The organism is Paenarthrobacter nicotinovorans, from assembly GCF_021919345.1.
GTDB classification, from domain to species: Bacteria; Actinomycetota; Actinomycetes; order Actinomycetales; family Micrococcaceae; genus Arthrobacter; species Arthrobacter nicotinovorans.
Genome location: NZ_CP089293.1, coordinates 1,769,429 through 2,228,683, shown reverse-complemented (window position 1 = coordinate 2,228,683; position 459,255 = coordinate 1,769,429). Strand labels below are relative to the sequence as shown.

At 62.5% G+C, this 459,255-nt stretch carries 419 protein-coding genes, 9 tRNA genes, 4 pseudogenes and 1 riboswitch (2 of these 433 only partly in view); of the genes and pseudogenes, 181 read left to right on the top strand and 251 right to left on the bottom strand.

Annotation, left to right across the window (positions count from 1 at the left end; genetic code table 11):
- From JMY29_RS10380 to JMY29_RS10300, 17 genes are all read right to left on the bottom strand, one after another.
- Positions 1-1,190: the 5' portion of an amidohydrolase gene (locus tag JMY29_RS10380; RefSeq protein WP_079581422.1), read on the bottom strand. Its footprint begins 469 nt before the window's first position; only the first 1,190 of its 1,659 coding nucleotides appear in the window; its start codon is at positions 1,188-1,190; the stop codon falls past the left edge of the window.
- 49 nt (positions 1,191-1,239) lie between these two features.
- A complete protein-coding gene (locus tag JMY29_RS10375; RefSeq protein ID WP_189075549.1) occupies positions 1,240-4,209 on the bottom strand; it encodes a DEAD/DEAH box helicase in 2,970 nt (989 codons plus the stop codon).
- A gap of 24 nt (positions 4,210-4,233) precedes the next feature.
- A complete protein-coding gene (tatC, locus tag JMY29_RS10370) occupies positions 4,234-5,070 on the bottom strand; it encodes a twin-arginine translocase subunit TatC (protein WP_018777654.1) in 837 nt (278 codons plus the stop codon).
- Positions 5,071-5,076: 6 nt separating this feature from the next.
- Positions 5,077-5,361 carry a Sec-independent protein translocase subunit TatA gene (gene tatA, locus JMY29_RS10365; protein WP_018777653.1) on the bottom strand — a complete coding sequence of 95 codons (285 nt, stop codon included), beginning with the start codon at positions 5,359-5,361 and terminating at the stop codon, positions 5,077-5,079.
- Between the two features lie 36 nt (positions 5,362-5,397).
- Complete coding sequence (locus JMY29_RS10360; protein WP_039241304.1) at positions 5,398-5,748, bottom strand: hypothetical protein; 351 nt, start codon at positions 5,746-5,748, stop codon at positions 5,398-5,400.
- A 9-nt stretch (positions 5,749-5,757) separates the two neighbouring features.
- Positions 5,758-7,776: a helix-turn-helix transcriptional regulator gene (locus tag JMY29_RS10355; protein ID WP_189075550.1), complete on the bottom strand. Its 2,019-nt coding sequence runs from the start codon at positions 7,774-7,776 to the stop codon at positions 5,758-5,760.
- A gap of 112 nt (positions 7,777-7,888) precedes the next feature.
- Positions 7,889-8,284: an FKBP-type peptidyl-prolyl cis-trans isomerase gene (locus JMY29_RS10350; RefSeq protein ID WP_017200957.1), complete on the bottom strand. Its 396-nt coding sequence runs from the start codon at positions 8,282-8,284 to the stop codon at positions 7,889-7,891.
- Between the two features lie 74 nt (positions 8,285-8,358).
- A complete protein-coding gene (locus JMY29_RS10345; protein WP_055975826.1) occupies positions 8,359-9,282 on the bottom strand; it encodes an FKBP-type peptidyl-prolyl cis-trans isomerase in 924 nt (307 codons plus the stop codon).
- Between the two features lie 129 nt (positions 9,283-9,411).
- Positions 9,412-10,776 carry a Pup--protein ligase gene (gene pafA / locus JMY29_RS10340; protein ID WP_189075551.1) on the bottom strand — a complete coding sequence of 455 codons (1,365 nt, stop codon included), beginning with the start codon at positions 10,774-10,776 and terminating at the stop codon, positions 9,412-9,414.
- Between the two features lies 1 nt (position 10,777).
- Positions 10,778-11,485 (bottom strand): proteasome subunit alpha, encoded by a 708-nt coding sequence (gene prcA / locus JMY29_RS10335; protein WP_018777648.1) that lies wholly within the window; start codon positions 11,483-11,485, stop codon positions 10,778-10,780.
- Position 11,486: 1 nt separating this feature from the next.
- Positions 11,487-12,296 carry a proteasome subunit beta gene (gene prcB / locus JMY29_RS10330; protein WP_018777647.1) on the bottom strand — a complete coding sequence of 270 codons (810 nt, stop codon included), beginning with the start codon at positions 12,294-12,296 and terminating at the stop codon, positions 11,487-11,489.
- 78 nt (positions 12,297-12,374) lie between these two features.
- Entirely contained in the window at positions 12,375-12,578 is a 204-nt protein-coding gene (locus JMY29_RS10325) for a ubiquitin-like protein Pup (protein ID WP_018777646.1), read from the bottom strand.
- A 120-nt stretch (positions 12,579-12,698) separates the two neighbouring features.
- Positions 12,699-14,318 carry a depupylase/deamidase Dop gene (gene dop, locus JMY29_RS10320; protein WP_018777645.1) on the bottom strand — a complete coding sequence of 540 codons (1,620 nt, stop codon included), beginning with the start codon at positions 14,316-14,318 and terminating at the stop codon, positions 12,699-12,701.
- 50 nt (positions 14,319-14,368) lie between these two features.
- Positions 14,369-16,177: a proteasome ATPase gene (gene arc / locus JMY29_RS10315; RefSeq protein WP_018777644.1), complete on the bottom strand. Its 1,809-nt coding sequence runs from the start codon at positions 16,175-16,177 to the stop codon at positions 14,369-14,371.
- A gap of 96 nt (positions 16,178-16,273) precedes the next feature.
- A complete protein-coding gene (locus tag JMY29_RS10310; protein WP_026267150.1) occupies positions 16,274-17,338 on the bottom strand; it encodes a tRNA (adenine-N1)-methyltransferase in 1,065 nt (354 codons plus the stop codon).
- Positions 17,339-17,451: 113 nt separating this feature from the next.
- Positions 17,452-18,615: a site-2 protease family protein gene (locus JMY29_RS10305; protein ID WP_018777642.1), complete on the bottom strand. Its 1,164-nt coding sequence runs from the start codon at positions 18,613-18,615 to the stop codon at positions 17,452-17,454.
- Positions 18,616-19,428, bottom strand: a complete 813-nt coding sequence (locus JMY29_RS10300; protein WP_110504656.1) for an HAD family hydrolase — start codon at positions 19,426-19,428, stop codon at positions 18,616-18,618. It abuts the gene before it with no gap.
- A 30-nt stretch (positions 19,429-19,458) separates the two neighbouring features.
- Between JMY29_RS10300 and JMY29_RS10295 the strand changes: the two genes are divergently transcribed.
- Complete coding sequence (locus tag JMY29_RS10295; RefSeq protein WP_018777640.1) at positions 19,459-20,364, top strand: PAC2 family protein; 906 nt, start codon at positions 19,459-19,461, stop codon at positions 20,362-20,364.
- 69 nt (positions 20,365-20,433) lie between these two features.
- Here JMY29_RS10295 and mshC read toward each other — a convergent pair whose 3' ends face one another.
- Both mshC and JMY29_RS10285 read right to left on the bottom strand, forming a co-directional pair.
- On the bottom strand, positions 20,434-21,711 hold the full coding sequence (gene mshC / locus JMY29_RS10290) for a cysteine--1-D-myo-inosityl 2-amino-2-deoxy-alpha-D-glucopyranoside ligase (RefSeq protein WP_189075552.1): 1,278 nt from the start codon (positions 21,709-21,711) through the stop codon (positions 20,434-20,436).
- Between the two features lie 15 nt (positions 21,712-21,726).
- Positions 21,727-22,560, bottom strand: coding sequence for an undecaprenyl-diphosphate phosphatase (locus JMY29_RS10285; protein ID WP_039241297.1), 834 nt, complete (start codon positions 22,558-22,560; stop codon positions 21,727-21,729).
- A gap of 52 nt (positions 22,561-22,612) precedes the next feature.
- On the opposite strand from JMY29_RS10285, the gene JMY29_RS10280 reads away from it, so the two are divergent.
- Positions 22,613-23,545, top strand: coding sequence for an aldo/keto reductase (locus JMY29_RS10280; protein WP_189075553.1), 933 nt, complete (start codon positions 22,613-22,615; stop codon positions 23,543-23,545).
- A 5-nt stretch (positions 23,546-23,550) separates the two neighbouring features.
- Here JMY29_RS10280 and rfbA read toward each other — a convergent pair whose 3' ends face one another.
- A complete protein-coding gene (gene rfbA / locus JMY29_RS10275) occupies positions 23,551-24,417 on the bottom strand; it encodes a glucose-1-phosphate thymidylyltransferase RfbA (RefSeq protein ID WP_026267147.1) in 867 nt (288 codons plus the stop codon).
- A gap of 47 nt (positions 24,418-24,464) precedes the next feature.
- Between rfbA and rfbB the strand changes: the two genes are divergently transcribed.
- From rfbB to JMY29_RS10250, 5 genes are all read left to right on the top strand, one after another.
- A complete protein-coding gene (rfbB, locus tag JMY29_RS10270; RefSeq protein ID WP_179128358.1) occupies positions 24,465-25,469 on the top strand; it encodes a dTDP-glucose 4,6-dehydratase in 1,005 nt (334 codons plus the stop codon).
- 3 nt (positions 25,470-25,472) lie between these two features.
- Entirely contained in the window at positions 25,473-26,891 is a 1,419-nt protein-coding gene (locus JMY29_RS10265; RefSeq protein ID WP_189075554.1) for a sugar nucleotide-binding protein, read from the top strand.
- Between the two features lie 105 nt (positions 26,892-26,996).
- A complete protein-coding gene (locus JMY29_RS10260) occupies positions 26,997-28,325 on the top strand; it encodes a hypothetical protein (RefSeq protein WP_189075555.1) in 1,329 nt (442 codons plus the stop codon).
- 224 nt (positions 28,326-28,549) lie between these two features.
- The gene (locus JMY29_RS10255) at positions 28,550-30,457 is read left to right on the top strand and encodes a WecB/TagA/CpsF family glycosyltransferase (protein ID WP_189075556.1); all 1,908 of its coding nucleotides are present in this window, start codon (positions 28,550-28,552) and stop codon (positions 30,455-30,457) included.
- A complete protein-coding gene (locus JMY29_RS10250) occupies positions 30,457-31,293 on the top strand; it encodes a glycosyltransferase (protein ID WP_189075557.1) in 837 nt (278 codons plus the stop codon). Before JMY29_RS10255 ends, JMY29_RS10250 begins: the two co-directional genes overlap by 1 nt.
- A 41-nt stretch (positions 31,294-31,334) precedes the next feature.
- Here JMY29_RS10250 and JMY29_RS10245 read toward each other — a convergent pair whose 3' ends face one another.
- The 13 genes from JMY29_RS10245 to JMY29_RS10185 form a co-directional block, all read right to left on the bottom strand.
- On the bottom strand, positions 31,335-32,639 hold the full coding sequence (locus JMY29_RS10245; protein WP_189075558.1) for an O-antigen ligase family protein: 1,305 nt from the start codon (positions 32,637-32,639) through the stop codon (positions 31,335-31,337).
- A gap of 31 nt (positions 32,640-32,670) precedes the next feature.
- Positions 32,671-33,387 (bottom strand): hypothetical protein, encoded by a 717-nt coding sequence (locus JMY29_RS10240; RefSeq protein WP_189075559.1) that lies wholly within the window; start codon positions 33,385-33,387, stop codon positions 32,671-32,673.
- A 2-nt stretch (positions 33,388-33,389) separates the two neighbouring features.
- Positions 33,390-34,172 (bottom strand): YveK family protein, encoded by a 783-nt coding sequence (locus tag JMY29_RS10235; RefSeq protein WP_189075560.1) that lies wholly within the window; start codon positions 34,170-34,172, stop codon positions 33,390-33,392.
- A gap of 53 nt (positions 34,173-34,225) precedes the next feature.
- Positions 34,226-35,128, bottom strand: a complete 903-nt coding sequence (locus tag JMY29_RS10230; protein WP_189075561.1) for a glycosyltransferase — start codon at positions 35,126-35,128, stop codon at positions 34,226-34,228.
- Positions 35,118-36,299, bottom strand: a complete 1,182-nt coding sequence (locus JMY29_RS10225) for a glycosyltransferase (RefSeq protein WP_189075562.1) — start codon at positions 36,297-36,299, stop codon at positions 35,118-35,120. The genes JMY29_RS10230 and JMY29_RS10225 overlap by 11 nt, the downstream gene beginning before the upstream one ends.
- A complete protein-coding gene (locus JMY29_RS10220) occupies positions 36,299-37,573 on the bottom strand; it encodes a glycosyltransferase (protein WP_189075563.1) in 1,275 nt (424 codons plus the stop codon). The genes JMY29_RS10225 and JMY29_RS10220 overlap by 1 nt, the downstream gene beginning before the upstream one ends.
- A complete protein-coding gene (locus tag JMY29_RS10215) occupies positions 37,570-39,036 on the bottom strand; it encodes an oligosaccharide flippase family protein (protein ID WP_189075564.1) in 1,467 nt (488 codons plus the stop codon). Before JMY29_RS10215 ends, JMY29_RS10220 begins: the two co-directional genes overlap by 4 nt.
- Positions 39,033-39,695: an acetyltransferase gene (locus JMY29_RS10210; RefSeq protein WP_018777623.1), complete on the bottom strand. Its 663-nt coding sequence runs from the start codon at positions 39,693-39,695 to the stop codon at positions 39,033-39,035. Before JMY29_RS10210 ends, JMY29_RS10215 begins: the two co-directional genes overlap by 4 nt.
- Entirely contained in the window at positions 39,695-40,858 is a 1,164-nt protein-coding gene (locus JMY29_RS10205) for a DegT/DnrJ/EryC1/StrS family aminotransferase (RefSeq protein WP_189075565.1), read from the bottom strand. The genes JMY29_RS10210 and JMY29_RS10205 overlap by 1 nt, the downstream gene beginning before the upstream one ends.
- Positions 40,855-41,874 carry an NAD-dependent epimerase/dehydratase family protein gene (locus JMY29_RS10200; RefSeq protein ID WP_189075566.1) on the bottom strand — a complete coding sequence of 340 codons (1,020 nt, stop codon included), beginning with the start codon at positions 41,872-41,874 and terminating at the stop codon, positions 40,855-40,857. Before JMY29_RS10200 ends, JMY29_RS10205 begins: the two co-directional genes overlap by 4 nt.
- Positions 41,871-42,980 (bottom strand): Gfo/Idh/MocA family protein, encoded by a 1,110-nt coding sequence (locus tag JMY29_RS10195; RefSeq protein ID WP_018777620.1) that lies wholly within the window; start codon positions 42,978-42,980, stop codon positions 41,871-41,873. Before JMY29_RS10195 ends, JMY29_RS10200 begins: the two co-directional genes overlap by 4 nt.
- Positions 42,981-43,040: 60 nt before the next feature.
- The gene (locus JMY29_RS10190; RefSeq protein ID WP_189075567.1) at positions 43,041-44,717 is read right to left on the bottom strand and encodes a sugar transferase; all 1,677 of its coding nucleotides are present in this window, start codon (positions 44,715-44,717) and stop codon (positions 43,041-43,043) included.
- A gap of 270 nt (positions 44,718-44,987) precedes the next feature.
- Complete coding sequence (locus tag JMY29_RS10185; RefSeq protein WP_018777618.1) at positions 44,988-45,248, bottom strand: hypothetical protein; 261 nt, start codon at positions 45,246-45,248, stop codon at positions 44,988-44,990.
- A gap of 39 nt (positions 45,249-45,287) precedes the next feature.
- Between JMY29_RS10185 and JMY29_RS10180 the strand changes: the two genes are divergently transcribed.
- Positions 45,288-45,521, top strand: a complete 234-nt coding sequence (locus tag JMY29_RS10180; RefSeq protein WP_011774832.1) for a DUF5703 family protein — start codon at positions 45,288-45,290, stop codon at positions 45,519-45,521.
- Between the two features lie 36 nt (positions 45,522-45,557).
- On the opposite strand, the gene JMY29_RS10175 is transcribed toward JMY29_RS10180, so the two are convergent.
- Complete coding sequence (locus tag JMY29_RS10175; RefSeq protein WP_189075568.1) at positions 45,558-46,718, bottom strand: acyl-CoA dehydrogenase family protein; 1,161 nt, start codon at positions 46,716-46,718, stop codon at positions 45,558-45,560.
- Positions 46,719-46,746: 28 nt separating this feature from the next.
- Complete coding sequence (locus tag JMY29_RS10170; protein ID WP_039241278.1) at positions 46,747-48,051, bottom strand: M20/M25/M40 family metallo-hydrolase; 1,305 nt, start codon at positions 48,049-48,051, stop codon at positions 46,747-46,749.
- 264 nt (positions 48,052-48,315) lie between these two features.
- On the opposite strand from JMY29_RS10170, the gene JMY29_RS10165 reads away from it, so the two are divergent.
- Positions 48,316-48,398: transfer RNA gene (locus JMY29_RS10165), tRNA-Leu, on the top strand.
- 168 nt (positions 48,399-48,566) lie between these two features.
- Here JMY29_RS10165 and JMY29_RS10160 read toward each other — a convergent pair.
- From JMY29_RS10160 to JMY29_RS10150, 3 genes are read right to left on the bottom strand one after another with little or no spacing between them, the layout of a single operon-like run.
- Positions 48,567-49,493, bottom strand: a complete 927-nt coding sequence (locus tag JMY29_RS10160) for a MaoC/PaaZ C-terminal domain-containing protein (protein ID WP_189075569.1) — start codon at positions 49,491-49,493, stop codon at positions 48,567-48,569.
- Positions 49,490-50,830 carry a 3-oxoacyl-ACP reductase gene (locus JMY29_RS10155; RefSeq protein ID WP_189075570.1) on the bottom strand — a complete coding sequence of 447 codons (1,341 nt, stop codon included), beginning with the start codon at positions 50,828-50,830 and terminating at the stop codon, positions 49,490-49,492. Before JMY29_RS10155 ends, JMY29_RS10160 begins: the two co-directional genes overlap by 4 nt.
- Positions 50,831-50,840: 10 nt before the next feature.
- Positions 50,841-52,193, bottom strand: a complete 1,353-nt coding sequence (locus JMY29_RS10150; RefSeq protein ID WP_018777613.1) for an acetyl-CoA C-acetyltransferase — start codon at positions 52,191-52,193, stop codon at positions 50,841-50,843.
- A gap of 61 nt (positions 52,194-52,254) precedes the next feature.
- On the opposite strand from JMY29_RS10150, the gene JMY29_RS10145 reads away from it, so the two are divergent.
- Together JMY29_RS10145 and JMY29_RS10140 are read left to right on the top strand one after the other, a co-directional pair.
- Positions 52,255-52,956 carry a TetR/AcrR family transcriptional regulator gene (locus JMY29_RS10145; protein ID WP_370584095.1) on the top strand — a complete coding sequence of 234 codons (702 nt, stop codon included), beginning with the start codon at positions 52,255-52,257 and terminating at the stop codon, positions 52,954-52,956.
- A gap of 47 nt (positions 52,957-53,003) precedes the next feature.
- On the top strand, positions 53,004-55,106 hold the full coding sequence (locus JMY29_RS10140; protein ID WP_018777611.1) for an acyl-CoA dehydrogenase family protein: 2,103 nt from the start codon (positions 53,004-53,006) through the stop codon (positions 55,104-55,106).
- A 115-nt stretch (positions 55,107-55,221) separates the two neighbouring features.
- Here JMY29_RS10140 and glgA read toward each other — a convergent pair whose 3' ends face one another.
- Complete coding sequence (gene glgA, locus JMY29_RS10135) at positions 55,222-56,418, bottom strand: glycogen synthase (RefSeq protein ID WP_194496961.1); 1,197 nt, start codon at positions 56,416-56,418, stop codon at positions 55,222-55,224.
- 93 nt (positions 56,419-56,511) lie between these two features.
- Between glgA and glgC the strand changes: the two genes are divergently transcribed.
- Positions 56,512-57,924 (top strand): glucose-1-phosphate adenylyltransferase, encoded by a 1,413-nt coding sequence (glgC, locus tag JMY29_RS10130; protein ID WP_189075573.1) that lies wholly within the window; start codon positions 56,512-56,514, stop codon positions 57,922-57,924.
- Between the two features lie 73 nt (positions 57,925-57,997).
- A complete protein-coding gene (locus tag JMY29_RS10125) occupies positions 57,998-59,449 on the top strand; it encodes an SDR family NAD(P)-dependent oxidoreductase (protein WP_018777608.1) in 1,452 nt (483 codons plus the stop codon).
- A 65-nt stretch (positions 59,450-59,514) separates the two neighbouring features.
- Here JMY29_RS10125 and JMY29_RS10120 read toward each other — a convergent pair whose 3' ends face one another.
- Genes JMY29_RS10120 through JMY29_RS10110 form a run of 3 tightly spaced genes read right to left on the bottom strand, consistent with a single transcriptional unit; the run spans position 59,515 to position 62,904 of the window.
- Positions 59,515-60,366 (bottom strand): transglutaminase family protein, encoded by an 852-nt coding sequence (locus JMY29_RS10120; protein WP_018777607.1) that lies wholly within the window; start codon positions 60,364-60,366, stop codon positions 59,515-59,517.
- Entirely contained in the window at positions 60,363-61,289 is a 927-nt protein-coding gene (locus JMY29_RS10115; RefSeq protein WP_018777606.1) for an alpha-E domain-containing protein, read from the bottom strand. The genes JMY29_RS10120 and JMY29_RS10115 overlap by 4 nt, the downstream gene beginning before the upstream one ends.
- A gap of 58 nt (positions 61,290-61,347) precedes the next feature.
- Positions 61,348-62,904 (bottom strand): circularly permuted type 2 ATP-grasp protein, encoded by a 1,557-nt coding sequence (locus tag JMY29_RS10110; RefSeq protein ID WP_039241274.1) that lies wholly within the window; start codon positions 62,902-62,904, stop codon positions 61,348-61,350.
- A gap of 111 nt (positions 62,905-63,015) precedes the next feature.
- On the opposite strand from JMY29_RS10110, the gene JMY29_RS10105 reads away from it, so the two are divergent.
- Together JMY29_RS10105 and pepN are read left to right on the top strand one after the other, a co-directional pair.
- On the top strand, positions 63,016-64,071 hold the full coding sequence (locus JMY29_RS10105) for a YeiH family protein (RefSeq protein ID WP_018777604.1): 1,056 nt from the start codon (positions 63,016-63,018) through the stop codon (positions 64,069-64,071).
- Between the two features lie 4 nt (positions 64,072-64,075).
- Positions 64,076-66,718, top strand: coding sequence for an aminopeptidase N (gene pepN / locus JMY29_RS10100; RefSeq protein WP_189075574.1), 2,643 nt, complete (start codon positions 64,076-64,078; stop codon positions 66,716-66,718).
- Positions 66,719-66,801: 83 nt separating this feature from the next.
- Here the strand turns inward: pepN and JMY29_RS10095 are convergent, their stop codons facing one another.
- Entirely contained in the window at positions 66,802-67,542 is a 741-nt protein-coding gene (locus tag JMY29_RS10095; RefSeq protein WP_189075575.1) for an alpha/beta fold hydrolase, read from the bottom strand.
- A gap of 109 nt (positions 67,543-67,651) precedes the next feature.
- On the opposite strand from JMY29_RS10095, the gene JMY29_RS10090 reads away from it, so the two are divergent.
- Positions 67,652-68,314 carry a helix-turn-helix transcriptional regulator gene (locus JMY29_RS10090; protein WP_229778595.1) on the top strand — a complete coding sequence of 221 codons (663 nt, stop codon included), beginning with the start codon at positions 67,652-67,654 and terminating at the stop codon, positions 68,312-68,314.
- A gap of 63 nt (positions 68,315-68,377) precedes the next feature.
- Here JMY29_RS10090 and JMY29_RS10085 read toward each other — a convergent pair whose 3' ends face one another.
- The 5 genes from JMY29_RS10085 to JMY29_RS10065 form a co-directional block, all read right to left on the bottom strand.
- Complete coding sequence (locus JMY29_RS10085) at positions 68,378-69,478, bottom strand: lipoate--protein ligase family protein (RefSeq protein ID WP_189075576.1); 1,101 nt, start codon at positions 69,476-69,478, stop codon at positions 68,378-68,380.
- 86 nt (positions 69,479-69,564) lie between these two features.
- The gene (locus JMY29_RS10080; protein WP_017200906.1) at positions 69,565-69,822 is read right to left on the bottom strand and encodes a type B 50S ribosomal protein L31; all 258 of its coding nucleotides are present in this window, start codon (positions 69,820-69,822) and stop codon (positions 69,565-69,567) included.
- Positions 69,823-69,963: 141 nt separating this feature from the next.
- Entirely contained in the window at positions 69,964-70,773 is an 810-nt protein-coding gene (locus JMY29_RS10075; RefSeq protein WP_189075577.1) for a TrmH family RNA methyltransferase, read from the bottom strand.
- Positions 70,774-70,780: 7 nt separating this feature from the next.
- A complete protein-coding gene (locus JMY29_RS10070; protein ID WP_018777598.1) occupies positions 70,781-71,566 on the bottom strand; it encodes a sulfite exporter TauE/SafE family protein in 786 nt (261 codons plus the stop codon).
- 17 nt (positions 71,567-71,583) lie between these two features.
- The gene (locus tag JMY29_RS10065) at positions 71,584-72,369 is read right to left on the bottom strand and encodes an ABC transporter ATP-binding protein (RefSeq protein ID WP_039241258.1); all 786 of its coding nucleotides are present in this window, start codon (positions 72,367-72,369) and stop codon (positions 71,584-71,586) included.
- Between the two features lie 110 nt (positions 72,370-72,479).
- On the opposite strand from JMY29_RS10065, the gene serB reads away from it, so the two are divergent.
- The gene (serB, locus tag JMY29_RS10060; protein ID WP_189075578.1) at positions 72,480-73,373 is read left to right on the top strand and encodes a phosphoserine phosphatase SerB; all 894 of its coding nucleotides are present in this window, start codon (positions 72,480-72,482) and stop codon (positions 73,371-73,373) included.
- A 67-nt stretch (positions 73,374-73,440) separates the two neighbouring features.
- Here the strand turns inward: serB and JMY29_RS10055 are convergent, their stop codons facing one another.
- Entirely contained in the window at positions 73,441-73,647 is a 207-nt protein-coding gene (locus JMY29_RS10055) for a hypothetical protein (RefSeq protein WP_156369819.1), read from the bottom strand.
- Positions 73,648-73,948: 301 nt separating this feature from the next.
- On the opposite strand from JMY29_RS10055, the gene JMY29_RS10050 reads away from it, so the two are divergent.
- Entirely contained in the window at positions 73,949-74,317 is a 369-nt protein-coding gene (locus JMY29_RS10050; RefSeq protein ID WP_018777594.1) for a hypothetical protein, read from the top strand.
- A 65-nt stretch (positions 74,318-74,382) separates the two neighbouring features.
- On the opposite strand, the gene JMY29_RS10045 is transcribed toward JMY29_RS10050, so the two are convergent.
- The 3 genes from JMY29_RS10045 to JMY29_RS10035 form a co-directional block, all read right to left on the bottom strand.
- Positions 74,383-75,912, bottom strand: coding sequence for an ATP-binding cassette domain-containing protein (locus tag JMY29_RS10045; protein WP_189075579.1), 1,530 nt, complete (start codon positions 75,910-75,912; stop codon positions 74,383-74,385).
- 265 nt (positions 75,913-76,177) lie between these two features.
- Positions 76,178-76,930, bottom strand: a complete 753-nt coding sequence (locus tag JMY29_RS10040; RefSeq protein ID WP_018777592.1) for an SDR family oxidoreductase — start codon at positions 76,928-76,930, stop codon at positions 76,178-76,180.
- Positions 76,931-77,046: 116 nt separating this feature from the next.
- Positions 77,047-77,772, bottom strand: coding sequence for a beta-ketoacyl-ACP reductase (locus tag JMY29_RS10035; RefSeq protein ID WP_039241251.1), 726 nt, complete (start codon positions 77,770-77,772; stop codon positions 77,047-77,049).
- A 153-nt stretch (positions 77,773-77,925) separates the two neighbouring features.
- On the opposite strand from JMY29_RS10035, the gene JMY29_RS10030 reads away from it, so the two are divergent.
- Genes JMY29_RS10030 through JMY29_RS10015 form a run of 4 tightly spaced genes read left to right on the top strand, consistent with a single transcriptional unit; the run spans position 77,926 to position 80,034 of the window.
- Positions 77,926-78,429: a DUF3099 domain-containing protein gene (locus JMY29_RS10030; RefSeq protein ID WP_018777590.1), complete on the top strand. Its 504-nt coding sequence runs from the start codon at positions 77,926-77,928 to the stop codon at positions 78,427-78,429.
- Complete coding sequence (locus JMY29_RS10025; protein WP_189075580.1) at positions 78,426-78,698, top strand: hypothetical protein; 273 nt, start codon at positions 78,426-78,428, stop codon at positions 78,696-78,698. Before JMY29_RS10030 ends, JMY29_RS10025 begins: the two co-directional genes overlap by 4 nt.
- On the top strand, positions 78,699-79,565 hold the full coding sequence (locus JMY29_RS10020) for an SURF1 family cytochrome oxidase biogenesis protein (RefSeq protein ID WP_189075581.1): 867 nt from the start codon (positions 78,699-78,701) through the stop codon (positions 79,563-79,565).
- Positions 79,549-80,034: a YbaK/EbsC family protein gene (locus tag JMY29_RS10015; protein WP_055975727.1), complete on the top strand. Its 486-nt coding sequence runs from the start codon at positions 79,549-79,551 to the stop codon at positions 80,032-80,034. Before JMY29_RS10020 ends, JMY29_RS10015 begins: the two co-directional genes overlap by 17 nt.
- Before the next feature lie 28 nt (positions 80,035-80,062).
- On the opposite strand, the gene JMY29_RS10010 is transcribed toward JMY29_RS10015, so the two are convergent.
- Positions 80,063-81,661 carry an ABC-F family ATP-binding cassette domain-containing protein gene (locus JMY29_RS10010; protein WP_018777586.1) on the bottom strand — a complete coding sequence of 533 codons (1,599 nt, stop codon included), beginning with the start codon at positions 81,659-81,661 and terminating at the stop codon, positions 80,063-80,065.
- Between the two features lie 275 nt (positions 81,662-81,936).
- On the opposite strand from JMY29_RS10010, the gene JMY29_RS10005 reads away from it, so the two are divergent.
- From JMY29_RS10005 to JMY29_RS09995, 3 genes are read left to right on the top strand one after another with little or no spacing between them, the layout of a single operon-like run.
- The gene (locus JMY29_RS10005) at positions 81,937-82,563 is read left to right on the top strand and encodes a biotin transporter BioY (RefSeq protein ID WP_189075582.1); all 627 of its coding nucleotides are present in this window, start codon (positions 81,937-81,939) and stop codon (positions 82,561-82,563) included.
- On the top strand, positions 82,560-83,297 hold the full coding sequence (locus JMY29_RS10000; protein WP_189075583.1) for an energy-coupling factor ABC transporter ATP-binding protein: 738 nt from the start codon (positions 82,560-82,562) through the stop codon (positions 83,295-83,297). Before JMY29_RS10005 ends, JMY29_RS10000 begins: the two co-directional genes overlap by 4 nt.
- Positions 83,294-83,941, top strand: a complete 648-nt coding sequence (locus JMY29_RS09995) for an energy-coupling factor transporter transmembrane component T family protein (protein WP_018777583.1) — start codon at positions 83,294-83,296, stop codon at positions 83,939-83,941. The genes JMY29_RS10000 and JMY29_RS09995 overlap by 4 nt, the downstream gene beginning before the upstream one ends.
- On the opposite strand, the gene JMY29_RS09990 is transcribed toward JMY29_RS09995, so the two are convergent.
- Positions 83,926-85,140: a thiolase family protein gene (locus JMY29_RS09990; RefSeq protein WP_110504619.1), complete on the bottom strand. Its 1,215-nt coding sequence runs from the start codon at positions 85,138-85,140 to the stop codon at positions 83,926-83,928. The two genes, JMY29_RS09995 and JMY29_RS09990, sit on opposite strands and share 16 nt — an antisense overlap.
- Positions 85,112-86,539 (bottom strand): class I adenylate-forming enzyme family protein, encoded by a 1,428-nt coding sequence (locus tag JMY29_RS09985; RefSeq protein WP_189075584.1) that lies wholly within the window; start codon positions 86,537-86,539, stop codon positions 85,112-85,114. Before JMY29_RS09985 ends, JMY29_RS09990 begins: the two co-directional genes overlap by 29 nt.
- A 61-nt stretch (positions 86,540-86,600) precedes the next feature.
- Between JMY29_RS09985 and ypfJ the strand changes: the two genes are divergently transcribed.
- Entirely contained in the window at positions 86,601-87,503 is a 903-nt protein-coding gene (gene ypfJ / locus JMY29_RS09980) for a KPN_02809 family neutral zinc metallopeptidase (protein ID WP_018777580.1), read from the top strand.
- A gap of 85 nt (positions 87,504-87,588) precedes the next feature.
- Here the strand turns inward: ypfJ and JMY29_RS09975 are convergent, their stop codons facing one another.
- The 6 genes from JMY29_RS09975 to JMY29_RS09950 are packed head-to-tail and all read right to left on the bottom strand — an operon-like array spanning position 87,589 to position 92,748.
- Positions 87,589-87,921, bottom strand: a complete 333-nt coding sequence (locus JMY29_RS09975; RefSeq protein WP_018777579.1) for a metal-sulfur cluster assembly factor — start codon at positions 87,919-87,921, stop codon at positions 87,589-87,591.
- Positions 87,922-87,934: 13 nt separating this feature from the next.
- On the bottom strand, positions 87,935-88,720 hold the full coding sequence (gene sufC, locus JMY29_RS09970) for a Fe-S cluster assembly ATPase SufC (protein WP_018777578.1): 786 nt from the start codon (positions 88,718-88,720) through the stop codon (positions 87,935-87,937).
- A gap of 43 nt (positions 88,721-88,763) precedes the next feature.
- On the bottom strand, positions 88,764-89,120 hold the full coding sequence (locus JMY29_RS09965) for a non-heme iron oxygenase ferredoxin subunit (protein WP_018777577.1): 357 nt from the start codon (positions 89,118-89,120) through the stop codon (positions 88,764-88,766).
- 36 nt (positions 89,121-89,156) lie between these two features.
- Entirely contained in the window at positions 89,157-90,461 is a 1,305-nt protein-coding gene (gene sufD, locus JMY29_RS09960) for a Fe-S cluster assembly protein SufD (RefSeq protein ID WP_018777576.1), read from the bottom strand.
- Positions 90,462-90,463: 2 nt separating this feature from the next.
- Entirely contained in the window at positions 90,464-91,927 is a 1,464-nt protein-coding gene (gene sufB / locus JMY29_RS09955) for a Fe-S cluster assembly protein SufB (RefSeq protein WP_018777575.1), read from the bottom strand.
- Positions 91,927-92,748, bottom strand: a complete 822-nt coding sequence (locus JMY29_RS09950) for a helix-turn-helix transcriptional regulator (protein ID WP_026267140.1) — start codon at positions 92,746-92,748, stop codon at positions 91,927-91,929. Before JMY29_RS09950 ends, sufB begins: the two co-directional genes overlap by 1 nt.
- A 109-nt stretch (positions 92,749-92,857) precedes the next feature.
- Here JMY29_RS09950 and JMY29_RS09945 point away from each other — a divergent pair, with 109 nt between their 5' ends.
- The 3 genes from JMY29_RS09945 to JMY29_RS09935 are packed head-to-tail and all read left to right on the top strand — an operon-like array spanning position 92,858 to position 95,578.
- On the top strand, positions 92,858-93,823 hold the full coding sequence (locus JMY29_RS09945) for an ABC transporter ATP-binding protein (protein ID WP_189075585.1): 966 nt from the start codon (positions 92,858-92,860) through the stop codon (positions 93,821-93,823).
- Positions 93,820-94,584 (top strand): ABC transporter permease, encoded by a 765-nt coding sequence (locus JMY29_RS09940; protein WP_018777572.1) that lies wholly within the window; start codon positions 93,820-93,822, stop codon positions 94,582-94,584. Before JMY29_RS09945 ends, JMY29_RS09940 begins: the two co-directional genes overlap by 4 nt.
- A gap of 49 nt (positions 94,585-94,633) precedes the next feature.
- Positions 94,634-95,578 carry a COX15/CtaA family protein gene (locus tag JMY29_RS09935; protein WP_018777571.1) on the top strand — a complete coding sequence of 315 codons (945 nt, stop codon included), beginning with the start codon at positions 94,634-94,636 and terminating at the stop codon, positions 95,576-95,578.
- 68 nt (positions 95,579-95,646) lie between these two features.
- Here the strand turns inward: JMY29_RS09935 and JMY29_RS09930 are convergent, their stop codons facing one another.
- The 5 genes from JMY29_RS09930 to JMY29_RS09910 form a co-directional block, all read right to left on the bottom strand.
- Positions 95,647-97,593 carry an ABC transporter ATP-binding protein/permease gene (locus JMY29_RS09930; protein WP_189075586.1) on the bottom strand — a complete coding sequence of 649 codons (1,947 nt, stop codon included), beginning with the start codon at positions 97,591-97,593 and terminating at the stop codon, positions 95,647-95,649.
- Between the two features lie 10 nt (positions 97,594-97,603).
- A complete protein-coding gene (locus JMY29_RS09925) occupies positions 97,604-98,752 on the bottom strand; it encodes a peptidoglycan-binding domain-containing protein (RefSeq protein WP_079581462.1) in 1,149 nt (382 codons plus the stop codon).
- A 4-nt stretch (positions 98,753-98,756) separates the two neighbouring features.
- A complete protein-coding gene (locus tag JMY29_RS09920) occupies positions 98,757-99,662 on the bottom strand; it encodes a hypothetical protein (RefSeq protein WP_189075587.1) in 906 nt (301 codons plus the stop codon).
- Between the two features lie 4 nt (positions 99,663-99,666).
- The gene (locus tag JMY29_RS09915) at positions 99,667-100,047 is read right to left on the bottom strand and encodes a peptidase inhibitor family I36 protein (protein ID WP_156369816.1); all 381 of its coding nucleotides are present in this window, start codon (positions 100,045-100,047) and stop codon (positions 99,667-99,669) included.
- Positions 100,048-100,362: 315 nt separating this feature from the next.
- The gene (locus JMY29_RS09910; RefSeq protein WP_018777566.1) at positions 100,363-101,325 is read right to left on the bottom strand and encodes a heme o synthase; all 963 of its coding nucleotides are present in this window, start codon (positions 101,323-101,325) and stop codon (positions 100,363-100,365) included.
- A 428-nt stretch (positions 101,326-101,753) separates the two neighbouring features.
- Here JMY29_RS09910 and tkt point away from each other — a divergent pair, with 428 nt between their 5' ends.
- Genes tkt through pgl form a run of 6 tightly spaced genes read left to right on the top strand, consistent with a single transcriptional unit; the run spans position 101,754 to position 109,986 of the window.
- Positions 101,754-103,880: a transketolase gene (gene tkt, locus JMY29_RS09905; protein ID WP_189075588.1), complete on the top strand. Its 2,127-nt coding sequence runs from the start codon at positions 101,754-101,756 to the stop codon at positions 103,878-103,880.
- Between the two features lie 31 nt (positions 103,881-103,911).
- Positions 103,912-105,030 carry a transaldolase gene (gene tal, locus JMY29_RS09900; protein WP_018777564.1) on the top strand — a complete coding sequence of 373 codons (1,119 nt, stop codon included), beginning with the start codon at positions 103,912-103,914 and terminating at the stop codon, positions 105,028-105,030.
- A 6-nt stretch (positions 105,031-105,036) separates the two neighbouring features.
- Entirely contained in the window at positions 105,037-106,668 is a 1,632-nt protein-coding gene (locus JMY29_RS09895; protein ID WP_039241221.1) for a glucose-6-phosphate isomerase, read from the top strand.
- Positions 106,669-106,683: 15 nt separating this feature from the next.
- Positions 106,684-108,240, top strand: a complete 1,557-nt coding sequence (zwf, locus tag JMY29_RS09890; RefSeq protein WP_039241219.1) for a glucose-6-phosphate dehydrogenase — start codon at positions 106,684-106,686, stop codon at positions 108,238-108,240.
- On the top strand, positions 108,237-109,178 hold the full coding sequence (locus JMY29_RS09885) for a glucose-6-phosphate dehydrogenase assembly protein OpcA (RefSeq protein WP_018777561.1): 942 nt from the start codon (positions 108,237-108,239) through the stop codon (positions 109,176-109,178). The genes zwf and JMY29_RS09885 overlap by 4 nt, the downstream gene beginning before the upstream one ends.
- A gap of 37 nt (positions 109,179-109,215) precedes the next feature.
- The gene (pgl, locus tag JMY29_RS09880; protein WP_055976065.1) at positions 109,216-109,986 is read left to right on the top strand and encodes a 6-phosphogluconolactonase; all 771 of its coding nucleotides are present in this window, start codon (positions 109,216-109,218) and stop codon (positions 109,984-109,986) included.
- On the opposite strand, the gene JMY29_RS09875 is transcribed toward pgl, so the two are convergent.
- The 15 genes from JMY29_RS09875 to JMY29_RS09805 form a co-directional block, all read right to left on the bottom strand.
- A complete protein-coding gene (locus tag JMY29_RS09875; RefSeq protein ID WP_082499804.1) occupies positions 109,939-110,334 on the bottom strand; it encodes an RNA polymerase-binding protein RbpA in 396 nt (131 codons plus the stop codon). The genes pgl and JMY29_RS09875 overlap by 48 nt on opposite strands.
- A 168-nt stretch (positions 110,335-110,502) precedes the next feature.
- Positions 110,503-110,760: a preprotein translocase subunit SecG gene (gene secG / locus JMY29_RS09870; RefSeq protein ID WP_018777559.1), complete on the bottom strand. Its 258-nt coding sequence runs from the start codon at positions 110,758-110,760 to the stop codon at positions 110,503-110,505.
- Between the two features lie 36 nt (positions 110,761-110,796).
- Positions 110,797-111,612 carry a triose-phosphate isomerase gene (tpiA, locus tag JMY29_RS09865; RefSeq protein ID WP_055975693.1) on the bottom strand — a complete coding sequence of 272 codons (816 nt, stop codon included), beginning with the start codon at positions 111,610-111,612 and terminating at the stop codon, positions 110,797-110,799.
- A 77-nt stretch (positions 111,613-111,689) separates the two neighbouring features.
- Positions 111,690-112,916 (bottom strand): phosphoglycerate kinase, encoded by a 1,227-nt coding sequence (locus tag JMY29_RS09860; RefSeq protein ID WP_018777557.1) that lies wholly within the window; start codon positions 112,914-112,916, stop codon positions 111,690-111,692.
- 9 nt (positions 112,917-112,925) lie between these two features.
- Positions 112,926-113,936 (bottom strand): type I glyceraldehyde-3-phosphate dehydrogenase, encoded by a 1,011-nt coding sequence (gene gap, locus JMY29_RS09855; RefSeq protein WP_189075589.1) that lies wholly within the window; start codon positions 113,934-113,936, stop codon positions 112,926-112,928.
- Positions 113,937-114,207: 271 nt separating this feature from the next.
- The gene (locus JMY29_RS09850; RefSeq protein ID WP_189075590.1) at positions 114,208-114,831 is read right to left on the bottom strand and encodes a superoxide dismutase; all 624 of its coding nucleotides are present in this window, start codon (positions 114,829-114,831) and stop codon (positions 114,208-114,210) included.
- A gap of 175 nt (positions 114,832-115,006) precedes the next feature.
- Positions 115,007-115,987, bottom strand: coding sequence for a DNA-binding protein WhiA (gene whiA, locus JMY29_RS09845; RefSeq protein ID WP_018777554.1), 981 nt, complete (start codon positions 115,985-115,987; stop codon positions 115,007-115,009).
- Between the two features lie 9 nt (positions 115,988-115,996).
- Positions 115,997-117,016: a gluconeogenesis factor YvcK family protein gene (locus JMY29_RS09840; RefSeq protein WP_018777553.1), complete on the bottom strand. Its 1,020-nt coding sequence runs from the start codon at positions 117,014-117,016 to the stop codon at positions 115,997-115,999.
- Positions 117,016-117,939, bottom strand: coding sequence for an RNase adapter RapZ (gene rapZ / locus JMY29_RS09835; protein ID WP_018777552.1), 924 nt, complete (start codon positions 117,937-117,939; stop codon positions 117,016-117,018). Before rapZ ends, JMY29_RS09840 begins: the two co-directional genes overlap by 1 nt.
- A gap of 117 nt (positions 117,940-118,056) precedes the next feature.
- Positions 118,057-120,072, bottom strand: a complete 2,016-nt coding sequence (uvrC, locus tag JMY29_RS09830; RefSeq protein WP_018777551.1) for an excinuclease ABC subunit UvrC — start codon at positions 120,070-120,072, stop codon at positions 118,057-118,059.
- A gap of 57 nt (positions 120,073-120,129) precedes the next feature.
- Positions 120,130-120,798: a lysophospholipid acyltransferase family protein gene (locus JMY29_RS09825; protein ID WP_018777550.1), complete on the bottom strand. Its 669-nt coding sequence runs from the start codon at positions 120,796-120,798 to the stop codon at positions 120,130-120,132.
- The gene (locus tag JMY29_RS09820; RefSeq protein ID WP_189075591.1) at positions 120,785-121,501 is read right to left on the bottom strand and encodes an HAD hydrolase-like protein; all 717 of its coding nucleotides are present in this window, start codon (positions 121,499-121,501) and stop codon (positions 120,785-120,787) included. The genes JMY29_RS09825 and JMY29_RS09820 overlap by 14 nt, the downstream gene beginning before the upstream one ends.
- Positions 121,502-121,562: 61 nt before the next feature.
- The gene (gene uvrA, locus JMY29_RS09815) at positions 121,563-124,490 is read right to left on the bottom strand and encodes an excinuclease ABC subunit UvrA (protein ID WP_189075592.1); all 2,928 of its coding nucleotides are present in this window, start codon (positions 124,488-124,490) and stop codon (positions 121,563-121,565) included.
- A gap of 65 nt (positions 124,491-124,555) precedes the next feature.
- On the bottom strand, positions 124,556-124,936 hold the full coding sequence (locus JMY29_RS09810; protein WP_018777547.1) for a GntR family transcriptional regulator: 381 nt from the start codon (positions 124,934-124,936) through the stop codon (positions 124,556-124,558).
- A gap of 148 nt (positions 124,937-125,084) precedes the next feature.
- On the bottom strand, positions 125,085-125,864 hold the full coding sequence (locus tag JMY29_RS09805; protein ID WP_189075593.1) for a trans-aconitate 2-methyltransferase: 780 nt from the start codon (positions 125,862-125,864) through the stop codon (positions 125,085-125,087).
- A gap of 70 nt (positions 125,865-125,934) precedes the next feature.
- Here JMY29_RS09805 and JMY29_RS09800 point away from each other — a divergent pair, with 70 nt between their 5' ends.
- Genes JMY29_RS09800 through JMY29_RS09785 form a run of 4 tightly spaced genes read left to right on the top strand, consistent with a single transcriptional unit; the run spans position 125,935 to position 131,760 of the window.
- On the top strand, positions 125,935-128,469 hold the full coding sequence (locus JMY29_RS09800) for a DEAD/DEAH box helicase (protein WP_189075594.1): 2,535 nt from the start codon (positions 125,935-125,937) through the stop codon (positions 128,467-128,469).
- A 12-nt stretch (positions 128,470-128,481) separates the two neighbouring features.
- On the top strand, positions 128,482-129,888 hold the full coding sequence (locus JMY29_RS09795) for a CoA transferase (protein WP_189075595.1): 1,407 nt from the start codon (positions 128,482-128,484) through the stop codon (positions 129,886-129,888).
- A 29-nt stretch (positions 129,889-129,917) separates the two neighbouring features.
- Complete coding sequence (locus JMY29_RS09790) at positions 129,918-130,430, top strand: GNAT family N-acetyltransferase (protein ID WP_189075596.1); 513 nt, start codon at positions 129,918-129,920, stop codon at positions 130,428-130,430.
- 13 nt (positions 130,431-130,443) lie between these two features.
- On the top strand, positions 130,444-131,760 hold the full coding sequence (locus tag JMY29_RS09785) for an alpha/beta fold hydrolase (protein WP_189075761.1): 1,317 nt from the start codon (positions 130,444-130,446) through the stop codon (positions 131,758-131,760).
- A gap of 15 nt (positions 131,761-131,775) precedes the next feature.
- Here the strand turns inward: JMY29_RS09785 and JMY29_RS09780 are convergent, their stop codons facing one another.
- From JMY29_RS09780 to coaE, 4 genes are all read right to left on the bottom strand, one after another.
- Positions 131,776-133,104, bottom strand: a complete 1,329-nt coding sequence (locus tag JMY29_RS09780; RefSeq protein WP_189075597.1) for an MFS transporter — start codon at positions 133,102-133,104, stop codon at positions 131,776-131,778.
- Between the two features lie 27 nt (positions 133,105-133,131).
- A complete protein-coding gene (locus JMY29_RS09775) occupies positions 133,132-134,160 on the bottom strand; it encodes a TerC family protein (protein ID WP_018777540.1) in 1,029 nt (342 codons plus the stop codon).
- Positions 134,161-134,327: 167 nt separating this feature from the next.
- Positions 134,328-136,427, bottom strand: coding sequence for an excinuclease ABC subunit UvrB (gene uvrB, locus JMY29_RS09770; protein ID WP_018777539.1), 2,100 nt, complete (start codon positions 136,425-136,427; stop codon positions 134,328-134,330).
- Between the two features lie 29 nt (positions 136,428-136,456).
- Entirely contained in the window at positions 136,457-137,695 is a 1,239-nt protein-coding gene (gene coaE / locus JMY29_RS09765) for a dephospho-CoA kinase (protein WP_110504599.1), read from the bottom strand.
- A gap of 22 nt (positions 137,696-137,717) precedes the next feature.
- Between coaE and JMY29_RS09760 the strand changes: the two genes are divergently transcribed.
- Complete coding sequence (locus JMY29_RS09760; RefSeq protein ID WP_110504598.1) at positions 137,718-138,407, top strand: IMPACT family protein; 690 nt, start codon at positions 137,718-137,720, stop codon at positions 138,405-138,407.
- Between the two features lie 97 nt (positions 138,408-138,504).
- On the opposite strand, the gene rpsA is transcribed toward JMY29_RS09760, so the two are convergent.
- From rpsA to polA, 4 genes are all read right to left on the bottom strand, one after another.
- A complete protein-coding gene (gene rpsA / locus JMY29_RS09755; RefSeq protein ID WP_011774756.1) occupies positions 138,505-139,980 on the bottom strand; it encodes a 30S ribosomal protein S1 in 1,476 nt (491 codons plus the stop codon).
- A gap of 184 nt (positions 139,981-140,164) precedes the next feature.
- Positions 140,165-141,121: a polysaccharide deacetylase family protein gene (locus JMY29_RS09750; protein WP_189075598.1), complete on the bottom strand. Its 957-nt coding sequence runs from the start codon at positions 141,119-141,121 to the stop codon at positions 140,165-140,167.
- A 51-nt stretch (positions 141,122-141,172) separates the two neighbouring features.
- On the bottom strand, positions 141,173-142,486 hold the full coding sequence (locus JMY29_RS09745; RefSeq protein WP_189075599.1) for a GNAT family N-acetyltransferase: 1,314 nt from the start codon (positions 142,484-142,486) through the stop codon (positions 141,173-141,175).
- A gap of 74 nt (positions 142,487-142,560) precedes the next feature.
- A complete protein-coding gene (gene polA / locus JMY29_RS09740) occupies positions 142,561-145,203 on the bottom strand; it encodes a DNA polymerase I (RefSeq protein WP_229778596.1) in 2,643 nt (880 codons plus the stop codon).
- 160 nt (positions 145,204-145,363) lie between these two features.
- Between polA and JMY29_RS09735 the strand changes: the two genes are divergently transcribed.
- Positions 145,364-145,828 (top strand): hotdog fold thioesterase, encoded by a 465-nt coding sequence (locus JMY29_RS09735; protein WP_026267138.1) that lies wholly within the window; start codon positions 145,364-145,366, stop codon positions 145,826-145,828.
- A gap of 25 nt (positions 145,829-145,853) precedes the next feature.
- Here the strand turns inward: JMY29_RS09735 and JMY29_RS09730 are convergent, their stop codons facing one another.
- From JMY29_RS09730 to JMY29_RS09705, 6 genes are all read right to left on the bottom strand, one after another.
- The gene (locus JMY29_RS09730) at positions 145,854-146,405 is read right to left on the bottom strand and encodes a dihydrofolate reductase family protein (protein ID WP_189075600.1); all 552 of its coding nucleotides are present in this window, start codon (positions 146,403-146,405) and stop codon (positions 145,854-145,856) included.
- Positions 146,406-146,418: 13 nt separating this feature from the next.
- A complete protein-coding gene (locus tag JMY29_RS09725) occupies positions 146,419-147,303 on the bottom strand; it encodes a hypothetical protein (protein ID WP_229778588.1) in 885 nt (294 codons plus the stop codon).
- Positions 147,300-148,271, bottom strand: coding sequence for a hypothetical protein (locus JMY29_RS09720; RefSeq protein ID WP_189075601.1), 972 nt, complete (start codon positions 148,269-148,271; stop codon positions 147,300-147,302). The genes JMY29_RS09725 and JMY29_RS09720 overlap by 4 nt, the downstream gene beginning before the upstream one ends.
- Before the next feature lie 109 nt (positions 148,272-148,380).
- A complete protein-coding gene (locus tag JMY29_RS09715) occupies positions 148,381-148,602 on the bottom strand; it encodes a hypothetical protein (protein WP_018777530.1) in 222 nt (73 codons plus the stop codon).
- Positions 148,599-149,804 carry an inorganic phosphate transporter gene (locus JMY29_RS09710; protein WP_018777529.1) on the bottom strand — a complete coding sequence of 402 codons (1,206 nt, stop codon included), beginning with the start codon at positions 149,802-149,804 and terminating at the stop codon, positions 148,599-148,601. Before JMY29_RS09710 ends, JMY29_RS09715 begins: the two co-directional genes overlap by 4 nt.
- A 178-nt stretch (positions 149,805-149,982) precedes the next feature.
- The gene (locus JMY29_RS09705; RefSeq protein WP_039241178.1) at positions 149,983-150,501 is read right to left on the bottom strand and encodes an HAD domain-containing protein; all 519 of its coding nucleotides are present in this window, start codon (positions 150,499-150,501) and stop codon (positions 149,983-149,985) included.
- Positions 150,502-150,615: 114 nt separating this feature from the next.
- Between JMY29_RS09705 and kynA the strand changes: the two genes are divergently transcribed.
- From kynA to JMY29_RS09690, 3 genes are read left to right on the top strand one after another with little or no spacing between them, the layout of a single operon-like run.
- On the top strand, positions 150,616-151,485 hold the full coding sequence (gene kynA, locus JMY29_RS09700) for a tryptophan 2,3-dioxygenase (RefSeq protein WP_189075602.1): 870 nt from the start codon (positions 150,616-150,618) through the stop codon (positions 151,483-151,485).
- Positions 151,486-151,534: 49 nt separating this feature from the next.
- On the top strand, positions 151,535-152,779 hold the full coding sequence (locus tag JMY29_RS09695; protein ID WP_189075603.1) for a kynureninase: 1,245 nt from the start codon (positions 151,535-151,537) through the stop codon (positions 152,777-152,779).
- A 7-nt stretch (positions 152,780-152,786) separates the two neighbouring features.
- Positions 152,787-153,647: a PaaX family transcriptional regulator gene (locus JMY29_RS09690; protein ID WP_189075604.1), complete on the top strand. Its 861-nt coding sequence runs from the start codon at positions 152,787-152,789 to the stop codon at positions 153,645-153,647.
- On the opposite strand, the gene JMY29_RS09685 is transcribed toward JMY29_RS09690, so the two are convergent.
- From JMY29_RS09685 to JMY29_RS09660, 6 genes are all read right to left on the bottom strand, one after another.
- Positions 153,634-154,974 (bottom strand): MFS transporter, encoded by a 1,341-nt coding sequence (locus JMY29_RS09685; protein WP_189075605.1) that lies wholly within the window; start codon positions 154,972-154,974, stop codon positions 153,634-153,636. The two genes, JMY29_RS09690 and JMY29_RS09685, sit on opposite strands and share 14 nt — an antisense overlap.
- Positions 154,975-155,009: 35 nt before the next feature.
- Positions 155,010-155,300: a Dabb family protein gene (locus JMY29_RS09680; protein ID WP_189075606.1), complete on the bottom strand. Its 291-nt coding sequence runs from the start codon at positions 155,298-155,300 to the stop codon at positions 155,010-155,012.
- The gene (locus JMY29_RS09675; RefSeq protein ID WP_039241169.1) at positions 155,297-156,961 is read right to left on the bottom strand and encodes an FAD-dependent oxidoreductase; all 1,665 of its coding nucleotides are present in this window, start codon (positions 156,959-156,961) and stop codon (positions 155,297-155,299) included. Before JMY29_RS09675 ends, JMY29_RS09680 begins: the two co-directional genes overlap by 4 nt.
- 50 nt (positions 156,962-157,011) lie before the next feature.
- On the bottom strand, positions 157,012-157,797 hold the full coding sequence (locus JMY29_RS09670) for an SDR family NAD(P)-dependent oxidoreductase (RefSeq protein WP_189075607.1): 786 nt from the start codon (positions 157,795-157,797) through the stop codon (positions 157,012-157,014).
- 228 nt (positions 157,798-158,025) lie between these two features.
- Positions 158,026-158,820, bottom strand: coding sequence for an IclR family transcriptional regulator (locus JMY29_RS09665; protein ID WP_039241167.1), 795 nt, complete (start codon positions 158,818-158,820; stop codon positions 158,026-158,028).
- A gap of 1 nt (position 158,821) precedes the next feature.
- Positions 158,822-159,544 (bottom strand): GntR family transcriptional regulator, encoded by a 723-nt coding sequence (locus tag JMY29_RS09660; protein ID WP_189075608.1) that lies wholly within the window; start codon positions 159,542-159,544, stop codon positions 158,822-158,824.
- A 95-nt stretch (positions 159,545-159,639) separates the two neighbouring features.
- Here JMY29_RS09660 and JMY29_RS09655 point away from each other — a divergent pair, with 95 nt between their 5' ends.
- The 5 genes from JMY29_RS09655 (at position 159,640) to JMY29_RS09635 (ending at position 164,281) form a co-directional block, all read left to right on the top strand.
- The gene (locus JMY29_RS09655; RefSeq protein ID WP_189075763.1) at positions 159,640-160,578 is read left to right on the top strand and encodes an N-acetylglucosamine kinase; all 939 of its coding nucleotides are present in this window, start codon (positions 159,640-159,642) and stop codon (positions 160,576-160,578) included.
- A gap of 74 nt (positions 160,579-160,652) precedes the next feature.
- Entirely contained in the window at positions 160,653-161,780 is a 1,128-nt protein-coding gene (locus JMY29_RS09650; protein WP_189075609.1) for a LolA family protein, read from the top strand.
- Positions 161,781-161,800: 20 nt separating this feature from the next.
- Entirely contained in the window at positions 161,801-162,784 is a 984-nt protein-coding gene (locus JMY29_RS09645) for an ABC transporter ATP-binding protein (protein ID WP_374757505.1), read from the top strand.
- Positions 162,768-163,640: an ABC transporter permease gene (locus tag JMY29_RS09640; protein WP_189075610.1), complete on the top strand. Its 873-nt coding sequence runs from the start codon at positions 162,768-162,770 to the stop codon at positions 163,638-163,640. Before JMY29_RS09645 ends, JMY29_RS09640 begins: the two co-directional genes overlap by 17 nt.
- 20 nt (positions 163,641-163,660) lie before the next feature.
- A complete protein-coding gene (locus tag JMY29_RS09635) occupies positions 163,661-164,281 on the top strand; it encodes an L-threonylcarbamoyladenylate synthase (RefSeq protein ID WP_018777514.1) in 621 nt (206 codons plus the stop codon).
- A gap of 26 nt (positions 164,282-164,307) precedes the next feature.
- Here JMY29_RS09635 and ligD (JMY29_RS09630) read toward each other — a convergent pair whose 3' ends face one another.
- Positions 164,308-165,330, bottom strand: coding sequence for a non-homologous end-joining DNA ligase (gene ligD / locus JMY29_RS09630; protein ID WP_189075611.1), 1,023 nt, complete (start codon positions 165,328-165,330; stop codon positions 164,308-164,310).
- 113 nt (positions 165,331-165,443) lie between these two features.
- On the opposite strand from ligD (JMY29_RS09630), the gene JMY29_RS09625 reads away from it, so the two are divergent.
- Positions 165,444-166,109 carry an alpha/beta hydrolase family protein gene (locus JMY29_RS09625; RefSeq protein ID WP_189075612.1) on the top strand — a complete coding sequence of 222 codons (666 nt, stop codon included), beginning with the start codon at positions 165,444-165,446 and terminating at the stop codon, positions 166,107-166,109.
- A 2-nt stretch (positions 166,110-166,111) separates the two neighbouring features.
- Here JMY29_RS09625 and JMY29_RS09620 read toward each other — a convergent pair whose 3' ends face one another.
- The 3 genes from JMY29_RS09620 to JMY29_RS09610 all read right to left on the bottom strand — a co-directional run bounded on the left by JMY29_RS09620 (position 166,112) and on the right by JMY29_RS09610 (position 169,733).
- Positions 166,112-168,214: an elongation factor G-like protein EF-G2 gene (locus tag JMY29_RS09620; RefSeq protein ID WP_189075613.1), complete on the bottom strand. Its 2,103-nt coding sequence runs from the start codon at positions 168,212-168,214 to the stop codon at positions 166,112-166,114.
- A gap of 170 nt (positions 168,215-168,384) precedes the next feature.
- On the bottom strand, positions 168,385-169,119 hold the full coding sequence (locus JMY29_RS09615; RefSeq protein ID WP_189075614.1) for a M50 family metallopeptidase: 735 nt from the start codon (positions 169,117-169,119) through the stop codon (positions 168,385-168,387).
- Positions 169,116-169,733, bottom strand: a complete 618-nt coding sequence (locus JMY29_RS09610) for a TetR/AcrR family transcriptional regulator C-terminal domain-containing protein (protein WP_018777509.1) — start codon at positions 169,731-169,733, stop codon at positions 169,116-169,118. The genes JMY29_RS09615 and JMY29_RS09610 overlap by 4 nt, the downstream gene beginning before the upstream one ends.
- A 151-nt stretch (positions 169,734-169,884) precedes the next feature.
- Between JMY29_RS09610 and JMY29_RS09605 the strand changes: the two genes are divergently transcribed.
- Entirely contained in the window at positions 169,885-171,342 is a 1,458-nt protein-coding gene (locus tag JMY29_RS09605; protein ID WP_189075615.1) for an APC family permease, read from the top strand.
- A complete protein-coding gene (locus tag JMY29_RS09600; protein ID WP_189075616.1) occupies positions 171,332-172,966 on the top strand; it encodes an amidohydrolase in 1,635 nt (544 codons plus the stop codon). The genes JMY29_RS09605 and JMY29_RS09600 overlap by 11 nt, the downstream gene beginning before the upstream one ends.
- Before the next feature lie 9 nt (positions 172,967-172,975).
- On the opposite strand, the gene hrpB is transcribed toward JMY29_RS09600, so the two are convergent.
- Complete coding sequence (gene hrpB, locus JMY29_RS09595) at positions 172,976-175,582, bottom strand: ATP-dependent helicase HrpB (protein ID WP_189075617.1); 2,607 nt, start codon at positions 175,580-175,582, stop codon at positions 172,976-172,978.
- Positions 175,583-175,669: 87 nt separating this feature from the next.
- Positions 175,670-176,713, bottom strand: coding sequence for an NAD(P)-dependent alcohol dehydrogenase (locus JMY29_RS09590; RefSeq protein ID WP_055975599.1), 1,044 nt, complete (start codon positions 176,711-176,713; stop codon positions 175,670-175,672).
- Between the two features lie 250 nt (positions 176,714-176,963).
- On the opposite strand from JMY29_RS09590, the gene JMY29_RS09585 reads away from it, so the two are divergent.
- Complete coding sequence (locus tag JMY29_RS09585) at positions 176,964-178,784, top strand: HNH endonuclease (RefSeq protein WP_189075618.1); 1,821 nt, start codon at positions 176,964-176,966, stop codon at positions 178,782-178,784.
- A 149-nt stretch (positions 178,785-178,933) separates the two neighbouring features.
- On the opposite strand, the gene JMY29_RS09580 is transcribed toward JMY29_RS09585, so the two are convergent.
- The 4 genes from JMY29_RS09580 to JMY29_RS09565 all read right to left on the bottom strand — a co-directional run bounded on the left by JMY29_RS09580 (position 178,934) and on the right by JMY29_RS09565 (position 182,484).
- Complete coding sequence (locus JMY29_RS09580; RefSeq protein WP_189075619.1) at positions 178,934-180,187, bottom strand: RNA polymerase sigma factor; 1,254 nt, start codon at positions 180,185-180,187, stop codon at positions 178,934-178,936.
- 37 nt (positions 180,188-180,224) lie between these two features.
- Positions 180,225-180,644, bottom strand: coding sequence for a YciI family protein (locus JMY29_RS09575; RefSeq protein ID WP_018779633.1), 420 nt, complete (start codon positions 180,642-180,644; stop codon positions 180,225-180,227).
- A 177-nt stretch (positions 180,645-180,821) separates the two neighbouring features.
- A complete protein-coding gene (locus JMY29_RS09570) occupies positions 180,822-181,379 on the bottom strand; it encodes a Clp protease N-terminal domain-containing protein (RefSeq protein ID WP_189075620.1) in 558 nt (185 codons plus the stop codon).
- A gap of 154 nt (positions 181,380-181,533) precedes the next feature.
- The gene (locus JMY29_RS09565) at positions 181,534-182,484 is read right to left on the bottom strand and encodes a 5'-3' exonuclease (protein ID WP_026267433.1); all 951 of its coding nucleotides are present in this window, start codon (positions 182,482-182,484) and stop codon (positions 181,534-181,536) included.
- Between the two features lie 167 nt (positions 182,485-182,651).
- Here JMY29_RS09565 and JMY29_RS09560 point away from each other — a divergent pair, with 167 nt between their 5' ends.
- The 8 genes from JMY29_RS09560 (at position 182,652) to JMY29_RS09525 (ending at position 192,510) form a co-directional block, all read left to right on the top strand.
- Positions 182,652-184,586 carry an FAD-binding monooxygenase gene (locus JMY29_RS09560; protein WP_189075621.1) on the top strand — a complete coding sequence of 645 codons (1,935 nt, stop codon included), beginning with the start codon at positions 182,652-182,654 and terminating at the stop codon, positions 184,584-184,586.
- A gap of 183 nt (positions 184,587-184,769) precedes the next feature.
- Positions 184,770-185,660 carry a MurR/RpiR family transcriptional regulator gene (locus tag JMY29_RS09555; RefSeq protein WP_189075622.1) on the top strand — a complete coding sequence of 297 codons (891 nt, stop codon included), beginning with the start codon at positions 184,770-184,772 and terminating at the stop codon, positions 185,658-185,660.
- A gap of 56 nt (positions 185,661-185,716) precedes the next feature.
- The gene (locus JMY29_RS09550) at positions 185,717-186,622 is read left to right on the top strand and encodes an NAD(P)-dependent oxidoreductase (protein WP_055976115.1); all 906 of its coding nucleotides are present in this window, start codon (positions 185,717-185,719) and stop codon (positions 186,620-186,622) included.
- A 27-nt stretch (positions 186,623-186,649) separates the two neighbouring features.
- A complete protein-coding gene (locus tag JMY29_RS09545) occupies positions 186,650-188,197 on the top strand; it encodes an aldehyde dehydrogenase family protein (protein WP_189075623.1) in 1,548 nt (515 codons plus the stop codon).
- Positions 188,198-188,208: 11 nt separating this feature from the next.
- The gene (locus JMY29_RS09540) at positions 188,209-189,432 is read left to right on the top strand and encodes an amidohydrolase (RefSeq protein ID WP_189075624.1); all 1,224 of its coding nucleotides are present in this window, start codon (positions 188,209-188,211) and stop codon (positions 189,430-189,432) included.
- Complete coding sequence (locus tag JMY29_RS09535; protein WP_018779641.1) at positions 189,429-190,805, top strand: DUF3100 domain-containing protein; 1,377 nt, start codon at positions 189,429-189,431, stop codon at positions 190,803-190,805. The genes JMY29_RS09540 and JMY29_RS09535 overlap by 4 nt, the downstream gene beginning before the upstream one ends.
- A gap of 119 nt (positions 190,806-190,924) precedes the next feature.
- On the top strand, positions 190,925-192,238 hold the full coding sequence (locus tag JMY29_RS09530) for an MFS transporter (RefSeq protein WP_039241137.1): 1,314 nt from the start codon (positions 190,925-190,927) through the stop codon (positions 192,236-192,238).
- On the top strand, positions 192,235-192,510 hold the full coding sequence (locus tag JMY29_RS09525; RefSeq protein ID WP_018779643.1) for a hypothetical protein: 276 nt from the start codon (positions 192,235-192,237) through the stop codon (positions 192,508-192,510). The genes JMY29_RS09530 and JMY29_RS09525 overlap by 4 nt, the downstream gene beginning before the upstream one ends.
- Here the strand turns inward: JMY29_RS09525 and JMY29_RS09520 are convergent.
- Both JMY29_RS09520 and JMY29_RS09515 read right to left on the bottom strand, forming a co-directional pair.
- Positions 192,496-192,849: a TraR/DksA family transcriptional regulator gene (locus JMY29_RS09520; RefSeq protein WP_081623390.1), complete on the bottom strand. Its 354-nt coding sequence runs from the start codon at positions 192,847-192,849 to the stop codon at positions 192,496-192,498. The genes JMY29_RS09525 and JMY29_RS09520 overlap by 15 nt on opposite strands.
- 6 nt (positions 192,850-192,855) lie before the next feature.
- Positions 192,856-193,338 carry a pyridoxamine 5'-phosphate oxidase family protein gene (locus tag JMY29_RS09515; protein WP_055976131.1) on the bottom strand — a complete coding sequence of 161 codons (483 nt, stop codon included), beginning with the start codon at positions 193,336-193,338 and terminating at the stop codon, positions 192,856-192,858.
- 226 nt (positions 193,339-193,564) lie between these two features.
- Here JMY29_RS09515 and JMY29_RS09510 point away from each other — a divergent pair, with 226 nt between their 5' ends.
- On the top strand, positions 193,565-194,017 hold the full coding sequence (locus JMY29_RS09510) for a hypothetical protein (protein ID WP_189075625.1): 453 nt from the start codon (positions 193,565-193,567) through the stop codon (positions 194,015-194,017).
- Here JMY29_RS09510 and JMY29_RS09505 read toward each other — a convergent pair.
- Positions 194,014-194,637, bottom strand: coding sequence for a dihydrofolate reductase family protein (locus tag JMY29_RS09505; protein WP_039241126.1), 624 nt, complete (start codon positions 194,635-194,637; stop codon positions 194,014-194,016). The two genes, JMY29_RS09510 and JMY29_RS09505, sit on opposite strands and share 4 nt — an antisense overlap.
- A 96-nt stretch (positions 194,638-194,733) precedes the next feature.
- Complete coding sequence (locus JMY29_RS09500) at positions 194,734-195,129, bottom strand: hypothetical protein (protein WP_039241123.1); 396 nt, start codon at positions 195,127-195,129, stop codon at positions 194,734-194,736.
- Between the two features lie 85 nt (positions 195,130-195,214).
- Here JMY29_RS09500 and arfB point away from each other — a divergent pair, with 85 nt between their 5' ends.
- The 3 genes from arfB to JMY29_RS09485 all read left to right on the top strand — a co-directional run bounded on the left by arfB (position 195,215) and on the right by JMY29_RS09485 (position 198,791).
- Entirely contained in the window at positions 195,215-195,634 is a 420-nt protein-coding gene (gene arfB, locus JMY29_RS09495) for an alternative ribosome rescue aminoacyl-tRNA hydrolase ArfB (protein WP_189075626.1), read from the top strand.
- A gap of 47 nt (positions 195,635-195,681) precedes the next feature.
- On the top strand, positions 195,682-196,086 hold the full coding sequence (locus JMY29_RS09490; protein WP_018779650.1) for a RidA family protein: 405 nt from the start codon (positions 195,682-195,684) through the stop codon (positions 196,084-196,086).
- 80 nt (positions 196,087-196,166) lie between these two features.
- A complete protein-coding gene (locus tag JMY29_RS09485; protein ID WP_229778589.1) occupies positions 196,167-198,791 on the top strand; it encodes an excinuclease ABC subunit UvrA in 2,625 nt (874 codons plus the stop codon).
- 1 nt (position 198,792) lies between these two features.
- Here the strand turns inward: JMY29_RS09485 and JMY29_RS09480 are convergent, their stop codons facing one another.
- The 3 genes from JMY29_RS09480 to JMY29_RS20880 form a co-directional block, all read right to left on the bottom strand.
- The gene (locus JMY29_RS09480) at positions 198,793-200,541 is read right to left on the bottom strand and encodes a pyruvate dehydrogenase (protein ID WP_039241116.1); all 1,749 of its coding nucleotides are present in this window, start codon (positions 200,539-200,541) and stop codon (positions 198,793-198,795) included.
- A gap of 87 nt (positions 200,542-200,628) precedes the next feature.
- On the bottom strand, positions 200,629-200,991 hold the full coding sequence (locus tag JMY29_RS09475; protein ID WP_018779653.1) for a DUF3846 domain-containing protein: 363 nt from the start codon (positions 200,989-200,991) through the stop codon (positions 200,629-200,631).
- 115 nt (positions 200,992-201,106) lie between these two features.
- Positions 201,107-201,241, bottom strand: a complete 135-nt coding sequence (locus JMY29_RS20880; RefSeq protein ID WP_267912674.1) for a hypothetical protein — start codon at positions 201,239-201,241, stop codon at positions 201,107-201,109.
- A gap of 166 nt (positions 201,242-201,407) precedes the next feature.
- Here JMY29_RS20880 and ligD (JMY29_RS09470) point away from each other — a divergent pair, with 166 nt between their 5' ends.
- Both ligD (JMY29_RS09470) and JMY29_RS09465 read left to right on the top strand, forming a co-directional pair.
- Positions 201,408-202,646 carry a non-homologous end-joining DNA ligase gene (gene ligD / locus JMY29_RS09470; RefSeq protein WP_018779655.1) on the top strand — a complete coding sequence of 413 codons (1,239 nt, stop codon included), beginning with the start codon at positions 201,408-201,410 and terminating at the stop codon, positions 202,644-202,646.
- A gap of 77 nt (positions 202,647-202,723) precedes the next feature.
- A complete protein-coding gene (locus JMY29_RS09465; protein ID WP_189075628.1) occupies positions 202,724-203,926 on the top strand; it encodes a cation:proton antiporter in 1,203 nt (400 codons plus the stop codon).
- 8 nt (positions 203,927-203,934) lie between these two features.
- Here JMY29_RS09465 and JMY29_RS09460 read toward each other — a convergent pair whose 3' ends face one another.
- Genes JMY29_RS09460 through JMY29_RS09445 form a run of 4 tightly spaced genes read right to left on the bottom strand, consistent with a single transcriptional unit; the run spans position 203,935 to position 208,927 of the window.
- Entirely contained in the window at positions 203,935-204,141 is a 207-nt protein-coding gene (locus JMY29_RS09460) for a hypervirulence associated TUDOR domain-containing protein (protein ID WP_018779657.1), read from the bottom strand.
- A gap of 21 nt (positions 204,142-204,162) precedes the next feature.
- Positions 204,163-205,188 (bottom strand): NAD-dependent epimerase/dehydratase family protein, encoded by a 1,026-nt coding sequence (locus tag JMY29_RS09455; protein ID WP_079581364.1) that lies wholly within the window; start codon positions 205,186-205,188, stop codon positions 204,163-204,165.
- Complete coding sequence (locus JMY29_RS09450) at positions 205,185-207,881, bottom strand: alpha/beta fold hydrolase (protein ID WP_189075629.1); 2,697 nt, start codon at positions 207,879-207,881, stop codon at positions 205,185-205,187. The genes JMY29_RS09455 and JMY29_RS09450 overlap by 4 nt, the downstream gene beginning before the upstream one ends.
- The gene (locus tag JMY29_RS09445) at positions 207,875-208,927 is read right to left on the bottom strand and encodes a 3-oxoacyl-ACP synthase III (protein ID WP_189075630.1); all 1,053 of its coding nucleotides are present in this window, start codon (positions 208,925-208,927) and stop codon (positions 207,875-207,877) included. Before JMY29_RS09445 ends, JMY29_RS09450 begins: the two co-directional genes overlap by 7 nt.
- Positions 208,928-209,097: 170 nt before the next feature.
- Between JMY29_RS09445 and JMY29_RS09440 the strand changes: the two genes are divergently transcribed.
- The 7 genes from JMY29_RS09440 to JMY29_RS09410 all read left to right on the top strand — a co-directional run bounded on the left by JMY29_RS09440 (position 209,098) and on the right by JMY29_RS09410 (position 216,216).
- A complete protein-coding gene (locus JMY29_RS09440; protein ID WP_189075631.1) occupies positions 209,098-209,910 on the top strand; it encodes an MBL fold metallo-hydrolase in 813 nt (270 codons plus the stop codon).
- A gap of 140 nt (positions 209,911-210,050) precedes the next feature.
- On the top strand, positions 210,051-211,073 hold the full coding sequence (locus JMY29_RS09435; RefSeq protein WP_039241106.1) for a LacI family DNA-binding transcriptional regulator: 1,023 nt from the start codon (positions 210,051-210,053) through the stop codon (positions 211,071-211,073).
- Between the two features lie 118 nt (positions 211,074-211,191).
- Entirely contained in the window at positions 211,192-212,427 is a 1,236-nt protein-coding gene (locus JMY29_RS09430; protein ID WP_189075632.1) for a sugar ABC transporter substrate-binding protein, read from the top strand.
- A gap of 10 nt (positions 212,428-212,437) precedes the next feature.
- Positions 212,438-213,424, top strand: a complete 987-nt coding sequence (locus JMY29_RS09425; protein WP_233460940.1) for a carbohydrate ABC transporter permease — start codon at positions 212,438-212,440, stop codon at positions 213,422-213,424.
- Positions 213,425-213,431: 7 nt separating this feature from the next.
- On the top strand, positions 213,432-214,286 hold the full coding sequence (locus JMY29_RS09420; RefSeq protein WP_039241100.1) for a carbohydrate ABC transporter permease: 855 nt from the start codon (positions 213,432-213,434) through the stop codon (positions 214,284-214,286).
- Between the two features lie 32 nt (positions 214,287-214,318).
- Complete coding sequence (locus JMY29_RS09415; RefSeq protein ID WP_189075634.1) at positions 214,319-215,092, top strand: ThuA domain-containing protein; 774 nt, start codon at positions 214,319-214,321, stop codon at positions 215,090-215,092.
- Positions 215,089-216,216, top strand: a complete 1,128-nt coding sequence (locus tag JMY29_RS09410; RefSeq protein ID WP_189075635.1) for a Gfo/Idh/MocA family protein — start codon at positions 215,089-215,091, stop codon at positions 216,214-216,216. The genes JMY29_RS09415 and JMY29_RS09410 overlap by 4 nt, the downstream gene beginning before the upstream one ends.
- A gap of 71 nt (positions 216,217-216,287) precedes the next feature.
- On the opposite strand, the gene JMY29_RS09405 is transcribed toward JMY29_RS09410, so the two are convergent.
- Positions 216,288-217,226, bottom strand: a complete 939-nt coding sequence (locus tag JMY29_RS09405; protein ID WP_018779668.1) for a LysR family transcriptional regulator — start codon at positions 217,224-217,226, stop codon at positions 216,288-216,290.
- Between the two features lie 234 nt (positions 217,227-217,460).
- Here JMY29_RS09405 and JMY29_RS09400 point away from each other — a divergent pair, with 234 nt between their 5' ends.
- Together JMY29_RS09400 and JMY29_RS09395 are read left to right on the top strand one after the other, a co-directional pair.
- Entirely contained in the window at positions 217,461-218,579 is a 1,119-nt protein-coding gene (locus JMY29_RS09400) for a PrpF domain-containing protein (protein ID WP_039241094.1), read from the top strand.
- Between the two features lie 12 nt (positions 218,580-218,591).
- Positions 218,592-220,040, top strand: a complete 1,449-nt coding sequence (locus JMY29_RS09395) for an SLC13 family permease (RefSeq protein WP_018779670.1) — start codon at positions 218,592-218,594, stop codon at positions 220,038-220,040.
- A gap of 183 nt (positions 220,041-220,223) precedes the next feature.
- Here JMY29_RS09395 and JMY29_RS09390 read toward each other — a convergent pair.
- Together JMY29_RS09390 and arr are read right to left on the bottom strand one after the other, a co-directional pair.
- Positions 220,224-220,475: pseudogene (locus tag JMY29_RS09390) on the bottom strand (Rho termination factor N-terminal domain-containing protein); the annotation flags it as partial.
- Between the two features lie 85 nt (positions 220,476-220,560).
- Positions 220,561-220,971: an NAD(+)--rifampin ADP-ribosyltransferase gene (gene arr / locus JMY29_RS09385; protein ID WP_189075637.1), complete on the bottom strand. Its 411-nt coding sequence runs from the start codon at positions 220,969-220,971 to the stop codon at positions 220,561-220,563.
- 150 nt (positions 220,972-221,121) lie between these two features.
- Between arr and JMY29_RS09380 the strand changes: the two genes are divergently transcribed.
- The 3 genes from JMY29_RS09380 to JMY29_RS09370 are packed head-to-tail and all read left to right on the top strand — an operon-like array spanning position 221,122 to position 225,009.
- Positions 221,122-222,168: a homoserine dehydrogenase gene (locus tag JMY29_RS09380; RefSeq protein WP_189075638.1), complete on the top strand. Its 1,047-nt coding sequence runs from the start codon at positions 221,122-221,124 to the stop codon at positions 222,166-222,168.
- On the top strand, positions 222,161-223,576 hold the full coding sequence (locus JMY29_RS09375) for an aldehyde dehydrogenase family protein (RefSeq protein ID WP_189075639.1): 1,416 nt from the start codon (positions 222,161-222,163) through the stop codon (positions 223,574-223,576). The genes JMY29_RS09380 and JMY29_RS09375 overlap by 8 nt, the downstream gene beginning before the upstream one ends.
- Positions 223,573-225,009, top strand: a complete 1,437-nt coding sequence (locus JMY29_RS09370) for an aspartate ammonia-lyase (protein WP_189075640.1) — start codon at positions 223,573-223,575, stop codon at positions 225,007-225,009. Before JMY29_RS09375 ends, JMY29_RS09370 begins: the two co-directional genes overlap by 4 nt.
- Here the strand turns inward: JMY29_RS09370 and JMY29_RS09365 are convergent.
- From JMY29_RS09365 to ppsA, 3 genes are all read right to left on the bottom strand, one after another.
- On the bottom strand, positions 224,984-225,439 hold the full coding sequence (locus JMY29_RS09365; RefSeq protein ID WP_039241455.1) for an Lrp/AsnC family transcriptional regulator: 456 nt from the start codon (positions 225,437-225,439) through the stop codon (positions 224,984-224,986). The two genes, JMY29_RS09370 and JMY29_RS09365, sit on opposite strands and share 26 nt — an antisense overlap.
- A gap of 145 nt (positions 225,440-225,584) precedes the next feature.
- Positions 225,585-226,427, bottom strand: coding sequence for a pyruvate, water dikinase regulatory protein (locus tag JMY29_RS09360; RefSeq protein WP_035734266.1), 843 nt, complete (start codon positions 226,425-226,427; stop codon positions 225,585-225,587).
- On the bottom strand, positions 226,428-228,836 hold the full coding sequence (gene ppsA, locus JMY29_RS09355) for a phosphoenolpyruvate synthase (RefSeq protein WP_189075641.1): 2,409 nt from the start codon (positions 228,834-228,836) through the stop codon (positions 226,428-226,430).
- A 237-nt stretch (positions 228,837-229,073) separates the two neighbouring features.
- Between ppsA and JMY29_RS09350 the strand changes: the two genes are divergently transcribed.
- The 8 genes and pseudogenes from JMY29_RS09350 (at position 229,074) to JMY29_RS09315 (ending at position 235,220) form a co-directional block, all read left to right on the top strand.
- On the top strand, positions 229,074-229,853 hold the full coding sequence (locus JMY29_RS09350) for a type 1 glutamine amidotransferase domain-containing protein (RefSeq protein WP_189075642.1): 780 nt from the start codon (positions 229,074-229,076) through the stop codon (positions 229,851-229,853).
- A 299-nt stretch (positions 229,854-230,152) separates the two neighbouring features.
- Positions 230,153-230,839 (top strand): GAF and ANTAR domain-containing protein, encoded by a 687-nt coding sequence (locus tag JMY29_RS09345; protein WP_082010176.1) that lies wholly within the window; start codon positions 230,153-230,155, stop codon positions 230,837-230,839.
- 9 nt (positions 230,840-230,848) lie between these two features.
- Positions 230,849-231,562 (top strand): GAF and ANTAR domain-containing protein, encoded by a 714-nt coding sequence (locus tag JMY29_RS09340; RefSeq protein ID WP_189075643.1) that lies wholly within the window; start codon positions 230,849-230,851, stop codon positions 231,560-231,562.
- Positions 231,563-231,633: 71 nt separating this feature from the next.
- Positions 231,634-232,833, top strand: coding sequence for a fatty acid desaturase family protein (locus JMY29_RS09335; protein ID WP_189075644.1), 1,200 nt, complete (start codon positions 231,634-231,636; stop codon positions 232,831-232,833).
- A gap of 12 nt (positions 232,834-232,845) precedes the next feature.
- Positions 232,846-233,145 (top strand): annotated as a pseudogene (locus JMY29_RS09330) (amino acid permease); the annotation flags it as partial.
- 45 nt (positions 233,146-233,190) lie between these two features.
- The gene (locus tag JMY29_RS09325) at positions 233,191-233,883 is read left to right on the top strand and encodes a histidine phosphatase family protein (RefSeq protein ID WP_189075645.1); all 693 of its coding nucleotides are present in this window, start codon (positions 233,191-233,193) and stop codon (positions 233,881-233,883) included.
- Positions 233,884-233,907: 24 nt separating this feature from the next.
- The gene (locus JMY29_RS09320; RefSeq protein ID WP_039241079.1) at positions 233,908-234,453 is read left to right on the top strand and encodes a DUF3090 domain-containing protein; all 546 of its coding nucleotides are present in this window, start codon (positions 233,908-233,910) and stop codon (positions 234,451-234,453) included.
- On the top strand, positions 234,453-235,220 hold the full coding sequence (locus JMY29_RS09315; protein WP_189075646.1) for an SCO1664 family protein: 768 nt from the start codon (positions 234,453-234,455) through the stop codon (positions 235,218-235,220). Before JMY29_RS09320 ends, JMY29_RS09315 begins: the two co-directional genes overlap by 1 nt.
- Positions 235,221-235,262: 42 nt before the next feature.
- Here JMY29_RS09315 and JMY29_RS09310 read toward each other — a convergent pair whose 3' ends face one another.
- The 4 genes from JMY29_RS09310 to JMY29_RS09295 are packed head-to-tail and all read right to left on the bottom strand — an operon-like array spanning position 235,263 to position 240,429.
- The gene (locus tag JMY29_RS09310; protein WP_064723324.1) at positions 235,263-236,297 is read right to left on the bottom strand and encodes an AAA family ATPase; all 1,035 of its coding nucleotides are present in this window, start codon (positions 236,295-236,297) and stop codon (positions 235,263-235,265) included.
- A gap of 32 nt (positions 236,298-236,329) precedes the next feature.
- Entirely contained in the window at positions 236,330-236,800 is a 471-nt protein-coding gene (locus tag JMY29_RS09305; RefSeq protein WP_189075647.1) for a DUF1003 domain-containing protein, read from the bottom strand.
- A 22-nt stretch (positions 236,801-236,822) separates the two neighbouring features.
- On the bottom strand, positions 236,823-239,240 hold the full coding sequence (locus tag JMY29_RS09300) for a phosphoketolase family protein (RefSeq protein ID WP_189075648.1): 2,418 nt from the start codon (positions 239,238-239,240) through the stop codon (positions 236,823-236,825).
- A 7-nt stretch (positions 239,241-239,247) separates the two neighbouring features.
- Entirely contained in the window at positions 239,248-240,429 is a 1,182-nt protein-coding gene (locus JMY29_RS09295) for an acetate/propionate family kinase (RefSeq protein WP_189075649.1), read from the bottom strand.
- A 159-nt stretch (positions 240,430-240,588) separates the two neighbouring features.
- Between JMY29_RS09295 and JMY29_RS09290 the strand changes: the two genes are divergently transcribed.
- Positions 240,589-241,413: a universal stress protein gene (locus tag JMY29_RS09290; RefSeq protein WP_079581273.1), complete on the top strand. Its 825-nt coding sequence runs from the start codon at positions 240,589-240,591 to the stop codon at positions 241,411-241,413.
- On the opposite strand, the gene JMY29_RS09285 is transcribed toward JMY29_RS09290, so the two are convergent.
- Positions 241,410-241,892 (bottom strand): pyridoxamine 5'-phosphate oxidase family protein, encoded by a 483-nt coding sequence (locus tag JMY29_RS09285; protein ID WP_189075650.1) that lies wholly within the window; start codon positions 241,890-241,892, stop codon positions 241,410-241,412. The two genes, JMY29_RS09290 and JMY29_RS09285, sit on opposite strands and share 4 nt — an antisense overlap.
- Positions 241,893-242,125: 233 nt before the next feature.
- Between JMY29_RS09285 and JMY29_RS09280 the strand changes: the two genes are divergently transcribed.
- Positions 242,126-242,548: a pyridoxamine 5'-phosphate oxidase family protein gene (locus JMY29_RS09280; protein ID WP_079581275.1), complete on the top strand. Its 423-nt coding sequence runs from the start codon at positions 242,126-242,128 to the stop codon at positions 242,546-242,548.
- On the opposite strand, the gene JMY29_RS09275 is transcribed toward JMY29_RS09280, so the two are convergent.
- The 4 genes from JMY29_RS09275 to JMY29_RS09260 form a co-directional block, all read right to left on the bottom strand.
- Complete coding sequence (locus JMY29_RS09275; RefSeq protein ID WP_233461529.1) at positions 242,493-244,352, bottom strand: heavy metal translocating P-type ATPase; 1,860 nt, start codon at positions 244,350-244,352, stop codon at positions 242,493-242,495. The two genes, JMY29_RS09280 and JMY29_RS09275, sit on opposite strands and share 56 nt — an antisense overlap.
- Before the next feature lie 72 nt (positions 244,353-244,424).
- Positions 244,425-245,492: a zinc-dependent alcohol dehydrogenase family protein gene (locus tag JMY29_RS09270; RefSeq protein WP_079581277.1), complete on the bottom strand. Its 1,068-nt coding sequence runs from the start codon at positions 245,490-245,492 to the stop codon at positions 244,425-244,427.
- Between the two features lie 72 nt (positions 245,493-245,564).
- Entirely contained in the window at positions 245,565-246,029 is a 465-nt protein-coding gene (locus JMY29_RS09265; protein WP_079581278.1) for a pyridoxamine 5'-phosphate oxidase family protein, read from the bottom strand.
- A 69-nt stretch (positions 246,030-246,098) separates the two neighbouring features.
- Complete coding sequence (locus JMY29_RS09260) at positions 246,099-246,569, bottom strand: pyridoxamine 5'-phosphate oxidase family protein (RefSeq protein ID WP_018779700.1); 471 nt, start codon at positions 246,567-246,569, stop codon at positions 246,099-246,101.
- Positions 246,570-246,738: 169 nt separating this feature from the next.
- On the opposite strand from JMY29_RS09260, the gene JMY29_RS09255 reads away from it, so the two are divergent.
- Positions 246,739-248,457: a sensor histidine kinase gene (locus JMY29_RS09255; protein ID WP_189075652.1), complete on the top strand. Its 1,719-nt coding sequence runs from the start codon at positions 246,739-246,741 to the stop codon at positions 248,455-248,457.
- A 12-nt stretch (positions 248,458-248,469) separates the two neighbouring features.
- On the opposite strand, the gene JMY29_RS09250 is transcribed toward JMY29_RS09255, so the two are convergent.
- Positions 248,470-249,162: a response regulator gene (locus JMY29_RS09250; protein WP_039241452.1), complete on the bottom strand. Its 693-nt coding sequence runs from the start codon at positions 249,160-249,162 to the stop codon at positions 248,470-248,472.
- 228 nt (positions 249,163-249,390) lie between these two features.
- Here JMY29_RS09250 and JMY29_RS09245 point away from each other — a divergent pair, with 228 nt between their 5' ends.
- From JMY29_RS09245 to JMY29_RS09235, 3 genes are all read left to right on the top strand, one after another.
- Complete coding sequence (locus tag JMY29_RS09245; RefSeq protein WP_018779703.1) at positions 249,391-249,753, top strand: SPW repeat domain-containing protein; 363 nt, start codon at positions 249,391-249,393, stop codon at positions 249,751-249,753.
- Between the two features lie 80 nt (positions 249,754-249,833).
- Complete coding sequence (locus JMY29_RS09240) at positions 249,834-251,237, top strand: MBL fold metallo-hydrolase RNA specificity domain-containing protein (RefSeq protein WP_374757502.1); 1,404 nt, start codon at positions 249,834-249,836, stop codon at positions 251,235-251,237.
- A gap of 88 nt (positions 251,238-251,325) precedes the next feature.
- Positions 251,326-252,243, top strand: a complete 918-nt coding sequence (locus tag JMY29_RS09235; protein WP_189075653.1) for a universal stress protein — start codon at positions 251,326-251,328, stop codon at positions 252,241-252,243.
- An 87-nt stretch (positions 252,244-252,330) separates the two neighbouring features.
- Here the strand turns inward: JMY29_RS09235 and JMY29_RS09230 are convergent, their stop codons facing one another.
- From JMY29_RS09230 to JMY29_RS20965, 5 genes and pseudogenes are all read right to left on the bottom strand, one after another.
- Positions 252,331-253,182, bottom strand: coding sequence for a universal stress protein (locus JMY29_RS09230; RefSeq protein ID WP_055976244.1), 852 nt, complete (start codon positions 253,180-253,182; stop codon positions 252,331-252,333).
- A 40-nt stretch (positions 253,183-253,222) separates the two neighbouring features.
- Positions 253,223-253,666, bottom strand: a complete 444-nt coding sequence (locus tag JMY29_RS09225; protein WP_079581283.1) for a pyridoxamine 5'-phosphate oxidase family protein — start codon at positions 253,664-253,666, stop codon at positions 253,223-253,225.
- 94 nt (positions 253,667-253,760) lie between these two features.
- Positions 253,761-254,225 (bottom strand): universal stress protein, encoded by a 465-nt coding sequence (locus tag JMY29_RS09220; RefSeq protein ID WP_079581284.1) that lies wholly within the window; start codon positions 254,223-254,225, stop codon positions 253,761-253,763.
- A gap of 78 nt (positions 254,226-254,303) precedes the next feature.
- Positions 254,304-254,492, bottom strand: a complete 189-nt coding sequence (locus JMY29_RS20970) for a hypothetical protein (protein WP_394525657.1) — start codon at positions 254,490-254,492, stop codon at positions 254,304-254,306.
- A gap of 630 nt (positions 254,493-255,122) precedes the next feature.
- Positions 255,123-255,524 (bottom strand): annotated as a pseudogene (locus JMY29_RS20965) (GAF domain-containing protein); the annotation flags it as partial.
- A 431-nt stretch (positions 255,525-255,955) separates the two neighbouring features.
- Here JMY29_RS20965 and JMY29_RS09210 point away from each other — a divergent pair.
- The 5 genes from JMY29_RS09210 to JMY29_RS09190 all read left to right on the top strand — a co-directional run bounded on the left by JMY29_RS09210 (position 255,956) and on the right by JMY29_RS09190 (position 258,300).
- Positions 255,956-256,285, top strand: a complete 330-nt coding sequence (locus JMY29_RS09210) for a DUF3040 domain-containing protein (protein ID WP_189075654.1) — start codon at positions 255,956-255,958, stop codon at positions 256,283-256,285.
- Complete coding sequence (locus JMY29_RS09205; RefSeq protein WP_018778537.1) at positions 256,282-256,749, top strand: flavodoxin family protein; 468 nt, start codon at positions 256,282-256,284, stop codon at positions 256,747-256,749. Before JMY29_RS09210 ends, JMY29_RS09205 begins: the two co-directional genes overlap by 4 nt.
- On the top strand, positions 256,749-257,195 hold the full coding sequence (locus tag JMY29_RS09200) for a universal stress protein (protein WP_189075655.1): 447 nt from the start codon (positions 256,749-256,751) through the stop codon (positions 257,193-257,195). The genes JMY29_RS09205 and JMY29_RS09200 overlap by 1 nt, the downstream gene beginning before the upstream one ends.
- 120 nt (positions 257,196-257,315) lie before the next feature.
- A complete protein-coding gene (locus tag JMY29_RS09195; RefSeq protein WP_189075656.1) occupies positions 257,316-257,786 on the top strand; it encodes a pyridoxamine 5'-phosphate oxidase family protein in 471 nt (156 codons plus the stop codon).
- A 241-nt stretch (positions 257,787-258,027) separates the two neighbouring features.
- The gene (locus JMY29_RS09190; protein WP_018778540.1) at positions 258,028-258,300 is read left to right on the top strand and encodes a hypothetical protein; all 273 of its coding nucleotides are present in this window, start codon (positions 258,028-258,030) and stop codon (positions 258,298-258,300) included.
- Positions 258,301-258,437: 137 nt separating this feature from the next.
- Here JMY29_RS09190 and JMY29_RS20935 read toward each other — a convergent pair whose 3' ends face one another.
- The gene (locus JMY29_RS20935) at positions 258,438-258,566 is read right to left on the bottom strand and encodes a hypothetical protein (protein ID WP_307730327.1); all 129 of its coding nucleotides are present in this window, start codon (positions 258,564-258,566) and stop codon (positions 258,438-258,440) included.
- 508 nt (positions 258,567-259,074) lie between these two features.
- Between JMY29_RS20935 and JMY29_RS09180 the strand changes: the two genes are divergently transcribed.
- The 3 genes from JMY29_RS09180 to JMY29_RS09170 all read left to right on the top strand — a co-directional run bounded on the left by JMY29_RS09180 (position 259,075) and on the right by JMY29_RS09170 (position 260,520).
- Entirely contained in the window at positions 259,075-259,245 is a 171-nt protein-coding gene (locus JMY29_RS09180; RefSeq protein WP_155845942.1) for a hypothetical protein, read from the top strand.
- A gap of 385 nt (positions 259,246-259,630) precedes the next feature.
- A complete protein-coding gene (locus JMY29_RS09175) occupies positions 259,631-259,978 on the top strand; it encodes a PadR family transcriptional regulator (RefSeq protein ID WP_018778542.1) in 348 nt (115 codons plus the stop codon).
- Positions 259,975-260,520 carry a hypothetical protein gene (locus JMY29_RS09170; RefSeq protein ID WP_189075657.1) on the top strand — a complete coding sequence of 182 codons (546 nt, stop codon included), beginning with the start codon at positions 259,975-259,977 and terminating at the stop codon, positions 260,518-260,520. The genes JMY29_RS09175 and JMY29_RS09170 overlap by 4 nt, the downstream gene beginning before the upstream one ends.
- A gap of 186 nt (positions 260,521-260,706) precedes the next feature.
- Here the strand turns inward: JMY29_RS09170 and JMY29_RS09165 are convergent, their stop codons facing one another.
- On the bottom strand, positions 260,707-260,988 hold the full coding sequence (locus JMY29_RS09165; protein ID WP_189075658.1) for a hypothetical protein: 282 nt from the start codon (positions 260,986-260,988) through the stop codon (positions 260,707-260,709).
- Between JMY29_RS09165 and JMY29_RS09160 the strand changes: the two are divergent.
- The 5 genes and pseudogenes from JMY29_RS09160 to JMY29_RS09140 form a co-directional block, all read left to right on the top strand.
- Positions 260,920-261,141: pseudogene (locus JMY29_RS09160) on the top strand (substrate-binding domain-containing protein); the annotation flags it as partial. The gene JMY29_RS09165 and the pseudogene JMY29_RS09160 sit on opposite strands and share 69 nt — an antisense overlap.
- Before the next feature lie 237 nt (positions 261,142-261,378).
- The gene (locus JMY29_RS09155) at positions 261,379-262,095 is read left to right on the top strand and encodes an SDR family oxidoreductase (RefSeq protein ID WP_018778546.1); all 717 of its coding nucleotides are present in this window, start codon (positions 261,379-261,381) and stop codon (positions 262,093-262,095) included.
- 123 nt (positions 262,096-262,218) lie between these two features.
- Positions 262,219-263,217: an NADP-dependent oxidoreductase gene (locus tag JMY29_RS09150; protein WP_189075660.1), complete on the top strand. Its 999-nt coding sequence runs from the start codon at positions 262,219-262,221 to the stop codon at positions 263,215-263,217.
- Positions 263,218-263,272: 55 nt separating this feature from the next.
- Positions 263,273-264,139, top strand: coding sequence for an alpha/beta fold hydrolase (locus tag JMY29_RS09145; RefSeq protein ID WP_189075661.1), 867 nt, complete (start codon positions 263,273-263,275; stop codon positions 264,137-264,139).
- A gap of 82 nt (positions 264,140-264,221) precedes the next feature.
- Positions 264,222-264,824: a TetR/AcrR family transcriptional regulator gene (locus JMY29_RS09140; protein ID WP_189075662.1), complete on the top strand. Its 603-nt coding sequence runs from the start codon at positions 264,222-264,224 to the stop codon at positions 264,822-264,824.
- 109 nt (positions 264,825-264,933) lie between these two features.
- On the opposite strand, the gene JMY29_RS09135 is transcribed toward JMY29_RS09140, so the two are convergent.
- The 14 genes from JMY29_RS09135 to JMY29_RS09070 form a co-directional block, all read right to left on the bottom strand.
- Positions 264,934-265,929 (bottom strand): aldo/keto reductase family protein, encoded by a 996-nt coding sequence (locus tag JMY29_RS09135; RefSeq protein ID WP_189075663.1) that lies wholly within the window; start codon positions 265,927-265,929, stop codon positions 264,934-264,936.
- A 28-nt stretch (positions 265,930-265,957) separates the two neighbouring features.
- On the bottom strand, positions 265,958-267,382 hold the full coding sequence (locus JMY29_RS09130; RefSeq protein ID WP_189075767.1) for a glycoside hydrolase family 32 protein: 1,425 nt from the start codon (positions 267,380-267,382) through the stop codon (positions 265,958-265,960).
- Between the two features lie 134 nt (positions 267,383-267,516).
- Complete coding sequence (locus JMY29_RS09125; protein ID WP_189075664.1) at positions 267,517-269,064, bottom strand: glycoside hydrolase family 32 protein; 1,548 nt, start codon at positions 269,062-269,064, stop codon at positions 267,517-267,519.
- Entirely contained in the window at positions 269,061-270,152 is a 1,092-nt protein-coding gene (locus JMY29_RS09120) for an ATP-binding cassette domain-containing protein (RefSeq protein ID WP_189075665.1), read from the bottom strand. Before JMY29_RS09120 ends, JMY29_RS09125 begins: the two co-directional genes overlap by 4 nt.
- Positions 270,149-271,111, bottom strand: coding sequence for an ABC transporter ATP-binding protein (locus JMY29_RS09115; RefSeq protein ID WP_189075666.1), 963 nt, complete (start codon positions 271,109-271,111; stop codon positions 270,149-270,151). The genes JMY29_RS09120 and JMY29_RS09115 overlap by 4 nt, the downstream gene beginning before the upstream one ends.
- Entirely contained in the window at positions 271,108-272,046 is a 939-nt protein-coding gene (locus JMY29_RS09110; RefSeq protein ID WP_018778582.1) for an ABC transporter permease, read from the bottom strand. Before JMY29_RS09110 ends, JMY29_RS09115 begins: the two co-directional genes overlap by 4 nt.
- A 10-nt stretch (positions 272,047-272,056) precedes the next feature.
- Positions 272,057-273,034: an ABC transporter permease gene (locus JMY29_RS09105; protein WP_189075667.1), complete on the bottom strand. Its 978-nt coding sequence runs from the start codon at positions 273,032-273,034 to the stop codon at positions 272,057-272,059.
- Between the two features lie 141 nt (positions 273,035-273,175).
- Positions 273,176-274,849 carry an ABC transporter substrate-binding protein gene (locus JMY29_RS09100; RefSeq protein ID WP_189075668.1) on the bottom strand — a complete coding sequence of 558 codons (1,674 nt, stop codon included), beginning with the start codon at positions 274,847-274,849 and terminating at the stop codon, positions 273,176-273,178.
- Positions 274,850-274,927: 78 nt separating this feature from the next.
- Positions 274,928-275,998 carry a LacI family DNA-binding transcriptional regulator gene (locus JMY29_RS09095; RefSeq protein ID WP_039240987.1) on the bottom strand — a complete coding sequence of 357 codons (1,071 nt, stop codon included), beginning with the start codon at positions 275,996-275,998 and terminating at the stop codon, positions 274,928-274,930.
- Positions 275,999-276,267: 269 nt separating this feature from the next.
- Positions 276,268-276,696, bottom strand: a complete 429-nt coding sequence (trxA, locus tag JMY29_RS09090) for a thioredoxin (RefSeq protein ID WP_055976286.1) — start codon at positions 276,694-276,696, stop codon at positions 276,268-276,270.
- Positions 276,693-279,329 (bottom strand): ATP-dependent chaperone ClpB, encoded by a 2,637-nt coding sequence (clpB, locus tag JMY29_RS09085; RefSeq protein WP_189075669.1) that lies wholly within the window; start codon positions 279,327-279,329, stop codon positions 276,693-276,695. Before clpB ends, trxA begins: the two co-directional genes overlap by 4 nt.
- The gene (locus tag JMY29_RS09080; RefSeq protein WP_018778588.1) at positions 279,326-279,643 is read right to left on the bottom strand and encodes a chaperone modulator CbpM; all 318 of its coding nucleotides are present in this window, start codon (positions 279,641-279,643) and stop codon (positions 279,326-279,328) included. Before JMY29_RS09080 ends, clpB begins: the two co-directional genes overlap by 4 nt.
- Positions 279,640-280,581 carry a DnaJ C-terminal domain-containing protein gene (locus tag JMY29_RS09075; protein WP_189075670.1) on the bottom strand — a complete coding sequence of 314 codons (942 nt, stop codon included), beginning with the start codon at positions 280,579-280,581 and terminating at the stop codon, positions 279,640-279,642. The genes JMY29_RS09080 and JMY29_RS09075 overlap by 4 nt, the downstream gene beginning before the upstream one ends.
- Positions 280,574-280,672: a hypothetical protein gene (locus JMY29_RS09070; RefSeq protein WP_237567113.1), complete on the bottom strand. Its 99-nt coding sequence runs from the start codon at positions 280,670-280,672 to the stop codon at positions 280,574-280,576. The genes JMY29_RS09075 and JMY29_RS09070 overlap by 8 nt, the downstream gene beginning before the upstream one ends.
- Here JMY29_RS09070 and JMY29_RS09065 point away from each other — a divergent pair.
- From JMY29_RS09065 to JMY29_RS09050, 4 genes are all read left to right on the top strand, one after another.
- Complete coding sequence (locus JMY29_RS09065; protein WP_189075671.1) at positions 280,665-280,817, top strand: hypothetical protein; 153 nt, start codon at positions 280,665-280,667, stop codon at positions 280,815-280,817. The genes JMY29_RS09070 and JMY29_RS09065 overlap by 8 nt on opposite strands.
- Positions 280,818-280,864: 47 nt before the next feature.
- Entirely contained in the window at positions 280,865-282,241 is a 1,377-nt protein-coding gene (locus JMY29_RS09060; protein ID WP_209783720.1) for an LLM class flavin-dependent oxidoreductase, read from the top strand.
- Between the two features lie 1,477 nt (positions 282,242-283,718).
- Positions 283,719-284,540 carry a hypothetical protein gene (locus JMY29_RS09055; protein WP_189075672.1) on the top strand — a complete coding sequence of 274 codons (822 nt, stop codon included), beginning with the start codon at positions 283,719-283,721 and terminating at the stop codon, positions 284,538-284,540.
- 923 nt (positions 284,541-285,463) lie between these two features.
- Positions 285,464-288,133 (top strand): hypothetical protein, encoded by a 2,670-nt coding sequence (locus tag JMY29_RS09050; RefSeq protein WP_189075673.1) that lies wholly within the window; start codon positions 285,464-285,466, stop codon positions 288,131-288,133.
- A gap of 651 nt (positions 288,134-288,784) precedes the next feature.
- On the opposite strand, the gene JMY29_RS20945 is transcribed toward JMY29_RS09050, so the two are convergent.
- On the bottom strand, positions 288,785-289,021 hold the full coding sequence (locus tag JMY29_RS20945; RefSeq protein ID WP_324293005.1) for a GIY-YIG nuclease family protein: 237 nt from the start codon (positions 289,019-289,021) through the stop codon (positions 288,785-288,787).
- Between the two features lie 36 nt (positions 289,022-289,057).
- Here JMY29_RS20945 and JMY29_RS09045 point away from each other — a divergent pair, with 36 nt between their 5' ends.
- Positions 289,058-289,366: a hypothetical protein gene (locus JMY29_RS09045; RefSeq protein ID WP_189075674.1), complete on the top strand. Its 309-nt coding sequence runs from the start codon at positions 289,058-289,060 to the stop codon at positions 289,364-289,366.
- A 526-nt stretch (positions 289,367-289,892) separates the two neighbouring features.
- Here the strand turns inward: JMY29_RS09045 and JMY29_RS09040 are convergent.
- Positions 289,893-290,801, bottom strand: a complete 909-nt coding sequence (locus tag JMY29_RS09040) for a hypothetical protein (protein WP_189075675.1) — start codon at positions 290,799-290,801, stop codon at positions 289,893-289,895.
- A gap of 989 nt (positions 290,802-291,790) precedes the next feature.
- On the bottom strand, positions 291,791-292,762 hold the full coding sequence (locus JMY29_RS09035; RefSeq protein ID WP_189075676.1) for a phospholipase D-like domain-containing protein: 972 nt from the start codon (positions 292,760-292,762) through the stop codon (positions 291,791-291,793).
- Between the two features lie 223 nt (positions 292,763-292,985).
- Here JMY29_RS09035 and JMY29_RS09030 point away from each other — a divergent pair, with 223 nt between their 5' ends.
- Positions 292,986-293,909 (top strand): DUF4238 domain-containing protein, encoded by a 924-nt coding sequence (locus tag JMY29_RS09030; protein ID WP_189075677.1) that lies wholly within the window; start codon positions 292,986-292,988, stop codon positions 293,907-293,909.
- A gap of 501 nt (positions 293,910-294,410) precedes the next feature.
- Here JMY29_RS09030 and JMY29_RS09025 read toward each other — a convergent pair.
- From JMY29_RS09025 to JMY29_RS09015, 3 genes are all read right to left on the bottom strand, one after another.
- A complete protein-coding gene (locus JMY29_RS09025; protein WP_189075678.1) occupies positions 294,411-295,586 on the bottom strand; it encodes a hypothetical protein in 1,176 nt (391 codons plus the stop codon).
- Positions 295,587-295,994: 408 nt separating this feature from the next.
- On the bottom strand, positions 295,995-296,702 hold the full coding sequence (locus JMY29_RS09020; RefSeq protein WP_189075679.1) for a hypothetical protein: 708 nt from the start codon (positions 296,700-296,702) through the stop codon (positions 295,995-295,997).
- A gap of 48 nt (positions 296,703-296,750) precedes the next feature.
- Positions 296,751-297,116: a hypothetical protein gene (locus tag JMY29_RS09015; RefSeq protein ID WP_189075680.1), complete on the bottom strand. Its 366-nt coding sequence runs from the start codon at positions 297,114-297,116 to the stop codon at positions 296,751-296,753.
- A gap of 511 nt (positions 297,117-297,627) precedes the next feature.
- Here JMY29_RS09015 and JMY29_RS09010 point away from each other — a divergent pair.
- Positions 297,628-298,659 carry a DUF4192 domain-containing protein gene (locus JMY29_RS09010; protein WP_189075681.1) on the top strand — a complete coding sequence of 344 codons (1,032 nt, stop codon included), beginning with the start codon at positions 297,628-297,630 and terminating at the stop codon, positions 298,657-298,659.
- A gap of 118 nt (positions 298,660-298,777) precedes the next feature.
- On the opposite strand, the gene JMY29_RS09005 is transcribed toward JMY29_RS09010, so the two are convergent.
- Positions 298,778-299,404 (bottom strand): TetR/AcrR family transcriptional regulator, encoded by a 627-nt coding sequence (locus tag JMY29_RS09005; protein ID WP_039240892.1) that lies wholly within the window; start codon positions 299,402-299,404, stop codon positions 298,778-298,780.
- Between the two features lie 94 nt (positions 299,405-299,498).
- On the opposite strand from JMY29_RS09005, the gene JMY29_RS09000 reads away from it, so the two are divergent.
- The 3 genes from JMY29_RS09000 (at position 299,499) to JMY29_RS08990 (ending at position 302,003) form a co-directional block, all read left to right on the top strand.
- A complete protein-coding gene (locus JMY29_RS09000; RefSeq protein ID WP_189075682.1) occupies positions 299,499-299,882 on the top strand; it encodes a nuclear transport factor 2 family protein in 384 nt (127 codons plus the stop codon).
- Positions 299,883-300,022: 140 nt separating this feature from the next.
- Positions 300,023-301,102, top strand: coding sequence for an NADPH dehydrogenase NamA (namA, locus tag JMY29_RS08995; protein WP_189075683.1), 1,080 nt, complete (start codon positions 300,023-300,025; stop codon positions 301,100-301,102).
- Between the two features lie 193 nt (positions 301,103-301,295).
- On the top strand, positions 301,296-302,003 hold the full coding sequence (locus tag JMY29_RS08990; RefSeq protein ID WP_189075684.1) for a FadR/GntR family transcriptional regulator: 708 nt from the start codon (positions 301,296-301,298) through the stop codon (positions 302,001-302,003).
- 137 nt (positions 302,004-302,140) lie between these two features.
- On the opposite strand, the gene JMY29_RS08985 is transcribed toward JMY29_RS08990, so the two are convergent.
- The 3 genes from JMY29_RS08985 to JMY29_RS08975 all read right to left on the bottom strand — a co-directional run bounded on the left by JMY29_RS08985 (position 302,141) and on the right by JMY29_RS08975 (position 304,865).
- The gene (locus JMY29_RS08985) at positions 302,141-302,884 is read right to left on the bottom strand and encodes an amino acid ABC transporter ATP-binding protein (protein ID WP_189075685.1); all 744 of its coding nucleotides are present in this window, start codon (positions 302,882-302,884) and stop codon (positions 302,141-302,143) included.
- Positions 302,884-303,858: an amino acid ABC transporter permease gene (locus JMY29_RS08980; protein WP_082499816.1), complete on the bottom strand. Its 975-nt coding sequence runs from the start codon at positions 303,856-303,858 to the stop codon at positions 302,884-302,886. The genes JMY29_RS08985 and JMY29_RS08980 overlap by 1 nt, the downstream gene beginning before the upstream one ends.
- Before the next feature lie 134 nt (positions 303,859-303,992).
- On the bottom strand, positions 303,993-304,865 hold the full coding sequence (locus JMY29_RS08975) for an ABC transporter substrate-binding protein (protein ID WP_189075686.1): 873 nt from the start codon (positions 304,863-304,865) through the stop codon (positions 303,993-303,995).
- A gap of 302 nt (positions 304,866-305,167) precedes the next feature.
- On the opposite strand from JMY29_RS08975, the gene JMY29_RS08970 reads away from it, so the two are divergent.
- The gene (locus JMY29_RS08970; RefSeq protein WP_189075687.1) at positions 305,168-305,938 is read left to right on the top strand and encodes a gamma-glutamyl-gamma-aminobutyrate hydrolase family protein; all 771 of its coding nucleotides are present in this window, start codon (positions 305,168-305,170) and stop codon (positions 305,936-305,938) included.
- 389 nt (positions 305,939-306,327) lie between these two features.
- Here JMY29_RS08970 and JMY29_RS08965 read toward each other — a convergent pair whose 3' ends face one another.
- The 6 genes from JMY29_RS08965 to JMY29_RS08940 all read right to left on the bottom strand — a co-directional run bounded on the left by JMY29_RS08965 (position 306,328) and on the right by JMY29_RS08940 (position 312,831).
- Positions 306,328-307,647: an MFS transporter gene (locus tag JMY29_RS08965; protein ID WP_189075688.1), complete on the bottom strand. Its 1,320-nt coding sequence runs from the start codon at positions 307,645-307,647 to the stop codon at positions 306,328-306,330.
- A 121-nt stretch (positions 307,648-307,768) separates the two neighbouring features.
- Entirely contained in the window at positions 307,769-309,262 is a 1,494-nt protein-coding gene (locus tag JMY29_RS08960; protein ID WP_055976418.1) for an NAD-dependent succinate-semialdehyde dehydrogenase, read from the bottom strand.
- Positions 309,255-310,169: an alpha/beta fold hydrolase gene (locus tag JMY29_RS08955; protein ID WP_189075689.1), complete on the bottom strand. Its 915-nt coding sequence runs from the start codon at positions 310,167-310,169 to the stop codon at positions 309,255-309,257. The genes JMY29_RS08960 and JMY29_RS08955 overlap by 8 nt, the downstream gene beginning before the upstream one ends.
- On the bottom strand, positions 310,156-310,566 hold the full coding sequence (locus tag JMY29_RS08950) for a hypothetical protein (protein ID WP_039240881.1): 411 nt from the start codon (positions 310,564-310,566) through the stop codon (positions 310,156-310,158). Before JMY29_RS08950 ends, JMY29_RS08955 begins: the two co-directional genes overlap by 14 nt.
- Positions 310,567-310,651: 85 nt before the next feature.
- A complete protein-coding gene (locus tag JMY29_RS08945) occupies positions 310,652-311,977 on the bottom strand; it encodes an MFS transporter (RefSeq protein ID WP_082010168.1) in 1,326 nt (441 codons plus the stop codon).
- 176 nt (positions 311,978-312,153) lie between these two features.
- Entirely contained in the window at positions 312,154-312,831 is a 678-nt protein-coding gene (locus JMY29_RS08940; protein ID WP_039240879.1) for a GntR family transcriptional regulator, read from the bottom strand.
- A 152-nt stretch (positions 312,832-312,983) separates the two neighbouring features.
- On the opposite strand from JMY29_RS08940, the gene JMY29_RS08935 reads away from it, so the two are divergent.
- From JMY29_RS08935 to JMY29_RS08900, 8 genes are all read left to right on the top strand, one after another.
- Positions 312,984-314,102 carry an alcohol dehydrogenase catalytic domain-containing protein gene (locus JMY29_RS08935; protein WP_039240877.1) on the top strand — a complete coding sequence of 373 codons (1,119 nt, stop codon included), beginning with the start codon at positions 312,984-312,986 and terminating at the stop codon, positions 314,100-314,102.
- Positions 314,099-314,851, top strand: a complete 753-nt coding sequence (locus JMY29_RS08930; protein WP_189075690.1) for an SDR family oxidoreductase — start codon at positions 314,099-314,101, stop codon at positions 314,849-314,851. Before JMY29_RS08935 ends, JMY29_RS08930 begins: the two co-directional genes overlap by 4 nt.
- Before the next feature lie 53 nt (positions 314,852-314,904).
- The gene (locus tag JMY29_RS08925; RefSeq protein ID WP_189075691.1) at positions 314,905-315,756 is read left to right on the top strand and encodes an NAD(P)-dependent oxidoreductase; all 852 of its coding nucleotides are present in this window, start codon (positions 314,905-314,907) and stop codon (positions 315,754-315,756) included.
- A gap of 28 nt (positions 315,757-315,784) precedes the next feature.
- On the top strand, positions 315,785-316,219 hold the full coding sequence (locus JMY29_RS08920) for a carboxymuconolactone decarboxylase family protein (protein ID WP_039240875.1): 435 nt from the start codon (positions 315,785-315,787) through the stop codon (positions 316,217-316,219).
- Positions 316,206-317,036: an N-acyl homoserine lactonase family protein gene (locus JMY29_RS08915; protein WP_055976429.1), complete on the top strand. Its 831-nt coding sequence runs from the start codon at positions 316,206-316,208 to the stop codon at positions 317,034-317,036. Before JMY29_RS08920 ends, JMY29_RS08915 begins: the two co-directional genes overlap by 14 nt.
- 2 nt (positions 317,037-317,038) lie before the next feature.
- Positions 317,039-317,353 carry a putative quinol monooxygenase gene (locus JMY29_RS08910; protein WP_055976432.1) on the top strand — a complete coding sequence of 105 codons (315 nt, stop codon included), beginning with the start codon at positions 317,039-317,041 and terminating at the stop codon, positions 317,351-317,353.
- 12 nt (positions 317,354-317,365) lie between these two features.
- Positions 317,366-317,584: a hypothetical protein gene (locus tag JMY29_RS08905; RefSeq protein WP_055976435.1), complete on the top strand. Its 219-nt coding sequence runs from the start codon at positions 317,366-317,368 to the stop codon at positions 317,582-317,584.
- A gap of 191 nt (positions 317,585-317,775) precedes the next feature.
- Entirely contained in the window at positions 317,776-318,558 is a 783-nt protein-coding gene (locus JMY29_RS08900; protein ID WP_237567112.1) for a zinc-binding dehydrogenase, read from the top strand.
- Between the two features lie 111 nt (positions 318,559-318,669).
- On the opposite strand, the gene JMY29_RS08895 is transcribed toward JMY29_RS08900, so the two are convergent.
- Positions 318,670-320,199, bottom strand: coding sequence for an APC family permease (locus tag JMY29_RS08895; protein WP_189075693.1), 1,530 nt, complete (start codon positions 320,197-320,199; stop codon positions 318,670-318,672).
- Between the two features lie 280 nt (positions 320,200-320,479).
- On the opposite strand from JMY29_RS08895, the gene JMY29_RS08890 reads away from it, so the two are divergent.
- On the top strand, positions 320,480-321,292 hold the full coding sequence (locus JMY29_RS08890) for a TetR/AcrR family transcriptional regulator (protein ID WP_189075694.1): 813 nt from the start codon (positions 320,480-320,482) through the stop codon (positions 321,290-321,292).
- Between the two features lie 108 nt (positions 321,293-321,400).
- On the opposite strand, the gene JMY29_RS08885 is transcribed toward JMY29_RS08890, so the two are convergent.
- The 4 genes from JMY29_RS08885 to JMY29_RS08870 are packed head-to-tail and all read right to left on the bottom strand — an operon-like array spanning position 321,401 to position 326,472.
- Positions 321,401-322,864, bottom strand: a complete 1,464-nt coding sequence (locus JMY29_RS08885; RefSeq protein ID WP_055976447.1) for an amidase — start codon at positions 322,862-322,864, stop codon at positions 321,401-321,403.
- 56 nt (positions 322,865-322,920) lie between these two features.
- Entirely contained in the window at positions 322,921-323,934 is a 1,014-nt protein-coding gene (locus tag JMY29_RS08880; protein WP_055976450.1) for an ABC transporter permease, read from the bottom strand.
- A complete protein-coding gene (locus JMY29_RS08875; protein ID WP_162239613.1) occupies positions 323,931-325,439 on the bottom strand; it encodes a sugar ABC transporter ATP-binding protein in 1,509 nt (502 codons plus the stop codon). The genes JMY29_RS08880 and JMY29_RS08875 overlap by 4 nt, the downstream gene beginning before the upstream one ends.
- A gap of 34 nt (positions 325,440-325,473) precedes the next feature.
- Positions 325,474-326,472: a sugar ABC transporter substrate-binding protein gene (locus JMY29_RS08870; protein WP_055976455.1), complete on the bottom strand. Its 999-nt coding sequence runs from the start codon at positions 326,470-326,472 to the stop codon at positions 325,474-325,476.
- Between the two features lie 248 nt (positions 326,473-326,720).
- Between JMY29_RS08870 and JMY29_RS08865 the strand changes: the two genes are divergently transcribed.
- On the top strand, positions 326,721-327,407 hold the full coding sequence (locus JMY29_RS08865) for a response regulator transcription factor (RefSeq protein WP_055976457.1): 687 nt from the start codon (positions 326,721-326,723) through the stop codon (positions 327,405-327,407).
- On the opposite strand, the gene JMY29_RS08860 is transcribed toward JMY29_RS08865, so the two are convergent.
- Both JMY29_RS08860 and JMY29_RS08855 read right to left on the bottom strand, forming a co-directional pair.
- Positions 327,404-328,702, bottom strand: coding sequence for a glutamate-cysteine ligase family protein (locus JMY29_RS08860; RefSeq protein ID WP_189075696.1), 1,299 nt, complete (start codon positions 328,700-328,702; stop codon positions 327,404-327,406). The genes JMY29_RS08865 and JMY29_RS08860 overlap by 4 nt on opposite strands.
- A 109-nt stretch (positions 328,703-328,811) precedes the next feature.
- A complete protein-coding gene (locus JMY29_RS08855; RefSeq protein WP_039240861.1) occupies positions 328,812-329,225 on the bottom strand; it encodes a GFA family protein in 414 nt (137 codons plus the stop codon).
- Positions 329,226-329,444: 219 nt separating this feature from the next.
- On the opposite strand from JMY29_RS08855, the gene JMY29_RS08850 reads away from it, so the two are divergent.
- The 3 genes from JMY29_RS08850 (at position 329,445) to JMY29_RS08840 (ending at position 332,129) form a co-directional block, all read left to right on the top strand.
- Positions 329,445-330,911, top strand: coding sequence for an aldehyde dehydrogenase family protein (locus tag JMY29_RS08850; RefSeq protein ID WP_055976461.1), 1,467 nt, complete (start codon positions 329,445-329,447; stop codon positions 330,909-330,911).
- Positions 330,912-330,978: 67 nt separating this feature from the next.
- Positions 330,979-331,365 carry a nuclear transport factor 2 family protein gene (locus JMY29_RS08845; RefSeq protein WP_189075697.1) on the top strand — a complete coding sequence of 129 codons (387 nt, stop codon included), beginning with the start codon at positions 330,979-330,981 and terminating at the stop codon, positions 331,363-331,365.
- A 77-nt stretch (positions 331,366-331,442) separates the two neighbouring features.
- Complete coding sequence (locus tag JMY29_RS08840) at positions 331,443-332,129, top strand: GntR family transcriptional regulator (RefSeq protein WP_055976467.1); 687 nt, start codon at positions 331,443-331,445, stop codon at positions 332,127-332,129.
- A gap of 80 nt (positions 332,130-332,209) precedes the next feature.
- Here the strand turns inward: JMY29_RS08840 and JMY29_RS08835 are convergent, their stop codons facing one another.
- Entirely contained in the window at positions 332,210-332,860 is a 651-nt protein-coding gene (locus JMY29_RS08835) for an NAD(P)-binding oxidoreductase (RefSeq protein ID WP_055976508.1), read from the bottom strand.
- Between the two features lie 98 nt (positions 332,861-332,958).
- Here JMY29_RS08835 and JMY29_RS08830 point away from each other — a divergent pair, with 98 nt between their 5' ends.
- Positions 332,959-333,291 carry an ArsR/SmtB family transcription factor gene (locus JMY29_RS08830; RefSeq protein ID WP_055976469.1) on the top strand — a complete coding sequence of 111 codons (333 nt, stop codon included), beginning with the start codon at positions 332,959-332,961 and terminating at the stop codon, positions 333,289-333,291.
- A gap of 17 nt (positions 333,292-333,308) precedes the next feature.
- On the opposite strand, the gene JMY29_RS08825 is transcribed toward JMY29_RS08830, so the two are convergent.
- The 5 genes from JMY29_RS08825 to JMY29_RS08805 form a co-directional block, all read right to left on the bottom strand.
- Complete coding sequence (locus tag JMY29_RS08825) at positions 333,309-334,184, bottom strand: amino acid ABC transporter permease (RefSeq protein ID WP_055976472.1); 876 nt, start codon at positions 334,182-334,184, stop codon at positions 333,309-333,311.
- On the bottom strand, positions 334,181-334,861 hold the full coding sequence (locus JMY29_RS08820) for an amino acid ABC transporter permease (RefSeq protein WP_055976475.1): 681 nt from the start codon (positions 334,859-334,861) through the stop codon (positions 334,181-334,183). Before JMY29_RS08820 ends, JMY29_RS08825 begins: the two co-directional genes overlap by 4 nt.
- 33 nt (positions 334,862-334,894) lie before the next feature.
- Positions 334,895-335,734, bottom strand: a complete 840-nt coding sequence (locus JMY29_RS08815; RefSeq protein ID WP_429331906.1) for a glutamate ABC transporter substrate-binding protein — start codon at positions 335,732-335,734, stop codon at positions 334,895-334,897.
- A 28-nt stretch (positions 335,735-335,762) separates the two neighbouring features.
- On the bottom strand, positions 335,763-336,491 hold the full coding sequence (locus tag JMY29_RS08810; protein ID WP_039241428.1) for an amino acid ABC transporter ATP-binding protein: 729 nt from the start codon (positions 336,489-336,491) through the stop codon (positions 335,763-335,765).
- A gap of 275 nt (positions 336,492-336,766) precedes the next feature.
- On the bottom strand, positions 336,767-337,486 hold the full coding sequence (locus tag JMY29_RS08805; protein ID WP_082499822.1) for a GntR family transcriptional regulator: 720 nt from the start codon (positions 337,484-337,486) through the stop codon (positions 336,767-336,769).
- Between the two features lie 168 nt (positions 337,487-337,654).
- Between JMY29_RS08805 and JMY29_RS08800 the strand changes: the two genes are divergently transcribed.
- The 6 genes from JMY29_RS08800 (at position 337,655) to JMY29_RS08775 (ending at position 344,214) form a co-directional block, all read left to right on the top strand.
- Positions 337,655-338,872: a pyridoxal phosphate-dependent aminotransferase gene (locus JMY29_RS08800; protein ID WP_055976479.1), complete on the top strand. Its 1,218-nt coding sequence runs from the start codon at positions 337,655-337,657 to the stop codon at positions 338,870-338,872.
- A gap of 6 nt (positions 338,873-338,878) precedes the next feature.
- Complete coding sequence (locus tag JMY29_RS08795) at positions 338,879-339,430, top strand: thiamine pyrophosphate-binding protein (protein WP_189075698.1); 552 nt, start codon at positions 338,879-338,881, stop codon at positions 339,428-339,430.
- Positions 339,427-340,011: a thiamine pyrophosphate-dependent enzyme gene (locus JMY29_RS08790; RefSeq protein WP_189075699.1), complete on the top strand. Its 585-nt coding sequence runs from the start codon at positions 339,427-339,429 to the stop codon at positions 340,009-340,011. The genes JMY29_RS08795 and JMY29_RS08790 overlap by 4 nt, the downstream gene beginning before the upstream one ends.
- 75 nt (positions 340,012-340,086) lie before the next feature.
- Positions 340,087-341,562, top strand: coding sequence for an NAD-dependent succinate-semialdehyde dehydrogenase (locus JMY29_RS08785; RefSeq protein WP_209783721.1), 1,476 nt, complete (start codon positions 340,087-340,089; stop codon positions 341,560-341,562).
- Positions 341,563-341,704: 142 nt separating this feature from the next.
- Entirely contained in the window at positions 341,705-342,640 is a 936-nt protein-coding gene (locus JMY29_RS08780) for a quinone oxidoreductase family protein (protein ID WP_189075700.1), read from the top strand.
- Positions 342,641-342,837: 197 nt separating this feature from the next.
- Positions 342,838-344,214, top strand: a complete 1,377-nt coding sequence (locus JMY29_RS08775) for an MFS transporter (RefSeq protein WP_055977455.1) — start codon at positions 342,838-342,840, stop codon at positions 344,212-344,214.
- 1,042 nt (positions 344,215-345,256) lie between these two features.
- Here JMY29_RS08775 and JMY29_RS08770 read toward each other — a convergent pair.
- A tRNA-Leu gene (locus JMY29_RS08770) sits at positions 345,257-345,338 on the bottom strand.
- Between the two features lie 187 nt (positions 345,339-345,525).
- Here JMY29_RS08770 and JMY29_RS08765 point away from each other — a divergent pair.
- Positions 345,526-346,131 (top strand): ANTAR domain-containing response regulator, encoded by a 606-nt coding sequence (locus JMY29_RS08765; RefSeq protein WP_189075701.1) that lies wholly within the window; start codon positions 345,526-345,528, stop codon positions 346,129-346,131.
- 141 nt (positions 346,132-346,272) lie between these two features.
- Here JMY29_RS08765 and pyk read toward each other — a convergent pair whose 3' ends face one another.
- The 11 genes from pyk to hisI form a co-directional block, all read right to left on the bottom strand.
- Positions 346,273-347,766, bottom strand: coding sequence for a pyruvate kinase (gene pyk, locus JMY29_RS08760; RefSeq protein ID WP_035733916.1), 1,494 nt, complete (start codon positions 347,764-347,766; stop codon positions 346,273-346,275).
- 55 nt (positions 347,767-347,821) lie between these two features.
- Positions 347,822-349,279 carry a glutamate synthase subunit beta gene (locus JMY29_RS08755; protein WP_079581325.1) on the bottom strand — a complete coding sequence of 486 codons (1,458 nt, stop codon included), beginning with the start codon at positions 349,277-349,279 and terminating at the stop codon, positions 347,822-347,824.
- Positions 349,272-353,885: a glutamate synthase large subunit gene (gene gltB / locus JMY29_RS08750; RefSeq protein WP_018778626.1), complete on the bottom strand. Its 4,614-nt coding sequence runs from the start codon at positions 353,883-353,885 to the stop codon at positions 349,272-349,274. Before gltB ends, JMY29_RS08755 begins: the two co-directional genes overlap by 8 nt.
- Positions 353,886-354,144: 259 nt before the next feature.
- Positions 354,145-355,299 (bottom strand): prolipoprotein diacylglyceryl transferase, encoded by a 1,155-nt coding sequence (lgt, locus tag JMY29_RS08745; protein WP_189075702.1) that lies wholly within the window; start codon positions 355,297-355,299, stop codon positions 354,145-354,147.
- A gap of 20 nt (positions 355,300-355,319) precedes the next feature.
- Positions 355,320-356,132, bottom strand: a complete 813-nt coding sequence (gene trpA, locus JMY29_RS08740) for a tryptophan synthase subunit alpha (RefSeq protein ID WP_018778628.1) — start codon at positions 356,130-356,132, stop codon at positions 355,320-355,322.
- Positions 356,132-357,508, bottom strand: coding sequence for a tryptophan synthase subunit beta (gene trpB, locus JMY29_RS08735; RefSeq protein ID WP_039240824.1), 1,377 nt, complete (start codon positions 357,506-357,508; stop codon positions 356,132-356,134). Before trpB ends, trpA begins: the two co-directional genes overlap by 1 nt.
- 114 nt (positions 357,509-357,622) lie before the next feature.
- Positions 357,623-358,441, bottom strand: a complete 819-nt coding sequence (trpC, locus tag JMY29_RS08730) for an indole-3-glycerol phosphate synthase TrpC (protein WP_189075703.1) — start codon at positions 358,439-358,441, stop codon at positions 357,623-357,625.
- 2 nt (positions 358,442-358,443) lie between these two features.
- Positions 358,444-358,716: an HGxxPAAW family protein gene (locus JMY29_RS08725; RefSeq protein ID WP_018778631.1), complete on the bottom strand. Its 273-nt coding sequence runs from the start codon at positions 358,714-358,716 to the stop codon at positions 358,444-358,446.
- Between the two features lie 133 nt (positions 358,717-358,849).
- The gene (locus tag JMY29_RS08720) at positions 358,850-359,449 is read right to left on the bottom strand and encodes a Trp biosynthesis-associated membrane protein (protein ID WP_018778632.1); all 600 of its coding nucleotides are present in this window, start codon (positions 359,447-359,449) and stop codon (positions 358,850-358,852) included.
- Positions 359,446-361,026, bottom strand: a complete 1,581-nt coding sequence (locus JMY29_RS08715; protein WP_189075704.1) for an anthranilate synthase component I — start codon at positions 361,024-361,026, stop codon at positions 359,446-359,448. The genes JMY29_RS08720 and JMY29_RS08715 overlap by 4 nt, the downstream gene beginning before the upstream one ends.
- A 59-nt stretch (positions 361,027-361,085) precedes the next feature.
- Complete coding sequence (gene hisI / locus JMY29_RS08710; RefSeq protein ID WP_018778634.1) at positions 361,086-361,502, bottom strand: phosphoribosyl-AMP cyclohydrolase; 417 nt, start codon at positions 361,500-361,502, stop codon at positions 361,086-361,088.
- A 90-nt stretch (positions 361,503-361,592) separates the two neighbouring features.
- Here hisI and JMY29_RS08705 point away from each other — a divergent pair, with 90 nt between their 5' ends.
- On the top strand, positions 361,593-362,237 hold the full coding sequence (locus JMY29_RS08705; RefSeq protein WP_018778635.1) for a TIGR03085 family metal-binding protein: 645 nt from the start codon (positions 361,593-361,595) through the stop codon (positions 362,235-362,237).
- Between the two features lie 74 nt (positions 362,238-362,311).
- On the opposite strand, the gene hisF is transcribed toward JMY29_RS08705, so the two are convergent.
- The 15 genes from hisF to JMY29_RS08630 all read right to left on the bottom strand — a co-directional run bounded on the left by hisF (position 362,312) and on the right by JMY29_RS08630 (position 374,527).
- Positions 362,312-363,088, bottom strand: coding sequence for an imidazole glycerol phosphate synthase subunit HisF (hisF, locus tag JMY29_RS08700; RefSeq protein WP_018778636.1), 777 nt, complete (start codon positions 363,086-363,088; stop codon positions 362,312-362,314).
- A gap of 44 nt (positions 363,089-363,132) precedes the next feature.
- Complete coding sequence (hisG, locus tag JMY29_RS08695) at positions 363,133-363,993, bottom strand: ATP phosphoribosyltransferase (protein ID WP_018778637.1); 861 nt, start codon at positions 363,991-363,993, stop codon at positions 363,133-363,135.
- 87 nt (positions 363,994-364,080) lie between these two features.
- Positions 364,081-364,344: a phosphoribosyl-ATP diphosphatase gene (locus JMY29_RS08690; protein WP_018778638.1), complete on the bottom strand. Its 264-nt coding sequence runs from the start codon at positions 364,342-364,344 to the stop codon at positions 364,081-364,083.
- Between the two features lie 106 nt (positions 364,345-364,450).
- The gene (gene ribH / locus JMY29_RS08685) at positions 364,451-364,936 is read right to left on the bottom strand and encodes a 6,7-dimethyl-8-ribityllumazine synthase (RefSeq protein ID WP_018778639.1); all 486 of its coding nucleotides are present in this window, start codon (positions 364,934-364,936) and stop codon (positions 364,451-364,453) included.
- 18 nt (positions 364,937-364,954) lie between these two features.
- Positions 364,955-365,662, bottom strand: a complete 708-nt coding sequence (ribA, locus tag JMY29_RS08680) for a GTP cyclohydrolase II (RefSeq protein WP_039240819.1) — start codon at positions 365,660-365,662, stop codon at positions 364,955-364,957.
- Positions 365,659-366,354 (bottom strand): 3,4-dihydroxy-2-butanone-4-phosphate synthase, encoded by a 696-nt coding sequence (gene ribB / locus JMY29_RS08675; RefSeq protein WP_079581330.1) that lies wholly within the window; start codon positions 366,352-366,354, stop codon positions 365,659-365,661. Before ribB ends, ribA begins: the two co-directional genes overlap by 4 nt.
- On the bottom strand, positions 366,351-366,980 hold the full coding sequence (locus JMY29_RS08670; RefSeq protein WP_039240817.1) for a riboflavin synthase: 630 nt from the start codon (positions 366,978-366,980) through the stop codon (positions 366,351-366,353). The genes ribB and JMY29_RS08670 overlap by 4 nt, the downstream gene beginning before the upstream one ends.
- Positions 366,980-368,119: a bifunctional diaminohydroxyphosphoribosylaminopyrimidine deaminase/5-amino-6-(5-phosphoribosylamino)uracil reductase RibD gene (ribD, locus tag JMY29_RS08665; protein ID WP_018778643.1), complete on the bottom strand. Its 1,140-nt coding sequence runs from the start codon at positions 368,117-368,119 to the stop codon at positions 366,980-366,982. Before ribD ends, JMY29_RS08670 begins: the two co-directional genes overlap by 1 nt.
- The gene (gene pnuC, locus JMY29_RS08660) at positions 368,116-368,808 is read right to left on the bottom strand and encodes a nicotinamide riboside transporter PnuC (protein WP_018778644.1); all 693 of its coding nucleotides are present in this window, start codon (positions 368,806-368,808) and stop codon (positions 368,116-368,118) included. The genes ribD and pnuC overlap by 4 nt, the downstream gene beginning before the upstream one ends.
- 89 nt (positions 368,809-368,897) lie before the next feature.
- Positions 368,898-369,054, bottom strand: a riboswitch (FMN riboswitch).
- An 83-nt stretch (positions 369,055-369,137) separates the two neighbouring features.
- Entirely contained in the window at positions 369,138-369,806 is a 669-nt protein-coding gene (gene rpe, locus JMY29_RS08655; RefSeq protein ID WP_018778645.1) for a ribulose-phosphate 3-epimerase, read from the bottom strand.
- A gap of 81 nt (positions 369,807-369,887) precedes the next feature.
- Positions 369,888-371,438, bottom strand: a complete 1,551-nt coding sequence (locus tag JMY29_RS08650; protein ID WP_018778646.1) for an RsmB/NOP family class I SAM-dependent RNA methyltransferase — start codon at positions 371,436-371,438, stop codon at positions 369,888-369,890.
- Entirely contained in the window at positions 371,435-372,355 is a 921-nt protein-coding gene (fmt, locus tag JMY29_RS08645; protein ID WP_039240810.1) for a methionyl-tRNA formyltransferase, read from the bottom strand. Before fmt ends, JMY29_RS08650 begins: the two co-directional genes overlap by 4 nt.
- On the bottom strand, positions 372,352-372,924 hold the full coding sequence (def, locus tag JMY29_RS08640) for a peptide deformylase (RefSeq protein WP_018778648.1): 573 nt from the start codon (positions 372,922-372,924) through the stop codon (positions 372,352-372,354). The genes fmt and def overlap by 4 nt, the downstream gene beginning before the upstream one ends.
- Positions 372,925-372,973: 49 nt before the next feature.
- Positions 372,974-373,876 carry a hypothetical protein gene (locus JMY29_RS08635; protein ID WP_018778649.1) on the bottom strand — a complete coding sequence of 301 codons (903 nt, stop codon included), beginning with the start codon at positions 373,874-373,876 and terminating at the stop codon, positions 372,974-372,976.
- Between the two features lie 576 nt (positions 373,877-374,452).
- A tRNA-Val gene (locus tag JMY29_RS08630) sits at positions 374,453-374,527 on the bottom strand.
- A gap of 249 nt (positions 374,528-374,776) precedes the next feature.
- Here JMY29_RS08630 and JMY29_RS08625 point away from each other — a divergent pair.
- The 9 genes from JMY29_RS08625 to JMY29_RS08585 all read left to right on the top strand — a co-directional run bounded on the left by JMY29_RS08625 (position 374,777) and on the right by JMY29_RS08585 (position 378,747).
- Positions 374,777-374,849: transfer RNA gene (locus tag JMY29_RS08625), tRNA-Gly, on the top strand.
- 46 nt (positions 374,850-374,895) lie between these two features.
- Positions 374,896-374,966 (top strand) — tRNA-Cys (locus JMY29_RS08620).
- Between the two features lie 38 nt (positions 374,967-375,004).
- Positions 375,005-375,079 (top strand) — tRNA-Val (locus tag JMY29_RS08615).
- Positions 375,080-375,135: 56 nt separating this feature from the next.
- A tRNA-Gly gene (locus JMY29_RS08610) sits at positions 375,136-375,208 on the top strand.
- A gap of 24 nt (positions 375,209-375,232) precedes the next feature.
- Positions 375,233-375,307 (top strand) — tRNA-Val (locus JMY29_RS08605).
- Between the two features lie 56 nt (positions 375,308-375,363).
- Positions 375,364-375,439, top strand: a tRNA-Gly gene (locus tag JMY29_RS08600).
- Positions 375,440-375,613: 174 nt separating this feature from the next.
- Positions 375,614-377,068, top strand: a complete 1,455-nt coding sequence (locus JMY29_RS08595) for an amino acid permease (RefSeq protein WP_055977667.1) — start codon at positions 375,614-375,616, stop codon at positions 377,066-377,068.
- Positions 377,069-377,162: 94 nt separating this feature from the next.
- Complete coding sequence (locus tag JMY29_RS08590) at positions 377,163-377,396, top strand: antitoxin (RefSeq protein WP_018778655.1); 234 nt, start codon at positions 377,163-377,165, stop codon at positions 377,394-377,396.
- 133 nt (positions 377,397-377,529) lie between these two features.
- Positions 377,530-378,747, top strand: coding sequence for a benzoate/H(+) symporter BenE family transporter (locus tag JMY29_RS08585; protein WP_189075705.1), 1,218 nt, complete (start codon positions 377,530-377,532; stop codon positions 378,745-378,747).
- 1 nt (position 378,748) lies between these two features.
- Here JMY29_RS08585 and zapE read toward each other — a convergent pair whose 3' ends face one another.
- The gene (zapE, locus tag JMY29_RS08580; RefSeq protein WP_189075706.1) at positions 378,749-379,789 is read right to left on the bottom strand and encodes a cell division protein ZapE; all 1,041 of its coding nucleotides are present in this window, start codon (positions 379,787-379,789) and stop codon (positions 378,749-378,751) included.
- A 206-nt stretch (positions 379,790-379,995) separates the two neighbouring features.
- On the opposite strand from zapE, the gene JMY29_RS08575 reads away from it, so the two are divergent.
- Genes JMY29_RS08575 through ybaK form a run of 3 tightly spaced genes read left to right on the top strand, consistent with a single transcriptional unit; the run spans position 379,996 to position 381,936 of the window.
- Positions 379,996-380,922 (top strand): sulfurtransferase, encoded by a 927-nt coding sequence (locus tag JMY29_RS08575; RefSeq protein ID WP_189075707.1) that lies wholly within the window; start codon positions 379,996-379,998, stop codon positions 380,920-380,922.
- A gap of 39 nt (positions 380,923-380,961) precedes the next feature.
- On the top strand, positions 380,962-381,420 hold the full coding sequence (locus tag JMY29_RS08570; protein WP_018778661.1) for a SufE family protein: 459 nt from the start codon (positions 380,962-380,964) through the stop codon (positions 381,418-381,420).
- An 18-nt stretch (positions 381,421-381,438) separates the two neighbouring features.
- A complete protein-coding gene (gene ybaK, locus JMY29_RS08565; RefSeq protein WP_039240802.1) occupies positions 381,439-381,936 on the top strand; it encodes a Cys-tRNA(Pro) deacylase in 498 nt (165 codons plus the stop codon).
- A 3-nt stretch (positions 381,937-381,939) separates the two neighbouring features.
- Here the strand turns inward: ybaK and JMY29_RS08560 are convergent, their stop codons facing one another.
- A complete protein-coding gene (locus JMY29_RS08560; protein ID WP_189075708.1) occupies positions 381,940-383,226 on the bottom strand; it encodes an alpha/beta hydrolase family protein in 1,287 nt (428 codons plus the stop codon).
- 119 nt (positions 383,227-383,345) lie between these two features.
- On the opposite strand from JMY29_RS08560, the gene JMY29_RS08555 reads away from it, so the two are divergent.
- From JMY29_RS08555 to JMY29_RS08515, 9 genes are all read left to right on the top strand, one after another.
- Complete coding sequence (locus tag JMY29_RS08555; RefSeq protein WP_018778664.1) at positions 383,346-383,837, top strand: hypothetical protein; 492 nt, start codon at positions 383,346-383,348, stop codon at positions 383,835-383,837.
- A gap of 14 nt (positions 383,838-383,851) precedes the next feature.
- Positions 383,852-384,292 (top strand): peptide-methionine (R)-S-oxide reductase MsrB, encoded by a 441-nt coding sequence (gene msrB / locus JMY29_RS08550; protein WP_018778665.1) that lies wholly within the window; start codon positions 383,852-383,854, stop codon positions 384,290-384,292.
- Positions 384,293-384,446: 154 nt separating this feature from the next.
- A complete protein-coding gene (locus JMY29_RS08545) occupies positions 384,447-385,814 on the top strand; it encodes a DUF6421 family protein (protein WP_189075709.1) in 1,368 nt (455 codons plus the stop codon).
- Positions 385,814-386,539, top strand: a complete 726-nt coding sequence (locus tag JMY29_RS08540) for an SDR family oxidoreductase (RefSeq protein WP_189075710.1) — start codon at positions 385,814-385,816, stop codon at positions 386,537-386,539. Before JMY29_RS08545 ends, JMY29_RS08540 begins: the two co-directional genes overlap by 1 nt.
- A gap of 43 nt (positions 386,540-386,582) precedes the next feature.
- Complete coding sequence (locus tag JMY29_RS08535; RefSeq protein ID WP_018778668.1) at positions 386,583-387,656, top strand: threonine aldolase family protein; 1,074 nt, start codon at positions 386,583-386,585, stop codon at positions 387,654-387,656.
- A 71-nt stretch (positions 387,657-387,727) separates the two neighbouring features.
- Positions 387,728-388,384 carry a DUF3000 domain-containing protein gene (locus JMY29_RS08530; protein WP_189075711.1) on the top strand — a complete coding sequence of 219 codons (657 nt, stop codon included), beginning with the start codon at positions 387,728-387,730 and terminating at the stop codon, positions 388,382-388,384.
- A gap of 80 nt (positions 388,385-388,464) precedes the next feature.
- Entirely contained in the window at positions 388,465-389,805 is a 1,341-nt protein-coding gene (locus JMY29_RS08525; RefSeq protein ID WP_018778670.1) for an HRDC domain-containing protein, read from the top strand.
- A gap of 189 nt (positions 389,806-389,994) precedes the next feature.
- A complete protein-coding gene (locus JMY29_RS08520; protein ID WP_055977686.1) occupies positions 389,995-391,275 on the top strand; it encodes a thiolase family protein in 1,281 nt (426 codons plus the stop codon).
- Positions 391,272-393,416 (top strand): 3-hydroxyacyl-CoA dehydrogenase NAD-binding domain-containing protein, encoded by a 2,145-nt coding sequence (locus JMY29_RS08515; RefSeq protein WP_189075712.1) that lies wholly within the window; start codon positions 391,272-391,274, stop codon positions 393,414-393,416. The genes JMY29_RS08520 and JMY29_RS08515 overlap by 4 nt, the downstream gene beginning before the upstream one ends.
- An 81-nt stretch (positions 393,417-393,497) precedes the next feature.
- Here the strand turns inward: JMY29_RS08515 and JMY29_RS08510 are convergent, their stop codons facing one another.
- From JMY29_RS08510 to JMY29_RS08475, 8 genes are all read right to left on the bottom strand, one after another.
- Positions 393,498-394,475 (bottom strand): aldo/keto reductase, encoded by a 978-nt coding sequence (locus JMY29_RS08510; RefSeq protein ID WP_189075713.1) that lies wholly within the window; start codon positions 394,473-394,475, stop codon positions 393,498-393,500.
- A gap of 54 nt (positions 394,476-394,529) precedes the next feature.
- On the bottom strand, positions 394,530-394,754 hold the full coding sequence (locus tag JMY29_RS08505) for a helix-hairpin-helix domain-containing protein (RefSeq protein ID WP_018778674.1): 225 nt from the start codon (positions 394,752-394,754) through the stop codon (positions 394,530-394,532).
- 30 nt (positions 394,755-394,784) lie between these two features.
- Complete coding sequence (locus JMY29_RS08500; protein ID WP_189075714.1) at positions 394,785-395,345, bottom strand: hypothetical protein; 561 nt, start codon at positions 395,343-395,345, stop codon at positions 394,785-394,787.
- The gene (locus JMY29_RS08495) at positions 395,342-395,911 is read right to left on the bottom strand and encodes a DUF402 domain-containing protein (RefSeq protein ID WP_189075715.1); all 570 of its coding nucleotides are present in this window, start codon (positions 395,909-395,911) and stop codon (positions 395,342-395,344) included. Before JMY29_RS08495 ends, JMY29_RS08500 begins: the two co-directional genes overlap by 4 nt.
- Positions 395,908-397,881, bottom strand: coding sequence for a 1-deoxy-D-xylulose-5-phosphate synthase (gene dxs, locus JMY29_RS08490; protein ID WP_018778677.1), 1,974 nt, complete (start codon positions 397,879-397,881; stop codon positions 395,908-395,910). Before dxs ends, JMY29_RS08495 begins: the two co-directional genes overlap by 4 nt.
- Positions 397,882-398,059: 178 nt before the next feature.
- Positions 398,060-400,867: an aconitate hydratase gene (locus tag JMY29_RS08485; RefSeq protein ID WP_018778678.1), complete on the bottom strand. Its 2,808-nt coding sequence runs from the start codon at positions 400,865-400,867 to the stop codon at positions 398,060-398,062.
- Between the two features lie 230 nt (positions 400,868-401,097).
- The gene (locus tag JMY29_RS08480) at positions 401,098-402,474 is read right to left on the bottom strand and encodes a class I SAM-dependent RNA methyltransferase (RefSeq protein ID WP_189075716.1); all 1,377 of its coding nucleotides are present in this window, start codon (positions 402,472-402,474) and stop codon (positions 401,098-401,100) included.
- Positions 402,471-404,447, bottom strand: a complete 1,977-nt coding sequence (locus JMY29_RS08475; protein WP_039240785.1) for an APC family permease — start codon at positions 404,445-404,447, stop codon at positions 402,471-402,473. The genes JMY29_RS08480 and JMY29_RS08475 overlap by 4 nt, the downstream gene beginning before the upstream one ends.
- A gap of 114 nt (positions 404,448-404,561) precedes the next feature.
- Between JMY29_RS08475 and JMY29_RS08470 the strand changes: the two genes are divergently transcribed.
- Positions 404,562-405,233 (top strand): potassium channel family protein, encoded by a 672-nt coding sequence (locus tag JMY29_RS08470; RefSeq protein ID WP_026267290.1) that lies wholly within the window; start codon positions 404,562-404,564, stop codon positions 405,231-405,233.
- Entirely contained in the window at positions 405,233-405,967 is a 735-nt protein-coding gene (locus JMY29_RS08465; RefSeq protein WP_018778682.1) for a potassium channel family protein, read from the top strand. Before JMY29_RS08470 ends, JMY29_RS08465 begins: the two co-directional genes overlap by 1 nt.
- Here the strand turns inward: JMY29_RS08465 and JMY29_RS08460 are convergent.
- The 4 genes from JMY29_RS08460 to dut form a co-directional block, all read right to left on the bottom strand.
- Positions 405,934-406,716, bottom strand: a complete 783-nt coding sequence (locus JMY29_RS08460; protein WP_018778683.1) for a DUF3159 domain-containing protein — start codon at positions 406,714-406,716, stop codon at positions 405,934-405,936. The two genes, JMY29_RS08465 and JMY29_RS08460, sit on opposite strands and share 34 nt — an antisense overlap.
- Entirely contained in the window at positions 406,713-406,979 is a 267-nt protein-coding gene (locus JMY29_RS08455) for a hypothetical protein (RefSeq protein WP_229778591.1), read from the bottom strand. Before JMY29_RS08455 ends, JMY29_RS08460 begins: the two co-directional genes overlap by 4 nt.
- Positions 406,980-407,082: 103 nt before the next feature.
- Positions 407,083-407,841: a DUF3710 domain-containing protein gene (locus JMY29_RS08450; RefSeq protein WP_018778685.1), complete on the bottom strand. Its 759-nt coding sequence runs from the start codon at positions 407,839-407,841 to the stop codon at positions 407,083-407,085.
- Positions 407,842-407,958: 117 nt separating this feature from the next.
- A complete protein-coding gene (gene dut / locus JMY29_RS08445; RefSeq protein WP_018778686.1) occupies positions 407,959-408,489 on the bottom strand; it encodes a dUTP diphosphatase in 531 nt (176 codons plus the stop codon).
- A 94-nt stretch (positions 408,490-408,583) separates the two neighbouring features.
- Here dut and JMY29_RS08440 point away from each other — a divergent pair, with 94 nt between their 5' ends.
- Positions 408,584-409,081: a DUF3093 domain-containing protein gene (locus tag JMY29_RS08440; protein ID WP_189075717.1), complete on the top strand. Its 498-nt coding sequence runs from the start codon at positions 408,584-408,586 to the stop codon at positions 409,079-409,081.
- Between the two features lie 24 nt (positions 409,082-409,105).
- On the opposite strand, the gene JMY29_RS08435 is transcribed toward JMY29_RS08440, so the two are convergent.
- Positions 409,106-409,405 (bottom strand): DUF4193 domain-containing protein, encoded by a 300-nt coding sequence (locus JMY29_RS08435; RefSeq protein ID WP_018778688.1) that lies wholly within the window; start codon positions 409,403-409,405, stop codon positions 409,106-409,108.
- A 287-nt stretch (positions 409,406-409,692) separates the two neighbouring features.
- On the opposite strand from JMY29_RS08435, the gene sepH reads away from it, so the two are divergent.
- Positions 409,693-411,018 (top strand): septation protein SepH, encoded by a 1,326-nt coding sequence (gene sepH, locus JMY29_RS08430; RefSeq protein ID WP_189075718.1) that lies wholly within the window; start codon positions 409,693-409,695, stop codon positions 411,016-411,018.
- Here sepH and JMY29_RS08425 read toward each other — a convergent pair.
- From JMY29_RS08425 to JMY29_RS08410, 4 genes are read right to left on the bottom strand one after another with little or no spacing between them, the layout of a single operon-like run.
- Positions 411,015-411,737 (bottom strand): thymidine kinase, encoded by a 723-nt coding sequence (locus JMY29_RS08425; RefSeq protein ID WP_018778690.1) that lies wholly within the window; start codon positions 411,735-411,737, stop codon positions 411,015-411,017. The two genes, sepH and JMY29_RS08425, sit on opposite strands and share 4 nt — an antisense overlap.
- The gene (locus JMY29_RS08420) at positions 411,730-412,950 is read right to left on the bottom strand and encodes an alkaline phosphatase family protein (RefSeq protein ID WP_189075719.1); all 1,221 of its coding nucleotides are present in this window, start codon (positions 412,948-412,950) and stop codon (positions 411,730-411,732) included. Before JMY29_RS08420 ends, JMY29_RS08425 begins: the two co-directional genes overlap by 8 nt.
- Positions 412,947-413,672: a DUF5998 family protein gene (locus JMY29_RS08415; RefSeq protein ID WP_018778692.1), complete on the bottom strand. Its 726-nt coding sequence runs from the start codon at positions 413,670-413,672 to the stop codon at positions 412,947-412,949. The genes JMY29_RS08420 and JMY29_RS08415 overlap by 4 nt, the downstream gene beginning before the upstream one ends.
- 57 nt (positions 413,673-413,729) lie before the next feature.
- Positions 413,730-416,417: a bifunctional acetate--CoA ligase family protein/GNAT family N-acetyltransferase gene (locus JMY29_RS08410; RefSeq protein ID WP_189075720.1), complete on the bottom strand. Its 2,688-nt coding sequence runs from the start codon at positions 416,415-416,417 to the stop codon at positions 413,730-413,732.
- Positions 416,418-416,472: 55 nt separating this feature from the next.
- Here JMY29_RS08410 and JMY29_RS08405 point away from each other — a divergent pair, with 55 nt between their 5' ends.
- Complete coding sequence (locus tag JMY29_RS08405) at positions 416,473-418,986, top strand: DNA gyrase/topoisomerase IV subunit A (protein WP_189075721.1); 2,514 nt, start codon at positions 416,473-416,475, stop codon at positions 418,984-418,986.
- Positions 418,987-419,071: 85 nt separating this feature from the next.
- On the opposite strand, the gene JMY29_RS08400 is transcribed toward JMY29_RS08405, so the two are convergent.
- A complete protein-coding gene (locus JMY29_RS08400) occupies positions 419,072-419,455 on the bottom strand; it encodes a VOC family protein (protein WP_189075722.1) in 384 nt (127 codons plus the stop codon).
- Positions 419,456-419,584: 129 nt separating this feature from the next.
- On the opposite strand from JMY29_RS08400, the gene JMY29_RS08395 reads away from it, so the two are divergent.
- Positions 419,585-420,103 carry a DinB family protein gene (locus JMY29_RS08395; RefSeq protein WP_018778696.1) on the top strand — a complete coding sequence of 173 codons (519 nt, stop codon included), beginning with the start codon at positions 419,585-419,587 and terminating at the stop codon, positions 420,101-420,103.
- Between the two features lie 3 nt (positions 420,104-420,106).
- On the opposite strand, the gene JMY29_RS08390 is transcribed toward JMY29_RS08395, so the two are convergent.
- The 4 genes from JMY29_RS08390 to JMY29_RS08375 are packed head-to-tail and all read right to left on the bottom strand — an operon-like array spanning position 420,107 to position 427,259.
- A complete protein-coding gene (locus JMY29_RS08390) occupies positions 420,107-421,117 on the bottom strand; it encodes a GNAT family N-acetyltransferase (RefSeq protein ID WP_189075723.1) in 1,011 nt (336 codons plus the stop codon).
- Positions 421,118-421,126: 9 nt separating this feature from the next.
- A complete protein-coding gene (cydD, locus tag JMY29_RS08385; protein WP_189075724.1) occupies positions 421,127-424,546 on the bottom strand; it encodes a thiol reductant ABC exporter subunit CydD in 3,420 nt (1,139 codons plus the stop codon).
- A gap of 7 nt (positions 424,547-424,553) precedes the next feature.
- Positions 424,554-425,636, bottom strand: coding sequence for a cytochrome d ubiquinol oxidase subunit II (gene cydB / locus JMY29_RS08380; RefSeq protein WP_039240777.1), 1,083 nt, complete (start codon positions 425,634-425,636; stop codon positions 424,554-424,556).
- Between the two features lie 18 nt (positions 425,637-425,654).
- Positions 425,655-427,259, bottom strand: a complete 1,605-nt coding sequence (locus tag JMY29_RS08375) for a cytochrome ubiquinol oxidase subunit I (protein WP_018778700.1) — start codon at positions 427,257-427,259, stop codon at positions 425,655-425,657.
- Between the two features lie 280 nt (positions 427,260-427,539).
- Here JMY29_RS08375 and JMY29_RS08370 point away from each other — a divergent pair, with 280 nt between their 5' ends.
- From JMY29_RS08370 to JMY29_RS08360, 3 genes are all read left to right on the top strand, one after another.
- On the top strand, positions 427,540-427,926 hold the full coding sequence (locus JMY29_RS08370) for a BlaI/MecI/CopY family transcriptional regulator (RefSeq protein ID WP_011774471.1): 387 nt from the start codon (positions 427,540-427,542) through the stop codon (positions 427,924-427,926).
- Between the two features lie 5 nt (positions 427,927-427,931).
- Complete coding sequence (locus tag JMY29_RS08365; RefSeq protein ID WP_039240773.1) at positions 427,932-428,918, top strand: M56 family metallopeptidase; 987 nt, start codon at positions 427,932-427,934, stop codon at positions 428,916-428,918.
- A gap of 127 nt (positions 428,919-429,045) precedes the next feature.
- The gene (locus JMY29_RS08360) at positions 429,046-430,248 is read left to right on the top strand and encodes an MFS transporter (RefSeq protein ID WP_189075725.1); all 1,203 of its coding nucleotides are present in this window, start codon (positions 429,046-429,048) and stop codon (positions 430,246-430,248) included.
- 13 nt (positions 430,249-430,261) lie between these two features.
- Here the strand turns inward: JMY29_RS08360 and JMY29_RS08355 are convergent, their stop codons facing one another.
- Positions 430,262-432,370: a DNA gyrase/topoisomerase IV subunit B gene (locus tag JMY29_RS08355; protein WP_189075726.1), complete on the bottom strand. Its 2,109-nt coding sequence runs from the start codon at positions 432,368-432,370 to the stop codon at positions 430,262-430,264.
- 267 nt (positions 432,371-432,637) lie between these two features.
- Here JMY29_RS08355 and JMY29_RS08350 point away from each other — a divergent pair, with 267 nt between their 5' ends.
- Positions 432,638-432,859, top strand: coding sequence for a DUF7455 domain-containing protein (locus JMY29_RS08350; RefSeq protein WP_018778705.1), 222 nt, complete (start codon positions 432,638-432,640; stop codon positions 432,857-432,859).
- Positions 432,860-433,084: 225 nt separating this feature from the next.
- Here the strand turns inward: JMY29_RS08350 and JMY29_RS08345 are convergent, their stop codons facing one another.
- The 4 genes from JMY29_RS08345 to JMY29_RS08330 form a co-directional block, all read right to left on the bottom strand.
- Positions 433,085-434,398 (bottom strand): RNA polymerase sigma factor, encoded by a 1,314-nt coding sequence (locus tag JMY29_RS08345; RefSeq protein ID WP_018778706.1) that lies wholly within the window; start codon positions 434,396-434,398, stop codon positions 433,085-433,087.
- A gap of 244 nt (positions 434,399-434,642) precedes the next feature.
- On the bottom strand, positions 434,643-435,914 hold the full coding sequence (locus tag JMY29_RS08340; RefSeq protein WP_189075727.1) for a DUF4192 domain-containing protein: 1,272 nt from the start codon (positions 435,912-435,914) through the stop codon (positions 434,643-434,645).
- A gap of 95 nt (positions 435,915-436,009) precedes the next feature.
- Complete coding sequence (locus tag JMY29_RS08335) at positions 436,010-437,377, bottom strand: MFS transporter (RefSeq protein ID WP_018778708.1); 1,368 nt, start codon at positions 437,375-437,377, stop codon at positions 436,010-436,012.
- A 34-nt stretch (positions 437,378-437,411) separates the two neighbouring features.
- A complete protein-coding gene (locus JMY29_RS08330; RefSeq protein ID WP_018778709.1) occupies positions 437,412-438,350 on the bottom strand; it encodes a proteasome assembly chaperone family protein in 939 nt (312 codons plus the stop codon).
- 289 nt (positions 438,351-438,639) lie between these two features.
- On the opposite strand from JMY29_RS08330, the gene JMY29_RS08325 reads away from it, so the two are divergent.
- From JMY29_RS08325 to JMY29_RS08310, 4 genes are all read left to right on the top strand, one after another.
- Positions 438,640-440,163, top strand: coding sequence for a leucyl aminopeptidase (locus JMY29_RS08325; RefSeq protein ID WP_018778710.1), 1,524 nt, complete (start codon positions 438,640-438,642; stop codon positions 440,161-440,163).
- 295 nt (positions 440,164-440,458) lie between these two features.
- Positions 440,459-441,841: a dihydrolipoyl dehydrogenase gene (gene lpdA / locus JMY29_RS08320; protein WP_018778711.1), complete on the top strand. Its 1,383-nt coding sequence runs from the start codon at positions 440,459-440,461 to the stop codon at positions 441,839-441,841.
- Positions 441,842-441,954: 113 nt separating this feature from the next.
- Entirely contained in the window at positions 441,955-443,697 is a 1,743-nt protein-coding gene (gene sucB / locus JMY29_RS08315; RefSeq protein WP_055977730.1) for a 2-oxoglutarate dehydrogenase, E2 component, dihydrolipoamide succinyltransferase, read from the top strand.
- Between the two features lie 138 nt (positions 443,698-443,835).
- On the top strand, positions 443,836-444,189 hold the full coding sequence (locus tag JMY29_RS08310) for a hypothetical protein (protein WP_018778713.1): 354 nt from the start codon (positions 443,836-443,838) through the stop codon (positions 444,187-444,189).
- A gap of 83 nt (positions 444,190-444,272) precedes the next feature.
- Here JMY29_RS08310 and JMY29_RS08305 read toward each other — a convergent pair whose 3' ends face one another.
- Entirely contained in the window at positions 444,273-444,656 is a 384-nt protein-coding gene (locus JMY29_RS08305) for a VOC family protein (RefSeq protein ID WP_035733929.1), read from the bottom strand.
- 133 nt (positions 444,657-444,789) lie between these two features.
- Here JMY29_RS08305 and JMY29_RS08300 point away from each other — a divergent pair, with 133 nt between their 5' ends.
- A complete protein-coding gene (locus JMY29_RS08300) occupies positions 444,790-445,218 on the top strand; it encodes an OsmC family protein (RefSeq protein ID WP_018778715.1) in 429 nt (142 codons plus the stop codon).
- 102 nt (positions 445,219-445,320) lie between these two features.
- Here JMY29_RS08300 and JMY29_RS08295 read toward each other — a convergent pair whose 3' ends face one another.
- A complete protein-coding gene (locus tag JMY29_RS08295) occupies positions 445,321-448,824 on the bottom strand; it encodes a S41 family peptidase (RefSeq protein ID WP_189075728.1) in 3,504 nt (1,167 codons plus the stop codon).
- A gap of 85 nt (positions 448,825-448,909) precedes the next feature.
- Between JMY29_RS08295 and JMY29_RS08290 the strand changes: the two genes are divergently transcribed.
- Positions 448,910-449,809, top strand: a complete 900-nt coding sequence (locus tag JMY29_RS08290) for a TIGR01777 family oxidoreductase (RefSeq protein WP_189075729.1) — start codon at positions 448,910-448,912, stop codon at positions 449,807-449,809.
- Between the two features lie 37 nt (positions 449,810-449,846).
- Here the strand turns inward: JMY29_RS08290 and JMY29_RS08285 are convergent, their stop codons facing one another.
- A complete protein-coding gene (locus tag JMY29_RS08285; RefSeq protein WP_189075730.1) occupies positions 449,847-451,433 on the bottom strand; it encodes a serine/threonine protein kinase in 1,587 nt (528 codons plus the stop codon).
- A 155-nt stretch (positions 451,434-451,588) separates the two neighbouring features.
- Here JMY29_RS08285 and lipB point away from each other — a divergent pair, with 155 nt between their 5' ends.
- The 3 genes from lipB to JMY29_RS08270 all read left to right on the top strand — a co-directional run bounded on the left by lipB (position 451,589) and on the right by JMY29_RS08270 (position 454,126).
- Positions 451,589-452,257, top strand: coding sequence for a lipoyl(octanoyl) transferase LipB (gene lipB, locus JMY29_RS08280; protein ID WP_018778719.1), 669 nt, complete (start codon positions 451,589-451,591; stop codon positions 452,255-452,257).
- Positions 452,254-453,261 (top strand): lipoyl synthase, encoded by a 1,008-nt coding sequence (gene lipA, locus JMY29_RS08275; protein ID WP_064722886.1) that lies wholly within the window; start codon positions 452,254-452,256, stop codon positions 453,259-453,261. The genes lipB and lipA overlap by 4 nt, the downstream gene beginning before the upstream one ends.
- Before the next feature lie 103 nt (positions 453,262-453,364).
- Positions 453,365-454,126: a DUF4191 domain-containing protein gene (locus JMY29_RS08270; protein ID WP_018779321.1), complete on the top strand. Its 762-nt coding sequence runs from the start codon at positions 453,365-453,367 to the stop codon at positions 454,124-454,126.
- A 115-nt stretch (positions 454,127-454,241) separates the two neighbouring features.
- Here JMY29_RS08270 and JMY29_RS08265 read toward each other — a convergent pair whose 3' ends face one another.
- Positions 454,242-454,679 (bottom strand): RDD family protein, encoded by a 438-nt coding sequence (locus JMY29_RS08265; protein ID WP_055977749.1) that lies wholly within the window; start codon positions 454,677-454,679, stop codon positions 454,242-454,244.
- Between the two features lie 313 nt (positions 454,680-454,992).
- Between JMY29_RS08265 and glnA the strand changes: the two genes are divergently transcribed.
- Complete coding sequence (gene glnA, locus JMY29_RS08260) at positions 454,993-456,417, top strand: type I glutamate--ammonia ligase (protein ID WP_018779319.1); 1,425 nt, start codon at positions 454,993-454,995, stop codon at positions 456,415-456,417.
- A gap of 72 nt (positions 456,418-456,489) precedes the next feature.
- On the opposite strand, the gene JMY29_RS08255 is transcribed toward glnA, so the two are convergent.
- On the bottom strand, positions 456,490-456,843 hold the full coding sequence (locus JMY29_RS08255) for a hypothetical protein (RefSeq protein WP_055977752.1): 354 nt from the start codon (positions 456,841-456,843) through the stop codon (positions 456,490-456,492).
- A gap of 105 nt (positions 456,844-456,948) precedes the next feature.
- Positions 456,949-457,518, bottom strand: a complete 570-nt coding sequence (locus JMY29_RS08250) for a GNAT family N-acetyltransferase (protein ID WP_189075731.1) — start codon at positions 457,516-457,518, stop codon at positions 456,949-456,951.
- 60 nt (positions 457,519-457,578) lie between these two features.
- Here JMY29_RS08250 and JMY29_RS08245 point away from each other — a divergent pair, with 60 nt between their 5' ends.
- The gene (locus JMY29_RS08245) at positions 457,579-459,066 is read left to right on the top strand and encodes an arylsulfatase (protein ID WP_189075732.1); all 1,488 of its coding nucleotides are present in this window, start codon (positions 457,579-457,581) and stop codon (positions 459,064-459,066) included.
- Positions 459,067-459,084: 18 nt separating this feature from the next.
- Here the strand turns inward: JMY29_RS08245 and JMY29_RS08240 are convergent, their stop codons facing one another.
- Positions 459,085-459,255, bottom strand: partial view of a bifunctional [glutamine synthetase] adenylyltransferase/[glutamine synthetase]-adenylyl-L-tyrosine phosphorylase gene (locus JMY29_RS08240; protein WP_189075733.1) — the 3' end only. It continues 2,841 nt past the right edge of the window; the window shows 171 of its 3,012 coding nt (coding positions 2,842-3,012); the start codon falls outside the window, past its right edge; it ends in the stop codon at positions 459,085-459,087.

The following is a 459,255-nucleotide window of genomic DNA, read 5'->3' as shown; positions in this document are numbered from 1 at the left end:
CCCCAGGCGGCGTCAAAGCCAGGTTGGACGCTGACTGTCACGGAGTACTTCGCCAGCCTGTCTATGGCGGACTGGTCAGCCAGCTCCACGTGTTCAAGCCTGTGCCCCGCTGCCCGGATGCGCTGCTCCCCCACTTCTGCCGCCGCGGCATCCAGGGCATCCAGTACCGCCGCCAGGCCGGCGTCGCCGATCACATGGAATCCTGCCTGCACGCCCAGTGCCGACGTGGCGGCGAGGTGTTTGCTTGCCTCGTCGACCGAAAGGTAGAGGCTGCCGCGCTGCCCAGCGGCGTCGGAGTAGTCGTCCAACAGGGCAGCTGTGCGCGAACCGATGGAGCCGTCCATGTTGAGGTCCCCGGCGAGGCCAAGGACGTTGGTGCCCAAGTCATCCAGGATGGCCTTGGCGTGCTCCTGCGAGGACGCCAGTTCGCCCCAATAAGGGAGCACCTCCGGTTGGTCCCCGCCGTCGTTCCAGGACACGGCGGTCCTGAGGTCCTCGGGACCGCAAATATGTGGCGCGGACATCTCGGCCATGGCTACATAGCCGTGCGCAGCGGCTTCCCGCAGGGCTTGTTCCTGGTACCGGCGCCGTTCTTGCTCCGGGAAGTTCCGCGCAGTCAGGCGGGCCGCTGTATGCGCTGCCCGCACCACACGAGCAGTGCCTGTGAAGCCGTCGAGTCCTTCGAGTCCGGCGGCCGCGGCAAGTGAGGGTGAAACCAGTGCAGAGTGAACGTCAACGCGCGACAAATATACGTGCCGGTCACCTGCGGCCCGGGAAATTTGTTCAAGGCTGGGCAGTGTGGGGTTGTCCCACTTCGTCTCATCCCAACCATGGCCAAGGATGGTGCCCGTACCACCCGCGGTGGCAACGGCGTCGAGCAGTTCCGCAGCGGAACGGACGGTGCCGAGCTGGAGGCCTGCGAGGGCCACGCCGGTTTCCGTCAAATGGACGTGGGAGTCCACAAACCCGGGGGCCAGCAGGGCGCCCCGAAGATCGATGATCTCCATGGACGAATCGGCAATGGAGGTCGCAGCTTGTTCGGAGCCCACCCAAGCCACGGTGTCTCCGTCCACCACCATGGCCGTTGCAAAGGGATCCGCCGCCGTATAGATCGAACCATTGCGGTACATGGTGACCTTGCGGCCGGATCCGTTGGGGTGCTGGCCGGCAGACGCGCCTGGCTGGTTCATGCTGTGGGCTCCTTGAGCGTTGTCAACAAATCAATCATGGGACGGCCGGCTAGGCCACCGTGGAGTATGCCACCACGCCGCGGCGGACCAAATCGATCGCGTCACGGCAAATCCTGGCCAAGCGGGGGTCGAGCTGCGGGATTTTGGCGAGCTGGTCCAGGAGGTCCACTATCTGCTTGGCCCAGCGGACGAAATCTCCGGCCGCCAGGTCTGTTCCGCTGAGCACCTCCTGGAGATGGCGGCCCTTGGCCCACTTGTACATGGGCCACATCAAACCGAGTTCCGGCTCGCCGGTCAGCGGGAGCCGGTGTTGCTCCTCGGTGTCCTCCAGTCGAGACCACTCACGGACAACCACGTCAACGGCCGTTTCCAGCGAGACGGTTGGCATCTTCGGGCGAAGCCCGCGGTCTTCACGCTTGGCCTGGTAGACCAGCGTGCTGGCGAAGGAAGCCAGTTCTGCCGCATCGAGGTCGTTGATGGCACCCTGCCGGATGGACTGGGAAATGAGCAGGTCTTTCTCCCCGTAGATCCGGCGAAGGCGCTGCCCGTCGGCACTGATGGTGACGTCGCCGGCGTCGTTTGTTTCCAGGTACCCGTAAACGGAGAGGACCTCACACACACGGTCGAAGGTTTTCGCGATGGTGTTGGTACGGCCTTGAATCTGGCGCACCAGCCCGTCGGTCTCCTTGCGGAGCTTCCACCAGCGCTCGGACCACCGCGCATGGTCCTCCCGCTCGCTGCAGCCATGGCAGGGGTGGGCCCGGAGTGCGCGCCGGAGATCCGCAATCTTCTTCTCCTGGTCCGGCAGGCGGGCCCCCAGGCCGAAGTCCTCATGCCGGCTGTTCCGGTGGCGTTGGGGTGCGTCCTCACTGATGGCATGGCGCATGGACGAGGCGAGGTCGCGGCGGGACTTTGGCACCTTGGCATTGAACGACTTGGGAATGCGGATCCGGGTTACCGGTGACACGGGACCGTCGAGGTCGTGGACGCCGATCCGGCGGAGCTGGTTGTCCTGGGTCAGTACCGAGGGCCGTGGTTCGCGGGCGTTGGGGTCAACATCAAGGACCACCGCGTGCCCCGCGAGCCGGCCGCTGTAGACGCTGATGACGTCACCCGGGATCAGCCGTGCCAGCGAATCAGCGACGCGTGATTTGCGCGCCCGTTGGTGGTCGCGGGCGGCACGGTTTTCCGCGTCGCTGAGTTCACGCCGGAGCTTGGCGTACTCGGTGAAATCGCCCAGATGGCAGCTCATGGACTTGGCGTATCCCGCCAGTGACTCTTCCCGCCCACGGACCTGTCGGGCAAGGCCCACTACGGATCGGTCGGCTTGGAACTGCGCGAAGGAGGACTCCAGGATCTCCCGTGCCCTCACGCGTCCGAACTGGGCAATGAGGTTGATGCTCATGTTGTACGTGGGCCTGAAGCTGGAGTTCAGGGGGTAGGTGCGCCTGGATGCCAGGCCGGCTACTGCCGCGGGATCCGTCCCGGGTTGCCACAACACAACGGCATGGCCTTCGACGTCGATCCCCCGCCTTCCGGCGCGACCCGTCAGCTGGGTGTACTCACCCGCTGTGATGTTGACGTGAGCTTCGCCGTTGAACTTCTCGAGCTTTTCCAGGACCACGCACCGGGCAGGCATGTTGACCCCCAAAGCGAGCGTTTCCGTGGCGAAGACCGCTTTGACCAGGCCGTCGGCGAAGAGCTTTTCCACCACTTCCTTGAAAGTGGGGAGCATACCGGCATGGTGGGCGGCGAAGCCCCTGACCAACCCGTCACGCCAGCCCCAGAAGCCGAGGACATCGAGGTCGTCCGCAGGGATCTCGTGGCTCGCTTCGTCCACGCGCTGGGCGATGATCTGTTGCTCCCGCTCAGTGGTGAGCCACAGGCCGGACGCTGCGCACTGGGCCACGGCACCATCACAGCCTGCGCGGGAGAAGATGAAGGTGATGGCAGGCAGGAGGTCCTGCCGCCGGAGGCTTTCGATGACCTGCGGGCGGCTCGCCTTGCGTACAGGACTGCGTTGTTCGGACTGCTGGCGCTCGTCACGGTTCCGGTCCTGACGACGGCGGCTGCGGCCACCGTGGCCGAACCGTCCGTTCATGTTCATCCGGCTCTCTGAACGTGCCATGGCTAGGAGGTCAGGATTGACCTCGAATTCGGGTCCGGTCACTGCCTGGCGCACCTTCGTGGCGGACGCTTGCTTGGAAGAGACACGGCGGCCATTGCTCGGTTCGCTGGATACCTCGCCGGCTTCCGAGAGATCGGGCGCGTCGGTTTCCTGGGCTCCCGGGGCAACCGGCGCGATTTCGTCGAAAGTGGTATCGCCAGCGAAGAGATCCACGATTTCCCGGCCCACCATGACGTGCTGCCACAGAGGCACGGGACGATGCTCGGACACGATCACGTCAGTATCGCCCCGCACAGTGTCCAGCCACGCACCGAACTCTTCGGCGTTGGATACGGTGGCACTCAGTGATGCCACCTGGACCTCGCTGGGCAGGTGGATGATCACCTCTTCCCAGACTGCACCGCGGAAGCGGTCGGCCAGGTAGTGGACTTCGTCCATCACGACGAAACCGAGGTCGCTGAGCGTCTCGGAATCCGCGTACAGCATGTTCCGGAGGACTTCGGTGGTCATCACCACTACCGGTGCTTCACCGTTGATGGTGGTGTCGCCTGTCAGCAGACCGACGTTGGCCGCACCGTACTTTTCTGCCAGTTCCGAGTACTTCTGGTTGCTCAGGGCCTTGATGGGAGTTGTATAGAAAGCCTTGAGTCCCCGCTGTAGGGCCAGGAAGATGGCGAATTCCCCGACGATCGTCTTGCCGGCACCGGTTGGGGCTGCCACCAATACTCCCCGCCCCTCCTGCAGGGACTTGCAGGCTTCGCGCTGGAAATCATCCAGCTCGAAGTTGAGCGAGCCGGCGAAAGCACCGAGATAGGTTTTAGCCTCGGCCGCCCTCTGGGCTGCCGCCTGGTAACGCTCTGATGGAGAAGGAGACCCGGGAAACGAAGACATGCATCAAGCCTAGTGGCCCAAGGTCTAGAGATTCTCCAGATCGGAGGCCGGGGTGGCGATATCCGCAGTGGCTTCCGTCTCGGCAGCCCGCTTGATGGCGCGGCGTTCACGACGACGGTCGTTGAGGAGGCAAACCCCAATGGCTGCGAAAAACAGCAACAGCATGGGTGCTGCCAGGTAGAACATGCTCATGGCATCCGCCCCCGGGGCGGCCATGGCGGCGAACAAGCACACCAGGAAAATGGTGATGCGCCAGCTCTTGACGAGCTGCTTTCCTTTGACGATGCCGGCCAGGTTCAGGCCAACAAGCACCACCGGAACCAGGAAGGCAATGCCGAACGCCAACAGGAGCCGGAGGACGAACGCAAGGTAAATTTCGGCGCTGATGAAGTTTGAACCGCCAATGGGGGTGAAATCCGTCAGGACCCGCACGGCGTTGGGCAGGACAAGCCAGGCAAGAAGAACGCCACCGATAAACAACGGGACCGCCGCAGCCACGAATGACAACGCGAGTCGACGCTCTTTCTTGTGCAGGCCGGGCACAATGAAAGCCCAGAGTTGATAGATCCATACCGGGCTCGAAAGCAGCACGCCGAGGAATACCGAAACCTGGACCATGAGGTCGAACGAACTGGCTACGCCATCGAAGTTCAGTGTCGCAGCGCGACCCTCTTTTTCATTGAGGTCTTTGATCGGCTTGATCAGCGCCTCCAGGAGCGGCTGGTAGACAATGAAGCCCACCACTGTCCCGAGGATGACGCCGATTGCAGCCTTGAAGAGCCGGTTCTTCAGCTCCTTGAGATGGTCAAGAAGCGCCATCCGGGCTTCGGGGTTGGCCTTGCGCCCCTTCGTCTCTACCACTTCTCTTTAGACGCGGTTGGAGGGCGGAACGTCGGTCTCGCCGGTGTTCTGTGCCTTCACGTTCTGTGTCTTGGCGTCCGGGTGGCCCACGACCTTGCCTTCAACGGCGTCGGAACCGTCCTGGGAGTCCTTCGCCTCTGAAGAACCGTCCTTCTTCATTTCCCGGACTTCAGACTTGAAAATACGCATCGACTGCCCAATGCTGCGCGCCATTGACGGCAGCTTCGGTGCGGCAAAAAGCACCAGAGCCAGGACGATGATGATGATGAGATGCCAGCCTTCGAGCCTCATGTGGGGAGGTCCTTTCCTTTTGGATACATCCTACGTCTATCTGAATTCAATGTCGTGCAGGGATTGCGGCTGACCCCGCTCCGCTTTGCGTTGGACACGCTTTTGGCGGCGAACTTCCTGCCGGAAGGCTTTGGCCGTCAGGTAATCATGACGCATCTGATCCGGGGAGGCAAAAATTGCGGATCCCGGTGCGGCGCGGTCTCCGGCGACCTCCACATCGGAGGTTTCCGCGGCAGGCGAAAGGTTGCTGAAACGTTTCCCGGCGTCGCCCAAATCATGAACAGTGGCCATGAATTTCCTGAACAAGCGATAACCCAAGGTCAAGTGAAGGAGCAGGGCAAGAGCTACGAGTGCGATCCACAACAGGATCCAGAACCACCAAGGCATCTGAGTAGTCTAGCCAGCCTGGGCGTCGGAAGCAGAGTCGTACTGCGCCAGGGCAGCCCTCACCCAGGCGAGGGCCTTGTCTTGCAGGGCCTTTGGCTGCAGGATCCGTACCGTTCCACCATGCTGTGCCACGAACATGGGCAACCACCCTGCGTCACCGAACCGCACCTCGGCGAGCAGGCCGCCGTCGGGCAGTTGGGCGGTGCGTTCCGCGTAGTAGTCATCGGCAAGCCCGGCACCCTGGCGGGTCAGCTGGAGCACCACCTGGAGGTCGTCGTCGCTGGGGGTAAACAGCCGCGCGGGGAAGTCCTGGCCGGTCGGTGCGGGACCCGCCACGGCCCGGCCATTCGGTTCCAGCGACTCCACCCTGTCCAACCTGAAATTCCTGATTCCGGCCTTGCTGTGGCAGTAGGCCTCGAAATACCAGGTGTTGTCCATCGAATAGAGCCGCAAAGGGTCGACGTCCCGCTCGGTTACCTCATCGCGCTGCAGCGACAAATACCGCAGACGCAGCTGTTGCCCGTCCCTGATCGCCTGCGTGATGGTGGCAAAGGCCTCGGACTGTTCCGGTGCCACCGACTGGCCGGCCACTGAACCGGCCAAGCGGCCGGCCTGCCCTGCAGCGCCGGTCAGCTTGATGGTGACAGATTCCAGTGCACTGCCGGCTTCGTCGCCGGCCACGCCAGCCAGTACGGGCAGATCCCCCAGCATGGCCAGGCCGGTCAGCAACGCGGCGGCCTCGTCCTCACTGAAACGGACCGGCCTGTTCAGGTCCAGATGCTCCGAGATATACACATGATCGTTTTCCCACTGTATGTCCAGCAGATCATCCGGGTAACCCTCGGGAAGGCCCGAACAGATGAGTATTTTGAGGTCATCGATCAGATCCTTGCGGGAGACGCCGAAACGGTCAGCGACCTCCTGGATATGCAGGCCCTGGTGATGGACCAGGAACGGCACCAACTGCAGCATCCTTGCCAACTGGTCTTCCGAAGTGCGCTTCCGGGCGCGCGGTGCGCGTCCCGCTTCGGGGAACCCCACCTCCACTGCCGGTGCGGCGCCAAAGTCCTCTGCAGCCTTCAGGCGTCGGACGACGGCGGTGCGCAAGTCGGCCGGTTCTGACACCTTCACCTGCGGGCCGTAGGACGCCAGCTCCTCGGCGAGTTGTTCGGGATCCCTGAAATCAACCTGGATCCGGTCACGGACTCCCCCGTCAGCGGACTGTCCAGTGGCGATTGCCCTCTTGCGCAGCGCCAGCAAGCGGTCTTTGTCCACATCCAGGATGGCCTTTTGAAGTGGCAGCTCGTTGAGCGCAGCGAGCTCAGCCTTGGCGTTGAAGCCTGCCGGAGGTTCAAAACTGCTGCCCGCCACCAAGGTCAGTGCGGTGGTCATCCGCGAGAGCCGGAAGATTCTCTTTGCGCCTCTCCCCCTGTCGAAGCCCACCAGGTACCACTGGCCGAAGCGGCTGCCGAGCCCCCATGGCTCCACCTCGCGGGTTTCCTCGCGGCCGGTGCTGATGGCGAGGTAGCCGAAACGGACGGGATGCCTGCCATGCATGGCGGCAACGACGTCGTCGAAAGCCTGTCCGGCCGGTTTGATCCGCGGCTGAACCCCCGCAGGAAGTTCGACGTCGGTGAATCCGCCGGCGGCCTGCAACTTACGGACGGCATTGGCGGCAGCATTTCCCAGGGCAGCGCGCTCCCACAGTTGGGCGGCCAGAAGGAGGACCGTGCACTCTGCCGGAGTCAGCTTCACTTCCGGCAGCCTGTTGGAGTCCTTACCGATCCTGTAGCGCGCTGAGGCAGGGTCATCGGCGCCGAAGCTGCTGGGGTCCATCAATGTCTCCACCTCGAAGCCGAACTGCTTGAGGTCGGCCTTGTCACGCTCAAACATGCGCCCAAAGGAGACATCGTTTCCGGCGGTATCGTGGTAGACCTTTTCGCGCAGCACGGAGCGTGAGAGCCCCACCTTGGTGTTGAGCAAAGCAAGGAGAAGGTTCAGGAGTCGTTCAGTGCGGGATGCGGACACGGTTGCTACGTTACTACGGTTGCTACGTTACTAAAGTCCAGCGGGAAAACAGCAAGGCGCGTCACCTGCCGGTTGAACCGGGAGATGACGCGCCGTGCAGAACAGCTGTTTCCTAGCGGACAGCTACGAGGTCAACCACGAAGATCAGTGCTTCGTTCGGCTTGATGGCTCCACCGGCGCCGCGGGAGCCGTAGGCCAGCTCCGAGGGGATTTCCAGGCGACGGCGGCCGCCAACCTTCATGCCCAGGAGGCCCTGGTCCCAGCCCTGGATGACCTGGCCGACTCCGACGCGGAAGTCAAGGGGAGCCCCACGGCCCCAGGAAGCGTCGAACTCTTCGCCGGTTGACCAGGCAACGCCCACGTAGTGGGTGGACACGGTGTCTCCGGCCTTGGCTTCAGGACCAGTTCCCTCGATGAGGTCCGTGATGACGAGGTCCGTGGGGACGTCGCCTTCGGGGAAATCGATCTCCGGCTTGGTGCGGTCGAAGTCACGCTGACCAAATGACATGGGTACTCCTTGGTGTCAGTGATGAATTGGTGTCAGGAACCAGCCTAAGCCAGTGCCTGCATTTTCCGCTGGGGTTACTTAACGCCCAGGATGTCCACGACGAAGACGAGGTCGCCCTTGGCTTCGCCCTGGCCGGCTGCGCCGTAGGCGAGGTCCTGCGGAATCACCAAGAGCACGCGGGAGCCGACAGTCTTGCCCTCCAGCCCCTGGGTCCAGCCCTTGATTACGCCGGTGAGCGGGAAACTGGTGGACTTTCCGCGGTCGTAACTGGAATCGAACTTGGTACCACCCACGAGGTTCACGCCTACGTAGTTCACGGTCAAGGTGTCGGTTGCCTTGACGACTGCACCCTTGCCCTTGATGAGATCCTGGGCAATAAGTTCCTTGGGCGCAGCAACACCGTCAACGGAGATCTGCGGGATTCCCTTGTCGTCTTCCTTCACCGTTGGCAGACCGGCGGGAGGAGTGACAGTATCGCCTTCGGGCTTGTCCAGCACGGGGGCCGGATCCTTGGCCGAGAGCAGCTTGAAGACGACCAGCTGCGTAGAGGCGGCCGGTGAAGCCGAGGCGTTGCCGGGAGCTGCGAAGGCAATCTGTGAGCCGATCTTGGCTCCAACGATTGCGTTGTAGATCTGCTGGTTGCCGGACTTCAGTTCGTCCGTCAAGTCGATCGGCTGAGGCCCGTTGGTGTAGGCGTCTTCCACCGTCTTGCCGTCGTTGCCGTCGACGGCCACGTAGACAAGCTCAGCCGTCTGGCCGGCCTTTACGCGCTCTCCGTCACCTTCGACAACCACCTTGACGGTGGGCTCGGTGACGCTCAGCGGCTTCGAGAACTCAACGCCGGGGGCCTTGTCGTTACCGTTATCCGTCACTTTCACGGAGTCGAGCTTGGAGAGGTCACCGGCGGACTGGCTGGTGGGCTCGGCGGCCGGGTTGCTTCCGCCGCACGCGGTAATGAGCAGCAGGGCAGGAAGGAGAATTGCTAGGAGTCGGCGCACAAAAAAGACACTTTCGTCGGGGCAAGGGACACTCGGAACAGCGCAAGGCGCCTCCAAGCAGGTTGTCTCCTGGAAAGAGACCACTATCCAGAATAGCCCGGAAAGCTGGGAGCCAGCTTATAGGGACGTTCAGCCCATGGAGTCCAGGAGGGCATCCACCCGCTCATCTTCGCTCCGGAAGGGATCCTTGCAGAGGATGGTCTGGTGTGCGCGGTCGTTGAGCTTCAGGTGGACCCAGTCGACGGTGTAGTCACGGCCGAGCTCTTGTGCCCGACGGACGAAATCCCCGCGCAACTTTGCACGGGTGGTCTGCGGTGGTGCATCCACGGCGTCCTTGACGTCGGTCTCCGTGACCAGCCTGCGCGCAGCTCCCCTGGACTGGAGCAGGAAGAACAGACCCCGCTGCTTTGAGATGTCATGGTAGGTCAGGTCCAATTGCGCGATCCGCGGCGAATCCAGGCTGAGTCCATGCCGCCGCATATAGCTGTCCATGAGCTTCTTCTTGATGGCCCAGTCAACCTCGGTGTCGATGGTGCTGGTGTCACCGGACTCGATGGCGTCCAGCGTTCGCTTCCACAAGTCAAGGATGAGCGGAACATGCTGATTGTGGGCGCCGTTGGCCGCCACGAACTCCGTGACTTTGGTCAGGTACTCGCGCTGGATATCGAGTGCCGTGAGTTGCCTGCCGTTGGCAAGCCGGACGAGCGCCCGGCCTGTGAGGTCGTGGGAGATCTCGCGGATGCTGCGGATGGGGTTTTCCATGCGCATGTCCCGCATGATGACACCGGACTCGATCATGCGGAGGATCAGGTCGACGGTGCCGACCTTGAGCAGAGCCGAGGTTTCGGACATGTTTGAGTCGCCCACGATCACGTGAAGGCGGCGGTAGAACTCGGCATCCGCATGGGGCTCGTCGCGCGTGTTGATGATGGGACGTGATCGGGTGGTTGCCGATGACACGCCTTCCCAGATGTGGTCGGCGCGCTGGGAGAAGGCAAAGGTGGCTCCGTGCGGAGTCTTCAGGACCTTGCCCGCCCCTGCGATCAACTGACGTGTGACCAGGAACGGAATCAGGATCTCCGCCAAGCGGGAGAATTCCCCGCGGCGCGGAATCAGGTAGTTCTCATGGCTGCCGTAGGAGTTGCCGGCCGAATCCGTATTGTTCTTGAAGAGATAGACGGTTCCGTTGAATCCCTCTGCGGCGAGCCTTGTCTGGGCTTCGTCCACGAGGTCGTCGAGAATGAGCTCGCCCGCCCGGTCGTGCGCGATGAGCTGGGCAAGGTCATCGCACTCGGCTGTGGCATATTCCGGGTGCGAGCCTACGTCCAGGTAAAGCCGCGAGCCGTTCGTCAGGAAGACGTTCGAAGACCTTCCCCAGCTGACGACCTTCCTGAAGAGGTACCGGGCCACTTCCTCAGGCGCCAGCGGGCGTGAATCCGGGCTGGAATAGGAAATCCCGAACTCCGTTTCGATGCCGAATATTCGTTTGTCCATCTCAGGCCTCCTCGTTGAGCAACCGGGTCATGTCCTCGGGCAGCAGGCGTCGGAACGCCCTGCGTGATCCGCGGTGGCTCTCCGACGCGCGGTAGAGGACTGCCGCCTCGACAGCGGTGGCCGGAAGGGCTTCCACTTCCTTGTCGACTGCCAGCGCGCGCAGGGCCAGACGCATGGCGCCGGCCAAACTGAGCTCGGACTCCCAAGCCCCGCGGACGACGTCGGAAATTTGATCTGCCAGGCCGCCCATGACCACGAAACCGTTCTCATCGGCGATGGAACCGTCGAAGGTCAGCCGGTAGAGGTGGTCCTGCTCCTGTGCCGCACCGACCTCCGCCACCGCCAATTCCACCTCGAAAGGCTTTTGTTCTGCAGTGAACACAGCTCCCAGGCTTTGTGCGTACACGCTGGCCAGCCCGCGGGCCGTGACGTCTTCGCGGTCGTAGGAGTAACCGCGGACGTCGGCATAGCGGACCCCGGCTTGCCGCAGGCTCTCGAACTCGTTGTACTTGCCCACCGCTGCGAAGGCAATTTTGTCGTAGATCTCCCCGATCTTATGCAGGGATGGTGACGGGTTCTCCGCGATCAGGGCGATGCCGTCGGCGCAGCTGATGACCACCACGGATCGGCCACGGGCGATGCCCTTCCGGGCGAAGTCCGCGCGGTCCTTCATCAGTTGTTCCGGAGAAACATAGAACTGCTGCGTCATGTCAGGCCTCCCGTCCGGCGATGGCGCGCGATTCAACGATTGCTCCGGCGATTGCTGCGAGGTCGCGCTCCGGGACCCTTCGGTTACCGGCTCTGTTCACGGTATAGACCACCGGCCAAAGTTGGCGGACAGGGTCCGGACCGCCGGTCGCGGAATCGTCGTCCGCGGCGTCGTACAGGGCTTCGACTGCAACAGCGACCGCGTCTTCCTCGGAGAGGTTGGGCTTCCACAGCTTCTTCAGGGCGCCCCTGGCAAACACCGATCCTGAGCCTACTGAGTGGTGTTCCTGTTCTTCATAGCGGCCGCCCGTGACGTCGTAGGAGAACAGCCGGCCAATACCGCTGACGTGGTCGAATCCGGCGAACAGCGGGATAACGGCCATCCCCTGCATCGCCATCGGGAGATTTCCGCGGATCATGGCCCCCAGGCGGTTGGCCTTGCCCACCAGGCTCAGGAGCGTTCCCTCTATTTTTTCGTAGTGCTCCAGCTCCACCTGGAACAGCCTGGTGATGTCGATGGCCAGGCCGGCCGTGCCGGCGATGCCCAGCACCGAATATTCATCGGCCGGAAAAACTTTCTCGATGTGCCGGCTGGCGATGACATTGCCCATCGTGGCGCGGCGATCGCCCGCCATCAGCACGCCGCCCGCATACGTCAGTGCGACGATCGTGGTGGCGTGCGGCGATGACGGCACGGTGCCGGCGGGAAGCGCCTGGCTGAAGGGAAGGAGTTCAGGACGAGAGCGTTGGAGATGCTCGGTAAATGAAGACGTTGCCTGGGTGGCCAGGGGGCCGTTTGATGGGTCCTGCATTGCTGCACTCCTTCGACTCTGCGTTCCGGTGCCCGGCGGCCTCACGCCGTCCGGGTTGTGAATCCTTGTACGGGCCGGTTACTGGCCGCCCTTTTGGACGAAAGCCCTGACGAATTCTTCGGCATTGGATTCCAGCACGCCGTCGATTTCGTCGAGGAGATCATCCACGCCCTGTGTTGCCTCGGATGCCTGGGCTTCGGGCGCTGCAGGCGGAGCCTCCGGGACGTCCACTTCTGCTTCGGTTTCCCGTGACTGTGGTTGTTGCTGTTCCTGAGCTGCCATTTTCTTTCTCCCTACTGTCAGTCCCCTGAAATTGGGGACTTCCTACTGCCATATTGCCACGCTGCGGGCCGCTTCGTACGGCTTTGGACAAGTACGAATGTTGCTGTGCCGGACACGTTCTCAGGCCCTTGCCGCCGGCGGATTCTGGCCCAGCAATTCGGCCAGGAACGCACCGGCATCCTGGTGGCGGTCGAACAATGCGCCGGTCAGGGCCTGCGTCCCCCGCAAGGGCTCGCGGGTTGGTACCCGTTGGAGCTTTCCCAGCCCTGGAACGTCGAAAATGACCGAGTCCCAGCTGGCGCCGACAACGTCCCGGCCGAACCTCGAAACGCACCGGCCGCGGAAATATGCGCGGGTGTCCGACGGCGGCTCCGTCACCGCCCGGGCGATGTCGGCGTCGTCCACCACGCGCGTCATGCGGTTGTTGGACAGCAGCCGGTAGTACAGCCCTTTCTCGGGCCGGATATCGGACCACTGCAGGTCCACCAGGCCAAGCCTGGCATCGTCCCAGCCCAGTCCGTCCCTGTTCCGGTACCCTTCCAGGATCGATTTCTTGGCCACCCACTCCACGGAAGACGCCGCAGATCCGACATCGGATCCCAGAGCAGTCAAAGTGGATTCCCAGCGCAGGAGGACGTCGTGGGTGTGGCCGTCTCCGGTCACCGAATCAGCCACGCCGGTTTCCTGGGCAAGTTTTGCCGCGGCCTCGTAGTACATCCATTGAAGGTCCAGGGCCGTCACCCTGCGTCCATCCAGCAGCCGGACTGTAGCAGCAAGCGTTGTGTCATGGCTGACGGCCTGAAGCGCCTGGACCGGCTCGTGGACCTCGATTTTGGGCGCCTGACCGGCTTCAATGAGGCTCAGGACCATGGCTGTGGTCCCGAACTTGAGGTAGTTGGAGGCCTGGCTGAGGTTCGCGTCCCCGATGATGACGTGCAAGCGGCGATACTTGTCCGCCGTGGCGTGCGGTTCGTCCCGGGTGTTGATGATGGGACGGCGGATCGTGGTCTCCAGCCCCACCTCCGCTTCGAAGAAATCGGCCCGTTGGCTGATCTGGTAACCGGGGGTGGAACTGTCCTGCCCCAAGCCCACGCGACCAGCACCGCAGGTCACCTGCCGGGACACGAAGAACGGCGTCAGGCCCCGGATGATGTCACCGAATGGAACCGAACGTGGCATGAGGTAGTTCTCGTGTGAGCCATAGGAGACCGACTTGTTGTCGGTGTTGTTCTTGTAGAGGTTTATGGCAGGCAGGCTGGTATCAGCAGCAACCTTCCGGACTGTGGCAAGCGCTACGACGTCGCCGGCTGCATCCCAGGTCACGGCATCCCTGGGGTTGGTGACCTCCGGGCTGGAATACTCCGGGTGCGCATGGTCCACGTAGAGACGCGCACCGTTGCCCAGGACCATGTTCATCAGCAGCGAACCAGATTCATCCGCGCCATCCAGTTCCAGTTCCTGCCGGCCGTACGCCAAGGCGACGGCTTCGGCGTCGAGAACCGGTGGCTGGTCGGTGAGCTGGCTGGGGTCGGCAGCCGCGCGGTCCACGGTCCAGCCCCGGGCGTCGTGCAGCGGCTCTTCGTCGGTGTAGTCCCAACGCGTCTCCGCTCCTCCTGCCGCCCGTTGCCGGGTCACAGTGGCGTAGGCCTGGATGATCCTGGCGGACATCATGGTGGCGTTCGCGCCGGGTGCCGACGGCGCGTGGATACCGTATTCCGTTTCCGAGCCCATGACACGCATGGCACCGCCTGCAGGCAAGCTTCCGGCCTGTGTACCTTCGGGTCTTGCTGTCACAGGTACTGGCCCGTGTTGGCTGTGGTTTCGATGGACTTGCCCGGTTCCTGACCGGCCTTGCCCTGGACGATGGTACGGATGTAAGTGATCCGTTCACCCTTCTTGCCCGAAATCCGTGCCCAGTCATCAGGGTTCGTGGTGTTCGGCATGTCCTCGTGCTCGCGGAACTCATCCACCACCGCGCGCAGCAGGTGCTCGATCCGAAGACCCTTCTGGTTGTTGGTCAGAAGGTCCTTGATGGCGTACTTTTTGGCTCTGTCCACCACGTTCTGGACGACGGCACCCGAATTGAAGTCCTTGAAGTAGAGCATCTCGGTGTCACCGTTGGCGTACGTGACCTCGAGGTATTCATTGGACTTCTCGGTGGAATACATGGCTTCCACGGTGCGCTGGACCATGGCATCCACTGTGGCCTGGACGTCTCCCCCGTACTCGGCGAGGTCCTGGGCATGGAACGGCAGGTCCGTGGTGATGTACTTGCCGAAAATGTCCGCCGCTGCTTCGGCATCAGGCCGCTGGATCTTTACTTTTACGTCCAGCCGTCCCGGACGGAGGATGGCGGGATCGATCATGTCCTCGCGGTTGGAGGCACCGATGACGATCACGTTGTCCAAACGCTCCACGCCGTCGATTTCGCTGAGCAGCTGCGGCACGATGGTGGTTTCGACGTCGGATGAGACCCCGGTGCCGCGGGTGCGGAAGAGGGAGTCCATCTCATCGAAGAAAACTACGACGGGGCTGCCGTCCGAGGCCTTTTCGCGGGCCCGCGCAAAAATCAGGCGGATGTGGCGCTCAGTCTCGCCCACGTACTTGTCCAGGAGCTCGGGGCCCTTGATGTTCAGGAAGTAGCTCTTGAGGTCGGTGTTGCCGGCGCGTTCTGCCGCGCGGGCCGCAAGGGAGTTTGCCACCGCTTTGGCGATGAGGGTCTTGCCGCAACCCGGAGGGCCGTAGAGCAGGATTCCCTTGGGGGCCTTCAGGCCATGTTCGCGGTAAAGGTCCGGATGCAGGAACGGCAGTTCGACGGCGTCGCGGATTTGTTCGATCTGGGGACCAAGTCCGCCGATGTCCTGGTAGGTGATGTCCGGGACTTCCTCCAGGACCAGGTTCTCCACTTCGGCGCGCGGGACCTTCTCCAAGGCGTAACCCGTCCGCGAGTCCAGTGACAAGGCGTCGCCGACCTTCAAGTGAAGTTCCTGGAGGGCACCGGAGAGCCGGACCACCCGTTCTTCGTCGGCGCGGCCGACCACCAAGGCGCGGTCCTTGCCCAGCATTTCCTTCAGGGTGACCAGCTCGCCGGCCCGCTCGTATCCGAGCCCTGCCACGATAAGGAGCGCCTCATTGAGCAGGACTTCCTGACCGACAGCCAGCTGGTTGAGGTTCACCAGCGGGCTGACGCCCACCCGCATCTTTCGGCCCGCATTGAAGATGTCCACTGACTCTTCGGTGGCCGCCTGCCCGGAGTTACCGGGGGCCGGCTGCTTCCGGGGGTTGATCTGGAGCACCGTGCCGAAGCTGTAGGGCGGCTGTCCTTCTTGCTCCAGTGCCCCTTTGAGTCGAAGTATTTCGGCTTTGGCCGTTTCCAGCATGCTGACAAGCTTGCTGTTGTTCTGCGTGGCGGCAGCCAGCTGGCGGTCAATGTGGCGGAGTTTGTCCCGAAGGATGTTGATCTGCCGTTCGGCAACAGTCAGGTCCGTCGAAGGTTCCTGCGGCTGAACCGGGGCGGGACCCCGGTCCGCCCTCTCCTCTGCCGCTGTGTTTGCATCCTCCGGCGTCGGCCGTCCAAGGTCGTTGTTTGGCGTATCCACGATTCATCAGCCCCTTCCTGCGCTTAACAAGACCTTAGTCCCGAAAAGCGCAGGGTGCTGGGTGACATCCGGAATACGGACCCTATTGTGACCTTTTCAGTTTGTGACCGTGGGGTCGTCCTGGACGTTGGTGCCGGCGATGGCGTCACGGGCGGCCCGGCGGAGCTTTTTGTCCGATACGGAGCGTTCCCCGACTGCGCCGGGGGTCCAGGCGTTGAGGTCCTCTTCGCTGAATTCGGTCTTGGAAGGACGACGCTTCACGGAAATCCCGGTTACGCCATCAGCCAGCCGGCGGGTGACCAGCAGGAAGCCGGTGTGGGCCACCATGCGGTGGTCGGGACGGACGGCCAGGCCTTCGAGGTGCCAGCCGCGGACCATGGACTCCCAGGCGTCAGGCTCGGTAAAGCGTCCATCAGCGCGGATGGCCTCAGCCGTGCGGGACAACTGGGTAACAGTGGCTACGTAGTTGATCCAGACGCCGCCAGGGGCCAGGACCGTCGCCACCGCGTCCAAGCACTCCCACGGGGCAAGCATGTCCAGGACGACCCGGTCCACGGACCCGGGTGCTTCGGCCTTAACGACTTCCTCCTGGAAATCACCGAGGGAAATCTGCCAGGCAGGGTGGGGGCCGCCGAAGATTGTCTCGACGTTGCCCCTGGCAATGTCCGCGAATTCTTCGCGGCGTTCGAAGGAGTGCAGGTAGCCACCATCGCCAACTGCACGGAGCAGGGAAATGGACAGCGCGCCGGATCCAACGCCTGCTTCCACAACCCGTGCTCCGGGGAAGATATCGGCCATGGTGACAATCTGGCCGGCGTCTTTGGGGTAGACAACTGCGGCCCCACGCGGCATGGACAAGACGAAGTCGGACAACAGCGGGCGCAGAGTCTGGTACTGCTGGCCGACGTTGTTGCTGACCACGGAACCGTCCACTTTGCCGATGATTTCATCGTGGTTCAGGAAACCGCGGTGGGTGTGGAACGCCCCGCCGACTTCCAGCGTGATGGTGTTCATGCGGCCGCGTTCGTCAGTGAGCTGGACCCGCTCGCCCACGCGGAACGGCCCGCGACGCCGCGCAGCGCCCGTCGGCTGCGGGGCGGAGCCTGTGGCTGCCTCGTCAGGGCCTGCGCTGGCCTCGGGGGCGGCGGTTTCGCTGCTCATGTGGTTTTCCTCGCTCTTGTACGGCTGGGCCGCGACGTGTTGCTGGCTGGTGGCGCCAGGCACAATGGGTTCTTTGCTTTGACGACCGGCATGTAACTCTACCGGGCGCGTGGTCAGGGGCGGCCGCTCCTGCGGGCTTCCTTACCTGTTATGGCTGTCACTACGGCCTCCTGGCGGAGAAGGCCGGTGACGATTCCGTTATGGTCCACCACAGCGTATTCGCCGCCCTCCAGGCGAGCCAAGTACTGGATCAGTTCCTGCCCCTTTGACCATTCCGGGACGTAAGCCCCTGCTGCCAGGGCGTGGGCAACCGCGGTGACGGGCGTCGTCGTCGTGGCTTCCGGCGGGACGCTGGCGGTGGCACCGCTGTCCACCACTCCTTGCGGCCTGCCATCGGGGCCGCAGATCACGACGGCGGGACTCCCCGCGGGTGCGATGGCCAGGACATCAGCCACGGTAGCCGTGTTCGGCACGCCGACAGCGGGCTCTGCCAGACCGGCGGCACTGACCAGATACAGCCTGCTGCGCAGCTTCGCGTGATGGATGGAGCTCGAAGCGCTCATCCACAGGAAACCGCAGACGAGGACAGTAATGACGGTGTACATCAGGTTGGGGAGCTGCCCTTGCAGGAAGGGCACAACGATGAACCAGATGACCAGGGCAACCACGATGATCCGGCCCGACCAGCCGGCTGCAATGGTTCCCTTGTCCTGGCTGCCGGTGGCTTTCCATACAGCGGATTCCACCAGCCGGCCGCCGTCCAGCGGCATACCGGGCAGGACGTTGAAGATACCGATCACCAGGTTTGCCAGTCGCAGGATGTCCGCGAGCATGGCGGGTACGCCGGTCAGGGTGTCCGTTGACAGAATCGCCCACATCACTCCGGCGATGACGAAGTTTGAAGCCGGTCCCGCCAGGGCAACGGTGACGGAGCGGCCCGGGGAAGCCGTGAAGTTCTCGAACTGCGTGTGCCCGCCCCAGAGATTGAGGACGATTTTCTCGCTGGGCCACCCGAACGCCCGGGCGCTCAGCGCGTGTGCCAGTTCGTGGATCAGCACCGACACAGCAAGCAGCAAGGCGATGGCCAGCCCAACCAGGTATCCCCAGTTGCCAATGCCCGGGAACAAGTCAATGACAACCGGGCCGTAGAAGACAACCGTGATGGCGGCGATAACGAACCACGAATATGCCAGGTACACAGGAACGCCGGCGATCCTGCCCAGTGGGATGCCTTCCCGCTTTGTCACAACATGGTGCGGAGTGGTGGGACTGCTCACCTAGTTGGCCCCTTCAACGAGGTTGACTGACGGGAAGCGGTCGAAAACCAGCTGCTCGACGTCCGAGGTGGTCCGGCCCGCGAGAGTGGGCCACGTGATCATGCGGGGGTCCTCCGGCAGGGGTACCTGATGCGGAATTCCCACCGTTATGACGCCTGAAGCGATGGCGGCAGTAGCGCCGGGTACGGAATCTTCCAAGGCCACGCAATGGTGGATGGTCAGGGAGGGGTCGTCCAGCCTAAGGCGTTCGACCGCCGTCAGGTAGGCCTCCGGGTGCGGCTTGCCGTTGGTGACGGTGTCGCCTGTGACCATGAACTCGAAGTAGGGCTTGGGTAGGCTCTCCACCACCACGCCGGCGAGGGGGCCTTCCGACATGGTCACCAGCGCGCAACGGATGCCCGCGGTGTGAAGCTCATCCAGCAGTTCACGCGCGCCTGGCCGCCACGGGACTTCCCGGCGAACCTCGGCGATGACTTGCGCGCTGAGGGTGTCCACGATTTCACGGGCCTCAAGCCCGACACCGGCGGCCTGCAGAACGGCAGCCGAATGAAGCAGGGACTGTCCCACAAGCTGCATGGCCTGCTGGTGCGACCAAGTGCCGCCATACGACTCCACCAAGGCTCGTTCGGCAGCGATCCAATAGGGTTCGGTATCCACGAGTGTGCCATCCATATCCCAGAGCACGGCTTTGAGGAGGGGCTGGCTGGGTAACGAATGCATGGTTTCCAGTCTACGTGGAACCTGGTGGTCGACAGTCCTGGCGTTGTGCTGTGGGCGAATATGGGACACGCGTTGACACGAAATGCCATGCATCCATCAGGGTCTTCGACGTAGGGTGAGTGGATGAACAGTGTGGACGGGACCCCCGAAGGGCAGGACATCACCGCGGAGCCCGAGCGTTTCCTGAAGGAACCCGCGGAAGGCCAGCGTGTCACCGTAATGATCGCTGCATTTGAGGGCTGGAACGACGCCGGTGAAGCTGCCAGCGATGCCCTGCACTACCTGAACAAACTATGGGACGGCAAGAAGGTTGCCACCGTGGACGCCGAGGAATATTACGATTTCCAGTTCACCAGGCCCACCGTGCGGCGCACTTCTTCAGGTGCCCGCAAAGTTAAATGGCCATCGACCCGGATCTATAAGGCAGCCGTTCCCGACAGCAACGTGGACGTCGTTTTTGTCCTCGGAACTGAACCTTCCTACCGGTGGCGCGCCTACACAACCGAACTTTTGGTGCACGCTGAAGCACTGAAGGTGGACGCCGTCATCCTGGTGGGCGCGTTGCTTGCCGACGTTCCGCACAGCCGGCCCATTCCGGTCAGCACCACCACCGAAGACAACTCCTTGCGGGAACGCCTCAACCTGGAAGCATCACAGTACGAGGGCCCCGTAGGCATCGTGGGAGTCCTTGCCGAATTCGCCTTGCTGGCGGGCCTGCCGACGGTATCCCTGTGGGCGGCAGTCCCGCACTACGTTGCGCAGCCGCCCTCCCCCAAAGCCCAGCTTGCTATCCTGCACCGGATCGAGGATCTGCTCCAGGTACCACTGGACAGCCATGCACTCGCCGAGGAGTCTGAGGCATGGGAACGCGGGGTGGATGAACTTGCAACGGAAGACCCTGAAATTGCCGCGTATGTGCGCCAGTTGGAGGAAGCGAAGGACACAGCAGACCTTCCGGAAGCCTCCGGTGAGTCCATTGCCCGGGAATTCGAGCGTTACCTTAAGCGACGCGGTAAAGAGCGCCCGTAAGGAACCCGTACCGCAAAAGGAACGGCCCCGACATTCGTCGGGGCCGTTCTTTTTGCCGGGGTTCGGGACTTAGAGTTCCACCCCGAGTAAAGCGTCGATGGCGTCGGAAACCAGTGCCGCGTCCTGGGCGGACGCTTCCGCCCCGTTGCTTACGGCGTCCTTGGCCCACTGGTCGACGACGGCCAGCGCGCCGGGGGCGTTGAGGTCGTTGGCCAGTTCATCCCGCATGGCGGAAACGAGGTTGCCCGCCGAACCGGCCGTGGCCTGTTCCAGAGCTGCCCGCCAGAGTGCGAGCCTGTCCTTGGCTGCAGCAAAACCCTCATTGGTCCAGGACCAGTCCGAGCGGTAGTGGTTGGCAAGGATTGCCAGGCGGATGGCGGCAGGTTCTTCACCGGCTGCGCGGAGTTTGGAAACGAGCACCAGGTTTCCCTTTGACTTGCTCATCTTTTCGCCGTCCAGACCCACCATGCCGGCGTGGCAGTAGTGGCGGGCCAGCGGAACGCCGGAGAGTGAATAGGCGTGGCCGGCTCCCATTTCGTGGTGGGGGAAAATCAGGTCCGATCCCCCACCCTGCACTGTGAATGGCGCAGGGAGGTACTTCTGCGCGATCACGGTACATTCGATGTGCCATCCCGGCCTGCCGGCTCCGAGACCTGCTCCCGGCCAGCTGGGCTCACCGTCACGGGCGACCCGCCACAGCAGGGGGTCCAGCGCGTTTCGCTTGCCTGGCCGGGTGGGGTCTCCCCCGCGCTCGGCGAACAACGTGAGCATTTCGGTTTCGCCCAGGCCGGAGACCTCGCCCAGCTTCCAGGCGTCAGTGGCGCTGGAGCGCTTTCCGGCGGTTTCGACGTCGTAGTAGACGTCGCCGTCGGGCTCGCCGTCGCTGCCCTGGACGCGATAGGCGACACCGTCGGCGATGAGTTTCTCGATGGCGGGCACGATGTCGGGGATGGCCTCGACGGCACCGATGTAGTGATTTGGTGCGAGAACGTTCAGGGCATCCATGTCGGTTTGGAACAGGTCGATCTGGCTTTGTGCCAGATCACGCCAGTCAACGCCCGTTGCGGTGGCCCGCTCCAGGAGGGGGTCGTCGACGTCCGTAACGTTCTGGACGTAGGAGACCCGGACGCCCGCGTCGCGCCACGCCCGGTTCAGCAGATCGAACGAGACATAGCTTGCAGCATGGCCCATGTGCGTAGCGTCGTAGGGCGTGATGCCACAGACGTACATGGATTGTTCCGCCTGCCGCTCCACCTCCACGACACGGCCGACGGCGGTGTCGTACAGCCGGATGGGCGGCATGCTGCCGGGCAGCTCAGGTACAGGGCGGGAGATCCACGATTTCACGACTCAACCTTAGTGCTAGGCACTGATCACACCGAAACCGAGCAAGACATACAAGGCCAGCCCGAGAAGGATCCGGTACCAAACGAAGAGCCGGTAACTCCGCGTGGACACGAATTTCAGGAACCAGCCAATGATGACGTAACCCACAACGAAGGCAATGACGGTGGCCAGGGCCGTTTCGGGCAGGCCGTAAGGTCCAGCCAAACCTTCATTCGAGACTGTCTTGTAAAGCTGGTAGAGCCCGCTGCCGAACACGGCCGGAATGGCGAGCAGGAAGGAATAGCGTGCTGCTGCTTCACGGGTGTAGCCCATGAGCAGGCCGGCGGTGATCGTGCCGCCGGAGCGTGAGACGCCCGGGATCAGGGCCATGGCCTGCGCGAAGCCATAGAGAATGCCGTGCTTGTAGCTCAATTGCGTCAGGTCGCGCTCCTGCCGCCCCACGGCGTCGGCGACGGCCAGAATCATGCCGAAGACAATCAGCATGGTGGCCACAATCCACATGCTGCGGAGCACAGACTCGATCTGGTCTTGGAACAACAATCCAAGAACGATGATGGGCAGGCTGCCAAGAATGACCAGCCAACCCATGCGGGCATCGGGGTCGTTTCTTTCCACCTTGCCCGTCAGCGAGCCAAACCAGGCCCGCACAATACGGACGATGTCGCGCCAGAAATAGACGATCACGGCGGTCTCGGTTCCCAACTGCGTAATGGCAGTAAATGCCGCCCCGGGATCGGCTGCATTCGGAAGGAATGAGCCGACGATCCGCAGATGCGCGCTCGAGGAAATCGGGAGGAATTCGGTGAGGCCCTGCACAAGGCCCAGCAAGGCTGCTTCTATCCAGTTCACGTGAATAGACCCTACGTCATGAAGACTGGTAACTGCCCGTAAGCTAGCAGCTATGCAGCAGCGTTATGTCGGGAACAGTGGGTTCCGCGTGTCCTCCTTGTCCCTCGGAACCATGTCATGGGCCCAGGAGACCGATGAGCAAGACGCTGCCGAATTGCTCCAGGCATTCGTTGCCGCCGGAGGGACGGTTGTGGATACGGCAGCTTCCTATGCGCAAGGCCAGGCCGAGGCAATGCTGGGTTCCATGCTCGGCGATGTTGTAGCCCGTTCCGAGGTGGTGATCTCCACTAAGGCCGGCGTGTCGTCATCAGAAACACGCCGCAGCGTCAACGCTTCCCGGGGCGCGTTGCTTTCTGCCCTGGATGCGAGCCTGGCGAGGCTCGGAACGGACTATATCGACATCTGGTTCGCCCAGGAATGGGACCCGAACGTGCCCCTGGAAGAGACCCTCTCCGCCCTGGAATTGGCCCAGCGGAGCGGGCGGGCGCGCTACGTGGGCATTTCCAACTACAACGGCTGGCAGACGGCCAAGGCAGCGGCCGTGGCCGGATTCACGCTGGTGGCCAACCAGTCCGAATACTCACTGGTCAACCGCAAAGCCGAAGAAGAACTGATCCCTGCCGTGGAGGACGCAGGCCTTGGCTTGATGGCCTGGGCCCCGCTGGGACGTGGTGTGCTCAGCGGAAAGTACCGCGGACAGATTCCCGCTGATTCCCGCGCAGCACAGGGCAGGCTTGCCGGTTACGTTGAGCCTTATCTGGAACCTCGAGAGTCCCGGGTCGTGGAAGCGGTGGCAATGGCCGCACGTGGTCTGGGCCGGTCACCGCTGGATGTCTCATTGAGCTGGCTGCTTTCCCGGCCGGGGGTTTCCTCCGCGGTCGTGGGACCCAGGAACGCTGTCCAGCTCAAGGAATTGCTGGACGCGCAATTGTCCGTGCTCCCAACGGAAATTGCCAGGGCCCTGGAGGACGTTTCTGCAGCCTAGCGCTGTCAGCGCCGGTCCAGGATGTCCAACAGGTAGCTGCCGTAGCCGCTTTTGGCCAGTTTCGCGGCTTGCCGGCGCAGTTCGTCGTCGGTCAGGTATCCCATCCGCCACGCCACCTCTTCCGGGGCCCCGATTTTCAAGCCCTGCCTGTTCTCGGTGGTCCGGACGTAGTTGGATGCATCGTTGAGGTCGCTGAAGGTTCCCGTGTCCAGCCAAGCTGTACCCCTCGGGAACTTCTGCACATGCAACCGTCCAAGTTCCATGTACTTGCGGTTGATGTCAGTGATTTCCAGCTCCCCGCGCGGAGACGGCTGAAGGTCTTTTGCCATGGCCACCACATTGTTGTCATAAAAGTAAAGGCCGGGAACCGCGTAGTTGCTTTTGGGAACGGCAGGCTTCTCTTCAATGGAAACAGCCAGGCCGTCGTCGTCGAATTCCACCACGCCGTAAGCGGACGGGTCCTTGACCCAATAGCCGAAAATTGCACCGCCGTCGACATCGGCATAATGCCGGAGCTGGTTGCCCATGCCGGGGCCATTGAAGATATTGTCGCCGAGGATGAGCGCCACTTTGCCGCTGCCGATGTGTTCCTCGCCCAGGATGAACGCCTGGGCGAGTCCATCGGGAGTGGGCTGACGGGCGTAACTCAGATTTACGCCGAATTGCGAGCCGTCCCCCAGGAGATTTTCGAATTGATGGCCGTCGGCAGGCGTAGTGATGATCAGGATGTCCCGGATTCCCGCCAGCATCAGGGTGCAGAGCGGGTAGTAAATCATCGGTTTATCAAAAACCGGAACCAATTGTTTACTGATGGCGAGCGTAATCGGATGAAGCCGGGATCCTGTGCCACCGGCAAGAATAATTCCGCGCATCTAGCTGTCCTCTCCCGCTGCACATCACCGTCCATGACGGTTACGCTATGGCCATGCAGAGAATCCTTGTCACCGGCGGGGCCGGATTCATCGGATGCAATTTTGTTCACTTCATCATGGAGCACACCGGCCTCCATGTCACGGTCCTGGACAAATTGACCTACGCCGGCAACATGGAATCCCTGTCGGGGCTGCCGTCCGGCCGTTTCGATTTTCAAAAAGGCGATATCTGCGATGCCGGCGTTGTGGACGCGCTGACATCCTCGGTGGACGCCGTCGTCCACTTCGCTGCAGAATCGCACAACGACAACTCCCTGGCGGATCCACGTCCGTTCATGGACACCAACCTGGCGGGAACCTTTACCCTCATCGAGGCTGCCCGCAGGCATGGAACACGCTTCCATCACATCTCCACGGATGAAGTGTATGGAGACCTGGCCTTGGACGAACGCCGCAAATTCACTGAAGACTCCGTTTACCGCCCGACGAGCCCCTACTCGGCCACCAAGGCAGGCTCGGATATGTTGGTGCGGGCATGGGTGCGTTCGTTCGGCCTGAAGGCGACCATCAGCAATTGCTCCAACAATTACGGTCCCTACCAGCATGTTGAGAAGTTCATTCCGCGGCAGATCACCAACATCCTGGACGGCGTGCGCCCGCGGTTGTACGGGCAAGGATTGAACGTCCGGGACTGGATCCATGTGGAAGACCATTCCTCCGCGGTTTTGACCATCCTTGAACGTGGCCGGGTGGGTGAAACCTACCTGGTCGGGGCAGATGGCGAGCGATCGAACCGCGAGGTAGTGGAAATGCTCCTCGCCCTCGATGGACAACAACCTGACGCCTACGACCTCGTCAAGGACCGGCCCGGGCACGATCTGCGTTACGCCATCGACTCCACCAAGCTGCGCAGGGAACTCGGCTGGACGCCCCGGTTCTCCGACTTTGCCTCCGGCCTGGCAGAGACCGTGCAGTGGTACAGAAGCAACGAAGACTGGTGGCGTCCTCAGAAAGCGGTCACGGAGTCAAAATATGCAGGTCAAGGGCACTAGGCCGTGGACCCGCGGGAACTGGCTTCCACTCCGACTCCGATCCCGGGGTTGGTGCTTTTCGAACTCCCGGTCCATACCGACAGCCGCGGTTGGTTCAAGGAGAACTGGCACCGCAGGAAAATGCTGGGTGCCGGACTGCCGGACTTCGGGCCCGTGCAGAACAACATATCCTTCAACGCCGTACGCGGCACTACGCGGGGCATCCATGCCGAGCCGTGGGATAAGTTCGTCTCCTTGGCCTCCGGTCGTATTTTCGGGGCCTGGGTGGACCTCCGGAAAGGACCGACTTTCGGTGTCCTGTTCACGGCGGAGTTGACGCCTGGCCAAGCCGTGTTCGTGCCCCGTGGCGTGGGCAACGCCTTCCAGACCCTGGACGCCGACACCGCCTACACCTATCTCGTGAACGACCATTGGAGCCCTGAGGCCCAGCAGAACTACACCTTCCTGAATCTTGCCGACGAACAGGTCGCTGTTCCCTGGCCGATACCCCTCAGCGAGGCCATCCTTTCGGACCAGGACAAGAACCACCCGCGGCTGGCCGGCGTCAGTCCGATGGAGAAGCGGCGCACGCTCGTGCTGGGGGCCGGCGGCCAATTGGGCACCGCGCTCCGGCAAGCATTCGACGGCGACACCACCGTGGACTTCGCCGGCCGCCGGGACTTTGACATCACCAGCGAGGATTCCTACCGGTCAGTGAACTGGCGCGATTACTCCACGATCATCAACGCCGCGGCATTTACCGCGGTTGACGCTGCCGAAAGCCCTGAAGGCCGTGCAGCTGCCTGGACAATCAACGCAGCCGCCGTATCCCGGTTGGCGGCCACCGCCGTCGACCATTCTCTAACCCTGGTCCATGTATCCAGCGATTACGTCTTTGACGGGACCGTCAAGCCTCACCGGGAGGACGAACCCTTCTCACCTTTGGGTGTGTACGGACAGAGCAAGGCCGCCGGTGACATCGCCGCGGGTACCGTGCCGCGGCACTACATCGTCAGGACCAGTTGGGTGGTCGGCGACGGAAAGAACTTTGTTCGGACCATGGCCGGCCTTGCTGCAAAAGGTGCATCACCTGCAGTGGTCGATGACCAGTTCGGACGCTTGAGCTTTGCCGAGGACCTCGCCGCAGGGATCCGGCACCTGCTCGACTCCCGGGCCCCGCATGGAACCTACAACCTCAGCAACAGCGGCGACCATCAGAGCTGGGCAGATGTTGCTGCGGACGTCTACCGGCTGTGCGGAGCGGACCCGCGCCTGGTGCGCCCGATCAGTACAGCCGAGTACAACAAACCGGAGATGGCACCGCGGCCGGCCAACAGTGTCCTGGACCTCGGCAAAATTTCGGCAGTGGGCTTCGCTCCCCCGGACGCCTCACAGCGGCTGGCCGATTATCTCCAACACACGACTCGGCAAAGGCCCTCCTGAACGCGGCCCGCACCAGGAGCAATTGACGACGGCGGGTTACGGATTCGCGAAGCTGGTGCCATCCTTTGAGGTACTCATCATTGGGTTGCGGAAGAAGATGACGCTATGCGGGTTCGCTACTTCACCACGATGGCCTTGACGTTTGGCCTGCTGTTCTGGGCGAGCACGATACCTGGCACCGTACCCAGGACAGCTGCTCTTCCGCAGCCGGACCCCACGGCAGCCCCCGTGGAAGCAGCGGACGCTCTCCACGAGCTGCCCAGGATTCCATGGGAAGGCGGACCGGCGTACTGGCGACAGTTTGCCAAGGCAACCGCAGCCGGCTGGAGCGATCCGTCCTTCTTTCCCATCGCGATCTGGTACGGGTCCCCTGGCAGCGATGCGCAACTGGCCTACGACAAATCGCTGGGCATCAACACTTACGTCCAAGGGAACCCGGACGCGTCCAGTGCAGCCATCTCCGCGCACGGCATGTTCACTCTTTTCGCGACCAAGGACGCACCGGCCGGCTGGGACCGGCAGGTGGGGAGCGTCCTGGACGACGAAGTGGACGGCAGGTATGACCCTGTAGCCGGGCTCGCCCACATGAAGCAGTTGGCAGCCCAGCATGATCCCGCAGCCACGGGCAGGTTCACCTACGCGAACTGGACCTCGGGGATCATCACCTATGACGTGCCCATGCAGTTGTCGATGGACTACTTCAGCACTGCGAACGTGAACTCCGTGGACCAGTACTTCTACGCCGTCCCTCAATGCGATTGGGGCGACGGGACGCTCAGGTGGCGGACGCCCAAGGAACAGAATCCCATCGCCCCGGTGAACTGCCGCACGGCCTCGAGCTACGGCAAAATCATGCAGCTCCAGCAGGAAATCAATGCCGCGCGGGGCGTACAGGCCCCGCTCTGGGCTCTGCCCACTGTGATCAGCACCGGCGGTTCCACAGGCGGTTACAAGCAGTTGGGCCCCGAGCAAGTCCAAGCCCAGGTGTGGGCGTCGATCATCCATGAGGCCCGGGGCATCGTGTGGTTCAGCCAGTCCCCGGACCAGCAAAACGTCAACGATTGCATCAGCGGCGACGCTTTCCAGGACGCCCGGATACACAGCGCTGCCTGCTTGAAGGACCAAGTGGCTGCAGCGGGGGTCGTGAACCATGCCATCACTTCATTGGCGCCAGTCATCAACACCCAGTCCTACGTTTGGGATTTTGGCGAGGGGACCGACACGATGCTCAAAGCCAAGGACGGAAGTGCCTATATCTTCGCGATGACGGACGACGGGCTCACCGGAAGCAGGACCTTCACGCTCCCGGGCGGGATCACCGGGTCCACCGTGGAGGTGTTGGGCGAGAACCGGTCGATACACATCCAGGGCGGGAAATTCACGGATGCTTTCCCGAACGAATACACGCACCACGTCTACCGCATCGCGCTTTAAGGCGCGTACTGTCCCGGCAAAGGCCGCCCAGGGCTCTGGCGGACTCCGGAAAATCGTCCTAAAGTAGCCCTACGGCAGCCTCTGGCAGGAGGCCGGGAGACAACTCAAGTGAACATGTCGATGTGGCGGCGTTTGTCCGCCATCCACGATCCTGGCAGTGCAGCAGCCACGGATCGTGGGCCACATGGTTATGCCTTGAGCTTGACCCGAGCCTGGAGCCAAGAATGCTGCTACCCAAAGTCCTGCCCACCCGAAGTGCCCTCCACGGTGCAGTCCGCCACCGCCCCCTGACAAGCGGGCTCAGTGGCCGCAGCCTCCTGCTACAGAGGCCGATGGACGACGGCGGGACGCCCGCCGCCACGTCCCCGGAGCGCTGGGTCAATCTGGGCGGCGTCCCCGTAAAGCTCATGGAGTTCGACCCGGCAATTCAGGAGATCCTGGGCAGGGCCGGCGCTACCGGCGCACCGCCCCTGGGAGTGTGCTCAGCCAATTTGGACCACATACGTCATTTCGGCTCCGGGAGCCGGTGGGAGGAGACCCTGGAACGGTCCCGGTCCCTGGAGTGGTTGACGCTTATCGACGGCGCCCCGCTGGCTACTGAGGCCCGGCGCCTCACCGCAAGGACATGGCCGAGGCTGGCGGGCAGCGATCTCGTGGGCCCGTTGTTGGATGAGGCAGAACGAAGGGGCCTCAGTATCGGGTTCCTTGGCGGGTCGGTTCAGACCCAGGAACGGATCCGGGCCAAATTCGAGGTGGAACGGCCAAAGCTTGCGGTCACTGGATGGTGGGCACCGCCACGGAGCACTCTTGGGGATGACCACGCTTCCCGGGAGCTGGCAGCAACGATCGCGTTGACAGCCCCTGACATCCTGATCGTCGGCTTGGGAAAACCCCGGCAGGAACTTTGGATATCAGAGTACGGAGCCCTGACCGGAGCCAAGGTACTGCTGGCTTTCGGAGCGGTGGTGGACTTTCTGGCAGGCCACATCCGGCGGGCCCCTTCATGGGTGAGTTCCAACAGCCTTGAGTGGGCTTGGCGGCTTGCGTTGGAACCACGCCGGCTTGCCCGGCGGTACCTCGTGGAAGGCCCGGAAGCCTATGTGCGGTTGCGCAGGGACAGCGGCTTATCCCTGTCGTCCAACAGGTCCTTGCCATCCAGGGATGTCCCGGAGCGTGCGCCCAGCCGCGCTCCGGGGTCTTTCCTCCCTGCCAGGGCTGCAGCCGATGTCGCCGTCGTCGTCGTCACTTACAACAACGAGGACGATATCGGGCCCTTGGTCCGGGGCCTGCGGAAGGAGGCCTTGGGCCAGTCGATCAAGGTGGTGGTGGCCGACAACTCCCCCAACGACCACACGCTTGAGGCGCTGGCACAATTTCCCGACGTCATTGCCATAAAAACCGGAGGGAACCTCGGATACGCCGGGGGCATCAACGCTGCACTTTCAGAAGCCGGAGAAGCGGCCACCTACCTCATCCTCAATCCGGATCTCCGTATTGAGGAGGGTGCCATCAGTGCAATGCGCAGACGCATGGTACGGTCCGGCGCCGGGATGGTGGTGCCTGTCCTGCTGGACGACGACGGGAGCGTCTACCCTTCGCTGCGCCGTGAGCCGGGAATCCTGCGAGCGCTGGGTGACGCCGCGCTGGGCAGCCATGTGAGGAAACGCCCGGGGTGGTTGTCCGAGATGGACTTTGATGAAGAGAGCTATTTGCACGGGCATCGGGTTGAGTGGGCAACGGGTGCGGCGCTTTTGCTGGATGCCGGTGCGGCTAAGGCCGTGGGAGCCTGGGATGAACGGTTTTTCCTGTATTCGGAAGAGACGGACTACTGCCACCGTATGCGGGAGGCGGGGTATTCCATCTGGTTTGAGCCTTCCGCGCGGATGTGGCATCAACGCGGTGGGTCCGGGGCTTCGCCGCAGTTGACTGCCTTGATGTCTGTGAACAGGGTCCGTTATGCGGAGAAGTATCTTGGGCCGGGTCGGGTCATGGCGTTTCGCGGTGCCGTTCTCGCCGCTGAGGTGGCCCGGTTGGGAAAACCGGGTCATCTGGAAGCTGCCTGGGCAGTGGCCAGCCGACGGCGGTGGGATCGCCTGCCGCATGCCGTACCCAATGTTGGCGGGGTCCTCTGATGGTGGGGGCGTTCCCCTCGGGCGCTGTGATTATCCCCGCCCATAATGAGGCTGCCGTCATCGGGCGTACCCTTGGGTCGCTGCGGGAGGTCATTGGGTGGGGCACGGTGGATGTTGTGGTGGCCTGCAACGGCTGTAGCGATGGGACGGAGGCGATCGCGTCCCAGTGGCAGGGGGTTTCGGTACTTCAGGTGCCGGAGGCGTCAAAGACGGCAGCGCTCAATGCCGGCGACCAATGCACCCGGTTGTGGCCCCGCCTCTATCTGGACGCGGACATTGAGGTCAGCGCCACGGCCCTTGCTGAGGTGTTTGCAGCGTTGCAGGATGGGACCTTGCTTGCTGCCCGGCCGGCCTTCCGATACGACACACAGGGCGCTTCGGCGCCTGTCCGGGCTTACTACCGTGCTCGCGGCCGGATCCCGGGCAATGCGCAGGGTCTGTGGGGTGCTGGTGCCTATGCCCTGAGTCACTCAGGGCATCTCCGTATGGGGGTCTTTCCTGCGCTCACGGGTGATGACTATTTCGTGGACAGGCTCTTTGATGAGCAGGAGAAGGCGGTTCTTGCTACGGAGCCGGTGGTCGTCCGGACGCCCAGGACCTCTGGTGCCTTGTTGGCTGTCCTGCGGCGAACGTATCGGGGAAATGCCGAGCAGGATGTGGTGGCTGGTGGGGCGTCCTTGTCACGGACCGTGCGGCAGTTGCTTGCCTCGGTGCGTGGGCCGCGGACGGCTTTCGATGCGGCCGTCTATGCGGTGTTCGCGGTGGCGGGTCGTCGTCGTGCCGGGGTCTCCGGCACCTCTGCTCCTGTGTGGGAGCGGGATGAGAGCCGCCGATAGACGGTTGCCCTGCCTTGAACCTGTCCCAGCTGTCCCCCGTCTCAGCTGTCCCCTGAGCTTGCGGCTTTCTCCTGGATCTGTGCCCCCGTCGTTTCCCTGCGCGATATGCGCCATAGCGCCCCGGAGATGCCCAGCATAAGGAACAGGAGGCTGGCTGCCATGGGGAAGGCGAAGGCGTCGAAGAATCCGAAGGCCAATGCGGCTGCGGCGACGCTTGCAAGGACTGACTGGCTCATTTGGCGCAGTTCGTTGTCCCTGGCCGACTTCCTGGCCTGCCAGGCGCAGAGGATGCCGGCAAAGACCAGCAGCAGGAAGGCGACAAGGCCTGCTATGCCGAGTTCGACCAGGAGCCCCAGGTATTGGTTGTCAACGATGACGTACGCGGGGAGGAAGGTGCCGAAGCCACGGCCCAACAGCACGTTCTGGCTCGCCATTCCGAAGGCGGTGGAGTAGCCGTTGGTTCTTGAACTGATGCTGGGGTCGTCGGTCCCTATGGTGAAAAGGCCGAAGAGTGTTCCGATCATGCCTGGCGTCACTACGTAGATCACTGCCACCAGGAGGGCTGAAACCATCACGGCCTTCCGCCGGAGCTGTTTCGGCCATACCGGCAGGAGGATGAGGAAAGCCAATGCCATGCAGATCAGTGCGGCCCGGGAGACGGAGAGCATGGCAGCTACGGATATCAGGCCAACGGGGAGCCACCACAGCAGCCGGCGCTTGGTGGTGTCGTTGAGGGCGAGGGTGATGGCTATCGGCAGCGAGGTGGAGAGGACTACCCCGTATTCAAGGGGATGCAACGACATGCCGGCCGCGCGGACAAAGCCTCCCCGGGAATCGATGTTTGCCAGCTCCGAGCTGACGCTGAGGCCCGGTATCCTGATCCATTCGATGAGGGACGAGCCGGTGGCGAACTGGAGCAGGCCCAGCAATGCTGTCAGTCCCCCGGCCAGGGCGATCCTGCGGAGCAGCGTCCTGACGCTTTCGCGGGTTGTCAGGCCGTCAGTTGCTATGAGCAGGATCCCGGCCCATCCTGCGAGCCGTAGGAGGCCCGCGTCTGCGGGGCTGGCTTCGCTTTCCGGCAATCCCTTGACCATGGCGTAGGCGTAACTGGATGCTGCGACGAGGAGGAAGGCTGCCAGTGCCACCCGCAAGGGATGCCACCGCCTGATTGATGGTGTCGTGCGGCGCAGCTGGTGCAGGATCCACCACGCGAGGGCCAGGAGGGCGAAGAGCGTGCTTGGCCGGCCGATGGACCCCAGGGACGCTATCACCATGTTTGACGGCAGGGCACATGTGAGCACCAGGTAGATGGTGAGGAACAGGGGCGCATCGGACTTCCGGGCCACCCCCTGGATGCCGTCTCGATGTAGTAACCCGTTAGCCCGGTACACGGGAGGTCACCTTTGCGTGCGGGATGTCGGGACGTTGGACGCTTGAGCCGCCCTTGTGCAGGATCCTGCGGCGACGGGGCCGTGAATCAACAATGACTGCGGCCAGGATGGAAAGTGTGGCGGCTAGGCCAACCCAGAATACTGCGCCTTTGACGCGGTTGAGTTGGGTGCCTCCGCCGAACACGATCTCAGGGCTGGACGGCGACGTGAGGGTGGTGATGAGGGCTTGTTGGACACCTGCCTCCTGCTGGAGCGCCCGGGAAGCGTCATTGATGCCGTCGACAACGTTTTGGAGCACGTCCTTCACCTTTTGTGCGCTGGAGTCGACCACCTGCACGGATAGGACCGGCCACCGGAAGCTCTTGGCCCATTGGCCGCCGCTGTTGAGCAGGGTCACTGAGTAGCCGTGCCGGACCCCGGCACCATAAAGGGTTCCGCTGGAGAGCGTGAGATCCACAGATGCTGAGTCGTAGTTGACACGTCGCTCCACCATGGCCGCGAAGTCCACTAGCGACGCGTAGTCGTCACCGGGTATCCAGTAGGCCGGTTCGCGGTCCGGAGCGACGAACGTGACTTCCGCCTTGGTCCAGTAGACAGGCTCAGCGGACCGGACCGCGCCCAGGGACGCCAGTCCGATGGCTATCCCGATGGCCACGATGTACCAGCGCCTGCCCAGGATGCGGAGAAGGATGGCTGCGGTCATGGTTATCCCGGCCTGTAGGAACTGGGTACGACACTGGCAGTTTCACCAGCGAGGTGTGCCGGTTCGTCCGTTGTGGGCCGGTTGCTTGAAAACCGTTCCACCGAGGAAGGTTTCCTTTGCCTGGTAGCCGGCGGCGTGCGCGGTTTGGATCCGGCGGGCTTGTCGGTGGGTTCTGTGCTCTTGCGGTGTTTTCGGGACAGGAGCAACCCGTCGATGAGTACGGTAAGCATGATGCTGAACGCCACGCCGCCGGCAGCGGTGACCAGGAGCAGTTGCGTCCGGGCTTTGACCTCGGGAACTGCTTTGCTGTCCTCAAGCAGTTTCATCGTGGAAATGCGGGAAGTTGTTGGCACGTTGAGGACGTCCTGCAGCTCGGTCAGGGCCACGGGTGCCTGGTTCATCACAGTATCGAGGATCTTGAGGGCCTGGCCGGAGTCGGGTGAGGAGGCTGTGATGAGGAGGATGGCCCCGCTTGTTCCTTTGTCGGCTTCAGCTGTGAAGGTGCTGGCCCCGCTTTGTTCACGGATGGTCTCCTTGAACTCCTCGGAGGACATCTTGCGCGTGAGGATATCCAGGGCCTCGCTCATGCCGCCCAGCCCCAGATATGGATTACCGGCTTCTCCGACGCTTTTGGTGGAGGGCAGGAGGACCAGGCTCGCCTGGGCTTTGTAGTTGTCGGGCGCGTTCTGCTGGAGGAAGAAGCAGGCGCCTGCGGTCACGGCAAGACCCAACACGACGATGAACCATCGGCGTATCAGGCTTTTCAGTATCTTTTGTACCTGCATGTCCTGCTCTTACCTTTCGTTGAGTGTCTTTGGGTTTGGACCAGTCGTACGGCTCAGGTCCTGGACACTGTGCTTCTCCGGTTGGCAAGCAGCGTCTTGACGCGATCGATGCCCTGGGTTCCAAGCAGCGCGATGGTCACGGCCTTGGCAGCCTTCCGGGCGAGCTCCCGTAACGCCCGGAGGGGAGACTCAAAGACCCGATCCACGATGATGGAACTTGCAGTGGGGATGGGAGCATCCGCCAAAAGGGCCGGGAAAAGTGCCCTGTAAGGCTTGGGGGAAACGCGCCGGCCGCGGATTCTGTTGCTGACATTGTGATCGTGGACCAGCTGCAACCACCCAGGTGCACCGCGCAGCGATGTGACCTTCATGGATTGGCCCAGCCGGTTGTGCCATGCAGCCCAGCACGTCACAGGAGCGGACCAGGGGGCGCTGACGGAGCAAAACGCGTTGTGGGGGTCGTTCCTTAGGAAAACAGAACCCTTTCCCATCACCAGGCCGGATACGAGGTAGATCGCTGAGTTTCCAGCATCGTGGGCCGCTTTTTGCACCCGGTCCACGAAATCGATGGCCAACCCGTCGTCGTTGTCCAGGTTGGTGGTGAGCAGTGTGCCACGTCCGCCCCCTGTGACTGTCCTGATGTCCTCAAGCAGTTCGGACGGGCTGACTTCTGTCCTGAACAGGGCCACGAAGGTCCCTTCACGGTTCAGCCCATGCACGCGGTCCAGCAGCCAGGCCGGACTCTCCGGGTCGAAGTAGATGATCCACCGGAAGTCGCGGTTGGTCTGTGCCTTCACGGAGGGTAGACAGTAGCGTTCGAACAAAGCAATCCGGTCCCTCAGCCAGCCTTCCTGGGCCCGGACCAGGCTCTCAAAGCCCCGGGACGGAAGATTGAACCTAGTGAGCAACACGTGGTCAATACCCGACGGCGGGTTCCCCGGCTTATCAACGTTCATGGCTTGCTCCTCGAACGGATTGAACTGTGGTGCGCAACTTGGTGTTGCGCCCGCCTCCCGGTTGCCGGCACAGATCCCTGATATTGGCGGCCCGTACGTCCCAGGAGTTCGCCTCCGCGACGCGCCGCATCTCTTCACGTTGCTCCCGGGCCGGAGGCTCCTGCAGGGCAGCCCTGACCAGATCCACGAATGCCGCACGGCTGCTTGCCACAGCTAAAGCGCTGCACTGCAGCGATCGAATGGAAGGCAGGTCCGTGGCGACCACGGGCAAGCCCGACGACAGGTACTCCAACGTTTTCAGGGGGAAGCTGGATCTATTGAATTCCGTGTCGGCATAAGGGGTGATCCCGACGGCTGCGGTCTGAAGCAGCCGCCGTAAGTCATCAGGGGCCAGAGGTCCACGCCAATCCACGTTGCTTCGCTCCAGAAAGGCGTCCAGCCTTTGCCTGGTTACCGGGTTGGACTCAGTCCGCGGACCAATGACCAGAAGGCTGAGCCCGGCGTCGGCCAACGACTCCAGCACGTCAAGGTCCAATCGTTCGTTGAGTTGTCCCACCAGGACCGCGACCGGCCTCCGGTGCTCGTCTGTGGACGGGCCGGCCGGTGGACGGCACCCATTGGGAAGAACCTGCACGGGCCGTCCCGAGAAATGGGACATCTTGGCGGCCAGGCCTGCTGAGACAGCGGTGATGACATCGGCCGTCCCGATGTTGCGTTCCAGGGAGCGCTTCAGATAGCCGGAGGGAAATCCGATCAATTCAGCTGCGGCCAGCCAGTCATCCGTCAGATGCAGCAGCCGCACGCCGCTGCCACGGTCAGGGAACGCTACAACCGGGGAGGCATTGACGACCGCCGACACTGGACCGCCTGCGGTCTTCATGGCGTTGTCCATGCAGTGACGTGCAATGGCTTCGGTCAGGGGACGGCCAAGCGTGCTGCTGAAGAACGGCGGAGCAGGAAGCCGCAAGCGCGACAAGTGCGGTGTCATGGTCTCCGGGATCCCGCGAAGACTCCTCACCGTGTGGTTCCGGACATCTGCGAACCGGAAGACAGGGGCGGGCTGGTCAACCCAGAGGACCGGGCCTGTCTCTGCCAAGGACTCAGCCAGCAGCCGATCAGTTCCGGGCAGGCCATCCCATTGGCCACCGGAGATGTACATGATCGTGTCCATCACGCCTCCCCTGAGACGAGTTGCCCGGCCGCGGCAGCACGGACGGCGACAGGACGGGCGTTGAAGTCTTCTGCGGGCTGGTGGCCACGGAGGCGCTGATAACGTCGGCGAACCACATAGGAGGAGTACTGCACCCCGGCGATGGTTTCAGCCCACAAACGGGACCGCGTCGCGGGAGCACCGGCCAGGAAGCGCTGGTACAACTCGGTTTGGTGTTGCGCCGCGGAAGTGAGTGAAAACCTGTCTTCCACCACCGATCGGCCGAAAGAGCCTAATGACTTCCTCAGCAGCTCGTCCGTGTGGAGAGCCCTCAAGATGGATACCAGCGCGTCGGTCCCGGTACCGGTCGAACCCGGACCGGAACCATACCAGCCCTGCCAAAGGAACACCGGCAGGGACTCTGGAGTGAGAAGTTCCCAGAAGCCTCCTTCGCCCTGGACAACGAGCGGTTTGGCGAACGATAGCCCCCGGAGGGCGGAGCCACCCATGCCCAGGACGACGTCGGCAGCAGCGTAGGCCGGCCTGGGGTCAGCAAGTTCATCGGTGAGAATAACCGTGTTTTCCCCTGTCGCCGCGTTGACGCGTTCGGCCTGGGCTCTGACCACGGATTCCGCCGGGCCTGAACCTGTGATCAGCAGATGCACCGGGAGATCCCGGGCGAGTTGTCCCGCGGCATCAATCGCCGACAGGATGCCTTCAAGCTTGAGTTCCTTGGCCAAGCGGGAGACGCAAACCATCGTGAAAAAGTCGCCATGCAGTCCCCACCGTGCGCGAAACCCTTCCAGGTCCGCGTCATCGACCACGCGGTTGGCCATGATGTCCACGGGCGGTTCCAGCAAATGGACACGGTGGCGTCCGGAGGACAGCTCGCCCTGCCGGATCTGTTCAGTGCCCACCATCAGCGGCATGGACCTGGGGATGAACGGAGCCACTGCCATGGACATCACCGTGGCCACCGCGGTGGTGTCCGGCACCAGCCTGGAGGCCGCCAGGCACTCCAGCGCCGGGGGCCATTCGTAGCCGTGAACGACGTCGATCCGGCGCTCGCGGACGGTGCGCACCAAAGTTTTGATGACCGATGGGGAAGGTCGCTTCCCTGGTGCCGGTGCGGGGATAAACTCCAACCCAAGCTCTGCTCCCCTTTCGACGAGGGGCCCGGGCTGTCCAAAGAGAATGACTTCATGGCCCAGTTGCTTGATTGCGGCACCGAGTTCGATGGCGTTCAATTGGCTGCCGCCCATGCGCAGATCGTGCGGGTAGATCAGGATCCTCATGTCGCGGCCACCTCCCGTCCACGCCCCCACATCCGGACGTCCCGCAGGTCCTGCCGTCGAAGCCCCATGATTGCCGCCATCGCGACGACTCCCAGTCCCGTGGAAACGAGGACAGCGACCACAGGGGAATCCAGGAACCGGGTGATTGCGTAGCAGCCGGCTGCGGTCAGTGCTGCCATGACCGTGGGAAGTCCCAAGCGTTTTCCCACGGCCAGGAGCGGCACACCTGCCTTCCGGAGAGCCCGGAGATACAGCGGCGAGGTCACCAGCAGGGCCACCAGCACAGGAGCCGCTGCCAGCCCAGGCATCCCTGCGAGCGCACCGCCTGCCAGCAGCGCCGGAACGAGCGCGGTCAGAGCCACGAGCTGCACATTCAAGATGGACAGGGACGAACCCAGGACCACGAGGTAGTCGTACAGCAGCTCATGGAGGATCCGGAGGACCGTGAGGGGCGCCAACCACATCAGCGCCATGCCCGCCGGGGCCCAGGCTTCACCGTAGACGACTTTGACAAGGGGAAGGGCGCACCCCACCATCACCGCCGAGACGGGCAACACCATGGCCGACACTGCTCCGATCATCGCCAGCAAGGCCGCCCTCATGTCATCCGGCCGGTCCTGGAGCCTGGCGAAGGTCGGCGGCGCCACGCTTCGCAGGGGTTGGGACAACAAACTCGAGGGCCACCCGGCCATGTTGAAGGCCATGACATAGAAGCCGAGGACCACCGGGCCAAACAGCCGCCCAGCGATGAGTTGGTCGACGTAACCCACGGCAAAGACCACGGCGCTCGCACCTGCCAGGGGAAGTCCGAAAGCCAGGAGCTGTTTCGCGGACAGCGGTGAGAATCCGAACCGGTACGGCAGGGGTGAGTAAACAAGGAACAGGACGGCCGCTACGAGGCTGGCCAGGACCCGGCCCACTGCCAGGCTCATGGCTCCCATTCCGGCGATCACCAGGATCAACGAAACGCCCGCCCCGAGCCACACATTGACTTGGTCGATGACCATCCGTTGTCCCTGGCGGAAGTTGCGCTGCAACAGGGCCGCGGGCGTGGCCACCAGCCCGTTGAGCACGATGCAGAAGGCCAAGGCCCTGACCACGTCCGTTGCTGCTTCGTTTCCCATGGCCGCTGTGAAGAGGGGTGCAACCGCGTACGAGAGCCCGAACAACAGGACACTGCAGACTACGGAGATGGTGGTGACGGTGGCGGCTATTTCCTTGGGGTCCCCCGGCCAGCGTACGATCGCCAGGCTGACGCCCAATTCGTTGAAGCTCAGGACGGCGACGAGTGCAATGAACGCCACTGCGTAGGTCCCGAATTCCTCAGGCCCCAGCAGCCGCGCCAACGCTATACCGATTCCAATGGTCCCCAGCTTGGTGATGAAGGCGTTGACGACGCTGATCACGAACGCCCTTGTGGGGGTTGGTCCCTTCCGCTGGGTAACCGGGCTCTTGAGCGTCACTGGGCCCCCTCCAGCGCAGGCGTATTGCCGCGCCTGATCACCCGGGCCGGGACACCGGCCCAGGTCTCGTCGTCGGGAACATCGTTCAGGACGGCCGCTCCCATGCCAATGGTCGCTTTGGCCCCGATGGACCGGCCCTCCCGGACACTGGCGTTCATGCCGATGTAGGCCGCCCGGCCGACCCGAACATTGCCGCCCAGGGAAACGCCTGATGCGAATGTGGCGAAGTCACTGATGACGTCGTCGTGGGTGAAGGTGACCCCGGGCATGGCGACAACGTGATTGCCGATGGTCACTGACGCCGTCATGCTGACGTGGGCCAGGATGATGCTCCCCCGGCCGATCACGCACCCCTCCGGAACGTTGACGGAGGGATCTATGGCTGTGGCGTAGCGTTCTTCGTCAAGCCCGAGGCTTCGTAGCCGCATCACCACACCCTCGCGGCCGCTTCCTGATCCGATGCAGACCAGCAGCAACGCGTGGGGGAACTTCAGGGCGTCACGGATGGGCCCAAGGACGTGTGCACCGTCGACCACCCGGCCGGTCTTGTCCTCGTCGTCGTCGAGGATTCCGATGACGTCGAACGGGCCGCTGCTGCGGACCATGGCCAGTACCTCACGGGCAAGGCCGCTGGCAGCGATGAGGAGAAGTTCGCTCATTATGGGTGCCTCGATGCCCGCAGGACCGAGTCGATGACCCGGACCTGGTCGTGGAGGGCGAGCTGGTGGTACAGCGGCAGGATGAGCGTGTGGTCAGTCAGCCAGTTCGTGACCTCAAGGGACGCCCCGCCGGTGTCCTTGCCCGCGTAGGCGGGTTGGCGGTGGGCTGCCATGATGCCCCGCCGGGCTGAAATGCCGTCCTGTGCAAGGTGGCCCATCAGTCCGTCCCTCCCGAGGGGAAACGCCGGCCCGATTTCCAGCCAGCAGGATTGGAAGTTGCCGGTCCCGTAGTCCGGGTCGCCGACCAGGCGGAGGCCTGCGACGCCGGCAAACGCGTTCGCGTAGTTTGCGGCCAGTTCACGACGCCGTTGGACGGCTTCCCGGAGGCGGCCCAGTTGAACGAGTCCGACGGCGGCCTGAAGGTCGGTCATGCGGTAGTTGAACCCGACTTCGAGGTACTCTTCGGCCGGTGCGAGGATGCTGGCGTGCCGGTCCGAGGCCGAAACGCTCATGGCATGTTCCCGGAGGCGTCGTGCCCTGTCCGCGAAGTCCTGCCGTGGAGTTGAGAGCATGCCGCCCTCTCCCGTCGTGAGGATCTTGCGCGGGTGGAAGGACCAGGCTGCCACCTCCGCGCCGGCACCGACAGGGCGGCCGTGGTAGCGGGAGCCAATGGCGCAGGCTGCGTCTTCCACCACGATGATCCCGCGGGGCTCACACAGGGCCCTGATGGGATCCAGGTCAACGGGCACCCCGCCTTGGTCCACGGCGATGACTGCCTTGGTTTCCTGAGTCAGGGCTCTTTCCACGGTCTCGGCTGTCACGCACCCTGTCTGCAGGTCGACGTCGGCGAACACAGGGCGTGCTCCCATGTAAGTAGCCGCGTTCGCTGTGGCAATGAAGGAAAATGACGGGACAACGACGTCATCACCCGGTCCAACGCCGGCGACCGCGAGCGCCAGGTGCAGGGCTGAAGTGCAGCTGGAGGTAGCCACTGCGTGACCTGCCAATTGCTCCGCCGCGAAGGCTTCTTCGAACTGGCGGACCTTGGGTCCTTGGGCCACCCACCCGGAGGCGATCACTTCGGCCACTGCTTGGGCTTCCTCTTCGCCAAGCCAGGGTTTCATGACGTCGATACGGGCCAGGCGCGTCTCGGAGATGGTCATCGCGCACCTGCTGCGGGAACGGCGGGGTGGGCCACGAGGCGGGCGGCTGCTATTTCCGCACGGAGCGGCCGCCACCATGAGACTAAAGTACGCAGACCGTCCTCCAGTCCAATGGCTGCTTCGAAACCCAGGTCTTTACGTGCTGCCGTGGTGTCCGCCAGGCGCCGGGCCACGCCGTTGACGGCACGCTCCGGACCGTGCTCGAGATGCAGGCTTGAACCCATGACATTCAGGAGGGTCTGCGCCAGCTCAGCCAGGCTGGTTTCGGTTCCGCTGGCGACGTTGTAGACGCCTTCACGCACATCGCTGACAGCTGCCAGGATGTTGGCCCGGGCGACGTCGTGGGTGTGGACGAAGTCCATGGTTTGGTCACCGCTGCCGAAGATCATGGGTGGCTGGCCGTCGTCGATCCGTTCCATCCAGCGCACGAGGACTTCGGTGTAGAGCCCATGGACGTCCATGCGGGGTCCGTAGACGTTGAAGTAGCGCAGCAGGACGTAGTCCAGGCCGGACATGGCCCGGAAGCTCCTGGCCATCCCTTCGTTGAAGGACTTTGCCGCGCCGTAGAAGGTGTCGTTGTTGTGGTGGTGATGGTTTTCCCTGGTGGGAAACTGTTCGGCCATCCCGTACACGGACGCGCTTGACGCGGAGACGAGTTTGCCCACTTTGTGGTCCACGGCTGCTTCGTAGACGTTGAAAGTGCCGTCCACCAGAACTTCGAGTGCCAGGCGTGGTTCTTCTGCGCACTGGGTGATGCGGATGGCGGCCTGGTGGAACACGAGGTCTTTGCCGCGGGTGAGGTCGTTGACGAGGTCACGGTCCCGCAGGTCGCCTTCGACCAGGGAGACGCGCTCGCTGCCCAAGGCCTGGTCCAGGTTCGCGCGTCTGCCGCGCACCAGGTTGTCCAAAACGTCGACGTGGGCCACGCCGGCGTCGAGCAGTTGGTCCACCACGGTGGAGCCGATGGTTCCGGCGCCTCCGGTGACCAGCACGTTGGCGCCCAAGAGCTCTTTCATCGCACAACCTGGAGATTCGTCTCATTGCCGGCCACGATGGTGGACCGTCCATCCGTGCCGAGGCTTTGCGTCACGGCCTCCAGGACGGACAAGACCCTGAGCCCGGATTCGCCGCTGGTGCGGGGCATCGTGTGGTTCCGGATGGAGGTAGCGAGTTCAGCCACCACTTGTCCCAGCGGTTCGCGCTCTTGGAGGGCCGGTGACCACGTGTCGCCAAGACGGTACGAGATGGCCGAAGCTTTCTTGTCTGCAGCCGATCGGGGTTGTTGCTCCAGGCTGACGCCGCGGTCGTAAACGCTGAGCCGTTGCTGCGGATTCAAGTCATCCCAGACGAGGGTCCTCTTTGACCCTCCGATGATCATCTGCCGGATTTTGGTGGGGCTGAGCCAGTTGACGTGGATGTGGACCATGGCGTCATTGGGCAGTCCGAAGGTCAAGTGCCCGACGCAGTCGCGGCCGGTACCGAGGGGATCCGCGCCGTGGGCCGAAATTTCGGTGGGGTGCAGGCCGCCCGGCAGGACAAAGTCGAGGATGGAGAGGTCGTGGGGCGCCAAGTCCCAGAACACGTTGACATCGGGTTGGACGAGCCCGAGGTTGATCCGGACCGAGTCAACATAGAGGATGTCGCCCAAGGCGCCGCTGGCCACCAGTTCCTGGATTTTGAGGACCGCCGGGGTAAAGCAGTAAGTGTGGTCGGCCATCAGCACCAGTCCCCTGGCTTTGGCTTCGTCCACCATTTCCAGTCCCTTGGCGCGGCTGTCAGCCAGCGGTTTCTCCACCAGGACGTGCTTGCCCGCACGCAGGGCCGTCATCACTACGCCGTGGTGCGTGTGCGCCGGGGTTGCGACGGCCACGGCGTCCAGGTTGTAGTCGTCCAGCAGTTCGTCCAAAGACTCGACGACGGCCACCCCACCCACCGATTCGGCGAGCTTCATGCCGCGCTCAACGTCCAGGTCGCAGATCGCTACGAGATCCCAGTCCGGGCTGGCTTTGAGGTTCCGTGCGAGGTTGGGACCCCAATAACCGGCGCCGACCACCGCAATGCGCAGCTTGGGCCGGTGACCGTTGCCGTTGAGTTGTCCAGATGGAATAGTTCGTATGCTCATTTCCCACTCGGATTCTGTATAGGTAGCAGGTTTCTTGTTGCCTTGCCTTGCGGGCGGTGGCTAATAGGCACCCGATGGCCGGATCATGGCCCGGAAAGTGCGCCACATGATCATCAAGTCCCCGGCGATGGACCAGTTCTCCACGTAGTAGAGATCGAGCCGGACAGCCTCATCCCAGGGGAGGTCGGACCGTCCGTTGATTTGCCAGAGCCCGGTGATGCCGGGCTTGATCAGGAGCCGGCGATGGGTGTGTCGTTCATACCCATTGACTTCCCGCGCCAGCGGTGGCCGTGGGCCGACCAGGCTCATGTCGCCTGCAAGGACGTTCCAGAACTGCGGCAGTTCGTCCAAGGAGTACTTGCGCATCCACCGGCCACAGGTCGTTACGCGTGGGTCACCGCGGATTTTGAAAAGTACGCCTGCTCCTTCGTCCTGGTTGTCCAGTTCCTCCAGGCGCGCTTCGGCGTCAACCACCATGGAACGGAATTTGAGCATCTGGAACGTGGTGCCTTGCTTTCCTATGCGTTGCTGGCGGAAGAGCACAGGACCGGGACTGTCTGCTTTGACGATCATGGCAAGGGCCAACAGGACCGGCGAGAGGACAACCAGTGCCAGGGAAGAAACGGCGATATCCATCAATCGCTTGAGGGTGTGCTTGCCTCCGGAGTAGTGCGGAATGTCCACGTGCATGAGTGGCAGGCCTTCCACTGGCCGCCAGTGGATCCGGGGGCCGGCCACATTGGTCAGCGTTGCGGCCAGGACGAGTTCGGCGGCGTCTTCTTCCAAGCGCCAGCCGAGTTCCTGGATGAATTGGTTTCCGCCGGGCAAGGGGCCGGCGACGATGACGGCATTCGCTCCGGTTTGGCGGACCGTGTGCGCTATCCCGTAGATGGATGACAGAACGGGGACACGGACCTGGTCTACGACCAGCACCGCCCCACGCCTGGCCCCCGGGAGGCATGCGCCGAGGATGTCGTAGGGGGCACCTGACTTCCGGTTGATCTGCTTGATCACGTACCGGACGTCCTGTGGTTCTCCCACCACGATGGCGCGGGTCAGGCAGCGCCCCCGTGATTTTTCGCGGGTCAGCCACTTACGGAAGCCCCATCTGCTGCCTGTCAGCGCCACGATGCCCAGTGGCAGGGAGACAAGAACGTAGGAGCTGACCGATTCAACACGGAAAACCACTGCGACGATTGCCAGGAAGCCGAACACCCTGAAGCTCGCTGAGAGCACGCGTTTGTATTCTTCCGGTCCAACTCCCAGTACTTTCGGATCCCTGGTCCGGTAGACCTCCAGGGCGGCGAGCCAGATGATGCCCAGGATCACCACCAGGGTCAGTTGGCGCGGGAACCCGGAAGCTCCGTCTGTGAAGGGCAGTCCCCCGGTATTGAGTGCATAGCCGGCTGAGACGGCGGCTGAGACCAGTATGGTGTCGGAGACTGTCAGGGAGGTGGTCAGGAAGCGCGTCCAACCCAGCCGGTTCCGGTGCGGGGGCTTGACGCGTGAGTGGCGGTGGGTGACTGGCGGCACGAGGTCCAGGGTGACATCCGGCCTGGGCGCCGCCAGTCCCGCCTTTTCAGTCCGTTGTGCAGCAACGGACTTGTCAATCCAGGGAGACACCGGCGGATTGACGTGGGCAGTGACCGGGTCCACTGGGAAGGCTGGTCCCACGGCAGCATGGCCCGCACCCTTGGGTGCTGCCGCCTTGCCTAAACGTACGACTGGAACTTTCACCTTGTCAGCCTTCTTTGCAGACCGTCCATTGCCTACATATCAGTGAAGCTTTGGCCGCAAGGGGGCGCACCAGTAGTCGGTACTCAAGTTTGCGCAGTATTGCCCAAGGGTCCTACGTGCGAGTACCTAGCTGGCCGTCGGGGCACTACGTGTTTTGCTTGACCGCGAGGACAGGGAAAAGCCCGGAAATCCGCACAGATTCACCACAGCCGAATCGGCGAAAAGGGCACAAAAAACCGGCCGCCGTGTGGCGGCCGGTGCAACGGAAAATCAGTCGTCTACGCTCTCGAGCGCCTCGTCTTCGTCATCCTCTTCCTCATCTTCATCCTCATCCTCGAAAACCTGGAGAGGGGTGACCTCTGAAAATGACTCGTAGAGGGCGTCTTCGTAGACTTCGAAGGCGTCAGCAACGGCGAAGAAGGCGGCTTCGACGGTGGGGTCGCCCTCACCGCGTCGTGCCGATGCAGCGGCGAGATGTTCTTCCAAGGCGGCGGTAAATGATTGAAGCGCGACACGCGGATCGATGCTCATGACTTCACGTTAGCCGGAAAAAGACGAAAATGGAGAGGGATGAGAGAACAATTTCCAGGCAGCTCCGTGGAGCGCCAACGAGACTACGCACGTCAGTACGAATACCTCGTACTGACGGTGGGGCCTGATGATTCACTGCCGGACGCCCGGCGCCGGCTGGCCGAGCACTCAGAGTACGGCAAGTGGGAACTGGAGCGCAGCGTCCTCTATCTCGGTGGCGGACGACGATTCTGGCTGCGCCGCAAGGTCTACTCCGTGCAGCGCACCGTCTAGGTGCCCAAGCTCCTTCGACGCACGCAGTTCGTTCGACTAGCCCTCGAGTGGTCCCAGCCAGGCGCTGGCAACCGTGTTGTGGGCTGATTCGTCGTTGGATGGATGGAAGATTCCCGCCAGGACGTCCCTGTACAGCCGCTCCATCTCCGAGCCACGGAAGTAGCTTGATCCTCCGGTGACCCGGATGGCCAGGTCCACCACATGCCGGGCGTTTTCGGTGGCGCGGGACTTGATCCCCACAAGCTTGGGGAACCATTGGGCCCCGTGGTCCACCATGGTGTCGACGTCGCGGGCCACCGCTGAGATCTGAGGGTAGATCCCGTCCATCGCCAGAGCAGCGTCGGCCACTTTCCACCGGATGTCCGGGTCCTGCGCGTAACTGCGGCCACCGTATTTCGCCGACACGCGACGCTTCACATTCTCCACCGCAAGCGTGAACGCCCTCTCGGCAACGCCCGTATAGACGGCGGCAAGCAACGTCTCAAAGCACGCGAAGATGGCGAAGATCAGCAAGTCCTTGTTGGGACCCACAGGCAGTTTCCGGAAGATGCGTTCGGCCGGGATGACCGCTCCATGCAGCAGCGTCGTGTTCGAAGCACTGGCCCGCATGCCCAGGGTGTCCCAGTCGCTGAGGGTCTCATGCCCGGGTTCGTCACGGCGGAGGAAGCCGAACACCAATTCGCCCTCACCCTCCCTGGCTTCCGGGTCCTTGCCGAACGTCCCCAGCCGCGTCCAGCCACGCGAGAGGCTGGTGAAGATCTTCCGGCCGGTGAAGCGGTAACTGCCGTCAGCCAAAGGTTCGGCAACGGTGCCCGAATCAAACAGCATGGAATCATTGCCGGCCTCCGAAATACCGAAGGCGAAGATTTCGCCCTTCCCGGCTTCCTTGAGGACGAAGTCCAGGGAATCGTCACCCCTGGCCGCCATGACGCGCGCGACGCCGGTCCACACCAAGTGCATGTTCACCGCCAGGGCGGTGGCCGGGGCAGCCGTTGCGAGCCGCTGCTGCAGCGCAGCTACCGCTTCGAGACCAAGCCCCAAGCCGGCGTCGTGCTCCGGCACGAACAGCTTGAGGTAACCGGCGGCTGCCAGTTCTTCCAGGTCCTCATGGAAGAACTGGTTGTTGTGGTCGTACCCGGCAGCACGGCCCCGCAGTCTTTCCAGCAGGGCGTCGGGAAGGATTTCTTCGGGAGTCAAAGCAGGGCCTCCTTGTGGTGGGTGCCGTTTAGTAGTTGCTCAGCAGCGTATTCAGGACGCGGGCGCCGAACTGGAGTGACTCTGCGGGCACCCGCTCGTCAACACCATGGAACATTCCGGTGAAATCGAGCTCGTCCGGCAGCATCAGGGGCGCAAAGCCGTACCCGGTGATGCCGATCTTGCTCAGTGACTTGTTGTCCGTGCCGCCGGAGAGGGTGTAGGGCAGGACCTTGGCCCCAGGGTCCTCGGAGTGGAGGGCATCGATCATGGAATCGACAAGGTTGCCGGCAAAAGGCACTTCCAAGGAAACGTCCTTGTTGACGTAGCTGATGTCGATTCCGTCGCCGGCAAGCTGCTTGATGGTCTCGAACACCAGCTCCTGCTGCCCAGGCAGGGTACGGCAGTCGACGAAGGCCTCGGCGGACTCGGGAATGACGTTGTGCTTGTAGCCCGAACGCAGGAAGGTGGGGTTGGACGTATTCTGCAAGGTGGCACCCACGAAGCGTGAGACCGTGCCGAGCTCCTTGAGGAGGATGTCAGGGTTGTCAGCGTCGAACTCGACGCCGGTCAGTTCAGTCACGCCGTCCAGGAATTGCCGGGTGGTAGGGGTCAGCTCAACAGGCCATTTGTATTCGCCAATACGGGTAACCGCGGCTGCCAGCCTGGTCACAGCGTTGTCAGTGTTGATCTGGGAACCGTGTCCCGCCCTTCCGTGGGCCACCAGCCGCAACCAGGACAGGCCCTTCTCGGCAGTTTGGAGCAGGTAGGTCCGCTGCCCGCCGATGGTCGCGGAGAAACCACCCACTTCGGAGATGGCTTCCGTGGCCCCGTCGAACAGCTCACGGCGGTGCTCCACCGCGTACCTGGCACCGTAGGTGCCGCCGGCCTCTTCATCGGCGAAGAAAGCGAAAATGATATCCCGCTTTGGCTTGCGGCCGGTCCGGGCGAAGTCACGCATGACGGACAGGATCATCGCGTCCATGTCCTTCATGTCCACGGCTCCGCGGCCCCACACCAGCCCGTCCTTCAATTCGCCGCTGAAGGGATCCACGCTCCATTGGTCCTTTAGCGCGGGCACGACGTCCAGGTGTCCGTGCACAACCAACGCATCCGCACCGGGATCTTCGCCTGCCATGCGGGTTACGACGTTGGCGCGGCCAGGGGCCGATTCGAAAATTTCCGCTTCCAGGCCTACTTCAGTGATGAGTCCGGCCGTGTATTCGGCTGCTGCCCGCTCCCCGGGACCGGTGTCGTCGCCGTAGTTCGAGGAATCGATGCGGATGAGCTCCTGGCAGATCCTGACAACTTCGTCTTCAGGGCGGATGGCAGACATGGAAACTCTCCTTGCGTGGCTGGGCTGCAGGTTCCGGCGACGCGGACTGCTTCATCCGCAGCCCGTCCCGTGTACCTTTAGCCTACTCACCAGTTGCGCCCCGAGTCAGGAACTCCACGGCCCCAAGGGTCCCCGGGGCCTCACCCGTGCCTGGCGGCTCCTGCCGATTTTTCAGGCACCTGAAACCGTGTTAGAGTTTTTCTCGCTGCTTCGGAGGAATATGAAGCGCCGCAAGGTGCTTACTGCTCCTGCTGAACACCACCTGCGCGGGTGGCGGAATGGCAGACGCGCTAGCTTGAGGTGCTAGTCCTCGAAAGGGGGTGGGGGTTCAAGTCCCCCTCCGCGCACAATACCAAGGCCTGGAATCCACGGATTCCAGGCCTTGTTTGTTTCCATCACGAACTGCTGCGAGCCGTAGTCGAGGCCGCCTCTGCGACGTTGGTCACTATTGTTTCTTCATTTGTCGATCCGGTAAGCGGCGCCCACCGAAGGGGCCGCCGCTTACCGGACATGGTTCACGACAATGCTGAAACGGAGCCCAGGAAATGGCGCCTACCGCTGCGCGGATTCCAAGCGATGTACTCCGAGCGCTCCCACGCCCCCGACGCGGACTGGACTGTCGCAATATCCAAGGCCACCCGTGCAGGAAGGAAAACAGGAGCTTCGAACGTGACCTTCCAGGTAAAAGCCTCCGACTTGGCAGCTCCAACGTCTGCCAACGCCCGGGAGGCCAGATACATCCCATGGGCAATCGAGCCCCTCATGCCCAGTGCTTTCGCTGACAGGACGCTCAGGTGGATTGGATTGAAGTCACCCGACACCGCGGCATAGCTCCGCCCGATGTCCAGGCCAAGCTGCCAGAGGGCTGTGGGATCCGGAGGTGAAAAATCGGCTGGGGCGGAAGATCCATGTGCGGTTCCCGCCTTATCGATGCCCGGCAGGAAAACGCCTTTGGCGAGGTAGGTGGACACCCCGCGCCACAGCAGCGTCCCATTGGAATTGGAACGGACTTCAGCAACAACGTCCAGCTGGGTCCCTGCGCGATGCCCTGTCATGTTCTCCGCCCAGGACTTGATGTCCAGGGTTTCGGTGAAGTGGATGGGCATGTGCTGCTCCACATGGTTCCTGAGGTGGATCATGCCAAGGAGCGGTAAAGGGAAATCATCCCGGTTCATCACACTCATGGACACCGGGAACGCCAGTGCATGGACATAGCCGGCCGGGAGGGTGTCGCTGGCCGTCTCCCCCACCAAGTGCTGGTAGGCGGTCAGGTTTTCGACGTCGGCCCTGACGTCCCGGACCTCGTGGCTGACCGCCGGCAACCTGGTTCCGCCTGAATTTGCGCCCAGTACGCGCCGGCGGGCCGCCGTCGTCGCTGCGTTGACGTAAAGCCGGGACAGCGACGGAAGCTCCTCAAGAACCACCGCTTGCGGCGTGTTCATGCTCCCACCAACTGTTGCCCGCAGACCCGCAGCACTCCTCCGGAGATCCCGCCGGCGGCGTCGCTGGCGAGGAAGGCAATTGCTTCGGCTACGTCCTGTGGTTGGCCGCCTTGTTTAAGGGAGTTCAGCCGCCTTGCCGCTTCGCGGATGGCCAAAGGCATCTTCGCCGTCATCTCGGTTTCAATGAATCCAGGTGCGACGGCATTGATGGTGCCGCCGTATGGCTCCAGCAGGGCCGCCGTCGACCTGACCATGCCGATCACGCCACCTTTGGACGCCCCGTAGTTGGTCTGGCCCCTGTTGCCGGCGATTCCGCTGGTGGAGGCCACTGAAACGATGCGCGGAGAGGTCCTGAAGTGCTCCGATGCCAGAAGGGCCTCATTGATCCTCAGTTGCGCCGCGATGTTGACCGCCATCACGGACTGCCACCGGCCCTCGTCCATGTTGGCCAGGAGCCTGTCGCGGGTGATTCCGGCGTTGTGCACCACGATGTCCAGCCGGCCGTAGCGTTCCACGGCGTGTTCTATGATCCGATGCCCTGCGTCGTCACGGCTGATGTCGAGCTGGAGCGCGGTGCCCATGACGTCATTGGCGACAGCGGCCAGATGGTCGCCGGCCGCCGGAATGTCCACCAGGACCACTTTCGCCCCATCGCGGTGCAGGGTGCGGGCAATGGCAGCACCGATGCCCCTGGCAGCTCCGGTAACAACTGCGACCTTGCCGGCCAACGGCTTGTCGGAGTCCGTAGGCAGCGCCCCCGACGTCGAGGAGACCGTCAGGAACTGTCCGTCAACGTACGCCGAGCGGCCCGACAGGAAGAAGCGCAGGGCACCGAGCGCAGACGGACTGGTTGTTGCCAGCTCGTCGTCGAGGAGTATTCCGTTGGCTGTCGCCCCGGCCCGCAGCTCCTTGGCCAGGGAGCGCAGGAGTCCGTCAATGCCTTGGCGGGCGGCCGCCGACGCCGGTGACGGTGCGGACTGGGGGCTCCGCGAAATCGTCACCACCCGGGCGTTGGGAGCGAGGTCCCGCAGGGAGGCGGCCGCCTTGAGGACAGGCTTGCCAAGGTCCTCCGGGTGCTGCACAGCATCCAGCACAAGGATGATGGCGCCCAGTTTTTCCTTGGGGAGCGCATTCCGGCGGACGTCCAGGCCCCAGCCGAGAAGGGTGGTGGCGATGTCGTCGCTTCCGGCGCTGTCACCGCTGACCAGTACGGGGCCGGTTATCAGCGGTGCTCCGGGTTGGTAGCGTCGAAGCTCCACCGGCTGTGGCAGTCCCAGTTTCCGGGCGACGTTCCTGCCCAGTCCGTGGCTGACGATCTGTGTGTACTTGTCTGTCATGGAGTTCCCCCTAGGCTGCTTCCAGAATCGCGACGACGCCCTGGCCGCCTGCGGCGCATACGGAGATCAGGCCGCGCGCAGGGCGCCCGTCCACGGATCCCTTTTCGTGCAGCATCTTTGCGAGGGAGGCGACGATCCGTCCGCCGGTAGCGGCAAAGGGATGCCCTGCGGCCAGGGATGAACCGTTGACGTTGAGCTTGGCCCGGTCGACCTTGCCGAGGGCGCCGTCAAGCCCAAGGCGCGTGCGGCCGAATTCCTCATCCTCCCAGGCAGCCAGGGTACTCAGGACGGTTCCGGCGAAGGCCTCATGGATTTCGAAGAAGTCAATGTCCTCGAACGTCAGGCCGTGGCGGGCCAGCAGGCGCGGGACGGCGAAGACCGGAGCCATCAGGAGCCCGTCCTTGCCATGGACGAAATCGACGGCGGCCGCCTCGCCGTCCAACACGGTGGCCAGCTTGGGCAGGCTGTGCTCATCGGCCCATTCTTCGGTGGCCAGAAGTACTGTTGATGCGCCATCAGTCAGCGGCGTGGAGTTGCCGGCGGTCATTGTTGCCTCGGACCCAAGGTTCTTGCCAAACACGGGTTTCAGCGTTGAGAGCTTCTCGAGCGTGGTGTCCGGGCGGAGGTTGGAGTCACGGCTGAGGCCCCGGTACGGGGTCAGGAGGTCATCGAAGAAGCCCCGTTCGTAGGCGGCTGCGAGGTTGCGGTGGCTGTTGAAGGCCAGCTCATCCTGTGCCTCGCGGCTGATGTTCCACTGGGCTGTGGTGAGGGCCTGGTGTTCTCCCATGGACAGGCCCGTGCGGGGCTCTCCGGTGTTGGGGGCATCGGGAGCCAGATCCTTGGGGCGGATGCGGCCGATGATCTTCAGCTTCTGAACCGGAGTCTTGGCTCGGTTAAGGTCCAGCAGGATCTCCCTGAGGCCTTCACTGACCGCGATGGGCGCATCGGACGCCGAGTCGACGCCACCGGCAATGCCGGACTCTATCTGGCCCAGCTTGATCTTGTTCGACAACCCCAGCACGGTTTCCAGGCCTGTTGCGCAGGCCTGCTGGAGGTCGTAGGCAGGGGTTTCCGGTGACAGGGCCGAGCCCAGCACGGCTTCGCGGGTGAGGTTGAAGTCCCGTGAATGCTTCAGCACCGCCCCGGCTGCTACCTCGCCGATGCGTTCGTCCTGCAGCCCGAACCGTGCGATCAGCCCCTCAAGTGCTGCTGTGAGCATGTCCTGGTTGGAGGACTTCACGTAGGCTCCGCCGGTGCGGGCGAACGGGATGCGGTTGCCGCCCACGATGAAGGCGCGGCGCGTTGCCGCGGGTGTCGTAGTGCGCTCGGGGTTCTCGCCCGGGGTCACGTCTGCTGCAGCCATGCTTGTCTCCTTCGATCAATGCCAGTTACTGATACCCAGCGTACCTGATACGCTGGGTATCGTGAACAGCCACCGCCAGGAAATCCCCACCGCCCCCGAGGTTCTCCCGGGAGAGGCTCCCTCCGCCGTAGACGGCAGGGCCGCGCGATGGCAATCCCACCGCGAGGAACGTCGTCGCGAACTCATCAAGGCAGCCCGGAGGGCCGTCCACCGGCTGGGAAGCGATGCCTCGATGGAGGACATCGCCGGCGCGGCGGGCACTTCCAAATCCGTGTTCTACCGCTATTTCGGTGACAAGGCCGGGCTGCAACAGGCCATGGGAGAAGTAGTCCTGGGCCAGATGCAGCGCCGGATGAAGGAAGCTGCGCAACTGGCCCAAACCCCCCGCGAGGGACTGTATGCGATGGTTTCGGCCTACTTGCAGATGGCTGAGTCCAGTCCCAACGTTTATGCCTTCATCACGCGCCTGTCTCCTGGCGAAGCGTCCGCGCAGGACGCGATTGCGGCTTCGGGAGCCCTGGGCAACTTCTTTGAGCAGATCACGGAGATGATCGCCACCCCCATGCGTGAGCACCTGGGTGAAGAAAAACAATCGGTGATCGTCTACTGGCCCACTGCCGCCATCGGGCTGGTACGAAACGCCGGAGAGATGTGGCTGGGGAGCCCCGCAGGCGCCGGCAAGCCCGACCAGGCGGCCATGGCCGGGCAGATTACCGACTGGCTGTGCCTTGGCATCGCACCGCAACTCAAGACCACCACCTGACACCAGCAAATGACTCATCAGTTATCGGAACCAAAGAAGGAAACAACATGACTGAAGTAGTGGACCGGGCCTCATCGGCCAACAAGCCGGCAAGCCGCGACGTTGCCGCCGCCGAACCCGTGGTCGATGTCGCGGCGCTCGGCGAGCAACTCCTGGGTAAATGGGCTCATATACGGCATCAGGCCCGTGAGGTGGCGGGCAACCCCGCTGTGCAAAAAATCGAGGGGCTGCACCACACGGAGCACCGCGCCCGCGTATTCGAGCAATTGAAGTTCCTGGTGGACAACAATGCTGTCCACCGTGCCTTCCCCACGCGTTTGGGTGGCTCGGACGACCACGGCGGCAACATCGCCGGCTTTGAGGAACTGGTCACCGCCGACCCCTCGCTGCAGATCAAGGCCGGTGTGCAGTGGGGCCTCTTCGGCTCTGCCGTCATGCACCTGGGCACGTCCGAGCACCACGACAAATGGCTTCCTGGCATCATGAGCCTGGACATTCCCGGCTGCTTTGCGATGACGGAGACCGGCCACGGCTCTGATGTTGCAAGCATCGCCACCACGGCCACCTACGACGACAGCACCCAGGAGTTCGTCATCAACACCCCCTTCCGTGCAGCATGGAAGGACTACATCGGCAACGCGGCCAATGACGGCCTGGCAGCCGTGGTGTTCGCCCAGCTGATCACCCGGAACGTCAACCACGGCGTCCACGCTTTCTATGTGGAACTCCGGGATCCGGCCACCAAGGAGTTCCTGCCGGGCATCGGCGGTGAGGATGACGGCATCAAGGGTGGACTGAACGGCATCGACAACGGACGCCTCCATTTCACCAACGTCCGGATCCCTCGCACCAACCTTCTGAACCGCTACGGCGATGTCGCAGTGGACGGCACGTACACCTCCACTATCGCCAGCCCCGGCCGTCGTTTCTTCACGATGCTGGGAACCCTGGTCCAGGGGCGTGTCTCCCTCGATGGTGCAGCCGTTGCCGCCAGCAAGGTAGCCCTCAAGACGGCCATCCAATACGCCACTGAGCGCCGGCAGTTCAATGCCTCCTCCCCCACGGATGAAGAAGTGCTGCTGGACTACCAGCGGCACCAGCGCCGGCTCTTCACGCGATTGGCCACCACCTACGCGGCAAGCTTTGCGCACGAGCAGTTGCTCCAGAAGTTCGACGACGTGTTCTCCGGCGCCCATGACACCGACGCCGACCGGCAGGACCTCGAGACGCTGGCAGCTGCACTCAAGCCGCTGAGCACCTGGCACGCACTGGACACACTGCAGGAATGCCGTGAAGCATGCGGCGGCGCGGGCTTCCTGATCGAGAACCGCTTTGCTTCCCTGCGTGCGGACCTCGACGTCTACGTGACGTTCGAAGGTGACAACACCGTCCTGCTCCAACTGGTCGCCAAGCGCCTCCTGGCCGATTACGCCAAGGAATTCCGCAGTGCCGACTTTGGCGTGCTGGCCCGCTACGTCGTGGACCAGGCCGCGGGTGTCGCCCTGCACCGGACAGGACTGAGGCAGGTTGCCCAGTTCGTGGCCGACACCGGCTCGGTGCAAAAAGCCGCCCTGGCCTTGCGCGACGAAGAAGGCCAGCGCACACTGCTCGCGGACCGTGTCCAGTCCATGGTTGCCGAGGTCGGCGCGGCGTTGAAGGGAGCCAATAAGCTCCCCCAGCACCAGGCGGCGGCCCTCTTCAACCAGCACCAGGATGAACTGATCGAAGCAGCCCAGGCCCATGCCGAACTGCTCCAGTGGGAGGCCTTCACCGAGGCCCTGGCCCGGACGCCTGACGAAGGAACCAAGCGGGTGCTCACCTGGTTGCGCGATCTCTTCGGCCTGTCCCTCATTGAGAAGCACCTCTCCTGGTACCTCATGAACGGCCGGCTTTCCATGCAGCGCGGCAGGACCGTGGGTACTTACATCAACCGGCTCCTGGTGAAGATCCGTCCGCACGCGGTCGACCTCGTTGATGCGTTCGGCTACGGCCCCGAGCACCTCCGGGCCAGGATCGCCAGCGGCGCAGAAGCGGAACGCCAGGATGAGGCGCGCCGGCATTTCCGCGAAATGCGTGCCAGCGGCAGCGCACCCTCGGACGAGAAGGCGCTGCTGGCATTGAAAGCAGCAAAATCCCGCCCGTCGAAGTGATGCACCTTCCGGCAAACAGCCTGGGAAGTTAAACCGCGACGGCGCCGTCCCCACCGAGGGGGGCGGCGCCGTCGTGGTTTGGCGTGCTTTCGGGACGGACCCGGGAAGCGGGGCGTCAGCGCAGCACTGAGCGGTACACCTCGAGGGTTGTCTCCGTAATGGACTCCCAGGAGAAGTGGTCCTCGGCCCGCCGCCGTCCAGCGATACCCATCTCCCGGGCGCGCGCGGGATCCGACACCACCTGGTTGAGGGCGGCGGCGAAATCACTGACGAACTTCCCAGGGTCCAGCGGAGTGCCGGTGCCGTCGGTGACCTGCTCCAAGGGAACCAGCAGGCCGGTTTCACCGTGCTGGACCACTTCCGGAATGCCGCCGGTGGCGCTGGCCACGACGGCTGCGCCGCAAGCCATCGCTTCCAGGTTCACGATGCCCAGGGGTTCGTAGATGGAAGGGCAGGCAAAAGCCGTGGCATGGCTCAGGACCTGGATCAGCTCCCGGCGCGGGAGCATCCGTTCGATGAGAACCACACCCTGCCGCTTGGTCTGCAGCTCCTCGATGAGCCGTGCCGTTTCAGCGGCAAGCTCGGGAGTGTCCGCCGCGCCGAGGCACAGCACCAACTGGACATCGTCGGGGAGGCTCGACGCCGCGCGAAGCAGGTACGGAACGCCCTTTTGGCGGGTGTTGCGGCCAACAAACACCACGCTGGGCTTGGCGGGATCAATGCCCAACGCCCGGATGGCATCATCTTCCTCGTCGCGCTCCCACAGGGAGACGTCAATGCCGTTGTGGACCACGCGCACCTTGTCGGGATCGACGTCGGGATAGCTGCGGAGGATGTCCTGGCGCATGCCATCGGAGACGGCAATGATGGCGGCGGCAGCTTCGTAGGCTGTCTTTTCGACCCATGATGACAAGGCATACCCGCCGCCGAGCTGCTCGGCTTTCCACGGGCGCAGCGGTTCCAGGCTGTGGGCGCTGAGTACATGGGGTATGCCATGCAGCAGCGATGCCAGGTGACCGGCCATGTTGGCGTACCAGGTGTGCGAGTGGACAAGGTCCGCTCCCGCAATGTCCGGAACGATCCTGAGATCAACGCCCAAGGTCTGGAGTGCAGCGTTGGCACCGCCGAGGTCTTCGGGAGTGGCGTAGGAGGCCACGGTTGCCCCGTGGTAGTCGGCATCACGGGGCGCGCCGAACGCCCTGACATGAAGGTCGACGTGCTTCGCCAGCACCCGGCTGAGCTCGGCAACGTGGACACCGGCACCGCCATAAATTTCCGGAGGGAATTCTTTAGTCACAATGTCTATTCGCACGCTAACCAACGTAGTCGTTCCGGCGTATGTGTTCTAGTGTGAAAGGGTCCGGAAAATCGGACTTTTGGGGGATACGAAGACGTACGGGGAGCTGTGACCATGGCGTTGAAGAAAGTTTTGGCAATCGTATTGGCAGGCGGCGAAGGCAACCGACTCATGCCGCTGACGGCGGATCGGGCCAAGCCGGCCGTTCCGTTTGCTGGCGGCTACAGGTTAATTGACTTTGCGCTGTCGAATCTCGTTAATTCGGGATATTTGAAAATCGTGGTATTGACTCAGTACAAATCACACAGTCTTGACCGGCACATCTCGGAAACGTGGCGCATGTCCACGCAGCTGGGCCGTTACGTGGCTTCCGTTCCGGCGCAGCAGCGGGTGGGCAAGAGCTGGTTCCTTGGCAGTGCCAATGCCATCTACCAATCGCTGAACCTCATCCATGATGACGCCCCGGACATCGTGGTAGTGGTCGGCGCGGACCACGTTTACCGGATGGACTTCTCCCAGATGGTGGAGCAGCACATCGCAAGCGGCGCGAAGGCCACGGTTGCGGCGGTACGCCAACCGCTCAACATGGCCAATCAGTTCGGTGTCATCGAAGTGGACCCGAACGACCCGCAGAAGATCGCCGCCTTCGTGGAGAAACCTGCCAGCACCCCCGGACTGGCAGCCGATCCCTCGCAGTTCCTGGCGTCCATGGGCAACTACGTCTTCAATGCCGATGCCCTGGTTGAGGCGCTGCATGTCGACGCTGAGCGGCTCGATACCAAACATGACATGGGTGGCGACATCATCCCCTACTTCGTCGATCAAGGCGAAGCGGGAGTTTACGACTTCACGCTCAACGACATTCCCGGTGCCACCGACCGTGACCGTACCTACTGGCGTGATGTCGGTACCATCGACTCGTTCTATGACGCGCACATGGACCTGATCTCCCCTGTTCCGGTGTTCAACCTTTACAACTCCGAGTGGCCGATCTACACCCGTCAGAGCATCTCTCCGCCGGCCAAGTTTGTCCGCGGCGGGAACAACACTGTGGGAACGGCCCTGGACTCCATCGTGGCCAGCGGCGTCGTTATTTCCGGTGGCATCGTGGAAGGCTCCGTCCTGTCCAACGATGCCTACGTTGCGGCAGGCAGCCGTGTCCAAGACTCGGTGTTGATGGACAAGGTCTATGTCGGTGAAGGGGCTGTGATCAAGCGGGCCATCCTGGACAAGAACGTCAAGGTGCCCGCGGGTGCGGCAATCGGGCTTGACCCCGCCTTGGATAAAGCCCGCGGGTACAAGGTGACGGAGTCGGGCATCACCGTCCTCGCCAAGGGACAGCTGGTTCCGGAACCCGGTGAGGCGGAGCTCGCGTTGTCTGCCCAGTACCGCCGCGGGCTGCCTGAGGCCGTCAAGGCAGCCACTCACCACGACCCCGACATTCGCGACTCCGCAGAAAAGGTGGCCGCAGGGATCCAGTCCCGCGTGGCCGGGCCGGCATCGCAGGGTGCCGCGAACTAGGCTGCGCCCATCGCGCTGACCCGGACAGAACCCGAGGCAGGCCGGACACTCCCAAGGCTGTAAAATCAGGTCAATGAGCTCCACCGATCTGACGCCTGAAGAGATCCAGGCCTGCCTCAAGGTTCTGACCACGATCCACGTCTACGACGAGGAGCACCCGGACTACGTTGCTGTCCGGCGTGCCACCGGCAAGATGTTCAAAGCCGTCAAGCGCCATCGCCGCGTCACCAAACGCGATTCCATTGCCGAGGCCGACCGGGCAGTCATCGCTTTGACGGCAACAGCCGCCCCGGACCGGATCGACGACGAGACCCGGGGCAACAAGCTGGCCCCGTCCGCAACCGGTGAGATTGCCGGACACTTGATCCGCTCACGGCCCTGTTACATCTGCAAGAAGCACTACACCCAGGTGGATGCCTTCTACCACCAGCTGTGCCCTGAATGTGCAGCATTCAGCCACAGCAAGCGGGACGCCCGCACGGACCTCACGGGTCGCCGGGCCTTGCTAACAGGCGGCCGCGCGAAAATCGGCATGTACATTGCCCTGCGCCTTCTCCGGGATGGCGCGCACACCACCATCACCACCCGCTTCCCGAAGGACGCAGCGCGCCGGTTCGCAGCGATGGAGGATAGTGGCGAGTGGCTGCACCGTCTCAGGATTGTTGGCATCGACCTCCGCGATCCGGCACAGGTCATGGCGTTGACGGACTCCCTCAACGAAGCCGGTCCCTTGGACATCATCATCAATAACGCGGCCCAGACCGTGCGGCGGTCAGGAAATGCCTACAAGCCCCTGGTCGACGCCGAAGATGAGCCGCTGCCTGCCGAGCTTGACGCTGCCAATGGTGGCCCTGAGCTGGTGACGTTCGGACATGCCCACGACAAGCATCCATTGGCGCTGGCCAGCAGCGTCACCGAGCACCCGGTCCTGGCAGGCGACGCCATTACCTCGCTGGCGCTTTCCACTGGTTCGGCGTCTCTGGAACGGATTGAATCAGGGACGGCGATCGACGCCGGCGGCCTGGTCCCCGACCTCGCCTCCATCAACAGCTGGACCCAGGTTGTCGATGAAGTGGATCCTTTGGAGATGCTGGAAGTCCAGCTCTGCAATGTCACGGCGCCCTTCCTGCTGGTCAGCCGGTTGCGGGACGCGATGAAGCGCTCCACGGCCCACAGGAAATACATCGTGAACGTATCGGCCATGGAAGGCCAGTTCTCCCGGGCCTACAAGGGACCGGGGCACCCCCACACCAACATGGCCAAGGCTGCCCTGAACATGATGACCCGCACCAGTGCCCAGGAAATGCTGGACACTGACGGCATCCTGATGACGGCTGTGGACACCGGATGGATCACTGACGAGCGTCCCCACTACACCAAGGTTCGGCTCATGGAAGAGGGGTTCCACGCTCCCTTGGACCTGGTGGACGGTGCGGCCCGCGTGTATGACCCTATCGTCATGGGTGAAAAGGGAGAGGACCAGTACGGCGTCTTCCTCAAGGATTACAAACCGTCTCCCTGGTAAAAATGTTTATAGACAAGCAAGGCCCTTAAGAATGCTTCTTAAGGGCCTTGCTTGTCTTTGGATTCCTATGCGAGCCGGGTGATCTCCACGGACACGGAGAGCCCGGATCCGCCGCCGCCGGAGAGGATGCCCTTCAACGGTGGCACATCCCTGTAGTCGCGTCCCCTGGCAACAGTGACGTGGTAGTCGCCCGCGGGCTTGTGGTTGGTGGGGTCCCAGCTGCGCCATTCTCCGTCCCACCATTCCAGCCAGGCGTGGGACTGGCCGGCCACCGTCTCCCCGATGTCTGCCGAGGACCGGGGATGGATGTAGCCGGAGACGTAACGCGCCGGGATGCCACTGCAACGCAAGGCTCCGATGGCAAGGTGGGCCAGGTCCTGGCATACCCCCTGCCGTTGAGACCACGCCTGTTCTGCGTTTGTCGTCACCCCGGTGGTGCCCTTCATATAGGTCATCTCGCCGGCCATCCATGCGAAAACCGCCAGTGCGGCTTCGTGGGGATTCTTGCCGTCGACAATCCCGGGAACGATGCCGAGGACTTCCTCCCCCGGCCCGCTGAGCCGTGACTGCGGAAGCCAATCGCTGAATTCGTCCTGGATTTTTTCGGAAGCCATGACGTCCCATCCCACGATGTCGTCCTCCACGGCGACCCGCTCTGTGCGGTGCACTTCCACGGTGGCCGTGGCAAGGACCTCCAGGCTCTCGTGGGGCATCTGCATGTCGAAAGCGGTGACGCGGGTTCCCCAATAGTCGCGGTAGGTGCTGACCGAGGCCTGGTTGGGAGAGACCTTGAGTGAGGACTCCAGGACCACCTGCTGGCCGTCGGTCAGCGGTGTCATCCGGGCCTCGTTGTAGGACAACGTCACGCGGCGGTTGTACTTGTAAGCCGTCTTGTGGACGATGCTCAGCCGGGTCATGAAACTTCTCCCACCCAGGCGTGCTCATCAGCCTGATTGAAGTACTTACGGGAAATCGCGTCCGATGCCTGCGTCACGGCCTTCTGCACACGTTCCATGTGCTCAGGCAGTTCCGACATGAGGTCATCGGTGCGGTGGAACTCGAGGAAGGTACGTGCCTGTCCCACAATGCGGCGGGCATCGTTGATGAAGCCGACGCGCTGTGCCGAGGGGTCCAGTTTCGCGAGGCACTCATCGGCATCGCGCAATGCGTACACGATGGAGCGCGGGAACAGGCGGTCCAGGAGCAGGAATTCGGCCGCGTGCTGGTCGCCGAACGCCGCCCGCCTGGTGCGGATGAAGGATTCGTACGCGCCTGCGCAGCGCAGCATGTTCACCCAGGACATACCAGCGGACTGGACATCGCGGGTGGACAGCATGCGGGCAGTCATGTCCGCACGTTCCAGGGAACGGCCCAGCACCATGAACAGCCAGCTTTCGTCGTGGCTGACCGTTGTGTCGGCAAGTCCGCGCACCATGGCGGTCCGTTCCAGGACCCAGTTGCAGAAACGATACGTTCCCACCACGTCCTTGCGATGCTGGTTCAAGCCGTAATAGGTAGTGTTCAGGCTCTCCCAAAGGGATTGGGACACCGTTTCCCTGGCACGACGTGCGTTCTCACGGGCTGCCCCGAGGGACCCTGCAATGGACGAGGCACTCTGTTTGTCATAGGCCAGGGCATGAAGCAGCTCAGGCAGGCCGAAATCGTCGCTCTGGGGCTTGGCACCCATGACAGCGAGGAGTTCCCTGGCTACGCTGCGCTGCTCCTCAAGGGGCAGGTGGTTCAGGCGCTCCAGGTGCACATCCAGGATCCGGGCAGTACCGTCGGCCCGCTCTACGTAGCGGCCGATCCAAAAGAGTGACTCAGCAATACGGCTCAGCATGCGGCTGTGCCTCCTTCGCGTGGTGCATGTCGAAGTTCAAGTGGTGGTTGGAACGGGTTCACTGCTGCTGCTCCGTTTGGCGGTCGCGCCAGTTGCTTTCGACCGGCCATACGGAAACCTGTTCCCGCAGGGTGACAGACTGCCGCGGGATCACCTCGGCCGGCATCTGGGGCGAGTTCGCCAGAACCCAGGTGTCTTTGGAACCACCGCCCTGGCTGGAATTGACGATCAGCGAGCCCTCCTTGAGGGCCACCCGGGTGAGGCCGCCGGGCAGAACCCAGACGTCGTCGCCGTCGTTCACTGCGAAAGGCCGCAAGTCGACGTGGCGGGGCCCGAACTTGTCTCCGGAGAGTGTCGGAACCGTGGAAAGCTGGAGCACTGGCTGGGCAATCCAGCCGCGGGGATCGGCGATGACGCGCTTGCGCAAGGCGTCCAGTTCTTCCTTGGAAGCGTCGGGACCGATGACCAGCCCCTTTCCACCCGAACCGTCGACGGGTTTGACCACCAGTTCCTCGAGGCGGTCCAGGACATGTTCCCTGGCTTCCTTTTCCTCCAGCCGGAAAGTGTCGACGTTGGCGATGATGGGTTCTTCGTGGAGGTAGTACCGGATCAGGTCAGGCACGTAGCTGTAGACGAGCTTGTCATCGGCCACCCCGTTGCCCACCGCGTTGGCGATGGTCACTCCCCCGGCACGGGCGGCGTTGACCAGGCCAGGGCAGCCGAGCATCGAATCCGAGCGGAACTGCAGGGGATCGAGGAAATCGTCATCGATGCGTTTGTAGATGACATCCACACGCTGTTCGCCGGCCGTGGTCCGCATGTAGACGCGGTTGCCGCGGCAAATGAGGTCCCGGCCTTCCACCAGTTCCACGCCCATCAGCCCGGCCAGGAGTGTGTGTTCGAAATATGCGCTGTTGAAGACACCCGGGGTCAGGACAACCACTGTCGGATCATCGACGCCGGCGGGTGCGGTCTTGCGCAGCGCCGACAGTAGCCGCCGCGGATACTCTTCAACCGGCCTGATGTGCTGCTGCCCGAAGGCTTCGGGCAAGCCTTTCGCCATGGCCCTGCGGTTTTCCAGCACGTAGCTGACGCCGGACGGGACACGAACATTGTCCTCGAGTACCCGGAACGTGCCGGCAGCGTCACGGACGACGTCGATGCCCGAAACATGGACGCGGACGCCGCCGGAGGGTTCAAAACCGTGGACCGCCCGGTGGAAATGGGCGCTGGTAGTGACGAGCTGGCGTGGAATCACGCCATCGGCCACTACGGCCATCCGCCCGTAAACGTCGTTGAGGAATGCTTCAAGTGCTTTGACCCGCTGGGCAACTCCGCGTTCGAGCACGTCCCACTCATCGGCCGGGATGACACGCGGGACGATGTCCAGGGGGAAGGGACGCTCCTCCCCCGCGTAGTCGAAAGTGACGCCACGGTCCAGGAAGGTCCGTGCCATGGAGTCGGCACGGGCGGTGACATCTGCGAGGGAAAGCTCGCGGAGCGCACCGGAGACCTGACCGTAGGATTTTCTGGCAACGTGGCCGGGGGCAAACATCTCGTCGTAGGCTCCACTGCGTGCAGCGGCCTCGGAGTAATCCTGGAATAGGTCAGACATGGGATTCAGACAATCACCTTTTTGAGTCGAGCGCATTACGCACTGATTGTGTCGCGGTTTCCGGGTGCTCCCGGTTTCGCCTTCCGTGCCCCCATCCGGCAGGGTTGAGGCATGCCCTTCAACAGACTCGCGTCCCAGCTGTCACGGCTGGGGCCAGGGTTGGTCCTGAGCGTTGCCGCGACCGGCCTTGCCTTCGCCATGCACGCATTGCTGCCTGCGGTTTCAGTCATACCGGTCATGACGCTTGCTGTTGCTTTGGGTTTGCTCTCAGCAAATATACCGGGCACGGCGGTGGTCGTTGCGGGGCGCGCCCGGCCCGGCCTGGACTTCGCCGGAAAGCACCTGATGCGTGCGGGCATTGTGTTGCTCGGCCTTAAAGTCAGTGTGGGTGACGTGTTGGGACTCGGCTGGTTGTCCCTGCTCCTGATAGCCGGGGTGGTCCTGGCCAGTTTCGCCGGAACCTACGGCCTGGCGAGACTGCTGCGCCTGCCCGGTGAAGCTTCCTTGTTGATTGCTACGGGCTTCTCCATTTGCGGGGCCTCCGCCATCGGCGCCATGGCCGCAGTGCGGCGCATCAAACACCAGGACACGGTGCTGCCCGTCGCACTGGTCACCCTTTGCGGGACCTTGGCCATTGGCGTCCTGCCCCTGCTGATGCATCCGTTGATGCTGAGTCCGGAGCAGTTCGGGGCATGGACGGGCGCTTCCGTGCACGATGTCGGCCAGGTGGTGGCCACAGCGCAAACGGCAGGAACAGCGGCCCTGGCGATCGCCGTCGTCGTTAAGCTGACGCGGGTGATCCTCCTGGCCCCCATTGTGGCTGCGGCAGGCTTGCATCAGCGGGTCCAGCATGTCCGTCAACGCGCCAACGGTTCAGCGGATGCGGACAATGCGGACGGCCGTTTCCCGCCCATCGTGCCTCTTTTCGTGGTCGGCTTCATCGCCATGGTCGCGGTCCGCTCGCTCGGATGGACGCCTCCGGAACTCCTGGAAGCGGCGGCGGTGGCACAGGACATTTTGCTGGCGTCGGCGCTTTTCGGTCTGGGCTCTGCCGTGCGTGTCAGGACGCTGATCCATACCGGGGGACGTGCTGCCGTGGTGGCACTGGGGTCCTGGCTGATCATCGCTTCACTGGGCCTGGGGGCTGCCTGGATCATGATTAGATAGCTGTGTGTCGAATCACAATCTGTCGCGCGATGAAGCCGCTACCCGTTCAGCCCTGATTACCACCCACAGCTACGACGTCACCCTTGATGTCCGGGACGCGGCGGATCCCGCAGTCAGCGGATATCCAAGCTCCAGCACCATCACTTTTTCGGCCCGGGCCGGCTCCGACACCTTCCTCGATTTCATCAGTGGGGGCGTGCAGTCCGTGGTGTTGAACGGACGCGCCCTGGATGTAGGAACAGTGGTGGACCAGGACAGAATCATCCTGGAGGGCCTCGCAACGGAGAACACCGTGACGGTTACAGGGACAGCCCTTTACAGCCGTTCCGGTGAGGGAATGCACCGTTTCGTGGACCCTGCCGACGGGCAGTGCTACCTCTACACCCAGTACGAACCGGCGGACTGCCGGCGTGTTTTCGCCAACTTCGAACAGCCCGACCTCAAAGCGGAATTCACGTTCCACGTCATTGCGCCGTCGGGCTGGGAAGTCGCGTCCAACGGCTCGGAGGCCGCCCGGTTGCCGGTGCCGGGCTCTGAGGACGTTTCCCAGTGGGACTTTGCCACCACTGAACGGATGTCCACCTACATCACCACTGTGCTGGCGGGCCCCTACTTCAAAGCCACCGACCACTGGGATGCAACGCTCGACGACGGCACCCGCCTGGACGTTCCGCTGGCACTTTACTGCCGCGCATCCTTGGCGCCGTCCTTCGATGCCGAGGAACTGTTCCGGCTCACCAAGAACGGCCTGGCCTTCTTCAACAAGCTTTTCGACTATCCGTACCCCTGGGGCAAATATGATCAGGCCTTCGTGCCCGAGTACAACCTGGGCGCCATGGAAAACCCCGGGCTGGTGACCTTCACCGAAAAGTACGTCTATGCCTCACGTGCCACCGATGCCCAGTACCAGGCCAGGGCAAACACCCTCATGCACGAGATGGCGCACATGTGGTTCGGCGATCTCGTGACCATGACCTGGTGGGACGATCTGTGGCTGAAGGAATCGTTCGCCGATTTCATGGGAACCCTGGGTGTGGACCGGGCCACCGACTGGGACACAGCCTGGATAAACTTCGCCAGCAAACGCAAAGCGTGGGCCTACGTCCAGGACCAACTGCCCACGACGCACCCGATTGTGGCGGATATTCCGGATCTCGAGGCCGCAAAACAGAACTTTGACGGAATCACCTATGCCAAGGGTGCCTCAGTGCTGAAGCAACTGGTGGCTTACGTGGGCTTCGATGCCTTCATTGCCGGATCCCGGCAGTACTTCCGCGAGCATGCCTTCGGTAATACGTCCCTGCAGGATCTGCTGAAGGCCCTCAGCGAAGCCTCGGGACGGGACCTCGGCGATTGGGCCAGGCAATGGCTGCAGACCTCCGGTATCTCGACCATCACGACCGACATCGTGGAGGACGACGGTGTGATGGGCGCGGTGATGCTGGAGCAGGAAGCCATCGATCCCTTGACCGGCCACCAGGAACTCCGGCCCCACCGTATGCGCCTTGGACTGTACGACGCCGACCAGACCGGCGCTTTGCTCAGGCTGGAAAGCCTGGAAGTGGATGTCGCAGGTCCCAGCACCCTCGTCTCCGGGCTTGCAGGCAAGAAGCGTCCGGCTTTGTTGCTGGTCAATGATGACGACCTGAGCTACGCCAAGGTACGGCTTGATCCTGTCTCCGAGCGCACGGTGCGTACCTCGCTGGATAAAATCCAGGACCCCATGGCCCGGGCGTTGTGCTGGACGGCACTGTGGGATTCTGCCCGGGACGGCGTGAGGCCTGCTGCACGGTACGTGAGCGCGGTGGAGCAGTTCGCTCCGGCAGAATCCGGCATCGGAGTCCTCCAAAATGTGCTCGGAAACGCCTCCGGCGCCATTGAACGCTTCGTACCCCCACGGTCCAGGGACAGCGTTCGCACGGATTTCCTGGCTGTCGCGGCTCATCAACTGCGGGCTTCGGCTCCCGGCTCCGACGCGCAGCTGGCGTGGGCCAGAACGTTGGCAGAGGTCTCACGCCACGGTGACAGCCAGCTCCCCTTGCTGCGCAGCATCCTTGACGGCACCACCGTAGTGGAGGGCTTGACTGTCGACGCAGAGCTGCGATGGAGCTTCTGGCAGGCCCTGGCCGCGCACGGCGAGGCATCCCAGGCCGAGCTGGACAGGCAACTCGAAGCGGATAAGACAGCGTCAGGCAAGGAAGGGCACGCGTTGGCGTCCGCTGCCCGCCCGGATGCTGCCGTGAAGGCGGCAGCCTGGGACCTGGCCGTCAACACCACGGGCCTCTCCAACGAGATCCTCAGCGCCACAATTGCCGGCTTCGCCACTGCGCCCAGTGACATGCTGGCGTCCTATGTCGAGCCCTATTTCGAATGCCTTGAGCGTGTATGGGCCGAGCGGAGCATCGAAATTGCCGGCAGGATCGTCAGGGGCCTCTTCCCGGCGGCCCAGGACCTCGCGGAGGGAATGGAGCCCTCCAGCCATCCGGTCGTGCTCAGGACGGATGAATGGCTCCACCACCACTCTGATGCCCCGCGCGCGTTACGGCGCATCATCATTGAGCAGCGGAGCCACCTCCTGCGGTCCCTCACAGCTCAGTCGGCAAACACAGCGCAGTCGGCAAACACAGCACAGTCGGCACAGGTTTAGCTGTCATTCAGGACCGGACCCAAGCCCGTTCCTGCTCCTGCAGGCTGCGCAGGCTCTCCGCGCCGGCGGTCCAGGAATGCTCTTCAGTTGTTCCGGGTAGCTTCTGACTGAATGGCCCTGGCGAGGTCGCGGGGACGGCTCCACATGGGCCAGTGCCCCGTGGGGAGGTCAAGAACGTCGAGGTTCTCGATGTGCGCGACTTCGGCAAACATGCCATGGCCTGAGTGGGCGAGCTCCAACACGGTCGTGCCGGGTATCGAGCAGCACACCAGTGTGGTGGGGACCTTGCGGCGGGCATCGTTCGTGAGCTCGACGGGCTGACGAAGCACGGGGCCGGGTTCCGGGACGGCCCTGGCCTGGAAGCGCTCAAGGTCCCCGGTGTTCAGGCCTTCCAGGCTCACTTGGCTTGCGAGGACATCGATGGACGGCAACGGAAGCTCCGCCACCCCGTCCGGAAAGTCCGGGGCGAAGATACTTCCCGGCGCCAGAGGGCCCGAGTCTACCCAGACCATTCGGTGGATGAGCTTAGGGCGTCGGTCCAGGACGAGGCTGGCAGGTGCGTTTGCACCACTGTGGGCGACGAGGACCGCCGGCTGGTCTTCGGATACCCCGAGTCGCGCCATGGCGTCCAGGATCGCTGCTGCCTGATCGTCGAGGGTCCTCGCGGCACGGTCGGGGTCGTCGGGATCGAGGCCGGGCAAGGTCAATGCCGTCGCGCGTGAGTCATGGGACCCCAAGTGTTCCAGGACCTCGTCCCAGGCCCAAGCGCCCAACCAGTGGCCGGCGAGGAGAATGATGGTTGGGCGGTTAGTGGAAGTTGTCATGACACCACCCTCGCAGGCGCCGTGGACAAGGGTATGTCACTATTTGTGTCATGAATTTGGGAAGATTCGAACAGTGAGAAGAGTCGAACGGCTCCATGCCCTCTCTGAGATGTTGCGCCGCAGCGGTGCCCGGGGGGTCTCCGCCGAAATGTTGGCCAGGGAGTTCGCGGTATCAGTACGTACCGTAAAGAGAGACCTTGATGCCCTGGAGAACAGTGGGGCGCCCATCTGGTCCCGCCCAGGCCCCGGCGGTGGTTACGGACTGGCTGCAGGGTCCTCTCTGCCGCCCGTCACCCTGTCCCCGGCGCAGGCCGTGGCCCTCATGGCGGCTGTGTCCGCAGCGCCCGATGCGCCGTACGCAGACCTGGCCGCAGCGGGTATCCACAAAATCCTGGACGTCCTCGATCCCGGAACCAAGGCTAAAGCAGACGAACTGGCCGGTCGCATCTGGGTCAATGAGGTTCGCTCCCCGTCGCGCAAAACCAGGTCAGCGCTGGAGGAAGCAATGGCCGCGCAGCGCGTGGTCCGTATCAGTTACACCTCGGCAGACGGGACTACGACCATCCGCGACGTGGAACCTGTGCTTTTCGCCTCCACGAACGGCCGGTGGTACCTGGTGGGGTGGTGCCGGCTGCGCGACGCGATGAGATGGTTTACCGTTTCCCGCATCGAAGGGGCCAGCGTCACCACAACTGCCTGCAGCGGCCATACCATCGACGAAGTTGGCGAGCCCCCGGTGAACGCCCGGCCGGTGCATGGGCGTGCGCAGTGAACCCGACAGTATCCAGAACCCGGCAGTTTCCAACTCCGGTCAATCCAACTCCGGTCATGATGGTCAGGGAACCCGGTTCAGCCATTCACTGGTACCGAACTTGGAGTCCACGCGTTTCCTGGCTTCTGCGAGCTCTGCTTCAGTGAGCACGGACTCTGAGGCACCGTATCGCTCGGTAAAGACATCCTGCATGGCCTGCAGGATTGCGGCCCGCGCCATGCCGGTCTGGCGACGCAAGGGGTCCACGCGTTTCTTGGCGCTGCGGGTGCCCTTGTCCGAAAGCTTCTCCTTGCCGATCCGCAGCACTTCGACCATTTTGTCGGCGTCGATGTCGTAGCTCATGGTGACGTGATGGAGCATGCCGCCGTTGGCAAGCCGCTTCTGGGCGGCTCCGCCGATCTTGCCCTGGTCCGTTGCGATGTCATTGAGGGGCACATAAAAAGCGGTGATTCCCAGCTTCTCGAGTGCTGCCATGACCCAGGCATCCAGGAACGCGTATGAGTCGGCGAAGCTGATGCCGTCCACCAGGGTCTGTGGCAGGTACAGGGAATACGTGATGCAGTTGCCGGCCTCCATGAACATGGCTCCGCCGCCGCTGATCCGGCGGACCACGGTGATGCCGTGGCGGGCAACGCCCTCAGGATCAACCTCGTTCTTGACCGATTGGAAGCTGCCGATGACTACTGATGGCTCCTCCCAGTCCCAGAACCTTAGCGTGGGATTACGCAACCCGGCGCCGACCTCTTCGGTCAGTACTTCGTCCAGTGCGACGTTCACATGGGTCGGGAGAACTGACGGCGGGATGACATCCCACTGGTGGTCGTCCCAGCTGGTGGCTTTGGACAATGCGCGTCGGACTGTAATGGCCACAGCCTCTGCGGAGAAACCGAACAGCGTTGCGCCGGCGGGCAATCCGGCGCTGACCGACGCGGCAATATCTGCTGCTGTTGAGTTCCCGGGAAGTCCTGTCAGTGCCCCATTGATGTCCTGCAGGGCTTCATCGGGTTCGAGGAAGAAGTCGCCGCTCAGCGAAACGTTGGCAAACAGGCCGTCCACCACATCCAGGTCCACCACCACCAGTTTGCCGCCGGGAACTTTATATTCGCCGTGAAGGCGGGTCCCGGCGTCGTCGTTATCGGTTTCAGGTGTCGGCTGGGAAGTCATGGTTTCCATCTTGCCGGAAAACGCAAAAGCCCGCATTGCCGGAGAATCCGGTAATGCGGGCTTTTGAAAGCCTTGGGGTGAAGTGGTTACTTCTTGCCGCCGAAGCCCTTGAAGCGGGCGTTGAAGCGCTCGACGCGGCCAGCGGAGTCCATGATGCGCTGCTTGCCCGTGTAGAACGGGTGGGACTCCGAGGAGATTTCGACGTCGATAACCGGGTAGGTGTTTCCGTCTTCCCACTCGATGGTCTTCGAGGAAGACACGGTGGACTTGGTCAGGAACTGCGTACCGGAAGCCAGGTCGTTGAATACAACAGCTTCGTACTTCGGGTGGATATCAGACTTCATAATGGGACCTTTTGTTCACGCAACTGGATTTTGCCAGCTGCCAGGTATGAATGGAGGTGGTCCGTGGACTGCAATGCAACATTCCAGCTTCCGGGCCAACAACCAATCATAGCCGAAACGAACACGCCATACGAACCGGCGTCAGCCCCGCGGACGGAGTTCCCAGAATGCCACGGCGGAGGCAGCTGCCACGTTGAGGGAATCGACGCCGGCGCGCATGGGGATCTTGACGGCGAGGTCGACGGCGGCAAGGGTCTCTGCGCTCATGCCGGCACCTTCGGTTCCCAGCACCAGCGCCAGTTTCGGGAGCTCCCTGGCGGCGAGGTCGTCAAGGTCCAGGGCGTCGTCTGTCAGTTCCATGGCTGCCACGGTGAAGCCCTGTTCCTTGAGGCGGCCCAGGTCCTGTGGCCAGCTCTCCACACGTGCCCAGGGGACCTGGAAGACCGTGCCCATGCTGACGCGCACGCTGCGGCGGTACAACGGGTCGCCGCACCGTGGCGAGACCAGGACGGCGTCCACCCCCAGTGCAGCCGCCGACCGGAAAATAGCCCCCACATTGGTGTGGTCCACGATGTCTTCGAGCACGGCGACGCGCCTGGCGGATGCCAGGAGCTCCTCCAGCGGGACGGGAGCCGGGCGGTGCATGGCGGCCATGGCTCCCCGGTGGAGGTGGAAGCCCGTGATTTCCTCCAGGAGTGCCGCTTTCCCAATGAAGACCGGCACGTCCGGATAGGCCTGGAAGACGTCGGTGAGGTCCTCCAGCCACTTCTCGGCCAGGAAGAAGGAACGCGGCTGGTGGCCGGCGGCCAACGCCCTGCGCAGGACTCTGGAGGACTCGGCGATATACATGCCCTCGCGCGGCTCCCGGAGCTTCCGGAGGTGCACATCGGTAAGTGTTGTGTAGTCACTGACGCGTGGATCGTCAGCGGACTCAAGGTAGTGGAATGTCACCCCGGGATCACTTCAGGAGGTTGGCGATCATGAAGCCAAGCGCCACAATACCGAGGGTGAAGATGACGCCGCGCAACACCTTGGGCGACAACTTCCGGCCAACCTTCGATCCAAGCAGCCCGCCGATCGTGGAGCTGACGGCAATGAGCAGGACGACCCACCAGTTGATTCTGTCGAAGGCGAAGATGAGATAGGAAACAGCGGCAACCATGTTCACCGTCAGGGTGAGGATGTTCTTCATGGCGTTGGCATTTTGCATGGTGCCGGAGAGGAAAACTCCGAGGATCCCCACCAGGAGGATTCCTTGCGCGGCCACAAAGTAACCGCCGTAAACCCCGGCGAGGTAGATCAGGACCACCAGGAGGATGCCGTGGCTCTTGTCCTTGATGGCATGCTCGGGGTTCTGTTCCCTGTTGCGGATCCATGCCTGGAGTTTGGGCTGGAACAGCACCATGAGCAAGGCTGCGACCAGCAGGACAGGTGCCACGTAGCCAAACACCTTTTCCGGCAGGTGGAGGAGCAGCCATGCGCCGGTGATGCCACCCAACAGCGATGCCGGCATCAGCTTGAGCAGCTGCCTGCCGCGGCCGGCCAGTTCGCGGCGGTAACCCCAGGCGCCAGCGGCCGTACCGGCGACGAGACCCATCGCGTTGCTCATGGAAGCGACGACGGGCGCCACACCCAGGGCGATCAGCACGGGGAAGGTCACCAAGGTGCCCGAGCCGACTACTGCGTTGATGGTGCCGGCCCACAGGCCCGCAAAAAAGACCAGGATGCTGCTAAGAATCTCCACGTTTGTCCCGGACCGCCCTAGCGCCGTGCGGTGGCTGTGTAGCGCCCGGCGTTTTCGGAAACGTCCAGGGCCAGGCCAAAGGTGTTGCCGAGGTGCTCGTCAGTGAGGACGTCCTTGATGGGACCGGCAGCCACCACGCCCCCTTCCCGGAGCAGCATGGCGTGGGTGAATCCCGGAGGTACTTCTTCAAGGTGGTGGGTTACCAGGACCATGGCCGGCGCGGCCGGGTCGCTGGCGAGTTCGCCGAGTTTGTGAACCAGCTCTTCGCGGCCGCCAAGATCAAGGCCGGCGGCAGGCTCATCCAGCAAGAGCAGTTCGGGGTCGGTCATCAGGGCGCGGGCGATCTGTACCCTCTTCCGCTCACCTTCAGACAATGTTGCGAAGGTGCGGTTGAGAAGGGGGCCCATCCCCCAGTCGTTCAGGAGGCCAAAGGCGCGCCGTTCGTCGTCGCGCTCATAGCCTTCCCGCCAGCGGCCGGTGACGCCGTACGCTGCAGTGACCACTACGTTCAGGACGTTCTCATGCTCGGGGATCTGGGTAGCCAGCGCTGCGGAGGAGAGTCCGATCCGGGGCCGGAGTTCGAAGACATCGACACGACCCAGGGTTTCGTCGAGGATTCCGGCCTTGCCGCTGCTGGGATGGAGGCGCGCGGCCGCAATCTGGAGAAGAGTCGTCTTGCCCGCGCCGTTCGGGCCAAGGATGACCCAACGTTCGCCTTCGTTGACCTGCCAGTCCACCTTGTCCAGCAGGGTCTTCTTGCCGCGGACAACGCTGACGGAGGCCAATTCCAGAACATCACTCATAGCAGTAGACACTAGGACAAAACTGCACATGACTGATAACTGATGTTTCTGCTCGTATATGAGTCGAAACAGTTTCGGGTGGACGGACCGCCCTCAGTAGGATTGAGGCCATGACTTCGAACTTGGCTGCGGTCAGCTATGGCGTGAAACTTTCCCCCGATTCGCTTGAGGGCGTGCGCAAGGTACTGGCCGACGCAGGCGCAGAAGTGTCAGCGGAATCACACAGCGGCGATGACAGGTTCGGCGTCTCTACGTCTGAATTGAACGTGCGGCTTGACTCCCCCGCCGAGCTGTCCAATCTTCGACGCCGGGTGGCCGAAGCTGCCGTCGAGGGCGCCGATACCGCCCTGGTGCCTGCAAGCCTTCGGCAGGCAGGGCGCAAGCTGCTCATCATGGATGTGGATTCAACGCTCATCCAGCAGGAAGTCATCGAGCTGCTCGCAGCATATGCGGGCAAGCGCGAAGAGGTCGCTGCCGTCACCGAAGCTGCCATGCGGGGTGAATTGGATTTTGCGCAGAGCCTCCATGCGCGTGTGGCCGTGTTGGCGGGCCTGCCGGCCGACGTCGTGAATTCCGTCCGCGACGAGGTGCGCCTCAGCTTGGGTGCGGCAGAACTCGTAGCCGCGTTCAAGGCGGCCGGCCACGTGGTGGCTGTTGTTTCCGGTGGCTTCAACCAGATCCTTGGGCCCATCGCAGAAGATCTGGGCCTTGATTACTGGATTGCCAATGAGCTTGAAATCGTCGACGGCGCGTTGACCGGCAAAGTCCTGGGGGCCGTCATCGATCGGGCAGCCAAGGAGAAGTACTTGAGGCAGTGGGCTGCGGCCGAAGGAATCGAGTTGGCGCACACGATCGCTGTCGGTGACGGCGCGAACGACCTCGACATGCTGGGCGCGGCCGGGATCGGTGTGGCATTCAACGCCAAGCCCGCGGTCCGTGCAGTGGCGGACGCCGCGATCAATATGCCGTACCTCGACGCTGTGCGGCACATCGCCAACGTCTGACCGGGCTCTCCGGACTTCCCGGTTTTTTCGCGACACGATCGACGCTGCTGTCCCACCTATTGGTGACTCACAGCAACCAGATCCCCAGGAGCGAAAGATGGTTATTCAGCAAACACACGTGGGAGCGTCCGTTGGCATGGCCGGCCTTGACGCGACGATTGTCCAGATCGGCCTCATGGCCATACTCATTCTTGGTGCGGCGATAGCCGCCCTTATCGGGTCCTTCGCCGTGCTTGTCCTGGTGCCGCTGGCGGCAGTCGTGGTTCGGAGGCACCACGGAAGACGCGCACAGCCCTCCCTCGGGCCTGGGACGACGGACGAAACCGTTCCTTTTCGGGGTGTCGGACCCCGGCATGCGAATGTCACAAGAAACACGTGACTCGATTTCGTGACGCAAGAAATCGAATACGTAATTTGATTGTTACCCGCGATGGGTCGAGCGCGGATTATTCACGAAATCTTGGAATCGGGCTGCTTTTTAATCGGCGAATGTGCCTACCCTGTTGGAGGAATCGAGAGCAAATGTCCATCTCCCGTATTCCACTGAAGTCATTACCAAACAGGAAGAATGCAACATGAGCACGCTTGATGAAGCCATAAAGCAACTGCTGTCCATTGAAGGCGCTACTGGCGCGGCCGTCGTCGACTATTCCAGTGGCATGGCACTCGCGCAGGGAGGAAACCCCGGATTCGATCTCGGGGTAGCGGCGGCCGGAAACTCGAATGTGGTGAGCGCAAAGCTGCGCACCATGGCTGACCTCAGCCTGGACGGAGATATCGAAGACATTCTCATCACCCTGGGTGGGCAGTACCACCTCATCAACGTCCTGAATTCACGTGACTCCAAGGGATTGTTTGTGTACTTGGTGCTCGATCGTACCTACGCAAACCTCGCCCTGGCCCGTCACAAACTCAACAACGTAGCCAAGGGAATCACCATCTGATCAAGGTCGTCAGCATGGGGACGGCCGCTTGACCGCGGCCGTCCCTTATCAGTGGCTGTCCCCTGTTAGTGGCCGTCTTCGGACACTGTCTCCAGGCGCTGGCTCTTCACCCTCCGGGCACCACTGTTTGCCGAGGCGACGGCTTTGCCCAGCATGTGGTAGACCAAAACGTCTTCATTGGTGTTGGCGTTTGCCTCGATGGTGACAAGCTCACCATCGCGGACAACTCCTATCCGGTGGCACCAGTTGACCAGTTCCGTGAGATCCGAGGACAGCAGAATGATCGCGACACCTGTCTCCCTCAGTTCGTTGAGCATCTGGTACACAACGTCCTTCGCCCCAATGTCGATGCCGCGGCTCGGATGACTCAGGATCAACACGTCACAGCCGCTCGTCATCCATTTGGCGAGGGAGACCTTCTGGCGGTCCCCGCCTGACAGGTTTGTAACAGAACCGTGGATGTTCGTCGTGCTGATGCGCATGCGGCGCACAAGGTCTATCACTCCACGGAGCCCGGCAATCTCGTCCTGCAATCCTGCTTCGACGGAATCCTCACGCAGGCCGGTGGCAATGCTGGTTGTTGTTTCCACGTGTCCGGCGTCGTCCGAGAGGTAACCGATCCTGTGCCGCAGGGCGTCCTCAGGACCCTGGATGTCAATGGACTGTCCATGCAGGAAAAGCTCTCCCGAGGTGCGGGGCCTCCTACCCACCAATGATTCGAGCAAGTGGTAGACACCCGATTGATGGGTTCCGAGCAGTCCGAAAATTTCGCCTTTGCCGACGCTGAAGGTCACGTCCCGGACAGAGTCCCCAACATTGAGGTTCATGACCCGCAGCACCTCGTCATCGCCGGCCGGCTCCGCAGGCCGCTGGCCGCCCGCCGGTTTGTGCTGCAGCAAGAGGAAAGCCAGTTCATCGGCGTCGGTCCGGCTGGCCTCAACGACTCTGTGGACCCTGCCATCACGCAACACGGCAATGCGGTGCGCGATTGAATGGACTTCATCGAGGCGGTGGGTGATGTAGATGATCGCCCGCCCTTGGCTGATCAGCATTCGGAGGACCTGGTGCAGGGCGGCGACGTCGTGATCAGGAAGGGAAGCAGCCACTTCATCCATAATGACCAGTTGTGCTTCCTCAGCCACCATCCGCAGGACTTCAACGAGCGTTTGTTCGGCCCGGACCAGGGTGCCCACCGTCGCGTCAGGATCCAGGTCCAAGCCGGCGTCCTTGATGAGTTTCAGGGCGGGACCCCGAAGTTCCGTATGGGGCTTTCCGGATTGGAAGGTGCCCCGGTACACGGCCTCGGCCACTGTCATACCGGGATCGAGGCGGAAGTTCTGCGGAACAATCCCCACGCCACAGGCCTGCGCTTCTTCGCGCGAATCGGGACCGTATTTTTCTCCCGCCAACGTCATGGATCCGGACTCGTGCCTGAGCGATCCCGACAGGACATCCATCAGGGTGGTCTTCCCTGCCCCGTTGGTTCCGATCAGTCCAAGTATCTCGCCTCGATGCAATGAGAAATCGACACCCTTGAGGATGCGGCGCTGGTCATGTGAGGCATGAATACCATCCGCATGCAATAGCAGGTCCACAGAAGCTCCTAATCCGCACTAATGCGTGAACGGCTGTCGAAAGGCCGTAATGCGCAAAGCATCCAGAAAAGCACTGACGAAATAAGGGGTCCGGATGCAGTGCTGAGTCAATCAGAAGACCTACCAAAAGGCAAAAAAGAATAACAAAACCATCACTGGCAATTCGTGACGCGAGATTTGTCAGAATTTATCGAAATGTCATCATCTGTTGCTTAAAAAGAAGCGGCCCGGGACAAGTCCCGGGCCGCAACGAAAGAAGCCGCAGTTACTCGGCGTTTTTGCTGAAGTAGTCCGCGCCGCCGACATACTCGGTGTGTCCGGATTCGACATCGGCTGTCACCATCTTGGCGACCTCAGCGGCGAACTCTTCCACGGAGTACAACTTGCCCGCTTCTGCGCGGCGGGCCTCGATGGCTCCCGGGTTGGACCGGTCAAGAAGGGTTGCCGTTACGGTCCCCTCGATCATGTCGCCGGAAACCACTACAAGAGAGATGCCCTTGTCTGCGAGGCTGGGCAGCAACGCACGGAGGGCGTCTTCACCAGCGCGCTTGCTCTTGGCCACGGGCTCGTACTCAGGCATGGTGGGAACGGTCTCCACGAAGTGAGCCTGGTGACTGGTCACGAAGACCACCCGCGAGCCTTCCGGCATGAGGGGCACGGCAGCGTTGAGCATGTTGATCTGGGCGTCGCGGTTCAGTTTGAGCGCGTAGCCCTCTTCCATGCCGCTTTCCATGCCTCCCGAGGCGTTGAGCACGAGCACGTCGAGGGAGCCGAACTGCTCCATGGCTGTGCTGGCCAGGGCATGCACGCCTTCGTCGGTGGTGAGGTCTGCGCCAACCGCAGCTGCACGACCGCCGGCCGCCTGGATTTCGGCCACCACCTTGTTGGCACGGGGTGCCTTCTGGCGGTAATTAACGACGACGGCGGCACCCTCGCCAGCGAGGATCTTGGCAACTTCAGCGCCGATTCCGCGGGAAGACCCCGTGACGATGGCGGTCTTATTATCCAGCGTTCCCATTCGTGCTCCTTTTGTTCAGTTCATCCAAATTCCGTGGGCTCGGATTCCATCATGCCAGCGGCAACGATGAAATCCGTTGTCGGCCCCGGACAAAAACTACCGTTTGCGGTAGTGGGTCAGTGGCCCATTCCCAAGCCGCCATCGACGGGGATCACGGCGCCCGAGATGTAGGCGGCCTCATCACTGGCCACCCAGCGGACAACGTTGGCCACTTCGGATGCCTCAGCGAAACGCCCGGCCGGGACGTTGGCGAGGTAGGACTTCTGTGTGTCCTCCGGCAGTTCGGCTGTCATATCCGTGTTGATGAACCCGGGTGCCACTACGTTGGCGGTGATGCCACGGCTTCCCAGCTCGCGCGTCAGGGACCGTGCGATACCCACCATTCCGGCTTTGGAAGCGGAGTAGTTGATCTGTCCGGGAGCTCCGTAGAGGCCGGATACGGAGGAGATAAGCACCACGCGGCCCTTGCGGAGCCTGATCATGCCCTTGCTGGCACGCTTGATGACCCGGAATGCTCCCGTCAAGTTGGTGTCGAGAACCGAGGTGAAGTCGTCTTCGCTCATCCGCAGCAGGAGCGTGTCCTTGGTGATGCCTGCGTTCGCCACCAGAACCTCAACCGGCCCGTGCGCCTCCTCGACAACCTTGAACGCCGCATCGATCGAAGCTTCATCAGTGACATCGGCCTTTACGCCCAGGATTCCCTCAGGGAGTTCTGTTTCACTGCGGTAGGTAACAGCCACCTTGTCGCCGTTGGCAAGGAATGATTCCGCGATGGCCAGGCCGATGCCGCGGTTACCGCCAGTGATCAGGACGCTGCGACCGGTGGATACTGCTTCAGACATGCTTTTGCTCCAGGTTCTGCGGTCATCGAATGCCGCGTGAAGAGGGATTTTCCTGTCTCGATCTTATCCGCCGCCTGCAGCAACCCGCGGGTAACCGGCACGCTGCGCGGTTTGGGCGGGCTATGGCCTTGGTGAGAGAATTGGAAGAGGCCTTTGGAGCGTGATGATTCAGCTGTGACACGAGAGAACAGCCCCCTGCAGCAAGTGCCCGGGGAACCGGACGCGGTCTCCAGCGACCCCGAAGTCCACAGCATCACCGATGCCGCTGCCGCGCACTCCGAGGACATGCGCGAACGAATGATCAAGTACGCCGTCGCCATGGGGATCCGCATGGTCTGCATCGTCCTGATTTTCGTCGTTGACGGCTGGTTCAAGATCATTGCCATTGCAGGCGCGGTCTTTCTTCCCTGGATCGCCGTGGTCATCGCCAACGGCAACGACAAAGCCGAGGACCACAGCGATTCACTGCTGGACTATGTGGCAGTTCCGGAACTCGAGCGGTCGGACCTGCCTGACGATGACCAGGATGGCGACGCGCCCACGGTGCTTCAGGGCGAATTGGTGGACGACCCACCGGCCGAGGGAGACGCAGACCCCGGAACGAATGACCACGCAGGAGAAGCCGGCAACCCCGGCGACGGACGGACGGCTTCATGAATATCTTTAATCTTGGCAGCGCAGGCTTGGGCAGCCAGGACTCCGTTCGCGCCACAGCAGCGGCCACATGCTCCCGGAAGGGATGCCGCCAGGATGCCGGGTGGCAGCTCCTGTGGAACAATCCTCGCATCCACACGCCGGAGCGTCGAAAGGTGTGGCTTGCGTGCGATGAGCACCGTGAATGGCTTGAAGACTACTTGCAGACCCGGGGCCTCTGGAAAGAGACGGTGCCGTTTACCGATGATCCGGCAGTGAACGAGGCCCGCTGAATGTACCGTTTCCTCTTCTCCAGCAAGTGGCTGGGGTACTTCGTTTTGGCCGTGATTTTCGCGACTGCCTGTGTGTTTTTGGGGCGCTGGCAGATGGACCGCAGGGCTGAGACGCTCGCCGAAATCAATCGCGTTGTCAGCAACTATTCCGCGACGCCCATCCCCTATTCCGAGATCAAGGACCAGTTCAACGCGCTGGATCCCGAACGGGAATGGACGCAGGTCCAACTCCGCGGCAGCTACGACATCGACGGGCAGCGCGTTGTCCGCAACCGCCCGTTGAACGGCCAGCCAGGCTACGAGGTCGTGGTTCCTTTCCGCCTCACCACCGGCGAGGCGGTGGTGATCGACCGCGGCTGGCTGCCGATCGGCAACAACACACCGGGCCGTCCCGACGTCGTTCCGGCGCCTCCCACAGGCGAGGTCACCGTTGTTGCGCGCCTGAAGCCCGCCGAACCGAAGCTTGACCGCGGGGCGGTGGATGGGCAGCTTGCCTCCATTGACCTGGCAAGCTTTGCCACTGAACTTTCCTACCCCATCGCCACCGGAGCCTACGGACAGCTGGCCAGCGAGGAACCTGCCGTGCAGCCCATGCCGACACCGTTCCCCAAACCGGCCACCGAAGAAGGAACCCACCTCTCCTACTCCCTTCAATGGTTCGCCTTTGGAGTCCTGATGTTCATTGGGTTCGGCTACGCCGCGCGCCAACAGGCCCGCAACGCTGCCATCGACGCCGAAGACGAAGAGGACGAGCAGATCATGGCCGCCGGCGGAAGCCCGAAGCGCCGTGCCCCTGCCCCGCGCAAGAACAAGCGGCCCACAGCCGAAGAAGAGGAAGACGCAATCCTGGATGCACAAGGCTACTGAACCGGCTACTGATCCCGTGGACAACGTGCGGTCGGCCCTGATAGCCGCCGGCGCCAAGGACACAGTCCAAGTATTCGATGACGAGGTGCCTACGGCCGCAGCTGCAGCGGCGGTCCTTGGCTGCGAGGTGGCAGCTATTACCAACAGCCTGATATTCGATGTCGATGGCGAACCGCTGCTGATCCTTGCCAGCGGCGCTGCCAAGGTTGACACCGCACTCGTGGCAGATCAGCTTGGGACCGGCAGGATCCGGCGCGCCAAGCCTGCATTCGTGCTGGAGCACACGGGTCAGGAAGTGGGTGGAGTGGCCCCGCTGGGCCACCCCGGCAGGATCCGGACCATCCTGGATGCCTCGCTGGAACAGCACCCCGTCCTCTGGGCCGGCGCCGGCGACCACAACTCCATGTTCTCCATCAGTTATGAAGAACTCCGCAGGATCACGAACGCCGAGGAACTCCTGGTTCGTTAGCGCGATGCATGCGGGGAACCGCCGGCCCTTAGGCCAGGGTGATGAGGTCCAGGTAGTCCTCGTTCCAGTGGTCCTCGACACCGTCCGGGAGCAGCACTACCCGCTCCGGGTTCAAGGCTGACACTGCGCCTTCATCGTGGCTGACCATGACGACGGCGCCGCTGTAGTTCTTCAGCGCACCCAGGATTTCGGCACGGCTGGCAGGGTCAAGGTTGTTCGTGGGCTCGTCAAGGAGCAGCACATTGGCGCTCGAAGCCACAATGGTGGCAAGCGCCAGGCGTGTCTTCTCGCCACCGGAAAGCACTCCCGCGGGCTTGTCGACGTCGTCTCCGGAGAACAGGAACGAACCCAGGATCCCGCGGACCTCAGCGTCCTTCATGTCCGGAGCCGACGACCTCATGTTTTCCAGCACCGTACGTTCGTGGTCCAGCGTTTCGTGCTCCTGGGCGTAATAACCCACCTTGAGTCCATGGCCCGGGATGATGTCGCCGGTATCAGGCTTGTCGACGCCGGCCAGCATACGCAGGAGGGTGGTCTTGCCGGCACCGTTGAGGCCAAGGATGACCACTTTGGAGCCGCGGTCGATGGCCAGATCCACATCCGTGAAGATTTCCAGGGACCCGTAGGACTTGCTCAGGCCCTCCGCGGTGAGCGGGGTCTTGCCGCACGGTGAAGGATCCGGGAAGCGCAGGGCGGCCACGCGATCGTTTTCACGAACCGCTTCAAGCCCGCCGAGAAGGCGTTCCGCACGTTTGGCCATGTTCTGAGCGGCAACGGCTTTGGTGGCCTTGGCGCGCATCTTGTTTGCCTGGTCGATCAGGACCTGGGCCTTCTTCTCTGCGTTGGCACGCTCGCGCTTACGGGCGCGCTCATCGGTTTCGCGCTGCTGGAGGTAACGCTTCCAGCCCATGTTGTAGTAATCGATCTGGGCGCGGTTGGCGTCCAGATGGTAGACCTTGTTGACCGTGGCCTCAAGCAGCTCCACATCGTGGCTGATCACGATCAAGCCGCCTTGGTGGTCTTTCAGGAAGTCCCGCAGCCAGGTGATGGAGTCGGCGTCGAGGTGGTTGGTCGGTTCGTCAAGCAGCAGCGTTTCGGCCGAGGAATACAGGATGCGGGCCAGTTCCACACGGCGGCGCTGGCCACCGGACAGTGTCTTGAGCGGCTGGTTGAGGATGCGCTCCGGAAGGGCCAGGTTCGAGGAAATGGCGGCAGCCTCTGCCTCCGCGGCGTACCCGCCACCGGCCAGGAACTCCGACTCCAAGCGGTCGTACCGGTTCATGGCCTTCCGTTGAATGGACGCGTCTTCGCTGGCCATCTCCTGCTGTGCCTTCTTCAGCTTTCCGACCACCACATCCAGGCCGCGGGCCGAGAGGATACGGTCGCGGGCGAGCTGTTCCATGTCAGGCGTCCGGGGATCCTGGGGCAGGTAGCCGATCTCGCCACTGCGCGTCACTTTGCCGCCTGCGGGAAGACCCTCCCCTGCCAGGACGCGCGTCAGGGTCGTCTTGCCGGCACCGTTGCGGCCGACCAGCCCGATCTTGTCCCCTTTGTCCACCCTGAAGTTGACCTGGTCCATGAGCAGGCGTGCGCCGGCGCGGAGTTCGAGTTCCTGGACGGTAATCAATTCGGGTGATGCCTTTCAATGGGGAACGCCTGCGGGGGCCAGTGGGCCCGATGAGTGCGGCGGGGTGCGGCCGTGAGAACAGCCTGTTCAAGTCTACCGGCACCCAGGGCACGGACTGACATCCTCTTCCACAGCGGAAACTGTGCCAACGACCAAAGATTCCCCGAGCACCCTTGTAGGGAGGCTCCAAAATCCACGTCGCCCCGCATCCGTATTGTCGAAGCCAGGGGAAACAAGTACTTTCATCGCACCCATCTCATCCGTTAGGACCCGTCATGAGCAAGACCGATGCTGTCACTGTGCAGCGGCCCACCACCTCACGCAAACGCTGGAACGCAACCGATATCGGTCTCATCGCCGTCTTTGCAGCCCTCGTGGCCGCGTCGTCGATCGTACCCGGCATTCCGGTGGGCGCCCTTGGTGTGCCCATCACTTTGGTGACCCTGACCGTGATGCTCAGCGGACTGGTACTTGGCGCCGGTCGCGGCTTCGCCGCCGTCGGACTCTATGTCGCGTTGGGCCTGGCAGGTTTGCCCATCTTCAGCGGAGGCCGCAGCGGCCTGGGTATCCTCGCGAGCCCTTCGGCCGGGTACATCATCGCTTTCCCGCTGGCGGCGGCGGCCACAGGCTACCTTGCCGCCGTAGTGATCCGCAGGACCATCAAATACCGGGGACTTTGGCTGTTCGCTGCCACCATGGCCAGCAGTCTCGTTGTTGTCCATGGCCTGGGCATCCTCGGCATGATGGTCAACGCCAAACTCGACTTCAGCAAGGCACTGCTCGCTGACCTGCCGTTCCTTCCCGGGGACACCCTCAAGAACGTCCTGGCCGTGATCATCGCACTGGCAATTCACAAGGCATTCCCGGATGTCCTGGTACGTCGGGTTAAGCAGGGAAGTTGAACAGCATCAGTTTCAACGGGGTCTCGGTGCGCGTGGCTGTGGACACAGGCGACGCACCCAAGACACTGCTGCACCGGTTTTCCCTGGAGCTCACGGAGCGTCGTATCGGTGTGATCGGTGCCAATGGCTCCGGCAAGTCCACCTTTCTCCGGCTCTTCAACGGTCTGGTGGCTCCCACTGATGGAACAGTCGTGGTGCATGGCCGCAGCACGGATTCAGATGTCCGCCGCGTGCGGGCTAACGTAGGTTTCGTTTTCACAGATCCGTTGTCCCAACTGGTGATGCCGACAGGGCGGGAAGATGTTGAGTTGTCCCTGCGGCGTTCCGTCAGGAACTCCAAGGAACGTACTGCCAGGGCTGAAGCCGTCCTCGACCGCTTCGGGCTCCTCCGCGTGGCCGACCAGAGCATCTATGAACTCTCCGGCGGAGAACGCCAACTGCTCGCACTGGCCGCGGTGCTGGCCGTCAACCCCGGGGTTCTGGTCCTTGATGAACCGTCCACCCTGCTGGATCTGCGCAACCGTGAGCTCTTGCGCCGAACCATTGCGGGGCTGGACCAACAGGTCATCATGTCCACGCATGACCTCGACCTGGTTCTCGACATGGACCGCGTCCTGGTGGTGGAGGACGGTCGCATAGTGTTCGACGGCGGCGCGGCCGAAGCCGTGGCCCATTACCGTGCGCTGTGCGAAGGTACAGCAGTCGAAATGCCCGTGGAAGGATTACCGAGGTGAGGGGCCACGGCCACCTGCTCGCACAGCACGTCCCTGGCAGTTCCCTGATACACCGCACTCCCCTGTGGCTGAAATTCCTTGTGGTGGCGGCCTGCGGAACGGCGTCGTTCCTGATCGTCGACTGGGCAGTATCCCTGGCCGTCTTCATCGTCATGTGCGGGCTTTTCCTGCTCAGCGGTGCCGGGATCAAACGACTCCTGGGATCCCTCTGGATGGTCACGCCCATCCTTCTGGCCATCGGTCTTTTCCAGTGGTGGCAGTTGGGCGGACCAACAGCGGCGCGCATCGTGCTGAATGTACTGGTATGCGTCGTGGCCGCTTCAGTGCTGACCGCCACCACCCCCGTGCAGGATTTGCTGGATGGCGTGGTGTCCATCTCCAAACCATTCCGCCGGTTCGGCGCCGATCCCGAACGTTTCGCACTGACCATTGCCGTGATGCTCCGCAGCATCCCGTTTATCGCCGGCGCCTTCGCCGATGTCCGCGATTCCGCGCGCGCCCGGGGCCTTGAACGGAACCCCAGGGCCTTGGTCCTGCCCGTGTTCATCTCGACCGTGGCCTATGCACGACAGACCGGCGACGCCCTCGCTGCCAGGGGGCTGGGCGAAGCCGACGAAGCACCCTTGAGTCAGAGCCGCGAGTAACGCAAAAGGCTGGCGGTGCCCATGCCGCCGGCGATGCTGATCATCGCCAGCCCGAGGGCCCCGGACCCTGTCTCGCGGTACCGTCTCCTGGCCTGCGCCAAGAGCCGCGTCACCAGAACCGCCCCCGATGCACCGTACCCATGACCCAACGCCAGGGCACCGCCTTCACGGTTCGCCCGGGCAGGATCCAGGCCCAAGTGTTCCAGGCATGCGATCGTTTGCGATGCGAACGCCTCGTTGAACTCGATGAGGTCCAGCGTGTTTGCTGCCACACCACGACTGGCGAGCAATCGTTCGGCAGCATGGGCGGCACCAATACCCAGCAGATCCGGATCAACGCCTGCCGTGTCGTTGCCAAGCACCTCGAGTCCGTCCACCGCACCCATCGCGACTGCCCGCGCCATGGAGGTCACCACGACGGCGGACGCGGCGTCCGCGTCGAAGCACGAGTTCGCTGCCGTGACTGTTCCACCGGTCACGAAGGCGGCCGGGAAACGGGCCATCAAAGCGGGTCGCAGCGAAGGCCTGGGACCGTCATCGGACATCACGGGCCCTTCAGTGCCGCTCAGCGGGACGATTTCGTCGAAATATCGGCCCGCAGCGGCAGCCTCCACTGCGCGGCGGTGGCTGCGGAGGGCATACTCGTCCTGCCTCTCCCTGGTCACGCCGAAAGTCCTGGCAACATTTTCCGCAGCGACTCCCATGTCCGGGTCTCCGAACTGTGGCGGCACGAAGGTGGCCCGGGAGTAGAACTCCAGTCCGCCGTCGTGATCCTTGTTGGCCCTGGCCGGGGCCGTACTGATGCTTTCGACGCCGCCGGCCAGGAACAGCGGATCACCACCGGCGGCAACCAGCCGGGATGCCAGCGCTATGGCGTCCAGTCCAGAGCCGCACTGACGGTCAACCGTTAGCCCCGGGACGGTGACAGGCAAGCCGGCCTGGAGCGCGGCGTACCGGGCGAGGTTTCCACCCCCGCCCACTGCGTTGCCGATGATGACGTCGTCCACGTCCGAGGGTTCCACCGCCGTGGACTCCAGCAGCGAAGCCAGGACCGGTGCCAGGAGATCCGGCGCGCGGAGATGCTTGAGCTGCCCGTTGGCGCGGCAAACCGGCGATCGAAGGGCCGCAATGATGACAGGTTGCCGGGCGGGATCCGTTTGCGTCGCCGTGCTAACCAAGGGGCTGTGCCCTGGAATCATGGTTCTTGATCCAATCCAGCAGCACCTTACGGCTGACTTTGCCACGATCCGTCATTGGCAGTTCGGAGAGCAGGTAGAACTGCAGCGGCCACTTATCCCGCGCCAGCAGGCCGTCGAGCCCGGTGCGGAGCTGCGTCGCCGTGACGGCGCCATAGGCAGGAACGACGCCGGCAATCACCTTTTGACCGCGGATGTCGTCAGGTGCGCCGGCGGCGACCGCCACCTCGATGCCCGGCACACAGGCCATGGCCAGTTCCACCTCGTGCGGGTACACGTTCTTCCCTGAAGTGACGATCATGTCCGAACGCCGGCCGAGAATGTGGAGGACTCCCCCTCGGAGGTAGCCCTGGTCCCCTACCGTGTACCAGCCGTTGAGGCAGCGCAGGGCGTGCCCGTCGTCGCCCCACAAGTAGCCATTGCTGACCATTCCGCTGCGCACGCTGATGTTGCCGTGGGTGCCTTCGGGCAAAACGTTGCCGGCGTCGTCGAGAATGCTGAGCTCCACGCCCGGGAAAGGGGTTCCGATGCCCGTGCCCCCCACATCCAGCGGTTCACCGGCGGCCAGCCGGGTACCCGAGACGAAACTCAACTCCGAAGCGCCGTAGTACTCATAAATGGCAGCATGCGGTGCCCAGCGCCTGGCAGCTTCCAGGGTCCGTGCGTCCAGCTTCGAACCGGCGCAGATGATAGTGCGGATACCGGAGGCGTCCACGTCGCCCGCCAAGCCCCGTTCGCTCAGCAACCGCAGCATGGTGGGGGCAAGGACCAAGCGGGTGATGCCGTCATGGCTGATGGACGCGTGGGCGTCTCCGACATCGAATGATTCGAGGGTGTGGAACGCGGCCCCCGCGTAAAGGCACTCGGAGAGGGCATAAAGGTTCAGGCTCGCGGAAAGCGGGCCCGGCGCCAGCGTGTGGTCATCCTGCGAGAGTCCGAAGAATTCGATGGAAGCCTCGAACGAGACCTGCCACGAGCGGCGGGAACGGGTGAAGGCTTTGGGAACAGAGGTAGTACCCGAGGTCAGGCCAACCAGGAACGTGCTTGAAGGATCTCCGTCATGCAGACCGCTCCCCATTGCGGTTCCGGCTGTTCCGGCAGTTTTGGCTGCGCCGCAGTTGCGGGATTCAACAAGGCGCGAGGCTACGTCTTCAATCATTGGAGCAGGCCAGAGGGGGTCAAGGATTGCGCAGCGTCGCTCCCCCGCGACGGCGGCAGCGTACCGCTCAACGAAGTCAACGGAGTTTGGTTCGGCCAGCACCGTTGTGGAGCCGGAGGCGGCCAGCAGTCCTGCTGCGTCGTCGCGAAGTCCGGCCCACGTGATCCGGCTGCTGCCCACGACGACGGCGGTGTCGTGCGGGCGCTCATCAGCCCAGATGTGAAGTTTGTCCAGGAAAGGCATCCAGCCAATTTTACGGCAGTGTCCACACTCTGGCATCAAAAGTGACGTCTATTCTGACTGTATGAGTTTCAACGATGGCGCGCAGCTTGACCCGTCCCAAGTCGAGGACCGACGTGGCGGTGGTATGGGCAGAGGGACCAAAATCGGTGGTGGCATCGGTGGTGGCATCGTGGTGCTGCTGCTCGCCCTCTTCGGTATCAACCCCAACATCCTCGGAGACCTGAGCGGTGGAGGGAGTCCGCCTCCCGCCGTCGAAAGCGGAACCGGAGCAGGGGGCGTGCAGGAGTGCCAGACCGGGGCTGACGCGGACAAGCGCCTCGACTGCCGCATCACCGGCACCGTGAACAGCCTGAATGCCTTCTGGCCCGACTACCTGGCCCAATACAATGTGAAATACTCGCGGCCAGGAACGGTCATCTTTGACCAGGCCACCAACACCGGATGCGGTCCGGCCACCACGGCTGTTGGACCGTTCTACTGCCCCGCCGACGTGAAGGCCTATTTCGACCCCGGGTTCTTCGATGAACTGGTGACACGGTTTGGCTCTTCGGGCGGCCCGCTCGCCCAGGAATATGTGGTGGCCCATGAATTCGGTCACCATGTCCAGAACATCCTGGGCAACCTCGACCGGGCACAGCAGGATCCGCAAGGACCCCAGTCGGGAGGCGTTCGGGTGGAACTGCAGGCCGATTGCTATGCAGGGCTGTGGGTTCGCCACGCCACCACGCAGACTGATGCCAGCGGCAAGCCCTTCCTTGATCCCCTCACCGAGCAGGACCTGCAGGACGCGCTGTCGGCTGCTTCCGCCGTCGGAGATGACCGGATCCAGGAGGCCGCCACTGGACGGGTCTCTCCCGAATCGTGGACGCACGGATCCAGCCAACAACGGCAGAAGTGGTTCTATCAGGGCTACAGCACAGGTGACATCAACAAGTGCGACACCTTCGGAGTGGCAACCCCATAGCTTTCACACTTAAAGAGCAGAAGGGTTCCGGGCATATAGCCCGGAACCCTTCTTTATGCCCGCATTAGCGGGCGGAAATCCCGGATCAGATGTTGAAGCCGAGGGCCCGCATCTGGTCCTTGCCGTCGTCGGTGATCCGCTCCGGACCCCATGGCGGCATCCAGACCCAGTTCAGGCGCCAATCGTCAACAACTCCGTCGAGGGACTTGCCTACCTGTTCTTCAAGCACATCCGTCAGCGGGCAGGCCGCCGTGGTCAGTGTCATGTCGATCAGGAGGGCGCCGTCCTCGTCGGAGTACTTCAGGCCATAGAGGAGGCCAAGGTCCACCACGTTGACTCCGAGTTCGGGGTCAATGACGTCCTTGAGCGCTTCCTCGACATCCTCGAGGCTGGTGCGCGCCGCGTTGATTTCGGTCATGGAACGATCCTAACTAGGCCTGCACAGCAGGAGCAACGGCAACGCCGGCGCCTGGCGCGTAGCGGTCGTAGCCCTCTTCTTCAAGGCGGTCGGCAAGCTCGGGGCCACCTTCCTCAACAACCTTGCCATCCACGAACACGTGGACGAATTCCGGCTTGATGTAGCGCAGGATGCGGGTGTAGTGGGTGATGAGCAGGGTGCCCATGTTACCGGCGTCGTGCGCACGGTTCACACCTTCGGAGACAACCTTCAAAGCATCGACGTCGAGGCCGGAGTCGGTCTCGTCCAGGATGGCGAACTTCGGCTTGAAGAGTTCCAGCTGCAGGATCTCCACGCGCTTCTTCTCACCACCGGAGAAGCCTTCGTTGACGTTGCGCTGGGCGAAGTCGGCGTCGATGCGCAGCTGCTGCATGGCAGCCTTGACGTCCTTGGTCCAGGTACGAAGTGCCGGTGCTTCGCCGTCGATCGCGGTCTTGGCGGTGCGCAGGAAGTTGGTCATGGTCACACCGGGGACCTCCACCGGGTACTGCATGGCCAGGAAGAGGCCGGCGCGGGCGCGCTCGTCAACGCTCATGTCCAGCACGTTCTCGCCGTCCAGCGTGATGGTGCCGCTGGTGACCGTGTAGCGCGGGTGGCCGGCGATCGTGGAGGCGAGGGTGGACTTTCCCGAGCCGTTGGGGCCCATGATGGCGTGGGTTTCGCCGGTCCTGATGGTCAGGCTGACGCCCTTCAGGATCTCCTTGGTGCCCTGCTCCGTCTCAATGCTGACGTGCAGGTCGTTGATCTCAAGAGTAGACATGCTCTTCTTTCTTTTCGTTCGTAAGTCTGGCGGTACTGGGCGCTCAGTAGTTCTCTACCGAAGCGCCGTTCACAACGTTGGTCACGTCCACGTAAACGTCATCGCCGTCGAGGGTGACGGCGAACACGGGCACGGGATCGTAGGCGGGCAGCTGGAGGGGTTGTCCGCTGCGGAGATCGAACTGGGAACCGTGTCCCCAGCATTCGATTGCGCAACCTTCAACTTCGCCTTCGGACAACGAGATATCCGCATGCGAGCAGGTATCGCCAATGGCGTGGATTTCGCCCATGGAATCCCTGACGATCGCTACGGGATAGTCGTCAATGAGAACCCGCAGGGCCTGCTTGACCTGGATGTCATTGGCGTTGCATACCAGTTCGCCCTTGGTTTGTTCACTCATGCTTGTCCGGACTGCCTGTCTTTGTTGGGTTCGTCGTTAGTTCTCGGTCGCCGCGAGCTCGCGCTCAACAGCGTCCGTCAGGCGATCTTCGATGGCCGGTACGTTGATCTTCTGGATGATCTCGTTGAGGAAGCCGCGGACTACGAGCCTGCGGGCAACTTCTTCCGGAATACCGCGGGCCATGAGGTAGAAGAGGTGCTCGTCGTCGAAACGTCCGGTAGCGCTGGCGTGGCCTGCACCGGCAATGAGACCCGTCTCGATCTCCAGGTTCGGCACGGAGTCGGCGCGGCAGCCATCGGTCAGAACCAGGTTCTGGTTCTTCTCGTAGCTGTCGGTTCCTTCGGCATTCTTTTGGATCAGGACATCGCCCACCCATACGGTGTGTGCACCCTTGCCTTGCAAAGCACCCTTGTACAGCACGTTGGACACGCAGTTCGCCTGACCGTGGTCAACGAACGTGCGGTGCTCAAGGTGCTGGCCGGCGTCTGCGAAGTACAGGCCGAAGAGTTCAACCTCGCCACCCGGAGCAGCAAAGCGTGCAGTCGGGGTGACACGGACGAGGTCTCCACCGAGGCTGACCACGATGTGCTTGAACTTGGCATCGCGGCCGATCTTCGCCTGCTGGGACGAAGCATGAACGGAGTCATCGTTCCATTCCTGCAGGGACACTACGGTCAGCTCTGCGCCATCCTCAAGAACGATTTCCACGTTCTCCGACACAACGGCAGAACCTTCGTGGCCGAGGACCAGGACACCCTTGGAGAACTTCTCCGCCACCACAACGATGTGCTGGGCAGCGGCATCGGTACCGGCGCCGGTCAAGGTAACCGTGATTTCCGACTCGAGCGTGGTCTCCGAGGGAACCGTGATCACAGTGGCTTCCTTGAAGCCGGACCAGGCGTTGGCAGAAACACGGTCTTCCGGAATGCCGGCCAGACCGATGCGGCGGTCATCACGGCCGACAGTTTCGACAGTGACGCCGGCGGGTGCGGAAACCGTGACAGCCGGCGCCGCGCCGATAAGGGCTTCGGAGTGCAGCCCACGGAGACGACGAAGCGGAGTAAACCGCCAGTCCTCTTCGAGTCCGGTCAGTGCCTTGAAATCGTCAAGGTTGTACGAGGTGAGACGGCCGGCGCGGGAGCTGTCCGGGACGCCTACCCCGCCACCGTGGGAGTGGCTCTTGGACGAAGCGCCCGCGAGCGGACCCGCCGACGGCTTTGCCGCCGTCGAACCGTCAGCGTTGATGGGCGAGAGGTTCTCGCCTTCCTCCGTGAAGCCGTCGATAAAGGGCTGTGCTGAAGGCGCGCCGATGCGGGCCTTTTCAGTAGTGATATCAGTCATTATTAACCGACGGATCCTTCCATCTGAAGTTCAATCAAGCGGTTCAGCTCAAGGGCATATTCCATGGGCAACTCGCGGGCGATCGGCTCGATAAAGCCGCGCACGATCATGGCCATGGCCTCGTCCTCCGGCATTCCGCGGGACATCAGGTAGAAGAGCTGTTCTTCGCTGACACGGGAAACGGTGGCCTCGTGGCCGAGTACGACGTCATCCTCACGGATGTCGATGTACGGGTACGTGTCCGACCGCGAAATGGTGTCCACCAGCAGCGCGTCACAACGAACCGTGTTGGCAGAGTGCTTGGCACCCTCGCGGACCTGGACCAAGCCGCGGTAGGCAGCGCGGCCACCACCACGGGCGACTGATTTGGAAATGATGGAACTCTTGGTGTTCGGCGCGATGTGGACCATCTTTGAGCCGGTGTCCTGGTGCTGGCCCTCGCCTGCGAAAGCGATGGACAGCGTCTCACCCTTGGCATGCTCGCCAACGAGGTAGACGGCCGGGTACTTCATGGTCACCTTGGAGCCGATGTTGCCATCGACCCACTCCATGGTGGCGCCCTCTTCGCAGATGGCACGCTTGGTGACCAGGTTGTACACGTTGTTGGACCAGTTCTGGATGGTCGTGTAGCGGACGCGTGCGCCCTTCTTCACGATGATCTCCACGACCGCGGAGTGCAGCGAGTCCGAGGTGTAGATCGGAGCCGTGCAACCTTCGATGTAGTGAACGTAGGAGTCCTCATCGGCGATGATCAAGGTGCGCTCGAACTGGCCCATGTTCTCCGTGTTGATACGGAAGTAGGCCTGGAGCGGGATGTCGACGTGCACACCCTTGGGCACATACACGAATGATCCGCCGGACCAAACAGCCGTGTTCAGCGATGCGAACTTGTTGTCGCCCACGGGGATGATGGTGCCGAAGTACTCCTGGAAGATCTCAGGGTGCTCACGCAGCGCGGTGTCGGTGTCCAGGAAGATGACGCCCTGGGCTTCCAGGTCCTCACGGATCTGGTGGTAGACAACCTCGGACTCGTACTGGGCGGCCACGCCCGAGACGAGGCGGCTGCGCTCAGCTTCCGGAATACCCAGTTTCTCGTAGGTGTTCCGGATGTCCTCGGGAAGGTCTTCCCAGGTTGCCGCCTGCTTTTCGGTGGAGCGCACGAAGTACTTGATGTTATCGAAATCGATGCCCGAGAGGTCCGCACCCCAGGTAGGCATGGGTTTGCGGTCGAAGTACTTCAGGCCTTTGAGGCGCAGATCGAGCATCCATTCGGGCTCGTTCTTCTTCGAGGAGATGTCGCGGACGACCTCCTCGTTGAGGCCACGACGGGCATTGGCGCCTACGTCGTTCTTGTCGGCCCAGCCGTACTCGTAGTTTCCGATACCGTGCAGTTCGGGATTCTTCTCCAGAATCTCCGAGATCACAGTGCCGTCGGCTACCGCTTTCTCTGCTATTTGGTCCGTCATCACGGCCTTTCTTGCTGGTTGTTAGATTCCTGATACGGGCTCTTGGGTTGCACTTCGGCGCCTGGGGGCACCGTGGCAGCCAATCGCCCGGTAGGTATGTGGGTGGTGCAAACATGTCCGCCCTGCGCGAGCGTCGAGAGGCGCCGGACGTCGACTCCCACCAAACGGGAGAAGACCTTGGTCTCGGCATCGCAGAACACCGGGAACTCCGCGGCGAGACGTTGAATGGGGCAATGCCCTTGGCACAGCTGAACGCTGGACAACGCTGCGGGCAACGGGGCCTTGGCTTCGATGGAATGGGCGGAGGCAACAAAGCCGTCGCGGCTCAATGCCTTGGATAGTGCCATGGCCCTGGCGGTGATGTCGTCCCCTGCGGCCTGGACTTCCGGTGCATAGCGCCTTTCCATGTCCGCGAAACGCTCTTCCGCATACTCCCGGACAGCGTCCTCGCCCGCAAGTTCCTGGAGGCGACGCAGGGCCGAGCTTGCGATGTTCAGGTAGTCATCGCCCAGCTTGGACTGCCCCTGTGAACTCAGGACATAGCGACGCGCGGGCCGACCGGCACCTGAACCGGCCTTGGCAACACGCTTGACCTCAATGACGCCACTGCGTTCAAGATGGTCAAGGTGCCTGCGAACGGCGGCGGGAGTAAATCCGAGGAGATCTCCCAGCTCGGCTGCGCTGACAGGACCATTCTCGAGCACGGCGCTGAGGACGCGGTCACGGGTGCGGTCATCCGCGTCCGGCAGCGAGGGTGAGGCAACAAGGGCCTCTCCCGCTGCAGCATGCCGCTTTTGGGGCATGGATACTGGACTGCTCATGGAATACACAACACAATCATGTCGTAATTTGTTTCACGCATCCAGTAAGGCAAGACTGACCTTGGCTCCGCGCCAAGTGTGACCGGACTACTTCACGTAGAATACTTTGGTGCGCTCACCCGAATCTCCTGTCCTCACCATAGACGGACTCATCAAGGATGTAGGCCCTTTGGCCTCCCTCGACGGCAAAATGTTACGGGTGGTCAGTGGACTGTCCCTGGTGGCAGAGCGTGGCCAGGTAACCGCACTTCTTGGTGCGAACGGGGCCGGCAAGACCACCACGCTGGAGTGTGCCCAGGGCCTGCAGAAGCGAACCGGTGGCTCCATCACCCTTCTGGGGGCGGATCCGGATACTGCAGGTGCTGAACTGCGCGCCCGGGTAGGCGTGATGCTCCAGGACGGTGGCCTGCCGCCGTCGGCCCGTCCGATCCCGCTGTTGCGCCACGTGGCCGGCATGTACAAGAACCCCATGAACGTCGATGCCCTGGTGGAGCGGCTGGGCATCAACCAGTTCAGCAGGACCGGGGTGCGGCGTCTTTCCGGGGGTCAAAAGCAACGGCTGGCTTTGGCGGCGGCCCTCGTTGGAAACCCGGAGATCCTGTTCCTTGATGAGCCCAGTGCCGGGCTCGATCCGCAGTCGCGGCAAATGGTGTTCGAACTTATTGCCGAACTGCGGGACGCGGGCATGGGAATCGTTCTCACCACGCATCTGATGGACGACGCCGAGCGGCTTGCGGACTACGTCTACATCATCGACGGCGGACACAACGTGGCGGAAGGGACAGTGGCTGAACTCCTCAGGCATGACCACTCCGCCGAATCCGGAGCGTCAGACCGGACTCTGTACTTCGATGCTCCTGCAGGTCTCGACTTCGCAAGCGTCGTGGGAGCCGGGCTCCGCATCACCGAGTCCCGCTCCGGAAGTTACGCCATTGCCGGCGCCATAACTCCCGCTGACCTCGCCGGGCTGACTGCCTGGTGGGCGGAACGGAACATCATGCCTGCATCGCTGCGCCTGGAATCACGAAGCCTCGAGGACGTCTTCCTCGACATCTCCGGAAGGGACCTCCGATGACCGGCCTCCTCGCTCCCAACGCAGGTCCGGCGTCCCTGCCCCGCCGCATCATGCAGCAAGGACGGTACGAAACCATCACCATGCTGCGCAACGGTGAACAGCTCATCCTCGCCATCGTCCTGCCGCTGATGGCCTTGGTGGGCCTGGTGGTGACCCCGCTGCTGGACGGTCTCGGTCCCTCGCGGGTAGATACCGCTACGCCGGGCATCCTGGCTCTTTGCGCCATGTCCACCGCGTTTACCGGACAAGGCATTGCCACAGGATTTGATCGCCGCTACGGGGTGCTCCGCTTCCTCTCCACCACCCCGCTTGGCAGGGGCGGCCTCATTGCAGGGAAGATCCTTGCCGTGCTGGTGGTCCTTGCCCTCCAGGTCCTGGTGGTTGGCGCCGTGGCAGGTTTCCTTGGATGGCAGCCACGCCCGGAAGCCTGGCTTCCCGGGCTGGGCCTGCTCGTCCTTGGCGCAGCAGCTTTCACGGCTCTCGGTTTGCTGGTGGCCGGCACTGTGCGGCCCGAGGCTACGCTCGCCATTACCAATTTGCTCTGGATCCTGCTGGGTGCGCTGGGCGGAATCGTCGTACCGGCCGATCGCCTGCCGGCGGTTCTGCAGGGCATTGTGCATTTCCTGCCTTCCGGGGCACTTGGGCAAGGACTGAGGGATGCCTTCCTTCAGGGCACCATTCCCTTGTCTGCCGTTGTGATCCTGCTGCTGTGGACCGTGCTGGCAGGCGGCGCGGCCATCCGCTGGTTCAAATGGAACTAAGCAAATCCGAGCAAAACTGATCCGAGCAGAACTAAGAAGTGAGAAAACTGTGAGCACGGCATCCCGCCTCCCGAAAACCGTCCAGCAATGGACATCCAAACTGCCCACCGAGGTCAACTCGGCCGTACGTCGCTTGGCGTTGCTGTCGCTCATCGGGCAGACCATCCTGGTGGTGACAGGGGGCGCCGTACGGCTTACGGCATCCGGTTTGGGCTGCCCTACATGGCCCCGCTGCACCAACGACTCCTTGGTCAATACCCCCGAAATGGGCATCCACGGTTTCATTGAGTTCGGCAACCGCCTGCTCACCTTCGCCCTGGCCGCCGTCGCCGCGCTCATGCTGGTGTACCTGTGGAACCTCCGCAAGCAGCGCCGGGACCTCTTCCTCCTGGCACTTGGCCTTCTTGCCAGCATCCCGGCGCAGGCCATTATTGGCGGGATCACCGTGCTCTCCAACCTCAACCCCTGGGTTGTGGGCCTGCATTTCCTGGTATCCATGGCACTGGTTGTCTTCGCAACTTTGCTGGTCAACAGGGCCTACGGGCGAACGGGCCGATTCATGAACAGGACCCTGCCGGCACTACCTTCAGTAACTCGTCCCCTGATGATGGCGGTTGCCGTGTTCTCCGCTATCGCTGTCATGCTCGGCGTCGTAGTTACAGGAGCCGGCCCGCACGCCGGCGATGCGGACGCGCCCAGGAATGACCTCGACTGGGATCTCTTCTCACACATCCACGCCATTCCCGCCTACCTCATCACGGCCGGCACCCTCCTCGCCGTGTTCCTGGTGGTCCGGCGCAGGATCAGTGGTCCGTTCCGCACTGCTGCCTTCCTCTTGCTGGGCGTGACGTTGCTGCAGGCAGTCATTGGCTTCACCCAGTACTACAACGGCATTCCGGCGCTTCTGGTGGGCGCGCACATGCTGGGCGCTGCGCTGCTGATGAGCGCTGCCACGAATGCAGCGGACGTCGCCAAACACAGTCCGGTCGGCTAGGCGTACTTGTCGGGTTGGGAACATGCCCTCGGGTAACGCGCTTCTGGTAGCTGGTTACCTGCCAGTGGCTAGAGGCGAATCAACTGGGCTGGGTCGGCCCTGGATGCAACGAGGGCAGGGTACGCGGCAGCGATGGTGCCGCTCAGGGTGCCTGCGCCGATTCCCCAGAGTGCGGCAAACCCTGGAATGGCCGGCACCCAGCCCTCACTCGCCGCATAGCTAAGGACAGCGGCCATTCCAATGGCGGCCCCTGCTGCGCCGCCGATCGCCCCGACGATGGCCCCTTCCAGGAGAAACATGCAGCCCAGCGGCCAGCGCCGCATACCGAGGGCCCGCCTCAAGGCGATCTCATTGAACCTCGCTGTCACTCCGAGATACATCGTCGTGCCTGCGCTGAGGCACGCGATGGCCAACAGGACGACAGAGACTATCGCTACCAGTCGGCCGAGATCCGAATTGATTCCTTGCTTGAGTTCGCGTAGGTCAGCTACCGTCTCAATCTTGACGGCGCCCGTTTCGGTGGGATTTAGCGCCTTGGGAATTGCCTCCGCAATTGCGGCAGGCATTCCGGGGTCCGTGCGCAAAACCAGGCTGGCCGCCATTCTGTCTGTGACGGAATAGGATCCGAGTCCCACCACCACAGCTTCGGTCAGAATGGGGTCCCGTCCCGGGTCCGTAATGAGGCCGACCACCGGAACAGGTTGCCCAAAGAGCCAGACGACGGCGCCGGGCCCCGGGGTGCCGATGCCCAGATCCTGCGCTGCTCCTCGACCGATAAATGCCACTGGACCACCAAATGATTGATCGAGCAGGGCCGGGTCACCGAACGAAACCGTTGCGCCTTGTATCGCCAGATAGCCGGAGTCCGCCACTCTGACTGCCCCACCAAATACGGGTTGATCAGGAAAAGTGCCTGGGCGGAAGGTTGACGGGAGGACAACCGAAGCCGATAGCTCGGCGACAATTCCGCCTCCCCGGACTCCCTTAAGCTGCTTTGCTCGTCCGAGGTCGGATCGGACCGCATCCCAGGATGGGTATCCGCCGTCGCGGTTTACTCGGACTTCATCGCTGGCGGCGTCGTCAATGCGGTCCGCGACCTTAACGGCGGCGCTTTCGCTAAGACCGATGGCTGCGACCAAGCCACCGCTGCCGATGAGAAAAGCCAGAATCAAGAGCAGTGCCTTCCCGGGTCGTCCGGTAAGGGCGGAGAGTGCCTCGGCAACGAGGTCGGTGAACTCACTTATGCGCTGACGCTTGAGGGCGGACGCGGATGGGGAAACCTGTGCGTCCGTCGCCGTCGCTTGACGGATCGCCGCTCCTGTATCACTGATCACCTGGCCGTCCCGCATCGTGATGACTCTGTCTGCGGAGGCGGCAATGCCCGGATCATGAGTGACCATGATGACGGTGGTCCCGCCCTCGTGAAGCTCGCGTAAGTGCTGCAGCACAATCGCGCCGTTGGCTGTGTCGAGGCTTCCAGTGGGCTCGTCAGCGAGGATAACGTCTGGATCACCGACGACAGCGCGGGCGATTGCGAGCCGTTGCCGTTCACCGCCAGAGAGCATCGCCGCCGGTGTTCCCACGCGATGGTCGAGGCCAAAACGATGTAATTGCGGCCAGACCAGCGATTTCTGAAGCGCCGCCTTTATCCCCCGGGCGCGAAGACCCAGCGTGGCGTTGCGTGCTGTTGAGTCGCGTCCCACCACATGGGAGTCCTGAAAGACAAATCCAAATGTACGGGCCCTGCTTTCAGCGCGTTGGCCCTCGTTGAATCCTGCCGTGTTCGCGCAGCTAAGGAGGTAGGTGCCGCTGGTCGCCGTATCCAAAAGGCCCAGGATGTTGAGGAGCGTCGACTTGCCGGAACCTGAAAGTCCCACGATCGCTACAAATTCCCCCGCATGGATATCCAGGTCGATGCTTCTGAGCGCTTCCGTTCCCGAAAAGGAGCGGGTGACCCCACGCAGGCTTAGGAGCGCCGGCCGACCGTTCGGGTCGCACTTTGCTGGTTCAGGCACAGTTGTTCGATCATGGGAGTCGGACATGATCCCCTTCCGCAATGGACGGGACATCTGCCAGGGCAGCCCACCCGTCGGCTTGGCCCGTCACAGAGACATCCACGCGTCGGACATCTGGGCCGGCCTCAACCTCAACGAAGGCACTGCCTCGCTCCTGACGGATTGCGATCAGAGGGACCGCCAAGGTTTCAGGGGCCGCGGTGATGGCAGTGACCGTTAGTGTCTGCCCGGACGAAAACCCTGCACTGCCGGCCGTCAGCGGCAGCGTTATGTCCTTTCCCGGAATGTCGCTGCTGTCTTTTCCTCCTGCGATGAAAGCACTTACTCCGGCAACCTTTGTGTCAAGGGTTGCCGATCCGGCACGGACTGTCACAGCTGCACCCACGGGGAATGACTCCGCCTGCAGCACGTCGGCACGCGCGACGATGGTGTCAGGGGCGATGGTTACGTTGGCGACGATGCCGTCCTCTCCGAGGACAGTTCCCGGTTGTGCAATAGTTGCGATCTTTCCAACATCGCCAGGGATCTGGACGAATTCCTGCCAGCGGAAGATGACGGCCGAGGTGTTGGTATCGTCGCCATGATTATCGGCCGACACCTCCGTGGGCGCCTTTGAGCCAGCAGCCAGGTACCAATTGGAGAGTGCCAGCTGGGTTCCGTGGTCGAATACACCGCTGGCGGGCACAGGAAATCCAAAATTGGTGAGCGCCTCCTGGAGACCTTTGACGTCAGGCCCGGACTGACCCGGTGAAATGTCCCGGTAGAGCGGGACGGCGGACGGCATGACAAGGAGTGGGCGGCCGGAGACGACGGCCACAAGTTGCCCAGGCAGGAGCTCGTCGCCAGGTGACTTGGCAGCAGACGTCACCACCAGGCGGGCAATTCCGCTGGAGGCGGCAGCCTTGATGGCTGACTGTGTCCCAGGGACGACCTTGCCGGACAAGACGACCTGCTTTATGACGGCGCGCCTCTCCACAGTGGCGGATACAGGAACCGTTTGCTGGGAGGCCTGAGGTGACTCGGCACTCTCCGCCGCGCTGATACCTGCCCAGTAGGCGGCCCCCAGCCCGCCCACTACCAGCACCAAGACGCACGGGAGGAGCCACCATCGCGGAATGCGCCGCATTGCAGAGTTGAGCTGGGTTTCAGGGTTCTGCATGGTTTCAGAGCTTGGCATCGGCCACGCCGTGGTCCCTCAGCACCTGCTTGGCCCGTTCGACGGATGCAGCTTTCTGGCTAGCGACTTCATTGAGCTCGGCCTGATGGTCCTTCATTTGCGCGGCCTCGTACTGCGCGAGGATGTCATACGGAAGCTGTGCCCCGCCGCTGGAGTCCTTGCATTCGACATCAAGCAATGCCATCCGAACTTCCTCTTCTTTGGACGCTGCGCCTTGGAAAGACCACGAATCCGAGCCGGCGAGCTTCAAACCCTTGGCCGCCACGCAGTCCTCCCATGCCCGCCGATATGACAGGTAATCCGGGTCTCGATCAGTTAAGGCCAAGGAAGTCTGAACTATCCTGTTCTGAACCGACTGATCGACGGCCAATCCTTCGAGGAGCTCCGGAAACCCCGCCCGTCCAACAGAGTTGTAGCATTTGGTTTCGGCTTCCTGTTGTCGTGCAGTGACGGGAGATCGCTCGGGCTGCGCGTCCAGCACGCCCGGGATTTTGCGGATTTCCGGGCTGAACCCGTTCCTCGCGGCAAGGGCCCGGGACCACTGACCGTAACTGCGGTCCTGCAGTGCCTTACCGGCTCCACCCCGCGGAGCCCCGCCGAAGCCCGCATCTTCGACGCAATCGTAGATAAGGAATGCGACCGCGGTGTTAACGATGAGGTTCTCTCGATCCGAGTACCAATAGCTGCTCATGGGGAGGAGGACTTCGCCGGTGATCTCGTTGAGAGAAGCCCTTGCCCCCGCTCCGTCAGAACGGTCGACGATCGGAAGGCTGCCATCGGAACCGCGGTCTGGCGGTGAAGCTGGAGGTGCTGAACAAGCTGCTCCCAACAGAGCCACTATCGTGACGATGACAGCAAAAACCGCGGCGAGACCAACGTCCCGGGTCCTCAAGAACTCAGCCCCAAACACTTGAGATTTCGTCATCCCAATTCACGCCGGGAATCATGGCACTGCCACGCAGATCATTCATTGCGTTGCCGCCCCGGAAAATTATGGCGTGGCCGTCATAGTTGGCATCCCGATAGAAGTACACGTAGGGCGAGGCCCAGTCTGACGGCGGCCCAACTACCAAGGAACTGGCTTGGTCATTTGCGGCGTTGCCGACGTAGGAAGTTACCCAGCCGAAGGTGCGTTGGGTTCCTGTGAACCAATAGTTGTCATAGAGGCACACCCTGGCCGTTGAGCAAGCTGGGGCGGCTTGGGCTGCGCTTACTCCTGTCAGGACCGAGGCTGACGCTACTGCCAAAACACCCATCGTGCGAAGTACGGCTTTCATGGTTTCCCCAATGCTCGATTTGAATCGGAACAACTTTGTTCCTCCACGAACGGTAGGTCTCCAAAGGCACCACCTAGACGCAAAAGAGGCTTATCTAGGTGGTGATTTCATCAACTTTGAGTGGTCAGATCGCCAAAATAGGTGGTGTGAGCACTCCATCTAGGTGCTCAGCGATGGGTCCAAGCGGTCGGGATGTGAGCGAGCGATGAGCTCAAGCGGTAGGGATGTGAGCGAGCGATGGGGGAAACGGAACGACGTCGGCACTCAGGTGAGTGCCGACGTCGTCGGATATTGCTGCCGGACGGAGCGGTGGACTTAGCCGCCGATGATCGGGGAACCGATGAACGGATCCACAGCCAAGGCGATGAAGAGGAGTGTCAGGTAGCTGATGGAGCCGTGGAAGACCTTCATGGCGCCCTTGTTGGAGACATCGCCGCCCTGCGCACGCTTGTAGAGGGCGTGACTTTCGTAGAGGAACCATGCACCGGCGGCCACAGCAACGATCGTGTAGACCCAGCCCGCGCCTCCGACCGGAATCATCAGCAGCGAACAGGCAACCATGGCCCAGGCGTAGAGGACTACCTGCACCGAAACGACCTTGGCACCGGCGATCGCACCGAGCATGGGTACCTTGGCGTTGCGGTAATCCTCGCCGTAACGCATGGACAGGGGCCAGTAGTGCGGAGGCGTCCACAGGAAGATGACCATGAAGAGGACGATTGCGGGCCATTCGACAGTGTTGGTGACCGCGGCCCAGGCAATGAGGACCGGGAAGCAGCCCGCCGCGCCGCCCCAGACAATGTTCTGGGCTGTGCGGCGCTTGAGGATCATCGTGTAGATGACCACGTAGAACACGATGGCGCCAAGTCCAAGCCAGGCGGAAAGCGGGTTTGCGCCGAACCACAGGATGGCGATGGACGCGGCACCAAGGATCCAAGCGAAAACGAGGGCTTCCCGGGGGGAGACTTCGCCTGTCACCAGCGGGCGCTTTTCGGTGCGGTGCATCAGTTTGTCGATGTCGCGGTCGATGTAGCAGTTGAACACACCGGCGCTGCCGGCTGCGAAGGCGCCGCCGACGAGGGTTGCCAGGATCAGGCCGATGGAGGGGAAGCCGCGCTGCGCAAAGATCATGGTGGGCAGGGTGCTGACCAGGAGCAGCTCGATGACACGGGGTTTGGTCAGAGCCAGATACGCCTTTAATTTACGGGAAGTTCCGATGCTTCCCCGGGCCGGGGAAGCGTTGACGGGCGTATCAGTTGTGCTCACGGCGGCAGTCACTCTGTTCTATGCTCTGGGGTTCTCGCAGCGGATGTCGTCCCGGCTTTCGAAAGCAAACACGGGCGCATGAACCGCTGGTGGCCTCCAAATATCATACCGTGGCCGGAAGAGGCCCGATGTCCGCAAAATACGCCAATGTTTCCGAATCTTCACTGCTCCCGGGGGCAATCGTGATTCATATAAGGGAATTTCTGTCCAGTTAGTGGGATTCCCTGAGTTCCATGACACGTTTGGGGCTAAGCTGTTGAGCAGAACAGCACACGTTGATCATCCGGGAAACCGTATTCTCGGATATCCGTGGGTCTGGATGAGAGATCAACGTTTCAATGGTGAACGGCTGGTAGACACATTGCAGCGGGCGCCATCCTGTGCTTCCTGCGTGCCGTGTCCATACGCCTGCCGTCAGCACAGAGAGGGGCTCGGTTTTCGTGCCACATTTGGAAGAGCAAGAACTGTCATGGACCGATCTGGACAAGAAGGCTGTTGACACCGTTCGCGTGTTGGCTGCTGATGCCGTGGAGAAGGTCGGAAACGGCCACCCCGGCACGGCGATGAGCTTGGCTCCGGCAGCATACCTGCTGTTCCAGAAGCTGATGCGCCACGATCCGAAGAACCCGGACTGGCTGGGCCGCGACCGCTTCGTGCTGTCCCCCGGTCACACGTCGCTGACCCTTTACATCCAGTTGTTCCTTTCCGGCTACGGCCTGGAGCTGAAGGACCTTGAAGCACTGCGTACCTGGGGTTCGCTGACCCCGGGCCACCCGGAGTACAAGCACACCGCCGGCGTGGAAATCACCACCGGCCCGCTGGGCCAGGGCCTGGCTTCGGCCGTCGGCTTCGCCTACTCGCAGCGTCGCCAGCGTGGATTGTTCGACGCCGATGCTCCCGCCGGCGAGTCGCCGTTCGACCACACCATCTGGGTCATCGCTTCCGACGGCGACCTGCAGGAAGGTGTCACTTCCGAGGCATCCTCGCTTGCCGGACACCAGGAACTGGGCAACCTCGTTGTGATCTACGACGAGAACCACATCTCCATCGAAGACGACACCGACATCGCCTTCACCGAAGACGTCCTCAAGCGCTACGAGGCCTACGGCTGGCACACCCAGCGCGTTGACTGGACCAAGACCGGCGAATACGTCGAAGACGTGCAGGAACTGTACTCGGCACTTCTGGCTGCCAAGGCCGAGACGAACAAGCCGTCCATCATCTCGCTGCGCACCATCATTGGCTACCCGGCCCCGAAGAAGCAGAACACGGGCAAGATCCACGGCTCTGCCCTGGGTGCCGAAGAAGTCACTGCATTGAAGAGCGTGCTCGGCTTCGATCCGGCCAAGTCCTTCGACGTTGACGAAGAAGTCCTGGCCCACGCCCGCAAGGTCCTTGACCGCGGTGCCGAGTCCCGGGCCGCATGGCAGGCATCGTTCGAGGCATGGCAGTCTGCCAACCCGGATGCCGCTGCCCTGCTCGAGCGCGTCGAAGCGAAGAAGTTGCCGGCCGAGCTTGACGCTGCGCTTCCTGTCTTCGAAGCCGGCAAGGACGTTTCCACCCGTGCGGCATCGGGCAAGGTCCTCAACGCCATCGGTCCGGTCCTTCCTGAGCTTTGGGGCGGTTCGGCAGACCTCGCCGAGTCGAACAACACCACCATCGAAGGCTCGCCGTCGTTCATCCCGACCTCGCGCTCCACGGATGCCTGGAAGGGCAACCCGTACGGACGTGTCCTGCACTTCGGTATCCGTGAGCACGCTGCCGCCTCGATCGTGAACGGCATTTCCCTGCACGGACGCACCCGCGCGTTCTCCGGCACGTTCCTGATCTTCAGCGACTACCAGCGCCCGGCTATCCGTCTCGGCGCACTGATGGGCGTTCCGTCCCTGTATGTGTGGACGCACGACTCCATCGGTTTGGGCGAAGACGGACCTACCCACCAGCCGGTGGAGCAGCTCGCTTCCTTGCGTGCCATCCCGGGCCTGGACGTTGTCCGCCCGGGCGATGCCAACGAGGTCTCCGCTGCATGGAAGGCCATGCTGGAGAACCACGAAAACCCCGCCGGCATTGTGCTGACCCGCCAGAACATCCCCACCTACGCCCGCGGCGAAGGTGAAGCCGCCGGTGACACCTTCGCTTCCACCGCAGGCGTTGCCAAGGGCGGTTACGTCCTGGCCGAAGCCTCCAAGGACGGCGAGACCGTTGACGCACAGGTCATCCTGATCGGCACCGGCTCGGAAGTCCAGCTCGCAGTCCAGGCCCGCGAAGCCCTCCAAGCAGAAGGCATCGCAGCTCGCGTCGTGTCCATGCCCTGCGTTGAATGGTTCAACAAGCAGGACGAGGCCTACCGCGAATCCGTGCTGCCGGCGGCCGTCAAGGCCCGTGTTTCCGTCGAAGCCGGCCTTGCCCTTGGATGGCGCGAATTCGTCGGCGACGCCGGCCGTTCGATCTCCCTGGAGCACTTCGGCGCCTCGGCTGACTACAAGCGGCTCTTCAACGAATTCGGCATCACCGCCGAAGCCGTCGCCGCTGCAGCCAAGGACTCCCTCGCAGACGCCAACGCGTAACAGCCTGATACCTCACAACAGGAGAAACCACATGTCTACAACTCCCACGCAGCAGCTTTCCGACGCCGGCGTTTCGATCTGGCTCGACGACCTCTCCCGCACCCGCCTGGAAACGGGCACTCTGCAGAAGCTCATCGACGAAAAGAACGTTGTTGGTGTCACCACCAACCCGTCCATCTTCCACGCCGCGATCACCTCCGGCACGGACTATGACGCAACCATCGCGGCCAAGGCGGAAGCCGGGGCCAGCGTCGAAGAGACCATCTTCGAAATCACCACGACCGATGTCGCCGATGCCTGCGATCTCTTCGCCCCGATTGCCGCGGCCACCAACGGTGTCGACGGCCGCGTTTCCATCGAGGTGGACCCCCGCCTTGCCTGGGACACCGAGGGCACCATCGCCGAGGCCAAGCACCTCTACGCGAAGGTCAACAAGGACAACGTCCACATCAAGATCCCGGCTACCTTGGAGGGCCTCGAGGCCATCACGGCCACCCTGGCCGAGGGCATCAGCGTCAATGTCACTCTGATCTTCTCCTTGGAGCGCTACCGCGCCGTCATCAACGCTTTCCAGTCCGGCCTGGAGCAGGCCAAGGAAAACGGCCACGACCTCTCCAAGATCCACTCCGTTGCCTCGTTCTTCGTCTCCCGCGTGGACAGCGAGATCGACAAGCGCCTGGATGCCATCGGAACCGAAGAAGCCAAAGCACTCAAGGGCAAGGCCGGCGTTGCCAATGCACGTCTGGCCTATCAGGTCTACGAAGAGCTCTTCTCCACCGAGCGCTGGGCAGTTCTGGCTGAGGCCGGCGCACTCCCCCAGCGTCCTCTGTGGGCTTCCACCGGCGTGAAGGACCCCGCTTACCCGGACACCCTCTACGTCACGGAGCTCGTTGCTGCGGGCGTAGTGAACACCATGCCCGAAAAGACCCTCGATGCCACGTTCGACCACGGTGTGGTCACCGGCGACACCATCACCGGGACGTACGACGAAGCGAACGAGACCCTCAACGCCCTCGAAGCGCTGGGCGTCTCCTACAACGACGTCGTGACCCTTCTTGAGACCGAAGGCCTCGAGAAGTTCGTGGGCTCCTGGAAGGAACTCCTCGCCGACGTCGAAGGCGCACTCGTCACCGCACGGAAGGCCTCCTAAGCGACCATGAGCACACTCAGTTACGACGCCAGCGGTGCTGCGCAGCAAGCCATCGCCAAGCACATTGACGGCCTGGTCGAAGACAGGATCGCCACCCGCATCTTTGCCAAGGACCACACACTGTGGGGTCCCGACGCGGAGTCTGAGGCGGCCATCCGTCTCGGTTGGGTAGAAGCGGCCACGGTTTCCCAGTCCCTGGTTGGCGACATCCTGGAGCTTCGTGATGCCCTTCGGGCCGAAGGCGTCTCGCGCATTGTCCTGTGTGGCATGGGTGGGTCCTCTTTGGCTCCCGAGGTCATTGCCGGCACCGCTGGCGTCGAGCTGACTGTGCTGGACAGCACCGACCCTGAACAGGTCAGTGCAGCGCTGGCGGACCGTTTGGCTGAAACTGCCATCGTTGTCTCTTCCAAATCAGGTTCCACCGTAGAGACCGACTCGCAGCGCAGGGTCTTCGAGAAGGCGTTCAACGACGCCGGCATCGACGCCAAGAGCCGCATCATTATCGTCACAGACCCTGGTTCGCCGTTGGACAAAGCATCCCGTGAGGCCGGCTACCGTGCCGTTTTCAACGCGGATCCCAACGTAGGCGGCCGCTTCTCGGCCCTGACCGCTTTCGGCCTTGTCCCTTGTGGCCTGGCTGGCGTGGATATCCAGGCGTTCCTGGATGAAGCAGAAGAAGCAGCCGAGATCCTGAACGAGGATTCGACCGACAACATCGGTCTTGCCCTCGGCATTGCCCTGGGTGGTACCTCTCCCTTGCGCAACAAGATCGTCATCGCCGAGGACGGCTCCGGCATTGTTGGCTTTGCTGACTGGGCTGAACAGCTCATCGCAGAGTCCACGGGCAAGCTCGGCACGGGTGTCCTGCCCGTGGTTGCCGGTCCGGACTCCCCCGAAGCCCTTGGCGGCGCCGAGGATGTCCTGGTGGTCCGTCTGGTAAGTGCCGATGCCGACATCGAACTTCGCGAAAACGAGGTGGCGATTGCCGGCGGGCTTGCTTCCCAGATGTTTGTGTGGGAGTTTGCCACGTCCGTGGCGGGCCGTCTGCTTGGCATCAACCCGTTCGACCAGCCCGACGTCGAGGCTGCCAAGGTGGCTGCACGCGGCTTGCTGGATGCCCGCCCGGAACCCACGCCTGCAGCGTTTACCGACGGAGCAGTGGAAGTACGCGGAGGCGAATGGCTCGGCTCTGCGGATTCGGTAACTGATGCCGTGCAGGCCCTGCTCGGCCAGCTTGGCTCGGATGGCTACCTTAGCGTCCAGGCCTACCTTGACCGCATCACCCATGCTCCGCTTGAGGGTATCCGGGATGAACTCGCAGCTGTATCGGGCCGTCCGGTGACCTTCGGCTGGGGACCGCGGTTCCTGCACTCGACCGGCCAGTTCCACAAGGGCGGACCGGCCATCGGTGTATTCCTGCAGATCACCGCGGCCTCGTCCACTGACCTCGAGATCCCTGAGCGTCCGTTCACCTTCGGCCAGCTCATCGCTGCCCAGGCGTCCGGTGACGCCCAGGTCCTGGAAGGCCATGGCCGCCCTGTGCTTCGCCTGCACCTCACCGAGCGCGCTGCCGGCGTAGCTCAGCTTCAGGAAGTCGTCGCTGCGTTGGCCGGCCAGGCCAGCTCACTCGAAAGCTAAGGCACATAGAAAAACATGCCAGAAACTGAAAACGGCAGGAAGAACGGCGGCCTGCGGAACCCTTTGCGGGATCCGCGGGACCGCCGCCTGAACCGCATCGCCGGGCCGTCGTCGTTGGTCTTCTTCGGAGTGACCGGCGACCTCGCCCGCAAGAAACTCATGCCGGCGGTCTACGACCTCGCCAACCGGGGCCTGTTACCGCCGAGCTTTGCACTGGTGGGATTCGGGCGCCGGGACTGGGACAACGCCGATTTCGCGGCTGAGGTCAAGGAAAACGTCAAGGCCCACGCCCGTACCAAGTTCGACGAAGGTGTCTGGGAGCAGCTCGCTTCCGGTATCCGTTTTGTTCAGGGCGAGTTCGACGACGACGACGCTTTCGAGCGTCTGGGCGATGTCCTGGACGAATTGGACGAAACCCGCGGCACCCGTGGCAACCACGGCTTCTACCTGTCCATCCCGCCGAAGGCGTTCGAGCAGGTATGTCGTCAGCTTTCCAAGCACGGCTTGGCGCAGGCCCAGCCCGGCCAGTGGCGCCGTGTGGTGATCGAGAAGCCGTTCGGCCACGACCTCGAATCAGCCCGCCAGCTCAACGACATCGTGGAGTCCGTGTTCCCGCCTGATGCGGTGTTCAGGATTGACCACTACCTGGGCAAGGAGACGGTCCAGAACATCCTGGCTCTTCGCTTCGCGAACCAGCTGTTCGAACCCCTCTGGAATGCCAACTACGTGGACCACGTCCAGATCACCATGGCCGAAGACATCGGCACCGGTGGCCGCGCAGGCTATTACGACGGTGTGGGTGCAGCCCGCGACGTCATCCAGAACCACCTGTTGCAGCTTCTGGCGTTGACTGCCATGGAAGAGCCGATCTCATTCAACGCAGATGACCTGCGTGCAGAGAAGGAAAAAGTCCTCGCAGCTGTTAAATTGCCAGAGGACCTCTCCACGCACTCCGCCCGCGGCCAGTTCACCGGCGGTTGGCAAGGCGGCGAGAAAGTCCTCGGTTACCTGGACGAGGACGGCATCCCGGCAGATTCGAAAACCGAGACGTACGCCGCGATCCGCGTGGACATCAATACCCGCCGGTGGAACGGGGTTCCGTTCTACCTGCGCGCCGGAAAGCGCCTGGGCCGCCGCGTCACCGAAATCGCAGTGGTCTTCAAGAGGGCACCCAACCTGCTCTTCCGTGACCACGGCGAGGACGACTTCGGCCAGAACGCCGTAGTTATCCGTGTCCAACCCGACGAGGGCGCCACGATCCGCTTCGGCTCCAAGGTGCCGGGCACGCAGATGGAAGTCCGCGATGTCACCATGGACTTCGGCTACGGGCACTCGTTCACAGAGTCCAGCCCCGAAGCGTACGAGCGTCTGATCCTGGACGTGCTGCTCGGCGAGCCGCCGCTCTTCCCGCGCCATCAGGAAGTGGAACTATCCTGGAAGATCCTGGATCCGTTCGAGGACTACTGGGCCGGGCTTGATGAGCAACCGCAACCCTACGCACCCGGCAGCTGGGGACCGGCATCGGCCGATGCCCTGCTGGCCCGTGACGGACGAACCTGGAGAAGGCCATGATCGTAGATCTTCCCGATACCACTACTTCCAAGATCTCCAAGAAGATCATGTCGCTGCGCGAACAGGGTGGCGTGATTGCCTTGGGCCGGGTCCTGACGCTGGTTGTGGTGACCAAGTCCGGGCAGGAAGAAGAAGCCATCGAAGCGGCCAATGAAGCCAGCCGGGAACACCCCTGCCGCATCATTGTGCTCGCCGACGCCGGGTCTGAAGGCCCCGATCGTCTGGACGCCCAGATCCGCGTCGGTGGAGACGCCGGCGCGTCGGAAGTCATCGTCCTGCGCGGCCACGGGCACATGGCCCACGAGAGCGAATCCCTGGTTTCGGCTCTCCTCCTGCCGGACGCTCCGATCGTGGCCTGGTGGCCGCACGGAGCCCCGGAGAGCGCCTGTGAAACCTCGATAGGCCGGATTGCGCACCGCCGCATCACCGACTCCGCCAACGAGCCCGATCCCCGCCTGGCATTGGAGAACATCCGTGCTACGTACAAGGCCGGCGATACCGACCTCGCGTGGACGCGCCTGACCAATTGGCGCATGCAGCTCGCTGCAGTCTTCGACCAAGTGGATGGTGACCCTGTCTCCGCCGTCGCTGTGGAGGGTGCCTCGGACTCCCCCAGCACCTTGCTCTTGGCGGCATGGCTGAGCTTGGCCCTGCAGGCGCCTGTCACGATTGTGGCGGACCCCGCGGGCACCGGCATTCGCCGCGTTCGTCTTACCCGCGCCAGTGGTGACGTGCAGCTGTTCCGTCCGGGCTTGTCCGTCGCGGAGCTGACGCAGCCGGGACAGCCGGCGCAGCGTATCACGCTTCCCCGGCGAAGCCTCAAGGATTGCCTCGCCGAGGAACTCCGGCGGCTGGATCCGGACGAAGTCTTCGGAGAAGTGATTACGATGGGACTGCCACTTACCAGCCAGAGGAGAGTCCAAACCAGTGCACGCTGAGCCAAGAGTAAGCATCCACCCGGATTCAAAGGTGTTGATGGCCGCAATCGCGGCGCGACTCATCACCAAACTAGTGGATGTCCAGGACAAGCACGGCGAGGCCACAGTGGTGCTCACCGGTGGCACGGTGGGCATCGGTACCCTGAAGGCCGTTGCCGACTCCGCCGCGGCTCCGGCCGTGGACTGGTCGAGGGTCAACTTCTGGTGGGGGGATGAACGGTTCGTTGCCGCTGACAGCGACGACAGGAACACCCGCCAGGCCCATCAGGCGCTCTTGTCCCACCTGCAGGTGGACCCGGCCAGGGTGCATGAGCCCGGCTCAACAGATCAATTCGCCACGGCGGATGAAGCTGCAGCGGCCTACGAAGCCGAGCTCAAGGCGGCTGCGGAGGCGGAGCACGCCGCGGACATGTCGGACGACAGGCCTGAACAGCCTGGAAACCTGCCGCGTTTCGATGTCCTGCTGCTCGGTGTAGGACCGGATGCGCACATTGCCTCGCTCTTCCCCGAGCAGGCGGGCATCCGCGAGAAGAGCCGCGCCGTTGTTGGCGTCGAAAACTCGCCCAAGCCCCCGCCGTCGCGTATTTCTTTGACATTGCCGGCGATCAATACCGCTCAGGAAATCTGGATGGTGGTGGCGGGTGAGGACAAGGCCGGCGCCGTGGGCTTGGCTTTGGCCGGTGCCAATCCGGTCCAGGTTCCCGCAGCGGGGCCGGCAGGACGCACCAGGACTCTATGGCTCATTGACGAGAACGCAGCCTCACGTGTCCCCCAGCAGTTGGTCCGAAAGGATCCCGCGGGCGCGTAGTCTTTCCAACGCTCCGGCCAGGACAATTTCAGCGTCCTGGCTGGAGCGTCTTTCTTTAACGTAGTCCAGATGGGATTTGAAGAGTTCGTCTTCCGGTCGTGGATTGGCTGGAGTCTCAGGATCACGTGAAGCGGGCATTCCGCACTTGGGGCAGTCCCAGGTCTTCGGGATCTGCTCGTCGGGAAGCTTAAGAAAAACAAGCCGCGTTTCGTGTCCCTTGGCACACCAGTAGGGAACCCGAATACGCGGCAGTTGCTCGCCTTGGCCGTGGTCGCTGTGATTTCTGGGTTCAGACCCCTGGGCCACACCCACGCGGGTGCCCCGATAACCTGGCGTGCCATGAACCATTTTCGAACCCCTAGCGACTCGGTGGTCGGCCGTCACGGCCCTGGAAGCTTTACAGCCAACAGGGCCAGTCTAATGCGAGGGGCCCGACGGCGGCACTGGTAGTTGTGTGCCGATCCGGACACAAAAATGGGGAGGCTCCCGTCAAGGAACCTCCCCACCCGGTGGCTGCTAGGAGTCGCCGCCCGAGGTGAAGCGCATAATGAGCCCCAACCCGATGATGACAACGCCCCAAGTGACGCCAAGAATGATGGTGAAGCGGTTCAGGTTGCGCTCGGCAACACCGGAGGAGCTCAACCCCGAACTCATTCCGCCACCGAACATGTCGGACAAACCGCCGCCACGTCCCTTGTGCAGGAGGATAAGTAGCGTCAGCAGAAGGCTGGTGATAGCCAGCAGAATCTGCAAAATGACTTGAAGAACGTCCACGACGGCCTTTCGAAGAAGCGGAAAACGGGAGCCGGACTAGTCCGTGACGAGGTGGCTCTCGAACCTGACAATGTTAGCAAATTCTGCGGGGTCCAGGCTGGCGCCACCCACAAGCAGTCCATCAACGTCTCTTCCAGCCATAATGGCGGCGGCGTTGTTGGCCTTGACGGAGCCTCCGTAGAGCAAGCGGGTCTTGGCCGCGACAGCGTCATTAAAAAGCACTGCGAGTTCTGCGCGGATGGCGGCGCACATTTCCTGCGCGTCCTCCGGGCCCGCTACCTCACCGGTACCGATGGCCCAGACAGGCTCATAAGCCACGACGAGATCCGCGGCTTGTTCGTCAGTCAGTCCGTCAACCCCCGCACGCAGCTGCGCGAGAGTGTGCTCAACGTGGGTGCCTGCCTGGCGGATTTCGAGGCCTTCGCCCACGCAGAGGACGGGAGTGACCTCATGGCGGAAGGCTGCCTTGACCTTGGCGTTGAGGACCTCGTCCGATTCGTTGTGGATGGTCCGTCGCTCGCTGTGACCCACCAAAACATAGGAACATCCCAGCTTGTTAAGGAACTGGCCGGAAATGTCGCCCGTGTAGGCTCCCGAGTCGAACTGCGAAAGATCCTGGCCGCCATAGACGATGTCGAGCTCGTCGCCCTGGACGAGGGTTTGGACTCCGCGCAGATCGGTGAAGGGGGGGAACACGGCGACCTCAACGCGGTTGTAGTCGTGCTTGGCGTCGGAGAGGGTCCACGCGAGCTTCTGCAGCAAGGTGATGCCTTGCACGTGGTCCATGTTCATCTTCCAGTTACCGGCGATGAAGGGCTTACGGACGAAGTTGCCGTTGGCGGAGGTAGTCACATGTACTCCAAAAGAATGCGTTGGGATGTGGAACGGCCGGCAGGACGCAGTGGCGTCCTGCCGGCCGGTTTGTTGCTTTAGCGGTCCAGGACGCTCAGGCCGGGAAGTTCCTTGCCTTCAAGGTATTCAAGGCTGGCGCCGCCACCTGTGGAGATGTGGCCGAACTGCGAATCCTCGAACCCGAGGGTACGGACTGCGGCAGCAGAATCGCCGCCACCCACCACAGTGAAGGCCACGGTGTCCGTCAGCGCCTGGGCGATGGCCCGGGTGCCATTGGCGAACGCTTCGAATTCGAAAACGCCCATGGGGCCGTTCCAGAAGACGGTCTTGGCGCCCTCAATCTGGGCAGCGAAAGCCGACGCTGATTCAGGTCCGATATCCAGGCCGATGCCGGAAGCGCCAAAGGTGCTCTCCTCGATGGCATCTGCTTTGACGACCTCATGCTCAGCATCCGCTGCGAAACGGCTGGCCACAACAACGTCAGTTGGAATGACGAAGGAGGTGCCTGCATCGGCAGCACGCTTGAGGTAATCCTGGACAACCGGAATCTGGTCTTCTTCAAGGAGGCTGCCAGCAACCTTATGCCCTGCTGCTGCAAGGAAGGTGAACAGCATGCCGCCACCCACAAGGATGGTGTCGGCCTTGCCCAGCAGGTTGTCGATGACGGCCAGTTTGTCGGAGACCTTGGACCCGCCAAGAACCACGACATACGGGCGCTGGGTGTCAGTGGTCAGTTTCCGCAGAACTTCCACCTCGGTATGGACAAGATCACCGAGATACGACGGAAGCCGTGTGGCGACGTCGTAGACACTGGCGTGCTTGCGGTGGACTGCACCGAATGCGTCGTCCACGTACGCTCCATTGCTGCCCGTCAGGGCAACCAGCTCATCAGCGAAGGCGCCGCGTTCGGCGTCGTCTTTGCTGGTTTCGCGGGCGTCAAAGCGGACGTTCTCCAGGACAAGCACGTCGCCGTCCTGCAGCGCAGCGGCATGCTCCTTGGCGGAGTCACCGACTGTATCCGCAGCAAGCTGGACCTTGAAGTCAGCGAGTTCGGCAAGGCGCTCCACTGCGGGCTTCAATGAGAACTTGGCTTCAGGCGCGCCCTTGGGGCGTCCGAGGTGGGCTGTCACGAGCACACGGGCACCGGCGTCCGAGAGCTTCTTGAGGACCGGGAGGGAGGCCTTGATGCGGCCGTCGTCGGTCACTGTAGAGCCGTCGAGCGGCACATTCAGGTCACTTCTGACCAGAATGTACCGCCCGCGGACACCTTCAGCGATGAGTTCGTTGAGGGTGTGAGATGTCATGTGTCTACCCTAGCCCAGCTTGGATGCAACGAGCTCCGTGAGGTCTACGAGGCGGTTGGAGTAACCCCACTCGTTGTCATACCAGGAAACAACCTTGACCTGGTTGCCGATGACCTTGGTCAGGCCGGAGTCGAAGATGGACGACGCCGGGTCCCCGACGATGTCCGACGAAACGATCGGCGCATCCGTGTAGGACAGGATGCCGGCCCACTGCTCGGACTCGGCTGCTGCCTTGACGGCTGCGTTGACTTCCTCAACCGTGACTTCGCGGGAAACGGTGACCGTGAGGTCCGTGGCCGAGCCGGTGGGGACCGGTACGCGGATGGCGTAGCCGTCGAGCTTGCCCTTGAGCTCCGGCAGGACCAGGCCAATTGCCTTGGCTGCACCTGTTGAGGTGGGAACCATGTTGATGGCTGCGGCGCGTGCGCGGCGAAGATCGCCGTGCGGGCCGTCCTGCAGGTTCTGGTCAGCCGTGTAGGCGTGGACCGTAGTCATGAGGCCACGCTCGATGCCGAACGCGTCGTTTACGACCTTGGCCAGCGGGCCGAGGCAGTTGGTGGTGCAGGAGGCGTTGGAGATGATGTTGTGCGCCGCGGGGTCGTAAAGCCCGTCGTTGACGCCCATGACGATGGTGATGTCTTCGTCGCTGGCAGGTGCGGAGATGAGGACCTTCTTGGCCCCGGCATCAATGTGCTTCTGCGCTGCTGCGGCCTTGGTGAAGAAGCCGGTGGATTCGATCACGATGTCGACGCCGAGATCGCCCCAAGGGAGGTTCGCGGGATCGCGCTCGGCAAGCACCTTGATGGACTTGCCGTCGACTACCAGGTTTCCATCGACAACTTCCACGGTCTGGGCGAGGCGTCCACCGACGGAGTCATACTTCAGGAGGTGGGCGAGGGTTTCAGGGCTGGTGAGGTCGTTGACTGCGACGATCTCAAGGTCTGCGCCCTGGGCCAGTGCTGCGCGGAAGTAGTTACGGCCGATGCGGCCGAAGCCGTTGATACCAATACGGGTGGTCACTATGTGTCAATCTCCTTGGTGCTCTTGCAAGCACGCCTAGTGAGTCGGATCAAATATTTCCAACTAACAGACCCCGCACGTCGTTGGGCAGAGGTGATTATCAGATCGGAGGGCGACCAGCCACGTTGCTGAAGGCTAACCGCCTTCCGTGATCCATCTTACGTTTAATTGAGCCTGCCCCCGCAACTGCGGAGGCAGGCTTTTCAGCATTTCGCTTCAATTCACGCCAAAAGTGACTTTTGTTACATCGGCGTGAACCGGAGCTCACCAGCTACAGGACGACGAGGCCCGTGGCGTTGGTGCGTGCTGCTTCGAAGCGCTTGGCGACATCGGCCCAGTTGACGATGTTCCAGAAGGCCTTGACGTAGTCAGCCTTGACGTTGACGTAGTCCAGGTAGAACGCGTGCTCCCACATGTCGAGCATCAGCAGCGGGGTGGTGCCAACAGCTACGTTGCCCTGCTGGTCGTAGAGCTGCTCGATGAGGAGGTTCCCACCGATGGGCTCGTAGGCCAGGAAGGCCCAGCCGGAGCCCTGCAGGCCCAGAGCGGCTGCTGTGAACTGGGCGCGGAAAGCGTCGAAGGAGCCGAAGGCGTCATCGATGGCTGCGGCCAGCTCGCCCTCGGGCTTGTCGCCGCCGTCCGGGGAGATGTTGTTCCAGAACACGGAGTGGTTGATGTGGCCGCCGGTGTGGAACGCGAGGTCCTTGGAGAGACGGTTGATGTTGGCGAAGTCACCCTTGTCGCGGGCCTCGGCCAGCTGGGCAAGGGCGTTGTTGGCGCCTGCAACGTAGGCAGCGTGGTGCTTGCTGTGGTGCAGCTCCATGATCTTTGCCGAAATGTGCGGCTCAAGTGCTGCGTAGTCGTAGCCGAGCTCGGGCAGAACGTACTCTGTCACGAAATCCTCCAATGTAATGGACTAACGTCCGGTTTGGTAACTCTCGTTATGTTCATCCGACCGGCGGACCAGCCGGAAATCCTTGGGGAAGATAACTGCTCTTGCCTCCACCGGGGTCAACCAGCAGTTGCCTCGCAGTATTTCCTCCACACTTTCCCGATTCTATGGGTGCTTACTACTCGTCCATCATTTCGGGAGTCACATTTGCCTCAGTCCCGGGAATTCCGAGGTCCAAAGCACGCTTATCGGCCATGGCGAGAAGACGGCGGATGCGCCCGGCAATGGCGTCCTTGGTCATGGGCGGGTCTGCAAGCCGGCCCAGTTCATCCAGGCTGGCCTGCTTGTGGGCCACGCGCAGCTCCCCCGCGTACTTGAGGTGGTCCGGGACGTCGTCGCCCAGAATCTCAAGGGCCCGGTCCACCCTGGCACCGGCCGCCACTGCAGCCTGGGCCGAGCGGCGCAGGTTGGCGTCATCAAAGTTCGCCAGCCTGTTGGCGGTAGCCCTGACTTCCTTCCGCATCCGGCGTTCCTCCCAGACCATGAGCGCGTCATGGGCACCCATCCTGGTCAGCAGGGCAGCGATGGTGTCTCCGTCGCGGATGACCACCCTGTCCACGCCGCGGACCTCGCGTGCCTTGGCCTGGATGCCCAGACGGCGGGCAGCGCCCACCAGCGCAAGCGCGGATTCAGGACCCGGGCATGTCACCTCCAGGGACGAGGACCGCCCTGGCTCGGTGAGGGAACCATGGGCAAGGAATGCTCCGCGCCACACGGCTTCAGCGTCCGCGGCAGAACCGTTGACCACCACCGACGGCAGCCCGCGCACCGGCCGTCCACGGCCATCCAGGAGGCCTGTCTGACGTGCCAAAGCCTCTCCGTCGCGTACGACGCGGACCACATAGCGGCTCCCGCGGCGCAGGCCTCCCCCGGATACCACGATGATCTCGCTCTGATGTCCGTAGACCTCGGCGATCGCGGCGCGCAGGCGCCGGGCGGTCGAGGCGAGGTCGACTTCTGCCTCGATGACGATCCGGCCGGAGATGATGTGCAAGCCACCAGCGAAGCGCAACATTGCAGAGACCTCTGCCTTGCGGACCGAAGATTTCTTGATGTCCAGCCGGGACAGTTCGTCCTTGACCGACGCAGTAAGTGCCATCGCGTATTCCTAACTGTTCCCGAAAATATCGTGGTAAGCCGCTGCCAGCAGCAATGGGTCATGGACTGGGCGGCGCCTCGACGCCCCTACTCTACCCAACACCACTTCGGCTCCGATCATCCCGGCGGCCTTTTCAAAGGCCTTGAGGTCCTGGATCGCAGCCGGGTCGGCAAGCACGACGTCCACACTGAACTCCGGGGCGTAGCGCCGAAGGACGTCCAGGTGGTCTGCGGCGGTCATGCCGGAGGTCTCTTTGGTCTCCACGTCCAGATTCATGGTCAAGCAACGCTTGGCGGCGGTGTCACCGAGCGCTTGGCGCAGCTCGGGAAGCAGCAAGTGGGGCAGCACGGAGGTGTACCAGGAGCCAGGTCCAAGGATCACCCAGTCTGCGAGCTCTATTGCCGTCAGGGCTTCCGTGCATGCCGGGGCATCCTCGGGAAACAGCTTGACCTCTTCCAGTTTGCCCGCGACAGCGCACTTCGCTTGCCCGCGCACAGTCTGCAGTTGGTGGCTCCCGTCGGGAAGTTCCGTGCGTGCCTTGCCCTCGATGGTCAACGGAATGCTGGACATAGGAAGCACCTGGCCGCGGGCGCCCAGAAGGGCACCGGCCCATTTGAGGCCGGCAACCGTATCCCCCAGAAGCTCCCACAGCGTGACGATGAGGAGGTTGCCCATGGCGTGGTTGTCCAACGAGCCGCCCTTGGCCTTGCCTCCGGCGTCGAAACGATGCTGCATGACATCACGCCAGGTGCGGCCCCAGTCGGTGTCGTCACAGAGGGCGCTCAGCGCCATCCGCAGATCGCCGGGCGGGAGGACGCCGTACTCCTCACGCAGACGCCCGGACGATCCGCCGTCGTCTGCCACCGTGACAATGGCAGTCAGCTCCGAGGTAAGCAGCCGGAGGGCCGAAAGTGACGCTGCCAGGCCGTGCCCACCGCCGAGAGCCACCACGGACGGGCTCTTCTTCTGCTGGCTGCCGGGGACTCCCTTGGGCGGTATGAGGGGCAGCGGGCCCGTCAGGACACCCACTACTCACGTCCCAGGTCGCGGTGGGTGGTGGTTACGGTCACGCGGGGAAACTGGGCCAGGCGCTTGGAAAGCTCGACGGCGACAGCCACCGAACGATGCTTTCCTCCTGTGCAGCCAACGGCAAGGGTTGCATAGTGCTTGTTCTCCTGGCGGTAGCCGTCCAGAACAGGCTCCAGGGCCCGGACGTAACGATCCACGAATTCCTGCACGCCCTCTGCGCCGAGCACGTAGTCACTTACGTCCTCGTCCAGGCCGGTGTGGGGACGGAGTTGCGGCACCCAGTGGGGATTGGGGATAAAGCGGGCGTCGGCCACGAAGTTTGCGTCGACAGGCAGTCCGTATTTGAAGCCGAAGCTCATGACATTGAGCCGCAGAGTCACAGGTCCCGTGTCGCTGAAGAGCTCGGTGATGGCGGTAGCCAGGCCGTGGACGTTGAACTCCGAGGTGTCCAGCACTACATCGGCGTGTTCGCGCAGTTCGCGCAGGACCTCCCGCTCGATGCCGATCCCGTCGAGGATCCGGCCTCCGCCTTGCAGCGGGTGCGGACGCCGGCCCTGCTCGAAGCGGCGGACGAGGACATCATCATTGGCATCGAGGAACAGCACGCGGAAAGTAATCCCGCTGGCGCTCAACGCACCCAGGGCCGTTTGGATGTCCGTGAAGAGATCCTTGCTTCGGACATCCACCACGACTGCCAGTTTGGGAATGGACTTGGGAGCATGCGAGACAATCTCAGCCAAGGTGCCCAGCATCTGGGGAGGCAGGTTGTCCACCACATACCAGCCGTGGTCCTCAAGGGCATCGGACGCAGTGCTGCGCCCCGCTCCCGACATGCCGGTGACGACCAGGAGCTCCGCCTCCGGTGGCTTGACTGGCGTCAGGCCGTCCTGCTCCGTGCCGGACCCAGCCATTGCCTCATCCATCAGTTGTCCCCGTTTCCTCGGAAGTGTCATAGCTGCCTGTGCCACCCGCCGGACACGGCGGAGCACCCCTTGACCGCAGCGCCGGAAATTGCCGCAGCGGCCAAGTTCTTACCCTAGCTAAGATTCGATGATTTCGCCGGTTGTCATGTTCACTGCGGGAGCGGTCTCCCCATCCCCGGCAGTGGAACCCAAGTGCTGGACCACTGCGGCGGCCAGGGCTGGACCGATGCCCTTGGCGGACGTCAGTTCCTCGACCGAGGCTGCCTTGATTTTCTTAAGCGACCCAAAGTGCGACACTAGGGCCTTCCGCTTGGCCTCACCGAGGCCAGGCACTCCGTCCAGTACCGACACAGTCATTGCCTTGCCGCGTTTTTGCCGGTGGAAGGTGATGGCGAACCTGTGCGCTTCATCGCGGATACGCTGAAGGAGGTACAGCCCTTGGGAAGTCCGCGGCAGGATGACCGGGAAGTCGCTGTCGGGAAGCCAGACCTCTTCCAGTCTCTTGGCGAGTCCCACGACGTAGACGTCGTCGATGCCAAGTTCGGCGAGGGCTCGCGCGGCTGCGTTCACCTGCGGCTGACCGCCGTCGACCACCACGAGGTTGGGCGGGTAGGCAAACTTGGCCTTGGGCGCCGGGATCGTGGCATCCGACGTCGTTGGGTCGGTCATGCCGCTGGACACGGACCGGGTGGGGTTGACGATCTCGCCCGAAACGACCGGTACCTGGGCGGCCTTGTCCGTCAGGTAGTGCTTGAACCGCCGCGTGAGGACGTCGTGCATCGCCGCGGTGTCATCGGCAGCGGCCGCGCCCGTGATGGAGAACTTGCGGTAGTCGGCCTTCTTGGGAAGCCCGTCTTCGACCACCACCATGGAAGCCACTACGTTGGTGCCCTGGACATGGGAAATATCGAAACACTCGATGCGCAGCAAGGGAACCGGAATGTCCAGGGCTTCCTGGAGTTCCTGGAGCGCGAGGGACCGGACGGTGATGTCTCCCGCGCGCCGCGTCTTGTGGAGTTTGAGGGCTTGTTCGGCATTCTCACGGACCGTGGACATCAATGCGGCCTTGTCCCCGCGCTGCGGAACCCGGATGTCCACTTTGGCGCCACGAAGTCCGCCAAGCCATTCAGTCAGTTCGGCATGGTTGCTGGGGTTCTCCGGAACCAGGACTTCCCGGGGGATCCTGCCTTGAACCTCGCTGTCTTCGCCGTAAACCTGCTGGAGAAGATGTTCAATCAGTTCCGGGGTGGTGGCATCTTCCACCTTCTCCACCACCCAGCCGCGCTGGCCGCGGACCCGGCCTCCACGGACGTGGAACACCTGGACCGATGCTTCCAGTTCGTCATCGTGCAATGCGAAGACGTCGGCATCAGTATCCTCTGCAAGGACCACGGCGTTGCGCTCGAAGACCTTGCGCAAAGCAATGATGTCATCACGGAGCCCGGCAGCACGCTCGTAATCGAGTTCCGCCACGGCTGCTGCCATGTCTTTTTCCAAACGGCTGATGAAGCGCTTGGCCTCGCCGCCCATGAAGGAACAAAAATCCTCGGCCAGCCCCCGATGCTCGTCAGGAGTCACACGGCCTACGCAGGGCGCGGAGCATTTGTCGATATACCCCAGCAGGCAGGGCCGTCCGCTGGCTTCGGCCCGCTTGAAGACTCCCGGGCTGCAGCTTCGGACCGGGAAAACCCTGAGGAGCGTATCCATGGTTTCCCTGATGGCCCCCGCCGTATAGGGACCGAAATAGCGGGTGCCCTTCCTGCGTTCGCCACGCATGACCTGTACCCGGGGGAATTTCTCCCCCATGGTCACGGCCAGGTAGGGATAGGTCTTGTCGTCGCGGAAAACAACATTGAACCGAGGCTTGAACTCCTTGATCCAGGTGTACTCAAGTTGCAGGGATTCCAGCTCGCTGCCCACCACGGTCCATTCAACACTGCTGGCTGCATGGACCATCGCATGGGTCTTGGGGAGCAGCCCCGCAGGGTTGGCAAAGTAAGAGTTCAGCCTTGAACGGAGGTTCTTCGCTTTGCCCACGTAGATGACCCGGCCATGGGGGTCACGGAAGCGGTAGACACCCGGGGTAGTGGGGATTTCACCGGTCCGGGGTCGGTAAGTTGATGGATCTGCCACACGTCCAGTCTAGTGAACCGGACTGGCTGCTAAACGCCAGTGCAGTGCGCCGGAAGCCTAGTCCACCGACTTGCTCTGGTTGTAGCTGCCAGAACGTTCCTGCCCGCTGAGCAGTGCAATCGCGTCCATGATCTTGTCAGTGACCTCCCGGCGGGCCGGGAGGGAATGGTCAGGGCCCGTCTTCTCGAAATAGAGCGGTTCGCCGACCTTCATGGTGAAGTGCTGCGGTCGGACGGCGTTCTTGTCCGCAGGTTGCAGCTTTTCCGTGCCGATGAGGCCAACGGGTATCACCGGGGCGCCCGTGGTCAAGGCCAGCCAGCCTACTCCTGTTCGGCCGCGGTAAAGGATCCCGTCCCGGGAGCGGGTGCCCTCGGGGTAGATGCCGATGCCCTTCCCGGCTTCGAGGATGTCCAGGAGGGTCTTGAGTGCCTGCACACTGGCCGCCTGCTCCCCGCGCTCCACGGGAATTGAACCCACGGCTTCAAAGAACGACTTCATCACGGCGCCCTTGACACCCTTGGTGGTGAAGTACTCGGCCTTGGCAAAGAACGCAACGGGCCGCGGCATCAAGGCCTGGACGATCACGCTGTCCAGAAAGGAAAGGTGGTTTGGTGCCACGATGAAAGGTCCGCTTTTGGGGACATTTTCAAGTCCGATGACTGTTGGCCGGCATGTGGACGAGATCAGTCCGCGGGTTGTCCACCGGATCGCATCAAAGACTGCCATCGTTTTGTACCTCGCTAAGGGCCGCCGCACGGACAGCATCAAGTTCTTCAATTCGCGTACGCAGTTCAAGGGCCGTGCTGACAACAGCCACGGCGCCCGCTTCTTCAAGTTCGCCGTCAGGTGCGAAACCCCAGCTGACGCCGATGCAGTCCAATCCGTTGGCCATCGCTCCGGCGACGTCCTGATGCCTGTCCCCCACCATGACCGCTGGTTGGGAATGCAGATCGGCAAGGGCTGCCCCGACGATCGCGACCTTCCCCGGTGCCGTGTTTGCCTTCGCGGACTCGTCATCAGCAGCACCACGGATTGAAAGAAAGAAGTCCGCGATCCGGTGGTGGTCGAGGACGAGCCGCGCAATGGACTGTGGCTTTTGCGTGGCTACCGCTACGGGGCGGCCGCTTTCGGCAAAGAACTCCAGGAGGTCGAAGACTCCCGGATAAAGCCGGCTTTGACCAATACCGGTTTCCTTGTAGTGACGCCGATAACGGTGAATGATCTCATCCACCAATTCGCCGGGAACGCCAGCCAAATGCAGAAGGGAATCACTGAGCTTGGGACCCACCATGGAATTCAGTACGGCCTCTTCCGGAACAGGAAGGCCCATTTCCTGGAGGGCGAGCGAAATGCCTCCGGTGATACCGCCGGCAGGATCGACAAGGGTGCCGTCCAGATCGAATATTACGGGCACCTTTGTTTGAGTCACCGGGTTAGTTTCTCACGAGTAGCGGCATGCCTGAAACTCGCATGCCGCTACCGGAATACTTCTAACCCAGAATCTCAGCCAGGAAGGTGGCAGTGTGGCTCTCCGTGGATTTCGCTACTTGCTCCGGGGTTCCGGTCGCGACGATTCGTCCGCCGCCGGAACCACCATTGGGGCCAAGGTCCACGATCCAGTCCGCCGACTTGATGACGTCCAGGTTGTGCTCGATGGTAATGACGGTGTTGCCCTTGTCCACAAGGCCCTGGAGGACCATCAGCAATTTCCTGATGTCTTCGAAATGCAATCCCGTGGTGGGCTCGTCCAGCACATAGATGCTGCGGCCGTTGGAACGCTTCTGGAGCTCCGCAGCCAGCTTCACGCGCTGGGCCTCGCCGCCGGAAAGTGTCGTGGCAGGCTGGCCGAGCCTGACGTAGCCAAGTCCAACGTCCACAAGGGTGTTCAAATGCCGTGCGATCGGGGTGAAGGCGGCGAAGAACTCCGCACCTTCTTCAATGGGCATGTTGAGGACGTCCGCGATGGTCTTGCCCTTGTAGTGGACCTCCAGCGTCTCGCGGTTGTACCGGGCCCCATGGCAGACCTCGCACGGAACGTAGACGTCAGGCAGGAAGTTCATTTCGATCTTCAGCGTGCCGTCGCCGGAACAGGCTTCGCAGCGGCCACCCTTGACGTTGAAGGAGAAACGACCGGGCTGGTACCCGCGCACCTTGGCTTCGGTGGTCTCCGCAAACAGCTTGCGGATGTTGTCGAACACGCCCGTGTAGGTGGCGGGGTTGGAGCGCGGCGTACGGCCAATGGGGCTCTGGTCGACGTGCACTACCTTGTCCAGGTGCTCCAGGCCGGCCACGGAGCGGTGGCGTCCGGCTACCTGCTTGGCTCCGTTGAGCTTATTGGCGAGGACCTTGTACAGGATCTCGTTGACCAAGGTGGACTTGCCCGAACCACTGACACCCGTGACCGCAGTGAACAGACCGAGGGGGAACGTAGCGTCAACGTTGTTGAGGTTGTTCTCCCTGGCGCCAACAACCTTAAGCTCCCGCTTCTTGTCGTACTTGCGGCGCTTGGCAGGAATATCGATCTTCCGGCGCCCGGCCAGATAGTCACCGGTGAGGGACTGCGTGTTTTCGAGGAGTTCCTTGTAGGTACCGGAGTGGACGACCTGGCCACCGTGCTCGCCGGCGCCGGGTCCGATGTCCACCACCCAGTCGGCCTCGTGGATGGTGTCTTCGTCGTGTTCGACCACAATGAGCGTATTGCCCAGGTCCCGAAGCCGTGTGAGGGTCTCGATAAGGCGTCGGTTATCGCGCTGGTGCAAGCCGATGGAGGGCTCATCCAGGACGTACAGGACGCCGACCAGGCCCGAGCCAATTTGCGTGGCCAGCCGGATGCGCTGGGCCTCGCCGCCGGACAGCGTGCCGGAAGGGCGCTCGAGATTGAGGTACTCCAGGCCAACGTCCAGAAGGAACGTCAGGCGGGCCTGGATCTCCTTGAGAACCTGGTTGGCGATCTGGGCTTCCCGGTTGGTCAGCGTCAGGCTTCCGAGGAACTCTGCGCATTCCCGCATCGGGAGCGCGGCCACCTCGGCGATGGACTTCCCGTTGATCAGTACGGACAGCGATGCCGGGTTCAGGCGGGCTCCGTTGCACTCGGGGCAAGGAATTTGGCGCATGTACTCTTCGTACCGGTCGCGGGCCCAGTCAGAGTCCGTTTCACCGTGCTTCCGGTGAACGTACTGGATGGCTCCTTCGAAGCCGGTGCTGTACTTGCGCTCACGTCCGAAACGGTTCTTGTACTGGACTACGACCTTGTGGTCCTTGCCGTGAAGTACCGTGTTCCGGACATCCTTGGGGAGCTTCTCCCACGGGGTCTTCATGGAGAAGCCGAGTTCGTGTGCGAGGCCTTCAAGGAGGCGGTTCCAGTACTCCGTGGTCGCTGTCCCTAGGGACCACGGAGCAATCGCGCCTTCGCCCAGCGAAAGTTCCGGGTTGGGAACGATCAGTTCCTCATCGACTTCCAACTTGGTGCCGATGCCGCTGCAGGCAGAGCAGGCACCGAAGGGGTTGTTGAAGGAGAAGGATCGCGGCTCGATCTCGTCGATGGCCAGAGGGTGCTCGTTGGGGCACGCCAGATTCTCGGAGTAGGCACGGATACGTGCGGGATCTTCAGCGTCCAGGTCCACGAATTCAACCAGCACACGGCCTTCGGCCAGGCCCAGTGCAGTCTCCACGGAATCCGTGAGCCGTTGGCTGATCTCTTCCTTCACCACCAGGCGGTCAACAACGACTTCGATGGTGTGTTTGTACTGCTTCCCCAACTTGGGCGGATCGTTCAACTGGACCAGTTCGCCGTCAACCCGGGCACGGGAGTAACCCTTGGCCGTCAGCTCCTTGAAGAGGTCAACGAATTCACCCTTCCGGCCGCGGACGACCGGAGCGAGGACCTGGAAGCGGGTGCCGGTTTCCAACTCCAGGAGTTGGTCGACGATTTGCTGGGGTGTTTGCCGCGTAATCGGCTCACCGCAGACCGGGCAGTGCGGGCGGCCAACGCGCGCCCACAGCAAGCGCATGTAGTCGTAGATTTCGGTGATGGTGCCCACAGTGGAACGCGGGTTCTTGCTGGTGGACTTCTGGTCGATGGACACCGCAGGCGAGAGACCTTCGATGAAGTCAACGTCGGGCTTGTCGACCTGACCAAGGAACTGGCGTGCATACGCCGACAATGATTCGACGTACCGGCGCTGGCCTTCGGCGAAGATGGTGTCGAAAGCCAGGGAGGACTTACCGGAACCAGAGAGTCCGGTGAAGACGATCATGGCGTCGCGTGGGAGGTCGAGATCCACGTTGCGCAGATTGTGTTCCCGGGCTCCCTTGACCACCAGGCGGGACAGATCCGGCTTGGCTGGCTTGTTATCAGAAACGACGGAAGCGCTGTTCAGGGAATCGATGGCTGCATCTTCAGCTAAGGCTTTGGGCACCCACCAATGCTAATCGAAAACTTCTTCGAATTTCCATGTCGTGCCTCACATGCTACCGATCGGTATCAATCGGCGTCGTAAGCGGCAGCGAAAAGCTGCACTGCCTCGGCGAAGGAAGCGCCTTGGGCCTTGGCAGCAGCTGCGTACTGGGCGGCAACTTCGGCCAGTGCCCCCCAACGGTCATCGCGGGCACACACTACTGTCCCGTTGCGTCCACGGGTAGCGACAACGCCGGCTGCTTCCAGCTCCTTATATGCCCGGGCGACTGTATGGGGTGCCACGTCCAGTACACCTGCCAGGTTCCGGACGGGCGGCAGTTTCGACCCCACGGCGAGAACGCCTGAATCTGCGAGTTCGATGATGCGGAGCCTCAACTGTTCAAAGAGCGCCACAGCACTGCCGGCGTTGGGTCGCCAGCTCCCGGGGAAATCCCCTGCGGGCGTCATGATGAGCTCCTGGCAGGCACGTGCGCCACCGTCGGCGGCAGATCCGGATTGCGTCCTTGGTCCATGCCGAGAATTAGACCAGCGGCACCACCATGGGACAAGACATGAGGGTGCGTGTTCCTCTGGCCGGTCATAAATGTATGTCGGCTCACGCGTGCTTCCTCGCCACCGCAAAAATACGGCGGAACGGAAACACCGTACCGTGGGCCGTCGACGGGTAGGCCTGGCGCAGCATGGCTGCGTATTCCTTTTCGAAGGCGTCGGCTTCGGGCGCGGTCAGGGCGGAAAGGACGGGTCGCAGTCCTGTGCCCCGTACCCATTCCAGCACCGGATCCTCCCCCGTAAGTACCTGCTGGTAGGTGGTCTCCCATGCGTCAGCCGAGCATCCGGCGTCGAGCATTATGCCCAAGTAGTCCGCGGGACTGCCCACCGCGTCATCGTGCCGCAGGACCCCATCCAGTCGCGTCCGCCATCGCGGCGAACCGGCGAGTTCACGCATCAATGCGTGGGAGGGCGACGAAAAGTTGCCCGGGACCTGCAGGGCAAACCAAGCGCCTGGCCTTAGCGCTCCGAGCCAGGCGGCGAGCATCTCCTGGTGCCCGGGGACCCACTGGAGGGCAGCGTTCGTCACCACGACGTCGACATCGTTGTCCGGCATCCACTCAGCAATATCGCCCTGTTTGAAGGCCAGCCCACTGTAATGACCCGTCAATGACGCGGCTTTGGCCAGCATTTCCTGCGACGAGTCAATCCCAACAACGTGTGCCGCGGGCCAGCGGTCCGCCAAAGTGGCAGTCATGTTGCCAGGGCCGCAGCCCAGATCCACCACATGGCTGGGCTTAGCAGCTTGGATTCTCGCCACCAGGTCATGAAACGGACGGTCCCGATGATTGCCGAACTCGGCGTACTTGGATGGATTCCACTTCATAAAAGCCTCCTGGAGCCGGGCAACACTGCTGGGCTGAGCCTAAACTGTCCGGGCACTAAGCTGGAAACCAATGAAACTTCTTGAGCAGCTTCCTGGTTCCACCGCCACAGGTCCCCTGGACCCGGATGACATTTACACGCGGTTTGTCGAGTGGACTGAAAGCCGTGGCCTGCAGTTGTACCCGGCCCAGGATGAAGCGATCATGGAACTCGCCTCCGGCGCCAACGTGATTCTTGCTACGCCCACAGGTTCCGGTAAGTCCCTGGTGGCCATCGCCGCCCACTTCGAAGCCATGGCCCGTGGCCAGCGCAGCTACTACACGGCGCCCATCAAGGCACTGGTATCGGAGAAGTTCTTTGCCTTGTGCGACATCTTCGGTGCGGAAAACGTGGGAATGATCACCGGCGATTCCGGGGTCAACCAGGATGCACCCATCATCTGCTGCACAGCGGAAATCCTGGCCAACATAGCCCTCCGCGAAGGGTCAGCGGCCGAACTCGGCTCGGTGGTCATGGACGAATTCCATTTCTACTCCGATCCGCAGCGCGGCTGGGCGTGGCAAGTGCCGCTCCTGGAACTCCCCCAGGCCCAGTTCCTCCTCATGTCTGCCACCCTTGGAGACGTCTCCCGCTTCGAAACAGGCCTCACGGAACTGACCGGCCGGACTACGACAACGGTAAGTTCCGCGGAGCGGCCTATTCCGCTGCACTACTACTACCAGCTGACCCCGGTCCACGAGAGCCTGGAAGAGCTGCTCTCCACCAAGCAGGTTCCCGTGTACGTGGTGCACTTCAGCCAGGCCGAAGCCATCGAACGTGCCCAGAACCTCATGAGCATCAACATGTGCAGCAGGGCCGAGAAGGATCGTATCGCCGAACTGATCGCAGGCTTCCGGTTCGCGGCAGGCTTTGGAAAGACACTCAACCGGCTGGTGCGCCACGGCATCGGAGTCCACCACGCGGGCATGCTGCCCAAATACCGCCGTTTGGTGGAACAGCTTGCCCAGGCCGGGCTGCTTAAGGTCATTTGTGGCACGGACACCCTGGGCGTGGGCATCAACGTTCCGATCAGGACGGTGCTCTTGACGGCCTTGAGCAAGTACGACGGCGTACGCACCAGGTCTCTTAACTCGAGGGAGTTCCACCAGATTGCCGGTCGTGCCGGCCGCGCCGGTTACGACACCGCAGGCACCGTTGTGGTGCAGGCGCCGGATCACGTGGTGGAGAACACCAAGGCCATGGCCAAGGCCACTGCCAAGTTCGGTGATGACCAGAAGAAGCTGCGGCAAGTCGTCAAGAAGAAGCCCCCGGAAGGATTCGTGTCCTGGGGCGAACCCACGTTCAAGAAGCTCGTCGAGTCCATTCCTGAGCCGCTGACGTCCAGTTTCACCGTTACGCACGCGATGCTGCTCAACCTGATGGAGCGTCCGGGCGACCCCTTCCAAGCCACCCGGCGGTTGCTCAGCGAGAACCACGAGAGCCGCCCTGCACAACTTCGGCTGATGAAGAAAGCACTGGGGATCTACCGGGAGCTGTTGGCTGCCGGGGTTGTTGAACGAATCCCCGAGGACGAGCAGGAAGCTGAAGGACGGTCGGTTCGGCTGACGGTTCACCTCCAAGCCAACTTCGCCCTCAACCAGCCGCTGTCCCCCTTCGCTCTAGCAGCCTTGGAACTGCTTGATCCGGAGTCGCCTTCCTACGCACTGGACGTCGTTTCAGTCATTGAGTCGACCTTGGAGAAGCCGCGCCAGATTCTTTCCGCACAGCAGAAGAAGGCCCGCGGGGAAGCTGTTGCCGCCATGAAGGCGGACGGCATCGAATATGAGCAGCGCATGGCCATGCTGGACGAAGTGACCTATCCCATGCCGTTGGCCGGGATTCTTGGTGAGGCGTTCGAGGTCTATCGAAAAGCTGCGCCGTGGGTTGGCGACTTCGAACTCGCACCAAAATCGATCATCCGGGACATGTATGAGCGCGCCATGAACTTTGGCGAGTTCGTGCAGTTCTACGGCCTGGCACGCTCGGAGGGCATCGTCCTGCGATACCTTGCGGACGGTTTCCGGGCACTTCGGCAGACCGTTCCCCAGGACTTGCTGCGCGAGGATCTTGAAGACCTGATTGCCTGGCTCGGAGAACTCGTGCGTCAGGTTGACTCGAGCCTGCTGGACGAATGGGAGGAACTGACCTCCGGGCTGGCTCCGACACCGCACGATGCACCTCCTCCCCCGCCGCCACTGTTGACCTCGAACATCCGGGCCTTCCGGGTGATGGTCCGGAATGAGATGTTCCGCAGGGTTGAACTTTTCGCAGACGAGGATTCCAGCGCCTTGGGAGAACTCGACGCCGACGCCGGCTGGGACGCCGGCCGGTGGGAAGAAATTCTGGACGACTACTTCGACGAACACGATGACATCGGGACCGGCCCGGACGCGCGTGGACCCGGTTTGCTCATTATCACGGAGGAGCCGGGCCTGTGGAAGGTCCGACAGATTTTCGACGACCCCGCGGGAAACCATGACTGGGGTATCTCGGCCGAAGTGGATCTGGCGGCGTCCGATGAGAGTGGCACAGCCGTAGTCCGCGTGACCGACGTCAACAGGCTCTAGCCCGAAGAAGCCATGGAACCCGTCCCCGACCTGACCAGCAGCCTGCGCAGCCTGGAGGCCTTGCGCTCGGTAACCCCCGTGACCCCGATGATCCCGCCGGGTTTGAGAAGCTGGTGGGAAGGTGCGCTGGATGTCGAGGGCCTTGCATTGGGTTCAGTGTTGGCAGCAGCCACTGCCCTGGAAGCCCTGACAAGCTTTGCGGGCAGGTACTCAGCGTCATCTGGGCCGGTGGCTGCTTCGTTCGATTCGCTGACGCACCTGCGGATCGCGGACGCCAAACCCCAGGGCTTCGCACCGGCGTCGGGCTTCCGGCGGACCTCCGACGGCTGGATCCGCCTTCACGCGAACTACCCTCACCACGCAGCGCGGCTGATGGAAGCGTTGGGCGCGAACAGCGCCCAGGACGTGGACGACGCACTCCTGACCATGACCTCCCTGGACGCAGAGGATGCCATCAACGCCAACCGGGGCGTGGCTACGGCGGTCCGACGCCGTGGCGAATGGGTCTCCTCCGCCATGCACCGCGCGCTCTCTGATGAACCGTGGATCCGGTTTCTCCCATCAACCGCCCTGCAGATGTCGTCAACCACCTCACCAGTTTCTTCTGCCTCAGCCGCGTGGAAGCCATCCAACAACCCTGAACGGCCACTCACCGGCCTGCGGGTTCTGGACCTGACCCGCGTCATTGCAGGCCCGACGGCGACCCGGCTCCTCGGAGCGCTCGGAGCCGATGTCCTGCGGATCGATCCTCCGGGCCTCCCGGAATTGGAGGAGGCTTTCGTGGATGGCGGTTTCGATAAGCGATCTGCCGTGGCCGACCTGGGGAACGCTGCCGGACTGGAGACCGTCAAAGACCTGATCTCCACCGCGGACGTCGTCGTGACGGGTTACCGCAACGGCGGCCTGGACAGATTTGGCCTGGGAGCAGAAACCCTGTTGGCCGGGAAGCCGGACCTTGTGGTGGCGACCCTGTCGGCTTGGGGAAGCGCGGGGCCGTGGAGACAACGGCGCGGTTTCGACAGCCTGGTACAGGCGGCCTGCGGCATCGCCGAAGAATACGGGCACCTGGACGACGACGGGTGGAAGCCAGGTGCGCTGCCGGTGCAGGCCCTGGACCACGCAACAGGCTACGGAGTGGCGGCTGCCGTACTGGCCCTGTTGGCAGAGAGGTTGACGACAGGGGCAGGAGGAATGGCGGCTTTGTCGCTGGCACGCACCGCCGAGGAACTGTTCAGGTTGCCGGACCGTCAAGCCGACGTAAAGGCCGCCCGTCTGCCCCAACCTGCGTATCGGGAGACCCCGAGTGCGTATGGCCAGCTGCGGTTCGTGGGGCCGCCGCTGTTGGTGGACGGCGTGCAACTGCAGTATCGCCGGCCGCCTGTGCGGTATGGAACATCCCCTGTGGCGTGGAGCCAGTAAGGCGGGCTTCCTTTAGTAAGCTCGAATGCATGAGTGTTATCCGCCAAGCCACTGTTGACGATGTCCCCGCGATCCTGCGCATGATCCACGATCTGGCGATCTATGAAAAGGAGCCGGACGCCGTCAAGAACACCCCGGAAAGGCTCACGGAGGTGCTGTTTGGCGAGAACCCGCGGGTCTTTGCCACGATCGCGGAAAACGCTGCCGGCACCGTGCAGGGGTTCGCGCTGTGGTTCTTGAACTACTCCACCTGGGAAGGCGTCCACGGCATCTACCTGGAGGACCTTTACGTCGAACCCGACGCCCGTGGTGAGGGCCATGGGAAGGCGCTTCTTCAGTACTTGGCAGCGACCGCCGTCGAACGTGGTTACGCCCGTGTGGAATGGAGCGTCCTGAACTGGAACGAACCATCCATCAAGTTCTATAAAAAACTCGGCGCGTTCCCCATGGAGGAATGGTCCACTTTCCGCCTCACCGGAGAGGCCCTGGAAGCTTTCGGCACGAAGGCCGGACAGTTAGAGGAATCGTTTGCCCGTGGCTGAAACGCACTCCTCAATGCCGGAACACACCGTCCTGAACCGCCACGAATTCCGTGGCGTACGCACGGTTGAACACTACTTCACCGTCCCCCTGGTGCATTCCCCCGCTGCCAACGAAGCCACCAGTGAAACGATCACCGTCTTTGCCCGGGAGTACTCCTCCACGGCGCATACCGCGGAAGAAGCGTCCAAGCTGCCGTGGCTGCTGTTCCTGCAGGGAGGTCCGGGTGGACGCGGGAACCGGGTCACCTCCCTGGCCGGCTGGATGAAGGCAGCCGCGCGGGATTTCCGCATCCTCATGCTCGACCAACGCGGCACCGGTCTTTCCACCCCCGTTGAACGGCAAACGCTGGAGCTTCGTGGCGACGCTGCTGCCCAGGCTGAGTACCTGACGCACTTCCGGGCCGATTCGATTGTTGCCGATGCAGAATTCATCCGTGGCGTTCTTGGCTCGGGTCCTTGGACCGTCATGGGCCAATCCTTCGGCGGGTTCTGTGCCTTGACCTATCTGTCCTTCGCGCCGGAGGGTTTGCGCGAGGTCCTGATCACCGGAGGCCTGGCTCCCTTGGAAGGACCCGCTGACCGGGTCTACCAGGCGACCTTCAAGCGCGTTGCTGCACGGAACGCCGAATACTTCGGTTGGTACCCTGAAGACCGTGAACGGGTCACCCGGATCGTCCGGCACTTGGAAAAGACTCCCGAGTTCCTGGCAAGCGGTGAGCGGTTGACCCCGGAACGGTTCCAAATGGTCGGATCGTTCCTGGGAGGCAACACCCGCGTGGATTCGCTCCACTATCTGCTGGAGGATGCGTTCATCGACACCTTGGACGGGGAGCGACTCTCAGAAGTGTTCCTCGAGCAAGTACGAAGCCTGGTCAGCAGGGCTGCCAACCCCCTTTACGCTGTGCTGCATGAATCAATCTATGGCCAGGGCGAGGCAACCAACTGGGCGGCGTGGCGGGTCCTGGAGGATTATCCGGAGTTCGAGCCGGGCGCCGAACAGCCGCTGCTCACCGGGGAAATGGTTTATCCCTGGTATTTCGAACAGGACCCCTCCCTCGCACCCCTGCGCGACGTAGCGGAAATCCTTGCCGCTCGCAAAGACTGGAAGTCGCTGTACGACACCGCCGCCTTGGCCGCGAACCCGGTTCCCGTGGCTGCGGCAGTGTACAAGGATGACATCTACGTGGACCACGATTTGTCACTTGAAACCGCTGCGGCCGTTCGCGGGCTCCAAGCATGGGTAACGTCCGATTTCCACCACGACGGTATCGCGGAAGATGGTGAAGGCATCTTCAAACGGCTTTTGGGCATGGTCCGTGGCGCACGCTGACCGCTTGGCTGACCTTCAGCGGCTGCTCACGCCCGGGCGGCGCCGAAGAGCCATGGCCAGAGTCAGGGCAAGGACTGCTGCAGCCACTAAGCTGGACGCCACGTTGAGGCCCTGGTAGCCAATCCACGCGAGGAGAAGGCCGGAGGTGGCACCCCCGATTGCCCCCGCAGCGCCCATCAACGTGTCCGAGACTCCTTGGACGGTGACCCGCTCATCCTGGCTGACGCTCTCAGCCAGCATCGTCGAACCAGCGATGGTGGCTGCGGACCAACCCAGGCCCAGAAGGATCAATCCTGCAGTGACAAGCGTGGGTTCGTGCTGCCCGAAGCCGGCGATGAACACGGCCACCAGCAGCAGGCCGTGCCCGATGGCAATGGTCTGCGGCCGGCCGGCCTTGTCCGTCAGCCATCCCCACACCGGCGACAAGGCGAACATGCCGGCAATATGAAGCGAAATGGTGACCCCGATAATCACCAGAGCATCCGTACTGTCGGTGGTTCCCCCGTGGTGGCCGGCATGGGATCCGTCCACCAGCTGCTGGAGGTGAAGAGGCGTCATGGACATGACCGCCACCATGACCCCGTGGGCGGCGATAACAGCGGCCAGTGCCAGAAGGGCCTGCGGGGAGGAACGAACGGCCCGTAGGCCGGACCTGACAGTGCCCCTGACGGGGATGCTCCCGGTACCGCCCGAATCGTGGGCGCTTGATGCCAGCCGCCGGGCAAGCAACAAGGGATCCGGCCGGAGCCCCAGGAACAGAAGCAGCGCCGCCAGCAAGAGCCCTGCCGCGGAAAAGACAAAGGGGCCTGCAATGGGCGGCAACCCAAGAGCCTGTCCCACCAAGGCACCTGGCTGGATGAGGTTCGGCCCGGCAACCGCTCCGATGGTGATGGCCCAGACCACTGTGGACAGGGACCTGCCGCGATGTTCGGGCTCGGCGAGGTCTACGGCAGCAAACCGCGCCTGGAGGTTTGCCGCAGTGCCCAGGCCCAGGAAGGCTGCCCCCAGTATCAGGACGGGGAATGACCTGGCCATCACGGCGACTATGAACAGGAGTGCCCCGATCATGGCAGCTACCAAGCCGGTGACCAGACCCACCCGGCGTCCACGTGCTTCGGCCAGCCGCGCCAGCGGAAGGGCGGCAATGGCGGCCGCCAGGGTCAACACGGTAGTGATGGAACCTGCCCATGCCTCGGAGCCGGACAGATCAACAGCCAGCAGGGAGCCAATGGAAAGCGTCGCTCCATTGCCAACTCCGCTGAGGAGCTGGGACGCACTGAGCAGGAAAACACTACGGCGCTGAACCCGTTGTGGGTCCAGCGCCGTAGTTGGGGAGGTAGTCACCCCATGAGACTACAACTTTCGATGAAGTTACTCTGCTTCGCTCAAGCTCTTCCGTGCGTCTTCCTCAAGCCGGGCATCAATCTTGGCCTGGCGTGCTGCGGGGCTGAGAAGGCTGGCCACTACGGCCACGACGATGGTACCGACGATGACCGCCAGCGACACGTACGTAGGGATCTCCGGAGCCCACTCGATGTGGTGGCCGCCGTTGATGAAGGGAAGTTCGTTGACATGCATGGCGTGCAGGACAAGCTTGACGCCGATGAACGCCAGAATTACCGACAAGGCGTGCTTCAGATAGACCAAGCGGGTCATGAGTCCGCCCAACAGGAAGTAGAGCTGACGAAGGCCCATCAACGCGAAAATGTTGGCTGTGAAAACGATGAAGGCACTTTGGGTCAGGCCGAAGATCGCGGGGATGGAGTCCACGGCGAACAAGAGGTCGGTCAGGCCGATGGTCACGAAGACGATCAGCATGGGGGTGAAGACCTTCTTGCCGTTGACAGTGGTCCGCAACTTGCCGCCGTCGAACTTCTCAGACATGGGAAGCACCCTGCGAAGGCGGGCAATCAAGGGGTTCTCGGCCCCTTCTTCCTCATCCTCACCGGAGTCCTTGGCTTGCTTCCAGGCGGTCCACAGAAGGAAAGCGCCGAAGATGTAGAACACCCAGCTGAACTGTTCGATCACCACGGCGCCCAGGGCGATGAAGATACCTCGGAGCACCAAGGCGATGATGATGCCCACCATCAGCACTTCCTGCTGGTACTTACGGGGCACAGCGAACCGGGCCATGATGATGATGAACACGAACAGGTTGTCGATGCTGAGGCTGTATTCAGTCACCCAGCCCGCAATGAACTGGCTTCCGTACTCGGGGCCCGTGAAGTAGAACATGGCTCCGGCGAACACCATGGCCAAGGCCACGTAGAAAGCGACCCACAGGCCGGCTTCCTTCATCGAGGGTTCGTGGGGGCGCTTGACGACCAACAGCAGGTCGACAGCGAGGATAATTCCGAGGACGACAAACGAGCCGACCTCGAACCAGACAGGGAGCTCCATTAAAGGGCCTTTCGCAGGGTACGGGAAAACGGTGTAAGTCTCTCCGGCCGCCTTGGAGCGTTTGATGCTCTGACATGGCGACCCGCTAGGCCCGGCGAGGCAACCATGCCTTGCGTGCTGACGAACCTAGCGCTTGGGATACTCCCCTACGTGGCTTAAACCTTACCCTAGGCGTGACCGGCGGACTGCATCTGCCGTAATTCGCGCTTCAACTCCTTGACTTCGTCACGGATCCTTGCCGCGACCTCGAACTGGAGTTCGGCGGCGGCACCATGCATTTGTTCCGTTAGCTGTTCAATGAGGCCCACCAAATCCTCCGCCGGCGCTGCTGCAAGGCCGTCCTGCCGGACAGTTGCGGCACCCTTCGCGGACGTCTTACCGCGTTTGCCGCCCTTGGCCAGCCGGTTGTTGTTGAGCAGCTCCTGGGTGTCTGCGTCTTCCTTGGCCAACTGGTCGGTGATGTCAGCGATTTTTTTGCGCAAGGGCTGCGGGTCGATGCCGTGCTCAGTGTTGTACTTGACCTGGATGGCGCGGCGGCGGTTGGTCTCATCAATCGCGTGCGCCATGGAGTCCGTGATCCGGTCGGCGTACATGTGGACCTGGCCCGACACGTTACGGGCGGCACGGCCGATGGTCTGGATCAGCGACGTGGAGGAACGCAGGAAGCCTTCCTTGTCGGCGTCGAGGATACTCACCAAGGAGACCTCCGGAAGGTCAAGGCCTTCCCGGAGCAGGTTGATGCCCACCAGGACATCGAAGACACCCATGCGCAGTTCCCGGAGCAGCTCCACACGCCTCAAGGTGTCGACGTCCGAGTGCAGGTACTCCACCTTGATGCCGTGTCCCACAAGGTAATCGGTCAGGTCCTCGGCCATCCGCTTGGTCAAGGTGGTCACAAGAACGCGCTCGTTCTTCTCCGTGCGGATTCGGATCTCCCCCAGCAGGTCGTCGATCTGGCCCTTGGTGGGTTTGACCACCACCTCGGGGTCGATGAGGCCCGTGGGTCGGATAATCTGCTGCACATAGCCATCGGCCTTCCCGAGCTCGTACTTTCCGGGAGTGGCCGAGAGGTAGACCGTCTGGCCGATGCGCTCAAGGAATTCGTCCCATTTCAGGGGCCGGTTATCCATGGCAGAGGGCAACCGGAAGCCGAAGTCCACGAGGTTTCGCTTCCGGGACATGTCGCCTTCGTACATGGCGCCGATCTGCGGAATGGTCACGTGCGATTCATCGACCACCAGCAGGAAGTCATCCGGGAAGTAGTCCAGGAGGCAGTGAGGTGCCGTGCCGGGCTCGCGGCCGTCAATGTGCACCGAGTAGTTCTCGATGCCGTTGCAGAACCCCATCTGCTGCATCATTTCAAGGTCATAGGTGGTCCGCATGCGGAGTCGCTGGGCTTCCACCAGCTTGTTCTGGGCTTCGAGGACCTTCAGGCGGTCCGCCAGTTCGTCTTCAATCCGCTTGATGGCCCGCGCCATCCGTTCGGGACCGGCCACGTAGTGCGAGGCCGGGAAGACGTACATCTCTTCCTCCTCCCGGATGACCTCGCCAGTCAGCGGATGGAGCGTCTGGATGTTCTCGATCTCATCGCCGAAGAACTCAATCCTGATGGCGAGTTCCTCGTACATGGGAATGATTTCCACGGTATCGCCACGGACCCGGAAGGTTCCCCGGTGAAAGTCCATGTCGTTGCGGGCGTACTGCATGGAGACAAACTTCCGCAGGAGATGGTCGCGGTTCATTTCCGCTCCCTTCCGGAGCGTCACCATCCCGGCGATGTACTCTTCGGGCGTGCCCAAGCCGTAGATGCAGGAAACGGTTGCCACCACGATGACATCGCGGCGGGTCAGCAATGCGTTGGTGGCAGAGTGGCGCAGCCGTTCGACTTCCTCGTTGATGGACGAGTCCTTCTCGATGAAGGTGTCCGTCTGGGCCACATACGCTTCCGGCTGGTAGTAGTCGTAATACGAAACGAAGTACTCAACCGCGTTGTTCGGCAGGAGCTCCCGGAACTCGTTGGCCAGCTGCGCCGCCAGGGTCTTGTTCTGCACCATCACCAAGGTAGGCCGCTGGACCTGCTCGATGAGCCATGCCGTGGTGGCGCTCTTGCCCGTACCCGTGGCACCAAGGAGGACTACGTCCTTCTCACCGTTGTTGATGCGTTCGGTCAACTCTGCGATGGCGGTTGGCTGGTCGCCTGCGGGCTTATAGTCACTGACAACTTCAAAGGGTGCGACGACACGGTTGATTTCCTGGGCAAGGCTCATACATCAAATCTACCCCCGACCCCGGACAGCTACTGTCCGCGTTTGCGCTCAGCGGAAGATGAATACGACGGCGGTGCCCAGCCGGTGCGTTTGGCCCACTCCTCCATCTGCGGCCACGCCACGTCAGTGAACCACGGCTCTTTGGCTTCGGCATAGGCTGCACTGTCCTTGTCCCCCGCATGGGCCCCGGCCAGGCCGCGTTTGTGGGCCTCATACTCAGCGCGGGCTGCAGGGTCGGCGCGCAGCCAGTCCCGGAACAACAGGGCGTAATACCAGCCGGGCGATCCAGCCTTCCGAACGTGAAGGTTCACAGCCCTGCCGGGATCGGCGTTGGCATGGAAGCGCTTTTGCCAGGATTCCGGAGAAGGGTGGGAGGGCTTCGGGGTGTCCCCGCGAACGTGCTGCACTGCTGGGAATCCGGCTGCGCCAAGCAGGGGCGAGATCCGGTCGGCCGTCTCGAGATCGCGCACTGTCAGTTGAAGGTCGATGACATCCTTCGCGGCCAGGCCCGGCACAGAGGTTGAGCCGATATGGTCAACGGCCAGAATCGCATCCGGAGCGGCCAGGGCGACGCGGGCTGCCAGCCGTTCGGCCTGCCGTGCCCATTCCCCATTCGGGGCAACAAGGACGGGGCCATCTGTCCGGGGCGCGCGGACACCACTCTTGATGTTTTCCGCAAAAGGCACCAGACGCCGCTCCCACAGTGCATCAACCGCGGCAAGTAGATCCTCCCGACTGCCGGAATTGTCCAGGATGACGTCGGCTGCAGCTTGGCGCTCCGCCCTGGAGGCCTGCGCGGCCATGCGGGAACGCGCGTCCTCCGGCGTCATGCCTCGAAGCTCCACCATCCGTTGGACACGCAGCTCATCAGGCGCATCCACTACCAGCACCAGGTGGAAGGTGCTGCCCTGTCCGGTTTCCACCAGCAGCGGGATGTCCTGCACCACGATGTCACCCGCACCGGCGCCGTTCATGATGGCGGCCGCGGACTTGCGGACGAGCGGGTGGACGATGGCGTTCAGGATTTCGCGCTGAGCCGGTTCCCGGAACACGATGGAACCCAGCTTCGGTCGGTCGAGCCCGCCGTCGTGATCCAGGATGCCAGGACCGAAGGCTTCAACAACCTGTTCCAGCCCCGGTGTCCCGGGTTCCACTACTTGCCGGGCGATAACATCCGCGTCTATGAGCAGTGCCCCCAGCTCCCGGAGCCTGGATGCCACCACCGATTTGCCTGAGGCGATGCCGCCCGTCAGTCCGATTTTCAGCACCCCTCAACACTAGACTGAAGCGGTGGAAATTGAGGAAGAAAGCCGTGCGACCCGGTACACGACGCTCCGGGCAGGGCCCGACTTCCGCCACGAACTGGAAATCCGGCGGTCGCGTTTCATCACCGTGCTCCGCAGGGTGCCGGATGAGGATTCCGCCCGCGCGTTGGTGGCCGGGCTACGGCGCGAGTTCCACGACGCCCGCCACCACTGCTCGGCGTTCGTCATCGGACCGGACCGGATGATCCAGCGATCGAACGACGACGGCGAACCCTCCGGTACCGCGGGCATACCGATGCTCGAAGCCCTTATCAAACGTGAGTCGGCGCCCGGGGTGACCGACCTCAGCGACGTCGCTGCCGTCGTCGTACGCTATTTCGGCGGAATTCTGCTGGGGGCGGGCGGGCTGGTCCGTGCCTATTCGGAATCGGTCTCGACGGCCCTGGACCTGGCTCCCCTGGTTCAGCGACGGCGTCTGCGGCTCTGCGCCGTAGAGGTCGCCCATGCCGAAGCCGGGCGTTTGGAGAACGAACTCCGGAATGCCGGATATGTCATGGCTGAAACCGCGTATGAAGAACGGCATGCGGTCCTGCGCATAGCGCTGGAGGACTCAGCCACTGAGATTGGCGATGCCCACGCCCGGGTGGCGGCACTGACCGCAGGCAGCTCACTCCTCCGTCCCGAGGGTACCGAATGGATTGACGTTCCGGCCTAAGAATGCGCCAACAGATTGACCGCAAAACAGAAGGACCCCTGCCCGGAGGCAGGGGTCCTTCTTTGGCTATTCAGCACATCCCGTGAGGGCGGCGGAATTAGTTGCCGGTCAGCTTCTCGCGCAGTGCGGCGAGTGCTTCGTCGGACGCCAGGGTGCCAGCGTTGGACTCAGCAGCAGCCGGCTCCGAGGAGTAGCTGGTGGTGCCGGAATCGCTCTCACCGGACGTTGCAGCAGCAGCGTCGTCGGCAGCGTGCTGGGCAACCTGCTTCTTGTGGGCTTCCCAACGGGTCTGGGCGTCAGCGTACTGCTGCTCCCAAGCGGCGCGCTGGGTCTCGTAGCCTTCGAGCCATTCGTTCGACTCGGGGTCGAAGCCCTCAGGGTACTTGTAGTTGCCCTCTTCGTCGTACTCAGCGGCCATGCCGTACAGAGCGGGATCGAACTCGGTGCTGTCAGCGTCCACGCCCTCGTTGGCCTGCTTGAGGGAGAGGGAGATGCGACGACGCTCGAGGTCGATGTCGATGACCTTGACGAACAGTTCGTCGCCAACGGAGACAACCTGCTCGGCGAGCTCCACGTGGCGGACAGCCAGCTCGGAGATGTGGACGAGGCCTTCGATGCCGTCTTCGACGCGAACGAACGCACCGAACGGAACCAGCTTGGTGACCTTACCCGGAACAACCTGGCCGAGGGCGTGGGTGCGGGCGAAGGTCTGCCACGGATCTTCCTGCGTAGCCTTGAGCGACAGGGAGACACGCTCGCGGTCCAGATCCACTTCGAGGACCTCGACGGTGACTTCCTGGCCAACCTCGACAACCTCGGACGGGTGGTCGATGTGCTTCCAGGACAGCTCGGAAACGTGAACGAGGCCGTCTACGCCGCCCAGGTCCACGAATGCACCGAAGTTGACGATGGAGGAAACAACGCCCGGACGAACCTGGCCCTTTTCCAGCTTGTTGAGGAACGTGGAGCGAACCTCGGACTGGGTCTGCTCGAGCCATGCACGGCGGGACAGAACAACGTTGTTGCGGTTCTTGTCGAGCTCGATGATCTTGGCTTCGATCTGCTGACCGATGTACGGAGCGAGGTCGCGGACGCGACGCATCTCGACGAGGGATGCGGGCAGGAAGCCGCGCAGGCCGATGTCCAGGATGAGGCCACCCTTGACAACCTCGATGACGGTACCGGTAACGACGCCGTCTTCTTCCTTGACCTTCTCGATGTCGCCCCAGGCACGCTCGTACTGAGCACGCTTCTTGGAGAGGATCAGACGGCCTTCTTTGTCTTCCTTGGTGAGAACCAAAGCTTCGACCTGATCGCCAACGGCGACAACGTCACCGGGATCAACATCGTGCTTGATGGAAAGCTCGCGGGAAGGGATGACACCTTCGGTCTTGTAACCGATGTCGAGCAGAACTTCGTCGCGGTCGACCTTGACGACGGTACCTTCGACGAGGTCTCCGTCGTTGAAGTACTTGATGGTGGCGTCGACAGCTGCGAGGAAGTCCTCAGCGGTACCGATGTCGTTAATGGCGACTACGGGGGTACCGGGCTTCTCGGTGGAGGTGATGGTCATGTAGTAGGGGCTCCGTTGTGGATAGTTAGTCGGTCAGGCAAACCGCTGCCGCCCGGGTCCGGACGGCAGAACACGGCAAAGCGCCGGGTCATCCTGATTTGTGGATTAGTACAAAATGGATGCATGCACGTAGTACACGCCCGTTTATTCTAGTCGTATTGGCAAAGCAGGGTCAAAAGCGGTGTTATGGCTTCAAGACATCCCCGAGCCGCGCGAAGGAAATACCCTTGTCCAGCAACCGCGGCAAGGCGCGCCCATAGCCTTCCGCCGTTGCTCCCGCCGGCTTGTTGAAGTGCGAAATGACAATGTCTCCGGGCCCGACCCGGCCCACCTCGGTGGCGACGGTGGCCGCCGGAAAGGTCGCGCCGCCGTCGCCGTTGACAGTAAAGTTGACCGGCAGCATGCCGAGCCTGCGCGTCATGGCGGCCGTGACGTCGTCGTAAAAGGCCGTTCCCGGACGGAAGAACCGCGGGGACTTCCCGAACGTGTCCTGCATGATTGCCTGGTTGCCCATGAGTTCGTCGTACGCCGCGGACGCTGTGGCCGTTCCGGTGATCCCATAGGCTGACTTGCCGCTGACCGACAACGGAAGGTGTGATGTCCCGTGGTTGGCCAGTTCGAACAGCGGGTCCGCTGCCAGCTCCGCGGAAAGTCCGGGATTGGCCTGGATCCAGCGGCTGTTGACGAAGAGTGTGGCGGGTACGTGGAGCTTGCGCAGGGTCTGCAGCAGTTCATGGTCGCACCCTGAACCCCCCGGCCCGCCGCACGCATCGAACGTCAAAGCCACTTGCTTGGCCGGAGAGTCGTTGACGACTCCGGTGACGTGCAGTCCCCATTCCTTTGGCTGCCTGCCTGCAAACTCAGCAAGGATTTTTAGTTTGTCCGGCACCGCCGGGGTCTTCATGGTCGGCTGCGCGAGGGCGGCTGCAGCCTGTTCGCTCGACTTGGCAGAGACGGACGGAGGCGGCGTAGCGGGACCGGTTGGCCGCAATTGCTCCGTTGCCGCATCCTTTTCAGGAGCGGCCGGCAAGGACCCGGTCCCGCTGTCTGCACATCCTGCCAGGACAGCAGTTGCCAAACCTGCCATTCCAAGCAGCACTGATCGCCGGCCAGCCAATGGCCGCCGCTTGGAATCCCCCATGGATGTCCTTACTGACGTTGTAACTATGTGGTTGTAGTGAAGTGGTACTGCCTAGAAGTGTGTCAGACAGTGAGCGGAACGTTCCACTGTGAACAACTGCTGGGCCAGGAACGCGGCGCCCGGGGTGTTCTCGCGGATGCGGCCGGCGGCTGCCAGCGTCACCGGCGATACCGCACCCAGGTAAATGGAGGCGAGGCCTGCGGCGTCCATGCTGAGGTCCGGCGTCTCACCCGAAGCATCCTTGACGACGGGGGCAGCACCGCCGTCGGATTCCAGAAGCCAGGTGCCGCCCGCCAAGCCCAAGGAGTCGGTGACCTCAATAACCAGGCGGCCGGCTGCAGGGAACTTCCGGGCCTCCAAAGCGGCCTGGGTATCCAGGATCCTGAGCCACAGCATGTCACGGACTTCGGATGCCTCAATGCACCTCTGGTCCTCGAGCGCCCATGCCAGCGGATCATCCACGGGGGCCTCGGCCCACGTGACTTCGTCGATGAGGTCGATGCTGCCCAGGAAGCGCCACAAGTCGCGGTAGCCGGCGTTGGTTGCGGCAACGAGGTCCACGATTTCCATGGTGTACGGCTTGTGGTCCCAGCCCTTGAAGCGGTAGGAAACGTAGCCATCCAATGTTCCGGAGGGGTCGTAATGCAAGGCGCAACGCACGGAGGCATCGGGCTTGCCGTCATGGCCGATTGAACCGGATGCCACCAAGCGGTAGTACTCCTGCCTGTCGACCGAACCCGGAGAAAGCCGCTGGACCCGCTCAAAGACCTCTGGCGCAACGTCCAGGAGGACTGAAGGATCGGCGACTTCGACCACGCCTTCAGGCTGTCCCTTGAGCCGGAATCGCGGACCGGTGTCGACTTTGATGCTGCGTTCAAAAGTGGCCACACCAAAGCCGAATCGTCCGTAAATGGAACCTTCGGAGGCCGTGAGCGCCGCCATGGCGAGGCCGTCGTCCTTGGCGCCTTGCAGGTCGGCAGTGATCATGCCGCGGAGGATTCCGTTGCGCCTGTGGGTTCCACGGACGGTTACGGCAGTAATCAGGTTGGACTCCAGCTGGCGCCCGTAGCCGATGTTGAGAGATTTGCGCATGGTGGCATAGGTGGCCACCGGGACATCCGCGCCGAGCGAATGATCGGGAACGTCCGCGTTGACATAGACACCGGTCAGCTCGCGCTTGTCGGTCCGGTAGGCGGCCAGGGTTTTGGCCAGGTATTCGTCGTCCCGCCGCTCCTGGTGGAAGCCGTGCGAGACGGCCTGCACCCAGGTGGTGCAACGGCTGTAGCCTTCGTCAGTCTTGTCGGCGACAACAGGGAATCGTTGGACAGAGTACTTTTCGGAGTTTCTTTCATTGGGATCAGCCACGCCTTTGAGCCTAGCCAGACGCCTGAGGGCGCGCCACCACCACGGCGGCGCGCCCTCAAGCGGTTACTCGAAAGCTAGTGTCCGGCCTCGTACCAGCTTGATCCGACACCGATCTGGACATCGAGCGGAACTGACAGGTCCGCGGCAGAGCCCATTTGTTCGATGACCAGTTTCTCCACGGCTCCTCGCTCCCCCGGCGCTACTTCCAGGACGAGTTCGTCGTGGACCTGCAGCAGCATGCGGGACTTCAGGCCCTGGCTGGCGAGCTCGGCCGATACCCCCAGCATGGCCCGCTTGATGAGGTCGGCAGCGGAGCCCTGGATCGGCGAGTTCAAGGCGATCCGCTCTGCTGCTTCCCTGGCCTGGCGGTTGGTGCTGGTCAGATCCGGCAGGTAGCGGCGGCGGCCTTCGATGGTGGCGGTGTAGCCGTCGGTCCTGGCCTGGTCCACGACGCCCCTCAGGTAGTCCCGGACACCACCGAAGCGGTCAAAGTAGTCCTTCATGAGCGTCCGGGCCTCATCGACGGAAATCTCCAATTGCTTGGACAGGCCGAAGGAGGTGAGGCCGTAGGCCAGCCCGTACGACATTGCCTTGACCTTGGAGCGCATGGCGCTGGTGACTTCTGCCGGCGCGACGTTGAAGATCCGCGAGCCCACAAAGCGGTGAAGGTCTTCGCCGTCCCGGTACGCCTGGATCAATGCCTCATCGCCCGAAAGGTGGGCCATGATCCGCATTTCGATCTGCGAATAGTCAGCGGACAACAAGCACTCGTAACCTTCGCTCACTACGAAAATACCGCGGACCCGGCGCCCCTCTTCGCTGCGGACCGGGATGTTCTGCAGATTCGGGTTGTTGGACGAGATACGGCCGGTGGCGGCGATGTTCTGCGCGTAGGTGGTGTGGATTCGCCCATCGTCAGCGACGGACTTCTTCAGCGTCTCCACCATCTGGGCCAGCTTGGACGACTCACGGTGCGCCATGAGCTGGACCAGGAACTCGTGGCCGGTCTTTTCAAGCAGAGCCTTGAGGGAGGCAGCGTCCGTGGTGTAGCCGGACTTGATCTTCTTGGTCTTGGGCAGGCCCAGTTCCTCGAACAGGACTGTCTGCAGCTGCTTGGGCGAACCGAGGTTCACCTCATGCCCGATAGCCGCAAACGCCTGTTCCTGGGCGGTCTGGATCACCTTGGTGAGGTCCGCCAGCTGTTCATCCATACGGTCCGTGGAGACGAAGATGCCCGTCAGTTCCATTTGGGCCAGGACGCGCGCCACTGGAAGTTCCAGCGTGGTCAGCAGGGCGTCGGCTTTGCGGTCTGCAAGCTCCTTTTCGAAGTGCTTGCTGAGCGCGTGCACGACGGCGGCATGCTGGACGAGCGCGGCAGCGGCAGCCTGGTCCGTATCACCGGAGAGGTCGAGTTCCAGCTGTCCGGACTGGGAAGCGGCCGTGGCCAGGGAGATTTTGAGATGGACCTGTGCGAGTTCGGCGAGGTCGTAGCTGCGGCGGTCGGGCTGGATGAGGTACCCGGAGATGGACGTGTCATCCACGACCCCTTCCAGGCCAAGGCCGCGGTTATGCAGGGCCTTGAGGGCCGACTTGAACTCGTGCAGCACTTTGGCTTCTTCGGGGTCGCGCAGCCAGCGGGCCAACACTCCCTCGGCCTCGGCGTCCAGGCCCGTCAGTTCAATGAAGGCTGCACCGTTGGCGCGGACGACGGCCAAGGCACTGGCGTCCTCACCCACCCGGCCGGGGACCATCTGCACGGCCAGGGCCGAACGCATGCCGGATCCGGCGGTGAAAAAGGCTTCCAGCCCGGAAGCATCCGTGAGTGAGTCGAACTCGGGGGCATCGATGGTGTCCGGAGCAGCCCCCGCTGTGTCGTCACCATAGAGGTCGAAAAGGCGCGTGCGGAGGGTCCGGAATTCGAGCTCTTCAAAAAGCTCTTCGATGGCCTGCCGGTCAGGACGCGGTTCGTGGAGATCCTCCAAAGTGATGGGCAGTTCCAGGTCCGTGAGCAACTGGTTCAGCCTGCGGTTGCGCTTGACGTTTTCCAGGTTCTCCTTGAGCGCGCCGCCCACCTTGCCTCCAATGGAATCAAGGTTCTCCAGGATGCCTTCCAGGCCGCCATAGAGGTTGATCCACTTGGCCGCAGTCTTGGGGCCAACGCCTGGAACGCCGGGCAGGTTGTCGGCGGATTCGCCGACAAGCGCGGCGAGGTCGGAGTACAAACCGGGCTTAACGAAGTACTTCTCCTCGATGGCGGCCGCGTCCATCTTGGGAATGTTGCTGACACCCTGCTTCGGATAAAGCACAAAAACGTTGTCGTTGATGAGCTGGAAGGCGTCCCGGTCACCGGAAACCAGCAGCACCTCGAAACCGGCAGCATCAGCCTGCGAGGCCAGCGTCGCAAGGACATCGTCAGCCTCGTATCCGGGCATGGCGATGGTTTTGATGCCCCATGCCTCCATCACCCGCGCAATGAGGCCTATCTGGCCGGCGAACTCAGCCGGAGTGGCGTTTCGGCCGCCCTTGTACTCGCTGTACTCCGCCTTGCGGAACGTCGTGTCGTCGGAAACGTCGAAAGCGACAGCCACATGCGTGGGCTTCTGGTCCTTGATCAAGTTGATCAGCATGGACGTAAAACCGTGCACCGCGTTGGTGTACTGACCCCGGGCCGTGGAGAAATTCTCGGCAGGAAGGGCGTAGAAAGCCCTAAACGCCATGGAGTGGCCATCCAGGACCAGCAACCTTGGCCGGCCCTCCCCCGCGGAGACGCTGGAAGCAGTGGCAGAAGGGGCGGGTGCTGTTGCAATGGCAGCAGCTTGGGCCGTTGGAACCTGGTCCGGTTTGGTTGTTTCACTCACAGGTGCCAGCCTAGTTGGCATGATGGACAATTTCACGCCGAACAGCTTTGTCGACCAACTCAATGAGGCCGGGGTGCCCGAAGAATTCCACGATTGGCTTTCCGCGCACGGCGTGGGAACCCTGGTGGTGAAAATGGGTATCCGTTTCACGGAGATGAGTGCGGAACGGATGGTGGCCACCATGCCTGTGGAGGGAAACACCCAGGTAGCAGGCATTCTCCATGGTGGAGCCCACGTTGTGCTGGCGGAGACCCTTGGCTCCTTTGCGGCATCGTTGCACGCCGGAAGGGGACGCCACGCCGTCGGCATTGAAGTGGGCGCAACCCATCACCGTTCAGTGGCAACGGGTACCGTCACCGGCACGTGCACCGCGATCCACCTCGGCGGCACTTTGGCCACGCATGAAATCGTCATCACTGACGAGAAAGGCCGGAGGCTCTCAACAGCCCGCATCACCAACATGATCCGGGACAACCGCCACTGATTCCGCTCGGGCCGGAAACCCGCCATTACCGTGCGGATTGCTGCAGCCGGTAGCGCAATTCCACCGCAGCCCCACCAAGCGTCCTCGACGAGACCAACTCGAGTGGCGCCGTCGGGCCCTTCAACGGCAACAGCGGCTTTCCGGCGCCCAGTATCACAGGCACGATGGTGACAATCATTTCGTCGAGCAGTCCGGCGTTGGCAAATTGGGCCACCAAGTCACCTCCACCGACCAACCAGACGTTCTTGCCGTCGGCGGCCTTGACCAGGTCGGGAGCGAATTCCCTGACCTCGCCGCGGACGAAGGTGATATCCGATCCCGCGGGTGCGGAGTACTCGTGGTGGGTGAAGACCCAGCACGGGATGTCCGGATACGGCCAGGTGCCGGGTTCGTGCTCAATGAGCCACCTGTAGGTGTCTCCGCCCATGGCGATGCAACCAACGCCGGCCATGAACGAGCCAATGCCCTCGTTGACTTCGTCGACGCTGTCGAACTGCAGGAGCCAGCCGAGGTCGTCGTCAGGCGAAGCGATGAAGCCGTCGATGGTGGAAGCTACGTAGTACTGGAACGTCGACATGGCCCCAGACTAGTCAGTCCGAAGCAGGGTTCCCATACTCCACGCGGACACTCCCATTATCCGGCAGGACCACCACCCTGCCGCGGTCCAGCGACCATCCGTCGTTCAGCAGGAAGATCCGTCCGCCGCTGACCACCAGCAAGCGCAGGCCGGTGTAACGGTACAGGGGTGCCGCCTCCGAGCCGGCCGACTCCTCCTTGACGTTAGGCACAGTAACGGCCAACCGTTCCTTGCTGTAAACGACGGCGGTGGGCAGCAGGTGGGAGCGCTCCTGGTAGTCGACCGCGGCGCCCCGCCCCAGCGCCTGGGCGTAGTCGGAGGTTCCCCAGAACAGCAGGAGCGTCACCAGGACAAATACCAGCCACCCTTCGAGGGCGCCCTTGCCGGCGCGCGGGGCCTGCGCTGAAAGCCCGGCAGCCCGGCGTCGGACCCGCAGGCCCCAGGCGCCGACAACGAGCCCCGCAGCGATGAGGAACGGCGCATAGAGGACCGTCTGTTCAGGGCGCGCCGTCACCGCAAGCCACATCACGGCGGCATAGGCGAAAGCTAGGAAAAGAATTACCGTGGCGGTCAGCTGCACCCGCCTCCGCTGCCCGGGAAATTCGAGGACGCGCGCCACTGCCCGGTCCAGCATCAACCACAACAAAGCGATGACCACCAGCCACGCCAGGGGCTGGAACAACGACTGGATACTCCGCAGCATGAAGTCCTGGACCGTGTAGCCGAACAGGCTGACGTCCAAGCCCATCGCTTTCGCCTGGGCATCGGTGCGTGCCCATCCGAAATAGACCAGCAACGCCGTGACAACCGTCAACGGCGGACCGACGAGCGAGAGCACCTCGAGGGTCCGTTGCCATCGGGTGTTGCTTCGGTCCGGAGCCGCCGTTTCTTCGCTCACGGTGAGGCCGTGGGGGTTGCTTCAACGGACACCGTGGGGGTCCCGGTGGCGGTAGATGGACCTCCTCCGGTTGCCTTAGGGCTCGGGGTAACTCCGGCGTCGTCGTAGAAGAACGTCACTGAACCGGCGATGTCCACGGTGTCCGTGACCGATATCCGGACTGACTTCCGCCCTTGGGCGGGCGGCATCCGCAGGTAGAGCGTCCCGTAGTCTTCCCTGTCCCCCACGAATTCGACGTCTGCCGGAACGCCGTCGAACATGACCTCGCCAACGCGGACGTAGTAGCCGTCGAGGCGGACAATGGTGCCGCCGGAACTTGGGCCGGAGGCCCGGGGCGTCCCCGGAACCGGCCTGAGCTGTTCGTCCACTACTGTCAAGCCCAGCAACTGGCGCGGACATGCCTCGCCCAGCCCGGGTTCGACCTTCAAGGCAGCATCAGGGTTGCTGCGACGTTGGGCCACCAAAGAGGCCGACATGGCTGCAACCCTGAACTCCAGGCACTGACTCTGCGGAATCCGCGGCACGGCCGAAACCGCGTTGGACGCCTTTTCCCAGTCCCCCCGGCTGCCGCTTAGCACGGCGCGGCAGACAGCGGCACCGGCCACCCAAACGGCCGCGTCCTCCGCCCCTTCGATGCTGCGGTCCAGGGCGTCGCACTGGAATTGCTGCAGAAGGAGGTATCGCTGACCGGAGGTGGGATCGTTGGGCCCGACTGGCCCTATGGGAATCCATCGCACGACTGGCGCGTCTGCCTGCGGCGCTGCGGGACCGGCAGGGCCGGCAGGTTGTGCCGCCGTCGGATCGCCGGCCGTTGGACTGGCCTGTCCGGAGGTTGCGGCCGTTTGCGCCCCGGACCCCGGCTGCGGGGAAAGGCCTTCAGAGGACGGCGGCAAGCAGGCTGAAAGGACCAGCAGCAGGACCGGGACCAGGGCAAGTCCTGTCGGGCGGCTTCGGGATTGGCACTTCATGACAGCCCCATATCTGCCGGATCACGACCACGCAGTCATATTCATGGCTACACTGCCGATTATTCTCCCGAATGGACGAAGCTGCCAGAGTAGTTGCTACCCGCAGTTGCTACTTTCCGAAGTACGGAACAATCAGGTAGATGCCGAACAGGACGGCCACCCCGCAGAAGCCAAAGCAAATGTAGGCCAGGGACCGCATCAGGACCGGGGACTTCTGCTGGGCGTCGCCGGCAATGGCAGTAAGCCGCACGCCCAGGGAGTACAGGACCACGAGCGTCACGGCGGCAAGGAGGGTAACGCCGGCTACCTGCAGCAGTTCCAACCATTTCATCGCTGCACGTCCTTGCTCGGGGTGTTCTTTCGGGACTTCTTCTTCTTGCGGAACCGGACGGCGTGGCCGGCCTCTTCAACCTCGACGGCGTTGTGGTGCCCAACGTGCGATTTCCGGGATACAACGAACATGAAGACGATGGCTGCCGTTCCGGCTACTGCGGCGATCACGACACCCACGACGCCGACCCCAACAAGCAGGGCGGTCAGGGCACCAACGATCGCCGATGCCGGGAGGGTAAACAGCCATCCCAAGGCGATCTTGCCTGCGGTGCCCCAGCGGACGGAGGTGCCTTTGCGGCCCAGGCCGGAACCGATGACGGAGCCGGAAGCAACCTGCGTGGTGGACAGGGCGAAACCCAGGTGCGAGGAAGCAAGGATTGCGGAGGCTGTGCTGGTTTCAGCTGAGAAACCCTGGGCGGGCTTGACCTCGGTCAAACCGGACCCCATGGTGCGGATGATGCGCCAGCCACCGGCGTAGGTTCCGATCGCAATGGCAAAAGCACAGGCGGCGATGACCCAGAACTGCGGTCCGCTGCCAGGTGTCTGGGTGCCCCCGGCGATCAGGACCAGCGTGATGATGCCCATGGTTTTCTGCGCGTCGTTGGTACCGTGCGCAAGGGCCACCAGGCTGGACGTGAAGATCTGGCCCGTGCGGAAGCCGCCTCGCTTTTGCGTGAGCTTGTCGCCGGTTTCGGGATCATGCCGCGAGGTGAGCGCGTAGGCCAGGCGGGTACAAATGTACGCCACCACGCCAGCGATCAGCGGCGCGAAGAGCGCAGGAAGGATGACCTTCTGCAGAACGGTTTCGAAGTTGATGGAGTGGAATCCGATGCCCACAACCGCGGCGCCGATCAGACCGCCGAAAAGCGCATGCGAGGAACTCGACGGCAGGCCCTTGAGCCAGGTGATCATGTTCCAGAGGACGGCACCCATCAGCCCGGCAAAGATAATGTCAGGAGTGATGTGGATGCCGTCGGAGCCTTCGCGGATCAGGCCACCGGAAATGGTCTTGGCCACTTCAGTGGACAGGAATGCGCCCACAAGGTTGAGTACCGCGGCCAAGGCAACGGCCGTCTTGGGCTTGATCGCCCCCGTAGCGATAGGCGTGGCCATCGCATTGGCTGTGTCGTGAAACCCGTTGGTGAAGTCAAAGAATAGGGCCAACGCTATTACCAGCGCGACCATGAAGGTGATATCCACCTGTTGCCCAATCTGCAGAGTCGACGTTCAGCAGTTTCACTTCCCCATACCTGCCATCCACAGCATAGTTCAGCAATTGTTCAACTGACCCTGCTTGCGGGATTCACTCTGGCGGGCTTGAAACCTTAAGAATCCTACGTGCCATCCACTGAGCAGCCAAACGTATGGGATCCCCGGTTCACCCCAGGTACCTGCGCACGGCCGCGAGTTCGCCCCGGCTCAACCCTTTGCGGGGATCCGGTGAGATGCAAAGCACACGATCCTGCTGGTATTCGGCCCACGAGCGGGCATCCGACTCCTGGCTGAGCTGGTCGTCAAGCCAGATAATACGTTCACTCCCGGTCGCTGCCAGGTCCTTCTGCAGGGCTACCAGCTTCCACCATTCCGGCCCCTCATCCCAGCCTTGGCTTGAAAGTACCGGCCAGTCCTGGCCGTTCAGGCCAATAGCGGGGCACAGGAACTCCGGCGCGAGGCGCTCCCACGTCGTCAGCCACACGAACCTGGCGGAGGGATGTTCAGCGAGGTCGTTGAGCTCGGCCACGGCTTCAGGCGCAAAGGCAACCTCCAGGATGCCGGCGTCGGCGATGCTCCATTCGCCGCCCCAGTCCGTGGTTCCCATCGGACTGAAGGGGTTCACCACGCCGTCGACGTCAAGGTAGATGGACACGGGCCTCACGGCGTCCCCCATGGAATCCACAATCGTCCCCTCCCCAATAGATGGAAGCCAGCCTACGGGAATGGGGTTTGTTCGGATGCAGCGAGCCGATAATCAATCTCTTGACGTGCGTCATGGAAGTGATAATCTCGAGTCATGGAAAAGCCCCCAGTCCACTCCGCCCAGAGCGTCCGCGACATCGAGGACACCGTCCGCACCGATTTCAGGCACGCCATGTCCTACGGCGGGTATCTGGACCTTGATCGTTTGCTTAGTTCCCAGCACCCGCTCAGCAAGCCGGAACACCACGACGAATTGCTGTTCATCATCCAGCACCAGACCAGCGAACTCTGGCTGAAGCTGGTGCTGCACGAGTTGTTGGAGGCCAGGCGGCTTTTCGACGCTGACAACCTCGGCAAAGCGCTCAAATGCATCGCCCGCGTGAAGGCAATCCAGCGCACGATGACGGAGCAGTGGTCCGTCCTGGGCACCCTTACGCCGCGCGAGTACGCCCAGTTCCGCGGGTTCCTGGGCAGCTCCTCAGGCTTCCAGTCCTACCAATATCGCGGGGTCGAGTTCCTGCTGGGCAACAAGAACCGCGGGATGCTGCGCGTCTTTGAAAGCGACCCCGAAGCCCACGCCCTGCTGAGCACCCTCCTGGAGGAGCCCACGCTGTACGACGCCTTCCTCGGGGTCCTTTCCCGTGCCGGCTATGACATCCCGGCGGACATCCTGAACCGTGACACGAGCGAGCCGTGGATCTTCCGCAAGGATCTGGTTCCCATCTTCCAGAAGATCTACGAATCGGATGACACTCAGTGGGGACTCTACGAAGCCTGCGAGGACCTTGTGGACATCGAAGACAACTTCCAGGCCTGGCGCTTCCGTCACCTCCGGACCGTCCAACGCACCATCGGCTTCAAGGTCGGTACGGGCGGATCCTCCGGCGTGGACTTCCTCAAACGCGCCCTGGACCTGACGTTCTTCCCCGAGCTCTACGCCGTCCGCACCGAAATCGGCAACTAAGCACACCACCCCCCGGGCAGCGCCGCCCAGAACTTCCGCAGGAGAAGCCATGACCACCCCACAGCAGACCCAAAGCCCACTGCAGACGTCGGCCGAACTGGACGCCGCTGATCCCCTCGCCGCCCAGCGTGAGGCCTTTTACGCCCCCGACGCCGATCAGCTCACCTCGTACCTGGACGGCAACTCGCTCGGACGCCCCCTGAAGGCAACAGCGGCGAACCTCGCCTCCTTCGTCCACGACGCCTGGGGCAGCCGCCTCATCCGCGGCTGGGACGAACAATGGATGGACGAGCCCACCGCTGTGGGCGACCGCATCGGCGAAGTGACCCTCGGAGCGGCCCCAGGCCAGACCATGGTGGGTGACTCCACCTCCGTCATGCTCTACAAGATGATCCGCGCCGCTGTCGACGCTCAGCCAGGCCGCGACGAGATCATCATCGACCGTGACAACTTTCCTACTGACCGCTTCATCATCGAAGGGATCGCCAAGGAACGCGGGGCAACGATCAAATGGATCGCGGCCAACCCCGCCAGCGGCGTCCGCGCCGCGGACCTCGACGGGCTCCTCGGTGAGCGGACCGCCGTCGTGGTCCTCAGCCATGTCGCCTACCGCTCAGGGTTCCTGGCCGATGCCGAGGGAATCACCGCCAAGGTCCACCAAGCCGGTGCCCTCATGCTCTGGGACCTCTGCCACTCTGTGGGCTCCGTACCCATGGAACTGGATGCGTGGGGCGTGGACCTTGCCGTCGGCTGCACCTACAAGTACCTCAACGGCGGACCCGGCTCCCCTGCCTTCGCTTACGTCAACTCCTCGCAGCAGGACCGCCTGCAGCAGCCCATCTGGGGCTGGATGGGCGCCGACAACCCCTTCGGCATGACCGAGGCCTACCGTCCGGCGCAGGGCATCCGCCGCTTCATAACCGGCACACCCCCGGTCCTGGCCATGCAACCCCTCAAGGACATGGTCGAACTTATCGCCACTGTGGGAATGGACGCCATACGGGAGAAGTCCATCAAACTCACGGAGTACGCCATCGCGTTGTCCGAGGAACTCCTGGTCCCGCTCGGCGCTTTCATCGTGAGCCCCCGGGACCCGGCAGAACGCGGTTCTCACATCACCGTGGACCACCCGCTCTTCGCCGACGTCACAGCCAAGCTTTGGGAAAAGGGAGTCATCCCCGACTTCCGCCCCCCGCACGGCCTCCGCATCGGCCTCTCCCCGCTCAGCACCAGCTACGCCGAGGTTGAGCTGGGAGTGGCAGCTATCCGCAACGCCCTCGCCGAACTGCAGTGAGCCGGGAATGAGCGCCGTCCTCGATGACATGGACTCCCGTCCAGGGAGCACAACCTCATTGCTGCGCACCGTCATCGGCCTGTACTTGCGCGACGCGGGCGGATGGATGTCCACCAAGGACATTGTGTTGCTCATGGACGCCTTGGGAACGTCCGGAACAGTCACGCGGACGGCACTGGGCCGCTTGCGGAAGAAGGACGTGCTAGTGCAGGAGAACCGGGAGGGCATTCCAGGCTTCACCCTGACAGAAGGTGCGGCCACCATGCTTGCCCGCGGCGACCGCCGGATCTACAACCCGCGGAGCATGTCGCCCACTGATCCCTGGTGCCTGATTTCGTTTTCGATCCCTGAGACCGAACGTGAGAAACGGCACCAGCTGCGGCGCAGATTGCACTGGATCGGCTGCGGGACAGTGGCCGCCGGCCTGTGGATCTGCCCGGATTCCCTCCGGGTGGAAGTGGAGGAAATATTGTCGAACCTGGGGCTGCGCAACGTAACCACAATCTTCGTGGCCGGCACACCCATGGTGGGTGGCAGCCTTCGGGAAGCGGCGTCCAAATGGTGGGACTTGGAAGCAGTTGCTGAACTCCATAGGGACTTCATCCGCGAACACGCAGCTGCGGTCATTGATGCCGCACCGGAGGTCGAACCCGGCGCCTCCGCCTTCGCTGCCTACGTCCGGTGCATCGACCGGTGGCGGATCATTCCCTACCTCGACCCCGGGTTGCCGCAGACATTCCTGCCCGCCGACTGGCCCGGGGCCGAAGGTGCCGAACTGTTCAAACGGATCCTCGCAGCTTATGCGGAACCCAGCTCGGAGTTCGTCCGGCGTTCCCTCCAGGACACCGTGACGGTCACGGCTTCCTGACAGCAGTTCCCCGCCAGTAGGGCTCCCCCAGCTCTCCTAGGGGAGTCCTGGCCGTTTCCCGGGAGAAGAAGGCGGAAACTCCGGCGATGGCCATGCACAGTACCGCGAATCCCGCTACGGGAAGCCAGCCGTCGCGGCCCTTGCCCAGGAGCAGTCCTGCGATGAGGGGAGCAAAACCAGCCACCACCAAACCCAACTGGTTCCCCAAAGCCATGCCCGAATATCGGACCGGGGCCGCGAACAGTTCGGCAAAGTAGGCAGGCCAGATCCCGTTGAAGCAGGAGTAGAGCAACGTCATGTTGATGAACGCTGCGGCGAAGACCAGGAAGATGTTGCCCGTGGACAAAGCCGCGAAGTAGGCGAAGATCGTCACCGAGCAGCCGATGGCCGCAGTCAGCAGCAGCGGCCTGCGTCCCAACCTGTCGGAGAGTTTCGCAGTCAGGGGCATCACGAACATGGACAGGCCGATGGCTACCGCATTCACCGTGAGGATGGGTGCCTTGTCGAACCCTGCTGCACCGGTGGCGTAGGACAAACCGAAGACCGTGAAGATCGTCTGCATCACTGACATGATGGACATGCCGATCACCCTCGCCACATCCGCAGATTGGAAACGCAGGACTTCCCGTAACGGCAAAGGAGCCACAGCCTTGCGGTCCTTTGCTTCTTCAAAGATCGGAGTCTCATCCAGGTGCGTACGCACCCAGTAGGCGATGCCCAGCACCACAATGGACAACCAGAAAGGGATGCGCCAACCCCAACTCATCAGCGCCTCAGTGGGCAGAGCGGACACAGGAATAAAGACAATCGTCGCGAGCACCATGCCGGAGGCATAGCCGGTCATGACGAAGCTGGTAAAGAAGCCACGTCGCCCTTCCGGTGAATGCTCCAGGGTCAAGGTGGACGCGCCTGCCGATTCTGCCCCTGCGGAGAAACCCTGTGCCAGGCGGCCAATGACCAGGAGAACCGGAGCCCAGACGCCGATCTGGCTGTAACCCGGCAGGAACCCGATGCCAAGGGACGACAGTCCCATCACGGCCAGGGTGATGAGCAGGATCTTTTTCCGGCCCAGCTTGTCACCGAAATGTCCCATGACCAGGCCGCCGACCGGCCGTGCCACGTAGGCCACGCCAAACGTGGCGAAAGCCCCGATCAGGCCAACTGCGGGATCATCGGAAGGGAAGAACAGCGGGCCGAAGACCAGTGCAGCGGCTGAGCCGTAGATGAAAAAGTCGTAGTACTCGAGGGTGCTTCCCAGAAACGAGGCCAAAGCGGCTTTTCCAGGGGTTTTGCGCAGCGTCGTTGGCTGCTTGGCAGTTGTTTGCATGGCTGTTCTCCTTTGAACGGCGTCCAGGCGTTGATTCAGAGGTGGAAATCGACGGCGATGATGAGTTCGCTGTTGGGAAACGAGTACTTCTTGAGGGGCTCGTGCAGCGGGTGGGTGTTGTAGACCTCGATGTCTTCCGCCGCGGCGAAGTCGGCAACGATCGCGTAGTCGAAGGAGCGTTCCTGCTGCAAGATGTCAGCGCCGTGGGTCAGTTTCAGGAGGCCGGGAATGTTGCCGTCCATGGCATCCAGTCCCGCCATCCACGCGGCTTTGTCGGCTGTGGGAAAATCCGACTTGAACTTGAACAGCACTGCATGACGGATCATGCTTCCACCCCTGTCATGACGCTTTCACCCGCGTATTCGGCCGGCTGGCCCGCAATGGTCCGGCCCGCCAGGTACCCCATGGTCATGATGGGACCCAGGGTGGCACCGGCACCCGGGTACCCAGCGGCGTAGGCATTTTCGGTGGTGTTACCGGCAGCGAAAAGGCCCGGAATGGGTTGTCCGTCGACGTCCAGGACGCGTGCCCGTCCGTCCGTGGCTATGCCTCCATTGCTCCCAAAGGCACCATTGACCACTTCCATCGCGTAAAACGGGCCGGTCACCAGCGGGCCGAGCGATGGGTTGGGCCAAGGGCAGTCGTCGTCGCCCCAGTACTTGTCGTAGGCGCTTTCACCCCGGCCGAAGTCCGGGTCCTCGCCTTTGACGGCGAATTCGTTGAAGCGGCTGACCGTAGCCCTCAGTTCCCCGGCAGGAACACCGATCTTTGCGGCCAGTCCCTCCAGCGTGGGTGCTTCCACGAGGTATTCGGGCGTGGGCTGGCCGGCCCGGTGTGCAAGGACGCCGTAGCGCTCCAAGTAGGCGTGGTCGAAGACCACATGTGCCGGTGTATTCAAGGTCTGGTTGTTGGGCGAATCCCAGGACTGAAGGCAGCGCGCAAGGTCGTTGTAGTTCTGTGACTCGTTGGCGAAGCGGCGTCCGTGCCGGTTGACCATGAGCGAGCCGGGCCCTTGCCGTTCGAACCTCAGCAGTGTGCCCACGGGTGCCCCGTCCCGGGTGTCTCCCGTTATTGACATGGGGGCCCACCAGGCTTCGCGGGTTCCGCGGGTCTGTGCCCCGATGCGTTGTGCCATCCTGAGGCCGTCGCCTGTGTTGGAGGGCGGTGAGCACATAATGTACAGGCGCGAGGCCAGCAACGAATCGGCCAGGGCCTTGTCCCATTCGAATCCGCCGGTAGCCAGTACGACACCATCGTTGGCAAGGAACGTTTCTCCCGATTCGAGTTCGACGCCCGCGACCCGGCCGCCGTCGAGCAGCAATCGTTGACCACGGGCGCCAACCACCAGCGCAGCGCCGTCCCGGACCAGGCTTGCGAGCAGCATGCCAATCAAGGCGTGCCCCTTGGCCACGAGCCCTTGGTCCTGGCGCCGGTTGAGTTGAGCCCACGGAAATTTGGTGAAGGCGCCCCAGTTCTCATACTCCTGCATAGTGAACGGTGCCCTGCCATCGGAGCGGACGTGGCGGGCGAGGTCGCCGAGTGCCTCCCGGATATTGAATAGTTCAGGTTCAACAGTGCGCCCGCCTTCAACGGAACCGGGTAGGTCCTGGCGGTAGTCCGGAAAGTTATCCAGGAAGATGAAGCGCAGCCCGCATTCTTCCTCGGCAAAACGGAGCATGGTGTCTCCAAAATCAAGGGCAGCGTCCAGGAGCTCTTCGCGGCTGCGTCCACGCGCCACGGCCCGGATGTACCGGGCGGCCGCTTCCTTGGAGTCGTCCAGGCCCGCTTGGCGGGCATGGTGGTTGTCAGCCACCCAGAGCATGCCGCCCGAGACGGCAGTGGTTCCGCCGAGAAGTTCGGTCTTTTCGAGCACGACGACGGACTTGCCCGCCCGTGCGGCGGTGGCCGCTGCTGTCAGTGCCCCTGCGCCAGAGCCGACGACGACGACGTCGTAGGTACCGGCCTGTGTGCCGTTGAGAAATTTCACGAAGAATGCCTTTCAGAGGGGAATTGTGGTTCAGTTGCGGATGCTTGGGCTCAGACAGCGGTGTAGCCGCCGTCGATCACCAGCTCGGATCCCGTGGTGAAGCGGGACTCATCGCAGGCAAGGTAAAGAACGCCGTAGGCGATTTCGTCCGGTTCCCCCTGCCTGGGGAGGGGGCTGTTGCCGACCAATTGCCGGTAGTAGGCCTCTGCCCCGATCGCGGACTGTTCCGCTGAACGGCGGCTCATCCTGGTGTTCATGGAACCGGGGTGTATCGAGTTCACGCGGACACCGTGAATTCCGTAGGTAGCGGCGTCGGACTTGCTGAGGAGCCGGACGGCACCCTTCGTTGCGTGGTAGAGGGGCACGTTGCTTCCACCTGTTAGTCCATGAATGGACGAAAAGTTGATGATGCTCCCGGACTGCTTTTCGATCATCCCCGGAACGACGTATTTGGTCATGAGCCAAACCCCCTTGACGTTGACGTCAAAGATGGCATTGAAGTCATCCATGGAGGCGGTGTGGCTTGCTCCGGCGGCACCGATGATTCCGGCTGCGTTGACCAGGATGTCCGGGGTGCCGAGTTCTTTGCTGAGTCTCCCGATCGCTGATGCGACGCTGGACTCATCGGTGACATCGACGTCGTATTCGGTGATGCCCGGGCGGCCGCCTCCGGACGGTGCCCCGGCGCGGTCCAACGACGCCACCAAGGCTCCATGGTCCGCCAACAGCCGGGCAGTCGCGCTCCCCAGGTCGCCCCTGCCGCCGGTAACCACGGCCACTTTCCCGGCCACGCGCCGGGCCGCATCGGCCGGCTTTCCGCGTTTTTCTGAATCCATGATCAAACTCCTCCTGCCGCGGCATTGCGGCGCTCAAACATCACTGCGGCGCAGGGCAGCACGGAAGAGAGCCTCAAGGGGCTGATCGTGAACTTGGGCGAAATGCCGTGAGGGTCTGAGTCCTCTTGGATGGCTCCGGACGGTGGTCCTGTCCGCAGTGCCCTGCTGTGTCCTCCACTTTGCCAGCGGCCCTGTGAGTAGAGCCACAGCGTTACCGATGAACGGGAATCAGATGCTTCCGTTGCTTTGGCGAAGAGCGCCCTTGAGTTCGCCGCGCCAACCGAGGGCACGCGAAATACCCCTTGCTGCCGTCATTAAAACGGGCACACGGACGGCGGCGTTTTCTTCATTCCTGGGCACCACCACACTCAAGGCCGCCACGACGGCGTTGGTGCGGTCGAAGACAGGCACGGCGATCCCACTCGACTCCGGCACGATGATCCCGGGCATGGACGCGAATCCCCGCTGGCGGATCGCTGCCAGGTGGCGGCGCAGTTCGGCTGGATCGGTCAGCGTGGCGTCAGTGAACTTTTCAAGCGTCCGGGAGAGGAAGAGGTCCTGATAGGCGGCTGAGGAATACGCCAGCAGGACAAGCCCGGAGGATGTGCCGTGCACGGGCAGACGTCCGGCCACCTTGGTGATGTCCACCATCGAATCCCTGAAACCAATCCGCTCGATGTAAAGGACTTCATCGGACTCCAAAATTCCCAGCGTTGTTGAATGCCGGACCACAGACTGCACGTCTTCCATGAAGGGCAGCGCGGCCTCACGCAGGCCAACCATCCGGGAGCTTCTGGACACAAGCTCCCACAACCTCGTGCCAATGCGGACCTCGGCATTGGCTTCCCGTTCAAGAAGGCCCTCGGCAAGCATCTCGTCCACCAAGCGGTAGGTGGTGGTTACGGGCAGCCCCGAGCGGCGGGCCAGCGTGGCGACACTCATGGTCCGATGGGAGTCGTCGAACGCGCCGACAAGCCGGACAACCCGACGGATGACGGACTCGCCGGAAGTCGAGTTGGCCACGCTATTCCCCTGATTTCACGCGCGAGACAAACCTGAACCGGTCACCGCGGAAGGTACTGTGAGTCCACTCAACGGGCGCCCCTATCCCGTCGCGCGCCAGCCTGTTGACCACCAGAAGAGGGGCCCCCATTTCAATCCCCAATATCCGGGCGTCACCCGGGCCGGCCAACGCAGTTTCCACCGTATCCTCGACCTCGGCAATGCTTATCCCGTAAGTGTCCCGGAGAGCGGCATACAGCGAACCCGCCTTGGCAAGGCTGGCCTTGAACCGTGGAAGCCTTCCCGGAAGCCATGCGACCTCATGGGCCAGTGGTGCACCATCGATCAGCCTGATGCGTTCCAGTCTGGTTACCAAGCCACCCTCCGCGAGCCCGAGGTGCGCAGCGACCTCCTGGCTGGCCTTGGTGACATTCAGGGCCACCAGCGTCGAACCAGGTTTCAGTCCCTGCATCCGGGCGTCGTCGGAAAATGAGGTCAACTGCCGCACATGGGTCACCTTGGGGGGTGCGACAAAAGTGCCATGCCCCTGGATCCTCCCCAGCTTCCCCTCGGCAACAAGCTCACTGATGGCCAGGCGCACCGTAGTGCGGGACGTTGCATACGTCTGCGCAAGAGCCCTCTCGGTGGGAATGAGGGTACCGGGCTTCAACCCCGTGATGCGGGCAAGGATTTCGGTCTTGACCATGTAGTACTTGGGTGTTGCCGGAGCTGTATCAGCGGACATACGGACAAACTACCTGTAGACAAGGGGATTGGTCTATGCCAATCTAGGCGGAGTGCCAAACTTGGCGTGAGACGAAGGGATGTCACTTGGAGGAAATGCAGCAGTCCGGGAGCAACAGCGCCACAAACGCTGCCCCGGTTGTCCTCGGGCTCCACATCGGCGGTTCGAAAACCCACGCGGTTCTCGCCGACGACACCCGCTTCTCCGGGGCGGACAATGATGCCCGCCTGGAGATCACCGAAGCACGTGCAAACCTGTCTTCCGTGGGGCACCAGGGCGCGGACGCAGTGCTGCGGCGGATTGCGGCACGTGTGGGCGGTAGTGTCGCAGCAGTCTGTGCGGGAGCGGCCGGCGCCGACACCCCTGCGAGCCGGGCCGTTCTGTCGGCCCTCCTCTCGGAACATTTTCCCGGTGCCAAAATCGAGGTGGTCCATGACACACGCATCATCCTCGCCGCGGCCGGTCTCGAAGCAGGCGTGGTCCTGGTGGCCGGAACCGGCTCTGTGGCCTGGGGCAGGAACCGTGAGGGGCGGGAAGCCCGCAGTGGAGGATACGGCTATCTCCTCGGCGACGAGGGTGGTGGATACTCGGTAGTCCGGGACGCCGTTCGCGAGGCCTTACGGGAGTACTACGCCGGACTTGAACCCGGCCCGCTGGTCCAATCGCTGATGGCAGCCACGGCCAGTGTGGACGCCCTGCAGCTCATGGACTTCTTCTATGCAAAGCCGGAACCCGACCATTGGGCTGGACTGGCCCCGCTCGTCCTTGAGATGGCGCAGGACGTCGACCCTGCGGCGCTGCGGATCCAGGCCGAGGCCGCCCACTCCCTGGCGTCCTTGGCCAGGCAAGTACTGGGCGAACTCGGATTGGATCTTCCCTTGGTGATGGCCGGCGCTTTGCTGGTCAACCAGGACCAACTCGCTGCGGCTGTAGCGCGCAAAGTGTCCTTGGAGGATCCGTCGCTGGTCCGGATACTCCCCCAAGCCCCCGTTTTCGGCGCAGTCAAACTTGCGCGGCAACTGATCCAGCAGTAACGAACCACGAGTGATCCCGACGGCCAACGGGAGTAATCTGGACTCATGCCTTTGATGTGCGGTGGCCGGTAGCAATGACCCGGGCCAGGCGGCGGTGGCTGCCGGCGCTCCTGATAAGCCTTGCCATGGGCATGGCCGTGCTGTTTGGTGCAGTCCAAGCGGGCGCAAGCGGCTCCCCGCCACCCAAAACCGCAGACGAGATCCTGGCCATGATCGCGCGCACCCAGGTCCGGGAGCTGTCCGGCACACTGGAACAAACCGCCGAACTGGGACTTCCCGAAGTTCCAGCGTCCGGCCCCGGGGTTGCGCCCGGAACCGCCTCCGCTTTGGAGTTCCTGACAGGCTCGCACACTGCGAGGGTCTACATTGATGGTCCTTCCAAAGCACGCGTACAGATCCTGGACCGGATGGCCGAGCGCGATCTTGTACTGAACGGCGAGGACGCGTGGTTCTATGACTCCTCGGACAACAGTGCTACGCATGTGAGCATCCCCCGTCCGTCGGCGGGAGCACCCACCGAGTCCCGGGTACCAGAATCACCGCGCCCCACCATCCCCACTCCCGAGGCTTTAGCGTCGCGCTTCCTGACAGCCATTGACGCCAGCACTGAAGTAAGCGTCGGGAATTCGTCCTCGGTGGCCGGGCGCAGCGCCTACAAACTCCTCCTGAAACCCCGCACGGCGGGCACCTTGGTGGACGATGTGGCGATTGATGTGGATGCCGAAACCGGCCTCCCCCTCGGTATCGAACTGAGGGCCAAAGGGCAGGCCGGGCCCGTCTATTCACTGGAGTACACGCAGCTGGACCTGACTGCCCCGGACGCCTCGCTGTTTGAATTCGTAACGCCGCAGGGCGCATCGGTCAGCGAAAAGACGATCCCCGCAGCACCCGTTCCTTCCATGCCACTGCCTGAGCCCTCCGGCCCAACGACCCAGCCACATCCGACCCAGCCACATCATGGTGCAACGGTTACAGGCGCCGGCTGGGACGCCGTTATCTCCCTTCCGGCGGGAACCGCTCCAGCCGGACTCACCGCCAGCCCGGAACTCACGCAAGCGCTCCAAGCTGTTCCGGGCGGCCGCGCACTGACGACATCGGTGATCAGCGTGCTGATTCTCGACGACGGCCGCGTCTATGCGGGCATGGTGCCGTTGGAGCGGCTTCAGGCAGTCGCCCAACAGTTAAACGTCCCTGCCCCGTGACCGACCCAGCGACCAGCCCGCTGACCGGCCCTGCCGTCCTGGCAAGCCATCCAGGCACCGGCGACAATCTTGCCATCGAAACACGTGGACTGGTGAAGCGCTTCGGCCGCCGCGCCGCCGTCGACGGCATTGATCTGGCCGTTCCCCAGGGGGCGGTCTACGGCTTCCTGGGGCCTAACGGCTCGGGAAAGACCACCACCATCAGGTTGCTGCTTGGCCTCGCCACGGCGAACAGCGGCGACATCAGCGTTTTGGGCAAGGAGATGCCACAATCCTTGACCTCCGTGTTGCCGCACGTGGGCGCCTTGGTTGAGGGCCCCGGTTTCTATCCGTTCCTCACCGGCGAGGCAAACCTGATGCGCCTGGACTCGGCCGACCGCCACGCACCCTCATCGACCAGGCGGCAGCGTGCCCACGAGGCCCTGGATCGTGTGGGGCTCGGCCATGCTGCCGGAAAGAAGGTCCGCGCCTACTCATTAGGCATGAAACAGCGCCTCGGCCTGGCCAACGCGATGCTGCGCCCCCGTGAACTGCTTGTCCTCGATGAACCGACCAACGGACTTGACCCCCAAGGGACGCGCGAAGTGCGCGCCCTGGTTCGTTCCCTTGCCGCAGGTGGCACGACGGTCTTTGTCTCGAGCCACCTGTTGGCCGAGGTCGAGCAGATGTGCACGCACGCAGGGATTATGAGCGCGGGAAAACTGGTGGCCCAAGGGCCACTGGATGAGCTGCGCTCCTCCGGGGAGTCGCACGTCCTGATCCACACGCCCGACGTCGGCGTGGCCGTAGGCGTCCTGTCCCGCCTTGGTGTGGTTCCAAGTGATGCGACAGGCAGGGGCGACGACACGCTCATAGGCACCGGACTCAACGGCATGGCCCCGGAGACGATTGTGGCCGCGCTGGTTGCAGGAGGCGTGCGCGTCCGCGGATTCACCGTTGGGCACGCAAGCCTGGAAGAACGGTTCGTGTCCCTTACTGGAGAGGGGTTTGACGTTGCCGGCTGAAACCGCTGCGGATATTCCATCTGCCACCGGGCGGTCCGGGGCAGGGTGGGCACTCCTTGCCTCTGAACTGTCGGTACTCTTCCGCAGGCTCCGCACGTGGGCCATGCTGGTCGCGTTGGCCGCCGTGCCCATCCTGATTGCAGTCGCGGTGAGGTTGTCGTCGAGGCCCGCAACTCCTGGCCGCGGCCCGCTGTTCCTGGACAGGATCACCCAGAACGGGCTCTTCGTGGCGGTCACGGCGCTGGTGGTATGCGTGCCATTGTTCCTTCCCCTCACCATAGGTGTGGTGGCAGGAGACACGATCGCAGGGGAAGCGAACCTCGGAACCTTGCGGTACCTGCTGTTGGCACCTGCGGGACGCATTCGCCTGCTGTTGGTCAAGTACGTGGGAACGGTCGCCTTCTGTTGTGCCGCGACGGCAACGGTGGCAGCGTCAGGCACCCTGGCCGGCGTCGTCCTCTTTCCCGTAGGGCCGGTCACCCTGCTGTCCGGCGACACCGTCAGCGTGGGCGATTCCGCACTACGGTCGCTGCTGATCGCTGCCTACATCACGGTGTCCCTGATGGGGTTGGGGGCGATCGGCCTTTTGATCTCGACCTTCACCGATGCGCCTGTTGGTGCCATGGCAGCCACGATTGTCCTGTCCGTCGTGTCGCAGGTCCTCGACAACCTGCCACAGCTGGAGTGGCTGCATCCGTGGCTTTTCAGCCACCACTGGCTGGACTTCGCTGATCTGCTCAGGCAGCCCATCGACTGGACATCGTTTGGTGCGAACGCGCTGCTGCAGTCCGGCTACATAGTGGTGTGCGGCGCCTTGGCGTATGCGAAATTCTCCAACAAGGACGTGTTGTCGTAGCTTTGTCGTAGGCTCTTTGCATGGCCAGATTCTTTGATGTGCACCCGGAAGACCCTCAACCACGCGCCATCGGCCAAGTGGTCAATATGCTGCGGGACGGCGGCTTGATCGCCTACCCTACCGACTCCTGCTATGCCTTGGGCGCCCAGATCGGAAACAGGGAAGCGCTGGACCGGATACGCACCATCCGGCATCTGGATGGCAAACACCACTTCACTCTGGTCTGCAAGGACTTCGCCCAGATGGGCCAGTTCGTCATGCTGGACAACGACATCTTCAGGAGCATCAAGGCTGTCACCCCCGGCAGCTACACGTTCATCCTTCCGGCCACCCGGGAGGTTCCGAAGCGGCTTCTGCACCCCAAGAAGAAAACAGTCGGCGTCCGCATCCCGGACCACAAGGTGGTGCAGGCACTTCTCGCCGAATTGGGAGAGCCTCTGCTGTCCAGCACGCTCCTGCTGCCGGATGAGGAAGAACCGTTGACCCAGGGCTGGGAAATCAAGGAGCGTCTGGACAACCAGGTGGACGGCGTGATCGATGCCGGAGACACAGGTTCGGAACCAACCACGGTGATCGACTTTTCGAGTGGGGTGGCCGAGGTGGTACGGCGCGGTACGGGCGATCCTTCCCGCTTCGAATAACGGTCAAGGCCGACGGCGGTGGCGTACTATTCCGGCTTTCGCGCCCGGCTTGGCTGTACCCGCATGGGTTCACCGGGCATTTTGGGAAACTCCGGCGGGAAAGGCATCTCGCCCTGGCCGTTCTCGACGTCGCGTTCCCACCATGTGAGCAGGACGTCTATGTCACCTGGATGATCGTGCATGGCCGCCCAAGGATCCCCCACCTTTTTCAACCGGTCGGGAACGGTGGTGATGGTGTACTTACCGGGGTCCGCATTCTCCAGTTCCTCCCAGGTCAAAGGGCAGGACACCTGCGCTGTCGGTACAGCCCGCGGGCTGTAGGCGCCAGCGATGGTCCGGTCCCGGTTGGCCTGGTTGAAATCCACGAAGATCCGCTTTCCGCGTTCCTCCTTCCACCACGCCGTGGTGACCTTGTCGGGCATGCGGCGCTCAAGTTCGCGTCCGGCAGCGATCACGGCGTGGCGGACCTCGAGGAACTCGTGCTTGGGATGGATGGGGGCGTAAACATGCAGACCACGGTTACCCGATGTCTTGATGAACGCCGTCAGCCCGGCCTCCTCCAGGACAGAGCGAAGCTCAATCGCAGCCGGGATGGCGTCGTCGAAATCCGTCCCGGGCTGGGGATCCAAATCGATCCGTAGCTGGTCCGGGTTATCGGGATCGTTGGCACGGGAAGCCCAAGGGTGGAATACCACTGTGTTCATCTGGGCTGCCCACACCGCTGCCGCAGGTTCGTCGATGACCAGTTGGGGGTGTGACCGCGCGCTCGGGTAGGTAACAGTGACGGCGCGAACGTACTCAGGGGCGCCCTTGGGAGGGTTCTTGGAGAAAAACATCTCTCCATCGATGTTTCCTGAGTACCGTTGAAGGCTCACAGGCCTGTTGCCGTTGGCGGCGACAAACGGCTCGCCGACATCGATCAGGTAGTTGGCGAGATCGAGCTTTGTCAGCCCCGCGTCCGGCCACATGACCCGGCCCGGACTGGAAATCCTGACCTCACGTGGGCCGTTGGTACCGGGCACGGTTACAGTGGTTGCTTCACTCGCCATGGGCACAAGCTACCCCGTAAAGGTGCGCCGCGTCAGCACCTTGTGCCTGATGCCCGAGGGCGTGTTTCGTGATGGGCTCTTCTCCTGCCGCTCCGGTAGGTAATGATGTTCATATGCCCACCGTCGAGACATCCCTGACCGTCGCCGTCGCTGATACCCGTGTTTCCGCCCTCCATGTCCAGCCTGAGGACAGTTTTGCCACCTTGGTGGTGGCCCATGGCGCCGGGGCCGGGATGGAACACCCCTTCCTGCAGGGCTTCGCCTCGGCCATGGCGCAGGAGGGTGTGGCTACACTCCGTTTCAACTTTCCCTACCGCGAAGCCGGGCGTCGCTTCCCGGACCGTCCGCCACTTGCCATCGCAACGTGGCAGGCCGTGATGGAGGCAGCGGCAGAGTTGTCGGACGGCAAACCGTTATGGGCCGCAGGCAAATCGTTCGGCGGGCGCATGGCGTCCATGGCGGTGGCCGAAGGCATGCCCGCGCAGGGACTCGTCTACCTTGGGTACCCGCTGCATGCCCCCGGGAAACCAGAGAAGCTCCGGGATGAACACCTCTACGGAATAACCGTGCCGATGCTGTTCCTGCAGGGCACCCGGGACACCTTCGCCACTCCTGAAATCCTGGAAGGCGTGGTGTCCAGGATCGGCCCGACGGCGAGGCTCCAGTGGTGCGAGGGCGGTGACCATTCATTTGCGGTCAAGGGCCTGAAACGGACCGCCGCTGAAACAGGTGCTTCGCTGGCACCCGAGGTAGCTGCGTTCTTGAAAACGGGTGCCTGAACCTACTTGGGCAGTGGCTCGTGGCGAAGGTAGGATCTCCGGAAATGTCCTGTGCCGGCCGTGAGGGCGCGGAGTTCGATGGCGTAACGCAGCAGTTCCTGGTCCGGCACTTCCGCAAGGATCTCGGTACCCTCGTTGTCGGTGGCATTGGTGCCGTTCACCCGCCCTCGTCGCCCGGAGAGGTCGCTCATGACAGCTCCGACGTATTCGTCGGGCACGCTGATCACCACGGAGGAGACAGGTTCAAGGAGTTGGATTTTCGCGGCGGCGGCAGCCTCCCGCAGCGCCAAGGCGCCTGCTGCCTGGAACGCGGCATCGGAGGAATCCACGCTGTGGGTCTTGCCACCCACCAGCGTTACCTTGATGTCCACCACCGGGAATCCTGCAGACACCCCCTTGAGCATTTGGGCCCGGACCCCCTTTTCCACGGACGTGACAAACGTTCCCGGAATGACCCCGCCAACGATCTTGTCCGTGAACGCAAACCCCTCGCCGCGTGCCAGCGGTTCCACCTCGATGTCGCAGATGGCGAACTGGCCATGGCCGCCTGATTGCTTGACGTGGCGGCCGTGTCCGGTTGCCTTGCTGGCGAATGTCTCCCGAAGGGGAGTAATGATGTCCACGGTCTGCAGCTTCACGCCTTGGTTTCGCAAGCGGTCCATGATCACCTCGGCGTGCGCTTCACCCATGCACCACAAGATGAGCTGATGGGTGTCCGGGTTGCGCTCAAGCCTGAGTGTTGGATCGGCGGCCGCTACCTTTCCAATGCTCTTCGCCAACGCGTCTTCGTCGCTTCGTGATGCGCCCTCCACGGCGATCGGCATCAAGGGTTCGGGCATGTTCCAAGTCTCGATCAGGAGCGGGGCTTCGCGGTCCGAGACGGTATCGCCTGTTTCGGCACTTGCCAGTTTACTGATGGCACAGATGTCACCCGCGATGCACTCCGGGACGGCTTTGAGGCCGGATCCCAACGGGGAGTACAGGTGTGTGATGCGCTCATCCGCGTCGTGGTCCTCATGTCCCCTGTCCGCCAGTCCCCTGCCGCCGATGTGAATGGACGAATCCTCGCGCAGCGTTCCCGAGAAGACCCGAACCAGGCACACCCGGCCGAGGAAAGGGTCCACGGTGGTCCGCACGACTTCGGCGGCGAGACGGCCCGAGGGATCGCAGTGCAACGTCTTCAGTGATGAACCGTTGAGCGTCATGGCTGCAGGTGGCGTCCGTTCAAGGGGCGATGGCATAGCGTCGGTGAGCAGGGCCATCAGTTCCGGCAACCCAAGGCCCGTTTCGGCCGAGGTGGGCATCACGGGAAAGAAACTGCCGCGTGACACGGCGGTTTCAAGGTCGTTGATGAGGTCGGGCAACGGCAGTTCTTCACCGCCCAGGTACCTGTCCATGAGGGTTTCGTCTTCGCTTTCGGCAATGATTCCTTCCAGCAGGGCATCCCTTACTGCTTCCACATCGACCGTGGGGGTCAACTCTTCCGCGGCGCCGTGAAGGACACCGATGAGGCCGGCGTTACCCACTGCCGGAACGTACAGCGGGAGGACAGATTCTCCGAAGGCTTCCCGGCAGCGCTCGACGGCGGCGCTGAAGTCTGCGCGGGGATGGTCCAGTTTGCTGATCACTACTGCGCGGGGCAACCGGATCTTTTCGCATTCGCTCCACAGCGCGACGGTGGCGCCGTCGATTCCCTCCACGGCGGACACAACAAAAAGGGCCGCGTCGGCGGCCCGCAAACCAGCCCGCAACTCGCCTGTGAAGTCGGTGTAGCCGGGGGTGTCGATCAGATTGACCTTGATGTCGCCAATGAGGATCGGTGCGACGGACAGGGTTACCGACCGTTGTTGATGGATGGCTGAAGGATCAGCATCGCTGACAGTCGTGCCTTCGCTGATGGAGCCCATCCTGGTAATGGCTCCCGTTGCCGCGAGCAGCGCTTCGACCAGCATCGATTTGCCGGAGCCCGAATGCCCGACCAGCGCCACGTTGCGAATCCTGGCGGGGTCTCGGTGTGCAGAAACCACGCCGTTCCCACTGCGCCTGGTTTCATTCGCGGTGGGGCTTGTAGCTTTTCCCGCATCGCGCGTGCCCTTTGCAGACATGGCATCTCCTGAGGTTCTCCCGCCACGGAGCCCGAACGCTCATGGTTCGCATCCAGAGCTCCGAATCTTTAAGAGGATTGGACACCCTGAGGCGACCACAGGGCAAGTGCCTGCAGCCACTGAACCAAAGCCCGCGGCGTCGCACGTCCCCCGCTGTCCCTGATGCCGGGCTAAACGGTGAGCATCCCCCACAGCAACCACGCTGACGCCGCCACGCAGCCGGCAATGACGACCGTGAACCCGGAGAGCCACACAAACCCAGGCACGCCAGTGGTCCGGCCCAGAATGAAAGCGTCTGACGAAGCGAGGCGTTCACGGCGTCTTGTGTGGACGCCGGCCAGCTTGAGGAGGTCACGCACCCCTCCTACGGTCAGGGCTACGCCCAGGGCCAACACTACGTAGTTGACGACGTCGGGAGTGGCGAAAAGGAGCAAAACCTGGGCAATCCCTGCGCTGGCCAGAGCCACCAGTATCCCCGTGAGGTTGCGCAGGAAGACCAGGGAAACCAACAGGATCAAGGCCCCGACCGACATGGCAGCGCCGGACCGCCCGGCACTGACCGCCGCAATCAGGCACAGTCCCACGACGGCCGGGGCAGGATAACCCCAGAAACCGGACCACGCCGCACCGAAGGCGCTCCGGCCACTGCTGACCAGGCGGCCGGAGTGATCGAGCCCGATCCGGAGTCCATGGACGAATCTTCCCGTCATGAGGGCTGCGTAGGCATGGCCCAGTTCGTGGACGAAGGTGACGTACAGGCCGAACCATCGCCACGTCGCGCGCGGGATGCTGAGGACCACAGCACAGGCGAGGATGCCAACGAGGACAGGCATGGGTACGGCAGTGGTGTGGGTCTGGGTGAAACCACGGACCACCGCCTCCCACCACGTTTGCAGAAAGTTCACTGAACCGCGGTCCGCAGCCGGGAATGCAAGCCCGCGATGAGGATTTCCAAACCGAATTCGAAAGCCGCTTCGCCCCGCTCATCGGCAGGTCCCGCGTTGGCCAAGGCGCCGCTGAGGGCCGGGAAGCCCTGCTGCGGAGGTGCCCAGACAACGTCCGGGGCTGCCAGATCCAAGGCAAAACCCAGTGCGAAGCTGTCGATGGTGGAGATCGCGGACAACACGTCGCGGCCGCGGAAACCGGCGGCTTCCAGGGCCAGTGCCAGGTCCTCGTAGAGCCCAAGGACCTGGTGGTCCTGCACCGTCTGCAGTACCAGCAGCGGAGCGAGCCTGGGGTGCCGGGCAAAGGCATCCCGGTAGCTGCGGACAATCGCGCGAAGGGCGGCCTCCCAATCCTGCCGGGCGTCGAGTTCGTAAGTGCTTTCGGAGATGATGCGGCCCCGCATGAGTTCAAGGATCTCTTCGCGTCCACTGACGTGGTTGTAGATGGAGGACTGGCTGACGCCGATCCGTTTGGCCAGTTTGGGCAGGCTGAAGTCCCCGGCCTCGTCCACCAACTCCAGGGCGGCGGTGACGAGTGCGTCGATGGATATCAGCGGGACCAGCGGGCGTGCCATACGGGGTACTCCATTCAAGGTTGTTGTTACGACTCTAGCCAGAAGTTGCCCGATGGGTATTGTGCTGCGGATCACAAGACCTTACGATAAACGAAAGGCTTTCGCTTAAGTCTCCCTCCCCCAGTTTTCCCCTTCACCCCATAGGATCCCCATGTCTGATCTGGAAACCCGACCGCCAGCAGCCGATGCTGGAAACGGGCTCAAACGGAACGCCATCGGCACCGGCGGCATCGCCTTCCTGGTGATCTCCGCAGCGGCCCCACTTACCGTCATGGCCGGCGTGGCCCCCGTAGCCATTGGAATCGGGGGCATCGGCGCCCCCATGGGCTACGTCGTCGCCGGCGCGGTGCTGTTGGTATTCGCCGTCGCTTTCATGGCAATGACCAAGCACGTCAAAGCCGCCGGCGGCTTCTACACCTACATCACATTGGCCATGGGCAAGACGGTGGGACTTGCCTCGGCAATCCTCGCGATCGTGTCCTACAACTGTCTGCAAATCGGGGTCTACGGGCTGTTCGCGGTCCAGACCCAAGCCATGCTTCGAACGCTTTTCGGCCTGGAAGTCCCTTGGCCGCTGGTAGCCCTGGCCGCGATAGCGGCTGTTTGGTTCCTCGGCTACCGCGGAATTGACGTCGGCGCCAAGGTGCTGGGCGTCTTGCTCATCGCTGAGACCGCGATCCTCGCCATCATGGGTGTTGGCATCCTGGCCCGCGGAGGTGCCGAAGGTATCAGTTTCGCTTCCTTCTCCCCCGAAAACGCCTTCACTCCCGGAGTCCTGGCCATTCTCGCTATCTGCTTCGCGGCGTTCATGGGCTTCGAATCAACGGTCCTGTACCGGCGTGAAGCACGTAATCCGGACAAGTCCGTCCCAAAGGCGACCTACATCGCCGTGGGATTCATGTCCGTGTTCTACGCCTTCATTGTGTGGACGGTCATCCAGGCATTCGGCAACGGGAACGTGGTGGCTGCTGCCGGTGAACTCGCCGACGGGATGTTCTTCGCCACCATTAACCAGTACGTGGGCCCCTGGGCGGAGGTCGTCATGTATGTGCTGATCGTGACCAGCGTTTATGCCTCCCAGCTGGCCTTCCACAACGCCATCAACCGCTATGTCTACATGCTGGCCAAGGACGGGATCCTTCCCGCCTTCCTGGGCAGGACACACCCGAAATACAAGTCACCGCACCGTGCGGGACAGATCCAGACGGTGCTGGCCGCCGTCGTCATCCTGATCTGTGCCGTGGCCAATGCCGACCCCTACAAGCACCTGCTCATTTGGGTCAACACTCCAGGCATCGTGGGGATCGTGGCGTTGCAGGGGCTTGTTTCGGTGGCCGCGTTCATCTACCTGCGCCGGAACCCCGCCGCAGTGACCAACCGAGTGCTCATTCCAGTGAGCATTGCATCGGCCTTCCTGCTCTTCGGGGTCGTGGCGCTGATCGCCGTCAACATCGAACTGCTGACCTTTGCCGATGCCGTCACCAACGCCATTCTCCTGTCTGTCACACCCATCGTTTTCCTCGCAGGCCTGCTGATCGCCCGCCGCCTGCGCACTGCCCGCCCCGACGTCTTCGCCCGGATTGGAAGCTTTGAAACCCATGACTCCTGACCTCATCGTCCTCGCCGATACCATCCACACCCTGGACAAGCACCCACAGCGTGGGCCCGTCCAAGCGGTCGCGGTCAGCGACGGCACCGTGACCGCCGTCGGAAGCCGCGCTGACGCCCACGACTGGCGACAGGCGGGCACAAACGTGGTGGACTTCGGCAGCGCAACACTCACACCGGGCCTGGTTGACTGCCACATCCATCCGGTATTCGGCCTGGACCTCACCGTCGGTGTGGACCTATCCGGTGCGTCGACGCTTGATGAAGTCCGGACGCTCCTCCGCGACCAGGCAGCACACGACGACGAGTGGTTGCGTGGCTGGGGCCTGAATCCGAACGCGTTCGGCACGGCTCCCTTGCACCGCAGCATGCTGGACGATGTCAGCGGCGGCAAACCGGCACTGATCCGGTTGTTCGACGGGCACTCGGCCGTGGCCAACAGCCGCGCCCTGGAGGTGGGCGGCGTCCGTGGCAGGTACGCCTTCGAGCAAGCCTCGGAAGTGGTCTGCGACGCCGAAGGAGTTCCTACCGGCCTCTTGCTAGAAGCCGCCGCTATGGAGCTCGTGCAGCGCCACATCCCCCAGGAGTCCTTTGCCCGGCGCAAGACGAGGCTGGCCGCATTGCTCCGGGATTTTGCGAGGTCGGGACTCACCGGCGGCCACATCATGGACCACAGTGCAGAATCCGCAGCGCTCTTCCACGCACTCGAGGCCGACGGTGAGCTGCCGCTCCGGCTGCGCTCTGCGCCGTGGTGCATGCCGGGCACCGGAGAGGACGACTGGAAGGAACTCGCCCGTACCTTGGGCAAGGGTGGGCGCCGCTGGTCCGTTGAAGCCATCAAGCTGTTCGTAGATGGAACGGTGGACAACGGAACGGCCTGGCTCTACGAACCCGATCTGTACGGCGAATCCACGGCGCCCTTCTGGCCGCGGCCAGAAGAATACTCAGCCGCCGTCCGCTACTTCGCGACCCGCGGAATCCCGACGGCGACCCACGCGATCGGTGACGCCGGAGTGCAACACGTGCTGGAGGCGATGGAGTCCCTCCGCGATGTTGTGCCGCCGGATGTCCTCCGCCGGACCGTCCACAGGATCGAGCACCTCGAAACCGTTCCGGACGAACTCGTGGCGCGCTTCAAGGATGCGGGGGTGGTGGCGAGCATGCAACCGACCCATTGCACTCATTACTCCCTGGCCGACCATAGCGACAACTGGTCCACCAGGCTCGGTCCCGAGAGGGCCGACAGGGCGTGGCGCTGCCGGGATCTTCGTGAAGCCGGTGTCGCCCTGGGGATTGGCTCCGATTGGCCAATCGCTCCTTTCCCGCCGTTGCCCATCATGGCGGATGCACGCCTGCGGCGCCGTTCGGGCCACCCGGAGCAGGACCCCATCGCTCCCGCCCAGGCACTTACGGCGCTTCAAGCGCTTGAGGGCTACACCTCACACGCAGCAAAAGCCGCAGGGCTATGGGATGTTTCGGGGTCCATTTCCAAGGGCAAGCGGGCGGACTTCACTGTCCTTGAACTGGACCCTCTTAGCGCAGCGCCGGACGAGCTGGCCGCAAGCCGCGTCCTGGGAACGTTCGTGGACGGGGAAATCCAGTTCATGCTGGACCGTTCGGCCTAGCAGGCCGCCCTACATCCGGTTCTTGGTCCTGGCGGTAGCCGGTGCGGTCCACGGGTCTTCGGGCCAGGGATGCTTGGGATAACGTCCCCGCATCTCTGCCCGGACCTGCGCGTAGGGGCCGGACCAGAAAGACGAGAGATCATCCGTGACGGCCAGGGGACGCCCTGCCGGGGACAGCAAGTGAAAGAGCACGGGCACCCTGCCGTCCACCAGCCGGGGCGTGCTGTCCCAGCCGAAGCACTCCTGCAACTTGACCGCCACGACGGGACGACCGCCGTCGTCATCCACGTCCGGATAGTCAAGGCGCACCAGAGAACCGCTGGGCACCGCAAGGCGTTCGGGAACAAGAACGTCCAAACGGCCGGCATCCGGCCATGGAAGGAGGCGGCGCAGCGGATCGGCAAGATTCACGGCACTGGCAGCAGTGCCAGTGGCCATCGCCTCCAACTCGGGGGCCAACCATTCTTCCAACCTGGCCAACAGGCCTGATTCCGTGACATCTGGCCAAGGATCACCGAGCTCACGGTGGAGCAGGGCCAAACGCCGCCGGAACGCATCGGCGTTGCTGGACCAATGCAGCATGGATAATCCGTTCTTGCCCAGGGACTCTGCTACTGCCCTTCGTCCGGACGCGACGCTGGGACGTACCGGCGTTGAGGACAGCACAATCGCCCCAAGCCTCCGTTCCAGGCGGGCGGTCACGCGACCTTGGTCAAAGGTGGCGTACTCCTTCCCGGTCAAGAGGTGGGGGGCCGCGGCCTCGGCCAGTTCCGCCGAAAGCGGCGCGGCCGAGCGAATAACCGCACCTGTCCCGGCAGCGTCGCGGCCCTGCGCGCGTGAGACCTCAGCAACCGCCAGCCAATCGTGCCCTGACAACGGACTCCCGGCCGGCAGTCCCGCCCGCGTACCCGAGGTCAGCAGATAGCTGTCCGGGCCACTCCCCGTAACGCGTTTGGCCATACGGTCCGGGAACGCCAGCGCCACCACGAAGCCGGGCGCCTCAGCCGCCGTGATGTGGCGGGCATTTGGTAAGGGCACGACGGCGGTCGCCTCCTGCCGCGCGATGCTCTCCATCCGCTTCACGTCTTCGGCGAAACGCCGCGCTGCGGGATCTGATCCGGAACGCAGGTAGCCCAGTAGCTTGGTCAAGACCGCCCCGGGAGCACGCTGATCGCCGGCCACCATGGCCACCGTCTCGGCCGCGACGCGTCGGCCCACAACTGCTGATCCGTCCAGCAGGGCCCGGGCCAGACGCGGATCGGCGGGTACGCGCGAAAGAGTTTTGCCCAGGGCGGTGGCTGTTCCGTCTTCCGTCACGGCGCCCAGTTCCCTGAGCACTTCCATAGCGTCGTCCATGGCGGCAGAGGGCGGGGTATCCGGCAACGCCAGCCCCTTGCCGCGGGGCGCGCCCCAGCACGAGAGCACCAACGCCGCTCCAGTCAGGTCAGAGGCCAGGATCTCCGGGGTTTGATGGGCAGGGGCGGAAGCAAAGTCCCGTTGGTCGTAGCAGCGGACCACGGTACCCGGTCCCTGCCGCGCCGCGCGCCCCGCACGCTGATCCGCCGATGCACGTGAGCAGGAGACGGTAACGAGACCGGACATGCCGCGGCCGGCATCCCTGCGCGGTTCACGGGACAGCCCTGAGTCGACGACCAACCGGACTCCCGGAACGGTGAGTGACGACTCAGCCAGAGACGTGGACACGATGATCCTGGCTGCGCCTCCCGGCTCCCGCCCGGATACTGCGCGGTCTTGGGCGTCAGGACCTACTTGGCCGTGCAACTCAAGAACCTCAACGTTCCCCGACACCTCCGCCCGTAGGCGGGAAGCGACGTCGGACACCTCACGGACGCCCGGGAGGAACACCAAGGCATCCACGTCGGGGTTCCCGGCCACGGCGGCTGCGTGGGCCTCCGCCGTGGTGCGGGCAACGTGATCGAGGAAGGCACGGGCCACTCCCCGTTCGTCCAAACGGTGTTCCCGGAACGGACGCCACTGAACGTCCAAAGGGTGCATTGCGGAAGGGCAGTCGATAACGGGAGCCGGCCCGCCGCCGTCGTCCCCGGTTCCCAACAACGCGGCGAACCGCCGGGCATCAAGGGTTGCCGACATGGCGACCAGTGTGAGGTCCTCGCGGAGTTCGCGGACCTCGGCGAGCATCCCCACCAGAAGATCAGACTCAAGGCCCCGCTCATGGACCTCGTCCAGGACCACCGCCTGGACGCCCTCCAAACCGGGGTCGTCGAGGAGTCGCCGGATGAGTATCCCGGGAGTAACGAACTCCACCATCGTGTCCGGACCCGTCCTGGACTCGCCACGGACGGTGTAGCCCACCTTGCTGCCCAACCGGGTTCCGCCCAAGGAAGCGAGCCGCCGTGCGGCGGAACGTGCTGCGACCCTCCGGGGTTGGGTCACGACGACGCGTGGCTGCCCGGAATGCCACTGACCAATGAGGTTCGCCAGCAGCGGCGGCACCAGCGTGGTCTTTCCCGTACCTGGCGGTGCCTGCACAACCGCCGTGCCGCCGTCGCCCTGCTGCGACAGGGCCGCTGCAAGGTCCTGGATGGAGTCGGCGAAGACCAGTCCCCTGCCAATGGTGTCCAGTCTGAAAGTCACCAAACCATTGTCGCTGCTTTTTGGTGGCGTCCCGGCAGCCGAAAGGCCGCGCCCCTTTGGAGGGCGCGGCCTTTCGAAACATTCGGACTAGCCGATGGTGGAGGCGTCGATGACGAAGCGGTAGCGGACGTCCGAGGCGAGAACTCGTTCGTAAGCGTCATTGATCTTGCTGGCAGGAATGACCTCGATCTCCGCACCAAGGCCGTGCTCGGCACAGAAGTTCAACATCTCCTGCGTTTCGCGGATGCCACCGATCATGGAGCCGGCGAAACGACGGCGACCGCCGATCAAGGCAAAGGCGTTCACCGGGAGCGGTTCAGCGGGCGCGCCGACGTTGACGAGCGTCCCGTCGAGCGTCAACAACTGGAGGTAGGCGCTGATGTCGATCGAAGCGCTGACCGTGTTGATGATCAGGTCGAACGTACCGGCAAGCTGTTCGAAGGTGGCGGGGTCACTGGTCGCGTAATAGTGGTCCGCGCCCAACTGCAGGCCATCTTCCATCTTCTTCAGGGACTGCGACAGAACCGTCACCTCGGCACCCATGGCGTGGGCAATCTTGACGCCCATGTGTCCGAGACCGCCCAGCCCGACAATCGCTACCTTCTTGCCCGGACCCGCGCCCCAGTGATGCAGCGGCGAAAAGGTGGTGATACCGGCGCAAAGCAACGGAGCAGCAACATCGAGGTCCAGCCCTTCCGGAATGGTCACCACGAAGTCCTCATTCACCACGACGTTGCTGGAGTAGCCACCCTGGGTGATGGTGCCGTCGCGGTCCACCGCGCCATAGGTGCCCACGTTGCCCTTCAGGCAATACTGTTCCTCGCCGGCCAGGCAGTTCTTGCATTCCTTGCAGGAGTTGACCATGCAGCCGACGCCGACGCGGTCGCCCACCTTGTGCTTGGTCACCTCGGCGCCAACCTCGGTAACGATGCCGGCGATTTCGTGGCCCGGCACCAAGGGGTACTGCTGGGGACCCCAGTCACCGCGAACGGTGTGGATGTCCGAGTGGCAGATACCCGCGAACTTGATATCAATATGGACGTCGTTCGGGCCAACTTCGCGGCGTTCAATGGTGGTCAGGGTCAGGTCGCCCGTGGCCGAGGGTGAGGCAAATGCGGAAGCGGTAGGCATGTTTCTCCAACGTGTCTGTCTTTAGTGGATGTTTCCATCTAACACGCTTTGGCTGAGTGTAAGCAGTCACTGCTGTTACGGGTACTGGCAGAAACCCTCTCGGCATGATGAGGATGTTGCCGTTAGAGGCTCTGTCAGCAGGAGCTGCATGGGTGGATTTTCGGCTTCCAAGACCGGCGTAGTCACGGACTTTTCCACATAGCCCGTGAGGGGGCTAATCGCCGGCGTCGGGCCATGACAGGCTCGTTGCATGGACACAAACGGGCAGGTTCTCAGTCGGCCGGGCGAACCGTCCGACGTGTCCTTCCGTTCAGGGAATCCGCAATCCGGGCAATCAGGCTCCAGCGATTTGTCCCCGAGCGATCACAACAGTAAGAGGCTTCCTGTCAGCTGCGGACCCACGTCCGGCTCTGGAGGTGCTCCCTCAGAACAGGCACGGTTGCTTGACGATGCTTCCGAGGCGTTGGCCGAGCTGTGTGGTTCGGTCGCTGCCGATGCCCGGTTGTTTGGCTTTGGGGAGGCTGCTGATTTTGCGGGCCGGGTAGAGGATCTGTCTCGGCAGCTGGAGTACATGCAGGTCGTCGCGGCGCAGGCTGTGGAGCGGACCCGGACCGAGGCGCAGCGTGCGGTGCCGGCACAGCAGCCCGGACAGTCCCCGGCGTCCGGCGCCCAGGAATGGCGGACGGGCTGGACCGAGCCCGCCGGTGAGTCAGAAGGTGGCGGTGGCGGTGACTCCGTCCCGGCTGCTGCTGCTGATGGTGGTGGTGCTGGTGGTGGTGGCAGTGTTTTGGATGATGGGTACCGGAACGCAGCGGAGTTCCTCCGAGCCCGGTTGAGGATCGGGATCGGCGAAGCACGGCGCCGGCTCGCCCTCGCGAACGAGATCCTGCCCGGGGCCGGAATAACCGGCCAGCAAATCCCGGCCCGTCGTCAAAGACTCGCCGACGCCCTCCACACCGGACAGGTCCCGTCCCGGTCCGCGACGATCATCAGCACCGCCCTGGACAAAGCCCAACACTTCACCGACCCGGACACCCTCACCGGCATGGAACACGCCCTCACCACCACCGCCACACAATCCGACCCCGACTTCGTCACCACAATGGCCAACCGCTGGATCGACCACATCGACCACAACGGCCCCGAACCCACCGAAGAAGCCCTCCACCACGTCCAAGGCGCGTTCCTCCGCCGCCAACGCCGCCACGGACTCCACCACCTGGAAATCTTCGCCACCACCGAACAATACGAAACCCTCACCACCGCCATGAACGCCGCCACCAACCCACGACTCACCAACACCACCGGCACCACCGGCACCGGCACCACCGGCCCTCAGCTGGACCGGCGCTCCCGCGCCCAGAAACTCCTCGACGGCCTCGTCGGCGCCTGCGCCGTAGCCATGACCACCGGGAAACTGCCCAGCAACGGCGGACTCCGACCCCAACTCACCGTCACCATCGACCACCACGACCTCTTCCAACACCTCACCCACACCACCACGAGCGCCACAAAAGAAACCAACACCCCGAAGCAGCCCAACGCGACACATCAGCCGGGCCCCCGGAACACTGCCAGCACCAACACCCGGAACACTGTCAGTACCGGCACCGCGACCTACACCGGCCCGATCCACCCCAACACCATCCGCAAAATCGCCTGCGACGCCGACATCCTCCCCGTCCTGCTCGGCACCGACTCCCAAATACTCGACATCGGCCGAACCACCCGGATCTTCCCACCCCACATCCGCAAAGCCATCACCGCCCGCGACGGCGGCTGCGCGTTCCCCGACTGCACCCTCCCCGCACCCTGGTGCGAAGCCCACCACATCACCTACTGGTCACAAGGCGGCACCACAGGAACAAACAACGCCACCCTGCTCTGCTCCCACCACCACCACCTCATCCACAAAGAACACTGGCGCATCACCATCCAAAACGGCGTCCCCTGGTTCATCCCCCCACCCCACATCGACCCCCACCAAACACCCCGACGCAACCACCACCACACACCACCCAAACATGACACCGGGCGGGAAAACCAGCATGCTGCCCATCACACGACGTGACTATGCCGTGCATTAGACGTGACTATGCCGTGCATTAGACCTGGCTGGGACGTCCCTGCCTCTAGACCCGGCTGGAATTTCATTCTCCTGAGAATCCGGGACTGCGTCGGCCGGCAACACGGAATGATTCATCAATCCCGTGACTTCGGTCAGCTCTTACCGAGTTGCGCGATCTTTCGCTCCAGGGCAGTCCGTTCGGCTGCGTTCGTGCAGCGGTCGAGGGCCAGTTTCAGTGATTCTTCGGCGTCTGCGTAGCACCCAAGCCGTGCCAGCAACTCTCCCTTCACTGTTGGCGGAAGGTGAGATCCTTCCAACTCGCCCCTGGCTGCGAGCGAATCCACGAGCTTCAGGCCGGCAGCCGGCCCTGCGGCCATGGCCACGGCCACCGCGCGATTGAGTTCAACGACAGGCGACCCGGTGAGCCGCCCCAGCGCTTCATACAGGACGACAATGCGTTGCCAATCTGTCTCGTCCGCAGTGCGGGCGATGGCATGGCATTCGGCGATCGATGCCTGCAACCCGTACGTACCAAGACCCCGTCCAGTGCTCACCGCAGTCGCGAGTGCCGCCCTGCCGCGTCGTATCGCTGACTGGTCCCAGCGCCGTCGATCCTGGTCGGCAAGGAGTACCGGGTTCCCGGCCGCGTCGATCCTCGCCGGGAATCGGGCGGCCGTTAGTTCCATCAGCGCGAGTAGCCCGAATACTTCGGGTTCAGGCGCCAGCCGGACAAGCACCCGGGCCAGCCGCTGTGCTTCGCCAGCGAGTTCCGTCCGCATCCACGAGTCCCCCGCAGAAGCGAAGGACCCCTCAGTGAAGATGAGGTAGATGACGTGAAGCACGGATCCAAGCCGTTCGGGGATCTCGTCGCGCTCCTGCACGGCAAACGGTATATGGGCGGCCGCGAGGGTCTTCTTGGCGCGGGTGATGCGGGCCTGGACGGTAGCTAGCGGAACCAGGAACGCCTTGGCGATTTCATCGGACCCCATGCCACCAACCACCCTCAGTGTCAGGGCGATTCGCGCTTCCTTCGAGAGGACCGGATGGCAGGAGATGAACATCAAGGCCAGGACGTCGTCATCTATCGCATCCGTGGTGAACAGCGCGTCCGCTCCTGCCGCCTCTTCAGTCAGCTCGCGGGCCAACAGCGCGTACTTTTCGTCCTGAGCGGAACGTCGGCGGAAGGTGTCAATGGCCCGGCGTCGTCCGGCAGTCAGCAGCCAGCCCGCAGGTTCCAACGGAATACCCTTGACGGACCACGACACGATCGCTTCTGCGAGGGCTTCTTGGGCAAGGTCCTCGGCCAGCGGGAAATCGCCCGTATAGCGGGCAAGGGCGCCGACGATGCGGGCAGATTCGCTCCGCCACACTGCCTCGACGGCGGCCCTTGCCTCGTTGCTGCTCACGCGCGATGCCGCTTCCAGGGAAAAACCGGTCGGAGTTTCAGAGTTGGCCGGTCTGCTCGCGCCATGCACGTTCCTTTTGAATCCATTCGTTGTCCTGGGGGAACTCGTCGATGCTGGTTACGCGCCGGATTTCGGTTTTGGTGCCTGCTGTCATGGGCGCCCTCTTGGCCCATTCGACGGCTTCCTGTTTGGATGCGACATCAAGGATGTAGAAGCCACCGAAGAGCTCCTTTGTTTCACCGTAAGGACCATCAGTGACTACGGGCGTTTCGCCGGTGAAATCAACCACTACGGTCTCCTTCGGATCCTCCAGACCTTCGGCGGCCAGCAATACTCCCGCCCGGATCAGTTCGTCATTGAATTTACCCATGGCTTCGAGGATGTCGTTGAAGTCGATGTTCTCGAACTTGGCGTAGGAATCGTCGTCTGCCCGCATGATCAACATGTACTTTGCCATTTGGCTCAATCTCCTATGTTGTGGAAGGTCGCCCTTCGACCTTCTCACCCATAGGTCGAACGGTGCGAGGTCAAATCGACAAGGGTTCTAAAAAAACTTCCAGCGGCACGAAAAAAGGATCCCCCGGATAACTCCAGGGGACCCTTTTAGTGCCACAAAAGGGCTTGTCACGGCGTACTAGCGCCCGCCACCTCCGATAACGCCTGCCTCAACGGCCTTGGTTACGGCGTCGGCTTCTGCCTGCGTCAGCTTTCCGTCCGTCACGGCCTTGTCGAGCCGGGTTTTCAGTGCGGCAGCACGCTGGGCCTGCCCCTCAGAACGGATCTCTTCCAACGCCGTGGTGACCTTGGCTTCGTCAACGCCGAGCGCCGAAGCGAGGGACTTCGCCAATGCGGCATCGCGGGCCGAGGGATCCGGCTTAGTGCCCTCTGTTCCCTCGGCAGGCGGGGTGGTGGGCTTGTTCGCTTCGCGGAAGGCCTTCAGCGCGTCGGAGACTTTAGTCTCGTCCACACCCAGCTTGGTTGCCAGTTCGGACGCAATCTTGCCGCCGTCCCGTCCGTGTCCATGCCCGCCGGGCCTTCCACCCTGGTCCGATGGAGTGGTCGCATCAGCGGAAGATGTAGCACTCGGCGTCGGCGTGGTCGCTGCTGTGGCGAGGCTGGTCACACCCAATCCGGCACCCAACGCAAGCGCTCCGGCTGCGACCCCCAGGGTTATTCTCTTGGTTTTCGACATATGCCTCTCCTCAATCCCTTGCTACGGGTGTTGTCTGAGGGACGGTCCAATGTGCCGTCCTCCTAACACGATGAGGGGCCAACCCCAGACCATCCTGTCCCGTACCTATGACGAAGCTGTGAATGCATGTTGGTTCGGTTATCGGGCGGTAACGTCAGCGGACCCGGTCCAGCGCATCGAGGAGTCTTTTGACGGAACCACCCAGGTTCCAGTCGTTGGCCAGCTGCTCCAGCTCAGAGCGGGCAGCGCCCGCTACAGGTGAAAGTTCCGCGCCCGCTTCCTCCAAGGACGGCAGCTGCAGGTCGCGGACAACATTGACGACGGCGGGCGCAACCTTGAGGTAGTCCGCGGCACCTGACAGTTTGGCGCGGACGGAAGCCGACAAACCGCCGTCGGGATCCTCTGCCGCCTCCAGCAGCCCCTGCAGGGTGCCGTGCTCGCCGAGCAAACCAGCTGCGGTTTTTTCGCCGATGCCGGCCACTCCGGGAAGCCCGTCGGAAGCGTCGCCGCGGAGGGTGGCAAAGTCTGCGTACTGCTGCGGCAGAACCTTGTATTTGCCGACAACTACTACCTCGGTGACCAATTCCAGGTTCTTCATCCCGCGCGCTGTGTAGATTACCCGTACACCGCGCTGGTCATCGACGAGTTGGAAGAGGTCGCGATCGCCGGTCACGACGTCAGTGGGGAACGCTGCCTGGCTGGCGTAGGTACCCACCACGTCATCAGCCTCATGCTCATCGGCGCCCACCACGGCTATCCCGGCGAGCTCCAGTACTTTGCGGATCATGGGGATCTGCGCTTCGAGCGGATCCGGGACGACCTCGACGTCGGGGCCGTTCGGAACGATTTCCGCGACACGGTGGGACTTGTAGCTGGGAATCAGGTCAACACGCCATTGAGGACGCCAGTCGTTGTCCCAACAGGCCACCACGTGTGTGGCCTCGTAGTCCGTAACGAGGCGGGCGATCATGTCCATCAGGCCGCGCACGGCGTTGACCGGAGTCCCGTCCGAACGCCGGATGGAATCAGGCACACCGTAGAAGGCGCGGAAGTACAGGGAGGCTGTGTCCAGGAGCATCAGTCGAGGCATACCTGATCCTGACATGCCCCGGGCAAAAGCCACAGGAACCCGTCTCCTTCCAGCGCTCTCCGTCAGATGACTTGAAGAGCACTGTGACCCGCATTACGATATAACGAGCGATAATAGAACAGCATGTTCTATTATCGAACACCAAGTCATTCCACCAGCCCACAAAGAAGTGAGGAAAGCCCGTGCAGTTCCACCACCACGGTTATGTATCAGGTGACCCGCGGGTCGAGCCGGCCGCCGGCGTCGGAATCAACCGGCCGTCAGCACTTCCGGATGAAGTCGATGTCCTCATCGTGGGCACCGGTCCCGCCGGGATGTTGACGGCGGCCCAGTTGGCCCAGTTCCCCGGAGTCACTACGCGCATCATCGAACGCCGCCCTGGCAGGCTCGCCATTGGCCAGGCCGACGGCATCCAGGCCCGGAGTGTTGAGACCTTCCAGGCCTTCGGGTTTGCAGAGCGGATCACAGCCGAGGCATACCGCATCACCGAGATGGCCTTTTGGAAGCCGGACCCGGCCGATCACTCTCGCATCGTCAGGGCAGCCAGGGCGGTGGATGATCCCGCCGGGATCAGCGAGTTCCCGCACTTGATCGTCAACCAGGCCCGTGTCCTGGACTATTTTGCGGAGTTCATGGCGAACTCCCCCACGCGCATGGTCCCTGACTTTGGCTACGAGTTCCGCAGCCTGAAGGTCACCGGCGACGGGGACTACCCGGTTGAGGTGACCCTCGGCCACACCGCCGGTGCCGATGAGGGCCAGGAGCGGGTTATCCGCGCCAAGTACGTAGTTGGTGCCGACGGCGCCCGCAGCAAGGTCCGCGAATCGATTGGCTGCCATCTGGCCGGTGATCAAGCGAACCATGCCTGGGGCGTCATGGACGTCTTGGCGGTCACCGATTTCCCGGACATCCGGACGAAATGCGCTATCCAGTCCGGCAACGGCGGCAGTATCCTGCTGATTCCCCGTGAGGGCGGGCACCTGTTCCGCATGTACGTGGACCTCGGCGAGGTCGCAGCGGATGACCACGGGGCGGTGCGGAAGACCACCATCGAACAGATCATCCAGAAGGCCAACGACATCCTCCACCCGTACACCTTGGATGTTCGCAACGTCGCGTGGCACAGCGTTTACGAGGTCGGCCACCGCCTGACAGACAGGTTCGACGACGTCCTGCCGGAGGAGCGCGGAACGCGTACCCCACGGGTGTTCATCACCGGCGACGCCTGTCACACCCACAGCGCCAAGGCCGGCCAGGGAATGAACGTCTCCATGCAGGACGGCTTCAACATCGGCTGGAAGCTCGGTCACGTCCTTGAAGGCCGCAGCCCCGAAAGCCTGCTGGACACGTATTCCGCGGAGCGCCAGGTGGTCGCGAAGAACCTTATCGACTTCGACAAGCAATGGTCCACCCTCATGGCCAAGAAGCCCGAAGAGTTTGAAGACCCCACGGAGCTGGAGAACTTCTACACCAGCACCGCCGAATTCCCTGCAGGTTTCATGACCCAATACGCGCCCTCCCTGGTCGTATCGGAGCCGCGGCACCAGGAACTCGCAACCGGCTTCCCGGTAGGCAAACGCTTCAAGTCCGCCCCTGTCCAGCGGGTCTGCGACACCAACCCCATGCAGCTGGGCCACCACGCAAAGGCGGACGGCCGCTGGCGGATCTACGTCTTTGCCGATGCCGCCCAAGCAGGCGCCGAAGGCCCTGTTGCGGACTTCGCCGAGTGGATCGCGAACGCGCCGGACTCGCCGCTGGCTGCGACGCCGTCGAACCTTGACCGGGACGCTTGGTTCGATGTCAAAGTGATCTACCAGCAGGACCACACCAACGTGGACATCAGCGCCGTCCCCGCGGCATTCAAGCCGACCGTGGGACCGTTCAAGCTCACGTACCTTGAGAAGGTCTTCGGCGCAGATCCGGCCAACGACATCTTTGAGCTGCGTGGCCTCAGCCGTGACGGCGTCGTGGTTGTCGTCCGCCCGGACCAGTATGTTGCCAACGTCCTGCCGTTATCGGCGACGGCGGAACTTGCGGCGTTCTTCGCTCCGCTCCTTTCTGCGCGGCGCCCCGGGATTACGAAGGCGGATGCAGGGCTGGTGAGCAACCCGGCCTAGGGTGACGATAAGTGCCAGGGACCCCCACAGGGTCCCTGGCACTTGTCGTCTAACGCCCGCCCATGCCCTCGGGTGGAACTTTTACATGCCTGTAACGCAAACCACTAGCTGCAAACAAAATTGCAGAGTATGTTTATTGCAATCGAGATTGCCAAGTGATCTGCGTTACAAGGAGTTTGAGTAGTGACAAGCAAGCCAGACGAGTCGGGTACCGGCACTGCGGCGCGGGAGCCTGTGGACCACGCCTGGCTGGGCGACGCGCTTCCCGACGTCGCATTATCCAAGTCCCAGGCGCGGGTAGTGGAGGTCATTGCACGCAATCCGCAGCTGTCCTCCTACGCTGACATCGCCGAAATTGCGCAGCGCTCAGACGTCAACAACTCCACAGTTGTACGCACCGCCCAGCGTCTGGGCTACCGGGGCTGGCCTGACCTCCAACGCGAACTTCGCTCCCGGTACCTGGTGATGATCTCCACCGAGGACACCCTCCTCGAGCACGGTGAACACCACAGCCCCCTCCACGACGCACTGAACCACGACATCGAAAACCTGCGGCTCACCCTTGACTCGAACACTTCCGAGGACGTGGAAGCCGCCATCGCCGCACTGGCCTCGGCAAAGTCCATCACCACCATCGGCATCGGCTCTTTCGCCGGACCGGCAAGTGTCATGGCGCACCTCGGTTCCACCATGGGGTACCCCATCACCTTGGAAAACCGTGGCGGCGTACACCTCGCTTCCGCAGCCAACAGCCTCGGCCCCGGCGACGTGCTGGTGGTGGTCAATATGTGGCGGTCGGTCCAGCAGATCATCGTCACTGCCGAAGCCGCCAAACAGTCCGGAGCCACCGTCGTCGCCATCAGCGATATGCGCCGCGGGCGCCTGGCCGCCGCGGCTGACCACCTGCTGATCGTTGCCTCCGAAGGGATCTCCTTCTTCCAGTCCGTGACGGCGGCAAATTCCATGGTCTACGGCCTTTTGGCCGGCATGGAAGCGGCGCACCCCGAACGGAGTCGATCAGCCATCCGGCGCACCCAGCAACTCTGGAAAGACCTGGACATCTACCTGGACTGACCTGCCCTGCGGCAACCACATTCTTCTTCCCCCACAATCCCCATCTAGGAGCATTCATGAGCAACACCCGCCGCATCGCCGTCGTCGGCCTCGGATCCATGGGAGGTGCGATGGCGTCCACGCTGCACCGCGCAGGCTGGGACGTCACCGGCTTCGACCCCTCGGACGTTGCCCGGAACGCGGCTGCCGCAACCGGAATTTCCACCACGGCAGAACTCCGGGATCTAGCCGGCATCCCATATGCTGTGCTGTCCCTGCCCTCGGCCCACATTGTCGAGGCAACAGTGCCGGTGCTCCTCTCGGGACCCGGGACCATCGCAATCATTGACACCACTACCTCCGAGCCGGGCACGAGTACGTCCATGGCAGCGCTGGCGGAATCCCACGGCGCATGCTTTGTGGACGCGCCGGTCTCCGGTGGACGCGAAGGCGCAGCCACCGGGACTCTGAGCGCGTTCGTTGGAGCAACGGACACGGCTGCCGCGGCTGCACAGCCCGTCCTCGAAGCCCTCACCGGCGGAAAGTATGCCCGTATCGGCGGGCCTGGGAGCGGAAACGTCGTGAAGCTGTTGAACAACGTCCTGGCCGCCGCCAATCTGGTGTCAGTGGGCGAGGCGCTCGGCGTTGCAAAGGCCTACGGAATCGATCCCGCAGTGGCCGCCGCGAGCATCAGCAATGCCTCCGGGGGCAGCAAGGTCTCCTCCGCGATGTACCCGAACTGGATCCTGTCCGGCACCCACGACTCCGGCTTCTCCCTCGGCCTGATGGCACGGGACGCATCCCTGGCCGTCGACATCGCCCGGCAGGTCGGCGAACAGCCGGAACTCCTGGCTGCCGCGGCCGATCAGTGGCAGGCCGCCCTGGCATCTCTCGGCCCGGCCGCCGACTTCACCGAAATCGCCAGGACCGTAGCTCCCGCTGTTACCCCCGCCGGCGCCCCCGGCACCACGCACATCGCATAGCGCCCCCAGCAACAGAAGGACATTACCTTGAGCATCACCACAGCCCCCGCGGCTTCCTCCACCGCAACAGCCCGGACCGTCCTGGACTCCGCCTTCCCTTCAGGGCTTGGCGCGTTCGTCGACGGCGAAGTGGCCGCCGGCTCCGGCGCTTCCGTCACCCTGACGTCAGCGGCCACGGGCGAAGCCTTTGCCACCTATGCCGACCCTGGCACCGGGGGCGCCGATGCCATCCTGCAGAGCTCCGTCCGGGGCGCAGCGGCGTGGGGATCGCTGAACGGCTTCGAACGCGCCGCCATCCTCCGCAACGTCAGCAGGATGGTCGAAGCACACACCGAAGAACTGGCGATCCTCGAATCGGCCACCACGGGAAAGCCCATCCGCGACGCCCGCGTTGAAGCGTCCAAGGTAGCTGAAATGTTCGGCTACTACGCAGGCTGGGCCGACAAACTCACCGGCCAGACCATACCCGTGCCCGGCCCGTGGCACACCTACACGGAGCGGGTTCCGTGGGGCGTCGTCGTCGCCATCACGCCATGGAACGCCCCGCTGTTCACGGCCGGTTGGAACTCAGCCGCGCCGCTGGCGGCGGGCAACGCCGTCATCATCAAGCCCAGCGAATTCACCCCGGCTACAACGGTGCGGCTCGCACAGCTGGCCCACGAAGCCGGCCTTCCCGACGGCGCGTTCAACGTAGCCGTGGGACTCGGGCAGACCGTCGGAGCCACTCTCACGTCTGATCGCCGGGTCGGCAAAGTCAGCTTCATCGGTTCGGTTCCCACGGGCCGCCGGGTTGCCGTAGCCGCCGCGGAAGCCGGAATTCCAGCCCTGTTGGAGCTTGGCGGCAAGAGTGCCAATATCGTCTTCGCCGACGCCGACCTCGAGCGCGCCGCCGACGGCGCCATCTCCGCCATCTTCTCCGGCGCCGGGCAATCCTGCGTGGCAGGGTCGCGCCTACTGGTCGAACGCAGCGTTCACGCCCGGTTTATTGACATGGTGGCCGAACGTGCTGCCCGGCTTCGGGTCGGGGATCCACTGGACGCCGCCACCGAAGTGGGGCCGATTATCACCGCGCCCCAGTTCGCGACCGTCACTTCGCTGATTGAACAGGGAATGAACGACGGCGGCCGCAGGCTCACGGGCGGAACGTTGCCTGAGTCCTTGGCCGGGTCGTCTCTGGCTGGCGGCCACTGGGTCATGCCGACGCTGTTGGATGGCGTGACACCGGCAAACCGCCTGGAGACCACTGAAGTCTTCGGACCAGTAGTCGGTGCCGACGCCTTTGACACGGAAGCCGAAGCAATTGCCCGTGCCAACAACACCAACTTCGGACTGGCCGGCGCTGTGTGGACCTCGGACGTTTCCCGGGCCCACCACATCGCCCGTGAGGTGAAGGCAGGGACGTTCTGGATCAACTCGTACAAGACCATCCACGTTGCCGTTCCCTTTGGCGGTTTCGGCGATTCCGGCCACGGCCGATCCTCCGGGCCCGGCGTATTGGACGAGTACACGCAGACCAAGGCGGTTTGGGTTCCCACCCGTGCAGCCGGATCCCCCTTCCCGTCCCTGTCCTACTAGCAGGAAGAATCATGGAAATCACCACTACGGCCTCATCACTTCCGCTGCGTCAAGCCTTGGCGGACGGCGTCAATGCCTGGAAACCCCGGGTTCAGGCACTCTCGCAGGAGCTGCACGCCAACCCCGAGATCTCCTTCCAAGAAGTCCATGCCGCAGAGTCAATAACCTCCCTGCTCGCCGAAGGCGGCTTTGACGTCACCCAAGGAACGGCCGGGCTTCCAACAGCCTTCACCGCCACCGCGGGAACCGGTGAACTCACTGTTGCCCTGTGCGTGGAATACGATGCCCTGCCCTCAGTGGGTCACGCTTGTGGACACAACCTCATCGCGGGAGCATCGATAGCTGCGGCACTGGCCCTGCTCCCCCATGTGGACGAACTCGGCATCACGTTGAAGGCGATCGGCACGCCGGCCGAGGAACACGGAGGCGGCAAAGTGCTGATGCTGGAGCGGGGCGCCTTCGACGGCGTCGGCCTTGCTTTAATGGTCCACCCGGTCCAGGACGGCGTCACGTACAACCCCGCCGGGACAACGGCTCAAGCAGTGGGCCGTTACGAGGCCGTGTTCACCGGAAAGGCTGCCCACGCGGCTGCCGCCCCGCATCTGGGCGTCAACGCCGGGGACGCAGCCGTGCTCAGCCAGGTGGCGATCGGCTTGCTCCGCCAGCAAATTCCGGGAGACCACCGTATTGCCTGTTACGTGGCGGAAGCCGGACACGTCACCAACATCATTCCGGACCATGCCGTGGTTCCGTTCGAATGCAGGGCCTTCACGCTCGCGGAGTACGAGGCACTGCTCGAACGGGTCAAGCGCTGCTTCGAAGGCGCCGCACTTGCAACCGGGACCACCCTGGAGATCACGGCGGCGGAACCGCTCTATGAGCCGCTGATCCAGGACGGCGAACTTGCCGCACACTGGACCGAAGCCATGGACGCGTTCGGCAAGGACACTTCCCCGGCGGCAGGAATGGGCGGCGGCTCCACGGACATGGGCAACATCTCCCAAGTAATTCCCTCCTTGCACCCGTGGCTGAGCATTCCAGGAGCCAACGTCCCCATCCACTCGCACGGCTTTGCAGCTCTTGCGAACACACCCGAGGCATACGCCGTGATGTTCGAGGCAGCCACCGCGCTGGCTTGGACTGTGGCGGGTGCCGCAACCAATCCCCAGCAGAGAGAACGCTTCGTCAATGCGGCCTACCGCCGTGAAGCCCCGATCCAGGAAGCAACATCATGAGCACCAGCACCGAAACCGCGCGGACGGACAAAGCCGGAACACGGCTTACGCTTCCCATTGCCGCGCTGGCGTTTGTCATCGCCCTTGCGGTCCAGTTCATTGGCCAGGCCAAGATTGATCTTGGCATTGGCGCGATCATCATCTTCCCCATGGTGTGGGGACTTATCCTCGGCCTGTTGGTCTCCATCCAGAAGTTCAAGCCGCTCGGCCTCGACCTCCAGCGCGTCGCGGCGGCCCTGGTCGGCGTCGCGGTTCTGCTCCTGGTGGCCAGGCTCGCCTTCAACATCGGGCCGAGCCTGCCGAGCCTCATCAAGGCCGGCCCCGCACTGCTGCTGCAGGAAGTGGGCCACTTGTTGGGAACCATCGTGTTGGCGCTGCCCCTGGCCGTACTGCTTCGCATGGGTAAGGCAACCGTGGGCGCAACGTTCTCCCTTGACCGCGAGCCCTCCTTCGCCATGGTCTCGGAGAAGTACGGCCCGGATTCCGATCAGTACCGCGGCGTCCTGGCCATGTACGTCTTCGGCACCCTGTTCGGTGCCATCTTCATCACCTTGCTGACCTCGTTGGTGGCCAACTGGAAGATCTTCGATCCCCTGGCCCTGGCCATGGGTGCGGGCGTTGGTTCCGGCTCCATGATGGCGGCCTCGGCGGCGAGCATCATCGCAGCCTACCCCGGCGACCAGGAAGCCATCCTAGGCATGGCCGCCGTCTCCAACCTCATCACCACCATCCTGGGTGTCTACGTTGGCATCTACATTGCCTTGCCCGTGGCCGACCGCTTCTACAAACTGCTCACGCGCAACAAGGAACCGCAGAAGGTTGCCGCCGGCACGGCTGTGGCTCCCCAAACCCGCACCGCAGCTGAGGTCGAGCAGGACGAGGTCCAAGCAGAAGAGAACCGCCGCTTCCGCGAAGAAGTCGCTAAGTCCTCGGCTGCCATCAAGTTGCCGTTGTGGCTTTCGCTGTCCGTCCTGACAGTGCTGGGCATCGGTACCGCATCGGTGGCCGCCAAGGGCCTGAGCCTGTCAATCATTGCCGGCTACGGCATCATGCTCGCCTTGGTGCTCGTCAGCTTGTTCCTGGCAAAGGTCACCAGGAAAATCTCTGCCATAGTCTTCATCACCACCATCGGCGCCTACATTTCCAGCCCGTGGTTCTTCGGTGCCGGCGTCTTGAATGAGGCTGTGAAGACCGTGGACTTCCTGTCCATCGCCACAGTGATGCTGACGTTGGCCGGGCTCTCCCTCGGTAAGGACATTCCCCTCCTGCGCAACATCGGCTGGAAGATCATCCCCGTGGGCCTGGTCGCCATCACTGCGTCGTTCATCCTCTCCACAGTCATCGCCGAGTTCGCCTTGGGACTCTGGCACTGACAAACGGCTTCGGCCCGGATCCCCGCCTCGTGCGGGGATCCGGGCCGCTTCTGTCAGCGGCCGAAAGCTGACTGCAGACGGATCTGGCGGAGCGAAGCAAACGGGGCGAGAATAGGCACGTGGCCCCTCCACGCGCCCGCGGGACCGGCGACACCCTGAACCAGGACGCCCGCAAAATCCAACGCGTCTACCTCACATTGACGCTCGGCAATACGGTTGCGGCGTCTTTCATCTGGGGCATCAATACCCTGTTCCTGCTGGACGCCGGGCTGAGTAACCTTGAGGCCTTCGCCGCCAATGCTTTCTTCACAGCCGGCATGGTCCTCTTCGAAATACCCACTGGCGTAGTGGCCGATGGCTGGGGACGGCGCACGTCGTTCCTTCTGGGGACCGTCACGCTGGCGGCATCCACCTACTTGTACTACCTTCTGTGGCAGATCTCGGGTGCTTTCTGGATGTGGGCTGTGGTCTCCGTCCTCCTGGGCCTGGGATTCACGTTCTTCTCCGGGGCCGTTGAGGCATGGCTTGTTGATGCCCTTCGTTTCTCCGGCTATGAAGGCGGACTTGAATCCGTACTTGGCCGGGGCCAGATGGTCCAGGGCGTGGCGATGCTTCTGGGTTCCGTGGCCGGCGGCGTGATCGCCCAGGCCACCAACCTTGGGGTGCCGTTCCTGCTCCGCGTCGCGGTGCTGCTTGCCATGTTCGCCGTCGCCTTCGGACTCATGCACGACGTCGGCTTCTCACCGGAGCGTTCGACGCACCCGCTACGGGCTACCCGTGCCGTACTGACGGCGTCGATCGAGAACGGGCTGAAAAACCCGCCCGTACGATTCGTGATGCTGGCCGCGCCCTTCAGTGCCGGCGTCGGCATCTATGTCTTTTATGCGTTGCAGCCCTATCTTCTTGACCTCTTCGGCGACCCGCAGGCCTATTCAATCGCCGGTCTTGCCGCCGCGATCGTGGCCGGCTCGCAAATCCTTGGCGGTTGGTTGGCACCTCACGCCCGGAGCCTTTTCCACAAACGCACTTCTGTACTGATCCTGGGCGGGACGGGTGGCTGCGTGATCCTGCTGGTCTTAGGGATCACCCACAGTTTTTGGATCGCCTTGGTACTGTTGGCGCTATGGGGCGTGGTGGGATCTGCCGTCACCCCGGTCCGGCAGGCGTACGTGAACGACATGATCCCTTCCAAACAGCGGGCAACTGTCCTCAGCTTCGATTCTCTGATGGGCTCGAGCGGTGGCGTCGTCATTCAGCCATTGTTGGGCCGTGGCGCAGACCTGTACGGATATCCGGCGTCGCTGGCCATGGCCGGAGTCATCGAACTGCTTTCCGTGCCGTTCCTGTTGGCGAGCCGCAAGCAGGGCGCAGCGGCAGACCGGTCCAGCACTCCCGATTCCAACCCGAACAATGAAAGCGCGGACACTACGTGATCTCACTGCACCAGGACGCCCAAGGCTTCATCCGCATGAAGCGGCACTTCCCATCAAGCGTTACTGTGGCCATCGAGTTCACCGACGGAACTCGGGAAATCTTCGCCGCAAGCCGACTCAACGGGATCTTTGATGAGGCGTTGGCGGCCTACAGGGCTGGAAACCACCTCGACGCCAAAGGCTTCAAGCGCGGGCCCGTCAAAAAGCAGCAACAGGGAATCGAATTTGTCCAGGTCTCGCCGGGAATGGGCCAACCTCTACCTTCGCCCTGAGGCATGGTCAACGCAGAACGGCGTCCATGGCCTGGCTTCAAGCCGGCCTTCCGGGATGTCCACCCCACAGACTTCACAGCGGCCATAGGTGCCGGCGGCGATCCTCGCCAGGGCCGCATCGATGTGCTGGAGGCCCTCCTTGCTTTGGTCAAGGAGGGCGGACGCCTGCGACAGCTCGAAGGCTATGGTGCTGCCCTCCGGATCATGTTCGTCGTCCACATTGGAGTCCTGGCGGGCGGCATTGACCGACGTGATGTCGCTCCGGAGATCTGAGAGCAGCAATAGCCTGCGTTCTCGTTCTTGCTCAAGGACAAGCCGGAACCGTTCCGCGTCAACCATGTCGGCTCACAGTTCCACGGTGTCACTTTCGCCCACGCTGAAGCGTGAGTTGGTTACTTTGGACTTGACCCACTGGAGTACCGTGGCTGCGGTACCACCGGGGCTGGTCCAGTATTCAGCGGAATCTGAATCCACGTGCAGGAGGCAAACCTCGGGAGTGTCAGGGCCGTCAGGGAACCACGCCTCCACAACCTGGTTCCAGAGCTCATGGATTTTTGCGCGGTCCGTGACAACCTCGGCAGTTCCGGCGACGGAGACCCACTCCGTATTCTTGCCGAAGGAAACGTTGACGCGGGAATCCCGGCGTATGTGGGCAACCTGGGAGGTGCCCAGTCCTGTGAAGAACCACATGTCGCCGTCGTCCTTGACGTCCTGGACAGCCAGCGGCCGGCTGACCAATGCGCCTTCTTCATTGATGGTGGTCAACATCCCGATCCTGGAATCGTTGATGATGCCGGTGACTTTGCTGATGCCCTGCTCTTCAGTCATATTCCGCTTCACTTCCTTTTCCTCCGGGGACTTTCCCCACTCGTGCAGCCTATTAGTAAGTTTCCTTATTTACTAGGCGGCCGTGTAAAAGCCGGCACGGAGAACAAGGAAGGGGACTTCTTGGGAATCATGACGGCGCCCCATCCGTTCTGTTGATAAGAGGCGTGCCGACCGCAAGCCTGCCCGGCATCGGGCGAACATCGTACGAGGAAGTTTGGGGACTGCCATGATGTTGAATGAAACCATTGCCCACCTCCGTGCCGCGCACCTGATGGTCCGGGACGCCGAGGAATGGGACGCCTTGTCGACAGCCCTCATGGACGCCTACAGCGCCAACGATGAAGAACTCATAGAGCAGCTCCAGTCCCCGTTTCTGCAATCATGGCGGACGGTCACGCGATATGTCCTCCGAGACACCTTCGACAACGCCGGCATCTCTGTTGCCGAGCCCAACGACCCATGGGGCATCGCGATTCTGACTTCACGCGGAGTGACTGCCGAACCCGTTCTCTGCACAAAGGCGCCGACAGGACGCCACAGCGCTTTCGAAGCGCCGGCCAGTCCGGTCGCCGGGGCTCTCTCAGGCCTGCGCCTGATGACATTCCCGGAGACCATGGACCACTACGCCGAGTCCTTAAGGCCTTTGTTCAGCGAACTGGATGCCCGGCAGGTCGGTTAGCCTCCACCACCTCTGCCGAGTGGAGTATCGATAACGCGGGGAACGTACTCCAACATTTGAAGCCGGCCATCAAACGTCCGGCTCTCCACCATGTCCAAAGCAACATCCGGGTACCCGTCGTAGATCCGCTCGCGGCCGGTCTTGCCAGTGATCACCGGGAAGACCACCAGACGGTATCTGTCCACCAACCCGGCTGACAGCAAGGATCTGCACAGACTCAAACTGCCCAGGGTGCTTAAGGTGCCGGTACGCGTCTGCTTCATTTCCCTTACCGCTTCCACGGCATCCCCGGAGACGAGTTCGGAATTCGGCCAGGCCAAGGGCTCTTTCAAGGTGGAGGAGAAAATGACCTTGGGAACGGCCGCCAGGCCCGCCAGGCTGTCGCCTTCTTCCTTGGAAAATCCGGAGTCCGCCTCGCCCGCCTGCCCGGACATGCCCGACATGAGCCGGTAGGTATTCGCTCCCATGAGAGTGGTGACGTCCTTCTTGGCCTCTTCATCGAGCCAGGCAAGGTATTCCGGACCCTCAAGGCCCCACCATCCCGGCCACCCCTCGGCCGAGGCATAGCCGTCCAGGGAAATAATCAGATCCACCAGCAGGGTTGCAGTCTGATCGCTCATGGCAGTCCTCCCGGTACGGCGGTCAACGAAAGCACGCGAACGAAAGCCCGCGCGCAAATGCTAGCCCAGCGCCGGACAGCCGTTCAAGGGGGAACGCTAAAGTGCCACCAGCACGAGTCCTCCGAGCGTGCTGACAATTCCAATGCCCGTGAGGATCCACCCCAGGATCAACACTGTATGGTCGAACCGCGGCGGCTCCAGCGAACACCGTGAGGGATGGCAGGCATCGTAGTGAACCACCACGGGACCGGAATCAACCCCGCCCTCCGTGGCCGCAACGTCCAGCAGGACCTTCCGCTCCTCCTGGTCCTGGTCCATCCACTGCAGCCCCAGGTAGCCTCCGGCAGCGAACCGCTCGCCGTCGGCAGTGACCCATGTGCACCGGCGTCGGGCGATGATCCATGCCCAGACCAGCAAGGGCACGCCGGGGACGAACCCCACCCACGTCATCATCTCCAGGATGGGGCCCAGAAAATCCACGGGCCCGGTCATGACTCGATCCTAGAGGCGGCAAGTGAACATCGGGTATTCGGCGGGGTGGAAGTCCGGCCCCGGGCAGACGTGCAAGGCTTGTTCCATGGACCTGGAAATCTCCCCATCCCTGACGATTCCCTCGTGGGAGCTGAGCTGGCGGTTCTCGCGTTCTTCAGGGCCGGGCGGCCAGCACGTCAACACCACTGACACCAGGGCCGAGCTGACGTGGGATGTTGCTGCTTCTGCTACTTTGACCGACGAGCAGCGGCAGTTACTGCTCAAAAACCTGGCAAAGCGTCTCGTGGCCGGCGCTGTTACCGTGACCGCTTCCGAGGACAGATCACAGTTGCGGAACCGTGAGCTCGCGCTCGCCAAGCTGGCCGGGCTCATCAGGGCTGGATTGGTTCCCGCGACGGTCCGGCGTGCGTCCAAGCCCACCCGCGGTTCGGCACGCCGTCACCGGGTGGCCAAAGAGCACCGATCCGCAACCAAGCAACAACGACGGCGGCCTGCCGCAGATTAGTGCGAACTCCCCTGTTGGTGAACGGATCCTGGTGGGACCATACAGTCATGGCACCCATACAGCGCATCCGTCCCGAGGGGCTTGTGTCAAGCCCGGCCTTCAGCCACGTTGCCGTGGTTCCGCCGGGCGCGACCACCATCTACATCGGTGGGCAGAACGCCGTTGACGCCAGTGGAAGGCTCATTGGCGAAGGGGACGCGGCCATCCAGTCCGCGCACGCCCTCGACAATGCTGAAACTGCCCTGCAAGCGGCAGGTGCCAGCCTTGGTGATGTCATCCAGTGGAATGTCCTGTTCGTTGAAGGAGCCGACCTCGCGGCAGGATACGGGGCAATTGCGTCCAGGCTTGCCTCAGACGAACCACCCTTGGTGACCGCGGCCTTTGTCGCCGGGCTGGGTGTACCCGGCGCCTTGGTTGAGATCAGCGCTGTGGCCGCCATCGAGCGCGACTAAGACCGGCGGCCGGCTATGCCCCCGGCTGCGCCCCAGGCCGCATGGGCCACACAGTCCATCAGGCCGATAGAGTCGTACCAATGGACAGTAAACTGACAATCGCCAGCGGGACCGAAGCCGCCCAACCGCCCCTGAACTCCGGCGACCTTGACGGTGGTTTCGTCCAGGTGCGCGGAGCCAAGGAGAACAACCTCCGCAACGTGGACGTCGATGTTCCACGCGACGCTATCGTGGCCTTCACTGGAGTGTCGGGATCCGGAAAGTCCTCCTTGGCTTTCGGCACAATCTTCGCCGAGGCCCAGCGACGCTATTTCGAATCCGTCGCCCCCTACGCCCGACGCCTGATCCAACAGGGCCACAACCCCAAGGTTGAGTCAATCACGGGGCTGCCGCCCGCCGTCGCGCTTCAACAACGCAGGGGAACGGCAACCGCCCGGTCAAGCGTCGGCACGCTGACAACACTGTCCAACTCGCTGCGGATGCTCTTCTCACGTGCAGGCAGGTACCCGGAAGGGGCAAGCCAGCTCGACTCCGACGCTTTCTCGCCGAACACGGCCGCCGGCGCGTGCCCCGAATGCCACGGCCTGGGCGTGGCCCACACCGTAAGCGAGGAATCCCTCGTCCCTGATACGTCCCTGAGCATCAGGGACGGTGCCATCGCAGCGTGGCCGGGAGCCTGGCAGGGCAAGAATCTCCGCGACATCCTCAGCCACTTGGGATACGACGTCGATACGCCGTGGAAGAAGCTCCCCCAAAAGGACCGCGACTGGATCCTCTTCACCGACGAACAACCGGTGGTGGAAGTGACGCCGCAAAGGGATCGTGTGGCCAAGCCGTACAAGGGCCGTTTCTGGAGCGCGAAAAGCTACGTCCTGCACACCCTCGCGGATTCCAAGAGCAGCACCATGCGAGACCGCGTACTTCGTTTCATGGAGACGGGACGGTGTCCCATGTGCGGAGGCAGCGGACTCAGGCCGGAGGCGTTGGCGGTAACTTTCGTAGGCAAGACCATCGCCGAACTCAACGCGTTGCCCATGACCGAACTGGCCCGTCTGATCCGTCCCATCACGGAGGCCACCTCGGCCAGCACAGCATCCCGTACCCAGACCTCCGGCGAGACCAACGAGGTAGCAATCGCCATAACCCGCGATCTCCTCAACCGCATCACCGTGCTGCTGGACCTGGGCCTGGGGTACCTCGCCTTGGGCCGTCCGACGCCCACCCTCTCCCCCGGCGAAATGCAACGCCTCCGGATCGCCACGCAGCTCCGCTCCGGCCTTTTCGGCGTGATCTACGTCCTGGACGAGCCCTCCGCAGGCCTCCACCCGGCCGATGCCGAACCGCTCCTCGCCGTGCTGGACACGCTCAAAAGCTCCGGTAATTCGGTGTTTGTAGTCGAACACAACATGGACTTCGTTCGCGCCGCTGACTGGTTGGTGGACGTGGGGCCGCACGCCGGCGAAGGAGGTGGCCAGATACTTTACAGTGGCCCTGTGGCGGGGCTGGAGGCTGTGGCGGATTCCGTCACCCGCCCGTTCCTTTTCCCTGACGGCGCCAGCGGCGACCGAGCCAAAGAAGCGGCCGACGACGGCCATGTCGCCACCGGGACCGGACACACGCCCCGGGAAGCAAAGGAAGCCCGGGCAGCCAGGGAAACCACCAACTGGCTGCAGCTCAAGAACGTCCACCGGCACAATCTGCGGAACCTGGACGTGGATTTCCCGCTGGGCGTGATGACGGCGGTAACGGGCGTCTCGGGATCCGGGAAGTCCACCCTGGTCAGCCGGGTACTCGCAGACGTGGTGGGCGCCGGGCTCCATCCGGAGTCACCCGGCGACGCCGGTGCTGGTGGCATCGAAAACCTGGCCGTGGACGCCGGGGCCGCGGACGCGCCGGCATTGGTGTTAGGCCTTCACCAGCTCGACCGGCTGGTCCAGGTCGACCAAAAACCAATCGGCCGGACCCCGCGTTCCAACCTGGCCACCTATACCGGGCTGTTCGATGGGGTCCGGAAGGAATTCGCGGCCACCGACGACGCACGCGCCCGCGGCTTCGGAGCCGGCCGGTTCTCTTTCAACGTAGCTGGTGGCCGCTGCGAAACCTGCCAAGGCGAAGGGTTCGTGGCAGTGGAGCTCCTGTTCCTCCCCGGCAGTTACGGCCCGTGCCCGGAATGCCACGGTTCGCGGTTCAACCCCGAAACACTCGAGGTCACCTACCGTGGGAAGAACATCGCCGACGTCCTGGGCATGACCGTCAATGCCGCAGCTGCCTTCTTGTCCGATCTGCCGTCCGTGTCCCGCAGCCTGCAGACCCTCAAGGAAGTTGGCTTGGGATACCTGCGGTTGGGTCAGCCCGCAACGGAACTCTCCGGCGGTGAAGCCCAACGCATCAAACTGGCCACCGAGCTCCAACGCGTCCAACGCGGCCACACCCTGTACCTGTTGGATGAGCCCACCACCGGCCTGCATCCCGCCGACGTCCAACTCTTGATGGCGCAGCTGCACAGGCTGGTCGATGCCGGCAACACGGTAGTGGTGGTCGAACACGAGATGGACGTGGTGGCCGGGGCGGACTGGGTCATCGACCTGGGCCCCGGGGGCGGCGACGCCGGCGGTGAGATCATGATCGCAGGGCCGCCGGCCGTCGTCGCGCGTTCCACTTCGGGACGAACGGCACCCTACCTCGCCGCCGCCCTGGGCCAGTAGGCTAACGCCGGGGAATGTTCCGGAGATTGCTGCGTGCCATGCTCACGGCTTCTCCGGCGCCCCGGTTCAGGACCACCTTGGACATGGCCGTGGCGAATCCAATGACCTGGGATCCGGAAATCTTCGGCGGAATGGACAGCGCATTGGGGTCGGTGATGAGTTCCACCAAGGCTGGCCCGGGATGGGCGAACGCGGCGCGGTAGGCACCTTCAATGTCGGCGGGGTCCGTGACCCGCACGGCGTGGAAGCCCAGGGCCTTGGCCACCGCGGCATAATTGGCGTCGGGAACATCCACGCCGAAGTCCGGCAGCCCATCCACCAGCATCTCCAGCTTCACCATGCCCAAGGTGGAGTTATTGAACACAACCACCTTCACAGGCAACTGGTGTGCGGCCACGGTCACGAGCTCGCCGAGAAGCATTGAAAGGCCTCCGTCACCGGAGACAGACACCACCTGTCGCTCCGGATAGGCCACCTGGGCGCCGATGGCATGCGGAAGCGCGTTGGCCATGGACCCATGGAGGTAGGAGCCGATGAGGCGACGGGTCCCCAGGGGATTGATGTAGCGCGCCGTCCAGACGTTGCACATGCCGGTATCGGCGGTGAAAACCGCGTCTTCGGCCGCTACCTGGTCCAGGAGCGAAGCGGCATATTCCGGGTGGATGGGTTGTTTCTTTTCCACTTTGCGGGTGTAGGCCCCCACCGCCTTGTTCATCAGGCGATCGTGCTTCTTGAGCATCTGGTCGAGGAAGCGGCGGTTCTTCTTGGGCCGGACCAGTGGCAGGAGGGCGTTCAGGGTGGGCAGCACGTCACCGTGAACGGCAATGTCGACGTCGGTGCGTCGCCCCAGGCGCTGCGCCGCCCGGTCCACTTGGGCTGTCCGGGTGTCCGGAAGGAACTGGTCGTACGGGAAGTCCGTCCCGAGAAGGATCAACAGATCCGCGTCCTCGATGCCTTCCGCCGCAGCTCCGTAACCCAGCAAGCCCGTCATGCCGATATCGAATGGGTTGTCGTACTGGACAAAGTCCTTGCCCCGCAACGAGTGCCCAATGGGCGCGTTGATCAGCTCAGCCAGTGAGATCAATTCGTCGTGGGCGCCCGCAACGCCTGCTCCGGCGAAAATGGCCACCTTTCCGGCGTCGTTAATGGCATCCGCCAGCTCTCGGACACTTGCCTGGTCAGGCACCAGACTGGCGGGACGGAACGTCGCCGGAAGGGGCGTCGGTGCTGCCGCCTCAAGATCTGCAATGTCGCCGGGAAGCGTCACGACGGCCACTCCCCCCAGGCCAACCGCATTCTGGATGGCGCTATGCATGACACGTGGAGCTTGCTCGGGGGTGCTGATGAGCTCGGAGTACACGGAGCACTCGTTGAAGAGCCGGTCCGGGTGGGTCTCCTGGAAGAAGCCGCTGCCAATCTGCCTGCTCGGAATATGTGACGCAATGGCCAGGACCGGAGCGCCGGTGCGGTTGGCGTCGTACAGGCCGTTGATCAGGTGAAGGTTGCCTGGACCACAAGATCCTGCGCAGACGGCCAGCTTTCCCGTTAGTTGGGCTTCAGCCGCAGCAGCAAATGCAGCCGCCTCCTCGTGGCGGACGTGGATCCAGTCAATGCCCCCGTTTTTCGAGCCGCCTGTCTGACGGACAGCGTCAACAATTGGATTGAGGCTGTCGCCCACGATTCCATAAATCCGCTGCACGCCGGCAGCCTGGAGTTGTTCGATGAGTTGGGTGGCAAGTTCTTTGGCCATGCTGTGCAAGCTCCCTCAATTGTGGTGGTGGGCTGACATGGCCAATATAGTCGGCCAGCCTCATCAACGCCTGGGAGCAGGTCCGGCCTACGCCGCGAGCCGGACCTCGAACAGGCGCTCCGCCAGGCCCACGAGGTAGTCGGGGACGTCCTCCTCCAATCCCCCGGTTCCGTGTCCCAGGAACACGGCATTGCCGCTGACGGTGTCTTCCAAGGACGTGCCCGCTTCACGCATCAGGACCTCTGCGCGCGGATTCAGGGGCAAAGGAATATGAATTGCCTGGTCGTTCAGAAGGACATGCCAGCCTTGCCCGTCTATTGCTTCAAAATTTCCTTCGACGATTGACTGGCACGCTTCCACTGTTTGTCCGATTTCCTCCAGGCGAACCCGCTCAGCCAGGCGGGCAGGCACAATCAAGGCAACTATCTTTGGCAAAATCTGGTTTTCCATTGCTGCAACTCTCAATTCCAAGCGACAGTAACTGTTCTCTATGAAGCCCGCCGAGGGTTGGTGCCACCTGCTAACTGCCGAGGCCCCACGCCATTGTGGGCGGCCTCGGCACGGCTTATCGTTGGTTTTTCCTGGGCTTGGAAAAGACGGTGTCGCTTGTTTCAGCCTTTGCCCGCTTTTCCGCACGCTTTTCCAGAATGGTCTTGCCCTGCTTTTTTATTTTTGCACCATTGGGTGATTTACCGGACATTTCCATCTCCTTTCCATCTCCTTGTTCTTTGCTTATGACAACACCATACCTACTTATATTTTTAAAGCCAGTCCGCGGATTATCCCTACGCAGCAGACAGCCAAGGTTTCGATTTTTCCTTCCCCGCGCTCTGGTTGGATCCGATGTTCATTGCTAGCGTGACCGCATGAGCCCCTCCAAGACACCGGCGGAGATACTCGACATTGGCGGCGCCGAAGTCCGTATCTCCAACCCGGACAAAGTGGTCTTTCGCGAGCCAGGGTTGAGCAAGCTCGATCTTGTCCGCTATTACCTGGGCGTTGCCGAAGGTGCACTCCGAGGGGCCGCCGGCAGGCCGATGGTGCTGAAGCGCTTCCCAAAAGGCATTGACGAGGAGCCTTTCTTCCAAAAACGGGTCCCGGAAAACCACCCCGGCTTCATCGACACTGCAACGCTGCACTATTCATCCGGGACGTCTGCGGAGGAGACCGTCATACGTGATGCCGCGGGCCTGGCGTGGGTGGTCAACCTGGGGTGCCTGGACCTCAACCCGCACCCGGTCAGGGCAGAAGACCTGGAACACCCCGACGAACTCCGTGTCGATCTCGACCCCATGCCTGGGGTGGACTGGTCGCAGATAGTGGACACCGCGTATGTTGCGCGTGAGGTGCTCGGCGATGTCGGGCTGGTTGGCTGGCCCAAGACAAGCGGTTCACGCGGACTTCACATCCTGGTCCGGATTGCGCCCCGATGGACCTTCAGGGACGTTCGGTTGGCCGCCGAGACCCTCGCACGCGAGGTGGAGAACCGGGCGCCAGGGCTCGCCACCGCAAGGTGGTGGAAGGAAGAACGGGGTGAGAGCGTCTTCGTGGACTTCAACCAAAATGCCAAGGACCGCACGGTGGCATCCGCCTACTCCATTCGGTCGCGGCCCGACGCCCGGGTCTCCATGCCGCTCACCTGGGATGAAGTCCGCTCCGCGCGCCCGGAACAGTTCACGGTACTAACTGTTCCGGAACGATTCGCCGCGATAGGTGATCCGCATTCCGGAATCGATGACGCGGCCGGCTCGCTGGACGGGCTGCTTGCCTTGGCCGCAGAACTCGGCCCGGCTGAGAAGGCACCGCGTGCCGGTGATGGTTCCGGCCGACGGACATCCTCAATGCCTCTGATCGAGGTAGCGCGGACCAAGACCAAGCCTGAAGCGCTTAAGGCCCTCGAGCAATGGAAGGAACTTCACGAAGGCGTCGTTCCCAAACTGCATCCGGCAGACGTTCTGATCGACGGCATGCGCGGATCGAGCTCCCTGTGGTACCGGGTCCGGGTCAACCTGCAGCACGTTCCGGAACCGGACCGCCCCCCACAGCAGGAGCTTATTGCCGATTACGACCCCTGGGCCGGCCGGGAATGGCCCGGAAAACCCTGACACGCCACGTCCCACGGTGGGAGTAGAGCTGTGCGCCAACATCACCCGAAGCGGTCCGGAAATCGAAGGGACCCGTGATGCAAAGCTTGTCCGTGTCCCTGGTCCTCATCGCGGCCATGGCCGTCGCAGCACCCCTCGCCGCACGCTTCGTGGAGCGCGCGGTGAAAGTGCCAATCGTGGTTTTCGAGATCGTCCTTGGCATGCTCCTCGGGCCCAGCCTGCTGGGTTGGGTCCAGTCCACCCAGTTCACTGATACCTTGGCCGACTTCGGGCTGGCCATGCTGTTCTTCGTCGCCGGCAACGAAATCGACTTCAGGGCGATACGCGGCCGTCCCCTTGGCCGGGCTTCCGCCGGCTGGGTCATCTCCCTGGCGGCCGGTGTGGCTGCCGGCTTTGCTCTGACGTCCGCAGCCGAGCCGGCGGTGATTATCGGCGTCGCGCTCTGTTCCACCGCGTTGGGCACCCTGCTGCCCATCCTGCGGGACGCCGGCCAGGCGAAGACGCCGACTGGCATCGCCGTCACCGCTTTGGGGGCCGTGGGCGAGTTTGGCCCTCTGGTCGCCATCTCGCTCTTCTTCAGCGGCAGGCAGCTGGGAGCAGCATCCGCAGTGCTTCTTGGATTCGTTCTCCTGACGGCAGCAGCGGTATTCCTGGCCTCGCGCTCACGGCACGTACTGTTCCATTCGCACATCACCCGGACACTCCACACCAGCGGACAGTTCGCCGTACGGTCCATCATGCTTATCCTCAGCTTGCTGGTGGTCCTAAGTACGCTGCTGGGTCTTGACATGTTGCTGGGGGCTTTCGCGGCGGGGGTGCTGTGGAAAGTTGCCATCGCCCGGGCGCCGGAGGCGGAGCGGACCGTCATCGAGAGGAAAGTCGACGCGATCGCCTTCGGGTTCCTGGTCCCGGTCTTCTTTATCGACACGGGCATTGACTTCGAGCTGGCTTCCTTGACGTCGAGTCCCCTGGCCTTGGCGATGGTTCCGTTGTTTCTCGGCTTGCTCCTCCTGGTCCGTGGATTGCCCTGCGTGCTGGCAGCGCCGGTGGGCGCCACGGCGGCCGCGAAGCGCGCGATCGTTCTTTTTGGTGCCACGGGTTTGCCGGTCATCGTGGCTGTCACGGCCATTGGCAGGGATCACGAGCTGATCTCCAGTGGCATCGCATCAGCGTTGGTCGGCGCAGGAATGCTCTCCGTCCTGCTGTTTCCGTTGCTGGCTCTTCGCCAGCTTCAGGGCACCTCATTGCCACGGCCGGCCCCGGAGAAAGAGAAACCCTGACCGTCGGGCTATTTCACCTCGGTGAGCGCGGAACCCTTATGGGCCGCCCGCGCTCCGGTTTTGTCCGATTCCACCACGTATTGCGGCTCGTCTTCGCTGGCGCGGTGGGTGTTGCCGTCCAACTGGAAGTCGCTGGTTTTCTTTTCAATGATTTTGCCGTGTGTCTTGCCCTGGGGAGTGTTCCACTCAACGTGGGTTCCAGCTTTCAGTGCCATGTCAGCCCTTTCGGTAGAGGTTCAGCGTCCTGTCCAAGGCGGCGCTCCCGCAGCTGCCCTGCTCGCAGCCCCGCCCCTTCCCTGCCCGTAATACTCCGCAAGCCTGGCCAACCCCTCGTCGAGGGACACCTCCGGCGACCAATCGAGGAGCCGGCGGGTTTCACGCTGGTCAAACCAGTGGGCTGTTGAAAGCTGCTCGGCAAGGAACCTGGTCATGGGAGGTTCCTCCTCACGGGCTGCCCAGGTCCACAGTTTCTCAACCACGACTCCTGCCGCCCTCGCTGCAACACCCGGTACTGTCCACGACGGCGCCTGCACGCCACCCGCAGCACAGATCCCTGCCAGCAGCTCGCCGATGGGTCGCGGCTCACCGTTGCTGACCACCACGGCCCTGCCATGAACAGCATCCATCCGGTGCAGGGCGGCAACAATCGCAGACGCAGCATTGTCCACGTAGGTAGTGTCGATGAGGGCTGCACCGGCATCCAGGAGGGGCAAGCGGTTGCTATTGGCCCGCGCCAGGACGCGCTCCACCAGCTGCGTATCGCCGGGACCCCACACAATGTGTGGCCGGACGGCGGCAACCCGGAAGCCCGGAGAATCCGCGGCCAGGGCCAGCAGCTCTGCTTCCGCCTTGGTGCGTGAGTAGTGACCGTGGGCGCCCTGGGGGTCAGCCGGTTCGGCACCGAGACCGGCGATCGCCTGCCCGGAGTTCGCCACCGATGGAGAAGAGACAAACACGGTGTCCCCCACTCCGGCCGCGCGCGCGGCGTCAATCAGACGCTGGGTTCCTTCGACGTTGATGGCATGGAAGTCCTCGGCACGGCCGGCGAACGAGACCTTGGCAGCCAGGTGGATGATCCCTTCCGTGCCGTCCACGGCGCGCATGACGGCGGATCCATCCGTCACAGATCCGCAAACATCCGCAGCGCCGACAACTCCGGAAGGCCGTCTCTGGAAGGTGGTCACGTCATGGCCCTGCCGGACCAGCAAGCGGGCCACTTCGCCCCCGAGCAGCCCGCTGGCACCGGTGACAAGGACCCTCATGGCGTTCCCGGACGGCCGCCGGCCAGGACGCGCGAAGCCCATCGGGCCAAGCGGGCCCTGTCGATCTTCGCGTTGTGCCGGATATCGGTCGGCTGGGCAGGTACCGCCAGGACGGCCGACACCTGGACGCCGGCATCATGCGCCGCGCGCCTGACGTGGCCGGCAAGCTGCGGCGTGGCCGGACCCGCTTTGCGGACAGGCGGGACAGTTTCGACGACGGCGGCAACAGCCTGGGTGCCGACCGGCCCCACTCCCACGATCGCAGCCAGGCGGATGCTATCCAACCGTTCAATGGCTTGCTCAGCGCCCACCGGTGTCACCACAGCGCCGGGCGCGGTCACGACGTGGGCGAGGCGGCCTTCCACCCAAAGCCGCCCAACGGCGTCGAAATGGCCTACGTCACCGGTGCGGTGCCATCCAGCAGGATTGACGCTCACCTGCTGGGTGAGCCAAAGCCTGTCATAGGCTTCCTTGACATGCGGCGCGCTCACCAGGATTTCGCCGGTTACGCCCGGGCTTGTGACGGGAACCGACCCGGACGCCGTACCGTCCGCTTCCAAGGGGATGATCGCCAAGCGGGCACCCTGCACCGGCGTTCCGACGCACACGCCGTTCCCGGCACCGGGAACAGATCCGGCTGCCGCTTCCGCTTCTGCCGCCTGGATTTCCTCGAGGCTGATGTCCGTGACCGGGAGTGCCTCCGTCATGCCATAGGGGGTGTGCAACGACGCTCCCGGCAGGATCTTCTGCACGTCAACAAGCAATGGTTCGGGCACCGGCGCCCCGGCGGACAAGAGCATGCTGACACGGCCCAACGCCGCACGCCCTGTTTCGTCCAAGGCGTCGCCGGTGGCCACGACATTGTGGAGGGCCGCAGGCGCGGCGAAGACCACCGTAGCGTCGATGGCAGTCACAGCATCAGCCAAGGCCCGCGCCGTCAGGGTCCGGGGGGCCGTAACATCCATGTCCGGAGTGACGGAAACCGCGCCAAGCGCCGGGCCCAAGAGGGCAAACGGTGCGAACCCCGCAACGAGCCGGGACCCTTCCTTGATGCCGAACGTCCCGGCTACGGTATCCCGCATTGCCGTCAATTGGCGGTGCGTGTAGAGGACCCCTTTCGCGGGGCCGGTGGAACCGGAGGTGAAAAGCACTGCGGCCGGCGCATCGGGATCGCTTGATTCCGGTGATTGTGCTGCCGGTCTCGCGGCTCCCCGCCGCATTAGGGCGTCCAGTGAGGTTTCCACCCCGAAGGTACGACGCCGCACGGCCGGCAGGTCACGCACGCTGATCCGCCGTCCGGGCCACCCGAGCAGCGATGCCGCGAGCAGGGCCTTGTCGATACCGACGATGAAGTCCGCGGTTGCACCCTTCACCGCCCGGCTCAGGCCTTTGGTTCCCAGACCCGCATCAGCAACCACTACCACGGCGCCGAGGCGCAAACAGGCATACAGGGTGACCGTGAGATCCACACCGGGAGGGACCATCAGGCTCACGCGACTTCCCTTACCGACGCCCATGTCCCGCAGTCCTGCCTCGAGGTCCAGGATGTTCCGGTGCAGCTGGTGCCATGTCAGCGAGCGGCTGACAGTGCCGTCCGGACCCATTTCGGCCACAGCAGTTTCTGCACTGGCCGTTCCCGTTGCCAACACGTCAACAGAATCCCAGAACGGACGGAACCGGGGCGGGCCGTTCCCCTCGGCACTTTGCTGGCCTGGGTCGGGCAGGCTTGAGTGGCTGGAAAGGGCCTGTTGGCTGGAAGGGGTCGGTGCATTCCCGGCGAGCCACTGAAAGAGTGGTGACGCAATGTCCCGATCCTCGGCCACCAGGTGGCCGGCACCTTCAAAGCGGTGCACATCCGCGTGCGCGAGCCGGTCGATGAGGTCCTTGAGGTACCTGTCGGAGAAGATGGGATCCCTTGGGCCCCACATCATGAGCGCCGGGACCTTCAGGCCACGGAGGCCCTCCGCGATACTCTGCAGAGCCGGGAAACTGGGGTGCGTTGCATCTACCGGGATGTCGGCTACGAAGTTACCTACCCCGGCCCGTCGTTGCACGCCACGATAGGGCGCCATGTAGGCCTTGCGAATATCGGCAGCCAGTGGTGGGTGCGCGAGGGAATGGGTGACACGCAAAAAGGCGTCCGATGTCGTGGTTCCCCAACGGTGCACCGCAGGGTGCAAAGCGAGGCGAAGTGCCGGCGGGATGGGCGAACCGGACGGCTGATGGACCGCGGTATTCGTCAGGACCACGCCGGCCAGCTGTTCCTGGTGCGCCAGCGCCCAGCCGAGGCTGATCACTCCACCCCAGTCGTGACCTACTGTCGTGACCGGTCCTTGGAGCTCCAAGGCATCGCTCAAATCGCCAAGATCGTTGATCCGGTCCTGCAAGCGGCGGAAGGTGCCGGTTCGCTCGGAAAACCCCATGTCCAGTTGATCAACAGCCACTACCCGCCACGGATGGGCCGGGTTGGATCCGGCAGACAACAGAGTCCGCCACAAATAGGACCAGGTTGGGTTGCCATGAACGCACAGCAGCGTGCCAATGGGGGTCAGTCCCCGTCTGGCAAGCTGGGCACCGTTGTCCAGAATGTGCCAGCGCCGCGTGGTGCCGGGAGCATCCACTGCCGACGTTGACATGACGTCGATCGACCGGGACCATGCAGGATCCACGCCTGGCCAGCTGGTGGCTACCAAACGATCTCCACCATCCCCGCATTGAGGCCGGAACCCACACCCATGCACAAGATCCGGTCACCGGAATTCAGCGACTGGGCCTCAGCAGCGAGGGTCATGGGGAGGGAGGCAGGGCCAACGTTGCCCCAGTGCGGGAAGGTGATGGGGACTTTGTCCGGGTCGAGATCAATGGCATTGATGATGGCCTGCGTATAGGCATTGCTGACCTGATGGGTCACGTAGCGGTCCATGGCAGCCCAGTCCCAGTCGGGCATGGCCTCGTGCCAGGCATCCACCACCAGTTGAAGGCCGCCGTCAAGCAGGCCCTTCGTATCGGTGCTCATGCCGTCAATGCCGCCCACACACAATTCGTGGTGTTCGGTGCCGGCCCTCATCACTCCGCCCACCAGCCGATGCGCACCCGGGTGCTCGTTCGCGGGGCCGAGGACAGCGGCGGCGGCGCCGGATCCCAGTGTCAGGGTGGCGAATTCGCGGTTGAAATCGTCCCGGGTGGTCTCCGGCCGCTGCAGGCGTGCCAAGGTAGCTTCCTGGGTACTTTGGGCATCTTCACCATTGACGATCACGGCGTACTTAATCTGGCCGGAGTCGATCATGTTGGCCGCAAGGATCAAGCCGTTCACGAAACCCAGGCAGGCATTGGCCAGGTCAAAGTTCATGGCCGACGACGGCAGGCCCAGCTCGTGGTGGATCTTCACGGCAACAGAGGGTTCCAGGTTGCGCCTTGTCACCGAGGTGTTGATGAGCAGGCCGACTTCGGAAGCTTCGACGCCGGCCTCGGCCAAGGCTTTTGCCCCGGCATCCACTGCTGCATCGTCGAAGGACGTACCGGCTGCCCACCACCTTCGATGCGTCACTCCGGCCACGCGCTCAAGCAACCGCGGCGGAAACTTCAGCCGTTTCAGCGTGGCAGCCAACCTATGGTCGAAATCCGTCGAACTCACAATTCTGGGAGCTTCAACACTGCTCACCGAGAGCAATGCGGTATTGCTGTGCCGGAAGGTTGCATTCCCTGCCAAGTCGAGCCCCTGTTCGTTTCCGTCTTGCATTCTTGCGGTGACTGTACCCATCGATGCAAGCCCAAGACATTAACTATGCAGGTGAAAACCCCGTCGCGCATATTTGGCACCCGTTTTCATGCGTGACGATCCCCACGGCGCCCCTTCCACGAGGACTTTCTGCTGGCATAGTGTGGGCAGACGCCCAGGGAGGAGAAGCCATGTTGATCTGCGCAGCGTGCGCTGTCGAACGCGAGGAACCCGTACCCGATCTGTGCCCGATCTGCACCGACGAACGGCAATACGTGCCCGAAGCCGGACAGCAGTGGCTTTCCCTGGAGGGGCTGGCCACTGCCGGCCAGCAAGCAGTCTTGGTAGATAACGAACCAGGACTAATGGGAATCAGAACGCAACCGAAAGTCGGTATCGGCCAGACGGCCCAACTCGTCGTGACTCCCGCCGGTTCGCTGTTGTGGGATCCACCCGGATACCTGGACGACCACGCGGTGAACATGGTCCTGGGACGCGGGCCGGTCCTGGCGGTCGCGGCCAGCCATCCGCATATGTACGGAGTACAGGTGGAATGGTCACAACGGCTGGGCGGAATTCCGGTTCTGGTGCCAGAAGCGGATAGGGAGTGGCTGGGACGCCAGGATCCCGCGGTCTCCTTCTGGTCCGGAACGTTCGACATTGCCGACGGGCTGACACTCCACCAAACCGGAGGCCATTTTCGCGGCAGCGCCGTGGTGCACTGGGCAGCCGGGGCCGAAGGTCGAGGAGTCCTGCTGACCGGCGACAGTGTCTTTCCCAATCCGGACCGCCGATCCGTTTCCTTCATGCGGAGCTACCCCAACCACTTGCCGCTGTCAGGTTCTGTGGCGTTGCGGATCGCCGCCCAGCTGGACGAACTGACCTTTGACCGGATCTACGGCAACTTCAACAACGTCATCCGGTCCGACGCAAAAGCTGTTCTTCGGAACTCCGCCGCGCGGCATGCCGCATGGGCGCGGGGTGACTTTGACCACCTGAGCTGACAACGCGGTTGCACCAAAGCATTGCAGGAATGATGTGTCGCATGTCATACTTTTTTCGATACGCATCGACGATACGTATCGACAACATCATTTTTGTTCACTGCACATCACCGTTCAACAGAGCTTGAGGAGGCCTGGCAATGCCCACCAGCAAGGACGTTGCCCAGGCCGCCGGCGTTGCGCAGAGTACGGTGTCGTACGTCCTGAGCGGCAAGCGCCCCATATCCGAAAAGACCCGGAAAAAAGTCGAAGCTGCCATCGAAGAGCTGACGTACCAGCCGAACGCCGGGGCCCGCGCTTTGGCCGGGCGCAGGACGCGCGTGATCGGGTTGGTCATCCCCTTCATTCCAGAGCTGGAAATGGCTTCCCTCATGGAATTCGTTTCCGTGATTGCCTCAACAGCAAGGCAGTTCGATCACGACATCCTGCTGGTCACCGAGGACGAAGGCGCTGCAGGACTCCGCAGGGTGGTGGGCCAGCAGATCTGTGACGGCTTGATCCTGATGCAGGTGGAGGACGAGGACGAACGGCTTCCCGTAGCGAGGACACTCAATGTCCCCGTGCTGCTCATCGGCATCCCCCGGGATCCCTCCGGACTGGTCTGCATCGATGCAGATTTCGAGATGGCAGGCAGCCAATGCGTCCGTGACCTGGCAGCCGCAGGACACTCAGTCATCTCGATCATCGAATGGCAGCCGGCGGTCGTCAATCGCCACGTGAACTACGTTGACCGGTTCATGCGCGGAGTTGACCGAGCAGCCGAATCCGTGGGGGTGTCCGTACAGCACTTACCGGGAGGGGCTGACGTAGCAACCATCACGGATTCCGTGGACAAAGCGCTAGCTGCCACGAAAGGTGTGCCGGCCTTCATTGCGCCTGACCGCACCATCCAGGACATCCTCCGCCGCGCACTGGCAGCGCGTGGCCTAACGCCCGGCAAGGACGTTTCCATCATCGGCAGCGCTTCTCCCACCCTTGCCGAACTGCAGCCCGTGCCACTTTCAACCATCGATCTGCGCCCGAAGGAAGTATCACGGCGCGCTGTACAAATTATTTGCGAACTCCTCGAAACCGGAACTCCGGGACCACACGAATCCCTGGAATTGGTACCCACGGTGGTTACGCACCGTGGCAGCACGCTCCGTCCACCCCACGGCAGCTAGCATTTCCCCGCATTAACCCTGCCCCATTCCAGTATCAACAACTTTATCGATACGCATCGTCGATACGCATCGATGATGCCGCAACTACCTTGATCACCCGAAGAAAAAGGAACAGACAATGAAGTCAGCACATAGGAAAACCCGCCCCACCGCCCTGGCCGTCGCTGCCTTGGTCGGATTGCCGCTTGCCCTCTCCGGCTGCGGTTCCTCCTCCGCAGCATCATCCTCGGAAGCCGTCACCGAGGTCTCGGTCATGGACTACTACAACAACGAACCGGACAAGTCATTCATCGGCGACGCCCTCACTGCTTGTGGTACCAAAGCAGGGGTCACCATCAAGCGTGAGACCGTCCCCGGCAAATCACTCATATCCAAAGTGCTCCAGCAGTCGTCGTCCAAGACCCTGCCGGATGTACTGATGCTGGATAACCCTGATTTGCAGCAGATAGCCGCGACGGGTGCCCTGGCTCCCTTGTCGGACTTCAAGATCAGTACCGACAACTTTGCCGAAGGCGTCCTGAGTGCCGGAACGTACAAGGACAAGGTCTACGGACTGGCTCCCACAGTGAACACGATCGCCCTGTTCTACAACAAGGACATTCTGGACAAGGCCGGCGTTACGCCTCCCACCACCTGGGACGAACTCAAGGCCGCCGCGGCGAAACTCACCGCGGGAGACCAGTACGGGCTGGCCTTCAACGCCAACCCCACCTACGAGGGCACCTGGCAGTTCCTTCCGGTCATGTGGTCCAACGGCGGCGACGAGAAGAAGATCGACACCAAGGAGACGGAGCAGGCGCTCCAGCTGTGGACCGACCTGGTCAAGAGCGGCTCAGTATCGTCATCGGCACTGAACTGGACCCAGGCGGATGTGAAGGACCAGTTCATGGCAGGAAAGGCGGCCATGATGGTCAACGGTCCGTGGCAGATCCCGGCCCTGGACAAGCAGCCAACCCTGCAATACGGCGTCGTGAAGATCCCCGTCCGTGAAGCCGGGCAGACCGCGGTTGCCCCTCTCGGCGGTGAAGTATGGACCGTGCCCCAGACAGGAAACAAAGCCCGCCAAGCCAAGGCTGCCGAAGTGGTTGCCTGCCTGAACAGCGACGAGAACCAGTTGGCAATGGCCAAGGTCCGTAACACGATTCCGTCCAAGACCACCTTGGCCGACAAGTTCGCCAGCGAAAATCCCAAGCTCGCAACGTTTACTGAACTGATCAAGACAGCCCGCGCACGAACCGGAGAACTCGGCCAAGAATGGCCGGCTCAAGCCACCAAGATCTACACCGCCATCCAAACCGCACTGACCGGCAATGCCTCCCCCGCTGATGCCCTCAAGCAAGCCCAGGGCCAGTAAGCAGCCGGCCATGTCATTGACAACGGATGTATCTGAAACAACGGGACTCCCCCCGGGGAGCCCGCCCAAGGAGCACTCTCGGGTGACCCCACGGGGTCCGCGGCGGTTTGGCCGCCAACGCAAGGAACGTATTTTCCAGTGGCTGTTCCTCGTACCCGCCGTCATCTACATGGCACTGTTCTTCGGCTACCCCGTGGTCAAGAACGTCGTCATGAGTTTCCAGGACTACACCACGGCCACGTTCTTCACAGGAGAAGCCCCGTGGGTGGGGTTCGCCAACTACGTGACGGTACTGTCGTCGTCGTTATTCTCCACGTCGTTGCTGAATACCGCGCTGTTCACCATCGGCTCCATCCTTGGGCAGTTCGTGATCGGGCTCGCATTGGCGATCTTCTTCCAGCGCAAGTTTCCGCTCAACGGCATCCTGAGGTCCCTGCTTCTTCTCCCCTGGCTGCTGCCGCTGATTGTCTCCAGCGCCGTGTGGCGTTGGATCCTGGACAAAGACAGCGGAGCACTGAACCGCTTCCTGGGAGACATCGGCATCATTGATACCGGCGTTCCATGGCTGACCAGTACGTTACTGGCCCTGATTGCGGTGGTGGGTGTGAATATCTGGATCGGTATCCCGTTCAACCTGACCATTCTTTACGGGGGTCTTCAGGAGATCCCGGATGAGCTCTACGAGGCCGGATCCCTTGATGGTGCCACCGGATGGAAATCGTTCCGGCACATCACCTGGCCCATGCTCCGCCCGGTGGTCAGCGTGGTCTTGGTACTGGGGGTCGTGTACACACTCAAGGTGCTGGACATCATCCTGGGCCTGACCAACGGGGGCCCGGCCAACTCCACCCAAACCATCGCCACGCAGTCCTACGATGTGTCGTTCCACGAGTTCAAGTTCGGTGAAGGTGCGGCTTTGGGCAACGTGCTGGTAATCATTTCCCTGGTCTTCGCGGTCTTGTACCTGCGGGCCAGCCGACGCGCCGTGGACGAGTGAGGACCCCATGACAACCGCACTGCATGCACCCATACGCCGCAAGGCAGCAAGCACCCCGGGCCGCAGGAACTGGGGCTACACGGCGCTGGCCCTGTTCTTCCTGGCCATCATGCTCTTCCCCGTGTACTGGATGGTCAACGCTTCGCTCCAGCCCAACGGCACCACCCTGGAGACCTCCTGGATCCCGTTGAAACCCGATTTCACCGGCTACGCCACGGCCATCAGCGAACAGGCAGGGAACCTCGGGACGAGCCTGATCATCTCGCTGGGCAGCGTGGCATTAAGCCTTGCCATCGCGGCCCCGGCCGCGTACGCCTTGGCCTATTTCAAGGTCCGCGGCGCCGGAATAGTCCTTTTCGCGATCCTGATCAGCCAGATGATTCCGGGGATCGTGGTGGCCAACGCCCTGTACACCGCGTACAACGACCTCGGTTTGCTCAACTCCATCCCCGGCCTGATACTCGCGGATTCGGCGCACGGCATTCCCTTCGCGATCCTCATTATCCGCGCCTTCATGAACGGCATGCCGTCCTCGGTGATCGAAGCGGCACGGGTGGACGGCGCCGGACATCTCCGGGCGTTCTGGTCGATCGTCCTTCCGCTGAGCCGAAACTCGCTGATTACCGCGGGCCTGTTCACGTTCCTGTTCGCGTGGAGCGATTTCCTGTTCGCCCTCACCCTGACCACCACGGAGGCCGTCCGGCCGGTCACGTTGGGCATCTTCCAGTACATCGGCGCGTATGTGAACGACTGGAGTTCGGTCATGGCGACGGCGGTACTCGCCTCCATCCCGGCCATCGTCCTTTTGGTCGCGGCCCAGAAATACATCGCCGCGGGGACCACCGGCGGCGCGGTCAAGTAGACCGCCCCTCATCACTAACAAGGAGCATCACCATGTCTGACATCAAGCCCATCCGCGTCACCGTGTGGAGCGAGAACCGGCACGAGAAGCGCGACGAACTGGTCGCGAAGCGCTACCCCGAGGGAATGCACGGCGCCATCAAGGCAGGTATCGAGGAGAACCTGGGCTCCGCCGTCGAGGTCCGGACCGCAACCTTGGACGACCCCGATCACGGCCTCACCGAGGAAGTCCTCGCCAACACCGACGTCCTCACCTGGTGGGGCCACATGTCCCATGCAGACGTCGACGACGACATCGTCGAACGCGTCCACCGGCACGTCCTGGCCGGCATGGGGCTGATCGTGCTGCACTCGGGCCACTGGTCCAAGATCTTCACTAAGCTCATGGGCACCACCTGCACCCTGCGTTGGCGCTCGGAACAGGACCGTGAACTCGTGTGGACCGTGGACCCCACCCACCCCATCGCCAAGGGAATTCCGCACCCCATCGAGATACCCCAGCAGGAAATGTATGGCGAGTTCTTCGACATCCCCACCCCCGAGGAACTCGTGTTCATCAGCTCGTTCAGCGGCGGCGAGGTGTTCCGTTCCGGGTGCACGTTCCGTCGGGGCCACGGCAAGATCTTCTTCTTCAGCCCCGGTGACCAGGACTACCCCGTCTACCACCACAAGGACATCCGAAAGGTGATCGCCAACGCCGTCGAATGGGCCGTCACCGACCGCCCGGAACGCGCCGTCCCGGAACTGCTCCGCTACGACACCAACGACTTCTTCAACGGCAAGAGCTACCAGGGAGCCAACGCGTGAACACCCCCTTTGCCACCATCCCAGACGACGGGAACCGCCTTCGCGTCATCGTTGTCGGCGCCGGAGGGATGGGCCAGGCATGGCTCCGTACCGTGGAGGAATCGCCACTGGTGGATCTCGTCGGCATCGTCGACCTGGACCTTGAAGCCGCGCGTGCGGCTGCCGCGTCCTTGGGCCGTCCCGACCTCCCGGTCGGTGCACGCACCGCGCAGTTGGCGTCCGACGTCGGCGCCCAGGCAGTCATCAACGTCACCGTCCCGGCGGCCCATCACCCGGTCACCACCGAAGCGCTGGCTGCCGGACTGCCGGTCCTCGGCGAAAAGCCCGTGGCGTCCACCGTGGCGCAGGGTCTTTCCCTGGCAGCGGCCGCGGAACTGCATGGCCAGTTGTTCATGGTCAGCCAGTCACGCCGCTACAACAAGCACCTGTTTGAGGCCAAGCATCTGTCATCGTCCCTGGGGCCGGTCGGCATCGTCTCAGCCGAGTTCTTCAAGGCACCGCACTTCGGCGGGTTCCGTGACGCGATGGACCATCCGCTCCTGCTCGACATGGCCATACACCAATTCGACATGGCCCGCTTCCTCCTCGACGCCGATCCCGTCTCCGTGTTCTGCGAGGAATACAACCCTTCCTGGAGCTGGTATCGCGGCGACGCCGGGGCCACCGCGATCTTCGAAATGAGCGGCGGCGAGCGTTTCGTGTTCACCGGCAGCTGGTGCAGCCCGGGACAGGAAACGTCCTGGAACGCCTCGTGGCGCATCAGCGGCGAACACGGAACTGTGCTCTGGGACGGTGACACGCAACCAACTTCCTCGCTTCCCGGCACCTTCGAACCACAAGAGGATCCGGGACAGGAAATCGCTGGGTCATTGCGCGACTTCGTCTCCGCTGTCCGCACTGGAAGCAACCCCATGGGACGCGTCCACCGGAACATCATGAGCCTGGCCATGGTCGAAGCAGCCATCCTCAGCGCTTCTTCGGGTGCCCGCATCTCCGTGGATGAACTGCTGGAAGACTCCTACCAACAGGCGCTCCGCGCCGAGCGGGACCCCGACGTCCGGGGGGTCCTGCAATCGTGGACCTCGGTACGCAACGCGTTGACGGGTCAAAGCGTCAGGCTGTAGGCGGTCGACGCACGACGGCGGCAGGTCGCCGTCGTGCGTTGACGGCAGCTCGACAGGGCGACCGGAAACCGTCAGAGGTACTCGCCGGCCCGCTCGCGGGCAATCTCAAGAAGCGTGGTGTGGAACGCCACTTCTGCCGGTGCGTACACCTTGTCCTGACGTTGGGCCAGCAGTACGCGTCGCAGGGGCGCGCCGGCGCCAAGGCCCAGGACCCTGACGTCGGGATGCTGAAGCGCCACAGCTGTCTTGGGCACCATGGCTACGCCCATTCCGACGCTCACCATGGCTTGGGCTTCCTGGTAGTCATTGGCCAGGAAACCAATGGTGGGTTCAAAGCCGGCGTCGTGTGCGGACCGCTGGAGAACCTCCACTACGGGGTGGGCATCAGCGCGGACAATCCACGACTCTTTCCTGAGTTCGCCCATGGTTACTTCGTCACGGTCGGCCAACGGATGTCCTTTGGCGACGAGGATGACGGTGCTCTCCTGGAAAACCTCGGTGGTCCTGATGGAGTCGTCTTCGAAGGGGTTCCAAGGGTAGTCCCAGAGCAGGCAGAGGCCTGTTACTCCGGACTCGAGGTCCGAAACCAACTCATCGAACCGGGCACTTCGAACCGACAGGCTGATGGCCGGGTACCTCTTCTTGAAGGCGCGGATCACCACGGGGAGGAAAGATCCCGCGAGCGTGGGAAAGGTACCAATCGTCAGGGACCCCCGCCGCAGACCCGCGATCTGGTCCAGGTCCGACTGTGCTGCCCGGATCTGCCCGACGATCTTCCGCGCATGGCCTGCCAGTACTTGGCCGGCTTCGGTGGGAACCACACCACGGGAGCGTCGGTTCAGCAGCGGCTGCCCCACCTCTTGCTCGAGCTTGCGCAATTGCTGCGATACTGCCGACGGGGTGTACATCATGGTGTCTGCCGCGGCAGTGATGGATCCCTGCTCGACAACCTCCACGAGCAAGGCGAGCCTGCGGAGATCATATAAATCACGGGCTTCATCGTTAAGCATTTCTGCACCCTTCTGAATGATTGGTTCATTCTATACACGCCCCTGCCTCTGCGCGTGGCAGAAAGCCCGATCAACTGTCCCATCTCCGATGAAGATCATCGATTCAGCCATGCTCCGTCAGTGAATGAAGCGATACTACATACTCCTTCAGATATTGCACATTGTCTTCATGTGTGATCCGGCTCATGCTGATTGAAGAGGCCGCCGGGTAACGGCAGAAGGAGTGCAGGACAGATGAAGATAGAAGCGGAATGGATGCGTGGAGGCACCAGCAAGTGCTGGGTCTTCGAGACCGAAACCCTGAACGAAACGAGCATCGACCTTGACGAATTGCTTCCACGACTTTTTGGAAGCCCCGATTCACGGCAAATCGACGGGGTGGGCGGCGCTACCTCCACCACCAGCAAGGCGATGATCCTTCGCCGCCCTTCAGACCCCTCCGTTGATGTGGAATTCACTTTCGCCCAGGTAGGGATCGAAGAAGCCACCGTGGACTGGGGCAGCAACTGCGGAAACTGCTCAGCAGTAGTGGGTCTCTATGCCATCGAAAAGGGCTGGGTCACCCCAAAGGGAGACACCACTCGAATTGTCACCCGCAATACCAACACCGGGCAGCTCATCATCCAACAGGTGGCCACTCCCTCCGGAGCCTTGCCCATCGTTCCGGACGCGCACATGCCAGGCGTTGCCTTTCCCGGTTTCAAAGTGGGCCTCGGCTTCCAGGACCCGGCAGGCAAGACCACCGGAGAGCTGCTACCCACGGGGACGGCAAGCGAAACGGTCCTTGCCGGCGGGAAATCCTGGACAGTATCGATGGTGGATGCCGGCGCCCCGGTCGTCATCGTCCGTGCCGAAGACCTCGGACTCGACATATCCCGCTACGACACGTGGACGGAACACGTGGAGCAGCATCTGGAAACACTGGACGCCATTCGCCGCCAGGCAGCAGTGCGCATGGGGATGGCAGCGACTCCTGCGCAAGCAGCCCGCGCCGTACCCAAGTTGGCAATCGTCGGCGCTCCCGGCGATTCAGGTCCGGACTGCGACGTCAACGTCATGATGCTCTCCATGGGCAAGCCGCATCCAGCCTTGGCCATCACCGGCAGCATCGCCCTGACGCTCGCCGCACGCACACCCGGAACAGTACTCAACGCCATCACCGGCAACGCAGTCCATCCAACGCTGAAGCTCCGCACACCTGCCGGTGTCATCGAAACCTGGAGCGAGGAGCACCAAGGCTCCATCCTGGTAGGCGTTGACCGGACAGCCCGCACCATCGCCACCAGCATCATCCACCTCCCGGAGACTCTCGGCAACGCCGTCGAAGCCTCACTGGAAACAGCCACTCGATGAGGAGAGAACACCATGGCTAAGACTATTTACCAACCAGCTCCCGACGCCGAGAGCGATATCAAGGACGAGAGTTCCAAGCGTCCCACTACGCGCCGCCGTATCCTGCTGGTAACGGTTGCCGCTTCCGTCATCCTGGGTCTGGTCGCCATCCTGTTCGGGGGTGCCCTGTTCAACCCGGCGGCCACCCCGGAATCGGAGCCGACCATGACCGCCACGCAGATCATCCCGCTGGTCATACTCGTGGTGATGTTCGTTGTCGCCACGAAGTGGCCTTTGAACATCGGAGTGATGGGGCTGGTAGCCTCCTTCGGCGTCGGCTACTTCATGCTTGGCATGAGCGACAAGGAAATCCTTGCTGACTTCCCCGCCAACATCGTCATCACCATCATTGGCGTGACGTACTTCTTCAGCATGGCCCAGCGCAACGGCACCGTCGACATCATCGTCCAGACCTGCGTCCGGCTGGTCCGGGGCAAAACCCTGCTGCTGCCCTGGGTGTTCTTCCTTCTGGCCGCAGCCCTGACGTCACTGGGCACCTTCTCCCCCGCCGCCGTCGCCCTGCTGGCCCCAGCAGCGATCGGACTGGCCTACGAATCACGCATCCACCCCGTCCTGATGGGCGCCTTCATCATCAACGGCGCCCACGCGGGTGGATTCTCCCCGCTGTCCGTGGCCGGCGTCCTGGTTCACGACATCGCAGTGAAGAACGGCTTCCCCATCTCGCAGGGTGCGCTCTTCGGGGCAAGCTTCGCGCTCAACCTCATCCTTTCCATCCTCACCGTGGTTCTGTTCGCCCTGCTCGGAAAGCTCCGCGACGGCGCGGCCGGCCAGCACGCCGACCTCGACACGACGCGCACTGCACGCCCCCACGGCCAGCAGCTCCTCACGCTTGCACTGATTGCCGCCATGCTCGTCTGCGCCTTGGGCTTCCACATGCCCATCGGCTTCGTGGCGCTTTCCGCCGGACTTCTGCTGGCCCTGGTCAACATCAAGGAACACCGGACCTTCATCGGCGGGGTCTCCTGGTCGACCGTTCTTCTGGTCGCAGGCATGATCACCTACGTCTCACTGCTCCAGCACGTGGGTGTCATTGACACCCTCGCCGAACAAGCGCTCGCGCTCGGGGCACCGCTGCTCATCGCACTGGTCCTCTGCTACGTGATCGGCGTCGGTTCAGCTTTCGCCTCTTCCACCGCCCTCCTCACGGCTTTCATTCCTTTGGCCGGACCACTGCTGGCAACAAGCTCGCTCAGCGCCTCAGGGACGGTGGCAGCCCTTGCCATTGCGGCAACCGTGGTGGACGTGTCCCCCTTCTCCACTGACGGAGCACTGGTTGTGGCCAACGCCCGTGAAGACGACCGCCAGCGCGTCTACAAGCAGCTCATGGCCTACGCGGGCGGCGTGGTCCTCGTCGCCCCGGCCCTGGCCTGGGCACTGCTGGTACCGACCGGAATCATGTAGGGGACTCCGGCGGCACCGAGCCTCCAAGACCTGCCGAAACAATCACTCCCGGCGGGCGTTCGGAATCACATCCTGCACACCATCGCAACAGGTAGCCCGAAGGACGGGCGCAGGACTGGATGCCAACGCACCTTTGGCAGGGCCACCAAACGGTGGCCCTGCCAAAGGCATGTCCAACCCCGCTCAGCTCTCCCTGGCCTTCCGTGTGGCCGCATCATTGGCCTTCTGCAGCGCCTGCACGAGTTCGTCCTTGGACATCTTCGAACGGCCACTGATCCCAAGCTGTTGCGCCAGTTGGTATAGGTGGCCCTTGGAAGCATTGGCATCAACTCCCCCTGCCGTTGGCATGGGCGAATCGACGCCCCCTTCGGCGTGGGCGTCCGAAGGACCTCGCTCTTCCTTGGGCTCCCAGTGGTCCCCCACCTTCTCGTAATCAAGCATGCTTGGTACTTCTCGACAAGCGGCCACGGATGGCCTCTGCGCATCCCGGTGCTGCCTGTCCTGGCTGTCCTGTTCTCCGTCAGTTGATAATCTCGCCGCGATCGTCGGCAAGGATTGCTGCCAAGCGGTCCTTCCAGGCTTGCAGGGCCTCCGGCGCGAGCCGCGTCCAGTCCGTGACCTCACCGACCACCCTCAGCGGTGCAGTGCTCCGATAGGACCTGGTGGGATTTCCCGGAAATTTCTTGTCCGTGACGTTTGGATCGTCCTCGAACGTCCCGGTCGGCTCCACCTCGTACACCCGCGGCTCACCCTCACCGGCCGCGAGTTCCGCAGCGAGACCTGCCCCGTCCCGCAGCGCCGTGAAATAGATATGGTTCATCACTACTTCGGGACGGTAGTTCGACCTGAAGCCCGCCCGCAGCAGGTCTCCTGTGCGGAGCCTGGCTTTAGTGCCGTGAAAAAAGGGGCCAGTATCCGGAAGCTCGTTCACAGCTACAGCTTATTGGGTGGCCGGAAGGGGCGAAAAGCGCGCTTCTTTGGTCGTTTCGTCATGCCGGACGAGCGTTTTGTACCTAGGGAACTGACACTCCCGGGTTAGAGGCTTGAGGAACAGCATTACCGCCCTATCAAGGAGATCACTGTGACGACGTACAACCTGGCCCTGATTGGTTTCGGAGGCGTGAACCGCGCCCTGGCCGAGCTGATCCGCGATGAACCCGGACGATTCGCTTCCCTCGGCTTCGAGCTCCGTGTCGTAGCGATCACCGACCTGGCTTTTGGTTCGCTTGTCCAAGGTGAGGGCATCGATCTGGCCTCGGTTCTGGCCATGCCGCGAGGCTCGACCTTCGAGGGTCTCCCCGGCGGCAGCCCGGACCCGCGAAACGAGGATGTCATCAAGAACAGCCCGGCCGACATCGTCGTCGAAGCAACTTTCACCAGTCCCGTTGACGGGGAACCCGCCGTTTCGCATGTGAAGTGGGCCCTTGAGTCGGGCAAGCATGTGGTGACCACCAACAAGGGTCCTGTGGCCTTGCACGGCCAGGAACTTCGCACACTAGCAGCCGAGAACGGCGTCCGCTTCGAGTACGAAGGCGCTGTCATGAGCGGAACACCCGTCATCCGTCTGGCGCACAAGATGCTCGGAGGTCTGGAACTGAACGCGGTTCAGGGGATCCTGAACGGGACCAGCAACTACGTGCTTGGCCGCATGGAAGCCGGATTGGGCCTGGATGAAGCCATTTCCGAAGCCCAGGCTCTCGGTTATGCCGAGGCTGATCCGACCGCCGACATTGGAGGCTCCGATGTCCGGTTGAAGGTCGCGATCCTGGCCAACGAATTGCTGGGGGCAAGCATCCGCCCCGGCGATGTGGAGACCACCGGTATCCAGGACATCACCAGCGACGACGTTACCCAGGCCTTGGCGGGCGGCTCCCGGTGGAAGCTGATCGGCGAGGCACGCCGTGAAGAAGATGGCCGCATCGTCGCTACCGTCCAGCCCGTAGCCCTCCCGGCGGATCACCCGTTGGCTGGCATTTCCGGTGCCACCAATGCAGTGTCCTTCACCACCGACCTGCTCGGTGCAGTTACCGTGTCCGGCCCGGGCGCTGGTCGCGTCGAAACCGCCTACGCCCTCATTTCAGACATCATCGCCGTCGACGAATTCGCCAAAGGAGCCGTCCGTGCCTGAGACAGCCATTGCCGAGTCTCCCGTGAAAGCCGTCGCCGAGCACTTGGTGGTGCGTAACAAGTTCGACGGCGGCCCCCTGGCCACCCTGCCCCAGTGCACTGAGGCGGAGGTACGTGTCGAGCTCATCCGTGCCGCGGCCTCCGCTCCGGCAGCGGCGGCCATGCCACGCCACGAGCGAGGCAGGATTCTGGATTCCGCTGCGGAACTGTTGCAGCAGCGGTCGCAAGAGGTCGCGGAGCTGATTGTCGCCGAGGCAGGGAAAACCATCAAGCAGGCCCGCAAGGAAGTCTCCCGCGCGGTGAACACGCTCAAGCTTTCAGCGGCGGAAACCCGCCGGAACGTCGGCGAAGTCGTCCCGTTCGATTCCTTCGCAGGTTCGGAGAACCGACAGGGCTGGTTCACCCGTGAACCACTCGGGCTCATCGCGGCGATTACGCCCTACAACGACGCGTTGAACCTGGTGGCCCACAAGCTCGGCCCTGCTATCGCCGGCGGCAACACGGTCATCCTCAAGCCCTCCCAACTGACACCCTTGACCGCCATTCTCCTGGTGGACCTGCTGCGTGAGGCCGGTCTTCCCTCAGACTTCGTCACCGTTGTCCTCGGTGACCGGACAGTCGCGCAAACCATCATCTCCTCCAAGCTGGTCCGCATGGTCTCGTTCACCGGAGGATTCGCCACGGGCCGGGCCATCGCCGCGAACGCCGGAATCAAGCGCCTTTCCATGGAACTTGGTGGTAATGCCCCCGTCATCGTCTTCGACGACGCCGACATCCCAGCAGCCGTCGAGGCCAGTGTGTCCGGTTCGTTCTGGGCAGCCGGCCAGAACTGCATCGGTGCGCAGCGGATCCTTGTCCAACGCCCAGTGTTCGAGACCTTTCTGGAGGCCTTTGTCACCCAAACCGCCGCGCTGAAAACCGGCGACCCCCGCAACGAACACACCGATGTCGGACCGATGATCAGCCACGACTCCGCCGCCGAAGCGAAACGGAAGATCGATGAGGCCGTAGCGGCCGGGGCGAAACTGCTGACCGGGGGGACCCTTGACGGGCCGGTCCTCACCCCTGCCGTGCTCACCGGGGTGCCCCGGACCTGCGAGGCCTGGAGCGGGGAACTGTTCGCACCTGTCGTCCTTATTGAAGCGTTCGACACCGCTGAGGAAGCCATCGAACTGGCCAACGACAGCGAGTACGCGCTGCAGGCCGGCGTGTTCACCAAGGACCTCAACCGGGCCTTGCAGACCGCCAAAGCCATCGACGCCGGCGGTGTCATGATCAACGATTCCTCCGACTACCGACACGATGCCATGCCGTTCGGCGGCTCGAAGTACGGCAGCATGGGCCGCGAAGGGGTCCACTTCGCCTACGAGGAAATGACCCAACCCAAAGTCATTGCGATCGCCTCATGAGCACCAGCACCGGACATGAAACCAGGATCAGGATCGAACGGGACAGCCTGGGCTCCTTGGCCGTTCCTACATCTGCCCTCTGGGGCATCCACACCGAACGGGCGATCCTCAATTTCCCCATCAGCGGCATCCAGCTCGGAACCCACCGTCACCTCGTCCGCGCCCTCGCGGTTGTGAAGAAGGCCGCGGCCCTGACCAACACCGAGCTGGGCCTGATCCCGGACGATATTGGCCTGGCGATCGCCTCGGCCTGCGACGCAGTAGCCTCCGGCGAGGTCGACGATGCGTTCCCCGTGGACGTCATCCAGGGCGGGGCAGGAACCTCGACGAACATGAACGCCAACGAGGTCATCGCCAACCTGGCCCTGGAGTCCCTGGGTCACCCCCGGGGGTCCTACGAAGTGATCGACCCGATCGGGCACGTCAACAAATGCCAGTCCACCAACGACGTCTACCCGACAGCCGTGCGCTTGGCCCTCGTGTTCGCACTCGAAGACCTGCTGAAACAACTGGCCCTGTTGTCCGAATCGTTCGCCGAACGCGGCCACGCGTTCGCGGACATCCCCAAAATCGGACGCACGCAATTGCAGGACGCGGTGCCCATGACGCTCGGGCAGGAATTCACTGCCTTTGCTGTCACGCTCGAGGAAGACCAGCGCCGCCTTCGCGAAGCAGCCGCCCTGCTGCGCGAATGCAGCTTGGGCGCCACAGCGATCGGCACCGGCATCACCGCGGACCCGCGGTATGTGGAGCGGGTCATCGACAAGCTTTCTGCGGTCAGCGGGGTCCAGTTGACCCGTGCCCACGATTTTGTTGAAGCAACCTGGGATACCGGGGCGTTCATGACGTTCTCCGGGGCACTCAAACGCACTGCCATCAAGCTCTCCAAAATCTGCAGTGACCTGCGCCTGCTATCCAGCGGACCCCAGACAGGGCTCGCTGAGATCCGGCTGCCTCCGCGGCAAGCGGGCTCCTCGATCATGCCTGGAAAGGTCAACCCGGTCATCCCCGAGGTCATCAATCAGATTGCGTTCTTAGTCGCTGGCGCCGATGTCACTGTCACCATGGCAGCCGACAACGGACAGCTCCAGCTGAACGCGTTCGAGCCGGTCATCGCCCACGCCTTGCTGCAGTCACTGAGTTGGCTGACCAACGGCTGCGACGTCCTGCGCGAGCTATGCGTCTCCGGCGTCGAAGCCAACGAAGCGCTGCTTCGGTCCAGGGCACGCGCGTCCACGGCCCAGGCCACGGCACTGCTGCCCGTCCTGGGGTACGCGGTGGCAGCCGGGGTCGCCCACAGGGCACTCGTCTCGGGGCAGAGTGTCTTCGACATCGCTGTCAGTGAGGGCCTGCTCCAGCCCGAGCAGGCGGAAAGATTGATGGCCATCGATTCCTGCGGGGATGCGATCAGCGTGGTGACTGCCTGTCAATGACCGTCGAGAGTGACAACGCGGTAGTGATGTCACGGACTCCGGGGAACTCAGAAACCTGCCTCCAGATCTCCTGGATCCTTGCAGCGTCCGGAGCCTCGACCCGGACGATGAGATCGAGTTCGCCGCTTACCACATCACAGGTAGCGATTTCGGGAATGGCCCGCAGGCCGGCGATGACATCACTGCCGCGCATGCGGTCATGCCGTTGGATCATCAACACGGCATTCACGGTCCGGGTGGCCTCAGCTGCAGACTCCCTGATGGTGTAGCCCTTGATGAAGCCATCACGCTCCATCCGCTCGATCCGCTGCCGCACGGCATTGCGGGACAGGAGTACCTTCTCGCCCAGCTGCGCCAGGCTGATGCGGGCGTTGCGCCGAAGCTCCGCCAGAATCTGGGCATCTATGCCATCACGTGGGCTTCCGGGCACGGGTACTCCTGACTCAGGGTTTTGCATGTCGCTGGCCGGATCCCCACGTGCGTTGGCGACGAGGGCGGCGCACAACAACATATCCCATCCGGGCAGCGCGGCCGTGCCACCGCTTCCTGATACGACCGGACAAAACGCAACGCTGTCAGTGGTGCAGTTGCATGCGTTGGAGGACGGTGGCAGAAATCTCCTCCACAGACATGGAAGCGGAGTTCACATAGGGGATGTTGTTGGCCCGGTACATGTCTTCGGCGTTGCGCAGCTCAAAGGTGCATTGGTTCAGCGATGCGTAGCTGCTGCCCGGCCGGCGTTCCTGACGGATCTGGCTCAGCCGGACGGGTTGCGACGTCAGTCCAAAGCACTTGCTTGCGAAAGGCAGCAGGGGCGCAGGTAGTGACATGTTGTCGAAATCTTCCTCGACCAAGGGGAAGTTCGCGGCGAGGATGCCGTGCTGCAGGGCCAGGTACATGGTGGTCGGAGTCTTACCGCAACGGGAAGGAGCGATAAGAATCAGCTCGGCGCGTTCGAGCGCCCGAAGTGATTGGCCGTCGTCGTGTTCGATGGCATATTCGACGGCGGCCATGCGGGACTGATAGCGGACGGCATCCCCCACGCCGTGGGCCTGGCCCGGTTTTCCGTTGGCCGTTGCGCCGAGGGTCTGTTCAAGTTTCCCGATGTGCGCACCGAACAGGTCGAAAAACTGCCCGCGGCTTTTGGAGAGAACCGCACGGATGTCCTGCCCGACGGCCGTGGAAAAGATGATCGGGTCAGGACCTGTGGCCGCAACCCGGTCGATCAGCGCAACGACCTCGCGCGCCTGCTCGATGGTAGTGATGAAGGGGATGGTGCGCCGCTCGAGCCGTTGGCCAGGAAACTGGGTGAGCAGCGTATTGCCGAGCGTCTCGGCCGTAATCCCGGTGCTGTCGGAGAGAAAGAACACCGTGGGGGAAGGCACGGAGCCTGCCCCCACGGTTTGATGCTCGGTCATTTAGACGGTGGGGCTGGTGACGTTGGTTGAGCGGGCCAGGCGCAGCCAGGTCTCAGTCACCGCGTCCGGGTTCAACGAGATGGAGCTGATGCCTTGCCCCAGGAGCCACTCGGCAAAGTCCGGGTGGTCGCTGGGTCCCTGACCACAGATCCCGACGTACCGTCCCTTGGCCCGGCAGGCGGCAATGGCCATTTCCAGCAGTTTGGTCACAGCCGGATTGCGCTCATCGAAGCCTTCGGCCACAAGAGCGGAGTCACGGTCGAGGCCCAAGGTGAGCTGGGTCAGGTCGTTGGAACCGATCGAGAAGCCGTCAAAGTACTCCAGGAACTCATCGGCCAGGAGCGCGTTCGCGGGCAGTTCGCACATCATCACGATCTCCAGCCCGTTTTCTCCCCGCCTCAGCCCGTTGGCCGCGAGCAGCTCGGTCACGCCGCGTGCCTCGTCGAGGGTCCGCACGAACGGAACCATGAGCTTGATATTCGTCAGGCCCATCTCGTTGCGCACAAACTTCAGTGCTTCGCATTCGAGTTCGAAGGCCTGCCGGAAGGCCGCAGAGAGATACCGGGAGGCGCCCCGGTAGCCGATCATCGGGTTTTCTTCTTCGGGTTCGAAGGCCGGACCGCCCACCAGGTTGGCGTATTCGTTCGATTTGAAGTCCGAGAGCCGGATGATCACCGGCTCCGGTGCGAAGGCTGAGGCGATGGTCGAGATGCCCTCGGCCAGGCGCTTGACGTAGTAATCGCGGGGGCCGTCGTAGGCGGCGATCTTTTCCTGGATGAGACGGACGGTGTAATCGTCCAGTGTTGCCGGGCGCTCGATCTCTCCGGCCACTGCCAGCAAGGCGTTGGGGTGGACACCGATCTGCCGGTTGATGATGAACTCCAGCCGGGCCAGGCCGACGCCGTGGTTGGGGAGCTTGGCAAAACTGAATGCCTGCTCCGGGGTTCCGACGTTCATCATGATCTTCACCGGAGCCTCCGGCATGGTCTCCAGGCTGGTCTCCTGGAGCGTGTAATCCAGCAGGCCTTCATACACGAGCCCCGCTTCGCCCTCGGCACAGGACACCGTCACCGGGGCGCCGTCCTTGAGGATCTGCGAGGCGTATCCTGTGCCGACGACCGCAGGGATGCCCAGTTCGCGGGCGATGATCGCAGCGTGGCAAGTCCGCCCGCCACGGTCCGTGACGATCGCAGCAGCCTTCTTCATGATCGGTTCCCAGTCGGGGTCCGTCATGTTCGCGACAAGAACGTCGCCCTCCTGGAACGAGGCCATCTGGTCAATCGAAGAAAGTACCCGGACCTGGCCGGCGCCTATGCGCTGACCGATCGCGCGCCCCTCGACCAAGACTGTGGACCGCTCGGTGAGCGTGTAGCGGGACGTGACGCCCGCTGCCTTGCGTGACTCAACCGTTTCCGGGCGGGCCTGCAGGATGTAAAGCTCCCCATCCACACCGTCCTTGCCCCACTCGATGTCCATGGGACGGCCATAGTGCCGCTCGATCGCCACGGCATGGCGGGCAAGCAGCTCGACCTCCGCGTCGGTCAGGCTGAACCGGCTCCGGGAATCCTGCGGCACGGGGATGAAGTCGACGGTCCGGCCGACCTCTTCGGATTCCGTGTACACCATCTGCACGGCCTTCCCGCCCAGACCGCGCTTGAGAACTGCCGGCCGGCCTGCCGCCAAGGCAGGCTTGTAGACATAGAACTCGTCAGGGTTCACTGCCCCCTGGACCACAGCTTCCCCCAGTCCGTAAGACGACGTGATGAACACGGCGTCGGTGAAGCCGGTTTCGGTGTCCATGGTGAACATGACGCCGGAGGCGCCGACGTCGGAACGAACCATCCGCTGGATACCGGCAGAGAGCGCTACTTCCGAATGCGTGAATCCATGGTGGACCCGGTAGGCAATCGCCCTGTCGTTGTACAGCGACGCGAAGACGTCCTTGATCGCGTGCAGGATGTTTCCGATTCCACGGATGTTCAGGAATGTCTCCTGTTGCCCGGCAAAGGAAGCATCGGGGAGGTCCTCGGCCGTGGCGCTGGAACGCACCGCCCACGACACGTCCGCACCATGCTCCCCGGTCAGGCGCTCATAGGCGGTCCGGATGTCTTCTTCCAAACCCGCGGGGAACGGGGTCTCCCGGATCAGGGTACGGATTTCCTGGCCAACCTTGGCCAAAGCGGCGACGTCGCCGCTGTCCAGGCCCTCAAGAATCTGTTCAATCCTCGCATCCAGCTTCGACTCCGCCAGGAAACGCCGGTAAGCGTCCGCCGTCGTCGCGAAACCGCCCGGAACCTTCACCCCTGCAGAGGCGAGATTTCGAACCATTTCCCCAAGCGATGCATTTTTGCCGCCAACCTGGTCAAGGTCGGACAAGCCAAGCTCAGAAAACCAAAGAACGTTAGTCATAAATTGTGTCCTCCATTGGGCACGCTCTGACAAGCGCTAAAAAAACTAGGTCTTGCAAGGATCAGGGTCGCTGGGGCTGGATGCAAACAAATGTGACACGTTCAACAGAAATGGACGGTAACGGGAGATCGCCCACCCTTGACGTCAAGGGAAACCGGCTTGCGGCCCCTTCTGTCGGTTCCAGGGAGCCCATTTGGACCAGGGCGTAGTGTTGGCGGTGGACGAAAGGAGCACTTCATGAAGAAAATCCTCATGGTACTGACCAGCGTTTCCGAGCTCGGTGATACGGGCGAAAAGACCGGCTACAACGTGGCCGAAGCCGCACATCCGTGGAAGGTCTTCAAGGATTCGGGCCACTTCGTCGATTTTGCTTCCATCAAGGGCGGCCAGCCTCCCAGCGACGTAGTAGACACCGATGATCCCATCCAGGTTGCTTTCACGCAGGACGAGACGACGCGCGCCGGGCTCTACAACACTGCCCGCGTCGACGTCATAGACCCGGAGCAATATGATGCCGTCTACCTCGTGGGAGGTCACGGCACCATGTGGGACTTCCCCGACAGTGAAGGTCTGCAGCGGCTGGTAGCGAGCGTTTACGACGCCGGGGGCTTGGTGGGCGCTGTCTGTCATGGTCCCGCCGGTCTGCTGAATGTGGAATTGAAGGATGGTTTCCGGCTCGTCCAGGGTCGGGACGTGGCCGCATTCACCAACGACGAAGAAGTTGCCGCCGGGAAGGACAAGGTCATCCCGTTCTTTCTTGCCGACCGTTTGGAAGAACAGGGAGCGCACCATGTCTCCGCAGGTGTCTTTGAAGAGAAAGTCGTCGTGGATGAACGGCTGGTAACCGGACAGAATCCTGCCTCGGCAGCTGGTGTGGCGAAGGAAATGGAGAAACTCTTCGCCGAGCTTATCCACCATGAAAAAGCTGAGGAGCAGCACGAGGCGAAAGCGCTGCGCGCTGAGAAGGACGCGGAAAAGGACGCCAAAAAGAAAGCGGCGGCCGACGCCGGACACTAGGTAGCAGCATTCGACCGAACGGCCCTCCGAAGTGGGGGCCGTTCCGTCTGCCGAAGTTGCTGTCGCTCACTGCAGGACGCACTCGGCGGCCGGGCAGTTGGCCGTAAATCTGAAGGCGGCGTAGCCTCCAGCGACCGTGAACTGACCGCGGTGACAGCCGCCGTCGGGTATCTCTTCACCCGTCGGGTTTAAGGTTGGGGTAACAGTCAGAGCGCGATTGTCTTGAAAATGACTGGCTTGAAAAAACAGGAATGGTTGTCCTTGGTGCAGCCGAGCCATCACATGAGAGGTGACACAGCGTGCCTGAAGTGACCTCAGCGCCAGGGCACGGTCCCCACGGCGACCTGTGTTCTGCATTCCTCGAGGAACTGCCCATCGCCGGAGCGGCAGTGTCGATATTCGGAGGTTCTGCGGCCGAAACCCTGATGTGTGCATCCGACGCTACAGCTGCGCGGCTTGATGAGCTTCAGTACGATCTTGGAGACGGACCACGGTGGGATGTTTTCCGTACCCATCTGCCGGTCATGATCAACGATCTGAGCCACGCTGGAGTCCGCTCGTGGCCCGCCTTTGCAGAAGCAGCAAGCAGTACTGATGCAGAGGCGCTCTTCGTGTTCCCCTTGCTGGCCGGCGACCTGGTTATCGGCGTCGTGGAACTATACTGCACCTCACCGCGCGAACTCAGCACTGAGCAGGGCGCCCGTGCCGCCCGGATTGCCAACCGGACGGCATGGACATTGCTGCGGGGATTACTGCCGGACGGTGATACCGGGACTGCCACCGTTCCGCTGGCACGGCGGGAAATCCACCAGGCTACCGGGATGGTGCTGGTCCAGACAGGAAGCACCGCCGACGAAGCGTTGCTGCTGCTGCGAGGCCACGCCTTCGCCAGCGGACGTTCTTTGCAGGACACCGCAATGGACGTCGTGAACAGGCGGCTTGATTTCACGCCGGCAGCGGGCGCCAGTGATACCGGCCCACAGTAAAATGCTGACATGGTAATAAAAAGCAGAGCCGAGCGTCTTAGCGACACATTCGTGAAGCTTACCGACACGCTCGTTGCCGACTACGACGTCCTGGATCTGCTTCACACCCTCGTGGGAGACGCCGTCGATTTGCTCGATGCTGCCCAGGCAGGGCTGTTGCTCTCTGACGCTGACGGTAACCTGCAGCTGCTGGCTTCAACCAGCGAGCAAAGCCAGTTGGTGGAGTTGCTCCAACTTGAAGCCGGCGCAGGTCCCTGCGTGGAGTGCTACCGGACTGGAGCTGTCGTCACCGTCGACGACATCAGGGACCTTGGCGAACGCTGGCCAGCCTTCCAGCAAATCGCCCTGGACATGGGTTTCCGGTCAGTGCATGCAGTACCAATGCGCGTCCACACAAGGGTTATCGGTGCCATGGGTCTGTTTGGCGCCGAAACGGGTGCCTTGAATCCCGAAGACGCGGCCATAGCCCAGGCCATGGCCGACGTAGCAACCATCAGCCTTCTGCAGGAACGGACTATTCGGGAAGCGGGCATCCTTAACGATCAACTGCAACGGGCTCTGACCACCCGGGTGCTCATCGAGCAGGCCAAGGGTGTCATTGCGCAGACCAAGAACCTGGACATGGACAGTGCCTTCAACGTGCTGCGCGCACATGCACGCTCCACCCGGCAAAATCTCCATGACGTTGCTGAAAGTATCGTCAAGCGCACCCTGATGATCTAGCACTCCCGTTGGGACAATTCGCAATGGATCGCGCGCCGTAGTCCATTTCCTATGGACTCACGGAACCTTCCGTGCCTACGCTTGAGTTGTTGCCCCAGACCTCGGCATTGCTTGCCAGCGCACCGCTTTTCCAGCGCATCCGAGGAGGCAACACCTTGTCGCTCATTAACCAGCCGCCGCCGGTCGTTCCCCCACGTTCGCCTTCCCCCGCGCAGGCATCGTCGGGAGTCCGGGTCAACAAAGTCACCAGCAGCTATGCGGGGCTCTTGACATTGATCAAGGAAGCCGGATTGCTTGAGCGGTCGCGGCGTTACTACCTGGTGCTGCTGACGCTGCTTGCCGTTTCGGGCGCCGGCGCCTGGGTGGCGTTCTTCCTCCTGCGCGACTCCTGGCTCCAGCTCGCCATCGCCGGCGCGCTCGGCGTCGTTTTCACGCAGTTCGCGTTGCTCGGCCATGAAGCAGCGCATCTTCAGGTGTTCTCGTCCCGCGCGGCAAACGAATGGACCGCCCGTCTGCTCGCCACCCTGATGGTGGGCATGAGCTACGCCTACTGGACAGACAAACACTCACGGCACCATGCACGGCCGAACGTGGTCAACAAGGACCCGGACATCGCTCCAGGCGCCATCATCTTCCACAACGAATTGCCGGGCAGCCGTGGTCGGTTCTCCAGGGCCTACGGCAAACGACAGGGCTATCTCCTGTTCCCCCTGCTTTTGTTCCTTGGCTGGACTCTGCACATCGATTCGCTGAAGTATTTGCTGCGTCGAGGGCCGGTCAAGTTCCGGTGGCTTGAGCTCGGCCTGCTGGGTCTGCGTTTCGGCACCTATCTCGGAATATTGTTCCTCGTCCTGTCCCCGGGTGTTGCCGCTGCGTTCATCGCGGTTCAGGTCGCGGTCTTTGGTTTGTACATGGGCGGGACCTTCGCGCCAAACCACAAAGGGATGCCGATCCTTCCTGAAAACAGCCGTGCCGACTTCCTGACCCGGCAGGTGCTCACTTCCCGCAACATCACGGGCGGGAAGTTTGTGACGTTCTTCATGGGTGGCCTCAACTACCAAATCGAACACCACCTCTTTCCGGATATGCCCCGCAGGCACCTTCGCGAGGCGAGCAACATCGTCAAAGCGCACTGCCTTCTCCTGGATATTCCCTATACCGAGACCGGGCTGATGCGCTCATATTCAATCGTCATCCAGTACCTGAATAAGGTTGGCCTCGCCGCTGCCGACCCCTTCACCTGTCCCCTCGCCGGCCAACACAGGCCATAACGGTGCGACACTATTGACCCTGCCAAAGCCAAGAGTTCACGACTCAAGCAATCCATTACCGGACCCCTCCTGTTCCTCTTCATCCTCGGCGATGTGTTGGGTGCAGGGATCTACGCACTGGTGGGCAAGGTCGCGGGCGAGGTGGGAGGGGCCATCTGGATTCCCCTTGCCCTAGCGCTTTTCCTCGCAATGCTGGCGGCGGGGTCCTACGCAGAGTTGGTCACAAAATACCCCAAGGCCGGCGGAGCAGCCGTCTACGCTGAACGGGCCTTCAAAGTACCGGTGATTTCGTTCCTCGTTGGTTTTTCCATGCGGCCTGATCCACACCATCCACGGGCAGATGGTTAGGCTGGGTGGATGGCGACACTTATCCTCGTGCGGCACGGCCGCACCACTGCCAATGCCTCCGGTCTGTTGGCCGGTCGCGCCGACGGAGTCAGCCTGGACCAGGTCGGGCGTGACCAGGCGGCCCTGACCGGAGACCGGCTCGCCGCGGTTCCCTTGGCGGGGGTGGTATCGAGCCCCCTTGAGCGTTGCCGGCAGACCGCCCAACTCATCCTCGACCGACAGTCCAGCGCGCCGTACGCGCCGGTCGAGTCCGACCTTACTGAGTGTGACTACGGCCAGTGGCAGGGCCGGAGGCTTAGTGATCTCGCGACTGAGGACCTATGGTCTTTGGTGCAGTCCCAACCATCCGCCGTCGTCTTTCCCGGCGGTGAGTCCATGGCCGCCATGCAGGCCCGGTCGGTGGCGGCGATCCGACGCCACGATGCGGCCTTCGAGGCCGAGTTCGGGCCGGCGGCCGTATGGGCTGCCGTCAGTCATGGCGATGTGATCAAGTCAATCCTCGCCGACGCCCTCGGCATGCACCTGGATCTGTTCCAGCGCATTAACGTCAATCCCGCCTCCGTATCAATCGTCCACTACGGTGCTGACCGGCCAAGCGTCTACGCAACCAACACGGAAGCCGGGGATCTGTCCTGGCTCTCGAATGGCATCCGTTCCGCCGACGCGCCGGTGGGGGGCGGGGCCGGTCAGAAGACGCCATGAACCGCATGTGCCTAAGATACTGACATGCCTACACGTGTTCACGAGTTTGCCTGGCCCGATCGGGTTGTCATCGGCACCATTGGCCTTCCGGGAGCCCGCACGTTCTACTTGCAGGTACGCGCAGGGGCGGAAATCGTCAGTATTGCCCTCGAGAAGCAACAATCGGCCCAACTCGCGGAGAAAATAGACGAAATTCTCGACCAGCTCAGCACCATCGAAGGCAACCCTTTCAGCATTCCCACAAGTACTCCCATGGAACTGGTCGACAACGACCCGCTTGAGGCCCCGCACGAGCAGTTCCGAGCCGGTGCCATGACCCTGGATTGGGACCCGACCACGGCACAGATAGTCGTCGAGGCCTACCCCATCATCGACGTCGATACCGACGACGAACCGCTTGAAGACAGCGCCGGCGACACCGAAATGATGCTGGTGCGAATGCCGGTGGGTACAGCACGCGCGTTTGCCAAGCGCACCCGTGAGATCGTGGATGCCGGGCGTCCGATGTGCCCGCTCTGCGGGTACCCCATGGATGCAGATGGGCACACCTGCACCGTTCCCGAGGTCTGATGCCGACGCCGGATCTCGCGACCGCCGAACTGAAACTCATGGGCCGCATCACCACGGCCTCAAACGCCACTTTCCTGGGGAGCATCGGCGACACCCAGGTGGTCTACAAGCCCATAGCCGGTGAAAGTCCACTGTGGGATTTTCCCCACGGCACCCTCGCTCACCGGGAGGTGGCCGCCTACCTGGTTTCGCAGGTGCTGGGCTGGAACATCGTCCCGAAGACCTGGCTGCGCGATGGTCCCCTGGGGGAAGGAATGGTACAGCTCTGGCAGGAGCAGGACCCGACCCAAAGCCCCGTGGACCTGGTGTCAATGGACGAAGTACCGGAGTCGGGCTGGAAACAAGTTCTCGAAGGCCAGGATGAGAACGGACAGATGGTTGCCCTCATCCACGAAGATTCCCCGGCCCTGCGGCGCATGGCCGTGTTCGACCTCGTGGTCAACAACGCTGACCGAAAGGGCAACCACATACTGCCCATGCCGGACAGACACCGGCACGGCGTTGACCATGGGCTCACCTTCCATAGCGACCACAAGCTGCGGACCGTGCTGTGGGGCTGGCTGGGAGATGCACTGACCGTAGAGGAACTCGACGGCATTGATCGTGTCAGCGATGAACTGCCGGGTACCTTGGGCCAAGAGCTGGCAGAGTTGCTCAGCGACGAGGAATTGGAAGCGCTGGTTGCGCGCTGCACCCGGTTGCGCTTGGCAGGGCGTTTTCCTCCGCCAAGCGCTGACATGCCTGCGGTGCCCTGGCCCCTGTTCTAGAAGAGTTGTCCAAAGGAATCAGGCGTGCTGCTGCCGGGCCGGTCAGGCCAGCCAGCGCCACCAGCGCGGCCGTTCCACCTCATCGGCTTGTTCCGGCTCCGGCTCTTCGCCCAAAGCCAGTGCCGCCTCGACGATGTCATCAGCGGTGAGCGTCATGACGGCCTCCCGGTCAAGAGCATCCAGGCTTTGTCCTTCGTCCAAGGACAGCCGCAATGCCTGCCGGTTCAGTGCCTGCTCGAACAGCGTGCGGGCGAACCGTGCGTTACCGGAGTCCTCGCCCGCATGAAGCCCGGCGAGAATGCGACGCAGCATCTGGTCCGCACCCGGCTCCAACATGTACTGGTGCTGGGCAAGCATTTGGTGAAAAATCGTTTCGAGTTCGTCCACCGAGTAGTCAGGGAATATGATCTCCCGGGCGAACCGGGAGCGCAATCCAGGGTTGGAGAGCAAAAAGGCTTCCATTAACCGGGGGTAACCGGCGACGATCACGACCAGCCGATGCCGATGGTCCTCCATCCGCTTGAGCAGGACTTCAATGGCCTCCGGGCCGAAGTCCGTCCGCCCGTCCTCCGGGGCCAGCGCATAAGCCTCGTCGATGAAGAGGACACCGTCCAGCGCGCGCCGGATCACCCGGTCCGTCTTGATGGCGGTCGCTCCGACGTATTGCCCCACCAGGCCCGAACGGTCGACCTCAACCAGGTGTCCCTTCTGCAGCAGACCGACCGCGCGGTACATCTCCGCCAAAAGCCGCGCCACGGTGGTCTTGCCCGTGCCCGGGTTTCCGAGGAACACCAGGTGCTGGGAGGTGGCCACTTCCGGCAGGCCGTGCGCCTTTCGGCGGGCCTGGACACGGAGCATGGCAACCAGGGCACGAACCTGTTCCTTCACGGTCTCCAGTCCGACCAGCGCATCGAGTTCGGCCTGCACTTCGGACAGCGGCCGGGCCGGCCCCGGCTTGACTCCGATGAGGTCGCCGACCAGGTCGTCGACGCGCTCCGAACCGGGCAGCTTGAGCTGATTGGCCAGATGGCCAATGGTCTCACGCAGGTCATCGAGCGGATTGCGGCTGGCAGCCATACACCCACTGTAGACCCCGTACCGCTTGCTGGTTATGGTGACGGGTCGCCACGAGTTGGCGTGGGCTTTTCGTCGTCGTTGTCCTCCTCTGAAACACCTGACTGCGGAAGGGCGGCCAACAGCCTCCCAAGCAGCTCCAATTGTTCGCTGTTGATCGCCATCAGCCGGTCGATCTCCGCTTTGGCCTGCACGTCTGTGTCGAAGTCGTGCTTTGCCATTGCTGCCGCTATGGCATCCTGCCGTTTCGCTGCGATCAGCAAAATGGCACCTTGAAGGCCGGCAAGCATCGACAAGAACAGGTTCAACAGGATGAACGGGTAAGGGTCCCAGGCGTTCCCGGCCAGAAGGTAGGAATTGATGGCGGCCCAAACCACCATCGCCAAGACGAAACACCCGACGAAAGTCCAGCTGCCCATGCCGTTGCGGAGGTAGTCCGCTGCTCGCTCACCCTTGCTCAGGCCCGCGAGGTGCTGACCGTGCCAGGTCTTATCGTGTTCACTCATGAGCACAGTGGACGAGGTTGTGCTACTGCTGCGTCCATACCCAGTCCCGGATTTCCGGAAGGTCTTCAAAGTGCTCCCGGATGTAGTTGGCGTGGGCTTCCAGTTGGCTCTGGCAATGCTCCAGGAGGTGCCCGGCTCCTGCGAATTCTCCCTTGGCCCGGTGCAGTGCTTCCATCACCAGGTGATACCGGCTGACTTTGTTCAGGACCACCATGTCGAAAGGCGTGGTGGTGGTTCCTTGCTCGTTGTATCCACGGACGTGGAAGCGCTCGGGCTCCGGGCGGCCGTGCAGAAGTTGGTGCAGGGCCCGCGCATAACCGTGCCAGGCCATCACGACGTCCACGTCGGCAGTGAAGAGTTCCTGGAACTTAGCACTCGAAAGCCCGTGCGGATGGGTACCCGGAGGCGGCAGGACCATGGCATCCATGACATTGACGACACGGACGGACATGTCCGGGACATGTTTTTTGAGGAGCCAGGCAGCCGCCAAAGTCTCTTGCGTGGGTACGTCACCGGCGCAGGCCAGGACGATGTCAGGTTCCCTGCCGCTTGGGGTCCCCGGGATCTCATTACCGGCCCAGTCCCATGCCGATGCGCCCACAGCTGCGTGCTGCCTCGCCTCTTCGAGCGACAAGTACTGCGGATGTTCCTGTTTGTCGATCACCACCAGATTCACGTAGTCCTTGCTCTTGAGGACGTGTTCCGCCGTGACCAGCAGGGTGTTTGCATCCGGCGGGAAGTAGACCCTGACGACCGTGCTTGACAGTGAAATCACGGCATCGATGAGCCCTGGTCCCTGATGGCTGAATCCGTTGTGGTCGTTGCGCCAGCAGGTGGAAGTCAACAGGATGTTCAAGCTGGGTACGGGTTCCCGCCATTCCAGGTCCCGGGAATGCTGGAGCCATTTGGCGTGCTGGATGGTCATGGAAGCACTCACCATCGCAAATGCCTCGTAACTGGCAAACAGGCCATGCCTGCCTGTCAGCAAGTACCCTTCCAGCCAGCCCTGGCACAGATGTTCGGACAGGACTTCCATCACCCGCCCGTTGACGGACACGTGGTCCGCTGCAAGCGCGGCAGCACTGCTCGCGGCCGGCTCCATGAGGCACCTGTCGGTGGCTTCGAAGACCGCGCCGAGCCTGTTGCTGTTGGTCTCGTCGGGGCAGAAGAGCCGGAACCTTGGATCGTCGGCGGTGTCGAGGTAAATGTCCCGCAGCATCTCCCCCAACGGTTTGGTGCTTTCATGCATCACTGCGCCGCGGGGAACCGGCTCGATGGCGTATTGCTTGAGCTCGGGCGTGGTGAGGTCGCGGCCCCCTTTCCCACGGCTGGCGGGCAGCGACCCCATGCGCAGATCGCCTTCGGGGGCCAGCCCGGACAGTTCGGCGATCAGCCGGCCATCGGCGTCGAAAAGTTCTTCCGGCCGGTAGGAGCGCATCCATTCCTCAAGTTGCCTTAGGTGCCCGGGGTTGTCCCTGACCCCGGCCAGCGGGACCTGGTGGGAGCGGTGGGTTCCCTCCACGGCTTTCCCGTCCACGGTCGCCGGCCCGGTCCATCCTTTGGGCGTCCGCAGGATGATGGCCGGCCACCGTGCGGGGCCGGTGACTCCCTCCTTACGCGCATGGGATTGGATGGCGCGAATGGAGGCGTAGGCGGCGTCCAACGATGAGGCGAGGGCGGGGTGAACCAAGGCCGGGTCATCTCCGGACACAATGACGGGATCCCAGCCGTGCGCTTCCAAGAGGGAGGCTACGGCAAGGTTTGAGCGTCTGCCCAGCACAGTGGGTCCGGAGATCTTGTGCCCGTTGAGGTGGAGGATGGGAAGTACCGCCCCGTCCCTGAGCGGGTTGATGAACGATGGCGCTTTCCAGGATCCCTCCAGCGGCCCGGTTTCAGCTTCCCCGTCGCCGACGACGCAGGCAACAATCAGGTTCGGGTTGTCCATTGCCGCACCGGTGGCATGCATCAGCGAGTAGCCCAGCTCGCCGCCTTCATGAATGGATCCGGGCGTCGCCGGACCGACGTGGCTGGCGATGCCTCCCGGCGTCGAGAACTGCCGGACCAAGGACCGGAGCCCTTCCAGGTCTCTGCCGACGGCGGGATAAACCTCCGAGTAACTGCCTTCCAAGTAGGTATTGGCGACGACGGCGGGGCCACCGTGGCCGGGTCCGGTCACCATCAGGACCTGGGCACCCGTGCGGCGGATGACGCGATTGAGGTGAGCATAGATCAGGGACAGGCCCGGGCTGGTGCCCCAATGGCCCAGGAGCCGGGGCTTGATGTGCCGTGGTTCCAGTGGTTCCTGCAGCAAGGGATTTTCCTGGAGGTAGATTTGGGCCACCGTCAGGTAGTTCGCCGCGGACCAGTACCGGTGCAGGAGGTCAAAGTTCTCTTCTTCAGGCTTAGGATCGGTATCGGTGGTGTTCAAGTCCCGGCTCATGTCGCGATCAACCTTCCTCAGTTGGCATGGCGAGCAAAGCCGCCGTCGATTCTGCAATGGCACGTTCTTCGTCGCTGGGCACTACGAGCACCGGAAATGTGGATTCCATGGTGCTGATCACGCGGATGCCGTCCCGGGCGGCCGTATTCGGGGCCTTGTTATTCAGGGCCGCGTTATTCAGGGCCGCGTCGATGCCAAGGCCAAGTGGTCCCAACCAGGCCACCACCTTCTCCCGGAACAGCGCAGAGTTCTCGCCCACTCCCCCGGTAAACACCAGGGCGTCGGGTCCGCCAACCACCATGGAATACGCGGCTACGTACTTGGCGAGGCGGTAGGCAGCCATGTCGATGGCCAGACGGGCCCGGGGCTCGCCGTTGCGGGCAGCCATCCCAACAGTCCTCATGTCCGCGGATCCAGCAACTGCAAGCAGCCCCGATTGGTGGTTCAGGATGTGGTCGACTTCATCCGCGGTTGCTCCGTCCTGCTGCAACAGCAGGACCACGGATGGATCCAGGTCTCCGGAGCGAGTGCCCATGACGAGCCCCTCCAAAGGTGTCATTCCCATGGAGGTATCCACACTGAGTCCATGCCTGACGGCGGTGACGGACGCTCCGTTGCCGACGTGGGCCACCACAGCGCTCAGGGTGGAAACAGGCCCGTCGAGGAACACGGCTGTGTCCTGGCAGGCCATCTCGACGGAGATTCCGTGAAAGCCGTATCGCCGCACGGGATAATCCCGGTATAGATCCTCCGGAATGGCATAACGGGCGGCAAAGTCCGGAATGGAGCGATGGAAGGCCGTGTCAAAGACCGCAACCTGTGGCAGATCGGGCCATCGTTGGCCGGCCGTCTCGATACAGGCAACGCTGGCCGGATTGTGGAGCGGCGCCAAGGGACTGAGCCCATCAATGGCCGCTGTTACTTCCGCGGTGACACGAACCGGAGTGCTGAACTGTGCGCCGCCGTGGACAACGCGGTGTCCGATTGCTTCCGGCGCGGATCCAACGCTTTTGATGGTGGCCTCCAGTTCGTCAAAAGCGGTCTCCAGGCGATCCGGGCTGGAGCGCTCCCCCGGTGGCCAGTCAACCTGTCCTGACAGCAGGATGCCCGCAGCCCGGCCGGCATCGGCGGTCTCCCGAAGGTGGTACTTCAGCGATGAGGAACCTGGGTTCAGTACAAGGACGCGCATGTTCTCCTCTCGTCACCGGTACTGCAACGGATCGTGCCCTCCCTGTGGACCCTAACGCACTGTGCCGCACAGTGGGAGGGCCTTCCGGCCCTTGCGACGGCGGCCTGTGCCACCGATAGTGGAGACCATCACCGTTGGCAACCGAAGGGAACTCCGTTCGTGAAGAATCAGATCCTGGTTGCGCTGGACGGTTCCCGGGCCGGTGGACATGTTGCGGACTGGGCTGCTGCCCGGGCGGATTCGATGGGTTCCGGCCTGGTCTTGGTGCATGTTGTTCCCGGAGAATGGCTCTATCCCAAGGAACGCGACCGGCAGCTGGCGCAGCGACGTGGCGATGACCTTCTTGAAAGTGAAGCGGCCCGCTTGACGTCGGCCTTCCCGCGCTTGAGCGTCGTCCACCGCCGGTTATCAGGTGAACCTGCCGAAACGATCGCCGCGTTGTCGGCCGACTACGAGTTAGTGGTGGTGGGAACGGACCGTGGACCAGGCACAGAAGGGCAAGGGTACGGTTCGGTCAGTTTCCAGGTGGCTGTCACAGGCAAGGGCAACGTCGCCGTTGTTCCTGCCGACCACCCGCAGGGTCGGTCCGGCGTGGTGGTAGGTGTTGACGGTTCGGCTGAATCTCTCTCCGCCGTGGAGTTCGGCGCTGCGGAAGCTGCAAGGCTGGGTCAGGAGTTGATCCTTGTCCACGCCACGGGCCCCGATGCGGCGTCTTCCGTGGACGCGGATGTCCTCCGCGCCTCCGCCCAGCACGCCGGCCGGCAGTTCCCGGACATCATTGTCAAGGAAAGTTCCGACGCCGGAAAAGGCCCCGGGGATGCGCTCGTGGACGCGGCCCGGCATGCGCAAGTGCTGGTCATGGGGCGCAAAGGCCGCGGAGGATTGCGCGTACTCCTCGGCTCCGTCGCCCAGCATGTGCTGCTGCACGTTCAGTGCCCCACCATCCTGACGCGCCCCGGAGAAAAGGGACCTGACGGCAGTTAGCGGGTATCGTCGTCGTGCCCGTCGGCAGCGGAGGGATCCAGCGGCGGCCACCATTTGGACGGTGGGCTGATGACGAACCGGCGTCCGCTGATCTCTGTTGGCGTGACCCTGACCAGGACGTCCTTGGCACCAGGCTGCCACGGGGAAAGACCGGCTTCGACGGCCTCCTGGATGTCCTCTGGCTGGGTGACAAATTCGGGGCTTCCTTTGAGGATGACGCTCCAGGCGACGGTTCCGTAGCGGTTGAATCCATCGGCTTCCAAGGAAAGGGCGGATCCCTCCCGGAGGGCGTCGAGTTTCGTTCCCGGTCCGGTCCTGAAAAGGACGGTTCCAAACTTCGGGACAAAGTTCACCGGGAAAATCTCCGGCAACCCGTCATTGATGAGGGCGATCCTGGCGATGGACACCGACTGCAGATACTTCCAGCAGTCGTGGACGCTGAGTTCCTTGGTGTCCTCTGCCGTTGCTGTGTTCTCCATAGCGCCGAGCCTAACGCCTTCGAACCGGCACGTGTAGGGCAGAAAGTCCCCTCTGCCGACGGTCTTCCGGGCTTCTCCCAAGGACTGCCCGGGCGCCGGAGCCGAAGGTCATGGCGCAAGGCCGCGGGACCTTCGGCCCTGTCGTGGCCGATGTGCCCGCCATAGGATCACGTTCATCAGCTCTCAGCTGCCCACCCGGCGCTGTGGCCCCTACATCACGCAGGAGAAACACCGTGGAAAACGACGAACGACCAAGCACCGTCCTCTCCGAAGCAGACTCGTGGAAGGTGCTCGAACGGAACCAGCATGGTCGCCTGGCCGTCAGTGTCCTGGGAGAGCCGGACATCTATCCGTTGAACTTTGTCGCCCACGAAGGTCGATTGCTCCTCAGGACGAATCCGGGAACAAAGCTGGCCGAACTGACCGTCAACGAGAAAGTTGCCTTCGAGGTCGAGGAGATCGTCGGGTCCGAGGCCTGGAGTGTTGTCCTCAAAGGCAAGGCAAGGGTGATCGAATCCCAGACAGAAATCGACGAGGCGGACAAACTTCCGCTCAAACCGTGGATCCCCACCCGCAAATACACCTACGTGGAGATCACCCCTACAAGGGTCCACGGCCGCTACTTTGAACTTGGGGACGAGCCTGAGCGGTACTGACGCCTTGGCCCTGCCGCACGCGGGACATCTTTGAGGCACGCGGACCCAGTGCCCTGAGCGCGTTCAGGATCGTCGCCAGATCCACGAACTCCTGGAGCAACGCCCCTGCTACCGCCGGGATGACTCCCGCCATTGCCACCACCATCAAGCCAAGACTGAGCACGATGCCCGTCCAGATGCTGGTGCGTGCGATCCGCATGGTGTGTTGGCCGATATCCACGGCCAGCGCGGCCCGTGACAAGTCATCGAGCATGATGACCACATCCGCGGACTCGCTTGCCGCAGTGGCACCTTTGGCACCCATGGCAATGCCGACGTCGGCTGCCGCCAAAACGGGGGCGTCGTTGACGCCGTCGCCGACCATCATGACCGGCCGCAGCGTCAGCGCCTTGACGGCCGCGACCTTGTCCGGCGGCAGGCACTCGGCCACCACGTCGTCAATGCCGGCACTTTGGCCGATGTGGCGGGCCGTGGACGAGGCGTCCCCGGTCAGGAGCATGGTGTGCCGCACACCCAACCGGCCAAGTTCCGCCAGGGTCTCAACGGCATTGGACCGTAAGGGATCGCTCATGATGAGCGTTCCGGCGAACTTTCCCCCGACCCCCGCGTAAACGGCGAGCTGTCCGCCTTCCAGCGTTGCGCTCTCAAAGCCGGTGGTGTTCTCTTCCACGAACGCGGGCTTTCCCACAACGACCGGCACCGACCCGACCTCGGCGCGCACGCCATTGGTGGCGTGTTCGCTGGCACCTGTCGCCGGCAGCAGCGACAAACCGCGTCCGCGGGCCGCCGCAATGACGGAGGCGGCGAAAATGTGCGATGAATACTGCTCGGCAGATGCCACCAGCTGCAGGAGATCATCTTCTGACAGCCCTGTCCCCGGAGCGAGACGAATCCCGGCCAGGACGGGTTTTCCCTGCGTGAGTGTCCCTGTCTTGTCGAAGACCGCCGACCTCACCCGGCTGAGCTGCTCCAGCGTGCCTGCGTTCTTGATGATGATCCCCGCCTTGGCGGCCCGGCTGGTCCCGGCCAGGAAGGCCACTGGCGCGGCGATCAGCAGGGGGCACGGTGTGGCCACCACCAGTACCTGGACAAAACGGACCTGATCCTGGCTGAGCCACCAGGCCACGCCCGCCATGACGAAGGCAACCAAGGTGAAAGGCACAGCGTACCTGTCAGCCAGGCGGACAGTCGGGGCGCGGCTTGCTGCGGCCTCCCTCACCAGGCCGATGATCTGGTTGTACTGGGAATCGATCGCGGATGCCGTGGCCACCATGCGGATTGCGTCGGCCCCGTTGACGGAGCCGCTGAGCAGCAAGTCACCGGTCAGCCGCTCTGCCGGAAGGCTTTCGCCGGTCAGTGCGGACTCGTCGAAAGTCCCGACGTCGGACAGCAGCCTTCCGTCGACCGGGACGGTTTCAGCCGGCTTGACAAGAAGGACGTCTCCGGGCGCGACCAGGTCAACGCCGATATCCTCCACCCGGCCATCCGCCTCGCGGTGGGCGTGGCGTGGTGTGCGTGCGAGGAGGGCACGGAGCTCCTTGGTGGCACGGCCCTGGGCGAAGTCCTCCAGGGCTTCACCCCCGGTCAACATGAGGACAATGACCAAGGAGGCGATGTACTCTCCCACTGCGGCTGTCGCGCCGATGGCGGTGACAGCGAGCAGGTCGATGCCCCACCTGCCGTGGAAAAGGCCCTTGACCATTGTCCCGGCGCGGTAAAGCGCCACGGAGAGGGCGTAGATGGTCGCTGTGCCCTGTGCTGCGGCGCCGTTTCCGTTGAGCAGCAGTGCCCCCACGGCGAGCATGGCCAGTACGGTACCGGCGACCAGCGGGAACCGTGCGAGCAGTGTCACTGGGCGTGCCCCCGCGGCGGGCGGTCACCCACGGTGATTCCTGCTGAGGACCACTTTCAACGCTTCGGTCTCGGTGGCCCGGGAGAAGGTGTCGTAGGCGTCCATGAATCCGTCGAGGGGGAAATGGTGGGTAGCGAACTTGTCGGCCGGCAGTTTGTGCTGGGCCACCAGCCGGAGCAGCATCGGGGTGGTGTTCGTGTTGACCAGACCCATGCTGATGTTGATGTTGCGGATCCACAGGTCCTGGAGAGGCAACTCGACCGGTTTTCCGTGGACGCCGATGTTCGCTACGCTGCCGCCGGGGCGCACCAGGCGCAGGGCCATCTCGAAGGTCTCCGGAAGCCCTACCGCTTCCATGGCGACGTCCACGCCGGCTCCGTCGGTGAGAGCCAGGACGTCGCTGGCCCATTGCGGGTTCCCTGGGTTGACGGTGTGGGTTGCCCCGAAATCGGCTGCCCGGGCCAGGCGGCTGTCATTCGGATCAATGGCGATGATCGTTGATGCTCCGCAGAGCCCCGCCGTCGCCATTGCCGCAAGGCCGATGGGCCCGGCGCCCACCACGGCGATGATGTCCCCAGGGGCCACCCGGCCGTCGAGTACGCCGATTTCAAAGGCAGTGGGAAGAATGTCTGACAGCATGACCGCCTCGTCGTCGCCGACGCCGGCCGGCAGCTTGTGCAGGGAGTTGTCCGCGTAGGGTACGCGGACGTATTCAGCCTGGGTTCCGTCGATGAGGTGACCGAAGATCCAGCCCGTGCCCACCTGCCCTTCGCTGCCCAGACAATGCGAGAAGAGTCCCTTCCGGCAGTTGATGCAGTGCCCGCAGGACTTGATGCAGGAGATGATGACACGGTCACCCTGGCTGATGCCGCTGACGGAACTACCGGTTTCGGTGACCGTACCAACAGCTTCGTGTCCAAGGATGCGGCCGGGTTGAACGGCGGGGACGTCGCCCTTGAGGATATGCAGATCCGTCCCGCAGATCGTGGTTGTATCAACGCGAACAATGGCATCGCCGGGCCTGGTGATGACCGGATCCGGAACATCCTTCCAGGCTTTGACGCCTGGGCCGCCGTAGACGAGGGCTTTCATGACATGAGGTCCGTCCTGTGTGAGGCCCCGCTACAGCCCTTAACCCGGGTGCGGGGCGGTTTGGAGAAGGGGTCAGCGGAATACCTGGGCGCGTGCGTCGTTCAAGGGGGTTCCCCAGAGGTCCGGCCGTTTGGTCTTGAATCTCCGGCCGGTGAGTGCTTCAGGCGCCAGGCGCAGGTAGTTGTCCTTGGTGCCCGGCTGCCAGGGATCAAGTCCGAGTGCGTCGACGACGGCCTTCTCCCGGCGGTCCAGGATCACGTGTGCCCGTCCACGGGCCACCACGCTCCATGCCTTTTCGCTGACGGGCTCGTAGCCGTCGATCTCCAAGGCACACGAGGTCGTCATGGTGCTCCAGAACTTGGTGCCCGCACCTGTGCGGAAGACAATGCTGTCGCCGTCCAGGACGTAGTTCACCGGAAAGACATCAGGATGCCCGTCCACGAGTACGGCCAGCCGGCCCACGTTGGTTTGGTCCAAAAGGTCCCAGCAGTCGTCCGGGGCAAGCCGCTCAACGGCGGCAGGAGGCTTTGTGTTCATGCCCTTGACGCTAACGGCGGCAGGCCGCCGTCGTTAGGGCCGTTGGTCCCGGCTTCCCCCACATGCCGGCTACTCCAATGACGCCCGGGTAGCGTCGTCCAAGGGACTCCACCAGGTCAGTGGCGGCGTGACCTTGAAGCGTCGTCCGGTCATGGCCGTCGGAACGATACGGACAAAATGGTCCTTCCGGCCGGCCTGCCAAGGGAAGAGCAACAAACCGACGGTGTCCAGCACTTCCTGCGTCAGTTTGATGCTTTCCGCTGTTCCCTTGACGACGACGCTCCACGCGACACCAGTGTCGGAATCCACGCCATCTGCTTCGATGGCCACAGGTGTTGCGCCGAGGGCCGCGTGCAGCTTGGTGCCTTCTCCTGTTCGGAAAACCAAGGTTCCGTGATCCACCTTGAAGTTGACGGGGAAAATGTCGGGATGATCGACTGCCCATACTGCCAGGCGCCCAACTGAGACACTGCGGAGGAGCTGCCAGCATTGGTTGGCGTCGAGCTTCTCCGCCTCGGGAATTGCAGGTTTGTTCATCATGCGACGACACTAGGACGGCCGACGGTTCCGTGACAGGGCACAAAGACCCCCTGCCTGATTGACTGATGGGGCGTCCGCTGATGGAAGGCCTAACGAGTCCCGGAGTAGGCTGGCACCCAAGGAGCCGGGATGCCTCGGAGAGGGTCGCCGGCCTTGGTGAAAGGCAGCGATGAACGACACTCCGGACCCACACGGCACACCACCGGGCGTACCCGGCGTACCGCTGGAGGAACTCCTCAAGGACTTCGTGGCGAGGGCCGGAGAATTGCTCCAGGCCCAGGAAAGAACGCGAGGTCTCCTCGAAGCCGTGGTGGCGGTGGCCGAAGACCTGGGCCTGGAGTCCGTGCTGGAACGCGTGGTCGCCTCAGCCTGCGACCTGCTCCGGGCGCGCTACGGCGCTCTGGGAGTAATAGGCGAAGATGGCGGGCTCAGCCACTTCATCACAGTCGGCATCGACGAAGACCTGGCAAGCCGCATCGGCCCTCTCCCCACCGGGCACGGAGTCCTGGGGCTGCTGATCACCGATCCCATGCCGCTGCGGCTCCACGATCTCAGCCGGCATCCGAACGCTTACGGTTTTCCAAAGCATCATCCGCCGATGAAGTCATTTCTCGGAGTGCCTGTCCGGGTCCGCGACAAGGTCTTCGGGAACCTCTATTTGACGGAGAAGGACGGCGGAGAAGACTTTACCCCCGAAGACGAGGATCTCGCCGTCGCCCTCGCCGCGGCAGCCGGGGTGGCAATAGAGAATGCCCGCCTCTACGAAGACGCCCGCAGGCGGACCTCGTGGCTCGAAGCCTGCATGGACATCACCGGCAGGATGCTCGACGACGGCCGGCCTGAAGGTGCCTCCCTTGACCTGATCGCGGAAAGGGCAATGCGCGAATCCGGAGCAGAACTGGCCTTGGTGCTGCTGCCTTCAGCGGAGCAGGCCGGGGAATACACCGTTGAAGGCCACGCCGGCAGAGATGATGGCATGGCCAATGCCGCCCCGGTTAAGGGACGTGTCCTGTCCGTGGCCTCCACCGGCATTCAAGGCCGCAACGATGGATCGTCCTCAACCGTCCAGGACCCCTGGCGCCTCTTCCCCGTCGACCGGGCCGGGCAGCCGGGAACCCTGCTGGCAATGGACCTCAGCGCCCAGGGCGACCCTCAGGGGATCCTGGTCCTTGGCCGATCATCCGGAAAGGGGGCTTTCTCCACAACCGACGTAGAGATGGCTTCGGTGTACGGCTCACACATCGCCTTGGCCCTCGCCCTTGACCGTATCCACCGCCTGCGTGAACAACAGGTGGTCTTTTCTGATCGGGACAGAATTGCGCGGGACCTCCACGACCTGGTCATCCAACGGCTTTTTGCCGCAGGACTCAGCATCCAAAGTTTGCGGCGCTTTGGCGCAGCACCGACGGTCGAAGGACGCATCAACGCCATCACGGACGAGCTGGACACCAGCATCAGGGACCTCCGCAATACCATCTACTCGCTCCGGGCCACCGGAGACGATCGCGAGCTCCTGAGCACCCGCATCATGCAGACCATCCAAACAGGAGCCAAAGCGCTCACGCACGCACCGCACCTGACGTTGACAGGCGCGATCGATTCCCTTGAAGACGACGTGCTGGTCGAGCACCTCCTGGCGGTCCTGACCGAAAGCCTCAGCAATGCCGTGCGCCATTCCGGCGCGGAAACAATCACCGTCTCCGTTGCTGTGGAAGATGACGCCTTGACGATGGAGTTGGCGGACGATGGCTGCGGCTTCAGCGAAACAGGTTCCGGCAACGGACTGGACAATATGGTCCGCAGGGCGGCGGAACTAAACGGTTCATGCATCATCACCAGTACGCCGGGCAAGGGGACATCCCTGACGTGGACCGTCCCGCTGCGCTGAGCGGGACCGGTATCAGCGGCCCTTGCCGGCATTCTCCCCCGGCGCATTGGCCATGAAGACGGCGGCTTGGGTCCTGCGCTCGAATCCCAGCTTTGCCAACAACGACGACACATAATTCTTGACGGTCTTCTCCGCCAGCAGCATCTCCTCGCCGATCTGACGGTTGGTCAGGCCCTGCCCCACGAATTCCAGGACCCGCCGTTCTTGTGGAGTCAGGGACGCAATCCGGGGATCAAGCTTCTTTGGTTCAGTAAGTCCGCGGATAATCCGCGCTTTGACGTCTTCATTGAACAAGGATTCACCCTTCGCTGCCCGCCGCAGCGCACCCAGAAGGTCAGTTCCCCCGATTTCCTTGAGGATGTAGCCCGCCGCGCCGGCCAGCACTGCACCCCGCAGCGCCTGCTCGTCGTCGTAACTGGTCAGGATGAGGCAGTTCAGCGCGGGGTCGACGGACCGGACGTCCCGGCATACCTCAATTCCGGTGCCGTCAGGCAGCCGCGCGTCCAGGACGGCGACATCGGGATGGAGGGCCGGTATCCTGCGCGTCGCTTCCTCCGCCGACCCGGACATACCAACGACTTCGAAACCTTCACTTTCCAACAGTTCCTGCAGCCCCCGACGAACCAATTCGTGGTCATCGAGGATGAACACGCGGATGGGCTTCGCCGTGACGCCTGTCGGGCCGGGTTCCTCAAAACGATTCATGGTTTCCTCTCCGGCGGGGGCGGCACCGCACATGCCGATCTTTGAACACTTCCAAATTGTTGCCGACGTGTTCGTCGGGTTACAAGGGCCTAATGACCCTGCACAACCTTCGTGACTTTTGGCCCTGTTGCCGTTCGGCGATTAAACGGACGCTGGAACTACGGGAAGACCGGACGCCACCTTGCAGGAGCTTGGTGGTTCCATCAAAGAAAAAGGAGCAGTGTCACCATGAAGAAATGGACGCGATGGCAGGACTGGACAGTGGTCGCCGCTGGAGCCTACGCGGCCCTCTCAGTGCTGTGGACCACGCAAACTGGATCCTCGACGGCGGTAATGGTCACCTTGGGCATTCTTCTGGTCATCGGAGGAGTCGTTAACCTGGCCGCCCCGGGAATGCCCGCCGCGGAATGGGCGCAGGCCATTATTGCTGTGGCTTTGCTGCTGGCCCCGTGGGTTGCCGGTTTTACCTCCGCTACGGCCACTGCGTGGAGTGCATGGATACCAGGGGCGGTGGCTTTGGTAGTTACCGCGCTGGCCATAAAACCAAGCACGGAGGAATACCGGCACCACCACGTCATGCCCTCGGCATAACCAATCCGGAATCTGGCGCCTGAGCACCGCTCGGCGCCAGATGTTTACCCGATTACTCTCCCCTTTTCCAGCCGGCCCGAATGAGTGGACAGGTCACCATGCAGAACAAGCACGCAGCCAGGCTTCGGTTCCTCGGCGCAACAGACTCCGTCACGGGTTCGCGGTATCTCATTGAGTTCAAGGGCTCACGGGTACTGGTGGACTGTGGCCTCTTTCAAGGCTACAAGCGGCTCCGGGAACGCAACCGGCGGCCCTTCCCGGTCTCACCGTCTTCCGTTGACGCCGTTGTCCTGACCCATGCTCACCTGGACCATACCGGCTACGTCCCTGCCCTGGTCCGCGACGGTTTCCGAGGCCCCGTTTACGCCACGCACGGAACGGAGCAGCTCTGCAAACTCCTGCTGCCCGACAGCGGGCACCTGCAGGAAGAAGAAGCCCGCTACGCAGTCCGGACCGGTTCATCAGTGCACAAACCTGCCCTTCCCCTCTACACCGCGGCTGAGGCCGTCAAGTCGCTTAACAGCTTCAGGCCCGTCGACTTTGACACAGCCATCGAAGTTGCACCCGGAGTCCGGGCCACGTTCGTCCCGGCCGGACACATCCTGGGGGCAGCCCAAATACAGCTCGAGGTGGGAGAGCGGTCAGCCCATTTCACTGGAGACCTGGGCAGGACGGATGATCCGTTCATGTACCCGCCCCGCCAACTTGGGACGGTAGACGTCCTGGTAACAGAGTCCACCTACGGCAACCGGCTCCATCCAAAGGGCAGCCCGGAGCACGAACTGGCTGATGTGGTCAACAGGGTCATCAAACGAGGAGGCGTGATTCTGATAGCGGCGTTCGCTGTGGGCCGCGCAGAGACACTGATGCTCCAACTGTCCCGGCTTCGCCACAATGGACTCATTCCGGATGTGCCGGTCTACCTTAACAGCCCCATGGCCATCGATGCCTCCTACATGTACCAACAGCATCCTGAGGAGCACAGGCTGCGTCCTGAAGAATTCACCAGCATGTACCAGCTGGCCAAAATGACCCGCAGCGTGGATGACTCGAAACTTCTCAACCTCCGCGGAGGCCCGATGATCATCATTTCCGCCAGCGGGATGCTCACGGGCGGCCGGATTCTCCACCACGTCGAAGCCTACGGTTCCGATCCCAGGAATGCCCTTGTCCTGAGCGGCTACCAAGCGGCTGGAACACGGGGGGCGGCCCTTGCCGCCGGTTCCCGCGAAATCAGGATCTATGGAAAGAATGTCCCGCTGCGGGCCGAGGTGGTTCAGCTCGAGGGGTTCAGTGCCCACGCCGATGCGGACGCGATCATCCAGTGGATGCGCTCCGCTCCCCAGGCACCGGCAATGACTTACATCACCCATGGGGAACCGGAAGCCTCCGACACCTTGCGTTTACGCATCAAGCGCGAACTCGGGTGGAACGCACGAGTCCCGGAATACTTGGAAGAGGTCAGTCTGGATGCCCCGGACTAGCTGCACAGCCAGGGATGTTGGGGTAATCAACGTCCAACAGCGGGACTTCCGGCCCTAACTCCCGGAGACGGGACACAGGAAACTGGACATGCAACCCCCGGACCCATCGCTCCGGGACATATCCAAGAAGAACGGGACAGCCATGAAGGAAGCAATTGTCGTTGGTGTCAACGATTCGCCCAGCAGTGACGCCGCAGTACGGTGGGCCATGCAGAGGGCAGCGGCCCTGAAGCTGCCCGTACAACTTGTCCACGCCGTCGACGACCGCTGGGCCTATGACGCCGTCGGATATAACGAATGGATCCGGGAGTCCGGCGAGACTCTTCTCGCCGCCGCGAAAGACCACGCCAGCAAGCTGGAACCAACTGTGGAAATCTCCACCGTCCTGGTCTCAGGGGGGTCGGGCTACGCTCTTGGCAAGAAGTCCAAGAAGGCCTCCATGGTAGTGGTCGGCTCCGGGCACGGTTGGGTTGGTGGTTCGCTGACGGACCGGGCCTTGCAGGTAGCCACGGTGGCCCAGTGCCCGGTGGCGGTCATCGGCGAGCATGACATGTCGAACCGGCACGGCGTCCTGGTCGGTGTTGACGGTTCGGAAGAATCCACGCAGGCGGTCGCGTTCGCCGCCGCAGAGGCGGATCGGACAGGCCAGGAGCTGACGGTGCTGCATGCCTTCCATTTACCGGAACCAGTGGTGAGCCGCGGCATGCCCCCCGGTAACTACTCCGAACTCGTTGCCGAACAAGAGCGCGTGGTCTTGTCGGAAACAGTTGCGGGTCTGGCGGATACCTATCCCGACCTCGCGATCCATCAGGTCCTCGAAACCCGCATGCGACCGGCGGAAGCACTGCTCGCATATGCGGCCACCGCGCGCCTGCTGGTTGTCGGCAGCAAGGGCCATGGCGCCTTCAAACGACTGCTGCTCGGATCCACGGCGCATGCGGTGCTCGGCAAGATTCCCTGTCCGACCATCATTACGCGTCTTCATACAGTGAAGCACTCCGAATAGGACGGGCGGCCCTGGCGCAGTGGTCCGGCCATTGTGATCCAGGGCCTCCGCACTGTTCTTCGCCGGACATCACGTCATTCCCTGCCATCAGGCCGGCGGGTGCCTGACGACTATCACCGGACAACCGGCGTGATGGAGAACCGCATGGGCGGTTGAGCCAAAGCTGCCACTGACTGCACCTTGAGCAGAGGTGCCCACGACCACAACCTGGGCACCCCCCGCTGCCCCCACCAGCGTCCCCGCCACGGAGGTTCCCGACAGGAGGCGGTCCCGGACCTCCAGACCCGGCCAGGTGTTGCGTACTGACCGCAAGGCCGAGTCGAGCATCTCCCGCTTTTCGGTTGCACCCGCTTCGTAGAAAGCGTCTTGGTGAAATCCGTGGTGTCTGTGGACGTGCACGATTTTGAGCACAGAGTGCGCCAAAGAGGCGAAGTTCGCCGCATAGCGGAGAGTGGCCTCCCAGCCTTCGTCAGCTATGCCGACGACGACCGGCCCAAGGGGTCGTTCCGAACCTCCGATGACGGCCACAGGGCAGGCTGCCGTGGAAGCCAATTCGAGGCTGACCGACCCAATCAACAATCCTGGAAATCCTTGCGCACCACGGGTGCCGACGACCAGGAGGGAAGCTGTTGCCGCCAGCTTGCGGAGGTTCTCAGCCGGCCACCCATAGACCAGGCTTGTTGCGATTTGCGCGTCTGCAAACTCTTCGCGGGCGAGAGCCACCCCATCGGAAACAATTGATTCCGCTGCGTGCCTCAGACCGCTGCCTGCTATACCCGGAACCGGCCCCATATTGTGGGTAAACACCGGCCAGAGCGAACAATGCACCACATTGAGGATGAAGCCGCTCCTGCGCGCCTGCATAGCAGCCCACCGCACAGCTTTGCCCGCCGCGTCGGAACCGTCGTACCCGACAACGATCCGTTCCTCCTCATTCATCGCCGCGTCCCTGGCACATCATAGTGGAAGGCAGCCGCTCTCAGGCCAGGAAGACGTGCTTGCCCGTGACCTCTGCGGGCTGAATCCGGACGAAAAGGTCACGCCCTCCACCTGCCCATGGTTCAACCAGGGCCTTTCCCCAAAGTTGGGTGAGCAACGCGGGCTCGACTACCCGGGAAAACGGTCCGCTGAACAGCACGGACCATCCTTCGCTACGATCCGACCGGAAATCATCCACCTGGAACGAAACCTGAAGTCTGGCGACGGGCGTGCCGATCATGCCATCCGCAGAGGTGCGGAAGTAGATGCTGTTCTCATGGACCAGGTAATTGACCGGCAGGATCATGACCCTGCCATGGTGCACAAAACCAACCCTGCCGGTTGTCCGTGAACGCAGGAGCTCCCAGCATTCCTCTTCCCCGAGATCCTCATTGACGTGCCGGGCTCCATCTATCCGGCCTGGTTCCATGCTGGGCAGGGTCATCGCTCATCCTTTCGTGGGGTGCGCCTTGGCTCTCTTCTTTGATTGAGAGCCTATGAAGCCCCACCCGGGAGGCGTAGGGCCAAAAGGCCCCAAGCTACGGTTCGCTCTGCCCCGATGCATCCTTATCCGGGTTGTGGACCACGAGCACCGGGCAATGGGCATGGGCCACACACGCCGAGCTGACCGAACCGAGCAGCAACCCTCCGAAACCCCCATGTCCGCGGCGTCCAACCACGATCATGTCCGCTTCGCGGCTGGCCTCAATCAAACCTTGCCTGGGATGATTCCGGACAAGGCGGGAGACAACGTTGTCCGGAAGCGCGGGCCCGAACGCCTTTTCGACAGCCTTGCCAAGGATCTCTCCTGCGGCTTTCTCGAAGTCCGTTATGCCCATGGCCACGTAGCCGTCGTAAACACGCGGATACTCCCAAAATGCTGTGGCTACCACCTCGGCGCCCAGGGGCCCGGCGAGCTGTTGGGCCACGCGGAGAGCCGTGATGGATGCCTCGGAGCCGTCAACTCCAACGATGATCTTTCCCGTCGAATCCTCGCGGTCCATGACCGTCCTTTCGCCGAACCAACCTTCCTGTCTGCTGCAAAATACCCTTGAATTGCCGACGTCGACCAGAGTCTTAGGTCACGATGCTGCGGTCCGGTCGTCCCGGGAGCCTTCCGAGCGAAGCTGCTCAATCGTCCGGCGAAGAGTGCGGATGATGTCATCGAGCTCCGACGTCAAATTTTCCATCCGGTCCAAAGCCGAGGGGTCGCCCATGAAGCGTCGCAGGTTCTGGATCCCCAGACCGGCAGCGAACAAACGCTGGATCACCAGATCGTGCAGGTCGCGGGCGATCCGTTCCCGGTCAGTCAGCAGCAACGACTGTTCCCGAAGCGCACTCACGCGTGCCAGATCCAAGGCAAGCCCGACCCTGCTGCCAAAAAGCTCACTTGATTCAATATCCGTACGCGTGAACAGCCGCCCTCCGGCGGGACGGGCCAGCAGCAGGACCCCGTTCTCGGTTCCCCTGTGCCCGAGCGCGAAAATCAACACCGGTCCCAGCTTGTCCGACACTTCGGTCCCGAACACCTCAACAGGGTCCCGCACGATGTCGGATTCCCCTGTGGCCAGTACCGAGGCCACGGCATCTGTCACCGGAAGTTCTTCCCCCGGGTAGACGCCTTGCACCCCGACTGCGGACCGGCAACGCAATACTCTGCCGCCCGCAGGCACCGCGACCACACCCAATGCTGAGTCGGAGGCACGCAGCGCCGCTTCCGCTACACGATCCAGATTGCCGCGGTCTTCGTCGAACTGGCTGGCAATCAAGCGGCTGCCCAAGTCAATTCCAGCTTCCAGCCATCGTTGCCGGCAGCGGCTCTCATCGAACAGGCGGGCGTTTTGGATAGCTACGCCGGCCGCCGCTGCCAAGGCGATCGCCAGCTCCTGATCTGCGGCCGAGAAATCCTGCCCGTTGCTTTTTTCCGTCAGGTACAAGTTGCCGAAAACGACATCACGCACCCGGATGGGCACGCCGAGGAAGGTCTTCATGGGTGGGTGGTTCTCTGGAAAGCCCACAGCCATGGGATGCCGACGCAAATCATGGAGCCGAAGGGGCTCCGGCTCCCGGATAAGGTGACCCAGTACGCCGTGCCCCGTGGGAAGTTCACCGATGGACCTGATGCCGTCGTCGTCGATGCCTACCGTAATGAAATGGCTCAAACGCTGGTCTTCGCCGATGACGCCCAAGGCACCATACCGTGCATCCACCAGGACGCACGCAGACTTGACCACCCGGTCCAGGACAGCCTCCAGGCTGAGGTCCTCGGCAATCGACACGACTGCTGCCAGCAAATCGTTCATTTGCTCCTGGGCGTGCAACAACTCGTCGGCACGCTCTACGAATTGCCGGAGGAGAGTATCCAGGCGTCCATCAGCCGGAGGTTTCCAGTGGTGCTTGTCGCTCGTCATAGCCGGACTCCCTTGCAACGATCCGCCAGTGTCCTGTGGTTGAGTCTAGGGGAACTGGCCGAAGTGGGCAGGTAACCTTCGGCTTTGTTCGGTGCCTGTCTTGCGTGCCAACCTGGCGACGTTCCCTGTCTGTGTCATGGCAAAGACAGATCCCAAGGAGTGGGCACTCCAACAGAAGGCTCACATGCTGATTGCATGCCTTGCTCCCGCACTGGCGGACACGGCTGAGCCGGGCCTTCCAGCTCCCGGCCCGCTGTGACTTTTGGCCCTGTTTGAAGGACCGTCGGCCGCCCATGCTGGGACTGGAGGACAGGAGGCAAACCATGGAACTTTCCAACTTCGAGAAACTTGAATTGGACGAGATCGCCAAGGGACTCGAGGAAGAGGATCCCAAGCTGGCTGCGCTCATGAGCTTGGAGGACTTGGGACGAATCCGCTGGACGCAGACCGTGCGTGGAGTCCTCGTCGGACTGGCCGGACTCGGCTTGTTGCTCACCGGCGTCGCCCTCAGTGAACCGGTACTGGGAATAACAGGCTTCATGGTGATGGGCGGTGGCACCTTCTGGGCAACCCTCTTCATGGATGCCCGTCCCGGCCGCAGGAAGACAACCGCCTCCAAGCAACGTCAGGGAAAAGATAAGGAAACACCATGAAAGCACTGATTGTTTACGATTCCGCTTACGGAAATACCAAGGCAATCGCGGAAGCGGTGGCTTCGGGTCTTGGCACCGCCAACGCCAGCACAGTACCAGTTGCCCGGTTCCGGCGTGCTGATCTCTCGGTAGGAGACCTGCTGGTAGTAGGAAGCCCTATTAATGGCTGGCGCCCCACTCCAAAGACCATGGAAACACTGACCGCCGTCGAGTCCGAGGGACTCATGGGGGTGTTGGCTGCTGCTTTCGACACCCGGGTCAAGCTGTTCATCCACGGTGACGCTGCCGGGAAGATTTCGAGGCACTTGAAAAAGGCGGGAGCCACTCCCGTCAGCAAGCCCATGCCTTTCTATGTCGGAGGCACTGAGGGACCCCTCCTTCCCGGCGAAACCGATCGCGCGAAAACCTGGGGCGCGCAGCTGCTGTCCCTGATGAAGTCCCAGGCCGCGAAGAGGAGCCAGTGATGGCCGGGCGTTTGGATCCCAGCAAGGTGATCGTAGGGGTCGACGGGTCTCCCGCTTCAGTTGAAGCCCTGCGTCAGGGCCAACATCTGGCCATGGCCCTCACTGCGCCTTTGGAAGCCTGGGCCTGTTGGGAATTGCCCGTTGGCTACGAGGCCTACCTGGCAATGGGGATCGACGGTTTTGCCCACGACGCCGAGCAGAACATGGAGGAGGCCCTCGCGAAGGCCTTCGGGGCGGACCTGCCGAAGAATGTGAGCAGGCGTCTCGTTCAGGGATCCGCACGCGCCGCTTTGGTGGAGGGAAGCAAGCATGCAGCGCTCGTCGTCGTCGGCCGCCGCGGACACGGGGGCTTTGGCGGACTCCTTTTGGGCTCAGTGAGTTCGGCCGTCGTCGCCCACGCGCATTGCCCGGTAGTCGTGGTTCATACATACGAAACCACCCCCTGAGATGGAACCGGACCAGGCGACGCGGCTCACGGCAGCCGGCATGACCTGCCGGCGTTGGCGGCAACGGCAGCGGGACCTTGGGCCCTGTCGAGGCGGATCGCACCGCCATAGGATCGCGGCATGACAGACAACAACATAGTGCCTGAGGCAGAAGTCCTCGGAGCCGACGATTGCTGGAGGCTTCTGGGCGAAACACACGTTGGCCGTCTCTCGGTCATCGTGGACGGACACCCGGACATCTTTCCGGTGAACTTTGCGGTAGACAACCAGACGATTGTCTTTCGAACCGGGATGGGGACCAAACAGCAGGCCATGGAAGCCGACTCCGTGGTGGCGCTGGAATCGGATTCGGTGAGCGGGGAGTTCGGCATCGCCTGGAGCGTTGTGGTGAAAGGTGCCGCCGAAGCAGCCGGGCCGGGCAGCCCCACCATGGACGAATTGCGGCGGGCCCTCTTCCCTTGGCAAGGAATTGGCCAGGACTTCCTCTATCGGATAGTTCCCCGGTCCATCACCGGCAGGCGCTTTGATCTTTCAGCACCGATGTCCCTGCGAACCCCGCTCGACGACGCCACGCGGGCAGGCTTGGAATAAGTCCCGGCCGTCCGCTGTGCCCCTTCCTCTCAAGAAGCAGGCGACGTCCGGGCCGGTTCTTCCTTTGACGCAGCTTCCCCTGCGCACAAGCGTTCGGTGCACTGCAGTTAGCCCGCGCGTCGGTTGGTCCCCCGCTCTTCACTGCCGGTGGAGGTCGCCACGGGTGAGGCTCCCGGTCTGTTCATGCACATTTTTGCTAGATAGACTTGCATCTTCAGATTAGAAGTAACTGAGGTGCGTGATGAACGGCTTCGACCAGCAGGCGCTGACGAGGGCAGCCATTGATCTGCTCGCCCTCAGTCCCGACGACGTTTGGGTCGCACAACTCGCCAACGGGGGCAATGCGAGCAGGGGGGAGATCGCCGCATATTGCGCTGCAGAGGCCGCGCTCAGCGGTGACGCCAGGGACGCGGTGTCTCAGGCCGTCAACGAACTGATCATGGATTTCGACCTGCCCCTGCGGGTTCCTTATAGCTTCGACCCGGAAACGGGAAGCGTCGAACCCCGGGAGTAGTTGCAGGCAGCCGGCTGTGGATGTGCCTTTTGTAGCGTCCGGACATCTGATGATCTGCCAGCACATGTGGGGCCTTCTGATCAACCAAGGATCTGCGCACCGGTAGTTCCTGCACCCGGTACTTGGAGGCTGAGGTACTAGGGCGCCGGTGGTGGTTTGGGGGCCCGCTTGTGGCGCAGTTCGATGTTGAGGGTTTCCTTTTCCACGAAGTCCAGGGCACTTCGCACCGCACCCATGGTCACCACGGAATCGCCCAAAGGCGACACTACCAGCGACGGGACCGTAGCGGGAATTCGCGGGGAGCCGCACTGAAATTGGTTCGAGCAGGGCGCCGGCCGACCTGGCAACTGCACCACCTATCACCATAGGTTCGGGGTTGTGGATGGCGGCGGCGTAGACGTGTTCAGTCTCGACAGCTCCGGGACCAAAGCGCTCACTGGCCAGAATAACGACGACGACATCCACCCCGCCCGCCGAACCTTGCCCGCGATCGCCCAAGGCCGCAAGGTCTCCGTCGTTGGCCAACAAAGTCGTTGGCCAAACAAAACGGTCCCCCCGTGGAGTTCCTTAAGGGCCCAATATCAGACCGACGTCAAAAGGGCCCAAAAAGGTTGAGTCACCAGAACATCACCGTTCCGGTCTACGGGAGCCGCGATTCCTGCGGAGTGGACACGGAGGGCTCTGCACTTATTGGCTCTTGACCTCCCTCCCGCACAGGTCAGATACTACTTCAGGCACTAAATTTTGATCCCAAATAAACTTCGGAGACACAAAATGAATGCAAGCCCCGACCACTCAGGCAGCCACGCCATCGATGCCACGACAGATCGCTGGAACTCACTCTGGGAGCCGGCCGCCCGCCGCTACCAGCCTCTCGTCGATCAGACGACGCCGACTGTACCTCCTGCGGCCTCCCCGCTTCCCGGCGCGGCAGCCCAGGCTTAGTCCGGACGCAGCATTCCGGGCCACCCGGCGTCGTACGACCTTGGCTGCGACGGTGGGCTGCTTGTCCTCGCCGAGCCTCGCCCTCAGTGCGCCAGCTCTACCTTTTGGTTCGCCTACAAACGCTTCCCGTCGAAGCCATTTGCTATTGCTTGACGATCCGCCTCCGCCTCTCTTGATGGATCGCCGTCATCGTGATGCGGCCGCCCAAGTTCCCGCGGCAACGCCGGCAGGTGTCGGGATTCCCGGCCCGCAGCCGCCCATCCATGCTTGCGGCCGAAACGCCCCTTTAGGGGTCGCCGCTCCACCATCCATCACGGCGAACACCTGTGGACGCGTCGTTCCTCGCGAGCTTGCCCTTCTTCACTATTAATGATTCAGTAATACCATGTCCAGAATTCAGGCCCAACAGGACGCCCAGATGCTTCGGGCCGTCCTGCCCCTATTGACCCTCACTTTGATCGGCGAGAACGAATCTTATGGCTATCAACTTGTCGAACGGCTGGCCGGCCTGGGGCTGGACGTATCAACCGGATTGGTCTACCCCGTGCTTAGCAGACTTGAGCGCGATGGCCTGGTCAGCACGAGAAAAGTCACGTCCAGCAACGGGCCGCCCCGCAAGTACTTTGCACTCACTGCGGCCGGCACAAAAGCCAGGTCGGCCGCGAAAGAGCAGTGGCTCCTGGTAGCCGCGGCGGTCCACCAAGCAACCGAGAAGGAGCACCTCCAGCCATGACCAGCAGCACCCTGCAGACAGAGGATCCCCGCCCATCGTTTCCTGCCCGCCTACGTACGGAGACGTATCTTGCCCGTGTCGACTGGCACCTTGAGGCCGTCATGAACGGCAAGCACCGCAGGTCGACAATCAGGGAACTACGGCAAGCAATACTCTCCGATCCCCGCGGCATCGACGTAAGCCTCGATGACCTCGGATCTCCCAAGTCGCTAGCCCGGCAATATGGCGACGATGAAGACCTCCAACCTCTATGGTCAATCGGCGTCATCTCAGCAGGGTCGATGTTGCTCGCTTACTGGGTCCTCTTCCTGACCTTTGCTTTTGGCATGCTGGCAGCGACGGACTCAAGCACACCCATGAAGGCGCACGCGGAGTTCCTGTTCGTCGATGTCACCACCTTCTCTACAGCCGAGGCGGTTGGCATTGAATGGACCAGCGGTTGGGCATGGCTGATCGTACCGGCGATCATCGGCGTCGTTTCTTTCTTGCTGGGCGCGCGCTGCTGGCGTCTTTTCGGCCGTTCGGGAAGACGTACGCCCTAGCGTCGCCACTGCGAGGTTCAGGACAACGGCGCCCGTACTGTCCGGCTTCCACGACGAGCCCGACATTTGTTACTGGCCCCGGCCCCTCACCAGTGAAGCCAAGACTAACCGCCCCCCTGGAAGCGCGATACCCCATGGCGGCGCTGGTCCAGCCAGTCGACGCCCAGCCGAAGGCGGAGCCGGAGCCTACAGCGGGCGACCCCTCCACGATTCCTCGTCGACGCGTCTGACTTGCCCAGCCGGAAACCACTCCACATGATAAACGCGCCGGTCATCCACCCACTCAACAAGCCCAAAGGTCCTCGTATACTTGATCGCCCGGCCATAGATCTCCCCCACCCGGACCAGCGGCTGACTGCCAGGCTCCAACTCGATGATCTTCCCGTCATCAGGCCTGGGGTGGCTGCTGTCGGCATCTATCTGCGCCAACATCCGGGCAAAGGCGGCGGAGTCTTGCTTCGGTCTCATGACAACAAGACTAGAACATATATTCGAATCAGGAATCCCTTCCCCGTACCGCACGACATCGGCGTGGTTGGGTTCGACAACTGGGAACTCTTCAGCACCACGCCCCAACCCCCGCTGACAACAGTGGACATGAACCTCGAGGACATGGGCCGCGCCGTGGCGGAGGAACTCCAGGAGGCCATCTCGGTGCAGCCCCGGCCAGGTCGCCGTCGTCCATGCTCCACCGTCCGAAGCTGTCCAGCAAAACGGCAGTTACCCGCGGAATATATTCTGAGCACACTCAGTTATGAGTACAGTCACCCGGGATCCCAAGGCGGCACTTGCCACACCTCTCCCGGAACCGTCCAGCCAGCTGGCCACGACGGTAATCACAACAGAAAGTTCGTGAAAATGTACTCACTCAATGGAGCAGTTGTCCTCGTCACCGGCGCGAACGGCGGGATCGGAACCCACTTCGTCCACACCGCCCTGGCGCGGGGCGCCAGCAAGGTCTACGCCACCGCGCGAACCCCGCGCACCTGGGACGACAACCGAATCGTTCCGCTGACTTTGGACATCACGGACCCGTCGTCCATACAGGCCGCAGTCGAGGCTGCGCCCGATGCAACCGTCCTGATCAACAACGCTGGAGCATCCGTGGCCACCTCGGGCATTCTCAGCCACACTGATGCGGAGATCCGGGCCAATGTGGAGACGAACTTCCTGGGCCCGCTCTTCCTCGCCCGCGCGTTCGCGCCGATCCTGTCGGCCAAGGACAATGCTGCGATCGTCGATATCCACTCCGCCATGAGCTGGTACGCCGTCGGTGGCATTTACAGCGCAACCAAGGCCGCCCTGTGGTCGGCCACGAATTCGCTGCGCCTGGAGCTCGCGCCCGAGGGCGTCCATGTGGTGGGCGTCCATGTGGGGTATGTGGACACGGCGATGGCCGCACACACCACCGACCCCAAGATGGACCCGGCCGAACTGGTCAACAAGGTGCTGGACGCCGTGGAGGCCGGTGAATACGAGGTACTCGCCGACGAGACATCGGTCCAACTCAAGGCCGGGCTCAGCGCGCCAATAGAGGCGCTCTACCCCCAGCTCTCCCCCAGCAAGTCCCGGTAACAACAGCCGCGCCGTGGTGATGGATCAGCCCCATCGCCACGGCGCTTTCTCCCTTCACGCTTGACTACAAAACTGAGTCCACTCATAATTGAGTTAAATCACTTAGTAAAGGAGTACCGCGACATGCGCGCATTTGTTGTCACCAAATACAAGGAACCCCTCCAGGAAGCCGAAGTCGCCGAACCTGTCATAGGCGACCGTGACGTGCTGGTGCAGGTCCACGCTGCCGGGCTGAACCAGCTGGACGAAAAGATCCGATTGGGCGAGTTCAAGCAGATCCTTCCCTACAAACTCCAGCTGATCCTCGGCAACGACGTTGCAGGCACAGTGCTTCGCGTGGGACAAAGCGTGAAGGGATTCAAGCCCGGCGACGAGGTGTACGCCCGCCCCCACCAAGACCGCATCGGCACCTTCGCCGAACGGATAGCAATCGCGGAGGAAGACCTCGCGCTCAAGCCCGTAGCGGCCAGCATGGAGGAAGCCGGCTCGCTGCCACTTGTAGCGCTGACGGCATGGCAGGCCCTCGTAGAACAGGGCAATGTGCAACCAGGGCAGAAAGTTCTTATCCATGCCGGCGCGGGCGGGGTGGGATCCATCGCCATCCAGCTCGCCAAACATCTCGGAGCGACCGTTGCTACCACCGCCAGCAGCTCCAACGCCGGATTCGTCCGCGACCTCGGCGCCGACGTCGTCATCGACTACCGCAACCAGGACTTCGAAAAGCTTCTGAGCGGATACGATCTGGTGCTCGATAGCCTCGGAGGCGAAAACCTCCAGAAATCACTGCGCATCCTCAAACCAGGCGGGAAGGCGATAGGGATCGCCGGCCCGCCCGATCCGGCCTTCGCCCGCAGGGCAGGCCTCAACCCCGTGCTGCTCCTTGCGACCACTGCACTCAGCAGCAAGATCCGCCGGAAAGCAAGGAAGCTCGGCGTCAGCTATGAATTCCTCTTCATGCGGGCCAGCGGCGATCAACTTCGCCGAATCAGTGCCCTGGTGGACGACGGCGCACTGCGCCCCATCGTAGGGAGAGTCTTCACCTTCGGCCAAGCTCCGGAGGCACTGCAATCCCTGGCCGCAGGTGGCTTCCGAGGCAAAGCAGTCCTCAGCGTCACCGCCTGATCCACCGCTGCTATCCGCCCAGGAATTAATCCAATAACCCAGGAGAACCATCATCATGGACTACACCGACGCACCCAACGAGCCGGTCATCACCTCATATGCGGAGGCACCGGCCAGAACCATCACCGCCGGCGGCATCAGCTTCGCCTACCGCGAGCTTGGGCCCAGGGGCGGGATCCCCGTCATCTTCTTCGTGCATCTCGCCGCTACGTTGGACAACTGGGATCCCAGGATCATTGACCCCATTGCCAGGAACCGCCACGTCATCACCTTCGACCAGCCCGGAGTCGGCGCGTCCACAGGACACGTTCCCACCAGCATCGAAGCAATGGCCGACGACGCCTACACCCTCATCAAGGCCCTGGGCTTCACAACCATTGATGTCTTCTCCTTCTCTTTGGGCGGCATGATCGCCCAGGACCTCGTCTCAAAACACCCCAGCCTTGTCCGCAAACTGGTCCTGACCGGAACCGGTCCCCGCGGTGGGAAGAACATCGACAAGGTGGTCCGTACCACCTACTGGGACATCCTGCGCGCGACCGTCACCCGTTCAGACCCCAAGGAATTCCTCTTCTTCAACCGCAACGTCGCCGGCAAGACCGCTGCGAAAGCCTTCATTAACCGCCTGCAGGAGCGGACCGGGAACCGTGACCAACCAATCACCACCCGCGCGTTCCAAACACAGCTCAAAGCAATCCGGAAGTACGGCCGCTCGGCCCCGTCGGACCTGTCCTTGCTAACACAGCCCACGCTGATCGCCAACGGCGACAACGATCGAATGGTGCCTTCCAGGCTCTCCGAGGACCTTCACCGCCGCATCAAAGGTTCCCAACTGATCATCTACCCAGACTCCGGCCACGGCGGTATCTTCCAGAACCACGCCACGTTCGCACCCGCCGTCGTCGAATTCCTCACCCCCTGACCAGTACGCCGGCCAAGGCACCTGGCCCGCACTTCGATACACTCATTAGTGAGTCGAGTCATTTTGATTTCGGAGGAGCCCCTTGCCTGTCACATCCAAGCCTCTCGGACGGCGCGAGCGGAACAAGCAGGAGAAGCTGGACCGGATCACCGCCGCAGCCTCTGAACTCTTCGCCCAATATGGGGTGGAGGAGGTCACCACCCAGCAGATCGCCGACAAAGCGGACATCGGCACCGGAACCCTGTTCCTCTACGCCAAAACCAAAGGCGAACTGCTCCTCCTCGTTCAGAACGCCAACTACGCCGCAGCCCTCGAACGCGGCCGGGCCGCAGCGGAAGAAACTCCCGGCGCCCTGGATGCGGTGATGTCCATCGTGAAGCCGATCGTGGAGTGCAACCGAACCCAGGTCGACAACGGACGCTTCTACCTGCGCGAAATGGTATTCGGAGACCCCACAGAGCCGCACCACAGCGCAGCCCTGGCGATCGTTGGGGAAACCGAGGAAGCCATCGCCACCGTATTCACCCGGGAAGGACTGGCTGATGCCCAAGACGCCGCGACGACAGCACGGGTTGTGTCTGCGGTCATGTTCATGACCATGGCAGCAAGTGACAACACCGGCATTGACATCGAGGCCCTGGTGCAGGACATCAGGACCCAGATTCGGCTGTTGATACCACGCTGAAACGGGCCGGGTCTCCTGCTTGGGTGCGTTACACGTCGATTGCAGACGCATGAACCGGCTTGCCGGGCTAAAGTCACAGACGGGGTGCCACGTCGCTTGTACATTCTGTTCAGACGCGGTGGGGGAAGGATTCCACCTTGGCCGGGTCGCATTCTACGACGTCGCCCAACGCCTCATCGATCAGCTGCAGCGTTTCCTTCCCCAGGACGAGGCCAGCCGCCTTGACCGTGTCCTCCAGTTGTTCCGGCCGGCTGGCGCCGACGATGGCCGCCGACACGTTGGGATGTGCCAGGACCCAGGCCACTGCCATCGTGGCCAACGGCACGCCAAGGGTGTGGGCGATCGGCTTGAGTTTCTCTACACGCTCCAGCACCTCAGGGCTCACAAACCTGTGCCCGGCCTTTAGTTCTCCCGCCGGCGTGCTGAAACGACTTCCCACCGGAACAGTGGACGTGCCGTATTTGCCGCTGAGCACGCCTTGCGCGAGCGGCGACCAGCACACCTGGGTGATCCCGAGCTCTTCGCATGCGGGCACGACGTCGGTCTCTATGACGCGCCAAAGCATGTTGTACTGCGGCTGACTGGAAACCAATTGGATGCCAAGCCCCGCTGCCAAAGCAGCGCCGGCGCGAATCTCCTCTACCGTCCACTCCGAGACCCCGATGTAGTGGGCCTTGCCGGCATGGACGATGTCCGCGAAGGCGCCCATGGTCTCCTCCAGCGGGGTTTCGTAGTCGTAGCGGTGCGCCTGGTAGACGTCCACGTAGTCAGTCTGAAGACGGCGCAACGATCCGTTGATGGATTCCATAACGTGCTTGCGGGACAGGCCCCGATCGTTCTTACCGGTGCCCGTTGGGAAGTACACCTTCGTCATGACTTCGACCCCCTCGCGCCGTGAGCCTTTGAGGGCCACCCCGAGCATGGTTTCCGCTTCAGTCCCCGCATAGGCGTCTGCGGTGTCGAATGTCGTGACGCCAAGGTCCAGGGCCTTGCGCACGCATGCCGTCGCGACATCCTGGTCCACGGTCTCCCCGTGGGTGGCCCAATTGCCCAAAGCGATCGCGCTGACGTACATTCCGCTGTTTCCGAGTTTCCTGTAATGCATGAGCATTCCTTTCCGGGTATATGGCACGCTACGGCGTGACCTTGAGTTCCCGGATGGTCAGTTCCCGGAACGTGGCCGCACCTTCGTGGGCGTAGAGGCGGATGCCGTCATCGCCGTCGAGCGGGAAGACCCGGTGCGAATGGACCACGCGCCCGTCGCCGACGAACATCTCTACACTTGTCCGATCCACCAGGATGCGTAGCGTGAGTCTTCCGGCGGCGGGGTCCACCGGGGTTTGGGATTCCCCGGCCGTGGGGTTGACGGTGGGACGGCGGTTGACGTAGGTGAAGGGCCCGCGCAGGTAGGCGCCTGCTGCAACGTGTCTGCCTCCTCCTGGTGCGCGGCATAGCTCGAAACCGAGATTGGCCGGTGGCGCAGCCGGATCCCACACCACCTCGCAGCTCAGATCGTAAGCGTTCGAGCGGACCTTCAAGTCGTATGTACCGGAAACTGCCACATCACCCAGCCGATGTGTGCGCTTCACGTGATTACCCAGCGCAGACGTGGGGGTGGAGGAAAGGTAGTAGGCGCCATTTCCACGCTTGAGCCGGACGTCACGCACGATCATGTCGTCGCCGTTGTAACCGTCTGCGGCAAGGGTGGGCGTGTTGTGGGGGTAGTCCCAGAAATTAGCCCATCCGATCGCCCGCCGCAGGGTTGGGTCCTCAGCACCCGATTCTGTGTGATGCGGGTAGGTCACAGCGCCATAGAAATCGAAACCGTAATCGAGCCATTCCGGCTCGGCATGGTCGGGTGTAAAGGAACTGCCGTCGAAAGCGCCGGTCCAATACGCATACGTCGCGGGCAATCCGCGGCCCTTGCCGTTCGCGCTGGTGCCCAGGACCCAATGGGAGGTGCCGTCGTCGGCTGTCATCCGAAAGAGGTCAGGGCACTCAAGAAGCCCAAGGTCAGTGCGGACAAACTCCCCAACACGCTTCCAGGACCGCAGGTCCGGTGAGGCGTAGAACCCGAGCTTCTGCCCCTCAGCGTTGGCCATGAACCACCGCCCACGGTCCGCGTCCCGGATCACCTTGGGATCACGGAAATCGTGCACGCCGGGGTTGGGCAGCACCGGAGCCGCGCCACCGGGCTTGAACGAACGCCCCCTGTCAGTCGAGTACCAAAGGTACTGCGCCTGGCGACCTTCCGGTGCCTGGGTGACGAGTGCTATGACCGCCCCCGCACCGTATCCCGCAGTATTTCGCTCATCCACCACCAGGCATCCGGACCAACAGTCACCGTTGCCGTTGCTGAACTTCGGGATCGCGACACCCCGGTCCCGGAACGCTACGTGATCGGTTGTAGTGGCCCGGCGCCAGGACGTGCCGCCCCCGCCGGTGATGTAGTCGGCGTTGTACAGGTAGTAGTAGTGGTACTCCCCGTCCAGGTAGATGGGTCGTTGGGGATCGTTCTTCCAGTTGTCGCTGACGCTGAAGTGATAGTCGGGGCGCATCCGGGTTGGTCCTTTCGAGGGGCTGCCTGCCGCCGACGCGGGGTCGGACAGCGCCAGGGATCCGCCCAAAGCAACCGCACCGGCGCCTGTCAGTAGTCCGCGGCGGGAGAATGATGATGAATTCTTCATGGGTTTCACTTCCGTTCCGGCAGGAGGCTGCGGGTTTCTTCGAACACCCCGGCCATGGTCCAAGCATCAAAGGAGAGGAGCCGCACCGTACCTTCGGTGGCGGCCAGTGTTACGCGCCCGCCGCCTTGGGTCGGGTAGACGCGGGCAGTCAGCGGCTTGCCGTTGGCGAAAATTTCGACGGCGGACCGGTCCACCAGAATGCGTAGGCGAACCCATCCGTCCGTCATGGGAAGGGGGCCGGACTTCTCCTCCACATCAACGGCCGGGTCCAGGCTGCTGCGCGTGCGGTCCAGATGCAGCATGCCGGTGGCGCCTCCGTCGGCCGAGCGGCCCAGAATGACCACCGTCTCTTCAGCGCCGTCCACGGATCCAAGCAGTCCGAGTCGCAGCTCCGCACCTGCGGAGAGCTGCAACTCCACCTCAAGGTCGAGTTGGTTGCCGGAAACACCGGTATCCATGGCCGTTCCGGCCACCAGTACCTGGGCAGGCACATGGGAGTGATTCCTGCGCAGCTTCCCGATTTCGGGCACTGGCGCGAACTCCAGGGTTCCGTCGTTGCCCAACGTGGCGACCCGCGGCAGGCTCATGACCCCCGACCACCCGGCTTCCACCATGGCTGCGTCGCTTCGCCCCTCCTGCATCCAGCCGAACATGACCCGCCGGCCGGATTCATCCTGGAAAGACTGGGGCGCGTAGAAGAAGCGGCCGCCGAAATCCAGCCGGTGCAGCGACCCGGGTTCGAAGGTGTCGCCGGCGTAACGACCCGTCCAGTACAGCGGGTGGCGGGTTTCGCCGTCGTTCCACGCGGAAAAGACCAACACATCCGTCGAGTCACCGGCATGTGGAGATCCCAACGATCCTTGTCCTGCACGGAAAAGATCAACACATTCCCACATGGTCCCCGTCCAGTCAGGGCCTTCAGGATCACCTTGAGAGGCATCCCCGATGAACAGTGGCCCGAGATAATCCCAGGTGCGCAGGTCCGAGGACTCGTAAAGAAACGCCGTGCCGCCGACGTCCCGGATCCCCGAACCGACCAGCTGCCGCCAAACGCTTCCCTCCCGCCACACGCAATGATCGCGGAAGGCCGTGATGTCCACACCGGCCGGCGGTGCGCCAATGACCGGGTTTCCGGGGTCCTTGGTCCAGTCCTGCAGGTCCGGAGTTCCTGCGGCGACGCAGGGCAACTCCTTGCCGGCGTACCGCCCGGAGTACACCAAGGTGGGCGTGCCGCCGTCGTTCACCAACACCCCTGACCAGCAGCCCTCGGCGTCCGGTCCCGCGGACGGCTCCAAAGCTACGGGTTGGTCACTCCAGGAGACCAGATCGGTGCTGGTGGCGTGGCCCCACTGGATGCGGTGGTGGAAGGCACCCTCCGGGTTGTACTGATAGAAGAGATGGTAAGTGCCGTTCCATTGGCTGACACCGTTGGGATCGTTGAGCCAACCGGCCGGCGAGACGAAGTGGAAACGCGGCCTTAGTGGATCTGCCTCGGCACGGGCCACTAATTCATCCTGCGGAACCGTGGCGAGCGGATGGGTCACTTCAGTCATGCGGAAGCCTCATCTTGAGCGGTCGACGCCGGGTGGCCGGGTTGGATTGGTTCACTCGCCAGGGCGTGGCCGCCGGCAGCGGCCCATGGACGGTACAGGTGGCAGCGCACCCAGTGACGGTTTTCGGGGTCCCCCACCCGATGGCGGACGGGTTCCTCGGCCGAGCAGGCTTGGTCCGGGTCGCCGTCGAACATGCAGTGCGTCGAGGCCATGACCGCCTGCCTCAGTTCGGCCCGGCGGACGGGATCGTACGAGCCCGCCCGGGCCGGATCCGGCACGGCCGAGACCAGCAGTTGGGTGTAGGGGTGCGCAGGGTTGGCCAACAGATCCAGGGACTCGCCCTCTTCAACGAGCTCTCCGGCGAACATGACCGCCGTCCGGTCCGCCAGGTAGCGGGCGGAGGCGAGGTCGTGGGTGATGTACAGCATGGAGATGCCTTGCTCGTCGCGGAGCTTACGCATCAGGTTCAGCACGCCGATCCGGACGGAGACGTCCAGCATGGACGTCGGCTCGTCGGCCAGGATGACCTGCGGTTCAACGGCCAGGGCCCGGGCGATCGCAACGCGTTGGCGCTGACCTCCCGAGAGCTCGTGCGGGTACGAGTTCAGCATGTCAGCTTCCAGGCCGACGGTGGTCATAAGTTCTTCCAGGCGGTGCCGGGTCTGCTCCTCGGAACCGCCCTTGCCGTGGATCGCCAGGGAACGCCGCAGGAAATGCTCGATCCTGTGGGCCGGGTTCAAGGAGCCGAAGGGGTCCTGGAACACCATCTGCAATTGGGACCGGAAGGCCCGGGACGCTTGGAAACGATCCCGTTTGAGGACATCGACGCCGTCAATGAGGATCTCCCCCGAACTCGGCTTCTCGAGCCGCGCCACACAGCGGGCCAAGGTGCTCTTGCCGGAACCGGACTCTCCCACGAGGGCTACGATTTCGCCCTTGCCGATGGTCAGATCGATGTCGTGCAGGGCGCGGACGGAGTCGCGGGAGAACAAGCCGCCAATCGGGAACGACTTTCCCAGTCCACGGATTTCAAGGGCAGGGGTACTGGTTTTGGACGCGGCCGAGGGGGTCATCAGGGAGTGGCTCATCGTGCAGCTCCTTCGAAGTCAGTCGAATCAATCACCGAAGCGTCGGCACCAAACGGGGCCACAAAATGGCCGGGTGCTGCCTCGGTGAGGTCCGGGATGTCCCGGAACTTCACGCCGTCGGGCAGTCCCGTCAACGGAACGCGGGGACCGGTAAGGGGCGGAAACGCGCCCATCAGTGCCTGGGTGTAGGGGTGACGGGGATCGGCATATACGTCCTGGGCTTTCGCGGTTTCCACGATCCGGCCGCCGTACATGACGGCCATGCGGTGCGAGAGTTCCACCATGAGGGACATATCGTGCGTGATGAAAAGGACGGAGAAGCCAAGCTCGCGTTGCAGTTCCTTGATTTGGGCCATGATTTCCTGTTGCACCACCACGTCCAGTGCTGTGGTGGGCTCGTCGAGGATCAGCAGTGACGGCTTGAGCGCCACGGCCATGGCAATGACGGCACGCTGACGCATTCCGCCGGAGAGCTGGTGCGGGTAGGACTTCAGCCGGGCGGGATCGATCCTGACAAGCTCCAGCAGTTCACCGGCACGTCGCAACGATTCCTTCCGGGAGTAACCGGCGTGGGTGGTGAAGATGTCCACGATCTGGTCGCCGATGGTCATCACCGGATTGAGCGAATTCATGGCCGACTGGAACACCATCGCCACGTCCTGCCACCGGAAGCGCCGCAGCTCCTCGGCGCTCATGGCCAGGACGTCCTTGCCGCCGAAGGAAATGCTGCCGCCGGCGATCTTTGCGGGGTCCTTCAGGAGCCTCATGATCGAGTTGGCAATGGTGGACTTGCCGCAGCCGGACTCCCCCGCCAGACCGAACACCTCGCCGGTGCCGATGCTGAAGGAAACGCGGTCGACGGCGGTGGTGGAGCGGGTATCTCCGATGTACTTGACGGTGAGGTTCTTGACGTCGAGGACGGGTTCGTGGGAGCCGAAGGAGACTTGGGAGATGGTCATTTGGCGGTGCTCGTTTCGGCTTTCGTGGGTGTTGTTTTGGGCGTCTTGATCTTTCGCAGCCGCGGATTGGTGACTTCGTCCACGGCGTAGTTGATCAGGGCAAGGGCGAACGCGACCAGTGCGATGCACACACCGGAGGGTACGAAGACCCACCAGCTTCCGGTGAGCAGGGCACCTTCGTTACCGGCCCAGAAGAGGTTGTTGCCCCACGAGACCGTGCTGACGTCACCAAGACCCAGGAACTCCAGGCCCGCTTGGGCTCCGATGCCGTAGATGACGCAGGCCAGCAGCGTGCCCATGACGATCGAGGCCATGTTGGGCAGGATCTCGCGGAACATGATCCGTCCTGCCCGTTCGCCGGACACGACGGCCGCAGCGACGAAGTCCTTGGACCGGATTGACAGTGCCTGGGAGCGCAGGACGCGGGCCGAACCGGCCCATCCCGTGACCACAAGAACCAGGATCACAGTCCCCAGGCCCGGCGGAAGGAACGCCGCCAGGATGACCAGCAGGGGCAGTCCGGGCAGAAGCAGGAAGACGTTGGTGACCAGGGACAGGGCTTCGTCAATGAACTTGCCGAAGTACGCCGAGGCCAGACCCACGAGAATGCCGATGAAAGTGGACGCCAGACCCACCGTCAGTCCCACGAACAGGGAACTCCGTGAGCCGTGGACGGTCAGCGCCAGCACGTCCTGTCCCTTGGCGGTAGTCCCCAGCCAGTGCTCTGCATCCGGTTCCAGGGACGCCATCGCGGTGATACGTGACGGATCGCCGGGGAACAACACCGGCGCCAGGAGTGCCAACGCAATGAACACGATCATCACGGTCATGCCCAGCAAGGCTTTCTTGTTCGTGAGAAGTCCGTGGACGAAGCTGCGGTTGGGTTTGCGGGCAGCCGGAGCTTGAGTGGGCTGCTTCAGAAGTGCGGTTGTCATGATCAGTCCTCTAGTTGCTGCGCACGCGCGGGTCGAGGCGGACGTAGAGGATGTCCACCAGGAAGTTGGCTAGCAGCACGGCGGCGGTGATGGTCAGGAACAAGCCCTGCATCAGTGGATAGTCGAGGCCCTGGACGGCGTTCAGCAGTTGGTAGCCGACGCCCGGATAGGCGAAAACCACTTCAGTGAGCAGCGCACCGCCCACCACGAATCCCAGTCCCATCCCGAAGCTCGTCACCGAGGGCAGCATGGCGTTGCGTGCTGCGTAGCGAAGCATGATGCGGCCCGGGCGGAGTCCCTTGGCTTCGGCCATGGTGATGTAGTCCTCCGAATTCGTGGCGATCATGGTGTTGCGCATTCCCAGCATCCAGCCGCCAATGGAGACCAGCACGATCGTCAGCGCCGGCAACACCAGGTGAGCCCCGACGTCGCCGATGAACTCCCAAGTGAACGCGGGCTCCAAACCATCGGTGAACGCATGCCGGATCGGGAACCAACCCAGCACCACCCCGAACAGGTACAGCGCACCCATCGCGAGCCAGAAGTACGGGAACGAGCCGATGAAAACCAGCACCGGCGGGAGCGCAGAGTCGATCGCTCCGCCGCGCCGCCATGCGGCCAGGACGCCCAGCAGGTTACCCACGACGGCGGCAATCACCAGCGCGGTTCCGCCCAGTAGCAGCGTCCAGCCGATCTGGGACGAAATGACTTCGGTGACCGGCGTGGGGAAACGGGAGATGGAGACCCCCATCTGGCCGGTGAAGATGTTGTGCAGGTAGTCGATGTATTGCTCCCAGATGGGCCGGTCGTCAACACCCAGCAGCTGGCGCAGGGCCTCGATCTGCTCCGGTTGCATTCGGTCCTGGGAGCGGGCAAACATGCGGGATACGGGGTCTCCCGGCATGAAGCGCGGGAGCAGGAAATTCAGGGTGATGGATGCCCAGAAGGCGATCAGGTAGAAACCAAGGCGGCGCAGGATGAAGCGCACGGTTTCCCTCCATTCGGGAATTGCGGGGATTGCGGAAAGTGAAGAGGGCACGCCCGGCGGCAGTGGCCGGTTCAGCGGCAAGGTGGCGGCGTCGTGGCAGCGGGCAACCGCCGGGCGTGCAGTGAGAAGAGTTGCGGGGATTTACTTCCGCGGTTCCAGGGTGGTCAGAACCAGCACCGTCGTAGGTGATCGGACGGACAGCGTGGCGTACGGGTTGCCCTCGGTGGGCCAGCCGGTGAAGCGGGTGTCATTGAAGGCACCCCATTCAGGGCCTGAGAACAGCGGCACCAGCGGTGCTGCGTCGTTGTACTCTTCCTGCAGCTTGTTGGCGATGTCCTTTTGCTTGGACTCGTCGGTCTCCGCAACGAAGTCGGCCAACAGGGCATCGGCCTTCGTGTCGCCGAAGCGGTGGTAGTTATCGAACGTCTTCGTGCCTACCGGTTTGACCGTTGCGGTGCCCATGGAGGTGTTGAAGTACTTGTACGGGCTGGGATCGTTGGCGCTCCAAACGATGCCGGAATCGAAGTCGCCGGTCTCATAGCCCGCGACCACAGCGGCCCAGTCCGGGGACTCGACCTTGGCCGTGACGCCCACCTCGGCCAGGTTCTGCGAGATAACGTTGGCCACGGAAAGCCAGTCAGAGGATGTGGCACCTACGGAGATCTTGAATTCAAAAGGCTTGCCGTCTTTGAGGGTGCGCTTGCCGTCTGCTCCCTTGGGGTATCCCGCCTTGTCCAGAAGCTCGTTGGCCTTCTGCACATCGTGGTTGGTCCACGTGCAGTTGTCCTTCACCTGGGCGTTCTTCCAGGTCTCATAATTACCGGAGAGCCCGGTGCAGTCAGCCGGCTTGGCGTAACCGCTCATGCCGATCTTGGTGACCTGGTCACGGTCCACGGCCATGCTCAGTGCTTTGCGGACGTCGACATCGTTGAACGGCGCCTTGGTGGTGTTGAGCTGCCAGTTGATCATGGCACCGGTGGCGGGGAACCAGTATTGGCGGTGTTCCTTGTCCTTTGAAACAAAGGTCTTTTCGATGTTGGGAATGTACTGCGGAGCCCAGTCCACGTCCCCGTTCGCTGCGGCGAGGTTGGCGCCGTCGTTTCCTGCGAAAGCGAGCATCTTGATGCCGGCGATCTTCTGCTTTTCAGGCTGCCAGTAATTGGGGTTCTTCTTCAGCACGAAGGACTGGGCCTGGAAAGTATCAACCTCGGTGTACGGCCCGGTACCTACCGGCTTGGCATTCGCATCCTTCTCCGGGTCCGGCAAAGCGGACCAGATGTGCTTGGGCAGGATGCTGAGTTGGCCGACGTCGTAGAGGGCCGGCGACCACGGCTTGTTGAAGTTGAAAGTGACCTTGTTGCCCTCGGCGGTGACGGTGTCCAGGTACTCAAAGCCGCCCTTGATCTTCTTCTGGAGTTCGAAGGTGTAGGCAACGTCATCAGCCACGAGGGGCTGCCCGTCGGACCATTTCACACCGTCACGGAGAGTGAAGGTGACCGATTTGCCGTCCTCGGCTGCTTTCCACTCCGTGGCCAGCCACGGCACCGTGTCCCCCTTGGCCGGGTTGAAAATGAGGAGGGATTCATAGATGGACTGTTGGACCATCGGGTTCACCGTGGGAGCGAACGGGTTGAAATTCTGCACGAATGTGCCCATGTCCTCCCGCGGGATGGTGAGGAACGCGCCGGCGTTCGCTCCGGCGTCGGAGGTGCCTGTTTTAGAGACGTTTGCCGTGCAGCCGGTGAGCAGCATCGCGCCCACTGCAAGGCTCGCCGCCGTGATCCGGGCAGCCCGGAAGTATCGGGGTTGTGTCATGATGGTTATCTCTTTCCTATCTTCATCGTCCAAGGTGAAGGGGTGGGTAAGGGTTGCTCTTCGGCATTGATTTCGCGGTCAGACCGAAGAGCGTTCTAGCAGCGGACAGTCGACCAATTGCTGGTCGGCAAGGATCGGCTGTCCTGCTGTAAGAGCGGCAAGCGTTTGGACGCCCAAGGCGCCCATTTTTTCGAACGGCAACGCAACTGTGGTCAATTTGGGCCGCAGGTAGGCCGCAATGAGTTCCTGGTTGTCGAAGCCGATCACGGCGATGTCCCCGGGGATGGTCAGGCCCCGTTCCTTAATGGCGTCATAAGCGCCCATCGCCATGCGGTCATTGAGGCAGAACAGCGCCGTCGGTCTCTCTTGTGGCGGGTAGCGGTCCAGGATGTGGCACGCGGCGTCGTAACCGCCGTCGGCCGTTGCATACCCGGACACCACCAGTTCGGGGTCCAGCTCCAGTCCGGCGACGGCGAGTGCTTCGCGGGCACCCTCCAAACGCCCTACTGCCGCAGGAATGGCCGGGTCCAGGTTGATGACACCGATCCGGGTATGGCCGGCTTGGAGCAAGCGTTCGACGGCCACCCGTCCCCCCGCCCGCTCATCCGGGACGATCGAGGGCAGCTTCCCGTCCGCGTCGAAGCAGTTGATCAGGACTGTGGGGACTTCGTTGGCACTTTCGGGGACGTGAACGCCCCGGTGAAAGGTGGCTGCGTAGAGGAGTCCTTCCACCCGTTGTTCCAACAGCTTCTCCGTAGCAGCATCCTCCAGGCCCTCGTTGGGTCCCACGGCATCGGCCTGGTCGGAGGGCGCGATGAGCAGGAACCGGCGGTCAAGCCAGGCTTGGTCCTGGGCTCCTTTGATGATGTCGACGGCGAACGGAGCCGTGACGATCTCCGTCACGATCCCGTACCAGTCACTACGGCGGGATGCCAGCGCACGGGCGCCGGCGTTCGGGCGGTAGCCCAATTCCTGCACGGCGTCGTTGATCCTGGCGCGGGTTTCTTCGGAGATGCTTGCGTTCTCCCGGTTGCTGAGCACAAACGAAACAGCTGTCCGGGAAACGCCGGCGTGCTTGGCTACGTCTTTCATGGTGACACCCCGCTGCTTCACAGCCACGGGGGTGTCTGGGTTGGTGCTTTTCGCCATCGAATGCTCCGGTGTTCTTCGCTGATCCAGGTCTGCGCCCAACGTTGTTGTTCGGCCGGCCCGGGGTGGAAAGCAGCGTTGGTAACGCGCGTTACTTTCCGGACATGTGACTCAGGTTACCCGCGTTACTTGAACTCTGTCAACACTCTATCCTCGGCGTAGGGTCGCGCCCTGTATCCCCCGGATTCGCGGCGTGAACCTGACGCGCGCAGCCGTAAAGGCACGACGGCGGGCCGCCGCCCCTGCCGCCGTCGTCCACTGTTCCCGGACTACTTCGAGAGTGCCTCCTCCAACCAGGACCTCAACACCGGCGCGGGAGCCGCGCCGGCCTGCCTCGCCACGATTTTGCCGTCAACGATGATCATCAACGTCGGCACCGCCTGGATGGCGAACCTGGCAGAGAGCTGCGGCGAGTGATCCACATCGACCTTCACGAGTTTGATGCGACCGGCGCGTTCGTGTGCCAGTTGGTCGAGCACGGGGCTCACCATCCGGCAGGGTCCGCACCACACAGCCCAAAAGTCCACCAACACCGGAACGCTGGACCGTTCGGCGATCGCGCTGAAGTCGTCGTCGCCCGCTTCAACCACCCAAGGCAGGTCCTTGTGGCAGCTCCCGCAGCGCGGCCGTCCGTCGGCGGCGGCCGGAACGCGGTTCGACTTGCCGCAGTGAGGACATTTGATGATGGCTTTGTTCATGTGATTGAGGCCTCCGTGAGCTCCGTAGTGCTGTATTCAACCACGAGTTCGCCTCCGGACACGGTCACACTGACCACTCCGCCCTCGGCGATGCTGCCTCGCAACAGGGCCCGACCCACCTGTGTTTCGACGACATGGGAAATGTAGCGGCGCAGCGGCCGGGCTCCGTAGACCGGATCGAAGCCCCGCTCAGCAATCAGAAGGCGTGCCTCTTCGGCCAGGTGAAGCTCGATTTGCTGCTCGGCCAGGCGCTGCCGCAGCTGCTGGAACAGCAAATCAACGATTCGTTCGATTTGTGGCAGTCCCAAGGGTGCGAACAAGACTGTATCGTCGACGCGGTTAAGGAACTCGGGCCGGAAATGTGCCCTGAGTTCACCCATCACCATGCTGCGCGCCTCCTCGGTGATAGTCCCGCCTTCGGCCGAGCCTTCCAAAAGATACTGGGAACCGATATTGGAGGTCATGATGATGACAGTGTTGCGGAAATCGACAGTCCGGCCCTGCGAGTCCGTAATCCGTCCGTCGTCGAGGACCTGCAGCAGCGTGTTGAAGATGTCCGGATGGGCCTTTTCCACCTCGTCGAACAGCACCACCGAATAGGGCTTCCGGCGCACCGCTTCCGTGAGTTGCCCTCCTTCGTCATAGCCAATGTAGCCAGGCGGCGCCCCCAGCAGACGGCTCACGGTGTGGCGCTCCTGATATTCGCTCATGTCCAGCCGGATCATTGCGCTCTCGCTGTCGAATAGCGAGGCAGCCAATGCCTTGGCAAGCTCGGTCTTTCCGACGCCCGTGGGGCCCAGAAAGATGAAGGAGCCTATGGGTCGGCGGGGATCCCGAATGCCGGAGCGGGCCCGGATGATGGCATCCGACACCGCGTTGATTGCTTCTTCTTGTCCGACGACACGGGCGCGCAGGATTTCATCCAGGTGCAGGACCTTTTCGCGTTCGCCCTGCTTCAGCCGGGCCACCGGAATCCCGGTCCAGGCCGCCACGATGTCAGCGATCTCATCCTCGGTCACCACCTCGCGGAGCAAGCGCTTCTCGCCCTGTTTCGCAGTCAGTCGTACTTCTTCGGCGGCCAGCCGCCGTTCGAGGTCGGCAAGCCGGCCGTAGCGTAGCTCTGCCGCCAGGTTGAGGTCGTAGTTGCGCTCGGCTTCCTCGGCCTCCAGACGCGCCCGCTCAAGGTCAGTACGAATTCCCTGCAGTTTGTGGATCGCTTGGCGCTCTGCTTCCCATTGGGCCCTCTTGGCGTCTGCTTCGCCGCGCAGGTCCGCCAATTCACGCCTCAGCTCCGTGAGCCGCGTCTTGCTGGCCGGATCGGTTTCCTTGGCAAGTGCCGCTTCTTCGATTTCGAGCCTCGTGACCTTCCGGGTCAGCTCATCCAGCTCGGCCGGCATCGAGTCAATTTCCGTCCTGAGCCTGGCGCACGCTTCATCCACGAGGTCAATGGCCTTGTCTGGAAGAAAGCGGTCGGTGATGTACCGGTGCGAAAGGGTGGCCGCAGCCACCAGGGCACTATCCTGGATCCGTACTCCGTGGAATACCTCGAGCCGCTCCCGCAGACCTCGAAGGATGGAAATGGCGTCCTCGACGTCAGGCTCCTCAACGGTGACCGGCTGGAAGCGGCGCTCCAATGCGGCGTCAGACTCGATGTGTTTGCGGTACTCGTCGAGCGTGGTGGCGCCGATCATGTGCAGCTCCCCGCGTGCCAGCATGGGCTTGAGCATGTTGCCGGCGTCCATCGATCCCTCGGAGGCGCCTGCCCCGACGACGGTGTGCAGTTCGTCCACGAAAAGCAGGATCCTTCCTTCTGCCGCAAGCACCTCGGCGAGCACCGCCTTCAACCGCTCCTCGAATTCGCCACGGTACTTGGCACCGGCCACGAGGGCGCTCAGATCCAGCGAGAAAATGGTCTTGTTCTTCAGGCCTTCCGGCACATCCTGCCGGACGATCCGCTGGGCCAGTCCTTCCACAATGGCGGTTTTGCCGACTCCAGGCTCGCCAATAAGCACCGGGTTATTTTTGGTCTTGCGTGAAAGTATCTGGACCACCCGCCGGATTTCCGCGTCGCGGCCGATGACGGGATCCAGCTTTCCGGTACGCGCGTCCGTCACCAGATCGCGGCCGTATTTCTCCAGCGCTTCGTAGGTTTGTTCCGGCGTGGCCGAGGTAACGCGCTGGTTTCCCCTGACCTGGGTCAGGACGGACAAGAATGCCTCGCGGGTGATGCCGTGTTCCGCCAGCACCCTGCCGGCCGCCGTGGCCCGGCCTTCCTCCGCGAGCGCGACCAGCAGGTGTTCCACCGAGACGTATTCGTCCTTGAGCCGTTTGGCTTCACGTTCAGCAGCATCAAGGAGTGTGCCAAGCCTGCGGCTGACGTATACCTGGCCGGGTGCTGCGCCAGGCCCTGTGACTTTCGGCTTCTTTTGCAGCTCGGCCTCAACCGCCCTGTTCAGCTCCTCAACGTCAACCTGCATGCCTGCCAGAAGTCGCGGGACCAGTCCCCCCTCCTGTTCCAGCAGGGCCGCAAGCAGGTGCTCCCCGTCGGTCTCGGTATGCCCGTGTTGCTGGGCGATCCGCTGTGCCCCTGCCAAGGCCTCCTGCGACTTCCGGGTAAAGCTCTCCATGTTCATGGCTCAGCAGTCCTTTCCACATACGGGATTTCAACCAAACGTCGTTCCAGCGTCTCTACCCTCGCCAGCAAATCCAGTACCAGCGGGATTGCCGCATAGTTGAGCGACAGCTCTGAATGCAGCCGCAGGACGCGCGCGATCATTTCCGGAGCCCCCGGACTGAACCAGGGGCCGCCCGGGCCGTCGCCTCCCAGAGGTCGAACCAGATCCAGCTCCACGAACCTCATGACGACGTCGGAGTGGACACCGCTGCTGCGGGCCACCCCTTCGAGGCTCAGGCGCCACGGATAGGCGAGTGGATATTCCCGGCTCATAGCAGCCCCTCCCTCGGGTGGAAATCGGACACGGCTGCAAGCTGCTCATAGAGCTTGCGCACCTCACTACTCAACCGCGGGGGCACCATGACCCGGATTTCGGCGTAGAGATTCCCCGGCTGGCCTTTCGGATCGGGCAAACCCTGCCCGCGAAGCCGAAGTCTGCGTCCGCTGGAAGACCCTTCGGGTACGGTGATGGTCACAGGCCCGCCAGGCGCGTTGACCTTGATCCTGGCCCCGAGCGCCGCTTCCGACGGCGTAACGGGAAGGTCGAAATGGATGTCCCGGCCTTTGAGGCGGTATCTCGCGTCCGGCTGAATGCTTACGGTCAGGAAGAGATCCCCCGGCCGGCCCCCTTCGCGGCCACCGGCGCCCTCCCCCGCGAGTCGGATGCGCTGGCCGTCCACCACGCCGGGCGGCACGTCGACGTCGTAATTCCGCGTCTCGCCACCTGGCGCGGCCAGGCGAACCGTGCGCCGTCCGCCGCGGATTGCTTCTTCGAGCGTCAACCGAAGCCCGGCCTCGTGGTCTGAGCCCGGCGCCGGACCCGCCCCCTGCTGACGCAACCAGCCACCAAGCAGGTCCTCCCAATCGACGTCCCCTCCCATGTCGACATGGGCGCCGCCGTACGGGCCGCGTCCCGGGCGTGGGCCCGGGCGCGGACCACCGGAACCCCGCCCCGTGCCGCCGCCCTCCGAATCAGCACCGCGACCGGCATACTGCCGGTAGTCCGCGCCGAACCGGTCATAGCGCGCCCTGGTTTCGGGATCCGACAAAGTATCGTAGGCCTCGCCGATCTCCTTGAACTTGTCCGCGGCATCCGGCTCCCGGTTGACGTCCGGATGGTACTTTCTTGCCAGTTTGCGGTAAGCCCGCTGGATTGCCTCCGGCTTCGCCGCGCGAGAGACGCCCAGCACTGAGTAGTGATCCTTAGCCACGGTCAGCGTTCACCGCCCGGCTCACGACGACGGCGGCTGGCCTGAGGACGGTATCCGTCCCGCCGTAGCCCGGGCGAAGGACGGTGATCACTGTCCCGGGAGGAACCTCGTCCGTCGTCCTCTCGCTCTACGGACTCCCGCCGGAGCTCGACGCCGGCGGGGTAGAGCGGTGCGCCGCCGAGTTACTGGCAGCCACCCGACAGATCTCCGACGCCGCCGCTTACCAGACGCTCTGAACCGCACGCCGAAACATTCACTGCACCGACTCCAGAACGGAAACATCATGGACACCAACAGCACTGCCGGCCGCCAGATGGTCCTTGGACTTCTGCTCTCGCCAGCCAGCTCACACATCGCCGGATGGCGCCACCCCGACGCGATCTCCAACGCAGGCTGGGACTTCTCCGACGTGCTTGGCGTCGCCCGCTCTGCCGAAAATGCCAAGCTGGACTTTGTCTTCCTCGCAGACGAACTATGCGCTCCCGAGGGCAACGCGCAAACGCTGAGCCGAGATCCTGTGGTCTACCGCTTCGAACCCCTCACTCTCCTGGCAGCCCTGTCCGTCAGCACAGACAGGATCGGGCTCGTCGCCACCCAGACCACAACGTATAACGAGCCGTATCACATCGCCCGAAAGTTTGCCTCGCTGGACCACCTCAGCCACGGCCGGACCGGATGGAACCTCGTCACCTCATATGTTGAGGCCGAAGCCCGGAATTTCAGCAGCTCCGAACATCTGAAGAACGCCGACCGCTACGAGCGCGCGGAAGAGTTCTTCCGCGTGGCCGCTGGATTGTGGGACACCTGGGACGACGACGCCTTTGTCCTGGACAAGAGCTCCGGCCGTTATTTCGACCCGGAGAAGATGCACGTACTAAACCATCACGGCAAGCACTTCTCGGTCCGGGGACCGCTGAACGTACTCCGTCCCCCACAGGGGCGCCCCGTCCAGGTCCAAGCCGGCTCCTCCGAGGCCGGAAAGGAGCTCGCCGCACATTATGCCGAGGTGGTGTTCACCGCCCAGAACAGCCTCGAATCGGCCTTGGCCTTTACCCTCGACCTCAAGGACCGCACCGAAAAGGCCGGCCGACCACGGGACAGCATACGAGTCATCGCCGGAGTGCAGACCATCATCGGTGACACCATCGAAGACGCCCAGGCCAAGTACCGTCAGATGCAGGAGCTCATCCACCCCGAGGTAGGCCTGGCCAGGCTCTCGCAACTCCTCAGCTTCGACGTGACCGCGCTCCCCCTGGATGAGCCACTCCCTGAGTACATACCCGAGACCGAGGCCTACAAGAGCCGCCAGCAACTCATCATCGACACCGCCAAAAGGGAGAACCTGACATTGCGCGAGCTCTATCGCCGAGTGGTAGGCGCCTACGGGCACCGCGTCGTCATCGGCACCCCCGACTCCGTCGCCGGAGAGCTTGCGGCCTGGTTCGAAGCGGGCGCCGTCGACGGCTACATCCTCTCGCCCGCGTACCTACCGGAGGGATTCGAGGAGTTCCAGAGCCGGGTCCTGCCTCTCCTCCAGGAACGAGGACTGTTTCGCACTGAATACACCGGGACGACCTTCCGCGACCATCTCGGCCTTCCAAAGCCGGAACGCGACCAGGTCCAGGTCCAGCACCCGGCACAAACCGCAGCAGCAGTGTGATCCAGGGGGATCTTCCGAGTGTTGCGGCCAATCATGAGTACGCACGGGCCACACGCTCATCAGATTCCACCGCCTAATGGGGAGACTTTGCCGACTGTGTCCAGCGCGGTTGCCGAGGCTCTGGTCGAGCGCGCAGGACGCCTCTTCGGCCTGATGAGCAATGGCAAGGCCCACCTGACCGGCCGGGGGTTGCCATTCACCTCTGCCCGGCACAAAGCCGCAACGGCGGCCATGTCGGACGCCTACTATCGCGCCAACGGCAGAATATCCGCCCCTTCAACCACGGATGGGCGGGATTCACCAACCCGTCCATTTCGCATCCCGGAGCCCCGTCCGATTTCACACCATCACCGGCCTGGAGTAGCTGCGCGAAGCCCGTCGAGAAGAGCCCTGACCGGACCCACGCCATGTTCCGGAGGCACCAATGGGATCAGTCATCTAAGTCGGGCCCGCGTCCGGTTTGATTTCGCCGTGCGCCTGCGTTGACACGGCCAATGCCCATTTGATGGCGCTCGGCCGACCGAGGCCGCCCAAGGAGGGAAGAGCCAATGGCCGCAAGTAGTCACGATAAAGAAGATTTAAGTGTGGACAATGTCCACACCCCCTTTGGCTTACAAAGCAGCCACCATCAACGTCTTCTCACTCGAGGAACAACCCAAAGTCAAGCTCGTTGACCAAGGATCCAGACGTCATGTCGTGCCTAGTCCCTCTACCCATGAAGAGGTGTAGGACAACCACGACCTACCGAACGGACCAAGAAAGGACCCGCATAGCCCCAGTTCAGAGCAAGCGGAGGGCCGACCAGCCACGACCCTGAGCCCGCTCCCCCACAACCAAACAGGCGACCCGCGGCGCCAGGCACACCCCGCGGCCAGTATCAGAGGGACCTAACCAACCAGAATGTACACCCGTTAAAGCAAAAGACCCCTCCGAAGAGGGGTCATGCTGTGCCCGAGGTGGGACTCGAACTACATTCCATCCCTTGCAAACACCGGGAACTGCCGAAAACATGAACAGTTCACCCCAATCCGACCGATGTACTGTCCGTTCCAAGGCCAAAGGTGTTGACATTTTCAACACCTTTCTGTTGCTTGTCCCAAAGCAGCCCGGAGTCTTTATTTCTTGTCAGTGGGCCTGCTACAGAAAGCCACAGTGGACTGGCAACGCATCCGCATCCTTTTCCGGGCATATTCGGCCGTCGTTGCAGCTTTCCGGGATGACTCCCGAGACGCCCTTCGCGAGAAGGCATTCGATCTTGCGGGACGCAGTGCTCCTGCGCTAAAGGCGATTTCCTTAGTGGTGTGTTCGCCGCGGAGACCTTGCGCAAATTCGCGCCGCCAAGTCCTGGGATTCAGGGGGTGATGATTGATTGACCCTGCGAAGCAGGGTCAAGCCAACATTTGGACTTGACGTCCATATGAGGCTGCAGCTTTCAAGCCTAGGATCAAGCCGGACTGCGTGCCTGTATCCCTCGGTCATGGATATTGGGGACCGAATACCAGGGCTTGAACACAGCCGGACAACGCCACGCTATGCGATGTGGCATGCAAACGAACTCGAACTGAGAAGCTTCCTGTTGACGACGTCGACAGGAATGAAGGCCTGGTTCAAGTCTGAGGAGGAAGCTGCCGAAGAAGAGGCGCGGCGGGCATTCGATCCGCAGGCTTCCTACGGCGACGAGGCCTACAGCCTGTTTATGGACCGTGTAGCTATTTTCTGGGAACACTACTGGTATCAACTCGCGGCTGGCGTCATCAAGGACGGCTTCACCCTCTATGAGATCTTCCTTGAGGAGTCCGCCCATGACCTGCTGCGCGCCCACGGTTCCGGGCTCAGGTATCTCTCGACTGAGAAAACCTGGTTGCTGAATGAGTGCCACGACTTCTATGACCGGTACCTTGGCGGCTTCCAAATCAAGAGGCTCGAGATCGAAAACATCCAGTGGATTCGCCACAAGCTGTCCCACCTTCGGGACTCACTGCGAACAGTTGGCGGCAAGGCGGAGTTCGAAGAGAGGATCGAAGCACTTGGGATCAGTGGGGCGCCGTCCCAAGTAGAAGACGGGCTGGGCATTCCCCATTATGACTACGGGCGTGACCTTGCTTTTGCCAAGTCGCTGACTTTGAGCCCGCTTGAGGCGTGGTGGATCCTCGACAAACTTCGCGCACACGTCGAAGAGCTCACAGTAATCCTCCACCGGATCCAGTACGGGAGGCGCACGACGCAGGCCCTATACGACCTAAGTAAAGGGAAACCGGTAAAAGAACGAGACTGGAAGCTCCTGATTGCTCCGGAATAACGGGCTTCTGTCACCGACAGCTTCCGTAAAGGCTCTCCTAACGCCGCCCACTGGACACAGGAGAAACCTCGCTCGTCAAGATGGGCAGGCTAAACCGACAAGACCTTGGCGCAGCAAGTCTTAAGGGAGCCGCACGCCCGATCACGAGGGAGGGATCGTGATTTCATCGCGATGAACGACCGAAATGGAGTAAAGGGACACTGGGTCAGGTCTCAGTAGCACAGCTTTTCGTTCAGCAGGGATGCGCAGTCACCTTCCTGACTTTCATGCTCCCCACGGGATTGCGTGGTTGGAGGCGTCTGGTTCACACACCCGGAAGCGCCGGCTGTGTTAAGGAGACCGATGATAGCCTGGCGCACCTGCCGCTGAGCTTCAACAACCGCAAACGCGGCATCGGTCTTGGATGCTGTAAAGGGCTGTCAGGGCAGAGCCGCACTCCCAGCGAATATGGGAATCCACATTCGCTTATCCAAAAGAAACCATGGCGTCTACGTTCCGCCCACTAATTCGTTGCCATCGGCGTCACGCGGACGCACAATTTCCCAGATGGGTTCCAACGACTGCCCAACCGTCAAACGGACTAGGAAGCGTTGCCGGAAAGCATCGAGATTTAGAAGATGGCTCCACGCGGCTAAGCCCGATGCAGGCATCCACCGCTAGCTCGGGAAGCGGAGCTACGGGGCACCCCTTGTACCCACATTTCTCCGCTAAGCAGTGTTCTCTGCGGCGGGTCGACCGCTCGGTGGGATACGACCACGCGAGAGAATAGAGTCATGGGTCTATACGGACGAGACGACGATATCCGTTGGTTGCAGGTTGCGGAGCCTGGTTTCATCGCAGTTGTTGGGGATTCCGGCGTTGGAAAGTCGAGCTTACTCAGCGAGGTTTCACGTAATAGCCGTGATGGATGGATAACTGCCCCCGTGACCAACCTCCGCTCGGCTCCGGGACAACTGCACAGCGCCTTGATCGCCCAACTTACGGCAATCTTGGACGTTCATCTAGCCGATCGCTCTGCTGTCGAGGCGACCCTTGAGTTTCTTCACGGGGCAGCCAAACGGCTCGGAGCTGTCGGGGGAAAGGAACTGTCGCGGGTCGTTGGGGCGGAAATCCTCAACCTCCTCAAGGCGAGGTTGGGTCCGGAGTTTGGGGAGTCCATCGGAAAAATGACCAGAGATATCCTCCAGACCGGCGATGAGTCTCTGAGGGAGCGTCTTGCTAGTTCATCCGAGTTAGGAACAGTAGAGATTGTCCTCAGCTTCGCGGAGGAAATCGTGGAACTTACCGGCCGCGATTTGCGCTTGGTTCTTGATCGCGTGGAGAGACTTTCCCCCGGCGATAAAGCGATTGCACTCGACATGGCTGAAATGCTTCCGGACCATGTGCAGGTTATCGTGGGCCTAAATACTGCTCGAACGGAGAACCAGACTTTTCGTGCACAGTTGGCTGGAATCGGCGCACAAATAGTTGAAGTCCTTCCCCTTAACCTTGACACCATTCGTTCCTGGCTACGTGATGCGAATGTCAACGCCCCATCACCTGAGGTATTCCTTCGGGTGACGAGCGGCTATCCACTTTTCATGGATGAAGCAATAAGTGGGGCCCGGGCTGGTCTGCGGATCGAGAATATCCAAACAGCTTTCGCATTCCAAGAACTGATGCGGACCTCTTGGAATCAACTAAGTGTTCACGCCAAAACTGCTGCCCGGAAGCTCGCGGCTTTCAACGAGAGTCCGCCCGATGACTTCATAGCGCAATTGCTCCAAGTAGATCAAAATGCGTGGTCCGCTGTCCGCGATGAGCTACTTCACCGCGGGATTTTTATTATCGATAGCGACGAGGTTGCTTGGTTCCACGATCGGCGACGGGACCTCCTTTGGCGCACCATCATGAACAGTTCCGATCGAAATGAAGCAGCAACGGCAGCCACAGCTTTCCTTGATTCCCGGCTCGGCGCTCTGGACCACATACCACTGTGGGCAGTCACGTCCCTTGCCGAGCTGTCCCGAGCCGAGCCCGTCCGATCTAAGTACCCCCGGATTGCCAAGCTGACCGAGGCATCAAGGGACAGCATGGCTGTTCTGTTCTCTCTGCTCGAACTGATGGAGCCTGATCGCGAGAATGGCGGCAAGTTTGTGAAGACGCCTTTGCTGCTCAATTACGCTTCCGATGTCATAGGCGTGCAGAGGGACGGCGTCGACGCGCTTCAGGAACTTGAAGATGCTGGCTTTGCCCACACCTCAAGCAACGGCTCAGCCTCCGTCACGACAGCTTTGATTCCGGACAAGCTCACCTATGCGGCAATTCTCGGAAGGATGACCAGCGAATTCGGTCGATGGATAATTCCAAGTATTGCTAGCAATCTCTTCCAGCACCATTTTCAACAGCTCGTGTCACCCTTTGTCGCAGCAACGTATGGGATCGGTTCACTGTCCCTAACGGAACTAGCAAAAGCCGCTCACAACGCTGTCGAGGAAACACGCCGAGATTCTCCTGTGCATGCCGAAGCCTCGCTTGCCGTAACAGCGCGTCTTGGTACCCGTCCCTTCTTTGCTGGTATTTCCTTCCAGACCGCAAGTGACCGTGATGAGGCAGTGGCGCGACTTACGGCGGCATCTCAGGTTCGAATAATGGAGGAACCGCTCCATATCTCATCCCTGCATAGGCTGCCGACGCCAAGACTCCGCTCGCACAAAATCAAGAACGTGTTTAATCTTCTAGGTTTACTCGATGCCGAGGACAGCACGCCGCTTGTGGGAGCGCATTTCCATCTTGCTTCCGCCCAACTTCGCGTTGATGCCATGGAAGCAGTCAGGCAGATCCTTACGGAGACGGAACGGGCAGCGGCGGACCTCGTTGAGGCGCGGTCGCTGCTTGTGGAATTGAGCCATGCGCCTTCGTCGATGATGGAGATTCGCCTCTCGGGCGCCTTACCTCGTGCAGACTTGATCGAGGTACCGCAAGGTTTGCTCAACCCTTTTGAAGATCCACTATTCGGCTTCAAGCTCGCGAGAGACGGGCTAATCCTCCCTGGGGAAACCATTCGCGGCTGGTCGGTGATGGGCTATGCAAGAGAATCGCGTCAGTCCTACAAGCCATACTCAGACGTCGAGGAAGAAGTGACCAAAGCTTTGGAGGAATACAACAAGTTCCAGCAGGTAGAACGAATCCCATTGGACGCGTCCTACCTGGAGTCCGAGATATCAGCGCACCAGAACGCATGTGTACGGCAAGCAGAAACATTGTTGGAAGCGGGCATCGGTACCGCAGAAAGCCTGTCGGAGGCGTCATCCGTTGCACGTCAGATCGTGATTTACCCCTCTCGTGAGGTCTGGGGGGATAGCTACGGTGCTACCTGCCTGAAAGTTCGGAGTACAGTCCCGTCAGTATCTGTGACAATCACGGACGAACCGCCAACCCGAGAAAGCAGGCTCACGTTCTTCGGAGTTGACGCTGACAACGCCCCGGACAACGGAGTACTTCATAGGTCGTCATTCGCGTTTGCTTCTGACTTGATCGCCGATCTGATGGGCTACGACAGCAGGGACATACGGCTTGTCAATCCGTCCATGCCAGATGCGCATACGCTTTGAGTCTTGGAGCAGTCCCCTGCGTGGTGAAATAAAGCTTGACTGCTCCCATTGCACTCTCCACCTAGGTGCGTGGACTTTGCTGCCAATGCTGCTCCCTTTCGGACTATTTCGAAGCCACGCTCCCCATTGAAGGTACCAAGCAGCACGTCGCCCCAACACTAGATGGAGTACGGACCCCATTCCCTGGTCCCCTGTGGCCATGCCTAGGATGACCTTGTGCGTTGGAAGTTCCACTTCCCCGAGGGTCCTGATACTGGGTTTTGAAGCTCCGGTCGTTGCTTCTGTTCATATCAACTCAGGCGGAGGCTTCGGTGGACCCTAAGACTCGTAGATCGAATTCAAGCGTGCATGAGTCCGCTGCTCGGAAGGCCTTGTGCCTTGCTGGTGGCAGGGTATTCGTCGGAATGCCCACAATCACGGCACCTGAGGGTCGTCACGGTAACCGCCTCCGCGGAGGTGATTAGGGCTGCACTACATCCGGCTGTTTCGCAGGCAGTCTTCTGGTCGCACTGCACCTAGAAGTCACATGACACTGGTGTCCGGGCTCCTAAGGAGACGCGTCCAAATTGCTCGTATCCCCCGCTGATGCCTCCGCTCTATATGAAGGACTGGCGTGCGGCGTCATGCGATAGGAAGTGCACGCGCAGTTGCCTATTGCTTAGCACGAAGGGCCTTAAGCGCCGGGTAGTAGGGATGGCGCCTGTTGCCCAGTAGGTCTAGGGGCAGGTTCAGCTGCTCTATGGCGTATATTTCGAGCAGCCAGGGCGCATCTGCCTGGAGCCATGTCACGCGGGCGTGCTGGCTCATCCAATCGCTGATCCGATGTTCGCCATAGTGCGTGAAGGTCAGCCGATTATCGCTGCCGACTCTGCGGAGCGCTCTACCAATCCCGAGTCAGTCATACCTCTTCGGTAGCCTGTACGGGTGACTCACCAACTTGACGAAAAGCCGCAACTACCCCCCTGGCAGTGGCCCCTCGAATGGTGGCTTGACGAGAAGTTCTGGCGCGACGTAGCGACACGGACCGTCTCGGGATTAGTCGTACTGCTGATTGGTTATATCGTAGCCGTGACGAGCGGCCTCCTGGGGATTCCCGATCTTAGGAAAGTCCTCGCCGTCATCCTGGTCATCGCCGGCGCCATCCTCATCGGATTTCCGTTTGTGCGTCTTTCGCGAAAGATAATTAAGCTGATCAAAAAGCACGTCACGCCACGTTGGTTGCAGTCCTCATGATGTCGGGCTGGGGTTTGATCTACGTCGGCTTGATCCTGACCTGGGCTGTGATCGTTCTCCACATGACCAAGTGGGCCTACGAGAGTATCTGAGTCAAACTGGAGGCCATCTTCTATGGGCTCGGTACGCATTCACGACGTTGACAACAGACTGATACTTCGAGCCCATGGAATCGGTGATCGAGAGAACCAAGCTATCCGGATAGCCATCTGCGCTTATCCACCGCGACTCGTCTTTGAAGACGGACCGGCACACTTCAGCTAGTCGCTGGATTACCGCTGTGAGGTCAATCGTCATTTCTGGACTGTAGCAAACTTTTGTCCTCAAAATCGGGAGGAGTCAGGTACGTGTACCAGCGTAGTTCATGGATGGTGTTTGGGTTTAGTGAGAAGCCTGTCTCAGGATCAAAGGAGCAGAGCGGCTCACTCCCTCGTTGATCAATCGTCGAGGCACCACCATCCTAGGAAATGAGGCTATCCCGTGCCACTGCCGACTCTCTCGGTTATCCCAAACCGTGCTCCGGCCATCATGGTGCTGTTTCCTCCGGGTCCTTCGGAGCCTCTGAAGCGACGGTGATCTTATCTATTTCCGCCATACCCTCTGCGTACTTGCTATAACCAGGTCCAAAAGTAGCTACGAAGGCGGCGACGGAGAGGATGGGCAACAGCGGCTTCGTGAGCTCCTTCAAAGAGAGTCCGAAGTTATCAAACCATCCGACTCCGATCACCCGAATGACCCAGATGCTTGCGATAAGCGAAAGGAGCGCAATATAGCCACCCAACAGTGATCGAGCCGTCTCCGTTGCTTTCGCAAATTTTTCGCTATCGAGCTTCCGCAACCGAAAGGCCCACAGGCCAAGGATGCAAGTGGCGGCCATGTGCGGAACAAAGAAGGTTATTATCAGCGCGGCCCAACCACTTCCGCTCGTCGCAGGGAACACAACCGCCAATGCCGTCGGAAGAGGCCATTCACCAACAACACGCAGGGCCACCGGAAGCGACACAACCAATATCAAGATGTCCACGATAACTGGAGCGACCAGCGCCGACAGTACTGTCCAGCGAGTGACCTCCCGTTTCTTAATGAGGACCGGATCAGATGCATCGGCACTGAGCTGACGTTTCTTTGATTCAAGTTCCCGGTCGATTCGAAGCAGTTCTTCTTCCGACGTCTCGATAAGCGCTTCGAGACGAAGGGGAGAAAGTTCCTCCACATTGGATGACTCATCCTGGTCAGCCACGTGCTGGCGTTCGGAAAGCAGTTCCCGCCAGGTTGCGAGTTGCTCTGCGACGTCCGCGCGCATCGACGTTAAGACACGGACCTGCCTAAGGCTTTGGGCGTCTCGTCGTTGAGAACTAAATGCCCGCTGGCTGATGAGCGAGAAGAGGGCCAGAGATGCCGGAGCAAGCAGCTGAAGGACCTCAAAGCCATCCAATATGGCCCCCAGACACTGTCAATTCACCTTCCACAATTGACGACTCTATGGGATCTAGGGGAGGTTCGAAAAGTGAGCCATTGTGACGGCGGCGCAAAATGGCTCACTTTCCGACCAGCGCCGACATGGGATCGGCGTCCTCATACAGGGATTACCACTCAGCGCCCGCACTTGGAGTCGTTTCACGACTGCGTGGTATGCCCTAGATTTGACGCTTCGTCAAAGAACAGCACCCCACTCTGGCCCGAGTGCATGCCCCAAGTCGCCCTCAAGGCCCACCGGGCGGCAAACCGTGGTCCACCTCTCGCCCGGCCAGGGACCCGGGTGAGCCTAGTGGAGAGGCCTAGCCAGATTGGTGCAGGGGATGCTGCGTCATGCAGATTTCATTACCAGAGAGCCAGAGCCTCTCCGCCACGGCGAATTCCGAAAAGTCAAGCTTTGTCAACAGTAAGGGGCCATATAGGCCCCTGACCTGCGACAACATCGTGCCCGAGGTGGGACTCGACAGGGATTCCAGGCTTTGGAAACACTGGGAAGTCGCGGAAACATGCGGAGGCCGGGCCAGTCCGATGGGTGTATGAGCCAGCCCGGGGCGGAAAGTGTGGACATTGTCCACACTCTACTTTTCGTCCACGAATGTTGCCTTACGGACGACGCGCTTCGGCCGGGAACCGCAGTGCACAACCTGACAAGGGAAGAGGGTGCGTTGCTCGCCAGCAGTGCCGACAAGACCTCTGCCGGATATCATCATCAGATTTTCTCTTTCGCACATTCATACCGATTCGACCCCGGGGCGACTTGACCTGCACACCTCTCTTGGGAAGGGCTGCCGCCCAAGAGGCCGAGCGGCTAACCACAACACACCAAACGGTTCGATTTCGCAGAGCTTGAAGCGATGGTACCGACGGAGTGCATGTGCCGCAGGACATCGCCACAACAAGGCCGTCAGTCGCGCCGGACAACGCGATATAAGTCGCTGACACGTTCTCTCACTCGGTTACCAGCCTGGCCAACGATCGGACGGCATAAGTAAACTGATCAAACTTCAGCCTGATATGGCCGTTTTGCAAACCTCCAGTGCTTCGGACGAGCTCGTGAGCCTTCAACTCCAACAGGCCATCCGGAACGAAGCGCGGCTTGGTTCGGCTGACCCACGGCCAACGATCGGCTTCGTCGCCCCGCTCTTCGCGATAGTCATCCGGAATGTACAGCGGCTCCGAAGTCACCTCGACCACGGCGTAGCATTCTCTCGTTTGCGCGGAGATCAGCACGAGATCCCCTTCTTTGATGCTTGGCCGCCCCTTAGCAGGACTGCCAAAGAACCAGTTCCGTCGCCATTGATCCAGCGCCGGCTCGCCGTACTCGGACTTCAGCCAAAGGGTCCTGTCTCTGTCGCGCGCATCCACCAAAAGCTGCTCAACCGAAGCAAGACCCGAATCACTGTCCAACCCATCCGTAATCGGTTGGTCTACCACCGTCAGTTGACGGGCCTGCTGTGTGAGCTTGTCGAGGTCGGCTGTTGTCACAGGCCGACTTGCCCACGCGTCCATGCTTTGCCGCACTGATAGGACCTGGGCAGGCCCAAGTTCGACGCCGAGCTCAACATTGCCGGCAGCCGAACTGCCCAGCCCGGCACCAGTGAGGTTCGCTGATCCAAGGAATCCGCGGGAACCAAGAAGGAAAGCCTTGGCATGCAACCTGTCCACGTGTAGGACCGAGAAGCCCGACTGGATAAGCTGCAAAAGGCCGTCAACGCTCAAGTAACCGTTGGCGACAGCACTCGGATCGAGACAGGTGAACAGCGTACGCGTAGCGTCCGCCTGTAGGGCCCATTGAGCTAAACGCTTACAAACGTCATAAGAGAGAAACGGACTGGCCAACAGCACATCGCCGCTGGTGTCCTGGACGGCATTAAACAACCAATCAGCAGCCTTCGAATGCACCGCACCTTCGTTCATCACAAAAAAGACACTACAGCGGCGATAATCCTCACAACTGCATCGTTTTCCCGTGTCCGGCCCAGATGTCGGTCCTTACGGTGTCGATTCGTTGGGTGTACCGTGCACGGGCGACCTAAGAAGCCATGTCGCTTCCAATCAGGTTTCGCGATCACGGTCTTGTTCCGCTCTTCCGATCACTCCACGTGTTTTGACTTGTGCATTCCCTTGCGATAAAAGAGTTCGAGTGAACGAACCAATCAAGCATCACTTCGTGCCGCAGTTCCTCTTAAGGCATTTCGCTGACTCGAAAGAGCAGCTTCAAGTTCATCGGCTGGCGGGCAACCAGAGTTTCCGCTCGACCGTCCGGAGCACGGGCCATCGCAACGATGGACACACACTGTATGGACCTCAGTTCGGCACCTCCGGCATGAATAGAACATTGCTTGAGTCGGCCATGAGCGACCTTGAAGGCGATGCCGCAACCGTGGTCGATGAACTCGCGACCGGGAATTCTCGAGACGTGACAGATTCACAGAAGCAGGTCCTGTGTTGGTTTGCTGGGCTCCAGATCCTTCGCAGCAGGTTCACACTGGGCTACGTCGTACGGCAGCTCGAGCAGGGAAAATATGCGGAACAATTTGGCGACCTTCCAGCGGAAGAGCTACAGACGGCCTTATTAGGTTCAGCGCTTTCTCCGTTCTTAGGAGCCTGGTCGAACCGCAACAATCCCCGGGCGCAAGCTAAGGACAAGTGGAATCCATTCTCCGCAGGCCTACGGCAATTCAGGTGGGACGTACTACACTATCGCACTCCGAGTCTCGTACTCTCCGATGCTTTTGCTGCCCAGAGCGGGATCCGGGACGAAGCGCGTCCAAATTACACCAAAACGGAGCGCCGCTGGGCCATGCACGGTTTTGTCTCGTCACTGGAAGACTCCGCGCGTGTAACCATGGCCCTCACACCAGAATTGGGAATTCATCTTCATCGCTCAAACCAAAGGAAGTCATTAAAGGCGGAGGATTTCAACCGTTACACCGTCTACTCATCTAGAGACTTCATAGCTCACGCTCCTGACTGGCACGACTTAAACCCCCGGCTCCACCAGCTAATGGCTGAACGCTTAAGTCTTCAGCGGATGCTAAGAATGGCGATGCCGGCCAATTTCTAAGTGCCCGTCAAGAATAACCAACATAAGCTAGCCAGGGTTGCTCAAGGTTCGCGGGGCTCCAGACTGATCGACGAGTTCGGCAAACTCTGAGTTGGTGAGCACGGTCAGCCCGAACTCCCTGGCTTTGTCGCTAACTGCGTCGTCCCCAGTCACAACACACCACTCCGGAGGCATGAGAGTCTGGTCGTCGTGGCTCCTGGCCCTCCAAAGCGCATGCAACGACCAGCGGATCGGCGTTTCCGAGATTGGCGTAAAGGTTAATCAGGCGCGTGTCTGCCTTCGGTATGGACGCCATAACTTCGACCAGTAGCCGAAGCATCCTAGGGGTCGTTGGATGGACGTTGTTGTGCAGCGACGTGATGTCCGGAAATCCCTGAGACTCGTGCAGCACCGCCTCGGGTATGACCGCGTTCTCCTGGAAATATGTGCTGGCTCGCCGCTGCCTTCCAAGTTGACTAAGCGCGTTTGTGTCGATCACGTACCGTCGCCCGAATTCACTCATCAGAGAGCCCTTCTGAGGTCGTCGATTTGTGATGGTTTGAGGCGGTTTAGGCAAACTGCACGGCAGAACTCCCCCGGTGAGATGTTTTGTTCGTCAAGCGCCCGCAGCATCTGTCGATTGAGCTCCCTCCCGTTGTACTTAGTAACGGCATTCTGAGGGAGGATCTGATTTCTGGGCCCTCCTTTGGGGCGGCTCCGGAATTCTACTCGGAACTGTTCAAGGTACTCGTTTGCAGTAGCTGGGTTGATGATCCCCAGTCGCATTGCGCGCACAGTTGCGGCGCTAGGGGTGACCTTGAAGGTCTCCGCGGCGCTGTGCATGTCGTCGAGGGACGTTAGCCTCACGGCTGTGAATCGTTCGCCAGGCATTAGCATAGCGCCGGCAATATCATACTCAAGCCCAGGCTCCGTATCGGCAGTGCCACCGTCCCAGGTCATCGGAGCAAAGATTCGCCGGGCTATCAGAACCGTCAACAGCGCAAGTGTAAAGATGGTACGACCTGCGGGTTCCTGATCGTCACCATGATCTCCACCCGCCAGAAAAATGTATGGAACCTTGTTGTCTCGAATCGTCATGCCACTAAACTTCACATGCGTTAACCGCTGCGGCATATAATGCTGGACACTCCGCGAAACCAGCACTTGGTTGGCCTCAAGACGGTCGATCATTAGTTCGAGCGCCCTTTCCTTGCTCTTACACGCGCGAAGTGACTCATGTGAGAGGCCGATAGCAGACATAAGTTTGGCCGCTTGCGCCTCCACGGATGGGCCTGCGTCACGCAGTAGGCCCACTATCTTGTTTCGGTGAAGAGACTTGTCGTATTTCCGAACTAGCTGCTGCTTTCGGATTAGGTCTTTGACGATTAGCTCGACATCCCGTAATTGCACCTTAGAGCGCGACCCAATTGAGAACGTGTCTTTACTTAGCCCGGCGAGCAACTTCTCAGTCTTCTTCTTCACCTGCTCCTGTACCAACGCGTACGGGGCGAAGAACAGGGAATAAGGAATGTCGCCCTTGTCGGCTAATGAAACGAGATCGGCAAAACTGATTCTGCCCGAATCAATAGCCTTCTCATACCCCCTGTAGGTTCCCGCTACCGAATTGTCGAGAAGTTCAGTGAAGGCCGCCTCTTCAATTGGGACCGCATCGCCATCCAGCAGAACCTCGATCGCCATTAGAGGTCCTCTGGGTCAAAAATTGCGCCGAGCAGGCTACCCGGACATGCCTGGACACAAGCTCTTCGTCGCCGCCACTGCTCGTCCACATCGTTCCGCGGATAGCCTGGTGGTAATCCTGCTCGCCAAAATGCTTGATCATTTTGTCTGCTTCGCGGAATATTCTCCATCGAAGAGACTGGATGAAGACGCCTTGTTGCCCCAATGATTACCACGCGTATCGCCCCTTCTGTGTATCAACAAGTTACAAGATTCGTGGCAGTCACTTCGTGTATGACACGAGTCTCAGCCACGCCTGGTGAAATAACGTAAAGCAACGCAGGTGACTGCACTGAGAATGCTTCACCGCAACACGCCACCGTCGCACCCGCGTCGAGACCGGCCTCGCGACCCCCATAAATAGCTGTCCTAGAATCGGACTGTGAATTCTGTGGAGGCTCTGCCGACCACATAGTCCCACTCGTCGGGGTCGGCAAGTTCAGGCCTGGGCGCGATCTGTTCAACGACATTCACTTGGCCAGGAATCATAGGAGCCGCTACAGAAGGAAACGCAGTTCGTCCGAGAACGGAGTCATGTGTCGGGTTTTCAATGGAACCGTCTGTCAGGTACCAAGGGCTATCGGTCCCGATGACCTCGATGAGCCGGCCTTGGAGCCGAGTGCTACCGGGCTCCTTTCTGCGTGATTCCACGGCGACTTTCAATCCGGCGACTAGCCGCTCGGTGACGGCCTTCCAGTCAATTGGGACAGCCATGCCCCAGCTACCAGTGCGTTGAAGCTCCGTCAAAAGGTTTGAAACGACGTCACCGAAATCTTCAGTTTCATCCCAACTCACTTCAGAATAGAAACCAAGGGAGTCGCCTGAGTAGGCGACCAAGTAGGGAATCTCGTCGTCCAAGGTGTACTTTTGACCGCCGAACTGGGTGTAGCTTTGGAGCTCGGCAGGCAGCGCTAGCCTCAAACCGATGCGAAGCTCCCCAGATTTTCCGGTGGCTTGAACGAAGCTTTCCTGTTGGTGGAGGCTGTTCATGTCGACTGCGGACTTTAGGGCGGCCAGCACAGCTGTCCGTGGGAAGTCTTTTGAGAGGTCAGCCAGCTTCTTGTCCTGGTCGCTCAATTTGCCGTTAACTGCTAAATTGATTCACTGTTCGAGAGAAGCGAATTTCTACTCGATATCGCCCTGGACTTCGTCACGAAGATCTTCCTTGATGCCGGCTGTTGCGTCAACTGTCGCATTAGTCACTGACGTTTTAACTGCTCTTCGTATCTTCGGTTCGACAAGCAGCAAAAGACCGGCGGAGACGAGCCCCGTTACGGAGTTGGTCAGGATGGACTGCCAGATAGATAAGCTTTGCGTGTCATCTGAAGCGAACAGCTGACTGATGAAAAATGCATCAGATCCGAGGATCGCCCCGCTAGGAGGAGTGCCGCCATCCATCCGAAGTGGATCTTTTCTTTGGGCGTTTGCTGGGCCGAGGTCGTTTTCACAAGGAAACTGCACTTGAGGCTTCCGGTTGGTGGCGCGGGCCAAGAATAACTGCTAATTCCAAAAAGCATCTCAAGAAGGAGATGCTTGTGAAACTCTTCGGATGCGCCGCCAGAGGAAGCCTCAGTGTCAGGAAAAAGCAGGTCCGGGCACAGATCCGCCTAGCGAAGTAGCGTGGCCGCAACCGCCGATAACGGCGCATATGTCAGGACTGTTAGCAGTCCCCGGCGCAGCGATCGCGCCAAGCGATGCCACATGCCGAAGATTAGGGCCGCTCAGTCATGACGCTGCACAACGGCCTGCCCATGAATAGCCAGAAGCAACAACGCTGTTTGTCATTCTGATATCCCGATCATCGCTGGATGGGCTTCGCGCAACCATAGCGTCACCGCGCCGAATCGGAGCCTGGGAATTGGCTCAGCGTTCCCACGCCACCCCCTTCCGAGGACCTTCTCCCGGTCACCCTAGTTGCGTTCCAGCTACTTGTCAGAGCACAAGTGCCCTATCAGAACGGCCAAGGGCCAAAGACACAACGCACGCACAAAGGAATAGGACAATGAATGCGCTCACCATCAAAGACCCGGCAGATCTACTGAGCTTCATCGGGCACACCCTAGGGTTCTGGCCCCAAGAGAGTCTGGTCTGCATCACCCTGGACAAAGGCAAGGTCGGCGCCACACTCCGCATCGACCTCCCCCGCCAACCTGGAACAGAACTGCCTTACGCGAGGACGGTCAGCAGTTATCTCACCAGTGACACCAGCTCGACGAGCATCGTCTTCGCTCTCTACACCTCCCAGCGCTGCCGTCCAGGCCAGCCCAAGCCACACGCAACCACCATCGCCGCGCTCACCGGAGTCCTTGCCGAAAACGGCATCACCATCCGCGACGGGATATTCGTCAGTGACGACACCTACTCCCCCTACGACAGCGAACCTGGCCAGGACATCAGTCTGCCCATCAGCTCCACCGAGTACAGCCGAGTCAACGCCGAATTCATCTACCGCGGCAGCACCATCGAACCCACCAACCGCATCATCCTCCCGACGCCAACCCACGAAGCAGACCACGCCACCGCCGTCGAAAACTCCATGGACACCATCCGAGCCCAGACACCTCATCAAGCCGCAGAACAAGCCAGCAAACTGTGGTTGACCATGCTGGAGTCAAGCGACTTCCCCACCGACGAAGACTGCACCACGCTCATCGCGAACTTCCAGTTCCCGCACATCCGCGACCGGCTTATGGCAGATATCCCCGGCATCGACGAACCACCGCAACACATCCTCTTCGCCCAAACCCAGTCCGCGCCCAAATGGTCCCGGGTCGAATGGGCACAGCAACTCCTCCTCCACGCCTACACCAGAACCAGCCCACAACACGCAGCACCCATCCTCACCACCATCGGCTACATCAACTGGTGGGAAGGCCGAGGATCCAAAGCACACCAATACATGCAACTCGCCCTCGACACAGACCCCAGCTACCGCTTCGCACGACTCACCGACCAAATGCTCGGAGCCGGAATCATCGCCGGCTGGAACACCAATAAGAACACCGCCTACAAAACACGCCTCGATATGCCGTAGGTCGAGACCGCGGTCAGCTTGCCGCTAGCTCGTCACGGCCTCCAAAAGACCATTTGTGGTTTGACTGGGAGTCCGCGGCTTCGCCTCGAGGGCTAGCCCCCCACTCCTCATATTTTCGCTACCCGGCTTCCGGGATCATGCGTAGCCCTGCCGCCATTTGCCTTCGCAGCATCTCTGCCGGTACCCCGTCATGCGCTCGGAGTGCGAGTCCTTCGGAAAGCATGTTGATAGCGTGCGCGAGAGCGAGCGTATCTGACCCTGCGGGGATCTGTCCGCTTCGAATGCCCAAATCGAGTTTGCCTTGAAAACGGCGCACTCCGTCGTCTCCGATAGCTGCAAGTGCGCGTGCGACGTCGCTATCGCGGTCTTCCAAACTCACCGCAGAATGGACTACCAAGCACCCGAGGTGAGGCCCTGGCGCCGTTATCACGTCCACAAAATCTTCGAAGAATCGTTTGAAGGCTTCTGCGACCCGAGGTTCTTGATCGAAGGTATCCCAGACGGGATCCCAGAAGGTGCGTTCGTAGTGGTCAACGACGTTTATGAACAGCTGCGCTTTGCTGCCGAACGCCGCATACAGGCTCGGTGGGTTGATTCCGATGCCAGCGCACAGCTGGCTTACTGACGTCGCCTCGTAGCCGTGCTCCCAGAACATGTCCATCGCAGCCTCAAGCGCTTGCTTCTCATCGAAGGCCCGTCGTCGACCGCGCGCGCCATCTCGGGGCTTCGCGCTGGACGTGGACATAAGCACCTCACAGAGTTGACGACTAACTGTAGCGCTCACTACAGTATCATCTGTAGCGACCGCTACAGAATGCTTTTGACCACAAGGAGTGCTGGTGTCCGAGAAAACCTACGTCCAGGAATACAACGCCGTGCTGGAGGCGCTGTCGAAGTACATCGAAGGGTGCGCAAAAGCTGACGGCTCCATCATGCGGCCAGCGTTCCACCCCGACGCGGTGATGTTTACCACCGCCGAATCCACGGTTTCACGGGTTCCGATCCAGACACTGTTCGACGAGATCGAAACAGCGTTCAACCCTTCCAACCCGAACTCTGCAGTCGTAACCGTCGACATCGTGGGCAGTGTCGCCAGCGCGCGGGTCGACACCGACAACCTCGATGGTTTCCGTTTCAGCGATTTCTTCCACCTGCTGAAGGCTGACGGTGAGTGGCAGATCGTTGCGAAGACTTTCCACACACACTCCACCTCTGCGAGCTGACACTCGCTGGCATCGGGGCTGGCCTCCACGCCGCCCCGATGCCCCCTCCCCAAGGGCTAAAGCTTTGGCTATCGGCTTTAGCGCGCCTGGCACGGCCCCCGACTCAACAGGCCTTCACCGCACCATTTCAAGGAGTTTTCTTGTCCGCAAGACTTTTCGAGCCCTATACGATCCGTGGGGTCTCTTTGCGGAACCGCATCGTTATGTCCCCTATGTGCATGCATTCCGCGACAGCCGATGGAGTCGCCACTGATTTCCATGTCCTGCATTATGGATCCCGTGCACTAGGTGGCACTGGTCTGATCATGACCGAGACTGCAGCGGTAACTCCCAACGGGCCGATTGGGCCTGGAGACCTTGGGATCTGGGACGATGCACACATCCCGAACCTGCGACGCATTGTTGACGCCGTTCACCTGGTCGGCGGCCGAATCGGCGTGCAGATCGGCCACGCCGGCCGACAACTCGGCCTCCCCGAGCAGACTGCCGTCGCGCCCTCCGCAATCGCGTGGGGACCGGAATCCCGGGTACCCGAGGAACTCACCCAAGACGGAATTGCAGAAATTGTCGATGCGTTCCGCGTCGCGGCAGCGCGCGCAAAGATGGCAGGCTTCGACGTCGTGGAGGTGCACGCCGCCCACGGCTTCCTCCTCAACGAGTTCCTCTCCCCGATTTCGAACAAACGCACCGACGAGTATGGAGGAGACCACGCGGGCCGGTACCGCATCGTCCGTGAAGTCGTCGATGCAGTCCGCACCGAATGGAACGGACCGCTCTTCGTCCGGATCTCCTCCACCGACTACGTCGACGGCGGCAACACCCCTGAGGACTTCATTGTGTTCGGCCGGTGGATGAAAGAGCAGGGCGTGGACCTCATCGACGCATCCTCCGGCGGCAGCGCACCCGTCAAAGTGTCCTCGTTCCCGGGTTTCCAGGTCCCCGCAGCGGAGCTCATCCGCCGGGAAGTCGGAATCCCCACCGGCGCTGTAGGGCGCATCGAGACCGGCCAGCAAGCAGAGGACATCGTCAGGAACGGACGCGCCGACCTGGTGTTCATCGGCCGCGAGATGCTCAAGGATCCGTTCTGGGCACGAACTGCCGCGGACGATCTTAGGCATGCCATCCAACCGCCGGCACAGTACACACGCTACGGCTCCGTGTGGCAGCGCACTCAGCCACCGCTCCCTGCAGCCCCGCTTCACGAAACAGTCGCGGCCTAGGAAAGGCTCTTGCCTTCCGGCTGCAGACCGGCGCAATTGGGCGCTACGAACTACGCAGGCAGACGCCGGGATAGCTCTGCCTGCGTAGCTGTAGATCAAACCGGCGTACGCACGACTGTCGTGCCAACTTCCCAGTTCACTACGACGGCCAGGAGTGAAAGCCGGAATCACAATTTGGCCTTAAGATGGAACCATGCCCAATGAAGTGAATTCAGTCTCAGTTCCCCAAGGCGTGGCAGAGTACGTCAAGGGACTGATCCGCCGAGGCCAACTCGGCCCTGGTGACAGACTTCCCCCAGAGCGGCAACTTGCCGAATCCCTCGGTGTAGCACGGGTGAGTCTTCGGGAAGCGTTCAAGCAGCTGCAGGAAGAAGGCTACATTGTCGTCCGGCGGGGCAAAACCGGCGGCAACTTCGTCACCGCCTTGAGTCAGCCACTTGCTGAGTGGCGCCGCAGCATACTTGAGCAAGAGGAAGAACTGGACGACCTGACCACCGTGAGGGTCGCCATGGAGTCCCATGCTGCGACTCTGGCAGCCACGCGGCGGACGCAAGACGACCTTGACGCCATGATGGCCGCCATCAACCAACAGGCGGCGGCATCCAACCGGGCCGAATACAGGCTTGCAGATTCTGCTTTCCATGACGCAGTAGCAAAGGCGGCAGGGAGTAAGCGACTGGAAGCTGCCATTCGAAATGCCCGCAGTGAGTTCTTCAGTCCGGCGGACATGCTGGACCACCCGGATCCTGTTGAGGACGATCAGCGACAGCACAAGCGTGTATTTGAAGCCATCAAGGACAGGGCTCCCCTGCTTGCGCATGAAGCCATGCTGGATCACATCGAGCACACGCGCCACGAGATCCTGAGAATACTCAAATCAGAAGCTGGGCAGGTCTCCTAGGGACCTTTCCATTGGAACCGCGCAAAGCCGGTTCACCTGGTCACGGTAAACGAAGACCATGACGAAAGCCCGGCAGGCCTCCACGGAGGAACGACCTGCCGGGCGCGGTTTTAACCGCTCGTGGGCAGAACCAGAGCTTACAGGCGCCCGGCCTCCACAATCTGCCGAAGGAATTCGCGTGTGCGCGGCTGAACCGGGTCACCGAATACCTGTTCCGGCGGCCCTTGCTCCAGGAGCCGCCCCTGTTCCAAGAAGACGACGAGGTCGGACACTTCGCGAGCGAAGTGCATCTCGTGGGTGGCAAGCATCATGGTCATCCCATCTGCCGCGAGCTCACGAACGATGTTGAGAACTTCGGCAACCAGTTCCGGGTCAAGCGCGGAGGTTATTTCGTCCAGGAGCACAGCTTTGGGCTCCATCGCGAGTGTCCGCATGATCGCCACGCGCTGCTGCTGACCACCGGATAGCTGCTCCGGGAAGTAGCTCGAGCGATTTCCAAGGTTGACCCGTTCGAGGAGAGCGTAGGCACGTTCACGCGCTTCCTCAGGGCGAAGTCCCAGGAGTTTGATGGGACCGATGGCAACGTTGTCCAGGACGCTCATGTGCGGAAAGAGGTTGAAGGACTGGAATACCATTCCCACGGTCCGGCGCAGACTGTTCACATTCACGCCAAGTCCACTGACTACGTCTCCGTCAATGCGGATCTCACCTGTATCTATCGGCTCCAAGGCATTGATGCATCGCAGCAGAGTAGATTTTCCGGATCCGGAGGCACCTATCAAAGTGACCACCTGATGCTGCTCGACCTGCAGGTCGATACCTTGCAGCACCGTATGGACGCCGTAGCTCTTGTGGAGGCCAACCAATTCAATGAAAGACATTATTTGCTTCCCTTTCGTCCACGGCGGGAAACGCCTCGCGCCAGCATCCAATCAACGAAGCGGGTCTGCGGGATAGTGATCAAGATAAAGAGGACGGCCACTACTGTGACTGACGAAAGGTTGAAGTTCGCCGATGAATAGAACTTGGCCTGGTTGAACGCGTCCATCGTGCCAATAATGTTCACCAGCGAGGTGTCCTTCTGTAGCGAGATGAACAAACTGAGCAGGGGCGGGATGACCCCCCGCACGGCTTGAGGCAAAATGACGAACCGGAGTGTCTTTCCGAATGAGAATCCGAGCGACCGGGAAGCGGACCACTGCGACGGGTGGATTGCTTCTATGCCAGCCCTGTACGTCTCGGCGGTATAGGCGCTGAACGTCAGAGTCAGCGCAATGATGGCGAACCATTCCGGCGGCAGATCTGACAGTACGGGAAGCTGGAGCAGGGGCAGGCCAAATCCGACCAAGTAGATGACAATGATGGCTGGCACGGCGCGCAGGCAGTCGATGTAGGCGATTGCAATGGCCCGTACAGGGCGCCAGGCTTTTCCGGGGGCAAGGCGGGCTACTGCCAACAGCAGCCCGAAAGCGAGGACGAAGATCTCAGTGATGACGGCGATCCAAATATTGAGGCCGAAAGCTGCAAGGACGTCGCCGGCGCTTTGAGCCATGAAATCCCAGCGGAGGAATGTCTTCTGGATGATTGCGTCATTGACGGTGAGCATCACAGCACCGGTGATGACTATAAGTACGGCAATGCCAAGGCCGAAGGTGAAGGTTGCATCATGCAGTGATGCTGCACCGCTCGCCCTGGCGTCGAGAATCCGCCCTTCACTCACTTCTTTGGAGGCGCGGAGGGACCGACGTAGTGACCGCACCGCTATCCACAGCACCGCGCCAGCCAACAGCACACCGACAGTACTCAAAAGCCAGCCAACAGCGTAGGGGGTGGTGCCCTCCTCTGATCCATTCATCGCAGCTGCACCTAGGCCAGCAACGGCCACTAGAAGCGCAGAGGCAAATACAGTCGCCGCCGATGAAAGCGCTCGACTCTTAGGCGGAGGGCTGAGACGTGGGGCCGCAGCTAGAGGCGAGGCAGCAACCGAGGTCACTTCACTACCCAGAACGGGACGGAATTGGGGTCAACCCCGAACGTAGGCTGAAGGTAGTCCGCGGCCAGAGCCTTCAGCGTCCCGTCAGAGTCCAGTTCGCCAATGGCCTTGTCGATGGCGGATGTATTCTCAGAGTTGCGAGGAAGTACAACCCCATAGCCCTGGTCGAGGGCTATCTGCCCGGTTACGGCCAGAGCACCCCCGGTTTCTTTAACGCTGGTCAGAGCGATCGTTGTGTCTGTAACAACTGCGTCGACCTGCCCGGCTTTGAGCGCTGTGAAGATGTCTGCGGCGGACTGAAAGACTGCTGCCGGCTTGGTGGGCTTGAGTACGTCCGCCACCCACTGTGCGCCAACGTTGCCCTGCAGAACGGCGATCTTCGAGTCACGGAGGGTGTCCGCGGTGACCTTTGAATCCTTTTTCGTAGCAATGCCAAGGTTTGAAGAGAAGTACCGCTGCGAGAAGTCAAATACTTCCTTTCGCTTATCGGTAATTGTCACCGTGGCCAGTCCGATGTCGTAGCCGGATGCGGTCCCAGAGATGAACTGGTCCCAGGCGAAGTTTTTAAGCTGGACCGATTTGAGTCCGGCCCGGTGGGCAATATCCGCGGCCATGCAGTACTCAAATCCGCTCTTGACCGAGTCCGGGCTGGTTCCATTGGACCACCCAGGGTTTGGCAGAACGACGGCGACCGTCAGGACATCTGGTTTTTGGGTTTTGAGCTTGATGCTGTCCGGCTGCCCAGTGACTTTACAGTCCCCGAAGCCGGAGGCGTTGCTGGGCGAGCTCGAGTTTGCAGAGCCACCGCATGCGGTGAGGGCGAGGACGCCGACTGTCAAAGCGACGGCGGCTAAGGATTGCTTCTTCATCTAGTGCTCCAGGGAGTAGTGAGAAAGGGCGGCGGCCTTCAGTTGCGACTGAGACCGCGGTGAATGGACAACCCATCCTCGCCGTAAAGGTCTGAGGTGCGGTCCATTAACCTTCCAACTATGAAACATGACACACTTTCAGGTGTCAAGAGTTCAGTAGATAGGGCCACATCAGCGTCCTTGCTTCCAGTTGACAGCCCTCAGCAGATGCCGCCATCCTGTTAAGGTATTTGGCTCGTACCTAATACCTCAATATTTCGCAACCAGTACTTGCTGGTCGACACCACACTCAGGAGCTTATTTTGGCCACATCTGCATCGATTTCCCCGAGGATTGGCATTCCAATCCGCCTCTCTGGCCTCGGTTGCGGAGTCTCGGACCCGGTCCTTAAGGAGGCCGAAAGGGCCTTTGACGCAGTGGTCTCGCTCATTCTGGGATCCGGGGCTGAAGCAGTCCTCATCAGCCCAGCCGGCGATCTGGAACTCGAAGAAACCTTCGCTTCCTGCCATGGCTTCGTCCTTCCGGGCGGCGGGGACGTTAACCCGGCCCTTTTCGGCGGATCGGCCGAGGATCCGTCTCTTTTCGGAGTCGATGCGACACAAGACAGCCTTGACCTCGCCGCCATCCAGTACGGCATCGACCATGGCATCCCGGTGTTGGGCATATGCCGCGGCATGCAACTACTCAATGTTGCTTACGGCGGGTCCCTGCACATCGACTTAGGACCCAGCAGCGTCTCCCATGTAAGCAAGGGTGAAGAAGGCTCGAGAGACTTCTCCGTCCATGAGGTGGAACTCAAGAGGGGAAGCCGCGTTGCCGTCGCATTCGACGGCGAATCCCGAATCCCGGTGGCGTCGTTCCACCATCAGGCTGTTGATCTTCTAGGCGACGGACTGCGTCCCACCGCAGTGGCCGATGACGGTCTCCTTGAGGCCATCGAATCGGTGGACGACAACTGGATAGTCGGCATCCAATGGCATCCGGAAGCGGACCTTCCTGCACCAACTTTGCGGCAGCCGCTGTTCGCCGCCCTGAAGGCCGAAGCCGAGAAGATGCTCCTTCGGATCAGTTGAAAAGGACGTCTACCCGGCAGTGGAGTATCCGATTGTTGGCGTTGTGAGTCCGTCAACGAACTGCAGTGGGTGAAAGGTCACTTTAAGTGCGGGAGGGTTGGGTCCACCGCCATGCCCAAATGGCACAGCAGTCGACCCAACCAATTCCGCGTAATACACCCTGCGGCCGCGAGATATAAGGGCGAGCCTGGTGGGCCCGCCCAGTCCCTGGCTTCAGTGGTTGTCGGACACCTCATCCTGAAGCGGCATAGGCATCGAAGTATAGAGCCCGTCAGAACATGCCTGAAGGAGCCCCCTTAACCACATCCGCATACGTTTAGAAAACATCGTCTGCCTCCCATTGACCACAGCGATCAAACAACGGCGCGCATGGCCCTGGATGGCACTGCCTAGCCGGCATGGATGTCCTTCTTGAACGTCTCCGGGAGCCACTTCAGAAGGATGGGTGCCGCAATGAGTGCCACCACTGCCATGTACCAGGCCGCCGACGTCGACGTTCCGGTTGAGTTTGCCAGCGCTGCTGCGATCAGCGGTCCAGGGCCGGCGACGATGGCGAGCCCCAGGTTGTAGCCGAGTGCGCTTCCGCTGGACCGGGTGGAGGCAGGGAAGAGCTCCACGAGCAGTACCACGTTGGTCACACTGCACAGTGCCTGGCACGCTCCAAAGAGGATAAGCCCCGCAACGATTGCCACGCCGTTCCCTGTTCCCATGAGCAGGAAGGACGGGATGGACAGCACAACAAAACCTACAGTTCCAAGAATATTCAGGCCGCGACGGCCAAACCGGTCAGACAGGATGCCCGCCAAAGGGCACATCAACAGGTAGATGAACAGGCCGGCACCGCTGAGCGTCAGCGCGGAAGCGCGGTCCAAACCAAGCGAGGTGGTCAGATGGTTGTTCATGTACGTCGCCAGATAATAGATACCGAGCCCAGAGACGCTGGAGAACGCAAACGTGATCAGGATCGGCTTAAGGCCCTTCGTACCTGCCTTTGCCAAAGGTGAACCAGCCAGCCGGTCTTCGGACTTCATGCTCTCGAAGACGGGAGTATCCCCCAGTTTCATGCGGATGTAGAGCCCGGCAAGGGACATAGGCGCAGCCAGGAGGAACGGAAGCCGCCAGCCCCAGCCCGATAGGTCTTCCGGGGAAAGTGCAGAGCTAAGGCCAAGCGCAACGAAGCTTCCTACGATGAACGCCAAGGCGGCGGTCCCTGAGATCAGGCTCGCATACAGCCCGCGCTTATTGTTCGGGGCACTTTCCACCAGGTAGGCGGCAGAGCCACTCCACTCGCCACCAGCAGCGATACCCTGCACGCAACGGAGCAGGACCAGCAGAATGGGGGCCAGAAGTCCGGCCACTGCGTATGTGGGAAGAAGACCCATGACAGTCGTCGCCCCGCCCATGAGCAGAACCGACCATACAAGCGCGGCCTTGCGACCGTGCTTATCCCCAATGGGTCCGAGAATGAATGCTCCCAGGGGGCGCATGATGAAGCCGACGGCGAAGACGGCGAACGCACTCAGCAGGGAGAGAATCGGGGTGCTTTCAGGGAAGAACAGTTTCCCGATGATGCTGGCAAAGAAGCCATAAACGGCGAAGTCGAACCATTCCATGAAGTTGCCGATGCCTACGGCAAGGGCAGTCTTGCGGCGGGTGGCTGCGGATGGTTCTGTGGTGCCGGGAAGTGTTGTTGTGCTTGCGCTTTGCATGAAGACAACCTCTCTGTTGACGTCCGTTTTGGGCATGGAATGGCCCCCGCCCCTGTTGCGAGCAAAGGGCGGGGGCCAGTGTGGGGGCGATGCTCCGCGCTACGAACGCGGGGGCACCGTATTAGTCCGCGTACGGGTCGGGGATGGCGATGTACTGCGCTGTGGTGTATTCAGCGAGGCCTTCGGCTCCGCCTTCCCTGCCGAGTCCGGACTGTTTGACGCCGCCGAACGGAGCAGCAGCATTCGAGATCATCCCGCTGTTGAAGCCGACCATGCCGAACTCGATCTGTTCTGCTACGCGGAGCATCCGTGCGTGGTCGCGGCTGAAGAGGTAGGAAGCCAGTCCGTACTCGGATGCATTTGCCAGGCGGATGGCCTCTTCCTCAGTGCGGAACGTGGTGACCGGAGCAACGGGACCGAAAATTTCGCTGGCCAGAATCGTTGCATCGTGCGGGACATTGGCCAGGACGGTCGGCGGATAGAAGTAGCCCACGCCGTCGCGCGGTGCACCGCCGGTTGCCACTGTGGCTCCTTGCTCTACTGCTTCGGTGACCAGGGCGTGGATATCCTTGCGGGCACCACCATCAATGATGGGCCCGACGGCGGTACCCGGGTCAGTGCCTCGGCCCAGCGTCAGTGAACCCATGGCCGCGGCAAACTTCGAGGTGAAGTCTTCTGCGACCGATTCGTGCACAAGGAAACGGTTGGCTGCTGTGCAGGCCTCACCCATGTTGCGCATCTTCGCTGCCATTGCGCCCTGGACTGCCTTATCCACATCAGCGTCCTCGAACACGATGAACGGGGCATTGCCGCCCAACTCCATCGACGTCCGCAGCACATTGTGGGACGCGTCCGCGAGCAGCCGTCGGCCAACCGGCGTCGAGCCCGTGAAGGAGACCTTCCGAAGGCGCGAGTCCTTCATCAGGGGACCCGAGATTGCTGACGCGGATGATGAAGCGACGACGTTCAGCACACCGGCAGGCAGGCCCGCTTCCTGCATCACCTGGGCGAACAACAGCGACGTCAGCGGCGTGAACTTCGCTGGCTTGAGGACCATGGTGCAGCCGGCAGCAATGGCCGGGGCAACCTTTCGGGTGGCCATCGCCAGCGGGAAGTTCCAGGGTGTGATCAGCAGGCACGGCCCGACGGGCTTGCGTTGGACCATGATCTTGTTCTTCCCCTCAGGGGATGTGAGGTAGCGCCCGTAGTCACGGACGGTTTCCTCGGAGAACCACCGCAGGAACTCCGCGCCGTAGGTCACTTCGCCGCGAGCCTCGGCAAGCGGCTTGCCCATCTCCAAGGTCATCAGCAACGCAAAGTCCTCGGCCCGTTCGGTAACAAGTTCAAAACCACGCCGCAGGATCTCCGCCCGGACACGAGGGGCAGTCCGCGCCCAAGACGCCTGAACGGCGTCGGCAGCATCCAGTGCTGCCATCGCGTCGGCGCTGGTGGCGTCCGCTATCTCCAGGAGCTTCTTTCCCGTTGCGGGGTCTTCGACGGCGAACGTCCCGCCGCCGCTGGCATCGCGCCACTCGCCGTTGATCAGCAGGCCGGTGGGAATAGTCGAGAGCAGAAGGCGCTCAAGCTCAGGCGTGACAGTAGCCGTTTCAGGCATTATGGGTTCCTTCCAGGGCGAGTGAATCAAGATCATTACCGACGACATCCGTGTGGAGTTCTTGGAGAATCGGCAGGAGATAGGTTTTGAACAGCGGGTAGTTCTCCGCCATCGGGAAGTGCCCAATGTCCTTCATGGCACCGCCCTTCGCACCAGGAATTTCGGCGATTGCATCTGCCGTGTCGGCTGGAGTACAGGCGTGGTCATACTCCCCCGTGAGCAAGTACACCGGGCAGGCATTTGTGTCGATCTCATGCCCTCTGCCCCGGAGATCCAGGTCCTGGGAGTAGAAGTAGGTGTCACCGCGGTAGATACCGGGGCCGCCTTGGCTATAGATCCACCAGACTTCGCGGCGGGATACCTCGGGGCTTTGCGGTGCCATGAGGCTCGACGTCCAACTGGGGACCGACTGCTGGGCATTGACGTCCGGCCGCAAGGACCAGTCCTGGAAGCGCCCGTTGACCTTGAGCGCCCCCGACAACCCTATGACTGCCCCGATTTCATCAGAATGCCTTCGGGCCAGCTCCAGCACCAGGGACCCGGCCATGGAGCAACCAATAACTGTGGGTTGCTCGATATCCAGGGCTGCCGCGAAGTCCCGGACAATTGCGACATAGGCATCGGCTGTGAGTAGATACTCCGCTTCCCACCAGCCTTCGGGCGGGAGGGACCGGCCGTGCCAGGGAAGGTCGAAGGCCACCACCCGGAAACGGCTGGTGATCTCCGGATCATTAAGCAGATGCCGGAACTGCCTGGAGTCGGCGCCGGCCGTATGCAGGCAAAGCAGGACAGGTCCGCTGCCGGCTTCTTCGAAGTAGATGCGCTGGTCGCGGCCGGACGAACGCAGGTTCACATAGCGGCCAACCACATCTTCGAAGCTGGCTATCGGTGCGTCAGTGCTGGACATGGAGTGCCTTTCCGAGATCGACCAGACGGGCGAGGACCCTTAAATTACGGACAAGTTCAACGTCGGAACCGCCGAGCGTTACATCCGGGCTGTTCTTCCCGAGCGCGAGCAGGTCATGCAGCAACGGTTTGGGGTGGGGATCGAAGATCTGTCCCCAGCCGGATGGCGAAGCGGATATGGCGATGTGATCCTTGGGCAAGTCCTTCCAAGGCGTTGGTACCAGGCTGGAACCTTGGAAATTCAAGACAACCCGCCAGTTACCGGGTGAGACAGCGTCAATCCAGAAGTCGCTGTACTTGCCAATGACCTGCAGCTCACGATCAGAGTGCACCGCGTTGGCGAGATGGGTGAACCACACGTCCGATATGACAGGGAGTGTGTTGTTGGTAGAAGACATGAACTACTTTCTGCGCTCGGGAAACGGACTCAGAGTGCCAAGGTGCAAGGCCGGGGACAGCCCCTACCTTGCACCTGGGAAAGGATCAGATGCTCAGTTCGTCCACGCGAACAGTGTCATTGGCCTTCTTGTGCTTGATGGTCTTTGCAGTGACGATGGCGATGAAGCCAAGGACTGCAGAGATAACCATGTACCAAGCGACTGCGTCGCTGGACTGGTACTGCTGAATCAGCAGAGTTGCGATGATCGGAACTGGTGCTGATGTGACGATCCCGCCGAGCTGGTAGGCAAGGGAGGTGCCGGTGTAGCGGACCTCAGTGGGGAATAGTTCTGCCGTAAAACCGGAAATTACCCCGTACGAGACGCCGTGAAGAAGCGGCAGCGCGATCACGAGGGCCAACAGAATTCCCCAGAAGGTTCCCGTGCTGAAGAGGGCGAAGACCGGGAAGGCCCCCAGAGCAACCAGAACGCAGCCGGTCAGAAGCACCTTCTTCTGGCTGTACTTATCCGCGAAGGTGGCGAAGAACGGCAAGGTAAACACCTGAAGGGACGCAGCAATCATCAGTGCGACGAAGATCGTGCTTGAGGGAATGCCAAGCTGCTTGGGGCCGTAGCTGACCAGGAACACGGTTGCGATGTAGAACGTGAAGTTTGGCGCGAAACCGCAGAGAATGCCGTGCATGAGTGAGCGCTTGTGGTGCTTGAAGACTTCAAACGCCGGCACCTTGGGAACTTCGTTCTTTTCCTGGATCTCCAGGAACTCAGGTGATTCGGTGACTTTGAGTCGGATCCACAGGCCAACGATGACCAGCAGGATGGAGGCAATGAACGGGATCCGCCAGCCCCACGACAGAAGCTGGTCCTGAGGCATGAGTGCAATCAGCGCGAAGGTGCCACTGGAGAGGACGGTGCCGGCCGGGACACCGGCTTGAGGGAAGCTGGCAAAGAAGGCACGCTTGTTGGCTGGTGCATGTTCCAGGGACATAAGCACAGCGCCGCCCCATTCCCCGCCAACTGCGAAGCCCTGAAGGAACCGGCAGACCACGAGCAGAATCGGAGCCCAGATACCGATCGTGGCGTAGTTGGGGAGCAATCCCACCACGAGCGTGCCCAACCCCATGGCCAGGACAGACCAAACGAGCATCTTCTTCCGGCCGATCTTGTCACCGAAGTGGCCGAAGAACGCGCCACCGAAGGGACGGGCGATGAAAGCCACCGCAAAAGTGGCGAACGAAGCCAGCGTGCCTGCAAACGGGTCCAAGGTGGGGAAGAACTGGCTGTTAAGTACCAATACAGTGGCAGCGCCAAAGATGTAGTAGTCGTACCACTCGATCGTGGTGCCAATGAAGCTGGCCATGGCGACCTTCGCCGGTGAAGGCGGCGACGCCAGTGTCGCGGATGATGCGCCCATTACGCTCAACCTTTCGAAACAGAGAGTTGGGGATCCAGTTCATACTGGAATGTCATAAGACCGTATTACGGTGTTATGAGCTTAGAACGGGTATGTGATCCACGTCAACTGCGTCGTCGGGCAAAACAAGAGCTCCGGTCCACCAAGGGTGAACCGGAGCTTTGAAGGGGCTGGAATCAGCTGGCGTGGAGTTTGCGCATCTCCCCCAGCGCTGCCTCGGCAGCATTGCGGACGTGTTCCTCGCAGGCCAAGCGGGCTTCATCGGGATCGCGGTTGACTGCTGCCGCCGCGGTGATCCGGGTAATCTCAGCGATGGTTCTTCCATCACGGCCCGGAGCGGCCAAGGAGAGCGTACGGAGCATCTGAGTCCGGGCATTCACGCTGCGCAACATCCGCGCGATCTCCGCGTTTCCGGTGCCATCAAGCAGCACGTCGTAATAGCGATCCTTAGCAGCCAGGCGTTTTTCGGGATCCCCTGAAGCCACGGCCACCTTGACTTCCCCAAGCCTGGAAACCAGCTCAGTACACTGTGCGTCACTCGCCCTTTCCGCGAAAAGGCTGCCAGCCAGCGACTCAAGTGCGCGGCGCACTTCATACAGGCTTTCCGCATCGTGAATGCTGAGCGTGGCAACTTCCGGGCCACGATTCGGGACCATGGTCACAAGCCCTTCGGACTCAAGTTGCCTCAGGGCTTCACGGATCACCGTTCGACTCACGGAATACTTCTCGCACATGACCGTCTCGACGAGGCGGTCCCCCGGCGCAAATTCCTGGGCAACTATGGCTCGACGTAGCGCGTTAACCACTTCCGTGCGAAGCGGTGCTGCTGTCCTGCGGATGGCGTCAATAGTCATGGCATTCCTTCTAAAGGGTTTCACCATCATACGTGATATCAGCAAGTGTGGGACTGGACACGCTTATAGGTATTACTGTAATACTGGATTAGCGCGAAGTGCAGCTCACAAAGAATGATTCCGCCGGCAACGGCGGCGACTGGAGGAGAACGATGAAGTTCAGAGGAGCAGTTCTGGAAACCATCGGGGCGCCCACGCCCTGGGGGGAGACCACTCCCATCAATGTGGCTGAGTTGACCCTTGACGCGCCAGGCCGCGGCGAAGTGCTCATCCGCATGGAAGCTGCGGGAGTATGTCACTCCGACCTCTCACGCGTCAGCGGTGTGCGCGTATGCGCCGTACCGATGGTCCTTGGTCACGAAGGCTCGGGAATCATCGAGGAACTCGGCGAAGACTGTGACGATCTCAAGGTCGGACAGCGCGTCACAATGACCTTTATGCCGCGTTGCGGTGAATGCACTGCATGTACTTCCAGCGGGTGGGCACTGTGCCTCGAAGGCACCAAGGCCAACGCAGAAGGAACGCTGCTTCACGGAGACCGACGACTCCGCATCAACGGCCAGCCCCTTGACCACCACGGTGGAGTCTCGGCGTTTGCCGAGTACGCCGTCGTAGACAAGCATTCTGTTGTTCCGCTGCCCGAAGGCGTACCCGCCGACGTCGGCGCTCTTCTTGGATGCGCTGTCCTCACTGGTGGCGGCGCGGTCATCAATGCCGCTAAGGTCCGCCCAGGTGAGTCTGTTGCCATTGTTGGCATGGGCGGCGTCGGCCTTGCAGCTGCACTCGTGGCAATAGCCGCTGGCGCAGGCGAAGTGGTTGCCATCGACATGCTCCCCTCCAAGCTGGAAACGTCGCTGGAGATCGGTGCGACTGCTGCCTACACACCCGCCGACGCAGCGGCCGCCGGCCTGAAGTTCGACGCCGTGATCGAGTGCGTGGGAAACCCCGCTGCGCTCTCCGGCGCCATCGAAATGACCAAACCAGGCGGCCGAACTGTGACAGTCGGGCTTCCCCGGCCCGATGCACGACTCGAAATCTCGCCCTTGAGCCTGGTTGTTGAAGCCCGTCAGATCATCGGCTCCTACATGGGCTCCGGGATTCCGTCGGAGGACATCGCCCGCTATGCCCAGATGTACTTGGATGGCGTCCTGCCAGTCGAAAAGCTCATCTCCGGCACCATCGCCCTGGACGACATCAATCACGCCATGGATGAACTCCGCGAAGGCAAAGTCATTCGTCAGATCATCGACCTCAAGGGAAACGCCTCGTGAACTTCACTGACCAAACCGTCATAGTCACTGGCGCCGGCAGTGGTATCGGCAGGGCAGCTGCCCTTCGATTCTCCGAGCTTGGCGCGAACATAGTCATCGCTGACAAGAATGAAGCGGCGGCACGGGAAGTTGCGGACGAGGCCGGCGCCAAGGCACTGGCCGTCACCGTCGACGTCAGCGACTCGGCCAGTGTCCGTTCCATGATCAAGACTGTCGTGGATAACTTCGGAGGCATTGATGTCCTGTGCAATAACGCGGGATTCGGGTTCCCAGGAAACGTGCTGGACATCGACGAGGACAACTGGGACCGCCTCATGTCCGTCAACCTCAAGGGCGTGTACCTCTGCTCTAAGTACGCCATCCCGGAACTCGCGAAAACGGGTGATGGCAGGATCGTGAACACGTCCTCGTACACAGCAAACGTTGGCATCCGCGACCGCGCCGCGTACGTGGCTTCCAAGGGCGGCGTATCGGCGCTGACGCGGGCTATGGCACTGGACCACGTGGATCAAGGCATTCGCGTCAATGCCGTGGCTCCCGGAACCATCAACTCGCCCTACTTCGACAAAATGATCGCCGAGTCGCCGGAACCGCAAGAGCTCGTTGACTCCCTCAACGGCCGTTCGCCCATGCAGCGCATGGGGCGCCCGGAAGAAGTTGCCGAAGCCATTGTCTGGCTGGCAGCCAAAGAGTCCAGCTTCGCTACGGGATCTGTGCTCACCGTCGATGGAGGAACATCAACATGGTAATCGCCGACACTCACGCATCCCTTTTTGTAGGACTCGGGAATATGGGCCGGCCGATGGCCATCAACTATTCCCCCGGACGCGAACTGTTCGTCTACGACACGAACCCTACGGTCGCCGCAGAGGTAGCTGCGGCTACGAACGGCACCGCTTTGCCGGACCTCGAGAACATCCCGTCCCACGTAGGGACCGTGATCCTCATGCTCCCCAACAGCAGGATCATCGAGTCCGTACTGCGCACCAGTCCGGGACTCCTGAAGCACCTGACGGCTGGAACCTTGATCATTGACATGAGCTCCTCCGAACCCGAAAGCACCGCAGCCCTTGCCGCGGAAGCAGCTGCCCTCGGCATCGATTACGTGGATGCACCGGTGTCGGGTGGCGTCGCAAAGGCTTTGACCGGGAAGCTGGCCATCATGGTAGGTGGCGACAGCACCGCCGTCGAACGCGCCAAACGGCATCTTCGCAACCTCGGAGAGTCCATCACACACGTTGGGCCCCCGGGGACGGGACACGCAGCCAAAGCGCTGAACAACTTGTTGTCGGCCACCAACCTTGCCGCCGCCGCCGAAATCCTGACGGTGGCCGCAACGGCTGGAATTGCGCCGGAGAAGATGCTGGAAGTCATCAATGGCTCCACAGGCCGCAGCCAGGCGTCGGAGTTCAAGTATCCCCGCCATATCCTGACTGGCACTTTTGATTCGGGCTTTGCCATGGACCTCATGCTCAAGGACCTAAAGATTGCCAGGAACCTTATTTCCCAGCAATCCGCCGAAGCGCCGATCGTACTCACCGCGCAGGAAACCGCCGAGAAAGCACGTGAGCTCTTGGACAGTGACCACCCGGATCACACCGAATTTGCCCGATACTACGAAAAACTCAACGGCACACCGCTGCGCGCCAGCTGAACGCCGCACCATCCGGAAGGACACCACTATGACCATTGATCTGAACGACCAGACCGCCGAGGCCCAGACGTACATCGACGACATGGCGCGCAAACGCGGATATGTCCTCGACTACCACAAGGTAATGGCCAAGCACGATTTTCCCGTACTTCAGGCGGCTAATCATGTGGTCTCCGCTGCCTATTTGGATGAGCGCACTCTTGACCGCAGGACCAAGGAACTCATCTTCATTGTCAGCCTCACAGTTATGCGCGCATCCAAGGGACACATCCAGTCCCACATCCGCGTAGCGCTCGACCTTGGCCTGACGCCCACCGAGATCCTGGAAGCGATCGAAATTTCGCTTCCGGAAGCCGGCGTCGTTGCGTTCCAGGCCGGATTCGAAGCATGGCGGGAAGTTGTGGGGGCCGACGGACTCGAACCGTCCGTGGCAGTTCACGAGGGCGGCAATGGCGCCGGCTAAGAACGACGGCGGCTACCGGGTTGTCGTCGTTCGCGTCGGCACCCGGGCCACTGAACGCAGCGACGTCTACCTTAACTACCGTTTGTACGGGGAAGACGACGGACCGGCCACCGTTGACTACTACTTCTGGATCCTTCAAGGGCCAGAGGGCACCCTTGTTGTGGACACAGGCTTCGGTGAAGAAGCTGGCCGCCGGCGCGGCCGTACCCTGCTGCTGCACCCCGCAGAGGCCCTTGCCCACCTAGGCATTGACCCGAACGATGTCGGTGACGTCATAGTGACCCATGGCCATTACGACCACATCGGAAACCTTGACCTGTTCCCGAACGCCCGGATCCACATTGCCGAAGCTGAATACCGGTTCTGGACCTCGCCGACAGCTGGACACGTCCAGTTCTCCTTCTACGCTGAAGACGGTGAAATATACCAGCTTCGCTTGGCCGAAACCCAGGGGCGCCTCAAGTTGTTCTCGGGCGAAACGTCACCGGCTCCGGGAATCAGACTGGTCGAAGTCGGCGGGCACACGCCCGGACAGGCAATTGTCTACGTCCCCACTTCGGAGGGCGACGTTCTTTTGGCCTCTGACGCTGTCCACTTCTACGAGGAGTTGGAACGCGACATGCCCTTTACTGCAATCAGCGATCTACCGGCCATGTATGAGGCATTCTCGTTCATCCGTGAAGAAGCGCGTCAACGCGGGATCACCGTCGTCGCGGGCCATGATCCGGACGTTCTGGCACGATTCCGTCCCTGCCAGGAACTCCCTGCCGGGGCCGGCGTGGCCATCGGCGCAACCCACCAAGACCCAAAGGAGTAATCATGACCAGCACTTTCAATGTCGTTGCCAGATACAGAACCAAGCCAGGAACCACGGAAGAGGTTCTGGGACACCTGCAGAAAATGGCAGCCCAGACCCGTGAAGAACCCGGCAACATCTCCTACGAATTCTTCCGCGGAGTGGAGGATGACAGGAAGATTGTCATCCTGGAGAGCTACCACACTGCCGAGGACTTTGACCTGCATCGACAGACGCAACATTTCCTCACCATCGGGGCTGTCCACATCATCCCGGAGCTCGAAGCGCGGACCGTTTCCACCTATGTCACTGCCAACAGCCCCGCAGAAGCTCCTTAGGAAGGCACGAGGATGGAAACAGCCTCCACCACCGAAGCCCGGATCAGTCAGAACTGGTCCGGGCTTCGGCCTGCCCAGACCGTCCTGGTTCGGGAATCCATTGGCGAGCAATACCCGGCGACAGTCGACGCGATCACCGAGGACTGCACTGTCATCTGGGTAGTCTCCGACACCACGCACCAGCGCAAGGCTTTCGACTACCGGGAAGGTGTCGTCGTCTCGCCGGCCTAGTCCTTGTCCTGCAGCAGAACACCTCTGGAGGATCTGTGAAACACTCACCACCTGCCTCGTCAACAATGCGTGCACTGGCAGTCAGCTCTGAGGCTCCCGGGCGAATCGCCATTCAGCACGTCGCAACGCCTTTAGTAAATCCTGATGAAGTCCTGGTTGAGGTTTATGCCATTTCCCTCAACCGAGGAGAAATGCGGGCACTTCGCACAGCGACCCCAGGCACCATCCCCGGTTGGGACTTCGCTGGCGTCCTCATGGAGGACGCCAGCGAGGAGCTGAGGGCTGGTTCCAGGGTTCTGGGAATAGTGGAACATGGCGCCTGGGCAGAGGTGGTCGCCGTGCGCCGTGACTGGATTGCCGCCATTCCGGATGAAGTGACGTTCACTCAAGCCGCAGCCTTGCCGACAGCCGCACTCACAGCCTTGCGCACCCTAAGGCTGGGCGCGGCGGGCCTCGGTGATCATGTCCTGATCACCGGGGCTTCCGGCGGTGTTGGCCAGTTCGCTGTTCAACTCGCCGCACGAGCAGGAGCCATGGTTACGGCGCTGGTCTCCACGGGCACGGAGGCCGGAGTACTTGAGGGCATTGGCGCCAAACATGTAGTAACTGACATCGAGCAAGTTCGTGATCGTTTCGATGTCATCATCGAGTCGGTGGGCGGCCAAGTGCTCGGCCGCGCACTCTCATTGCTGGATTCGCGGGGAAGGTTGGTTGCCTTTGGCAATTCGTCAGACGAGCCGACTACCTTCAATGTCCGTGATGTTTACAACGGTGCTCTGGTCAAGATCCTGGGTTTCGAGCTGTTCTTTGATCCCCTTCCCTTCGGACGAGATCTGGCACTGCTCCTGGAGCTCGTGGTGAAAGGTACGCTCATCCCCCATGTCGCCCAAGTCCTCTCCTGGGATGACATGGCTACCGCCCTTGACCGGTTGGGGAATCGAGCTGCCGGCGGCAAGTTGATCCTCACAATTTAGGACTGACTCAAGGGCTTGCATCAAAGTGCTTGCATCCAACGGACGCCAAGAATGCCGCCCCAAAGCGATTGGGGCGGCATTTCTTATTGATGGTTGAGGGAGATGCGCTGGCTAGGCGTCGTCGGCTGTCGTCGATAGCACGCGGCCAAGTCCTTCGTACGCCGCTGGGCGCTTGGACTTCAACCAGAATGCTATGAGGAGGCTGAAGACAAACCAGCCGATGCAGAACCACGGGATGAGACTGACCCAGATGATGTCGCCCCCAAGAGTGCTGAGATTGGACCACAGCAGGTAGAGGGCACCGCCCAAACCAAGTGCTCCGATCCCCGGGGCCAACATCGTCCGCCACCAGTGAGCATGCACGCGGTGCGCTGGCAGCCGGTGGTACCGGATGGTGGCAATGGAGCACAAGATCTGGTTAAGCATGACCCAGAAGGTACATGCGATCGCGAACCAGCCAAAGACCTCTGAGTAGGCGGCAGTGTTGAAGTCGTTGCTGGCGAATTCCTGGGCCGAGGGAGCAGCAAAGTAGAAAGCCGTGAAAAGGGCCAGAATCAGCGCCGCTCCAAAGAACGTCGCAACTGCAGCGTGATGCGGGCTTCCAAAACGCGGGTGTGTGTGGCCCAACTTGCCGGGGAACAGAACACCCTCACGTGCAATCGCGTAGATATAGCGTGAAACAGTTTGGTGGAAGGCCAACACGGACGCGAAGCAGCCGGTTATCACAAGCCAGTTGATGCAATCGGCAGCCCAGGCACCAACGTAAGTTTGAGCGAGCGAAATGTAGGACTGACCCAGCAGGCCGGTTGTCTCATCCACCACTTTGCCGGTTCCGAAACCCGTGATTGTTGCCCAAGCGGTGACGAACAGAATGAGGCCGATGCCGATTACCGCAAGGTAAGTCGCCAACGGCACAAGCTTTTTGGGGTTCTTTGATTCTTCTGCGTAGTTAGGAACCACTTCGAATCCGAGCCAGGACCAGAAAGCGAAGAAGATACCGATACCCGGGGCGATCCCGCCGAAGGCGTTGATGGGGTTGATCGGTTCGAGGCTAACACCCTCTGGTCCCCCATTCATGAAAATGGCACCATTGACAACGGCGAGAATGATAATCTCCCCGATGAACAGGACGCCAAGCACCTTAGCTGAAAGTTCGACGCCGAAGTACGATGCCACTGCGGCCAGGACCAGGGCGATACCGGCGATGACAAGCCAGGGCACGTCTATTCCCAAGGATTGCTTCAGGGCGGCCGAGCCGAAATATCCGATCGCGCCCAATACCGCCACCTGGACGCATAGGTAGCCCAGCATCAGAGACAGCCCTGATGCCAGCCCGAGCGGTTTAGTCAGACCGTTGCTGATAAAGCTGTAGAATCCGCCGGTCGCGCTGAGACGTCGCGTCATGGCTACATAGCCGACGGCGAAGCAGAGAAGTACGCCCATTGCGACGATGAATCCGGCTGGAGCGCCTACACCGTTGCCGAAGGCGACCGCAAGCGGAATGTTGCCCAAGCAGCCCACCAAGGGGGCTGCGCTGGAGAAAGCCAGCAGAAGAATGCCTACCAGTCCGAGGGAACCGGATTTGAGTCGATGGACTTCTGTCTGTTCAGATGACGCGGAAAGGGCACTGGAAGTTGCCATGGGGGTCCTTCTTCAAATTTTGACGCACTGTTGGGGAGCGCGCCAAAGAACATTGGGAGGGTGCGGATACCGTCGAGAATTGGGGACGCGGTAGGTCCGCATCGTTCTTGCCATCTGCGCGTGGAGGATTGGCCGCACGTTGAGTTGGCAGAGTCGATGAAGTCAAGCTGGCTTCGCTGCGTCCAGTGAAACCGAAAGAATGAAACAAGTTCATCTTTCATATTCGAAGTATGAGGCATAAGTCACAGTTAGTGCAAGAGTCAGTTACTGGAGAGGACCCATGAGCCCCGGCGAAGACCTAGACTGGACCACGGAACGTGAAAAGTTTCATGCTTACAGGAGACAGGCTGGAGGGGGCGCCACGATGAGCCAGGCAGCGCAACGTGAAGTAAGTGATTCCATTGCACCTTTTGATGGAGCCCGTCCGCCTGCATCTGCGGGACCAGCTCATTCTCTCTCCGAGCTTCTGACAGAGGCGTCCGCCACAGTCGGCGCCCACAGGACGGCCGTACAAAAGCGCAGCCGTTCGAAGATGGAGACGGTACTGAAAGCCGCTATCGACCTTCTGGTCGAGGGCGGACCTGAAGCAGTCACCACGACTACCGTGGCAGCGCGGGCTGGCGTATCTGTTGGATGGCTTTACAACTTTTTCGATGGCCGGGAGGCCTTGCTGGAAGAAATTCTTGTGTCCTGCCTTCAGGACCTTGACAACCGGCTGGATAAAGTTGATTTCGACTTAGGTGGGTCTGACTGGAAGCAGAAGGCCGAAGCCGGTGTGGAAGCCCATATTGAATTTTTCAATGAGACTCCAGCCTTCCGTGCCATCTGGTTTTCCACAGAGTTCACCGGGCGCATGATCCGCGCCAACCGTATGCACGACGACCAACTGGCAGCCTTTCTGGCGCGAACCATAACCGAGGTCAGGCCCGACGCGCCGCAGGTTCCGCTGGGAGTTGTGACACAAATTTTTGTCGGCATGTTGGATAAGGGATTTGACCTTGCTTATCGGGAGTCGCAGGATCGAGGCAACGAGGCGCTGCTGCAGGAAATGAAACGCTCCAGCATCGAATATCTGTCCACATATCTGCCTTAGGATCCCGCGCCCGCGACCGGCCGAGACAGCTGTCAACACGTCGGCCCGGACGCGAACGCCCGGGCCGACCCAGAACAAGATATAGATTCGCCTGTACTCGAAGAATGCCTATGCGGGACGCGGAGCCGTCAGCTCCCGGTCACCCATATGAGAAGGGCGGAGGTGTGACCAAGGCCTGGCGGCTTCGAATGCTGCGGCGGCCCTCAGAACCTTCGCATCCGCGTGAAAACCGCCCGCAATTTGTAGTCCAACGGGCAGTCCTCCCGAGGTAAGTCCCGCGGGCACCGTGATGGATGGCGTCGTCATCATGTTGAATGGATACGTGAGCAACCATCCGAGGATCTGCTCCCGGAGCGGCTTACCCTCAAGCCAGCTGGGCGCGAACTGTTCCAGAGGAAAAGCCGCTGAGGTCAGGGTTGGAGAAATCAAGAGGTCGATACCTGACATGAACTCTCTGAAGGTCTGCCACATCTGACCGCGGTAAAGGTCGGCCCTGCCCTTATCTTCTCCATTCAGCGTCTTGCATTGGCTCATGATCTCCAGAAGGTTTTCATCCACCTGTCCCGTCATGCCCTGCCAGTCCAGCAGGTCAACCTGGCTGGCAAATCCAGGAAGCCAGACGCCGTTCCACATCGCTTCCTGGGCTCCGCCCCATGACGGAGTGGCCTCTTCGACAACCGCACCAAGTTCCTCGAAAGCGTCCATGGCAGACCTGCAGATCGCCGCGACCTCCGGGTCCACGTAGCCAAGGCCCAGATCTGAGGACCAGGCGATCCGTAGGCCGTCGATCGGCATCTTGATCTCCTCGGTGAAGTCAATATTCATGTCCGGAAGACTGGTTGGGTCTTCGTCGTCCGGACCAGCCATGACATTGAGCATGAGCGCAGCGTCAGCCACTGTCCGGGCAATCGGCCCATGATAGATCCAGGTATAAAAGCGACCCCCCAGAATTGTCTGTGGGATGAGCCCATGGGTTGGTTTCATTCCGACAACACCACACATTGAAGCCGGGATCCGAACCGACCCCGCTCCATCGCTCCCCTCTGCAATGGGTGCAAGGCCTGCAGCCACAGCAGCAGCCGATCCCCCGCTGGACCCGCCGGCCGAGTAGCCGCTTTTCCAGGGATTGTGAGTGGGCCCGTACAAATGGTTGTCCGTCCCCCCGTAGTAGCCACCCTCGGGCATATTCGTTTTGCCGAGAAACAACCCCCCAGCCGCTTTGAGACGCTTAACGACGGCAGCATCGTGCTGAGCTACGGTTCCTTTCAGCGGCAAGTAGCCGTACGTTGCCGGCAGTCCACTCATGGCGGTGAGTTCCTTGACTGCGAAAGGGACCCCGTGAAGCGGCCCAAGCTCTGCACCCGAGTCCACCTGTGTCTGCAGGCGTTCGGCGTCCGTGGTGACCTGCTCCTCGTCGAAGGTAACGTACGCGTTCAATTGCCGATTCACAGCCTTGATGCGGTCCGTCATCGATGTGGCGATATCGGTAGGGGAAAGTTCCTGGCGGCGTACCTTTTCGCTTATATGTGTCGCGCTCATCCAGGGGATGTCTTCAGTGGTGACGTGGTCCATGATGCTCTCCTTGGGTTTGAGGTTTGGGGTGTAGTCGTGGCTGTTCGCTGAGTGCGTCACTTGGACCGCTGCACCCAGAAGCGGATGGCCTCAAGGCCGGCGGCCAGGACCAGTACACTGCCCGTCACGATTCCGGCGATTTCCGGCCCCAAGTTGAGTAGCGTTAGCCCGTTCTTAAGGATGGCGATGAGCCATACTCCAAGAACCACGCGAAGGACGCTGCCACGTCCACCGTTGAACGGCACACCGCCAAGGAGCACGGCGGTCAATACGGTCACTTCGAATCCGACCCCCAGAGTGCCCGAGGGGGCACTGTCCAGTCTCGCCACCTGCAGGACACCTGCAATACCTGCCGCCAGTCCTACAACAACGTAGAGAAGCACTGACAAGCGTTTGACCGGGATGCCTACAAGGTAGGAAGCCCTCGCATTCACCCCGATTGCGATGATTTTGCGGCCAACAGGGAGACGATTCATGGTGAGCAGTGCTGCGCCGATGACCAACAAGGCTGCGAGGCCCAGATAGGACACACCGAAAATGGAGCCATTGCCCAGGACATTGACGTCAGATGGAAAACCGTAGAGCGAATCGGGGGCAAGGTACTGAGCAACACCCCGCGTAGCTGCGAGCATTCCCAGCGTTACTACCAAGGGAGACAGTTCCAGCCATCCAATCAACAATCCATTGATGGCGCCGATTGCTGTACCTACTGCGATTCCTACTAAGAGCCCGGGGATGAGACCGGAACTCAGGAACGTCAGCCCGGAGCACACTCCGGCCAAGGCCAACGTCGAACCGACGGACAGATCTACGAATCCGGCCATCAGCAACACTGCAGCCACCACGGCCACTATGAAGGTGGGCCCATTCTGGGTTAGTACCGCCAGGAGGTTGCCGCCGGTAAGGAAAGACTTGGTCGCCAGAGAGAAATACACCATGAGACCAAGGGTGGCGGCCGGCATAAACCAGTTGATGCCCTGAAGAACCAGCTTTTTGCCGGTGAGGCCAGGCTGTTTGATCCCTGGGCTGTTGCTTGGGGGACTCTTGGTGGTGGACTCCAACGTAGTCACTTTGATGTTCCTTCCGCTTCGCCAGAACTGCCTTGGGCAGCTGACAGTAGGTAATTTTCTGTGATGTCTTCGGGGGCGATTTCCCTGGGCACTCCGTCCACCAGAACGAAGACACGGGTGGCAAGCGCGAGGATTTCCTCGGGTTCGCTGCTCGCGAAGATCACGCATCGCTCAGGACCGGAGACAAACTCGCGGAGTAATTCGTAGATCTCGTGTCGGGATCCGATGTCCACCCCTTGAGTTGGTTCATCCAGGAGCAGAACCGATGTGTCGCCAAGGTCACCGGCCCAACGCCCCACCACCAGCTTTTGGGCATTTCCCCCCGAGAACGAATCCGCTGGATTCCCTGGAGACATCGGACTCAGCCGGATCCTCCCGGCCGTCTCAAGAAAGGCCGCCCGTTCGCGGCCACGGCTACGAAATCCACGTGAGAGCTGGTGGTAGTGCGGAAGAAGTACGTTTTCTTCAGCCGTCATGCTGCCGAAAAGCGACTGTTCTTTTCGATCGGAAGCCACCAAGGAAATGCCTGCCCTCAGTGACTTAGACCGAGTGGAGGCAGGGGACGTCCGCGACAGGCTGATGCCCCCTCCCACGGGTCTCCTTACTCCTGCCAGAGACTCCAGAAGGTTCGTTCGTCCCGAGCCCAACAGCCCGAACAGTCCGACGATTTCATTGGCATGCACTGTCGTCGTCAAAGGCCCCGTGAAGGAGCACTGTAGTGCCTCCAACTGCAGCATCGGCGCGCCTGGTTCGCAGTCTGATGCCCGGCCGGTCAGTGAGCTGCCCGGAGAGATGCCATCAACCAGGTCCACCATTTGAAGGTCCAGGCGATCCCGGGTCCAGTGCACCCGGCCGTCGCGGAGGACAGTTACAGCGTCGGCGACCTGCAACACCTCGTTCAGCAGGTGCGTCACGTAGATAACGGTGAGTCCCTGCGTCGTGGCCAGCCGGCGCACGAGCCGGATCAGGGCCGTTACTTCATGAGGGCCGAGGGCTGCCGTTGGTTCATCCAAAATGAGAAGGTCCGGTTTCCGTCGCAACGCCCGAGCGATTTCAACGATCTGCTGCTCCCCCACTGATAATGAACCGACCAAGGATTTGGGGTTTATGTCCACGTCCAGAGATTCGAGGATGTTTTGTGCTTCACGCTCCTGCCGGCGGGTATCGATCGCCCCGAGGACGGTACGACGCTCTTGGCCGAGAAATATGTTGTCCGCGACGGAGAGCGACGCGATGAGCTGAAAATGCTGGTAGATGATGGCGCATCCAGCTTCAAAAGCTTGTGTCGGCGTAAGCCCACGGTATGGGCGTCCCCCGATGACGATTTCACCGTCGTCAGGACTGGTGGCTCCGCTGAGGCAACCCAACAGTGTCGACTTCCCCGCACCATTCGCACCAAGAAGCGCATGAACCGTGCCCGCAGGAATATTCATGTCGATGCCCCGCAGCACGTGATTCGCTCCATACGATTTGCGGATTCCCGATAGCACAAGGCCGAAATTCACGGAATCTTCCTCAATCACAGCGTCCCGTGGCATTTCATTGGCCCTTGCGCTCAAAGTTCCCGATGAGATCGGCTACCAGCTGCGGGTTGTCGGCCTTTGCCAGAACCGTCGGAGTAACGAGATTGGGCTCGCCCTCACCAGTAACGGCGGCCAGGGCTGCGTCAACGATGGACGCTGCCAGGGCATCCATAGGTATCGCGGAGCTTGCCCGGTACATGCCGCCTTCCTTGACCGCGGCCAGACCCTCAGGTGAGCCATCCTGGCCAGCTATGTAGACGGTGTTTGGGTCGATTCCAGCGTTCTTGAAGGCCTTCATCGCGCCGATGGCGGACTCGTCGCTGAGCCCAATGAAGATGCGCAAATCGGGGTGCTCGCGCAGGGCATCTTCCGCAATTTGAAGACCGCATGCTTGATCCGTGCAGTTCTGTTCAGAAACAACTTTGAGGCCGGCCTCTTCAATGGCTTTGATGGGAAGTTCGTATCTGGGTCGCGAAGGCGGCAGCGTAGTCAGCGTAGTGACCGCGGCTGTTGCACCGCCGTCGGGGTAGTTTTTCCCGATCCACGCTGTGACATCCGCCGCGATCTGCTCTCCTTGGAGCTTGTTATCAAAGCCGACGCTGCCGTCTTGTCCGTCCATGCTGGTCAAATACGTGAGCCACTTGGTGCCCTGGCTCTGTGCCTGCTTCTGGAGTCCGGCGAAAGCCGTCGAGTCGACTGGCCAAAGGACGATGGCGTCCACGTGCTGCGTCACCCAGCTTTCAACCGTGGCACGCTGGCTTTCCAATTTCATTCCGGTGGTGTTGTCCAGAAGCAGGTCGACGCAACCAACTTTGGTGGCGTACTCCTTGGCCAATGACTTCAAAGCTTTGATCACCTCGGCTTCGCCAATCGGGTGACTGAAACCGACGGTGTACGTCTTCGAGCATTCGGCGTTGGCAGAGCTGGATGCTGGTGCGCTGCAGGCCGAAAGCGAAGCCGTAGACGCCAGGGCCAAAGCCGCCACACCTGCAATGAGGGTTGGTTTGAGATGCATAGTTTGTGAGCCTCCTGGGCGATGGAATGTGGGGCCGCAGGGTGGTGATTCCTGGGGAGTAGATCCAGCCTAGGAAGGGCCCGCTCTGGCTACCATCGGTGATTTCACGTATATTTGTGATCCGGATCGCTTTACAAAGTGCGAGCCCTTCATGCGAAACCCCCACAGACTTGCTGTCCGGGTCATTGTCGCCGCTGGTTTTATCTGACAACCAACGTGAGCTTTTCCCTACGAACCATGGAGGCCACATGGACTCCGCGTCCCGGGTTCTCATCTTGCAGGACCTGCAAAGCGAAGACATTATTCGCCGGCGCAACGCATACTTCGACCTCGTTCGCTTCGAAAGCGGTGCGGGGGCGATCCTTCTGACGTACGTGGATCCTATGGCTCAGACCCACATCGCGGTGGGAAGTTCGGGCTACAGGGACAGCGTTGTGGACTACATCACCCGGGATCTGCTTCTCCACGACAAAGCGGCCAGACAAGCACTGCGGGATGAGTCCACCATTTATGACTGGGATAACCTCCCAGGCTACCGGGCCTCAGCGCCCGCGCTTCTGCATTTCGGACCAGAAGGGTTCAACAACGGAGTCACGATGCCCCTGACAGTCAAGGGACAGATCGTGGGAACTTGCAACCTCAGTACCGATCGCGCGGCCTGGCCTGCCCTCACGGCACCTATGTTGACGGCTCTGCGACCGGTACTTGCAGAGATGGTCGAACGCGCCAGGCAAAGCCGCAGCCTGGGGCTTACTCCGCGTGAGTTGGAGATCCTCCGGATGGTCAAGAGGGGTCTGACGGACACGCAAATTGCCAGCGAACTCTTTCTCTCACCACGCACGGTTTCCACGCACATGGAGAACGCGCGCGGCAAACTTTCTTCGACAACCAGAACGCGCGCTGTCATTGTTGCCACAGACCTTGGGTTGATTTAGCAGCTGCCTGTATCCAGGGCACAGCCCTGCTTGCGGGTTGCCCAGGCCGACGGTTGATCATCTGCGGGCGCCAGGCTCCGCAGAGTCCACGTTTCCGCGTATTCCTCAACCTGCCTGGCAAGGTTGGCCGTAGCAGGATCATTCAGGAGCTCGTCCGCAGCCAGCGACATCAATTGCACGGCCCGGGATGCAATTCCCGGATCCTCCAGCCCAAGACGCGCAGAGACTTCCCAGTCCGGGGAACCGGCACAGATACCTCTGGCTTGGTCCGAGACAGCGGGATTGGCGATGAGCGCGGAAACTACGGCGGCGGGAACAGCCCACCAGCAGCCGGGCTGGGCATCGATGTATCTGATCTCGAAGTACCCTTTGGGCCGGACATGGGGGAAGAGAGTGCTCAAATGCTGCTTCAAGTCCTCAAGGTTTGCCGGGGGTCGGTCCGGTACCACTGCTGTCCCCAGACGGAGCCAATCGCGGAACGTCAGGCCAGCCGGGGCTTGCCACTCCCCCGCGTCGCGCCGAATCATCATCAGGGGGGCGTCCAAGGCCCATCGGGAGTAAGACACTCCGGGATCCTGGGCAGCGCTGAAGGGCGGCACTCCAGTCCTGGCCGGGTCCAGAGCGAGCCATGCCGCAAGCCGTGTGCTCTTCCAACCACTTCGTCGACCACCGATCCAGCCCGAGTTCGCGAACGTCGCTGCCAGCACTGGCCCTATTGAATACAGCAGGTTCCACCGATGACGGATTTCGACGTCGTCCGCCCCAGCCTCGACGTTGATCTGCACTGACGCTGTGGAACACATCATGGTTTGGCCCGCCGGCGCCCACGGTTCAAAATACTTTTCCATGGCAGCGTAACGTGGGGCTTGCGTAATCCGCCTGGGCTCCAGGTGTGGGGACACTCCTGCACCCACGAGGATTGCATCCAGGTCGGCCGCCTGCTCCCGCAACAGTTTCAGGCTGCCGTGCACCGATGTAATGACGTCCCGCAAAGAGGCCTCGGGGTGCGAGCTCAGCTCAAGCTGACCACCAGGTTCCAGAGTAAGATTTCCATGAACGTCCAGAGGCCGCAGTTCCGAGAACAAGCGCCGGTAGTTGTCGTCAGCAAACGGACGCTGCAAGGAGGGGTCGCCGATTCGACCCATGAGCAGCTCAAGTTCGAGACCGATGCGCCCGGCAGGGCCGGTCGAGAAGCATGTGCGCTGAATCCACTCCTCGGCCGCAGCGACCGTAAGGGGTGCTTCCTGCTGGTCGGCGGTGGTGTTATGGCCGCGGAGAATCCCGGTGGACGTCATCAGGTTTTGGTCCTTTCGAAAAATAGAGAAAGGGGTCTGGGTGGACCACCTCCAGGAAGCGATCCACCCAAACCCCAACTCTGCGCGGCCTCCGGCGCGCAGGCCCGAATCAGGCCGGGATGTCGCCGTCGTACCGCTCGGCACCCGGGAGAGCCTCGACCCAGGGCTGGGCGGACCGGCACCAAACTTCCACCGTCGGCTTGAGCCACGACGTGTCGTTGAGTGTTCCCGCTTTGACGAAGGCCAATCCAGGCATCGCGTCGATGCGGCCAACAATTGGCGAACCGCATTCCCCGCAGAATGACCGGTTGGTGTTGGTCTTGTGCTCAGCGCCGACGGTGATGAACGTTTTCACCGCGTCGCCGGTGATTGTCAGCTTGTCGTCGTCAACGCCGATGACCAACGAGTACGCGCCGCCGGTCTGACGCTGGCAATCGGTGCAATGACACAAGGCCGTGAACTTCGGTTCGCTGTCAATCGTGTAGGTGACTTCACCGCATAGGCACTGTCCGTCGAGTTTCATGTCTGCTCCTTGAGCTTCATTGGTAAGGGACTTCAGGGGAGGTCGCACTGCTGTCGTGTCGATCATCACATCCTAAACTGAAACAATATCGTATTTCAGAATTTGGCAAAAGGTCTTGCGTGTCCAGTCCCTGCGCCCCTAAACTGAAACCCGAATCTGTTTCAGCATTCGTTTTGTTCACCGCTCCACGGCAAGCCGCCGCATGATAGGAGAGATCACATGGGAGTTTCCATTACGGAGGGCACGAGTACCATCACGCCCCCGAACTTCAACGGACCCTACGGACTGCTCATTGATGGCAACATCATCCAGACCGAGGACCATTTTGACGTCTACAACCCGGCCACAAACTCGGTCCTCGCATCCGCACCCCAGGGCACACGGGAACACATGGAACGCGCCATCGGTGCCGCCAAACGGGCTTTCCCTGCGTGGGCGGCGCTGACCGCAGACGAGCGCGAAGCGATCATCGTCGAATTCTTCGAGGCGCTCGAGGCCCACAAAGAAGAGTTCATTACCTTGCTCTCTCTGGAGCAGGGCAAGCCACGGCACAATCAGGCGACGTTCGAAGTTAACCTTGCCAATCCCTGGATCCCCAACACTGCCAAGTCGAGGCTTGAGGACAAGGTGCTGGTGGAGGACGATGAAAAGCGCGTGGAACTTCGCCGCTCACCACTCGGCGTTGTGGGGGCCATCATTCCGTGGAATTACCCCTACCTTCACGTTCTGTGGAAGACCGTCCCCGCGCTGATCACCGGCAACACCGTAGTTCTCAAGCCTTCTCCCTACACCCCGCTCTGCGCACTGCGGATCGGGGAGCTGGCAGCCCAGGTCTTCCCGCCCGGCGTCTTCAACATCGTCACAGGCGGCAACGAACTTGGGCAGATCCTCACCGAGAGCCCAGACGTCGGGATGATCACCTTCACGGGATCCACGGAAACCGGTACCAAGATCATGGCTTCGGCCGCTGGCACCATCAAGCGGGTCACCCTCGAACTGGGTGGAAATGATCCTGCGATCCTGCTCCCGGACGCGGACTGGCGGGACGCGGTGCCGCAGGTATTCAACGCCGCCTTCGGAAACTCGGGTCAGTGGTGCATCGCGGCCAAGCGCATCTACGTGCACCGCTCCTTCCACGAAGAATTCGTCAACGCACTCGTGGACTATGCCAAGACACAAAAGGTCGGCGACGGCATGGATCCCACCAGCGATCTTGGTCCCATCAATAACCGCATGCAGTACGACAAGCTTCGCGACCTCTTCGAAGACACTCGACGCAATGGCTACGACGTCCCGCTCGGGGGCACCATCGACGAGTCCCTGGACGGGAACTTCGTCCCGGTCACCATCGTCAACAACCCTCCCGAGAACAGCCGCATCGTCCAGGAGGAACCTTTTGGGCCGATCGTACCCGTCCTCGTGTACGACGACGTCGACGACGTCATCGAGCGCGCAAACGCCACCATTTTCGGCCTTGGCGCAACTGTGTGGGGACGCGACGAGGAGCGAGCCCTGGCCGTGGCGGATCGCATCGACTCGGGCAACGTCTGGGTCAACCAGGGCCAGAGCCACCCAGACCACGCACCGTTCGGTGGCCACAAGCAGTCGGGCCTGAGCGTCGAACACGGTGATGAAGGCCTGGCCTCGCACACCAACAACAAAACCGTTGTGATTCGGAAGCGCTAGCAGCTTTTCTTCAGCCAAACCATCCCAGGGTGCCGGAACCGGACCCGCTCATTCACAAGGAGAAACCATGCCCAAGAACCTCAAAGTCGTTCCGACCGACGAATATGACCAGATCGTCAGCACCGTTCAGAAGTATGTCGAAGGCCTGCGAGTTGGCAGCCCCGAAGGCGTCGCGGAGGCCTTCCACGCCGAAGCCACCATGTATGGCTTCACCAACGGCCAGCTTCTGGGCGGCCCCATCAAGAACCTGTACGACTTCGTCGCGGAAAACGGCGCCGCTCCGGACGTCAAAACCCGCGTGGACGTCGTCGGTATCACACAGACCACTGCCGTCGTGAAGGTCGACATGGAAAACGACGCCATTGGTGCTGACTACACCGACTTCCACACCCTGTTGAAGCAGGACGGCGAATGGAAGATCATCGCCAAGGTCTACCACCAGTACGAGGCCTAGTCCAACAGAACCGGGGGAGGCTTACGCCTCCCCCGGTTTTTTCGTTCTTACTGGTATTCAACACGCGAGGGTCGAGAATGATTTCGGAAGCAATCCAGCGAACGGCCGCGCCATTGCGCCAAGAGGTGGTAGCCGCCCTTCGCCGGGCGATCGTTACCTCCGAGTACAGTCCTGGGGAGAGGCTGGTCGAGACTGCGCTTTGCGATAAGTTCTCCGTCAGCCGGACAGTGATTCGTGAAGCGCTGCGGCAGCTGGAGTCCGAGCAACTGATAGTGACGGTGCCGAACAAGGGCCCCGAAGTTGCAACCCTCACACCCGCCGAAGCCCGAAGTCTCTATGAAGTTCGCGGCGCTTTGGAATCGCTCGCCGGAAGCCTGTTCGCCGAGCGAGCCACAGAAGCTCAGCGCGGGCAACTCGTTGCGAGACTTTTTGATATCCGAAGAGCAGAGTCAGCAGGCGGGGCGCAGAAGTTGCTCGCCGCGAAGGACAGCTACTACGAGGTACTTCTGGCCGGCGCTGGCAACAACGAAATCTCGGGCATGCTTCGGCAAATCAATGCCCGCACCCAAGTACTGAGGGCCCTCTCTACAAGCTCCCCGGGGAGAAGTCCGCTCATGCTGGCGGAACTGACGGACATCACCACGTCAGCGGCCATCACTAGAGATCCCGAGGCAGCCCGGCGAGCTTGTGAGGTGCATGCATCAAACGCTGCGGAAGCCGCACTTAGTGCCATGGAGTCGACGCCTAAGCCTGGACACCCATAAAAGCATGAATGAATACAAGGAAGGGATGCACGCGATTCGCGTGCATCCCTTCTTGCCTTTGGAAAGTCGGTCTCTGCCTGTCAGCCAACGAGGGTAGACACGGCCTCGGCCACTGGTGTCTCGCCATCGGTTAGTTCGACGATGGTCCGGGTCATCCGTGGGTTATGAAGCGCCGCGTCAATGAACGCCGCAACGTTATCGCGTCGAATGTCTCCGTACTCAATCGCAGGGCCCGCGGTAACCCGTCCATCTCCGGGGTCGTCAGTCAAAAGCCCCGGCCGAACTATCAGCCAGTCCAGGTCAGTGCGTGTGAGGTAGACGTCTGCTGTCTTCTTTGTGCGCATATAGTGCTCAAAACGTTCATTCACCGACTCACCCCGCCCCGACTCCGGGAAGGCGGAGACCAGGACAAAACGGGACACCCCAGCGAGGGCGGCAGCATCGGCAGCCTTCTCCAACCCCTTGCCGTCGATGAGGGTGGTCTGGTCGATTCCGGTGCCATGGGCGCCAGCAGAGAAGACGACGGCATCGTGTCCCTTAAACTTTTCGGCCAGCACCTCAATGGAGTCCTTAATCAGGTCCCCCTCCACGGGCGTAGCGCCACTGGAGGCAACCGTGTCCGCTTGATCGGGATTCCTGAACATTCCTGTGACGGCATCACCGCGGCCACTCAGCAGTTGAGCCAGACGTCGGCCTACTCCCCCCGCTGCGCCTACTTGGAATATCTTCATGTGCATCTCCCTCCACGTTAAATACGATAATCATCGTACTACGACTAGCATAGGACTTATAAATCGTCACGTCCTTGAACTTCTTGGATAATCGAAGAATGCGAACTTTGGACCACCCTACGCCCGACGATATTCACATCGATGGCGTGCTTTCGGCACTGGCCGACCCTATCCGGCGTCGGATCGTGACCCAACTGGCCGATGGCCATGACGACCAGGCATGCATCGCATTTGAGTTACCCGTGAGCAAGTCCACGTCAACTCATCACTTCCGCGTGCTTCGCGAGGCGGGAATCATAGAACAGCACTATCAGGGAACGGCGATTCTCAACACGCTTCGAACCGACGTTATGGAATCGCTGTTTCCAGGTTTGCTCAGCGTCGTCATTGCAGCAGAACGCAGTTCCGAGCTGAAGCAACGAGCATCCTGAACTACGACCGCCCGCGTCTAGTTCTGGGGAACCAGGATCTCGCCAACCTTTGATTCGACAGGAGCCTTGCGGCCGCTTCGGAGTCGAAGCTCAATATAGGTTGCAAGCCGCGACAGGCCCAGATTGATGACAATCATCACGAGCGCGATCACTACGAGCGCCGGTATGTAGTTTGAATAGGCCGAGCCGGCCTGGATGCCTTGCCGCACGGCTTCCACGTAGGTGATTTGGTAGCCAAGCGCAGTGTCCTTCAGCGCTACTACCAGTTGAGCGACGATTGCCGGGAGCATTGCCGTGATCGCCTGGGGCAGGAGAATCATCCGGAGTGTTTGTCCACTGCCGAGGCCAAGAGCCACAGCAGCTTCCCCTTGGCCTCGTGGAATGGCTTTGATTCCTGCGCGCACAATTTCTGCAATGACCGCCCCGTTGCTCAGGGCAAGGCCGGTAATTACCGCCGCAACCGCAAGATCGGTGGACGGGAACAGGTCGTAGTCGGCGAAGAGCTGAAAGCAGAAAATCATCAGAATCAGCAGCGGAATTGCCCGGAAGAACTCCACCACAGCGGCGCACGCGTAGCGCACCAACCGGTTGTCGGAGAGACGCCCGATGCCCAGCAGGATTCCCAGAATTATGGCCAGGATGATGGCAAAGACCGCAGCCTGAAGTGTTCCCACGATCCCGGGCAGAAGGTAGGTCTGCCACATTTCCGGCGTGAGAAATGGCTGCCACTTCTCCGGCGCCAGTTGCCCCTTGCCTGCTAGGGCTGACATCACGAACCAACCGGCCGCTGCCAGCCCAACGACGCACAGAGCGCTGACGACGACGTTCAGAATTTGCCCCTTGGGCCCGGGGACGTCATACAGGTTGTTGATGGGCGCTTGAGTGTTGCTCATCGCTTTACCTCAAACTTTCTGCTTAGGTATCCGAAAGCCGCACCTGTCGGAAGAGTCAGGCACATAAAGCCGGCCCCGAAGATCAGCCCAACGACGATGAGGGCGGAGGTGTTCTCGATCATTTCCTTCATCAGGAGGGCGGCTTCAGCCACGCCTATGACTGACGCAACCGTTGTGTTTTTGGTCAACGCAATGAGGATGCTGCCCAAAGGCGCAATGACCGCCCGGAAGGCCTGCGGCAAGACGATGTGGCCCAAGCCCTGCACGAAGTTCAGGCCCAACGACCGGGCCGCTTCCGACTGGCCAGGAGGGACCGTATTAATACCTGCCCTTAGCGCTTCGGATACGAACGTCGACGTGTACAGGCTAAAGGCCAGGACGGCCAGCCGGAACGAGCTGTCCGTGATGGATGTGGGGGACTTTGGATCTGCCAAGGTGATACCGAGTTGCTGTGCCAATCCGAACGATGCGAAAAGCACCACAAGGGTCAAAGGGGTATTCCGGATAATGTTCACGTACCCGGTGGCAAGCGTCCGCATCGCCCAAATCGGTGATACCCGCATGGCAGTCAGGACAGTGCCCAATACCAACGAGCCCAGTGCAGACAGCGCCGTGAGCTGCAGGGTGATCAGGAAGGCCGCCAGGATCTGATCCCCGTATTCGTTGAGGATGTTCATGTTAACTATCCAGTCTCTTGTCTGGCTGCCCGACTAGTAGCGGTCTACCACTGGCGTGGCGGGCAATGCATAACCGGACGGTCCAACGTTGCTCTCAAACGCTTTGGCCCACGATCCGTCGTCGATCATGGACTGAATGGCGTCGTTGATCTTGGCACGGCCCGCGGTGTCATCCTTCTTCAGACCAATGCCGTAGTTCTCCTTGCTGAAGGTACTGCCAACAAGCTTCAGCTTTCCCTGATTGGCAGCTGCATAACCGGCAAGTTGAATATCATCCGTGGTCATTGCGTCAACGGCGCCGCTCTTCAGGGCTTCAACGCATGCGGAAGGGGTGTCGTACTCCTGAAGCTGCGCGTCCTTGCTGTAGTTCTTCTTGATGTTCTGTGCTGGTGTGGAACCGGTCACCGAGCACAACTTTTTGCCCCCATTCAGGGACTCCGGGCCCGTGATGTCTGTGGAGTCAGAACGAACCAGGAGCGACTGGCCAGCCAGGAAGTAAGGCCCCGCGAAGGCGACCTTCTCCTTTCGGGCGTCATTGATGCTGTAGGTGTTCACCACATAGTCCACCTGCCCGTTCTGGATCAGGCTCTCTCGCTGCGCCGGAGTCGCTTCCTTCCAGGTGATGGAAGACTCCTCGACGCCAAGCTTCTTGGCGACATACTTGGCAACGTCAACATCGAAACCCTTGAATGATCCGTCGGGAGTCTTGATTCCAAGCCCTGGGCGATCGAAGGAAATACCGATGGTGAGGTGGCCCGATTGTGCGCTGGCTTCAACTGTTTTGGCTTTGTCGGATGCACCGGAGCAACCGGCGATCGAGCTGGCAAGGAACAGCGCTGCGGCCGGAATGGCCAGGAACTTGAGCTTCACGATGTGCTGCTTTCTAGATTGGGGTGACTTGTCAGTGGCTGAGGATCTTGCCGAGGAACTCTTTGGCCCGCTCGGTGGTTGGGTTGTCAAAGAACCGGTCCGGCGTTGTGTCTTCGAGGATCTGACCATCGGCCATGAACACCACCCGGTCGGCGGCGCGTCGAGCGAAGCCCATCTCGTGCGTGACTACGAGCATCGTCATGCCTCCTTGCGCCAGAGACGTCATGACATCCAGTACTTCGGTGACCATTTCCGGGTCAAGAGCCGAGGTAGGTTCGTCGAAGAGCATCACCTTCGGCTCCATGGCCAACGCCCGGGCAATGGCTACACGCTGCTGCTGTCCACCCGAAAGCTGGGCGGGGAGTTTATGCGCCTGATTTGCTATACCCACCCTCTCGAGCAGGGCCATTGCCCGCGTTTGAGCCTCGGCCTTTCCGATACGTCGCACCTTGAGTGGTGCAAGCATGACGTTTTCGAGAATGGTTTTGTGGGCGAAGAGGTTGAATGACTGAAAGACCATTCCGACGTCGGCCCTGTAGCGCGTCAGCGCCTTGCCTTCCTTGGGGAGAGGCTTGCCGTCGACGGCGACCGTGCCGGATTCGACGGTCTCCAGCCTGTTGATAGTTCGGCAGAGAGTCGACTTTCCCGAGCCAGAGGGACCCAAGACAACCACAACCTGGCCCTGGGCAACCTCAAGATTGACATCACGGAGCACGTGCAGAGGTCCGAAATGCTTGTTGACCCCCCTGATGGAGATCATCGCCTTCTTCTCGTCGGCAGCAGCCTCAGAAGTGCTGTTAACAAACTTTTGCAGTTCCATGTTCGCCATTCGTTCGGGGATATTTCGTCTCGACGGTCGTGGGGGTAGGTGCAGGTTTCTCACCCCGGGCTCCATGTGACCTAAATTACGAAAGTAAGAATGTTAACATTTGTACGGCAAAGATCAGGAGAGGGCAAGTCGATGCGGGAGCTCCGGACGCGGACGAGGCCGGCACCGGGCTTCGTCCGCTGGCGAACTTTCAGAAGGACGTGTGACTAGCCTGCACCTTGGAGGCGTTCTTTGCTGTCGAGGTCGGCTTTGATTCTTTCGAACGCAGTCTCGATGTGCTCACGCACCAGCTCTTCAGCCTTCGCACCATCCTGGTCGCGGATGACGCGGAACATTTCCCAATGCTCTGGGCCAATGCGGGCCCTGTAATCATCATGGCCTTGCTGTCGATTGAGGAGAAGCAAAGCGATCTGCGAACGCAGACCCAACCAAACCTGCTCCAACCTCTCATGACCGGCACAGGCGTAGATCGCATCATGAAACGCAATGTCCGACTGGAGCATGTCACCCCTATCCCCCAGGGCGGCCGCCCGCTCAATGTCCTCGGCACGCACTTGAAGGAGGTCCAAATCCTTCCCGGTGCGGTGTGCAATCAGCCGCTGAACGGCGAGCAACTCTATCGAGTACCGGAGCGAGTAGATCTCTTCAAGGTCTTTGTGCGTAAAGACGGTAACCCGCGATCCTCGGTGCCAGTCGCCTTGAAGCAGGCCCTCCTGCCGCAGCAAAACGATGGCATCCCGCACTGGTCCGCGACTGACGGATAGGGACGCGGCCATCTCCACTTCATTGATCCGTTCCCCCGGAGGTATTTCCCCGGCCAGAATTGCGTCACGGATCCGGTCCGCGACATCCTGGGCCATTCCGCGACGTTTCAGGGGTGCGCGAAGGGTTCCGTTCTTGACATTTGCTGTGGTGTCAGATTTCATAATGTTAACATTCTTGCAGTTGGAGGCTTGCTGGTCACGTCTACCACACTATCCCAGCACTCCATCCGGAACCTGTCCGGATCGCGGGATGCTGAATCCAAGACGGCCGCCTGCTTTCGATGCAGGCTCAATTCCACCACCGCATCCCCCTGAAATTGGAGTATCCCTATGAGTACCGCTACCACTACACGGTTTGGACGGTTTGCTGATCGGTTGCGGGATATTGGTCCGTCGCCGATCAGGGCCATTTTTGATAAGGCTGCGGCGCTGGACGCTGCGGGTGAGAAGGTGTACCACTTCGAGATCGGGCGCCCGGATTTCGATACCCCGCAGGTAGTCAAGGACGCTGCGGCTGCGTCGTTGGACCGCGGGGAGGTCCACTACGGCCCGAACGCGGGAACGCTGGATCTGCGTGAGGCGATCAGTGCGTATCTGCAAGAGCGCCGCGGGACCACCTATGACCCGGGCACCGAAGTGCTCATCACGATCGGCGCGAACGAAGCGGTGTTCTTGGCCTTGATGGCTTTCTGCGGGCCCGGTGACGAAGTGATCTTCCCCGTACCGGCCTGGGCCCACTACGAGTCCTGCATCCGCCTGGCCGGGGCGACCCCGGTGCCTGTCCGGTTGGACGCTACCGATGACTACCGCCTTGATATCGACGCGATCGCCGCCGCGATCACCCCCGCGACACGTATGGTGATCCTCTGCACCCCGAATAATCCCACCGGGGGTGTCGCCACTGCTGAGGACATCGAAAAGCTGGCCACCGTTTTGGAACCGACCGACGCGCTGCTGATGTCCGATGAAATCTACGCCGACCTCGTCTATGACGAGATCCAGCACCAATCCCCGGCGGCGGTAGGAAACCTCCGCGAACGGACTCTGGTCGTAGGCGGCTTCGCCAAAGCCTTCGCCATGGACGGCTGGCGCCTCGGCTGGCTCGCCGGCCCCAAAGAACTCATCACACCGGCACTGAGGGTGCGCCAGTACACCACCGTCTGCGCCCCCACCTTCCTCCAACCCGGCGCTGCAGCAGCCCTCCGCCACGCGGGTCCCGACGCAGAGTCGATGCGCGCCGAATTCCAGGAACGACGCAAAGCCGGCCTGAAGATCCTCACCGGCATTCCAGGCGTCACCGTCAGCCAGCCCGACGGCGCGTTCTACTTCTACCTCACCTACACACCCGAGACCGCCGAACCAGCCGAACAACTGGCGCTACGGCTCCTCGATGAACAACGCGTCGCCGTCGTGCCAGGGACCGCGTTCGACCCCGACGGCGGAACCCACTCCATCCGCATCTCATACGCCTGCCACATCGATGACCTCACCGAAGGCCTGCGACGCATCGTCCAGACCCTGACCACACCACACCCCAAGGGAGCCTGACCACCCATGACTACCACCATTACCCAGGACCGCCACACCGAAGTGGTGGACGCGATCGTGGGCCTGGCCCCCGACGGCGTCGCCTACGTGCCCTCCGCGTCCATCGCCCCGATCATCAACGGCGTCCTCACCGCCCAGACCAACGGGGACCTGCCCCTGGTCTACCCCGTCTCCCGCGAAGAAGAAGCCATCGGTGTTGTTGGCGCCTACCCGTTCGCCGGGAAATTCGGGGTCATCATCATGCAGGACAACGGCTTCGGCAACGCCCTGACCGCCCTGACAACGTTCGCCGTGTCCTACCACCTGCCGTTGCTCATCGTCGCGAACACCCGCGGCGGGCTCGGCGAGTACAACTCCATGATCCACACCATCTCCGCACCCGTCCCCGCGTTGCTGGCCTCCACGAACATCCCCGTCTTCCAGGTCGACCGACGCAACACCGCCCAGGACTGGGGCGCGACCGTCGCCGAAGCCGGCAACCACGCCCGCATGACCTACCGACCCGTCGTGGTCCTCATGGAATTCTTCGACCCCAAAGACGCAAAGGCAAAAGCATGAAACGCATCGAAGCCCTCCAAGCCATCGTTGACACCACCCCGGACGTTCCCGTGATCGCAACCTGCGCCGCGACCTCCCGCGAACTGGCCTCCATCGCCGACCGACCCAACCACCTCTACCTCCTGGACGCCATGGGCCTGGCCATCTCCGTCGGAACCGGCATCGCCCAAGCCATCAAAAACACCCCCATCACCCGCACCGTGGTCATCGAAGGCGACGGCTCCCTCCTCATGAACCCCGGCTCAGCAATCACCGCCGGCTACCTCGCCCCCGAAAACCTCGTCATCATCCTGCTCGATAACGGCGTCTACGCCTCCACCGCCTCCATCCCAACCCAAGCCGTCACCATCGACCTCGGACGCTTCGCCGAATCCGTCGACCTGAAAGTCCTCCGCGCCGACAACCCCGAAGAACTCACCCTCGCCCTGAAACAAACCCTCACCCAAGACGGGCCCTGGTTCATCCACACCCGCACCGAACCCGGCAACGAACCCGGCACCAAACTCCTCCTCATCGACCCCGTCACCCACGGCAACCGCTTCCAAAACTGGCTCACCCCACGTTTGGCCGAAGCGTCCTAACCACACCCCCCTCCTTCCTGCCGGGCCCCAACGGGCCCGGCAGGAACCCAACCTGCTGAAAGCACGAGAACTTCAATGGAAAACACCACCACTGCCCCCGCTCCCCCACTTGGATTCCCGGAGAACCTCATGCCCATCGGCGGGGCCTGGATCCCCTCGAGCAACAACGCAAACCTCACCGTCGCCAACCCGGCCACCGGAGAACCCATCGCGGAAGTTCCCTCTGCAACAGTTCACGACGGTCTCGCGGCAGTCGATGCCGCCGCCACCGCACAACCAGCCTGGGCCGCCACCCCTGCCCGGGAACGTGCCGACATCCTCTTCCGCACCTACGAAGGAATCCTGGCCCGCCGCGACGAGTTCGCGGCACTGATCACCGCAGAAATGGGCAAGCCCCTCCCGGAAGCCCAAACCGAAGTCGACTACGGCGCCGGTTTCTTCCGCTGGTTCGCCGAATCCGCCGGCCGGATACACACCGAAGGCCAATACGGCGTCGAACCCGGCGGCAACTACCAGATCGCCGTCTCCAAACGCCCCGTCGGCCCTTCCCTGCTCATCACGCCCTGGAACTTCCCGCTCGCGATGGGCGCACGGAAGATCGCCCCGGCCCTCGCCGCAGGATGCACCACCATCCTGAAGCCCGCAGAGCTGACCCCTTTGACTTCGCTATTACTGGCGCGGGTTCTCGAAGAAGCAGGCGCCCCCGCCGGTGTTGTCAACGTCATCACCACCAACAACTCCCGCGACGTTATCGCCGCCATCATGAAGGACTCACGAGTCCGCAAGATCTCCTTCACCGGCTCCACACAGGTCGGGCGTGCGCTCTTGGCCCAAGCAGCCGAAAACGTCATGAACACCTCCATGGAACTCGGCGGCAACGCACCCCTGATCGTGTTCGACGACGCCGACCTTGACCAAGCTGTCGAGGGCGCCATGCTCGCCAAACTCCGCAACGGAGGCCAATCCTGCGTCGGCGCCAACCGCATCTACGTCCAAAACAACATCGCCGCCGAATTCACCGCCCGCTTCACCGAACGCATGGCTGCTGCTCGTCTCGGCGACGGCGCACACCCCGACACGGACCTGGGACCTCTCGTGGACGCCAAACAAGTAAAGACGGTGGCTGCCCTAGTAACGGACGCCGTCGCCAAGGGTGCCGTTTGCCTCACGGGTGGAACTATTCCCCAGGGCCCTGGTTCTTACTACCCGGCCACGGTCCTGACCAACATCCCCACCAACGCAGAGATCCGCACCGAGGAAATCTTCGGTCCCGTCGCAGCTATCTACACCTTCGACACCGAAAACGAAGCAATCCATGAGGCCAACAACACCCCCTACGGACTAGCCTCCTACATCTTCACCGAAAACCTCTCCCGCGCACTACGCGTCGCAAACGCCATCGACGCAGGCATGACCGGCATCAACCGCGGACTCATCTCCAACCCCGCAGCCCCCTTCGGCGGAACCAACCAATCCGGACTCCACCGCGAAGGCGGAACCGAAGGCCTCAACGCCTACCAAGAAACCAAATACACCGGCATCCAACTCTAAAACCACCACCACGCGACCGAGCCGCACCGTTGTGGCTCAAGGTCCCGGCAGGGATTGCGAACCGACCCTAAAAATTGACACCAAGCGCCGGTGAGCCCGCTTGTGGAGAACGCGCACCCTCAGCCAAAAGGAGTCCTGTCCAGTGAAAGCTATTGGATTTAGTAAGTTCGGAGGGCCTGAAGTCCTGCATGTATTCGACCGTCCAGAGCAGCACGCCGGGCCAGGAGAGGTCCGCATCCGTGTGCGGGCAGCCACGGTCAACCCCGCAGACACAATGGCCCGCACCGGCATGAGTCAGCAAGCCATGACAGCTTTGGAACGGCCCTACGTCGTCGGCATGGAGGCGGCTGGAACGATAGACGAGGTTGGCGAAGGAGTATCCCTATGGGTTGGCGAGGATGTCACAGCGATCGTCCTCCCGTTCGGCCCCCGTGGAGGCGCTTATGCAGAGCACGTTATCGTGAGGGCCACCCACGTATTTCCAACACCGAAGGGGATGGATAGCCTCGCCGCCGCAACTCTCCCGATGAATGGACTGACTGCTGTCATGGCCTTGGACACCTTGGCACTCTCGAAGGGCGCGATAATTGCGGTGACCGGTGCAGCTGGGGCACTCGGTGGATACGTCATTCAGCTCGCGCGGGCTGCAGGGCTACAAGTTATTGCAGATGCTTCAGAAGCTGACGAAGCACTAGTACGAGGTTTGGGAGCGCACCATGTTGTCCGGCGCGGGGTGGACGTCGCAGGACGTATCCGAGATCTTCAACCGGCCGGCGTGGCCGGATTGGTGGACGCCTCCGTGCAGAACGTTGAAGTCACTCCTGACATTGCCGACGGCGGAACAATGGTCATCGTCCGGGCGTGGAGCGGAGACCCCGGGCGCGGAATCCGGAAGGAACACGTCTCTGTCAGCCAGGGCGCTGGCCGGGTGGACCTCTTGGCGAAACTGAGGCAAAGCATCGAGAAAGGCGTTCTTACCCCGCGGGTGGCCAGAAGTTACCCGGCCGAGGAAGCAGCCGCGGCACATCGCGCGATGGAGGCGGGCGGCGTTCGAGGCCGTCTGGTTCTAACCTTCTAACGCTTGCCATCTGGTGCTTCGAGCTCCTAAGTGTCCGGTCCTTATGCTGGGTTCGGCCCCACGTGCAGCACAGCCGTATGCCGACTGAAAGGCTAGCGGGCAGCCTCGCCCGGCACCCTAATTTTCTTCGCTCAGGCAACGCCCCAGAACAGCCATAGATGCTTTTGAAGATCGTAAATACACCCGCAGGAGACACGGTGACCGTCACAACCGAAAACCCCATCCGCTCAAGGGCACCGATAGCACCGCTCGCTGTCGCAATGCTGGGGTTCTTCGTCATCTCGTTGGACGCGCAGATTGTTAACGTAGCGCTACCCGACATCCGAATCAGCTTTGGTGGCGGCCTAGCTGGACTTCAATGGGTCGTGACAAGTTACCTGATCACTTTTTCTGCGCTTCAACTGTTCAGCGGGACGCTCTCAGATGGCATGGGAGCTCGGCGCACGTTCGGGATCGGCTTGGCCATTTTCATCGTCGCCTCAATGGCCTGCGCCCTTGCGCCATCACTGATTCTCCTAGTCGCTGGGAGAATTCTGCAAGGGGTGGGTGCCGCGATGATGACCCCGAGCTCGCTTGGGTTGATTCGGGAGTCCTTCCCAGAGGCCACGGAGCGAGGAAAGGCGATCGTCAGGTGTGCGTTGGGAGGCTCGATCGCTACCGCGGCTGGCCCGATCGTAGGCGGCGCTCTTACTCAATTGGACTGGCGCCTCATCTTCCTCATCAACATTCCAGTCGGTGCTGTTGCCCTCTTACTTTTGACTAAGGTCCCGAGGTCTGCAGTGCAGCCGCGACCCTTTGATTGGACAGGACAGATAACAGTCATGCTGGGACTCGGCGGACTGACCTTTGGAATCATCGAAGGAGCTGAGCACGGTTACGAAAGTGCCCAGGTCCTCGGGTCCTTTGCCCTCGGAATTGTTGGTTGTGTCGTATTCGTATTCTCGCAAGTTCGGGGACGGCACCCAATGATTCAGCTGAGTCTCTTCAGCTCGTCCGCCTCAGTTCTAGGGCTAAGTGTTGCGTTTGTGAATATGGCCGCCTTCTGCGGGGTCGTCTTCCTTCAAAGCCTCTACTTCCAGCAGTACCGAGCTCTCGACCCCCTGACCACGGGGTTGCTTTTCCTTCCCATGAGCTTGCTTGTCGTCCTCCTCAATCCGTTGGTTGCGCTTGCCATGGAACGATTCGGCAAACTGCGGACCATAGTTGGCGGTCAAGTCAGCGTAGCCACCGGACTTGTGGCCCTCAGCCTGCTACCGCAAGACACACCAATCGTCATCGTGGCGCTGGTGATGGTTCCGATTGGTGTTGGTGGGTCGTTTACTGTTCCACCGCTTACAACCCTCATTGTGGACCGCGTTCCAGCCCAACGCGCGGGAACCGCCGGAGGAGTCCTCAATTCAGCACGGCAGCTAGGCGGCGCCTTGGGCGTCGCGACTTTTGGTGCCACACTCACCCTGCAGCCGGATTTTTTGACTGGACTGGTTCTCAACTTCCGACTCGCCGCAGCCCTCGTCGTCCTCGCCGCACTCTTGCTATTGCTGCTGAGCGGCCCTTCGGACCGACGCGCCATCTGAGCCAGGCAATGTGCTTCAGGAGCGAGTAAACCTAAGCTCCAGATCCAACGAACTGCGACTCCCATCAGGCTAGTCGTGTCTAACTTCACCGATATTTGTTGATAGCGGATTACAAGCCGAGAAAGTGGCTGGTTGAATTTTCGTGTGCCATATGTAGGGAGTTAGGTCCTGGCGGCGAACTGGACTTTATACGCTACTGGGCGGTGGCCACAGAAGTCGCCCAGTGGTCCCTGAACGACGTCAACGAGCAGTGGCCGAGGCTGCCTAAGTTGAACTTAGCAGTCATTGCCTACCTCTCGGCTGTAGCAAAAAGGAACGGCATCCCGCTGCGGCCAAGGGCGACATATGCACGCCCTACCGGCAAAGCGATCGTCTTGGACATGCTCAACCGACGATGGCGTGAACTGCGATGTGCCGGAGGGCACCGCTGGGGCAGCGGTCATCTGCGTCCGGCGCGCGCCCCATTCAGTCGCGTCACGGCGACAGCTCGGATGCGACTACAATCCTGAAGGCACTCGATCGAACGTGGCGACTGAACTCTCACGTCGAGGGTGAACCTCCAGGGTGCGTTTGCGAATCGGCGTCATGTCGCTATGACCACCCACATGCATGAGTAGATGTAGGCGCAATGAGGGAAGTTCTCTTGGCCGCAGCAGGCGCAATAAAGAGGATTTAAGTATGGACGATGTACACACCTCCTTTGGCCTGACAAAGAAGTCACCATCCACGTCTCCTCGTTTCAGGAACAAATCGAAGTCAGGATCGTTAGTGCAAGTTCCCAAAGTCATGTCGTGCGCAGCATCCCTACCCATGAAGAGGTGTACGCCAACCACGACCTACCGAACGAACCAGGAAAGGACCGTATAACCCCAGTTCAGAGCAGGCGGAGGGCCCACCGGCCACGACCCTGAACCCGCTCCCCCACAACTGCATAGGCGACCCGCGGCGCCAGGCACACCCCGCGGCCAGTGTCAGAGGAACCTGACCACCCAGAATGTACACACGTTAAAGCAAAAACCCCCTCTGACGAGGGGGTATGCCGTGCCCGAGGTGGGACTCGAACCCACACACCTTTCGATACCGCATTTTGAGTGCGGCGCGTCTGCCAATTCCGCCACTCGGGCCCGGAATACTGGGAGTTCAGCTGCTCTCATTCCTGTGAGCAACGCGATCCTTTCCCAGCACGCGAAACTACTCTACATGCAGATAGGCTGATTCAAAGAACCGGACGCGCTGATGCAACAAAACCTGCCATCAAAGAGTCCACACTAAGATGGACATGAACCCGCCGAACCTTTTCAAGGAGATCCCGTGACCGAACAGACGGAGTCCACGTCTACAGCCCAGCCGGCCCGACGCGTTGTCGTAGCCGAGGATGAAACACTCATCCGCTTGGACATTATCGAGATCCTGAAGGGCGAAGGGTATGACGTCATAGGCGAGGCGGACAACGGCGAGAAGGCCGTGCAGCTGGCCGAGGAACTCAAGCCCGACCTTGTCCTCATGGATGTGAAGATGCCCGTCATGGATGGCATCTCGGCAGCCGAGAAGATCGTCAAGGCCCGCATTGCTCCCGTCGTCCTGCTGACCGCGTTCAGCCAGAAGGAATTGGTGGAGCGCGCCCGCGACGCCGGTGCCATGGCTTACGTCGTCAAGCCGTTCTCCCCCGCGGACCTGATCCCGGCCATTGAGATCGCCCTCTCGCGCCACGAGGAAATCAAGGCCCTGGAAAACGAGGTGTCCGACCTCCAGGAGCAGTTCGCCACGCGCAAGCTTGTAGAGCGCGCCAAGAGCCTCCTGACCACCAAGATGGGCCTGACGGAACCGGAAGCTTTCCGCTGGATCCAGAAGACCTCCATGGACCGCCGCCTCAGCATGCGTGAGGTTGCCGAGACCATCATCAACCAGGTCAACTAACTAAACGCAACGCACTACGGCGGCCGCGTACCTCGCATGAGGTGCGCGGCCGCCGTCGTACTCACCACGAATTAAAGAAACCCAAGACAAAACACAGCCGGCCCCGCCAAATGGCGGGGCCGGCTGTGTCAAAGCTGAGGCTTAGTTCTTGGCCTTGGACTTCTTTTCGGGCCAAGGACCAACAGGTTCCTTACGCGAACCGTCGTCGGTCTTGGATGTGTCGGCGAGGTCGCCTACCTTGTGGACCTTCAGCGAGTTCGTGGAACCGGCCTGTCCTGGAGGGGAACCGGCTGCGATGACAACTAGGTCGCCTTCGTCCACGAGATCCATTTCCAACAGGCTCTTGTCCACCTGCGCCGTCATCTCGTCGGTGTGGCCCACGGAGGGAACCAGTACCGGCTGGATGCCCCAGGTGAGGGCCAGCTGGTTCCAGACGTGCTCCACCGGCGTGAACGCGAAGACCGGCTTGACCGGGCGGAGGCGCGAAAGACGGCGTGCCGAGTCACCGGACTGGGTGAAAGTACAGATGTACTTTGCATCCAGCTGGTCGGCGATTTCGACGGCGGCACGGGTGATGGCGCCACCGCGGGTCTTGGGCTTGGTACCCAGCGGGGGTACGCGCTCAAGACCGTGGACTTCGGTGGACTCGATGATCCGTGCCATGACCTTGACGGTCTCGATGGGGTACTGGCCCACGGAGGTTTCGCCGGAGAGCATGACCGCGTCGGCGCCGTCGAGGACTGCGTTGGCGCAGTCGGAGGCTTCGGCGCGGGTCGGGCGCGGGTTGTCGATCATGGATTCGAGGACCTGGGTGGCCACGATGACCGGCTTGGCCCAGCGGCGTGCCAGTTCGATGGCACGCTTCTGGACGATCGGCACCTCTTCGAGCGGAAGTTCGACGCCGAGGTCGCCACGGGCAACCATGATGGCGTCGAACGCGTCGATGATTTCGTGGAGCTGCTCCACGGCCTGCGGCTTTTCGATCTTGGCGATTACCGGCACGCGACGGCCTTCTTCGTCCATGATCTCGTGGACGCGCTTGATGTCGGAGGCATCACGCACGAACGAGAGGGCGATGAGGTCAGCACCGCGCTTGAGGGCCCAACGGAGGTCGTCCTCGTCCTTTTCGCTCAACGCCGGAACGTTGACGGCAACACCGGGAAGGTTGATGCCCTTGTTGTTGGACACCTTGCCGCCGACGGTGACCGTGGCGACAACCTTGACGTCGTCAACTTCGATGGCGCGCAGCGCCACCTTGCCGTCGTCGATCAACAGTGCGTCGCCGACGTTGACGTCCTCGGTGAGGCTCTTGAGCGTGGTGGAGCAGATGTCCTTGGTGCCGGGAACGTCTTCAGTGGTGATGGTGAAGGTGTCGCCGACAGCCAGCTCGTGCGGGCCGTCAACAAAACGTCCAAGGCGGATCTTGGGTCCCTGGAGGTCGGCCATGATGGCCACGGGCTTGCCCAACTGGGCCGCAGCCTTGCGGACGTTCTCGTAGGTGTTGTCGTGCACGGAGTAGTCGCCGTGGCTCATGTTCATGCGAGCAACGTCGACGCCGGCCTCCAGCACCGCGAGGGTGTTGTCGAAGCTGGAGATAGCCGGGCCGAAAGTTGCCACAATTTTCGCGCGTCTCATATACCTACCCTAAGTAGTTCATGCTGATTGAGTAAAAGATCAGTTCCTGCCGGCGCTATAAGACCGCTATCGCCCGGTCGGTGGGGGCGACCGGTGCCGGGAGAATGGTGCTTCCCATCAGGAACCTGTCCACTGCGGCCGCGCACGCACGGCCTTCCGCAATGGCCCACACAATCAGTGACTGGCCACGTCCGGCATCGCCGGCAACAAATACTCCCTCGGTATTTGTCATGTAGTAGCCGTCGCGGGCTACGTTGCCCCGACCGTCGAATTCTGCACTGACCTGCTCGGTGATACCTGCCGGCTCAGCACCGGTAAAGCCGAGGCTCAGGAACACCAGGTCAGCCGGAATAATCCGCTCCGTGCCTGCCTTGGGCAGTCGCTTGCCGTCCACGAACTCGGTTTCGGCAACCTTGACGCCGGTGAGCTTGCCATTTTCACCAACGAACTCAACGGTGGACGCAAGGTACGTACGCTCGCCGCCTTCTTCGTGGGCGCTGGCCATCTCGAACAAGGTGGGGAACGTCGGCCACGGCTGGTGGGCTGCGCGTTCCGACGGCGGCTGCTTGCCGATCGCCAGCGTCGTCACCGACGCTGCCTGGTGGCGGTGGGCGGTTCCGATGCAGTCAGCACCGGTATCGCCACCACCGAGGATGACAACGTGCTTGCCGCGGGCGTCGATGTGGTTCTCCGGGGTCTCCCCCGCCACTACGCGGTTAGCCGGCACGAGGTAATCCATGGCGAAGTGCACGCCTTCAAGGTCGCGGCCCGGGATCGGCAGGTCGCGCGGGACGGTAGCCCCGGTGGCGACAACGACGGCGTCGTAACGGCGGCGCAGCTGCTCCCACGTGACATCCGTTCCGACGGCGACGCCGGTCCGGAAGCGTGTGCCTTCGGCCTTCATCTGCTCGAGGCGACGGTCGACCTGTTCCTTCTCCATTTTGAAGTCGGGGATGCCGTACCGGAGCAGGCCACCGATCTTGTCGTCGCGTTCGTACACGGCAACGGTGTGGCCTACACGCGTCAGCTGCTGCGCCACGGCCAGGCCGGCGGGGCCGGAACCGACGACGGCGACCGTCTTGCCGGTGAGGCGCGTCGGCGGAAGGGGCTGGACCCAGTCGTTGTCGAACGCCTGGTCGATGATGGAAACCTCGACCTGCTTGATGGTCACGGCAGGCTGGTTGATGCCCAGCACACAGGACGCTTCACAGGGTGCAGGACACAGCCGGCCGGTGAACTCCGGGAAGTTGTTCGTGGCGTGAAGGCGCTCAATCGCTTCCTCACCCTTATCCCGCCAAACGAGGTCGTTCCATTCCGGAATCAGGTTGCCCAGCGGGCAGCCCTGGTGGCAGAAGGGAACACCGCAGTCCATGCAGCGCCCGGCCTGGCTCTTCAGGACGCCCTTCTCCTGGGCTTCGTACACTTCTTTCCAGTCCATGATGCGGACGGGAACGGGACGGCGTGGCTGCGTCTCGCGCTGCCGGACTTTCAGAAATCCGCGTGGATCAGCCACCGGTTACCTCCAGGATTCGAGACCATACTTCTTCGCCATCAGGGTCCAGGCCCTCTTCGATGGCGTCGAGACGGGTTTGCAGGACTGCGGCGTAATCGCGCGGCAGTACTTTGGTGATGCGGGCGGCAGTGTCGTCGAAGTTTTCGAGCAGACGGCCGGCCAGGACGGATTCGGTTTCCTCAACGTGCTTGGTGAGCAGGCCGTGGACAATGTCACGATCCTCAGCGTCGAGCTCCAGGAGCTGGAGTTCACCCGTGTCCAGGGCGAGCTTGTTGACGCGCTCAGGCTGCAGGTCCAGCACGTAGGCGGTACCACCGGACATGCCGGCGCCGAAGTTGCGGCCGGTACGGCCGATGATCAGCGTCTGGCCACCGGTCATGTATTCACAACCGTGGTCGCCAATGCCTTCGACGACGGCGGTGGCACCGGAGTTGCGGACCAGGAACCGTTCGCCGACCTGGCCGCGCAGGAACATCTCGCCGCTGGTCGCACCGTAGCCGATGACGTTGCCGGCGATGACGTTTCGTTCCGCCTGGAAGACGTTGGTACGGTCCGGGCGGACGATGATGCGCCCACCGGAAAGTCCCTTGCCCACGTAGTCGTTGGAGTCTCCGAACATGCGCAGCGTGATGCCGGCAGGCAGGAAAGCGCCCAGAGACTGGCCCGCGGTGCCATTGAGCGTGATGTCGATGGTGTCCGTCGCCAGTACATCGGTACCGAACGTCTTGGTCACCACGTGGCCGAGCATCGTGCCCACGGAACGGTCCGTGTTGATGACGTCCAAGGTGATCTTGACAGGCATGCGGTCGCTGAGAGCTTCCTGGGCCATGGTGATCAGACGCTGGTCGAAGTGCTTGTCCAGCTCGTGGTTCTGGCCGGTCATGTTGCGCAGCGGCACGTCGTCGTCGAACTCGAGACCGTGCAGGATCGGGTCCAGGTCCAGGCCTTCGGCCTTCCAGTGGTCGATTGCCTCGCGGGTGTCCAGCATCTCGGCGTGGCCAATGGCCTCTTCGAGGCTGCGGAAGCCAAGCCCGGCAAGGATTTCACGGACTTCTTCAGCGAGGAACTCAAAGAAGTTGACCACGAACTCGGGCTTGCCATTGAACCGGGACCGAAGTTCAGGGTTCTGCGTGGCAACACCCACCGGGCAGGTGTCCAGGTGGCAGACACGCATCATGATGCAGCCGGACACCACCAGCGGAGCAGTCGCGAAACCATACTCCTCGCCACCTAGCAGGGCAGCAATGACGACGTCGCGGCCGGTCTTGAGCTGACCGTCCACCTGTACAACCACGCGGTCGCGGAGGCCGTTGAGCATGAGGGTCTGCTGTGTCTCGGCCAGGCCGAGTTCCCACGGCACGCCCGCGTGCTTGAGCGAGTTCAGCGGCGAGGCGCCGGTACCGCCGTCGTGACCTGAAACAAGCACGACGTCGGCCTTGGCCTTCGTGACGCCGGAGGCCACAGTACCGATCCCGACTTCCGAAACCAGCTTCACGTGCACCCGGGCCGAAGGGTTGGCGCGCTTGGCATCGTAGATGAGCTGCGCGAGGTCTTCGATCGAGTAGATGTCGTGGTGCGGGGGCGGGGAAATCAGCCCGACGCCGGGAGTGGAGTGACGGGTCCGGGCTACCCAGGGGTAGACCTTCTGCGCCATCAACTGTCCACCTTCGCCGGGCTTGGCGCCCTGTGCCATCTTAATCTGGATGTCGTCGGCGTTGGTGAGGTAGAGGCTGGTGACACCGAATCGGCCTGAAGCGATCTGCTTGATGGCAGAACGTCGTTCCGGATCCAGCAGGCGGTCCACGTCCTCGCCGCCTTCGCCCGTGTTGGACTTGGCGCCCAGACGGTTCATGGCGATGGCCAGTGTCTCGTGCGCTTCCTTGGAGATGGAGCCGTAGCTCATCGCACCAGTGGAGAAACGCTTCACGATGCTGGAAACGGACTCCACTTCTTCCAGCGGCACAGGCGGACGGACGCCGTCCTTGAACTTGAGGAGCCCACGCAGGGTCATCAGGTTCTCGGACTGGTCGTCAACGCCCTTGGTGTAGGACTTGAAGATGTCGTAGCGGCGTTCGCGGGTAGCGTGCTGCAGGCGGAACACTGTCTCCGGGTTGAAGAGGTGCGGTTCGCCGTCGCGGCGCCACTGGTACTCGCCGCCGCCGAGCAGCGGCTGGTGCGGGTGCTCGATGCCACCTTCGGGGTACGCCATCTGGTGGCGTGCCGAAACCTCCGCGGCGATGACATCCAGGCCAACGCCACCGAGCTGGGAGTGTGTGCCGGAGAAGAATTCGTCCACGAGTTCCTGGGACAAGCCCAGCGCTTCGAAGGTCTGGGCACCCGTGTAGGAAGCCACAGTGGAGATGCCCATCTTGGACATGATCTTCAGGACACCCTTGCCCAGGCCCTTGATGAGGTTGTAGACGCCGTCTTCCGGGGTCACGCCCGTCACGTCACCGTTGGAGATCAGCTGTTCCACCGATTCCATGGCCAAGTACGGGTTGACAGCGGAGGCACCGTAACCGATGAGCACGGCAACGTGGTGCGTCTCGCGGACGTCACCGGCTTCGACCACCAGGGCGGTCTTGGTGCGGTTGGCGCTGCGAAGCAGGTGGTGGTGGACCGCGCTGACCAGCAGGAGCGAGGGGATCGGTGCCCACTGGGCGTTCGAGTCGCGGTCGGACAGCACCACGTACTGGACGCCACGGTTGATGGCACCGGATACCTGCTCGCAGATCTCCGTCAGGCGGGCACGGAGAGCCGCTTCCCCACCCTCGGGGCGGTAAAGTCCGCGGACCTTCATGGCGATGCGGTCGCCGTCGGGGCTTTCAATGTTCGCGATCTTGGCGAGCTGGTCGTTATTGATCACGGGGAACGGCAGCGAGATCTGCGGTTGGCGGACTTGCTTGCCGTCCAGGAGGTTGCCGTTGGGACCGATGGCGCACTTCAGGGAAGTCACCAATTCTTCGCGGATGGCATCCAGCGGCGGGTTGGTGACCTGGGCGAAGGACTGCACAAAGTAGTCGAACAGCAGACGCGGACGCTTTGACAGCACAGCTACCGGAGTGTCCGAACCCATGGCGCCCAGGGGCTCGGCACCGGTGCGGGCCATCGGTCCAAGCAGGATCTTCAACTCTTCAGTGGTGTAGCCGAAGGTACGCTGGCGGATGTTCACCGATGCTGCCGTGTGGAGCACGTGCTCACGCTCGGGAAGCTCGTTGATGTCGATCAGGTTGTCCTTGAGCCACTCGGCCCAGGGGTTGGCAGCAGCTACCTCGGCCTTGACCTCGGCGTCGTCAATGATGCGGCCGGCTTCGGTGTCCACCAGGAACATCTTGCCGGGAGCAACGCGACCCTTCTTGACCACGTTGGAGGGCTCGACCTCGATAACGCCAACTTCGGAGGCGAAGATGATCAGGCCGTCTTCGGTGATCCAGTAGCGTCCCGGGCGCAGGCCGTTGCGGTCCAGCGTGGCGCCAACGAGGCTTCCGTCGGTGAAGGACACGGCAGCGGGACCATCCCACGGCTCCATGAGGAGGGAGTGGTACTCGTAGAAGGCACGGCGTGCCGGATCCATGGTGGCGTGGTTTTCCCACGCCTCCGGGATCATCATCATGATGGAGTGTGTGATGGGGCGCCCTGAGAGCCACAGCAGCTCGGCTACCTCGTCGAAGGAGGCGGAGTCAGAGGCACCCGGGGTGCAGATCGGGTACAGCTCTTCCGGGACCGAACCCAGCAAGGGGCTGGCCAGCTGCGACTGGCGGGCACGCATCCAGTTCCGGTTGCCCTTGACCGTGTTGATCTCACCGTTGTGCGCGATAGTGCGGAACGGCTGTGCCAGCGGCCAGGACGGGAACGTGTTGGTGGAGAAGCGCGAGTGGACAATGGCCAGCTTGGTCTTGAAGCGCTTGTCCGAAAGATCGGGGTAGAACGGCTCCAGCTGGGCCGTGGTCAGCATGCCCTTGTACACGATGGTGCGCGAGGACAGCGAGGGGAAGTACACGCCAAACTTGTTCTGGGCGCGCTTGCGGATCCGCCAGGCGCGGGAGTCCAGCTCGTTGTGCTCAAGCTGCTCACCGTTGGCAGAGGCGAAGAACGGCTGGGAGAAGTAGGGCATGCATGCCCGTGCCATGGCTCCCACGAGGTCCGCGACCACAGGAACCTCACGCCAGCCGAGGACTGTAAGGCCTTCGTCGGCGGCAAGTGCCTCGATGCCGGCTTTCGCTGTCGCAGCTTCGCGGGCTTCAGCCGGAAGGAACGCGGTACCCACCACGTACTGTCCGGGTGCCGGCAGTTCAAATTCGGTGACGGCGCGGAAGAACTCGTCGGGGACCTGCATCAGCAGGCCCGCTCCGTCGCCGGTTCCTTCGTCGGCGCCCACGGCGCCGCGGTGTTCGAGATTGCGGAGGGCGGTCAGTGCCGCTTCCACGATGTCGTATCCCGGTTCCCCGCGGAGCGTGGCAATGATAGCCAGGCCGCAGGCGTCCTTCTCCTTATCAGGGTTGTAAAGACCCTGGGCCTCCGGGAGCGCAGCAAAACGCTTGAACGGAGACATGGCACCCTGCGGTTCGATATTTTCGGACCAACCGGGGTTATGAAGATGGGTCATGGGAGACGTCCTTCCTCGAGATCGTGCGTATGGAAGGGACAACGTTGGCCCCACCTTGCCTGCCCTGTGACGGGCACAACAAAGCGCTAGTTATTGGAATTGTAGGCCAGTCGATCCAGCGCAACGAACAGTTACGCAGACCTCTGGCCCCGGCTTGACCAGTGAACATCGGTATGCTGCGATCCGGTTTCCGGGGTGCCACGACGCTGTGGACTGGGCCCTACGAGCGGTGACTCTGTTGCCCCTTTACCTTCGGCGACTACTTGGTGTCGTCAGCCCCAGGCGAGGATCCGGATGTTTTCCTGGCGGCGGTGGCATCAGATGACGGCTCCGTTGTGGACGTGGTGTCCTGGACGGTCTTCACTGATGCATCCCGCGGCCCGTCGACGTTGCCCGGATCACTTTGGTTATCTGGGAGATTATCACGCGAACCACTATCCGAGACAGGTGCGTCCACATCATGACTGGTGACGCTCGTCACCGTAGCGGGGTCCTTGATGGCCTCTTTTTCCGGCTCGCGCCCTGGCAGATAAGGAGTGTCCGGCACTGGTCGGCCGCGCCGGGCGAGCAGCAGGAAGATAACCAAGGCCGCGATGAAGACAAAGATGCTGGTCCACACGTTAAGCCGGGTCGTGATTCCGAAGAGGGTGATCTGCTCGGCGTCGTCGATGCGGAGGGCTTCGATCCATACGCGGCCCAGCGTGTAGTACATGGCGTAGAGCCAGAACAGCCGGCCCCACCGGAAGGCGAATTTCTTGTCCAGCACCAGGAGGAGCGCTACGCCGGCGAGGTTCCACAGCATCTCGTAGAGGAACGTCGGGTGGAAGAGGGTTCCGGCGGCCATGTCGGGCGGGAAGTTCGCGTTGGAAGGATCGATCTCCAGGCCCCATGGCAACGTGGTGGGCGCGCCGAAAAGTTCCTGGTTGAACCAGTTCCCCAGTCGTCCGATGGCCTGTGCAAGAAGCAGGCCAGGTGCAGCGGCGTCCAGGAAGGCCGTCAGCCGGACACCGGCACGGCGGCATCCGATCCATGCGCCCACGACGCCGAGGACCACCGCGCCCCAGATGCCCAGCCCGCCGCGCTGGATCTGGGGAATCAGCGAGAGGTCGCCTGTGCCGTCGAAGCCCGGGCCAAAGTAGGCATCGGGCGAAGAGAAGACGTGGTACAGGCGACCGCCGATAATTCCGAATGGAATCGCCCAAATGGCGATGTCCCACAGGCTGCCTTCGGGCGCGCCGCGCTGCTTCCACCGGGCAGACGTCAGCCAAAGGCCAACAATGATGCCCGCCAGGATGCACAAGGCGTAGGCGTGGATACGCAACGTCCCCCACGGCAGCGGAATGTCGAAACCGGACCAGGATGGGCTCGGGATACTCAAGGGGACCATTGCCGCTGCGTGGAGGACCGTCTGCATGCGCTTCGCTGTTTCCTTTTCTAGGCTTCTGCAGCTGCGCGGCCCAAGCCGGCGCTGAGGTTCTTGGTGAGTTGCCCGACGGCGTCCACCCCGCCATCGCGGAGGGCTGCCACCAGGGCGGTGCCTACAATGACACCGTCGGCATAGGCAGCAATTTCCCGTACATGGTCGGGACTGGAGACACCCAGGCCTACGCATACCCGATCCGCACCGGCTGCGTGGGCACGGGCCACCACCTCTTCGGCAGCGCTGCTGACGGAGGTGCGGGCTCCGGTGACACCCATGATCGAAACAGCGTAGACAAAACCGCGGCTGGCCTTGACCGTCATGTCCAGACGTTCAGGAGTGGACGACGGGGCCACGAGGAACACCCTGTCCAAGCCGTACCTGTCCGAGGCCTCGAACCATTCTGCAGCCTCATCGGGGACGAGGTCGGGAGTAATAAGACCTGCTCCCCCGGCTTCTGCCAGACGGCGCGAGAACTCGTCCACGCCCATGCGCATGACCGGGTTCCAGTACGTCATCACCAGGACGGCAGCATCCGTAACTGCGGTAATCCCTGCAACGACTTCGAAGACGTCGGCTACGCGGAAACCGTTCGAAATCGCTTCGGTAGTGGCCGCCTGGATGACAGGACCGTCCATCACGGGATCGGAGTACGGAATTCCGATCTCAATGAGATCGGCGCCGTTCCGGGCAAGCGCGATGCCAGCCTCGATACTTTCCTTGACCGTGGGGTAGCCGGCGGGCAGGTAACCCACCAAAGCGGCGCGGCCCTCGGCCCTGGCCTTGTCAATGGCCGCAGCTGACTTGCTGGCTGTTGATTCGTTCATCAGTTCTGGTCCTCGTTGTCATCCGCGGATGCTTCAGAGGCTCGCTCTGAAGGGCCCTTGGGCTTACGGGTGGACAGGGTGGTCCCCTTGACGTGCCCCTCGTCATCCAACATGTTGAACCATGCGGCGGCGGTTTCCACGTCCTTGTCGCCTCGCCCGGACAAGTTCACGATGATAGTGACTTCCGAGGGGTCTTCCTTGCCTTCCGTGAGGCGGTGGCCGATCTTGATGGCACCGGCCAGGGCATGCGAGGACTCGATGGCGGGGATGATGCCCTCTGTCCGGCAGAGCAGGCTGAAGGCGTCCATGGCTTCGGTGTCCGTGACTGCCTCGTAGGTGACCCGGCCGATGTCGGCGAGGTATGAGTGCTCGGGGCCAACGCTGGGGTAGTCAAGACCTGCAGAGATGGAGTGCGACTCGATGGTCTGGCCGTCTTCGTCCTGCATGAGGTAGGAACGGGCGCCGTGCAGCACACCCGGCCGGCCAAGGGAGATGGCCGCAGCGTGACGGCCGGTTTCCACACCCTCGCCACCGGCTTCAAAGCCGTAGATCTTCACGGAAGCATCATCGAGGAATGCGTGGAACAAGCCGATGGCGTTGGAACCGCCACCGATGCACGCACAGATGGCATCAGGAAGCTTGCCCGTCTGCTCCAGGATCTGGCTGCGCGCCTCTTCGCCGATGACCTCGTGGAAGTAGCGGACCATGGCCGGGAACGGGTGCGCTCCGGCGGCAGTACCCAGGAGGTAGTGCGTGTCCTCGACGTTGGAGACCCAATCGCGGAGGGCGTCGTTGATGGCGTCCTTGAGTGTCTGCGAACCGTTGGTCACGGGCACGACTGTGGCACCAAGAAGCTGCATGCGGGCGACGTTGAGTGCCTGGCGGCGGCAGTCTTCGGCACCCATGTAGACCACGCACTCAAGTCCCAGCAGCGCTGCAGCCGTGGCACTTGCGACGCCGTGCTGTCCGGCTCCGGTTTCGGCAATGACGCGGGTCTTGCCCATCCGCTTCGCCAGGAGCGCCTGGCCCAGGACGTTGTTGATCTTGTGGGAACCGGTGTGGTTGAGGTCCTCACGCTTGAGGAAGATGCGGGCGCCACCGGCATGCGCCGAGAAGCGCTTGGCCTCAGTCAACAGCGAAGGCCTGCCCGAGTAGTTCTTGTTGAGGTCCTTCAGCTCGGCGATGAAATCGGGGTCGGCCTTGGCTTTTTCGAAGGTGTCCTGGACTTCATCCAAGGCGGCAATGAGAGACTCCGGCATCCAGCGTCCGCCGTAGCTGCCGAAGTAGGGTCCCGATGCGTTGCGCAGCGAAGGGCCACCTTGCAGGAATGCGTCTGCCGCATTCTCTTCTGAGCCGGCTGTTGGCGCGTCGACCATCAGTCTCACCGTCCTGTTCCAGTTAGTTCTTTGGGTAGTTCCACGTGCCACAAGGCAGCCACGGGCTGGTGCCCGGGCTGCCTCATGACTGCTCGCCGTAATTCAGTAACTGCCTCAGTTCCTGACGGCGATGGCGGCAGCTCCTGCTGCCTTGAATTCGGTAATTCGTTCACGCGGGGTTGAATCGCTGACCAGCGCTTCGCCCACCAGGATGGCATTGGCGCCATTGGCTGCGTAATGCGCGACGTCGTCGGCACCCCTGACGCCAGACTCCGCGACCACGACTGCCCCGGCCGGAATCAAACCGGCCAGCGAACCGAAAACCGAGCGGTCGACGTCGAGCGTCTTCAAATTGCGCACGTTGATGCCGATGATCCTGGCGCCGGCCGCAACCGCCCGCTCGATCTCTTCTTCGGTATGGGTCTCCACGAGCACGCTCATGCCCAGTTCATGGCTCAAGGCACTGAACCGGACGAGTTCGGCGTCGGTCAGCGCTGCGACGATGAGCAGGATGAGGTCGGCACCGTGGGCACGGGCTTCCCAGATCTGGTACTCGTCAACTGTGAAGTCCTTGCGGAGCAACGGCGTTTCGACGGCGGCACGCACGGCATCGAGGTCGGCCAGCCAGCCGCCGAAGCGGCGCTGTTCGGTCAGGACGCTGATGACGGAGGCGCCGCCGTCCGCGTACTGCACTGCGAGCGATGCGGGGTCTGCGATGGAAGCGAGGTCGCCCTTCGACGGACTGCGGCGCTTGATCTCTGCGATGACTTTGAGGTCGTTGCGGTCGGATGCGGGTCCGCCCAGGGCCGCCCAGGCATCCCGTGCAGGTGCAGCACCGGCGACGCGGTCCTTTAGCTCCTCGAGGGACACTTGAGCCCGGCGGGCCTCCATGTCCTCCTTGACGCCAACGATGATGTCATCAAGAACGGTCACGATTAGTGGCCGTTGTTCTGCAGCTTGCTGCCGCCCACTCCGTAGCCCGCCTTGCGCATAACCAGGCCAACAATCAGGCCGATAACCATGACAACCAGGCCGCCGACGAAGATCGGGGTGCTGGCGATGACGAAAGCGATGGAGGAAATCAAGGCACCAACCAGCATGACAATCACGCAGGTCCAGGCAGCCGGGCTGTTTCCGTGACCGATGGCGTCAGCGTGGCTGGCCATGGTGGATTCAGTTTGGTTTGCGGACACTGTGGTTTTGCTCATGTGAAATCTCCTCAGGATGAATACTGCTTACATTCTGCCATTTATTGACGTCAGCCGGGGACATGGACCGACGTCCGGGGCAACGGTGGCGGCAAAGTCGCAATGAAGCTGCGCGAAACCCGCTCCCGGCTGCCTACGTAGGGTCCTCGCCGCGCGACAGGCTGTCCCAGCTGTCGATCTCATCCACCGGTTCGCCGTCATTCCTGACGGCATTGGTGTCGTACTTGGTGCGGGTCTTCCAGTAACGCCCGGCCACCGGCAAGCCCACCGCAACCACTGCCAGCAGCGCCCCGGCCACTATGGCTACTACGGGGAAGGCCGTCGCAGCGACACTCGCCTGTCCACCCGCAAGGCCCGTCGCGGCTGCAATGGCACCCTGCGCTGCGCCGAGCGGATCGGTCAGCACGGTAGTGGCCGCCAGGATGATCCCTACCGCGGACAAAGCAATGATGACCGCAATGATCCAGCGCGCCACCTTGCCTGCAATGGATGCCGCCAGGCCACCGGCCAGGGCCACCAGGGCCAGAGCCGTGACTGCGGTAGCAGCCTTGTTTCCGGGAACCTGGAGGTTGCTGCTGGATACACCGGAGGGGTCAAGCTGCACTTCAATCCAGGTCTGGGTGGTGGTTCCGAAGACAGCGAGGGCCAGCACGACCGCGGCGAGCACCAGTGTGGATTTACGGGCCCAGCGCGGTGAAGTCCTGGCGGGAAGTGCGGATGCGGCGGCGCTCACGAGGCAGGCGTCCCGTCGTCGGGAACTTCGGCCCGGCCGGCGTCCACCGCAATGTTCTGCAATGAGCCTGCGGTGTGCACGGCGCGAAGCGGCGCAGCTGCCTTGTTTACCGTTTCAAGCGCTTCCGAAGGCTTGTGCGAATCGGCCACGATTCCACCGCCGGCCTGCACATAGGCGCGGCCCTCACGGAGCAGTGCCGAACGGATGGCAATGGCCATGTCCATGTCACCGGCGAAGTCCAGGTAGCCCACCACGCCACCGTAGATGCCGCGGCGGTGCGGTTCGAGTTCATCGAGGAGCCGCAGCGCACGGGGCTTCGGGGCGCCGGACAAAGTACCTGCCGGGAAGGTTGCCCTGAGGACGTCGTATGCCTTGGCGTGGGGAGCAAGCTGCCCCACCACAGTTGAAACGAGGTGCATGATGTGGCTGAAGCGCTCCACTTCCATGAACTGGGTGACATCGACTGTCCCGGCCACGCACACTTTGGAAAGGTCGTTACGGGACAAGTCCACCAGCATCAGGTGTTCCGCGCGTTCCTTCTGGTCCGCGAGCAACTCTGTGGCCAGGGCTTTGTCGGCCTCTACAGTCTTCCCTCGGGGACGTGAACCGGCGATGGGGTGCGTGATGACTTCCTCACCGGTCACCGTCACCAACGCTTCCGGCGAGGACCCGACAATCGAGTACTCGCGGCCGTCTGCATCTTCGAGGCTGAAGAGGTACATGTAGGGGCTGGGGTTGGTGTTGCGCAGCACGCGGTAGACATCCAGGGGATCTGCGGCGCATTCCATCTCGAAGCGGCGCGAAATCACCACCTGGAACACTTCGCCGTCAACAATCGCTTCCTTGCCACGGTCGATGGCTTCCAGGTACTTCGCTTCCTCCCAGCGTTCCTGCACGCTTGAGGCAAAGTCCAGGGCCGCCGTGTCCAAAACGGAAACAGGCTGGGGAACGGGCGTGCTGATCTGGTCCAGGAGCGCTTGCACTCGAGCCACGGCATCGTGCCAGGCATCATCGACGCGTTCGCTGCTGCCGTCGAAGTTGATGGCATTGGCAATGAGCAGGACAGTGCCGTCGACGTTGTCATGAACCGCCATGTCGGTGACCAGGTTCAGCGCCATCTCCGGCAACTGCAGGTCGTCCTCGGGCGGAGAGGTCAGGCGTTCCCAGTGGCGCACGGATTCCCAGCCAAGGAAGCCGACCAGGCCGGAGGTGAAGGGCGGAAGGCCCTCGAAACGATCGGTCTGCAGTGCGGCAATCGTGTTGCGGACGGCCTCCACCGGGTTCCCGGAAACTGGCACGCCGACGGGCGGCTCACCGATCCAGTGTGCCTGGCCGTCCTGGGTGGTCAGGGTTGCGCGGGACTTTGAACCGATGAACGAATAACGCGACCAGGCCCCGCCTACTGCTGCTGATTCCAGGAGGAAGGTGCCGGGCTGTCCCTTGGCGAGCTTCCGGTAAAGGCCAATGGGGGTTTCTGCATCGGCCAGGACTTTGAGCCGCACGGGGATGACACGGCTGTGGACGGCGAGTTCCCGGAACTCTTCCAGGCCCGGGCTGATGATTCCAAGGTCCTGCATGGCTATTCTTCTCCGCCTTTTGGTATGAGGTGGTGCGTCAGTGGTAAGTGCTGGGTGCCTTAGTCGCGGTGGCCCGTAACGACTGTAAAGTCGCGACCGTCGAAGCAGGTCCGGGTTCCGGTGTGGCAGGCTGCGCCGATCTGGTCCACGCGGATCAGGAGGGCATCGCCGTCGCAATCAAGGGCGACGGACTTCACGAACTGTACGTGTCCGGAAGTGTCGCCCTTACGCCAGTATTCCTGGCGGGAGCGGGAGTAGAACGTGACGCGCCCGGTGGTCATGGTGCGGTGCAGTGCCTCGTCATCCATCCATCCGAGCATGAGAACCTCGTTGGTGTCGTGCTGCTGCACAATAGCAGCAACCAGGCCGGCGGAATCGCGCTTGAGAGCGTCCGCGATCTCCTGCGGCAACGGACCCGCGGGGTCGCTGGAAAGCTCCACGGCGGGAGAGGGGCTGGGGGCGGACTGCTCTGACATCAGATCAAGTCTAGTGCCTTTGACGGGACTGGCGGTTCTGCGGCGGTTCCACTGCGCAAGAGCGCTCCGATCGTGCTAGTTTCACAAGTGATGCATTTCGTCGATCCCTCCCGAGAAGTACTGGCCGAAACCCTGCTGGCGGCCGGGCCTGACTCCCCCACGCTCTGCGAAGGCTGGCGGACCCGTGACCTTGCCGCGCATTTGTACTTGCGGGAGCGGAAAATCGCTGTCGGTCTTGGACTGTTGATTCCCAGTCTGGGCAAGGCATCGGAAAAAGCCACCTCCAAGCTGGCCTCCCAGCTGAAGACCACGGACGCCTACGCGGACCTCGTCAAGACGTTCCGCTCCGGGCCTCCCGCTTTCTCTCCTTTGAAGATCAAGGCGCTGGACGAGACCTCCAACCTCATCGAGTACTTCGTGCACACCGAGGACATCCGCCGCGCCGGCGACAGGTGGGCGCCGAGGGCACTGGACGAGGCCTATTCGGATGCACTCTGGAATGACCTCATCAAGCGTGCAGCGTTCCTGTACCGCGGCGTGGACCTCGGCATCGTCCTTGTCAGGCCCACGGGGCCGCGGCATGTGGCCAAGCGCGCACCCGTATCCGTCGCCATCGTTGGCGAGCCGGGCGAGCTTCTCATGCACGCCCACGGCCGCACCAACCAGGCCCTGGTCACCTTCGAAGGCCAGCCGGACGCCGTCGCGCTCTTGCAGTCAGCGGACATCGGCCTTTAACCAAGCAACGCGGGGTCGCTGATGGCCCATCCCGCAAGGGATGATGGCCAGCAGCGACCCCGCGTTTGCGTTGCCTAGCGGACTTCGAAGCCGGCCTCGCGGATCGCGGCCTTGACCTGAGCGATCATGTCATCCGGACCGAAGTGGAACACCGAGGCGGCCAGCACAGCGTCAGCCCCAGCCTGTACAGCGGGCGGGAAGTGCTCCGGGGCACCGGCACCGCCCGAGGCGATAATCGGGATATTCACGGCTGCCCGAACCAAACGGATCAGCTCAAGGTCGAAGCCGTCCTTGGTGCCGTCGGCGTCAATGGAGTTGAGCAGGATCTCCCCCACTCCCCTGTCCGCGGCTTCCTTCGCCCAGGCAATGGCATCGATTCCGGTACCGGTCCGGCCGCCGTGCGTGGTGACTTCAAACCCGGACGACGTCGGGGCGTCGCCTTCCCGGGTCCGGCGCGCGTCGACGGAGAGCACCAGGACCTGGGAGCCGAAGTGGCGGGTAATTTCATCGATGACATCGGGCCTGGCGACGGCGGCTGTGTTGATGGACGCCTTGTCCGCACCAAAGCGCAGGAGCTTGTCCACCTCGGCCACCCCGCGGACGCCACCACCCACGGTGAGGGGAATGAACACTTCCTCTGCGGTGCGACGGACGACGTCGAACGTTGTTTCGCGGTTCCCTGACGACGCCGTGACGTCCAGGAACGTCAGTTCGTCTGCCCCGCCATTGTCGTACCGGTGGGCGAGTTCCACAGGGTCTCCGGCGTCGCGAAGGCCTTCAAAGTTGACACCCTTGACGACGCGGCCGGCGTCCACGTCCAGGCATGGAATGACGCGTACGGCTACGGCCATGTGCTGCTCCTCAGTTCTGCTGGGCTCTAGTCGGTCAGTGTGGGTCAGATCCGGCAGGCGTGGATGCTGCTGACCAGGATGGCGCGCGCGCCGAGGTCGTAAAGCTCATCCATGATGCGGTTGGTTTCCTTCTTGGGGACCATGGACCGCACGGCTACCCACTCGGAATCGCGAAGCGGCGAGACCGTGGGCGATTCAAGTCCGGGAGTCAGCGCCGCGGCGTCTTCCACGAGGTCCTTGCGGATGTCGTAGTCCATGAGCACGTACTGGCGCGCAACCAGAACGCCTTGAAGGCGGCGGATGAGGATGTCGATTTCCTTCGCGGTCCCGTTGGCTGCGCCAGCGGAGCCCGTACGACGGATCAGGACGGCTTCGGACTTCAGGATGGGGTCGCCGAAGATCTCCATGCCGGCGGCCTTGAGGGTATTGCCGGTTTCCACGACATCGGCAATAGCGTCGGCCACGCCCAAGCGGACGGATGATTCCACGGCCCCATCGAGACGGACCACTGTGGCGTTGACGCCGCGTTCAGCGAGGTAGTCACGCAGGAGGCCGTCATAGCTTGTGGCCAGCCGCTTGCCTTCAAGCTGCTCGACGCCGGTGAAGTCACCAACAGGGCCGGCGAAACGGAATGTCGAAGGCGCGAAGCCCAAGGGGAGCAACTCTTCAGCTTCCACCTTCGCGTCAAGCAGGAGGTCCCTGCCGGTGATGCCGACGTCCAGGGTTCCCTGGCCTACATAGACGGCGATGTCACGGGGACGGAGGAAGAAGAACTCAATGTCGTTGTCAGGATCAACCATCACCAGTTCGCGGGAGTCGCGGCGCTGGCGGTAGCCGGCCTCGGAAAGCATTGCCGAGGCGGCTTCGGACAGGGATCCCTTGTTGGGGACTGCTACACGGAGCATTGGGAGAGACTTTCTTTTTGGAATGGAGGTTTCAGGCACATCGGCCACGCGGCTGACTCCGCTTGAAATGCGTGCGGAGGGGCGTGGCTAGAGATGCTTGTAAACGTCTTCCAGGCTGAGGCCCTTGGCGAGCATGAGAACCTGCAGGTGGTAGAGCAGCTGGGAGATTTCCTCAGCAGCGGCCTCGTCCGATTCGTACTCCGCGGCCATCCAGACTTCGGCGGCCTCTTCGACCACCTTCTTGCCGATGCCGTGGATTCCGGAGTCCAGCTCGGCTACCGTGCGCGAGCCTGCCGGACGGGTCGCTGCTTTCTCACTCAGTTCTGCGAACAGCGTCTCGAAATTCTTCACGCCCTCCAGACTACTTGCTCCGGGCCCGGCGCCGCTTGTTGGGGCGTTGCATGACGGAGGGGATGTGAGTGAACACACACTCACATCCCCTCCGTTCGCGCTGGAATCAGCTGTATTGCTTGAGCGTCACAGCGGTGGCCAGGGCAGCGGTGACCGCCTCGTGGCCCTTGTCCTCCTGGGAACCCGGGAGGCCGGCCCGGTCAAGGCCCTGTTGTTCCGTATCGCAGGTGAGTACGCCGAAGCCGACCGGCACGCCGGTGCGGACGCTGACATCGGTGAGTCCCGACGTCGCGGCCTGGCAAACGTAGTCAAAGTGCGGGGTTCCGCCACGGATAACAACGCCCAGGGCCACGACGGCGTCAAAGTGCGGTGCCAGCCGGGCGGCTGCAACCGGCAATTCAAAACTGCCCGGAACCCGCACCAGGGTGGGTTCGGCGATGCCTGCTTCCTTCGCGGCACGCAGGGCACCATCCACCAGGCCGTCCATGATCTGGGTGTGCCAGCTCGCGGCCACGATGGCGAGCTTGAGCTGCGAGGTTTCTTCAGGGTTGAGGGTAGTGAGGTCGATTGTGGGCGCGCCGTGTCCGCTCATGGTGTGCTGGGGATCCGTTCAGTCTTGGTTGCTGTTTGAGGTTTGGGGTGAAGCTGTCTTCTTGCCGTTGCTGACCGGCTCGACGTCGAGCGTCAGCCGGTGGTCCATACGGTCCTTCTTGGTTTGCAGGTACCGAAGGTTCTGCTCCCGGGACGGCACCTCCGTAGGCACCATCTCCACGACAGTCACCCCGGCTTTGTCCAGGCGGTGCTGTTTGTCCGGGTTGTTGCTCAACAGCCGGACTTCGTTGAGACCCATTTCGGCAAGGATCTGACCCGCTGCGCTGTAGGAACGGGCATCGACCGGCAGGCCCAGTTGCTCGTTGGCCTCGACAGTGTCGAAACCGGCTTCCTGCAGGGCGTAGGCCTTGATCTTGTTGGCGAGTCCGATGCCGCGCCCTTCCTGTCCACGCAGGTAGAGCAGCGTGCCGCCTTCCCTGTGGATGAGCTCCAGGGCGAAGGCAAGCTGTTCACCGCAATCGCAGCGGTAGGAACCGAACACATCTCCGGTCAGGCATTCAGAGTGCAGCCTGACCAAGGGTGCCTGGCCGCCCTTGGGCGGATTGGGCGAGCTGACCGCGAGATGTTCGACCCCCGTGACATGATCCGTCCACGCCTGCGCCACAAATTCACCAAAGGCCGTCGGCAACTGGACGATCGGTCCCCCGCTTACGGGGTGCGGACCGGGCTCCGTGTGCTCACTGCTGCGTGTTGTCGATGCGGTCATCGCTTCTCCTCGTCTACCCGTGAAATCTGCGCCGCCCGGGACTCCGTCGCCTCAACATACGACACCAGGTCCTCGATGGAGATGAGGGGGCATCCATGTTCAGCGGCGAACCCGCGCAGGCTGTCCAAGCGCATCATTTCACCGTCGTCATGTACCAACTCTGCGATCACACCCACCGGGGCGAGCCCGGCCAGGCGACACAAGTCCACGGCAGCTTCCGTGTGTCCCGGACGTTCTCGCACTCCCCCCTTAACGGCCCGAAGCGGAAAAATATGCCCGGGGCGGGTGAGTGACGCCGGAGTGCTGCTCGGGTCCGCCAGGATCCGGGCCGTCAGGGCCCGGTCCGTGGCAGAAATACCCGTGCTGACTCCTACCGCAGCGTCACAGGAAACAGTATAGGCAGTACCCTTAGCATCTTCGTTGATTTCGACCATCGGGGGCAGAATCAGCGCGTCGGCCCGCTGGCCTTCCAACGGAACACAGATGACGCCGGAGGAATATCGGATGGTCCAACCCATCAGGGCCGGGGTGGCATGTTCAGCGGCAAAAATGATGTCGCCTTCGTTTTCCCTGTCCTCGTTGTCCACCACAATGACGGCCCGCCCGGCCGCCATGGCTGCGATGGCGGATTCCACGGAGTCCAGGCCCGGACGCTGCGACGTCGCCGGTTGCGGGGTCGTGGGGGCGCTCATCGGGTGCCCTCCTGCCGCGGAGCGAACGACAGAAGCCGTTCGGTGTATTTTGCCAGGACATCCACTTCCAGGTTGACGTGCCCGCCAACCGGTTTCGCTCCCAGGCCCGTCTCCTCCAGCGTGGTGGGGATGAGGCCGACTTCGAACCACGCGTCCTTTTCGGAAGCCGCGCTGACGGCGGTCACCGTGAGCGATACCCCGTCGACGGCGATGGAACCTTTTTCGGCGATGTAGCGTGCCAGCGGGGCGGGGACGCCGAACCGCAAGCGGTCCCAGTTACCCAGCGCTTCGCGCTCGAGCAGCTCCCCCACGCCGTCAACATGGCCTTGCACGACGTGGCCATCCAGCCGTCCGCCGGCAGGAACACAGCGTTCCAGGTTCACGGTGTCTCCCGCAGCCAATTCCCCGATGGTGGTGCGCGTCAGGGTCTCGCCCATGACATCGACGCTGAAGTCCTGTCCATCAATGCGGGTGGCCGTGAGGCAGACACCGTTGACGGCAATGGAGCCGCCCAACGGCAGGTCCCCGGTAGTGGTGGGGGCCTTCAAGCGCAGTGTTGCGCTGGCATCGCCGTCATGCTCAATACCCAGGACAGTGCCTTGTTCTGCAACGATTCCGGTAAACATCAGTGTCCTCCTGTGACATATTCCGCGGCGTCACTGCGTGAAACCATATTCTTCTGCGGAATCGAATTCTTAGTGGTGTTGGCAGCACGTCCGGCTGGACGGAGATGGAGCCGCAGGTCGTTGCCGAGGGTCCGTACCGGACCCCCTGATGCCTCGTCCCACGCCCAGTGCTGGGCTTCGGCGAGCGTGCCGATACCCAAGTCGTTCAGCGCCGGAGTACCGGACCCCAGCAGGGTCGGCGCCAGGTAGACAATCAACTCGTCCACCAACTCCGCCGCAAGGAAGGTACTCAGAATGCTCGAACCCCCTTCGACCATCACATGCCGGACACCCTCTTCGAAGAGCATGCCCAGGGCCTCTGCTGGATCCCGGGTTGGCAGATGCCTGAAGCGGCCGTCGGTTCCCCGTACCGCTGCCCCCTCCGGGACATCCCGCAGGCCCATGACTGCCCGGACGGGCTGGCGTTGGGAAAGTTCACCGTCAGGAGTGCGCGCCGTCAGCCGGGGGTTGTCGATGAGCACGGTTCCGGTCCCTACGAGGATCGCGTCGATCAGGCGCCGCAAGGCGTGGTTGTCTGCCAGCGACTCTGCGCTGGAGATCCACTGGCTGGTGCCGTCAACCGCAGCGATCCGGCTGTCCAGGGTCTGTGCAATATGCAAGGTGACGAACGGGCGTTTGGCGGCAACGGCGTCGAACCATTCCCGGTTCAGGTCCAGGGATTCGTCGTAGCCGAGCCCGGACGTGACATCGATTCCTGCCGCGCGCAGCGTCTTGGCACCGCCGGCGGCGGGGTCGTGCGGATCGTCGACGGCGTAGATCACCTTTGCGATGCCGGCTGCAATGATCGCCTGGGCACAGGGACCTGTCCGGCCTACATGGTTGCAAGGCTCCAGGGTGACCACCATGGTGGTGCCCTTGGTGTCGATTCCCTGGCGCCGGGCTTCGGAGATGGCGTCGGCCTCCGCATGGGCCGTTCCGGCACCGCGATGGTAGCCGGTGGCAAGTTGCTCGCCTTCCGCGCCGAGGATCACTGCGCCAACCAGCGGATTCGCTCCTCGCGGGCCAGCCAGGGCGGCGGTGAGAGCTGCGTCCATGGCGGCCTTTTCAGTAGCCGAAAACTCAACGGCCTGCGCGCTCATCGCACGGCTCCTGCGGGCGCCGGAAGTGGTTGAACAGCGCCACGCTCACGCTTTTCGGCCCGCCACCACACGAAGAATCCGGTCAGGGTAAAGAACCCGTAGAACAGGTACATCACAGCACTGGCGTAATAGCCGGCACTGAACAGCAGAGGCACGCCCACGATGTCCACGGCAACCCAGATCAACCAGAATTCAGTCCATCCCCGGGCCATGCCGTAAGTGGCCAGGAGGGAGCCCATGAAGGTCCAGGCGTCTGCCCACACAGGCGGGTAGGAGCCGAGGGCGTCAAACAGGGGCGTCAGGGCCGCAGTACCGGCTACCATCGCGCCGATCAGAACCAGGCGCACCTTGTTACCGGCCCAGCCGGGGACCACGGCCCGGCCCTGGGTGCTCGACTGCCGGCCTTGACGCCACCGGTACCAGCCATAAAGTGCAACGGCGATGAACATCACCTGCCGGCCGGCCTGTCCCCAGAGGGTTGCGGGCGCAGCAGCACCGAATACGTTGCCGAGGAACACGGTGAGCAAAAGGATGTTGCCGATGATTCCTACCGGCCAAGCCCAGACTTTCCGGCGCATTCCGCCGAGGGCGCTGAGTAACCCAAAGATGTTTCCAAGCACTTCGCGTAAGACAAGAGCAGATCCTCCAACGGGGATCTGTGCTTCGAAGAGCCATCGCAGAAAATCCATGCCGTTCCTTCCCAGTAAGCCGCGATGACTCCGGGGGTGTACGACAGCGCAATGCCGGGCGTCACTGAAGGAACGCCCACGGCATGACTGTACGTGCTTCTCCCATCCAGACTTTAACTGTCGGTACCGGAATTCCACCGGTTCAACCGTCCGCCACCTCTATCCGGATTGCTCAGGAAATCGGTGGCTCGCGGGTCGCGGACTATAACCGCCGGTTCGGACTTACACCGACCCCGGAGCACGTATGTGTGTTGTTATTGTGCCATAACCAGAGCGATGACCAGGCTATTCCCGGCCATCTTCGTAATATCCCATGACGGCGTAAAGGCCTAGGCCGCCGTCGCGGCCTGGCCTGCTGCACGCAGCCGATCGATCGCCGCAGCCGGGTCCTCGTGACCGTAGACAGCCGAGCCCGCAACAAAGACGTTGGCGCCGGCCTCAGCAGCCCGGACGATGGTCTCCTCCGTAATGCCGCCGTCCACCTGGATCGCTACAGCAATGCCCGAACCCTCGATGGCAGCACGGGCGCGGCGGATCTTGGGCAGGGTGATGTCAAGGAACGATTGCCCGCCGAAGCCGGGCTCCACCGTCATGATCAACAGCATGTCCAACTCACTGAGCATGTCCAGGTAGGGCTCTACCGGTGTCGCAGGCCGTAAGGCCATGCCTGCTTTGGATCCCCGTTCCCGCAGTTCACGGGCCAGTTTCACCGGGGCCATGGCGGCCTCGGCGTGGAACGTCACGGACGCGACGCCGGCGTCTGCGTAGGCAGGCGCCCAGCGGTCGACGTCGGAAATCATCAGATGCGCGTCCAGCGGAACGGGGCTTACGGCCTGAATCCGCTGTACCACCGGCAATCCGAGCGTCAGGTTGGGCACGAAGTGGTTGTCCATGACGTCGACGTGGACGGCGTCGGCGTTGCTGATCCTCTGCAACTCCGCCTCAAGGTTGACGAAGTCCGCGGACAAGATGCTCGGGTTGATACAGCACTGAGACAAGGCAGCCCCTTCGGGTCGGTATGGGTCATGGTACGGCTGCAGCGAAAGGAATGGTTCCGCCGCAGCCAGGGGATGTAGCGGCTACGGCTTCTTTCGGATAATGGCCATGAACATGGCATCCGTCTGGTGGATGTGCGGCCACAGCTGGGCAGTGAGCTCATGTCCCGCACCCAGATTTCCGGTCAGGCTGACATGGTCGAGTGCCTGCCCGGAGTCGAGCAATTCGAGGTCGTCCCGCTTGTAAAGTACGTCGCCAACCACTGCGGTGGTCTCAGCAGGGTGGGGAGAACACGTCACGTAGGCCACGACGCCGCCGGGCTTGACGGCGTCGATCGCCGATTTCAGGAGATCCCGCTGCAGCGGACCGAGATCGCCGATGTCCTTGGGCGAGCGACGCCAACGTGACTCCGGCCTCCTGCGCAGGGCGCCAAGGCCGCTGCACGGAACATCCACCAGGACACGATCAAAAGCTTCTGGCTGCTCGGCGCCGACTTCGCGCCCGTCGCCCGTGCGCACACTCCAGGATTCCGTGGGCACAGCGGACAGCGCCTGTTGGACAAGCTTGGCCCGGTGGGGTGCCGGCTCGTTTGCCAGGAGGGTAGCTCCGTCGCGATAGGCAAGGGCGGCCAGCAGCGCCGCCTTGCCACCGGGACCTGCGCAAAGATCCAGCCATTTCTCGCCATGGGCGGCACGCTCCCCGAGCTCTACGCCGGCCAACGCACGTGCAACAAGCTGGGATCCCACGTCCTGGACACGCGTGGTGCCACGCCGTACTGATTCGAAGCGGCCAAGGTCCCCGCCTGCGGAGAGCGCCGAGCCTTCTACGAGTTCACCGGGAGTGGCTCCGTTGTCAAAGGCCTCATCCAAGTCACCCAGACCCGGTAGAGCCACCAGGTTGACCACCGGCGCCGCGTTGTCGGCTTCCAGGAGGTCGTCGATCTCGGCCTTGGGCCTGCCGTGGTTCACCAGTGACTGCCGCAGCGCGCGGACGATCCACTCAGGGTGTGCATGGCGGAGGGCAGCGATCTTGGTCTCGTCGGTTTCCTGGTCCAGCAGGATATCCAACCACTCGTCCATGCTGTGGGCAGTGACCTTGCGGAGTACCGCGTTGATCAGGGCCGATGGACCGGCGCCAATGACTGCACGGGCCAAACCTACTGTTTGGTCCAACGCGGCATGGGCAGGAACCCGCATCGACAGTAGCTGGTGCGCACCGATCCGCAGGGCATCCAGGATCGCGGGGTCCAGCTGCTCCAGCGGCCGGTCAACACAACGGGCCAGAATGGCGTCATAGGTACCCTGGCCACGCAGTGCCCCGTAGCTCAGCTCGGTGGCGAACCCGGCATCTCGACGGTCCAGGCGGTGCTCCCGGATTCTCGCGGGGAGGACCAGGTTGGCGTAGGCGTCCTCCGAGGCGACAGCCCGGAGTACCTCGAATGCGACCAAGCGCGCAGGGTCGGCCCGGCGGGTACGCTGCGACGGCGCATTGTTGGTGAATCCGCGCTGGGGTCCCCTGTTCCGCTCCCTGCCTTGGGCGTTGCGTTGGCTACCGCCCCTGGCCCCGCGGTTGCCCTGCCCGCCGCCGTCCCGGCTCCCGCTGTTGTTGGGGCCTCGACGGCCGGACTCACTCATTTGAATACCACTCTCTCAGGTGCTGCCAAGCCGCGGGCCCAATCGGCCGGCGACATCATTTTCTTGCCGGCCGGTTGAATCCGGCCAAGCTCTACGGCGTGGGAACCGGTGCCCACGAGTACGGATTTGCCATCCACCCGGATGGTTCCGGGCGCGAGATCGTCGATCCCGGGCCTCAACGTCACAGGTTCCAGTTTGACCCGCTGGCCTTCCAATGTTGTCCATGCTCCCGGTTCCGGGGTCACTCCCCTGGAACGGCGGTTCAGTGCCAGCGCCGGCTGCCTCCAGTCCAGGCGCCCGTCATCCAATGTCAGCTTGGGAGCCAATGACACCTCTCCTGACTGCGGTTGCGGAGCAGCCTGTCCGGCGTCGATGGCGGAGAGCGTCTGGCTCAGCAGCACGGCTCCGCTGATGGACAACCGCTCAAGGAGATCGCCGGCAGTATCTTCCGGCCGGACAGTTTCCGTGAGGGTTCCAAACACGGGCCCGGTATCGAGGCCCTCTTCGAGCTGGAACGTTGCGGCGCCAGTGACGTCGTCTCCGGCAATGATGGAACGCTGAACAGGAGCAGCACCGCGCCAGGCCGGCAACAAAGAGAAGTGCAGATTGACCCAGCCATGCGTGGGGACGCCCAGGGCAGCGCGCGGAACAATCCCGCCGTAGGCAACGATGGCGGCCACATCAGGCGCATAACCCGCGATGCGGGCCGTGGTATCGGCGTCAACCTTGGCCGCGCGAATGACCTCGATGCCCAATTCCCCGGCGCGGGCCGCTACTGGAGAGGGAGTCATGACGCGTTTGCGGCCCAGTGGAGCGTCCGGGCGGGTCAGGACGGCAACGACGTCGAAACCGGCCTTAACCAAAGCGTCCAGCGACGGTACAGCTACGGCCGGCGTCCCCGCGAAGAGTACCCTCACTCGGGAACCCCGAAACTGCCCCCACCGAAGCTTGAACCCACACTGTTAGCACGCTTCGACGTCGTCTTTTCGGTTATGGCGTGGTAGTTGGCGTTTCTGATGGCGCGAAGGGCAGCCTTGCGGTCCTCCCCTTCCAACCTGTCTGTGTACAGCACGCCGTCAAGGTGATCGGTCTCGTGCTGGAAACAGCGCGCCAGCATGCCTTCGGCCTCCACCGACACCGGGTTGCCGTTCAGGTCCACGCCAGTTGCCCGGGTGGCCCTGTAGCGGCGCACGGGGAATCCAAGGCCGGGAATCGAGAGGCAACCCTCTACCTCGTCAGGCTGGAAGTCTTCGCTGTTTTCCAGGACCGGATTGATGATGTGGCCCTCCACTCCGCCAATGCGGTAAGTGAAGACGCGCTGGCTGACGCCGACCTGCGGAGCGGCCAGGCCTGCGCCCTCAACGTCCTCCATGGTTTCTGTCATGTCAGCTACCAGCTTGGCGAGCTCCGGACCGAAGTCGGTGACGGGGTCGGCCACGGTGCGCAGCACCGGATCCCCGATGATTCGGATACTCAAAATTGCCATGCTTTGCCTGTCCTCACGATCGTCGAACCCGGCCCTCGCGTTGCGGAGCCTAAGCCAGTTTAGTTGAGGTCATGGCACCGCCGCTGTTGGCCGGCGCGGCACCGGCCGCAGTAAACACCGGTGGCGCAACCGGCAGCAGGGCTTGTCCGGCAGCAGTGACATCCGCCGACATCTCCCACACCCGCCGAAGGGCACAGAACTTCCACCAGTGGTGCTTGAGAATCTCCGGGTTTGCCCGCATGGGCCTCACCTCGGTTTCTCCGATGGCAACAGCCAGCAACATGGGATTGTCCCCGTACCTCCAGGGTTCCCACTCACCCGAAACGGGGTCCACCAGGCTTTCTTCGGCTTTCATCCCGGCCGTAAGCTGCATGACCACTTTGTCGTCAAGGGATTTAACCGTTCCGTCACGGGTGGTGCCCTTGGTTTTGTAGTCAATGAGACAAATACGTCCATTGATTTTGGCCACCAGGTCCAGCGTCCCCGCATAGCCCACTGTCTTGTTCCACACCGTAATCTCGGGCGCCAGCGGCTCCACCCGGTACAACTCCCACCATTCATCGAAGCGGGCCGCAAACGCCTGCTCACCGTTGGCTGCAAGTTCGTCCCTGCATTCCTGCATGCGGTGCGGGCGTCCCAGGGCCCGCAAAGCTACCTGCTCGCAGTATGTATGGACGCGATCACCACGCGCCGCAGCCGCGTCCCGGTACACCTCGGCTGCCTTGGATGCCTTATTGACTGCTTGCCGCACTTTTGCCGGACTTCCGAGGATCGCCGGGAGCTCAGGGTCCGCCGCCAGGCTGCTTGCCCCCATGTAGCTGAACCAACCGTCCAGTGCATGGGCCTGTTGGCCGATCACCGTCGTGATGGATGGCACGGAGAATTGCTCTGTGGTGGAGCGGGCATACATCCGGCCGTAGTCAGTAGCGTGGGCAAGCAGTGGAGCAGTCATATAAAGACTTTGTCATAGAGGACCGACAGAATTCTCCGGCGGGAAGATCCTGAGGAGCTGCTCCGGAGAGAGCCGGGCAAGCTTGCCGGCAAGGACGGGCGCGCTCCGGGCCAGCTCCTCAAACGGCGGGCGGGGTCTCTCCGCGGTGCGAAGCTGTTCAGCATCCTCAGGTTCCTGCATGCTAGGTATGTGCTGAAGCAAGGCAATTCATGATGCTGCCGATGAGATCCTTGTGCCAAGCATGTGCCCGCTGGAGGCGACGCCTGATTCACCAGTTCAAAACTTTTTTGCGCAATCGTGAAACCCTTTGTGATCTTGCGGACACTACAGGTTATGGGGAACTTGGAATCTCACGATGCCGGATTATGGACGCGGAGTCTGACTGGTGACGGTGCAGCATTCGGCGTACTGTTCGATCGGCACCGTGACAGGGTCTTCCGGCACGCATACCGCCTCTGCGGCAATCGCCATACATCCCAGACCAGGAAACCCGGTCACGAGTCCCGCGCAGCTACCAGGAATTTGTGGAAAGGCCCAGAAACCCAAAAGGCCCCCGGTTCTCCGGGGGCCTTCTTTTGGTGGGCGATACTGGGTTCGAACCAGTGACCTCTTCGGTGTGAACGAAGCGCGCTACCACTGCGCCAATCGCCCGGGTGCATAGAAAACACTAACGGACCCGGGCCGGATTGCAAAACGAGCGGAAGGCTGCCGAAGGCCGGTGAACTACAGCTGTGGAATTACAGCAGTGAAACTCGCCCGAATCCGCGTCAGTACAAGGAACCAAGGCCCGCCGCACCCGGATCCAAGCTACCGATTTGGAGAATGCAGGAACCTCCTATAGAGTTTTTACTCGTCGGAAAGCGACGGAATGCCTACAGGGTTGCCCGTCGGAACCGCACTGCGGACGTAGCTCAGCTGGTAGAGCACCACCTTGCCAAGGTGGATGTCGCGAGTTCGAATCTCGTCGTCCGCTCGCAAGGCACTGTCAAGGCAAGTATTCCCCGGAATCCTGCTTACACGGTGGGTTGGCCGAGAGGCGAGGCAGCGGCCTGCAAAGCCGTATACACGGGTTCGAATCCCGTACCCACCTCGGTGAAAACCATGTCTTCCGGCTTTTGCTGGATGCATGGGCGATTGGCGCAGCGGTAGCGCGCTTCCCTGACACGGAAGAGGTCACTGGTTCGATCCCAGTATCGCCCACCAGAACAAGGCAACTTGTTTGTTGTTGAAAGCCGGACCCGGTCTGGCAGGCAACATGTGCGGACGTAGCTCAGCTGGTAGAGCACCACCTTGCCAAGGTGGATGTCGCGAGTTCGAATCTCGTCGTCCGCTCTCCTCATTGCAGGACCCGGTAACGGGCGATTGGCGCAGCGGTAGCGCGCTTCCCTGACACGGAAGAGGTCACTGGTTCGATCCCAGTATCGCCCACCAGAACAAGGCAACTTGTTTGTTGTTGAAAGCCAGACCCAGTCTGGCAGGCAACATGTGCGGACGTAGCTCAGCTGGTAGAGCACCACCTTGCCAAGGTGGATGTCGCGAGTTCGAATCTCGTCGTCCGCTCCACGAAAAGCAGCTCCCAGGAGCTGCTTTTTTTATGCCCTCATTTACCTGCGACCCAATTCATCATGAGAAGTAACCGATACCCCTCGGAAGAAGTCGCTTTATCTAATGTGATTCCGCTCGCATAATGTACTGCGAGCTCATCACCGTTCCACGCCTACCGGCAGGAGTACCCCCATGAATGTAAAGACGGCTTCACAGTCCGTCCTGAGGCGCAAGCCCATCGACGATATCGAGGAAGAAAGCAAGCACAGCGGGCTCTTTAAGAGTCTTGGCCTTTGGCAGCTGACGGCCATCGGCGTCGGCGGAATTATCGGCGTCGGAATTTTCTCCCTGGCGGGCCTGGTTGCCCACGGCAGCGAGAGCAACCCGGGCGTGGGCCCGGCCGTCCTGTTTTCCTTCCTGATCGCCGGACTCGCCTCCGGGGCGGCCGCCTTGTCCTATGCCGAATTTGCCGGCATGATCCCCCGTGCCGGATCGGCCTACACCTACGGCTACGTTGCGCTGGGCGAGATCATCGGCTGGTTCATCGGCTGGGACTTGCTGCTTGAATACATCGCCATCGTGGCGGTGGTAGCCATCGGCATTTCCGGCTACTTCGACGCCTTCCTCTCCGGCATTGGCATCCACATGCCAACCTGGATGACGTCCACTGCCGATGAAGGCAAGGGCGGCATCATCAACCTTCCCGCCATCCTCGTCTGCCTTCTGGTGACCTGGATCCTGAGCCGTGGAACCAAGGCGTTCGGCCGATTCGAACTGGTGGCCGTGGCCATCAAGGTCATCCTGATCCTGTTCATCATCGGGCTCGGCATCTTCTACGTGAACACCGAGAACTACAACCCGTTCATGCCCAGCGGTTTCGGCCCCGTTGTGGCTGGTGCCGCGACCGTCTTCTTCGCGGTCTTTGGTTACGACGCCATGAGTACTGCAGCTGAGGAAGCCAAGGACGGCAAGAAGCACATGCCCAAGGCCATCATCCTGTCGCTGATCATCGCCATGCTGCTCTATGTTGCCGCCACGCTCGTCCTTACAGGAATGCAGAACTACAAGGACATCAACCCGACCGCCGGCTTCGCCTCGGCGTTCACCGGCGTCGGCCTCCCGGTCATTGCCACCATCATTTCGGTGTTCGCGGTGCTGTCCATCCTGACCGTGATGCTGACGTTCCTCCTGGGTGTCACCCGCGTTTGGTTCTCCATGAGCCGCGACGGGCTGCTGCCCGGCTGGTTTGCCAAGACTGACCGCCACGGCACCCCGCAGCGTGTCACGTGGATCGCAGGCATCGCCTCGGCCTTCCTGGCTGGTGTCTTCCCAATCAAGGAAGTTGCGGACCTGACCAACATCGGCATCCTGGCAGCCTTCGTCGTGGTCTGTGTTTCGGTGATCGTCTTCCGGTACACCAAGCCGAACGCAGCGCGTACCTTCCGCCTGCCGCTCATGCCCCTTGTTCCCGCCTTCGGCGTGCTGGCATCGGCGTTCCTGATGTTCCAGCTCCACTGGGAAACCTGGGTACGGTTCGGCGTCTGGCTCATCATCGGCCTGGTGATCTATTTCGCCTACGGCCGCAAGCATTCCCTGATGAACCCGGACAGCCCGCGGCACAAGGTCGCCAACGAACCGTTGGCCTAGTTATCCACAGGCCGCGTTTGAGCCCTTGGCACCTCAGGGAACTGGTGTTAGGGTCGGACGCGGAGGAGCGAACTGGCTCCGCGATGGAAGGGAGGTGCCCGTGGGTTTAATTGACGACCTGAAGGGCAAGGCTCAGGGTCTCATTCAAGGCAACGAAGAAGCCATCAAGAATGGCATCGAAAAGGCCGGGGATTTTGTGGACGAAAAGACGGGCGGCAAGTACGCCGGTCACGTCGACAAGGTCCAGAACGCCGCTTCCGACTTCGTGGCCAAGAACGACGGTCAGCCTGAGCAGGCTCCCGTCACGGATGAGCCGAAGCAGCCGTAGCTGCCTGAGCCGCCGTACCAGATACGTCAAGGGGGCACCGGTCCCGCCGAGAGGCGCCACCGGTGCCCTTGGCGTTTAACCGGTGCTGTTGGCGTTTGCAACGGCCGCCAACAGGTCAGGTATTTTGGAGCTTATGCCTTCAGCCTCCCCGACAACCACCAACAGCCGTGCCACCCGGGACGCTTTGGGACCGCCGATCACTGCAGGCATCGTCACAGCCTTGGTCGGGTTCACTTCATCATTCGCTGTCGTCCTTGCTGGACTCAGGGCAGTAGGCGCGGATCAAGGACAAGCCTCCAGCGGCTTGCTGGCCCTGACCCTGACTTTTGGTCTGGGCATCCTCTGGCTGTCCTGGCGGAGCAGGATGCCGGTGACCCTCGCGTGGTCAACTCCCGGTGCGGCGCTCCTTGCGACCGCAGGAACGGTCGACGGCGGGTGGCCGGCGGCCGTGGGTGCCTTCCTGTTGGTCGGGGTGCTGATCGTCCTCACGGGGTTGGTTCCGTTGCTCGGGAGGTTGATGGCAAAGATTCCCACGGCCTTGGCCCAGGCCATGCTCGCAGGTGTCCTGCTCCCCTTGTGCCTTGCACCCTTCAAGTCGCTGGGTACGGCACCGGCGTTGATCGCCCCGGTGCTGTTGTGCTGGATCGTGCTGATGAAATTCGCGCCACGCTGGTCCGTTCCTGCATCGCTGCTGGTGGCACTGGCGGTGATTGGGATCCACATCATGTCCTCGGGCGTACAGATCCCGGCTGAGAGCCTCCTCCCGCGGCTGGAATGGACAACGCCGGTGTTCTCCGTGGAGGCCGCCATCGGCTTGGCGCTGCCGTTGTTCGTGGTCACCATGGCGTCGCAAAACATTCCCGGCGTAGCTGTCTTGAAGTCCTTTGGATACACCACCCCGTGGCGGCCGTCCATGCTGGTGACCGGAGCCGGAACCATTGCCGGCGCACCGTTCGGCGGCCATGCGATCAACCTGGCAGCGCTGAGCGCCGCGCTTGCCGCCGGGGAGGAAGCAGGCAAGGATCACGGCCGGCGCTGGATCGCCGCCTTCGTCTCCGGTTTGGCGTATCTGGTCCTCGCGGCGGCGTCGGCAGCGCTCGTTACGGTTGTCGCGGCAGCGCCCCCGGGACTTCTTGAGGCCGTCGCGGGCCTCGCGTTGCTGGGTACTTTGGCAGCCTCGATCTCGTCTGCGCTGGCAGTGGCTGAGGAGAGGATACCGGCCTGCATCACTTTCCTGCTGGCAGCTTCAGGAATTGCTTTCGCCGGTGTCGGCGCAGCGTTCTGGGCCTTGGCAGGCGGAATCGTTATCCGCTGGGTGTTGAAGGACCGCGAACCCCGAAAAGCGGTCTGATTCAGGCAGGTTCGTGATTTTGTGCTTCGCGGGCCAGAGCGGTCAGGCGCGAAACGGCGCGGAAGTACTTCTTCATGTATCCGCCCGTCATCATTTCTTCGGTGAAAAGCTGGTCGAAGGGAACGCCACTGGCCAGAATGGGCACATCTTTGTCATAGAGCCGGTCGGCCAGCACCACGAAACGGAGCGCGACGGCCTGTTCCGTAATGGTTTCGACGCCGCTCCACACCACGGCCTCCACGCCGGAAATGAGTTGACGGTACCGGCTGGGGTGCACCGCAGCCAGATGGTTGACCAAGGTGCGGAAATCATCCACCGCCACGGTCTTCCCGTCGAACTCAGTCCGCATCCGGTGCTTGAGTTCTTCGGTCTTGAGCGGTGCCGGCGCGGCGGGAAGGCCACGGTGGCGGAAGTCCTCGCCGTCGATCCTGACGACGTCGAATTGGTCCGCGAGTACCTGGATTTCCCGCTGGAAGTCGACGGCGGCGAAGCGGCCTTCGCCCAGTGAACCAGGCAGGGTGTTCGATGTGGCAGCAAGCTTCACACCGGCGTCGGCGAGTTCCCGCATGAGGCGGGACATCAGCACCGTGTCTCCGGGATCATCGAGTTCGAATTCGTCGATGCACACCAGTTTGTAGTTGCTCAGCGCTTCCACGGTCTTGCGGAACGACAACGCCCCCACCAGGTTGGTGTATTCCACGAACGTTCCAAACGCCTTGGGGCCTGGAGACCTGTGCCAAAGGGACGCCAGGAGGTGGGTCTTACCCACACCGAATCCACCATCGAGGTAGATCCCGGCCCTCGTGGCCGGTGCCTTCTTGGCGAAGAGCTTCTTGAAGAGTCCAGCGTCATTGCCGTTGCCTACGCCATCGGCAAATGCCGACAGGAGTTTCACGGCGTTGGCCTGGCTTGGTTGGGAAGGATCGGGCCTGTAACTGTCGAACGACACCTCTCCGAACCGGGGAGACGGGTAGAAACCCTTGAGGAGTTCCTCCACGGAAACTGCCGGCGTGCGGGCAGCCAGTTGTTCGATCTTTACCACGGTGGTCCGTTCCTTCGGCATTGGGTCCCCAGCAAGAATACCGGCAACGGACGCCACGGTAACTGACACGTGACCAAGCCCATGTTTCACCGTATGACCGCCGGGAAGCAATCCGCGCAGCCCGTGGTTAGTGTTGAAGCAGGCCGGGCCCGCACCTGCACCACCTTCCACGGCCTGGCTCCGTCCGTTGTCAGTGAAAGGCCATCATGTCCTACCCCGTTGAACAAAACGAAAAGTTTGCCTCTTACGCGAACCCTGAACGCCTCGTTTCCAGCGACTGGCTCGCGGCAGCAATTGCCGACGGCGCTGTAGCCGACGGCAAGTTGGTGCTGGTCGAGTCGGACGAGGACGTCCTGCTGTACGAAACCGGGCACATCCCGGGAGCAGTCAAGATCGACTGGCACACCGACCTGAACGATGAAGTCACCCGGGACTACGTCGACGGGGCAGCCTTCGCTGCCCTCGCCGCTTCCAAGGGCATCTCGCGCGACAGCACTGTGGTGATCTACGGCGACAAGTCCAACTGGTGGGCTGCCTACGCCCTGTGGGTCTTCACGTTGTTCGGTCACCAGGATGTCCGCCTCCTTGATGGCGGACGCGACAAATGGATCGCCGAGGGCCGCGAGCTGACTACTGAGGTCTCCCGGCCTGCTGCGGGCGAATACCCCGAGGTCGAGCGCGACGACGCTCCCATCCGGGCCTTCAAGGAGGATGTCCTGGCACATTTGGGCAACCCCTTGATCGACGTCCGCTCCCCCGAGGAATACACCGGCCAGCGCACCCACATGCCTGCCTACCCCGAAGAGGGCGCCTTGCGTGGCGGCCACATTCCCACGGCCGCCTCAATTCCGTGGGCCCGGGCTGCAGCGGAAGACGGCACCTACCGCAGCCGCGAAGAACTTGAAGCCCTCTACCTGGGCGAGGCGGGGCTGAAGCCGGGCGACGATGTCGTGGCGTACTGCCGCATCGGCGAGCGGTCCAGCCACACCTGGTTCGCCCTGAAGTACCTCCTGGGCTTCGACACAGTGCGCAACTACGACGGCTCGTGGACCGAGTGGGGCAACGCAGTGCGGGTTCCCATCGTCAAGGGAGCCGAACGGGGTACAGTTCCCTCCGCCTTGGTCCACAGCTAGTACCGCGCTCTCAGCACCTTTGTGCGTAAGCTGGAAGAGATGAGTACGAACACCTTGCCCACCGCCCTGGCGGAAATTGTTGACGACTTCCAGGCGTTGACGGAACCTGACCGCCTCCAGCTCCTCCTGGAGTTCTCCAGAGGCCTGCCTGAGCTGCCGGAGCGTCTGAAGGACCACCCGGAACTGCTGGAGCAGGTCGTGGAATGCCAGTCCCCGCTGTTCCTGACAATTGAGTCAGAGAAGAACGCCGACGGCGAGCGTTCATACCGTCTCTTCTTCAAAGCGCCGCCGGAAGCACCGACTACCCGGGGTTTCGCAGGGGTGCTGCATGAGGGACTGGACGGACTGACTGCCAAGGAGATCCTTGCGGTGCCTGACGACATGCCCGAGCTCCTGGGCCTGACCCGGGCCATCACGCCCTTGCGGATGCGGGGAATGACGGCGATGCTCGGCCGCATCAAGCGGAAGGTTGCGGCCGCAAGCCGTTTGGAACACTGAAAGGCAACGCCACTCGGTATGGCAAGGAAAATGGCTTCACAGGGAACGCCGGCAACAGCAGCACTCGCTGCGGCCGGCGTTCCCTTCGTCCTGCACCCCTACGCGCATGATCCCGCTGCAAGCAGCTACGGGCTGGAAGCGGCGGAGGTCCTGGGCATTGATCCCGACCGTGTCTTCAAGACGCTGATGGTGGAGGTGGAAGGCAAGTTGGCCGTTGCCATTGTCCCCGTGTCCGGGAACCTGGACCTGAAGGCCGCAGCTGCGGCCCTCGGGTCCAAGAAAGCGGCGATGGCAGATCCCAAAGCTGCTGAACGCCGCACTGGCTACGTCCTGGGCGGTATATCACCGCTGGGGCAACGCCAGCCCTCCCCCACGGTCCTGGACGAATCAGCGCTGGCTTTTGACACCATCCTGGTCTCCGGTGGCCGTCGGGGCCTGGATATAGAGCTTGCTCCTGCGGACCTGCTCCGGCTCACCAACGGCGTCACCGGGCCGATCGGCACGGGAAGCAACTGACCCTCAGGCTGCGGGCCCCGCGGCAGCAGCACCGCCGGCTTCGCCCGATTGGCCCGGGTTCCTCCGGGGTGCGAGTTGGGCTTGGAGCCAGGAGCGCACCAGCCGCTCCCAACGCTCCGGATCGACGTTCCATTCCTTGGTGTGGCGGGCACCGTGGAACGGCTCGAATGTCACCATCTCGGGGTTCTTTTCGGCGAGACTGGCCGAGGGCCCGAAAGGAACGTAGTCGTCGTCCACACTGTGGATCAGCAACGTTGGAGTGCGCAACTCAACGGCGCGGCTGTCCCAGTCCATTGCTTTGAGGTCCACGGGTGCTGCGAGCCCAGTCAGCCTGCGTCCCAGGGGATGGCCCAGCATCAGTTGCCCGTAACGCCCCACGGTATAGGGGATCCTGTTCATTTCGGCGTGGTGGGCCATGACGTCCACCCAGTTGATCACCGGAGCATCCAAAACCAAGGCCCTGATGACTTGCCGGTATTTGGAAAGGTCCGCAGTCTGCAGGCTGATCGCACCGCCCATGGACCAACCGAAAAGCACCACTTCACGTGCGCCGTTCTCCAAGGCGTATTCGATGGCTGACTCCACATCACGCCATTCCGTGGAGCCCAGACCGTAGCGGCCGTCCAGGGCCGAAGGTGCCAGTCCGTCGTTCCGGTAGGAGATGAGCAGACTGTCCAGGCCAAGTTCCCGGGCGGTGCGGACTGCCCGGAGACCTTCGAGCCGGGTGGCTCCCCGGCCATGGACCATGATCGCCCAGACCGGCGCCGGTGACGAGGCATCGGCGCGGATCAACCACGCAGGCGCCTTCCCGCCGTCGACGTCGATCTCAACATCTTCGGCCGCAAGGCCGATCGCGGACGGGTCGGGGTAGGTAGCGCCGCTCCACCACGCCCGGCGTGCTTCCGAAAGATCGCCGCTGTAGACCTCCTCGACTTCCCGGAGGACGGTCTGTTCGGCGGGCAGGTAGGAGACGATCCGGCCTATCCTGGCGTGTCCCTTTCCACCTGAGAAGAACAGGCTGAAGACGCCGTCGATGGTCGAGTCGGGCGTGGCAGCCAGGATGACCTGCAGGCCGTTGTCTCCCCGGATGACGGCCAGGACTTCCTGGTCCTCGTGCCGTGCGGCGGGCGTGATGACCCGGCGGGCAAAGTAGACGGCGAGCGCAGAGGAACCGGCGCCGACAAGTCCCGCGATGGTGGCGCCGGCAAGAAAACCTCCAATGGCCCACTTGGTGCGGGGGGACAGTTTTTTCTCAGCAGCGTCGCTCGCTGGCGTTGTCATTGATGCCATGGTTCCATTTTGCCGTGAGTCGGCGTGGGCTGGTGCAGGCTGGGCCCGCGCGGCGAAGGTTGGGCCGAATCGGGCGCGGAAACCCTGCGGACGCCGTTCCCCGGGACTACGCTGTAGCCATGAGTGATCCCATAGTCATCCTGACTGAAGAGCCCCTTGGCCCCGACGACCGCGTGAACATCGCCAAACTGATCGACGGCGGGGACGCGCCGTTGGTAGTGCTGGTGCCTGCCAATACTGAGCGCCACCTTTTGGTGGATTTCCTCGAGAACCTTTCGTTGCTTGATGTGGCGAAGGCGTTCCGGGAACTTACTGCCCAGTCACCGGATCCAGCGGCTGAGCGTGCGGAAGCCGCGGTGACGTTGTCGACTTCCCTGGCAGCGCTGGAAGGCCTGGGTGGCGGTGTTACCGGCGAAATCGTCGACGGCGGTGCTGTCGACGGCTTGGTGGCCAAGGTCCGGGAGGTGGATGCGGCGCAGGCAGTGGTCATTACCCGGCCCCATGCCATCTCTGACACGCTCCACACGGATTGGGCCAACAAGGCCCAGGACCAGTTGGGGCTTCCGGTGCTCCACTTGTACGCGGGTTCGGGATTTATCGGCGACTCGTGAGCGTTGCATAAGACATGAACACTCCTGAAAACATCAGCAAGACACCTTCAGTGCCACTGGAGAAGAGCGATGCCCAGTGGCGCGAGGAGTTGACCCCTGAGGAATACCGCGTGCTGCGCCAGGCCGGCACTGAGCGCCCTTATACGGGCGAGTACTGGGACACGCACACCGAGGGTGTCTACCAGTGCCGGGCCTGCGGCAGCGAGTTGTTCACCAGCAAGGAGAAGTTTGACTCGCACTGCGGGTGGCCGTCCTTCTGGGCGCCGTTGGCCGAAGGTACTGTCAGGTACCTGCACGACCGCACCATGGGCATGGACCGGGTGGAAGTACGGTGTGCCAACTGTGATTCGCACCTGGGACACGTTTTCGAGGGCGAAGGTTATGGCACGCCGACGGACCAGCGGTTCTGCATCAACTCCATATCGCTCCGTCTGGTCGACCCGGAAGAGCGGTAGGCGGCTCTGTGTCCCCCGAACTGGATCTAAAGGTCCAAGTTCGGGGGCTATGAGCAAGAGTTTCTTATGCTCAGTCCATTCTTGAATTAGCGATGCTATTCGCTTGCTACGCTCGGCCCAGAAGCAATAACAACTTCGGAAAGGGCCGAGCACCATGACCACCACCGCTATCGCCACCCTCCCGCGTGTCACCGCCGACAACGCTGAATGGGTAGCCCTCAAAGCCGCTGCCACGTCCCTCCAGGGGTACCAGGAGCAGGACGGATCCATCGCCGATCCCTCTGCCCACGATGAGGCGGCAAGGCTCGTAGCCACCATCACCAAGTCCATCACGGCCCTCGCCCCCAGCTTCGATCACGACGCCCAGTACCTGGCGCTGCTCGTGGAGGACTTCAAGCGTTGGGCCGGCAAAGGCTTCGGCGTCCCGGACTTCCTGGATTCCCTCCAGGCTTTCCAACCACAGAAACAGCGCATCGACGGCCTCCAGCATCTGGTGGTCTTCCCCATGTACACGCAGAATGGCAGCACCAACCGCTTGGTCGAAGCTGTACTGATCGAGGTCATCTGGCCGGAATTCATTGACGGCCTGGAGGCCGGGGAGTACTCCAACAAGCTCTTCGTCCCCATCCGGTTCGTTGACTTCACGCCCGGCTATGACACCAACTCCGCAGTGCTCTTCCCGGAGACCGTGGCGGTGCGCGAGACACCCACGTTCACGTGGGGAGCCATCTTCGCCGACCGCGAGGCCGCCCGCTTCCGCCGGGTGCTCAAGGCTGCCGCGGAAACAACCTCTCTGGAACTGCCCGAGGACGCTGCCCAGCTGATCGAGGACCAGGAGCTCACCCAGCGAACGTTCGTCATGTGGGACCTGATCCACGACCGCACCCACATGCGCGGCGACCTTCCGTTTGATCCGTTCATGATCAAGCAGCGGATGCCCTTCTTCCTCTACTCCCTTGAAGAACTGCGCTGCGACCTGACCGCCTTCCGCGAATCCGTCCTGATCGAAAAGGACGAGAACGCCGACCCCGATGCCCGCAAGCACGCAAAGCTTGTCCAGTACGCAGTCATCTTCGACCGGATCTTCCGCTTCGCCATCACCGGCAACCGCGTCCGCAACTACGACGGCCTGGGCGGGCAGCTCCTGTTCGCCTGGATGCACCAGCACCACGTACTCCACTGGACCGACAGCAAGCTCTCCATCGACTGGGATGACGCAGCGGCTGTCGTCGTTGAACTCGGCGCCAAAATCGAGGAACTATACTGGCGTTCCATTGATCGTCCCAAGGCTGCCCACTGGCTGGCCGCCTATGAGCTGATCTCAAGCACCGTCACCCCGCACCCGGCTTCGGTCTGGGCAAAGGGCCCGGACGCCCTGCCCTTGGACGGCGCCCCCCGCGGGCTAACCGACCAGGTCCTGGACGATGAGTTCCCCCTGTCCATGTTCTACGAAGCCTTGGAGAAGAAGATGCGCCCCGTCATCGAATCCACCACCGGCATCACGGGCGCCACGGCGGCCTGATGTCCCCACTGACAGTTTTGGTAACGGGCGGCAGCGGCGCTTCGGGCGTCGCTGCCGCCCGGGCCTTGTCCACTGCCGGCCACCGGGTCCTGACTGTTGGTTCGGACCAGACCCGGATCGAGGCGGCCGCGCGGGAGGCCGGCGACGCTGTGACTCCCCTCGTGTGCGATCTCGGCGACCTGGAATCCGTTCGTGGGCTGGCTTCGATGATCGCGGACAGCGGCTTTGGGGGCGTCGACGGAGTAATCCACCTCGTCGGTGGTTGGCGCGGGGCCAAGGGCATCGAAGACCAGACGGATGCTGATTGGGAGGCGCTGGAACACAGCGCGGTTACCACGCTGCGGAATGTGACCAGGGTGTTCTACAGCCAACTCGAAGCGTCGCCGCATGGCCGGTTCGCCATGGTGTCGTCAACCGCGGTATCCAGCCCAACCGCGGCCGCAGCCAGTTACGCTGCTGCGAAGGCCGCTGCAGAAGCTTGGACACTTGCGGTGGCTGATGGCTTCCAGCGCGCCCAGTCCGTCGACACAGACGCCAGCGGACAGCACAGTGCCGCCGTGGTGTTCGTGGTCAAGGCGCTCGTGGACGAAACCATGAGGCGCGCACATCCCGAACGGCGGTTCCCCGGACATACCGACGTCGAAGAACTGGCCGCTGCCGCCGTCGGCCTTTTCGATCAACCTGCCTCCATCCTGAACGGCCAGCGGATCCTGCTGGCCAAATAGACTTGAAAGCGTGAATGAACAAGTGACGAGCACAACAGAGGCAATGCCCAGCACGGGCCACATTTCCGAGGGCAGCCGGCTGCACGACCCCACGGTCAGGGGTTTTGCTTCCGACAACTACTCAGGCGTGCACCCGGAGATCCTTGCGGCCTTGGCGGCCGCCAACGGTGGACACCAGGTTTCCTATGGCGAGGACGTATACACGGCCCGGCTGCAGGCCGTCCTGGAGCAGCAGTTCGGCGAAGGCATCGAGACCTTCCCGGTTTTCAACGGCACCGGCGCCAATGTCCTGTCGCTGCAGTCGCTGCTGCCGCGCTGGGGGGCCGTTATCTGCGCCTCCACCGCACACATCAACATGGACGAGAACGGGGCCCCGGAACGTATCGGCGGGATCAAGCTCCTGCAGGTCCCCACTGAGGACGGAAAACTCACCCCGGAGCTCATCGATCGTGAAGCCTGGGGCTGGGGCGACGAGCACCGTGCACAACCCCTGGTTGTTTCCATCACGCAGACAACGGAACTCGGCACCTGCTACACGCCGGAAGAAGTTCGCGCCATTGCCGACCACGCCCACTCCAAGGGCATGAAGCTGCACATGGACGGCGCGCGGCTGGCAAACGCCGCTGCCCACCTGGACGTTCCCTTGCGTGCATTTACCCGCGACGCCGGCGTGGACATCCTCTCATTCGGAGGGACCAAGAACGGTCTGCTCTTCGGCGAAGTGGTGGTGGCCCTCAACCCTGAAGCCGCCGACGGCCTGAAGTTCCTGCGGAAGATGAACATGCAGCTGGCTTCCAAGATGCGCTTCATCTCCGCCCAGTTCATCGCACTCCTGGAGGACGGGCTGTGGCTGCGGTCCGCCGCTCACGCCAACGCCATGGCCACCCGCCTGCGGAGTGCCGTTGAAGGGATCGACGGCGTCGAGCCCACCCAGGCGACGCAGTCCAACGGCGTCTTCGCCATCCTCCCGGAAGGCGCTGCCGACCGCCTGCGGAAGTCCTTCGCGTTCTACGATTGGGATGCCGCCCGGCGCGAGGTCCGCTGGATGTGCTCGTTCGACACCACCGAAGAAGACATCGACACCTTCGTTGCGGCGATCAAGCAGGAACTGGCGTAACGCTGATACGCCTGCCGTCCGGGGCGGCGAGCCTGCACAGGTTCGCCGCCCCGGACGCATAATCTGCGAGTGTGAACGCCCTCGCACAAGTTCCCCAGGACTTTCTCTTCGCCTTGGGAACGCTACGAAAAGCCCAGTGCCGCAGCGAGTTGCGGCTTGATGAGATCCCCGCCCCCGCACGTTTGGCCCCTTATGCAGTGGCCTTGGGCGCTGAAGTCTTCAGCCCCACCGCCGCCACCCGCCAGGTTCCCGTGCATGGACCGGCAGCCAAGGCCTTTGCCAAGAGCCAGGCCGGAAGCCCCTCCAGCGAAGACGAGGACGAACTGGCCACAGGCCGCTTCATCCTGCTCTACGATCCGGACGGATCGGCCGTGTGGGAGGGCGAATTCAGGATCGTCACGTATATCCGGGCCCAAATGGATGCGGAAATGGGCAACGACTCCATGCTCGGTTCCGTGGCCTGGACGTGGCTCGTCGAAGCCCTGGAACACCGTTCAGCCCCTTACCGGGCTGCCGGCGGCACTGCTACCCGGATCCTTTCCGAAAGCTTCGGCACCCTGGCTGAGCGGCCCGACACCATCGACATAGAACTCCGGGCCTCCTGGACGCCTGACGGCGCGGATGTCCAATCGCATCTGGAAGCCTGGTCCGACATGGTGTGCACTTTCGCCGGACTGCCTCCACTGCCACCCGGGGTCACCGGCCTGGCCAACAGGAGGCGCAATTGACGGCCACCCGCGCCGTGACCGCTGCGCTGGCGAAGGCAAAAGCGCCCCGATACGCGACAAATCGGTAAGCTTAAGCCACCATGACCCCTGAAAACCTGGAAAACACCACAGCCGGCGATCCGGTTGCTGATCCCACCACCCACATCAAGGTTGACGGCTTTGACAGCCACGTCCCTGAAGTCATTGATCTCGACACCCCACGCGAGGGCGTACCCCTGGTCATCGACACACCTGCCGGACTTGAACGATGCGCAGCCGCAATAGCAGCCGGCACCGGACCTGCCGGCGTCGATGCCGAGCGGGCTTCCGGGTTCCGCTACGGCCAGCGAGCCTTCCTGGTGCAGATCCGTCGCGAAGGAGCCGGGACCTGGCTCATCGACCCCGAACCGTTCGACAACCTGGACATCGTCAACGACGCCCTGCGCGGGGTGGAATGGATCCTTCACGCCGCCACCCAGGACCTGCCTTGCCTGTCCGAGCTCGGCATGTGGCCGGACAAGCTGTTCGATACTGAACTCGCGGCGCGGCTCGCAGGGCTCCCCCGCGTCGGCCTGGCGGCTGTTATCGAACAACTTCTCGGTTTCGGTCTCGCCAAAGAACACTCTGCCGCTGACTGGTCGACTCGGCCACTGCCCGAACCCTGGTTGCGGTACGCAGCGCTCGACGTCGAAGTCCTCGCCGAGCTGCGCGAAGAACTTATTGAACTCCTGGAGGCCGACGGCAAGCTGGAGTACGCCGAACAGGAATTCGCCGGCATCCTCGCCGCAGGTGTCCCGGCACCCAGGGTCGAACCATGGCGTAAGACCTCCGGTCTCCATCAGATCCGTGACCGCCGCCAGCTGGCAGCCGTCCGGGAACTGTGGCAGGAACGCGACCAGCTGGCCCGCAAGCGCGACGTCGCACCTGGCCGGCTCATCCCTGATTCAGCCCTGGTGGCCGCCGCCAAGGCCATGCCAACCACAGTCCCCCAGCTTCTGGCCACAAAGGGGTTCCACGGCAGGTCAGCGCAACGGGAAGCTCCCCGATGGCTGCGCTGCATCACGAACGCCAGATCCATGACGGACCTTCCTCCGCTGCATCTGCCCACAAATGCCCCGCCGCCTCCCCGGGTCTGGGCAGACCGGGACCCGGAGGCAGCAGCGCGGCTGGCCACGGCAAGGCCGGCCCTCCAAGCCAAGGCTGACGAACTCAACTTGCCCGTGGAGAACCTGCTGACTCCGGACTACCTCAGGCGCATAGCCTGGCGGCCACCAACGGATGTATCGCTGGAGACCGTTTCGCAGGAACTTCGGACGCTTGGCGCAAGGGAGTGGCAAATCGCCATCGCCGCCCCCATCCTGACCGAGGCCTGCTTAAACCCGAGCCCGCTGCCAACCAAGGAATCCAAGGCCAACGAAGCACAGCAGTCCAAGGACTCCTAGTGGTCACCGCCGTCGCAATGGCCCGTTGCCCGAACGTACGTTCGTGGCGGCGGGCCATTTGCGTGCCGGATGCGGCGGGCAGAAGCCCATGGCCTTGCACGCTAAGTTACCCATGAGTAACATTGCAGTAATGCCAACCGGACCCCGCCCCGCGGGACACGGTGCCATGTCTCAACGAGGAGTAAATACATGAGTCCATCACGCACTGCCCAGCGCAACGTCCGGGACGTCGTCTTCGTGGACGGTGTCCGCACGCCCTTTGGCAAAGCCGGCGAAAAGGGTATCTACGCCGGGACCCGCGCCGATGACCTGGTAGTGAAATGCATCCGCGAACTCATGAGGCGAAACCCCTCGCTTCCCGCGGAGCGCGTCGACGAAGTAGCCATCGCCGCCACCACCCAGACCGGAGATCAAGGCCTGACCATCGGCCGCACGGCGGCCCTCCTGGCCGGCCTCCCCCGTTCCGTTCCAGGCTTCGCCATCGACCGCATGTGCGCAGGTGCCATGACCGCGGTAACGACGACGGCGAGCGGCATCGGCTTCGGCGCCTACGACGTCGTCATCGCAGGCGGCGTGGAACACATGGGCAACCACCCCATGGGCGCGGGAGCTGATCCCAACCCGCGTTTCATGTCCGAGCGACTGGTTGACCCTGCAGCCTTGAACATGGGCAACACCGCCGAAAACCTGCACGACCGCTTCCCGGCGATCACCAAGGACCGGACGGACGCTTACGCAGCAGCCTCGCAGGCCAAGCTGGCCGCCGCCTACAGCAACGAACAGATCCAGCAAGACCTCGTGCCCGTCGCCACCATGAAACCCGGTCAGGGATGGGCGCTGCACACCACGGACGAACCGCCGCGTCCAGGCACCACCGTTGAGGACCTGGCTGAACTGCGCACTCCGTTCCGCGCACACGGCCGCGTCACTGCGGGAAATGCCGCAGGGTTGAACGACGGGGCCACGGCCGCCGTCCTGGCCTCAGCGGAAGCCGCCGAGGAACTCGGGCTTTCCGTCAAAATGCGCCTCGTATCCTACGCTTTCGCCGGCGTCGAGCCCGAAGTCATGGGCATCGGCCCTGTCCCAGCCACCGAGAAGGCACTGAAGAACGCCGGGCTGGGCATCGAGGACATCGGCCTGTTCGAAATCAACGAGGCATTCGCCGTCCAGGTACTGAGCTTCCTGGACCACTTCGGGATTGCCGATGACGACCCGCGCGTCAACCGCTATGGCGGGGCGATCGCCGTCGGACATCCGCTGGCTTCCTCAGGCGTCAGGCTGATGAACCAGCTCGCGCGCCAGTTCGAAGAGGACCCGTCCGTCCGCTACGGCATCACCACCATGTGCATCGGCCTGGGAATGGGCGCAACGGTGATCTGGGAGAACCCCCACCACGCCGACTACGCATCGTCCACCCCTGAGCCGGTCACGACCGCAACCACCGCCCCCACTGAAGGAGCCGCCGCATGAGCGCCGCAGAATTCCAGAAGCTCGCCGCACTGTTTCCCGACGAGGTCGTCACACACTCCTATGTCCAGGACATCCAGCTCCCGGGCGGGGTGGGCACCTTCGCCCTCATCACCCTGGACAACGGCCTGGACCACTCCAAGCCCACCACCCTCGGCCCCAACACGCTGGTAGAGCTCGGCAGCGTCCTTGACGGTCTCAAAGAACGGGCCTCGCGGGGCGAAATCGTGGGGGTCGGTGTCACAGGCAAGCCGTATTTCCTGGTTGCCGGCGCCGACCTCTCGGCCGTGAAAACCCTCAAGGAGCGCGAACACGGTCTCTGGATGGCCCAGCTCGGGCACGCCGTCTACGCAACCTTGGCCGATCTCGGCGTCCCGAGTTTCGCGTTCATCAACGGCCTGGCCCTCGGCGGTGGCCTGGAGATCGCCCTCCAGTCCACGTACAGAACCGTCTCCACGGGTGCCGGCGCGCTGGCGCTTCCGGAAGCCTTCATCGGCCTGGTCCCGGGATGGGGCGGCGTCTACATCCTCCCGCGCCTGATCGGGCCGGAGAATGCGGTCAAGGTGATGATCGAGAACCCGCTGAGCAACAACAGGACGCTCACCGGGCCTCAGGCCTACGAGCTGGGGATAGCCGACGCCATCTTTGAGCCCGCCGACTTCGTGGAACAGTCCCTGGCCTGGGCTGCACGCGTCATCTCAGGTGAAGAGGTGCCGGAGCGCAAGAACGCCGTTGAGGCAAGCGATGATGCGGTGGCCGCCCGCTGGGCCGCTGCGGTCGCGGCAGGACGTGCCTTCGATGAGGCCAAAACCTCCAACGCCTCGCCTGCACCGGCCAAGGTACTGGACGTCATGGAAGCCAACAGGACCATGACGCAGCAGGAGTCGGCAGAGCTCGAATGCGAAACCCTCGCCGGCCTCATGCAGACCGATGAGTTCCGTTCCACCGTGTACGCCTTCCTGGACCTGGTGCAGAAGCGTTCCAAGCGCCCGGCCGGAGCCCCGGACCGCAAGTTGGCACGTCCTGTCACCAAGATCGGCGTCGTGGGTGCGGGCCTCATGGCCAGCCAGTTGGCATTGCTGTTCGCGCGGCAGCTGAAGGTCCCCGTGGTCATGACGGACATCGACCAGGCGCGCGTGGACAAGGGAGTAGCGTACGTCCACTCCGAGGTGGACAAAATGCTGGCGAAGAAGCGGATCAAGCCTGACGCCGCGAACAGGACCAAGGCCCTGGTCACAGGCTCCGTCTCCAAGGAAGCCTTTGCCGACGCCGATTTCGTGATTGAAGCCGTCTTCGAAGAACTGCATATCAAGAAGCAGGTCTTCGCAGAGGTGGAAGAAATTGTCTCCCCGGAGTGCATTTTGGCCACCAATACGTCGTCGCTGTCCGTGACCGCCATGGCCGAAGACCTGAAGCATCCGGAGCGCCTGGTCGGCTTCCACTTCTTCAACCCGGTGGCCGTCATGCCCCTTCTTGAGATCGTGAAGGCACCGAAGACCGACGACCCTGTCCTCGCTACAGCCTTCGAACTGGCTAAGGGACTAAAGAAGACCGCAGTGCTGGTCAAGGACGCGGCCGCCTTTGTTGTGAACCGTATCCTGCTTCGCCTCATGGGCGAGGTCATCGCAGCGTTCGACGAGGGAACCCCGGCAGAGGTTGCCGATACCGCACTGCGTCCGATGGGCTTGCCCATGTCCCCGTTCACCCTCAGCGCCATGGTGGGGCTTCCGGTGGCCCAGCACGTCCAGGAATCCTTGCACACGGCATTCGGGGACCGCTTCCCGGTTTCGCAGAACCTGCAAAAACTGATCGACAACGGCGTGAAGTCCTTGTGGGTCCCGGGATCCGATGGGAAACCGGTCATTCCCGCTGAGACGCTGGCCATCATGTCGTTCGGCAACACCCCCTCCACCGGGGAAGAAGTGCTTCGCCGCACTCAGGATGCCCTGGCCGAAGAAATCGGGCTCATGCTCGAAGAGGGCGTCGTGGCCGGCCCCGAGGACATCGACCTGTGCGTCATCATGGGTGCGGGATGGCCAATGTTCCTGGGCGGCATCACCCCTTACCTGGACCGGGTGGGTGCCTCCGAGCGGGTCAACGGCAAGCGCTTCCTGGCGCCTGGCGTAGCTTCCGCACCGGCCTAATCCAAAGAGTGGAACAGGCCAAACAGTAGAACAGGCCGGCCCCGGAGCAGTTGCTCCGGGGCCGGCCAGTTCTGTATCGGATCAGAAGAGCGCCACCTTGGGCGACTTCGGGAAGATGTCGTCCAGCTCGTCACGGTCTTCCTGGGTTGGTACCCAGCAGACCGCTTCAGCATTCTCGCGGACCTGTTCGGGCCGCGTCGCACCGGCGATAACGCTGCTGACTCCGGGTTGGGCAGCGAGCCAGGAGAAAGCCAACTGCAACTCGCTGATGCCGCGCTCCTTGGCGAACTGGCCGAAGCGGCCCAGCTGCTCCCAGTCGGCGTCGTGCACCAGGTTGGTCCGCGTATGGCTCAGCCTGGAGCCCTCCGGCGCCTTGCCCGCCGAATACTTTCCCGTGAGCAGCCCGTTGGCGAGGGGGAAGTACGGCAACACGCCCAGGGAGAACGCCTGTGCCGCGGGCAGGACCTCGAGCTCGGCGCGGCGGTCCAGCAGGTTGTAGTGGTTCTGCGTGGAAATGAAGCGGACACCACCTGATTCGCGTCCCACATACTCGGCCTGCGCTATTTGCCAGCCGGCAAAGTTGGAATGCCCGATGTAACGAACTTTGCCGCTGGAGACCAGGTCATCCAGGGCAGCCAGGGTTTCCTCAATCGGCGTCCGGGGATCCGGCGTGTGGAACTGGTAAAGGTCGATCCAGTCAGTGTCCAGCCGGCGCAGGGAGGCTTCGACGGCCTTGACGATGTACCGCCGCGAACCACGGGCATCGAAGTCATTGCCGTTCACCCCGCGCATGTCCATGCCGAACTTAGTGCCGATCACGACATCGTCCCGGCGGCCCTTCAGAGCCTTTCCCAGCATGGTTTCGCTGAGCCCCGGCTCGCGTCCGTAGACATCGGCGACGTCGAAGAACGTCACCCCTGCTTCAACGGCGGCGTGGACAACTGCGTCAGTGCCTTCCTGGGACTCCGTGGGCGTATTGGCACGCCCCAGGTTGTTGCAGCCCAGCCCTACAGCTGAGACGGTCAGTCCGGAATGGCCAAGGCGTCGGTATTCAGTCATGAATTCACCCTATCCCGCTCCCACGGGAAGATAGTCACCCCGGGCAACAAAACCCTAGCCGCCGGCAGTACCGTAGGTGATTCCCGATTCCTCCATGGCATCCTCAAGCTGGGCGATGGCCACTGGACCCATGCCGTGGAGCTTGGAAACCTGGCCCTCACCGTACTCGGCCAGCTGCTCCAATGTTTCTATGCCCTGATGGGCCAGTGCGCGCTTGGCCGGTGCTGCCAGGCCCTTGGGCAAAGGTGTATGTCCGGGCCAGTTGCTCTTGGACGACATGGGGTTCCCTCCTCGTGCATTGGGTGCTACTTAGAGACTAAAGCCCATACCTTGCTTCGGCGAGTGCTTCACCTTGAACGCTGCGGGATCTCCATGGGGCGCGGCAGCCACGGTGAGCTTCGTGAAGTCCAGGTCTTCGCCGCGGACACAGATCTTGACGGCGTTGACGGCTTTGTTGACATCCGGGCACAGGCAAAAAATGTTGAGGTGGCCGTTGCCGATCTCAGAGCGGTCCACGATCCCCAGTCCACGCCACGCCAGTTCGCCGGTAAGGGCCGCTTTCGCCTTCCTTTCCAGATGGCGGTCGCGTTCTGTGCCGTCCTTGGTCTTCAGCGCAATCTGCGCCACCACCCAGAACTGCTCGGACTCGGGAATCTCGGCGTAGCCGTCTTCCTCGCACTGGGCGGCAAAGGCGGTCATCAAACCTTCGACAGCGGACTCGTCATCCACTCCGGTTTCGTTGGTCTTGCTCTGGTGGCCAACTACCCCGTGGTTAACCACGAACTGCTGGTCTTCGTCGTCGTACCAGGCTTCGCGAAAGTGCAGTACACCCTCGTCGTCTGTCTTGTACGTCCGGATAATCCCGGTCATGCGCGTCCTTTCCTGAACCACTCGGCGCTGGGACTGCTGGACCCCAGAACGTCGAACGGTGGTTTCATGGTGTCCACTGCTTCGTATAGCGCTGCGCATTCGGTACGCATGGCGTCCACTGTTTGTCCCGGATAGACCATGGCTGCCCGGTGTTCCTCGAACTCGTCCTCATCATCAACAAACACCCCGTGCGTGGTGGAACGGATGACGTCCAGGTCCATGTCGATCATGTGGAACTCGGTCACACCGGCTTTGATGGGAGTCCAGGCGTGGGCGGTGGCCAGGTCCACATAAATGCGGAAGTCGCCCGGGTAGCTGTCATCGTAGAACGTTGCCACGTACTCGCCTGTCCTGGGTACAAGCAAGATGGCATCAGAAGCGGTGTAGAACGCCGCCCCCGGGCGGGAACAGAACTCCCCTGCGCCCTGGAATATCCACCAGCCGTAAATGTCCTCACCAAGATAACGGCCGGGAACAACCCAGTGGGCGGTGCCGTCCCACTTCCTGTTCCGCGCCACAACAAGGTCTCCAGGCTGCAGGGCGCCCGGTCCGCGATCGTCCCTCACAGGGTGGGCAAGCTGCCTGTAGTGGGGTGCTCCTGACCCGGGAGGGGGCGTGCAAAGGGGACCTTGGTCCCCAAAACCTGGGCAACGACGTCGTGCGTTATCTTTTGCGCGGTGAGCCCGACGCGTTCCAGCACCTGGCTCCGGGAACCGTGCACCAGGAACTCCACCGGCAAGCCGACCTCGTTCAGGGCAGTATCCACGCCGGCTGCACGCATTTCCTGGCGGATGCGGGAACCAACGCCACCGGCGCGTACGCCGTCCTCGATGCAGATCACCAAGCGGTGACGGGCTGCGAGGGCGATGATTGATTTCCGGACCGGAAGGACCCACCGCGGATCCACCACTGTTGAACTGATGCCTTGGGCGCCCAGGCGGTCGGCCACGTCCAAGGCCAACTCGGACATCGCACCTACGCTGACGATCAGGACGTCGTTCTCAGTGGAGCCTGCAGGCCTGCGCGCAAGGATGTCCACGCCGTCGTGGAGCCGTTCGATGGCTTCAACTTCGGAACCGACACTGCCCTTGGAGAAGCGCACAACGGTGGGAGCATCGTTGATGGCAACAGCCTCACGGAGTTCTTCGCGGAGCCGGGTTGCATCGCGGGGGGCAGCCAAATGGAGGCCAGGAACAATCTGGACCATGGCCATATCCCACATGCCGTGGTGGCTGGGCCCGTCCGGACCGGTCACTCCGGCGCGGTCCAGGACAATGGTGACACCGGCTTTGTGCAACGCAACGTCCATCAGGAGCTGGTCGAAGGCACGGTTCAGGAAGGTTGCGTACACGGCAACCACAGGGTGCAGGCCGCCGAAGGCCATTCCTGCGGCCGAGGTCAGGGCATGTTGCTCGGCGATGCCGACATCGATGACGCGTTCAGGATGGCGCTCAGCGAACTTATGCAGCCCCACCGGGATGAGCATGGCGCCGGTGATGCCGACGATGTCCTCGCGCTCGTCAGCAATGTCCGCGATCTCCTCGGCGAACACCGAGGTCCACGACCTGGCACCGGGGATTTCAGTGGACTCCCCTGTTTCGGGGTCGATGATGCCCACGGCGTGGAACTGGTCCGCCTCGTTGGCGAGGGCGGGTGCGTACCCGTGCCCCTTCTCGGTCATGGCATGCACAATGACAGGCCCGCCGTAGGCTTTCGCCGTGTTGAGGGCATGCTCCATGGCCTGGAGGTTGTGTCCGTCGACGGGGCCGATGTACTTCATCCCCAGGTCCTCGAACATGCCCTGCGGGGCCCACCAGTCCTTGATGCCCTTCTTCATGGCGTGCAGGCTCTTGTAGGTGAACTGGCCGGCCGGGCCGCCGTTCTGCAGCTTCTTCTTCCACCAGTCGAGCATCCGCTCGTACGCGGGGGCAGTGCGGAGCGAATCGATCGTGGGGCGCAACGAGGCAAGGTAGTCGGCAAAACCACCGACAGTGGGCGCGTAGGAACGTCCGTTGTCGTTGACCACGATCACGACGCGTCGCCGCTTGTCAGCGGCAATGTTGTTGATGGCCTCCCATGTCATGCCACCTGTCAGCGCACCATCGCCGACAACCGCGACGACGAATCGGTCACCTTCACCGGTGAGCTGGCGGGCGCGGGAAATTCCGTCGGCCCAGGACAAGGATGACGAGGCGTGGGAGCTTTCCACGATGTCGTGTTCGGACTCGGCCCGCTCCGGGTAGCCGGAGAGCCCACCCTGTTGACGGAGGGTACTGAAGTCCTGGCGACCCGTCAGAAGTTTATGGACATAGGACTGGTGGCCGGTATCAAAGACGATGCTGTCGCGCGGCGAATCGAACATCCGGTGGACTGCAAGGGTAAGTTCAACCACGCCCAGGTTCGGACCGAGGTGGCCGCCTGTCGCGGCGACGTTGGTGATCAGGAACTTCCTGATTTCGCCAGCCAATTCTTCCAGCTCTTTGCCGGACAGTTTGGCCAGGTCCTGTGGATCCTTGACGGTTTCCAAAAGTCCCAACGGCCCTCCTTAGGGTGAATGACGTGCTCGTTAACTTTAGCGCGTGCCCGGTGCCGCGCGTTCCCCCGGCCACCGATTCGGCGGGGCGGAATTATCCCGGACGCCAGCAGCCCCGGCCGGTCAATCGACCAGCCGGGGCTGCATGGCACCGTAATCGGCTGAAACCAGCCGGATTACGTTATGCGGAGATCTGACGCAGAACGTACTGCAGGATGCCACCGTTGCGGTAGTAGTCCGCTTCGCCCGGGGTATCGATACGCAGCACAGCATCGAAGGACTTGGACGTGCCGTCCTCAGCCGTTGCCGTGACCTTGAGCGTCTTCGGCGTGGTGCCGTTGTTCAGCTCGGTGACGCCCTCAACTGCAAAGGTTTCCGTACCGGTCAGGCCCAGCGTTGCAGCCGACTCGCCGGCCGGGAACTGGAGCGGAAGGACACCCATGCCGATCAGGTTGGAGCGGTGGATGCGCTCGTAGCTCTCGGCGATGACTGCCTTGACACCCAGGAGCGCAGTGCCCTTGGCTGCCCAGTCACGGGACGAACCGGAACCGTATTCCTTGCCTGCCAGGACAACCAGCGGCGTTCCCGCAGCCTGGTAGTTCTGGGCTGCGTCGTAGACGTAGGCCTGCGGTGCGCCTTCCTGGCTGAAGTCGCGGGTGAAGCCACCTTCGACGCCGTCCAGGAGCTGGTTCTTGATGCGGATGTTGGCGAAGGTACCGCGGATCATGACTTCGTGGTTGCCACGGCGTGAGCCGTAGGAGTTGAAGTCCTTGCGCTCCACACCGTTGGCCAGGAGGTACTGGCCAGCGGGGGTGTCCGACTTGAAGGAGCCGGCCGGGGAGATGTGGTCCGTGGTGACGGAATCGCCAAGCTTCAGGAGCACGCGGGCACCCGAGATGTCCTTGACGGGATCCGGCTGCGCCTTCATGCCCTCGAAGTATGGGGGCTTCCGCACGTAGGTGGAGTCCTCAGCCCAGGCGAAGGTGTCACCGGCAGGGGTGTCGAGTGCCTTCCAGCGGTCGTCGCCGTCGAAGACGCCTTCATAACCCTTGGCGAACATGGCCTCGTCGATGGAGGAGTCAATGACTTCCTGCACCTCGGTCGGGTTCGGCCAGATGTCCTTCAGGAACACCTCGTTGCCTTCGGAGTCGGTGCCCAGGGCATCGGTGTCGAAGTCGAAGTCCATGGAACCAGCCAGTGCGTAAGCGATGACCAGCGGCGGCGAAGCCAGGTAGTTCATCTTTACGTCCGGGTTGATGCGGCCTTCGAAGTTGCGGTTGCCCGAGAGGACTGCCGTCACGGAGAGGTCGTTGGCCTGGATTGCTTCGGAGATTTCCGGCTCAAGCGGGCCGGAGTTGCCGATGCACGTGGCGCAGCCGTAACCCACGATGTAGAAGCCGAGCTTCTCGAGGTACGGGGTCAGGCCGGACTTTTCGTAGTAGTCCGTGACCACCTTGGAGCCGGGGGCGACGGACGTCTTGACCCACGGCTTGGAGGTGAGGCCCTTGTCCACGGCGTTGCGTGCCAGGAGGGCGGCAGCCAGCATGACGGAAGGGTTGGACGTGTTGGTGCAGGACGTGATCGAGGCGATCGACACTGCGCCGTGGTCCAGTTCGAATTCGCGTCCGTCAGCGGTCTTCACGTGAACCGGCGACGACGGACGGCCGTTCGCACCATTGGCGGCGGACGCAACGCGTGCCGTCTCCGTGGTGTGCGAGTCGGCGTGCGTGAAGGACGGCGAATCGGAAGCGGGGAAGGATTCGTCCAAGGCCTCGTCCACGCTGCCGTCTTCGATGGAGACGTAGTTGTGGATGTCCTTGCGGAACTGCTCCTTGGCATCCGTGAGCTCGATGCGGTCCTGGGGACGCTTCGGGCCGGAGATCGACGGAACAACCGTGGAGAGGTCCAGCTCGAGGAACTCGGAGAAACGCAGTTCGCGGGAAGGGTCGTGCCAGAGGCCCTGCTCCTTGGTGTACGCCTCCACCAGGGCGACGTTCTCTTCTGAGCGGCCCGTCAGGCGCAGGTAGTCCAAGGTGACGTCGTCGATCGGGAACATGGCGGCCGTGGAACCGAATTCCGGGCTCATGTTGCCGATGGTGGCGCGGTTGGCCAGCGGCACAGCCGCAACGCCTTCGCCGTAGAACTCGACGAACTTGCCCACAACACCGTGCTTGCGCAGCATTTCGGTGATGGTCAGGACGACGTCCGTAGCGGTTGCGCCGGCCGGAATGCTGCCGTTGAGCTTGAAGCCGACAACACGCGGAATGAGCATGGAGACCGGCTGGCCGAGCATTGCTGCCTCGGCTTCGATGCCACCGACGCCCCAACCCAGGATGCCAAGGCCGTTGACCATGGTCGTGTGGGAGTCAGTGCCCACACAGGTGTCGGGATAGGCACGGACGACGCCGTCAACCTCGCGGGTCATCACGGTGCGTGCCAGGTACTCGATGTTGACCTGGTGGACAATACCGGTTCCCGGGGGAACGACCTTGAAGTCGTCGAACGCGGTCTGGCCCCAGCGAAGGAACTGGTAGCGCTCACCATTGCGCTGGTACTCGATCTCCATGTTGCGTTCCAGCGCGCCCGAGTTACCGAACGCGTCGATCTGGACGGAGTGGTCGATAACCATTTCCGCAGGCGCCAACGGGTTGACGCGCTTGGGGTCGCCGCCAAGTTCCTTGACGGCTTCACGCATGGTGGCCAGGTCAACAACGCAGGGAACGCCAGTGAAGTCCTGCATGATGACACGTGCCGGGGTGAACTGGATTTCCGTGTCGGGCTCCGCGTTGGGATCCCAACCGGCCAGGGCGCGGACATGGTCAGCCGTTATATTGGCGCCATCCTCAGTCCGCAGGAGGTTTTCAAGCAATACCTTGAGGCTGAACGGAAGGCTGTCTGCGCCCTCTACGGAGTTCAACCGGAAAATTTCATAGTCGGTGCCGGCTACATTCAGTACGCCTTTGGAACCGAAGCTGTCCACAGTGCTCATGGCAGGACTCCTCTCGCAACAGTTTCATCTTTGTCGCGTGGTTGGCCGCTAGCCAGTTAGGTGGACCTTACTTAGCCGGGCGGCATCTCTGTTGGTCACCCCACCCCGGGGGTGTTCATTCCTGCGGAGCGGGACTACTACGCCCATCGTAGTGGCATTGTCTCCGCCACGGGCAGCCATCCGCCAAAGCCGCCCCGTCCGCAGTCTCGCGCGGACGGGGACCGGCCCAGCTAGGCGGCCGGAACGATCAGGCCAACCGTTTCGAGATGGTGGGTGTTGGGGTAGAGATCAAAAGCCCGCAGCGACTCCAGCCGCCATCCGCCCTGATGGAAGTAACCCAGATCACGCGCAAAGGAAGCGGGATCGCAGGACACATAGGCGATTGCACGCGGGCCGGTGGCCATCAATTGCTTGACCACGGTTTTGCCTGCGCCGGCCCTGGGCGGATCCAGCACCAAGGAGTCGAAGCTGCGGGACCGCTGGTGCAGGACCCGCTCCACGCGGCCCTGGACTATTTCCACCTGGGGCGATCCATGGAGGTTCTTGCGGGCGTCCCGGCTGGTGCCCGGCGAGCCCTCGACAGAGAGGACCGAACCAGTGATCCCTACGGCGTCCGCCAGAGGGGCCGTAAACAGCCCGGCGCCGGCGTAGAGATCGGCGACAGCCGCACAGTGCTCCAGATACCCGCCGCGGGAAAGATAGTCCGTCACAGCTCCAACCAGGGTGTTCGGTGCGTCCTTATGGATTTGCCAGAAACCCTCTCCTGTTACCCGGTAGTCGTGGCCTGCGGCACTCTCCTGGACCCAGGTCCTCCCCCGCAGTTGCTGGACCTCGCCCTTAAGGGGATCGAAACCCGCCACGGAGACGTCGCCTGGCAGTTGGGAGACGATGCTGTGCAAGCGTTTGGGGCTGGTGCCTTCCTCCGGAGCCAGGAGGATCAGGGGCCTGGAACCGTTGGCTGGGACAGCGACCTCCACACGGGCTATGCCGGAAAGGTCAATGTCCCATAGCCGGAGGTCGTTGATCCCCTGCAGGGCCAACGGCATTTCCTTGACCGGAAGCACCATGTCCGAGCGGTGGGCATGCATGCCCAAGCGTCCATTGGAGGTCACCGCGAAGCTGGCGCGCGTACGCCAGCCGAGTCCGTCGTCGTGGTTCCCGCCGACTGCCTCCACCTCGGTGGCGAGATCCAGGCCGGCCAGCCGTTTCAGCTGTTCGGCGAGAACCTCTGCTTTCAGGCCACGCTGCCGCTCGAGCGAGATGTGCCCCAGTTCGGCGCCGCCGACCGGCGGGGCACCCCGGTTCCAGGACGCCAGGGAGTCCGCCGCCTTCCAAAAGTGCGGAACGCGGTCGGGCGAAGCGTCCAGGACCTCCACGACGTCGGCGCGCCAGAAGCGCGACGAGTCACCCGAGTCGGTCAACCGGACGCGGACCTTCTCACCGGGGATGGCATGCCGGACGAAAATAACGCGGCCCTCGTGACGTGCGACGAAATGCCCGCCGTGGGCGATCGGACCGACGCTGACGACGAGTTCATCACCGTCCGCTGCCTGGGCTCCGTGAGTGTCGCTGTGCCCCGTGCGGGGCGGATTGCTGTGGGGGGTCATTGGGTATCCTGCAGTGCCTTTGCTTCTTCTGACGACTTCAGTTGCCACGGAACGCTGGCAACCATGACTCCGGGTTCAAAGTGGAGCCTCGTCTTGATTCTGAGTGCTGTCTGGTTGTGGACCAGCTGTTCCCACCACTTGCCCACCACATACTCCGGGATGTACACGACGATGAGGTCGCGTGGAGAGTCCCGGCGCATGGTTTTGATGTAGTCCATGATGGGCGTGACAGTTTCACGGTAGGGGCTGGCCAAAACAGTCAAGGGAACGGGAATTTCCAGTTTTTCCCAGTCCCTGACGGTGTGTTCCGTCTCTTCGGAGTTGATGTCCACGGTGACGGCGTCCAGACGCGAAGGCCTTGAGGCGCGGGCATAGGCCAGCGCCCTCAGGACCGGTTTGCGCACGTGCGAGACGAGAAGTACGGCGTGGACCCGGGTAGGCAGTGCGCGGGGAGAGGAGTCTTCGTCGACTGCGAGTTCCTTGGCGACATTGTCATAGTGGGCCCGGATGCTCCACATGATGAGGAAGAGGATGAACATCGCGAGCAGGGCGATCCAGGCACCCTGTTCAAACTTTGTGATGAGGACAATCACCAGCACCAGTGCCGTCATCCCGAAGCCCATCATGTTGATGGTGCGGGATTTGATGATGCGGCGCCGGACAACCTTGTCCTTGGCCAGCTTCAGCTCACGGCCCCAGTGGCGGATCATGCCCAGCTGGCTTGCCGTGAAGGAGATGAAAACGCCCACGATGTAGAGCTGGATCAGCTTGGTGACATCGGCGTTGAACGCGAGGATGAGGACCAAGGCTCCGGCTGCCAAGGCCAGGACACCGTTGCTGAAAGCCAACCTGTCGCCCCTGGTGCGCAACTGGCGGGGAAGGTATCCGTCCTGCGCAAGGATGGAGCCCAGTACGGGAAATCCGTTGAAGGCGGTGTTGGAGGCAAACACCAGGATGATGCCGGTGGCTGCAACGACGATGTAGAAGAGGATGGAGCCGGAGCCGAAGATCGTATCGGCGATCTGGCTGATGGCCGGGGTTTGGATGTAGCCCTCGGGAAGCGGCTTGCCGTCCACCAGGAACTCCTTTGCCGGGTCCAGGACGATGTGCACCTTCGTGGCATTGGCCAGGTAGAGGATTCCAGCCAGCATCGAAGCGGCAATGACACCCAGGAGCAGCAGCGTCGTCGCTGCATTCTTGCTCTTGGGCTTCTTGAAGTTGGGTACGCCGTTGCTGATGGCTTCGACGCCGGTGAGGGCCGCGGCTCCCGAGGAGAAGGCCCGAAGCAGCAGGAAGGCGCCGGCAAGTCCCACCAGGCCTTCATCGAATCCGGGCGCGGGAACGATTGTGAAGTTGGCTGACGGGGCCTCCCCCAGTTGTCCGGTCGCCGCCTGGAAGATTCCAACGGCCGTCATGCCCAGGATGGACGCCATGAAGATGTAGGTAGGAATGGCGAAGACCGTGCCGGCTTCCTTGATTCCCCGCAGGTTGACCAACGCAAGGATGGTGACACCTATGGTGGCGATCAACGCCTGCTGGCCGTGGAGCGAGGGGATGGCGGTGGTCAGGTACGTCGCAGCCGAGGACATGGACACCGCGACGGTGAGGACGTAGTCAACCAGCAGGGCCGACGCAACCGTAAGGCCCGCATACTTGCCGAGGTTGACGTTCGCGATCTCATAGTCGCCGCCACCGGACGGGTAGGCATGGACGTTTTGGCGGTACGAGGCCACCACTGTGAGCAACACCACCATGACGGCGAGGCCAACCAAGGGCGAGAACGCCACGGCGCTGACCCCGGCCAAGGCGAGCGTAAGCAGGATTTCATCCGGGGCGTACGCCACCGACGACAGGGCGTCCGAGGCGAAGATCGGCAATGCGATGCGTTTGGGCAACAGCGTGTGGGACAGGCGGTCGTTCCGGACAGGCCGGCCCACCAGCACCCGCTTCGCGGCATTCAAAATTGTCAGCACTCCGCAAAGCTACTCTGAATACCCTGCGATGTCATGACGACGAAGGCGTGCTTAGCCGGCCGGCGACGGTAAAGTCATACCGAGCGGCAGGGACAACACACATTAGGAGACATGGTGGCTCACTTCGTGATCATGGGTTGCGGGCGTGTTGGCGCAACTCTGGCACACACTTTGGAGGATGCAGGCCATTCCGTGGCCATCATCGATCAGGACGAGCGGGCCTTCCGCCGGTTGCGGAAGTCCTTTACCGGGCGCAAGGTCACCGGAGTGGGCTTTGACCGGGACACCCTCAAGCAGGCCGGCGTGGAGGAAGCCTACGCTTTCGCAGCGGTCTCCAGCGGCGATAACTCGAACATCCTGGCCACCCGGGTGGCCCGCGAGACCTTCCACGTTGCCCACGTGGTGGCCCGCATCTACGACCCGGGACGCGCCGAAATCTACCAGCGTCTGGGCATCCCCACGGTTGCCGCCGTGCGTTGGAGTGCGGATCAGGTCCTTCGCCGCATCCTGCCCGAACAACACCTGGCGGGCGATTACCGCGAACCCTCAGGCCGTTTGGTCCTGGCTGAAGTGGACCTGCACCAGGATTGGATCGGCCACAGGCTCAGCTCCATCGAAGAGGCCGCCGGTATACGCATCGCCTTTCTTACCCGCTTCGGAGAGGGCCTGCTTCCGCAGGCCGGCACCGCCTACCAGGAAGGCGACACGGTCCACGCCATGCTGAGCCTGGACCGAACATCCGAGATCAGCCGGATCCTCGCCAAAGCACCCGCCAAGGAGTCTTAGTGAAAGTTGTCATTGTTGGCGCAGGCAGCGTCGGCTCGTCCATTGCGCGCGAGCTCCTGGCCCACCATCACCAGATCCTGCTCATCGATCTCAAACCCGAGGTCATCGGACGCAGCGGACTCCGCGGTGCCCGGTGGCTGGTGGGCGACGCCTGTGAGCTAAGCACCTTGCAGGACGCCAAACTTGACGATGCCGACGTCGTGGTTTCAGCCACAGGCGACGACAAAGTAAATCTGGTCGTGTCGCTTCTCGCCAAGACCGAGTTCGGCGTCGGACGCACCGTCGGACGCGTCAACAACCCGAAGAATGACTGGATGTTCAACGACTCCTGGGGTGTTGACGTCGCGGTCAATACTCCCCAGCTCATGACGGCCCTCGTCGAGGAAGCCGTGGAGATTGGCGACATCGTGCGCCTGCTGACCCTGCAAACGGGTGTGGCATCAATCGTGGAGTTCACGGTTCCGCACGACTCCCATGTGATTGGGAGCACCGTGGGTGCGATTGAATGGCCCGAAGATTCAACACTTGTGGCCATTTTGCGCGACCAGGCCCCCATCACCCCCACGCGGGACGACGTCCTCGATGGTGGCGACGAGCTCTTCTTCGTCACCACCATCGCGGCGGAAGATGGTCTGCGGGCACTGTTGTCGAAGAATTCAGGCGCCGGCGAAGACTCCGGCGAACACGCCGCGGAAACGGCTCAAGCGTCCGACGACGACGGCTTCGACGGCTGAACTCCGGGCTTGGTGACCAGCCACGCCACCCACAACCCCAGGATGTAGAGCGGGGCACCCATCAGGAGCCGGGTGGTGGCAAGTGCGGTCAACCCGTCCTCGCCCATGAAGTACAGGGGAACCTGCACTACCAGGCGCAGGGCGAGCACAGCCACCACGATCCAGGTGCCGAGCTTGTAAGCACGGAGCCGCTCAGGATCCTTCCGCCATTCAAGGCCCTCATTGCGGACGAACCCGAAGAGCAGGCCGGCCACGGGCCATTTGAGCACGATGGAAAGGACCATGGCGGCGATGTACGCGAGGTTGGTGAAGAACCCGAGCACGTAGAAGTCCTCGGCCTTCCCGGTGGTGTTCGCGAGCCAGGCGGAAATACCGACTCCAACCACGCCTGCCAGCGCCTGTGTCAGGGGGCGCCGCTGGATCAGGCGGACGACGGTAAAGACTGCTGCAGTCGCCAGGGCGGCAACAAGCGACGGCGTCAGGTCCCGGGTGATGGTAAAGGTCACCAGGAAGACAAGCCCCGGCAGGATACTCTCGGCAATGCCTTGCACACCACCGGCCGACTTCAACATGTCCACGTGGCCGGCGCTGTTGCGGTGAAGTCCTGCTTTTTCGGCGTATCCGGCGGCGATGTCGGACATGCGCGGCTTATCCGTGTCGGGCGCCGGTGCCTCCAGACCAGGCCCCTCGCCGCGTTGGGGCGAAGACGGTCCGGTGTCCTTGGGGTCTGATCCGTTGGCGACGGTCATAGGTGCTCCTGACGGGAAAGTATTTCGTAGCGCGGGTTGAACATTGCCGGGAAACCGTCAAGCTGCGTCACCATGCCGTTGAGGCGAAGTTCCACGCCGGCTTCGATTCCCGGTACACGTGTCCGGCCGAGCCAGATGACGCGCAGGCGGTCGTAGGGCTTCCTGGCTCCCCCGCTCGTCGCGGAGGGCTGGATTCCCGGCCTGAGGGCGTCCACCACCATAGCGGAGAAAAATGGCTGTTCGCTGGGTGGCTGGTGCGTCACCGACTCGATGATCCCCGTGCATACTGCCCTTCCCCGCTCGGGAAGATCACGGATCCCCCGGTCCCCGGGGCGCTGCGACGCCACTCCCCCGTGGCCCGGCGAGTCAGCCAATCTGGGTGATCTCCGGGCCTCGCTCGGGCTGCTGAAGGGTGGAGTCCGACGGCGGCACGGCTCCCTGGGGAGCGGCGGCCGGGCCGGGAACGGCTGCATCCTTGGGCAAGCGCAGCTGCAGCAGTTCTCGTGGCGGCATCGGATTGTCGCCGCGGACCACTACTACGCGGCGGAAGAGCTCCTCCAGGCCTGCTGCGGCGTCACGTTCCAGGGCAGCCTGCCCACCGAGCACGCCGCGCAGGAACCAGCGGGGCCCGTCCACGCCCATGAAGCGGGCTGCGCGGAATCCCTTGCTTCCATCGGCGGCCTCGGCCGGCAGCTTGGCTACGAGTTCGGTACCGAAGTCTCCCTGGATTTCTTCCGTTTCGCCGCCCTGGCTTGCTACGGACTGGGTGATCTGTTCCCGGATTTCATCCCACAATCCTTCCGAACGTGGTGCAGCAAATGCCTGCAACTGCAGGCTGGAACCTGCCAGATCCAGCGTCACTGCCACCACGCGTTGGGTTGCTTCTTCCACCTCAAGGCGGAGCTGTAGACCTTCAGCAGGCGCGATCAGCAGGGCACCCAGGTCAACGTACCCCTCGCGGCTGTCGATTTCATCCACGTCCAGGGGACCTTTGCCCAGACGGAAGTCACCCCGCGCCGGGGACTCACTGGTTTGGGGATCTTGCGCCTCGGCACCGGATTCCTCGACGGTGCCGGCGGTGTCAGACCGCTCGGCCTTGGACTTCTTGCCGCGCCCAAAAAGCATTGGGTTTTCTCCTTAGTAGTGGTCTGTCCCCAAGTAAACCGCAACCACGTTAATCCACGTTAACCGCGCAACAGCGTCAGAGGGCAGTCGGCAGCACGCGCCGATTGAGTAGTCGGCTCAGGCCTTCGGTGCGTTGAATCCGCCCGTGGAACCGAAGCCGCCGGTGCCGCGGACGGAATCGGACAACTGGTCCACGGTAACGAACCGCGCGTACTCCACACGCTGAATCACCATCTGTGCAATTCTATCGCCGCGCTTGAGGCTGATGGCGCTGTTTTGATCGGTATTGAGCAGTGTCACGGCAATCTCGCCGCGGTATCCGGCATCGACGGTTCCCGGAGCATTGACGACAGTCAGCCCGTGTTTGGTGGCGAGTCCCGACCTCGGATGGATGAGGGCGACGAAGCCGTCGGGCAAGGCGATGGAGACCCCCGTCGGAACGAGCTTCCGTTCCCCCGGGGCCAGATGCACGTCCTCGCGGGCGCGGAGGTCGGCTCCGGCATCGCCTGGGTGGGCGTAGGACGGGGCTTCCAGGCCGGCGTCGAGCATTTTCAGCTGCACGTCCAGGGTCGGGGCACCGTACGCTGCGGTGGTCTCCGCATCAGGGCTGGCGGTGTCTGTACTGAATACTGCGGTCTCGTTACTCACAGTGGTTCATTCTACTGTTATTGGCGCTGCCTGCTCCGGTTGCGGCCCCGCAGGCATGCACGCAGTGGTGTCAGCCGCCGGATAAGCTGGGTACATGCCTACGCCTGACCAGTCTTCCCCCGTGCCTGCCCGGAACACCCCAGCAACTTCCGGGGTCCTGTACACGGAGAAGCTGTGGCCGTCGTTGTGGATCTGGATTGTGGTCCTGGGCCTGTCAAGCGCAGGCCTGCTGATGTTCGGACCGATCAGCCCTATGGCCGGAATTATCGCAGCCCTCGCCTTGCTGGCCATCATGACCACCATGCTGGTACTTTCCACTCCCACCATCACCGTCACCGCAGACACTGTGCGCGTGGGGCGTGCCAGCATCGACCGCGCGTTCGTGGGTTCGGTCCAGGCGTTCAAGCAAGCCGAAGCAACCGCCGAACGCGGACCGCGCCTGAACGGGCTGGCCTACATGTGCTTCAGGGGTTGGATCGACCCCGTGGTCAAGATCGAAATCACGGACCCGGCCGACCGCACCCCTTACTGGCTCGCTTCCTCCCGCCGGCCCGACGAGCTCGTCGCTGCCCTCAGCACACCCCGCGCCTAGTTCCTGCCCGCGGGCACGGGCCGCCTAGCTTTCACATTCCGTGCAGTACAGGTGACCGCCCCGTTCTGCAGCGATCTGGGACCTGTGCTTGACCAGGAAACAGTTGAAACAGGTGAACTCGTCAGGTTGCGGTGGCATGACTTGAATCAGGAGCTCTTCTCCGGAGAGGTCGGCTCCCGGGAGTTCGAACCCATCGGCAAGATCGGTCTCATCGACGTCCACTGCTGAGGACTGTTTCCCCGATTGGCGCGTCTTGAGTTCCTCCAGGGAATCCTCGCTGACGTCTTCCTCGGTCTTTCGAGGAGCATCGTAATCCGTGGCCATGGTCTTTCTTCGTCCTCCATACCTGCTCTGGGTGGGATCCGGGACGGCTCCTTGTCCGCCACCGGTGTATGGGTGCAACACCGGACACACGGGATTTGTGCCCGATATCGGCCAGATTGTCCTCCGGCGTCCGGCAAAAGTCCATAGCCCCCCGCCGCAGCACAGCATGGGGTCGAATCCGGCCGGTTTCTGCGGAATATCACGGCACGCCCTCGCTCCTAGTAGGAAAAGGCCCCCGCTGATGGCAGAGTTTCGAATGTCAGTTATGCCATGTGGTGGAGGGTGTTATGCAGGATCTACGGCTGGTAGGCGTCCACGACGACGGCGGGCACCTGCTCTTAAGCGGCCCGGGCGGTGCGATGTTCCAGCTGCCGATCGACGAAGCTCTGAGGGCGGCCGCGAGCCGTACCCCGGCACAGGTGGCCGCCCGCGCCTCCAACACGCCGATCGCCATGTCCCCCAGGGACATCCAGGCCAGGATCCGCAGCGGCGCAACAGCAGCTGAAGTCTCCGAGTTGTCAGGGCTCCCTCTTGCCAATGTCCAGCGTTACGAGGGACCCGTCCTCGCGGAGCGCGAGTACGTTGCCCGGCAAGCGCGTGCCATCGAAGTGGCGTCCCCCGCTCCGGGCCACGACGCCTACCGTTCGGCTTTCGGGGATGCCCCCGCCACCCTTGGTGAAATGGTGGACCACAGGCTGTCTGCCCACGGCATCGACTCATCGACGCTCGAGTGGGATTCCTGGCGCCGCCCTGATGGTTCCTGGACAGTGGTTGCCAGGTTCGAGACCGCTCCAGGCTCGCACGCCAGCATTGGTGAGGAACCTCCCGCCATGTGGACGTTCAGTCCGCAACGCAAGTCACTGCAAAACGCAAACCGTTGGGCCCAGCAGCTCAGCGAACTTGAACCACTGGATGGCCCGGTGCCTGCCCGACGGCTCGCCGCCGTCTCGGACCGCCCTTTCGATTTTGAGACCGATGCCGAAACTGCCGCCCGTGCCTCGGCGAAGGAATCGGACAGCCTCCTGGAAATGCTCCGTTCACGCCGGGGACAGCGCTTGGGCGTCGACGAAGACGGCGACGACGCGTTGGCCGTCTTGTTGAGCAACGTGCCTGCGGCCCATCCCCGACCTGGCGACGACACTACTGATGCCCCCGAGGACGACGGTCTTTCCCAGGGCGCTTCCAGTGTCCCCGTTGCCGAGGAACCCGCACGCAAGGACGGACGGCCCTCAATGCTTTCCCGGCTGAGCCTTGCCCCCCGGCACGTCGAGGCTGATGACGATGACGATTCCCTGAAGCTTCACAACGGCGTCAGCACTGACACCCGCGAAATCACGGTGGTGGCCGGCCCGGTTCGTCCTGTTACTTCACTGACCGGCCGTAAGCCGGCCGGTCTCGACGAGCTCCTGGGTGGCGGCCCGGGCAGCGAAACTCCAGCCCCTGCTGCCGGGCGCCAGCAGGACACGTCCACGGACGAAACAGCGGCGGATGAATCCACCGAGCCCGGGGCACCGCAACCCGCCGACGCCCCAGCCGAACGCCAACCAGCACGCCCCAAGAGGTCCAGCATCCCCAGCTGGGATGAGATCGTGTTCGGAGCGCGCGGAGACTAGCGCTGGGCCTGTTGTCCGGCTCCCGGCCAGAGGCACGCATCGATGTCGAACGGCAACGGCTGATCGCCGCCCGCCATGAGGTTGGCCCCGTGGGCCGTGACCCTTCGCATGTAATGGCGTCGGCACAGAGTCTCGTAACCGACGACGCCGGCATCGGCCCGGTCTTGCGCATCGGCGTCTGAGGCGGTGGGAGCGACATCACCCACCATGACCTGTTCGCCTTCCACCACCATGATGCCGTTGAGTGTGCGCGCATTCTGGGTTGCCCGGCGGCCACACCAACAGAGTGCCTCGACCTGCAGGACCTGAACCTTGTCGGCCAACTCGATGAGCCGCTGGGATCCCGGGAACAGCCTGGTGCGGAAATCGGACGTGATTCCAAAAGCGAAAACGTCGACGTCCATCTCGTCCACTACCCGCGCCAGCTGCTCCACCTGGACCGGTGAGTAGAACTGTGCTTCGTCGCAGATGAGGTAATCCACGCGAAGTCCGCTGGTGCGGCGGATCACGACTTCGTCCCAGAAGTCCGTGTCGCCCCCCACCTCCACGGCATCGGTCTGGAGCCCCAGCCTGCTGGAAATCGTGGAATCACCTGCCCTGTCGTTGCAGCTGAACCGGACCCCACCGCGGCCCCGGGCACGGTGGTTGTGGTCCATTTGGAGGGCCAACGTCGATTTTCCGCAGTCCATCGTGCCGGAGAAGAAGACCAGCTCAGCCACGTTTGCCCTGCCTGCCCGCCGCAGGGAAGCAGAGAAGCGGCACTTCGCGTTCGGCGCGGGTCAGTGAACCGTGCTGGCCCACCACCTCAAGCGAGGCTGGTCGGGCACGGCGGGTGTCGTACAGGGCCAAGGTGTCCCTGGCGGCAATCATGATGTCACCAATGCGCGGAGCTACCTCGGGAAGGACGTCGCCGAACAAGCCGGCTGCCACTGCCTGGTCGCGGGTGAAGACCCAGATCCGTTCGCCAAAGCGCCGGCGCCAGGCATCAACCAGCGAATCACGGTGTGCCTCTGTGGCGTCAGGTTCCAGATAGAGGTGCACCATGCGTGGTTCCCCGGCTGTGTGCCGGACACCGGCCACCAACGAGGCATCGGCCGCGTAGTCGATCCGCTGGGATGCAGGGACGTCGAGCATGCCGTGGTCACCGGTCAACAGGATGGTGGTCCCTGCCGGCAGCGTGGCGGAAAGCCGCTTCACCGTGGAATCAAGCTCTTCGAGCTGGTGCTCCCAGCGATCGGACTGGCAGCCGTAACGGTGACCGGCTTTGTCGAGTTCATTGACGTAGAAGTACATCAAGGACCGGCCACCACCGGACATGGCTTCAGCCGCAGCGGCAGTTCTTGCGTGCAAGCTGGTCCCTCCAATGAACCGGCTTCCCCGGAGCGCAGCCTGGGTCATGGGTGAATTCCCAAACTGGGGCAGGCTGACCGTGACAACGTCCAGCTCGGCGGCCACGCGTTCAAAGACCGTGGCATTGGGCTGCCAGAGAGCGGGATCCACCTGGGGGTCCCAGTTCCCAAGGAGGTTGACCACCTTGTCCTGTCCAGGGTCCAGGACGTCGTACCCCACCATCCCGTGCTGCCCGGCGGCCAGCCCCGTGCCAAGGCTGGCAAGGGAAGCGGCCGTGGTGCTCGGAAAGGCGGAGTCAATCCACTGCGGGACGCTTCTCTGGCCCGCCGCAATGACCGAGCGCAGGAACGGCGTGTGGGAAGCCTTTTGCTTGAGCAGGCTCCTTCCCAAGCCGTCGGCCAGCACGACACAGACCCGGTGGGTTGACGGCAGCTGGAGCTGGTTGCTGAAACCGGGGACCCCTAGCGCCGCCGCGGAACTCGTCAAGACTTCAGCGATCGATTTTGTCCCGTAAAGGGGTGGAGCTGGAAGGTCAGCTGCCGCGGAGTCCACCGGCGCGGGGGTCTGCGCGGTGTCCCTCAACGCTGGTGCCCACGGCTCAGGCGGCTGCTGAAGACGCCCGAACGCGGCCTGGGGGCCGGAATGCCGGAGTGCTGGACCGGGGCGGGATTTCCCGTGTTGACTGCGCGCAGCGCCCTGGCGAAGAGTTTGGCGTCCTGGACGGCCTGCAGTCCATCGGCTTCTGCACTGATACGCAGAACGATGTCTTCCTGGGCGATGGTTCCGCTGTAGCCGTGGTCAGCTTCGCACTGGGGGTCTCCGCAGCTTGCAGGGCCCATGTCCAGCCGTTGTCCGCCGGACCAGGCTATGGATACCGTCAACTCGCGCACGGGATCGGATGGTTTGTAGTTTTGCGGCTGGGAGTACATGTAGCTAAGGACCACCGAACGGATCTGGGCAACAGGTACCGACTCCGTGGAGATCTGGGCAACGATCTGCTCACCGGCCTCGTCCAGTTGCTGGTCATCCACATGGGTAATCACCAGCATGTCCTCCGTGAGGACAAGCACGGTGATGTGCCGGCGGACCTCCGCACGGTCGAAGTGCGTCTCGAGGTGGACCAGGTGCGACAAGCACTCGCGGCCATCGAGGGCATCGTCAACGACGTCGGCCACCAAACGCGGGTAGAACCCTGCCTGCTGCAGGGCCTGCTCCAGGCTTTGTCCTTGGGAACTGTGGTGGTGTCCTGCGTGGTTCCCGGTGGAGGACGGGCGGGACTGAGGCGTCGGAGACTGGGTGCTCATTCCCCCATTTTCACAGATCGCATGGTGACTTCCTAACCGCGCACCGTGCCCCTGTGGCTAACTTCGCATCGCACGGCGGGCACTGTCGGTACGCTGGGCCGCGTTGCCGATCCACACCTCGGCTCCGAGGATCGTGGCGCCTGCCGGGCCTGCAAGTACGGGGTTGAACTCAACCAATGCAATCCCAGGGTGGTCGTCCTTGAGTTTGGCGAGCCGGGCTGCGATGTCTTCAAGGGCAGCGACATCGACGGCCGGGAGCCCCTGGTAACCGAAGAGCTTCCTGGAGGCACGAGGCGAACGAATGACATCGTGAAGATCCGCGGCCGAAAGTGGCGGCACCCTGTGGGCCCAGTCATCCAGGAGGTTCACCGCGTCACCGGCCAGTCCGAACGACACGACGGGCCCCAGGAGCGGGTCCTCCATGGCACGGAAGGTACACGCCTGCCCCACGGGGGCCATGGCTTGCACTTCCAGCGACGGAGAGCCGTAGGGCTCCAGGGCCCGGCGCATCTGTGCGATGTTCTGGCGCAAGGATCCGGCATCCTGGATGTCCAGCCGCACGCCGCCCAGGTCAAGCCGGTGTCGAAGCGCCGGCTCGGTAGTTTTCAGCACCACGGGCCAGCCCGCCTTGTCCGCGGCACTGACGGCTTCCTCATCCGTGCCGAAACCGAAGCTGGGCAGCACCTCGATACCGTAGCCGGCCAGCAGGGCCGCAGCTGCACCGGCGTCGAGCTTCCTGATCTTTTCACCCGTGACACCGGCGAGCATCGCCGCGAGTGTGTCCCTGGTGCCGTCGACATCGCAGCCTTCAGGTTCCACGAAGAGTCCCTGGTCGCGGTCCCGCCACTGGGCGTACCGGACAATCGACGCCAACGCAGCTACAGCTGCCCCGGCATTGGAGTAACAAGGCAACAGTGGCCTACCGTCAGCTCCCACCATTCCTTCGACGTGGACGGAGGGGTCCAGGATTCCCGTGAAAGCCGCGATGATGGGCTTTCCCGCCTCCGCAGCGCACTCGGCCAGGACGCTGGCCAGGGCCTCCACTGTCAGGCCGCGGGCCGGGAGGAGAGCAGCCACCACAGCATGGACGGAGGTGTCCGCGAGGCTCTCCAGCAGGCTGGCCCTGAGCGCCGGCAGCGCGAGGGACATCCCGGCATCGAGGTCCACGTCGGTCACCAGGCGGTTGACGTCCAGGCCCAGTGGCACGGCACTGTCCGCCACCACCTTCGCCAGCGCAACCGAGTTCGAATACACGGCCAACCCCGGGCCCTGCGGCAGCGCTTGGGAGGAGGCGATCTGGGCGATGTCCATGAGTTGCTCGATGGTGTCCACGCGGATCACGCCCGCCTGCCGCATCATGGCATCCAGTGCCGCAGCGGGCGCCTGCGTGGTCCGGACCTCATGCCCGGGCGGCAGGCTGAGGCCAGCGACGTCGGATTTGGCGACGATCACCGGCTTGTTGCGCGACAGGCGGCGCGCCAGCCGCGAAAACTTGCGCGGGTTGCCAATGGACTCAAGGTAGAGGCCCACGGCGGACGTGTCGGCGTCGTCCTCCCAGTACTGCATGACGTCGTTACCCGAAACGTCAGCGCGGTTGCCTGCGGACAGGAACGAAGACAACCCCAATCGACGGCGGCTGGCGGCCGCGTACACCGCCACACCCACGGCGGCCGACTGGCTGAACAGGCCAAGGCTTCCCCGGGGCGGCATGGCGGGGGCCATGGACGCGTTCAAGGAAACGGCCGGGTGGGTGTTCAGGATCCCGAGGGACTCCGGACCGATCACGCGCATGCCGTTGGCCCGTGCCCGCCGTACCAGCTCATGCTGGCGTGCCAGGCCCCGCTCGCCGTCGTCGGCAAATCCTGCCGTGGCCACAACGATCCCCTTGACTCCTGTGGCGGCACATTCGTCCACCACCTTGGGCACTTCGTCATAGGGAACGGCGATGATGGCCAGCTGGACGGGCCCCGGAATTTCGGACAGTTTCGAAAACGAGATCATGCCGGCGAGCTCGAACGCCTCCGGATTGACTGCATAGACAGGTCCCTTGAAGCCGCCTTCAATGATGTGCTCGAGCAGTTGATAGCCGACGGTCCCCCATTTGCGGCTGGCACCGATGACAGCCACCGACGACGGCGACAACAGGTCGCGTACGCTGCGCGCCTCGGCGCGGTGCTCACGGGACTCCATGACTGCCCGCGATTTTTCCGTGGGGTCGATGTTGAACTCGACGCTCACCACGCCGTCGTCAAAGTGGCGCTTGAGGTCATACCCGGCGTCGGCGAAGACCATCAGCATCTTGCGGTTGTCCGGCAGGACCTCGGCGGTGAACCGCCGGATGCCGTTCTCCCGGGCGGCCACGGCGAGGTGCTCCAGGAGAATCGAACCGATGCCGCGCCCCTGGTGGGCGTCGGAAATGTTGAAGGCCACCTCGGCTTCGCTGGGATCATCGAGCCGGTCGTAGCGGCCTATTCCCATGATTTCGCCACCGATGGTGATCACGAACGCCACGCGGTTGATGTGGTCGACCTCGGTGAAGCGCCGCACTTCCTTGCCGGACAGTTTGGGCTTGAAGGAAAAGAACCGCATGTAGATGGACGCCTGCGACTGACCTGCGTGGAAAGCCTGCAAAGCCTCGGCGTCCTCGGGCCTGATCGGGCGGAGGTGGGCCGTTCCGCCGTCGCGCAGCACGACATCGGCCTCCCAATATTCCGGATAAATGCCGACGCCGGGCTGATCCACCATAGGCTTAGCCTAGCTAAAACATCCGCAGTACAACTCTCAAGGATCCACCGACCCCATGGCCCGCAGCCAATCTTCCGCACGCAAAGCCGAACCGCTCGGCGATTTCACCGAGAACATCGTCGATATTGACGTCACGTCCGAGATGGAAGGCTCCTTCCTGGAGTACGCCTACTCGGTGATCTACTCGCGCGCCCTTCCGGACGCGCGCGACGGCCTGAAGCCTGTCCAACGGCGAATTCTGTACATGATGTCCGACATGGGCCTGCGCCCTGACCGGGGTCACGTCAAGAGCGCCCGTGTTGTGGGCGAGGTCATGGGAAAGCTCCACCCCCACGGCGACGCGGCCATCTACGACGCCATGGTCCGCATGGCGCAGGACTTTTCGCTCCGCCTGCCGCTGATCGATGGCCACGGCAACTTCGGCTCGCTCGACGACGGCCCGGCGGCTCCGCGTTATACCGAGGCACGCCTGGCGGCTGCTGCGCTGACCATGACCGACCACCTCGATGAAGACGTGGTGGACTTCGTCCCGAACTACGACAACCAGCTCACGCAGCCCGAAGTCCTTCCTGCAGCTTTCCCCAACCTGCTGGTCAACGGCACTACCGGCATTGCCGTTGGCATGGCGACGAACATGGCTCCGCACAACCTGGTGGAAGTCATTGCGGCCGCCCGGCACCTGATCGCCAACCCCGACGCCACCCTGGATGAGATCATGCGCTTCATCCCCGGTCCGGACCTGCCCACGGGCGGTCGCATCGTGGGTCTGGACGGGATCCGGGATGCCTATGCCACCGGTCGTGGATCCTTCAAGACACGCGCCAAGGTGGAGGTGGAGCAGTTGTCCGCCCGCCGCACCGGCCTGGTGGTCACGGAACTCCCCTATATGGTGGGCCCTGAAAAGGTCATCGAGAAGATCAAGGATGCCGTCAATGCCAAGAAGCTGACAGGCATCAGCGACGTCGTGGACCTCACGGACCGCAACCACGGTCTGCGTCTGGTGATCGAGCTCAAAAACGGCTTCAATCCCAATGCCGTGCTGCAGCAGTTGTACCGCTACTCGCCCATGGAAGATTCCTTCGGGATCAACAATGTCACGCTGGTGGATGGGCAACCGCAGACGCTCGGCCTGCTGGAACTGCTCCAGGTCTATGTGGCACACCGCCTCAACGTGGTCCGCCGGCGGACAGCTTTCCGCCTCGGCAAGAAGAAGGACCGCCTCCACCTGGTGGAAGGTCTGCTGATCGCTATTGTCGACATCGACGAGGTCATCCAGATCATCCGCTCCTCGGATGAGGCAGCGGCCGCCCGCGAACGGCTCATGTCCATCTACGACCTCACCGAGATCCAGGCGAACTACATCCTGGAGCTACGGTTGCGGCAGCTGACCAAGTATTCACGGCTTGAACTGGAGAAGGAACAGGACGAACTGCGCCGGGAAATCGAGGCGCTCGAAGCCATCCTGGCCTCCGACGAATTGCTTCGCGACCTCGTGTCGGGAGAGCTGGGCGTCGTCGCCGAAAAGTACGGCACGCCACGGCGGACTGTGCTCCTGGAATCCGAGGCCGTATCCCCCACGGTTGCCGCCGCCCTGGCCGCCGCGCCAGGTCCCAAGGGGAAGGCAGCGGCCCTTCCCCTGGAGATTCCGGACGACCCCTGCTGGGCCTTGCTCAGCACCTCGGGGCAGATTGCCAGGACCTCCAACCAGGAGCCGTTGGTTGAAGCCGGTCCGCGCGTCAAGCACGATGTGTTCCGCTCCGTGGTCAAGACCACTGCCCGTGGAGAAATCGGTGCCGTGACATCGCAGGGGCGGATGCTGCGCCTGCAGGTCATGGATATGCCGGTGCTGCCGCCTGTCTCAGGGCTTCCCAACCTGGCTGGAGGCGTTCCTGCCAAGGACTTCATCACGCTTCTCAAGGGAGAAACGCTCATCGCGTTTGTCCCCTTGGACGCGGTTCTGGCCGTCGGTACGCGGCAGGGAGTGGTGAAGCGCGTTCAGCCGGACTACCCGCTGAACCGCGAGGATTGGGAGATCATCGCCCTGAAGGACAAGGACTCGGTTCTCGCTGTGGAGCCCGCCCAGGAGGACGACGTCGATCTCGTCTTCGTGACCAGGCAAGCCCAGTTGCTGCGGTTCAGTGCCTCCAACGTCCGCCCGCAGGGACGCACGGCCGGCGGCATGGCCGGTATCAAGCTTGCCGCTGGTGACGAGGTGGTCCACTTCGGTGCCGTGCGCACCAACGATTCCGCCGCCGTCGTGGTGACCATCGCCGGCACCACGGGTGCGCTGCCGGGCACGGCCCCTGGTACCGCGAAGGTGACAGCTTTCGAGGAGTATCCGGCCAAGGGCCGCGCCACCGGTGGCGTCCGCGTCCACCGTTTCCTTAAGGGCGAAGACACTCTGCTTCTGGCGTGGGCCGGGCATGGACCGGCCAAGGCGTCGTCCGCGGCAGGGGTGGCACGCGCCCTCCCCCATGAGCACGGAAGGCGCGATGGCTCCGGCGTCCCGTTGTCACAGCCGGTTGAAGCCATTGGTCCGAGCATGACGTGGGCTGAGGCCTCAGAATAGTGCCCGCGCCGGGCATGGCAGAGGCCGGAGGTTCCAGACGACCTCCAGCCTCTGCCTCGCAGCGGCCGCGGGGCCGCCAGCCGGGCTAGCCGTTCTGGTTGATGCTCAGTATGTTTCCTTCGCTGTCGAGGAACCACGCTGCGGCACTGCCGTCGGGCATGGTCGCCACGCCGTCTTCGGTCTTCAGTCCGGGGAAGTCGTAGTCCTCGAACGTGACTCCTTTGCCGCGCAACTCCTCCACCGTGGCCCTGACGTCACTGACGGTCCAGCCCATTTGGGTGTTCTTCGCCGTCCCCGCATTCGGCGTCTGATACACGAAGAATCCGGTCCCGTCGCCGCACCTGTATTGGAGGTTGTCCTCGGCGTCCGGATTTTCGGGTTCCAGTCCGAGCTTCTCGCTGTAGTAAGCGCGGGCCCGGGCTATGTCCTGTGCCGGGAGAACGGCACCAACCTGCTGATCCTTGAGCATTGTTTTCTCTTTCCGGCTCTCCCCCCGGAACGAACTTTACTCCTGGCTGGTATGGGAAGAAATCGCAATAGGGCAGCATATTTCCTGGCCTGTAACGGGCTGTGGCCGGGATGAGCTTAGACTGGCCGCATGCCGATCATCCCTGATGAAAAGGACTGGACCTGGGTCCTCTCCGAGCCCTGCCCCGAATGTGGTTTCGACCCCTCAACGGTGACTCCTGCAACGGTGCCAGGCACCGTCCTGAACATGCTTCCGCGGTGGCGGGCCGTCCTGCGGCGGGAAGACGCAGCCGTGCGCCCGAACGACCATACGTGGTCGCCCCTGGAATACGCGTGCCACGTCCGCGACGTCTTCAGCCTTTTCGACCAGCGCCTGAACCTGATGCTCGCAGAGGACGACGCCCGTTTCGCCAACTGGGACCAGGACCAGGCCGCGATCGACGGTGAATACGATTCCGCTGATCCCCGTGCCGTGGCTGATGAACTCGAGGCGGAAGGCACCGTGATCGCCGAGTCCTTTGCGCGCGTCGTGGAGGACGACTGGCAGCGCACCGGGACCCGGAGCAACGGTTCAGCTTTTACTGTGCTGACGTTCTCCCAGTACTTCCTGCACGACGTTGTCCATCACCTTCACGACGTGGATGGGTAGCAGTCAGAGCATCTTTTCCCACGTCATGCTGCGGTTCACTGGGGCATAGCCCATGCCCAGGTACAGTTGCAGCGCTCCCGTGGGATTCGCAGAGTCAACGTCCAGGGACGCTATGTCCATCCCTGCCAGGGCGTAGCGGCGCATGGCGTCCGCGAGCAAAGCCTGGGCGATGCCACGGCCCCGGTAGGAGCGTCGGACGCCAAGGAGCTCGGTGTAGCCTTCCTTGAAGCCGCGCTCCACGGCGGACTGGGGATCATGGCTGGTCAGTTGATACCCGGCCACGGCACCCGTGGAACTGTCGATCACTACGGCGCTGAGGTCGTGCCGCCCTGTGGGTTCCTCGATGGTGAAGCGCCACGATTCCTCGTCGCGTGGTTCACTCCCCCAGTGGTCCCGGAAGGCATCGTTGTGGGCCAGGCGCACTGGCTCGAAGAGGGAGGAATCCAGGGTCCGGAGTTCCAGCCCGGCGGGCAACGGCGCATCCGGGATCCGGCCAGCCAACGGTCTGTGCATTTCGTTGAACCAGCGCACGGCACCATAACCGCGCCCCATCAGGAGTTTCGCCTGGTGCTCGTGCTTCTCTTCGGTTTGGACCCGGAGCCGGGGCGGGGTTACAGGATGGCCGGCGGCCGCGTCCGCCTCGAAGCGGCTGCGCGTTTGCTCTTCCTGCCAGAGAAGGACCGCCGAGCCAATGCCACGTTGCTGCCATTCGGGGTCAACACACGCCATCCCGGTTGCTTTGTCGCCGCCGGGGTTCTTGGCGATGCGGCCGTAGGCACGCGGCACGCCCTTGGCGTCCATGCCCAGCAGGGTGTTCGCTTGGGGTGGATTCTTGCCGGACTCCAGGATGTGGACGAGGTCGCCGCGTTTTTCATACCAGACCGGTTGTTCGACGGCGGCCGTCCTGGCGATCAGTCCGGCCCAACCGTCCAGGTCCGCCATGCTGGCAGGGCGCCACTGGAGGCCGGTGACCTCCGGGTCGGGCATGGCATGGCTTGCATCTTTGAAAGGCATGCCCTCAGGTTACTGAGCAGTAGGCCCTCCCACCAGTTCCGCCGCGCCCGGCCTGCGCACCGGTGTTCCTGCGGCGGACAGCTCAAGCCGCGCATCCGAGGGGTCTATGTCATCAGGGTTGTGGGTCACCAGGACCACGGTGACGTCCTTCAGACCCTTGCGAAGCACAGCCATCATTTCCCGCGCAGAGCCTGCGTCCAAATGTGCTGTTGGTTCGTCCAGCAACAGGACGGAGGCGCCCGTCAGCAGTGTCCTGGCCATGGCGAGACGTTGCCGCTCGCCGCCGCTGAGGAATGAACCACCCGGCCCGATGCGCGCATCCAGGCCACCCGGCAGGGCCGCCACTACGGCGTCAAGCCCGACGGCGGCCAGCGCCTTGTACATGTCCGCTTCGCCGGGCTTTTCGGCCGCTGGCCGGCCAAGAAGGAGGTTGCCCCGCACCGTGGAGTCGAAGAGGTGCGCTTCCTGCGGGCACCACGCGGCAGTACCGGTCAGCTTTGCCGTTCCTTCCGTGAGGGGAAGGAAGCCCAGCAGGACCGAGAGCAGTGTGGATTTGCCGGCCCCGGACGGTCCCGTGACGGCCAACCAGCGGCCCGGTGCGGCCACGGCGTCGAGTCCGGAGATGACGGTGGGCCCTCCTGGCCACGCTGCAGCCGCACCGCGCAACTCGAGTCCCTCCCGGCCGGGCCGGTCAGGCAAAGGCAGCGGACCGTCGTCGTGGTTTTCCCGGCCCCGGGGACCGTCCGTTGAGTCCAAAGCGCCGGAGGAGGCCACCTTTCCCAGGACGGCCGCGAGCGCCGGTGCCTGACGCGTCGCGGAGACGATGCCCGCGAAGGGTTCCACCAGAGCCAGCAGCATCAGGACAATGACAGCGGCGAGCTCCGGAGCCACCGTACCCTCGAGCACGGAGGGAGCGCTGAGGGCGCCTGCCCAGAGTGCCGACAAAGAACACGCGAGGACGATCACTGCCTGGCCCAGACCCTCGGCCCATGCGGCGCGCTTGGCCGACACGGTGGCGGCCCGGTCTTTGCCCTCCAGTGATCCGATCACCGTTTCGCTGACGTTGTTGGCACTCAGTTCAGCCCGCGCATCCAGTGCCGCAGCAACTCCCCGGAGCACCACCGAGCGCAGCTGTCGTTCGGCCTGTGCGGCGTTCCGGTCAGCCAGGACAGCCAGGGCAGGAGCAACCACCAGTCCCACCACGGCGGCGATCACCACGGCGGGCAACGCGGCAGGCACGACGATGGCGGTCGCTGCGATGGCCGCGCCGCCAACTCCTACCGCAGTAAGGGGTGGCAGGGCCACCCTGGGCAGGAGGTCGCGGAGTGTATCGACATCGTCCACGATCGATCCCAAAACGTTTCCGCCCTGCAGCAGGCGCCGCAGCGACAACGCCCGCAGGCTCAGGGTTGACCAGAGCGATCCGCGAAGCCGTGTCATGGCCGCGAACACGGCGTCGTGGGTCAGGAGACGTTCGCAGTACCGCAGCACGGCCCGTCCGATGCCGAAGAACCTGACGCCAACGATGGCGCCCAGTAGGTAGAGGATGGGTGGTTGCTGACTGGCCCTGATGATGAGCCAACCGGACAGGCCGGACAGGGCGACGGCGAACAGTGCGGCCAGCACCGCCACGACGCCGGCGGCTGCGAACTTCCAGCGGACGGGTTTGAGGATGCCCGCCAGGAGGCGAACGCTGCCGGCACGCGACCGGTCCGTGACGTTGAACGGCCCGGCACTGCCGAGGGCCACAGCCGGTTCCCGCGCGGTGTCCCGTGCGGTGTCCGTTGCGGTCAAGGCGACCGGCTGCGCGGCGGCCGCGGCGGCTGTCCCGGCAGGTGTTGCCTTGTGTCCGATGGCTACAAGGTGGTCAGCGAGCGCACGGGTGGCGGAGTCGTGGGCCACCAGGATGACGGTGGCCGTGCCGCGAAGCGATTCGATGGCGCGACGGACGGCCGCGGCCGAGTCGTCGTCCAGGTGAGCGGTGGGCTCATCGAGGAGCAGCAGCGTTGCGCCTGCCTCGACGCGGGCCAGACCGCGGGCCAAGGCCACACGGCGCAGTTCGCCCGGGCTTAGTTCAGCCGGGTGCTTCGCTGCCAGGTGTCCGGCGGATGCCCTGCTGAGGATCTTGGCCACCGCTTCGGCAGTGTTGCCTTCGAACCCGTCAAGGTAGAGCTCGATCTCCTTCTGCACGTTGTCGGCTGCCATGACGGGATGCTGCGGAACCCAGGCCACGGCTGCAGGAGCCACCCCCGCCACGGTGCCTGTGACGCGGGCTCCCGGCCCGTTGCCGATGAGTCCCGCCAGCACTCCCAGGACGGTGCTCTTTCCGGCGCCGCTGTCGCCGTCGAGGGCTGTGATGCTCCCCTGCGGGGCAGTGAAGTCGAGCGGTCCGACGGCGGCAGCGGTCCTGCCGCGGTACGTCACCGACAAGTCGCTGACGACGACGTCGGCGGGCTCCGTACGGCGCGTCGCGTCCGTGACGCGTCGGTGCCGGGGAGCTTCCAGTACGGCGTTGGTTGTTTCGAGGGCTGCCCGGCCGTCGTCGCTGGCGTGATGCGCGGTGCCGAGCTCCCGCAGTGGCAAGTAGCAGTCAGGGGCGAGGATCAAGGCCAGGAGGCCCGCTTCCAGGGCCATGTCCCCTGCTACGAGCCGGACACCGATGAATACTGCAACCACGGCTACCGAGATGGTGGCGATGAGTTCAAGGGCAAGCGCGGAGAGAAAAGCAGTGCGGAGCGTGCCCATGGTCCTGCTGCGGTACTGCTCGGAGATGTCTTCCAATGCGGCGCGTTGCTCGCTGGCGCGGCCGAGCCCCACCAATACGGGCAGCCCCTTGGCCAGTTCCAGGATGTGGCCGGAGAGTTTCCGCAGGGTGGTTTGCGCATCCCGGACGCGGTCTTCGGTGTGTCGTCCGATCAACACCATGAACAGGGGCACCAACGGCACAGTCAGGACGATGACCACGGCGCTTACCCAGTCGGCGAAGAGGATCCGCGCTCCGATCAATAAGGGAACCGTGGCGCAATTGACCAAGGCGGGAAGGTACTGGGTGTAGTAGTCGTCCAGCGCATCCAGCCCGCGCGTCGCCAGTATCGCCAGGCCGCCGTTGTTCATTCCTTCAACAGGGGCCGAACCGCCGTCGTCCAGGGACCGCCTGAGCAGCCGCACGCGTAGTTCCTCTTTGACCCCCAGAGCGGCGTGACGTGCCGCAATTCCTTGTCCCCACACGGTCAGTGACCGCAGCACGGCCCCGGCCGCACCCCACAGCAGGTCGCTGTTCCAGTCACCGGAACCCGCTGCGAGACCGGCGAGCATTGCGGCCACAGCCTGCGCCATCAGGACAAGGGACAGCGCTTTGAGCGCGGACATCAGCCCCAGGACGTAGAGCGCCGAGCGGGTGGCCTGTCCGGAAGGAAACACCGGTTTCATGAGGCGGCTATTTTCCCGGTTGCGCGGGGTTGGAGGAGGCGCCTTCCTTGGAAACGAGTACCTTTGCCGCGATGGCGGGGAGGAAGCCGTGTGCCTCAGGAATGTGTGCCGCGCTGACACGCCGCCGGAAGACCCAGTAGGTCCAGGCCTGGTAGGCGATCACCAACGGCAGGCCCACGGCAGCCACAATGCTCATCAAGCCCAGCGTGTAGTCCGAGGAAGAAGCCGTGGAGATGGTCAGGTTGAAGGCGGGATCGATCGTGGAGGGAATAACCACCGGGAAGGCCGCCCCGAAGATTGAGGCGGTGGCGCAGACAATGAATGCACCCAGGGCTCCAAAGGCCCGCCCCTCGGAGCCTGCGCGGGCCAGTGCCCAGGCCAGGACCACTGCGATTACGGCGGCAGCTACCAGGGCCCACGTCCATGGCTTGCCGCTGAGGAACTGGACTGCCACCATCCACCCGAACATCGGCAGAACCGCGGCCGGGACCAACCGCACAAACCAGCGGCGGGCACGGTGCCGCACCTCGCCGTCGGTCTTGAGGGCAAGGAATGCCAGCGCGTGCACCAGGGCGAAGGCCACCACTCCGAAGCCACCCAGCAGCGCGTAGCCGCTGAACCAGGACATCGGGCCGCCCTCCCGGTCTCCGTTGGCGTTCAGGGGCAGGCCCGTAGTGGTGAGCGCAAGTGCTGCACCGATGCCGAAAGCGGCAACGAAGGAGCCGACGGCGATGGCCCAGTCCCAGCGGTTGCGCCAGCGTTCGGAATCGACCTTGCCCCGGTATTCGAAGGCAACGGCCCGGAAAATCAAGGCAACCAGGACTGCCAGGAGCGGCAGGTAGAGGGCGGAGAACAGAGACGCGTACCAGAGCGGGAAGGCGGCGAAGGTAGCGCCGGCTGCGGTCAGCAACCACACCTCGTTTCCGTCCCAGACCGGACCGATGGTGTTCAGCAGGACCCGGCGGTCGGTGTTGTTTCGTGCGAACAGCTTCATGAGCATGCCCACGCCGAGGTCAAAGCCCTCAAGGAAGAGGTAGCCGGTCCACAGGACGGCGATGGCCACGAACCAAATGGTTGGCAACAGTTCCATTGTCAGTTTCCCCTGCTCCTAGTAAGCGAATGCCAGGACGTCGTCGCCGGACTTGTCCGGGGTGTCGTTGTCTTTGCCATCCCCGTTCGGGGACCCGTCCTTGTCTTTGCCATGCCCCAGTTCCGGCATCGCGGAAGCAACGCCACCGCGGACATATTTGACCAGCAGCTTCACTTCCACCACCAGCAGCACCGCGTAGATTGCCGTAAGCACTACCAGCGAAGTCAGGATCTCCCCTGCGCTGACCCCTGGGGACACCGCAGCGGCGGTGAACATGAAGACCTGGTCGATGCCGTTCATGTCCGGATTAGGGGCAACGACGAACGGCTGCCGGCCCATTTCGGTGAAGATCCAGCCTGCGGCGTTGGCGCCAAAGGGCGCCAGGATTCCGAAGACCGCAATCCGCATGAGCCACTTGGACTCCGGGACTACGCCCTTACGCGTTACCCAGAGGGCCAGCAGCGCGGCCAGGGCTGCGACGCCGCCGAATCCGATCATCATGCGGAAGCCCCAGTAGGTCACTTCCATGACGGGAACGTATTGGATTTCCTGTCCGGCGCGGTCGCCGTAGAGCGGGTTGTCCGGCAGATTGGTGCCGTACTTCTCTTTGTACTCGCCGAGCAGGCTGTTGACTCCCTTGACCTCGGTGGTGAAGTCTCCCTTGGCCAGGAAGGAGAGGATGCCCGGCACTTCGATGACGGCCACGACATCTTCACAGTTGGAGGAGCCCACGTTTCCGACGCTCAGTATCGAGAACCCTGTTCCATCGTGGCAGGCCGCTTCCGCTGCAGCCATCTTCATGGGCTGCTGTTCGAACATGAGCTTGCCTTGGAGGTCGCCGGTGAAGGCCGTTCCTGCGAAGGAAATCATGGCCACGACGGCGCCGATGCGCAGGGACTTCATCCAGACTGTGTAGTCGGCTTTGTCCCGCCCGGGGATCTGCGGCGCATCACCGGGAATGATCCGGCCGTCCTTGCCCACGGTGTCGATCCCATCGTGGCGCCGACGCCACAGGTGGTACCAGGCGATTCCCAGGAGGAAGGCTCCGGCGACGGCCAGCGCACCAAACAGGGTGTGGGGCACCGCTACCAGGGCAGTGTTGTTGGTGAAGACGGCCCAGGCGTCGGTCATGACGGGGCGTCCGTCCACCATTTCAACTCCCACGGGGTGCTGCATCCAGGAGTTGGCCACAATGATGAAGTAGGCAGAGAAGACCGAGCCGATGACCGCGATCCACAGGCAGGCGAGGTGGACGCCGCGCTTCAGTTGCTTCCAGCCAAAGATCCAAAGCCCAAGGAACGTGGACTCCACGAAGAATGCCAGCAGCGCTTCGAGAGCGAGGGGCGCCCCGAACACGTCACCGACGAAGCGGCTGTACTCACTCCAGGCCATGCCGAACTGGAATTCCTGGACGATGCCGGTGGCCACGCCCATGATGAAGTTGATCAGGAAGAGCTTTCCCCAGAACTTGGTCATGCGCAGGTACTCGGGCTTGCCCGTGCGGTACCACATTGTCTGGATGATGGCCACGACCAAACCCAGCCCAATGGTGAGGGGCACCATCATGAAGTGGTAAACGGTAGTGATACCGAATTGCCAGCGTGCGATTTCCAAGGCGTCCATGGCTGTCCTTTGTGCGGTGGACCGAAGTACGATGACGTTAGTTCTACATGGCGTAGAAAACTTCTCTTCTACACAGTGTAGAACAAATGCCGGGCAACGAAACCCATTCTTCAAGTGGCATCGGCCACGCGCAAGAGGTCACCGGGCGTGGCGGCGCGCCGACAGTTCTACCTCACGTAGAATCAACGTAGGAAAAGCGGTAGATTTATTGTGGAATGTTGGATCATCGCTCCCTGCGGCAGTAACCCTGCAGCAGGAAGCGGAAGGTAGGGAAGTAACGATGGCAAGTCTTGGGGAACTGGAACGGGCAGTGATGGATCTGCTCTGGGCAGGCCAGGAAGCTGCAACCGCCAATACGCTGCGCGATCTTCTGGCGCAGGACTCGGAGGCCGGCGACGGCACCGCAGGCCATCAAGGCAAAGACCTGGCAGTAACCACCGTCCTGACCGTGCTGTCACGCCTGGAAAAGAAGGGTCTGGTGGAACGCGAGCGGGGAACGCGCCCGCACCGTTACCAGGCAGTCTCCAGCCGCGCCGACCACACTGCAGAACTGATGCACGAAGTCCTGGGCTCCGCTCCGGACCGTGAGGCTGTCCTTGCCCGCTTCATTGGCTCCGTCACCGAAAGTGAAGCCGCTACCCTGCGCAAACTGCTCGGCTACAATTAGCCACTATGTTCTGGACCTCATACCTGCTTGCGGTCCTGGCATTGATTCTGGCGTGGCCGGTTCCCGTCCTGCTGTCGCGCGCACAGTGGCCGGCACGGTCGCCCTTCACCGCCATGGTGCTGTGGCAGGCCATAGCCCTTGCCGGTGGATTGTCGATGATCGGCGCCATGCTGGTCTACGGTCTGGAACCGATTGGCGACAACCTCCTTGCCGGCCTCAGGAGCCTGGCCGGAATGGTGTTCAACAATGAGCCCACCACTGCTTTGGGTTTCTGGCACCTTTTTGCCCTCTCCGCCGCCGCACTCCTGACCGCGCATCTCGTTTTCACCCTGTTGCTGACGTACTACAAGATCGAGCGCCAGCGTCGCCGGCACCGGGAACTTCTCGCGCTGCTGGCATCACCCTCCGACGACGGTCCCGGGACCGTCGTGATCAACCATGAGTCCCCGGTTGCTTACTGCCTGCCCGGCGGCGCCCGTTCGGTCACGGTCCTGTCCGATGGCCTCATGGCCGCACTCGATCCAGCCGAGCTGCGGGCCGTCCTCATCCATGAGAACGCCCATCTTTCCCAGCGGCACGATCTCTTGCTGTGGGCCTTCGCTGCCTGGCGCCAGGCCCTCCCCTGGTTTCCCACAACCCGCCTCGCCCAGACAGCCGTGAACTCCCTGATCGAGATGCTGGCGGACGACGTCGCGCTTCGGACCGAAAGCAAGGGCACGCTCATCAAGGCCATCGCCATCGTAGCCAGCGGCAGCTCCCAGCCGGCCGTCAGCGCCGCCGCGCTGAAGGGTGGTGGCGCCGTCGTCGAGGGCAACGGTGTCAGCGCCACCGGAGGTGCCGATTCACCGCGCACGACGGCGTCACGCGTCAGCCGCCTGCTCTCGCCGCAGCCGCCCCTCACCAAGGGGCTGAGGGTACTGGTCCTTGCTGCCTCGGCGATGCTGCTGGCCGTTCCCACAGCACTGTTGATTGTGCCCGGTCTGCTCGGTTAGCCGGCAGGGATGGGCTCCGCCCACAGTGCCAGCAGCGCAGCTTCCTAAGGACACCACAGCGCCTTGTTACATTTAGGGGCGTGAATCCGGTTACATCTAGGGGCGTGAATCCGTTACATTCAGCGGCGTGAATCCGCCCGAAAAGACCGGCCCTGCGCGCAGATCTCCCTACCAGCGGTGGCCCCTTTATGCTGCGGGCTTCACTACAGCTTTCGGGGCGCATGCTGTTGCCGCAGGTCTTGGCGCCGAAAGCCAGGACATCGGACTGAGCCTTCTCGGACTGGGTATTCTGCTCGCTTTGTATGACGTTGCCGAAGTCTTCCTCAAGCCTGTCTTCGGCGCACTGAGCGACCGCATCGGGCCCAAGCCGGTGATCGTGGGCGGGCTTCTGGCCTTCGCCGCCGCGTCTTTGGCGGGTCTTTGGGCTGAACAACCCGGCATGCTCGCCGCGGCCAGGCTCGGTCAAGGCGTGGCAGCATCGGCCTTTTCACCGGCTTCCTCCGCCAGTGTCGCCCGGCTCGCGGGCAACAATACCGGCCGCTATTTTGGGCGTTACGGCTCCTGGAAAGGCCTCGGCTACGCCCTGGGGCCGCTATTGGGCGCCTTTGCCATCCTGGCGGGCGGTTTCGGGCTCCTGTTCTCCGTCCTGTCCGGCGTAGCCCTTGTGGTGGCCGTATGGGTCCTCATCTCCATGCCGCGTTTGGAACCATTGCCCAGGACCCGGTACACCCTGGCGGACGTGTGGCGGCAGAGCACCGGGAAGACGTTCCTGGGCTCCACACTGGTGCTCGCAGCGGCCACAGGGGCGCTCGGGGCTGCTGTTGGCTTCCTTCCGGCCCTTGCCGCCAGGGACGGACTGGGCACTGCCGGGAGCGTCGCCGTCGTGACTGTCCTGGCCCTTGCGTCCTCCGCAGTCCAGCCACGTATTGGCGCCCTGCGGGATCGCGGCATACTTACCGACAGGCCGGGGATGATCGCCGGACTGTCATGCATCGCCGTGGGGATCCTGATCGCGGCCACCTTGCCAGGGGCACTCTGGATCTACGCTGCGGCCTTGCTCATTGGAGTCGGGATTGGCGTGGCGACGCCGCTAGCGGTCGCCCATCTTGCAGATTCCACACCCAAGGCCAGGCTCGGCCGGACCATGGGCTCGGCCGAGCTCGGGCGGGAACTCGGCGACGCCGGGGGTCCGTTACTGGTGGGTAGTATCGCCGTTGCCGCAGGGCTGCCCTGGGGGCTGGGTGCGCTTGCAGTTCTGGTGGGAGCGGCAGCGTTCGCCGCCCCCGCCGCTGCCGCCAGCCACGCATCGTCCACCCGGGAGCCACGGTGATCCCCTGGTGGGGCTAAGCGTCGATACGCTCCCGGTCCAAGGTTGCTGCGCCGGCGATGATGAATTCCTTGCGTGGTGCCACATCCGAGCCCATCAGCAGGTCGAAGACTTCTTCCGCCCGCTGCGCACTGTCAATACCGACTTTCCGCAAGGTCCTGTGCCGGGGATCCATGGTGGTCTCCGCCAACTGCTGGGCGTCCATCTCGCCAAGGCCCTTGTAGCGCTGGATCGGTTCTTTATACCGTTTCCCTTCCTTGACCAGCTTCGCGAGGAGCACGTGAAGCTCGGCTTCGGAGTAGGTATAGATCATCTCGTTGGCCTTCTGGCCCGGGTTGATGACTTCCACGCGGTGCAGCGGCGGGACTGCGGCGAACACCCGGCCGGCTTCGACCATGGGCCGCATGTACCGGAAGAACAGCGTCAGCAGCAGAGTACGTATGTGGGCACCGTCAACGTCGGCATCCGTCATGAGGATGACTTTGCCATAGCGCGCCGCATCAAGGTCGAAGCTTCGGCCGGAACCGGCGCCCACCACCTGGATCAGGGCAGCGCACTCAGCGTTGGACAACATGTCGCCCACCGACGCCTTTTGGACATTCAGGATCTTTCCACGAATCGGCAGCAGCGCCTGGAAATCCGAGGACCGCGCAAGCTTCGCTGTACCGAGCGCGGAGTCACCCTCCACAATGAACAATTCCGACCGCGCCACATCATCCGTGCGGCAATCAGCCAGTTTGGTGGGCATCGACGAAGTCTCCAGCGCGTTTTTGCGGCGCTGGGTCTCCTTGTGGACGCGGGCTGAGATGCGCGATTTCATCTCGCTGACCATCTTCTCCAGCAGGAGGGCCGACTGTGCCTTGTCATTGCGGTTGGCCGAGTTCAAGCGTGCGGTGATTTCCTTTTCAACCACCTTGGCAACGATCGCCCGAACCGCTGAAGTTCCAAGAATCTCCTTGGTCTGCCCTTCGAACTGCGGCTCAGCCAGGCGAACAGTCAGGACGGTCGTCAAACCGGCAAGAATGTCGTCCTTCTCGATCTTGTCGTTGCCCGCTTTGAGCTTGCGGGCGTTGGTTTCCACGGCCTTGCGAAAAGTCTTCAGGAGGGCAGCTTCAAAGCCCGACTGATGCGTGCCGCCCTTAGGTGTTGCAATTATGTTGACGTAGCTGCGCATGGTGGTTTCATAGCCGATCCCCCAACGCAGTGCGATATCGACTTCGCAGTCACGTTCCACTTCGGCGATCTTGCTGTGCCCGTTCTCATCCAAAACAGGAACGGTTTCCTTGAATTTTCCGGATCCGTGCAGCCGCCACACGTCGGTAACGCCGGAGTCGGCTGCCAGGAATTCAACGAATTCACTGATACCGCCGTCGTGGTGGAACACTTCCTCGTGGACCCCGTGCTCACCGGGGGTGCCGGCGAGCTTTCGTTCGTCGCGGACCGTGATCCGCAAGCCGGGCACGAGGAAGGACGTCTGGCGGGCGCGGGCCACCAGATCGTCGTAGGAGAACTTCGCGTCGGGGGTGAAAATCTGGCGGTCCGCCCAGTAGCGCACACGGGTTCCCGTGACGCCCCGCTTGGCCTTGCCGACAACGTCCAGTACCGAATTCTCAACGAATGGTTCGAACGGCGAATCAGGTCCGGTCTTGGAGCCGGCATCGAGGAAGCGGCCAGGTTCACCCCGGCGGAAGGACATCTGGTAGGTCTTGCTACCGCGGTCCACCTGGACATCGAGGCGGCTGGACAGTGCATTGACCACGGAAGCGCCCACGCCATGCAGGCCACCGGACGCCGTGTAGGAGCCGCCGCCGAATTTGCCGCCCGCGTGCAGCTTGGTAAAGACGACTTCGACGCCGGACAGGCCGGTTTTGGGCTCGACGTCCACGGGAATGCCACGGCCGTCATCATGGATTTCCACTGAGTTGTCCGCGTGCAGGATCACCTTGATGTCGTGCCCAAAGCCGGCCAGGGCTTCGTCCACGGCGTTGTCGATGATTTCCCACAGGCAGTGCATGAGGCCACGTGAGTCGGTGGAACCGATGTACATGCCCGGGCGCTTGCGGACCGCTTCCAGGCCCTCCAGGACAGACAAATGCCGGGCGTTGTATTCAGAACTCGGTGCCACGTGGGGGTGTGCTCCTTCGGGGGTATAACTCAGGGTGCTTCCCAGCCGTATGTCGCTGGTATTTCGCTGGTAATTCAAGGCAAACACTGCCCATACTAGGCTAGCCGCCGTGGCCCTTAGGTACTGGTTGCCACTCCCGGCGTCCGATGATCCGCATCGTTACGTTACGCACATGTGATACGCGGACAGCGAAAGTGACCCATCCTTGCCATGGATCTGCGTCGAATGCTGGTTATATGGATGTACAGAACTACTAAGGAGGCCGACATGACAACAGCAGTTGCAGACCGCACACTGAACGCCGCTGACCGGTGCGATCGTTGCGGAGCCCAGGCGTATGTCCGCGTTGTACTCGAGTCCTCCGGTGGTGAGCTGCTCTTCTGCGGCCACCACGCACGTGCAGTTGAAGCCACGCTCCGGCCCATGACTTCCGACTGGCATGATGAGACCGAGCGCCTCAATGAGAAGGCACCCGTACCCGTCGACTAACGTACACGTCGACTGGACAATGCAACCGGCAAGAGTCCGGAACCACATCGAGCCAAAGGACCCCTCCCCACCGGGAGGGGTCCTTTTTGCTGTATTCGTCTGCTTCCACAGGGCGCTGCTTAATGCCGGTTCCGCCGTGGATTGATGTCCGGGCGGTCAACAAGAAAGCGGCCCAGCCGGATAACCGACTGGGCCGCTTTGGTGCTGACGCACTTGCTTGGAATTTTAGTCCAGGTAGTCCCGCAGGACCTGCGAGCGGGACGGGTGCCGCAGCTTGGACATGGTCTTGGATTCGATCTGGCGGATGCGCTCACGCGTCACTCCGTAGACCTTGCCGATTTCGTCTAAAGTCTTCGGCTGGCCATCAGTGAGGCCGAAGCGCATGGCGACCACGCCTGCTTCACGCTCTGACAAGGTGTCCAAAACTGAGTGCAACTGCTCCTGCAGGAGCGTGAAGCTCACTGCGTCAGCCGGAACAACTGCTTCGGAGTCCTCGATCAGGTCACCGAACTCGGAGTCGCCGTCCTCGCCCAACGGGGTGTGGAGCGAGATGGGTTCGCGACCGTACTTCTGGACCTCGACGACCTTTTCGGGTGTCATGTCCAGTTCCAGTGCCAGCTCCTCGGGCGTGGGCTCGCGGCCCAGGTCCTGAAGCATCTGGCGCTGAACGCGGGCCAGCTTGTTGATGACTTCGACCATGTGCACCGGAATACGAATGGTGCGGGCCTGGTCAGCCATGGCACGGGTAATTGCCTGGCGGATCCACCACGTGGCGTAAGTGGAGAACTTGAAGCCCTTGGTGTAGTCGAACTTCTCCACGGCGCGGATAAGGCCCAGGTTGCCTTCCTGGATCAGGTCCAGGAACAGCATGCCTCGTCCGGTGTAACGCTTCGCGAGCGATACAACCAGGCGAAGGTTGGCCTCGAGCAGGTGGTTCTTTGCACGCTTGCCATCGTGGATGACGAACTCGAGCTCGCGCTTGAGCTTGGGATCCATGGACCCGTCATCCGCGTTGATCTTTTCCTCAGCGAAGAGCCCGGCCTCGATGCGGAGGGCCAGATCGACTTCCTGTTCGGCGTTCAGCAAGGCCACCTTGCCGATTTGCTTCAGGTAGTCCTTGACGGGGTCTGCGGTTGCACCAGCTGACATGACCTGCTGTACAGGTGCGTCGTCATCATCGGCATCCGAGTAGACAAAGCCTGAGCCGGACGGGGCAGCCTTGTCTTTGGCGGCAGTCGCGCCGTCCTCGGTGTCGTCGTCTCCGACTTCGACTTCCTCCGCTGCTGCGGGGTCGAAGTCTTCGTCCTCGGCGCTGGGCTCCTCGGCGTCGGTGGCGGAGGAGCTGTTCGCTGCTTCGGCAGCGGCCTTCGCACCGGGCTTGGGTCCACGCTTCTTCGGGGCAGGCTTGTCAGAGTCGCCCTCTGAAGCCTTGTTGGCAGCACGTGTCGCAGCGCGCTTTGCCGATGTGGCCGCCTTCTTTTCCTCAGCGGACAATTCGGCCTGGGCGGCGGGTTCCTTCTCGACGGAAGACGGGGTCACAGAAAACCTTTCTAGCGGCGGTCTGTGGAATCACCATACGGGCAACACCACTATGACCCTGTCAAGTCCGCGATCAACTTCAAATGCGATCACCGCCTGCAGAGTCTTTGATTACAACTACCGGCGACACTGGATTGTTCCCGTCTCCGGGCCCATCCAGGCATTCAAACGCGGACCCAACCGGGTCTCGGCATCCATTGTCTCACGGTTTTGCGAAACGTACGCCTGTTGAGTGCCAAGGAAACTAGGCAGGTGCATTGCCCGGCCCCTTCCATGCGGAGTCGGGGCGGCGCGCCCACCCACACAGAACGCCCTCCCCCAGAATCTCCATGAGCAGCTCGGCCAAGCGGTAGCCTGGCTGGGCGTCTCCGGCCCGGCTCAGGCAGGCGTGTGCGAGGGAGCCGTTGCCCCTGCACCAGAAAATCCACCCTTGCAGGGTCAGCGCAGCGGCTGCCACTTCTCCCAGCTCGCCCTCGATGGTCAGTAGGGCAAGGGCCTGTTGCAGCACGTCGAGGTCGCTCCAGCAGGGCACCTCCGGATGCATGCCCAACAGGACATCGCCGTAGGTGTAAACGTCGGCGGACTCCCCGGATCCTGCAGTACGGGCGGCCCCCGACTGGTTTTCGGTGGTTGGCCCGACATCGGGCACGCCCAGTTCCCGAGAATCAAAAGGTGGGCTGTCCAGCCCATCCTCGACGAAGAGTCCGAATTCTTCAGCGCCGGACTTTGCAGCATCCGTGCCGGCTGCGGCCATCACCACCACCGCGTCCCGCCACGCCGTCACTTTCAGCGTGGTCCTAAGAAATCCGATGAGCGTCGCATCAGCGGCCGGGTCCAGGGGAGCATTCCGGAGGGCCCTGGTCATGACGTACCGCCACACAGCAAGGACAGCATCGAAGCAGGCCTCGCTGCGCCAGCTGCCAAGTATCTGTCGACCGAATTGCACCTCCGCTTCCGATACCCGGGATCCGTGCGGGCCGGACAAGGCGAGTCCCAGCCCTTCAAAGCCTTTTCGTGGGGACGGTCCGATGGCATTCCCCTGGTACACCAATTCCGCACTGAGCCGGCTTTCCTTGATCCGTTCAACGGCGAACCCGGGAAGCGGGCAACAGCCTTCATCGACGCAGTAGGCTCCCCGCCAGTATTCGGCACCCACCAGCCAAGCGTCACGCACTGAGAGATCGACGCAGTCGAGGCTGGCCCTGAGGGCATCGAGCAAGGGCGTCATCCGGCCAACCACTGAGCCGTCCTGCCAACCGCCATCGGTATACACGGCGAGGACCACGCCATTGGCAGCCTCATCGGCAATCAGATACTGGCGCACATGTTCAGCGAAACGGGCAATGGCTGCGTGGGAGGACAACACCGGCAGGTCTACCCGGAGGGTTGCGCCCAGGAGCTTTCCCTGCATCGTGATGGCCACGAGGCTGTCCTCGGGCCAATAGCCCAGCATGTGGGGTATGTAGCCAAGGATGTCTTCGGGCTGGTGGATATTAAGAGTTTTGTTGGTGGTCATGCCTCAAGCCTGCGCACCGGCTAAGACAAGGAACAGGCACAAACCCAGCTATGTGGAAAAGCCGTCAGGGTGCGGAGGCGGCTGCTGCGCGCCTTCTACTCCCCCGCCGCTCTAGTCCCCGCCGCCTTGGAGCGTGCCTCGCGCCGGCGCTCCAGGCGCTCACGCCGCTGCCTTGCGAGCGCGGTTGCCAATGGAGGGACGTGGATGCCTTGGCTTGCCATTTGGCGCCGGACTTTCCGCCGGGTGACCAGAATCAGGACGGTTCCGATCGCGAGCAGCAGGAACTGGACACTGAGGGCAATCCGGAACGGTGCGAGGCCGTACAACTCTCCGCCGGAGAATCCGCTGGCGTTCAGGAGGTCGAGCACCAGGCCAATGAGGTAGATGGCAATGAGGGCGGCGATGAAGCCGCCAACGTTGACGATTCCTGTTGCCGTGCCGATCCGGTGTGAAGGATTGAACGTCCGGGCGAAGTCAAAGCCGATCATGGAGCCCGGGCCACCGATGGCAAGCACCACAACCAATAGAACCAGAAGCCAGAGTGGAGCCCGCTCAGGAAGAAGGAGCACGGCCGCCCACGCCATGGCCGTGGCGGTGGTGATCAAAAGGACCATTGCCGATCTGCGCATGGGGTGCCTGGAGACGAACCGTCCTAGTCCAGGTCCGGCAACGATGGCCGTTGCCACGAAGAGCGCCATCAGGGCGGACACCGTTCCGGCGTCCAGTCCCTGGGCTGAGAGCAGGAACGGGTATCCCCAGGTCATCGCAAAGAGGTTGCCGCTGAACTGTACGGTGAAGTGGCTCCACAGGCCCAGCCTGGTCCCGGGCTGTTTCCAGGCGCTGGACAGGGAAACGCCCGTGGCCCGCAGGCCTTGGGCCGAAGCCTTGGCGGGGTGGCCTGGAGGGGCGTCCCGCAACAGGCAAAGGACCAGGACAACTGCCAGCACCGACATCGCAGCCAGTGTCAGGAACGCTGGCGTCCATCCGGCAGAATGCAGCAACAACGCGAACGGGACCACACTGAACAGCTGGCCCAGCTGGCCGCACATGCCAGTCAACTGGGTCACCAGGGGAACCCTTGCCGGGGCGAACCACAAGGGAACAAGGCGGATTACCGAGATGAACGTCATGGCATCGCCCGCCCCTACGAGAACGCGGCCCAGGACACCGCCGGGAATGCTCTCAGCGAAAGCAAGCTGGAGTTGTCCGGCGGCCATGAGGACAGCACCGCCGGCCACCATGACGCGCGACCCGAACCGGTCCACCAGTACGCCCACCGGAATCTGCAGCCCTGCATAGACCAACAACTGCAGGACGGTGAAGAAGGAGATGGCTGAGGCGCTGGCGTGGAACCGTTCAGTTGCCTCCAAACCTGCCACGCCGAAGGAAGTCCGCTGCGCTACAGCCACGAGGTAGGCGAAGATGCCTATGGTCCAAATAAGCCAGGCGCGGGGAGAAGTCACACCTCAATTATGCCGGTCAACGGATAAAGCTGATTTATTGAGGCGTGTCTTTACGTGCCAGGTACGCTTCCACAGCTGCTCCGATGTCCTCGGCGTTGGGCAGTTCGTCGTTCTCGTCGGCAAGCAGCGAGCGGCGGACGATTCCCTCGGATTTCTCGTCGTAGCGGGTCTCCAGGTTCGCCACCACCGCCTGCACTTCTTCGGAAGCTGCGATCTGCTCAGCGATCTGCCGGCCAACCTCCCGCCCCGCTTCGCGCAGGCGGTCAGTGGGGAGCATCAGGGACGTCGCCGCCCCGAGGTATTCCAAGCCCGCCACTGCCGCGGGAGGGTACTCGGCCTCGGACAAGTAGTGCGGCACGTGGATGACGTAACCGGCGACGCTGCGTTCGGCCTCGGTGAGCCGAAGCTCGAGGATGTGGCCAATGGCTGCCGGCACCTCCACGGTGGGCTTCCAGCTGGAGATTCCTTCGATGAGCTCGGGCCTGTTGCCGTGCACCGTCACACCCACTGGCCGCGTGTGCGGCACGGGCATGGGGATTGAGTGGATCCATGTGACGAGGTTGACGTCCAGTTTCTCCACGATTCCGACCACGGCGCGGGCAAACCGCTCCCATTGCAGATCAGGTTCAAAACCGGCCAGCAGGAGGAAAGGCTGTCCCAGCCCATCCGTCAGCTTGTACAGGCCGAGCTTGGGCGCCTGGTAATCCTGCAGATGGTCCTCCACAAAGCTGATGTGGGGTCGGCGCGAGCGGTAGTCGATGAGCTGGTCGGCGTCGAACATGGCCACGACCTCGGCATCGAGCTCGTCCAACAGTTCCGCATTGATTTGCCGGACTACATGACCGGCATCGGCAAACCCCGTGAAGCCCATGACCATGTCCAGGCCGCGCAATTCGGGGCTGTGGAAGGTCTCGATGTTGCTCGCGTAGAGCGCTTCAGGGTCCAGGAGGGTGCCGGATATCCGTTCAAACACGGCGTATTCCTTTCACGGGGCAAGTTCGGTTCTGTGGTTCGGGATGGTCTGTAGGGTTACAACGCTGCACGCGGAGCTGGCATTCCTGCCCCCGATGTGCGGCAGCTCTCATTTAATTGCTGTCAGCGGTCGCTGAGAGACTACGATCGAAACGGGCCGCCGTCCTCCAGTGACGCCCGGCCTGAAGACCAAGGCCGCCGTCGCACGTGGACGTCGGGCGCGTACCGGGGCAGGCCGCCTAACATGCGGCCCCGCCATGCAATGCAGAGAGAAGTGAGGACACATCCTCGTGGTCAAGACTACTGACATCATCCTGGGCATCATTGCCAAGGACCTGAAAAAGTCCCCCAGCGACGCACTCGTGATCGGAGTTGCACAAGGCACGGATGGGCCGGTGCTGCTTCCCAATCCGCTCAGTGCCAAGTCTGCCGAGTCTGTGGCAGGCTCCCTGAAGCTCCTGGGGATCAGCGGCGCGGCCGACCAGGTGCACCGCCTTCCCGGACTGCCCGAAACGGGCGCCGGAATTCTGGTCTTGGCGGGTGTGGGCAAACTTGCCAACGGCGGCAACCTCAGCGAAGAGGCTTTGCGCCGGGCCGCAGGATCGGCAGTGCGCCAGCTTGCAGGGCTGCCGTCGGTGACACTGGCTTTCCCGACGCCGGCACTCACGGATGTGGCAGCGGTCGCCGAAGGTGCCGCTTTGGGCGCCTATTCCTACACTGAGCACCGCTCCTCCACCGATGGCCTGAAGGCGCCGGTGGCCAAGGCACTGATCTTCTCTGACGTGGATGCAAAGACGGCCCAGCCTGCGCTCGATCGGGCAGTTGTCCTGGCAAGGGCAGTCAACGCCACCCGCACCTTGGTGAACCAACCGCCCAGCCACCTCTACCCTGAGTCGTTTGCCGAGTCCGCCAAGGAACTCGCCAAGGGCCTTCCGGTCAAGGTAACCGTCTGGGATGAGAAGCGCCTGGAGAAGGAGGGCTTTGGCGGCATCCTCGGCGTCGGAAAGGGCTCCACCCGCCAGCCGCGCCTGGTCAAGGTGGAATACGCTCCCGCCAAGGCCACCCGGAAGATTGCCCTCGTCGGAAAGGGCATCACCTTTGACACCGGTGGCATCTCCATCAAGCCCGCCCTCGGCATGGGCGACATGAAGAGCGACATGGCGGGCGCCGCCGTCGTCCTCAATACTGTCCTGGCGCTGGCTTCGCTGGGCCTGCCCATCAAGGCAACCGCCTGGCTCTGCATCGCCGAGAACATGCCGTCCGGCGCCGCAGCGCGGCCCGCCGATGTCTTCACCATCCACGGCGGCAAGACCGTGGAAGTACTGAACACCGACGCCGAGGGTCGCCTGGTGATGGCCGACGGACTCGTCGCCGCCAGCCTGGAGAAGCCGGATGTGATCATTGACGTCGCCACCCTGACGGGTGCACAGCTGATCGCCCTGGGCCTGCGCACCGCTGGTGTGATGGGTTCGGATTCCGTCACGGCTGCACTCAAGTCCGCCGCCGACCGCGCAGGCGAACTGGTGTGGCCGATGCCGCTGCCGGAAGAACTCCGCCCAAGCCTGGACTCCCAGGTGGCAGACATCGCCAACATTGGTGAGCGCAACGGTGGCATGATGACCGCCGCGGTGTTCCTGCGCGAATTCGTGGGCAAGGACGATTCCGGCGAGCAGATCCCGTGGGCCCACGTGGACATTGCCGGCCCCTCCTTCAACAACGGCAGCCCCTACGGCTACACACCCAAGCAGGGCACCGGATGCACCGTCCGCACCCTGGTTGCCTACGCCGAGGACCTTTTGGCGGTTTCCGCCTAGCGGCACACTCCCCGCTTCCTCCGGGGTTGCGTGGTCCGGGCGATGACCCGGCAAGGGCCACGCAACCCCGGAATTATGCGGCGTGTAGCGCTGTGTCACAAGTGAACGTGAGTCTCGACACAAGCGCTCCACAAACACCCGCAGAGGGTGGAGCATGGGTAGGTGGTTCGCTAAGGTGAACTCGATAGTCACAAATGCAAGAGAACTTAGGTGCTGGCATAATCACGGCAGAACAAGTTCCAAAGACCAGATGACACGCAGTCCCGTGTCATCATTCACGCGAGGGAGCGTTTTAGTGGCCGATCAGGCAACTGCGCAAGAATTCGACATCCTGGTACTCGGTGGCGGCAGCGGCGGCTACGCCACTGCCCTGCGGGCCGTGCAGCTTGGGTTCACCGTTGGCCTTGTGGAAAAGGCAAAGCTCGGCGGAACCTGCCTGCACAATGGTTGCATCCCCACCAAGGCCCTCCTGCACTCGGCCGAACTGGCTGACCATGCACGCGATTCCGCCAAGTACGGCGTGAACGTCACGCTCGACAGCATCGACATGTCGGCCGTGAACGCCTACAAGGACGGCATCATCGCCGGCAAGTTCAAGGGCCTCCAGGGACTCATTAAGTCCAAGGGCATCACCGTTATCGAGGGTGAAGGCAAGCTCCAGGGCAACAATACCGTCGTAGTGAACGGCACGGCTTACACGGGCAAGAACATTGTCCTGGCCACCGGTTCCTACTCGCGGTCGCTCCCGGGCCTTGAAATCGGCGGCAAGGTCATCACCTCCGACCAGGCCCTCACCATGGACTACATCCCCAAGAGCGCCATCGTCCTCGGCGGCGGCGTCATCGGCGTCGAATTCGCTTCCGTGTGGAAGTCCTTCGGCGTGGACGTCACCATCATCGAAGGCCTCCCCTCCTTGGTCCCCAACGAGGACGCCTCGATCGTGAAGAACCTCGAGCGTGCGTTCAAGAAGCGCGGCATCAAGTTCACCACTGGCATCTTCTTCCAGGGCGTCGAGCAGAACGACGACGGCGTCAAGGTCACCTTGGTTGATGGCCAGACCTTCGAAGCAGACCTCCTGCTCGTTGCAGTAGGCCGCGGTCCCGTGACCGCCAACCTGGGCTACGAAGAAGCCGGCATCACCATCGACCGTGGCTTCGTCATCACCAACGAGCGCCTCCACACCGGTGTCGGCAACATCTACGCCGTGGGCGACATCGTCCCGGGAGTCCAGCTCGCACACCGTGGCTACCAGCAGGGCATCTTCGTTGCCGAGGAGATCGCCGGCTTGAACCCGGCCATCGTCGAAGACATCAACATCCCCAAGGTCACGTACTGCGAACCTGAAATCGCCACGGTCGGTTACACCGAAAAGGCCGCCAAGGAGAAATTCGGCGACGACCAGGTGCAGACCCAGGAATACAACCTTGCCGGAAACGGCAAGAGCTCCATCCTCGGCACAGGCGGCATCGTCAAGCTTGTCCGCCAGAAGGATGGCCCCGTAGTTGGTATCCACATGATTGGTTCACGTATGGGTGAACAGATCGGTGAAGCCCAGCTGATCGTGAACTGGGAAGCCTACCCGGAGGACGTGGCCCAGCTGGTCCACGCCCACCCGACCCAGAACGAAGCTTTGGGCGAAGCCCACCTCGCCCTCGCGGGCAAGCCGCTCCACGGCTAAGTCTTTACCCAAGACAAACGGGTCGGGTGCATGCGGCGGAATCTGCCGGATGCACCCGGCCCGGACCAGCAGAATTCATCCGCACAAAGATCAATAAGGAGAACGGGGACGACATGTCTGAATCCGTTAACTTGCCCGCCCTCGGTGAGAGTGTCACCGAAGGAACCGTCACCCGCTGGCTCAAGCAGGTTGGTGACCGGGTGGAGATCGACGAGCCGCTGCTCGAGGTTTCAACCGACAAAGTAGACACCGAAATCCCTTCTCCGATCTCAGGCGTCATCGAAGAAATCCTCGTCGCTGAAGACGAGACGGCTGAAGTTGGCGCACCCTTGGTCCGCATCGGCGATGGCTCCGGCTCAGCTGCAGAGGCCGCACCTGCGGCACCGGCTGAGGAAGCACCTGCCGCTCCCGCGGAAGAGGCCGCACCGGCCGCCGCAGAAGCTCCCGCCGCAGAAGAAGCTCCGGCTGCGGAAGCACCCGCCGCTTCGTCCGGCGAAGGCCACGAAGTCACCCTCCCTGCGTTGGGCGAGAGCGTCACCGAAGGCACCGTCACCCGGTGGCTCAAGGCCGTCGGTGACACCGTTGAGGTCGACGAGCCCCTTCTTGAGGTATCCACCGACAAGGTCGACACGGAGATCCCCTCCCCCGTTGCCGGTACCCTCCAGGAGATCCGCGTCAACGAGGACGAGACTGCTGAAGTCGGTTCCGTCCTGGCAATCATCGGCTCGGGCGCAGCCGCCCCGGCCGCCGCTCCGGCTCCGGCCGCCCCGGCCGCCGCTCCGGCTCCGGCCGCCCCTGCAGAAGCACCGGCAGCACCTGCCCCCGCTGCAGCAGCCCCGGCTCCCGCAGCCGCCCCGGCTCCCGCAGCCGCTCCGGCCGCCGCACCTGCTGCTCCTGCCGCCGAATCGGCTGGCTCCTCCGAATCCGGCTACGTCACTCCGTTGGTTCGCAAGCTTGCCAACCAGCACGGCGTTGACATTGCATCTGTCTCCGGCACCGGTGTTGGTGGACGTATCCGCAAGCAGGATGTGCTTGCCGCCGCGGAAGCCAAGCAGGCTGCCGCTGCACCGGCTGCCCCCGCTCCTGCCGCTGCGCCCGCAGCCAAGGCTGCTGCACCGGTCGTTGCGTCGTCGCTGCGCGGCACCACGGAGAAGGCTCCCCGCATCCGTCAGGTCATCGCCCGCCGCATGCGCGAGTCTCTTGAGGTCTCCACCCAGCTGACCCAGGTGCACGAGGTCGACATGACCAAGATCGCCAAGCTCCGCCTCAAGGCCAAGAACTCGTTCCAGGCCCAGAACGGCGTCAAGCTGACGTTCCTGCCGTTCATCGCCAAGGCTGTGGCCGAGGCACTGAAGCAGCACCCCAAGCTGAATGCTGCTTACGACGAGTCCAAGCAGGAAATCACCTACCACAACGCCGAACACCTGGCGATCGCCGTCGACACTGACAAGGGCCTTCTGGTTCCCGTCATCTCCGACGCCGGCAACCTGAACCTCGCCGGCCTTGCCGGGAAGATCGCTGATGTTGCAGGCCGCACCCGCGACGGCAAGATCGGCCCGGACGAGCTGTCCGGCGGTACGTTCAGCATCACCAACATCGGTTCTGTCGGCGCCCTGTTCGACACCCCGATCATCAACCAGCCGCAGGTAGGTATCCTCGGCACCGGTGCCATCGTCAAGCGCGCTGTTGTGGTTGCTGACGAAAACGGTGACGACTCGATCGCCATCCGCTCCATGATGTACCTGTCGCTGACGTACGACCACCGCCTGGTGGACGGCGCCGACGCCGGCCGGTTCCTTCAGACCCTCAAGGCACGCCTTGAAGAGGGCGCGTTCGAAGCAGACCTCGGTCTCTAAGTAGTTCCGTCTGCAGGTACTCCCGCAGATCCGGAAGGGGCAGGTTGCCGGGGAAACCCGGGGACCTGCCCCTTCCGCTTTTAACACCAGCGCGTGGCTTTGCTACAGGACGTAGAACCGACTGGATAAGCTAGGGCCATGAGTATTCTCTTCAACATTCTGGTGTTCTTGCACATCGTCGGCGCAGCCATGATCGTGGGCTACTGGATCGCCACCCTCAGGGAGCCAACCGTCCACCCGCGCCAGCGCGATGGTGCGTTCCTTCAGCTCCTGACCGGCATCGCCATGATGGGTGTGATCCCCTTCTTGCCGGACGCCGATCCCAACTACTTCAAGCTCGGCGTCAAGTTCGCCATTGCCGTGGCCGTGGCCGTGCTGGCGGTCATCGGCTCGCGCAAGGTCAAGAACGGTGAAGCTGTGTCTACCGGATTGGCTCACGGTGTGGGCGGCCTTGCCTTGGTGAACATAGCAATCGCCACTCTCTGGAACTAGCTCCCACGCCTGCATCCTGATGCAAGAGGCCGCCCCACCGTGCGCACAGCCCGGTGGGACGGCCTCCGCCGTTAAGTACGCTGCTACTCCTGGGCGATACAGAACTCGTTTCCCTCAGGATCATGCATGACGTCCCAGTGGAAATCCGCCACGTCGTGCCCCTCAATGAAGGTAGCGCCCAGGGACTCCGCCTTTCGCCGCAAGGCAGCGGCATCGGCGTCGTGAAGGTCCAGGTGAAGCCGGCGCCGTCCTTCGGTAGGTTCGTTGACCTGCTGGAACGCCAGTTGGGGAAGACCCGGTTCGGCTGGACGCAGCCAGATAAACCCTTCGTGCTCCGCTGAAACGGGCATGTCCAGCAGTTCAGACCAGAAAGCGGAGAGTCGGGCCGCATCCACGGCATTGACCATGATCGACGCGATTCTTGGGCCTCGGCGTTGCACGCCGGTTACGTGTTCTTTTGTATCCATGGCGCCAGTTTAGGGGGTCACAATCCACCGACAGCGGAATGACCGTGCAGTCCTTGGACCGAATCCCTAGGATTGAAAGCGGTGGCACGCGGCGGAGGCCGGGTGCCGGAATACAACGACCCAAGGAGTGGACATGGCAGCAACACGCACCGCACACACGGTATGGAACGGCAACCTCATTGAGGGCGCTGGAAACACCACACTGGACAGCTCCGGCCTGGGTACGTTCGATGTCACCTGGAAGGCCCGCACGGAGCAGTCCGGCGGCAAGACCAGCCCGGAAGAACTGATCGCTGCAGCCCACTCCGCGTGCTTCTCCATGGCCTTCAGCCACGCCCTGGCCGGTGAAGGATTCACCGCCGAGGAAGTCAACACCAAGGCCGACGTGACCTTCGTTCCGGGCACCGGCATCACCGGCAGCCACCTGACGATGACCGCCAAGGTTCCGGGTCTTTCCCAAGAGGATTTCCGCCGTATCTCCGAGGACGCGAAGACGGGTTGCCCCGTTTCGGGCGCGCTGGCCAGCATCGAAATCACCTTGGACGCAACACTCGCCGAGTAGCCACAGCAAGCGCGCATTGCAGAGGGGCCAGAACCCCCGCGCTTGATGCAAAAGAACCCCGTCACCAGCTGGTGACGGGGTTCTTTGTGCTTACCGGGCTCTCTACTTCCGGGCCTGTGGCCGTGAAGGCAACGGCTCCGGCCGCAGCTTCCGGTAGCCTTCGCGCAGCGGGGGCCGGTCGGTAGGCAGCTCCTGGATCATTTCCTTGAGTGCACCGATACCGTACTCGAGCTGGGGATCCGTGCCGGCTGCGTACGCGTGCGGCGGGAAAAGTACTTCGATGTCAGGCTCAACGCCCCGGTTCTCAACGTCCCAGCCGATTCCGCCGCTGAACCAGGTGGCGTAGCGGGGCTGCGTGACGCCCGTACCGTCGGCCAGCGAGAAGCGGTTGTCGATTCCCACCACGCCACCCCAGGTCCGGGTCCCGATGACAGGCCCGATGCCCCTGAGTTTTGAGACCTGCGTGATGATGTCGCCATCGGAACCGGCAAATTCGTCGGTCAGGATGATGACAGGTCCTCGGGGTGCGTGGTCCGGGTAGGTCCGGGGCTTTTCGCCGCGCGGCATGCTCCAGCCGGTCACCTTGCGTCCAATCAGCTCGGCGACCAGTTGCGAGGTGTGTCCACCGCGGTTGCGGCGAACGTCCACTATCAGTCCGTCGAGTGCCGTTTCGGTATCCAGGTCACGGTGGAGCTGGGCCCAGCCGTTGGCCATCATGTCGGGGACGTGGAGGTAACCGAACTTGCCATTGGAAGCTTCACGGACGGTCCTGCGGTTCGCACGCACCCAGTCCTGGTAGCGGAGCCGTTCCTCATCACGGATGGGAACCACTGCCACACGTCGCTGCGCGCCAGCGGAACCGCCGTGTCCGTCACCGTTCAGAAGCGTCAGCTCCACAGTCCGTCCTGCTGCGCCCACCAGCTGCATCGCCGGTGTCAAGGCTGCCGAAAGCCCGACGCCGTCAACAGCCAGGAGCACGTCGCCCACCTTCGCGTCCACACCGGGTCGCGTTAAGGGCGAGGTAGCCAACGGATCCGATGATTCCCCTGCGAGGATCCGGGTGATTTCCCAACCCTTGCTACTGAGCTGCAGCTCGGCACCCAGCCGCCCCTGGCCATTCCGCCCCGGTTCGTTGACGGCTGCCGGACGCACGTAGGCGTGCGAGGTTCCCAACTCGCCGTGGAGCTCCCACAGCAGGTCAACGAGGTCGTCATGGGAGCCGAGGCGGTCCACGATCGGCCGGTACCTCTTGTAGACGGAGTCCCAGTCCTGGCCTGCCATGTCCGCGGTCCAGAAGAAGTCGCGCTGCAACCTCCAGGCTTCATCGAATGCCTGTCCCCAGGCCGCGACCGGGTCGAGGGTCACGCGGATCCTGTTAAGCTCCACTTTCACGTGTTCTGCCGAATCCTCCTCCACCTTGCTATCGGCGGGCACCGAGGTGACGCTCTTGTCCAGGATGTAAACCACCCGACGCAGGTCACCGGATAGCCGGTAGCTGTCCACTGCAGGAACGATGGTGGTGGACTTGCGCTTGGCGAGGTCATAACGCACCAAGGATGGCGCAGACTTCTTATCCTGGGGCGTGCCTTTGCCCTCGCCGGTAACGCCTGAAAGTTCAGTGTCCAACCACAGCAGTGCGCCCTCGCCGACGGCGAGGTGGGAATAGTTACCCTGCGGAACCGGAACGGTGATGACCCTGTGGGCCAGTCCTTCGGCATCCACGCGCACGTCCGGGATGTCGCCGTCGTCGGACTTTCCGGCATCCAGCGGCGCATCCTCAAGTGTGTCTACCGAGGGTCCGAACGGCGACGGCGTATCCGCCGCCAGCGCCACCATGTACGGCTTGATGGGGCTGGGGAAGGAGAGGTCGAAGGAGTGACCGTCGTAGACGGGGTCGAAACTCCGGTTGGACAGGAATGCCAGGAATTTGCCGTCCGGGGTGAACCTCGGCCATTCGTCGCAGAAGCGGCCGTCAGTGACATCAATGATGCCCGGGCTGGGCTCGCCTGGGCGGGCAATCCTCAACTTGCTGCGTGAGCCAAAGGACGTGACCGGTTCGGACCAGGCGAGCCACTGCGAGTCGCCCGACCACGCGAACTGCTCGATGCTGCCATCGCCCACACTGACGAGCTTGACCAGCTTCCCGGTCGACGTATCAGCGACGAAAACATCACCAAAGGAGGTCCCGACGGCGATCCAGCGGCCATCAGGGCTCGGCTCCAAAGCGCTGGTTCGAGTGGGCTGCGGAAAGTCGATGCGGAGCTGGGCGGCGTCCTCAGGCGAAGGAACTGCATCAGAGGTAGAGACGCCGGCGGCCGTGTCGGGCGAGGGCGCAACGTTGGCAGGAGTGTCGGCGTTGGCGACGGAAAGCGTTACCGGTGCGGCTGCCTCCCCGGCCGATTTCGGTTGTCCCAAAACGTTTGAGGCGGAAACCGGCTTCGGCAGGGAATCGTCTTCCTTCGCCGGCGCCGGCGCCTCAGCATCCTTGGATACCTCCACCGAGGCAGTCAGCCGTGCCGCAATGCGCTTGATGTAAAGCGCTTCGACTCCCCCGTGGTCCGCCACGTAGGCGATCCTGCCGTCGGTGAGCGGACGGGGCAGGCGTGCGCGGACACCGGGCGTGGCCTCCACCACCCGCGAGGGGCCGTCCTTGTGCCGAAGCCAGTGAATCGTACCGTGCGCTTCCACGGCGCTGGCCGTGCCTCCGGCATTCGGGAAGACATCGCCGAGGTGCGCGGAAGCCTTGAGGGGTGCGGGACGGCGCGCCGGTGAAGCTGAGCCGAGCGAGATCCCCAGCTTGGCCGGCTGCGCCTCAGCATCGAGGGAAGGAAGGACCCACAGCTCGCCGGCAGACTCGAAGACGACCCGCTGGCCGTCCGTGCTGGCGTGCCGGACATAGAAGTCTTCGTGATCCGTGTGCCGCAGCAACCCGGAGCCATCGGGAAGGACTGAATAGAGATTGCCGTAACCTTCGTGGTCCGACAGGAAAGCGATCCTGCCCTTGACCCACAGAGGGTCGGTGACGTTTCCATCAATTTCCGGTATCAGCCGTTCAAACTCACCGTTGCCGTCTGCGTCAATCCACAGCTTGCCGGCAGTGCCGCCACGGTAACGCTTCCACCAGGCGGGTTCGCGGGAAAGAACGCTCGCCAGAACCACCGGCTTCTCGTCGCCGATCTCCGGCCCGAAAGCAACAGCCTCTACCGGACCAAAAGGAAGTTCGACGGCGGCGCCGCCGTCGAGCGGGAGGCTGTAGGCGTGCGTGTGGCGGCTTTCCGCCTGCTGGAAGGCACTGGTAACCACTACGTGGCCCGCCGGAGTGAATCCCTTGACTTTCGTGGTGCTGTGACCGAAGTAGCTCAGCTGCCGGTACCCTCCGCCGTCGACGTTGGCCGTGACGACTTCCGGGGACGTTCCCACCACGACCGTCCACACCAACCGTTTTCCATCCGGGGTGAACCGCGGGTTCCTTGCTTGAAGCTGCTGGGAGGAGACCCGCCAGGCGCGGCCCCCTTGGAGCGGTGCGACCCAGACGTCGTCTTCGGCCACGAAAGTGACCAGATCGCCGTGCACATGCGGGAAACGGAGGTAGCTGGAGGAGGTCATTGTTCGATCATAGTCAAGAGGCACCTGCCCTCGGCGGCAATGACAGGCGTTTCCGCCAGACGTTGGCCTTATGGTGAGATGGGTCATGCGCATCGTGATGTCCGGAGCCTCAGGAATGATTGGAACCGCCCTGGCCGGGCAATTGGCCGCCCAGGGCGATGAGGTTGTCCGGCTTGTGCGCCGGCCCGCCGACACGCCCGGTGAATTCACCTGGGACCCCGCCAAGGGCGAGCTGGACGAAGCAGTCCTGGATGGCGTGGATGCTGTGGTCAACCTCTCCGGCGCCGGCATCGGGGACCGGCCATGGACGAAGAAACGGATCGAAGTCCTCCGCGATTCCAGACTGCAAACCACGCACACGCTGACAGCGGCCATGGGGCGCCTTGCCAAGCCGCCCGCTGCCTTCATCAGCCAATCCGCCTCCGGTTATTACGGAGCGGACAGTACAGGCGTCCTCCGCGAGGATTCGCCAGCCGGCGGCGGCGTGCTGGGCCCGCTCTGCGTCGAGTGGGAAGGCGCTGCCAAGACGGCACCGGCGGGCGTCCGGGTAGTGACTCCCCGAACGGGTGTTGTGTTGAGTTCCGCAGGCGGAGCGTTGGGGCCCCTGCTCCCCCTGTTGAAGCTTGGGCTCGGAGGTCCGTTCGGGAACGGACGCCAGTACTGGCCATGGATCACCCTGCAGGACGAGGCGGCTGCCCTCGCTTTCCTCCTGAGGTCCGGACTCGAAGGTCCGGTCAACGTTTGCGCCCCGGAAAGTGCTGACGTCAACACGATCGTGAAGGCGCTGGCGAAGGCGTATCACCGGCCGGCGTTTTGCCGGGTGCCCCGCCCTGCCCTGCGTCTTGTCCTGGGGAAGCTGGCGGATGAACTCGTGCTGGCCAACCAACGTATGGAGCCCTCCCGCCTGGCCGAAGCAGGCTTCCACTGGCAGCACCCGTCCCTGGCGGAAGCCATGGAGTGGCTGCGTAAGGACACTGACCACTAAGCGCAGCAGGGTTCCCGGACGGCCGGCCGTGATGCGGTCATTTGCCCGGCCCGGTTACTTCCGAAAGCCACCAGCGTCCATCCGCACGGATCAAGGTCAGGCGAAGGGCTTGGGACGCGCCGGCTGTTTGCGTCCGGACCACCGCGCCCGACGCATCACGTTCCTCATAAGCCGAGATGGTGGCCGTGACGTCTACCTGTACGCGGTCCACTTCCGGTGATGCGCCAACCGATGCTCCCGACAGTTCAGTAGTGAACCCCCCGAACGTCGTGCCGGACAGCCGCAGCTGTTCGCGAAGCCCGTGATCCGACTCCGCAGCCGGGGAACCTTGGGCATTGACCAGGTCCAGCAGTTGGAGCCGTCCTTCCCTCAGCGCGAAGTCACGAACAGCTGAGAGGGCACCCACAGCGACCTCTGGATCATCGGCTGTGAGGGCTCCGGCGAGCCCTTCCGGAAGATCATCCGCCTTTGCAGGCTCCATGGATGGACCGGGACCGGCAGACGGGCTGGCCGTTGGCTCAGCCTGGAAATTCCTTGGCTCGAGACCACCCCCTTGCCACAGGTTCCAAGCCATGACGCCGATCAGCGTGCCGCCCACCCCCACCAGAACCACGCGGACAGCCAGGACGCTCCTGGAGGTACCGGACCGTCGGGCTCCTGATTGTCCCTCCACCCGGGGCAACGACAGGAGCCTGCGCATCCAGGAGTGCCCACGGCTTGCCCGGCGTGCCTGACGACCGTGCACTTCGCGCCGGGTGAGCAACTCAGGAATCACGGAATGATGCACCGCTCCGGACAGGTCAAGGGTCTCCGGGGCAGCACTCCTGAAGATAGCCGTGCCGAACTCCTTTGCCGTCGGCCGCATCTGCGGGTCCGGCGCCAACCCGGCCTCAAGGGCTGCGGCCAAGCCTTTCGGCACGTCAGGAACCAGCATTGACAATGGTGGCCTCACCTGGGGCGGCCCGGGTACGACGCCGGTCAGGCAGTACCAGCCGACTGCTGCCAAGGAGTACACGTCCCGTTGCGGCCGCAGCCCATGGTCTGAGGTCCCATGCGTGGATACCGGGCTGAACGGATCCTTGAATCCCGTGGTTCCGGCATCAAGGTTCTGATGCGTATCCCCCACCCTCACTGCAAGGCCCAGATCCGCCAGGACCGGCATGCCCACCGCTGTGAACAGGACGTTTCCCGGCGAAACGTCACCGTGCACGATGCCGTTGAGGTGCAAATAGTCCAACGCCTGTGCAATGGGCGTCAGCACCGTCACTGTTTCGCCAACGCTCAACCGTTTCCTCCCCGGCACCAGGTTCGCCAGCGATCCCCCTGCGGCGTAATCCATAACGATCCCGGCCGTCCCGCCGGAACCATCATCCGCTGGGAGGACCTCGTGGATGCGCACGAGATGTTGGTGCACCAGGTGCGACAGCAGCGTGACCTCGCGGGCGGCGCTCCCCAAGGCTTCAGCCTGCACTTCGCCACGCGGACATTTGACCGCCAACAGGGCCCGGTCGCTGAGCCGGTTGACGAGCCAGACGTCGGAGCTGCTGCCCTGACCCAGGAGTCGGGAAATTTCGTAGCCCGGAAGCAGGGGTGCCACGGCATTGGCGGTTTCCAGAGTTTCCATGGATCAGGTCTACCGGACCTTGCGATTCTCTGCAGAAGTTATCCACAGCCACGGCACTTTTGCCGTTGTCGCACTTGTCACGACAGCACGTGATGCGACTGAGAGCTTCACCACAAAACCATGGGCAATCCCCTGCTGGGTCTAAGCTTGAACGCATGACTCTTGAGTTTTCACAACTGGGTCTTGCCCCGGATTTCGTTGACTACGTACAGGGCTGGGACCTGCAGCGCGAGATCCACAACAAAGTTGTTGCGGGTGAGCAGAACAGCACCGTCCTGCTTCTGGAGCACGCCGCCGTTTACACTGCCGGCAAGCTCACGGAAGATCACGAGCGGCCCTTCGATGGGACCCCCGTGGTTCCCGTGGACCGTGGCGGCAAACTGACGTGGCACGGTCCCGGTCAGCTGATCGCTTACCCGATCCTCAAACTGAAAAACCGAGCCGGCATCCGCGACTACGTCGAGCGCCTCGAGGCCATCATGATCGCCGTCATGGTCGACTACGGAATCAAAGCCGTCACCGTCAAGGGCCGCGCGGGAGTATGGATCCTTGCCGACGACAAAGGACCGGACCGGAAGATAGCCGCAATCGGCATCCGCGTCCTGGAGGGTGTCACCATGCACGGCGTCGCCATCAACTGCAGCAATGACCTGGCACCCTACGACCAAATCATTGCCTGTGGAATCACTGACGCCAGCGTCACCACCATGACGCTGGAAACCGGTCGGACCATCAATCCCGCCGATATCGTTGACCGCTTCGTGGAAGAATTCCGCAAGCATGAAGAAGCACTCGTTTCCACCCCCGAAGGAGCACTCCAGTGACCTTGGCACCTGAAGGCCGTAAGTTGCTGCGCGTTGAGCAGCGTAATTCTGCGGTACCGGTTGAACGTAAGCCTGAGTGGATCAAGGCCAAGGTCCAGATGGGGCCTGAGTTTGTCCAGCTCAAGAACCTGGTGAAGAAAGAGGGCCTGCACACGGTCTGTGAAGAGGCCGGCTGCCCGAACATTTTCGAGTGCTGGGAAGACAAGGAAGCGACGTTCCTGATCGGCGGGTCCGAGTGCACACGGCGCTGTGATTTCTGCCAGATCGACACCGGCAAGCCCTCCCCGGTGGACATGTTCGAACCCACCAAGGTGGCCCGGAGTGTCCAGGCGATGCAGTTGCGCTACGCCACCGTGACCGGGGTGGCCCGTGATGACCTCGCCGATGAGGGTGTCTGGTTGTACGCCGAAACGGTCCGGAAGATCCACGAACTGAACCCGGGCACCGGGGTGGAGTTGCTGATCCCGGACTTCTCCGGCAAGCCCGAACACATCGCGGCGATCTGTGATTCCAAGCCCGAGGTGTTCGCCCACAACGTCGAGACCGTGCCGAGGATTTTCAAGCGGATCCGCCCGGCGTTCCGGTACGAGAGGTCCCTGGATGTCATTACCCAGGGCCGGGATTTGGGCATGGTGACCAAGTCGAACCTGATCCTGGGCATGGGCGAGACGCGGGAGGAAATCTCCGAGGCCCTGCGGGACCTGCACCAGGCCGGTTGTGACCTGATCACGATCACCCAGTACCTTCGCCCGTCCGAACGGCACTTGCCGGTGGACCGGTGGGTCAAGCCGCAGGAATTCGTGGACCTCCAGCACGAAGCCGAAGAGATCGGCTTCCTCGGTGTCATGTCCGGGCCGTTGGTGCGGTCCTCGTACCGGGCCGGCCGTTTGTGGGCCACCGCGATGCGGAAGAAGGGCTGGGAAATCCCCGAAGCCCTGGCACACATCGAGTCCTCCGGCACCACCCGCCAGGAAGCCTCCACCATCCTCGCCGCCCACGGCTAGCCCCAAAACGGCACAGAAGTAACAGCAAGCAGTTCTGAAGGACCGGATGCCCCACGTAACGGCGTCCGGTCCTTCGACGTACATCACGTAGAATTAAGGCACTATGGCGAACTCCTCTGATTCCAGCAATTCGACCCCCTCGGCCGACGCACCCAAGCGTGGGCTGTTCCAGCGCAAGCCCAAGGAAGCCAAGGCCAAGAAGCCGAGCCAGCTGAAGCAGATCGCTGAAGTCTTCAAGATGACCCGGCGAAATGATCCCCAGGTTGTCTGGATCATGCTGCTGGCATTCCTCGCTGTGGTTGCCGTTGCCTTCCTTATCGGCTTCCTGTTGGAGAACTGGGTCACCGGCCTGATCATCGGTATTCCTTTGGGCCTTCTCGCAGCCGTCTTTATCCTTTCCCGCCGCGCGGAGAAAGCCGCCTTCGCGCAAATCGAGAACCAGCCCGGCGCCTCCGGTGCTGCATTGGGCACGCTTCGGCGCGGGTGGGTCACCCAGGATCAGCCGGTTGCTGTCAACCCCCGCACCCAGGATGCCGTCTTCATGGCGATCGGACGTCCCGGCGTCGTTCTCGTCAGCGAAGGACCCAGCCACCGCGTAAAGACGCTGGTGGATGCGGAGCGCAAGCGCCTTACGCGCATCCTCCCCAACGTCACCATCCACGTCCTGGAGTCAGGCCGCGGCGAGGGCCAGGTCCCCCTCAACAAACTTGCTAAGACCATGGGCAAGATGAAGAACGAACTGACCAAGGTTGAGGTCAACGCAGTTTCCAAGCGCATCAACTCCCTTGGCAACCGTCTCCCGATCCCCAAGGGCATCGACCCCTACAAAGCTCGTCCCGACCGCAAAGCCGCACGCGGCCGCTGATATTCCTGAACCAGGCACAAAACCGCCCCCGCCTCTGGGTAACAGAGGCGGGGGCGGTTTGTTTTTGTCGTTGGTCCGGGGACAACCGCGGTCTTCACCGCCCGGCCCCGCGGAATCACATGCGGATAAGGATGGTGTTCATGGCTTTGTCGTGAAGACCGCGTTGGTCGGGATCGAAAACAACGGCCGGTATGACCAGGCACAGCAGGAGGGTTCGCACTACGGCGGCCAGCGGGCCTGCAGGACCGCCGCCCAAGCGGACCACATGAATACCGGCAATCCTGTGTCCCACGCTGTATCCCAACGTGCCGATCAGCAGGATCTGTTCCACGGCAAAAATGGCCAGCGTTGCCCACTGATTTCCGCCGAAGGCAAAGTTGCTGATGACCAAGGCGATGGTCCAGTCGATCACGATGCCGAGGATCCGGCGCCCGGCACGCGCCATGGAGCCAGGACCGGACTCGGGCAGGCCGAGCCTTTCACCAGGATATTTGGAGATGCCGGAAGTGTCCGGACCGCTCAACCAGGAGCCAATGTCTTTTCGATCTACCACCCTCCAAGCCTACCGCTGGAGGATGGTTGGGCATGCCGGGCGGAGGCCCCGGGACAGAGTCCGAACCGGCCGGGTGTTCGACCAGCGGACCCACGTGGACCTGGCACCGGAAAGCAGACTACCGTTTACACAACAGATGATTCTGTAACCTGCCGGAAACAATACTGACACCCCCGGGAAATCCCACCTCCCTATGGTGGTATGAGTTGCCAGCCACCATGGCAAGGGGACCTTTTTGTGTTTCCTGCGTCCTGGTCTGGGCTGCACCACGCGGCCTTCCGGGCCTGTTACTTGATATGCATAAGGAGCATAGATGTTCAAGACTGCGGACGAAGTCCTCAAGTTCATCAAAGACGAAGACGTCAAATTCGTCGATATCCGCTTCACCGACCTTCCTGGTGTCCAGCAGCACTTCAATGTGCCTGCCAAGAGCGTTGACCTGGACTTCTTCGTCCACGGCCAGCTCTTCGACGGATCCTCCATCCGCGGCTTCCAGGGCATTGCCGAGTCGGACATGCAGCTCATCCCGGATGTGACCTCGGCCTTCATCGACACTTTCCGCATCGAGAAGACCCTTGCCCTGAACTTCTCCATCGTGAACCCCCGCACGGGCGATCCTTACCACCGCGACCCCCGTGGCGTGGCCGAGAAGGCAGAGGCCTACCTGGCTTCCACCGGCATCGCCGACACCGCATTCTTCGCGCCGGAAGCCGAGTTCTTCGTCTTCGACAACATCCAGTACGAGTCTTCCCCGCAGGGCAGCTTCTACAAGATCGACTCTGAAGAAGCACACTGGAACACGGGCCGCAAGGAAGAAGGCGGCAACCTCGGTTACAAGACCCCCGTCAAGGGCGGCTACTTCCCGGTGTCCCCCACCGACAAGCAGGCTGACCTCCGCGACGCCATGTGCGTTGAGCTGGACAAGGCCGGCCTCGAGGTCGAGCGTTCCCACCACGAAGTTGGTTCTGCCGGCCAGGCGGAGATCAACTACAAGTTCACCACCCTGACCGCAGCTGCTGATGACCTGCAGAAGTTCAAGTACGTCATCAAGAACACCGCTGACGCCTGGGGCAAGTCCGTGACGTTCATGCCGAAGCCCGTCTTCGGCGACAACGGCTCCGGCATGCACTGCCACCAGTCGCTGTGGAGCAACGGCGATCCCCTGTTTTACGACGAGAAGGGCTACGCCGGACTCTCCGACACCGCCCGTTGGTACATCGGCGGCCTGCTCAAGCACTCCTCGGCAGTTCTGGCGTTCACCAACCCGACCGTCAACTCCTACCGCCGCCTGGTCAAGGGTTTCGAGGCTCCCGTGAACATGGTTTACTCGCAGGGCAACCGCTCTGCCGGTATCCGCATCCCGATCACGGGCACCAACCCGAAGGCCAAGCGCATCGAGTTCCGCGCTCCGGACCCCTCGTCCAACCCGTACCTGGCGTTTGCCGCACAGCTGATGGCCGGAATCGACGGCATCCGCAACCGCATCGAACCCCCGGCTCCCATCGACAAGGACCTCTACGAGCTCCCGGCCGAAGAAGCCAAGGACATCCCCAAGGCTCCGGGTTCCCTGGAAGAAGCCCTGGAGGCCCTGCGCGAGGACAACGAGTTCCTGCAGGCCGGCGGCGTCTTCACCCAGGACCTCATCGATACTTGGATTGACTACAAGTACGAAAACGAGATCCGCCCGCTGTCGCTCCGCCCGAACCCCTACGAGTTCGAGCTCTACTACGGCGTCTAAGCCCCTGGGCACATACTGAGAAGGCCAGCCCCATCCGCGAGGATGGGGCTGGCCTTTTTCAATGCGCAGGGATTACTGCCCAGGCTTCCCCTGTTCACGCTCCCTGATGTTCCGGGTGATCTCATCCAACTTCTCTTTCACGAAGCTTGCTGCCTCGGAAAGACCCTTTTCTGCGCTTCCCAAGGGGTCGAGCTGGAGGTAGACCTTGTGGTCGATCGACAGGTCGTATTCATCCTTCAGATGCGTTCCGCCGCCGACTCCGTCGAGAGACAGATAGACGAGGGCCTCAGTCCGGGCGATGCCTGCGATGGTGCCGAAGACAACCGTGAAGTCATTTGGTTGAAAGCTAACCGATTGACCCACGTGGCGCCGGTCGAGTTCTCCGGCAGGAATTGCCCTTTCAGTGGGGCTTCCGTTGTATTCCATGGACGTTCCCTCCGATTCGAGATCAGTGACACGCCAAGTCTATAAGGCTGCTTAGTTTTATGTGCAACGCGTGACTCCGGCCAGCCAACGGCGATGCATGCCGCGTCACAGGAAGGACTTGAACATCGTCCTCTGCGGTCCGGAATTGCCGCCCGAATAGCGCCCGGCGTCCACAAAGCCGGCCTTCTTGTAGGCGGCCAACCCTGCAGGGTTGCGCTCATTGACAGAAAGCACGACGCCGGACTGGCCGCCTCCCAGCCTCGCCGTCAGCTTGCGGGCTTCGGCCACGGCAGCGCGGGCAGCCCGGGTACCCAGACCACGCCCCTGGCTCCCGGCGTCGATAAGGAAACCCCTGAGCAGCCATGCCGAATCGTCATCTCCCCAGCCCGCCAGCGACGCCGCACCGGTCTGCAGTGTCAGCACCCCTACACCCACACCACCCGACTCAATGACGAAGGGCAGTCTGGACTCCTCCTCCAGAGCTATCAGCATCATGCGCAACGGATCCCCCACAAACTCCCGCTGCCCATCCCCAACGGACAGTTCAGCCACGGCGCCAAGCTGGATGGCACGGGCGTCGGCGTCGAGCATCTTCAGCGGAATCAACCACACATCGCCAACAGGATCTTGATCGCTTACGATTGAAAAGGCTTTTTCTGAGTCATATTCACGCATTAAGTGCTTTCCTCCCCTTAGGGTTGTCTCAACAGTTTCCTACGGCAAAGGAACCCTTCAATGAGCCAGCCCAACGTCATCCTGATCTGCGTTGACGAATGGAGGGGCGACTGCCTGTCCTCGGACGGTCACCCTTATGTGGAGACACCCCACCTCGACGAACTCGCCAGGAACGGCGTCCGATTCTCCAAAGGCTATTCTGCTACGCCGTCGTGTGTGCCGGCCCGCGCAGCACTGTTCACCGGACAGTCCCAGGAGAAGCACGGCCGGGTTGGCTACAACGATGGCGTTCCTTTCCATGCTGTCCACCCGGTGACGGTACAGGAGGAGTTCAGAAAGGGCGGGTACCACACGCAGGCCATAGGAAAGATGCACGTGTGGCCCGAACGCTCCAGGCTCGGTTTCGACGACGTCATCCTCCACGATGGCTACCTCCACCACGCCCGCCGGGAGCACCAACAGCATTTCGCGATGTTTGATGACTACGTGCCATGGCTCCGCAGGCAACCCGGCATGGGTCCCGACGCCGAGTACTTCGACCACGGCGTCAACTGCAATTCCATCGTCGCCCGCCCGTGGGACAAGGCTGAAAGCCTGCACCCGTCGCACTGGATCGGCACGCAAGCCATTGAATGGATGCACCGCCGCGACCCCGTGAAGCCCTTTTTCCTGTATCTGTCCTTCCACCGCCCCCATCCGCCGTACGATCCGCCGTCGTGGGCTTTCGAACAGTACCTCGGCATTCCCGCCTACGAAGCCGTGGAGGGCAACTGGGAACACCACTGGGACGCCCACCGGCAGGACAGCGACTACCAAGCCAGCTACGGCACCATTCCCGACCACGTTGTACATAGAGCCAGAGCGGGGTACTACGGCCTGATGGCCCAGATTGACCTCCAGATCAACCGCATCAAGGAGTCCCTGGCGGACTTCGGCCTCAGTGAGAACACGGTGATCGCTTTCACCAGCGACCACGGCGAGATGATGGGCGACCACCACATGTTCCGTAAAGCAGTGCCCTATGAGGGGTCGGCCCGGGTCCCGTTCATCATCGCCAATGCACCCACCGCGGAGCATGCCGTCCGCGGAGCCGTAGTGGACCACGTAGTGGAACTCAGGGACATCATGCCCACTCTGCTGGAGCTCGCCGGCCTCCCGATCCCCGATTCCGTGGACGGCAAGTCCCTGGCATCAATCATTCGTGGTGAAAACACTGATGCCGTTCGGGAGGTACTGCACGGCGAACACGTGTATTGGGGGCAAAACCTGCACTGGCTGACGGACGGCCGTTACAAGTACATATGGGGCTCGGGCGAAGGCACTGAGGAACTGTTCGACCTCGACGCCGATCCGCAGGAACGCAACAACCTCGCCGACGACGCAACCCATCAGGCGGAATTGACGATGTGGCGCCAACGCATGGTGGAGGCACTGACAGACCGCGAAGAAGGGTACGTCGTCGACGGCGAGCTGGTCACCGGAGTGCCGGTGGTGACGATGCTGCGGCATGCCCGGGAGCTGGCCGCCTCGGCCGCTGTCACGAAGTAGCCCGTAATCCCTTTGGCCTTAGGTGGCGTAAAACATCTTCTCGAAAACCGCCCTGGCCCGACGACTCAGCCGGAGGTAGTCCTCCTCAAAATGGCCGGCGTTCCCGGGCGGGTAGCCGCACCAGCGCGCAACAGCTTCAAGGTCCTTGCGCGAGGAAGGCAGGACATCTGAGGCACGCCCGGTCACGAT

What these genes read in the sequence shown, in the direction of transcription:
- JMY29_RS10375 (WP_189075549.1), bottom strand. Translation starts at nt 4,209, where the DNA reads ATGTCTTCGTTTCCCGGGTCTCCTTCTCCATCAGAGCGTTACCAGGCG.
- tatA (WP_018777653.1), bottom strand. Translation starts at nt 5,361, where the DNA reads ATGAGGCTCGAAGGCTGGCATCTCATCATCATCATCGTCCTGGCTCTG.
- JMY29_RS10360 (WP_039241304.1), bottom strand. Translation starts at nt 5,748, where the DNA reads ATGCCTTGGTGGTTCTGGATCCTGTTGTGGATCGCACTCGTAGCTCTT.
- JMY29_RS10350 (WP_017200957.1), bottom strand. Translation starts at nt 8,284, where the DNA reads ATGTCATTTGGTCAGCGTGACTTCGACCGCACCAAGCCGGAGATCGAT.
- pafA (WP_189075551.1), bottom strand. Translation starts at nt 10,776, where the DNA reads ATGGACAAACGAATATTCGGCATCGAAACGGAGTTCGGGATTTCCTAT.
- prcA (WP_018777648.1), bottom strand. Translation starts at nt 11,485, where the DNA reads ATGACGCAGCAGTTCTATGTTTCTCCGGAACAACTGATGAAGGACCGC.
- prcB (WP_018777647.1), bottom strand. Translation starts at nt 12,296, where the DNA reads ATGCAGGACCCATCAAACGGCCCCCTGGCCACCCAGGCAACGTCTTCA.
- JMY29_RS10325 (WP_018777646.1), bottom strand. Translation starts at nt 12,578, where the DNA reads ATGGCAGCTCAGGAACAGCAACAACCACAGTCACGGGAAACCGAAGCA.
- dop (WP_018777645.1), bottom strand. Translation starts at nt 14,318, where the DNA reads ATGCGTGTCATGGGCTCGGAAACGGAATACGGTATCCACGCGCCGTCG.
- JMY29_RS10310 (WP_026267150.1), bottom strand. Translation starts at nt 17,338, where the DNA reads ATGAGCAGCGAAACCGCCGCCCCCGAGGCCAGCGCAGGCCCTGACGAG.
- JMY29_RS10300 (WP_110504656.1), bottom strand. Translation starts at nt 19,428, where the DNA reads ATGCATGGCATTTCGTGTCAACGCGTGTCCCATATTCGCCCACAGCAC.
- JMY29_RS10295 (WP_018777640.1), top strand. Translation starts at nt 19,459, where the DNA reads ATGAACAGTGTGGACGGGACCCCCGAAGGGCAGGACATCACCGCGGAG.
- JMY29_RS10280 (WP_189075553.1), top strand. Translation starts at nt 22,613, where the DNA reads ATGCAGCAGCGTTATGTCGGGAACAGTGGGTTCCGCGTGTCCTCCTTG.
- rfbA (WP_026267147.1), bottom strand. Translation starts at nt 24,417, where the DNA reads ATGCGCGGAATTATTCTTGCCGGTGGCACAGGATCCCGGCTTCATCCG.
- rfbB (WP_179128358.1), top strand. Translation starts at nt 24,465, where the DNA reads ATGGCCATGCAGAGAATCCTTGTCACCGGCGGGGCCGGATTCATCGGA.
- JMY29_RS10260 (WP_189075555.1), top strand. Translation starts at nt 26,997, where the DNA reads ATGCGGGTTCGCTACTTCACCACGATGGCCTTGACGTTTGGCCTGCTG.
- JMY29_RS10255 (WP_189075556.1), top strand. Translation starts at nt 28,550, where the DNA reads ATGCTGCTACCCAAAGTCCTGCCCACCCGAAGTGCCCTCCACGGTGCA.
- JMY29_RS10250 (WP_189075557.1), top strand. Translation starts at nt 30,457, where the DNA reads ATGGTGGGGGCGTTCCCCTCGGGCGCTGTGATTATCCCCGCCCATAAT.
- JMY29_RS10240 (WP_189075559.1), bottom strand. Translation starts at nt 33,387, where the DNA reads ATGACCGCAGCCATCCTTCTCCGCATCCTGGGCAGGCGCTGGTACATC.
- JMY29_RS10235 (WP_189075560.1), bottom strand. Translation starts at nt 34,172, where the DNA reads ATGCAGGTACAAAAGATACTGAAAAGCCTGATACGCCGATGGTTCATC.
- JMY29_RS10230 (WP_189075561.1), bottom strand. Translation starts at nt 35,128, where the DNA reads ATGAACGTTGATAAGCCGGGGAACCCGCCGTCGGGTATTGACCACGTG.
- JMY29_RS10225 (WP_189075562.1), bottom strand. Translation starts at nt 36,299, where the DNA reads ATGGACACGATCATGTACATCTCCGGTGGCCAATGGGATGGCCTGCCC.
- JMY29_RS10220 (WP_189075563.1), bottom strand. Translation starts at nt 37,573, where the DNA reads ATGAGGATCCTGATCTACCCGCACGATCTGCGCATGGGCGGCAGCCAA.
- JMY29_RS10210 (WP_018777623.1), bottom strand. Translation starts at nt 39,695, where the DNA reads ATGAGCGAACTTCTCCTCATCGCTGCCAGCGGCCTTGCCCGTGAGGTA.
- JMY29_RS10205 (WP_189075565.1), bottom strand. Translation starts at nt 40,858, where the DNA reads ATGACCATCTCCGAGACGCGCCTGGCCCGTATCGACGTCATGAAACCC.
- JMY29_RS10200 (WP_189075566.1), bottom strand. Translation starts at nt 41,874, where the DNA reads ATGAAAGAGCTCTTGGGCGCCAACGTGCTGGTCACCGGAGGCGCCGGA.
- JMY29_RS10195 (WP_018777620.1), bottom strand. Translation starts at nt 42,980, where the DNA reads ATGAGCATACGAACTATTCCATCTGGACAACTCAACGGCAACGGTCAC.
- JMY29_RS10185 (WP_018777618.1), bottom strand. Translation starts at nt 45,248, where the DNA reads ATGAGCATCGATCCGCGTGTCGCGCTTCAATCATTTACCGCCGCCTTG.
- JMY29_RS10180 (WP_011774832.1), top strand. Translation starts at nt 45,288, where the DNA reads ATGAGAGAACAATTTCCAGGCAGCTCCGTGGAGCGCCAACGAGACTAC.
- JMY29_RS10170 (WP_039241278.1), bottom strand. Translation starts at nt 48,051, where the DNA reads ATGTCTGCCATCCGCCCTGAAGACGAAGTTGTCAGGATCTGCCAGGAG.
- JMY29_RS10160 (WP_189075569.1), bottom strand. Translation starts at nt 49,493, where the DNA reads ATGAACACGCCGCAAGCGGTGGTTCTTGAGGAGCTTCCGTCGCTGTCC.
- JMY29_RS10155 (WP_189075570.1), bottom strand. Translation starts at nt 50,830, where the DNA reads ATGACAGACAAGTACACACAGATCGTCAGCCACGGACTGGGCAGGAAC.
- JMY29_RS10150 (WP_018777613.1), bottom strand. Translation starts at nt 52,193, where the DNA reads ATGGCTGCAGCAGACGTGACCCCGGGCGAGAACCCCGAGCGCACTACG.
- JMY29_RS10140 (WP_018777611.1), top strand. Translation starts at nt 53,004, where the DNA reads ATGACTGAAGTAGTGGACCGGGCCTCATCGGCCAACAAGCCGGCAAGC.
- JMY29_RS10125 (WP_018777608.1), top strand. Translation starts at nt 57,998, where the DNA reads ATGAGCTCCACCGATCTGACGCCTGAAGAGATCCAGGCCTGCCTCAAG.
- JMY29_RS10120 (WP_018777607.1), bottom strand. Translation starts at nt 60,366, where the DNA reads ATGACCCGGCTGAGCATCGTCCACAAGACGGCTTACAAGTACAACCGC.
- JMY29_RS10115 (WP_018777606.1), bottom strand. Translation starts at nt 61,289, where the DNA reads ATGCTGAGCCGTATTGCTGAGTCACTCTTTTGGATCGGCCGCTACGTA.
- JMY29_RS10110 (WP_039241274.1), bottom strand. Translation starts at nt 62,904, where the DNA reads ATGTCTGACCTATTCCAGGATTACTCCGAGGCCGCTGCACGCAGTGGA.
- JMY29_RS10105 (WP_018777604.1), top strand. Translation starts at nt 63,016, where the DNA reads ATGCCCTTCAACAGACTCGCGTCCCAGCTGTCACGGCTGGGGCCAGGG.
- JMY29_RS10095 (WP_189075575.1), bottom strand. Translation starts at nt 67,542, where the DNA reads ATGACAACTTCCACTAACCGCCCAACCATCATTCTCCTCGCCGGCCAC.
- JMY29_RS10090 (WP_229778595.1), top strand. Translation starts at nt 67,652, where the DNA reads ATGTTGCGCCGCAGCGGTGCCCGGGGGGTCTCCGCCGAAATGTTGGCC.
- JMY29_RS10085 (WP_189075576.1), bottom strand. Translation starts at nt 69,478, where the DNA reads ATGACTTCCCAGCCGACACCTGAAACCGATAACGACGACGCCGGGACC.
- JMY29_RS10080 (WP_017200906.1), bottom strand. Translation starts at nt 69,822, where the DNA reads ATGAAGTCTGATATCCACCCGAAGTACGAAGCTGTTGTATTCAACGAC.
- JMY29_RS10065 (WP_039241258.1), bottom strand. Translation starts at nt 72,369, where the DNA reads ATGAGTGATGTTCTGGAATTGGCCTCCGTCAGCGTTGTCCGCGGCAAG.
- serB (WP_189075578.1), top strand. Translation starts at nt 72,480, where the DNA reads ATGACTTCGAACTTGGCTGCGGTCAGCTATGGCGTGAAACTTTCCCCC.
- JMY29_RS10050 (WP_018777594.1), top strand. Translation starts at nt 73,949, where the DNA reads ATGAGCACGCTTGATGAAGCCATAAAGCAACTGCTGTCCATTGAAGGC.
- JMY29_RS10040 (WP_018777592.1), bottom strand. Translation starts at nt 76,930, where the DNA reads ATGGGAACGCTGGATAATAAGACCGCCATCGTCACGGGGTCTTCCCGC.
- JMY29_RS10035 (WP_039241251.1), bottom strand. Translation starts at nt 77,772, where the DNA reads ATGTCTGAAGCAGTATCCACCGGTCGCAGCGTCCTGATCACTGGCGGT.
- JMY29_RS10025 (WP_189075580.1), top strand. Translation starts at nt 78,426, where the DNA reads ATGAATATCTTTAATCTTGGCAGCGCAGGCTTGGGCAGCCAGGACTCC.
- JMY29_RS10020 (WP_189075581.1), top strand. Translation starts at nt 78,699, where the DNA reads ATGTACCGTTTCCTCTTCTCCAGCAAGTGGCTGGGGTACTTCGTTTTG.
- JMY29_RS10015 (WP_055975727.1), top strand. Translation starts at nt 79,549, where the DNA reads ATGCACAAGGCTACTGAACCGGCTACTGATCCCGTGGACAACGTGCGG.
- JMY29_RS10005 (WP_189075582.1), top strand. Translation starts at nt 81,937, where the DNA reads ATGAGCAAGACCGATGCTGTCACTGTGCAGCGGCCCACCACCTCACGC.
- JMY29_RS09990 (WP_110504619.1), bottom strand. Translation starts at nt 85,140, where the DNA reads ATGATTCCAGGGCACAGCCCCTTGGTTAGCACGGCGACGCAAACGGAT.
- JMY29_RS09985 (WP_189075584.1), bottom strand. Translation starts at nt 86,539, where the DNA reads ATGCCTTTCCTGGACAAACTTCACATCTGGGCTGATGAGCGCCCGCAC.
- ypfJ (WP_018777580.1), top strand. Translation starts at nt 86,601, where the DNA reads ATGAGTTTCAACGATGGCGCGCAGCTTGACCCGTCCCAAGTCGAGGAC.
- JMY29_RS09975 (WP_018777579.1), bottom strand. Translation starts at nt 87,921, where the DNA reads ATGACCGAAATCAACGCGGCGCGCACCAGCCTCGAGGATGTCGAGGAA.
- sufC (WP_018777578.1), bottom strand. Translation starts at nt 88,720, where the DNA reads ATGTCTACTCTTGAGATCAACGACCTGCACGTCAGCATTGAGACGGAG.
- JMY29_RS09965 (WP_018777577.1), bottom strand. Translation starts at nt 89,120, where the DNA reads ATGAGTGAACAAACCAAGGGCGAACTGGTATGCAACGCCAATGACATC.
- sufD (WP_018777576.1), bottom strand. Translation starts at nt 90,461, where the DNA reads ATGACTGATATCACTACTGAAAAGGCCCGCATCGGCGCGCCTTCAGCA.
- sufB (WP_018777575.1), bottom strand. Translation starts at nt 91,927, where the DNA reads ATGACGGACCAAATAGCAGAGAAAGCGGTAGCCGACGGCACTGTGATC.
- JMY29_RS09950 (WP_026267140.1), bottom strand. Translation starts at nt 92,748, where the DNA reads ATGAGCAGTCCAGTATCCATGCCCCAAAAGCGGCATGCTGCAGCGGGA.
- JMY29_RS09940 (WP_018777572.1), top strand. Translation starts at nt 93,820, where the DNA reads ATGACCGGCCTCCTCGCTCCCAACGCAGGTCCGGCGTCCCTGCCCCGC.
- JMY29_RS09925 (WP_079581462.1), bottom strand. Translation starts at nt 98,752, where the DNA reads ATGCAGAACCCTGAAACCCAGCTCAACTCTGCAATGCGGCGCATTCCG.
- JMY29_RS09915 (WP_156369816.1), bottom strand. Translation starts at nt 100,047, where the DNA reads ATGAAAGCCGTACTTCGCACGATGGGTGTTTTGGCAGTAGCGTCAGCC.
- tal (WP_018777564.1), top strand. Translation starts at nt 103,912, where the DNA reads ATGTCTACAACTCCCACGCAGCAGCTTTCCGACGCCGGCGTTTCGATC.
- JMY29_RS09895 (WP_039241221.1), top strand. Translation starts at nt 105,037, where the DNA reads ATGAGCACACTCAGTTACGACGCCAGCGGTGCTGCGCAGCAAGCCATC.
- zwf (WP_039241219.1), top strand. Translation starts at nt 106,684, where the DNA reads ATGCCAGAAACTGAAAACGGCAGGAAGAACGGCGGCCTGCGGAACCCT.
- JMY29_RS09885 (WP_018777561.1), top strand. Translation starts at nt 108,237, where the DNA reads ATGATCGTAGATCTTCCCGATACCACTACTTCCAAGATCTCCAAGAAG.
- pgl (WP_055976065.1), top strand. Translation starts at nt 109,216, where the DNA reads ATGGCCGCAATCGCGGCGCGACTCATCACCAAACTAGTGGATGTCCAG.
- JMY29_RS09875 (WP_082499804.1), bottom strand. Translation starts at nt 110,334, where the DNA reads ATGGTTCATGGCACGCCAGGTTATCGGGGCACCCGCGTGGGTGTGGCC.
- JMY29_RS09860 (WP_018777557.1), bottom strand. Translation starts at nt 112,916, where the DNA reads ATGACATCTCACACCCTCAACGAACTCATCGCTGAAGGTGTCCGCGGG.
- whiA (WP_018777554.1), bottom strand. Translation starts at nt 115,987, where the DNA reads ATGGCACTTACTGCGTCGGTCAAGGACGAACTGTCCCGGCTGGACATC.
- rapZ (WP_018777552.1), bottom strand. Translation starts at nt 117,939, where the DNA reads ATGGATGAGGCAATGGCTGGGTCCGGCACGGAGCAGGACGGCCTGACG.
- JMY29_RS09825 (WP_018777550.1), bottom strand. Translation starts at nt 120,798, where the DNA reads ATGGCAGTCTTTGATGCGATCCGGTGGACAACCCGCGGACTGATCTCG.
- JMY29_RS09810 (WP_018777547.1), bottom strand. Translation starts at nt 124,936, where the DNA reads ATGACGCCCGCAGGGGATTTCCCCGGGAGCTGGCGACCCAACGCCGGC.
- JMY29_RS09805 (WP_189075593.1), bottom strand. Translation starts at nt 125,864, where the DNA reads ATGAAGTGGAATCCATCCAAGTACGCCGAGTTCGGCAATCATCGGGAC.
- JMY29_RS09800 (WP_189075594.1), top strand. Translation starts at nt 125,935, where the DNA reads ATGAAACTTCTTGAGCAGCTTCCTGGTTCCACCGCCACAGGTCCCCTG.
- JMY29_RS09795 (WP_189075595.1), top strand. Translation starts at nt 128,482, where the DNA reads ATGGAACCCGTCCCCGACCTGACCAGCAGCCTGCGCAGCCTGGAGGCC.
- JMY29_RS09790 (WP_189075596.1), top strand. Translation starts at nt 129,918, where the DNA reads ATGAGTGTTATCCGCCAAGCCACTGTTGACGATGTCCCCGCGATCCTG.
- JMY29_RS09785 (WP_189075761.1), top strand. Translation starts at nt 130,444, where the DNA reads ATGCCGGAACACACCGTCCTGAACCGCCACGAATTCCGTGGCGTACGC.
- JMY29_RS09775 (WP_018777540.1), bottom strand. Translation starts at nt 134,160, where the DNA reads ATGGAGCTCCCTGTCTGGTTCGAGGTCGGCTCGTTTGTCGTCCTCGGA.
- uvrB (WP_018777539.1), bottom strand. Translation starts at nt 136,427, where the DNA reads ATGAGCCTTGCCCAGGAAATCAACCGTGTCGTCGCACCCTTTGAAGTT.
- rpsA (WP_011774756.1), bottom strand. Translation starts at nt 139,980, where the DNA reads ATGACCATCACCTCCACCGAGAAGCCCGGTACCCCCGTAGTCGCCATT.
- JMY29_RS09750 (WP_189075598.1), bottom strand. Translation starts at nt 141,121, where the DNA reads ATGGGGGATTCCAAGCGGCGGCCATTGGCTGGCCGGCGATCAGTGCTG.
- polA (WP_229778596.1), bottom strand. Translation starts at nt 145,203, where the DNA reads ATGGCGTTTAGGGCTTTCTACGCCCTTCCTGCCGAGAATTTCTCCACG.
- JMY29_RS09735 (WP_026267138.1), top strand. Translation starts at nt 145,364, where the DNA reads ATGATGGACAATTTCACGCCGAACAGCTTTGTCGACCAACTCAATGAG.
- JMY29_RS09730 (WP_189075600.1), bottom strand. Translation starts at nt 146,405, where the DNA reads ATGTCGACGTTCCAGTACTACGTAGCTTCCACCATCGACGGCTTCATC.
- JMY29_RS09720 (WP_189075601.1), bottom strand. Translation starts at nt 148,271, where the DNA reads ATGAAGTGCCAATCCCGAAGCCGCCCGACAGGACTTGCCCTGGTCCCG.
- JMY29_RS09715 (WP_018777530.1), bottom strand. Translation starts at nt 148,602, where the DNA reads ATGAAATGGTTGGAACTGCTGCAGGTAGCCGGCGTTACCCTCCTTGCC.
- kynA (WP_189075602.1), top strand. Translation starts at nt 150,616, where the DNA reads ATGGAAAAGCCCCCAGTCCACTCCGCCCAGAGCGTCCGCGACATCGAG.
- JMY29_RS09695 (WP_189075603.1), top strand. Translation starts at nt 151,535, where the DNA reads ATGACCACCCCACAGCAGACCCAAAGCCCACTGCAGACGTCGGCCGAA.
- JMY29_RS09690 (WP_189075604.1), top strand. Translation starts at nt 152,787, where the DNA reads ATGAGCGCCGTCCTCGATGACATGGACTCCCGTCCAGGGAGCACAACC.
- JMY29_RS09685 (WP_189075605.1), bottom strand. Translation starts at nt 154,974, where the DNA reads ATGCAAACAACTGCCAAGCAGCCAACGACGCTGCGCAAAACCCCTGGA.
- JMY29_RS09680 (WP_189075606.1), bottom strand. Translation starts at nt 155,300, where the DNA reads ATGATCCGTCATGCAGTGCTGTTCAAGTTCAAGTCGGATTTTCCCACA.
- JMY29_RS09670 (WP_189075607.1), bottom strand. Translation starts at nt 157,797, where the DNA reads ATGGATTCAGAAAAACGCGGAAAGCCGGCCGATGCGGCCCGGCGCGTG.
- JMY29_RS09660 (WP_189075608.1), bottom strand. Translation starts at nt 159,544, where the DNA reads ATGTCCGCTGATACAGCTCCGGCAACACCCAAGTACTACATGGTCAAG.
- JMY29_RS09655 (WP_189075763.1), top strand. Translation starts at nt 159,640, where the DNA reads ATGCAGCAGTCCGGGAGCAACAGCGCCACAAACGCTGCCCCGGTTGTC.
- JMY29_RS09650 (WP_189075609.1), top strand. Translation starts at nt 160,653, where the DNA reads ATGACCCGGGCCAGGCGGCGGTGGCTGCCGGCGCTCCTGATAAGCCTT.
- JMY29_RS09635 (WP_018777514.1), top strand. Translation starts at nt 163,661, where the DNA reads ATGGCCAGATTCTTTGATGTGCACCCGGAAGACCCTCAACCACGCGCC.
- ligD (WP_189075611.1), bottom strand. Translation starts at nt 165,330, where the DNA reads ATGGCGAGTGAAGCAACCACTGTAACCGTGCCCGGTACCAACGGCCCA.
- JMY29_RS09625 (WP_189075612.1), top strand. Translation starts at nt 165,444, where the DNA reads ATGCCCACCGTCGAGACATCCCTGACCGTCGCCGTCGCTGATACCCGT.
- JMY29_RS09620 (WP_189075613.1), bottom strand. Translation starts at nt 168,214, where the DNA reads ATGTCTGCAAAGGGCACGCGCGATGCGGGAAAAGCTACAAGCCCCACC.
- JMY29_RS09610 (WP_018777509.1), bottom strand. Translation starts at nt 169,733, where the DNA reads ATGGCACGCCCGCTGGTCCCGCTGATATCCATCGACGCACTCGTCACC.
- JMY29_RS09605 (WP_189075615.1), top strand. Translation starts at nt 169,885, where the DNA reads ATGTCTGATCTGGAAACCCGACCGCCAGCAGCCGATGCTGGAAACGGG.
- JMY29_RS09600 (WP_189075616.1), top strand. Translation starts at nt 171,332, where the DNA reads ATGACTCCTGACCTCATCGTCCTCGCCGATACCATCCACACCCTGGAC.
- JMY29_RS09590 (WP_055975599.1), bottom strand. Translation starts at nt 176,713, where the DNA reads ATGCCTACCGCTTCCGCATTTGCCTCACCCTCGGCCACGGGCGACCTG.
- JMY29_RS09585 (WP_189075618.1), top strand. Translation starts at nt 176,964, where the DNA reads ATGGACACAAACGGGCAGGTTCTCAGTCGGCCGGGCGAACCGTCCGAC.
- JMY29_RS09575 (WP_018779633.1), bottom strand. Translation starts at nt 180,644, where the DNA reads ATGGCAAAGTACATGTTGATCATGCGGGCAGACGACGATTCCTACGCC.
- JMY29_RS09570 (WP_189075620.1), bottom strand. Translation starts at nt 181,379, where the DNA reads ATGTCGAAAACCAAGAGAATAACCCTGGGGGTCGCAGCCGGAGCGCTT.
- JMY29_RS09565 (WP_026267433.1), bottom strand. Translation starts at nt 182,484, where the DNA reads ATGTCAGGATCAGGTATGCCTCGACTGATGCTCCTGGACACAGCCTCC.
- JMY29_RS09550 (WP_055976115.1), top strand. Translation starts at nt 185,717, where the DNA reads ATGAGCAACACCCGCCGCATCGCCGTCGTCGGCCTCGGATCCATGGGA.
- JMY29_RS09540 (WP_189075624.1), top strand. Translation starts at nt 188,209, where the DNA reads ATGGAAATCACCACTACGGCCTCATCACTTCCGCTGCGTCAAGCCTTG.
- JMY29_RS09535 (WP_018779641.1), top strand. Translation starts at nt 189,429, where the DNA reads ATGAGCACCAGCACCGAAACCGCGCGGACGGACAAAGCCGGAACACGG.
- JMY29_RS09520 (WP_081623390.1), bottom strand. Translation starts at nt 192,849, where the DNA reads ATGGTTGACGCGGAACGGTTCCGGCTTGTCCTTGAGCAAGAACGAGAA.
- JMY29_RS09515 (WP_055976131.1), bottom strand. Translation starts at nt 193,338, where the DNA reads ATGACTGAAGAGCAGGGCATCAGCAAAGTCACCGGCATCATCAACGAT.
- JMY29_RS09510 (WP_189075625.1), top strand. Translation starts at nt 193,565, where the DNA reads ATGATGTTGAATGAAACCATTGCCCACCTCCGTGCCGCGCACCTGATG.
- JMY29_RS09505 (WP_039241126.1), bottom strand. Translation starts at nt 194,637, where the DNA reads ATGAGCGATCAGACTGCAACCCTGCTGGTGGATCTGATTATTTCCCTG.
- JMY29_RS09500 (WP_039241123.1), bottom strand. Translation starts at nt 195,129, where the DNA reads ATGACCGGGCCCGTGGATTTTCTGGGCCCCATCCTGGAGATGATGACG.
- arfB (WP_189075626.1), top strand. Translation starts at nt 195,215, where the DNA reads ATGGACCTGGAAATCTCCCCATCCCTGACGATTCCCTCGTGGGAGCTG.
- JMY29_RS09490 (WP_018779650.1), top strand. Translation starts at nt 195,682, where the DNA reads ATGGCACCCATACAGCGCATCCGTCCCGAGGGGCTTGTGTCAAGCCCG.
- JMY29_RS09485 (WP_229778589.1), top strand. Translation starts at nt 196,167, where the DNA reads ATGGACAGTAAACTGACAATCGCCAGCGGGACCGAAGCCGCCCAACCG.
- JMY29_RS09480 (WP_039241116.1), bottom strand. Translation starts at nt 200,541, where the DNA reads ATGGCCAAAGAACTTGCCACCCAACTCATCGAACAACTCCAGGCTGCC.
- JMY29_RS09475 (WP_018779653.1), bottom strand. Translation starts at nt 200,991, where the DNA reads ATGGAAAACCAGATTTTGCCAAAGATAGTTGCCTTGATTGTGCCTGCC.
- JMY29_RS20880 (WP_267912674.1), bottom strand. Translation starts at nt 201,241, where the DNA reads ATGTCCGGTAAATCACCCAATGGTGCAAAAATAAAAAAGCAGGGCAAG.
- ligD (WP_018779655.1), top strand. Translation starts at nt 201,408, where the DNA reads ATGAGCCCCTCCAAGACACCGGCGGAGATACTCGACATTGGCGGCGCC.
- JMY29_RS09465 (WP_189075628.1), top strand. Translation starts at nt 202,724, where the DNA reads ATGCAAAGCTTGTCCGTGTCCCTGGTCCTCATCGCGGCCATGGCCGTC.
- JMY29_RS09460 (WP_018779657.1), bottom strand. Translation starts at nt 204,141, where the DNA reads ATGGCACTGAAAGCTGGAACCCACGTTGAGTGGAACACTCCCCAGGGC.
- JMY29_RS09455 (WP_079581364.1), bottom strand. Translation starts at nt 205,188, where the DNA reads ATGAGGGTCCTTGTCACCGGTGCCAGCGGGCTGCTCGGGGGCGAAGTG.
- JMY29_RS09445 (WP_189075630.1), bottom strand. Translation starts at nt 208,927, where the DNA reads ATGCAAGACGGAAACGAACAGGGGCTCGACTTGGCAGGGAATGCAACC.
- JMY29_RS09440 (WP_189075631.1), top strand. Translation starts at nt 209,098, where the DNA reads ATGTTGATCTGCGCAGCGTGCGCTGTCGAACGCGAGGAACCCGTACCC.
- JMY29_RS09435 (WP_039241106.1), top strand. Translation starts at nt 210,051, where the DNA reads ATGCCCACCAGCAAGGACGTTGCCCAGGCCGCCGGCGTTGCGCAGAGT.
- JMY29_RS09430 (WP_189075632.1), top strand. Translation starts at nt 211,192, where the DNA reads ATGAAGTCAGCACATAGGAAAACCCGCCCCACCGCCCTGGCCGTCGCT.
- JMY29_RS09425 (WP_233460940.1), top strand. Translation starts at nt 212,438, where the DNA reads ATGTCATTGACAACGGATGTATCTGAAACAACGGGACTCCCCCCGGGG.
- JMY29_RS09420 (WP_039241100.1), top strand. Translation starts at nt 213,432, where the DNA reads ATGACAACCGCACTGCATGCACCCATACGCCGCAAGGCAGCAAGCACC.
- JMY29_RS09415 (WP_189075634.1), top strand. Translation starts at nt 214,319, where the DNA reads ATGTCTGACATCAAGCCCATCCGCGTCACCGTGTGGAGCGAGAACCGG.
- JMY29_RS09405 (WP_018779668.1), bottom strand. Translation starts at nt 217,226, where the DNA reads ATGCTTAACGATGAAGCCCGTGATTTATATGATCTCCGCAGGCTCGCC.
- JMY29_RS09400 (WP_039241094.1), top strand. Translation starts at nt 217,461, where the DNA reads ATGAAGATAGAAGCGGAATGGATGCGTGGAGGCACCAGCAAGTGCTGG.
- JMY29_RS09395 (WP_018779670.1), top strand. Translation starts at nt 218,592, where the DNA reads ATGGCTAAGACTATTTACCAACCAGCTCCCGACGCCGAGAGCGATATC.
- JMY29_RS09370 (WP_189075640.1), top strand. Translation starts at nt 223,573, where the DNA reads ATGAGCACCAGCACCGGACATGAAACCAGGATCAGGATCGAACGGGAC.
- JMY29_RS09360 (WP_035734266.1), bottom strand. Translation starts at nt 226,427, where the DNA reads ATGACCGAGCATCAAACCGTGGGGGCAGGCTCCGTGCCTTCCCCCACG.
- ppsA (WP_189075641.1), bottom strand. Translation starts at nt 228,836, where the DNA reads ATGACTAACGTTCTTTGGTTTTCTGAGCTTGGCTTGTCCGACCTTGAC.
- JMY29_RS09350 (WP_189075642.1), top strand. Translation starts at nt 229,074, where the DNA reads ATGAAGAAAATCCTCATGGTACTGACCAGCGTTTCCGAGCTCGGTGAT.
- JMY29_RS09340 (WP_189075643.1), top strand. Translation starts at nt 230,849, where the DNA reads ATGGTAATAAAAAGCAGAGCCGAGCGTCTTAGCGACACATTCGTGAAG.
- JMY29_RS09325 (WP_189075645.1), top strand. Translation starts at nt 233,191, where the DNA reads ATGGCGACACTTATCCTCGTGCGGCACGGCCGCACCACTGCCAATGCC.
- JMY29_RS09320 (WP_039241079.1), top strand. Translation starts at nt 233,908, where the DNA reads ATGCCTACACGTGTTCACGAGTTTGCCTGGCCCGATCGGGTTGTCATC.
- JMY29_RS09315 (WP_189075646.1), top strand. Translation starts at nt 234,453, where the DNA reads ATGCCGACGCCGGATCTCGCGACCGCCGAACTGAAACTCATGGGCCGC.
- JMY29_RS09310 (WP_064723324.1), bottom strand. Translation starts at nt 236,297, where the DNA reads ATGGCTGCCAGCCGCAATCCGCTCGATGACCTGCGTGAGACCATTGGC.
- JMY29_RS09305 (WP_189075647.1), bottom strand. Translation starts at nt 236,800, where the DNA reads ATGAGTGAACACGATAAGACCTGGCACGGTCAGCACCTCGCGGGCCTG.
- JMY29_RS09300 (WP_189075648.1), bottom strand. Translation starts at nt 239,240, where the DNA reads ATGAGCCGGGACTTGAACACCACCGATACCGATCCTAAGCCTGAAGAA.
- JMY29_RS09295 (WP_189075649.1), bottom strand. Translation starts at nt 240,429, where the DNA reads ATGCGCGTCCTTGTACTGAACCCAGGTTCCTCATCGCTGAAGTACCAC.
- JMY29_RS09285 (WP_189075650.1), bottom strand. Translation starts at nt 241,892, where the DNA reads ATGGAGAACACAGCAACGGCAGAGGACACCAAGGAACTCAGCGTCCAC.
- JMY29_RS09275 (WP_233461529.1), bottom strand. Translation starts at nt 244,352, where the DNA reads ATGCTCGCCGTGGGGGCACTGCTGCTCAACGGAAACGGCGCCGCAGCA.
- JMY29_RS09270 (WP_079581277.1), bottom strand. Translation starts at nt 245,492, where the DNA reads ATGAAAGCCCTCGTCTACGGCGGCCCAGGCGTCAAAGCCTGGAAGGAT.
- JMY29_RS09265 (WP_079581278.1), bottom strand. Translation starts at nt 246,029, where the DNA reads ATGAACACAAAGCCTCCTGCCGCCGTTGAGCGGCTTGCCCCGGACGAC.
- JMY29_RS09260 (WP_018779700.1), bottom strand. Translation starts at nt 246,569, where the DNA reads ATGATGAACAAACCTGCAATTCCCGAGGCGGAGAAGCTCGACGCCAAC.
- JMY29_RS09255 (WP_189075652.1), top strand. Translation starts at nt 246,739, where the DNA reads ATGAACGACACTCCGGACCCACACGGCACACCACCGGGCGTACCCGGC.
- JMY29_RS09250 (WP_039241452.1), bottom strand. Translation starts at nt 249,162, where the DNA reads ATGAATCGTTTTGAGGAACCCGGCCCGACAGGCGTCACGGCGAAGCCC.
- JMY29_RS09245 (WP_018779703.1), top strand. Translation starts at nt 249,391, where the DNA reads ATGAAGAAATGGACGCGATGGCAGGACTGGACAGTGGTCGCCGCTGGA.
- JMY29_RS09240 (WP_374757502.1), top strand. Translation starts at nt 249,834, where the DNA reads ATGAGTGGACAGGTCACCATGCAGAACAAGCACGCAGCCAGGCTTCGG.
- JMY29_RS09235 (WP_189075653.1), top strand. Translation starts at nt 251,326, where the DNA reads ATGCAACCCCCGGACCCATCGCTCCGGGACATATCCAAGAAGAACGGG.
- JMY29_RS09230 (WP_055976244.1), bottom strand. Translation starts at nt 253,182, where the DNA reads ATGAATGAGGAGGAACGGATCGTTGTCGGGTACGACGGTTCCGACGCG.
- JMY29_RS09225 (WP_079581283.1), bottom strand. Translation starts at nt 253,666, where the DNA reads ATGACCCTGCCCAGCATGGAACCAGGCCGGATAGATGGAGCCCGGCAC.
- JMY29_RS09220 (WP_079581284.1), bottom strand. Translation starts at nt 254,225, where the DNA reads ATGGACCGCGAGGATTCGACGGGAAAGATCATCGTTGGAGTTGACGGC.
- JMY29_RS09210 (WP_189075654.1), top strand. Translation starts at nt 255,956, where the DNA reads ATGGAACTTTCCAACTTCGAGAAACTTGAATTGGACGAGATCGCCAAG.
- JMY29_RS09205 (WP_018778537.1), top strand. Translation starts at nt 256,282, where the DNA reads ATGAAAGCACTGATTGTTTACGATTCCGCTTACGGAAATACCAAGGCA.
- JMY29_RS09200 (WP_189075655.1), top strand. Translation starts at nt 256,749, where the DNA reads ATGGCCGGGCGTTTGGATCCCAGCAAGGTGATCGTAGGGGTCGACGGG.
- JMY29_RS09195 (WP_189075656.1), top strand. Translation starts at nt 257,316, where the DNA reads ATGACAGACAACAACATAGTGCCTGAGGCAGAAGTCCTCGGAGCCGAC.
- JMY29_RS09190 (WP_018778540.1), top strand. Translation starts at nt 258,028, where the DNA reads ATGAACGGCTTCGACCAGCAGGCGCTGACGAGGGCAGCCATTGATCTG.
- JMY29_RS09180 (WP_155845942.1), top strand. Translation starts at nt 259,075, where the DNA reads ATGAATGCAAGCCCCGACCACTCAGGCAGCCACGCCATCGATGCCACG.
- JMY29_RS09175 (WP_018778542.1), top strand. Translation starts at nt 259,631, where the DNA reads ATGTCCAGAATTCAGGCCCAACAGGACGCCCAGATGCTTCGGGCCGTC.
- JMY29_RS09170 (WP_189075657.1), top strand. Translation starts at nt 259,975, where the DNA reads ATGACCAGCAGCACCCTGCAGACAGAGGATCCCCGCCCATCGTTTCCT.
- JMY29_RS09165 (WP_189075658.1), bottom strand. Translation starts at nt 260,988, where the DNA reads ATGAGACCGAAGCAAGACTCCGCCGCCTTTGCCCGGATGTTGGCGCAG.
- JMY29_RS09155 (WP_018778546.1), top strand. Translation starts at nt 261,379, where the DNA reads ATGTACTCACTCAATGGAGCAGTTGTCCTCGTCACCGGCGCGAACGGC.
- JMY29_RS09150 (WP_189075660.1), top strand. Translation starts at nt 262,219, where the DNA reads ATGCGCGCATTTGTTGTCACCAAATACAAGGAACCCCTCCAGGAAGCC.
- JMY29_RS09145 (WP_189075661.1), top strand. Translation starts at nt 263,273, where the DNA reads ATGGACTACACCGACGCACCCAACGAGCCGGTCATCACCTCATATGCG.
- JMY29_RS09135 (WP_189075663.1), bottom strand. Translation starts at nt 265,929, where the DNA reads ATGCATTACAGGAAACTCGGAAACAGCGGAATGTACGTCAGCGCGATC.
- JMY29_RS09130 (WP_189075767.1), bottom strand. Translation starts at nt 267,382, where the DNA reads ATGCGCCCCGACTATCACTTCAGCGTCAGCGACAACTGGAAGAACGAT.
- JMY29_RS09125 (WP_189075664.1), bottom strand. Translation starts at nt 269,064, where the DNA reads ATGACTGAAGTGACCCATCCGCTCGCCACGGTTCCGCAGGATGAATTA.
- JMY29_RS09120 (WP_189075665.1), bottom strand. Translation starts at nt 270,152, where the DNA reads ATGAGCCACTCCCTGATGACCCCCTCGGCCGCGTCCAAAACCAGTACC.
- JMY29_RS09115 (WP_189075666.1), bottom strand. Translation starts at nt 271,111, where the DNA reads ATGACCATCTCCCAAGTCTCCTTCGGCTCCCACGAACCCGTCCTCGAC.
- JMY29_RS09110 (WP_018778582.1), bottom strand. Translation starts at nt 272,046, where the DNA reads ATGACAACCGCACTTCTGAAGCAGCCCACTCAAGCTCCGGCTGCCCGC.
- JMY29_RS09100 (WP_189075668.1), bottom strand. Translation starts at nt 274,849, where the DNA reads ATGACACAACCCCGATACTTCCGGGCTGCCCGGATCACGGCGGCGAGC.
- JMY29_RS09095 (WP_039240987.1), bottom strand. Translation starts at nt 275,998, where the DNA reads ATGGCGAAAAGCACCAACCCAGACACCCCCGTGGCTGTGAAGCAGCGG.
- trxA (WP_055976286.1), bottom strand. Translation starts at nt 276,696, where the DNA reads ATGAACAAAGCCATCATCAAATGTCCTCACTGCGGCAAGTCGAACCGC.
- clpB (WP_189075669.1), bottom strand. Translation starts at nt 279,329, where the DNA reads ATGAACATGGAGAGCTTTACCCGGAAGTCGCAGGAGGCCTTGGCAGGG.
- JMY29_RS09080 (WP_018778588.1), bottom strand. Translation starts at nt 279,643, where the DNA reads ATGAGCCGGGAATATCCACTCGCCTATCCGTGGCGCCTGAGCCTCGAA.
- JMY29_RS09060 (WP_209783720.1), top strand. Translation starts at nt 280,865, where the DNA reads ATGGACACCAACAGCACTGCCGGCCGCCAGATGGTCCTTGGACTTCTG.
- JMY29_RS09055 (WP_189075672.1), top strand. Translation starts at nt 283,719, where the DNA reads ATGGATATTGGGGACCGAATACCAGGGCTTGAACACAGCCGGACAACG.
- JMY29_RS09025 (WP_189075678.1), bottom strand. Translation starts at nt 295,586, where the DNA reads ATGGCGATCGAGGTTCTGCTGGATGGCGATGCGGTCCCAATTGAAGAG.
- JMY29_RS09010 (WP_189075681.1), top strand. Translation starts at nt 297,628, where the DNA reads ATGAATGCGCTCACCATCAAAGACCCGGCAGATCTACTGAGCTTCATC.
- JMY29_RS09005 (WP_039240892.1), bottom strand. Translation starts at nt 299,404, where the DNA reads ATGTCCACGTCCAGCGCGAAGCCCCGAGATGGCGCGCGCGGTCGACGA.
- JMY29_RS08990 (WP_189075684.1), top strand. Translation starts at nt 301,296, where the DNA reads ATGCCCAATGAAGTGAATTCAGTCTCAGTTCCCCAAGGCGTGGCAGAG.
- JMY29_RS08985 (WP_189075685.1), bottom strand. Translation starts at nt 302,884, where the DNA reads ATGTCTTTCATTGAATTGGTTGGCCTCCACAAGAGCTACGGCGTCCAT.
- JMY29_RS08980 (WP_082499816.1), bottom strand. Translation starts at nt 303,858, where the DNA reads ATGAATGGATCAGAGGAGGGCACCACCCCCTACGCTGTTGGCTGGCTT.
- JMY29_RS08975 (WP_189075686.1), bottom strand. Translation starts at nt 304,865, where the DNA reads ATGAAGAAGCAATCCTTAGCCGCCGTCGCTTTGACAGTCGGCGTCCTC.
- JMY29_RS08965 (WP_189075688.1), bottom strand. Translation starts at nt 307,647, where the DNA reads ATGCAAAGCGCAAGCACAACAACACTTCCCGGCACCACAGAACCATCC.
- JMY29_RS08960 (WP_055976418.1), bottom strand. Translation starts at nt 309,262, where the DNA reads ATGCCTGAAACGGCTACTGTCACGCCTGAGCTTGAGCGCCTTCTGCTC.
- JMY29_RS08955 (WP_189075689.1), bottom strand. Translation starts at nt 310,169, where the DNA reads ATGTCCAGCACTGACGCACCGATAGCCAGCTTCGAAGATGTGGTTGGC.
- JMY29_RS08950 (WP_039240881.1), bottom strand. Translation starts at nt 310,566, where the DNA reads ATGTCTTCTACCAACAACACACTCCCTGTCATATCGGACGTGTGGTTC.
- JMY29_RS08945 (WP_082010168.1), bottom strand. Translation starts at nt 311,977, where the DNA reads ATGGGCGCATCATCCGCGACACTGGCGTCGCCGCCTTCACCGGCGAAG.
- JMY29_RS08940 (WP_039240879.1), bottom strand. Translation starts at nt 312,831, where the DNA reads ATGACTATTGACGCCATCCGCAGGACAGCAGCACCGCTTCGCACGGAA.
- JMY29_RS08935 (WP_039240877.1), top strand. Translation starts at nt 312,984, where the DNA reads ATGAAGTTCAGAGGAGCAGTTCTGGAAACCATCGGGGCGCCCACGCCC.
- JMY29_RS08925 (WP_189075691.1), top strand. Translation starts at nt 314,905, where the DNA reads ATGGCCATCAACTATTCCCCCGGACGCGAACTGTTCGTCTACGACACG.
- JMY29_RS08920 (WP_039240875.1), top strand. Translation starts at nt 315,785, where the DNA reads ATGACCATTGATCTGAACGACCAGACCGCCGAGGCCCAGACGTACATC.
- JMY29_RS08915 (WP_055976429.1), top strand. Translation starts at nt 316,206, where the DNA reads ATGGCGCCGGCTAAGAACGACGGCGGCTACCGGGTTGTCGTCGTTCGC.
- JMY29_RS08910 (WP_055976432.1), top strand. Translation starts at nt 317,039, where the DNA reads ATGACCAGCACTTTCAATGTCGTTGCCAGATACAGAACCAAGCCAGGA.
- JMY29_RS08905 (WP_055976435.1), top strand. Translation starts at nt 317,366, where the DNA reads ATGGAAACAGCCTCCACCACCGAAGCCCGGATCAGTCAGAACTGGTCC.
- JMY29_RS08900 (WP_237567112.1), top strand. Translation starts at nt 317,776, where the DNA reads ATGCGGGCACTTCGCACAGCGACCCCAGGCACCATCCCCGGTTGGGAC.
- JMY29_RS08895 (WP_189075693.1), bottom strand. Translation starts at nt 320,199, where the DNA reads ATGGCAACTTCCAGTGCCCTTTCCGCGTCATCTGAACAGACAGAAGTC.
- JMY29_RS08890 (WP_189075694.1), top strand. Translation starts at nt 320,480, where the DNA reads ATGAGCCCCGGCGAAGACCTAGACTGGACCACGGAACGTGAAAAGTTT.
- JMY29_RS08885 (WP_055976447.1), bottom strand. Translation starts at nt 322,864, where the DNA reads ATGGACCACGTCACCACTGAAGACATCCCCTGGATGAGCGCGACACAT.
- JMY29_RS08870 (WP_055976455.1), bottom strand. Translation starts at nt 326,472, where the DNA reads ATGCATCTCAAACCAACCCTCATTGCAGGTGTGGCGGCTTTGGCCCTG.
- JMY29_RS08865 (WP_055976457.1), top strand. Translation starts at nt 326,721, where the DNA reads ATGGACTCCGCGTCCCGGGTTCTCATCTTGCAGGACCTGCAAAGCGAA.
- JMY29_RS08860 (WP_189075696.1), bottom strand. Translation starts at nt 328,702, where the DNA reads ATGACGTCCACCGGGATTCTCCGCGGCCATAACACCACCGCCGACCAG.
- JMY29_RS08855 (WP_039240861.1), bottom strand. Translation starts at nt 329,225, where the DNA reads ATGAAACTCGACGGACAGTGCCTATGCGGTGAAGTCACCTACACGATT.
- JMY29_RS08850 (WP_055976461.1), top strand. Translation starts at nt 329,445, where the DNA reads ATGGGAGTTTCCATTACGGAGGGCACGAGTACCATCACGCCCCCGAAC.
- JMY29_RS08845 (WP_189075697.1), top strand. Translation starts at nt 330,979, where the DNA reads ATGCCCAAGAACCTCAAAGTCGTTCCGACCGACGAATATGACCAGATC.
- JMY29_RS08840 (WP_055976467.1), top strand. Translation starts at nt 331,443, where the DNA reads ATGATTTCGGAAGCAATCCAGCGAACGGCCGCGCCATTGCGCCAAGAG.
- JMY29_RS08835 (WP_055976508.1), bottom strand. Translation starts at nt 332,860, where the DNA reads ATGAAGATATTCCAAGTAGGCGCAGCGGGGGGAGTAGGCCGACGTCTG.
- JMY29_RS08830 (WP_055976469.1), top strand. Translation starts at nt 332,959, where the DNA reads ATGCGAACTTTGGACCACCCTACGCCCGACGATATTCACATCGATGGC.
- JMY29_RS08825 (WP_055976472.1), bottom strand. Translation starts at nt 334,184, where the DNA reads ATGAGCAACACTCAAGCGCCCATCAACAACCTGTATGACGTCCCCGGG.
- JMY29_RS08820 (WP_055976475.1), bottom strand. Translation starts at nt 334,861, where the DNA reads ATGAACATCCTCAACGAATACGGGGATCAGATCCTGGCGGCCTTCCTG.
- JMY29_RS08810 (WP_039241428.1), bottom strand. Translation starts at nt 336,491, where the DNA reads ATGATCTCCATCAGGGGGGTCAACAAGCATTTCGGACCTCTGCACGTG.
- JMY29_RS08805 (WP_082499822.1), bottom strand. Translation starts at nt 337,486, where the DNA reads ATGAAATCTGACACCACAGCAAATGTCAAGAACGGAACCCTTCGCGCA.
- JMY29_RS08800 (WP_055976479.1), top strand. Translation starts at nt 337,655, where the DNA reads ATGAGTACCGCTACCACTACACGGTTTGGACGGTTTGCTGATCGGTTG.
- JMY29_RS08795 (WP_189075698.1), top strand. Translation starts at nt 338,879, where the DNA reads ATGACTACCACCATTACCCAGGACCGCCACACCGAAGTGGTGGACGCG.
- JMY29_RS08790 (WP_189075699.1), top strand. Translation starts at nt 339,427, where the DNA reads ATGAAACGCATCGAAGCCCTCCAAGCCATCGTTGACACCACCCCGGAC.
- JMY29_RS08785 (WP_209783721.1), top strand. Translation starts at nt 340,087, where the DNA reads ATGGAAAACACCACCACTGCCCCCGCTCCCCCACTTGGATTCCCGGAG.
- pyk (WP_035733916.1), bottom strand. Translation starts at nt 347,766, where the DNA reads ATGAGACGCGCGAAAATTGTGGCAACTTTCGGCCCGGCTATCTCCAGC.
- gltB (WP_018778626.1), bottom strand. Translation starts at nt 353,885, where the DNA reads ATGACCCATCTTCATAACCCCGGTTGGTCCGAAAATATCGAACCGCAG.
- lgt (WP_189075702.1), bottom strand. Translation starts at nt 355,299, where the DNA reads ATGCAGACGGTCCTCCACGCAGCGGCAATGGTCCCCTTGAGTATCCCG.
- trpA (WP_018778628.1), bottom strand. Translation starts at nt 356,132, where the DNA reads ATGAACGAATCAACAGCCAGCAAGTCAGCTGCGGCCATTGACAAGGCC.
- trpB (WP_039240824.1), bottom strand. Translation starts at nt 357,508, where the DNA reads ATGGTCGACGCGCCAACAGCCGGCTCAGAAGAGAATGCGGCAGACGCA.
- JMY29_RS08725 (WP_018778631.1), bottom strand. Translation starts at nt 358,716, where the DNA reads ATGAGCAAAACCACAGTGTCCGCAAACCAAACTGAATCCACCATGGCC.
- JMY29_RS08715 (WP_189075704.1), bottom strand. Translation starts at nt 361,026, where the DNA reads ATGCAGGACCTTGGAATCATCAGCCCGGGCCTGGAAGAGTTCCGGGAA.
- hisI (WP_018778634.1), bottom strand. Translation starts at nt 361,502, where the DNA reads ATGTCAGAGCAGTCCGCCCCCAGCCCCTCTCCCGCCGTGGAGCTTTCC.
- JMY29_RS08705 (WP_018778635.1), top strand. Translation starts at nt 361,593, where the DNA reads ATGCATTTCGTCGATCCCTCCCGAGAAGTACTGGCCGAAACCCTGCTG.
- hisF (WP_018778636.1), bottom strand. Translation starts at nt 363,088, where the DNA reads ATGGCCGTAGCCGTACGCGTCATTCCATGCCTGGACGTGGACGCCGGC.
- hisG (WP_018778637.1), bottom strand. Translation starts at nt 363,993, where the DNA reads ATGCTCCGTGTAGCAGTCCCCAACAAGGGATCCCTGTCCGAAGCCGCC.
- ribH (WP_018778639.1), bottom strand. Translation starts at nt 364,936, where the DNA reads ATGAGCGGACACGGCGCGCCCACAATCGACCTCACTACCCTCAACCCT.
- ribA (WP_039240819.1), bottom strand. Translation starts at nt 365,662, where the DNA reads ATGACCGCATCGACAACACGCAGCAGTGAGCACACGGAGCCCGGTCCG.
- ribB (WP_079581330.1), bottom strand. Translation starts at nt 366,354, where the DNA reads ATGAGCGCCCCCACGACCCCGCAACCGGCGACGTCGCAGCGTCCGGGC.
- JMY29_RS08670 (WP_039240817.1), bottom strand. Translation starts at nt 366,980, where the DNA reads ATGTTTACCGGAATCGTTGCAGAACAAGGCACTGTCCTGGGTATTGAG.
- ribD (WP_018778643.1), bottom strand. Translation starts at nt 368,119, where the DNA reads ATGAGCGCGCAGGCCGTTGAGTTTTCGGCTACTGAAAAGGCCGCCATG.
- pnuC (WP_018778644.1), bottom strand. Translation starts at nt 368,808, where the DNA reads ATGGATTTTCTGCGATGGCTCTTCGAAGCACAGATCCCCGTTGGAGGA.
- JMY29_RS08650 (WP_018778646.1), bottom strand. Translation starts at nt 371,438, where the DNA reads ATGAGTGAGTCCGGCCGTCGAGGCCCCAACAACAGCGGGAGCCGGGAC.
- def (WP_018778648.1), bottom strand. Translation starts at nt 372,924, where the DNA reads ATGGCAATTTTGAGTATCCGAATCATCGGGGATCCGGTGCTGCGCACC.
- JMY29_RS08635 (WP_018778649.1), bottom strand. Translation starts at nt 373,876, where the DNA reads ATGACTGCTCCACTGCTTGCCCACGCTACTGACTACGGCCGGATGTAT.
- JMY29_RS08595 (WP_055977667.1), top strand. Translation starts at nt 375,614, where the DNA reads ATGAATGTAAAGACGGCTTCACAGTCCGTCCTGAGGCGCAAGCCCATC.
- JMY29_RS08585 (WP_189075705.1), top strand. Translation starts at nt 377,530, where the DNA reads ATGCCTTCAGCCTCCCCGACAACCACCAACAGCCGTGCCACCCGGGAC.
- JMY29_RS08575 (WP_189075707.1), top strand. Translation starts at nt 379,996, where the DNA reads ATGTCCTACCCCGTTGAACAAAACGAAAAGTTTGCCTCTTACGCGAAC.
- JMY29_RS08570 (WP_018778661.1), top strand. Translation starts at nt 380,962, where the DNA reads ATGAGTACGAACACCTTGCCCACCGCCCTGGCGGAAATTGTTGACGAC.
- ybaK (WP_039240802.1), top strand. Translation starts at nt 381,439, where the DNA reads ATGGCAAGGAAAATGGCTTCACAGGGAACGCCGGCAACAGCAGCACTC.
- JMY29_RS08560 (WP_189075708.1), bottom strand. Translation starts at nt 383,226, where the DNA reads ATGGCATCAATGACAACGCCAGCGAGCGACGCTGCTGAGAAAAAACTG.
- JMY29_RS08555 (WP_018778664.1), top strand. Translation starts at nt 383,346, where the DNA reads ATGAGTGATCCCATAGTCATCCTGACTGAAGAGCCCCTTGGCCCCGAC.
- msrB (WP_018778665.1), top strand. Translation starts at nt 383,852, where the DNA reads ATGAACACTCCTGAAAACATCAGCAAGACACCTTCAGTGCCACTGGAG.
- JMY29_RS08545 (WP_189075709.1), top strand. Translation starts at nt 384,447, where the DNA reads ATGACCACCACCGCTATCGCCACCCTCCCGCGTGTCACCGCCGACAAC.
- JMY29_RS08540 (WP_189075710.1), top strand. Translation starts at nt 385,814, where the DNA reads ATGTCCCCACTGACAGTTTTGGTAACGGGCGGCAGCGGCGCTTCGGGC.
- JMY29_RS08535 (WP_018778668.1), top strand. Translation starts at nt 386,583, where the DNA reads ATGCCCAGCACGGGCCACATTTCCGAGGGCAGCCGGCTGCACGACCCC.
- JMY29_RS08525 (WP_018778670.1), top strand. Translation starts at nt 388,465, where the DNA reads ATGACCCCTGAAAACCTGGAAAACACCACAGCCGGCGATCCGGTTGCT.
- JMY29_RS08520 (WP_055977686.1), top strand. Translation starts at nt 389,995, where the DNA reads ATGAGTCCATCACGCACTGCCCAGCGCAACGTCCGGGACGTCGTCTTC.
- JMY29_RS08515 (WP_189075712.1), top strand. Translation starts at nt 391,272, where the DNA reads ATGAGCGCCGCAGAATTCCAGAAGCTCGCCGCACTGTTTCCCGACGAG.
- JMY29_RS08510 (WP_189075713.1), bottom strand. Translation starts at nt 394,475, where the DNA reads ATGACTGAATACCGACGCCTTGGCCATTCCGGACTGACCGTCTCAGCT.
- JMY29_RS08505 (WP_018778674.1), bottom strand. Translation starts at nt 394,754, where the DNA reads ATGTCGTCCAAGAGCAACTGGCCCGGACATACACCTTTGCCCAAGGGC.
- JMY29_RS08500 (WP_189075714.1), bottom strand. Translation starts at nt 395,345, where the DNA reads ATGACCGGGATTATCCGGACGTACAAGACAGACGACGAGGGTGTACTG.
- JMY29_RS08485 (WP_018778678.1), bottom strand. Translation starts at nt 400,867, where the DNA reads ATGAGCACTGTGGACAGCTTCGGTTCCAAAGGCGTACTGAATGTAGCC.
- JMY29_RS08480 (WP_189075716.1), bottom strand. Translation starts at nt 402,474, where the DNA reads ATGACCCCCCACAGCAATCCGCCCCGCACGGGGCACAGCGACACTCAC.
- JMY29_RS08460 (WP_018778683.1), bottom strand. Translation starts at nt 406,716, where the DNA reads ATGACCGTCGCCAACGGATCAGACCCCAAGGACACCGGACCGTCTTCG.
- JMY29_RS08450 (WP_018778685.1), bottom strand. Translation starts at nt 407,841, where the DNA reads ATGCTTTTTGGGCGCGGCAAGAAGTCCAAGGCCGAGCGGTCTGACACC.
- JMY29_RS08440 (WP_189075717.1), top strand. Translation starts at nt 408,584, where the DNA reads ATGCCTACGCCTGACCAGTCTTCCCCCGTGCCTGCCCGGAACACCCCA.
- JMY29_RS08435 (WP_018778688.1), bottom strand. Translation starts at nt 409,405, where the DNA reads ATGGCCACGGATTACGATGCTCCTCGAAAGACCGAGGAAGACGTCAGC.
- sepH (WP_189075718.1), top strand. Translation starts at nt 409,693, where the DNA reads ATGCAGGATCTACGGCTGGTAGGCGTCCACGACGACGGCGGGCACCTG.
- JMY29_RS08415 (WP_018778692.1), bottom strand. Translation starts at nt 413,672, where the DNA reads ATGAGCACCCAGTCTCCGACGCCTCAGTCCCGCCCGTCCTCCACCGGG.
- JMY29_RS08410 (WP_189075720.1), bottom strand. Translation starts at nt 416,417, where the DNA reads ATGGTGGATCAGCCCGGCGTCGGCATTTATCCGGAATATTGGGAGGCC.
- JMY29_RS08405 (WP_189075721.1), top strand. Translation starts at nt 416,473, where the DNA reads ATGGCCCGCAGCCAATCTTCCGCACGCAAAGCCGAACCGCTCGGCGAT.
- JMY29_RS08400 (WP_189075722.1), bottom strand. Translation starts at nt 419,455, where the DNA reads ATGCTCAAGGATCAGCAGGTTGGTGCCGTTCTCCCGGCACAGGACATA.
- JMY29_RS08395 (WP_018778696.1), top strand. Translation starts at nt 419,585, where the DNA reads ATGCCGATCATCCCTGATGAAAAGGACTGGACCTGGGTCCTCTCCGAG.
- JMY29_RS08390 (WP_189075723.1), bottom strand. Translation starts at nt 421,117, where the DNA reads ATGCCTTTCAAAGATGCAAGCCATGCCATGCCCGACCCGGAGGTCACC.
- cydD (WP_189075724.1), bottom strand. Translation starts at nt 424,546, where the DNA reads ATGAAACCGGTGTTTCCTTCCGGACAGGCCACCCGCTCGGCGCTCTAC.
- cydB (WP_039240777.1), bottom strand. Translation starts at nt 425,636, where the DNA reads ATGGAACTGTTGCCAACCATTTGGTTCGTGGCCATCGCCGTCCTGTGG.
- JMY29_RS08375 (WP_018778700.1), bottom strand. Translation starts at nt 427,259, where the DNA reads ATGGACGCCTTGGAAATCGCACGCTGGCAATTCGGTATCACTACCGTT.
- JMY29_RS08370 (WP_011774471.1), top strand. Translation starts at nt 427,540, where the DNA reads ATGGCAAGTCTTGGGGAACTGGAACGGGCAGTGATGGATCTGCTCTGG.
- JMY29_RS08365 (WP_039240773.1), top strand. Translation starts at nt 427,932, where the DNA reads ATGTTCTGGACCTCATACCTGCTTGCGGTCCTGGCATTGATTCTGGCG.
- JMY29_RS08350 (WP_018778705.1), top strand. Translation starts at nt 432,638, where the DNA reads ATGACAACAGCAGTTGCAGACCGCACACTGAACGCCGCTGACCGGTGC.
- JMY29_RS08340 (WP_189075727.1), bottom strand. Translation starts at nt 435,914, where the DNA reads ATGACCACCAACAAAACTCTTAATATCCACCAGCCCGAAGACATCCTT.
- sucB (WP_055977730.1), top strand. Translation starts at nt 441,955, where the DNA reads ATGTCTGAATCCGTTAACTTGCCCGCCCTCGGTGAGAGTGTCACCGAA.
- JMY29_RS08310 (WP_018778713.1), top strand. Translation starts at nt 443,836, where the DNA reads ATGAGTATTCTCTTCAACATTCTGGTGTTCTTGCACATCGTCGGCGCA.
- JMY29_RS08305 (WP_035733929.1), bottom strand. Translation starts at nt 444,656, where the DNA reads ATGGATACAAAAGAACACGTAACCGGCGTGCAACGCCGAGGCCCAAGA.
- JMY29_RS08300 (WP_018778715.1), top strand. Translation starts at nt 444,790, where the DNA reads ATGGCAGCAACACGCACCGCACACACGGTATGGAACGGCAACCTCATT.
- JMY29_RS08295 (WP_189075728.1), bottom strand. Translation starts at nt 448,824, where the DNA reads ATGACCTCCTCCAGCTACCTCCGTTTCCCGCATGTGCACGGCGATCTG.
- JMY29_RS08290 (WP_189075729.1), top strand. Translation starts at nt 448,910, where the DNA reads ATGCGCATCGTGATGTCCGGAGCCTCAGGAATGATTGGAACCGCCCTG.
- JMY29_RS08285 (WP_189075730.1), bottom strand. Translation starts at nt 451,433, where the DNA reads ATGGAAACTCTGGAAACCGCCAATGCCGTGGCACCCCTGCTTCCGGGC.
- lipB (WP_018778719.1), top strand. Translation starts at nt 451,589, where the DNA reads ATGACTCTTGAGTTTTCACAACTGGGTCTTGCCCCGGATTTCGTTGAC.
- JMY29_RS08270 (WP_018779321.1), top strand. Translation starts at nt 453,365, where the DNA reads ATGGCGAACTCCTCTGATTCCAGCAATTCGACCCCCTCGGCCGACGCA.
- glnA (WP_018779319.1), top strand. Translation starts at nt 454,993, where the DNA reads ATGTTCAAGACTGCGGACGAAGTCCTCAAGTTCATCAAAGACGAAGAC.
- JMY29_RS08255 (WP_055977752.1), bottom strand. Translation starts at nt 456,843, where the DNA reads ATGGAATACAACGGAAGCCCCACTGAAAGGGCAATTCCTGCCGGAGAA.
- JMY29_RS08250 (WP_189075731.1), bottom strand. Translation starts at nt 457,518, where the DNA reads ATGCGTGAATATGACTCAGAAAAAGCCTTTTCAATCGTAAGCGATCAA.
- JMY29_RS08245 (WP_189075732.1), top strand. Translation starts at nt 457,579, where the DNA reads ATGAGCCAGCCCAACGTCATCCTGATCTGCGTTGACGAATGGAGGGGC.